413 protein-coding genes, 4 tRNA genes, 1 other RNA gene and 5 pseudogenes are annotated in these 461,373 nt (G+C 60.7%); 220 read left to right on the top strand and 203 right to left on the bottom strand.

All coding sequences use genetic code 11. The features are described 5' to 3' along the window. Positions 1-74 precede the first annotated feature (74 nt). From IPK09_02700 to IPK09_02665, 8 genes and pseudogenes are all read left to right on the top strand, one after another. The gene (locus IPK09_02700; GenBank protein ID MBK7982523.1) at positions 75-1,541 is read left to right on the top strand and encodes a NarK family nitrate/nitrite MFS transporter; all 1,467 of its coding nucleotides are present in this window, start codon (positions 75-77) and stop codon (positions 1,539-1,541) included. A gap of 116 nt (positions 1,542-1,657) precedes the next feature. Beyond that, positions 1,658-2,049, top strand: a pseudogene (locus tag IPK09_02695) (type II toxin-antitoxin system RelE/ParE family toxin). Further along, positions 2,024-2,347 (top strand): DNA-binding transcriptional regulator, encoded by a 324-nt coding sequence (locus IPK09_02690; protein MBK7982522.1) that lies wholly within the window; start codon positions 2,024-2,026, stop codon positions 2,345-2,347. The pseudogene IPK09_02695 and the gene IPK09_02690 overlap by 26 nt, the downstream one beginning before the upstream one ends. A 138-nt stretch (positions 2,348-2,485) precedes the next feature. After that, a complete protein-coding gene (locus IPK09_02685) occupies positions 2,486-3,682 on the top strand; it encodes an ImmA/IrrE family metallo-endopeptidase (GenBank protein MBK7982521.1) in 1,197 nt (398 codons plus the stop codon). A 5-nt stretch (positions 3,683-3,687) separates the two neighbouring features. Further along, positions 3,688-4,224, top strand: coding sequence for a DUF4411 family protein (locus tag IPK09_02680; GenBank protein MBK7982520.1), 537 nt, complete (start codon positions 3,688-3,690; stop codon positions 4,222-4,224). A 197-nt stretch (positions 4,225-4,421) separates the two neighbouring features. Then, positions 4,422-6,146, top strand: a complete 1,725-nt coding sequence (locus tag IPK09_02675) for a bifunctional protein-serine/threonine kinase/phosphatase (GenBank protein MBK7982519.1) — start codon at positions 4,422-4,424, stop codon at positions 6,144-6,146. Positions 6,147-6,192: 46 nt separating this feature from the next. Further along, positions 6,193-6,510, top strand: coding sequence for a hypothetical protein (locus tag IPK09_02670; GenBank protein MBK7982518.1), 318 nt, complete (start codon positions 6,193-6,195; stop codon positions 6,508-6,510). A gap of 89 nt (positions 6,511-6,599) precedes the next feature. Beyond that, positions 6,600-7,784, top strand: coding sequence for a Bcr/CflA family multidrug efflux MFS transporter (locus IPK09_02665; GenBank protein MBK7982517.1), 1,185 nt, complete (start codon positions 6,600-6,602; stop codon positions 7,782-7,784). Positions 7,785-7,787: 3 nt separating this feature from the next. On the opposite strand, the gene IPK09_02660 is transcribed toward IPK09_02665, so the two are convergent. Continuing rightward, positions 7,788-8,132 (bottom strand): hypothetical protein, encoded by a 345-nt coding sequence (locus IPK09_02660; protein MBK7982516.1) that lies wholly within the window; start codon positions 8,130-8,132, stop codon positions 7,788-7,790. Between the two features lie 244 nt (positions 8,133-8,376). Continuing rightward, entirely contained in the window at positions 8,377-9,075 is a 699-nt protein-coding gene (locus IPK09_02655) for an Rpn family recombination-promoting nuclease/putative transposase (GenBank protein ID MBK7982515.1), read from the bottom strand. Positions 9,076-9,345: 270 nt separating this feature from the next. Here IPK09_02655 and IPK09_02650 point away from each other — a divergent pair, with 270 nt between their 5' ends. From IPK09_02650 to IPK09_02615, 8 genes are all read left to right on the top strand, one after another. Then, positions 9,346-11,490: an SLC26A/SulP transporter family protein gene (locus IPK09_02650; GenBank protein ID MBK7982514.1), complete on the top strand. Its 2,145-nt coding sequence runs from the start codon at positions 9,346-9,348 to the stop codon at positions 11,488-11,490. 120 nt (positions 11,491-11,610) lie between these two features. Then, positions 11,611-12,765, top strand: coding sequence for an exo-alpha-sialidase (locus IPK09_02645; protein ID MBK7982513.1), 1,155 nt, complete (start codon positions 11,611-11,613; stop codon positions 12,763-12,765). A 331-nt stretch (positions 12,766-13,096) separates the two neighbouring features. Then, entirely contained in the window at positions 13,097-13,342 is a 246-nt protein-coding gene (locus IPK09_02640) for a hypothetical protein (protein MBK7982512.1), read from the top strand. A gap of 16 nt (positions 13,343-13,358) precedes the next feature. After that, positions 13,359-16,016, top strand: coding sequence for a pyruvate dehydrogenase (acetyl-transferring), homodimeric type (gene aceE / locus IPK09_02635; GenBank protein MBK7982511.1), 2,658 nt, complete (start codon positions 13,359-13,361; stop codon positions 16,014-16,016). Between the two features lie 38 nt (positions 16,017-16,054). Next, the gene (gene aceF / locus IPK09_02630) at positions 16,055-17,647 is read left to right on the top strand and encodes a dihydrolipoyllysine-residue acetyltransferase (protein MBK7982510.1); all 1,593 of its coding nucleotides are present in this window, start codon (positions 16,055-16,057) and stop codon (positions 17,645-17,647) included. An 11-nt stretch (positions 17,648-17,658) separates the two neighbouring features. Then, complete coding sequence (gene lpdA / locus IPK09_02625; protein ID MBK7982509.1) at positions 17,659-19,467, top strand: dihydrolipoyl dehydrogenase; 1,809 nt, start codon at positions 17,659-17,661, stop codon at positions 19,465-19,467. A gap of 478 nt (positions 19,468-19,945) precedes the next feature. Next, the gene (locus IPK09_02620) at positions 19,946-20,629 is read left to right on the top strand and encodes an FAD-dependent oxidoreductase (protein ID MBK7982508.1); all 684 of its coding nucleotides are present in this window, start codon (positions 19,946-19,948) and stop codon (positions 20,627-20,629) included. A 24-nt stretch (positions 20,630-20,653) separates the two neighbouring features. Further along, a complete protein-coding gene (locus IPK09_02615; protein ID MBK7982507.1) occupies positions 20,654-21,088 on the top strand; it encodes a hypothetical protein in 435 nt (144 codons plus the stop codon). Positions 21,089-21,203: 115 nt separating this feature from the next. On the opposite strand, the gene IPK09_02610 is transcribed toward IPK09_02615, so the two are convergent. The 8 genes and pseudogenes from IPK09_02610 to cax form a co-directional block, all read right to left on the bottom strand. After that, on the bottom strand, positions 21,204-21,998 hold the full coding sequence (locus IPK09_02610) for a nucleotidyltransferase domain-containing protein (protein ID MBK7982506.1): 795 nt from the start codon (positions 21,996-21,998) through the stop codon (positions 21,204-21,206). A gap of 24 nt (positions 21,999-22,022) precedes the next feature. Further along, positions 22,023-22,739: a M48 family metallopeptidase gene (locus IPK09_02605; GenBank protein ID MBK7982505.1), complete on the bottom strand. Its 717-nt coding sequence runs from the start codon at positions 22,737-22,739 to the stop codon at positions 22,023-22,025. Then, positions 22,739-23,440 (bottom strand): hypothetical protein, encoded by a 702-nt coding sequence (locus tag IPK09_02600; GenBank protein MBK7982504.1) that lies wholly within the window; start codon positions 23,438-23,440, stop codon positions 22,739-22,741. Before IPK09_02600 ends, IPK09_02605 begins: the two co-directional genes overlap by 1 nt. Before the next feature lie 82 nt (positions 23,441-23,522). Next, positions 23,523-23,714, bottom strand: coding sequence for a hypothetical protein (locus IPK09_02595; protein ID MBK7982503.1), 192 nt, complete (start codon positions 23,712-23,714; stop codon positions 23,523-23,525). Positions 23,715-24,006: 292 nt separating this feature from the next. After that, positions 24,007-24,597, bottom strand: coding sequence for a transposase (locus IPK09_02590; GenBank protein MBK7982502.1), 591 nt, complete (start codon positions 24,595-24,597; stop codon positions 24,007-24,009). Continuing rightward, positions 24,591-25,785: pseudogene (locus IPK09_02585) on the bottom strand (hypothetical protein). Before IPK09_02585 ends, IPK09_02590 begins: the two are co-directional and overlap by 7 nt. A 169-nt stretch (positions 25,786-25,954) precedes the next feature. Further along, a complete protein-coding gene (gene kdgR / locus IPK09_02580) occupies positions 25,955-26,758 on the bottom strand; it encodes a DNA-binding transcriptional regulator KdgR (protein ID MBK7982501.1) in 804 nt (267 codons plus the stop codon). A 280-nt stretch (positions 26,759-27,038) separates the two neighbouring features. Next, positions 27,039-28,139: a calcium/proton exchanger gene (gene cax, locus IPK09_02575; GenBank protein ID MBK7982500.1), complete on the bottom strand. Its 1,101-nt coding sequence runs from the start codon at positions 28,137-28,139 to the stop codon at positions 27,039-27,041. Positions 28,140-28,415: 276 nt separating this feature from the next. On the opposite strand from cax, the gene IPK09_02570 reads away from it, so the two are divergent. The 16 genes from IPK09_02570 to IPK09_02495 all read left to right on the top strand — a co-directional run bounded on the left by IPK09_02570 (position 28,416) and on the right by IPK09_02495 (position 47,519). Then, positions 28,416-29,168, top strand: a complete 753-nt coding sequence (locus tag IPK09_02570; protein MBK7982499.1) for a TerC family protein — start codon at positions 28,416-28,418, stop codon at positions 29,166-29,168. 15 nt (positions 29,169-29,183) lie between these two features. Next, entirely contained in the window at positions 29,184-30,668 is a 1,485-nt protein-coding gene (locus IPK09_02565; GenBank protein MBK7982498.1) for a tagaturonate reductase, read from the top strand. A gap of 30 nt (positions 30,669-30,698) precedes the next feature. Next, positions 30,699-31,667, top strand: a complete 969-nt coding sequence (locus tag IPK09_02560) for a sugar kinase (GenBank protein MBK7982497.1) — start codon at positions 30,699-30,701, stop codon at positions 31,665-31,667. A 25-nt stretch (positions 31,668-31,692) separates the two neighbouring features. Further along, positions 31,693-32,748, top strand: coding sequence for a mannonate dehydratase (gene uxuA, locus IPK09_02555; GenBank protein ID MBK7982496.1), 1,056 nt, complete (start codon positions 31,693-31,695; stop codon positions 32,746-32,748). A gap of 8 nt (positions 32,749-32,756) precedes the next feature. Next, positions 32,757-33,611, top strand: coding sequence for an SDR family oxidoreductase (locus IPK09_02550; protein MBK7982495.1), 855 nt, complete (start codon positions 32,757-32,759; stop codon positions 33,609-33,611). Positions 33,612-33,664: 53 nt separating this feature from the next. Continuing rightward, positions 33,665-34,636 carry a TRAP transporter substrate-binding protein gene (locus tag IPK09_02545; GenBank protein MBK7982494.1) on the top strand — a complete coding sequence of 324 codons (972 nt, stop codon included), beginning with the start codon at positions 33,665-33,667 and terminating at the stop codon, positions 34,634-34,636. Positions 34,637-34,792: 156 nt separating this feature from the next. After that, the gene (locus IPK09_02540) at positions 34,793-35,239 is read left to right on the top strand and encodes a TRAP transporter small permease (protein MBK7982493.1); all 447 of its coding nucleotides are present in this window, start codon (positions 34,793-34,795) and stop codon (positions 35,237-35,239) included. Beyond that, a complete protein-coding gene (locus IPK09_02535) occupies positions 35,230-36,522 on the top strand; it encodes a TRAP transporter large permease (protein ID MBK7982492.1) in 1,293 nt (430 codons plus the stop codon). The genes IPK09_02540 and IPK09_02535 overlap by 10 nt, the downstream gene beginning before the upstream one ends. Positions 36,523-36,735: 213 nt before the next feature. Beyond that, positions 36,736-38,151, top strand: a complete 1,416-nt coding sequence (gene uxaC, locus IPK09_02530) for a glucuronate isomerase (GenBank protein MBK7982491.1) — start codon at positions 36,736-36,738, stop codon at positions 38,149-38,151. Continuing rightward, entirely contained in the window at positions 38,151-39,683 is a 1,533-nt protein-coding gene (locus IPK09_02525) for an altronate dehydratase (protein ID MBK7982490.1), read from the top strand. Before uxaC ends, IPK09_02525 begins: the two co-directional genes overlap by 1 nt. A 23-nt stretch (positions 39,684-39,706) precedes the next feature. Beyond that, a complete protein-coding gene (locus IPK09_02520) occupies positions 39,707-40,333 on the top strand; it encodes a bifunctional 4-hydroxy-2-oxoglutarate aldolase/2-dehydro-3-deoxy-phosphogluconate aldolase (GenBank protein ID MBK7982489.1) in 627 nt (208 codons plus the stop codon). Positions 40,334-40,413: 80 nt separating this feature from the next. Further along, on the top strand, positions 40,414-41,514 hold the full coding sequence (locus tag IPK09_02515; GenBank protein MBK7982488.1) for a sugar kinase: 1,101 nt from the start codon (positions 40,414-40,416) through the stop codon (positions 41,512-41,514). A gap of 75 nt (positions 41,515-41,589) precedes the next feature. Further along, entirely contained in the window at positions 41,590-42,447 is an 858-nt protein-coding gene (locus IPK09_02510) for a D-hexose-6-phosphate mutarotase (GenBank protein ID MBK7982487.1), read from the top strand. Positions 42,448-42,496: 49 nt separating this feature from the next. Next, positions 42,497-42,943, top strand: a complete 447-nt coding sequence (locus IPK09_02505; protein ID MBK7982486.1) for a YhcH/YjgK/YiaL family protein — start codon at positions 42,497-42,499, stop codon at positions 42,941-42,943. Positions 42,944-42,988: 45 nt separating this feature from the next. Next, positions 42,989-45,034 (top strand): phosphate acetyltransferase, encoded by a 2,046-nt coding sequence (pta, locus tag IPK09_02500; protein ID MBK7982485.1) that lies wholly within the window; start codon positions 42,989-42,991, stop codon positions 45,032-45,034. Positions 45,035-45,143: 109 nt separating this feature from the next. Beyond that, positions 45,144-47,519: a glycoside hydrolase family 3 C-terminal domain-containing protein gene (locus IPK09_02495; GenBank protein ID MBK7982484.1), complete on the top strand. Its 2,376-nt coding sequence runs from the start codon at positions 45,144-45,146 to the stop codon at positions 47,517-47,519. Between the two features lie 48 nt (positions 47,520-47,567). Here IPK09_02495 and IPK09_02490 read toward each other — a convergent pair whose 3' ends face one another. Then, positions 47,568-49,379: an RNB domain-containing ribonuclease gene (locus IPK09_02490; GenBank protein ID MBK7982483.1), complete on the bottom strand. Its 1,812-nt coding sequence runs from the start codon at positions 49,377-49,379 to the stop codon at positions 47,568-47,570. Between the two features lie 402 nt (positions 49,380-49,781). On the opposite strand from IPK09_02490, the gene IPK09_02485 reads away from it, so the two are divergent. Together IPK09_02485 and IPK09_02480 are read left to right on the top strand one after the other, a co-directional pair. Continuing rightward, positions 49,782-51,314, top strand: a complete 1,533-nt coding sequence (locus IPK09_02485) for an acyl-CoA carboxylase subunit beta (GenBank protein ID MBK7982482.1) — start codon at positions 49,782-49,784, stop codon at positions 51,312-51,314. 11 nt (positions 51,315-51,325) lie between these two features. Further along, entirely contained in the window at positions 51,326-53,311 is a 1,986-nt protein-coding gene (locus tag IPK09_02480; GenBank protein MBK7982481.1) for an acetyl/propionyl/methylcrotonyl-CoA carboxylase subunit alpha, read from the top strand. Between the two features lie 163 nt (positions 53,312-53,474). On the opposite strand, the gene phaC is transcribed toward IPK09_02480, so the two are convergent. From phaC to hrcA, 8 genes are all read right to left on the bottom strand, one after another. Then, positions 53,475-55,292: a class I poly(R)-hydroxyalkanoic acid synthase gene (gene phaC / locus IPK09_02475; protein ID MBK7982480.1), complete on the bottom strand. Its 1,818-nt coding sequence runs from the start codon at positions 55,290-55,292 to the stop codon at positions 53,475-53,477. Between the two features lie 165 nt (positions 55,293-55,457). After that, positions 55,458-55,922, bottom strand: a complete 465-nt coding sequence (locus IPK09_02470) for a phasin family protein (GenBank protein ID MBK7982479.1) — start codon at positions 55,920-55,922, stop codon at positions 55,458-55,460. 129 nt (positions 55,923-56,051) lie between these two features. After that, positions 56,052-58,715, bottom strand: a complete 2,664-nt coding sequence (pepN, locus tag IPK09_02465) for an aminopeptidase N (protein MBK7982478.1) — start codon at positions 58,713-58,715, stop codon at positions 56,052-56,054. 194 nt (positions 58,716-58,909) lie between these two features. Beyond that, on the bottom strand, positions 58,910-60,037 hold the full coding sequence (gene dnaJ, locus IPK09_02460; protein ID MBK7982477.1) for a molecular chaperone DnaJ: 1,128 nt from the start codon (positions 60,035-60,037) through the stop codon (positions 58,910-58,912). 102 nt (positions 60,038-60,139) lie between these two features. Then, a complete protein-coding gene (gene dnaK, locus IPK09_02455) occupies positions 60,140-62,074 on the bottom strand; it encodes a molecular chaperone DnaK (GenBank protein MBK7982476.1) in 1,935 nt (644 codons plus the stop codon). Between the two features lie 113 nt (positions 62,075-62,187). Next, positions 62,188-62,748: a nucleotide exchange factor GrpE gene (gene grpE / locus IPK09_02450; protein MBK7982475.1), complete on the bottom strand. Its 561-nt coding sequence runs from the start codon at positions 62,746-62,748 to the stop codon at positions 62,188-62,190. Between the two features lie 376 nt (positions 62,749-63,124). Further along, a complete protein-coding gene (locus IPK09_02445; GenBank protein MBK7982474.1) occupies positions 63,125-64,264 on the bottom strand; it encodes an FIST C-terminal domain-containing protein in 1,140 nt (379 codons plus the stop codon). Positions 64,265-64,382: 118 nt separating this feature from the next. After that, on the bottom strand, positions 64,383-65,450 hold the full coding sequence (gene hrcA, locus IPK09_02440) for a heat-inducible transcriptional repressor HrcA (GenBank protein MBK7982473.1): 1,068 nt from the start codon (positions 65,448-65,450) through the stop codon (positions 64,383-64,385). A gap of 163 nt (positions 65,451-65,613) precedes the next feature. Here hrcA and IPK09_02435 point away from each other — a divergent pair, with 163 nt between their 5' ends. Both IPK09_02435 and recN read left to right on the top strand, forming a co-directional pair. Continuing rightward, positions 65,614-66,513, top strand: a complete 900-nt coding sequence (locus IPK09_02435) for an NAD(+) kinase (protein MBK7982472.1) — start codon at positions 65,614-65,616, stop codon at positions 66,511-66,513. 10 nt (positions 66,514-66,523) lie between these two features. Next, complete coding sequence (gene recN / locus IPK09_02430; GenBank protein ID MBK7982471.1) at positions 66,524-68,206, top strand: DNA repair protein RecN; 1,683 nt, start codon at positions 66,524-66,526, stop codon at positions 68,204-68,206. A gap of 110 nt (positions 68,207-68,316) precedes the next feature. Here recN and fur read toward each other — a convergent pair whose 3' ends face one another. After that, on the bottom strand, positions 68,317-68,784 hold the full coding sequence (gene fur / locus IPK09_02425) for a ferric iron uptake transcriptional regulator (GenBank protein ID MBK7982470.1): 468 nt from the start codon (positions 68,782-68,784) through the stop codon (positions 68,317-68,319). A gap of 92 nt (positions 68,785-68,876) precedes the next feature. Between fur and IPK09_02420 the strand changes: the two genes are divergently transcribed. Continuing rightward, positions 68,877-69,206, top strand: a complete 330-nt coding sequence (locus tag IPK09_02420; protein ID MBK7982469.1) for an outer membrane protein assembly factor BamE — start codon at positions 68,877-68,879, stop codon at positions 69,204-69,206. On the opposite strand, the gene IPK09_02415 is transcribed toward IPK09_02420, so the two are convergent. Both IPK09_02415 and IPK09_02410 read right to left on the bottom strand, forming a co-directional pair. Further along, a complete protein-coding gene (locus IPK09_02415; protein MBK7982468.1) occupies positions 69,203-69,547 on the bottom strand; it encodes an RnfH family protein in 345 nt (114 codons plus the stop codon). The genes IPK09_02420 and IPK09_02415 overlap by 4 nt on opposite strands. Then, positions 69,534-69,971 carry a type II toxin-antitoxin system RatA family toxin gene (locus IPK09_02410; protein ID MBK7982467.1) on the bottom strand — a complete coding sequence of 146 codons (438 nt, stop codon included), beginning with the start codon at positions 69,969-69,971 and terminating at the stop codon, positions 69,534-69,536. The genes IPK09_02415 and IPK09_02410 overlap by 14 nt, the downstream gene beginning before the upstream one ends. A gap of 132 nt (positions 69,972-70,103) precedes the next feature. Between IPK09_02410 and smpB the strand changes: the two genes are divergently transcribed. From smpB to IPK09_02395, 3 genes are all read left to right on the top strand, one after another. Then, positions 70,104-70,571, top strand: a complete 468-nt coding sequence (gene smpB, locus IPK09_02405; GenBank protein MBK7982466.1) for an SsrA-binding protein SmpB — start codon at positions 70,104-70,106, stop codon at positions 70,569-70,571. Positions 70,572-70,617: 46 nt separating this feature from the next. Then, positions 70,618-70,985: a transfer-messenger RNA gene (gene ssrA / locus IPK09_02400) on the top strand. A 324-nt stretch (positions 70,986-71,309) separates the two neighbouring features. After that, positions 71,310-71,993, top strand: coding sequence for a Bax inhibitor-1/YccA family protein (locus IPK09_02395; protein ID MBK7982465.1), 684 nt, complete (start codon positions 71,310-71,312; stop codon positions 71,991-71,993). Between the two features lie 435 nt (positions 71,994-72,428). On the opposite strand, the gene IPK09_02390 is transcribed toward IPK09_02395, so the two are convergent. From IPK09_02390 to IPK09_02365, 6 genes are all read right to left on the bottom strand, one after another. Then, positions 72,429-73,712 (bottom strand): MmgE/PrpD family protein, encoded by a 1,284-nt coding sequence (locus IPK09_02390; protein MBK7982464.1) that lies wholly within the window; start codon positions 73,710-73,712, stop codon positions 72,429-72,431. Positions 73,713-73,832: 120 nt separating this feature from the next. Continuing rightward, positions 73,833-74,756 (bottom strand): CHAD domain-containing protein, encoded by a 924-nt coding sequence (locus tag IPK09_02385; GenBank protein ID MBK7982463.1) that lies wholly within the window; start codon positions 74,754-74,756, stop codon positions 73,833-73,835. A gap of 29 nt (positions 74,757-74,785) precedes the next feature. After that, entirely contained in the window at positions 74,786-75,229 is a 444-nt protein-coding gene (locus IPK09_02380; GenBank protein MBK7982462.1) for a rhodanese-like domain-containing protein, read from the bottom strand. 99 nt (positions 75,230-75,328) lie between these two features. Then, positions 75,329-76,219 carry a sulfate ABC transporter permease subunit CysW gene (gene cysW, locus IPK09_02375; protein ID MBK7982461.1) on the bottom strand — a complete coding sequence of 297 codons (891 nt, stop codon included), beginning with the start codon at positions 76,217-76,219 and terminating at the stop codon, positions 75,329-75,331. A gap of 2 nt (positions 76,220-76,221) precedes the next feature. Next, positions 76,222-77,055, bottom strand: a complete 834-nt coding sequence (gene cysT / locus IPK09_02370; protein ID MBK7982460.1) for a sulfate ABC transporter permease subunit CysT — start codon at positions 77,053-77,055, stop codon at positions 76,222-76,224. After that, a complete protein-coding gene (locus IPK09_02365; GenBank protein ID MBK7982459.1) occupies positions 77,055-78,056 on the bottom strand; it encodes a sulfate ABC transporter substrate-binding protein in 1,002 nt (333 codons plus the stop codon). Before IPK09_02365 ends, cysT begins: the two co-directional genes overlap by 1 nt. Before the next feature lie 227 nt (positions 78,057-78,283). Between IPK09_02365 and IPK09_02360 the strand changes: the two genes are divergently transcribed. Beyond that, the gene (locus tag IPK09_02360; protein ID MBK7982458.1) at positions 78,284-79,051 is read left to right on the top strand and encodes a c-type cytochrome; all 768 of its coding nucleotides are present in this window, start codon (positions 78,284-78,286) and stop codon (positions 79,049-79,051) included. Further along, positions 79,048-80,334: a SulP family inorganic anion transporter gene (locus IPK09_02355; GenBank protein MBK7982457.1), complete on the top strand. Its 1,287-nt coding sequence runs from the start codon at positions 79,048-79,050 to the stop codon at positions 80,332-80,334. The genes IPK09_02360 and IPK09_02355 overlap by 4 nt, the downstream gene beginning before the upstream one ends. On the opposite strand, the gene ppk1 is transcribed toward IPK09_02355, so the two are convergent. Together ppk1 and pap are read right to left on the bottom strand one after the other, a co-directional pair. Next, a complete protein-coding gene (gene ppk1, locus IPK09_02350; GenBank protein MBK7982456.1) occupies positions 80,331-82,586 on the bottom strand; it encodes a polyphosphate kinase 1 in 2,256 nt (751 codons plus the stop codon). The two genes, IPK09_02355 and ppk1, sit on opposite strands and share 4 nt — an antisense overlap. Positions 82,587-82,588: 2 nt before the next feature. Continuing rightward, positions 82,589-84,154 (bottom strand): polyphosphate:AMP phosphotransferase, encoded by a 1,566-nt coding sequence (pap, locus tag IPK09_02345; protein ID MBK7982455.1) that lies wholly within the window; start codon positions 84,152-84,154, stop codon positions 82,589-82,591. A gap of 280 nt (positions 84,155-84,434) precedes the next feature. Between pap and IPK09_02340 the strand changes: the two genes are divergently transcribed. Next, on the top strand, positions 84,435-85,481 hold the full coding sequence (locus IPK09_02340; protein MBK7982454.1) for a lytic transglycosylase domain-containing protein: 1,047 nt from the start codon (positions 84,435-84,437) through the stop codon (positions 85,479-85,481). Positions 85,482-85,617: 136 nt separating this feature from the next. After that, positions 85,618-87,519 carry a transglycosylase SLT domain-containing protein gene (locus IPK09_02335; protein ID MBK7982453.1) on the top strand — a complete coding sequence of 634 codons (1,902 nt, stop codon included), beginning with the start codon at positions 85,618-85,620 and terminating at the stop codon, positions 87,517-87,519. A gap of 28 nt (positions 87,520-87,547) precedes the next feature. On the opposite strand, the gene IPK09_02330 is transcribed toward IPK09_02335, so the two are convergent. From IPK09_02330 to cysM, 7 genes are all read right to left on the bottom strand, one after another. Further along, positions 87,548-90,454 carry a response regulator gene (locus IPK09_02330; protein MBK7982452.1) on the bottom strand — a complete coding sequence of 969 codons (2,907 nt, stop codon included), beginning with the start codon at positions 90,452-90,454 and terminating at the stop codon, positions 87,548-87,550. 17 nt (positions 90,455-90,471) lie between these two features. Further along, positions 90,472-90,972: a YfiR family protein gene (locus IPK09_02325; protein ID MBK7982451.1), complete on the bottom strand. Its 501-nt coding sequence runs from the start codon at positions 90,970-90,972 to the stop codon at positions 90,472-90,474. Positions 90,973-91,094: 122 nt separating this feature from the next. Continuing rightward, the gene (locus tag IPK09_02320) at positions 91,095-93,134 is read right to left on the bottom strand and encodes a TonB-dependent receptor (protein MBK7982450.1); all 2,040 of its coding nucleotides are present in this window, start codon (positions 93,132-93,134) and stop codon (positions 91,095-91,097) included. A 454-nt stretch (positions 93,135-93,588) separates the two neighbouring features. Then, positions 93,589-94,113 carry a YfiR family protein gene (locus tag IPK09_02315; GenBank protein MBK7982449.1) on the bottom strand — a complete coding sequence of 175 codons (525 nt, stop codon included), beginning with the start codon at positions 94,111-94,113 and terminating at the stop codon, positions 93,589-93,591. 174 nt (positions 94,114-94,287) lie between these two features. Then, entirely contained in the window at positions 94,288-95,595 is a 1,308-nt protein-coding gene (locus IPK09_02310; protein ID MBK7982448.1) for a diguanylate cyclase, read from the bottom strand. A 139-nt stretch (positions 95,596-95,734) separates the two neighbouring features. Continuing rightward, positions 95,735-97,090, bottom strand: coding sequence for a 23S rRNA (uracil(1939)-C(5))-methyltransferase RlmD (rlmD, locus tag IPK09_02305; GenBank protein MBK7982447.1), 1,356 nt, complete (start codon positions 97,088-97,090; stop codon positions 95,735-95,737). A gap of 10 nt (positions 97,091-97,100) precedes the next feature. Continuing rightward, the gene (gene cysM / locus IPK09_02300; protein MBK7982446.1) at positions 97,101-98,000 is read right to left on the bottom strand and encodes a cysteine synthase CysM; all 900 of its coding nucleotides are present in this window, start codon (positions 97,998-98,000) and stop codon (positions 97,101-97,103) included. A gap of 188 nt (positions 98,001-98,188) precedes the next feature. On the opposite strand from cysM, the gene IPK09_02295 reads away from it, so the two are divergent. From IPK09_02295 to IPK09_02285, 3 genes are read left to right on the top strand one after another with little or no spacing between them, the layout of a single operon-like run. Continuing rightward, entirely contained in the window at positions 98,189-99,997 is a 1,809-nt protein-coding gene (locus IPK09_02295) for an outer membrane protein assembly factor (protein MBK7982445.1), read from the top strand. Further along, entirely contained in the window at positions 99,994-100,833 is an 840-nt protein-coding gene (locus IPK09_02290) for a hypothetical protein (protein MBK7982444.1), read from the top strand. The genes IPK09_02295 and IPK09_02290 overlap by 4 nt, the downstream gene beginning before the upstream one ends. Continuing rightward, positions 100,752-104,222, top strand: a complete 3,471-nt coding sequence (locus tag IPK09_02285) for a translocation/assembly module TamB domain-containing protein (GenBank protein MBK7982443.1) — start codon at positions 100,752-100,754, stop codon at positions 104,220-104,222. The genes IPK09_02290 and IPK09_02285 overlap by 82 nt, the downstream gene beginning before the upstream one ends. 63 nt (positions 104,223-104,285) lie before the next feature. Here IPK09_02285 and IPK09_02280 read toward each other — a convergent pair whose 3' ends face one another. Next, positions 104,286-104,888 carry a TetR/AcrR family transcriptional regulator gene (locus IPK09_02280; protein MBK7982442.1) on the bottom strand — a complete coding sequence of 201 codons (603 nt, stop codon included), beginning with the start codon at positions 104,886-104,888 and terminating at the stop codon, positions 104,286-104,288. A 105-nt stretch (positions 104,889-104,993) separates the two neighbouring features. Between IPK09_02280 and IPK09_02275 the strand changes: the two genes are divergently transcribed. Further along, a complete protein-coding gene (locus tag IPK09_02275) occupies positions 104,994-105,149 on the top strand; it encodes a hypothetical protein (GenBank protein MBK7982441.1) in 156 nt (51 codons plus the stop codon). 243 nt (positions 105,150-105,392) lie between these two features. Here the strand turns inward: IPK09_02275 and IPK09_02270 are convergent, their stop codons facing one another. Then, a complete protein-coding gene (locus IPK09_02270; GenBank protein MBK7982440.1) occupies positions 105,393-105,968 on the bottom strand; it encodes a thioredoxin family protein in 576 nt (191 codons plus the stop codon). 96 nt (positions 105,969-106,064) lie between these two features. On the opposite strand from IPK09_02270, the gene IPK09_02265 reads away from it, so the two are divergent. From IPK09_02265 to IPK09_02250, 4 genes are all read left to right on the top strand, one after another. After that, a complete protein-coding gene (locus tag IPK09_02265) occupies positions 106,065-107,441 on the top strand; it encodes a DegQ family serine endoprotease (GenBank protein MBK7982439.1) in 1,377 nt (458 codons plus the stop codon). Positions 107,442-107,634: 193 nt separating this feature from the next. Then, on the top strand, positions 107,635-110,220 hold the full coding sequence (gene acnB / locus IPK09_02260; GenBank protein ID MBK7982438.1) for a bifunctional aconitate hydratase 2/2-methylisocitrate dehydratase: 2,586 nt from the start codon (positions 107,635-107,637) through the stop codon (positions 110,218-110,220). Positions 110,221-110,631: 411 nt separating this feature from the next. After that, positions 110,632-113,619 (top strand): HAMP domain-containing protein, encoded by a 2,988-nt coding sequence (locus IPK09_02255; GenBank protein ID MBK7982437.1) that lies wholly within the window; start codon positions 110,632-110,634, stop codon positions 113,617-113,619. Between the two features lie 20 nt (positions 113,620-113,639). Continuing rightward, on the top strand, positions 113,640-118,769 hold the full coding sequence (locus IPK09_02250) for a RecQ family ATP-dependent DNA helicase (protein ID MBK7982436.1): 5,130 nt from the start codon (positions 113,640-113,642) through the stop codon (positions 118,767-118,769). Positions 118,770-118,804: 35 nt separating this feature from the next. Here IPK09_02250 and IPK09_02245 read toward each other — a convergent pair whose 3' ends face one another. Together IPK09_02245 and IPK09_02240 are read right to left on the bottom strand one after the other, a co-directional pair. Further along, a complete protein-coding gene (locus IPK09_02245) occupies positions 118,805-120,877 on the bottom strand; it encodes a response regulator (protein MBK7982435.1) in 2,073 nt (690 codons plus the stop codon). After that, entirely contained in the window at positions 120,874-121,725 is an 852-nt protein-coding gene (locus IPK09_02240) for a substrate-binding domain-containing protein (GenBank protein ID MBK7982434.1), read from the bottom strand. The genes IPK09_02245 and IPK09_02240 overlap by 4 nt, the downstream gene beginning before the upstream one ends. A gap of 356 nt (positions 121,726-122,081) precedes the next feature. Here IPK09_02240 and IPK09_02235 point away from each other — a divergent pair, with 356 nt between their 5' ends. The 3 genes from IPK09_02235 to IPK09_02225 are packed head-to-tail and all read left to right on the top strand — an operon-like array spanning position 122,082 to position 124,718. Continuing rightward, a complete protein-coding gene (locus tag IPK09_02235) occupies positions 122,082-122,741 on the top strand; it encodes a sigma-70 family RNA polymerase sigma factor (protein MBK7982433.1) in 660 nt (219 codons plus the stop codon). A gap of 7 nt (positions 122,742-122,748) precedes the next feature. Continuing rightward, positions 122,749-123,456 carry a zf-HC2 domain-containing protein gene (locus IPK09_02230; GenBank protein MBK7982432.1) on the top strand — a complete coding sequence of 236 codons (708 nt, stop codon included), beginning with the start codon at positions 122,749-122,751 and terminating at the stop codon, positions 123,454-123,456. Continuing rightward, positions 123,453-124,718 (top strand): S8 family serine peptidase, encoded by a 1,266-nt coding sequence (locus IPK09_02225; protein ID MBK7982431.1) that lies wholly within the window; start codon positions 123,453-123,455, stop codon positions 124,716-124,718. The genes IPK09_02230 and IPK09_02225 overlap by 4 nt, the downstream gene beginning before the upstream one ends. Positions 124,719-124,720: 2 nt before the next feature. Here IPK09_02225 and IPK09_02220 read toward each other — a convergent pair whose 3' ends face one another. Continuing rightward, positions 124,721-124,918 carry a hypothetical protein gene (locus IPK09_02220; protein ID MBK7982430.1) on the bottom strand — a complete coding sequence of 66 codons (198 nt, stop codon included), beginning with the start codon at positions 124,916-124,918 and terminating at the stop codon, positions 124,721-124,723. Between the two features lie 263 nt (positions 124,919-125,181). Here IPK09_02220 and IPK09_02215 point away from each other — a divergent pair, with 263 nt between their 5' ends. Then, positions 125,182-127,032, top strand: coding sequence for a phosphoenolpyruvate carboxykinase (GTP) (locus tag IPK09_02215; GenBank protein MBK7982429.1), 1,851 nt, complete (start codon positions 125,182-125,184; stop codon positions 127,030-127,032). Between the two features lie 110 nt (positions 127,033-127,142). Here IPK09_02215 and IPK09_02210 read toward each other — a convergent pair whose 3' ends face one another. The 6 genes from IPK09_02210 to IPK09_02185 form a co-directional block, all read right to left on the bottom strand. Next, positions 127,143-127,490: a carboxymuconolactone decarboxylase family protein gene (locus IPK09_02210; protein ID MBK7982428.1), complete on the bottom strand. Its 348-nt coding sequence runs from the start codon at positions 127,488-127,490 to the stop codon at positions 127,143-127,145. Between the two features lie 71 nt (positions 127,491-127,561). Continuing rightward, positions 127,562-127,708: a hypothetical protein gene (locus IPK09_02205; GenBank protein ID MBK7982427.1), complete on the bottom strand. Its 147-nt coding sequence runs from the start codon at positions 127,706-127,708 to the stop codon at positions 127,562-127,564. A 46-nt stretch (positions 127,709-127,754) separates the two neighbouring features. After that, positions 127,755-128,138: a lactoylglutathione lyase gene (gene gloA, locus IPK09_02200; GenBank protein MBK7982426.1), complete on the bottom strand. Its 384-nt coding sequence runs from the start codon at positions 128,136-128,138 to the stop codon at positions 127,755-127,757. A gap of 72 nt (positions 128,139-128,210) precedes the next feature. Next, entirely contained in the window at positions 128,211-129,428 is a 1,218-nt protein-coding gene (locus IPK09_02195; protein ID MBK7982425.1) for an argininosuccinate synthase, read from the bottom strand. A 151-nt stretch (positions 129,429-129,579) separates the two neighbouring features. Further along, entirely contained in the window at positions 129,580-129,933 is a 354-nt protein-coding gene (locus IPK09_02190) for a hypothetical protein (GenBank protein ID MBK7982424.1), read from the bottom strand. Between the two features lie 2 nt (positions 129,934-129,935). Further along, positions 129,936-130,604: a hypothetical protein gene (locus IPK09_02185; GenBank protein ID MBK7982423.1), complete on the bottom strand. Its 669-nt coding sequence runs from the start codon at positions 130,602-130,604 to the stop codon at positions 129,936-129,938. 446 nt (positions 130,605-131,050) lie between these two features. On the opposite strand from IPK09_02185, the gene pyrC reads away from it, so the two are divergent. Continuing rightward, positions 131,051-132,142, top strand: a complete 1,092-nt coding sequence (gene pyrC, locus IPK09_02180; protein ID MBK7982422.1) for a dihydroorotase — start codon at positions 131,051-131,053, stop codon at positions 132,140-132,142. On the opposite strand, the gene IPK09_02175 is transcribed toward pyrC, so the two are convergent. Continuing rightward, a complete protein-coding gene (locus tag IPK09_02175) occupies positions 132,104-133,036 on the bottom strand; it encodes an MBL fold metallo-hydrolase (protein MBK7982421.1) in 933 nt (310 codons plus the stop codon). The two genes, pyrC and IPK09_02175, sit on opposite strands and share 39 nt — an antisense overlap. A gap of 446 nt (positions 133,037-133,482) precedes the next feature. On the opposite strand from IPK09_02175, the gene IPK09_02170 reads away from it, so the two are divergent. From IPK09_02170 to IPK09_02160, 3 genes are read left to right on the top strand one after another with little or no spacing between them, the layout of a single operon-like run. Further along, the gene (locus IPK09_02170) at positions 133,483-134,667 is read left to right on the top strand and encodes an ABC transporter substrate-binding protein (GenBank protein ID MBK7982420.1); all 1,185 of its coding nucleotides are present in this window, start codon (positions 133,483-133,485) and stop codon (positions 134,665-134,667) included. A 15-nt stretch (positions 134,668-134,682) separates the two neighbouring features. Next, positions 134,683-136,371, top strand: coding sequence for an ABC transporter permease subunit (locus tag IPK09_02165; protein ID MBK7982419.1), 1,689 nt, complete (start codon positions 134,683-134,685; stop codon positions 136,369-136,371). Position 136,372: 1 nt separating this feature from the next. Next, complete coding sequence (locus IPK09_02160; GenBank protein ID MBK7982418.1) at positions 136,373-137,116, top strand: ATP-binding cassette domain-containing protein; 744 nt, start codon at positions 136,373-136,375, stop codon at positions 137,114-137,116. Here the strand turns inward: IPK09_02160 and mraZ are convergent. Next, positions 137,031-137,546 (bottom strand): division/cell wall cluster transcriptional repressor MraZ, encoded by a 516-nt coding sequence (gene mraZ, locus IPK09_02155; protein MBK7982417.1) that lies wholly within the window; start codon positions 137,544-137,546, stop codon positions 137,031-137,033. The genes IPK09_02160 and mraZ overlap by 86 nt on opposite strands. A gap of 153 nt (positions 137,547-137,699) precedes the next feature. Between mraZ and IPK09_02150 the strand changes: the two genes are divergently transcribed. The 3 genes from IPK09_02150 to IPK09_02140 all read left to right on the top strand — a co-directional run bounded on the left by IPK09_02150 (position 137,700) and on the right by IPK09_02140 (position 141,207). Beyond that, positions 137,700-140,165: a response regulator gene (locus IPK09_02150; protein MBK7982416.1), complete on the top strand. Its 2,466-nt coding sequence runs from the start codon at positions 137,700-137,702 to the stop codon at positions 140,163-140,165. A 61-nt stretch (positions 140,166-140,226) separates the two neighbouring features. Then, entirely contained in the window at positions 140,227-140,673 is a 447-nt protein-coding gene (locus tag IPK09_02145) for a hypothetical protein (protein ID MBK7982415.1), read from the top strand. A 105-nt stretch (positions 140,674-140,778) separates the two neighbouring features. Beyond that, a complete protein-coding gene (locus IPK09_02140; protein MBK7982414.1) occupies positions 140,779-141,207 on the top strand; it encodes a hypothetical protein in 429 nt (142 codons plus the stop codon). A 65-nt stretch (positions 141,208-141,272) separates the two neighbouring features. Here the strand turns inward: IPK09_02140 and IPK09_02135 are convergent, their stop codons facing one another. After that, positions 141,273-142,061: a hypothetical protein gene (locus IPK09_02135; GenBank protein MBK7982413.1), complete on the bottom strand. Its 789-nt coding sequence runs from the start codon at positions 142,059-142,061 to the stop codon at positions 141,273-141,275. Positions 142,062-142,293: 232 nt separating this feature from the next. On the opposite strand from IPK09_02135, the gene IPK09_02130 reads away from it, so the two are divergent. Further along, the gene (locus tag IPK09_02130; protein MBK7982412.1) at positions 142,294-145,959 is read left to right on the top strand and encodes a hydantoinase B/oxoprolinase family protein; all 3,666 of its coding nucleotides are present in this window, start codon (positions 142,294-142,296) and stop codon (positions 145,957-145,959) included. Here IPK09_02130 and IPK09_02125 read toward each other — a convergent pair. Both IPK09_02125 and IPK09_02120 read right to left on the bottom strand, forming a co-directional pair. Next, positions 145,925-147,232, bottom strand: a complete 1,308-nt coding sequence (locus IPK09_02125) for an HlyC/CorC family transporter (GenBank protein MBK7982411.1) — start codon at positions 147,230-147,232, stop codon at positions 145,925-145,927. The two genes, IPK09_02130 and IPK09_02125, sit on opposite strands and share 35 nt — an antisense overlap. Before the next feature lie 107 nt (positions 147,233-147,339). Continuing rightward, positions 147,340-147,777: an acyl-CoA thioesterase gene (locus IPK09_02120; protein ID MBK7982410.1), complete on the bottom strand. Its 438-nt coding sequence runs from the start codon at positions 147,775-147,777 to the stop codon at positions 147,340-147,342. Positions 147,778-147,939: 162 nt separating this feature from the next. Between IPK09_02120 and IPK09_02115 the strand changes: the two genes are divergently transcribed. From IPK09_02115 to IPK09_02080, 8 genes are all read left to right on the top strand, one after another. Continuing rightward, positions 147,940-148,899: an acetoin utilization protein AcuC gene (locus tag IPK09_02115; GenBank protein ID MBK7982409.1), complete on the top strand. Its 960-nt coding sequence runs from the start codon at positions 147,940-147,942 to the stop codon at positions 148,897-148,899. 160 nt (positions 148,900-149,059) lie between these two features. Further along, complete coding sequence (nrdR, locus tag IPK09_02110; GenBank protein ID MBK7982408.1) at positions 149,060-149,533, top strand: transcriptional repressor NrdR; 474 nt, start codon at positions 149,060-149,062, stop codon at positions 149,531-149,533. Positions 149,534-149,556: 23 nt separating this feature from the next. Continuing rightward, complete coding sequence (gene ribD / locus IPK09_02105; GenBank protein MBK7982407.1) at positions 149,557-150,618, top strand: bifunctional diaminohydroxyphosphoribosylaminopyrimidine deaminase/5-amino-6-(5-phosphoribosylamino)uracil reductase RibD; 1,062 nt, start codon at positions 149,557-149,559, stop codon at positions 150,616-150,618. 64 nt (positions 150,619-150,682) lie between these two features. Continuing rightward, positions 150,683-151,339, top strand: coding sequence for a riboflavin synthase (locus IPK09_02100; protein MBK7982406.1), 657 nt, complete (start codon positions 150,683-150,685; stop codon positions 151,337-151,339). 2 nt (positions 151,340-151,341) lie between these two features. Continuing rightward, complete coding sequence (gene ribB / locus IPK09_02095; GenBank protein MBK7982405.1) at positions 151,342-152,445, top strand: 3,4-dihydroxy-2-butanone-4-phosphate synthase; 1,104 nt, start codon at positions 151,342-151,344, stop codon at positions 152,443-152,445. A 31-nt stretch (positions 152,446-152,476) separates the two neighbouring features. Then, a complete protein-coding gene (ribE, locus tag IPK09_02090) occupies positions 152,477-152,956 on the top strand; it encodes a 6,7-dimethyl-8-ribityllumazine synthase (GenBank protein MBK7982404.1) in 480 nt (159 codons plus the stop codon). A 26-nt stretch (positions 152,957-152,982) separates the two neighbouring features. Beyond that, the gene (gene nusB / locus IPK09_02085) at positions 152,983-153,411 is read left to right on the top strand and encodes a transcription antitermination factor NusB (GenBank protein ID MBK7982403.1); all 429 of its coding nucleotides are present in this window, start codon (positions 152,983-152,985) and stop codon (positions 153,409-153,411) included. A gap of 72 nt (positions 153,412-153,483) precedes the next feature. After that, entirely contained in the window at positions 153,484-154,167 is a 684-nt protein-coding gene (locus tag IPK09_02080; GenBank protein MBK7982402.1) for an MBL fold metallo-hydrolase, read from the top strand. A 59-nt stretch (positions 154,168-154,226) separates the two neighbouring features. Here the strand turns inward: IPK09_02080 and IPK09_02075 are convergent, their stop codons facing one another. Both IPK09_02075 and IPK09_02070 read right to left on the bottom strand, forming a co-directional pair. Next, positions 154,227-154,982 (bottom strand): hypothetical protein, encoded by a 756-nt coding sequence (locus IPK09_02075; protein MBK7982401.1) that lies wholly within the window; start codon positions 154,980-154,982, stop codon positions 154,227-154,229. A gap of 178 nt (positions 154,983-155,160) precedes the next feature. After that, positions 155,161-155,904 (bottom strand): alpha/beta fold hydrolase, encoded by a 744-nt coding sequence (locus IPK09_02070; GenBank protein MBK7982400.1) that lies wholly within the window; start codon positions 155,902-155,904, stop codon positions 155,161-155,163. A gap of 66 nt (positions 155,905-155,970) precedes the next feature. Here IPK09_02070 and IPK09_02065 point away from each other — a divergent pair, with 66 nt between their 5' ends. Beyond that, on the top strand, positions 155,971-156,852 hold the full coding sequence (locus IPK09_02065; GenBank protein ID MBK7982399.1) for an alpha/beta hydrolase: 882 nt from the start codon (positions 155,971-155,973) through the stop codon (positions 156,850-156,852). Positions 156,853-156,865: 13 nt separating this feature from the next. Here the strand turns inward: IPK09_02065 and IPK09_02060 are convergent, their stop codons facing one another. The 4 genes from IPK09_02060 to IPK09_02045 form a co-directional block, all read right to left on the bottom strand. Then, positions 156,866-158,773 carry a nitrate- and nitrite sensing domain-containing protein gene (locus IPK09_02060; protein ID MBK7982398.1) on the bottom strand — a complete coding sequence of 636 codons (1,908 nt, stop codon included), beginning with the start codon at positions 158,771-158,773 and terminating at the stop codon, positions 156,866-156,868. A gap of 177 nt (positions 158,774-158,950) precedes the next feature. Further along, positions 158,951-159,865 (bottom strand): DMT family transporter, encoded by a 915-nt coding sequence (locus IPK09_02055; protein MBK7982397.1) that lies wholly within the window; start codon positions 159,863-159,865, stop codon positions 158,951-158,953. 16 nt (positions 159,866-159,881) lie between these two features. Continuing rightward, on the bottom strand, positions 159,882-162,947 hold the full coding sequence (locus tag IPK09_02050) for a response regulator (GenBank protein MBK7982396.1): 3,066 nt from the start codon (positions 162,945-162,947) through the stop codon (positions 159,882-159,884). An 8-nt stretch (positions 162,948-162,955) separates the two neighbouring features. Then, positions 162,956-165,400 carry an extracellular solute-binding protein gene (locus IPK09_02045; GenBank protein MBK7982395.1) on the bottom strand — a complete coding sequence of 815 codons (2,445 nt, stop codon included), beginning with the start codon at positions 165,398-165,400 and terminating at the stop codon, positions 162,956-162,958. 326 nt (positions 165,401-165,726) lie between these two features. On the opposite strand from IPK09_02045, the gene IPK09_02040 reads away from it, so the two are divergent. Next, positions 165,727-167,151 (top strand): 3-deoxy-7-phosphoheptulonate synthase class II, encoded by a 1,425-nt coding sequence (locus IPK09_02040; GenBank protein MBK7982394.1) that lies wholly within the window; start codon positions 165,727-165,729, stop codon positions 167,149-167,151. After that, positions 167,148-167,864 (top strand): glutamine amidotransferase, encoded by a 717-nt coding sequence (locus IPK09_02035; protein MBK7982393.1) that lies wholly within the window; start codon positions 167,148-167,150, stop codon positions 167,862-167,864. The genes IPK09_02040 and IPK09_02035 overlap by 4 nt, the downstream gene beginning before the upstream one ends. A 1-nt stretch (position 167,865) precedes the next feature. On the opposite strand, the gene IPK09_02030 is transcribed toward IPK09_02035, so the two are convergent. From IPK09_02030 to IPK09_02020, 3 genes are all read right to left on the bottom strand, one after another. Then, on the bottom strand, positions 167,866-168,498 hold the full coding sequence (locus IPK09_02030; GenBank protein ID MBK7982392.1) for a peptidoglycan-binding protein: 633 nt from the start codon (positions 168,496-168,498) through the stop codon (positions 167,866-167,868). Between the two features lie 86 nt (positions 168,499-168,584). After that, positions 168,585-169,130: a hypothetical protein gene (locus tag IPK09_02025; protein ID MBK7982391.1), complete on the bottom strand. Its 546-nt coding sequence runs from the start codon at positions 169,128-169,130 to the stop codon at positions 168,585-168,587. A gap of 146 nt (positions 169,131-169,276) precedes the next feature. Then, positions 169,277-170,854: a glutamate--cysteine ligase gene (locus tag IPK09_02020; protein ID MBK7982390.1), complete on the bottom strand. Its 1,578-nt coding sequence runs from the start codon at positions 170,852-170,854 to the stop codon at positions 169,277-169,279. Positions 170,855-170,969: 115 nt separating this feature from the next. Here IPK09_02020 and IPK09_02015 point away from each other — a divergent pair, with 115 nt between their 5' ends. Further along, positions 170,970-172,352, top strand: a complete 1,383-nt coding sequence (locus IPK09_02015; protein MBK7982389.1) for a leucyl aminopeptidase family protein — start codon at positions 170,970-170,972, stop codon at positions 172,350-172,352. Positions 172,353-172,416: 64 nt separating this feature from the next. On the opposite strand, the gene IPK09_02010 is transcribed toward IPK09_02015, so the two are convergent. The 3 genes from IPK09_02010 to IPK09_02000 all read right to left on the bottom strand — a co-directional run bounded on the left by IPK09_02010 (position 172,417) and on the right by IPK09_02000 (position 175,013). Continuing rightward, positions 172,417-173,313 carry a 3-hydroxyacyl-CoA dehydrogenase family protein gene (locus tag IPK09_02010; protein ID MBK7982388.1) on the bottom strand — a complete coding sequence of 299 codons (897 nt, stop codon included), beginning with the start codon at positions 173,311-173,313 and terminating at the stop codon, positions 172,417-172,419. A 149-nt stretch (positions 173,314-173,462) separates the two neighbouring features. Continuing rightward, positions 173,463-174,239, bottom strand: coding sequence for an enoyl-CoA hydratase (locus IPK09_02005; protein ID MBK7982387.1), 777 nt, complete (start codon positions 174,237-174,239; stop codon positions 173,463-173,465). A gap of 378 nt (positions 174,240-174,617) precedes the next feature. After that, positions 174,618-175,013, bottom strand: a complete 396-nt coding sequence (locus IPK09_02000; protein MBK7982386.1) for a hypothetical protein — start codon at positions 175,011-175,013, stop codon at positions 174,618-174,620. A 444-nt stretch (positions 175,014-175,457) separates the two neighbouring features. Here IPK09_02000 and IPK09_01995 point away from each other — a divergent pair, with 444 nt between their 5' ends. Further along, positions 175,458-177,233, top strand: coding sequence for an NAD-dependent malic enzyme (locus IPK09_01995; GenBank protein ID MBK7982385.1), 1,776 nt, complete (start codon positions 175,458-175,460; stop codon positions 177,231-177,233). Positions 177,234-177,296: 63 nt separating this feature from the next. Here the strand turns inward: IPK09_01995 and IPK09_01990 are convergent, their stop codons facing one another. The 3 genes from IPK09_01990 to IPK09_01980 form a co-directional block, all read right to left on the bottom strand. Further along, on the bottom strand, positions 177,297-179,921 hold the full coding sequence (locus IPK09_01990; protein ID MBK7982384.1) for a PEGA domain-containing protein: 2,625 nt from the start codon (positions 179,919-179,921) through the stop codon (positions 177,297-177,299). Then, positions 179,918-181,882, bottom strand: coding sequence for an SUMF1/EgtB/PvdO family nonheme iron enzyme (locus tag IPK09_01985; protein MBK7982383.1), 1,965 nt, complete (start codon positions 181,880-181,882; stop codon positions 179,918-179,920). Before IPK09_01985 ends, IPK09_01990 begins: the two co-directional genes overlap by 4 nt. A gap of 260 nt (positions 181,883-182,142) precedes the next feature. Continuing rightward, complete coding sequence (locus IPK09_01980; protein ID MBK7982382.1) at positions 182,143-184,863, bottom strand: SUMF1/EgtB/PvdO family nonheme iron enzyme; 2,721 nt, start codon at positions 184,861-184,863, stop codon at positions 182,143-182,145. 207 nt (positions 184,864-185,070) lie between these two features. Between IPK09_01980 and IPK09_01975 the strand changes: the two genes are divergently transcribed. Beyond that, positions 185,071-186,048: a protein phosphatase 2C domain-containing protein gene (locus tag IPK09_01975; GenBank protein ID MBK7982381.1), complete on the top strand. Its 978-nt coding sequence runs from the start codon at positions 185,071-185,073 to the stop codon at positions 186,046-186,048. A gap of 22 nt (positions 186,049-186,070) precedes the next feature. Beyond that, positions 186,071-186,469: a hypothetical protein gene (locus IPK09_01970; GenBank protein MBK7982380.1), complete on the top strand. Its 399-nt coding sequence runs from the start codon at positions 186,071-186,073 to the stop codon at positions 186,467-186,469. On the opposite strand, the gene IPK09_01965 is transcribed toward IPK09_01970, so the two are convergent. After that, positions 186,466-186,726, bottom strand: a complete 261-nt coding sequence (locus tag IPK09_01965; protein ID MBK7982379.1) for a DUF465 domain-containing protein — start codon at positions 186,724-186,726, stop codon at positions 186,466-186,468. The two genes, IPK09_01970 and IPK09_01965, sit on opposite strands and share 4 nt — an antisense overlap. A 193-nt stretch (positions 186,727-186,919) precedes the next feature. Here IPK09_01965 and IPK09_01960 point away from each other — a divergent pair, with 193 nt between their 5' ends. After that, the gene (locus IPK09_01960) at positions 186,920-187,078 is read left to right on the top strand and encodes an entericidin A/B family lipoprotein (GenBank protein ID MBK7982378.1); all 159 of its coding nucleotides are present in this window, start codon (positions 186,920-186,922) and stop codon (positions 187,076-187,078) included. A 73-nt stretch (positions 187,079-187,151) separates the two neighbouring features. On the opposite strand, the gene pgi is transcribed toward IPK09_01960, so the two are convergent. After that, a complete protein-coding gene (pgi, locus tag IPK09_01955; protein MBK7982377.1) occupies positions 187,152-188,792 on the bottom strand; it encodes a glucose-6-phosphate isomerase in 1,641 nt (546 codons plus the stop codon). A gap of 430 nt (positions 188,793-189,222) precedes the next feature. On the opposite strand from pgi, the gene IPK09_01950 reads away from it, so the two are divergent. The 5 genes from IPK09_01950 (at position 189,223) to IPK09_01930 (ending at position 196,611) form a co-directional block, all read left to right on the top strand. Next, positions 189,223-191,979 carry a hypothetical protein gene (locus IPK09_01950; protein ID MBK7982376.1) on the top strand — a complete coding sequence of 919 codons (2,757 nt, stop codon included), beginning with the start codon at positions 189,223-189,225 and terminating at the stop codon, positions 191,977-191,979. Between the two features lie 301 nt (positions 191,980-192,280). Further along, positions 192,281-192,937: a VWA domain-containing protein gene (locus IPK09_01945; GenBank protein ID MBK7982375.1), complete on the top strand. Its 657-nt coding sequence runs from the start codon at positions 192,281-192,283 to the stop codon at positions 192,935-192,937. Further along, positions 192,934-193,995 carry a protein phosphatase 2C domain-containing protein gene (locus IPK09_01940; protein MBK7982374.1) on the top strand — a complete coding sequence of 354 codons (1,062 nt, stop codon included), beginning with the start codon at positions 192,934-192,936 and terminating at the stop codon, positions 193,993-193,995. Before IPK09_01945 ends, IPK09_01940 begins: the two co-directional genes overlap by 4 nt. After that, entirely contained in the window at positions 193,979-195,973 is a 1,995-nt protein-coding gene (locus IPK09_01935) for a hypothetical protein (protein MBK7982373.1), read from the top strand. The genes IPK09_01940 and IPK09_01935 overlap by 17 nt, the downstream gene beginning before the upstream one ends. A gap of 32 nt (positions 195,974-196,005) precedes the next feature. Continuing rightward, a complete protein-coding gene (locus tag IPK09_01930) occupies positions 196,006-196,611 on the top strand; it encodes a WHG domain-containing protein (GenBank protein ID MBK7982372.1) in 606 nt (201 codons plus the stop codon). Positions 196,612-196,634: 23 nt separating this feature from the next. Here the strand turns inward: IPK09_01930 and IPK09_01925 are convergent, their stop codons facing one another. The 3 genes from IPK09_01925 to hrpA all read right to left on the bottom strand — a co-directional run bounded on the left by IPK09_01925 (position 196,635) and on the right by hrpA (position 201,700). Beyond that, positions 196,635-197,246: a DUF2238 domain-containing protein gene (locus IPK09_01925; protein MBK7982371.1), complete on the bottom strand. Its 612-nt coding sequence runs from the start codon at positions 197,244-197,246 to the stop codon at positions 196,635-196,637. Positions 197,247-197,402: 156 nt separating this feature from the next. Beyond that, positions 197,403-197,606: a DUF3079 domain-containing protein gene (locus tag IPK09_01920; protein MBK7982370.1), complete on the bottom strand. Its 204-nt coding sequence runs from the start codon at positions 197,604-197,606 to the stop codon at positions 197,403-197,405. Between the two features lie 239 nt (positions 197,607-197,845). Continuing rightward, on the bottom strand, positions 197,846-201,700 hold the full coding sequence (gene hrpA / locus IPK09_01915) for an ATP-dependent RNA helicase HrpA (protein MBK7982369.1): 3,855 nt from the start codon (positions 201,698-201,700) through the stop codon (positions 197,846-197,848). A 286-nt stretch (positions 201,701-201,986) separates the two neighbouring features. On the opposite strand from hrpA, the gene IPK09_01910 reads away from it, so the two are divergent. From IPK09_01910 to IPK09_01895, 4 genes are all read left to right on the top strand, one after another. Then, positions 201,987-202,202 carry a cold-shock protein gene (locus tag IPK09_01910; protein ID MBK7982368.1) on the top strand — a complete coding sequence of 72 codons (216 nt, stop codon included), beginning with the start codon at positions 201,987-201,989 and terminating at the stop codon, positions 202,200-202,202. Positions 202,203-202,310: 108 nt separating this feature from the next. Next, positions 202,311-204,131, top strand: coding sequence for a translational GTPase TypA (gene typA, locus IPK09_01905; protein MBK7982367.1), 1,821 nt, complete (start codon positions 202,311-202,313; stop codon positions 204,129-204,131). 151 nt (positions 204,132-204,282) lie between these two features. Next, positions 204,283-204,852: an acetate uptake transporter gene (locus tag IPK09_01900; protein ID MBK7982366.1), complete on the top strand. Its 570-nt coding sequence runs from the start codon at positions 204,283-204,285 to the stop codon at positions 204,850-204,852. Between the two features lie 47 nt (positions 204,853-204,899). Further along, positions 204,900-205,454, top strand: a complete 555-nt coding sequence (locus tag IPK09_01895; GenBank protein ID MBK7982365.1) for a cache domain-containing protein — start codon at positions 204,900-204,902, stop codon at positions 205,452-205,454. A 71-nt stretch (positions 205,455-205,525) separates the two neighbouring features. On the opposite strand, the gene IPK09_01890 is transcribed toward IPK09_01895, so the two are convergent. Together IPK09_01890 and IPK09_01885 are read right to left on the bottom strand one after the other, a co-directional pair. Continuing rightward, a complete protein-coding gene (locus IPK09_01890; protein MBK7982364.1) occupies positions 205,526-205,855 on the bottom strand; it encodes a hypothetical protein in 330 nt (109 codons plus the stop codon). Positions 205,856-205,865: 10 nt separating this feature from the next. After that, the gene (locus IPK09_01885) at positions 205,866-207,752 is read right to left on the bottom strand and encodes an MFS transporter (protein MBK7982363.1); all 1,887 of its coding nucleotides are present in this window, start codon (positions 207,750-207,752) and stop codon (positions 205,866-205,868) included. Positions 207,753-208,036: 284 nt separating this feature from the next. On the opposite strand from IPK09_01885, the gene IPK09_01880 reads away from it, so the two are divergent. Then, positions 208,037-208,858, top strand: a complete 822-nt coding sequence (locus IPK09_01880) for a transglutaminase family protein (GenBank protein ID MBK7982362.1) — start codon at positions 208,037-208,039, stop codon at positions 208,856-208,858. Between the two features lie 103 nt (positions 208,859-208,961). On the opposite strand, the gene IPK09_01875 is transcribed toward IPK09_01880, so the two are convergent. Together IPK09_01875 and IPK09_01870 are read right to left on the bottom strand one after the other, a co-directional pair. Further along, positions 208,962-209,675, bottom strand: coding sequence for a hypothetical protein (locus tag IPK09_01875; protein ID MBK7982361.1), 714 nt, complete (start codon positions 209,673-209,675; stop codon positions 208,962-208,964). Continuing rightward, a complete protein-coding gene (locus IPK09_01870; GenBank protein ID MBK7982360.1) occupies positions 209,672-209,989 on the bottom strand; it encodes a hypothetical protein in 318 nt (105 codons plus the stop codon). Before IPK09_01870 ends, IPK09_01875 begins: the two co-directional genes overlap by 4 nt. Before the next feature lie 538 nt (positions 209,990-210,527). On the opposite strand from IPK09_01870, the gene IPK09_01865 reads away from it, so the two are divergent. From IPK09_01865 to IPK09_01850, 4 genes are read left to right on the top strand one after another with little or no spacing between them, the layout of a single operon-like run. After that, on the top strand, positions 210,528-211,514 hold the full coding sequence (locus IPK09_01865) for a hypothetical protein (protein ID MBK7982359.1): 987 nt from the start codon (positions 210,528-210,530) through the stop codon (positions 211,512-211,514). Continuing rightward, on the top strand, positions 211,514-212,530 hold the full coding sequence (locus IPK09_01860) for a hypothetical protein (GenBank protein MBK7982358.1): 1,017 nt from the start codon (positions 211,514-211,516) through the stop codon (positions 212,528-212,530). The genes IPK09_01865 and IPK09_01860 overlap by 1 nt, the downstream gene beginning before the upstream one ends. A 31-nt stretch (positions 212,531-212,561) precedes the next feature. Further along, positions 212,562-213,806, top strand: coding sequence for an exonuclease SbcCD subunit D C-terminal domain-containing protein (locus tag IPK09_01855; protein ID MBK7982357.1), 1,245 nt, complete (start codon positions 212,562-212,564; stop codon positions 213,804-213,806). Further along, entirely contained in the window at positions 213,803-217,540 is a 3,738-nt protein-coding gene (locus IPK09_01850) for an AAA family ATPase (GenBank protein MBK7982356.1), read from the top strand. Before IPK09_01855 ends, IPK09_01850 begins: the two co-directional genes overlap by 4 nt. Positions 217,541-217,582: 42 nt before the next feature. Here the strand turns inward: IPK09_01850 and IPK09_01845 are convergent, their stop codons facing one another. From IPK09_01845 to mrcB, 3 genes are all read right to left on the bottom strand, one after another. After that, positions 217,583-219,406 carry an ATP-dependent DNA helicase gene (locus tag IPK09_01845; protein MBK7982355.1) on the bottom strand — a complete coding sequence of 608 codons (1,824 nt, stop codon included), beginning with the start codon at positions 219,404-219,406 and terminating at the stop codon, positions 217,583-217,585. Positions 219,407-219,513: 107 nt separating this feature from the next. Continuing rightward, entirely contained in the window at positions 219,514-220,533 is a 1,020-nt protein-coding gene (locus IPK09_01840) for a tetratricopeptide repeat protein (protein MBK7982354.1), read from the bottom strand. A gap of 159 nt (positions 220,534-220,692) precedes the next feature. After that, entirely contained in the window at positions 220,693-223,203 is a 2,511-nt protein-coding gene (gene mrcB / locus IPK09_01835; GenBank protein ID MBK7982353.1) for a penicillin-binding protein 1B, read from the bottom strand. 312 nt (positions 223,204-223,515) lie between these two features. Between mrcB and IPK09_01830 the strand changes: the two genes are divergently transcribed. Both IPK09_01830 and IPK09_01825 read left to right on the top strand, forming a co-directional pair. Continuing rightward, a complete protein-coding gene (locus IPK09_01830) occupies positions 223,516-223,971 on the top strand; it encodes an ATP-binding protein (protein MBK7982352.1) in 456 nt (151 codons plus the stop codon). Between the two features lie 32 nt (positions 223,972-224,003). Beyond that, positions 224,004-224,993, top strand: coding sequence for an adenosine kinase (locus IPK09_01825; protein MBK7982351.1), 990 nt, complete (start codon positions 224,004-224,006; stop codon positions 224,991-224,993). 22 nt (positions 224,994-225,015) lie between these two features. Here IPK09_01825 and recO read toward each other — a convergent pair whose 3' ends face one another. The 10 genes from recO to rpoE form a co-directional block, all read right to left on the bottom strand. Then, the gene (gene recO / locus IPK09_01820) at positions 225,016-225,726 is read right to left on the bottom strand and encodes a DNA repair protein RecO (protein MBK7982350.1); all 711 of its coding nucleotides are present in this window, start codon (positions 225,724-225,726) and stop codon (positions 225,016-225,018) included. A gap of 21 nt (positions 225,727-225,747) precedes the next feature. Next, positions 225,748-226,653 (bottom strand): GTPase Era, encoded by a 906-nt coding sequence (gene era / locus IPK09_01815; protein ID MBK7982349.1) that lies wholly within the window; start codon positions 226,651-226,653, stop codon positions 225,748-225,750. Then, complete coding sequence (gene rnc, locus IPK09_01810) at positions 226,650-227,315, bottom strand: ribonuclease III (GenBank protein MBK7982348.1); 666 nt, start codon at positions 227,313-227,315, stop codon at positions 226,650-226,652. The genes era and rnc overlap by 4 nt, the downstream gene beginning before the upstream one ends. Next, positions 227,312-227,710, bottom strand: a complete 399-nt coding sequence (locus IPK09_01805; GenBank protein ID MBK7982347.1) for a DUF4845 domain-containing protein — start codon at positions 227,708-227,710, stop codon at positions 227,312-227,314. The genes rnc and IPK09_01805 overlap by 4 nt, the downstream gene beginning before the upstream one ends. 21 nt (positions 227,711-227,731) lie before the next feature. Then, positions 227,732-228,592, bottom strand: a complete 861-nt coding sequence (gene lepB, locus IPK09_01800; protein MBK7982346.1) for a signal peptidase I — start codon at positions 228,590-228,592, stop codon at positions 227,732-227,734. A 34-nt stretch (positions 228,593-228,626) separates the two neighbouring features. Then, positions 228,627-230,423: an elongation factor 4 gene (gene lepA / locus IPK09_01795; GenBank protein ID MBK7982345.1), complete on the bottom strand. Its 1,797-nt coding sequence runs from the start codon at positions 230,421-230,423 to the stop codon at positions 228,627-228,629. 136 nt (positions 230,424-230,559) lie between these two features. After that, positions 230,560-231,033, bottom strand: coding sequence for a SoxR reducing system RseC family protein (locus tag IPK09_01790; GenBank protein MBK7982344.1), 474 nt, complete (start codon positions 231,031-231,033; stop codon positions 230,560-230,562). Next, on the bottom strand, positions 231,030-232,073 hold the full coding sequence (locus IPK09_01785; protein ID MBK7982343.1) for a MucB/RseB C-terminal domain-containing protein: 1,044 nt from the start codon (positions 232,071-232,073) through the stop codon (positions 231,030-231,032). The genes IPK09_01790 and IPK09_01785 overlap by 4 nt, the downstream gene beginning before the upstream one ends. 8 nt (positions 232,074-232,081) lie before the next feature. Continuing rightward, the gene (locus IPK09_01780; GenBank protein ID MBK7982342.1) at positions 232,082-232,699 is read right to left on the bottom strand and encodes a sigma-E factor negative regulatory protein; all 618 of its coding nucleotides are present in this window, start codon (positions 232,697-232,699) and stop codon (positions 232,082-232,084) included. A gap of 17 nt (positions 232,700-232,716) precedes the next feature. Then, positions 232,717-233,292 carry an RNA polymerase sigma factor RpoE gene (gene rpoE / locus IPK09_01775; protein MBK7982341.1) on the bottom strand — a complete coding sequence of 192 codons (576 nt, stop codon included), beginning with the start codon at positions 233,290-233,292 and terminating at the stop codon, positions 232,717-232,719. 203 nt (positions 233,293-233,495) lie between these two features. On the opposite strand from rpoE, the gene nadB reads away from it, so the two are divergent. Next, positions 233,496-235,145 carry an L-aspartate oxidase gene (gene nadB / locus IPK09_01770; GenBank protein MBK7982340.1) on the top strand — a complete coding sequence of 550 codons (1,650 nt, stop codon included), beginning with the start codon at positions 233,496-233,498 and terminating at the stop codon, positions 235,143-235,145. 10 nt (positions 235,146-235,155) lie between these two features. Here the strand turns inward: nadB and IPK09_01765 are convergent, their stop codons facing one another. Beyond that, a complete protein-coding gene (locus IPK09_01765; protein MBK7982339.1) occupies positions 235,156-235,605 on the bottom strand; it encodes a hypothetical protein in 450 nt (149 codons plus the stop codon). Positions 235,606-235,765: 160 nt separating this feature from the next. Between IPK09_01765 and IPK09_01760 the strand changes: the two genes are divergently transcribed. The 6 genes from IPK09_01760 (at position 235,766) to ispF (ending at position 241,306) form a co-directional block, all read left to right on the top strand. Beyond that, the gene (locus IPK09_01760; protein ID MBK7982338.1) at positions 235,766-237,418 is read left to right on the top strand and encodes a CTP synthase; all 1,653 of its coding nucleotides are present in this window, start codon (positions 235,766-235,768) and stop codon (positions 237,416-237,418) included. Beyond that, the gene (kdsA, locus tag IPK09_01755; GenBank protein MBK7982337.1) at positions 237,418-238,254 is read left to right on the top strand and encodes a 3-deoxy-8-phosphooctulonate synthase; all 837 of its coding nucleotides are present in this window, start codon (positions 237,418-237,420) and stop codon (positions 238,252-238,254) included. Before IPK09_01760 ends, kdsA begins: the two co-directional genes overlap by 1 nt. A 44-nt stretch (positions 238,255-238,298) precedes the next feature. Further along, complete coding sequence (gene eno / locus IPK09_01750) at positions 238,299-239,588, top strand: phosphopyruvate hydratase (protein MBK7982336.1); 1,290 nt, start codon at positions 238,299-238,301, stop codon at positions 239,586-239,588. Positions 239,589-239,759: 171 nt separating this feature from the next. Continuing rightward, complete coding sequence (gene ftsB / locus IPK09_01745) at positions 239,760-240,080, top strand: cell division protein FtsB (protein ID MBK7982335.1); 321 nt, start codon at positions 239,760-239,762, stop codon at positions 240,078-240,080. A 20-nt stretch (positions 240,081-240,100) separates the two neighbouring features. Further along, positions 240,101-240,814 carry a 2-C-methyl-D-erythritol 4-phosphate cytidylyltransferase gene (ispD, locus tag IPK09_01740; protein MBK7982334.1) on the top strand — a complete coding sequence of 238 codons (714 nt, stop codon included), beginning with the start codon at positions 240,101-240,103 and terminating at the stop codon, positions 240,812-240,814. 24 nt (positions 240,815-240,838) lie between these two features. Further along, complete coding sequence (gene ispF / locus IPK09_01735) at positions 240,839-241,306, top strand: 2-C-methyl-D-erythritol 2,4-cyclodiphosphate synthase (protein ID MBK7982333.1); 468 nt, start codon at positions 240,839-240,841, stop codon at positions 241,304-241,306. A gap of 51 nt (positions 241,307-241,357) precedes the next feature. On the opposite strand, the gene IPK09_01730 is transcribed toward ispF, so the two are convergent. Both IPK09_01730 and IPK09_01725 read right to left on the bottom strand, forming a co-directional pair. Further along, on the bottom strand, positions 241,358-242,266 hold the full coding sequence (locus IPK09_01730; GenBank protein ID MBK7982332.1) for a GGDEF domain-containing protein: 909 nt from the start codon (positions 242,264-242,266) through the stop codon (positions 241,358-241,360). Then, positions 242,263-242,799 (bottom strand): 4-vinyl reductase, encoded by a 537-nt coding sequence (locus tag IPK09_01725; GenBank protein ID MBK7982331.1) that lies wholly within the window; start codon positions 242,797-242,799, stop codon positions 242,263-242,265. The genes IPK09_01730 and IPK09_01725 overlap by 4 nt, the downstream gene beginning before the upstream one ends. 245 nt (positions 242,800-243,044) lie before the next feature. Between IPK09_01725 and IPK09_01720 the strand changes: the two genes are divergently transcribed. Together IPK09_01720 and pbpC are read left to right on the top strand one after the other, a co-directional pair. Further along, positions 243,045-243,923 carry an NAD-dependent protein deacetylase gene (locus tag IPK09_01720; GenBank protein MBK7982330.1) on the top strand — a complete coding sequence of 293 codons (879 nt, stop codon included), beginning with the start codon at positions 243,045-243,047 and terminating at the stop codon, positions 243,921-243,923. Between the two features lie 128 nt (positions 243,924-244,051). After that, entirely contained in the window at positions 244,052-246,055 is a 2,004-nt protein-coding gene (gene pbpC, locus IPK09_01715; protein MBK7982329.1) for a penicillin-binding protein 1C, read from the top strand. A gap of 37 nt (positions 246,056-246,092) precedes the next feature. Here the strand turns inward: pbpC and IPK09_01710 are convergent, their stop codons facing one another. The 5 genes from IPK09_01710 to IPK09_01690 all read right to left on the bottom strand — a co-directional run bounded on the left by IPK09_01710 (position 246,093) and on the right by IPK09_01690 (position 250,381). Then, a complete protein-coding gene (locus IPK09_01710; GenBank protein MBK7982328.1) occupies positions 246,093-246,572 on the bottom strand; it encodes a CreA family protein in 480 nt (159 codons plus the stop codon). A gap of 120 nt (positions 246,573-246,692) precedes the next feature. Beyond that, complete coding sequence (locus IPK09_01705) at positions 246,693-247,103, bottom strand: hypothetical protein (protein MBK7982327.1); 411 nt, start codon at positions 247,101-247,103, stop codon at positions 246,693-246,695. Positions 247,104-247,188: 85 nt separating this feature from the next. Next, on the bottom strand, positions 247,189-248,013 hold the full coding sequence (gene prmC / locus IPK09_01700) for a peptide chain release factor N(5)-glutamine methyltransferase (GenBank protein MBK7982326.1): 825 nt from the start codon (positions 248,011-248,013) through the stop codon (positions 247,189-247,191). 20 nt (positions 248,014-248,033) lie between these two features. Further along, positions 248,034-249,116: a peptide chain release factor 1 gene (prfA, locus tag IPK09_01695; GenBank protein ID MBK7982325.1), complete on the bottom strand. Its 1,083-nt coding sequence runs from the start codon at positions 249,114-249,116 to the stop codon at positions 248,034-248,036. Continuing rightward, on the bottom strand, positions 249,116-250,381 hold the full coding sequence (locus IPK09_01690; protein ID MBK7982324.1) for a glutamyl-tRNA reductase: 1,266 nt from the start codon (positions 250,379-250,381) through the stop codon (positions 249,116-249,118). Before IPK09_01690 ends, prfA begins: the two co-directional genes overlap by 1 nt. Positions 250,382-250,592: 211 nt before the next feature. On the opposite strand from IPK09_01690, the gene IPK09_01685 reads away from it, so the two are divergent. From IPK09_01685 to IPK09_01645, 9 genes are all read left to right on the top strand, one after another. Beyond that, positions 250,593-252,335 (top strand): tetratricopeptide repeat protein, encoded by a 1,743-nt coding sequence (locus tag IPK09_01685; protein ID MBK7982323.1) that lies wholly within the window; start codon positions 250,593-250,595, stop codon positions 252,333-252,335. A 9-nt stretch (positions 252,336-252,344) separates the two neighbouring features. Then, positions 252,345-252,992, top strand: coding sequence for an outer membrane lipoprotein LolB (lolB, locus tag IPK09_01680; GenBank protein ID MBK7982322.1), 648 nt, complete (start codon positions 252,345-252,347; stop codon positions 252,990-252,992). After that, positions 252,980-253,852 (top strand): 4-(cytidine 5'-diphospho)-2-C-methyl-D-erythritol kinase, encoded by an 873-nt coding sequence (gene ispE / locus IPK09_01675; protein ID MBK7982321.1) that lies wholly within the window; start codon positions 252,980-252,982, stop codon positions 253,850-253,852. Before lolB ends, ispE begins: the two co-directional genes overlap by 13 nt. Positions 253,853-253,868: 16 nt before the next feature. Continuing rightward, positions 253,869-253,943 (top strand) — tRNA-Gln (locus tag IPK09_01670). Between the two features lie 52 nt (positions 253,944-253,995). Next, positions 253,996-254,931, top strand: a complete 936-nt coding sequence (locus IPK09_01665; GenBank protein ID MBK7982320.1) for a ribose-phosphate pyrophosphokinase — start codon at positions 253,996-253,998, stop codon at positions 254,929-254,931. Positions 254,932-255,029: 98 nt separating this feature from the next. Beyond that, entirely contained in the window at positions 255,030-255,665 is a 636-nt protein-coding gene (locus tag IPK09_01660; GenBank protein MBK7982319.1) for a 50S ribosomal protein L25/general stress protein Ctc, read from the top strand. A 26-nt stretch (positions 255,666-255,691) separates the two neighbouring features. Then, positions 255,692-256,357 carry an aminoacyl-tRNA hydrolase gene (gene pth / locus IPK09_01655; GenBank protein ID MBK7982318.1) on the top strand — a complete coding sequence of 222 codons (666 nt, stop codon included), beginning with the start codon at positions 255,692-255,694 and terminating at the stop codon, positions 256,355-256,357. Between the two features lie 15 nt (positions 256,358-256,372). Beyond that, the gene (ychF, locus tag IPK09_01650; GenBank protein ID MBK7982317.1) at positions 256,373-257,464 is read left to right on the top strand and encodes a redox-regulated ATPase YchF; all 1,092 of its coding nucleotides are present in this window, start codon (positions 256,373-256,375) and stop codon (positions 257,462-257,464) included. 80 nt (positions 257,465-257,544) lie between these two features. Continuing rightward, positions 257,545-257,621: transfer RNA gene (locus IPK09_01645), tRNA-Met, on the top strand. Positions 257,622-257,761: 140 nt separating this feature from the next. Here IPK09_01645 and asd read toward each other — a convergent pair. The 8 genes from asd to leuC form a co-directional block, all read right to left on the bottom strand. Next, positions 257,762-258,874 (bottom strand): aspartate-semialdehyde dehydrogenase, encoded by a 1,113-nt coding sequence (gene asd / locus IPK09_01640; GenBank protein MBK7982316.1) that lies wholly within the window; start codon positions 258,872-258,874, stop codon positions 257,762-257,764. A 55-nt stretch (positions 258,875-258,929) separates the two neighbouring features. After that, on the bottom strand, positions 258,930-259,508 hold the full coding sequence (locus tag IPK09_01635; GenBank protein MBK7982315.1) for a Uma2 family endonuclease: 579 nt from the start codon (positions 259,506-259,508) through the stop codon (positions 258,930-258,932). Between the two features lie 64 nt (positions 259,509-259,572). Further along, positions 259,573-259,761, bottom strand: a complete 189-nt coding sequence (locus tag IPK09_01630) for a hypothetical protein (GenBank protein MBK7982314.1) — start codon at positions 259,759-259,761, stop codon at positions 259,573-259,575. Between the two features lie 4 nt (positions 259,762-259,765). Further along, positions 259,766-260,644, bottom strand: coding sequence for a serine dehydrogenasease (locus tag IPK09_01625; GenBank protein MBK7982313.1), 879 nt, complete (start codon positions 260,642-260,644; stop codon positions 259,766-259,768). A gap of 161 nt (positions 260,645-260,805) precedes the next feature. Continuing rightward, a complete protein-coding gene (gene leuB / locus IPK09_01620) occupies positions 260,806-261,888 on the bottom strand; it encodes a 3-isopropylmalate dehydrogenase (protein MBK7982312.1) in 1,083 nt (360 codons plus the stop codon). A gap of 105 nt (positions 261,889-261,993) precedes the next feature. Next, a complete protein-coding gene (gene leuD, locus IPK09_01615; GenBank protein ID MBK7982311.1) occupies positions 261,994-262,632 on the bottom strand; it encodes a 3-isopropylmalate dehydratase small subunit in 639 nt (212 codons plus the stop codon). Positions 262,633-262,653: 21 nt separating this feature from the next. After that, the gene (locus tag IPK09_01610; protein MBK7982310.1) at positions 262,654-263,304 is read right to left on the bottom strand and encodes a glutathione S-transferase family protein; all 651 of its coding nucleotides are present in this window, start codon (positions 263,302-263,304) and stop codon (positions 262,654-262,656) included. Positions 263,305-263,315: 11 nt separating this feature from the next. Beyond that, positions 263,316-264,719 carry a 3-isopropylmalate dehydratase large subunit gene (leuC, locus tag IPK09_01605; protein ID MBK7982309.1) on the bottom strand — a complete coding sequence of 468 codons (1,404 nt, stop codon included), beginning with the start codon at positions 264,717-264,719 and terminating at the stop codon, positions 263,316-263,318. Positions 264,720-264,841: 122 nt separating this feature from the next. Here leuC and IPK09_01600 point away from each other — a divergent pair, with 122 nt between their 5' ends. Then, complete coding sequence (locus tag IPK09_01600; GenBank protein ID MBK7982308.1) at positions 264,842-265,786, top strand: LysR family transcriptional regulator; 945 nt, start codon at positions 264,842-264,844, stop codon at positions 265,784-265,786. Between the two features lie 27 nt (positions 265,787-265,813). On the opposite strand, the gene IPK09_01595 is transcribed toward IPK09_01600, so the two are convergent. Further along, complete coding sequence (locus tag IPK09_01595; GenBank protein ID MBK7982307.1) at positions 265,814-266,785, bottom strand: glycosyltransferase family 2 protein; 972 nt, start codon at positions 266,783-266,785, stop codon at positions 265,814-265,816. 421 nt (positions 266,786-267,206) lie between these two features. Here IPK09_01595 and IPK09_01590 point away from each other — a divergent pair, with 421 nt between their 5' ends. Beyond that, complete coding sequence (locus IPK09_01590) at positions 267,207-267,935, top strand: SDR family oxidoreductase (GenBank protein ID MBK7982306.1); 729 nt, start codon at positions 267,207-267,209, stop codon at positions 267,933-267,935. Positions 267,936-267,967: 32 nt separating this feature from the next. Here IPK09_01590 and IPK09_01585 read toward each other — a convergent pair whose 3' ends face one another. Beyond that, on the bottom strand, positions 267,968-268,306 hold the full coding sequence (locus tag IPK09_01585) for a hypothetical protein (protein MBK7982305.1): 339 nt from the start codon (positions 268,304-268,306) through the stop codon (positions 267,968-267,970). Positions 268,307-268,470: 164 nt separating this feature from the next. On the opposite strand from IPK09_01585, the gene IPK09_01580 reads away from it, so the two are divergent. Continuing rightward, positions 268,471-269,337, top strand: a complete 867-nt coding sequence (locus tag IPK09_01580; protein ID MBK7982304.1) for a class I SAM-dependent methyltransferase — start codon at positions 268,471-268,473, stop codon at positions 269,335-269,337. Between the two features lie 9 nt (positions 269,338-269,346). Here IPK09_01580 and IPK09_01575 read toward each other — a convergent pair whose 3' ends face one another. From IPK09_01575 to IPK09_01565, 3 genes are all read right to left on the bottom strand, one after another. After that, positions 269,347-269,910 carry a cytochrome b gene (locus tag IPK09_01575; GenBank protein ID MBK7982303.1) on the bottom strand — a complete coding sequence of 188 codons (564 nt, stop codon included), beginning with the start codon at positions 269,908-269,910 and terminating at the stop codon, positions 269,347-269,349. A 79-nt stretch (positions 269,911-269,989) separates the two neighbouring features. Continuing rightward, positions 269,990-270,283: a ferritin gene (locus tag IPK09_01570; protein MBK7982302.1), complete on the bottom strand. Its 294-nt coding sequence runs from the start codon at positions 270,281-270,283 to the stop codon at positions 269,990-269,992. 110 nt (positions 270,284-270,393) lie between these two features. Then, positions 270,394-270,939: a Smr/MutS family protein gene (locus tag IPK09_01565; protein ID MBK7982301.1), complete on the bottom strand. Its 546-nt coding sequence runs from the start codon at positions 270,937-270,939 to the stop codon at positions 270,394-270,396. 120 nt (positions 270,940-271,059) lie between these two features. Between IPK09_01565 and surE the strand changes: the two genes are divergently transcribed. Both surE and rpoS read left to right on the top strand, forming a co-directional pair. Next, positions 271,060-271,812 carry a 5'/3'-nucleotidase SurE gene (gene surE / locus IPK09_01560; GenBank protein ID MBK7982300.1) on the top strand — a complete coding sequence of 251 codons (753 nt, stop codon included), beginning with the start codon at positions 271,060-271,062 and terminating at the stop codon, positions 271,810-271,812. Between the two features lie 304 nt (positions 271,813-272,116). Beyond that, positions 272,117-273,121: an RNA polymerase sigma factor RpoS gene (gene rpoS / locus IPK09_01555; protein MBK7982299.1), complete on the top strand. Its 1,005-nt coding sequence runs from the start codon at positions 272,117-272,119 to the stop codon at positions 273,119-273,121. Positions 273,122-273,200: 79 nt separating this feature from the next. Here rpoS and IPK09_01550 read toward each other — a convergent pair whose 3' ends face one another. Beyond that, on the bottom strand, positions 273,201-273,560 hold the full coding sequence (locus IPK09_01550; protein ID MBK7982298.1) for an Mth938-like domain-containing protein: 360 nt from the start codon (positions 273,558-273,560) through the stop codon (positions 273,201-273,203). Between the two features lie 144 nt (positions 273,561-273,704). Between IPK09_01550 and IPK09_01545 the strand changes: the two genes are divergently transcribed. The 3 genes from IPK09_01545 to tsaA are packed head-to-tail and all read left to right on the top strand — an operon-like array spanning position 273,705 to position 276,162. Further along, entirely contained in the window at positions 273,705-274,406 is a 702-nt protein-coding gene (locus IPK09_01545) for an MBL fold metallo-hydrolase (GenBank protein ID MBK7982297.1), read from the top strand. Between the two features lie 10 nt (positions 274,407-274,416). Beyond that, the gene (corA, locus tag IPK09_01540; GenBank protein ID MBK7982296.1) at positions 274,417-275,388 is read left to right on the top strand and encodes a magnesium/cobalt transporter CorA; all 972 of its coding nucleotides are present in this window, start codon (positions 274,417-274,419) and stop codon (positions 275,386-275,388) included. Then, complete coding sequence (gene tsaA, locus IPK09_01535) at positions 275,389-276,162, top strand: tRNA (N6-threonylcarbamoyladenosine(37)-N6)-methyltransferase TrmO (protein ID MBK7982295.1); 774 nt, start codon at positions 275,389-275,391, stop codon at positions 276,160-276,162. Here the strand turns inward: tsaA and IPK09_01530 are convergent. Next, positions 276,095-277,024, bottom strand: a complete 930-nt coding sequence (locus IPK09_01530; protein ID MBK7982294.1) for a hydrogen peroxide-inducible genes activator — start codon at positions 277,022-277,024, stop codon at positions 276,095-276,097. The genes tsaA and IPK09_01530 overlap by 68 nt on opposite strands. A gap of 176 nt (positions 277,025-277,200) precedes the next feature. Between IPK09_01530 and icd the strand changes: the two genes are divergently transcribed. Then, positions 277,201-278,967 (top strand): isocitrate dehydrogenase (NADP(+)), encoded by a 1,767-nt coding sequence (icd, locus tag IPK09_01525; GenBank protein MBK7982293.1) that lies wholly within the window; start codon positions 277,201-277,203, stop codon positions 278,965-278,967. Between the two features lie 94 nt (positions 278,968-279,061). Here the strand turns inward: icd and IPK09_01520 are convergent, their stop codons facing one another. Continuing rightward, positions 279,062-280,630 carry a 4-hydroxyphenylacetate 3-hydroxylase gene (locus IPK09_01520; protein ID MBK7982292.1) on the bottom strand — a complete coding sequence of 523 codons (1,569 nt, stop codon included), beginning with the start codon at positions 280,628-280,630 and terminating at the stop codon, positions 279,062-279,064. 66 nt (positions 280,631-280,696) lie between these two features. Between IPK09_01520 and IPK09_01515 the strand changes: the two genes are divergently transcribed. Beyond that, positions 280,697-281,206, top strand: coding sequence for a protease inhibitor I42 family protein (locus IPK09_01515; protein ID MBK7982291.1), 510 nt, complete (start codon positions 280,697-280,699; stop codon positions 281,204-281,206). Between the two features lie 139 nt (positions 281,207-281,345). Further along, positions 281,346-281,924 (top strand): hypothetical protein, encoded by a 579-nt coding sequence (locus IPK09_01510; protein MBK7982290.1) that lies wholly within the window; start codon positions 281,346-281,348, stop codon positions 281,922-281,924. A 58-nt stretch (positions 281,925-281,982) separates the two neighbouring features. On the opposite strand, the gene IPK09_01505 is transcribed toward IPK09_01510, so the two are convergent. The 4 genes from IPK09_01505 to aceA form a co-directional block, all read right to left on the bottom strand. Then, positions 281,983-283,212, bottom strand: a complete 1,230-nt coding sequence (locus tag IPK09_01505) for an MFS transporter (GenBank protein MBK7982289.1) — start codon at positions 283,210-283,212, stop codon at positions 281,983-281,985. A gap of 22 nt (positions 283,213-283,234) precedes the next feature. Next, on the bottom strand, positions 283,235-283,750 hold the full coding sequence (locus tag IPK09_01500; protein ID MBK7982288.1) for a WbuC family cupin fold metalloprotein: 516 nt from the start codon (positions 283,748-283,750) through the stop codon (positions 283,235-283,237). An 87-nt stretch (positions 283,751-283,837) separates the two neighbouring features. Continuing rightward, positions 283,838-285,436: a malate synthase A gene (locus IPK09_01495; GenBank protein MBK7982287.1), complete on the bottom strand. Its 1,599-nt coding sequence runs from the start codon at positions 285,434-285,436 to the stop codon at positions 283,838-283,840. Positions 285,437-285,611: 175 nt separating this feature from the next. Further along, entirely contained in the window at positions 285,612-286,904 is a 1,293-nt protein-coding gene (gene aceA, locus IPK09_01490) for an isocitrate lyase (GenBank protein ID MBK7982286.1), read from the bottom strand. A gap of 220 nt (positions 286,905-287,124) precedes the next feature. Between aceA and IPK09_01485 the strand changes: the two genes are divergently transcribed. Beyond that, a complete protein-coding gene (locus IPK09_01485) occupies positions 287,125-288,084 on the top strand; it encodes a glucokinase (GenBank protein ID MBK7982285.1) in 960 nt (319 codons plus the stop codon). Between the two features lie 23 nt (positions 288,085-288,107). Here the strand turns inward: IPK09_01485 and IPK09_01480 are convergent, their stop codons facing one another. Then, on the bottom strand, positions 288,108-288,437 hold the full coding sequence (locus tag IPK09_01480) for a 4a-hydroxytetrahydrobiopterin dehydratase (protein ID MBK7982284.1): 330 nt from the start codon (positions 288,435-288,437) through the stop codon (positions 288,108-288,110). 131 nt (positions 288,438-288,568) lie between these two features. Here IPK09_01480 and IPK09_01475 point away from each other — a divergent pair, with 131 nt between their 5' ends. Both IPK09_01475 and IPK09_01470 read left to right on the top strand, forming a co-directional pair. Continuing rightward, the gene (locus IPK09_01475) at positions 288,569-289,180 is read left to right on the top strand and encodes a DUF3365 domain-containing protein (GenBank protein ID MBK7982283.1); all 612 of its coding nucleotides are present in this window, start codon (positions 288,569-288,571) and stop codon (positions 289,178-289,180) included. Positions 289,181-289,195: 15 nt separating this feature from the next. Beyond that, positions 289,196-289,639, top strand: coding sequence for an NUDIX hydrolase (locus IPK09_01470; protein MBK7982282.1), 444 nt, complete (start codon positions 289,196-289,198; stop codon positions 289,637-289,639). An 87-nt stretch (positions 289,640-289,726) separates the two neighbouring features. Here IPK09_01470 and IPK09_01465 read toward each other — a convergent pair whose 3' ends face one another. From IPK09_01465 to IPK09_01430, 8 genes are all read right to left on the bottom strand, one after another. Further along, the gene (locus IPK09_01465; GenBank protein ID MBK7982281.1) at positions 289,727-290,815 is read right to left on the bottom strand and encodes a substrate-binding domain-containing protein; all 1,089 of its coding nucleotides are present in this window, start codon (positions 290,813-290,815) and stop codon (positions 289,727-289,729) included. A gap of 157 nt (positions 290,816-290,972) precedes the next feature. Continuing rightward, on the bottom strand, positions 290,973-291,707 hold the full coding sequence (locus IPK09_01460; protein ID MBK7982280.1) for an ABC transporter ATP-binding protein: 735 nt from the start codon (positions 291,705-291,707) through the stop codon (positions 290,973-290,975). Then, positions 291,704-292,474 carry an ABC transporter ATP-binding protein gene (locus tag IPK09_01455; GenBank protein ID MBK7982279.1) on the bottom strand — a complete coding sequence of 257 codons (771 nt, stop codon included), beginning with the start codon at positions 292,472-292,474 and terminating at the stop codon, positions 291,704-291,706. Before IPK09_01455 ends, IPK09_01460 begins: the two co-directional genes overlap by 4 nt. Beyond that, positions 292,452-293,555: a branched-chain amino acid ABC transporter permease gene (locus tag IPK09_01450; protein MBK7982278.1), complete on the bottom strand. Its 1,104-nt coding sequence runs from the start codon at positions 293,553-293,555 to the stop codon at positions 292,452-292,454. Before IPK09_01450 ends, IPK09_01455 begins: the two co-directional genes overlap by 23 nt. Continuing rightward, positions 293,552-294,427, bottom strand: a complete 876-nt coding sequence (locus IPK09_01445) for a branched-chain amino acid ABC transporter permease (protein ID MBK7982277.1) — start codon at positions 294,425-294,427, stop codon at positions 293,552-293,554. The genes IPK09_01450 and IPK09_01445 overlap by 4 nt, the downstream gene beginning before the upstream one ends. A 98-nt stretch (positions 294,428-294,525) precedes the next feature. After that, on the bottom strand, positions 294,526-295,686 hold the full coding sequence (locus IPK09_01440) for an ABC transporter substrate-binding protein (protein ID MBK7982276.1): 1,161 nt from the start codon (positions 295,684-295,686) through the stop codon (positions 294,526-294,528). A gap of 295 nt (positions 295,687-295,981) precedes the next feature. Next, complete coding sequence (locus IPK09_01435; GenBank protein MBK7982275.1) at positions 295,982-297,034, bottom strand: hypothetical protein; 1,053 nt, start codon at positions 297,032-297,034, stop codon at positions 295,982-295,984. 70 nt (positions 297,035-297,104) lie between these two features. Then, positions 297,105-298,007 (bottom strand): recombination-associated protein RdgC, encoded by a 903-nt coding sequence (locus IPK09_01430; protein MBK7982274.1) that lies wholly within the window; start codon positions 298,005-298,007, stop codon positions 297,105-297,107. 193 nt (positions 298,008-298,200) lie between these two features. On the opposite strand from IPK09_01430, the gene IPK09_01425 reads away from it, so the two are divergent. The 3 genes from IPK09_01425 to hflD all read left to right on the top strand — a co-directional run bounded on the left by IPK09_01425 (position 298,201) and on the right by hflD (position 300,485). Next, entirely contained in the window at positions 298,201-298,533 is a 333-nt protein-coding gene (locus tag IPK09_01425; GenBank protein MBK7982273.1) for a phasin family protein, read from the top strand. 219 nt (positions 298,534-298,752) lie between these two features. Beyond that, entirely contained in the window at positions 298,753-299,841 is a 1,089-nt protein-coding gene (gene mnmA / locus IPK09_01420) for a tRNA 2-thiouridine(34) synthase MnmA (protein MBK7982272.1), read from the top strand. A gap of 26 nt (positions 299,842-299,867) precedes the next feature. Continuing rightward, positions 299,868-300,485 (top strand): high frequency lysogenization protein HflD, encoded by a 618-nt coding sequence (gene hflD, locus IPK09_01415; GenBank protein MBK7982271.1) that lies wholly within the window; start codon positions 299,868-299,870, stop codon positions 300,483-300,485. Between the two features lie 10 nt (positions 300,486-300,495). Here hflD and relA read toward each other — a convergent pair whose 3' ends face one another. Together relA and IPK09_01405 are read right to left on the bottom strand one after the other, a co-directional pair. After that, positions 300,496-302,640: a GTP diphosphokinase gene (gene relA / locus IPK09_01410; GenBank protein ID MBK7982270.1), complete on the bottom strand. Its 2,145-nt coding sequence runs from the start codon at positions 302,638-302,640 to the stop codon at positions 300,496-300,498. Between the two features lie 196 nt (positions 302,641-302,836). After that, positions 302,837-303,232, bottom strand: coding sequence for a hypothetical protein (locus IPK09_01405; GenBank protein ID MBK7982269.1), 396 nt, complete (start codon positions 303,230-303,232; stop codon positions 302,837-302,839). Positions 303,233-303,585: 353 nt separating this feature from the next. Here IPK09_01405 and glgB point away from each other — a divergent pair, with 353 nt between their 5' ends. Together glgB and IPK09_01395 are read left to right on the top strand one after the other, a co-directional pair. After that, the gene (glgB, locus tag IPK09_01400; GenBank protein ID MBK7982268.1) at positions 303,586-305,889 is read left to right on the top strand and encodes a 1,4-alpha-glucan branching protein GlgB; all 2,304 of its coding nucleotides are present in this window, start codon (positions 303,586-303,588) and stop codon (positions 305,887-305,889) included. Positions 305,890-306,165: 276 nt separating this feature from the next. Next, positions 306,166-307,128 (top strand): hydrolase, encoded by a 963-nt coding sequence (locus tag IPK09_01395; protein ID MBK7982267.1) that lies wholly within the window; start codon positions 306,166-306,168, stop codon positions 307,126-307,128. A 91-nt stretch (positions 307,129-307,219) separates the two neighbouring features. On the opposite strand, the gene IPK09_01390 is transcribed toward IPK09_01395, so the two are convergent. From IPK09_01390 to tssA, 13 genes are all read right to left on the bottom strand, one after another. Continuing rightward, positions 307,220-307,483: an acyl carrier protein gene (locus IPK09_01390; protein ID MBK7982266.1), complete on the bottom strand. Its 264-nt coding sequence runs from the start codon at positions 307,481-307,483 to the stop codon at positions 307,220-307,222. Between the two features lie 114 nt (positions 307,484-307,597). Next, the gene (locus tag IPK09_01385) at positions 307,598-309,028 is read right to left on the bottom strand and encodes a tetratricopeptide repeat protein (protein ID MBK7982265.1); all 1,431 of its coding nucleotides are present in this window, start codon (positions 309,026-309,028) and stop codon (positions 307,598-307,600) included. A 33-nt stretch (positions 309,029-309,061) separates the two neighbouring features. Beyond that, positions 309,062-310,414, bottom strand: coding sequence for a tetratricopeptide repeat protein (locus tag IPK09_01380; protein ID MBK7982264.1), 1,353 nt, complete (start codon positions 310,412-310,414; stop codon positions 309,062-309,064). Positions 310,415-310,629: 215 nt separating this feature from the next. Further along, entirely contained in the window at positions 310,630-310,902 is a 273-nt protein-coding gene (locus tag IPK09_01375; protein ID MBK7982263.1) for a hypothetical protein, read from the bottom strand. After that, positions 310,889-313,573, bottom strand: a complete 2,685-nt coding sequence (tssH, locus tag IPK09_01370; protein ID MBK7982262.1) for a type VI secretion system ATPase TssH — start codon at positions 313,571-313,573, stop codon at positions 310,889-310,891. Before tssH ends, IPK09_01375 begins: the two co-directional genes overlap by 14 nt. 59 nt (positions 313,574-313,632) lie before the next feature. After that, entirely contained in the window at positions 313,633-314,664 is a 1,032-nt protein-coding gene (gene tssG, locus IPK09_01365; protein ID MBK7982261.1) for a type VI secretion system baseplate subunit TssG, read from the bottom strand. Beyond that, positions 314,628-316,505: a type VI secretion system baseplate subunit TssF gene (tssF, locus tag IPK09_01360; protein ID MBK7982260.1), complete on the bottom strand. Its 1,878-nt coding sequence runs from the start codon at positions 316,503-316,505 to the stop codon at positions 314,628-314,630. The genes tssG and tssF overlap by 37 nt, the downstream gene beginning before the upstream one ends. Next, positions 316,505-317,020: a type VI secretion system baseplate subunit TssE gene (tssE, locus tag IPK09_01355; protein ID MBK7982259.1), complete on the bottom strand. Its 516-nt coding sequence runs from the start codon at positions 317,018-317,020 to the stop codon at positions 316,505-316,507. The genes tssF and tssE overlap by 1 nt, the downstream gene beginning before the upstream one ends. Then, positions 317,013-317,852, bottom strand: coding sequence for a virulence protein SciE type (locus IPK09_01350; protein MBK7982258.1), 840 nt, complete (start codon positions 317,850-317,852; stop codon positions 317,013-317,015). The genes tssE and IPK09_01350 overlap by 8 nt, the downstream gene beginning before the upstream one ends. Before the next feature lie 117 nt (positions 317,853-317,969). Beyond that, complete coding sequence (locus IPK09_01345; GenBank protein ID MBK7982257.1) at positions 317,970-318,455, bottom strand: type VI secretion system tube protein Hcp; 486 nt, start codon at positions 318,453-318,455, stop codon at positions 317,970-317,972. Between the two features lie 234 nt (positions 318,456-318,689). Continuing rightward, the gene (gene tssC / locus IPK09_01340; GenBank protein MBK7982256.1) at positions 318,690-320,189 is read right to left on the bottom strand and encodes a type VI secretion system contractile sheath large subunit; all 1,500 of its coding nucleotides are present in this window, start codon (positions 320,187-320,189) and stop codon (positions 318,690-318,692) included. Positions 320,190-320,195: 6 nt separating this feature from the next. Beyond that, positions 320,196-320,717, bottom strand: a complete 522-nt coding sequence (gene tssB / locus IPK09_01335) for a type VI secretion system contractile sheath small subunit (GenBank protein ID MBK7982255.1) — start codon at positions 320,715-320,717, stop codon at positions 320,196-320,198. A gap of 52 nt (positions 320,718-320,769) precedes the next feature. After that, positions 320,770-321,831 (bottom strand): type VI secretion system protein TssA, encoded by a 1,062-nt coding sequence (tssA, locus tag IPK09_01330; GenBank protein ID MBK7982254.1) that lies wholly within the window; start codon positions 321,829-321,831, stop codon positions 320,770-320,772. Between the two features lie 415 nt (positions 321,832-322,246). Between tssA and tagH the strand changes: the two genes are divergently transcribed. The 6 genes from tagH (at position 322,247) to IPK09_01300 (ending at position 332,151) form a co-directional block, all read left to right on the top strand. Continuing rightward, entirely contained in the window at positions 322,247-323,914 is a 1,668-nt protein-coding gene (gene tagH / locus IPK09_01325; GenBank protein ID MBK7982253.1) for a type VI secretion system-associated FHA domain protein TagH, read from the top strand. 116 nt (positions 323,915-324,030) lie between these two features. Beyond that, entirely contained in the window at positions 324,031-325,383 is a 1,353-nt protein-coding gene (tssK, locus tag IPK09_01320) for a type VI secretion system baseplate subunit TssK (protein MBK7982252.1), read from the top strand. Between the two features lie 6 nt (positions 325,384-325,389). Next, on the top strand, positions 325,390-326,745 hold the full coding sequence (tssL, locus tag IPK09_01315; protein MBK7982251.1) for a type VI secretion system protein TssL: 1,356 nt from the start codon (positions 325,390-325,392) through the stop codon (positions 326,743-326,745). Between the two features lie 9 nt (positions 326,746-326,754). After that, positions 326,755-330,501, top strand: a complete 3,747-nt coding sequence (tssM, locus tag IPK09_01310) for a type VI secretion system membrane subunit TssM (protein MBK7982250.1) — start codon at positions 326,755-326,757, stop codon at positions 330,499-330,501. Positions 330,502-330,553: 52 nt separating this feature from the next. Then, positions 330,554-331,336 carry a type VI secretion system-associated protein TagF gene (gene tagF / locus IPK09_01305; GenBank protein ID MBK7982249.1) on the top strand — a complete coding sequence of 261 codons (783 nt, stop codon included), beginning with the start codon at positions 330,554-330,556 and terminating at the stop codon, positions 331,334-331,336. 2 nt (positions 331,337-331,338) lie between these two features. Beyond that, entirely contained in the window at positions 331,339-332,151 is an 813-nt protein-coding gene (locus tag IPK09_01300) for a serine/threonine-protein phosphatase (GenBank protein MBK7982248.1), read from the top strand. 30 nt (positions 332,152-332,181) lie between these two features. Here IPK09_01300 and IPK09_01295 read toward each other — a convergent pair whose 3' ends face one another. Then, positions 332,182-332,667: a DUF934 domain-containing protein gene (locus tag IPK09_01295; protein ID MBK7982247.1), complete on the bottom strand. Its 486-nt coding sequence runs from the start codon at positions 332,665-332,667 to the stop codon at positions 332,182-332,184. Continuing rightward, a complete protein-coding gene (locus IPK09_01290) occupies positions 332,651-334,351 on the bottom strand; it encodes a nitrite/sulfite reductase (GenBank protein MBK7982246.1) in 1,701 nt (566 codons plus the stop codon). Before IPK09_01290 ends, IPK09_01295 begins: the two co-directional genes overlap by 17 nt. Before the next feature lie 467 nt (positions 334,352-334,818). On the opposite strand from IPK09_01290, the gene IPK09_01285 reads away from it, so the two are divergent. The 9 genes from IPK09_01285 (at position 334,819) to IPK09_01245 (ending at position 344,261) form a co-directional block, all read left to right on the top strand. Continuing rightward, positions 334,819-336,369 (top strand): DUF4118 domain-containing protein, encoded by a 1,551-nt coding sequence (locus IPK09_01285; GenBank protein MBK7982245.1) that lies wholly within the window; start codon positions 334,819-334,821, stop codon positions 336,367-336,369. Beyond that, positions 336,369-337,067 carry a two-component system response regulator KdpE gene (gene kdpE, locus IPK09_01280; protein ID MBK7982244.1) on the top strand — a complete coding sequence of 233 codons (699 nt, stop codon included), beginning with the start codon at positions 336,369-336,371 and terminating at the stop codon, positions 337,065-337,067. The genes IPK09_01285 and kdpE overlap by 1 nt, the downstream gene beginning before the upstream one ends. Before the next feature lie 264 nt (positions 337,068-337,331). After that, positions 337,332-337,643, top strand: coding sequence for a hypothetical protein (locus IPK09_01275; protein MBK7982243.1), 312 nt, complete (start codon positions 337,332-337,334; stop codon positions 337,641-337,643). A gap of 65 nt (positions 337,644-337,708) precedes the next feature. Continuing rightward, positions 337,709-337,870: a hypothetical protein gene (locus IPK09_01270; protein MBK7982242.1), complete on the top strand. Its 162-nt coding sequence runs from the start codon at positions 337,709-337,711 to the stop codon at positions 337,868-337,870. A 71-nt stretch (positions 337,871-337,941) separates the two neighbouring features. Further along, positions 337,942-339,111, top strand: coding sequence for a sodium ion-translocating decarboxylase subunit beta (locus IPK09_01265; protein MBK7982241.1), 1,170 nt, complete (start codon positions 337,942-337,944; stop codon positions 339,109-339,111). Positions 339,112-339,225: 114 nt separating this feature from the next. Continuing rightward, positions 339,226-340,002: a ferredoxin--NADP reductase gene (locus IPK09_01260; protein ID MBK7982240.1), complete on the top strand. Its 777-nt coding sequence runs from the start codon at positions 339,226-339,228 to the stop codon at positions 340,000-340,002. A gap of 86 nt (positions 340,003-340,088) precedes the next feature. Then, a complete protein-coding gene (locus tag IPK09_01255; protein MBK7982239.1) occupies positions 340,089-340,229 on the top strand; it encodes a hypothetical protein in 141 nt (46 codons plus the stop codon). Between the two features lie 186 nt (positions 340,230-340,415). Continuing rightward, positions 340,416-341,843, top strand: a complete 1,428-nt coding sequence (locus IPK09_01250) for a potassium transporter (protein ID MBK7982238.1) — start codon at positions 340,416-340,418, stop codon at positions 341,841-341,843. A 129-nt stretch (positions 341,844-341,972) separates the two neighbouring features. Next, positions 341,973-344,261: a 6-phosphofructokinase gene (locus IPK09_01245; protein MBK7982237.1), complete on the top strand. Its 2,289-nt coding sequence runs from the start codon at positions 341,973-341,975 to the stop codon at positions 344,259-344,261. Positions 344,262-344,339: 78 nt separating this feature from the next. Here IPK09_01245 and IPK09_01240 read toward each other — a convergent pair whose 3' ends face one another. Together IPK09_01240 and IPK09_01235 are read right to left on the bottom strand one after the other, a co-directional pair. Then, positions 344,340-345,131: a type I 3-dehydroquinate dehydratase gene (locus IPK09_01240; GenBank protein MBK7982236.1), complete on the bottom strand. Its 792-nt coding sequence runs from the start codon at positions 345,129-345,131 to the stop codon at positions 344,340-344,342. Between the two features lie 95 nt (positions 345,132-345,226). Next, entirely contained in the window at positions 345,227-346,057 is an 831-nt protein-coding gene (locus tag IPK09_01235; GenBank protein ID MBK7982235.1) for an SDR family NAD(P)-dependent oxidoreductase, read from the bottom strand. A gap of 211 nt (positions 346,058-346,268) precedes the next feature. On the opposite strand from IPK09_01235, the gene IPK09_01230 reads away from it, so the two are divergent. From IPK09_01230 to phoU, 5 genes are all read left to right on the top strand, one after another. After that, the gene (locus tag IPK09_01230; GenBank protein ID MBK7982234.1) at positions 346,269-347,354 is read left to right on the top strand and encodes a PstS family phosphate ABC transporter substrate-binding protein; all 1,086 of its coding nucleotides are present in this window, start codon (positions 346,269-346,271) and stop codon (positions 347,352-347,354) included. A 76-nt stretch (positions 347,355-347,430) separates the two neighbouring features. Continuing rightward, positions 347,431-348,810 (top strand): phosphate ABC transporter permease subunit PstC, encoded by a 1,380-nt coding sequence (gene pstC, locus IPK09_01225; protein ID MBK7982233.1) that lies wholly within the window; start codon positions 347,431-347,433, stop codon positions 348,808-348,810. After that, positions 348,803-350,116 carry a phosphate ABC transporter permease PstA gene (pstA, locus tag IPK09_01220; protein MBK7982232.1) on the top strand — a complete coding sequence of 438 codons (1,314 nt, stop codon included), beginning with the start codon at positions 348,803-348,805 and terminating at the stop codon, positions 350,114-350,116. The genes pstC and pstA overlap by 8 nt, the downstream gene beginning before the upstream one ends. A 42-nt stretch (positions 350,117-350,158) precedes the next feature. Next, the gene (locus IPK09_01215) at positions 350,159-351,049 is read left to right on the top strand and encodes a phosphate ABC transporter ATP-binding protein (protein ID MBK7982231.1); all 891 of its coding nucleotides are present in this window, start codon (positions 350,159-350,161) and stop codon (positions 351,047-351,049) included. Between the two features lie 35 nt (positions 351,050-351,084). Further along, positions 351,085-351,831, top strand: coding sequence for a phosphate signaling complex protein PhoU (gene phoU / locus IPK09_01210; protein ID MBK7982230.1), 747 nt, complete (start codon positions 351,085-351,087; stop codon positions 351,829-351,831). A gap of 50 nt (positions 351,832-351,881) precedes the next feature. Here the strand turns inward: phoU and IPK09_01205 are convergent, their stop codons facing one another. The 3 genes from IPK09_01205 to IPK09_01195 form a co-directional block, all read right to left on the bottom strand. Beyond that, positions 351,882-352,766 (bottom strand): DUF1028 domain-containing protein, encoded by an 885-nt coding sequence (locus IPK09_01205; protein ID MBK7982229.1) that lies wholly within the window; start codon positions 352,764-352,766, stop codon positions 351,882-351,884. Positions 352,767-352,919: 153 nt separating this feature from the next. Beyond that, positions 352,920-354,341, bottom strand: coding sequence for a sigma-54-dependent Fis family transcriptional regulator (locus tag IPK09_01200; protein ID MBK7982228.1), 1,422 nt, complete (start codon positions 354,339-354,341; stop codon positions 352,920-352,922). Then, a complete protein-coding gene (locus tag IPK09_01195; protein MBK7982227.1) occupies positions 354,338-356,407 on the bottom strand; it encodes a CHASE2 domain-containing protein in 2,070 nt (689 codons plus the stop codon). The genes IPK09_01200 and IPK09_01195 overlap by 4 nt, the downstream gene beginning before the upstream one ends. Before the next feature lie 655 nt (positions 356,408-357,062). Here IPK09_01195 and xth point away from each other — a divergent pair. From xth to IPK09_01170, 5 genes are read left to right on the top strand one after another with little or no spacing between them, the layout of a single operon-like run. Continuing rightward, positions 357,063-357,839, top strand: coding sequence for an exodeoxyribonuclease III (gene xth, locus IPK09_01190; protein MBK7982226.1), 777 nt, complete (start codon positions 357,063-357,065; stop codon positions 357,837-357,839). Positions 357,840-357,861: 22 nt separating this feature from the next. Then, complete coding sequence (gene rfbB / locus IPK09_01185) at positions 357,862-358,908, top strand: dTDP-glucose 4,6-dehydratase (GenBank protein MBK7982225.1); 1,047 nt, start codon at positions 357,862-357,864, stop codon at positions 358,906-358,908. Next, positions 358,905-359,168 (top strand): hypothetical protein, encoded by a 264-nt coding sequence (locus IPK09_01180; protein ID MBK7982224.1) that lies wholly within the window; start codon positions 358,905-358,907, stop codon positions 359,166-359,168. Before rfbB ends, IPK09_01180 begins: the two co-directional genes overlap by 4 nt. After that, positions 359,165-362,068: an insulinase family protein gene (locus tag IPK09_01175; protein MBK7982223.1), complete on the top strand. Its 2,904-nt coding sequence runs from the start codon at positions 359,165-359,167 to the stop codon at positions 362,066-362,068. Before IPK09_01180 ends, IPK09_01175 begins: the two co-directional genes overlap by 4 nt. A 56-nt stretch (positions 362,069-362,124) precedes the next feature. Next, positions 362,125-362,892 carry a 2-phosphosulfolactate phosphatase family protein gene (locus tag IPK09_01170; GenBank protein ID MBK7982222.1) on the top strand — a complete coding sequence of 256 codons (768 nt, stop codon included), beginning with the start codon at positions 362,125-362,127 and terminating at the stop codon, positions 362,890-362,892. 97 nt (positions 362,893-362,989) lie between these two features. On the opposite strand, the gene IPK09_01165 is transcribed toward IPK09_01170, so the two are convergent. The 3 genes from IPK09_01165 to IPK09_01155 all read right to left on the bottom strand — a co-directional run bounded on the left by IPK09_01165 (position 362,990) and on the right by IPK09_01155 (position 366,271). Continuing rightward, positions 362,990-363,775: a substrate-binding domain-containing protein gene (locus tag IPK09_01165; GenBank protein MBK7982221.1), complete on the bottom strand. Its 786-nt coding sequence runs from the start codon at positions 363,773-363,775 to the stop codon at positions 362,990-362,992. After that, a complete protein-coding gene (locus IPK09_01160; protein MBK7982220.1) occupies positions 363,772-365,331 on the bottom strand; it encodes a methyl-accepting chemotaxis protein in 1,560 nt (519 codons plus the stop codon). Before IPK09_01160 ends, IPK09_01165 begins: the two co-directional genes overlap by 4 nt. A gap of 466 nt (positions 365,332-365,797) precedes the next feature. Beyond that, on the bottom strand, positions 365,798-366,271 hold the full coding sequence (locus tag IPK09_01155) for a VOC family protein (GenBank protein ID MBK7982219.1): 474 nt from the start codon (positions 366,269-366,271) through the stop codon (positions 365,798-365,800). Between the two features lie 191 nt (positions 366,272-366,462). Between IPK09_01155 and IPK09_01150 the strand changes: the two genes are divergently transcribed. From IPK09_01150 to IPK09_01120, 7 genes are all read left to right on the top strand, one after another. Next, positions 366,463-368,604 carry an acyl-CoA mutase large subunit family protein gene (locus IPK09_01150; protein MBK7982218.1) on the top strand — a complete coding sequence of 714 codons (2,142 nt, stop codon included), beginning with the start codon at positions 366,463-366,465 and terminating at the stop codon, positions 368,602-368,604. After that, positions 368,601-370,781 carry a methylmalonyl-CoA mutase gene (scpA, locus tag IPK09_01145; GenBank protein MBK7982217.1) on the top strand — a complete coding sequence of 727 codons (2,181 nt, stop codon included), beginning with the start codon at positions 368,601-368,603 and terminating at the stop codon, positions 370,779-370,781. Before IPK09_01150 ends, scpA begins: the two co-directional genes overlap by 4 nt. A 210-nt stretch (positions 370,782-370,991) precedes the next feature. Beyond that, positions 370,992-371,999, top strand: a complete 1,008-nt coding sequence (locus tag IPK09_01140) for a DUF4062 domain-containing protein (protein MBK7982216.1) — start codon at positions 370,992-370,994, stop codon at positions 371,997-371,999. 124 nt (positions 372,000-372,123) lie between these two features. Further along, positions 372,124-373,254, top strand: coding sequence for a methylmalonyl Co-A mutase-associated GTPase MeaB (meaB, locus tag IPK09_01135; GenBank protein ID MBK7982215.1), 1,131 nt, complete (start codon positions 372,124-372,126; stop codon positions 373,252-373,254). Between the two features lie 28 nt (positions 373,255-373,282). Beyond that, on the top strand, positions 373,283-374,332 hold the full coding sequence (locus IPK09_01130) for a CoA ester lyase (protein MBK7982214.1): 1,050 nt from the start codon (positions 373,283-373,285) through the stop codon (positions 374,330-374,332). Positions 374,333-374,401: 69 nt separating this feature from the next. Further along, positions 374,402-375,589, top strand: a complete 1,188-nt coding sequence (locus IPK09_01125; protein MBK7982213.1) for an iron-containing alcohol dehydrogenase — start codon at positions 374,402-374,404, stop codon at positions 375,587-375,589. Positions 375,590-375,766: 177 nt separating this feature from the next. Next, a complete protein-coding gene (locus IPK09_01120) occupies positions 375,767-376,753 on the top strand; it encodes a metallophosphoesterase family protein (protein MBK7982212.1) in 987 nt (328 codons plus the stop codon). On the opposite strand, the gene IPK09_01115 is transcribed toward IPK09_01120, so the two are convergent. Then, entirely contained in the window at positions 376,747-377,232 is a 486-nt protein-coding gene (locus tag IPK09_01115) for a CDP-archaeol synthase (GenBank protein ID MBK7982211.1), read from the bottom strand. The two genes, IPK09_01120 and IPK09_01115, sit on opposite strands and share 7 nt — an antisense overlap. 164 nt (positions 377,233-377,396) lie before the next feature. On the opposite strand from IPK09_01115, the gene IPK09_01110 reads away from it, so the two are divergent. The 5 genes from IPK09_01110 (at position 377,397) to IPK09_01090 (ending at position 382,658) form a co-directional block, all read left to right on the top strand. Next, positions 377,397-377,840 (top strand): DUF2147 domain-containing protein, encoded by a 444-nt coding sequence (locus IPK09_01110; protein ID MBK7982210.1) that lies wholly within the window; start codon positions 377,397-377,399, stop codon positions 377,838-377,840. Between the two features lie 316 nt (positions 377,841-378,156). Further along, positions 378,157-379,173: a 4-hydroxythreonine-4-phosphate dehydrogenase PdxA gene (pdxA, locus tag IPK09_01105; protein ID MBK7982209.1), complete on the top strand. Its 1,017-nt coding sequence runs from the start codon at positions 378,157-378,159 to the stop codon at positions 379,171-379,173. Positions 379,174-379,301: 128 nt separating this feature from the next. Further along, a complete protein-coding gene (locus tag IPK09_01100) occupies positions 379,302-380,453 on the top strand; it encodes a hypothetical protein (protein MBK7982208.1) in 1,152 nt (383 codons plus the stop codon). A gap of 23 nt (positions 380,454-380,476) precedes the next feature. Next, positions 380,477-381,514: an IS630 family transposase gene (locus tag IPK09_01095; protein MBK7982207.1), complete on the top strand. Its 1,038-nt coding sequence runs from the start codon at positions 380,477-380,479 to the stop codon at positions 381,512-381,514. Between the two features lie 193 nt (positions 381,515-381,707). After that, positions 381,708-382,658, top strand: a complete 951-nt coding sequence (locus tag IPK09_01090) for a TrfA family protein (GenBank protein ID MBK7982206.1) — start codon at positions 381,708-381,710, stop codon at positions 382,656-382,658. 4 nt (positions 382,659-382,662) lie between these two features. On the opposite strand, the pseudogene IPK09_01085 reads toward IPK09_01090, so the two are convergent. After that, positions 382,663-383,697: pseudogene (locus tag IPK09_01085) on the bottom strand (IS630 family transposase). An 86-nt stretch (positions 383,698-383,783) separates the two neighbouring features. Continuing rightward, positions 383,784-384,686 (bottom strand): bifunctional methylenetetrahydrofolate dehydrogenase/methenyltetrahydrofolate cyclohydrolase FolD, encoded by a 903-nt coding sequence (gene folD, locus IPK09_01080; GenBank protein ID MBK7982205.1) that lies wholly within the window; start codon positions 384,684-384,686, stop codon positions 383,784-383,786. A 460-nt stretch (positions 384,687-385,146) separates the two neighbouring features. On the opposite strand from folD, the gene IPK09_01075 reads away from it, so the two are divergent. The 7 genes from IPK09_01075 (at position 385,147) to IPK09_01045 (ending at position 391,185) form a co-directional block, all read left to right on the top strand. Beyond that, complete coding sequence (locus IPK09_01075; GenBank protein ID MBK7982204.1) at positions 385,147-386,130, top strand: ACP S-malonyltransferase; 984 nt, start codon at positions 385,147-385,149, stop codon at positions 386,128-386,130. Further along, positions 386,127-386,318, top strand: a complete 192-nt coding sequence (locus tag IPK09_01070; GenBank protein ID MBK7982203.1) for a hypothetical protein — start codon at positions 386,127-386,129, stop codon at positions 386,316-386,318. The genes IPK09_01075 and IPK09_01070 overlap by 4 nt, the downstream gene beginning before the upstream one ends. Before the next feature lie 314 nt (positions 386,319-386,632). Further along, positions 386,633-388,192 carry an acyl-CoA carboxylase subunit beta gene (locus IPK09_01065; protein ID MBK7982202.1) on the top strand — a complete coding sequence of 520 codons (1,560 nt, stop codon included), beginning with the start codon at positions 386,633-386,635 and terminating at the stop codon, positions 388,190-388,192. 30 nt (positions 388,193-388,222) lie between these two features. Next, positions 388,223-388,579, top strand: a complete 357-nt coding sequence (locus IPK09_01060) for a hypothetical protein (protein MBK7982201.1) — start codon at positions 388,223-388,225, stop codon at positions 388,577-388,579. 47 nt (positions 388,580-388,626) lie between these two features. Further along, positions 388,627-389,031, top strand: coding sequence for a biotin/lipoyl-binding protein (locus tag IPK09_01055; protein MBK7982200.1), 405 nt, complete (start codon positions 388,627-388,629; stop codon positions 389,029-389,031). 16 nt (positions 389,032-389,047) lie between these two features. Beyond that, entirely contained in the window at positions 389,048-390,325 is a 1,278-nt protein-coding gene (locus IPK09_01050) for a sodium ion-translocating decarboxylase subunit beta (GenBank protein MBK7982199.1), read from the top strand. A 77-nt stretch (positions 390,326-390,402) separates the two neighbouring features. Next, the gene (locus tag IPK09_01045) at positions 390,403-391,185 is read left to right on the top strand and encodes a TSUP family transporter (GenBank protein MBK7982198.1); all 783 of its coding nucleotides are present in this window, start codon (positions 390,403-390,405) and stop codon (positions 391,183-391,185) included. Between the two features lie 11 nt (positions 391,186-391,196). Here IPK09_01045 and IPK09_01040 read toward each other — a convergent pair whose 3' ends face one another. Genes IPK09_01040 through IPK09_01030 form a run of 3 tightly spaced genes read right to left on the bottom strand, consistent with a single transcriptional unit; the run spans position 391,197 to position 393,186 of the window. Continuing rightward, on the bottom strand, positions 391,197-392,513 hold the full coding sequence (locus IPK09_01040; GenBank protein ID MBK7982197.1) for a hypothetical protein: 1,317 nt from the start codon (positions 392,511-392,513) through the stop codon (positions 391,197-391,199). Next, entirely contained in the window at positions 392,510-392,737 is a 228-nt protein-coding gene (locus IPK09_01035; protein MBK7982196.1) for a DUF2249 domain-containing protein, read from the bottom strand. The genes IPK09_01040 and IPK09_01035 overlap by 4 nt, the downstream gene beginning before the upstream one ends. Then, on the bottom strand, positions 392,734-393,186 hold the full coding sequence (locus tag IPK09_01030; protein MBK7982195.1) for a hemerythrin domain-containing protein: 453 nt from the start codon (positions 393,184-393,186) through the stop codon (positions 392,734-392,736). Before IPK09_01030 ends, IPK09_01035 begins: the two co-directional genes overlap by 4 nt. A gap of 174 nt (positions 393,187-393,360) precedes the next feature. Here IPK09_01030 and IPK09_01025 point away from each other — a divergent pair, with 174 nt between their 5' ends. From IPK09_01025 to IPK09_01010, 4 genes are all read left to right on the top strand, one after another. Beyond that, on the top strand, positions 393,361-393,786 hold the full coding sequence (locus IPK09_01025; GenBank protein ID MBK7982194.1) for a cytochrome c: 426 nt from the start codon (positions 393,361-393,363) through the stop codon (positions 393,784-393,786). 42 nt (positions 393,787-393,828) lie between these two features. Continuing rightward, the gene (locus IPK09_01020) at positions 393,829-395,232 is read left to right on the top strand and encodes a cbb3-type cytochrome c oxidase subunit I (protein MBK7982193.1); all 1,404 of its coding nucleotides are present in this window, start codon (positions 393,829-393,831) and stop codon (positions 395,230-395,232) included. A 71-nt stretch (positions 395,233-395,303) separates the two neighbouring features. Beyond that, positions 395,304-396,116 carry a CbbQ/NirQ/NorQ/GpvN family protein gene (locus IPK09_01015; GenBank protein MBK7982192.1) on the top strand — a complete coding sequence of 271 codons (813 nt, stop codon included), beginning with the start codon at positions 395,304-395,306 and terminating at the stop codon, positions 396,114-396,116. An 11-nt stretch (positions 396,117-396,127) separates the two neighbouring features. Beyond that, positions 396,128-397,960 (top strand): VWA domain-containing protein, encoded by a 1,833-nt coding sequence (locus IPK09_01010; GenBank protein ID MBK7982191.1) that lies wholly within the window; start codon positions 396,128-396,130, stop codon positions 397,958-397,960. Between the two features lie 480 nt (positions 397,961-398,440). On the opposite strand, the gene IPK09_01005 is transcribed toward IPK09_01010, so the two are convergent. From IPK09_01005 to IPK09_00950, 12 genes and pseudogenes are all read right to left on the bottom strand, one after another. Beyond that, positions 398,441-399,445, bottom strand: a complete 1,005-nt coding sequence (locus tag IPK09_01005) for a hypothetical protein (GenBank protein MBK7982190.1) — start codon at positions 399,443-399,445, stop codon at positions 398,441-398,443. Further along, a complete protein-coding gene (locus IPK09_01000; GenBank protein ID MBK7982189.1) occupies positions 399,439-400,122 on the bottom strand; it encodes an ABC transporter ATP-binding protein in 684 nt (227 codons plus the stop codon). Before IPK09_01000 ends, IPK09_01005 begins: the two co-directional genes overlap by 7 nt. Beyond that, on the bottom strand, positions 400,119-401,255 hold the full coding sequence (locus IPK09_00995; GenBank protein ID MBK7982188.1) for an FtsX-like permease family protein: 1,137 nt from the start codon (positions 401,253-401,255) through the stop codon (positions 400,119-400,121). The genes IPK09_01000 and IPK09_00995 overlap by 4 nt, the downstream gene beginning before the upstream one ends. Positions 401,256-401,421: 166 nt before the next feature. Further along, positions 401,422-402,591, bottom strand: a complete 1,170-nt coding sequence (locus IPK09_00990) for an NnrS family protein (GenBank protein ID MBK7982187.1) — start codon at positions 402,589-402,591, stop codon at positions 401,422-401,424. Beyond that, positions 402,587-403,955 (bottom strand): annotated as a pseudogene (locus tag IPK09_00985) (c-type cytochrome). Before IPK09_00985 ends, IPK09_00990 begins: the two are co-directional and overlap by 5 nt. Beyond that, the gene (gene nirJ / locus IPK09_00980; GenBank protein ID MBK7982186.1) at positions 403,952-405,154 is read right to left on the bottom strand and encodes a heme d1 biosynthesis radical SAM protein NirJ; all 1,203 of its coding nucleotides are present in this window, start codon (positions 405,152-405,154) and stop codon (positions 403,952-403,954) included. The pseudogene IPK09_00985 and the gene nirJ overlap by 4 nt, the downstream one beginning before the upstream one ends. A gap of 12 nt (positions 405,155-405,166) precedes the next feature. Further along, positions 405,167-406,150, bottom strand: a complete 984-nt coding sequence (locus IPK09_00975) for an Lrp/AsnC family transcriptional regulator (protein ID MBK7982185.1) — start codon at positions 406,148-406,150, stop codon at positions 405,167-405,169. Continuing rightward, positions 406,147-407,187: an Lrp/AsnC family transcriptional regulator gene (locus IPK09_00970; protein ID MBK7982184.1), complete on the bottom strand. Its 1,041-nt coding sequence runs from the start codon at positions 407,185-407,187 to the stop codon at positions 406,147-406,149. The genes IPK09_00975 and IPK09_00970 overlap by 4 nt, the downstream gene beginning before the upstream one ends. A gap of 9 nt (positions 407,188-407,196) precedes the next feature. Beyond that, entirely contained in the window at positions 407,197-408,387 is a 1,191-nt protein-coding gene (locus IPK09_00965) for a protein nirF (protein MBK7982183.1), read from the bottom strand. Then, entirely contained in the window at positions 408,384-408,683 is a 300-nt protein-coding gene (locus tag IPK09_00960) for a cytochrome c (protein ID MBK7982182.1), read from the bottom strand. Before IPK09_00960 ends, IPK09_00965 begins: the two co-directional genes overlap by 4 nt. A 234-nt stretch (positions 408,684-408,917) precedes the next feature. After that, complete coding sequence (locus tag IPK09_00955) at positions 408,918-409,229, bottom strand: c-type cytochrome (protein ID MBK7982181.1); 312 nt, start codon at positions 409,227-409,229, stop codon at positions 408,918-408,920. Positions 409,230-409,247: 18 nt separating this feature from the next. Beyond that, positions 409,248-410,984, bottom strand: a complete 1,737-nt coding sequence (locus IPK09_00950; GenBank protein ID MBK7982180.1) for a nitrite reductase — start codon at positions 410,982-410,984, stop codon at positions 409,248-409,250. On the opposite strand from IPK09_00950, the gene IPK09_00945 reads away from it, so the two are divergent. Beyond that, on the top strand, positions 410,983-411,906 hold the full coding sequence (locus tag IPK09_00945; GenBank protein MBK7982179.1) for a Crp/Fnr family transcriptional regulator: 924 nt from the start codon (positions 410,983-410,985) through the stop codon (positions 411,904-411,906). The two genes, IPK09_00950 and IPK09_00945, sit on opposite strands and share 2 nt — an antisense overlap. On the opposite strand, the gene IPK09_00940 is transcribed toward IPK09_00945, so the two are convergent. Together IPK09_00940 and IPK09_00935 are read right to left on the bottom strand one after the other, a co-directional pair. Beyond that, positions 411,878-412,351 carry a hypothetical protein gene (locus IPK09_00940; protein ID MBK7982178.1) on the bottom strand — a complete coding sequence of 158 codons (474 nt, stop codon included), beginning with the start codon at positions 412,349-412,351 and terminating at the stop codon, positions 411,878-411,880. The two genes, IPK09_00945 and IPK09_00940, sit on opposite strands and share 29 nt — an antisense overlap. Before the next feature lie 3 nt (positions 412,352-412,354). Further along, on the bottom strand, positions 412,355-413,335 hold the full coding sequence (locus IPK09_00935) for an NADPH:quinone oxidoreductase family protein (GenBank protein MBK7982177.1): 981 nt from the start codon (positions 413,333-413,335) through the stop codon (positions 412,355-412,357). Positions 413,336-413,723: 388 nt separating this feature from the next. Between IPK09_00935 and IPK09_00930 the strand changes: the two genes are divergently transcribed. The 5 genes from IPK09_00930 (at position 413,724) to IPK09_00910 (ending at position 419,633) form a co-directional block, all read left to right on the top strand. Then, on the top strand, positions 413,724-415,358 hold the full coding sequence (locus tag IPK09_00930; GenBank protein ID MBK7982176.1) for a DUF4445 domain-containing protein: 1,635 nt from the start codon (positions 413,724-413,726) through the stop codon (positions 415,356-415,358). 146 nt (positions 415,359-415,504) lie between these two features. Next, positions 415,505-416,191: a cobalamin-dependent protein gene (locus IPK09_00925; GenBank protein ID MBK7982175.1), complete on the top strand. Its 687-nt coding sequence runs from the start codon at positions 415,505-415,507 to the stop codon at positions 416,189-416,191. Continuing rightward, entirely contained in the window at positions 416,169-417,197 is a 1,029-nt protein-coding gene (locus IPK09_00920) for a uroporphyrinogen decarboxylase family protein (GenBank protein MBK7982174.1), read from the top strand. The genes IPK09_00925 and IPK09_00920 overlap by 23 nt, the downstream gene beginning before the upstream one ends. Next, positions 417,194-417,838 carry a DUF1638 domain-containing protein gene (locus IPK09_00915; GenBank protein MBK7982173.1) on the top strand — a complete coding sequence of 215 codons (645 nt, stop codon included), beginning with the start codon at positions 417,194-417,196 and terminating at the stop codon, positions 417,836-417,838. The genes IPK09_00920 and IPK09_00915 overlap by 4 nt, the downstream gene beginning before the upstream one ends. Before the next feature lie 148 nt (positions 417,839-417,986). Next, positions 417,987-419,633: a diguanylate cyclase gene (locus IPK09_00910; protein ID MBK7982172.1), complete on the top strand. Its 1,647-nt coding sequence runs from the start codon at positions 417,987-417,989 to the stop codon at positions 419,631-419,633. Between the two features lie 5 nt (positions 419,634-419,638). Here IPK09_00910 and IPK09_00905 read toward each other — a convergent pair whose 3' ends face one another. The 9 genes from IPK09_00905 to IPK09_00865 form a co-directional block, all read right to left on the bottom strand. After that, positions 419,639-420,484, bottom strand: coding sequence for a GTP cyclohydrolase I FolE2 (locus IPK09_00905; GenBank protein MBK7982171.1), 846 nt, complete (start codon positions 420,482-420,484; stop codon positions 419,639-419,641). Positions 420,485-420,627: 143 nt separating this feature from the next. Beyond that, positions 420,628-422,523 carry a 1-deoxy-D-xylulose-5-phosphate synthase gene (gene dxs / locus IPK09_00900; GenBank protein MBK7982170.1) on the bottom strand — a complete coding sequence of 632 codons (1,896 nt, stop codon included), beginning with the start codon at positions 422,521-422,523 and terminating at the stop codon, positions 420,628-420,630. A gap of 91 nt (positions 422,524-422,614) precedes the next feature. Beyond that, the gene (gene ispA, locus IPK09_00895) at positions 422,615-423,502 is read right to left on the bottom strand and encodes a (2E,6E)-farnesyl diphosphate synthase (protein ID MBK7982169.1); all 888 of its coding nucleotides are present in this window, start codon (positions 423,500-423,502) and stop codon (positions 422,615-422,617) included. A gap of 5 nt (positions 423,503-423,507) precedes the next feature. Further along, complete coding sequence (locus tag IPK09_00890) at positions 423,508-423,750, bottom strand: exodeoxyribonuclease VII small subunit (GenBank protein MBK7982168.1); 243 nt, start codon at positions 423,748-423,750, stop codon at positions 423,508-423,510. A 199-nt stretch (positions 423,751-423,949) separates the two neighbouring features. Further along, on the bottom strand, positions 423,950-424,399 hold the full coding sequence (locus IPK09_00885) for an RNA-binding protein (protein ID MBK7982167.1): 450 nt from the start codon (positions 424,397-424,399) through the stop codon (positions 423,950-423,952). Positions 424,400-424,440: 41 nt separating this feature from the next. Next, positions 424,441-424,722, bottom strand: a complete 282-nt coding sequence (gene minE, locus IPK09_00880) for a cell division topological specificity factor MinE (GenBank protein ID MBK7982166.1) — start codon at positions 424,720-424,722, stop codon at positions 424,441-424,443. Between the two features lie 3 nt (positions 424,723-424,725). Next, positions 424,726-425,538 (bottom strand): septum site-determining protein MinD, encoded by an 813-nt coding sequence (gene minD / locus IPK09_00875; GenBank protein ID MBK7982165.1) that lies wholly within the window; start codon positions 425,536-425,538, stop codon positions 424,726-424,728. 62 nt (positions 425,539-425,600) lie between these two features. Further along, positions 425,601-426,323, bottom strand: a complete 723-nt coding sequence (gene minC / locus IPK09_00870) for a septum site-determining protein MinC (GenBank protein MBK7982164.1) — start codon at positions 426,321-426,323, stop codon at positions 425,601-425,603. 103 nt (positions 426,324-426,426) lie between these two features. Continuing rightward, positions 426,427-426,906, bottom strand: a complete 480-nt coding sequence (locus IPK09_00865) for a peptidylprolyl isomerase (protein MBK7982163.1) — start codon at positions 426,904-426,906, stop codon at positions 426,427-426,429. A 187-nt stretch (positions 426,907-427,093) separates the two neighbouring features. Here IPK09_00865 and IPK09_00860 point away from each other — a divergent pair, with 187 nt between their 5' ends. Then, a complete protein-coding gene (locus tag IPK09_00860; GenBank protein MBK7982162.1) occupies positions 427,094-427,645 on the top strand; it encodes a C40 family peptidase in 552 nt (183 codons plus the stop codon). Here IPK09_00860 and IPK09_00855 read toward each other — a convergent pair. From IPK09_00855 to IPK09_00835, 5 genes are all read right to left on the bottom strand, one after another. After that, positions 427,642-428,421 (bottom strand): class II glutamine amidotransferase, encoded by a 780-nt coding sequence (locus tag IPK09_00855; protein ID MBK7982161.1) that lies wholly within the window; start codon positions 428,419-428,421, stop codon positions 427,642-427,644. The two genes, IPK09_00860 and IPK09_00855, sit on opposite strands and share 4 nt — an antisense overlap. Before the next feature lie 19 nt (positions 428,422-428,440). Further along, positions 428,441-429,139 carry an MBL fold metallo-hydrolase gene (locus IPK09_00850; GenBank protein MBK7982160.1) on the bottom strand — a complete coding sequence of 233 codons (699 nt, stop codon included), beginning with the start codon at positions 429,137-429,139 and terminating at the stop codon, positions 428,441-428,443. Continuing rightward, complete coding sequence (locus IPK09_00845) at positions 429,136-429,576, bottom strand: YcgN family cysteine cluster protein (protein ID MBK7982159.1); 441 nt, start codon at positions 429,574-429,576, stop codon at positions 429,136-429,138. The genes IPK09_00850 and IPK09_00845 overlap by 4 nt, the downstream gene beginning before the upstream one ends. A gap of 53 nt (positions 429,577-429,629) precedes the next feature. Continuing rightward, positions 429,630-430,061: a CBS domain-containing protein gene (locus IPK09_00840; protein ID MBK7982158.1), complete on the bottom strand. Its 432-nt coding sequence runs from the start codon at positions 430,059-430,061 to the stop codon at positions 429,630-429,632. 127 nt (positions 430,062-430,188) lie between these two features. Then, entirely contained in the window at positions 430,189-431,406 is a 1,218-nt protein-coding gene (locus IPK09_00835) for a class I SAM-dependent rRNA methyltransferase (protein MBK7982157.1), read from the bottom strand. A gap of 123 nt (positions 431,407-431,529) precedes the next feature. On the opposite strand from IPK09_00835, the gene IPK09_00830 reads away from it, so the two are divergent. The 3 genes from IPK09_00830 to IPK09_00820 all read left to right on the top strand — a co-directional run bounded on the left by IPK09_00830 (position 431,530) and on the right by IPK09_00820 (position 435,114). Then, the gene (locus IPK09_00830) at positions 431,530-433,383 is read left to right on the top strand and encodes an ATP-binding protein (protein ID MBK7982156.1); all 1,854 of its coding nucleotides are present in this window, start codon (positions 431,530-431,532) and stop codon (positions 433,381-433,383) included. Positions 433,384-433,485: 102 nt separating this feature from the next. Further along, positions 433,486-433,561 (top strand) — tRNA-Thr (locus IPK09_00825). A gap of 104 nt (positions 433,562-433,665) precedes the next feature. Beyond that, positions 433,666-435,114 (top strand): tryptophanase, encoded by a 1,449-nt coding sequence (locus IPK09_00820; GenBank protein ID MBK7982155.1) that lies wholly within the window; start codon positions 433,666-433,668, stop codon positions 435,112-435,114. A gap of 54 nt (positions 435,115-435,168) precedes the next feature. On the opposite strand, the gene IPK09_00815 is transcribed toward IPK09_00820, so the two are convergent. From IPK09_00815 to rplU, 4 genes are all read right to left on the bottom strand, one after another. Next, positions 435,169-436,317 carry a glutamate 5-kinase gene (locus IPK09_00815; GenBank protein MBK7982154.1) on the bottom strand — a complete coding sequence of 383 codons (1,149 nt, stop codon included), beginning with the start codon at positions 436,315-436,317 and terminating at the stop codon, positions 435,169-435,171. After that, positions 436,310-437,389: a GTPase ObgE gene (gene obgE / locus IPK09_00810; protein MBK7982153.1), complete on the bottom strand. Its 1,080-nt coding sequence runs from the start codon at positions 437,387-437,389 to the stop codon at positions 436,310-436,312. Before obgE ends, IPK09_00815 begins: the two co-directional genes overlap by 8 nt. Positions 437,390-437,459: 70 nt before the next feature. Beyond that, a complete protein-coding gene (gene rpmA, locus IPK09_00805) occupies positions 437,460-437,723 on the bottom strand; it encodes a 50S ribosomal protein L27 (GenBank protein MBK7982152.1) in 264 nt (87 codons plus the stop codon). A gap of 3 nt (positions 437,724-437,726) precedes the next feature. Next, complete coding sequence (gene rplU, locus IPK09_00800; GenBank protein ID MBK7982151.1) at positions 437,727-438,137, bottom strand: 50S ribosomal protein L21; 411 nt, start codon at positions 438,135-438,137, stop codon at positions 437,727-437,729. A 173-nt stretch (positions 438,138-438,310) separates the two neighbouring features. Between rplU and ispB the strand changes: the two genes are divergently transcribed. Then, positions 438,311-439,279, top strand: a complete 969-nt coding sequence (gene ispB, locus IPK09_00795; protein MBK7982150.1) for an octaprenyl diphosphate synthase — start codon at positions 438,311-438,313, stop codon at positions 439,277-439,279. 12 nt (positions 439,280-439,291) lie between these two features. Continuing rightward, positions 439,292-439,368: transfer RNA gene (locus tag IPK09_00790), tRNA-Pro, on the top strand. An 11-nt stretch (positions 439,369-439,379) separates the two neighbouring features. Here IPK09_00790 and IPK09_00785 read toward each other — a convergent pair. The 3 genes from IPK09_00785 to IPK09_00775 form a co-directional block, all read right to left on the bottom strand. Continuing rightward, positions 439,380-440,264, bottom strand: a complete 885-nt coding sequence (locus tag IPK09_00785) for a site-specific integrase (GenBank protein MBK7982149.1) — start codon at positions 440,262-440,264, stop codon at positions 439,380-439,382. A gap of 71 nt (positions 440,265-440,335) precedes the next feature. Then, positions 440,336-440,677, bottom strand: a complete 342-nt coding sequence (locus IPK09_00780; GenBank protein MBK7982148.1) for a helix-turn-helix domain-containing protein — start codon at positions 440,675-440,677, stop codon at positions 440,336-440,338. Between the two features lie 40 nt (positions 440,678-440,717). Next, the gene (locus tag IPK09_00775) at positions 440,718-441,587 is read right to left on the bottom strand and encodes an ORF6N domain-containing protein (GenBank protein ID MBK7982147.1); all 870 of its coding nucleotides are present in this window, start codon (positions 441,585-441,587) and stop codon (positions 440,718-440,720) included. Between the two features lie 183 nt (positions 441,588-441,770). Here IPK09_00775 and IPK09_00770 point away from each other — a divergent pair, with 183 nt between their 5' ends. Together IPK09_00770 and IPK09_00765 are read left to right on the top strand one after the other, a co-directional pair. Then, on the top strand, positions 441,771-442,079 hold the full coding sequence (locus tag IPK09_00770) for a DNA-binding protein (protein ID MBK7982146.1): 309 nt from the start codon (positions 441,771-441,773) through the stop codon (positions 442,077-442,079). Positions 442,080-442,098: 19 nt separating this feature from the next. Further along, the gene (locus IPK09_00765) at positions 442,099-442,398 is read left to right on the top strand and encodes a BrnA antitoxin family protein (protein MBK7982145.1); all 300 of its coding nucleotides are present in this window, start codon (positions 442,099-442,101) and stop codon (positions 442,396-442,398) included. Positions 442,399-442,416: 18 nt separating this feature from the next. On the opposite strand, the gene IPK09_00760 is transcribed toward IPK09_00765, so the two are convergent. The 9 genes from IPK09_00760 to IPK09_00720 form a co-directional block, all read right to left on the bottom strand. Next, positions 442,417-443,172 carry a hypothetical protein gene (locus IPK09_00760; GenBank protein ID MBK7982144.1) on the bottom strand — a complete coding sequence of 252 codons (756 nt, stop codon included), beginning with the start codon at positions 443,170-443,172 and terminating at the stop codon, positions 442,417-442,419. Continuing rightward, positions 443,172-443,576 (bottom strand): hypothetical protein, encoded by a 405-nt coding sequence (locus IPK09_00755; protein MBK7982143.1) that lies wholly within the window; start codon positions 443,574-443,576, stop codon positions 443,172-443,174. Before IPK09_00755 ends, IPK09_00760 begins: the two co-directional genes overlap by 1 nt. A gap of 7 nt (positions 443,577-443,583) precedes the next feature. Beyond that, entirely contained in the window at positions 443,584-443,766 is a 183-nt protein-coding gene (locus tag IPK09_00750) for a hypothetical protein (protein MBK7982142.1), read from the bottom strand. A 241-nt stretch (positions 443,767-444,007) separates the two neighbouring features. Further along, positions 444,008-444,235, bottom strand: a complete 228-nt coding sequence (locus IPK09_00745) for a hypothetical protein (GenBank protein ID MBK7982141.1) — start codon at positions 444,233-444,235, stop codon at positions 444,008-444,010. Positions 444,236-444,289: 54 nt separating this feature from the next. Beyond that, positions 444,290-444,601 carry a hypothetical protein gene (locus IPK09_00740; protein MBK7982140.1) on the bottom strand — a complete coding sequence of 104 codons (312 nt, stop codon included), beginning with the start codon at positions 444,599-444,601 and terminating at the stop codon, positions 444,290-444,292. Further along, on the bottom strand, positions 444,598-444,786 hold the full coding sequence (locus tag IPK09_00735) for a hypothetical protein (GenBank protein ID MBK7982139.1): 189 nt from the start codon (positions 444,784-444,786) through the stop codon (positions 444,598-444,600). Before IPK09_00735 ends, IPK09_00740 begins: the two co-directional genes overlap by 4 nt. 283 nt (positions 444,787-445,069) lie before the next feature. Beyond that, a complete protein-coding gene (locus tag IPK09_00730; protein ID MBK7982138.1) occupies positions 445,070-445,567 on the bottom strand; it encodes a PIN domain-containing protein in 498 nt (165 codons plus the stop codon). Between the two features lie 2 nt (positions 445,568-445,569). Further along, on the bottom strand, positions 445,570-446,295 hold the full coding sequence (locus IPK09_00725; GenBank protein ID MBK7982137.1) for a hypothetical protein: 726 nt from the start codon (positions 446,293-446,295) through the stop codon (positions 445,570-445,572). 97 nt (positions 446,296-446,392) lie between these two features. Beyond that, positions 446,393-447,028, bottom strand: a complete 636-nt coding sequence (locus tag IPK09_00720; GenBank protein ID MBK7982136.1) for a hypothetical protein — start codon at positions 447,026-447,028, stop codon at positions 446,393-446,395. Between the two features lie 46 nt (positions 447,029-447,074). Between IPK09_00720 and IPK09_00715 the strand changes: the two genes are divergently transcribed. The 25 genes and pseudogenes from IPK09_00715 to IPK09_00595 all read left to right on the top strand — a co-directional run bounded on the left by IPK09_00715 (position 447,075) and on the right by IPK09_00595 (position 460,761). After that, positions 447,075-447,392, top strand: a complete 318-nt coding sequence (locus IPK09_00715) for a helix-turn-helix domain-containing protein (protein ID MBK7982135.1) — start codon at positions 447,075-447,077, stop codon at positions 447,390-447,392. A 242-nt stretch (positions 447,393-447,634) separates the two neighbouring features. After that, entirely contained in the window at positions 447,635-447,784 is a 150-nt protein-coding gene (locus IPK09_00710) for a hypothetical protein (protein ID MBK7982134.1), read from the top strand. Next, positions 447,781-448,209 carry a VRR-NUC domain-containing protein gene (locus tag IPK09_00705; protein MBK7982133.1) on the top strand — a complete coding sequence of 143 codons (429 nt, stop codon included), beginning with the start codon at positions 447,781-447,783 and terminating at the stop codon, positions 448,207-448,209. Before IPK09_00710 ends, IPK09_00705 begins: the two co-directional genes overlap by 4 nt. Further along, complete coding sequence (locus tag IPK09_00700; GenBank protein ID MBK7982132.1) at positions 448,197-448,592, top strand: hypothetical protein; 396 nt, start codon at positions 448,197-448,199, stop codon at positions 448,590-448,592. Before IPK09_00705 ends, IPK09_00700 begins: the two co-directional genes overlap by 13 nt. Continuing rightward, positions 448,589-448,768, top strand: coding sequence for a hypothetical protein (locus IPK09_00695; protein MBK7982131.1), 180 nt, complete (start codon positions 448,589-448,591; stop codon positions 448,766-448,768). Before IPK09_00700 ends, IPK09_00695 begins: the two co-directional genes overlap by 4 nt. Then, positions 448,765-449,679, top strand: coding sequence for a hypothetical protein (locus tag IPK09_00690; protein ID MBK7982130.1), 915 nt, complete (start codon positions 448,765-448,767; stop codon positions 449,677-449,679). Before IPK09_00695 ends, IPK09_00690 begins: the two co-directional genes overlap by 4 nt. Then, positions 449,672-451,036, top strand: a complete 1,365-nt coding sequence (locus IPK09_00685) for a replicative DNA helicase (GenBank protein MBK7982129.1) — start codon at positions 449,672-449,674, stop codon at positions 451,034-451,036. The genes IPK09_00690 and IPK09_00685 overlap by 8 nt, the downstream gene beginning before the upstream one ends. A 245-nt stretch (positions 451,037-451,281) precedes the next feature. After that, positions 451,282-451,593: a hypothetical protein gene (locus IPK09_00680; protein MBK7982128.1), complete on the top strand. Its 312-nt coding sequence runs from the start codon at positions 451,282-451,284 to the stop codon at positions 451,591-451,593. Between the two features lie 75 nt (positions 451,594-451,668). Beyond that, positions 451,669-452,151, top strand: coding sequence for a lytic transglycosylase domain-containing protein (locus tag IPK09_00675; GenBank protein ID MBK7982127.1), 483 nt, complete (start codon positions 451,669-451,671; stop codon positions 452,149-452,151). Continuing rightward, positions 452,148-452,375, top strand: coding sequence for a hypothetical protein (locus IPK09_00670; protein MBK7982126.1), 228 nt, complete (start codon positions 452,148-452,150; stop codon positions 452,373-452,375). The genes IPK09_00675 and IPK09_00670 overlap by 4 nt, the downstream gene beginning before the upstream one ends. Continuing rightward, positions 452,372-452,593: a hypothetical protein gene (locus IPK09_00665; GenBank protein ID MBK7982125.1), complete on the top strand. Its 222-nt coding sequence runs from the start codon at positions 452,372-452,374 to the stop codon at positions 452,591-452,593. Before IPK09_00670 ends, IPK09_00665 begins: the two co-directional genes overlap by 4 nt. After that, positions 452,593-452,928: a hypothetical protein gene (locus tag IPK09_00660; GenBank protein MBK7982124.1), complete on the top strand. Its 336-nt coding sequence runs from the start codon at positions 452,593-452,595 to the stop codon at positions 452,926-452,928. The genes IPK09_00665 and IPK09_00660 overlap by 1 nt, the downstream gene beginning before the upstream one ends. Positions 452,929-453,006: 78 nt before the next feature. Then, positions 453,007-453,702: a hypothetical protein gene (locus tag IPK09_00655; GenBank protein MBK7982123.1), complete on the top strand. Its 696-nt coding sequence runs from the start codon at positions 453,007-453,009 to the stop codon at positions 453,700-453,702. A gap of 29 nt (positions 453,703-453,731) precedes the next feature. Beyond that, a complete protein-coding gene (locus IPK09_00650; GenBank protein ID MBK7982122.1) occupies positions 453,732-453,968 on the top strand; it encodes a hypothetical protein in 237 nt (78 codons plus the stop codon). Next, entirely contained in the window at positions 453,961-454,197 is a 237-nt protein-coding gene (locus tag IPK09_00645; protein ID MBK7982121.1) for a QueT transporter family protein, read from the top strand. Before IPK09_00650 ends, IPK09_00645 begins: the two co-directional genes overlap by 8 nt. Continuing rightward, positions 454,194-454,430 (top strand): hypothetical protein, encoded by a 237-nt coding sequence (locus tag IPK09_00640; GenBank protein MBK7982120.1) that lies wholly within the window; start codon positions 454,194-454,196, stop codon positions 454,428-454,430. The genes IPK09_00645 and IPK09_00640 overlap by 4 nt, the downstream gene beginning before the upstream one ends. After that, on the top strand, positions 454,427-454,813 hold the full coding sequence (locus IPK09_00635; GenBank protein MBK7982119.1) for a hypothetical protein: 387 nt from the start codon (positions 454,427-454,429) through the stop codon (positions 454,811-454,813). The genes IPK09_00640 and IPK09_00635 overlap by 4 nt, the downstream gene beginning before the upstream one ends. A gap of 14 nt (positions 454,814-454,827) precedes the next feature. Continuing rightward, positions 454,828-455,073 (top strand): hypothetical protein, encoded by a 246-nt coding sequence (locus IPK09_00630; protein MBK7982118.1) that lies wholly within the window; start codon positions 454,828-454,830, stop codon positions 455,071-455,073. Positions 455,074-455,128: 55 nt separating this feature from the next. Next, positions 455,129-456,415 carry a terminase gene (locus IPK09_00625; GenBank protein MBK7982117.1) on the top strand — a complete coding sequence of 429 codons (1,287 nt, stop codon included), beginning with the start codon at positions 455,129-455,131 and terminating at the stop codon, positions 456,413-456,415. Next, a complete protein-coding gene (locus IPK09_00620) occupies positions 456,416-458,245 on the top strand; it encodes a DUF935 domain-containing protein (GenBank protein MBK7982116.1) in 1,830 nt (609 codons plus the stop codon). After that, on the top strand, positions 458,242-459,144 hold the full coding sequence (locus IPK09_00615; GenBank protein ID MBK7982115.1) for a collagen-like protein: 903 nt from the start codon (positions 458,242-458,244) through the stop codon (positions 459,142-459,144). The genes IPK09_00620 and IPK09_00615 overlap by 4 nt, the downstream gene beginning before the upstream one ends. Further along, complete coding sequence (locus IPK09_00610; protein MBK7982114.1) at positions 459,141-459,401, top strand: hypothetical protein; 261 nt, start codon at positions 459,141-459,143, stop codon at positions 459,399-459,401. The genes IPK09_00615 and IPK09_00610 overlap by 4 nt, the downstream gene beginning before the upstream one ends. Then, entirely contained in the window at positions 459,398-459,670 is a 273-nt protein-coding gene (locus tag IPK09_00605; GenBank protein ID MBK7982113.1) for a hypothetical protein, read from the top strand. Before IPK09_00610 ends, IPK09_00605 begins: the two co-directional genes overlap by 4 nt. Next, positions 459,670-460,591, top strand: a pseudogene (locus IPK09_00600) (hypothetical protein). Before IPK09_00605 ends, IPK09_00600 begins: the two are co-directional and overlap by 1 nt. After that, positions 460,579-460,761, top strand: coding sequence for a hypothetical protein (locus IPK09_00595; GenBank protein MBK7982112.1), 183 nt, complete (start codon positions 460,579-460,581; stop codon positions 460,759-460,761). The pseudogene IPK09_00600 and the gene IPK09_00595 overlap by 13 nt, the downstream one beginning before the upstream one ends. Positions 460,762-460,778: 17 nt before the next feature. Here the strand turns inward: IPK09_00595 and IPK09_00590 are convergent, their stop codons facing one another. After that, entirely contained in the window at positions 460,779-461,237 is a 459-nt protein-coding gene (locus IPK09_00590; protein ID MBK7982111.1) for a hypothetical protein, read from the bottom strand. Positions 461,238-461,373: the final 136 nt, after the last annotated feature.

Below are 461,373 nucleotides of genomic sequence, written 5' to 3'. Positions count from 1 at the left end.
TCAGGCTATTCCCGATTCTGGCCCAAGCGTTGCTAGGGCGGCTTTCGTCTTTTACCCGACAGGAGTCGTCCGTTATGAGCGTTCCCAAACTCAATCTGCTGTCCTTTAGCGGCAACATCCGCATCCTGCATCTCAGTTGGCTGGCGTTTTTCATCAGCTTCGTGATGTGGTTCAACCACGCGCCGTTGCTGGCCTCGATCCGCGAAACGTTTCAACTGACCGACGCGCAGGTCAAGGCGCTGCTGATTCTGAACGTGGCGCTGACCATCCCGGTGCGGATTCTGGTCGGGATGCTGGTCGATAAATTCGGCCCTCGGATCATGTATTCCGCGTTACTGGCGGTCTGTGGGGCGCTGTGTTTCTTCTTCGCCTTCGCCGATAGCTATGAAATGCTAGCTTTGAGCCGCTTGCTGCTCGGCTGCGTCGGCGCGAGCTTCGTCATCGGCATCCGCTTGATTTCTGAATGGTTTCCGGCCAAGCAAGTCGGTTTTGCGGAAGGCATCTACGGCGGCTGGGGCAACTTCGGTTCGGCGGCGGCGGCGCTGTCGTTGCCGTTGGTCGCGCTGGCGTATGGCGGCCCGGACGCTTGGCGTTGGGCGGTAGCGACGACCGGCGCGATTGCGCTGGTTTATGCGGTGATTTTCTACCGGCTAGCCAGCGATACGCCAAAAGGCTCGACCTACTTCAAACCGAAAAAGCTCGGCGCAATGGAAGTCACCAGCCGCGGTGATCTGGCGCTGTATATCTTTATGCAAATCCCGATGACGGCGGCGCTCGTGGTGTTGACCTGGAAGCTGTCACCCGCTGGCCTTAAGCTGATCGGCGACGATACCGCGCTGCTGATCTATATCGCGCTGGCGGCGTTGCTGGCTTGGAATCTATGGCAGTGCCTGAGCGTCAACCGCGAGGTTCTGGCCGGTCAGACCGTGCCGGAGATCCACCGCTATAAGTTCAAGCAGGTGGCGATTTTGTCCTTGGCCTACGCGGTGTCGTTCGGTTCCGAGATCGCAGTGGTGTCGATGCTGCCGCTGTATTTCAAGGATTTATATAGCTTGACTCTGGTGCAAGCGGGCTTGGTCGGCTCCAGCTTTGCCATCATGAACCTCATCGCTCGCCCCGCTGGCGGTTTGATTTCGGATCGGATCGGCCGCAAGCGCACCATGAGTTTGGTGATGATGGGCACCGCCATTGGGTATTTCGCCATGAGCTTCATGGGCGAGTGGCCGCTGTGGGCAGCGGTGACCGCGACCGTGCTGTGCTCGTTCTTCGTGCAGGCGGGATGCGGGGCGGTGTACGGCATCGCGCCGCTGATCAAGCGCCGCCTGACCGGCCAGATCGCCGGTATCACCGGCGCTTACGGCAACGTCGGCAGCGTGGCGTTTTTAACGGTGCTGTCTTTCGTGACGCCGGCCATCTTCTTCTTGGTGATCGCCTGTACCGCTGTGGTGGCGCTGGCCATCGTCCAATGGCTCGACGAACCGGCCGGTCAGATCGCCGAAGTGTTGCCGGATGGCACGGTGCAGTTGATTGATGTGGCTTGATTGACATGATTCCAACAGGTACCACAGCGCATTTCGTCTCAGCCTATGCTCCGATCAGACGAACAAACTCGCCAGAGGATAGCGAAAAATACACTAAGTGATATAGTTACTAGGTGATGAAACGTGTATTCAAGACCCGCTACTTCACGCGCTGGATGCGCAAGACCGAGCTGAATGATAACGCTCTGTGCGACGCAGTGCGTGAAATGGCGGGCGGCTTGATCGACGCTGATCTCGGTGGGGGCGTCTTAAAAAGCGCGTTGCTCTGCCGGGTCGAGGCAAAAGCGGCGGAACCCGCACCCTGTTGGCGACCAACAAAAACGACCGCTGGTTTTCTGTATTCGGTTTCGAGAAGAACGTTCGTGCTAACGTGACCATCAAGGAATTAGAGGCGTTGCAAGCCCTCACCACGGATTTATTGAAGCTCTCTTCAGGTGAGCTTGACCGCCAAGTCGAAACGAATATTTTAGTGGAAATTTGTCATGACCCAGCAGGCGAAAGCGACTAGCCCCATTCTGGCCGCCGTGCATGAAACGGCCACCGATCTACATGCCAATGGCTTGATCGATCGGCGGCGGATGCGCGCCTATGACGCGCTGTGTTTAGCGCCGGTGCCGACCTACTCCAGCGAACACATCCGCGCTCTGCGCCACCGTCACCACCTCAGCCAAGCCGTGTTCGCGGCGGTACTCAACACCAGTTTGTCCACGGTACGGCAGTGGGAAATCGGCGACAAGCAGCCCAGCGGCCCCTCGCTTAAACTGCTTAACCTGCTGGATCGAAAGGGCCTTGAGGTCTTGCTCTGAGGGCTTGACGATCTTGAATCGATGACTTCCACCCTGCAAATTCATCTTGGCTAATTTCTGATTTAGGCGCTTCTTCGAAGCTATCTTCTGTAGAATGAGTAGATTGAGCTATATGAAGGCAACTTAGCAGTAAGAGCTATGCCGCACGTAAATCCACAGATACTCGTTTGGGCGCGGGAATCCGCAGGTTTCGACCTATCCACCGCCTCTCACAAGCTTTCTTTTACTGATTCCAAAACCTCGTCTGCTGAACAGAAGCTGCAAGCATATGAGAAAGGTGAGCAGCCACCTTCGCGTGCCCTCCTGATCAAGATGGCAAAACAGTATCGACGCCCACTTCTAACTTTTTATTTAAATGAGCCTCCTCGGCACGGGAATCGTGGGGAAGATTTCCGGACATTAACTCACGATGTTGATCCGTCACAAAATGCATTAGTAGATGCATTGGTACGAAACGTACAAGCTCGGCAAGAAATAGTTAAGGACGCACTTATATCGGCAAAGGACCGTGAAGCACTTGCCTTTGTAGGATCGTATGACATCAGGGCAGGTACTCAAAGCTTGGTTGAGCAAATTCAAAAATCATTTGGTTTCGATCAAAAGAAGTATCGAAGTTTTAGAACACAGGATGACGCTTTCAAGTATTTGCGGGCATGCGTAGAAGGTGCCGGTGTGTTCACATTACTGCTTGGAAATCTTGGTAGTCATCACACAAATTTAAGTACCGAGGTTTTTAGAGGTTTCGCTTTATCCGATGATATTGCCCCTTTTATTGTTATAAATGATCAGGATGCCAAATTGGCTTGGTCTGTAACATTGCTTCATGAAGTTGCTCACCTCTGGCTTGGCAAGACAGGTATAAGTGGAGGAAGCATCGAGCGTACCCTCGAAAAATTCTGTAATGAGGTTGCGTCTGAGATATTGCTTCCCGAAATCGAGTTAGAGAATAGGTTCAACTATGTCGCTCTCCAAGGGCGAGAAAGTGCGATTAACGCGATCGATAGCTTTGCTTCTAATTGGAAAGTGAGTTCGCGTCTTGTTGCATTTCGTCTGTTTCGCCGAAAAGCGATTGATCAGCAGCAATTCAACGAATTGAGCAAAATTTTTTATGAGCGTTGGTCCGCACAAAGGGAGAAACAAAAAGCCAAGGATCGAAGTGGCAATGGTGGCCCATCTTACTATGTTCTGAAACGAAATCGACTTGGGGCTGCCTTAATCGACACATCAGAACGTCTCCTTAGGTCGGGAGAACTATCAACTACTCGTGTTGCGACGGTCTTAGGTGTTCGCGCTTTGAAGATTGAGAAACTTTTTAACGAAACTCAACTGGTATAGGTATTGTGCTATACCTCCTTGATGCTAATACGCTCATTGACGCCAAGCGTGACTATTTTCAGTTCCAACGGGTACCGGAATTCTGGGAGTGGATTCAATATCAAGGGGAGATCGGCAACATCAAAGTTCCACTCGAGATATATGAAGAATTCGAAGAAGCGAGAAAGGCTGATGGTACTCGGGATGAACTTTCGGAATGGGCCGCCACTCCAGAAATCCGCGCGGCACTGCTTTTGGATGAAGAAGTAGACCCAGCTTTGGTTGCACATGTTACGGGAACTGGATATGCGGCAGATTTAACCGATGATGAGATAGAGAAAATCGGTAGAGATCCTTTCCTTATCGCATATGCATACGTTAACACCTTGGAACGCACAATCGTTTCAACAGAGGTATCGAAACCGAGTAGACAACGAGCGAATCGGCGAGTCCCAGATGTATGCCGCAACCTTAATGTTCGTTGCATAAATAATTTTAATTTGCTTAACGAGTTGAATTTTAGTACTGGATGGCGTAGGCGAAAGTTAATGACAGCAACCTAAAAAAGATATCAAGGTGACCTCATACTGCACCGGTGAATTGATTCGTGGAATACAAATTTCAGTAGTAGTTTAGTTATGTGTCGCCTTATATAAAACTTTATGTTCCGTGATTAAGTCTATCGTTCCTAATGACTGGCGCAAGCCACAGAACGCAGTTGGCTGACTACTGGCGGAATGCGGCTTAGATGATCCCCACCATGACCCGCGCCCTGCAAATCCATCTTGGCCAATTTTCCGACCGAGGCGCTAAAACCACCAATGACGATTTTTACGGTGCACTGATTCCCGAAGGCGAAACGCTGAAGTTGAAGGGTGCGGCCTTCGCCATCGCCGACGGGATGAGTTCCAGCGAATCGGCCCGGCTCGCCGCCGAATATGCGGTCAAGAACTTCCTCAACGATTACTTCGCCACGCCCGATTCCTGGACGGTGCGCCATGCCGGCGGACGGGTGTTGAGCGCCCTCAACCGCTGGTTGTACGGCCAGGGTTCGAGCTTGCTAGACCCTTCGCGCGGCATGGTCACCACCTTCAGCGCCTTGGTGCTGAAATCCACCACCGCGCACCTTTTTCACATCGGCGACACCCGCATTTGGCGCTGGCGCGAGGCGACGCTGGAACCTTTGACCGAGGATCATCACCACTGGGTCAGCCAAGAACGGGTTTATCTCAATCGGGCGCTCGGCGTCGATGCCCATTTGGAAATCGACTACCGTAGCCTGCCGGTCGAGGTCGGCGATGGGTATTTATTCACCACCGATGGGGTTCACGGCTACCTACCGCCAAACCGCATCAAACCGATCCTGGCGACAGCGGGCGACAATCTCGACGCCGCCTGTCGCGCCCTGACCGCCGCCGCCCGCGCCGCTGGCAGCCCCGATAATCTGACCTGTCAGTTGCTGCGCATCGACGCGCTGCCGTCCCCGGACGCCGAATCGGTCTTTCAAGAACTGACCGAATTGCCGATGCCGCCGCCGCTGGAGCCGGGCATGATGCTGGACGGCTACCGCATCCTGCGCGAGTTGCACGCCAGCCCCACCAGCCAGCTTTACCTGGCGCTCGATACCGAATCCGGCCAACAGGTCGCGCTGAAAACGCCGTCGGTCAATTTCGAGGACGATCCCGGTTATCTGGAACGGTTCCGCCAAGAAGAATGGGTCGGCCGCCGCATCGACAGCCCGCACGTCCTGAAAGTGATCCCGCCCAGCCGACGGCGGCGCTTCCTTTATCACATCCTGGAGTATCTGGAAGGCCAGACCCTGCGCCAGTGGATGGCCGCCCATCCGCATCCGTCCTTGACCGAAGCGCGGGCCATCCTGGAGCAGATCGCGCGCGGCATCCGCGCTTTCCATCGGCTGGACATGCTGCATCGGGATCTAAAGCCGGAGAACATCCACATCGACCGGCACGGCACGCTGCGTCTGATCGACTTCGGCTCGGTCAAAATCGGCGGGGCGGCGGAAATCGCCTCGGTCGTCACGCAAACCGATCTGCTCGGTACCCGCAATTACACCGCTCCAGAGGTTTTGCGCGGCGAACTGGCCACCACCAGCGCCGATCTGTTCGCTTTCGGCGTGATCGCCTACGAACTGCTGACCGGCCGCCTGCCCTACCGCGAAGCCGTCGGCGGCCAGATCGACGCCAAACAGCTCGCCCGCCGACCTTATCGTTCCGCCCGCGACGCACGGCCAGATTTACCGTCGTGGGTGGACGGCGCGCTGGAAAAAGCGGTGCGTCCCGATCCCGCCCGCCGCTATACGGTGGAGACAGAATTGCTCTACGATCTGAGCCATCCCAATGTCGAATTCAGCGACCAGCGCCGTCCGCCTTTACTGGAACGCAATCCGACCGGCTTTTGGCGCGCGGTGGCGCTGTTGTCGTTGCTGGCTAACGTGGTACTGAGCTATTGGCTGCATCGGGGTTGAACGGTCGAACGGATACGATCCACGCCCCGCTTGATAGAATGGTTCCATGCTCGCCAGACCTTCCCTTTGCTTCCGCGCCTCCACCGTCGCGCTGACCGCGCTCGCGGTGTTGCTAGCGCTGTTCGGTCTGACGCTGATCGATGGGGCGCAACGCGCGCAGGCCGTTGACCGCTCCGCCGACCGGGCGCTGGTGCGCGAGCTGGGTTTGACGGACCTAAGCCTATTTACCGAGGCGCGCTACACCCGCCACCTCAGCCAAGCCGACCGGCACAGCGCCTTTCAAAACCATCCGGCGGCGCTAGAGCATTTTCCCTCCGGCGGGCTGCTGCCACCGCCGCCGCAGTTCGGGTCCGACCTGCGGTAACGGAGCCCGAAATAACGGTTACATCGCGCGGCGCGCGATCAAATTTGGTTTTGCTGGGTTAAGGCGGCTCGGAAAGCGTACCATTCCTTATGAATAATCCGCCTCTCTCCTGGCTGCTGATTCTGGGCGCGTTGACCGCCTTCGCGCCCATGTCGATCGACATGTATCTGCCCGGCCTGCCGGCCATCGCCGCCGGCTTCGAGACCGCGCCTTCCGCCGCGCAATTTACCTTGGCGAGCTTCTTCGTCGGCCTGGCGCTCGGTCAGGCAATCCACGGCCCGCTCGCCGACCGCTTCGGCCGAAAACCGCCGCTGTATGCCGGTCTGGCTCTCTACGTAATCGCCTCGGTCGGTTGCGCGCTCGCGCCCGATATCGCCGCGCTGACGATCCTGCGCTTCGTCCAAGCGGCGGGGGGCTGCGCTGGCGTAGTGATCGCGCGCGCCGTGGTCCGCGACCGCTTCGACGCCCAAACCTCGGCGCGCGTGTATTCGCTGCTGATGCTGGTGATGGGCCTGGCCCCGATCCTCGCGCCGCTGATCGGTGTCCAAGTCCTCCTGTTGTTCGGCTGGCGCGCCATTTTTATGGTACTGGCGCTGTTCGGGCTGAGCTGCTTGCTGGCGGTCTGGCGCTATTTGCCGGAAACTCGCCCGGCGCAGACCACCGGCGGCGGTCTCGGCGCGACCTGGCGGACCTATAGTGAATTATTGAAGGATCGCGGCTTTTTGGGCTACAGCTTGAGCGGCGGCTTCGCGCACGCCGGGCTATTCGCCTATATTACCGGCTCGCCGCATGTCTTCATCGAACTCTACGGCGTGCCGGCGCAAGCCTACGGTTGGCTGTTCGGGTTCAACGCCCTGGGGTTGATCGCGAGTTCGCAGATCAACCGCCGGCTGTTGGCGCACCATAGCGCCGAGGCGATCCTGCGCCGCGCCAATCGCACTACCGTACTGTTGGGGCTGGTGCTGCTGGCGGTGGCGACCGGCGGCTGGGGTGGCTTGCCGGGATTGCTGATCCCGCTGTTCGGCTATCTCGCCAGCCTGGGTTTCACCGCGCCGAACGCCATGGCGCTGGCGCTGGCCCACCAAGGCGCGCGCGCGGGTAGCGCTTCGGCGCTGCTCGGCACGCTGCAATTTGGGGTGGCCACCCTGTCGAGCGCGGCGGTCGGGCTGCTCGGCGCGGGTTCGGCGCTGCCGATGGCGGGCGTCATCGCCGGCTGCGGCCTGCTGGCTTATGTTGCCCATCGCCTCTTGGTCGGCGACGGCGGGCAGCATTAGCGATCAGTAGCCGCTTCGGTGGGTCGGACTCCATTTTTCACGGACCAGCTCGTGTTCGCCGTTGAAGGTGGCGCACTTGGTGTTTTCGTAAAATTCGTATTTGCGGTTATTGAGAAATTGCAGGGGATCGCCGGTCAGCCGCGCCCATTTATAGCAGGTGCCGAAGGAGATGTCGTCCTCGTATTCCCACGTATCGGCCGCCTTGTTGAGGGTTTTGACGATGCAGCAGCCGTAGCGCTCGTTTTGCTTGAGGGTGAAACGCTCGGTGAAGCCGTTGGCCATGACGGGAGAGGCGATCTGCGTTAGGGAAAGCGCCAGCCCGGCCAGCCAGAACGTGGGTTTGTTCATGCGATTTGCTCCCTGGTGTTGCGACTGTTTCGTAAGATTATCAATTCTGTATAGGATAAGCTTGAAAACGCCAACGGCACAATACAAAGTTTGTGCAGCCATTTTCTTTCAGTAAGGACGTTGCTTGAGACCAGCGAATTGATAGGTTCTAACCGCTCCGCTCTTTGTAGCGCGCCAGCAGGCAAAGATGGCAAGAGCTGTGCTGCTGGAATTCGGTGGCCTTGGCAGAGAGGCAACAAGCTTCTCAGGGACGGAAAACGTCTTCCAGGCTGGCGGCATCCAAAACGCGGTCGCTCCAGCGCTCGATCTGCTCTTGGGTGGCTGATCCAATCCGCGCCATCAAGTCGCCGGGCAGCGGGCCGAACCGCCGCACCAACAATCGCTGCAACAGCAAAGCCTCGCCTTTCTCGATGCCTTTCTCGATGCCTTTCTCGATGCCCTTGTGCTCGTGCTCGCGAGCCCAGGTCTCAAACCGGTCAGCCAGTATCATCTTTAACTCCTGCAAGTCACGGACCTTCGGCAACACCAGGCGGTTGCGGCTGTGGCGCAACACCATCGCCCGTATCCAGATCGCGAAAATCCGCTTGAGTTCCGGCAGCACCGGCGGCAGGCGTCGCTCGGGCAGAACCTGCTTCTGCTTGATCAGGTCTTGGTACAGCAGCCCGACATAGGTCATGATCCGCACCGCCATCCAGGCGTCGACCGTGCTTTGGAATTCAATCAGTAGGTAGAGGTATACCCATTCCCCGCCGACCTTCACCCGCCACACGATGTCGTCCGCCCGATCCCGCAAATCGTCGGTGACGTAGCTGCCGGACACCCGCTCCAGGGTGCGATAGTCCAAGCCGTGCAGCCAGTCGTCCGGGACGAAGCCTAAAAGGAGATCCCGCATCACTTCCGGGGCCGCAAACAGCGTTTTGTACGAGGCGTCGTCGTGGCTCATCGCGCGCAGTGTATCTGTCGCGGAGCGTCCATTGAAACTCCTGTGGTCTACCGAAGTTTACACGCATGTTTGCGACTATTTCCGGGCACAGCGAAAACCGATGAGGTCGTGGCCAGTCCCGCACCCGTAGCTCCCTTCATTTCTCCCGCCCGCTCGGCACCACCGCCAAAAGCTTGAACCGCAAGCTGGATCGGAGTTCTCTATACTTTCCGCATCCATGACGACCTCCACCACCGCTTCCCGCCTTCCTGATCCGGCGCCGATTCGATCATGAAACTTCCGGCCGCTCTTTCTGGCGACCTGCGCGGCGGGTTAGTCGCCGCGGCGGTTGTGCTCCCGCAAGCCACCGCCTTCGGGGTGACCGTGTTCGCTCCTTATCTCGGCACCGCCCCCGGAGCGCTGGCCGGTTTGATCGGCGCCATCGGCCTGCTGCTGATCGCCGGCGCCATCGGCGGCACGTCTGGCCTGATCAGCGGGCCTACCGGCTCCAGCATGGCTCTGCTGGCCGGTACGAGTATCATGCTGACCGCCGCGGGCCTAGACCCCACCACCATCGCCTTCGCCCTATTCGTCGTGACCGCGCTCGCCGGCGGAGCGCAACTGCTGATCGCCTTGGCGGGCGGCGCGCGGCTGATGAAATTCATCCCCTACCCGGTCATCGCCGGCCTCACCACCGGCACCGGCTTGCTGTTGATGAAATCCCAGTATCCGTTTCTCTTGGGCATCAAGCATCACGCTCCGCTGGCGCAATGGCACTGGCTGCCGGTCGCCACCGCCGCCGGTACTTTTTTGCTCGCGCGCTATCTGCCTCGCCGGCTGCCGCGCCTGCCTGGCCCGGTCGCCGGTTTGCTCGGCGGAACAGTGCTGTTTCATCTGTTGATCCAAACCGCCGGCCCCGAGGTGACGCCGCCGCACTGGATCATCGGCGCGCTGCCGCCGTTTTCCGAATTTCGACCGGCGTTGCAGAGCTTGGCGCAAACCTCGATGCTGCCGTGGCCCTTGGTTCTCCAGGCGGCCTTTACGCTGGCGATACTGTCTTCCTTGAACACTTTGCTGACCTCGGCGGTGGCCGACACCGTGACCGGCTTGCGCCACGACCCTCGCCGCACCCTGCTGGGTCAAAGCCTCGGTCAGATCGCCATCGGTTTGTTGGGCGGCATGGCGAGCGCGGCCAGCGTGGGCGGCACCGCCACCGCCAGTCAAGCCGGCGCGCGGCGTTGGGCCGCGCCGGTCACTGGCCTCATTCTTCTGGTCTTGCTGCTGTTTCTGGGACCGGTCGGACGCTGGCTGCCGACCAGCATGTTGTCCGGCATCATCATCGCCTCGGCGCTCAATTTGCTCGAACTGGATATCATCGCTTGGGCGCGCCGCTCCAGAACTCGGTTGGACGCGGGGGTCGCGCTGCTGGTGATCGGCGTCACGCTCGGTTACGACTTGATGGTGGCGGTGCTGGTCGGCCTGGCCATCGCCATTTTGCTGTTCGTGCGGGCGCAAAGCCGGATTTCGATCATCCACACCCGCCAGACCGGCTTGCAACGTCATTCGGTGCGCCAGCGCCCGGCCGAGCAGAGCGATTTGCTGGACCTGCACGGCGATCGGATCGTGATGTACCAGCTTCGGGGAATCTTATTTTTCGCTAAAACCGAGCAGTTGTTCGAGGACATGCTGCCCGATCTCAACCGGCCGGCCTGGGTGATTTTGCACTTGCGCCAAGTGCTGCAAATCGACCTGTCTAGCGTCCGCCTGCTCCAGCAAATCGCGGCGCGGTTGGAAAAACATGGCGGGGAACTGCTGTTTTGCGAGGTGCGCGAAAATTTGGGATTGGGCCGGGATGTCGAACTGACCTTGCGTAAAATCAGCCTGCGGCCGGGCCGCTTGAACGTCAAAACCTTCGGCCCCGCCGATCAAGCGCTGGAATACGCCGAAAATGCCTTGCTAGCCCGTCTGGGCGCGAGTCCGACCCCTCCAGAGCGTCGTTTCGAACTGGCGGAAATGGATTTATGCCGCGAGATGGAACCGCCGGAACTGAAGGCGCTGGCCGCCGCCCTAAGACCTCGCGCACTGGCTGCTGGCGAGCGGCTGTTTTCGGCCGGCGATCCGGGAGCCGAACTGTATCTGGTACTGCAAGGTCAAGTGGATATCCGTCTGCCCTCGGCCCAGGACCGTTTCAAGCGGTTGGGCATTTACGGGTCGGGCACCGTGTTCGGCGCGGTGGCGTTTCTCGATCCCGGCCCGCGCAGCGCCGATGCGGTGGCGGTTCGAAACAGCGAGCTTTTAGTGCTCAATCGAGCGGATTTCAATCAATTGCAACTGACCTGTCCCGACGCGGCCATCGCCTTGTTGCTCGCGCTCGGCCGCCAGCAAAGCAGCGCCCTGCGCTGGAGCGCCAAGGAAATCCAGCGTTTGATTCAATAGTGAGGGCGCTGGCTATGATCTCAAACGCTGCCGGATCGATGGCCGTCATGCTCGAACCGTTGAGGCTCGCCATCTTTTTGAGAAAGCTTGTCGCTCCGTTCATTCAAATGAGGTTTTGAAGTGAAAGAGAAACTGATTGCTATCGCCCTGGTTTTGCTGCTGTTTCTGTCCGCTGTTTTCTATTTGGACAAACTGACCACCGTCCGAACGCCTAAATTATTCGCCGCCGGAGAATCGGCAATCCAAAATATCTCCGAGGTCAAAGCCTTGAATAACGGCAAATGGATTCGCAGCTTTCGCGCGGCCGACGGCGCGATCTATCTCAGAAAGCATCTTAAAACCACGGATGGCGGCCTGACGTTCCAACCTCAATCCCTCGTCGATGTGGAAGAGGTCAACGCCGTTCCCGAAAGTGCGGTCTTCGCGAAACAAGGACTGTTTTACGCGCTGCGCGGACGCGCCGTATTGGAAAAGCCGGGGGTCTACACTCTAAACGCTTGGCGTTCGACTGACGATTTAAAGACCATCGGCTCCGAAAAAGTCACGCTTTATGTGCCGGAAGGTCCCGCCAAGGAGCCTGAGGAGGGCGTTTGGTACGGCCTCTACGTTTATCGCACTATTCTGGAAATGCCCGACGGCTCGTGGCTGATGACCCTGTATGGCAATTTCGAAAACGACCGTCTTCCGCTCAATAACCGAAACGCCAAAACCGAAACCCGCTTCATGATGCGGTCCCTCGTCGTCAAATCAACCGATCAAGGCCGGACCTGGCATTACCTGTCCAGCATCGCCGTGCCTCACGAGGGCGATCCCATCGGCGAAGGTTTCGTGGAGCCCGCCATCGTCCTGCTCGCTAACGGCCAACTCTTATCGGTCATGCGCACCGGCCATCATTTTCCCCTGTACGCCGCTTGGAGCGCGGACGGCGGTAAAACCTGGACCTCGCCGATGTATACGGGCCTGGACCGGGGCGTCGATCCCAACTTGATCCGCCTGAGCGACGGCCGCATCGCCCTGGGTTGGGGACGGCGCTACCGCGAGGGATGGTCGAAAATCACGCCGGAGGGCGATCAGTTTTATTTTAACTATCCCGGCGAGGGCGATTCCAATCTGGCGATCAGCGAGGACAACGGGCAAACCTGGGTCAACCATAAAATCGCGCGCCAAACCGGTTCGACTTACTCGACGATTTTCGAGGTCGAGCCCAATGTCCTCTTTTATCAAGTCGATCAATGGGTCTTTCGCGTCGCATTGAAAGCTCGCCCCACCGACTGAGCCAGCGGGCAGCGGTTCCGGCGCTGGCAAAACCCGACGCCTCGCGAACGGGACGGCGGCGCTCGAACCGACCGTCCGGGCGAGCCCTCGCCGGACCGTCCCCGACATCCAGCGCTCGATTCCAAGGGGGATGGCTTCAACCACCCGCCCTTATCTTTAAAAAGACTTCATCTACAATGATAGAGCCACGGATTGATGGCGTCGTCCATCGACCGATGGCCGCGACCGCACCCGGAATCCGCCGACAGCGTATCGGCGTTGAACCCGCGAACCCGCACGTCAATCAAGCAACACGCTTCGCTATTGAGCTAATCGAAGGCAACCCACGACCATGATGACCCTCCGCAACGAATGTCAGAACGAACCTAACGGATCGCGCCGCCGCGCCGCGCCCCCCGATTTGAAGGTCCGACCGCCGGACGATGGTCCGACCGCCGCCGAGACCTGCCCGCGCTGCCGACACCACCTGACGGCGCACCGGTTTGCGACCGGCGACGGTCTTTCGATCATCACCTATCATTGTTTCGAGCACGGCGACGTGATTCCCGCGCGCGACCTCGCCGCGCGCGACTATTGATAACGAGGAGGAAGCTGTGGAAACCAATCGCGATCTCGATCCCACGGAAACTCAGGAATGGCTCGACGCTCTGAGAGCCGTGGAACAACACCAAGGCGCGGAACGCGCCAACTTTCTGGTCGACCAACTGGTGCAGGCCGCCCGCCGTGAAGGCATTTACATCCCCGCGTCGCTGACCACCGCTTACCGCAATACCATACCGGTCGACAAAGAAGAGCGCACTCCCGGCATCCGCGACATCGAGCACAAAATTCGTTCGGCGATTCGCTGGAACGCGATGGCGATCATTCTGCGCGCCAACAAGGAATCTTCGGAATTGGGCGGTCACATCGCCAGCTTCCAGTCCTCGGCGCTGCTGTATGACGTCGGCTTCGAGCACTTCTGGCACGCCGCGTCCGAGAAGCACGGCGGCGATCTGATCTATTTCCAAGGCCATTCCGCGCCGGGCTTCTACGCCCGCGCCTTCCTCGAAGGCCGCCTGACCGAAGCGCAACTGCTCAAATTCCGCCAGGAGACCGAAGGCAAGGGTCTCTCCTCTTATCCCCATCCTTGGCTGATGCCGGAGTTCTGGCAGTTCCCGACCGTTTCCATGGGCCTGGGACCGCTGATGGCCATTTATCAGGCCCGCTTCCTGAAATACCTACAAGGACGTGGGTTGACCAACACCGAGGGCCGCAAGGTGTGGGCTTTTCTCGGCGACGGTGAAACCGACGAACCGGAATCGCTGGGCGCGATTTCGATGGCCGGGCGCGAGCATCTCGATAACCTGATCTTCGTCATCAACTGCAACCTGCAACGGCTCGACGGGCCGGTGCGTGGTAACGGCAAGATCATCAACGAACTGGAATCGGTGTTCCGGGGCGCGGGTTGGAACGTCATCAAAGTGGTTTGGGGCCGGGGCTGGGATCGGCTGTTGGAAAAAGACAAGACCGGCTTGCTGATCAAGCGCATGGAAGAATGCGTGGACGGCGAGTATCAGGATTTCCGCTCCAAGAACGGCGCGTACATCCGCGAGCATTTCTTCGGCAAGTACCCGGAACTGCGGGAACTGGTCGCCGATATGACTGACGACGACATCTGGGCGCTGCGCCGGGGCGGTCACGACTCCACCAAGGTCTATGCAGCCTACGCGGCGGCGGTCAAGCATCAGGGCCAGCCGACCTTGATCCTGGCCAAGACCGTCAAGGGCTACGGCATGGGCGAATCCGGCGAAGGCCAGATGATCGCTCACCAAGCCAAGAAGATGACCGGCGACGCGCTGCGCCAGTTCAGGGATCGCTTCCAGATTCCGGTCAGCGACGACGATCTGGGCAAGATTCCATTCTTGACCCTGGCCGACGACAGCCCGGAAAAGAAATATCTGCACGAACGCCGTCAGGCGCTGGGCGGTTATCTGCCGAGCCGTCGCCCCAAATCGGCCTCGTTGGAAATTCCGCCGATCACCGCCTTCGACCGGCTGTTACAAGCCTCCGGCGAGCGCCAGATTTCCACCACGATGGCCTTCGTGCAGATGCTCGGTACGCTGTTGCGCGATAAAACCATCGGCAAGTTCATCGTGCCCATCGTCCCCGACGAATCGCGCACCTTCGGCATGGAAGGCTTGTTCCGCCAGTTGGGTATTTACTCGGCCGTCGGCCAGCTCTACAAGCCGCAAGACGCCGATCAATTGATGTACTACCGCGAGGATAAATCGGGCCAGGTGTTGCAAGAAGGCATCAACGAGGCGGGCGCGATGTCGTCGTGGATCGCGGCGGCGACTTCCTACAGCAGCAACAACCTGCCGATGATTCCGTTCTACATCTACTATTCGATGTTCGGCTTCCAGCGCTTCGGCGATCTGGCCTGGGCGGCGGGCGATTTGCGAGCGCGCGGCTTCCTGCTCGGCGGCACCGCCGGGCGCACCACCTTGAACGGCGAGGGCTTGCAGCACGAGGACGGCCATAGCCACATCCTGTCATCGACCATCCCCAACTGCATTTCCTACGACCCGACCTTCGCTTACGAGGTGGTGGTGATCATCCGCGACGGTCTGCGGCGGATGATGCAAGAACAGGAAGACGTGTATTACTACGTGACCCTGATGAACGAGAACTACCCGCATCCGGGGATGCCGGACGGCGCGGAAGAAGGCATCGTCAAGGGCATGTACCTACTCATGGACGGCGGCGAAGCCAAGGGGCCGCGCGTGCAACTGCTCGGTTCCGGCACCATCTTGCGCGAGGTGATCGCCGGGGCGGAGCTGCTGAACAACGATTTTGGCGTGACGGCGGACATCTGGAGCGCCACCAGCTTCAACGAGCTGCGCCGCGACGGTTTGCACGCCGAACGCTGGAGCCTGCTGCATCCGACCCAGCCCCGGCGCAAGAGCTACATCGAAAGCTGTCTCGAAGGGCACGACGGGCCGGTGGTGGCGTCCACCGATTATATACGCGCCTACGCCGATCAAGTGCGGGCCTACATCCCCCGTCGTTACATCACGCTGGGCACGGACGGCTTTGGCCGCAGCGATTATCGGGTCAACCTGCGGCGGTTCTTCGAAGTGAACCGGTACTACGTCGCGGTCGCCGCGCTCAAGGCGCTGGCCGAAGAGGGTCAAATCAAGGCCGAACAAGTCGAGGCGGCGATCAAGAAATACGGCCTCGACACCGAGCGGCCCGATCCCTGGACGCTTTGATTGCTGCGTGAATCGGCCAACGCTTACGAGGAATTATCATGAGCCAAATCATTCAAGTGAAAGTCCCGGACATCGGCGACTTCAAAGACGTGCCGGTGATCGACGTACTGGTCAAGGCCGGCGATACGGTGACCGCCGAGCAGCCGCTGGTCACGCTGGAGTCGGACAAGGCCACCATGGACGTACCCTCGCCCGCCGCTGGCACGGTGCAGGAGATCAAGATTCACATCGGCGATAAGGTCTCCGAAGGCGCGCTGGTGCTGCTCTTGGAAAGCGCCGACGCCAACCAGCCAGTCGCCCCGCAAACCCAGGCCCCGACTCCACCGCCACCGGCCGCGACCAACTCACGCGGCGGTGTCGCCGAGGTGAAAGTACCCGACATCGGCGATTTCAAGAACGTGCCGATCATCGACATTTTGGTCAAGCCCGGCGATACGGTGACCGCCGAACAGCCGCTGCTGACCCTGGAATCCGACAAGGCCACCATGGACGTGCCCTCGCCGCTCAACGGCACGGTGCAAGAGATCAAGGTCAAGGTCGGTGATAAGGTCTCGGAAGGCGCGGTGATTCTGACCTTGCAATCGGGCGACGCCAAGGTGATGCCGGAAACGGCGGTGACCGCCGCGGACAGCGCCCCGACCGGCGGCAAATCGGCCACCGGGCCAACGGCGGCAGCCGCACCCGCCGCAAGCGTCGATGAAGGCGCGTTCAAGCTGGCCTACGCCGGGCCGGGCACCCGCAAACGGGCGCGCGAGTTGGGCGTGGATTTGGGCAAAGTCACCGGCAGCGGCAAGAACGGCCGCATCCTGATTGAAGACGTGGACGCTTTCGCCAAGGGCGGCGGCGCGGCGGCTCCGGCGGCCGGCGCGGGCGCGACCGGCGGCGGCGTGGGCGGCATCGAACTGCTGCCGTGGCCGCAAGTGGATTTCGCCAAATTCGGGCCGGTGGAAAGCAAACCGCTGGCGCGGATCAAGAAAATCTCGGCGGCGAACCTGCACCGCAACTGGGTGATGATCCCGCACGTCACCAACCACGACGAGGCCGATATCACCGACTTGGAAGCCTTCCGGGTGCAGCTCAACAAGGAAATCGAAAAGAGCGGCGTCAAGGTCAGCATGTTGTCGTTCATGATCAAGGCGGCGGTGGCGACGCTGAAGAAATTCCCGGAGTTCAACGCCTCGCTCGACGGCGAAAACCTGATCCTGAAGCAGTATTACCACATCGGTTTCGCCGCCGACACCCCGAACGGCTTGGTGGTGCCGGTGATCCGCGACGCCGATAAGAAAGGCGTGGTGGAGATCGCCAAGGAAATGGGCGAACTGGCCAAGCTGGCGCGCGAGGGCAAACTCAAACCCGATCAGATGCAAGGCGGCACCTTCACCATCTCCAGCCTGGGCGGGATCGGTGGCACTTATTTCACGCCGATCATCAACGCGCCGGAAGTGGCGATCATGGGGGTGTGCCGGTCGTACTGGAAGCAGGTGTCGCCGGACGGCAAACAATCGGCGTGGCGGTTCATGCTGCCGCTGTCGCTGTCCTGGGATCATCGGGTGATCGACGGCGCGGGCGCGGCGCGCTTCAACGTCCATTTCGCCAACCTGCTTGCCGACATGCGGCGCATCCTGATCTAGAGGAGTGAGGAATCATGGCAACGATTGAAATCAAGGTGCCCGACATCGGCGATTTTAAGGATGTTCCGATCATCGAAGTGCTGGTGAAGCCGGGCGATGTGGTCAACCCGGAAGCGGCGCTGATTACGCTGGAGTCGGACAAGGCCACCATGGACGTACCTTCGCCGCAAGGCGGCACCGTCAAGGAAGTCAAGGTCAAGGTGGGTGACAGGGTGGCCGAAGGCTCGCTGATCCTGATGCTCGACGCCGCCGCTGGCGTGGCGCAAACCGTGACCCCCGCCGCCGCCGCGCCGCCGCCGATGCCGCAAGCCGCACCCGCCGCCCCCGCGGCTCCGGCCGCGCCCGCCGCTCCGACTCCCAACGCCGCGTCCTACAAGGGTAATGTTGATGTCGAGTGCGAAATGGTGGTGATCGGCGCGGGACCGGGCGGTTATTCGGCTGCGTTCCGCTCCGCCGATCTCGGTATGAAAACGGTGCTGGTGGAACGTTACGCCACCCTGGGCGGCGTGTGCCTGAACGTCGGCTGCATTCCGTCCAAGGCGCTGCTGCATACGGCGGCGGTGATGGATGAAGCCAAGGCGCTGGCCCATCACGGCATCGAGTTCGGTGATCCGAAAGTCGATATCGACAAATTGCGCGGCTTCAAGGACGGCGTGGTCAAGAAATTGACCGGCGGTCTGGCGGGGATGGCGAAAGCCCGCAAGGTCGAGGTGGTGCGCGGCGTCGGCCGCTTCCTCGACCCCAACCATCTGGAAGTGGAACTGACCGACGGCGCGGGTCAGGACAAAACCGGCGCGAAAAAAGTGGTGCGCTTTCAGAAAGCCATCATCGCCGCCGGCTCGCAGGCGGTAAATCTGCCGTTCATGCCGGACGATCCGCGCGTGGTCGATTCCACCGGCGCGTTATTGTTGACGAGCGTGCCGAAGCGGATGCTGGTGGTCGGCGGCGGCATTATCGGCCTGGAAATGGCGACGGTGTATTCGACCCTCGGCGCGCGGATCGACGTGGTGGAAATGCTGGACGGCATGATGCTGGGCGCGGACAAGGATTTGGTCAAAGTCTGGGAGAAGAAGAACGCGCCCCGCTTCGACAAGGTGATGCTCAAGACCAAAACCGTCTCCGCCGAAGCGACGCCGGATGGGATCAAGGTCGGCTTCGAGGGCGAGAAGGCCCCGCCAGAGCCGCAACTCTACGATTTGGTGCTGGTGGCGGTGGGCCGCAGCCCGAACGGCAAGAAGATCGACGCCGACAAGGCGGGCGTGACGGTGACGGATCGCGGCTTTATTCCGGTCGATAACCAGATGCGCACCAACGTCGGCCACATCTTCGCTATCGGCGACATCATCGGCCAGCCGATGCTGGCGCATAAGGCGGTGCATGAGGCGCACGTCGCGGCGGAAGTCGCGGCCGGCCATAAAGCTTATTTCGACGCTCGCCAGATTCCGTCGGTCGCTTATACCGATCCCGAAGTGGCCTGGGCCGGTAAGACCGAAGACCAGTGTAAGGCCGAAGGGATCAAGTACGGCAAGGCAGTGTTCCCGTGGGCGGCGTCGGGCCGCGCCATCGCCAATGGCCGCGATGAAGGCTTCACCAAGCTGCTATTCGATGAAGCGACCCATCGAGTGATCGGTGGCGGCATCGTCGGCACTCACGCCGGGGATTTGATCGGCGAGGTCTGTTTGGCGGTGGAGATGGGCTGCGATCCGGTCGATATCGGCAAGACCATTCACCCGCATCCGACCTTGTGCGAATCCATCGGCATGGCGGCGGAAGTGTTCGAAGGCGTCTGTACCGATTTGCCGCCGATGAAGAAGAAGTAGCTTTGCTGATTTAGCCCCAAAGGAAAGGGATTTCTTTGGGGTCTGGTTCAGGTGATAATGGCGGGGAGCTTATTTTGGCACTTTAATATTTACGTTGACATGCCGAAAGTAAAAACGCTATCACTTGTCAGACTTGGTAAATAACATTTTCCTAATCATTCTTAGCATAGCGTCATGACCATGTTCCGCACGCTACTTATTGTAATTTTCATTTCCCTCTTCATTTATACGCTTTCCGTTGGCAACAATCATGGCTGGAATCTATTATCAGTCTTCTTTGGCGACATCGTTAAAATGAACTGGCCTGGTCAGTTCAATCTCGATTTTACGTATATGCTGAAATCTTGCTGAGGCTTTGGCCATAAAGACCTTAAGCGAGCGATGCAACGGTCTGGAATTCGATAAATTTGTCCCAATGAGTGGTTAACGTATGCAAAATTGGAGATGGTCGGTTAACAGACGGCAACTTCTAAAAATAATGAGTACGCTACTGATAGGTTCAGCCGCTGATGCTCACGCCGCGACAGGATTGGAAAAGAAAGTTAACCCTCCAAAGAAAAGGATACTGGTGATCGGTGCTGGCTTGGCCGGACTTATTGCCGCCCATAAATTACAAAATCAGGGATATGAGGTAGTTGTTGTCGAGGCTCGCGACCGTATTGGGGGTCGGATTTGGACTAGTTCTCAATGGCCGGACATGCCTTTGGATCTGGGAGCCACCTGGATACACGGCGTTACAGGGAACCCCTTGACCAAGCTCGCGCAACGCATTAAAGCCAAACGTCTCTCAACTAGTTATGGAAGTACTCTTGTTTATAACACCGCCGGATCGCCTCTTTCTTTACAAGAGCAAGCCCGCCTCGATCAATTGAGTCGCCAAGTATCCCAAGCGTTAAAGCAGGCACAATCAAGCGATAACGATATTTCTGTCAAGCAGACTATTGAATCTCTGTTTCACCAAGCTAATTTAGATATGGAAGAACGGCAATTCTTGAATTTCATTTTAAGCGGCAGTATCGAGCAAGAATATGCGGGCAGCGCGAGCGAGCTTTCGACGCAGTGGTATGACGACGCCAAGAGTTTTCGAGGGGACGATGCCTTATTTGCCAGCGGTTTTGGCGTTCTGGTTGCACCTGATAGCAAAAACCAAAATCTTTGTTAGAACTCGGATTTGCTAGCTTTGAGCATGAGAAAGCAGTATCACTTTAGGAAAAGCCCAGAAGGACTCTTGGCTTGGGACGTGGGCAACCTGATACAGCTTACCAAGGATTTGAGTGCCGAATGGATTCCATTAAGCTCTATCCGAGAGCTTGACGAACCCTACTGGTACGAAAGCGGAAGCGATGAACCGACCTGCCGTTCCATCGCAGAGCACATCCGGCTTATAAACGAAACCGATCTCGCCTACCCGATCATCATTTGTCCTGTGGGTCGAGTCATGGATGGGATGCACAGAGTCGTAAAAGCGCTTGTGGAAGGTAAAGGGCAAATTCAAGCCTACCGACTGCCACAGCTTCCTCCACCTGACTTTGTTGGCGTGAATCCAGATGCCCTGCCCTATGATGATTCAATGATTCATCAAGCCGGCACCGCTCAGCGGTGCGATGGATTCAGGCGTTAGCCCGCGCGCTCGGACGCCTAGTCACGAACGGTCGCGATGCTTCTTGGAATGTTGATTCGTTCCATACGACACCTGCGAGAATTATTCTTGGCTACATCTGCGCTCGCTATTCGCGTCAAGATTCGAGCCAGTCCCGAAACGTGCGATCCAGCAAGGCGGAATCCGGTTTCGCGGCGGATTCTAACAGCGGGCCAGCCTCCAGCCGTTCCAATTCCGCCGCGATCCAATCGCTGAGCGCCGGAATCCGTGGCCCCCACGCCAGTTCGCCGCTGCTTTGCTTGGCGACCAGCAATCGCTCGATGGCGTCGCGCACTTCACCGGCGGGCAGCAGCGTAGCCACCAACGCGCGAAACGGCATCGGCACCACGCCCCGCCCGCTTTCCAACCAGCGGATCGCCAGCAACGGGCGCAACACGTATAGGTATTTCTTCAACCGCACCGGATCGCCGCGCAGATACTCGCGCTGGTTGCCGCGCGCCATCTGCAAGTAGTGCCAAGCGCAGCCGAGCGGCGCGTAATACGTCGGCGTCAGCGCCAGCATGGCTTGCCGGAAGCCCGCGCGTTCGCGATAAACGATGGGCGAATACAACCATTCAAACAGCGGCGGATTGGATTTGAGCATCAGTTGCAACGCCTTGCGCAAATCCCAGCCGTTGATGTCCAGCAAATCCTCAATCGGCCGCTCGATCACATCACGGCGGCGCTCGACGTGGACGCTCAAATACCAGTCGCGCGGATGAGCGTAGATAAAGCGGACATCGTAATCGCTGTCCGGCGAAGCGAAACCCCACGCCCGGCTGCCCGACTCGCAGGCGTACAAAATCCGCACGGCGTCGCGTCGTTCGATGGCGTCCAACCGCTCCAAAATTTCGGTCGCGCGGTCATGAAGTTCGGGGCGAGATTCCGACATGGCGCATTCATCCAGCAGAGTCGATCAATAACGCCAATTCTCGCATCGCACCGGCAATTGATTCAGTATTTCTCTACACCGCCGCCAGCCCGGCAGGAATTGATCCAGCAACGCCTTGAATCGGGCGTTATGGGTCGGTTCCAGCAGGTGAACCATTTCATGGACGATCAGGTATTCCAAACACTCGCGCGGTTTTTTGGCGAGTTCGGTATTGATGCGGATGCGGCCGGTTTTCGGGGTGCAACTGCCCCAGCGGGTTTTCATCCGCCGGATCGAGAATTGCCGCACCTTGACGCCCATGATCGGCTCCCAACGGGCGATCAGCGGCGGCACGGCTTGGCGGAGTTGTTCCCGATACCAAGCGCTCATGATCGCTTCTCGACGCGCCGCATCCGTGCCGGGCCGAACGCGTAATACCAACTGTTGCGGTTGCAATTCGACCGTCGGCGCGGCGTCGCTTTCCTCGATGGCGAGCAAATAGCGCTGGCCCCATACGAAATGGCTTTCCCGATCCAGATATTCGCGCGGCGTTTCCCGCGCTTGTTCCCGCAGTTTGCGCTGCTGGCGGCGGATCCAGTCCAGCTTGGAAATGGCGAAAATTCGCAGCGTGTCGAGGCTCAGCCGTCGGGGCGCGGACATCCGCACCTGCCCCGCCGGCGGATGCACGCTGAGATGGATGTTCTTGATGTTCTTCAACACCACCTCCACCGCGATGTCGCCCACTTGCAACCGCTTGCTCATCAGTAATCCGCTTGCGCCTTGACGATGGGAAACAGGCGTTCGACTTCGGAGGCATCCCGCAAGACACCATACAACGCGCCTTTGACGATCCGCTCGCGCGATGGCACGCCGCGCCAGTCATCGGGGCGCGTGTTTCTGATCGCCTGATCGATCCGTAACGTCAGATTCAATGCGGAATCGTCAGACGTGGCGTAAGCGCTTCGCGGGTCGCCGACAGCGTTTGCCACCGGTGTCGCCGCGACCGCTTTCAGATTGTGATACAGCGCTCGCTTGCCCGGCGTATCCAATGGCGCGGGCAAATCATCGCCTTGGCCTGCTACGGTCTGTTTCGCCAATTCCGCGATTTTCTTCAAATAATCCTCGTACTCGATGGCCTTGGCCTTGCGCAATTCGATCAGTTCTTGCAACTGCGCCGACATCTTGTCATAAAATGCCGGGTCGTTCAGATGCTCCTTGATAATCTTGCTGCGGACGTTGTTTTCGATGGTTTCGGCGATGGCGCTTTGGTTGCCCTTGAGCGTATTGAGCCGTTGGGCGATGGCGTCCGCGATACCGGTTTTGACGATCAAATCCAGCAGACTCACATTGTCGAATGGCGAAATCTTGCGCGGTTCGTCCGCTTCGATGTAGGTATCCAGTAGGTGCCGCATATCGGCTTCATACGGTTTGAGATCGAGCGTTTCACCGCTGGCGTTGCGCACGGTTTCGCGCAGTTGCAGATAACGGTCGCGCTGCTGTTTGATCCGAAGGATGGCGGCGGCATCGTATCCGGCGGCGTCCAGTTCATCGGCGAGCTTTGGCGAGTTTGGCTTCCAGCGCGTCGATTTCGGTGTCTATGTCGGAGAGGGCCCATCCACGAGAACCACTAGTAACAAATGGTTTCATTTCAAATATTTTCTTAACCTCCCAATCCTGCGGTATTACCCCTACCTCGGTTTGCTTATAGTCCGGTGGGATTTGTTGGTGGTCGTTCATGATTCACCATTTCGTAGGGGCGACCGGCCGGTCGCCCCTACATCGTCAATCGGCCCCTGTGCATATTGGCCATTGATCGTCCATACGGTTTTATTGTGGATCGGTGGAATTTCTCGGCGCTCGTTCATAATTCACCCATTCGTTGGGGCGACCGGCCGGTCGCCCCTACATCGTCAATCGTCACATTCATATCTTGGCCATTTGCTGCCCGTTTGGTTTTATTACATTCTGGCGGAATACGCTGATGATCGTTCATGATTCATCATTTTTTAGGGCGACCGGCCGGTCGCCCCTACGATTGTGGGGCATTGATCGGGTTTAATGAATCCATTGCCCACCGTTGTGGGTTTTGGTCGATGTATTCCGCAATCCGTTGATAATCCGCTTCGTTGCGAATGACATGCTCGTAATAATTGCGTTGCCAGACCGGGGCAGCAGGGGTTTGACGGATTTGATTGATCCGTTTGGTGGCGGCGGATTTGAAACCGGCGACAAAGGCCCCGATGGATTTTGGCGGCGGACCGGTAGGGATCGGCGCGGATGCGGGTAGGGGCGACCGGCCGGTCGCCCCTACAAGATCGGTTGCCTTTATGCCCTGATCCTCGTTCGCAACAATCCAGACAATCCCATGCAAATGATTGGGCATGATGACGTAATCGCCCAATTCGATCTCGGCGCGGATGTCGCCGGAGAGCAACCATTCTTCACGGACGATTTCCCCGAACTCGTTCAGCACCATCGCGTCATTTTCAATATGGCCAAACCAACTGCTGCGCTGGTGGGTGCAAATCGTCAGGAAATAAGCGCCCGCCTGCGTGTAATCATAATCGCGCAACCGAAGCGAACGGCGCTGTCGCGTGTTGGCCTGAGATGGGCTTACCATGCAAAACCCATTCGTTCTAGATGCGCGTTGACCTTCGCCTCCAACTCCGTCACCCGCTGGTTCAACTCCGGCAGTGGGGTTTCGTAACGTTCGGCTAGTTCCTTCACGCGCCGGGTCAATTGCTGGCTGATGCGCTCCATCTCGCCGTGAATCGCCGCATCCAGCGCCGCCAGCCATTTGTCATCGACCACCAGCGTTTTGATGTCGTCTTCGCTCAGCGTGGCGTAATGCGCGTAAACCTGGGCATCCAGCGCGCTTTCATCGTCTTTGATCGCTTTCTTTAACGTTGCTTCCTCGGCGGCGAGCCGCAGCCATTCCCGCAGCACGCGCAATTCCTCCGCCCCTTCGGGATCGTCGCTGATTTCGCGGATGCGATCCTTGACGCTGGCCACGTTGATTTTCTCGAAACCGGAAAACGCCGCGTCCTCGCCGCCGTGTTCTTCCTCCAGCTCGGCGCGTTGCGCGATGGCCGTTTCCAGGTCAGCGTTCAACGCATCCAGCGCGGCCTGATCTCCGGCATAGTAGCGCGCTACGATCAGCGCTTTGGGCACCAGATCACAGGCCCAACCCTTGTCCTTCGCCTTGCCTTTCTTATCCATCTCGATCACGCGATAGGGCGCGGCCTTCCACCCCTCGGCGGCGATCAGATAGGCGATGAACGCGGAGAATTCAGGATGTTGGTAAATCGTGGTTTTTAACTGCGCGGAAGGAACGGCCAATCGCGCATAGCCGGGCCGCAGCGATTGAAACAGCGCCGCGCGCAGGCTAGGAAACGCCGACCAGTACGCCGCCAGCGCGTCGGTGTCGCGGTCGGGAATGCCGCCCTGCAAATGACCGGTAATGTCCTGAAGATCTTCCGGCGTCTGGCTGTCGATATAACGCGGCAGAGCTCTCGAAAATGGCGATCAGATTGCTCAGTCGATCCACCATCTCCTTGCCGCCGCCGAGCTTGGTGGCGTCGTTGAAATCCGGCGGGCCGGACAGTTGGTTGGCGCTGGCGAGCGGGCCGATGATTTTCTTGTTGATCTGATCGCCGATGTCCGGCTTGCCCTTGAGCGCCGCCAGGTCCTTGAAGCTCGCGCCCGGCGGAATCATGACCGGCGCGTAAGGCTGACCGGCGTATTTGTCGCTGATGTATTTGACGAATAAGAGCACGAGCACGTAATCCTTGTACTGACTGGCATCCATGCCGCCGCGCAACTCATCGCACGACGACCACAACGAGGAATAGAGTTCAGATTTTTTCAGAGCCATGAGGGGCGATAGCAGTCGGCGGATTTATTTTTAGCTCTCGGATGCAAGCGCGCGGCGACGGGGCCGCGCCCGCGCGACCGCCGCCCGGACGAGCCGCGCTAGGTCAGCCTCGATCCGGTGGATACGACGAACAGCCCAAATCGAGCGATACGGCGCGACCGGCCTCAACGACGATCTCCGCATACTCGTCTTTTCTGGCCGGATCGAAGCGAAACTCCGCGAACGTGATGCTCAACGCGCCCGCGACGTTGCTCAAGTGATCGAAAATCGGCGCGGCGAGGCAGACCATGTGCTCTTCGAATTCCTCGCAATCCAGCCCGTACTTCTGCTGGCGGGTGCGTTCCAATTCCTTCACAAACCGCGCTCGATTCGAGATCGTGTTTTTACGGAACCGCCTGAACTCCAAGTTGGCGACGATGGCGTCGCGCCGTTCGGGCATTTCCCAGGCCAACAGCACCTTGCCCATCGCGGTGGCGTGCAGCGGCGCGCGTTTGCCGACCTTGGAATACATGCCGATGCTGTACTTGGCGTCGATTTTGTGAATGTAGATGACTTCGTTGTCCGACAAGACGCCGAGGTGGACAGTCTCCGAGGTTTTTTCGGACAGCACCTCCATCTGCCGCTGGGCCAGTTCGATCAAATCCAGATACTGCAAGGATTTGGCCCCCAGCTCGAACATCTTCATAGTCAAGCCGTAACGCTCGGTTTCGGATTCCTGGCGCACGTAGCCCAGCGCTTTCATGGTCTGCAAGAAGCGGTATACGGTCGCTTTGGGCATACCTAACCGCGCCGACAGTTGGGAGATGCTGGTGTCTTTATGCTCGCTCAACGCCGTCAGGATGCTGAACACCCGCAGCACGGCGGAAACGGAGTCGGGCTGTTTGCTACCGTGGTTATATTCATCCATCTGGATTTGGATTTCGATTTAAAAGCCGGTTACCGAAACCGCGCCTGCCCGGCATTGAGGCGCGGTCTATACTCTTGTATGCCATTGGTATTGTGCCATTCATCGGGCCGGCCAACCACCATCCACAGCGAGGGTATAACCGTGGGTCTAGTCGGACGCGGGCGAAACGAGCAATGCCACCGATCCGGCCAAATCTTCCGCAATCCCCCGGCGGCCGGCGGGAATCCGCCCCAGAATTTCCGCGGTGCATTTTTCATCCTCGCCCGGAGCCGCCGTTATGCTACGGCAGAAAGTAAAACGCCAAACCGAGGATGATGTAAACCGCCAGCAGTTGCGCGCCTTCCATCCAATTGGATTCTCCATCCGAAGCGATCAACATTAATATCCAGGTCGCCAACGCGATGGCCACCACTTCAAAAGCGGTGAAAACCAAATCCATCGGCTGCCCCAAAAAGTAGCCGGCAAACACCAGCACCGGCGCGACGAACAGCGCAATTTGGATGCTGGAACCGATGCCGATATTGATCGCCAAATCCATGTGATTTTTCATGGCCATCAACACAGCGGTGCTGTGCTCGGCGGCGTTGCCCACGATCGCCACCAGAATCACGCCGATAAAGACATCGGTCATGCCGAAGACACGGGCGGTATGCTCCACCGCTCCCACCAGGAATTCGCTCATGATCGCGACCACCACCGTGGCGGCGAGCAGCACGATCAAGGCTTTCTTTTGGCTCCAGGTTTCGGTGCCGATGGCTTCGTCGCTGTCATCGGTTTCGTCGCCGACATAAAGATGCTTGTGGGTGCGCAGGCTAAAGAGCAGGCTCAGGATGTAGCAAACGAATAGGACAATCGAAATCTCAAGGCTGAGCTCGCGCTCGTGGGCTTCTGGATGGCCCGAAATCACCATGTGAAACAGCGCCGGAATGATCAGACTGATGGTGCTGAGCGCGAGCAGCGTCATCCCCATCGACGCCGCCGTGCGGTTGAAGTATTGCGTCTCATATTTCAAGCCGCCAGCCAGAATGCTCGCGCCGAGCACCAGCAGGATATTGCCGATGATCGAGCCGGTGAGCGATGCCTTGACCACATCGATCAAACCCGCCTTCAAGGCGATGAAGCCGATAATCAACTCCGCCGCGTTGCCGAAAGTGGCGTTCAGCAGGCCGCCGATGCCCGCGCCGAGGTGCTCGGCCAAGTGTTCGGTGGCCTTGCCCATCAAGCCGGCCAGCGGAATGATCGCCAACCCGGAGACGATGAAAATCCAGACGGGATCGGCGTGCGCCAGCTCCAACAAAATACAGACGGGCACGAAGCCCATCATCGCGGACAGAGGCGTGATATCGAACGTCAACGACCTAATTTTAATTTGTTTTTTCATAAAGTAGCGCTCGTTGCGGCGTTTGAGGATAAGGCTTGGTCGATCAGCTAGGCGCGGAGAGAACAACCCATAAAGGATGCTGACATTCTCCTCGCCAAGTTTCATCGCGCGCTTCCATAGTGCATAGCTTAGCCGCAATCAAAATTTTTGAAACACCGTTTACATTTTTTAATACGCTATTCTATAGTATGAGCATCCGGTTGCGACCCTGTTTTCACCTTGTAACGCTTGCCAGCTTCACGTCTCGACGAGATGGGTTGATTAGGTGATTAAGGCATGGATTTCTTTGAAATTTTCGTCAGCCTGCTTACCCTCACGGCACTGGAAATCGTGCTGGGCATCGATAATCTGGTGTTCATCTCGATCATGTCGAACCGGCTGCCACCCGAGCAGCGGTCACGCGCTCGGCGGCTGGGTCTAGCCCTGGCGGTCATCACGCGCCTGCTGCTGCTGGCGAGCATCGCTTGGCTGGCGGGCGTGACTACGCCGCTGTTTAGCGTGTTTGAACATTCCGTATCGTTACGCGACATCATTCTGTCGGGGGGCGGGCTGTTCTTGCTAGCCAAAGGCACCACCGAGATTCACGCCGCCGTGGACGGCATCGAGGAGGAGATGCGCGAGGGCAAGCCGCTGAGCTTTCGCTCGGTCATCATTCAGATCATCGTTCTCGATATCGTGTTTTCGCTCGACAGCGTCATCACCGCTGTAGGCATGGCCCAACAATTGAGCGTGATGGCGGCGGCTATCATTATTGCGGTCGGCATCATGATCTTCGCCGCCGATCCGATCAGCCGTTTCATTCACGAAAATCTCTCGGTCAAGATGCTGGCGCTCAGTTTTCTAATCCTGGTCGGTGCGATGCTGGTGGCCGAAGGGGTGGGCTTCCATGTGCCCAAGGGCTATTTGTATTTCGCCATCGCTTTCTCAATCGGGGTCGAAATGCTTAATTTAACCGCCACCAAGCGGCGGCGGCGGCACGCGGCGCAGGCCAAATTGCAAGCCGCGAGTTCAAACGACGCCACTACTTGATCGGAAGGATTTGAAATAGCCGTGAGCGCGTTAAGCCGTTCCACCCAGCCCGACCCGTTGTCGCCCCCGCGCCGACCTGCTACGGGTGTGCTGCAAATTGGCGACGGTAATTTCTTGCGCGCGTTCGCCAATTGGATGATCGATATCGCCAATGAAGCGGGATTATTGAACGCCCGTGTCGTGATTGCGCCGCCGCGCTCGGCGGGCATCGTCGAAAAATTAAATGGCCAGGATGGTTTATTCACGGTGCTGGTGCGTGGCATTCAAGACGGCGTTCCTGTGACGTCGCGGCGGATCGTGCGCTGCGTAAGCGGTGGCATCGATCCTCGCGACCACTCCGCAGCATGGCTGGCCCACGCCCGCGACCCGCACACCCGCTTCGTCATCTCCAACACTACTGAAGCGGGTATCGCCTACGTCGAGCAGCCGCTGGTTCCTAACCAATGGCCGCGTAGCTTCCCGGCCCAAGTCGCGCTATTGCTGTGGGAACGGTTTCAGACGCTGGGAGGCCGACCGCAAACCGGCCTGATATTTCTGCCGACCGAATTAATCGAGGCGAACGGAACCACTCTGCTCGACATCGTGTTGCGCCACGCCAGCGATTGGGCGCTGCCGCCGAACTTCAGCGATTGGGTGAAGCGGGACAATCATTTTCTGAATACGCTGGTGGATCGCATCGTGCCGGGTTATCCGGGAACCGAGGCGGAAAGCCTGTTCGCGGAATGGGGTTACCGCGACAGCCTGCTGGTCGCCGCCGAGCCGTTCCACCTGTGGGTGATCGAGGGGCCGCCCACATTGGCCGAGGAGTTTCCGTTGCACAAGGCCGGTCTCAACATCATCTGGACGGACAATCTCAAACCGTATCGCGCCAGCAAGGTGCGCATCCTCAATGGCGGGCACACTGCCAGCGTGCTGGCGGCATTCTGCGGCGGGCTGGATACGGTCGGCGAGATGATGAATCACAAGGTCATGGCGCGGTTTCTGCGGCGGGCGGTGTTCGATGAAATCATCCCCTTTGTACCGCTGCCGGACGCCGAACGCCGCAAGTACGCCGCAAGCGTGCTGGAGCGTTTCGCCAACCCTTACATCCGCCACGAACTGCTATCGATTGCCCTGAACTCCGTTTCCAAGTGGAAAGTGCGGGTGTTGCCCTCGGTGTTGGATTATGCAAAGGAGCACGGCCGCGCGCCTGCCGGATTGGCGTTCTCACTGGCGGCGTTGCTGTGGTTCTATCGCGGCCAGTTCGACGCGGCGGGCGCCTTCATCGGACAGCGGGAAAACGGTGCTTACCCGATCCGCGACGACCGCACGGTGCTGGAGATTTTCGACGCCGCTTGGCGCGATCCGGTCAACGCCGCGCCGACGCTGTTGGCCGATAGGCGGCTGTGGGATCGCGACCTCGCCACCATCCCCGCACTGGCGCCCCAGGTCGCCGCCGCGCTGGAGCGAATTGCAGCGGTCGGGATGTTGGCCGCGCTCGCCGCAATGCCGGCCTGCTAACCACACAAACCACTACCCTGGAGACGCCTGATGACATCGCCCCGCCGCATCGTGTTGTTTGGGGAGTGCATGATCGAATTGCGCGGCCAAGTGTTTGGGACGATGCAGCAACGCTTCGGCGGCGACACGCTCAACACCGCTATTTATCTAGCCCGGCTGCGCGCCGATAAAGCACTGCAAGTCTCCTACGCCACCGCCCTGGGTGTGGACGTGTTCAGCGATCACATGATCGCGGCGTGGCGGGCGGAAGGCATCGACACCTCCTTGGTGCGCTTGCTCGATAATCACATGCCGGGTTTGTACGCCATTCAGGTGGATGCGTCCGGCGAACGTCACTTTTTCTACTGGCGCGATACCAGCACCGCCCGCGATTATTTCGACACCGCCAGCACGCCTTTAGAAGACGCCATCGGCGGCGTGTCGATGCTGTATCTGAGCGGCATCAGCCTGGCCATTTTACCCGCCGAAGGCCGGGAGCGGCTGTTGGGCGTGATGGCGCGAGTGCGCGCCAACGGCGGCCAGGTTGCCTTCGACAACAATTTCCGCCCCCGTCTGTGGCCCGATCTCGCCCAAGCCCGCGCCCTCTACGACCGCGCCTACGCCTTGAGCGATCTGGTGCTGATCACCCTGGATGATGAAATGGCGTTGCGCGGGGCGACCTCGGCCGACCAAGCGCTGGCCGACGTGCTGGCGCTTGCGGCGGCGGAAGTGGTGGTCAAGCGCGGCGTCCGGCCGACTTTAGTCCGAGTGGCGGGCAGCGATCCCATCGTCGTCCCCGTCGAACCGGTCGATCCTATCGTCGATACCACCGCCGCCGGTGATTCCTTCGCCGGGGGCTATTTGGCGATGCGATTGAGCGGCGTCGAACCTGCCGTCGCCGCCCGCGCCGCCAACCGCACGGCGGCGGCCGTGATCCAACATCCGGGAGCCATTATTCCAACCGAGGCCATGCCGACCTCGGCTGCGTTGCTGGCCCCCGCTTCCCCAACGCTGGTTTGAGCTTTCCATCCAAGGAGAACGCTTCATGAAAATGTCATTTCGTTGGTATGGGGATTCCGACCCCGTATCTCTGGATTACATCCGTCAGATTCCCGGTGTCGAGCAGATCGTCTCGGCGGTCTACGACGTGCCGGTGGGCGAGGTGTGGCCGGTCGCCAACATTCAGGCGCTTAAGGACAAGATCGAAGCGCGCGGCTTAAAGCTGGAAGTGATCGAAAGCGTGCCGGTGCACGAGGACATCAAGCTCGGCAAGCCCAGCCGCGACCGGTTAATCGACAATTACTGCCAGACGCTCCGCAACCTCGCCCAGTGCGATATCAAGGTAGTCTGTTACAACTTCATGCCGGTGTTTGACTGGACCCGCACCACGCTGGAAAAGCAGCTGCCGGACGGCTCCAGCACCCTGGCTTTCGACATGGAGATCGTCAACAAAATCGATCCCTCGGAAGGGATTCAGTTACCGGGTTGGGACACCAGCTACCAGCCGGACGCACTGAAAGCCTTGCTGGCCGAATACAGCAAGGTCGATGAGGAAACGCTGTGGAGCCATCTCGAATACTTCCTGCATAAAGTCATTCCAGTCGCTAAAGAAGTTGGCATCAAGATGGCGATCCATCCCGACGACCCGCCCCGCCCGATCTTCGGCCTGCCGCGCATCGTCAAGAACCGCAATGATCTCGCCCGGCTGCTGGCCATCGAGGACACCCCGGTCAACGGTCTGACGCTCTGTTCCGGCTCGCTGGGCGGCGACTTCTACAACGACATCGCCGCGATGGTGCGCGAATTCGCCGGTCAAGGCCGTATCCACTTCGCCCATCTGCGCAACGTCAAGGTCAACGAAGCGGGTGACTTTTACGAAACCGGCCATCGCTCCGCCGACGGCTCGTTGGATATGGCCGAAATCGTCAAGGCGTATTACGAAGCGGGCTATGACGGCTATGTCCGCCCCGACCACGGCCGGATGATCTGGGGCGAAACCGGCAAGCCGGGCTATGGCCTGTACGACCGCGCGCTCGGCGCGGTGTATCTGAACGGCCTGTGGGAAGGCATCGTCAAGGCCGAAAGCGCCAAATCCGCTTGAGAGCCGCCATGAAACTCCCTTTCAAGGTTGATTTGACCGATAAAGTCGCGGTGGTCACCGGCGGCAGCGGCGTGTTGTGCTCCGAACTCGCGGCCGCGCTGGCCGCCAGCGGGGCCAAGGTCGCGGTGCTGGGCCGCAACGCGGAGGCGGCGGAAAAAACCGCCGTTCGACTCAGAGCGTTCGGTGGGTCCGCCATCGGAGTCAGCGCCAACGTCTTGGATCGCCCCTCGCTGGACACTGCGGCGGAACGAGTTCTTAAAGAGTTGGGGCCGTGCGATTTATTGATCAATGGCGCGGGCGGCAACGATCCCAAAGGCACCACCAGTAAAGAGTGGTTTGAACCGGACGATCTGCGCCAAGATTCGCTGGTCACGTTCTTCAATCTCGATCCCAAGAGCGTGGAGTTCGTTTTCAACCTCAACTTCCTCGGCACGCTGCTGCCGACCCAGGTGTTCGCCCGCCAAATGCTGGGCCGTTCCGGCTGTTCGATCATCAACATCTCGTCGATGAACGCCCTGCGCCCGCTGACCAAAATCCCGGCCTACAGCGGGGCCAAGGCGGCAATCAGCAACTTCACCCAATGGCTGGCGGTGCATTTCGCCAAAGCGGGCATTCGTGTCAACGCTATCGCCCCCGGCTTTTTCCTCTCCGAGCAAAATCGCAAGCTGTTGATTGATGAAAAAACCGGCGAATTCACCGCGCGGGCGCAAAAGATCGTCGCCCATACCCCCATGGGTCGCTTCGGCGAATCCCGCGAATTGATCGGCACCTTGCTGTGGCTGGCGTCCGAGGAAGGTTCCGGTTTCGTCAACGGCGTGGTCGTGCCCGTGGACGGCGCGTTTTCGGCCTATGCCGGCGTTTGAGACGCTACAACATTCTACTGCTCAATGTATTACAACCAAAGAAGGAAAAACCAATGAAAAACATGACCAAAGCTCTTGTCGCCGCCGTCGCCATCGCGCTGGCCGGCGTCGCGCAAGCCCGCGATTTCCGTTCGTCCGACACGCATCCGGCGGATTATCCGACCGTGATGGGCGTCAAGTTCATGAGTGAACGGCTGAAAGAGCTTTCCGGCGGCAAGATGGGCATCAAGGTGTTCCCGGATAGCAAGCTCGGCCAGGAAAAAGACACCATCGAGCAAATCAAGATCGGGGGTCTCGACATGATCCGAGTCAACGTCGCCCCGCTCAATAACATCGTCCCGGAAACTCTGGCGCTGGCGATGCCCTTCGTGTTCCGCTCCAAGGACCACATGCGTAAGGTGCTGGACGGCGCCATCGGCGATGACATCCTCAAGGCGATGGAAGCGCAAGGCTTCATCGGTCTGGCCTATTACGACAGTGGCGCGCGGAATTTCTACACAGCGGCCAAGCCAATCAAGAGCATGGCCGACATGAAAGGCATGAAGCTGCGGGTACAGCAATCCGATCTGTTCGTGGCCATGGTCGAAGCCTTGGGCGCGAACGCCACCCCGATGCCTTACGGCGAAGTGTTTACCGCCCTCAAGACCCATCTGATCGACGGGGCCGAAAACAACTGGCCGTCCTATGAATCGTCCAGTCATTTTGAAGCCGCCAAGAATTACTCCTTGACCGAGCATTCGATGGCTCCCGAAGTGGTGGTGTTCTCCAAGAAGATTTGGGACACCCTGACCCCGGACGATCAAAAACTAATCCGGCAAACCGCCAAGGAATCGGTCGCCGAGATGCGCAAGCTGTGGGACGAGCGCGAAACCAAGGCCCGCGCCAAGGTGGAAGCGGCGGGCACGCAGGTCTTCAAGGTGGAAGACCGCGAAAAGATGGTCGAGGCGATGAAGCCAGTCTATGACAAGTTCGCAGCCGATCCCAAGATCAAGGATCTGGTGAAGCGGATTCAGGATACCAAATAAAACGATTGGGCGCGGCGGCGTTATCGCGTCGCGCCCTTTCCTGCACCGCCCACGCTTCCCCGCAGGACCACACTTATGGAACATCAAACCGACTCAGAGGCTCGACCCTACGTCAGCGGCTTGAGCAAATTTAATGCGTTTCTGGCGCGCTACGCCATGTATCTGGGGGTCATTGGCTTACTCGCCATTGTCGCCATCGTCGTTTATCAAGTCTTTGGCCGCTATGTATTGAACCAACCGCCGACCTGGGCCGAAAGCTTGGCCCTGGTGCTGGTGCTCTATGTCACCCTGTTCGGCGCGGCCGCCGGGGTGCGAGACGCGGGCCACATCGGCATGGAGTCGCTGCTGGTGCTGCTGCCGGACAAGCTCCGCAACCAGGTCGAGCTGCTGATTCATATCCTGGTCATCGCCTTCGCGCTGGCCATGATCTACAACGGCCTCGTGCTGGGCACGCAGGCGAGCTACAAGATTCCGAACCTTCCCTTACAAGAATGGGTGCGTTACGTGCCGCTGGTGCTGGGTGGAATCATGATCATCCTGTTTTCCATCGAACACATCCTGGCCGCCCTCAAGGGTGAAGAGGTGATTCCGTCATGGCACTAACCATTCTCTGTCTGACCTTTCTGCTTTTTCTGATCCTCGGCGTACCGGTGGCGTTCGCCATCGGCTTGTCGGCGATTTGCACGATTCTCTACGAAGGGCTGCCGGTGGCGGTGCTGTTTCAGCAGATGATGTCGGGGATGAACATCTTTTCGTTCCTGGCGATTCCCTTCTTCGTGTTCAGCGGCGAATTGATGCTGTATGGCGGCATCGCCGATAAGATCGTGCGCTTTTCCGAAGCGCTGGTGGGACACATTCGCGGCGGCCTGGGCCTGACCAACGTGGTGGCCTGCACCCTGTTTGGCGGTGTCTCCGGCTCGCCGGTGGCCGACGTGTCGGCGATGGGCGCGGTGATGATCCCGATGATGAAGGACAAGGGCTACGATCTCGATTATGCGGTCAACGTCACTACCCACGCCTCACTGACCGGCGCGTTGATGCCGACCAGCCACAACATGATCATCTACACCTTGGCCGCTGGCGGCACCGTCTCGGCGGGCGCGCTGATTCCGGCGGGCATCGTGCCCGCGATCCTGCTGATGGTCTGCTGCTTGGTCGCCGCGTATTACGTCGCCATCAAGCGCGGCTATCCGGTCGGCGTCTTTCCCGGCTGGCCGGTGGTAGCGCGCAGTTTCGCGGCGGCGGTGCCGGGTCTGTTGGTGATCGTCATCATTCTGACCGGCATTCTGTCGGGCGTGTTCACCGCCACCGAATCGGCCTCGGTCGCGGTGGCTTATTCGATCATCCTGACTTTCTTCCTGTATCGGACGATGACCTGGGGGAACTTCCTCAAGGCGGCCGCCAAGGCGGTCAAGACTACCGGCGTGGTGCTGTTGTTGATCGGCGTTTCCACCATGTTCCAGTATCTGATGGGCCTGTATGAAGTGGCGGAGTTGATGGGTTCGTTCCTCAAGGGGATTTCGACCAACCCCATCGTCATCTTCTTGATGATCAACCTGCTGTTGTTCATCCTCGGCACCTTCATGGACATGGCCGCCACCATCCTGATCTGCACGCCGATTTTCCTGCCGGTGGCGATGGAAGCCGGAATGCATCCGGTGCAGTTCGGCATCGTGATCCTGCTCAACTGCGCCTTGGGGCTGAACACCCCGCCGGTGGGCACCACCCAGTTTGTCGGTTGCGCCATCGCGGGTATCTCGGTCGGTCAGGTGATGCGCACCATTCTGCCGTTCTACGGCGCGTTGTTCGCCACCCTGATGCTAGTCACTTACGTCCCCGCGTTTTCGCTGACCTTGCCGCGAATACTTGGCGTGATTCATGGCTGATTCCAGGCTAAACCGCATCGTCCTCGCCCCCCTGCCCCGGCGGCGGCGGGACGGGCGAGCCGGGAAATTTAAGTGCTTGCATAAAGAACCCTCACCCCCAGCCCCTCTCTCCCAAGGGACGAGGGGAGTTGTCGGATAGGTTTTAAAAGACTTTCGTTATCGTTGGCGCCGCCGACGGGCTGGCGGCCGGATTGACACGAATCGGAGCGCATCATGGCTAAACCGTTTATGGACGAGGATTTTCTCCTCGAAACCCCGACCGCGCGCACGCTCTACCACGAATACGCCGCGCCACAGCCGATTCTCGACTATCACTGCCACCTGCCACCTGCGGAAATCGCCCAGAACAAGCAGTTCCGTAACATCACCGAAATCTGGCTCGGCGGCGACCATTACAAATGGCGCTTCATGCGCTCGTCTGGCGTGACTGAAGATTTCATCACCGGCGATCAACCCGATCAGGCCAAATTCCGCCGCTTTTGCGAGGTGCTGCCGCTGGCCGTCGGCAACCCGCTGTATCACTGGTGCCATCTGGAATTGCGCCGCTTTTTCGGTACCGACCTCGTGGTCAGCGCCGAGACTGCTGATGCGCTCTGGGAAATCTGCAACACCAAACTCAAGCAACCCGAATTTTTCGCCCGTGGCTTGATGCAAAGCGCCAAGGTGCGCGGCGTCTGCACCACCGACGATCCCATCGACGATTTGGCCAACCATGCCGCCATCGCCGCCGACCAGAGTTTCTCAATTAAGGTGCTGCCAACCTTTCGGCCCGACCGCTCCTTCAACATCGACCGCGCCGATTACGCCGAGTACCTCGCCAAGCTGGCCGAGGCGAGCGGCATTCCGATCAACCGCTTCGCCGATGTCCGTAAGGCGTTGAGCGCCCGGCTGGATTACTTCGCCGAGCGCGGCTGCCGCCTGTCCGATCACGGCATCGACATCGCCATGTTTTATGAGGAAGCGACCGAAGCCGAACTCGATGCGATCCTCGCGCGCCGTTTGGAGGGTGCGGCGCTATCGCCCAAGGAAATCGAGCAATACAAAACCGCTGTGCTGCTGCATGTCGGCCGCGAATACGCCCAGCACGATTGGGCGATGCAGTTGCACCTAAGCGCGCTACGCAACAACAACGCCCGGATGTTCAAACAGCTCGGCCCGGATACCGGCTGGGATTCGATCAGCGACGGCTTGGTGGCGGCCAAGCTCTCCCGTTATCTCGACGCGCTCGATGCCGATAATCGGCTGCCGCGCACCATCCTCTATGGCCTGAATCCGATCCATAACGAGGTGTTGGGGACGATGATCGGCAATTTCCAAGACGGACGGGTGCTCGGCAAGATGCAATTCGGCTCCGGCTGGTGGTTCAACGACCAGAAGGACGGCATGATTCGGCAGCTGACCGCGCTGGCCAATCTTGGCAACCTCGGCGCGTTCGTCGGGATGCTGACCGATTCGCGCAGCTTCCTGTCCTACACTCGCCACGAGTATTTCCGCCGGATTCTGTGCAACCTGATTGGCGGCTGGGTGGAAAACGGCGAATACCCGCAGGATTGGGCGCTATTACAGCGGATCGTCGAAGGCATCAGCTACGGCAACGCCAGCCGTTACTTCGGTTTAGGAACCGACTGATGAGCGCGCTTTCCCCCATCATCCGCTTGCACCCGCAAGACGATGTGGTGATCGCCCGTCGCCAACTGGTCGGTGGCGAGCGCATCGCCGAGGAAAATCTGATGGTGGCGGGTTTGATTCCACCTGCCCATAAAGTGGCGACGCGAGCCATCACCCAGGGTCAGCCGGTGCGCCGTTACAACCAAATCATCGGCATCGCCACCCAGGACATCGAAGCCGGACAGCATGTCCATACCCAAAATCTGGCGATGGCCGAATTTGCCCGCGACTACGCTTTTTGTGTGGACGCCAAACCTACCACGTATGTGGCTGAACCGGCGACGTTTCAGGGTATCGTCCGCGCCGATGCTCGGGTGGCGACCCGCAATTTCATCGGTATTTTGAGCAGCGTCAACTGTTCCGCCACGGTGGTGCGCGCCATCGCCGATCATTTTCGGCACGACTTCAATCCGGCGGCGCTGGCCGACTTTCCTAACGTGGACGGCGTGGTGGCGCTGACCCACAGCGGCGGCTGCGGCATCGATCCACAAGGGCCGGGCTTGGCGCTGCTGCGGCGGACGCTGGCCGGTTACGCTCATCATCCCAATTTCGCCGCCGTGCTGTTTGTCGGCCTCGGCTGCGAAACCAACCAGATCGGCGGCATTTTCCAAGCGCATAACCTCAAGGAAAACGAGCGGCTATGCACCTTCACCATTCAAGACAGCGGCGGCACTGCCAAAACCGTCCGGCGCGGCATCGAAGCGATCCAGCAGATGCTGCCCGCCGCTAACGCCGTCACCCGCCAAGCCGTACCCGCCAGCCATTTGACGGTCGGGCTGCAATGCGGCGGTTCGGACGGCTATTCCGGCATCACCGCCAATCCGGCGCTGGGCGTAGCGGTGGATTGGCTGGTGCGCCACGGCGGCACGGCGATTCTGTCGGAAACGCCGGAAATCTACGGGGCGGAACATCTGCTGACCCGCCGCGCGGTGTCGCGCGAGATCGGCGACAAGCTCATCCGGCGGCTGGCGTGGTGGGAAGACTACTGCGCCCGTAATCACGCCGAATTGAACAACAACCCCTCCGCTGGCAACAAGGCGGGCGGGCTGACCACCATCCTGGAAAAGTCGCTGGGCGCGGTCGCCAAGGCGGGCACTACCAACTTAGTGGAAGTCTACGAATACGCCGAGCCGGTCGCCGCTAAGGGTTTCGTGTTTATGGACACGCCCGGCTACGACCCGATGTCGGCCACCGGTCAAGTCGCGGGCGGCGCAAATCTGGTCTGCTTCACCACCGGACGCGGTTCCGCCTACGGCTGCCAGCCCACGCCCTCGCTGAAGCTGGCGACCAACACCGCGCTATGGCAACGGCAGCAAGAAGACATCGACCTCAACTGCGGCGAGATTGTGGATGGCACAACCACTATCGCCGAAGTCGGCGCACGTATTTTTCAACGGATGCTGGATTGCGCATCCGGCCAGCCCTCGAAAAGCGAACTGCACGGCTACGGCCAGAACGAATTCGTGCCGTGGCCCATTTCGGTCGTAACCTGACAACTTTCAAAGCGAGTTATTTCATGAACGTCCTCGAAGTCATGCGCACCGGCCCGGTGATTCCGGTTATTGCGATTGAAGAGCTAGCCCATGCGGTGCCGCTGGCCAAAGCGTTGGTCGCGGGCGGGGTGCGGGTGCTGGAAGTCACCTTGCGCACCGCCGTCGGCCTGGATGCGATCCGCGCCATTGCCAAAGAGGTGCCAGACGCCATCGTCGGCGTGGGCACCCTCACCCGCCCGGAAGAATTCGCCAAATCGTTGGACGCGGGCGCGCGCTTCGGCGTCAGCCCCGGCTTGACCCCAAGCATGATTGAAGCTGCTCATCAGACCAAGCTGCCGCTGTTGCCTGGCGTATTTACCCCCTCCGACGTCATTGCCGCCCGGCAGGCTGGATTTCAGCAATTGAAACTGTTCCCGGCCCAGCAAGCGGGCGGTATTGGCATGTTGAAAGCGCTCGGCGGGCCATTCCCAGATGTGCTGTTCTGCCCAACGGGCGGTGTGTCAGTGGACAATGCCCCGGATTTTCTGGCGCTGCCGAATGTGGCCTGTGTCGGCGGTTCATGGCTGGTGCCCAAAGCGGCGATGGTGGCGGGTGATTGGGGCAAGATTACGGCGCTGGCGAAAGAGGCAAGCGCGTTGAAACCGCGCTGAATGCGACCTCTCCCCTGGCCCCTGTCCCAAAGGGAGAGGGGATCGGTGACGCCTAAATTTAAGAAGATGAGGATACGGAAATGGCTGAGTTGACTATCAAATCCGCCGCCGAAACCAAATGGGATTGCGCCTCGTTCGGGGAAGTGATGCTACGTTTCGATCCGGGTTTCGGCCGCGTGCGCAACGCTCGCTCTTTCCAAGTCTGGGAAGGCGGCGGTGAATACAATGTCGCCCGCGCCATGCGCAAGTGCTGGGGCAAGCGCGCCGCCGTGGTAACGGCGTTACCGAAAAACGACCTGGGCTGGCTGGTGGAAGATTTCATTATGCAAGGCGGCGTCGATATGTCGCACGTCATCTGGCGTGACTTCGACGGTCTGGGCCGCAACACCCGCGTCGGCTTGAATTTCACCGAAAAAGGCTTCGGCATCCGTCCCGCCTTGGGCTGTTCCGACCGGGGCCATTCGGCGGCCTCGCAAATCCGTCCCGGCGAAGTGAACTGGGAAAAACTGTTCGGCGAGGAAGGGGTGCGCTGGTTCCAGACCGGCGGCATTTTCGCCGCGCTGGCGTCGAATACCGCCGAAGCGGTGCTGGAAGCGGTGCAGGTCGCCAAGCAATACGGCACGGTGGTCGCCTACGATCTCAACTTCCGCGCCTCGCTGTGGAAGAGCCAGGGCGGCAAGGAAGGCGCACAGCGGACCAACCGCGAAATCGCTAAATACGTCGATGTGATGATCGGCAATGAGGAAGATTTCACCGCTTGTCTGGGCTTCGCGGTGGAAGGGGCCGACGAGCATCTGACCAACATCCAAACCGAATCTTTCGCCAACATGATTAAGACGGTGGTGAAGGACTATCCGAACTTTAAGGTCGCCGCGACCACGCTGCGCAACGCTAAGACCGCCACCGTCAACGACTGGGCGGCCATCCTTTGGTATGACGGCAAGATCTACGAGTCGATGAAGCGCGATAACCTGGAAATCTACGACCGGGTGGGCGGCGGCGACGGCTTCGCTTCCGGGCTGGCCTACGGCTTTCTGGAAGGCAAAGACCCGCAAGCGGCGGTCGAGTACGGCGCGGCCCACGGCGCGCTGGCGATGACCACGCCGGGCGACACCTCGATGGTGCGGGTCGAGGAAGTCGAAGCGGCGATGAAAGGCAAAGGCGCGCGGGTCATCCGCTGAGAGTCCCAAGGGCGGCTAGCCGGTAGCATCCCTGACAACTTCATGATGTGGGTCCGAACCGACAGGAGGCTCATTTTGAATTCCTCTTCCGTTTCTCCCGCCATCGCTCCCGGCGCTGGCAATCTGCCCAAGCTGACGCTGCTGGCGCCCGATAGGGCGCAAGCTGAGATTTACCTTTATGGCGCACATGTCACCTCGTGGATTCCGGCGGGCGGCGCGGAACGGCTCTTTTTGAGTCGCCGGTCGCAATTCAGCACCGGCGCGCCGATTCGCGGGGGCATTCCGGTGGTCTTCCCGCAGTTCGGCATGATGGGGCCGTTGCCCTTGCACGGGCTGGCGCGGCTGATGGCGTGGGAGTTGGTTAGCGCGGAAGTCGTCGGCACGAGCGCGCGGGCGATCTTGCGCCTGGGCGATACCGATGACCGCTGGCGGCTTTGGGCGAATCCCTTCCACGCCGAACTGACAGTTGCGGTCGGCGGCACGCAATTGGCGGTGACGTTAGCTGTGAGCAATACCGGTACTGAAGCGTTTTCGTTCACCAGCGGGTTTCACACGTATTTCGCCGTCACTGACTTGGCCGCCGCTTCGGTCGAGAATTTGGCGGGCTTGCGGTACCGGGACGCGGCGGCGGGCTGGACCGATCATCAGCAGGACACGCCGCGTCTCGGTTTCGACGGCGAAGTCAACCGCATCTACTTCAATGCGCCAGCCGAATTGCGGCTGATCGAACCGACTCGAACCACCCGGATTCAAGCCGCTGGCTTCCCGGATGCGGTGGTGTGGAATCCGGCGGCGGCCAAGTGCGCGACCATGACCGATATGGAACCGGACGATTATCAGCGCTTCGTCTGCGTCGAAGCGACCGCGATCGTCGATCCGATACGCCTGGCGCCCGGCGCGCGTTGGCAAGGGACTCAAACGCTGGTGGCTTGAACTTAATGCCGACAATCGGCCCAAACCCCTTCCACTCCGAGCGAATGCCATGATCGTCGATCATCTTGCTAATGCCGAACGCTACGCCGTCCTGGGTCCGCCGTTCAAGCAAGCGTTTGATTTCCTGCGGACCACCGATCTGAAAGCGCTTGCAGCGGGCCGTCATTCCCTGGCGGGCGATGCCTTGTTCGCGTTGGCGCAGAGCTACCACACCAAACCCGCCAGCGAAGGCTTCTGGGAAGCGCATCGCCGCTACATCGACTTGCAGTTCATCGTCGAGGGCATCGAACGCATCGGCTACGCCCCGTTGCACCGCATGACGCTGGAATCCCACGACGGAAGCCGCGATCTTTCGCTACTGCACGGCGAAGGTGATTTTCTGACCCTGACTGACGGTTGCTTCATGCTGCTGTGGCCCGAAGACGCCCACATGCCGGGGCTGCAAGCCGAGCAAGCCGGGCTCGTGCGCAAGATCGTGTTCAAGATCTCCGTCTGAGCATTTTCCTAATTTTATTTTAATTTTAATGACTTATTCCGAATTATGCAGATTTTTTACCTCATCCCGATCCGTCAGAACGTCGGTTTGACCTCCGTTGCTCTCGGATTGGTGCGCGCCCTGCAACATCAAGGTTTCCGAGTGGGCTTCACCAAGCCAGTCGCGGAGGACCATACCGCCAACGAGCACTCAACCCACTTCGCCCGCACTATTTGTCTGGTCGAAACCCCCGACCCGATATCGATCACCCTGGCCGACGAGCGGCTGGCGGCGGGGCTGGAATCGGAACTGCTGGAAGAAATCGTCGGTTTGTGTATGCGCGCCGCCGAAGGCAACGACGTGCTGGTGACCGAGGGAATGCACACCGACGCCATCCATCCCTTCACGCCGCGCCTGAACGCCGAGATCGCCCGTAGCCTGAAAGCCGAAATCGTTCTGGTCGCCAGCGCCAAGCATGGCAACGCGCTGGAGGAGATCAAACACATGGCGTCGCGGATGAGCAAGGTCGGTTGCCACATTGCCGGCGCCATCATCAACAAGGCCCCACCCTCGTTCGATGTCGAATCCGCCCGCGAGGCGTTGGATGACATTACGCTGTGGGGAGTGGTGCCTTACAATCCGACGCTGCTGGCGCCGCGCACGCTGGATGTGGCGCGCCACTTGAACGCCCGCGTGCTGGTCGAAGGCGAAATCGCCACCCGCCGGGTGCTGGAAACCGTCATCACCGCCCGCTCCGCCGCCGAGATGATCCATCGTCTCACCCCCGGCGCCCTGATCATGGTGGCGGGCGACCGCGATGACGTGATGCTCGCCACCGCGCTGGCGGCCAGCAACGGCGTGCAACTGGCCGGCCTGATGCTGACGCACGGTTCGGAAATCGATTCGCGGGTGCGTAAGCTGGCCTCGAAGGCGTTCGAGAGCGGCCTGCCCATTCTCAGCGTGTCCACCGACAGTTTCCTGACCACCCTCGGCATCCAGAGTATTTCGGGCGCGGTTCCCGCCGACGACGCCGCGCGGATGAACGCCGTGCTGGATAGCGTGGCGGACCAGCTTTGGGCCAGCGTGCTGAATGATAATGTCAGGATGCCCGCGTCCACCCAGATGTCGCCGCCCGCTTTCCGCTACCGGTTGATTCAGAAAGCGCGCGCCGCCAACCAGCGCATCGTGCTGCCGGAAGGTGACGAACCGCGCACCATTCGCGCCGCCGTCATTTGCACGGAAAAGGGGATCGCTCGGTGCGTGCTGCTCGGCAAGCGGGCCGCCATCCAAACCGCCGCCGCCGCCCAGGGCATCGCGCTGCCGCCCGGCTTGGAAATCATCGAGTCCGACACGGTGCGCGAGCAGTATGTGGAACCTTTGGTCGAGCTACGGCGGAGCAAGGGTCTCACCCCTGCCCAAGCGCGCGACCAACTCCAGGATACGGTCGTGCTGGGCACCATGATGCTGGCGCTGGAAGCGGTGGATGGGCTGGTCTCCGGGGCGATCCACACCACCGCCAACACGGTGCGGCCCGCCTTGCAACTCATCAAGACCGAGCCGGGGTCATCGATCGTGTCCTCGGTGTTTTTCATGTTGATGCCCGACCAGGTGCTGGTCTACGGCGATTGCGCCATCAATCCCGATCCCAACGCCGCCGAACTGGCCGAGATCGCCTTGCAGAGCGCCGCCAGCGCGCGGGCTTTCGGCGTCGAACCCAAGGTCGCCATGATCAGCTATTCCACCGGTAGTTCCGGCGCCGGAGCCGATGTGGAAAAGGTGCGCCAAGCGACCGAGCTGGCCAGGGCCAAGGCTCCCGATCTGCTCATCGACGGTCCGTTGCAATACGACGCCGCTTCCGTCCGCGAAGTCGGCCATCAAAAAGCCCCGGATTCCAAGGTGGCCGGTCAGGCCACGGTGTTCGTGTTTCCCGATCTCAATACCGGCAACACCACCTACAAGGCCGTGCAGCGCAGCGCCCACGTCATTTCGCTTGGCCCCATGCTGCAAGGCTTGAACAAGCCGGTGAACGACCTTTCTCGTGGCGCGTTGGTGGACGACATCGTATTCACCATCGCCCTAACCGCCATTCAGGCTCACGCCCGCAAGGCCTGAGTGGAGGGGAACATCCCGCGCGGGCAACCGACGGCTCTCTTGCCTATTTCAATAACCGCCCTGGTCATGCGACGCATCGGCCGACTCGTGCGACCAAAGGACAGACCCCATGAAAAAAAATGAGCATGTCTCTCAAACCCCCGCTGTATCTCTTGCAGCCGCACCGGCTTTTCCAAAAAAGCCGGCCTTGGCGGTCGCAGTTGGCCTGGCGCTGGCGGCCATTCAGCCGGGCGATGGCGCCCACGCCCAGGAGGGGTTGACGCCTCAAGCAGAAAACCTCCAACGGTCGGCGAAAAGACCGGAGATCGGTGCCCGCGTCAAGCCTGTTTTAACCGTCAAACGCCTGAAATTCAAGGATTCGAACGGCAACGGCAAGCTCGACCCTTACGAGGACTGGCGCTTGTCGGTCGATGGGCGCAGCAACGACCTGCTGTCGCGGATGACGTTGGAGGAAAAGGCGGGCATGATGCTGATCGACACCCTCAATGCGGAGGTGGGAGGCAAAACCGGGACCAGCGCCACCACCAACGCCGCGGATTACATCAACACCCAGTTGATGTCCCGCTTCATCTTTCGCAATCCGGTGACCGCCACCCCGGACGGCAAGCCGGGCGCCGGCTTTTCCGGAGCCCAAATCTCGCCGCTGGAGGCCGCGACCTGGACCAATACGATTCAAGAAATGCGGGAAGCCACGCGCTTGGGCATCCCCGCCATGTTCAAATCCAACGCCCGCAACCATATCGACCCGGACGCCCGCGCCGGCATCAACGAAGCGGCGGGCGCGTTCACCGCGTTTCCGAAGGAAGCCGGCATCGCCGCCGCCGCGCTGGGCGCGCAATCGGCCAAAACCCACAAACCGCCGACCGTGGGTGACATGGCGGCGGTCAAGCAGTTCGCCGAGGTCATGGGAGCGGAGTGGAAATCCATCGGCCTACGCGGCATGTACGGCTACATGGCCGACCTGTCCACCGAGCCGCGCTGGTACCGGGTGCATGAAACCTTCACCCAGGACGCCGACCTCGGCGCGAACATCCTCAAGACCTTGGTTCAGACCCTGCAAGGCAAGAAGATCAAGGACGGCACTTCGGTGACCAAAGACAGCGCGGTCGCGCTCACCGTCAAGCATTTCCCCGGTGGCGGGCCGCAAGAACTGGGGCTCGACCCGCACTACGCGCACGGCAAGGAGCAGGTTTATCCCGGCGGCCAATTCGGCTATCACCTCAAACCGTTCAAGGCCGCCATCGACGCCGGCGTCTCGGCGATCATGCCCTATTACGGCATACCCGTGAACGTCACCCATGAGGGCGTCGCTTACGATCCGGTCGGCTTCGCTTTCTCGCGGCAAATCGTGACCGACCTGCTGCGCGGCCAGCTCGGATTCCAAGGCTACGTGAACTCGGACACCGGCATCATCAACGACCGCGCCTGGGGCCTGGAAAACAAAACGGTACCGGAACGGGTCGCCACCGCCATCAACGGCGGCACGGAAGTGTTATCCGGCTTCCACACCAATCAGACCATCGTCGATCTGGTCAAGGCGGGCTTGGTCAGCGAGGCTCGGCTCAACGAGGCGGTGAAACGCCTGCTGAAAGAACAGTTTCAACTCGGCCTGTTCGAAAATCCCTACGTCGATGCCACGCAGGCCGCCGGCATCATCGGCAGCGCCGCCAACCGCGCCACCGGCTTGGACGTCCAGCGCAAATCCATCGTTTTGTTGCAAAATCAGGGGACCGCCGCCGACGCCAAGGTATTGCCGCTGAAGGCGGGGGCCAAGGTCTACATCATGGGCGACTTCACCAAGGCCAACGTCGAGAAATACGGCTACACGGTGACCGACGGCAACCAGCGGATCAACGGCGCGCGGCCGGTGGCGTCGGGTCACGATTACGCGCTGATTTCGGTGACGGCCTTGGTCAATCGGAGCGCCGCTGGGACCTACAAGAGCGACGATCCGGCCACGGGCCTCAACCCCAACCACCTCAAACCGATCAAGGCCGGCCAGCCGTACAATCAACCCTACGGCTCCGAGGACCGCTGCGTGGCGACCACCGCCTACGCGGATTCGGATAAAACCTGTTTAGATAATGGTTTGATCTTCGGCGGCGTGTTCCCGTGGGAGGCTGACAACCTGTCGTTTACGACGATGGCGGCTTCTCAGTCCTGGCAAATCAAGCCGTCGCTGGCGGATATTCAGGCGGTCATGAACGAGGTCGGACCGCAAAACACCATCCTGCACGTTTATTTCCGCCACGCCTTCGTGTTGGACGACGCCAGCGGCCTGAAAAACGCGGGTGCCATCGTCGCCGGCTTCGGCGTCAGCGACACCGCGCTTTTGGATGTGTTGAGCGGCAAGTTCAAACCGCAAGGCAGAATGCCGTTCGCCTTGGCCAATAACCTCCAGGCGGTGATCGACAACCAGCCGGATGTTCCGGGCTATCCGGAGAAGGACACGCTGTATCCGTTCGGCTTCGGTCTGAGCTATTGAGCGAATTCGGGCGGTTCGACCCTCTGGCCGAACCGCCCGGTTTCCGCCTCAGCGTTCCGCCCGAAAGCGCGCCACGCGCTCCGGCAAATCCACTCCGGTCGAGCGCAGCGGCACCACGCTATCGACCGACACCTCCTCCGCCACCTTCACCCGCGTCTCCAAGGCCAGCGACGGAATCAACACCGCGCCGCGCGGCTGCCGCTTCTCGACCAGCACGCTCTCGCCGCGCCAATCCGGATGCTGCTGGAGATAGACCATCGTCCAATGTTCCCGCGACAGGCGCTCGGCCCGCCGCACCCCCGCCGCCGCCGCTTCCGCCGCGCCGACTCGCTCGATGATGGCTTGGGCGTCCAGCACCGGGCCGCCGCGCAAAAACGCCCGCAACTGCTGGTGGGCGACCAAATCCAGATAGCGGCGCAGCGGGCTGGTCACCTGGGAATAAACCGCCAAGCCCAAGCCGCCGTGCGGGCCGGGTTGGCCGCTGTACTGACGCGGGCGCAGGCCGCGCCGCAGCGCGTGCATCGCCGCCAAGCCTGAGGGCGCGCGTTCGGGGTTATCGGTGGCGTCCTGGGTGGTGTAAGGAAACGGCAGCTCGCGTTCTCGCGCGAAGCGAGCGACTGCCTCGCCGGCCATCAGCATCGCTTCGGTCACCATCATCCGGCTGCGCAACCGCGCCAAGGGTTTGATGTGAACCCGGCCCCCGATTACTTCGATCTTGACTTCCGGCAAATCGATGAACACCGCGCCGCCGGCGCGACGGCGGGCTTGATAGCGTTCGGCAAGCTCGTAAAAACCGCGAAATGGCAGTTCATCCAAGCGCTCTTCCACTTGACCGTAGCTCAGGCGTTGCACCCGCACCCAACTGGGGGCGATTTCGACATCGGTCACCGAGCCTTCCGCATCCAACGTCAAACCGAACGACAGGGCTGGCGAGACTTCCAGCAGCCCCAATCCCAGCCGGTTGACCGCCGCTTCCGGCACCATTGGCACGGTGGTTTCTGGTAGATACAGCGTCGCTCCGCGCGCCCGCGCTTCCAGGTCAGCCGGGCTATCCGGCGAAATCAACGCGGCCGCATCGGCCACATGCACCCACAACCGGTCGCCGTCCAGGCTGAGCGCGTCGTCGGGATCGAGGTTGCCTTCATCGTCGATGGCGTAAGCCGGCAGCGCGGTCAAATCCAGCCGGGGTTCGTCGGGCAGAGGCGGCAATCCCACCGCCGGCGCCGTCAGCGTCGCGCCGACCCGGCGCGGATAGGGATTCATTCCGCCATCCCAATGGCCCAACCGTAAGAGCAAGGCGTGAGCTTTTTGCGGGTTCGGGTCGCAATCCAGCGCCTGAAGCACCCGGCTCTGCTCGCGTTGGCCCCAGGCCACTTCTTCGATTTCTCTCAGATACGGCGCGTCCTCCGGCGCGCACCGGCCCGCCCGCGCCCGATTGATGAAACCGGTCCACGCCTGCCGTTCCGCATCCTTCGCCTCGCGCGCGGCTCGCTCGCTCGAAACCTCCGCCAGCGGCCGGACGCTGATGGCTTGCGGTGAACCCTTGAAATACAAGCCCTCATCCACTAACCGCCACGTTGCCCAGGCGGTTGCCGGGGTATAGGTCCCATACACCAGTTCCGCCAATTCGGCTAAAGTAGTCTGACTGCCATCCAACAGCTCGCAAGCCGCCTCCACTTCACCGGCCGGTGCGTCCAGTTTTGTCAGATCCGCCAGCGGGCCCGGATGCAGCAGGACCACATCCTTGGGACGAACCCGCAATAGCCGGCCATCTTCCAAGGCGATTTCCAATTTCTCGCCGATGGCGGCGACGCGGGCTGGACCGCCCTTGTAAAGGACCAAGCTATTGTGCGGTATCATCTGAATGAGTGGGTGACCGAAGCCACATCAATCGTTGGCCGGCATCATTCGCCAACAGGAATCCGGGGATTGCGAAAATATCGATCCGCCGCTGCTAAAACGCTTAAAAACCCTATTATAATTGGCGGACCTAGCACCGGCGGTTCGTGACTTTATCACAACCCGACCCCAAGTCCAATAAAATGAAAATAATCAAGGAATTGGAAAAAAGCCCCGAACTGCCGACCGCACGGTTCGTCCCCTGCGCCGTCCGAGGTGTTACTTTCGGATCGCGCGCTGACCCACCCGCGCCATCCGTCCACGCCCCCTCAGCCCGGTCTTCCTGGCTCCGAGGAGCTGTCCCCAAGCTTTTGGCGCCGTTGGTTCGCCCCCGGCGTCTGCTTCAGTAAGGAGAGAGCGTTTATGCATGACATCATCAATCAATTAGAACAAAAACGCGCGGCCGCTCGACTCGGCGGCGGCCAGCGCCGCATCGACGGCCAGCACAAACGCGGCAAGCTCAGCGCGCGCGAGCGCATCGAGGTATTGCTCGACCCAGGCAGCTTCGAAGAATGGGATATGTTCGTCGAGCATCGCTGCAACGATTTCGGCATGGGCGACACGACTATTCCGGGCGACGGCGTCGTCACCGGCTATGGCACTGTCAACGGCCGGTTGGTGTTCGTGTTCAGTCAGGATTTTACCGTGTTCGGCGGCTCCCTCTCGGAAGCGCACGCCGAAAAGATGTGTAAGATCATGGATCACGCCATCAAGGTCGGCGCGCCGGTGATCGGCTTGAACGACTCCGGCGGCGCGCGGATTCAAGAGGGCGTGGCCTCGCTGGCCGGCTACGCCAACGTGTTCCAGCGCAACGTGATGGCGTCTGGCGTGATCCCGCAGATTTCGGTGATCATGGGGCCGTGCGCGGGCGGCGCGGTGTACTCGCCGGCGATGACCGATTTCATCTTCATGGTCAAGGACACTTCTTATATGTTCGTGACCGGTCCTGACGTGGTTAAGACCGTCACTCATGAGGAAGTCACCGCCGAAGAGCTGGGCGGCGCCATCACCCATTCCACCAAGTCAGGCGTCTGCGACCGCGCCTTCGAGAACGACATCGAAGCTTTGCTGATGCTGCGGCGCTTCATCAACTTCCTGCCGCCCAACAACAAGGAAAAACCGCCGTTCCGGCCGACGCCCGATCCCGCCGACCGCGAGGATTACTCGCTGGATACGCTGATTCCCGATAACCCCAACAAGCCCTACGACATGAAGGAGTTGATCCTGAAAGTCGTGGACGACGTGGATTTCTTCGAGATTCAACCAGAAAACGCCAAGAACATCATCACCGGCTTCGCCCGGATGGACGGCTGGCCGGTTGGCATCGTCGCCAACCAGCCGATAGTGCTGGCGGGCTGTCTGGACATCAAATCCTCGATCAAGGCGGCCCGTTTCGTGCGGTTTTGCGATGCCTTCAACATCCCGATCATCACCTTCGTCGACGTGCCCGGTTTCATGCCCGGCACCGCGCAGGAATACGGCGGCATCATCAAACACGGCGCCAAGCTGCTGTACGCCTTCGCCGAATGCACCGTGCCCAAGATCACCGTCATCACCCGCAAAGCCTACGGCGGCGCGTATGACGTGATGAGTTCCAAGCATCTGCGCGGCGACGTCAATTTCGCCTGGCCCTCCTCCGAAATTGCGGTCATGGGTCCCAAGGGCGCGGTGGAGATCATTTTCCGTCAAGATATTGGCGATGCCACTAAGATCGCTGAACGCACCGAGGAATACCGCAAGAAATTCGCCAACCCGTTCATCGCCGGGCATCGCGGTTTCATCGACGACGTGCTCATGCCGCATGGCACCCGCAGGCGCATCTGCCGTTCCTTGGCGATGCTGCGGGACAAGCAGCTCGAAAATCCGTGGCGCAAGCACGGCAACATTCCGCTGTAAAGGTGGGCACCATGTTCAAGAAAATTCTCATCGCCAACCGCGGCGAAATCGCCTGCCGCGTCATCAAAACCGCCCGTAAGATGGGCATCAAAACGGTCGCCGTCTACTCGGAAGCGGACAAGGATGCCTTGCATGTGGAGATGGCGGATGAGGCCGTGCTGATCGGCCCACCGCCTACCGCCCAGAGTTATCTGGTGATGGAGCGCATTATTCAGGCCTGCAAGGACACCGGCGCCGAAGCGGTGCATCCCGGCTACGGCTTCCTGTCGGAACGCGCGGCTTTCTGTCAGGCGCTGGAAAAGGAAGGCATCACCTTCATCGGGCCCAAGGTGCGGGCCATCGAGGCCATGGGCGACAAGATCACCTCCAAGATTCTGGCCAAGGAAGCCGGGGTCAATACCGTGCCGGGCTACACCGACATCATCAAGGACGGCGATCATGCCTTGCAGATCGCTCGCGACATCGGCTATCCGGTGATGCTGAAAGCCAGCGCCGGCGGCGGCGGCAAGGGGATGCGGGTGGCCTGGAACGACGCCGAATGCGTGGACGGCTTCGAGCGCGCCACCAACGAAGCCCGCTCCTCCTTCGGCGACGACCGGGTGTTCGTCGAGAAGTACATCGAAGAGCCGCGCCACATCGAAATCCAGGTGCTAGGCGACAGCCAAGGCAACATCGTCTATCTGGGCGAACGCGAATGTTCGCTGCAACGCCGCCATCAAAAAGTCATCGAGGAAGCGCCCTCCCCGTTCCTGGACGAGAAGACCCGCCGGGCCATGGGCGAACAGGCAGTGGCTCTGGCCCGCGCGGTGGATTACCAGTCCGCCGGCACGGTCGAGTTCATCGTCGACGCCAAGCGCAATTTTTACTTTCTGGAAATGAACACTCGCTTGCAGGTGGAGCACCCGGTCACCGAGTACATCACCGGACTGGATTTGGTGGAACAAATGCTGCGGGTCGCCGCCGGCGAGCCCCTCTCCTTCAAGCAGGAAGACGTCAGGCTGAAAGGCTGGGCCATCGAGGCGCGCGTCTACGCCGAAGACCCGTTCCGCAACTTCCTGCCTTCCATCGGCCGGCTGGTCAAGTACATGCCGCCGAAGGAAAGCGACGTGGTGCGGGTCGATACCGGCATTTACGAAGGCAGCGAAGTGTCGATGTATTACGATCCGATGATCGCCAAGCTGGTCACCTACGGTTCGACCCGCGACCGCGCCATCGCCCACATGCGCGATGCACTCAATCAATTCTTCATTCGCGGCGTCCAGCATAACATCAGCTTCCTGGCGGCCCTGATGGTGCATACCCGGTTCATGACCGGGCGGATCAGCACCAACATGATCGCCGAGGAATACCCCAACGGCTTCCACGCCACCGACGTGCCGCACGACGACCCGGCGCTGCTGATCTCCGTGGCCGCCTTCATCCACCGCAGCTACATGGATCGCGCCGCCCAAATCACCGGCCAGTTGCTCGGCCACGAGCGCAAGGTCAAGAACGATTGGGTGGTGCTGATGAACGGCCAGCACCATCCGGTGCACATCGATCCGGCTCCTGGCGGCTACGATGTGACGTACATGGATGAAGCTTACCAGGTGCGCAGCAACTGGGAGTTCGGCTATCCGCTGTTCAAGGGTACCTTGAACGGCACCGAAATCTGCATCCAGGTGGAACGGCGCGACATGATCTACCGGCTGTTCCACTGGGGATCGCAGGCCGATGTCATGGTGCTGTCGCCGCGCGTCGCCGACCTTCAGGCGCTGATGCCGGAGAAAGAGCCGCCGGATCTCTCCAAGTTCCTGCTGTCGCCGATGCCGGGCCTGCTGACCAAGGTCGCGGTGCAAGTCGGCCAAGAGGTCAAGGGCGGCGAGGAACTGGCGGTGATCGAAGCCATGAAGATGGAAAACGTCTTGCGCGCCGATCAGGATGCCAAGGTCGCCAAGGTCATGGCGGCGCCGGGCGACAGTTTGGCGGTCGATCAGGCCATCATCGAGTTCGAGTGATCCCAACCCCGGAGCGGGCTTGGCCCGCTCCGGCTTGAAAAAAAACCGGCCACCTCAGGGTGGCCGGTTTCGTTTCCGCGCGGGGAGCCTCCAACGAAGAACGGCCACCGTTATCGACGGTGACCGTTCTTTTAGCCGGCAACCCCGCTAAGCGGCGCTGAGATTACTTGATGAGCCGCATCTTGACATAGGAACCCGGCGCGTCTTCGATGACCGGCAATTTGCCCGTGCCCGGTACGCGGGCGGGCACCTTCTCGCCCGACAGCTTGGCCAGCCACTTGCTCCAATCCGGCCACCAGGAACCCTCGGTCTGCTTGGCTTCCTTCAGCCACTCCTCGGAATCCGTCGGGTGCTTGGGATTGGTCCAGTAGAAATACTTGTTGGCCGAAGGCGGGTTCATCGGGCCGGCGATATGGCCGGAACCGGCCAGTACGAACTTGACCGGGCCGCTGAACAGCAGGCTACCCATGTAGTTGGAAGCCCACGGCGAGATATGATCCTCGATGCCCGACAGGAAGTAGGCGGGCACCTTGACCTGACTCATGTCGATCGGCGTGCCCAACAGGGAAATGCCACCCGGCTCTTTCAGGCGATTTTTCTGATAGAAGTTGCGCAGGTAGAAGCTGTGCATCTTCACCGGCATCCGAGTGGAATCCGAGTTCCAGTACAGCAGATCGAAGGGGAACGGGTCCTTGCCGAGCAAGTAATTGTTGATGAAGAACGACCACATCAGATCGTTGGCGCGCAACATGCTGAAGGTGCTCGCCATTTCGGAGCCTTCCATGTAGCCCTTGGCCGCCATCCGCTTTTCCAGCGAGGCGATGGTCTCTTCATCGACGAAGACGCCCAGCTCGCCCGGCTGCGAGAAGTCGATCATGGTGGTCAGATAGCTGCCGGAGCTGATGCGCGGCGTGCCCTTGGCCGCCAGATAGGCGTTGGTGATGGACAGCAGCGTGCCGCCCAGACAGTAGCCCAGCGCGTTGACCTCCGACTCGCCGGTCGCCTTCTCGATGGCGTCCAGCGCCGCCAGCGGTCCATCCCGGAGATAGTTTTCGAACTCCCAATCGGCCATTTTTTCGTCGGGGTTGATCCAGGACATCAAGAATACGGTGAAGCCCTGATCGACGATCCATTTTACAAATGAGTTCTTGGGCCGCAGGTCCATGATGTAAAACTTGTTGATCCACGGCGGGAAAATCAGAAACGGTTTCTTGTGGACTTCCGGGGTGCTGGCATCGTATTGAATCAGCTGGATCATGCCATTTTCGAAGATGACCTTGCCCGGCGTGATGGCGATGTTCTTGCCCAGCTCGAAGGCGTTGAGGTCGGTCATCCGAATATTCAGCTTACCTTTGCCGCGCTCCAGATCGTCGAGCATGTTCTTCAGCCCGTTGATCAGGTTCTGGCCGCCGGATTCGATGGTGGTCCGCAGCACTTCGGGGTTGGTCAAGGCAAAATTGCTGGGCGACACCGCATCGACAAATTGCCGGGTGTAGAACTGGACCTTCTTCTTGGTCTGATCGTCCAACCCTTCCACGTCGGCCACGATATCCTGAATCCAGTTGGCGGCCATCAGGTAGGACTGCTTGATGTACGAAAACAGGACGTTATCCTTCCAGTCATCGTGCTTGAAGCGTTTGTCGCCCTTGGGCTCGCGCACCACCGCCTCCAGCGGCTGGCCGCCGAACATCGCGGGAAGCGCCTTCTGCCACAGTTCCAAGTAGTTCTGCCAAAGATTCGCCTGGGCCTGAGCCAGTTTGGCGGGGTCGGCCAGCATCTTTTGGGTCAGTTCCATGAAGGACTTGCCCAAACTCATCTGATCCTGCATGTCAAAAGCGCCATCGTTTTTCTGGCGGTTCAAAAATTCCTTGACGATGACTTGGCTTTTCTCGGCGATGTGGGAAAAGAGATCGGCCATCTCTTTCGGATCGGGCATTTTCAGCTCGGGCAATTTAAGTTCGGTTTTACTTTGCTCGGCCATGAATCACTCCTCAGGCGTTATGGTGGTTTGCTCGACAGGACGATATTTTAGCGACATTGGAGGCAGAGGGACAGCAGCGTGACCGAGATAAGCCAAAACCGGACAGACCATGGCGGTTATCCCGCATGGTCTGTCCGGAAAACAGCTAGAGCGTGGCGCGTTCGCTTACTTGGCCGCGACCAGCGTCTTCAACTCTTGCAGGCTCTCGGTGACGCGCTTGTTGATGATCGCGAACGCCTCGGTGTTGGACTTGCTGACCATCTCGGCCAGTTCGCGCATGTTGGCCAGCGCTTGTTCGAACGCCTTACGGACCAGTTCGGCCTGCCGGGTGGTCATTTCCTGGGGGTTGCTCGCGGCGCCGGCCAGCTGTTGCGCGACGGACGACACTTCGCCCATGGCCTGGCTCAAAATTTCAGCCTGCCGCTGCGCGACCGCTTGCATACCCTGTACGGCGGCTTGATTGGCGGCGTTGAGCGCTTCGATGTTCTTGCGCTGCGCCGTCATGATGGCTTCCATGTCGAAGCCGGGGATTTTGACGTCGCCGAGCATCTTGGTCATATCGTATTTGCTGAAATCGAACTTGCTGAAATCGACATTGGCGAAGGGGTTGAAAGGATTGGTCGCGGACATGGTTTATCTCCAAACAGCATTTTAGGTTGACAGTGTTTTGTGCAATGCAGCATCGATGGGCGTATTCTGCGCCTCCCCGTTTCGAGAGTCAACAGAATTTTTTGCAATGCAGCAATTTTATTGGCGCTCTCAAGGGTTCCTTCCCAAGCTTTTAACGGCGATCTCGTAAACATCTGGCGACAGCTCCGCAACGGCCAGGATTCGCTCCAATTGTGCCTGCATGTGGGCTTGGCGTAGCGGATCGTACTTGCGCCAGCGGGTAAAGGCGGTGATCAACCGCGCGGCGATCTGCGGGTTAAAGCGGTTTAACAGCACGATCTGATCGGCAAGGAAAGTATAGCCGCTGCCGTCGGCGGCGTGAAAATGCCAGGGATTGGCTTGGGAAAAGGCGCCGATCAGAGCGCGGACCTTATTGGGGTTGCGCAGGTTGAACGCTTCGTGAGCGGTCAGCGCCTCCACCGCCGCCAGGGTGTCCGGAACGCTGGCGGTCGCTTGCAGGCTCAGCCATTTATCGACCACCAGCGCCTCAGTGCGCCAGCGCTGGTAAAACGCGGCGAGCGCCTCGCCGCGTTCGGGACCTTCAGAGTGGGTCAACGGCGCCAGCGCGCCTAATTGATCGGTCATGTTGTCGGCGGAGCGGAATTGCTCCAGACACAGCGTCCTCGTCTCGCCATCGTCGAGCTGCATCAGATAATCCAGGCACACGTTTTTGAGCGCCCGCCGGGCCATGGCGGCGGAATCAGCCCGATAGCCGTTGCGGCCCTGATCCCGCAAGGCGACATAAGTGGCCAACAACGGCGCTCGCAACCGCTCCGCCAGGGTCCGCCTTAGGAAGGTGTGGGCGGCGTGGATGCCATCCACATCCACTCGCTCCATTTGTTCGGCCAGATAGCTTTGACTGGGCAGCGTCAGCACTTGAGCCAGCAGGGCGGGATCGGCGTCGGAACGCAGCGCCCGCTCGAAGGCGGCGCTGAACGATTCCGGCAGGGTCCACTCTCGCTGCAAGCGGCGCTCCTCGATCAAGGCCAACATCGTTCGGATCGCCAAGGTCTGGCCGGCGTCCCAGCGGTTGAAATCGTCGCTGTCGTGGGCCAGCCGAAAGCGCAGATCGGCGTCGCTTTCCCCGCCGGTCAACTTCACCGGCGCGGAAAACCCGCGCAGTAGCGACGGGACCGGGCGGACGGGCACCTCCACGAACTGAAAGACCTGTTCCACCTCTCGCAAGTCCACCACGCGGGTCGTGGCTCCCGACGCACTTGGCGCCCTTTCCCCCGCCAGCCGCAGCGGTATATCGCGCCCGTCGGCATCCAAAAGACCCAGCGCCAGCGGGATGTGAAAAGGCGCTTTGTCGGGCTGTCCGGGAGTCGGTGGGCAGGATTGCCGCACCGTGAGGGTATAACGGCGCGTTGCTGGATCGTATTCGTCACTCATGCTCAATTCCGGCGTGCCCGCCTGCTGGTACCAGCGCTTGAATTGGCTGAGATCGGCTTGGTTGGCGTCCGCCATCGCCGCCACAAAATCATCGCAAGTCACCGCTTGGCCGTCGTGGCGTTGAAAATACAGGTCCATGCCGCGCCGGAAGCCTTCCCGACCGAGCAGCGTCTGGATCATCCGCACCACCTCGGCGCCCTTGTTGTAGACGGTGACGGTGTAGAAATTGTTGATCTCGATGTAGGAATCTGGCCGCACCGGATGGGCCATCGGGCCGGCGTCTTGCGGGAACTGACTGCCGCGCAGGAGGCGCACGTCCTCGATCCGTTCGACCCCGCGCGAGCCGAGATCGGCGGAAAATTCCTGATCGCGGAATACGGTCAGCCCTTCTTTGAGGCTGAGCTGAAACCAGTCCCGACAAGTCACTCGATTGCCGGTCCAGTTGTGGAAATATTCGTGACCGATCACTCCGAGAATGCCCTGATAGTCGGCATCGGTGGCGGTCTCGGGCTTGGCGAGCACGTACTTGGTATTGAAGATGTTGAGGCCCTTATTCTCCATCGCGCCCATATTGAAATCGCCGACCGCGACGATCTGATATAAATCGAGATCGTATTCCAGCCCGAAGCGTCGCTCGTCCCAGGCCATGGCCTGTTTCAGCGACTGCATGGCGTGCTGGCATTGATCGAGATCGGACGGCTCGACATAAATGCGCAGATCGACCGCGCGCCCGGAACGGGTGAGGAAACGGTCTTCGATACAGTCCAGCCGACCCGCCACCAACGCGAACAGATAACAGGGCTTGGGAAAGGGATCATGCCAGGTGGCCCAGCGACGGCCGTCGTCCAGTTCACCGCCGTCGATGCGATTGCCGTTAGACAGCAGCACCGGATAGCGTGATGGGTCCGCAACCAAGGTGGTGCTAAACACCGCCATTACGTCGGGACGGTCGAGAAAGTAAGTGATCTTGCGAAAACCTTCCGCCTCGCATTGCGTGCAGAAATTGCCGTTGGATTGATAAAGCCCTTCCAACGACGCATTGTGTTGGGGATAAATCCGCGTGACCGCCGCCAGTTCGAAGGCTTCGGGCGGAGCTAACAGCGTCAGCCGGTCGGCCTCCAACCGGTAGCGGTCGGTCGCGAGGGGTTCGCCGTTCAAAGCCAGCGACAGCAGTTCCAAATCTTGCCCGTCCAGCGCCAAGGGCGCGCCGGGCGGCGTGGCCTCGGCCCGGACCACCGACAGCCGGGAATGAACCGTGGTGCTGTCCTCGCCTAACTCAAAGCGCAGTTCGATGGCGGGAATTCGATAAGCGGGCGGCGCGTAATCTTGAAGATAGGTCGTTTTAGGCGTCTCGATCACCATGCGGGCAACTCTCTTGCGCGGTGGTTTCAATCAAGCCGTCAGGTCGGAAGGTCGACGCCGCGCGTTCGGACCTCGGACCTCAAGACAACTCGCGCGATCCAGCAGGAAGGGGTCTGGCCGACAACCGCGTCGTTTCGATTCAAGGGCGGTCAGCGTCGCCGACGGCTGATCAGTAACTTCGACAAAAGACCTACTTAAAACTTCATCTCTTCAAAAAATTTCTTAACCCCGTCCAGCCAGCTTCCTTCTCGCGGAGTGTGGCGCTTGCCGCCGCCTTCCAGGGAATTGGCGAACTGTTGCAGCAGCTCCTTTTGTTCCTTGGTCAGGTTGACGGGGGTTTCGACGTTGACCCGGCAGAGCAAATCGCCGGTCGCGCCGCCGCGCACCGGTTTGACGCCTTTGCCGCGCACCCGGAACACCTTGCCGGTCTGGGTTTCCGCCGGAATCTTCAGGCTGACCCGTCCGTCCAGGGTCGGCACCTCCATGTCCCCGCCCAACGCGGCGGTGGTAAAACCGATCGGCACTTCGCAATACAGATCGTTGTCCTCGCGGGTGAAGATGGGATGCGGTTTGACGCGAATTTGGACGTAGAGATCACCCGGCGAGCCGCCCTGTTCGCCGTGTTCGCCCTCACCGGCCAGCCGGATGCGATCGCCGTTGTCCACGCCCGCCGGCACTTTGACCGACAGCGACTTCTGTTCCTCGACCCGGCCGGTGCCCCGGCAGGTCTCGCAAGGTTCGGGAATGATGGTGCCGCGCCCCTGGCAGCGCGGGCAGGTCTGCTGAATCGAAAAAAAACCTTGCTGCATCCGTACTTGCCCGACGCCGCGGCAGGTCGGACAAGTGGTCGGCTTGGTGCCCGACTTGGCTCCGCTGCCCGCGCAGGCCGCGCAACTGACCAAAGTCGGCACCCTGATCTTGGCGGTAGTCCCGAAGACGGCTTCTTCCAGCGTCAGGTCCAGGGTAAAGCGCAAGTCCGAACCCCGATAGCCCTGACCGCCGCCACCGCCGCGTCCACCACCAAAGATATCCCGAAACACCCCGCCGAAAATATCGCCCAGATCGGCCGCGCCGCCGTAACCCCCGCCCGCCGACGCTTCCACGCCGGCATGGCCAAACTGATCGTAGGCGACCCGCTTGCGCGAATCGGCCAGCACCTCATAAGCCTCCTTGGCTTCCTTGAAGTTGCTCTCGGCCACCTGATCGCCCGGATTGCGGTCGGGATGGTATTTCATCGCCAGCCGCCGGTAAGACTGCCGGATTTCAGCTTCGCTCGCGTTGCGGGCCACGCTGAGGATTTCGTAATAATCGCGCTTGGACATGGTCTTCCGTTGTGGGCGTCCGTAAAGAGGGACCGAGCAAAAACCAAAAATCCGGGAATGCTTTCGCCTTCCCGGATGTTGAGTTTACCGCAATCGAGTCGCTTACTTCTTGACTTCCTCGAATTCGGCGTCCACCACGCCGTCATCGGCGGGCTTGTGACCGCCGCCGCCCGGTCCCGCCGGACCGCCGGGGCCGCCTTCTGGTCCGCCGCCGGCCTGCGCGTACAGCCGCTCGGCCAGCTTGCCGGACAGCTCCGCCAAGGTGCGGGTCTTGGCCTCGATGGCGTTCTTGTTATCGGTCTTGGCGGTGGTGCGCAGATCGCTGATCGCCGCTTCGATCGGCCCGCGCTCGCCGCCCTCCACCTTATCGCCCAAATCGCGCAAGGTCTTCTCGGTGCCGTGGATCAAGTTTTCGGCCTGATTGCGGACGTTGACCAGCTCGTGGAACTTCTTGTCCTCCTCGGCGTGGGCCTCGGCGTCGCCGACCATCCGCTTGATCTCCTCCTCCGACAAACCGGAGGACGCCTTGATCACGATGCGGTTCTCCTTGCCGGTGGCCTTGTCCTTGGCCGAGACGTGCAGGATGCCGTTGGCGTCGATGTCGAAGGTCACTTCGATCTGCGGCACGCCGCGTGGCGCCGAGGGGATATCGGTCAGATCGAACTTGCCCAACGACTTGTTGGCCTGGGCCATCTCGCGCTCGCCTTGCAGCACGTGCACCGTCACCGCCGTCTGGTTGTCGTCGGCGGTCGAGAACACCTGGGTCGCCTTGGTCGGAATGGTGGTGTTCTTCTCGATCAGCTTGGTCATCACCCCGCCCAAGGTCTCGATGCCCAGCGATAGCGGGGTCACGTCCAGCAACAGCACGTCCTTGACCTGGCCGCCCAGCACGCCGCCTTGAATCGCCGCGCCGACCGCCACCGCCTCGTCGGGGTTCACGTCCTTGCGCGGCTCCTTGCCGAAGAACTCGCGAACCTTTTCCTGCACCTTGGGCATCCGGGTCTGACCGCCGACCAGCAACACATCGTCGATCTGGCCGATGCCCAAGCCCGCATCCTTCAGCGCGGTGCGGCACGGGCCGATGGTCTTGTCGATCAAATCCTCGACCAGCGACTCCAGCTTGGCGCGGGTCAGCTTGAGGTTCAAATGCTTCGGGCCGCTGGCGTCCGCCGTGATGTAGGGCAGGTTGATCTCGCTTTGCTGGCTGGAAGACAGTTCGATCTTGGCCTTCTCGGCGGCTTCCTTCAATCGTTGCAGCGCCAGCGGATCGTTGGTCAAGTTGATACCCGATTCCTTTTGGAACTGCTCGATTAGGTAATCGATGATCCGCTTGTCGAAGTCCTCGCCGCCCAGGAAGGTGTCGCCGTTGGTCGAGAGCACCTCAAACTGCTTCTCGCCGTCCACGCCGGCGATCTCGATGATCGAGATATCGAAAGTGCCGCCGCCCAGGTCGTAAACCGCGATCTTACGGTCCTTGGTGGTGGACTTGTCCATGCCAAAGGCCAAGGCCGCCGCCGTCGGCTCGTTGATGATGCGTTTGACCTCCAGGCCGGCGATGCGGCCGGCGTCCTTGGTGGCCTGGCGCTGGCTGTCGTTGAAGTAGGCCGGCACCGTGATCACCGCCTCGGTGACCGGATGGCCGAGATAATCCTCGGCGGTTTTCTTCATCTTCATCAGCACCCGCGCGGAAATTTCCGGCGGGGCCATCTTTTTGCCGCGCGCCTCAACCCAGGCGTCACCGTTGTCGGCCTTGGCAATCTTGTAAGGCACCAGGTCGATGTCCTTTTGCACTTCCGGCTCGTTGAAGCGACGGCCGATCAGACGCTTGATCGCGAATAAGGTGTTCTGCGGGTTAGTCACCGCCTGCCGTTTGGCCGGCTGGCCAACAATGACTTCGCCATCTTCAAGGAAAGCGACCACCGAGGGAGTAGTACGGTCGCCTTCGCTGTTTTCGATGACGCGCGGCTTGCCGCTCTCCATGACCGCCACGCAGGAATTGGTGGTGCCCAGGTCGATACCGATAATAATATTGCTCATTGCCATGCTCTCTATTTTCAGGGAATTCAGTTAGCCATCGTTACCTGCCGCCAGATGTGGGGACGATCGGGGGCGTTTTCAATGGCGGCGCGCCAGAGGGGCGCCGGGGTTCCTCACGTCCGCTTGGGTGGGGCCTGCGCCACCAGCACCTTGGCGGGTCGGACCAGACGATCATTGAGCAGATAGCCTTTCTGCACCACCTGCGCCACGGTGTTGGGCTCGGCCTGATCGCTCGGCACCACCGCCATGGCTTCGTGTTCGCTCGGATCGAACTTGGCGCCGAGGGGGTTTACTTCGCGCAGGCCAAATTTCTCCATCGCCAAGGCCAATTGCTTGAGGGTCAGTTCGACGCCCTCCCGCAATTGGGCGACATCCACCTCCCCGCCGGCCGCCGCCAAGCCCATTTCCAGGCTGTCGCGCACCGGCAGCAATTCGCCGAAAAAGCGTTCCAGCGCGAATTTATGCGCGTTCTGGACATCGCGTTCGGTGCGCTTGCGCAGGTTTTCCATCTCGGCGTGCGCGCCCAGATACAGCTTCCAGTGCTCGTCAGCCTTGGCCAGGGCTTGATCCAAGTCCCGTTGCAGCGTGTCGAATTCCTCGCGGCTGACCAAAATCTCGCTATCCGCCTCATCCGCCGGGCTGGCAGCGGCGGAATCGGCGGCGGGCTGTTTCATGTCGGCGCCGTTCGGGCGGACGCCGGGTTCCAACACGGGTTTAGGGGTCATCATCCGTTCTCCATCACCACATCGAATCGGTCGGGCGACCGAGAGTCGCCCCTGATGGCCAAGAACTGGGGTCGACCCGGAAAAATTTCAAGGGTAGGTCCATCGCCGTTTTCGCTCGATGGCGAGCAGCGTTGGCGGGAAGGCCTCAAAACGGGCAAATCAGAGGATCGGCGGTGGCGTCGGCAAACGCGGCCCGACTGGAGCGCGTCTGGATCGGCGGCGGCGGCGGGAAAAATGCCGCGCCCGGCTCAGCAACGGCTGCCAGCTGATCTCGCTCCGCGCCAGCGCCAAGTCGCGGAGCACGGCGAGACCCCCCGTTCCCGGCTCATCCCGCTTTCCAGACCTTGCACACCAAAGCCGCGTTGTGAAACAGGGGATAGCCCCACTCGTGGCTGTTGCCGATTTCCCCCAGGGAAAGCGCGCCAACCAAGCGGCCGGCACCGGTTTTCTCATGCAAGGCCATCAGTTCAGCCCGCGCGTCCGCACCGAGATGCAACCGCCGGCCGGCGCAATAAAACGTCAGCAGATCGGCCCCGCTCAGCCCGCCTTCCGCCTTGATCAACCCCTGCGCGATGCGGTCCACGGTATGCGAGGACCGCGCCGGCGGCCCTTGCAACAGCGCCAGCATGGCGTTGGGCGGGATTTCACCGACGCACAGCAACGAACCATCGTCGAGCAGCGCCACGGGGATCCGAACGATGATTTCATCATTGGCGCGCAGGATGCCGAACGGGAAGTGCGTGGCGTAGTGATAAAAATTATCCCGAGTCAGGTCGATCCCGTATTGGACGCGCATCAGCTCCTGATAAACCTCGAAGGCGGGCCGCCAGTCGATGCTGACGACCCGGTTGCCCTCGGTGGAGGTGGCGGTCAGCATCTGCTCCGGCGCCTGGTAGCCATGTTCGATGACAGCGCCCCGCGCGTCGGACAGCAACAGCCACAACACCCCGTTTTGCCCGAGCCGGTCGCGGTCGAACAAGCAGGGTATGGGCTGAAAGGTTTCGCTGCCTGCGTTGACGCCGACATAGCGCACCCGATCGGCCAATTGCAAATAAAGCCCTTCCAGGATCGAGGCGATATTGGGCAACATCGCATCGAAAATCATGAACAGGGTCGAGTGTCGATCCGTCAGATGCGGCGTCACGGCGGCGGCGATGCGGGCGGCGGGCTCTTCGCCGGGGGCATTAAGACCGACGATCAACCCGGTGGGGGGCATTCGATCCCAGCGCAACAGCCAGACTCCGTCCGTGGCAAAGGCGCCATCCAGAAGCAGCGCCGGAAACAAACCGCCACTCAAGGGCAACGACAGTTCGCGGCACACGGCCTGCAACGCATCGAGACGGGAAAGCGCCGCTTCCGGCAACAAGGCCAACACCCCGCTGTCCGGCCATGCCTCACGCCACGCGCCAAGCACGCTTTTAAGCGCCGCGCCCTCCAGGGAATTCAGATAGACGCAAGCGGACATGATTGGTTAACGACCAATGATTGTATATAATTTGAAACAAAAAACCGATAAATACTATAGAACATTGATCGTATAATATCAATATAATAGTGGGAAAGCGGGATCGGGATTCGCCATACTAGTCTTGTTCGTTAAGCGCCGCCGCCAGCAGCCGAGCGGTGACATCCACCACCGGAATGACCCGGTCGTAAGCCATTCGGGTCGGACCGATGACCCCCAGCACGCCGAGCACCTGACCTTCCACGGTATAAGGCGCGGTCACGACGCTATAACCTTCCAAGGCGCCGAAGCCGGATTCTTCGCCGATGAAAATCTGCACGCCTTCGGCATGAAGGCATTGATCGAACAAATCCAGTAAATCCCGCTTGTGATTGAAAGCTTCAAACAATTGCCGCAATCGGTCGAGATCGGATAAATCCGCATACTGCATCAGGTGCGTCTGGCCGGCCACGACGTAATCTTCGCTGGCCGGTTCGGTTTCGAAGGTCTGCTCCGCCATCTCGACCACGGTCTGCATCAACCGGTCGAGGCTATCTCGGGTCTCACGCAACTCCCGCAGCAAGGATTCGCGAACCTGCTTGATGCTTTTGCCAGCGAACTGGTCGTTCAAATAGTGGGCGGCCTGTTGCAGTTCCACCGTGTTGTAAGGCCGGCGCGTTTGGATGATGCGGTTTTGCACTTCTTGGGCGTTCAAAACCAGCACGACCAGCACGCGATTTTCGGACAGCGGCAAAAATTCCACGTGGCGCAAGGTCATCACCTTGCGGCGCGGCAACATCACGATACCCGCCAGCCGGGTGGTTCCCGATAACAGCGTCGACACCGTTTGCGCCAGTCCGGTATTGCTCTGGATCGATTGGCCGATCCGCTGCCGGAACCGTTCGACCTCCCCATCGCCCAACGGCTGGAGGTTGAGCAGCGCATCGACGAACAGCCGGTAGCCGCGGGCCGTCGGCACCCGGCCGGCGGAGGTATGCGGGGAATGGAGATAGCCCAGTTCTTCCAAATCCGCCATGACGTTACGGACCGTGGCCGGGCTCAGATCGAGGCCCGCGTCGCGCGCCAACGTCCGCGAGCCGACCGGCTGGCCATCGCGGATGTAGCGCTCGACCAGCGCTTTCAGCAAATGCTGGGTGCGTTCGTTGAGCGTGGGATAAACTCCCGCTGGAAGTTCCTTAGGGTACATACCGGCTGGCTTCTCCTCAGGTCTGGCACTCTTGACCGGAGAGTGCCAAGCGAAGCTAGCAATTACTCTTTGGAGAGTCAAGTTATTATGCGTGTTATCAGACGCATGGCGCGCTTTCCTCGAAAATGATAAGTTGCCCTTCCCGACCATGCAGTACGAAACGATGTCCATCTCGGTTTTTCACACTATCGGACTGATCGGCAAATTCGGCGACCCCAACGTCGCCCACACGCTCAACCAGATCGCGGCTTACCTGCGCCAGCGCCAGCTGCGGGTCTTGCTCGATGAAAGCTCGGCGCGGCTAATTCCCGACAACGGTCTGGAAGCCGCCAGTCGCGCCACGATCGGAGAACGCTGCGATCTGGCGATCGTCATGGGCGGCGACGGCACCATCCTCAACGCCGCCCGCTCGCTGGTGGATTATGAAGTGCCGATTTTGGGGGTCAATCTCGGCCGCCTGGGTTTTTTGGCCGATGTCTCCCCCAGCGAAATTCCTCATGGCTTGGATCAAGTGCTGGCCGGACAGTTTCGCGAAGCCCGTCGCTCGTTGCTGCACGCGCAAGTGATTCACGAAGGCCATGTGGCGAGCGAAACTGACGCGCTCAACGATGTGGTGATCCACAAGCGCGAAGTCGCCCGCATGATCGAAGTGGACGCCTTTCTCGATGGCCGCTTCCTCAACGCGTATCGGGCCGATGGCCTGATCATCTCCACCCCGACCGGCTCCACCGCCTATGCCCTGGCCAGCGGCGGGCCGATCATCCATCCGGCGCTGGAAGCGGTGGTGGTGGTGCCGATCTGCCCCCACACCCTCACGCACCGCCCGATCGTGGTCAAGGCGGACAGCGTCATCGAAGTGGTGTTGAATTCCGCCAACACCACCCAAACCCAAATCACCTGCGACGGCCAGGTCAGCCTGGCCATCGAATCGGGCGACCGAATCGTGATCCGTAAAAAAGACCGTAAGGTGCGCCTGATCCATCCGGTCGGCCACGACCACTTCGAGCTGCTGCGGGCCAAGCTGCGCTGGGGCCTCAGCCCGGAAGCGTCCTCGTCGACTTGAACGGCTGGCCATGTTGACCCAATTACGCATCCACGACTTCGCCATCGTCGAAGCACTGGAACTGGAGTTGACCGGCGGCATGACGGCCGTGACCGGAGAAACCGGGGCCGGCAAATCGATCCTGGTCGATGCCATCGGCTTGTTGCTGGGCGACCGGGCCGACGCTGGAACCATCCGCCATGGCGCGGAACGGACCGACATCAGCGCGGTGTTCGATCTCGATGCCCTGCCGGCCGCTCGCGCTTGGCTGTCCGAGCGCGATCTCGACGGCGAGGATTGCCACTTGCGCCGGGTCATCGCCCGCAACGGCCGCTCGCGCAGCTACATCAACGGTGTCCCCCAACCGACCCAGGCGGCGCGCGAGCTAGGCGAACTGCTGGTGGACATCCACGGCCAGCACGAACACCAATCGCTGCTGCGCCGTGAAGCGCAACGGCAACTGCTCGACGACTACGCCGGCAACCAGCCCTTGGCGACGGAGGTGGAAAAGGCTTACCGCCAGTGGAACGGCCTGCGCCAGGAACTGCGCGACCTGCGACAAGCCAGCAGCGAACGCGACGCCCGACTCGACATCCTGCGCTACCATCTGCACGAACTGGCGGCCTTGAATTTGACCGAGGGCGAAATCGCCGAGCTCGAATCCGAGCAGCGGCGACTGGCCAACGCCAGCGAGCTGCTGGAAACCGGCCAGCGGCTACTGGGGCGGCTGACCGATAGTGATGACGGCGCCGTCAGCGACCGGCTCACCGAAAGCTTGCGCGAGCTGGAGGCTCTCAAGCGCCTGGACGGCCGGCTTGGCCCGGTCGGTGAGTTGCTGGAAGCCGCGCTGATTCAAATTCAGGAAGCGGGCGCGGAACTGCGCGGCTATGTGGAGCGGCTCGATCTCGATCCCGGCCATCTGACCAAAGTCGAGCAGCGCATGACCGCCGCCCATCAGCTCGCCCGCAAACATCAGGTCGCGACCGAGGAACTGCCGGCTTTACGCACCCGGTTCGAAACGGAACTAGACGCCCTCGAACACAGCGAAACCCGGCTGGAAAGCTTGCAACAGGCGTTGAGCGAAGCCCGAGACGAGTATCGCAACCGGGCCGAGCAACTGAGCGAACGTCGGGCCACGGCGGCGCGGGAGCTGGGCGGGCGGATCTCCGAGACGCTGGCGGAGCTGGGAATGCCGGGCGGGCGCTTCGCCATCGTGTTGGAGCGGTTGGACAAACCCGCGCCGGGCGGCTTGGAAACCGTGGAATTTCAGGTCAGCGCCAATCCTGGCCAACCGCCAAGACCGCTGGTCAAGGTCGCTTCCGGCGGCGAGCTGTCGCGCATCAGCTTGGCGATTCAGGTCATCGCCGCCCGCGCCGCCCGCATTCCCACGCTGATCTTCGATGAGGTGGACAGCGGCATCGGCGGCGGAGTGGCGGAAGTGGTCGGCCGGCAGCTGCGGGCCCTCGGCGCCAACCGCCAAGTGTTTTGCGTCACTCATCTCCCGCAAGTCGCCGCCCAGGCGCACCAGCAATTCAAGGTGGAAAAACAGAGCGACGGCGAAAGCACCCATACCCACGTTTTTCCCCTGAATTCGGAAGAACGGGTGACCGAGGTCGCTCGGATGCTGGGCGGGCTGGAACTGACCGCCAACACGCTGGCGCACGCCAGGGAGATGGTGGAAAAGGCAGATCCAGCGACGCCGGATGAAAACTAAACGAACCCGTTCATGCGGAAGCGGAATCGAAATGACAGCCCGCCGCCGCCGCTACGAAATCCCGATCCGCCACAACCCAGCCGGCCCCAACAGAGCGTAGCCGCTCGGCGTTACGGTTCTCCGCTCGCCAGGCGCGCCTCGTACTCCTCGCCCTCCGACGGGCGATGCGGGCACTCAGAGCGGTTGCAGTGACCGTAAAGAATCAGGCAATGCTCGGCCAGCTCGAAACCGAGCCGCTGGCAGATGCCGCGCTGGCGTCGTTCGATTTCCTCATCGCAGAATTCTTCGAGCCGCCCGCACTCCAGGCACAGAATATGATCGTGGTGTTCGCCCTGATTGATCTCGAACACCGAATGGCCGCCTTCGAAATGATGGCGTCTGACCAAGCCCGCCGATTCAAACTGAGTCAATACCCGATACACCGTCGCCAAGCCGACTTCCTCGCCGGAATCGACTAGCGCCCGATAAATCGCTTCGGCGGTCATGTGTAGGCTGTCCTGCTGCTGCAACATGTCGAGGATCTTGATGCGCGGCAACGTGACTTTCAGCCCTGCCTGTTTGAGTTCTTTGGAGCCCACGTGGAACTCTCCGGGGGTTGCGCTTGCCCGCGGGTTGCCGTTGTACGCTATGATGTGGCTCAGTCAACATCGCAACCCGGACCTTGTCTTCCATGCCTCATTCACTTTTACGCGCCGCCGGCCTTCTGCTGCTGGTTCTGACGGCCGGCTGTCGTTCGTACCTCCCCAGCTTCTACACCGTCCCGGTCCGCCAAGGCAACTATATCGACCAGGCGGCCGTCGCCCAATTGAGTTCCGGCATGACCAAACAGCAGGTGCAGCGCATTCTGGGCACCCCGTTGGTCAACGATCCCTTCCACCAAAACCGTTGGGACTACTACTACCAATACGGCAAGGGCGCCAAAATCAGCGAACAGCGCCGCATCACGTTGTTCTTCAGCGGCGAAACGCTCGATAGAGTCGAGGACGGGGCGAAGAATTAAGCGGATTCGGCTTCCGCATCGCCGCCGCCCTTGCGCATCCGCTTGCCCTCGGCGGCCCGCTTCTTGCGCACCTCCTTGGGGTCGGCCAGCAAGGGCCGGTAGATTTCGACCCGGTCGCCGGGCCGCACGGCGGCCGACAGCTTGCTCAGCTTGCCGAACACTCCGACCTTGGCGGTTGGGAGTTGAATTTCTGGAAATCGTTCCAAAATATGGGAGTCGAGGATCGCTTGTTCCAGCGTCGCGCCCGCCGGCACCTCGACCGTGAGGATCGTCTGTTCGTCGGGGCGAGCATAGGCGATTTCGACCCGGACGGTGGCTGGTTTGGGATCAGCGTCGGCCATAGAGGTCCACCGCGCGCTTGCAGAAAGCGTCCACCAGCGAGTTGGCGATTTGTTTGAAGACGGGCTCGACCGCCACTCGCAGCAAGGTATTGGCAAACTCGAACTCCATGTCGAGCGACACCTTGGAAGCGCCGGCACGCAGCGACTCGAAGCGCCAATAGCCTTGCAAGCGTTTGAAAGGGCCTTCCAACAGCCGGATATCGATCATTTTGTTGGGTTGCATTCGGTTGCAGGTGGTAAAGGATTTATGCACGCCACTCTTGGCCATTTCGATGGTCGCCCGCACTTCATCCGCGCTGCGGCTCAGGATGCGAGCGGACCGACACCAGGGCAAAAATTGTGGATACGCTTCGATGTTTTCGACCAACCCGTACATTTCAGCCGCCGAATACAGGACCAGGGCGCTTTTGTTGACGGTCGCCACGACTCGCTCTCCATTACGGCGTTATCGATATTGTTATCAGACTCCAGCGGGGCAAGTTTGGTTGAATCGGTGCCCATCCTCAAGCGTTACCCGCCAAGCCGCCCGCGTTCAGCCTCTCATTAAGATTCGACCATGAGCAAGAAACCAACGACCAACCCTCAGATCGCCGGCAACAAGAAGGCGTATCACGAATATTTCATTGAAGAGCATTACGAGGCGGGCTTGGCCTTGCAGGGCTGGGAGGTCAAAAGCCTGCGGGCCAGCCGCGCCCATCTCAAGGAAAGCTACGTGCTGCTGCGCGACGGTGAGGCGTTCTTGTTCGGCTGTCACATCTCGCCGCTGGCCTCGGCCTCCACTCACGTTCAGGCCGACCCGACCCGCACTCGCAAGCTGTTGTTACACAAGGAGGAGATCGGCCGGCTGATCGGCTCGGTCGAGCGCAAGGGCTACACCTTGATTCCGCTGTCGATGTACTGGAAACACAACCGCGCCAAGCTGGATATCGGCCTGGCGCGCGGCAAGAAAGAATACGACAAGCGGGCGACCGACAAGGATCGCGATTGGGAGCGCGACAAGCAGCGGCTGATGCGGGAACGATAGTTCGCTGGGAACTTTACGGTCGTCGCGCTATCATAATGGCGCTAACGGGGGCGATCCGGTTTCGACGTGGATTGCAAAACCTGAGGCGCATGCCGAGGATGCAGCTCGCCTCGTTAATCAGGCTGCAAACTATAGTCGCCAACGACGACAGCTACGCACTGGCGGCCTAACGCCCGCCAGCCTCTGACCGGAACTTGCTTGTGAGGTCCGTAGCCCTTCGGGGCGCTTCAGGGGTCGACCCAACATAAGCTCGCGCCGATCTTGTCCGGGGGTGAGGCGCTAAAACTGACCGGAACCGCCGTTCGCCGCCCTGCCGGTCGGGTTGCGAGCGGTTAAAGCAAAGACCAGGCTAAGCATGTAGGGCCGAGGGCGGAGGATTTGCGGACGGGGGTTCGATTCCCCCCGCCTCCACCATTTCAAGGTTTCAAGAAGTCTCGGAACGTTTTGAAAAGTATTAAAATCCGCGATTCCGCAGATTTTTTACCGCTATGGTTATTATTTCACCGGTCAGCCCAAGCGTTTTTTTAGCAAAACATAACGCTATGAATCTCCCCACCCTATCGCCTTGCCAAAAAGGGGAAACACGGGCAACGACCTCAAGGCGACAATTGAAACTGGGAAACTGGCGACAAAGCGATATAAAATCAATCATGAAACCGGCCGCTCCAAACGGGAACCGTCCGCGTTTATCCCTGTCATAAAGTGTCAGTTCGATCATCCTGGGAGGTTGATAACCCAATGCTGCAAAGAAACGATTTACTGGCCAAGGCACCGGTTACGCTGGCGCCTGAACGATCGCTGACCACCAATAAGGTCTTGCGCAACACTTACCTGTTGCTGTCGATGACCCTGCTGTTCAGCGCGTTCACGGCGGGCGTCGCCATCGTCACCCACGCGCCGCCGCTGCACTGGCTGATCACTCTGGGCGGCTATTTCGGTTTGCTGTTCGTCGTCACTAAACTGCGCAACAGCGTTTGGGGTTTGGCGGCGGTCTTCGCGCTGACCGGTTTCCTCGGTTATACCTTGGGACCGATCCTGAGCCTGTATCTGAGCTTGCCCAACGGCCCGCAACTGGTGATGACCGCGTTGGCCGGCACCGGCGCGATTTTCCTGGCCCTGTCCGGCTATGCGCTGGTCAGCCGCAAGGATTTCAGCTTCATGGGCGGCTTTTTGATGGTGGGTATGCTGGTCGCCTTTCTGGCTAGCATCGGCGCCGTCCTGTTCCACTTGCCGATGTTGTCCCTGGCCGTCTCGGCGATGGTGATTCTGCTGATGTCCGGCATGATCCTGTGGCAGACCAGCGATATCATCCACGGCGGTGAAACTAACTACATCATGGCCACCGTCACCCTCTACATCACGCTGTTCAATCTGTTCGTCAACCTGCTGCAAATCCTGGGCATCTTCTCCGGCGACGACTGACAGCGTTCGCTAGAGCGCTTTTAGCCCAGCGAAGCCCCGCCTCGAGCGGGGCTTTTTGTCGTCAATCACTCTGGATAAATCAATTCTAGCGCGGTCGCGCCTCCCGCTGACACCCCATCCACCAGGGCCAGTTCGTGTTCGCGCCGCAGCAAGAAGGTCCAAGCTGGTAGGGCCGCCTTTTCCGATATCTTTCGCTCGATCAGCCGTCATACAAACAAAAAAAGGCCGGACAAGAGCGTCCGGCCAAAAACCACCAAAGGAGGATGTGCGACAGGCTGAGGAGAAGAGAACTGCCCGTCACACGCTGGCTATCTTAGCAAAAAAATCAGAAAAAACATACCAGTTTTCGTTGTTTTTCGGCAAAAAACAACATTTTATTGAATAAACAACTGGTTATCGCAGAATTTTTCCGCTTATTTTGCTGCATTGCCAAAATCAGTTGGCTCGCAATGGCAAATGCGGCAACGCCGCATCGTCGGAAAGCGCCAGGATGGCGTCGATGAGTCGATCTGGTTCGCGCACCCCGCCGTAAGTCATCAACATGCGGGCCTTGGCGATCAATTCGACCGGCGATATGGCCGCTTCGGGATCGCCTTTGGCATGAGTGCGCCGCACGGTCAGCCGTTCGCCATCGCGCGCCGTCACCGTCACCGCGCTGCCCCAGGCGTGCGGATAAGCCGTGGCGTAAGGCTCGGCCACCCGCACGGTGACCCGCTCGCGCAGCGCCGCCAGCTCCTCGCGCGCGGGTTCGGCAAAGGCCGCGAAATCCACCGCCTCTCGGGTCAGCGCCGCCGCCACGCAATGTTGCAGTGAGAATTTGGCTTCATAATCGCTCTGCGGCGCGGCGCGATCACAAACCTGCAAAGCCGCTGGATACGCTTCCACTTCGATCCGTTCAATCGCCTCGACCACGATGCGGTGGCGCAACTCAAGCGCGGCGTCGATGGCCGGATGGGTATGCCGGCAAGAAGGCCAAGGCTTGATCGAGGTTTGCAGCAACTGCCAGGGGCCAGCTGGATCACGCGTCACCGCGGCGGGATCGGCGTCGGGACACGTTGCAACGAACCAGCCCTTGGCGCCTTCCAGAATCCTTGAAGGTCCGGTGAAACCGGAACGCGCCAAATCCGCCGCCAGCACGCCCGCCTCCGCCGCCCGGCCGGCGTGCAGGTGTTTGGTCATCGCCCCGGTGTCCATAAATTGCCAAAGCCCGGATGATTGGGCTCCGGCGTTGCCCAAGGCATGAGCTGTCGCCGGCGCATCGAGTTGCAACAACCCCGCCGCCGCCATCGCCGAGCCATAGGGGCCACACGTTGCGGTGTTGTGCCAAATCCGATAATGAGTCGGACCGACGGCCATGCCCACGCGGATCGCCGCTTCGTAACCCCACAAGATCGCCTTGAGCACGGCATGGCCGCGAATGCCTTCCCGCACCGCCAACCACCAGGCCGCCGGCGCCACCACACAGCCAGGATGCACCACCGAAGCTCGGTGTAGGTCATCGGTTTCCAGAATGTGAGTCAGCGCTCCAAACAAGAACGCCTGGCGCTGGGTATCCAGACTTTCGCCGGCCCAGCGCAACAAGATCGCACCGGGCTCGGTCGCGCGACCGGCCAGCGCGTTCGCCATGGTATCCAGCGTCAACAAGGCGGCATGTTCGAGATCGGTGGACGTGACCGGCTTGCTGGCGATCAGCTCGGTCAATTGCTGGGTCAAGGTCAGATCAGGCACGTGGTTATCCTCTCTCGGGCGGCGAGCGTTATAATTTTACTGGAGAAAGCGGCTGGGCTTTCGGAGTGACTGCTTTATGGATTGTAGCGGCTGGCGAAAACAACGCCTCGATCAATCTTTCCAGGGGCGCTCGCACGTCACGAACGGCTGCCAGAGCCCCGCGAACAGCCCTTCATGAACATCCATCCGACAACCGTACCAACCCTCAATGACTTGCCTGGCGGCGGAGGCCGCCGTCAAACCGGCCTCGTCCAACAAGCGATGGACGACCGCGCCATCGTTCAGCACGCCCAAGGCGTCCTGTAAGTTGGCCAAGGTACCCGCATAGGGTTTGACTTTTTCAGCCGGATAGAGGGTGGCGAAGAAATCCAGCGCGTAACGCAGTTCCTTGATGCGAATGCGCAAGGCGTGCCGCGCCTCGGCGGAGAGTTCCGTAAAGGCGGCTCCCCGCTTGACCGCCCGGCGGTGGTCCCGTTCGAGCAGCGGCGTCGCGAAAGCGAGCACCGGTTTGTCCAACCGTTGTCGTTGCTCGTCGCCGATCGCGTCCCGCCACGAGCGGCGCTCCAACCAATCGGCGAACTGTTCCAGCATCGCCCGATAGCGGGGTTCGCCCAAAGCCGTCCGCAGCGTGCGATGGTGGGTCCGGCGCACGGTTTCGGCCTTGGAGCGGAACAAGATCAGCCCGCGCTTGCGTGGGAACCGGCTAAACACCGGGGTCAACCCTTCTTGCAAGAACACATCCCAGTCGCGCGCCGGCCCCAGGAAGCCGTTGAGCCAGCGGATATCCTCGACCAACCCAGCGCTGGCTTCGCGCGGCACCAGCGGTCGAAAACTTTTCAGACCGGAGCGCAGCCGCCGGAACGCCACCCGCATCTGATGGACGCCTTCGATTTGTCCGTCGAGCACCGCCGGCAAGTTGGCGGCGGCGTGACGCAAGCAAGCGTCGAGCACCGCGATGAAGGCGTCCTCGGCGGTGGCGCCCACATCGATTGCTAAGGCGCTGGCTTTGACAGGAGTGATGGCGGCCGGAGGCATAACGGGAAATGGCTCTACGAGCACGCCCTTCAACTTTGGCGCCAAGGCAGGCCCTCGGCCCGCCAACCGCCCACGCCGCGATGGCCGGCGGCGTCGATCTGGCCTTCGAAGCCGTCCGCTACGTTATAGGTGGTGTAACCGTGCCGGGCGAGCAGTTCGGCGGCTTGCCGCGACCGCACGCCGCTGCGGCAAATCAAATAGACCTCCTGGCTCGGATTTACGCCGTGATCCTGTAATTCCTCAAGAAACCGCGAATTGAGCTCCATGGTCGGAAACCTCAGCCACTCGACGCAGATCAGGAATTTATCCAAAGCGGCGAGGTCGGGGCCGCCGACATAAGCCCATTCGGCGTTGGTGCGAACATCCACCAGCACAGCTTCCGGTTGGTCTTGCAAAGCCCGCCAGGTCTGGGTGGGACTGATATCGCCGAGGAACCGGCCCGGCGGGCCAACGCCGCCCCCCCGTTGCGCCATCATCTGCTGCATCTCCGGTTCGGATTGCGGTGGTAATTTTCGATCGGCTGAGGGAGCCTAACTAGCGAGGTGGAGGCCAATGCCCGCGACCGGCGCATTTCAGGAGTCCTCACTCGCCAGCAACTGCTGGCGGCCTTGCCATTCCACGAAGCTTTTGACAGCCAGCGTCAGCAAGGCCAACAAAGCCAGCAAGGAAGCCACCGCGAAGGCGGCGGCGAAATTGTATTCATTGTAGAGAATCTCGACATACAACGGCATGGTGTTGGTGCGCCCGCGAATGTGGCCGGACACCACCGACACCGCGCCGAACTCCCCCATGGCTCTGGCGTTGCACAAGATGACCCCGTAAAGCAAACCCCATTTGATGTTCGGCAACGTGACGTGCCAGAAGGTTTGCCAGCCGGAAGCGCCCAAAACGATGGCCGATTCCTCGCTGTCCCGCCCTTGCGCCTCCATCAACGGAATCAGCTCGCGGGCGACGAAGGGGCAAGTGACAAACACGGTGGCCAGCACCAAACCCGGCACGGCAAAGATGATTTTCAGATCGTGGGCGATCAGCCACCCTCCAAACCAGCCCTGCGCCCCGAACAGCAGCACGTAAATCAAGCCGGCCACAACGGGTGAAACCGAAAACGGCAAATCGATCAAGGTGCCCAGCAAATGCTTGCCGGGAAAATTGAACTTGGCGATGGCCCAGGCCACCGAAATCCCAAACACCAGATTGAGAGGTACGGCGATGGCGGCGACCAACAAGGTCAAGCCGATGGCCGACAGCGCGTCCGGTTCCACCAGCGCAGCCAGATAAACGCTCCAACCTCTGCGCAGCGCCTCGGTGAAAACGGTCGCCAGCGGCAATACCAGAAACAGGGCGAAAAACCCTAGCGCAATCGCAAGCAGCACACCCTTCACCCACGCGGGTTCGCGGGTGGCGGCGCTCGCCTCAAAGCGCCGTGCGTGGGTGGTCCAGTGGGTGGCAACGGCGGCGCCCACGGTCAAGACCTCGCCCGGCTGCGGTTGGCCCAGATTTGCAAGCCGTTGATCACGAACAACAACGCAAAGGAGACCACCAGCATCACCACGGCGATGGCCGTGGCGCCGGTATAATCAAATTGTTCCAGCTTGCTGATGATCAGCAACGGGGTGATTTCCGAGACCAGCGGCACGTTGCCGGCGATGAAGATGACCGAGCCGTATTCGCCGACCGCCCGCGCGAAGGCCAGCGCAAAGCCGGTAAGCAGCGCCGGCAGCAGCACCGGCAGCACCACGCGCCAGAAGGTTTGCCAGCGGTCCGCGCCGAGACAGGCGGCGGCTTCCTCCAGTTCGGTATCCAACTCTTCCAGCACCGGCTGCACCGTGCGCACCACGAACGGCAAGCCGATGAAGGTCAGCGCGATCAGAATACCCAACGGGGTAAAGGCCACCTTGACCCCCAGCGGTTCCAGCCATTGGCCCAGCCAGCCGTTGCCGGCGTAAATGGCGGTCAGCGCGATACCGGCGACCGCCGTGGGCAAGGCGAAAGGCAAATCCACCAGCGCGTCCACCACCCGCTTGCCGGGAAAGCTGTAGCGCACCAGCACCCAAGCGAAAATCAACCCGAACACGCCGTTGAGCGAAGCAGCCAGCAGCGCGGTGCCGAAGGTCACGCGATAAGAGGCCATCACTCGCGGTGCGCTGACGATGGCCCAGAACTGCTCCCAATCCAGCGTCGCGGATTTTAAAAACACCGTGCTGAGCGGCACCAGCACGACCAGGCCCAGATAAAACAAACTGTACCCCAGGGTTAGCGGCAGTCCCGGCAAGACGCGGGGCGTCTTGGCCACGGCCATCAACGATTCACCACGATCTGATCGTACACGCCCCCGTCGGCAAAATGGGTTTGTTGCGCCTTGGCCCAGCTCCCGAACACCTCATCGATGGTAAACAGTTGCAGCGACTTGAATTGCTCGGCATGTTTCCGAAACACCGCCTCCAGCCGCGGCCGGTAAAAGTGGCGGGCGATGATCTCCTGAGCCGCCGGGGAATAGAGGAATTCCAGATACGCTTGCGCCTGTTTGCGGGTGCCTTTCTTGTCCACCACTTTGTCCGCTACGGCGACCGGCGCTTCCGCCTCGACGCTGATGGAGGGATAAACCACGTCGAACTGACCGGTCCCTAGCTCGCGATTGATCAGCACCGCTTCGTTTTCGAAGGTCACCAGCACATCGCCCATGTTGCGCTGGGTGAAAGTGGTGGTGGCGCCGCGCCCGCCGCCGTCCAGCACCGGCACGTTGCGAAACAAGCGGGTCACGAACTCGCGCGCCGCCGCCTCATCGCCGCCTTTTTTCACCGCATAACCCCAAGCCGCCAGATACGTGTAGCGGCCGTTACCGGTCACCTTGGGATTGGGCACGATCACCGCCACGCCCGGCTTGGCCAAGTCATCCCAATCGCGGATATTTTTCGGATTGCCCTTGCGCACCAGGAAAATCGTGGTGGAGGTATAGGGGGCACTGTTGTAGGGGAGCCGCTTGCGCCAGTCTTCCGACACCACGCCGGAGCGCGCCAATAGGTCGATGTCGGTGACCTGATTCATGGTCACCACGTCGGCCTCCAAACCGGAGGCCACCGACAGCGCTTGCTTGCTGGACCCGCCATGGGATTGCTCGACCGAGATCCGCTCGCCGGTGGTTTTCGCCCAGTGTTCGATGAAGGCGGTATTGATATCTTTGTACAACTCCCGCGTCACATCATAGGCGACATTCAACAGCGTGACATCCGCTTGGGCGGCTCCCAACCAGAGAACGGTGACACCCGCCAGCAGAGTACGAACCGACCGCAAAAACCTCATGAGCAATCTCCGAAAAAATTTATAACAATAATGAGCCAATAATCTTAGAATAATCTAGTTAAATCCTTACAGTTTTTTGTGCGCTTCTTTCGAAGCGTGACGAAAGACCGGCGACCAGCATGAGGAAAACGACGGAAACGCGGGCAAATAGCATAACGCAAGGACGAAGCCCGCAACCGCAATGCTAGGTCGAGCAAGCCGCGCGGCAAGAATTAAGGTGATCTATGGTGTCGTTTCGCTGGATTCTAGCGGCCATCCTGCTGGCGGCCGCATTCCCTTCCCTCGGCGTTGATTACCATCAGCCGCCGCCGCTGGAGGCCGCGCCGCAGGATAAATACGGCGATCTGGTGCGCATGGGCCACGCCATCGTCACCGACACGCCGAATAAGGCCTCGCGCTACAGCGGCCCCGGCAACCGCCTCTCATGCACCAATTGCCATCTGGACGCCGGCCGCAAGGGGGACGCCGCGCCGCTTTGGGCCGCTTTTGTGGCCTTTCCAGCATGGCGGATGAAAACCGACCGGGTTGACACCTTCGACGAACGGGTCCAACAGTGCTTCCGCTATTCGCTCAACGGCATTCCGCCGGCCTTCGGCTCGATCGAACTGATCGCCATCGCCTCCTACGCGCGTTTCCTCGCGCAAGGCTTGCCGATCCATTCGGAAACACCGGGGCGCGGTTTTCCGCTGCTTGGCAAGGTGGGGCTGGACCCGAACCGGGATCGCGGCCGCACCGTTTACCGGCAACGCTGCCTGAGCTGCCACGGCGAGGACGGAACCGGTCAAACCGGCCTGCCGCCGCTGTGGGGCTTGGGCAGTTATAACAAGGGCGCCGGCATGGCCAACATCCCCACGGCCGCCGCTTTCATCAAGGCTAACATGCCGCTCGGCGCGCCGGTGTTGAGCGATCAAGAAGCCCTGGATGTCGCGGCCTACATGAACTCGCAACTGCGCCCGCCCGACCCCCGCCAGGGTCTGCTCAGCATCTTCCGATGAGCGCGGAACTCCGCGCGTCCCCTTGGCTGGCGGGCGTGGCCACCAGCCGTCAGGACTGGCTGCCCGGCTTGCTGGCCGCCCTGCTGACCCTGCCGCAAGCCATCGCCCTGGCCACGCTGGCCGGAATGCCGGTGGAACACGGGCTTTATCTGTCGCTGCTGCCGGCCTTGGCGGCGACCTTGATCGGCAATTCCCGCGTGGCCCTGTCCGGTCCCAACACGGCGGCGAGCATCTTGCTCTATGCGTCGGCGACGATGTTCGCCACGCCTTACAGTCCGGTTTACGTCAATCAGGTTTTGCTGACCACCTTTTTCGCCGCCGTGTTTCAGTTCGCCTTCGTTTTCCTACGCGCGGGCAATCTGTTTCTCGACCTGCCGATTTCGGTGGCGCAAGGGATCATCGCCGGCACGGGGGTGCTGATTCTGTCCCAGCAAGTGGGGCCGTTGTTAGGGGTGATTATCAACGGTCAAGGCTTCATCGAATCGCTCGGCCAAGCGCTGTGCTTCGACGCCAAGAATTACTGGCCGCTGTTGGTGGGCGCGGTCGCCATCTTGGCGGGACTGACCGCCAAAGCCTTCAAGCTCGGCCGCTACCATCTCCTCATCGCGCTCGCCGCCGGGTGGCTCGCCGCCGACGTGTGCGATTGGCTGTTCGGCAGCGCCAACACCGCCTTCGAACGGCTGGGCCATCTGAACCTTACGATCCGCGTTTTGAGCGTGCCGACGGTCAACTGGACCGAACTGGTGGCGCTGTTCGCCGCCGTGAGCGACGGCTTGGCGGTGGCGGCGGTGGGCTCCCTGCAAGCCGCGATCATGGCCCGGACCACCTCGATGCTGATCCACGAACCGATGGCCGTCAACCGCGATATCCTCGGTCAGGCGGTGATGAATCTGCTGGCCACCTTCACCTCCGGCTTCGCCGGAGCGACCAGCTTCAACCGCACCTTGGCCAACATCGAATCCGGCGCTCGCAGCCGGGCTGCCGGCGCGATCGGCATCCTGATTTTAGGGATCGGCGTGGCCATCAGCGAACCCTGGCTGGCCCGAATTCCGCTGCCGGCGGTGGCGGGCGTCCTGGTGCTGGTGGCGATCGCGCTGATGAGCGGCTTTAAGGCGCTCGATTTGAAGAAACCGCGCCAAACGGTCGAGCTGTTGGCCACCGTGTTGGTCGCGGTGTTCTTCGGCCTGTTCTACGCGGTGTTGACCGGCGCCGGCTTGGCGTTTTATCACCGCGCCCTGGACCATCCGCAAAAACACATCCCGCCGATTTTAGAGGATTCTTAATTCGCGCCCCGCCGGGCGATGCCTTTCGGTTTGCGCTTCTTCAGCCGCAGCGCTTCCTTCTGGCGGCGCTCGGCCAAGTCGATCAGGATTTGCTGGACCCCGCGCGGGTCGTCGTTCTCGCCGGGCGTGCGTTGGATATAGCTGCCATCGGGTTGCATGTCCCAAGTGGAGCGCCGGTCCTTGAGCTGTACGTCGAGAATTTGCCGCAACTCCAGCTGCAATTCGGGGGTGTCCACCGGCGCCACCACCTCGACCCGGCTTTCCAGATTGCGCTTCATGCAATCGGCCGAGCCGATGAAATACTCCTCGTGACCGTTGTTGTAAAAATAGAAAATCCGGGTGTGTTCGAGGAAGCGGCCGACGATGCCCATGACCCGCACGTTGTCCGATACACCGGGAACGCCAGGGCGTAGCCGACAGGTGTCGCGCACGATCAAATCGACCCGCACACCGGCCTGTGAGGCCCGGTACAGCGCGGCGGTGATATCTTTGTCTTCCAGCGCGTTCATCTTGAACTGGACCCTGCCTGACCCGCCGGCCTTGGCGTGATTGACCTCGCGCTCGATCTTGGCCAGCAACGCCGGCTTGAGCACCTTGGGCGCCGGCAGCAGCTTGCGGTAATGGCGCTTGGGTACGTAGCCGGTGGTCAGATAATTGAACAGTTCGGTCAGATCCTCGCCGATGGCCGGATCGCAGGTCAGCAGCCCGAGATCGCTGTACAGTCGGGCGGTGCCGGAATGGTAATTGCCGGTGCCGATGTGGGCGTAGCGGCGCAGGCCGTTGAAATCGCGCCGCACCACCAGAATCACCTTACTGTGGGTCTTCAAGCCCACCACGCCGTAGGTGACGTGAATGCCCGCTTCCTCCAGGCGGTTGGCCCAACGGATGTTGGCCGCCTCGTCGAAGCGCGCCTTCAGCTCCACCACCACGGTCACCTGCTTGCCGTCCTGGGCGGCGTCGATCAGGTATTGGATGATCTTGGAATCCGCCGAAGTCCGATACAGCGTCATCTTGATCGCCAGCACCTTCGGATCGTCACTGGCTTCCAGCACGAAGCGCTCCACCGAGGTCACGAACGATTCGTAAGGGTGTTGCAACAAAATCGGCCCGGTCTCGCGAATGATGTGAAAAATATTGCGTTTGTCGCTCAGCTTGGGGTGATCGAGCGGGTGGTGCGGTGGATCGCGCAAATCGGCCCGGTCGATGGCGACGATCTGGAACAGATCGCGCAGCGCCATCATGCCGTTGACCTCGAACACTTCGTTGGTTTCGTCCAGACCGAGTTCGGCGGCCAGCATCCCGCGGTGGATCGGGTCCATGTTCTTTTCCACTTCCAGTCGGACGATGGGGGCGAAGCGGCGCTCGCGCAATTCCGATTCGATCATCACCAGCAAATCGTCGGCCGAATCTTCGGCCCGTTCGGTCATGGCGTTGCGGGTGACCCGGAACAGCTCGCAAGCTTCGACCACCATACCCGGAAACAGCAGGTCGAGATTGTTGGCGACCACATCCTCCAGCGGCACGTACAAGTCCTCGTCGCCGACCTTGAGAAAGCGGGCAATCCCCGAGCCGACCGGTACTTTGATCCGCGCCAACCCGCTGGACTCGTCATCGGCGTAGCGCACCGTCACCAGCAGATTGAGCGACAAATTGGACACGAACGGGAAGGGATGGGCCAGGTCCATGGTCTGCGGGGTGACCAGCGGAAAGATGTTGAGCAGATAATAGTCCCGCATCTGCTGGCGTTGGGCCTCGGTCAGCCGCGCGTAACTGCGCAGTTGAATCCCTTGCTCCTTGAGCGCGCCGTGCAGTTCGGAGGCCAGTTGCCGCTGCTGGTCGACGATCTCGCGCACCACCGCCAGACATTCGTTGAACTGCTGTTCGGGGCTGCGGCCGTCCACCGTCAGCTCGCGTACCCGCGCGCCGATCTGCTGCTTGAGGCCGCCGATGCGCTTCATGAAAAACTCGTCCAGATTGGCGCTGACGATGGCCAGAAACTTGACCCGCTCCAGCAGCGGCGCGCGCTCGTCCTGCGCTTCGTGCAGCACCCGCCGGTTGAACGCCAGCCAGGTCAGCTCGCGGTTCAGATACCATTCCGGGGCTTCGAGATCGATCATCGGTTCCGGCGGCGGAGCGGGCGCTTCGCTAACCGGCGCCTCGTGAGGCTTGCCCCGGCCGATACGGGATTTCGGCTCGTCTGCGATCGCGGTACTGTCGCCACCCTCGGATAACGCTTCGGCTCGCTCGCTCATGCTCACACCTTGGAACTCTTGGTTGCGGATTTCTTGACCCCCTTGGCGCGGGGCCGGGTCCGGTCGGCGCTCTCGTCGCCCAGTGCCGCCTCTAGCCGCTCGCACAAGGTTTTCAATACTTCGACGCGCGCGTAACGCTTATCGTTCGCCTCGATCAAGGTCCACGGCGCCTGCCGGGTGCTAGTGCGCTCCACCATGTCGTTGACCGCCAGTTCGTACTCGGTCCAACGCTCGCGGTTGCGCCAGTCCTCGTCGGTCAATTTCCAAGCCTTGTAGGCGATCTGCTCGCGTTCCTTGAACCGGCGCAATTGCTCCTCCGAGGTGATGTGCAACCAAAATTTCAACAGCACGATGCCCCGCTCCGCCAATTGGGCCTCGAAATCGTTGATCTCGGCGTAGGCCCGCTGCCAATCGCGGGTGCGGGCGAAGCCCTCGACCCGCTCGACCAATACACGACCGTACCAACTGCGGTCGTAAATGGTGACCCGGCCGGCGCGCGGGATGTGCCGCCAGAACCGCCACAAATAGTTGTGCGCCGCCTCCTCGTCGGTCGGCGCGGCGATTTGAATCACCCGATAATCGCGGGCGTCGAGCGCGGCGGTGATGCGGCGGATGCTGCCGCCCTTGCCGGCCGCGTCCCAGCCCTCGAACACCAGGATGGTCGAAACCTGACGGTCGCGTGCGGTGCGTTGCAGTTGGTTGAGCTTGGCTTGATAGCGTTTCAAATCCGCGCTGTAGTCGCTTTTGGAAAGGGTTTTCTCCATCTCTAGCCGCGACAGGACCGTGATCGGGGGCAAGGCGTTGCCGTCCGACGCGGCCGCCTGCGCCCGAGCGCCGTTCTCGCCGCCGGCTCGCTCGACTTCGGCCAAGCGGAACCGTACCGCGTCGCGGATGGCGGCCGCCACCGCCACGCTGCGGTAGCGCTCGTCGTAGCCCTCGACGATCTTCCACGGCGCCTGACCGGTGCTGGTTTTCATGATGGTGCGCTCGGCGGCGGCGACGAACTGGTCGTACAGCTCCCAATTTTGCCAGTCGCGCTTGGAAATCCGCCAATGCTGGAGCGGGTTTTTCTCCAGCTTGCGAAACCGGTTCTTTTGCGCCTCCTTGGACAAGTGCATCCAGAATTTCAGAATCAAGGCCCCATCGTCGGCCAAGGTTTTCTCGAAGGCCTTGATCCGCTCGATCCGTTCGTCGAATTCGGCCAGCCCGATCCGCCCGTAGACGCGATCGAGAATCGGCGTCGAATACCACGAACTGAGAAACAACCCCATCCGCCCCCTGGGTGGCAAGCCCCGCCAAAACCGCCAGTATTCCGGCCGGTCGCGCTCCTCGTCGGACGGGTCGCCGAACGCTTGGGTGATCAACCAGCGCGAGTCCAGCCATTCGTGCAACTGGTTGACCGTCTCGCCCTTGCCCGCTCCATCGACGCCGGCGAACACCACGATGACGGGAAACTTGGCCTTGCGCAGCTCCATTTGCAACATCAATAATTCCTCCCGCAGCGGCGGGATCTGCTGTTGGTAGTCTTGCTTGGGCAGCTTGCGTTGCAATTCGGCGGTTCTGAACATGAGCGTTTCTCGTACTGGCTCGACTGGAAGGAATAATCGGTGGCTCAAGGTCTGCCAACCCACGCTATCGATGGATTAATTTTAGTAGATTATTCAAAAAGTTCATTTACGATCCGCTAAAATAGTTCCTTGTTGGTCCGCACGGCGGGTTGCAATAGCGTGGATTGTGTTAATCTAATACTATCGACCGACAGATACTCGACTCTCCCGCTGGGGTCAAAACGGTCATCAGACTGTCAGCCACCCCTCAGCTTTTACTGGATAAGAATAGGAGAACCCAATGAAGCGGCGGCTATTGGCCGGTTTGGTGCCCGTGGCGGTGATGATGGTTTGCAACCCCGTTCAGGCGGATATTTACGCCTTTGTCGACAAGAACGGTATCCGCAATCTCAGCAATGTTCCCAACGACCCCCGTTACAAGTTGGTGATGCGCACCCCGGCCTATCGCCGGGAATCCGCGCAGACCTCCAGCTTTGCGCCCAGCACCTTGTACGGTCCCGCCATCCTCAGGGGCCAACGCAATTATTACTCTAGCCCCAGGGCTTGGAGCAGACCTTCGCGGGTCAACGAGGAAAACCGCCAGCGCTTCGCCGCCGACGTCCACCGCATCGCGACGCAGTATCAGCTCGATCCCGCCCTGATGCACGCCGTGATCAGCGCCGAATCGTCTTACAACCCCTGGGCGGTATCGCCCAAGGGCGCGATGGGGTTGATGCAACTGATGCCCGGCACCGCCGCCCGTTTCGGCGTCGCCAACGCCTACGATCCGATCGCCAACATGCACGGCGGCGCGCGCTATTTGCGCTGGCTCCTCGACAACTTCAACGACACCCGTCTGGCGGTGGCGGCCTATAACGCCGGCGAGGGCGCGGTGCAAAAATACGGCAATCAAATCCCGCCCTACCGGGAAACGCAAACCTACGTCGGGCGGGTTTTGGGCTTCTACCAGCAATACAAGGGAGGCGTCCCCTACAACACCGCATCCTACGGAACGGGCGCGACCGGTAGCCCGCTGGCTTACAACGCTTACAACAACGGTTATACCTACTACAGCAGCGGTTACGGCGGAGGCAGCACCGGCTACGGCAACCGCGGCAGCGGCGGCGTCACCGTCATCACCCCGCGCGGCGGCAGGACTTTCGCCAGCACCGGATCAGCCGCCATTCCTCGGACTTATATGACGCCTACCGGCACCAGGATCGTGGTGGGCGCCAGCGGAGCGGGGAACATCAGTCGCAGCCGCCCTCCGGTGGTTTACTCCGCCGAGCCAAACCGGGTTGCCGCATCGTCGAATCGCGCTCCGCTATTTGCCGGTAACGACAAGTAACGCCGGCATGATCCAACGCCGTTCCGGGCACGGCGGCGCGCACTCTGCGACTCCCGCCGCCGCTGCCTCCGGCAACGGCGGTTGGCGCCCGCCCAAACGATGGCGTGCGCTCCCACTCCTCCTCCTCGTTTCCAGCGTGGCCGGCGATGTCGGCGCGACCGAATCGCCGCAAAGCGGGCGCGAACGCTTTCAAACCCTGGATCGCTTGTTGCAAAACGGAGAGCCAGCGGATTACTCCACGCTCCTTGGCTACTCGCTTTACCCGTACCTGCGTTATCAGGCGCTGTCACGGCGGCTGGCGGAATTGCCCGCTGCCGAAGTTCGTGAGTTCTTGCAAAACTACAGCGATTCGCCGCTGGCGGGCAAGCTGCGCGACGCTTGGTTGCGGCAGCTCGCCTCGGCCCAGCGCTGGGATGATTACCTGCGCGACGCCACTCCTTCCCGCGATCCCCGTTTCGAATGCTGGCGCCGGCAAGCCCTGCTTGCTACCGGACAAGGCGAACGGGCGCTGCACGATTTCGAGGCATTTTGGTTGCGCGGCGGCTCCCTGCCCGCCAGTTGCGACCCGGTGATCGCTCTCTGGCGGACTCAGGGCGGCCCCCCGGTCGCTTTGCTCTGGCAGCGCTTCACCCTGGCGATGACCGAGCGCAATCTCAGGCTGGCGCGCTTCCTGCGCCCGGAGTTGTCGGCCGCCGATCAGCCGCTGGCCGACCTTTGGCTGGCCGTCGCCGACAATCCGCAACTGATTTTGGACGCCGGCCGCATCCGGGGCGACGATCCCCGAAGCGGAGCCATCTTCGCGGACGCACTGAAACAGTGGGGCAAACGGGATGCTCTGGCGGCGGCGGCGGCGCTAGACACCCTCAAGGAGCGCTACCGAGCGCTCGCCTCGCACTGGGTGGAGGTGGAGCGACAACTGGCGCTGTGGATCGCCAGCGACTACCATCCGACCGCGCTGGCGCGGTTGACCGCCTTACCGGAGCCGGCGGTGGACGATGCAGTGCGAGAATGGCGGGTCAGAGTTTGCCTGCACGAGAACCAGTGGGCGGCGGCCTTACACTGGCTGGATCAATTACCGGCTCCGGAACGCGACAAGCCGCGCTGGCACTATTGGCGGGGCCGGTTGCTGGAGATGCTGGACCGAAGGAGCGAAGCCCGGCGGGCCTATGCAAAGATCGCCGGCCAGCGCGACTATTACGGCTTTCTGGCCGCCGACCGACTCGGTACGCCCTACGCCATCGCCAATACCCCCTTGAAAGCATCGGCGCTCGAACTGGACGGGCTGCTGGCCGGTGCTGTCGGCTTGCAGCGGGCGCGAGAGCTGTACATCTTGGGGCGAGAGCCGCAAGCCGCCGCCGAGTGGCGGCAAGCCATTCAAAGCTTCGACCGCCCAACGCTGCAACAAGCCGCGCTGCTGGCCGACCGTTGGGAGTGGCACTCCCAAGCCATCGCCACCCTGGCCCGCGCCGAGTATTGGGACGATCTGAACGTGCGCTTTCCGCTGGCCTATAAAAATGGCGTGCTGGACAACGCGCGTGCCAACACCCTAGACCCGGCCTGGGTCTATGCCATCATCCGCCAGGAAAGCAGCTTCCAACCCGCCGCCCGCTCGCCGGTGGGCGCGCTGGGCCTGATGCAGCTCATGCCGGCCACCGGCCGGGACATCGCCCGCCAATCGGGTGATGCCACCGACGGCGCGCCCGAGTCGCTGCTGCAACCCGATGCCAACCTGCGCCTGGGCGTCCGCTATCTCCAACAAATGTTGGAGCGCTTGCAAGGCAATCCAGTATTGGCCACCGCCGCCTACAACGCCGGACCCAGCAAGGTCGCGCAGTGGTTGCCGGCCCGCGCGCCCGTGCCGGCCGATATCTGGGCGGAAACCATCCCCTACCAAGAAACGCGAAACTACGTCCAGCGCGTGTTGGAGTACGCCGTCATTTACACGCAGCGTTTGGGTTTGCCGCAAGCCGATCGGCCACTGGGATCGCGGATGAAACCGGTCTTGGCCATCGAGCCGGCCCCCGGAAGCTCCGGCTGAGCGGCCACCGGCCAAGCCGGCCCACAGCTCAGGCGAGCTCTTGATGCAACACGCTCTGAGCCGCCAGAAAGGCCTGTTCGATACCGGCGATCCGCTCCGCCGCATCGTCGATTTGCTGGTTGCGCGCCTGTGACTCCAATTCCTTGCACAATTCATGAAGCTTCATGGCGCCGACGTTGGCGCTGCTGGACTTCAAGGTATGCGCCGCCATGCGCAGCGCGCCGCAATCCGCATCGGCGCACGCTTTCTTCATCTGTTCGATCAGCGGCGGCGTTCCCTTTAGATAAAGCCCCACCAACCGAGCCACCAGATTGGGGGCGCCGTTGCGTTCGAGCGTCCGGATTTTTTCCAAAACCTCTTGATCGATGCTCGCAGCCACAGGCTCAGCCGCTTCAGCGGACGACGATCCGGCATTAACCTCTGGCGCTTGGGGAGTGGGAGACTTGGCTAACGCAGCGGGCAGCCATCGCTTTAAGATCACGCTCATATCCTCCCGGCTAAAGGGCTTGCTCAAGTAATCGTCCATGCCCACTTTCAGACAGCGATCGCGATCCCCGCTGATGGCGTGGGCGGTCAAGGCCACGACCGCTTGGCGTTTCCCGGGCCGATCCTTCGCCAACGCCGCATGGCGCTCGCGCTTGCGAATCAGCTCGGTGGCTTGAAAGCCATCCATCACCGGCATCTGACAATCCATCAACACCAGATCGTAAGATTCCCGCTCCAACCTTTCGAGTCCTTCTTGACCGTTGTTGACGATCGTCACGTCGCAGCCGAACTGCAAGAGCGTGGCGCTGGCGACTTCCTGGTTCACCAGATTATCCTCGACCACCAGAATGCGCGCGCCCGGATATTGCGTCAAATCTGGCTGACACTCCGGGTTTATTACGGCTCTGGAAAGCGGCTCCGCGCCATCACCCGCCAGCAACTGGCGCAAGCATTCTCGCAACGGCGTTTGCAGGACCGGCTTGTTGAGTTGGGCCTCGAACTTCGCCCGTAGCGACTTTTCGCGCAGCGACTCCTGAAACATCGAGATCGCCAACAGCACCAGCAGGGTATCGCGCAGTTGGAGATCCGCACGAATCGCCAGGGCGAGATCCGGGCCGCTAATTTCTGGCATCTGCTCGTCCAGCAGCGCGATCTGGTAGGGATCGCCAGCGATGCAAGCGGCGCGCAATTGCCGCAAAGCGTCTTTGCTGGTGGCGGCGGTATCCGCCCGCAAACCCCACCCCATCAATTGCTCGCGCACGATGCTGGCGCTGGTGGGATTGTCGTCGACGACCAACAGCCGAGCCCGCGGCAGTTCGGCGGTGAGGGCGGGTTCGGCGGGAGCGGTTGCCGGTCGCTCCATTCGCAGCACAAATCCGAAGGCCGAACCGCGCCCTTCAGCGCTGTTGACCGATATTACGCCCCCCATCAATTCCACCAGCTGCTTGGAGATGGTCAGACCCAGTCCGGTCCCGCCATACTTGCGAGTCATCGACCCATCGGCTTGGTCGAACGCGCTGAAAATACGCTGCTGGTCTAGCATCGGGATGCCAATACCAGAATCACTCACGACGAATTGCACGCAAAGACTATCCGAGGGCGTATCCAGCACCACCACCCGCAACACGATTTCACCCCGCTCGGTGAATTTGATGGCGTTACCCAGCAAATTGCTCAAGATCTGCCGCAACCGTCCCGGATCGCCTCGCACCCAAAGCGCTTGCGGCGGCATCGCACAAACCAGCTCTAAACCCTTGCGTTGCGCGCTTTCAGCGAAGAGCATGGTCGCTTCCTCAACTAATGCCCGCAGCGAAAACTCCACGCTCTCCAATTCCAGTTTGCCCGCTTCGATCTTGGAGAAATCCAGAACATCGTTGATGATTCGGAGCAGGTTGGTCCCGGACTGTTTGATGATCTTGGCGAACCATTGCTGCTTGGGGCCCAATTCGGTGCCCAACAATAAATCGGCCATGCCCAGCACGCCGTTCATGGGAGTGCGGATTTCGTGGCTCATGTTGGCCAGGAACTGGGATTTGGCCTGACTGACCGCCTCGGCCCGTTCCTTGGCGTCACTGAGTTCCTGAACCAAACCGCACAGTTCGGCGTTGGCGAGTGAAAGATCGTCGGTGCGCGCGGCAACGTCTTGTTCCAGGCGGGCGTTATAAGTGGCCAACTCCGCGTCGCGCTGCTGGATGTGGGTCAACATGCCGTTGAATCCGTCCACCAGCGCCCCTAATTCATCGGAGGTGGTGCGGGGTACCCGAACCGAATAATCTCGGGTATCGGCGATGCCGCTCATGGCTTGGCGCAAGCTCACGATCGGCGCCGAAATCACCTTTTGAAACCGCGCCGCCAACAAGGCCGCCAAAACCAGCGATCCCGCCAGCAAGCCCGCGAGAATCCAATAGTAGCGTTGCAAGCTTCCGCTCAGATCCCGCAGATCCGAATAAATCTCGACGTAGCCAAGGAGTTGGTTATCCTGAGCTATAGGCACCTTGACGGCCAACATTCGCGACTGGATTCCAAACAGTCCGCCTTCGCTGATCACGGACTGCTTGACCGTCGCGCCCGGCCTCTCGTATTGGACTTCCAGTTCCTTATGCCACTGGCGTGCTTGATTCCGTTGCAGGTCCGTCAAGCCGGGCACGCGGTATTCAGCCAGCAGCTTTTCGTCGGGATCGTCGATGGCTGCATAGGGCACATCAGGTTTGGCGCGCAGCACCGCCAGATTTTGTTCGAGCGCCTTGAGGTCGTTGAAAAGCAGCGCGGAAGCGGCGTTGGCGCCGATGACATCGGCCAAGGTGATCAACTGCGCCTGAGCGACCTTGCGTTGGGAAACGGTTTCGTTGACGAGCAGCGCCACCCCGACCGCCAGCAATACCAGGGCGTTGGTCAGCAGCATGACCGCCATCAATTTATTTTTTACCGACAGCTTGTCAAAGGCGATCATGCAGGTTCTCTACCACCCTATTCCACGATGGTGGCCAACTTGAGCAGCTGGGAGCTCAGCTTGAGATTAGCCTGACGGGTAGCGGCCAGATTGATGTTGAAACGAATGCGCTGTTCGGCCTCGATCAAGCCGATCATCCCACCTCCCTGAGCGAAATCGCTACTGTCGCTGACGGTCAGTATCGGCAGGCGCGCGAGTTTGGCCAGCAGGGGCTTGATTCGCCCTTGCTCGGCGCGCCCGATAAAGACGATATGGCACTGGTCGAGGCCGGTCGCCGCGGGAATGTGACGCACCATCACCGCATGGCTCTCCACCATCTTGCCGGAGAGTGTTGCCAGCGCATCACCGAATGGGTTGTCGCCGGCTATACAAATGGTCAAAGCCGCCGTCGGGTCGGCGAACGCCTCGGCCGGCCATTCCACGAACTTGGCGAAATTGTAGAGATAAGCCGCCTTGACGGCGTATTCATCGAATTCACCGGCCTGAAGCTCGACGGCCAGTAACAAACCACCCAGCAACCACTTAGGCGCTACCGCTAGCCAATGCCACCAACCCGATGCCTGGCGAGATCGCCCGCTCGCGGCCCGCGAGTGGGTCACAACCCGATAACCGTTGGATGAAACGGGGTGTGGTGAGCGTTTCAGAAAGCCCATTTCACTTGGCCATAAAGGCTGCGCTCCACTTCGACCGGGAACGCGAAAGCTTCCTGCACGAATTCCAAGTGGCGATCCTCCAACAAATTAGCGCCGACCAACGAGAGTTCGAGCTCTTTGCGAGGGCGCCAAGCCAGCCGCAGATCCAAGCTCGCATAGGGTTTGATCTTATTGGCTCCGGTATAAGAGACCCGATTGGTTTCATTGCCGTCGACATAGCGCAGCCATACATCGACATCCAGATCGTCTCGTGGATTCCAAGATGAAAATAACGAAACCTGCTGGTGATTGCCATCACTATAAATAGGACCGCCAGTAACGTCATCGTTTAGATCGGAGTCCAAGTAGGAATACGTCAAGCGCAAACGCCAGCGGTCGGCCGGTCGCCAGTCCGACGCCAATTCGAAGCCGCTCTTAGCGCCCGAGCCGGTATTGGTCAGGAAAATCGGCAGCAACAGATGCGGCGGCGTGGCTTCAAACAAAGGCGTTCCAAGATTTCCGACCAGCAAGCGGTCGTAATCATGGTAAAAAAACGTGGCATCGACGGAAAGCTGCTCGGTCAGGCGAGCGCGATAGCCGATCTCGTAAGCGGTCAGCTCCTCTGGATCGAGCGTCCGCTTCCCGCTGCCGAGAGATACCAGCGCGGGCAAGTTACCGGTAAAAGGCGAAGGCGGCGCGATCAACACATTGATCCGCTCCGCATCTTGCTCGCCGCGCGAGAGCGTGCGCACGGCGCGCGAGGCCGCTGCCCACAGCCGGTGGTCGGGATGCGGCGTCCAGAGCGCCCGCGCGCTGGGCTGCCATTCCCAGCCGCTGAGGTCGTTATGCTCCACCTTGACGCCGCCGGTCAAATACAAGCGCTTCGGAACCAGTTCGAATTGATCCTGCACGAAAGCGCTGAACAGTTCGGCGGTCGACCGAGCGGGCCTGACCTTACTGATGGCCGTATCGGTAAACTGATCCCGATTGGTCCGATAACCCAGCCCCCACACGATTTCCTGCCGGTCGCCCAGCGGAAAACTGTGCTGAAAATCGAGATCGAAGGTATCCAGATCGGCGACATACAGCGGGTCCTTGCGGTCCTCATACTGGTAGTAAGCCTGCAAGCTGATCTTTGAGGTGGCCGAATACTGCCGCTCCCAGCGGGCTTGCAAGCTGCCGCCGGTCGCGTCGACCGAGGCCAACGAACGGGTCGCGTACGGCGGCGCGAAGCTGGGTAGCACGAAATTCTGTTCGAAATCGGCATTGTAGAGATCGCCTTGCACGATGAACGTGTCGGCGGTCGAGGGCGTCCAGTCCAGCCGAAAACCGCCCTTGCCGATGCGCCAGCCATCGCCGGCATCATGCCCGTCCGTCGCGACCAGGCCATCGCGTTCGGCAAATTGCCCGTATACGCGATACTGCGACCGCTCGCCCAGTCGGCCGCCAAGGCGCACGCCGGCGATGGCTCGCTCCTCGGTGCCCGCGGTCAGCGTCGCCAGTCCTCCGAAAGTATCCCCGGCGCGTCGGGTAATGATGTTGATCACGCCGTTGACGGCGTTGGCGCCCCACAGGCTACCACCGGGACCCCGGATCACTTCGATGCGCTCGATCTCGTCCAGCGGCGGACCCTGCACCTCCCAATGCACGCCGGAAAACAGCGGCGTGTAAATGGAGCGCCCGTCGACCATCACCAGCAATTTGTTGGCGAAGCGGCCGTTGAAGCCGCGGATGGTGACCGACCAGCGGCTGGCATCGATGCGCGCCGCTTCCACGCCGGGCGCGAGCCGTAGCGCCTCGGGGATGCTGGTCGCGCCCGACCGGCGGATATCGTCGGCGGTGATGACGAAAATCGCCGCCGCCGTATCTTGCAGGGATTGTTCGATTTTGGCGGCCGACACCACTTTGACTTGCATCAGATCTTCGATGCTGAACTGGGTCAAATCCGGCTCGCCAGCTCCCGCGAATCCGGTCGTGAAGCTCAGACCAGCCCCTACCATTAGTGCTGGCACCGCGCCGAACCGTCTATACGCCTGCTGCCCTTTCATTGCGTTCCTCTCTTCAAATCAGTATCCTGCCAGGCTCTCAAAAGGCCTTTTCGCCAGCTCGTGGAAGCTGCGTTCGATGGCGGTCGGCACAGCGGATCAGGCCTCAGGCACGAACTCCAGACGGCTTTTATCCAGCCCATCGATTCCTACCACCGACAATTCCTTGGCATTTGCAACGCGTCTCTTAAAAGCTTGTTTGCTTTGCCTGTGAAACAGCCCACTTCAGCCATTCCTGGATCGGCCGGAACCCGTGATTCATGACTCTTACCGAAAAACACTAGCGCGATATTCGAGTCCTAGTCGCGCTGGAGCGGCGAATAGGTTCTGGCATTCCGCTAATTGCCGCTAAAGTTCTAAACAGTTCTTATTATTTTTATCTGGCAAGTATCTCGAAATTATAGCAACTATTCAATACTGAACCCGACCGGCCGGAATGTTGGAACGATTGTTGGTACTAGCGTATCTCTTGAGCGAGCTTGAGCATTTGGGCGCTTAGAAACAATCCTGAAGCACGCGCCTGACTGAGGTTGATTTTGAACGAGACACGGTTGGGTTCCATCGCAAACACGATCATGACGTTTTCCTGAAAAGCGTCCGGTGAGTCGCTGGCCAGCAAAATCGGCCGCGCTGCCAGCGCACTCACCCACTCCACCAGTTCGCCGCGCTTGGCGGGATGCAGGAACAGGACATGGCAGGTTTTGGCCGCCTCGGGCGAATCGACCCGCACTACGTTGACCGGTGCATCCCCCACGGTTTTCCCGCGAAGCTGCCGCAAGCCCTCGCCGACCGAATGCTGGCCCTGGAAGCAAAAGTCAAACTCATCGGACGGTGGCTTCGCCCACCAGGTGAACTGGGCAAAACGGTAGATATAAGCGGCTTTCAGCTCGGATTCATCCGCCGTTTCCGCCCATCCCGCCGCCCCGTCAAAAGCGCGCGGCAGGAAACTCAGCCATGCGAGCAGTAGCCGACGGCGCGGCATGGTTAAAACCCAAGGTTCAATTTGAACTGGAAATCGAACCCATCTCGCCCGAGCGCATCCATCGCAAAAATGGGATTGGCGGGATCGGCATCATGGGAATTGCCGCTGCTGTAGAAGCCGATCCGGAAAAGTGGCCCAACCGACCGGCTCCGGGGCGCGCCTCCACGTTCGCTGTTACTCCACCACGGCATTTTCGGTATCGAGGAACGCCTGGAGAGCGGGATGGCTTTCGTTGTCGAACATCATGACGCGATCGAAATGACGGTAGGTATTCTTGCCCGCCTGCTTGGCGACATACATGGCCATATCCGCTTGCCGCAGCAGAAGTCCGGGGTCCGCGGCGTGCACGGGACACCAAGCGATTCCGATACTGGCGCCGACTTGCATCTCGACCCCACGGATCAGAATGGGCCCATTGACGGCGGCGATGAGCCGCTCGGCCAAGGCTTCCGCCTGGGAGGCGCTGCTCAGTTGAGGCAGGATCGCCGCAAACTCATCTCCCCCCAAACGGCACAGCGTATCCGAGTTGCGCAGAACCGCTGACAATCGCTTGGCCACCACCTTCAACAACAAATCTCCCGCATCGTGGCCGGCCGCGTCGTTGGCGTATTTGAAGTTATCCAGATCGATGAACATCAAAGCCGCCAGTTGCTTTCCGACAACCGTTTCATCCACGATACGCTGGAGTTCTTTTTGGAACAGGTGTCGGTTGGGCAATTGCGTGAGGCTGTCATAGTGCGCGAGGCGATCCAGCTTTTGCTCCACCGCCAGACGCTCGCCGATTTCGGCGTTGAGCGCCTTTTCCCTGGCCTCAATGCGCTCCAGCATCTCATTGAAGCACTGGGCCAAGCGCCCCATCTCATCATCGCCGCGGGCGCGGGCGCGCAGACCGTAGTCGTATTGCAACGCGACCCGTTCGGCCAAATTTGACAGTTCGAATACAGGAGCCAAAGCGCGCAGCTGGAGCCGATGCAGCAAGATGGCAGCCAACGCGATAGCGCTCAGGGTGAGCGCCAAACCGATAGCCATAAAGTGCTGAATTTCGCGCCCGATGGAGCGCAAACTTACCCGCAACAGAAACGCGCCGATCCGTTCTCTCTGTTGCAACAGGGGGACGACGATTTCGAGTTGTCCGGCCTCAAGCCGGGTAAAGCCAGCTTCGAGACCGGCGGGCGCGGCGGGGATCACGACTTCCTTGGAAGGGCTTTTGGGCTGCGTCCACGTTGCAAAAATTTGACCTTTTTCATCATAAACGGCCGCCATCGGCACATCGGGGTGCTGGTCGAAGGAGGTCAGCAAGCTTTGGGCGGACTGTCGATCTCCAAACACCACCATCGACGTGAGGTTTTGCGCCAGCAACCGCGCGGTGGTGATGGCATGGTCAGTCAGGCGTTGCTGGGCGGAATAAAAATAAATAAACGAAAACAGCACCAAGGTCGCCAACATCGTCACCGCGCCACCGAGTACATTCAACGCCAACATTTTTTGGCGCAGGGAAAGCGATCGGATTTGCTGGATGGGCATGGCGTTCGAAAAAGGATGGCTCCGAAATGTTTTGCATTTTTTATGCCACTTTTAGATTCGCCGCCGGTCGCTGCGTTTTTCCTGGAGCGCCCTAGCGCTACTCAACTTTCACGGGGTCGCGGACCAGCACCGCCACCGACTCCACGTGGGTCGTGTGCGGAAACATATCCACCACGCCCACACTGTCGAGCCGGTAACCAAACCGCTGCCCCAGCACGCCGACATCACGCGCCAGCGTGGCGGGGTGACAGGACACGTAAACCACCCGGCGCGGGCCCAACGCCGCCACGTGCGCCATCAGCTCCAGCGCGCCGGAGCGGGGCGGATCGAGCAGCACCTTGTCGTAGCCCCCTTGCAGCCACGGCTGCCCCGCCAAATCGCCAGCGAGATCGGCGACGGCAAAGGTCGCGTTGCCGATGTCGTTGCGCACCGCGTTGCGTCGGGCCCATTCGACCAGGCGGCTGTCCCCTTCCACACCGACCACTTCCCGCGCCCGCCGCGCCATCGCCAAGCTGAAATTACCCAACCCACAGAACAAATCCAGCACCCGATCCTCCGGCCCGACCTCCAGCAAGTCGCAAGCGCGCTCGATCAGTTGCCGGTTGAGCGCGGCGTTGATCTGAATGAAGTGATAAGGCTCGAACGCCAAATCCAGCTCGAAACCCGGCAAACGATAGCTCAGCGCCGGCGCCGCCAAATCCAACGGCCGCACGCTGTCCGGCCCGCCCGGTTGCAGGTAAAGCGCCAAGCCATAGCGCTCGCCAAACGCCCGAAGCGACCGCAAATCGCTCTCGCTCGGCGGGGCCAGCACCCGCAGGCTCAACGCCGCGACCGCATCGCCGCAAGCGACTTCAATTTGTGGCAGCCGCTCGCGCACCGACAGGCTTTCGACCAGCCGCGCCAGCTCCTCCAGCAAGCCGCCGACGCGTCCGTCCAACACTTCGCAACGCTTCAAATCGGCGACATAAGGGCTGTGCCGCTCGCGAAACCCCACCAGCACCCGCCCCTTCTTGGCGACCCATTTGACCCCCAGCCGCGCCCGCCGTCGGTAGCCCCACAGCGGCCCGGTCATGGGCTCTAGCACTCGATCCGGTTCGAGCCTGCCGATGTGGGTCAGGCTATCCAGCAACCCGCGTTGCTTGCTGGCCAATTGGCTGACGGGAGCGAGATGTTGCAAGGCGCAACCGCCGCAGAAACTGAAATGGGGGCAGCGGGGTTCGACCCGTTCTGGCGCGGGTTCGAGAATGCGGACGACGCGCGCTTCATCGCGTCGGCTCCGACGGGCGGTATAAACGCATTCCACGCTCTCGCCCGGCAACCCGCCTTCAACGAATACCGTCTTGCCCTCTCGCCGCGCCACCCCCATTCCTTCGTGCGTCAGGTCTTCGATGCGGGCGACAAACGACGCTAGCGCCGCCAGCGCCTGACGTTTTTTGGCCGCTGATTTTCCCATTGGCGGCTTCTCAATCCGCAAACAGACCAGTGGACAAGTAGCGGTCGCCCCGGTCGCAGATGATGGTGACAATAACCGCGTTTGCCACCTCCTCCGCCAGCCGCAACGCCGCCGCCACCGCTCCGCCCGAGGACACGCCGCAACAGATCCCCTCTTCGCGGGCCAGCCGGCGGGTCAGGTGTTCGGCTTCGAGCTGACTGACATCCAGGATTCGATCCACCCGCGTCGGATCGTAGATTTTCGGCAGATAGTCGGGCGGCCAGCGGCGGATGCCGGCGATGCTCGAACCCTCGGTCGGCTGCACGCCGACGATTTGCACGCTGGAGCTTTGCTCCTTCAGATAACGGGATACCCCCATGATGGTGCCGGTGGTCCCCATCGCGCTGACGAAATGGGTGATTTTCCCTTGCGTGTCGCGCCAGATTTCCGGGCCGGTCGTTTGATAATGCGCCAGCGGATTGTCGGGATTGGCGAATTGGTCCAACACCCGGCCTTTGCCGTCCTGCTCCAGCCGCGCCGCCAGATCGCGGGCGCCTTCCATGCCCTCCGCCGTGCTGACCAGCACCAGTTCGGCCCCGTAGGCTTGCATCGCCGCGCGGCGTTCCGCAGTCTGATTCTCCGGCATCACCAGCAACAGCCGGTAACCCTTCATGGCCGCGATCATCGCCAGCGCGATACCGGTGTTGCCGCTGGTCGCTTCGATCAGCACATCGCCGGGCCGGATCGCGCCGCGCGCTTCGGCTTGCTGGATCATGCTCAGCGCCGGACGATCCTTGACCGAACCCGCCGGATTGTTGCCTTCCAGCTTGCCTAAAAGCAGGTTATGGGTATGAACCGGCAGGTGCTGAAACCGAACCAGAGGTGTATTGCCGACGAAAAAGTCGAGTGTGGGGCATTGCAAATCAGGCATAGTGAATTCCAAACTGTTCGCAAAATCACGGCGTCAAGCGTTTTCGGACTCCGCGAAATATGTTAAACCGATTCCAAGCGTCACCGATTCACCAGACCGCGCTGGAGAAAACCACGGTTTTCAAACCGTCTCATCCTCGCGACCTCCATTCGTTGCCATCTCATCCTACGCCAACCACCGATTTTGTCATGACCCGATTTGGTTCGAGTCCTCATCTGATCCGCGCCTGGCTTTTGCTCTGCTGCCTGCTGTTCCCGGCCGCGCCGGTCACCGCCCAGCAACAGCCCGAACCGCCCACCCCGACTGACGGCGCCACCGCAACCGGCACGCTCGTCGTGAGCGTCGAAGGCGTGGAGGGACCGTTGCGGGATAATGTCTTGGGGCATCTCGACATCAACCGCTTCAACGGCAAACCCGCGCCGGTCGAAACCGAGTTGCAGTGGCTGCACGCCAACGCCGAGCGCCACATTCAGGAAGCGCTGCAACCGTTCGGCTATTACGAACCCAAGGTCGAAAGCGCCCTGAACCAGACCGCCAGCGGTTGGGAAGCCCGCTACCGCATCCAGCCTGGCCGGCCGTTGCCCATCGCTTTGGTGGATGTCCGAATGCTCGGCGAAGCCGCTCAAGACCCCGTTTTTCAGAAGCTGCTGGCCCAGAAACCGCTGGCCAAAGGTCAAACCCTCGAACACGCCAAATACGAGCAATTCAAGCAGAATCTGGAAGCGCTGGCCACCGAACGCGGTTATTTCGACGCCCGCTTTGTCGAACATGCCATCCAGATCGACTTGCAGGCGTATGAAGCGGTCATCAAGCTGCACTACGATACCGGCAAGCGCTACCGCTTCGGCGATATCTCCTTCAAGCAAAACACCCTCTCGCCCGAACTGCTGAGCCGCTATCCCCGCTTCAAACCCAGCGATCCCTACGACGCCAACGACCTGCTGAGACTGCAAGGCGATCTCGGCGGCAGCGTCTATTTCAGCCAGGTCCGAATCAACGCCTCGCCCGACGCCAAAACGGTTTCCGTACCGGTCGAAGTGGAGCTGGAGCCGAACAAACGCCACAAGTACAGCGCCGGTCTGGGCTACGGCACCGACACCGGGGTCAGAGGCAAGGTGAAAGTCGAAAACCGCTGGGTCAACCGTCAGGGTCACCACTACGAAGCGGAATTGCAGCTTTCTCCGATCAAATCGTTCATCGGCGCCAAATACCTGATCCCCGGCAGCGATCCGGTCACCGAGGAATACGCGCTGACCGCCAGCTACACCCAGCAAAACTATGACGATCAGGACTACGAGCGCATCGCGCTGGGCGGCCTTTTCCAACAGGAAATCGGCAAGTGGCTGAAAATCTATAGTTTGAACCTGCAATACGAAGATTATCAGATCGGCAACGAGCCACGTTCCACCTCGTTTCTGATCATTCCGGGGCTGAACTGGACCTGGGTCGACGCCGACGACCGGCTGTTCACGAGCCGCGGCTTGTTGTTCGGCTTCGAGGTGCGCGGCGCGTCGACGGCCCTGCTGTCGGATATCAACTTCCTGCAAGGCTTGCTGCACCTCAAGTGGATTCACGCCTTCAACGACGACAACCGCATCATCGCGCGGGGCGATTTGGGCGCGACCGCGATTCTGGAAGACTTCGAAAAGCTGCCGGCCTCCTTGCGCTTTTTCACCGGTGGCGACAGCAGCGTGCGCGGTTACGCCTATAACAAGATCGGCCCCACCAACCAGGAGGGTCAAGTGATCGGCGGCAAGAATTTGGTGGTGGGCAGTCTGGAATACGAACGCCGGCTTTGGGACAACTGGGGCGTCGCCGTGTTCGTGGACAGCGGCGACGCTTTCAACGGCGCGAGCCCCGAACTGAAAACCGGAGCCGGCATCGGTGCCCGCTGGCGCTCGCCGGTCGGACCGGTGCGCATCGACTTCGCCACCGGGCTGGATCAGCCGCCGGGCGATGCCTTCCGCTTCTCCTTCAGCATCGGACCGGACCTTTGAGCGAATCTGCCGCCACCGCGCGCCGCGCGCCGCCGCAAGCCGAGCCATCCGACAGCGCCGCCCGCCCGCCCGCGAGCGGTGCTTCCCCGGCGCGGCGCGTACTTGCTTGGCTGATCGGACTGCCGCTGGCGCTGCTGCTGTTGGTGGCCGTGCTGGCCAGCATCGCCATCACCACCGAAACCGGCGTCAATACGCTGATGGGGCTGGCCAGCCGCTTCGCGCCGGGCCAGTTAAGCTATGCCAAGATCAGCGGCCGGCTGTGGGGGCCGCTGCACGTCGAAGGGCTGCGCTACGAGGATGGTCCGCTCAAGGTCAAACTCGCCAGCGCCGATCTCGACTGGAAGCCCTCCGACCTGTTCGACCGGCATCTCAACGTCTCCCGCTTGAAGTTCGAGGGCCTGGAAGTCCAGCTACCGCCCGGCAAGGACACGCCCGCCGCGCCCGAACCGTTCGCCCTCCCGGACCTGCAATTACCGCTCAACGTGACCATCGACGAACTGCAAGGTCGCGACATCCGCATCGTACTTCCCGGCGGCGCGCCGCCGGTCCAGATCGACGCCCTCGACCTCAAGGGCCGTACCGCCGCCGACGGTTTGCACATCGACACCCTGAACGTCAAATCGCCGCTCGGTGAGGTCCGCTTGAGCGGAAGGGTCAACCCCACCGGCAACTATCCGTTGAGACTCGATCTGGGCTGGCAGGCGCCGTTGGACCCTTACGGCACCCTCCGCGCCAAGGCCAGATCGAGGGCGAAGTGCGCGACCGTTTGCAAATCACTCATAAAGTCACTGGTCCGGCCACCCTGGAACTGGATGGTGAAGTGCGCCGGCCTCTGACTGAAGCCGCTTGGTCGGCCAAGGCCCACTTGGACGTAACCGACCTCAAACCGTTTGCGCCAGCGCTGGCCGGCAAACCGCTGACCGCGCGAGTGGAGGCCAAAGGCGTGCTGGCCAAATTTCAGGGGCGGGGCGAAATCAACGCCACCGCGCCGGAACTGGGTCCGACGACCGTGCGCTTCACCGTTAGCGGCGATCCAAAGGCGATCAACCTCGGCGACTTGCAGGTGACCGCCCCGGCTTACCCGTTGAATCTGACCGCCCGAGGCGACGTGCAGCTCGCTCAAGCGACCTTCGGCCGGTTCAATGCCACGGGGACTCTCAACGCCACCGCGCCGCAGCTCGGCCCGACCGTCGTGCAATTCAGCGCCTCCGGCGATCCCAAGCTCATCAAGCTCGACGACTTACGGGTGAATGCCCCCAACTGGTCGCTGCTCTCGACCGCGCAAGGCACGGTCCATCTGGCCGAAGGCGCTCTGGGGCAGTTTCAGGCGCGGGGCGAACTCAGCGCCACCGTACCGGATGTGGGTCCGGCGGCACTGCGCTTCAACGCTTCCGGCGATTCCAAGTCGATCAAGCTCGACGAGCTGCGTCTCACCTCCCCCGACCGGCCGTTGACGCTGGCCACCCAAGGCACGGTCCAGCTCCCCGAACAGCGCTTCAACCTCACCGGGGACTGGAAGGCCCTGACGTGGCCGCTGAAAGGCGTGGCCCAAGTGGAAAGCGCCAAAGGTCAATTCAGCGCCGAAGGCACGCCCAAGGATTACCGCTTCGAACTGGCCGCCGCCGACGTGCAAGGCCCGAACGTTCCCAAGAGCAACTGGACGATCAACGGCCAAGGCTCGGATCAGGCGGTGCGCGATGTCAAACTGAACGGCCAGCTCCTGCAAGGCAGCCTGCAAGCGACCGCCGACGCCGCTTGGTTACCGGCGCTCAGTTGGCGGGCGACCGTGAACGGCCAGGGGCTGAATCCGGGCGCGCACTGGAAAGACGTTCCCGGCAAACTGACTTTCCAGCTCAAGACCGACGGCGGTCTGGAAAATAACGCCTTGCGGGCCAACCTGCTGCTGGACCCATTGACCGGCACCTTGAGCGGTCAGAAAGTGGCGGGAAACGCGGATGTTTCCGTGCAAAACCAGAATCTGACGATCAGAACCCTGCGGATCGACGCGGGCGACGCTCGGGTTGAGGCCAGCGGGACGTTGACCGAACGTTGGGATTTGACCTGGACCCTGAACGCGCCGCAACTGAAAGCGCTGGTTCCAGGCGTGAGCGGGACTGTCGCCAGCACCGGCAAGCTGAGCGGTCCCCGCCTCCAACCGGGGTGGGCCACCACGTTCGCGGTGCGCGATCTGCGTCAGGGCGCGACCCACATCCAGCAGTTGCGCGGCGAGGCCAACATCGACGTTGGTGGCGCCAATCGCTCGCGCCTGAACGTTACTGGCTCGGGCTTAGCGCTGGGCGGGCAGCAATGGAAAAGCGTACAAATCGACGGCGCCGGCACTCCGGCCGCGCACGAGCTCAAGGCGGAGATGGCCGGCGATCCCGGCAATTTCCTACTCGCGCTCGCGGGCGCGTTGCGGACGCCGGCGCTGCTCTGGCAAGGCCGCATCACCCAACTCAGCGCCAAGGATACCCAGGCCGGCAACTGGACTCTGGAAAAACCGGCAGCGGTTCGCGCCTCGGCCAAGGAAGCCAGTCTCGAAACAGCCTGTCTGAGCAGCGCTCCGACCCGCCTGTGCGCGCAAGGTCAATGGAATCAATCCGGTGATTTCAGCGGTCGGGTACAGTTGAGCGACCTCAATCCGGAGCGCTTCAAACGTTTTCTACCGCAAAACACCACGCTGGCGACCCACGTCAACGGGGAGGCCAGCGCCAGCGGCAAGATCGGCGGCGCGCTGCAAGCTAAAGCCAATCTGAACGTCGCCCCCGGCAGCGCCAGCACGCTGGCCAACGGTCGGCCCGTCAAGATCGCTTTCAACGCCAGCACCCTGCAACTCGTCACTGACAGCCGGACCGCCAACCTGCAAGCGCGGCTGGATTTAGCGCAAACCGGTCAACTACAAGCCTCTTTGAACGTTCAAGACCCCTTCGGCGCCGCCCGGTTGAACGGCAAGCTCGACGGCAGCATCACCGACTTGAAAATCGTCTCGGCTTTCGCGCCGCAAATTACCGATATCTCGGGGCAGATACGGGCGAATGTAGCCGTATCCGGCACTGCGTCCAATCCGCTGGCGCGGGGTGACATTCGTTTGGAGAACGGCGGAATGGCGATTTCGGATGCCGGCCTGACGCTGCGTAACATTCAGTTCGCCGCCACCAGCACCGGCCAGGGTCCGCTTCAGTTGACCGGTTCGGCCGAATCGGAGCCGGGCCGGATGCAACTGGCCGGACAGGTCGATCCGGCCAAGCAACACCTCATCATGACGGTGACCGGCGAGAATTTTCAGGCCATTAAAACCACCAACCTGCAAGCGCAGATCAGCCCGGATTTGAAGCTCGACCTCACGCCGCAGCTCGCTCGGCTGGAAGGCACGGTGACCGTGCCGCGCGCTTTCTTGAGGCCTGGCGGCGAACGGCCCGGCACGGTCAACGCCTCCGGCGACGCCGTTATCGTCAAGGAGCGCGACGGCAAGGCACCGGAAGCGAAAGGGCGCGGCATGACGACTTACGCCGATGTGCGCGTCGTTCTGGGGCAAGAAGTGTATCTGGAAACACCCGCTTTCAAAGGCAAGCTGCAAGGCGATCTGCGGGTGGTCGAAACCCCGGAGCTGGCGCCGCGCGGCACCGGCAACGTCGAAGTCGTGGCGGGCAAGTACAAGATTTACGGCGAAGAAATCGAGATCCAACGCGGCCAACTGCTGTTCAGCAACAGCCCGCTCGATAATCCCGCCTTGGAATTGCGGGTCGCGCGGCAAGAGCGGGACATCATTTCCGGCAGCGAGATCATAGCCGGCGCCCAGATTCGCGGGACGGCCAAAAGGCCCAAGTTGAGCTTTTTCTCCACGCCGACCATGGCCGATCCCGACATCCTCGCCTACCTGGTCTTGGGTCGCGCCCCGCAAGGTGGTGGCAGCGGCTCCGAATCAGCGCTGCTGTTCAAGGCGGCCGGCGCGCTTGGCTCAGGGCAAGCCGGGGCCCTCAGCAAAGGTTTGGGCGACGCCTTCGGGTTGGATTCGGCGGAACTGGGCGGCGGCAGCGGCGGCGGCACCTCGTTCATGGTCGGAAAGTATCTGACGCCGCGCCTGTATGTCGGCTACGGCATCGGCCTGCTCAACGCCGTCAACACCTTTTTCCTCAAGTACCGTTTTACCAAGCATCTGATGCTCGAATCGGCCAGCAACGTCTTCGGGACCGGCGGCGACGCGGTTTACACCATCGAGCATTAAGGCTCATCGGGCGACGCTTTCAATGCGTCGATCTTCCGCGAAAAATGAATCCGTTTGGCCGCGCTATGGCTGGCCGTAAGCGGCCATGAATACGGCGATGGCGCGCTGGACGCAGCCGATAATCTCCTCTTCGGTCACTGTTTCCTGCACGCACAGGAAGCAGCGCCGGAACAGTTCCGCATCGAGCAACCCGTATAGATGCCAAGCCGCCACGGATGCACTGGCCTCCCGAAGCTTGCCCTGAGTCATGGCGACGCGCAGAAAATCGGCAAGTCGTGCGTGGCTCGGTTTTACGCCGCGCTCGTAACAAATTCGGCCGAGATCGGAGCGCCGGGATTCGGCGAAAATCAAGCGTCGCACTTCGATCGCGCCGGGCCCGTACAAACTGCGCAAGAGTCCCTCGCCAAAGATCGTCAGCGCCTCCGCAATATTTTCGTTAGGATCGAGGTAAGCGTGGGTCGTCTCGAATTCTTCCGCTATCGAGCTGAAGATGACCTCGAAAAACAACTCTTCCTTCGAGGAAAAATAGTTGTAGAGCGTGGCCTTCGAGCCACCGACCCGCGCGCGAATTTCGCCCATGGAAGCGCCCTCGAAACCCAGTTGGCGGAAGACTTGCGCGGCGACATCAAGAATGGCCTGTCGTTTTGCGCTGCTTTTCGTTCTCATGATGGTTCGATCTCCTTTAATGGACTAATAAGTACAGTTTCACTTGACAATAGGCACCCGTAAAATTAAACTGTACGTATCAGTTCAATATAGAGGAATAAAACTATGAAATCCACTGTACCTGTAGCTGGGATTCCGGCGGCGGCTGAGGTCGGACGCCGTTCTTTGCTGAGCGAGATGGCTGATCTGGCGAAAGTGATCGTCGTTTCCGTCGCCGCCGTTGTGGCGGTATTGGCGGTACTGGTCCCTCAGTACATGTAACGCGACCGCCGCGCCGTCTTTTTTTAAAGAACGGCGATTCCCAGGCGGTTAGCGCTGGCTTTTAATCAGCGCTAACCGCCTGGCGCTTTTTGAGAGGCAGCGAACCAGCCTTTTCATTCAGGTCTCAGGTGGAACCGTACCCGGTGAGGTGAGGTTGAGCCAGCGCTCCGGTCATCCCGTGCTTTTTCCGCTCGTTTGCGCGTCTTCTCATGGACCGGCCAGCAAGAAGCTGCGCGCCCGAAGTCAATAATCCGGCTCGTTCCCCGCCTTCCACTTGATATTGCACCCGATGCTGGGCTTCTGTTCTGAAGAGATCGGCCGACCCACTAATACGGCGTCAACGGCCGCCCGCAGATCGGCGCCGGTCACTGGAGCGCCGTTGCCGGGCCGACTGCCATCGAACTGGCCGCGATACACCAGCTTGCGGTCGGCGTCGAACAGGAAAAAATCAGGGGTGCAGGCCGCCCGATACGCCTTGGCGGTTTGCTGGCTTTCATCGTACAGATAAGGGAACGAATAACCGAACGCCTTGGCGTCCTCGGCGATCCGCGCCGGACTGTCGTCGGGATAGCGGACGGCATCGTTGGCGCAGATTGCCACACAAGCCAGCCCCTCGCTACGATAGCTCGTCGCAAAGCGCGCCACCGCTTCGCGGATATGCTTGACGAACGGGCAATGATTGGAAATGAACATGACTAGCAATGCCGGACGGCCCCGAAAATCGGCCAAGGTCACGGTGTGACCGGTCGCGGGTTCCAGCAAGCTGAAATCGGGAGCCTTCGTGCCTAGCGGCGACATGGTGGAAGGAGTTTGAGCCATGATGACGACCTCAAATGCGAGTAAGATTGAGCCTATCGACTTAAAACCGCTTTCATTGCTTCAGGAGAGTCTCATGCAACGCCTCAAACAGCCGTTCTGGCTGCTCGCCGTCTTCGGGTTGCTGTGGAGCGCAGCCCGCGGGCGGCGGAATATCCAGATTTCGTCACTTTGGTCGAGCGCTACAGCCCGGCGGTGGTGAGCATTCAAACCAAGTCGGAACCCAAGGAGCAACGGCCCAAGCGCGGCCATCCCGCCATCCCCGAAGACAGCCCATTTCACGACTACTTTAAGCGCTTCTTTGAGGAAATGCCCGACATGCCTTCCGGGCCGCGCTCGTCGGTCGGTTCCGGTTTCATTATCTCCGCGGACGGCTACGTCGTCACCAACGCGCACGTCGTCGAGGACATGAGCAGCATCGTGGTCGGGCTGTCCGACCGCAGCGAGCTAGCCGCGCAGGTCATCGGGGCGGACAAACGCAGCGATATCGCCCTGCTCAAGGTCAAGACCGACGCCAAGCTGCCCACCGTCAAGTTCGGCGACAGCGGCAAGGTCAAGGTCGGCCAGTGGGTGCTGGCCATCGGCTCGCCGTTCGGCTTCGAGCGCACCGCCACCCAGGGCATCATCAGCGCCCTGGGCCGCAGCCTGCCCAGCGATAATTATGTACCTTTCATCCAAACCGACGCCGCCGTCAACCCCGGTAATTCCGGCGGGCCGCTGTTCAATCTGGACGGTGAAGTGATCGGCGTCAACTCGCAAATTTACAGCCGCTCGGGCGGCTACCAAGGCGTCTCCTTCGCCATTCCCATCGACGTGGCGATGGAAGTGGTGGAACAGCTCAAAGCCGGCGGCAAGGTGGCGCGCGGCTGGCTGGGCGTCATGATCCAAGAAGTCACCCCGGAACTGGCGCAATCCTTCGGGCTCGACAAGCCGCGTGGCGCCCTGATCGGGCAAGTCCTCGCCGACGGTCCGGCCCAGAAAGCCGAACTCAAGACCGGCGATATCATCGTCGCCTTCAACGGCCAGCCGGTACAGCATTCCAGCGATCTGCCGCTGATGGTCGGCCGCACCCGACCGGGCACCAGCGCGACGCTGGCCCTCGTGCGCGAGGGCAAGGAACTCAACCTGAACGCCAAGATCGAGCAACTGCCGGACGAGGCCAAGCGGCAACCGACCCTGAACGATGAAGCGCCGCGCGCCGACCGACTCGGCCTGACCGTGGTTGAGCTGCCGCCCGAAAAGCGCAAGCCAGGCAGTTCCGGCGTGCTGGTCAAGGAGGTCGCCGACGGCCCGGCGGCCAGCGCCGGGATCAGGCCCGGCGACATCATCTCGCGGATCAACAACGTGGAGGTGAGCGACGCCGGCCAGTTCGTCGATCTGCTCAAGCAGCTGCCCGCCGGTCGGCCACTTCCAATCTTGGTCCGGCGCGAAAACGGCGCGCTGTTCCTGGCGCTGACCATTCCTGAAAAGGAATGAATCTCACCCCGAGGCGACCGGAAACGCGCGCCGCCGGCCACGTTTCCAGCGCCTCGCTTCAACGCTACAATAGCAATGCTTTTTATCTTGAAATCCGCCGGCCGGGCCGTAAGGTGGGCGGATTTTAGCCGTGTAACCTCCACTCTATCGGCCGCCCGCTTCGCGGGAACCGGAACATCAAAGGGGTTTTTCCGTGCTCGAAAACTATCGCCAACAAGCCGCCGAACGTAACGCCCTCGGAATCCCGGCGTTGCCGCTGACCCCACAACAAACCGCCGATTTGGTCGAGTTGCTCAAAAACCCGCCGAAGGGCGAGGAGAGTTTCCTGCTGGATTTACTGACCCATCGGGTGCCGGCTGGCGTGGATCAGGCCGCCTACGTCAAAGCCGCCTTCCTGGCGGCCGTCGCCAAGGGCGAAGCCAAGTCGCCGCTGATCTCCCGCGTGCGCGCCACTGAACTACTCGGCACCATGCTGGGCGGTTACAACATCCAGCCGCTGATCGATTTGCTGGATGACGCCGGATGCGCGCCGGCCGCCGCCAAGGCGCTGGCGCAGACCTTGCTGATGTTCGACTACAAGCACGGCGTCAAGGAAAAGGCCGACAAGGGCAATGCGTTTGCCCGGCAGATCATGAAATCCTGGGCCGAGGCCGAATGGTTCACCAGCCGCCCCAAACTGCCGGAGAAAGTCACCGTGACCGTGTTCAAGGTCACCGGCGAAACCAACACCGATGACCTTTCCCCCGCTCCCGACGCCTGGAGCCGTCCCGACATCCCACTGCACGGCTTGGCGATGCTGAAAATGGAGCGGCCCGGCATCCAACCCGACGAGCCCGGCAAGCTCGGCCCGCTGAAGCTGATCGAATCGCTCAAGAAGAAAGGCCATCCGGTCGCTTATGTCGGCGATGTGGTCGGCACCGGCTCCAGCCGTAAATCCGCCACTAACTCGGTGCTGTGGTGGACCGGCGATGACATCCCCTACGTGCCGAACAAGCGCTACGGCGGCTATTGCCTGGGCGGCAAGATCGCCCCGATCTTTTTCAATACCATGGAAGACGCCGGCGCGCTGCCGGTCACCGACTGCGACGTGACCCAAATGAACATGGGCGATGTCATCGACATCTATCCCCATGCCGGCAAGATCGAGAAAAACGGCGAAGTCATTTCGACCTTTGCCTATAAATCCGACGTGCTGCTGGATGAAGTGCAAGCGGGCGGCCGTATCAACCTGATCATCGGTCGCGGTCTGACCGACTGGGCGCGCGAAGTCCAAGAACTCGGCCCCAGCCCGATCTTCCGCCGTCCGGTCGCCCCTCAGGATTCCGGCAAGGGTTTCACCCTGGCGCAGAAGATGGTCGGCAAAGCCTGTGGCGTGGCCGGCATCCGTCCCGGCACTTACTGCGAACCGAAGATGACCACGGTCGGCTCGCAGGATACCACCGGCCCGATGACCCGCGATGAATTGAAAGACCTCGCCTGCCTGGGCTTCTCGGCCGATCTGGTCATGCAGTCTTTCTGCCACACCGCCGCCTATCCCAAGCCGGTGGACGTGCAGACCCATCACACCCTGCCCGATTTCATCTCCAGCCGGGGCGGCGTGGCGCTGCGTCCCGGTGACGGCATCATCCATAGCTGGCTGAACCGGATGCTGCTGCCCGACACCGTCGGCACCGGCGGCGACTCCCACACCCGCTTCCCCATCGGCATCAGCTTCCCGGCCGGTTCCGGCCTGGTGGCCTTCGCCGCCGCCACCGGCTCGATGCCGCTGGATATGCCGGAATCGGTGCTGGTGCGGTTCAAGGGTCAGTTGCAGCCGGGCGTCACCCTGCGCGATCTGGTCAACGCCATCCCCTACGCCGCGCTCAAGGCGGGAACGCTGACCGTGGCGAAGGAAGGCAAGAAGAACGTATTCAACGGTCGCATCCTGGAAATCGAGGGTTTGCCGGATTTGAAGGTCGAGCAGGCGTTCGAATTGTCCGACGCTTCAGCCGAGCGTTCCGCCGCCGGCTGCACGGTGCGCCTCAACAAAGAGCCGATCATCGAATATCTGAACAGCAACATCACTTTGCTCAAATGGATGATCGCCAACGGCTATGAGGATCCCAAAACCCTGGAGCGGCGCATCAAGGGCATGGAAGCGTGGCTGGCCAATCCGACCCTGATGGAACCGGACGCCGATGCCGAGTACGCTGACGTGATCGAGATCGACATCAGTCAGATCAAGGAACCGCTGCTGGCTTGCCCCAACGATCCCGACGATGTCAAGACGTTGGCGGACGTGGCGGGCGCGACGATTGACGAGGTGTTCATCGGTTCGTGCATGACCAACATCGGCCACTATCGGGCGGCGGGCAAGGTGCTAAACGGCCAGTCCAACGTCCCGACCCGGCTGTGGATTTCCCCGCCGACCAAGATGGACGCCCGCCAGTTGACCGAGGAAGGTTATTACGCCATCTACGGCACCGCCGGAGCGCGGATGGAAATGCCGGGTTGCTCGCTGTGCATGGGCAATCAGGCGCGTGTCGCCGACGGCGCGAGCGTGGTGTCCACCTCCACCCGCAACTTCCCCAACCGCTTGGGCAAGGGCGCGAACGTGTATCTGAGTTCGGCGGAACTGGCGGCGGTGTGCGCGCTGCTTGGCAAGATTCCGACCTTCGAGGAATACATGAGCTACATGGGCGACATCACCGCCAAGGGCGCTGAAATCTACCGTTACCTCAACTTCGATCAGGTGCCGGAGTATCAAGACGTCGCGGCCACGGTGAAGCTTGCGGCTTAATCTTTCTTAAAACCCTCCCCGGCTAGGGAATGCCGGGGCATTTCCGGCGGTTGACGCGCCGGTCATCTCGACCACATCGCCCAACCCATTTTCCGCCAAACCCCTTCAGGGATGGCGTGGGTGCAAAGCCCGATAAAGCCGCCCGATCGTTCGGACCCCATCCGACGTTCCCCGCCCTCTTGACCGTCACCTCGTTACCTCCTATCCGAACCGCCAGCGCCGGCGCGCTCGCCCGAGCGGCCTCGAACCGGACACGCCCGCCCTTCAGGCGCGGCGCGAACTGGATAGCCACATTACATGGCCGCGTTCCAACGAACGTTCCAGGCATGAAAACGCTGATTTATTCGCTACAGTATCCTTAAAACCCTCGTTCGATCCGTCCCGCGGGCCAACTCGGATTCTTGCAAGCGAATGATCTTCTCGCACACCCCGGCGGCGCGGCGTCAGTTACCGCTGCGCGTTCACATCGCGACCTTGTTTGTCGCCCTGATCTTGTTGCTGGGCGCGACCCTGATTTGGAACAGCTTCGCCAAGACCACCCAACTACTCTTGCAAGCCGCCGACGAACGGTTCGAACGCATCGCCGATCAAACCGCCCGCCAGCTCCAAATGTTGGTCGCTCCAGCGGCCACCACGGTCGATTTGCTGGCGTGGCAGCGGCTGGCGGCGGACGACACGCTGGTCAAACGCCTGGATAGTTTGGGCTATTTGCGCGAGGCGTTCGTTCGATTCGAACATCTGTCCGCCCTTTACGTCGGTTATGAAAACGGCGATTTCTTTCTCGTGCGTTCGCTGCCGGCGGATTCTTTGTTACGTGATTCATTGGCCGTTCCCGATTCGGCGCGTTATTTGGTGCAGAGCGTGGAACGGGGGGATGGAACAGGCGTCGCCGCGGGCGCTTTTCTGTTCTTCGATGCCGATTTGAAGCTGCTGCGCCGCGATTCGCGGCCCGATTATGCGTTCGACCCGCGCGCGCGCCCTTGGTATCAGGCGGCGCGACGCCAGTCGGGCCGCATCCGAACCGACCCGTATCTGTTTTTCACCACCCGCGAAGCGGGCATCACCCTCGCCCGCCGCGCCGAGGTGGGCCAAGCGGTCGTGGGGGCCGATCTGACCCTGGGGGCGCTCTCGGCCACGCTTGAGAGCAGTCGTCTCGTTCCGACGACCCAACTCGCGGTCTTCGACGGCCCCGGCCAAGCCATCGCTTATCTCGATCCTGCTCGCGTGCCGTATCGAGGCGAGCGGGGCGAATTGCGGCTGGCTAGGCTCTCTGAATTAAAAGAGCCGGTCCTGACCGAACTGGATCGTCAATTATTTTATTCAAATCAACGACTCATAGGATTGCAGCCAAAGAGTTTCACCCTGAAGGCCGCCGGACAGATTTGGCATGGCATGGTGAAAATCTTGCCGTTCGAGGGCGGGACGCCCTTATTCCTGGCGCTGGCCGTACCCCGCGACGATCTGTTGGCCGAGGCGAAACACATTCGCGACCGAGGAGTTTTGATTGCGGTTTTTCTGGTACTGCTGGCTTTGCCGGTGACTTGGTTGCTGGCGAACCGCATCGCCCGGCACCTGCAAAATCTGGTCAGCGAAACGGCGCGCATCCGCCGCTTCGACTTTCACGAACCCATTGAGGTGCACTCGTTTATCGATGAAGTGAACCAACTGGCCCGCGCCATGGATTCAATGAAATCCACCATCCGTCACTTCCTCGACATCGGATCGGCCTTGGCCGCCGAACGCCAGTTCGAGCGCTTGCTGGATCGGGTGCTGGCCGAAACCCTAGCTCTGGCGCGGGGCGACGCCGGCATCCTATTTTTGGTCAGCGATGATGAGAAAAAGCTACGGCCCGCCGCCGCCCGCCTATCGAACCGGGAAGGAACGGTGGCGGCCGACCGTCTGCCTCCGCTGCCCTTGGATGCATCCCCCTCCCATCCGCTGGTGGAAGCCGCTCGCGCGACGGTCCCGCAAATCAGGCCGCTCGCGCCGGCGGAGCCGCTGGCCGAATATTTGGCGCTATTGACCGATCCGCCCATCAAGCAAGTCGGTCAATTGATGGTGGTGCCCTTGCGCAACCGACAGCAGGAATTGGTTGGCGTGCTGGCCATCTTAAAGGCTGATTCGCCCGGCGACGGCGAGTCCATCGGGCCGGAGTTGCTGGCGTTTATTACCGCGCTATCGGGCACTTCGGCCGTCTCCATCGAAAATCAGCGCTTGTTGCAAGCCCAGAAAAATCTCTTTGAATCCTTCATTCGATTGCTGGCCGACGCCATCGACGCCAAAAGCCCCTACACCGGCGGCCACTGCGCCAGAGTGCCCGCGCTGACCAAGCTGCTGGCCCAGGCGGCTTGCGCGGACGACTTCGGCGCGTTCCGCGATTTCGATTTGAGCGAGGCGGAATGGGAGGAATTGCATATCGCCGCCTGGCTGCACGACTGCGGCAAAATCACCACGCCGGAATATGTGGTCGATAAGGCCACCAAGCTGGAAACGCTCTACAACCGGATTCACGAAGTACGAACGCGCTTTGAGGTGCTAAAGCGAGACGCCGAGATCGCCTATTGGCGGCAAGTGGCCGACGGCGGCGACCGCGATGGGCTACGGGCCGACCTCGAAGCGCGATGGCGGGCGCTGGACGACGATTTTGCCTTTGTCGCCTCGTGCAACCAGGGGGGTGAATTCATGGCCCCCGCTCAGATCGCCCGCCTCAAGCAGCTGGCCGAACGGACCTGGCTGCGCACGCTCGACGACCGCTTGGGCCTCTCGAACGAAGAGCGCGCCCGCAAGGACCGCGCGCCGGCCGAACCCCTGCCCGCCGTCGAACGCTTGCTGGCCGACAAACCGGAACACCGCTTCGAACGCCGTCCTCAGGATCGGATTGAAGCCGACAATCGCTGGGGATTTAAGCTCAACGTACCCGAACTGCTCTACCACCAGGGTGAAGTCCATAACTTGGCCGTCGCGCGCGGCACCTTGTCCGAGGAGGAGCGGTATAAGATCAACGAACATATCGTCCAGACCATCATGATGCTGTCGCGCCTGCCCTTTCCCAAATCGTTGCGGCGGGTGCCGGAAATCGCGGGCGGCCATCACGAAACGATGGACGGCAAGGGTTATCCCAAGCGGCTGCGGCGCGAGGAGATGAGCGTGCTGGCGCGGATGATGGCGATCGCCGACATTTTCGAGGCGCTGACCGCCATCGACCGGCCCTACAAATCTGGAAAAACCTTGTCGGAAGCCTTGACGATCATGGCCCGGATGTCTCGCGAGCGGCATATCGATGCGGAGCTGTTCGCGCTGTTTCTCCGCGCCGGCGTTTACCGGCAATACGCCGAGCGCTTTCTGCGGCCCGAGCAAATCGATAACATCAACATCGAAGACTATTTATCGGGCGCGTAAAACCAGGACTTCTCACCTTCATGAACGATCCGATCAGGGAAGCGCCCGCCAGCGGCTTCGCGCCTCATTGCCTTTCCATCGATCTCGAAGTCGGAATCAAGGACCGACGCATCCATCAATTCGCCGGGGTGCGCGGCGATGACGGGCGCTCCTTCCTGTTCAACTCCGGCGACTTAAACGCGCACCTCGCCAAGCTCGACGACTTCGCCGAAGGCTGCGCTTTCCTGCTCGGCCATAATCTGATCGCCTTCGACGCGCCGCATCTGGCGGCCGCCAAACCCGATTTGCGCCTGCTCAAACTGCCGATGGTGGATACCCTGCTCCTCAACCCGTTAGCCTTCCCCCGGAATCCTTATCACCATCTCGTCAAACACTATCAAGACGGTCAACTCAAGCGCGGGCGGCTGAACGATCCGCAATTGGATGCGTGCCTGACCTTGGAGGTCTTTCGGGACCAGCAAAACGCCTTGCGCGCCCTCCGCCAATCCGCGCCGGATTTGCTGCTCGCCTGGCATTGGTTGACCGCGACGCAAGGACCGACCGCCGGTCTGAATGCTTTTTTCATGACGGTCCGGCACCGATCGCGCCCGACCGAAGCGGAAGCCCAAACCGCCATCGAACGGTTTTTGCGCGGACGCGGCTGCCTCAATCACGCGCGCGCCATTTTAACCGAAGCGAAACAGCACGCTTGGCCGTTAGCCTACGCCTTGGCGTGGCTGTCGGTGGCGGGCGGTAATTCAGTCATGCCGCCCTGGGTGCGCCACCAGTTTCCGGAAGCGGGCATTTTGGTGCGCCGCCTGCGGGATAGCGCGTGCGGCGATCCAGCTTGCGCGTGGTGTCGGGATCGGCACAGCGCGCTGAAGGAACTGAAGCATTGGTTTCCCGACATCCCAGGCTTTCGTGCCGAACCGGCTCATTCCGATGGGCGACCCTTGCAACAGTGCATCGTCGAAGCCGCCATGGCCGGCGAACATGTGTTGGGAATACTGCCGACCGGGACCGGAAAATCGCTGTGCTATCAGCTTCTCGCGCTATCCCGCTACGACAAGATCGGCGCTTTGACGGTCGTCATTTCACCTCTGGTGGCCTTGATGGCGGATCAAATCACCAGCTTGAAAAATGGCGGCATCAAACACTGCGATGCCATCAACGGTCTGTTGTCCCTACCGGAACGCACCGACGTACTGGATCGGGTCCGGCTGGGTGATATCGGCATTTTGCTCATTTCGCCGGAACAATTACGCAATCGCACCGTGCGCAATGTGCTGGCCCAACGCGAAATTGGCGCGTGGGTGTTGGATGAGGCGCACTGTCTTTCCAAATGGGGTCACGATTTTCGACCCGACTACCGTTATGTCGGCCGCTTCATTCAGGAAAAAGCCGGCCAAGACCCTATTCCCACGGTGTTGTGCCTGACCGCCACCGCCAAACCGGACGTGGTGGCTGACATCGTGGACTACTTCCACGCCAAGCCGTCCATCGACTTGCGGGTTTTCGATGGCGGATCCAGCCGCGCCAATTTGGAATTTATCGTTCTTAAAACCACCAGCGCCGAGAAATTCGCGCATGTCCATCAGTTGTTGGAAACGGATTTAACGCCCGGTTCGCCCGGCGGTGCCATCGTGTACTGCGCGACCCGCAAACACGCCGAGGAGATTGCCGATTTCTTGCGTCAAAAACAGATGCCCGCCGAGCACTTCCATTCCAAGCTGACGCCCGACGTGAAGAAAAACGTGCAAGAACGCTTCAAAAACGGCGGTTTGCGGGCCATCGCCGCAACCAACGCTTTCGGCATGGGCATCGATAAATCCGATGTGCGCTTGGTGGTTCACGCCGATATTCCGGGCTCGCTGGAAAACTACCTGCAAGAAGCGGGACGCGCCGGCCGCGATCAAGCGCCAGCGCGCTGTGTGCTGCTTTACACCTCCGACGATGTGGAAAGGCAATTTTTCATGTCCGCGCGCTCCCGGTTGAACCAGCGCGAGATTCAATCAATCCTCAAAGCCTTGCGCAACCTGGACCGCAAAAAGCGGCTCGGCGGCGAAGTGGTGGCCACGGCCGGTGAGATTCTGAGCAAGGAAAACGAAGAGGTTTTCGAGCGCGATTCCGCGACTGACGACACTCGCGTGCGCGTGGCGCTGGCTTGGCTGGAGGAAACGCACTTGCTCGCCCGCGAGGAGAATCGGGTGCAAATTTTTCCGTCCTCCCTCCGCGTGCGATCGGTGGAGGACGCCCGACGAAAACTGGAAGCAAAACCGATGTTCGAGGATTACCGCCGCCAGTTACTTTCGCTGGTGGAAGCGCTGATGGCGGCGGACTCCGACCAGGGGCTTTCAACCGACGAACTGATGGGGCTATCGGGATTGAGCGCGGTGAAAATCCGCGCCGCGCTTTACGATTTGGAACGCTTGGGGATCGCCAGCAACGATACCTCTCTAACCGCTTTCGTGCACGTCGGGGTGGAGCACAACTCAAGAAAGCGGTTGGAAGAAGCCACCAACCTCGAAACCGCCTTGCTCGACGAATTGCGTCAAACAGCGCCGGAACTTGAAAAAGGCGAAACCTCGGTTTTACACCTGCGGCGGGCGACCCAACATTTGAAGGATCGAGGTCACGCCAACGCCTTGCCGGAAAAACTCTGGGGAGTCATTGAAAGTCTCGCGCGCGACGGCTGCGACGAAGACGGGGGCACCGGCAGCTTGCAAGTTAGGCGCTTGGATGCGGAAACCGCGCAGGTGACGCTACGGCGGGAATGGTCGACGCTCGACCAACTTGCCCGGCGGCGGCGGACGGCGGCGGACCGGCTTCTAAGCCACCTGCTCGATGACCTGCCGTCGGGGACGCGAGGGACGGATATCCTGGTCGAAACCACGCTCGGCAAGCTGATGGCGGCGCTCGAACGCGACCTGCTGCTCAAAGCGGAAATGAAAGCTCCCGCCAAACTGCTCGACCGCGCTCTGCTATGGCTCCACGAACAGGAAATTATTCGCCTGAACAAAGGCTTGGCTATTTTTCGCTCGGCCATGACCATCCGTCTCGCCCCAGAAAAACGCAACTTCTTGAAGGCCGATTTTATCCCCCTCACGCAGCACTATGACGAACAGGTGGTGCAAATCCACGTCATGGTGGAATACGTCCAGCGCGGCCTCAGCGCCATGGCGGAAGCGCTGCGGCTGGCGATGGATTACTTCACACTGCAACGCGCCGAGTTTTTGAGCCGCTGGTTGCCGGAGCGAGAAAAGGAATTGTCCCGACAGACGACCCCGGAATCTTGGCGGGCCATCGTCGAATCCCTGAACAACCCGACCCAACAAAAAATCGTAACCGATGATCGGGATCGCGCCAACGTCTTGATCTTGGCGGGTCCGGGTTCCGGAAAAACTCGCGTGCTGGTGCATCGCATCGCGTATCTGGTCCGAGTCAGGCGAGAAAATCCGCGCGGCGTTTTGGCCCTCGCTTATAACCGTCACGCGGCGGTTGAAATCCGCCGACGTTTGACCGATCTGATCGGTGACGACGCCAAGGGCGTTACCATTCTCACCTGCCACGCGCTCGCCATGCGGCTGGTGGGCGCAAGCTTCGCCGACCGCGCCGCCATGGACGAGGATGCCTTCAGGGTCGTATTGCGACAGGCGGTGGCGCTGCTAAAAGGCGAAGGGCTAGCCTCGGACGAGGCCGATGTGCAGCGGGAACGCCTCCTGGCCGGATTTCGCTGGATATTGGTCGATGAATATCAGGATATCGGCCCGGATCAATACGATCTGATCTCGGCGTTGGCCGGCCGCACCCTACAGGACGAAGACGGCCGGCTCAGCTTGCTTGCGGTGGGCGACGACGACCAGAACATCTATGCCTTCGATGGCGCGTCGGTTGAATTCATCCAGCGCTTCGAGGCCGACTACGCCGCGAAGCCAGTTTATCTGATCGAGAACTACCGCTCCACCGCCCACATCATCGCCGCCGCCAACCGAATCATCGAACCGGCCCGCAACCGGATGAAAACCGAGCACCCGATCACGATTGACCGCGCCCGCTCCAAAATTCCGCCCGGCGGCGACTGGCGGCGTCTAGATTCCGTCTCTCAAGGTCGCGCCCAAATACTGCCGGTCGGAACCGACCCTCTGACGCAAGCCATGGCGGTGATGGCGGAACTGCAACGCTTGTCCGCGCTAACCTCGGATTGGAATTGGGCGAACGCGGCGGTGATCGCCCGCAACTGGCATTTTTTGGAACCGGTGCGCGGCTACTGCGAACTTCACGATATTCCAGTCCAAATGGCCAACGAAGAAGCTCCAAATTTTTGGTGGCTGCGAGAGACTCAAGCGTTGGTCGAATGGTTGAAGGCCAGAGAACACCCGTTTATCAATGCGGAGATTCTCAAGCAATGGCTCGATGGCAAAGGACCGGGCCGCTGGTGGGCTTTATTGAGGGAAGCCATGGATGAATATGCCTTGGAAAGCAGCAACGCGGAATCGCCGAAAGGCCATTTTAAGGAATGGCTCATCGAATGGGGTCGAGAAGTCCGGCGACGGCAAACGGGCTTGCTGCTGCTGACCGCCCATCGCGCCAAAGGGCTGGAATTCGACCATGTGGCGGTGCTCGACGGCGGCTGGAGCCAACGCGATCGCAACGAGGACCGGGATGCGCCGCGCCGGTTGTACTACGTCGCCATGACTCGCGCCAGGAAAACGCTGACTTTGGCCCGCTTTGCCGCACGACATCCCCTATTGGATCCATTGCCCGAAAGCCCCGAACTTCTTCGGCGTCCACCCAGCGCGCTGTCGCCGCCGTCGCCCGTTTTAGCACGCAGCCGCAAGCGCCTGAGCTTGAAAGATGTTTACATCGGCTTTGCGGGCCTCTATCCGGACAACCATCGCGTGCATCGCGCTATCGCGGCTCTCAACGTTGGCGATGCGCTACTTTATCGGCAGGAAGGAAAACGCAAGTTGCTGCTGGACGGTAACGGCGACCGGGTGGGCCAACTCGCTAAAGGTTTTGCCTCGCCTCCCAACACGACGTGCATCGCGGCGCGGGTGGCGGCCATCACCGTCAGTCAGAAAACCCATACTGAACCCGAATATCGCGATTCGTTGCGCTGCGAGCGGTGGGAGGTGGTCGTAACGGAATTGACCTTAGAGCCGACGGCTTGAACGTCCCGCACGGCACATCTCAAGCGGAACAAGCCTCAAGCTCGATCTGGAACCCAGCGCCTGAGCGTCTCGTAAAGATCGTTCCGCGAAAACGGTTTGGCTAAATAATCGTTCATCCCGACCGCCAAGCAGCGCTCCCGGTCTTCGGAAAAAGCATTCGCGGTCAGCGCGACGATGGGAGTTGGGCGCGGATTGGCTCGCTGGGGTTCGGCTGCTTCGCGAGCGCGAATTTGCCGGGTCGCTTCGAAACCATCCATCTCCGGCATCTGGCAATCCATCAGCACGATGTCGAAAGGGCGCTGGCTCCAAGCGTCCAGTGCCTCCCGCCCGTCGGTCGCCAGTTCCACCTCTAGCCCCAGTCCTTTCAGCATCTCCTCGGCGACCAAGCAATTGACGGGATTATCCTCAGCCAGCAGCACCCGCCCGGTGAGCCGTTGCACCCCGTCCATCCGAAGCGACGATGACTTGGCTTCGTTCGCGGCGACCGTCAGGTTCGCCGTGAACCAAAAAGTCGTTCCCAGTCCCGGCGCGCTCTGGTAGTCGATCCGCCCTCCCATCATTTCGACGATTTGCTTGGAAATGACCAGACCGAGGCCGGTGCCACCGTATTTGCGCGTCGTGGAATCGTCCGCCTGCGCGAAGGGTTGAAACAGGCGAGCGCCCGCTTCCTCGGAAATACCGATCCCCGTATCCTGCACCGTGAAGCGCAGCCGACAGGCTGCGCCGGCGTCCTCCATCTGTTCGGTCCCGTCGCGAACCACTTCAACCCGAACGCTCCCGCGCTGGGTGAATTTGATGGCGTTACTGGCCAGATTGGCGAGGACTTGATGCAGCCGACCGGGATCGCCGCACACGCGAAGCGGCACATCGGCGGCCACGTTCCATCGCAGCTCCAGTTGCTTGCGGCGGGCTTGGGGAACCAGCATCCGCAACGTATCGGTCACTCGCTGCCGGAGGTCGAAAACAGTTTCCGAAAATGTGAATTTACCGGCCTCGATCTTCGAGAAATCGAGGATTTCGTCGATGATGCGCAGCAGCGTCGTGCCAGAGTCCGTCAAAACTTCCAGATAATGCCGCTGCTGGTCGGTGAGCGGCGTTTGTTCCGCCAGTAGTTGGGCCATGCCCAAAACCCCGTTCATCGGCGTGCGGATTTCATGGCTCATATTGGCCAAAAACCGCGACTTAGCCCGGTTGGCGGCTTCGGCGGCGTCGCGGGCCTGGCGCAGCGATCCTTCGATCCGCTTGCGCTCGGTGAGATCGTGCACGACGACCTGTAACGCTGGCTGCCCTTTGTAGACAAAAGGCGCGGCGGCCACTTCCACCGGAAACCTCGTGCCGTCGAGCCGCAGGTAGCACTCTTCCAGCAAGGGAGCGGCGGTTCTCAGCGCCTGAAGCTGTTGCAACCGCTCGCGCACGACTGGATGAGAGTCGGGATGGATGCGATCCCAAAACGAGGTACCCAGCAGCGAGGCTGCGGAATCCGCTCTAAACATGCGCACTCCGGCGGCGTTGATGTAGGCGATGCGCCCATTTTGATTGATGTAAATCGCATCGGGGGATAGCTCGACCAATTGCCGATAGGCATTTTCGCTGTCCACCAGCGCCCGCGTCGCCCGCCGCAACGCGCGCAAGGGAATGAGTCGCAGCGGAAAAAAAATGAGCAGCCCCAGCCCCAGACCGGCCAAGGCGACCAGCGCGGTCTCCACCACTAAATCCCGCAGCGAAACGATGGCCTCGACCCTGCCGGCTTCGGCCCCGAAATCATAAAATGGATAGGCGCGGCTCAAGGTCGGCGCGACCAGAACCGGCGGCGCCAGCCGGGCGATACGAGTTCCTTGCTGGTCGATCACGGCGTAACCGCGCTGGAGGTTGGCGTACTTGTGCATGACCGCCTCCAGTCGTTCGGCTTGGAAGCGCCACATGCCGGCGTTATGGTTAATGTGCTCCGAGACCGCCGCCGCGACGATGCGAACCTCGCTTTCCAATCCTCCGCTGAGATTCCGATACGACCAGAGAAAAAACCCCGCCGGCGGCAACAGCGTCGCCACGACCGCCAAGCCGCCGGCCAAGGCGGTCAACAGGCGATCTCGCTGAAAGCGCCCGCTCACGGTTGCCGCGCGGCGGGAATGTAGCCGGCCCGCTCAAGCACTTCGCGTCCGGACGTTGACAGGATGAATTCCATAAAACCTTGGGCAGCCGGCGATAACCGGGGTCCGCGCGTCAGATAAAGCCGCTTGGCATGAGGATAACTGCCCTGGTTCAAAGCGGCCAAAGTCGGTGTCACGCCGTTGATGGGGATGGGATACAGCTTCCGCTTTTGGGCTTGTATCAAGGCCAGATTGGTGGTGCCGAGGGCGCCGGGGGTCTTCTCCAACAGTTCCACATTCTCCAAATCGTTAGCGGCGACCAGCATACCGGACCGCGCCAGCGCCGCTTCGACCGCCCGATCCATGACCGGCGACAACTTGCGCAACGCCAACGTGTCTGACTCCATCGGGCTACGCAACACCAGCCGGATCGGTGATCCATCGGCCCAGGTCGTGACCTTGCCCTCATAAATCGCCGCCAGTTGTTCTAAAGAGAAACCGGGTTGTGCCTCCGGCTTGGAACTGACTACCAGAAAGAGGGTGCGACCCAACTCCCAATCCTGACCGCCCCTGGCTTTTTCTTCTTCCGTCAACGATTTGCCCGGAACCGCCAGATCGATAGCCCCCTCCAGAACCGCGCGAATCGAGGCATTGCTGCTCATCGGCGGGTCAAGCACTTGTATCGCGACCTCCGGCTTGAGCTGGCGGTAAGCCCGCGCGAATAGCTCGATCAGCGGGGTCGCGGAACCTGTGCCGCCAATGCTGAGCGTCTCGGCGCGGGCGAGTTCCAAAGGATTTGCCAATCCCACCGCGAGCGCGAAACTTAGCATCAAGCCGCTGAATCCCATTTTCGATATAAGGATTTTCATGACCTTCGCCCCTTTTTAGAGCAGCCACCCAGACTTTAGCTGTGTTCGAATGAGATTACATTGTTACAAACTGCTCCTCACGACTCAAGTTTGATTCTGATGTATCAAAAATTGAAGGGTCACTTGCGAAATCGCCCCTCGGGTTCTTGCGAGGAGGAGTCGACACTTGCACACGGTCAGTCATAGCCTGCGTGACTCTCGTCACGCGCAAACGCGGACAACGCTCAAGCGCGGGGCCAACGCCTATACTTAAAAAAGGCCGCTGGCCGATACGACCGTCTTGAACCTTTAATACGCCGCTGGGGAATACTTAACGAGCGGATGCGCGCTTCCGGCCTCCGAGGAGACTCTAACCGATGAGCCAGCACCCCGCGCCATCGCGCTTTAGCGCTGGGACCGCCGCCGAAACAACCGATCTTGAATTGATCCGCGCGGTGGCGGGCAAGGACCGCCACGCCCTCAAACAATTGTATGAACGCTACGCGCCGCGCGTCGGACGTTATCTGCTCAAGCTGCTGAAACAGCCCGAACTGGTGGACGAAGCCGTGAACGACACCATGCTGGCGCTCTGGCAGTCCGCCGACCGCTTCGACCCCGCCGCCGGGCAGCTTTTGACCTGGCTGTTCGGCATCGCCCATAACAAGGGTCTCAAGACCTTGCGCCGGACCGGGCGTTTTCGCGCCGACCAGTCCATCGATACCCTAGCGCCGGACGTGCTGGATGAGGCCGAGGATCGCGAGCCATCCCTGCGGGCCGCCCCGCACGGCCCAGAACAAACCGTATTGGGCTGGGAATTGGGTGGGATCTTGCAGTGGGCGCTGGAACAGCTTTCGACCGAGCATCGCAGCGTGATCGAGCTGGCGTTCGGTGAGGAACTCGCCTATCCGCAAATCGCCGAAATCGTCGGCTGCCCGCTTAACACGGTCAAAACCCGGATGTTTCACGCCCGCAAGAGGCTGGCCCAACTGCTGGCCCGGCGCGGCTATCGGGACGTTGCCACGGCGCAGGAGGAGTAACCCCATCATGCCCATGATTCCGCCCGCCCCCCGGCCGCTAGATCGGCACGCGGCCATCGAAGCGCTGCTGCCGTGGTATGCGAATGGCACCCTGACTCCGGTCGAAACGGCCGCGGTCGAACAGCACCTCACGCACTGTCATGCCTGCCGTGCCGAAGTGGCGCGATGCCGGACGCTTGCAACCGCCATCGGCCAAGAAAATCAACGAGAAGTCTGGCAACCGGCCCCGGACGGTTTCGACCGCCTGCTGGCGCAAATCGACCAACAGGAAGGCGAGCCGACCTCGGCGGTAACCCGTCGCCCCCGCTTGCTCGAACGCCTGAGCGTTTGGCTGGGAGCCACCCCCAACCCGGTGCGCTGGACGCTGGCGCTGGAAAGCTTGGCGGTGGCGGCGCTGTTGCTGGTGATCGCGCTGCCTGGAACGCGCCTGCCTTCGGACTATGAAACCTTGTCGGGCGCCCCCCGACCGCCGGCGGCGACAGGGCCGCGCTTGCGGATCGTTTTTGCCGACGCCGCCACCGCCAAGGATATCCAAAGCCTGCTGCAAGAAATCGACGGCAGCATCGTCGCCGGGCCCACGGCGCTCGGCGTTTACACCGTCACCCTGCCGGCGGGAGCGCGTTCGGACCAAGTCCGCGCCGCCGCGCTCGGCACGCTGCGCGCCCGCCATCACGTTCGCCTGGCCGAAGCAGCTACCGACGGAGATCATCCATGAGACCCGCGAAGCAATGGCGCTCAAGCGGCGTGGTCGCCGCCGTACTGGCGGTGCTGTTCGGTTGCGCTGGTTCGCCCGATCAAGCCGATTCTGCGCCGGCGACGGCCATCGACGAACCCGGCGTTCCCAAACAGTTGCAGGCCCGTCAGATCATCGTGGCGCTGCCCGACCGGTCGCGGCCAGACTGGCCGGCCATCAGCCGTGACTTGCAGACGCAATACCGGCTCCGACCGGTCGGCGAATTCCCGCTGACCTCCATCGGCGTGCAGTGCTTGGTCTTTCAGGTGCCCGCCGATCAGTCCATGGCTGGGGTAATCGGTCGGCTCAACGCTGATCCACGAGTCGTGCTGGTCCAGCCCAATCAAAGCTTCGAAGGTTTGCAAGGCGGAGCGAGCAATCCGTATCGTGAGTTGGCCTATGGAGCGAAACAGTTGCGAGCCGATCTAGCGCACCGCGCCAGCACCGGTCGCGACGTGGCGGTGGCGGTCATCGACACCGGAGCCGACACCGACCATCCCGACCTGCGCGGGCAGATCGCGCAAATCGCCACCTTCGTGGAAGGCGGCGAACCTTCCTTCCGCAGCGACCGTCACGGCACGGCGGTGGCCGGCGTCATCGGCGCCCGCGCGGGGGGTGGAAACGAGGGCATCGCGCCCGGCGCGCGGCTGACGGTGCTCAAAGCGTGTTGGTATTCAGACCCGGCCGCAAGCAAGGCCCGATGCAGCAGTTGGACTTTGGCGAAAGCGGTGGACCATGCCATCACCCACCGGCTCAAGGTGCTGAACTTGAGCCTCGGCGGACCGACGGACGATTTGCTGGCGCGCTTGCTGGCGGCCGCCGAGCGGAACGGGATCATCGTGGTCGTGGCGACGCTGGACAATCCGCACGATCCGGGGTTTCCCGCGTCGCTCGATACCGTCATCCCGGCGGTCGCTTGCGACGTGAACGGCCGGATCGCCGCGCCGCGCTGGTCCGGCCTCTCGTTCGCGGCGGTCGCGCCCGGCGTGGAGGTGGTCGCGCTGTCGCCGAACGCCAGCTACACGCTGATGTCCGGCAGTTCGCTGGCCGCCGCTCATGTCACCGGCGTCGTCGCCCTGTTGCTGCAACAGAACCCGCAAGCGACGCCCGATCAGATCAGAACCGTGCTGCGCGCCACCGCTAGGCCAGTCGCCGGCTCAACACCGGCCGGCATGCCACGCCTGGGGCTGCTCGACGCCTGCGCGGCGTTGGCCCGGCAGAATCCCACCTTGGTTTGCCCTTGAAATCAGCACGGTAGCAACCCGCTGACGCCGAGCGCGAGCGCGACCAGCAGCAGGCCCGCAATGATTCCTCGCCGCTTTTTGGGCACGACGGGAGAAAACCCCGCTGGGCCGGCACGCCGGTCCGGCGTCACGCTCACTGTTTGGTTTGGATCGGGCGCGGGTCTTCTTTGGATGCCTAGCAGGACACTGTCATCGATCATGGTGGCTCTCTAATTATTGCGGGTCTCGTCTGTGATTCCCGCCTGCCCCACCGAGGGTTCAAAAAGCGGCGAAACCGCAATCACGTGGCGCGGCGCGTCGTCGGTGGCGTCCCGACCCGCTTGATGATAACCTTGCGTCTTGTTGTGCAACCGGCTCCTACAAGAGTTGCGCTCGGTCGAAATTCCGCGCGGAACATGATGAACCGGCACCTCCTGATGGTTTCTCAACCCCAACGCACTCCATACCAAAGGGGATTTAAGCAATGGCAATCGCTCATGATGGTAAAAACCGGACCAGCAACGCCAAGTTGTTGAAATGGGTGGATGAAATCGCCGAACTGACCCAGCCAGCGCGCATCCATTGGGTCGATGGCTCGCAGGAAGAAAATGATCGCCTGTGCGAAGAGATGGTGAAAGGCGGCACCTTCATCAAGCTGAACCCAGCCAAGCGCCCCAATTCCTATCTCGCCCGCTCCCATCCGTCGGATGTGGCGCGCGTCGAGGACCGCACCTTCATCTGCTCGGAAAACAAGGAAGACGCCGGCCCGACCAATAACTGGGCGCCCCCGGCCGAAATGCGCGCGCAGCTCAAAGAGCAGTTCAAGGGCTGTATGCGCGGTCGCACCATGTACGTCATCCCGTTCAGCATGGGGCCGATCGGCAGCCCGATCGCCCAGATCGGCATCGAGATCACCGACTCGGCCTACGTGGTCGTCAACATGCGGATCATGACCCGCATGGGCCAGAAGGTGCTCGACACCCTGGGCAGCGACGGCTTTTTCATCCCTTGCGTCCACTCGGTCGGCGCGCCGCTCGAACCCGGTCAGAAAGACGTGCCGTGGCCGTGCGAGCCGGACATCAGCCGCAAGGCGATTGTGCATTACCCCGAAACCCGCGAGATCTGGTCTTACGGCTCGGGTTACGGCGGCAACGCTCTGCTCGGCAAGAAGTGCCTGGCGCTGCGCATCGCCTCGGCCATGGCCCGCGATGAAGGCTGGCTGGCCGAACACATGCTGATCCTGGGTCTGGAATCGCCCGAAGGCGCGAAGACCTACGTGGCGGCGGCGTTCCCCAGCGCCTGCGGCAAAACCAATCTGGCCATGATCGTGCCGCCCAAGGGCTTCGGCAAGTGGAAGGCGCTGACCGTCGGCGACGACATTGCCTGGATCAAGCCGCGTCCCGATGGCACTTTGCGCGCCATCAACCCCGAGGCCGGCTTCTTCGGCGTCGCGCCCGGCACCTCCTATGATTCCAACCCGATGGCGATGGAGTCGATCAAAACCAACACTATCTTCACCAACGTGGTGTTGACCGACGACGGCGACGTGTGGTGGGAAGGCATGGGCGTCGAGCCGCCCAAACACGGCATCGACTGGCAGGGCAACGACTGGACGCCGGATGCCGGCAAGCCAGGCGCGCACGCCAACTCGCGCTTCACCGCGCCCGCCTCGCAGTGCCCGACCATCGACCCGGCTTGGGAGGATCCCGCCGGCGTGCCGATCTCGGCCTTCATTTTCGGCGGCCGCCTGTCCAAGACCTTCCCGCTGGTTTATCAGGCCTACGACTGGAACCACGGCGTGTTCATGGCCGCGACCATGGGCTCGGAAGCCACCGCCGCCGCCATCGGCGTCACCGGCATCCGTCGCGATCCGTTCGCCATGCTGCCGTTCTGCGGCTACAACATGGCGTCTTATTGGAATCATTGGGTCAACATGGGCAAGAAGTCCGGCTTGAAGCTGCCCAAGATTTTCCGCACCAACTGGTTCCGCAAGGATGCCAACGGCAAGTTCGTTTGGCCGGGCTACGGTCAAAACATGCGGGTGCTGGAATGGATCGTGAAGCGGGTCAACGACAAGGTCGGCGCTGTGGAAAGTCCGTTCGGTTACATGCCGCGCTATGAGGATATGGACTTCCAAGGCTTGGAATTCTCCAAGGAGCAGTTCGAAACCATCACCAGCATTAACCGCGCCGAAGCGGCCAGCGAAGTCGAGGAAATTAAAGGTTTCTTCGACAAGTTCGGCCAGAAGCTGCCGCCGGAACTCGAAGCGCAACGCCAGGAATTCGGCAAGCGCGTCGAGAAAGCGCCCGAAGTCTGGAAGGCGGTAACCGCCTGAGCTTCGGTTGAAACGCGCTTCGAACGGATCGCGTTTCAAATCCCAACATCAAAAAAGCCGGCTTGCGCCGGCTTTTTTATGGAGGCGTTCGCGCCGCGAAACCCACAACGTCATTTTGCTTGGGAGCGCGCGCCGAAAACCGCCTCCATTACCTGTAATGCGAAACGCGCCGAAACCGTGGCGGGACCGCCACCCATTTCGATACCGACTTCCACCGCTTCCAGCACTTCCTCATAGCTCGCACCCGCTTTGGCGGCTTGCTCGATATGCCATTGCATACAGGATTCGCAGTTGATCCGCACCGAAATTCCTATCGCGATCAGTTCCTTGATCTTTTTCGGCAGCACGCCGTCCGCGTAGGTCGCGCTTTCCATCGCCAAAAAGGCTTCATAAACCTTGGAGTGCTTATCGACCAGCGTCTGATGCGCCCATTGCCGCGTCCGCGCCAGTTCTTGCATTCGATTTCGATCCATGATTGCGTTCCTTTTTAGCGTTAGGTCTCTTTGAGGGAGTCTGGGTCGGCGCGTTGCTAACTCTGCGAATCAGACGGCTCCGCTGGAGGCGTGGGACTTTTATCCAGCTTGCGTTGGTTTTTTTCTTGCTGCTTTTCTTCCTGTTTCTTCTTCTTGGCGAGGTCTCGCTGGCGTTTTTCGTACTGATAGTTGGGTTTGGCCAATGGGGTTCCTTAGGGATAAAAGGGATAGGGAGGTGATTTCCGGTGGTTATTTTCTGCCGATCAGCTCGATGGGATAACCGTCAGGATCTTCGATGAAGGAAATGATGGTGGTGCCCGCATTCATCGGCCCAGCCTCGCGCAGAATTTTACCACCGCGATTCTTCACTTCCTCGGTCGCGCGGTAAACATCATCGACTTCAAGGGCGATATGGCCGTAAGCGGTGCCCATCTCGTAGCGATCCACGCCCCAATTGTAGGTGAGTTCGATGACGCTGTGTTCCGATTCCGCGCCGTAACCCAGAAAGGCCAGGGTGAATTTGCCATCGGGATAATCTTTCTGGCGCAGCAACTTCATACCCAGGATTTCGGTATAAAACTTGATCGAACGGTCGAGATCGCCCGTTCTCAGCATGGTGTGCAGAATACGCATAAGCGTTCTCTCCAAGGATGGAATGGGCGCTGCAAGCCCGGCGCATCGGTGGCTAGCGCCGGACCATTCGCCTCAGCGTCGTCCTTTCAGCGCCGCAATCCGCATCCGCAAGGCGTTGAGTTTGATGAACCCACCGGCGTCTTTCTGATCGTAAGCGCCGGCGTCATCCTCGAAGGTGGCGATGTTCATATCGAACAGGCTGTCGTCAGACTTGCGCCCGGCGATGATGACGTTGCCCTTGTACAGCTTGACCCGCACCGTGCCGTTCACCGGGGCTTGCGAGGCATCGATCAAGGTTTGCAGCATCTTGCGTTCGGGACTCCACCAGTAGCCGTTATAAACCAGCGCGGCGTAACGCGGCATCAGATCGTCCTTGAGATGAGCGACCTCGCGATCCAGCGTCAGCGACTCCATCGCCCGGTGCGCTTTGAGCATGATGGTGCCGCCGGGCGTTTCGTAGCAGCCGCGCGATTTCATGCCGACGTAGCGATTTTCCACGATGTCGGCCCGGCCGATACCGTGCTCGCCGCCCAGTTTATTCAGTCGGGTCAGCACGGCGGCTGGCGTCAACGCCTCGCCGTCGATGGCCACGATATCGCCGTTGCGATAACCCAGTTCGATGACGCGCGGCTGATCCGGCGCTTTTTCCGGCGACACCGACCAGCGCCACATCGCCTCGTCCGGCTCGCTCCACGGATCTTCCATTACCCCGCCTTCGTAGGAAATATGCAGCAGATTGGCGTCCATCGAATACGGCGATTTCGTGCCGCGCTTCATCTCCACCGGAATACCGTGCTTTTCCGCATAAGCCAGCAATTTCTCACGCGACAGTAAATCCCACTCCCGCCACGGCGCGATGATTTTGATGTCCGGCTTGAGGGCGTAGGCCCCCAGCTCGAACCGCACCTGATCGTTGCCCTTGCCGGTGGCGCCGTGCGAGACGGCATCCGCCCCGGTCTGCACTGCAATTTCGATCTGGCGCTTGGCGATCAACGGCCGGGCGATGGAGGTGCCGAGCAGGTATTCGCCTTCGTAAATGGCGTTGGCTCGAAACATGGGGAAGACGAAATCGCGCACGAACTCCTCGCGCAGATCCTCGATGAAGATATTTTCCGGCTTGATCCCGGCCAGTTGCGCCTTATGCCGGGCCGGTTCCAGCTCCTCACCCTGCCCCAGATCGGCGGTAAAGGTCACGATCTCGCACTGATAGACGTCTTGCAACCACTTCAGGATGACCGAGGTATCCAGGCCGCCCGAATAGGCCAGCACGACTTTTTTCACAGCAGACATAAGGTTCCCCACAATAATGATCGGTTCGAATAGCCAGAGCGGCCCGGACTACCGTCGGCCGCAGCCGCCGCAAGCCGCTAGCTTAAGGTTTTAGCCTCGGGCGTCAAGGCGTGCGCTGGGGGAATTCATCCAAGCCGATCAAGATGGGTCCTCAGCGACCAGAATCCACTTTATTGAGCATTCTTTTTTCTGGCATTCCTCGTGATAGCCATTGCTCATATTGAAGCATCAGATTGTTTTTATCCACATAATGGATCCCTCCTAACGATGCCAGCGCCAAAACTACTGCGACCAAAGGGATATAAAATGTCCTCCGTATAAATCCCACCAGTAGCGCAAACCCAATGAGTCCGTAAGATAAAAAATTAAAAGCTGTGATATCAACGCCAATGTGGTTTTCGGGCACCGTCACGATGCGTATGATAATAAACGCCCAAAACACGAGATGTAAGGCTAAACCCGTAAAGAGCAAAAGCGATAAAAAACCTCTGATAGCTTTAGACATGCTTAGACCCTGAATACGATTCCAGCCATCCGGCGATCAGACCCAAAAAAAAGCGTCGGGGTGTTTTTTCTTCTATCGTAAGCCCACAAACACATTCTGTTATCCGAAGCGGAAGTTTCCTGGTAAGTCATCCAGTCTTTTGAAAAATAGGCGTAGCCAGATTGCCCGACCGTCGGAACACCTTGTACCAGCGCAAAAGAATGCGCGGGTATCCAGCTTCGTCCCTTCGCCAAACCGGTATTGCAACCCGATAAAATCAAAAATCCATTTTTCGCCCAAGGCAGTTTTTTCAGCGCCACGATTTCCGAGTGCTTGAGGGTTCCATCTTCATTATCCGATCGAGAAAATTCGAGGCCATCATTTCTGTTGTCACCGATTGAAGCATGAGTTAAAAGATTGCCCGCCAATACTTCAAAATGACCCCCTGCCGCCAGCGCATATAATTCGTCCCACGCAGCTTTAAAGCTTTTTTCCGAAGTCACTTGTTTTTCGAAAAACTCATCGATGGCCACGGAAAAATTATACCGTTTCTTGATTTCATCGCGCCATGTTTGAGCGGCTTTTTTAAAAGCATCATCGTCTGTTTTATAATACAAGGCAAAAAATAACCGGGGCGCTTTATTTTCAATATTTTTCGGAATATGCGGTATTAATTCTGTCACTTGCCACATGTTGGCTCCGCCTCTTCATTTAGTGCATAATAAATTTGCTTGATAAAACAGCCTTTCTTGTCAAACCGTGACAAGAGGGCTAGGCCGTCACGTTCGTTTCTGGTTTCAGGAGCCACGCAACCGGAGTATTGCTTCCCGACCAGGGGCGAGGCGCTGACCGAAAAAACCGAGCAGCCACATTCTCAAATACGCCTATTACACGTATCACAAGCTGGAAATCTAGCGCTGTAAACCACCCCAAAACGCAGACTTCACTGTCCTTAAATTTATAGCAGTTTTGCTTAAAATGATACATGATCCAAAGATAGCGCAAAAAACGTCAAATAAAACCGGGGAAATATCCGCTCCGAAAGGCCATTGAGACCAATTCGCGGAATTTTTATTTAATATATTGATTTTAAATAAAGAAGTGGATCAATAACCCGGCGAACACCCAAAAACTTGCCATGAACACTCTCCGTTTTACCCGTCCTGATGACTGGCACTTGCATGTGCGCGATGGCGCGGCCCTGCGCGCGGTGGTGCCGCACAGCGCCCGTCAGTTCGCCCGCGCCATCATCATGCCCAACCTGCGCCCGCCGGTGACGACCGCCGAACAGGCCTTGAGCTACCGGTCGCGAATTTTGGAAGCCGTGCCGCCCGCGGCGGCTTTCCAACCGCTGATGACCCTCTATTTGACCGACGCCACCCCACCCGCCGAGATCGCCCGCGCCAAGGCGACCGGCCATATCGTCGCCTGCAAGCTTTATCCCGCCGGCGCAACGACGCATTCCGATGCGGGCGTGACCGACCTTCGCGGAATTTACCCGGTGTTGGACGCGATGCAGACCCAAGGATTGCCGTTATTGATTCACGGCGAGGTCACCGACCCGACGGTCGATCTGTTCGACCGTGAGGCGGTGTTCATCGAACGGGTTTTGGACCCGCTCACGCGGGATTTTCCCGTCTTGAAGATCGTGCTGGAGCACATCACGACCCAGGATGCGGCGGATTACGTGCGAGAAGCGCCGGCCACGGTTGCCGCCACCCTCACCGCTCATCACCTGCTCTACAACCGCAACACGATTTTTCAGGGCGGCATCCGGCCTCATTACTACTGCCTGCCGGTCCTCAAGCGCGAGCGGCACCGTCAGGCGCTGCTCGAAGCCGCCACCAGCGGCAACCCCAAATATTTTCTCGGCACCGACAGCGCACCCCATCCGCGTCAAGGCAAGGAAACCGCTTGCGGCTGCGCCGGCTGCTACACCGCTCACGCCGCGCTGGAGCTGTACGCCGAGGCGTTCGATTCGGTCGGCGCATTGGAGCGGCTGGAAGCCTTTGCCAGCTTTCATGGCCCCGATTTTTACGGCCTACCGCGCAATACTGGCACGATCACCCTGTGCCGTCAGGCGACCTTGGTGCCCGAACGGTTGCCGTTCGGCGCGGATGAATTGGTTCCACTGCGGGCCGGGGAAACACTGGCCTGGCGCATCGCGCCGGCAGCGACAGACCAACCCTGCTCATCCCAATTCCAACACGTCTCCATTACCCAGGAATAAATTCGTTTGAGAGCCGTTACGGGCGGTACCTCGCTGCACCGGTAGGCCGATTTCCAACATTTTCTCGACCGCCGTGCGCCCGGTGCAATGATTGCAAGCCAGTTTGTCGATGTGGTAGCTGCGCAGGCCGTTGATGATGCGATCGCGGGCTTCATCCCAATCATCCAGCGGCGCGATGTGCAGCCCGCCGTAAAGCGCGTGAATGCGCTCGCCGCCGACGAACGCCTGACGGGCGTAGTCCAATAAATTGAGGACGCCACCATGACCGCAGCCGGTCACCATCGCCATGCCGCGCTCGTGAAGATGGGCGTACAGGACATTTTCGCCCCCGACCTTCAGCAGCGTGTTCATCGGAAAACTGACCAGCGCCAGGCCGCGAAACAGAATCTGGGGTCGGTCGGCGGCCACGGTGACGACCGATCCGGTATGACCCTGCTGGCGGATCAAATCGAAGCCCGCCGGATGAAACCCTTCGGGGACGTAAATGGTGATTCCGGGGCAGTGCTTGAGCGTCGATCCGACCCCCCAAAAGTGATCGAAATGCTCGTGACTGATGATGAGCGCTTCGATCTCGCCTTCCCGCAATAGCCGGTCGATGCCTTCCTCAGCGAAACGCCGGTCCATCCAGGCCGGATTCCAGCCGGTGTCGAACAGCAGACGGCGCACGCTCCCATCGATCTGTTCCGCCTCCAGCAAGGCCGAGAAGCCAGCGGCGTTATCCGCGTGCAGCGCGCCAAACGGTGGCCAGGGGATGGCGTACTGATCGGTTTCAGCGCCACCGGCCTCACGAATGTCGCCAAATACGGTATCGGTATCGAACCAACCCGTTTCGGAAATGCAGCGGATCGTCAACCGTTTCAAGACGCCTATATCGAGTTTGCGAGCGGTTGTCATGGCGGTTATCTCCCATGATAAAGACGGGGCTTGTCTTCTCTCGACCGACCGATAAGATTGTTCGAATGAAGCCGCAGTATTTCTGAGCTGTACCACGCTATCGCGGTTCCCAGTCACTACAATTGAAATCCGACCCGAGTGACCTTCAATCGGCTCAAGCGAGCTCATCCCATCAAACTATCTCCAATAAGAGTAATCTTGTTAGGACTGTTTTTGGGGGGTCTGGACAATATACCTTTGACTTGGCGCAGCCAACCCGACCCGGACGGTACAGGCGGGTGGCGCATACCACCCATCGGGTAGATCATCATCTAATCCGATGGCGATAACCCAAACGTGCCGAAACGGCGGGCGACAAGCCGCCGCGCGAAGCGTGAATGACACTTGATTCAAGGGGATGCGTGATGGCGATGATGGACAACTTATCGAGCAGGCGACTGCGTGGCATGGCCTTGCTGCTGGCTGCGTTCATCACGGCTGGAGCGATCGGCGCCGCCGAACCGTCTTGGGAAGACATCGAGAAAACAGCGCGAGGTCAAGCCGTGTATTGGAACGGCTGGGGCGGCGATGAAAAAATCAACGCCTACATCGCCTGGGTCGGCGACCAGGTCAAGGACCGCTATGGCATCGTGCTCCATCATGTGAAGGTGGCCGATATCGCCGAAACCGTATCGCGGATTCTGGCGGAAAAATACGCCGGCCGCCACGAAAAGGGCACGGTGGATCTGCTGTGGATCAACGGCGAAAATTTTCACACCATGAAGGATAACGGTTTATTGTTCGGGCCTTTCTCCGAGCGGCTGCCCAACTACCCCTCGGTCGATACCGTCACCATCCCAAGCACCAAGCTGGATTTCACCGAGCCGGTCGACGGCATGGAAGCCCCGTGGGGCAAGGCCCAGATCGTTTTCATTTACGATCCGACGCAATTAACCCATCCGCCGAAGTCGGCTTCCGAACTGATGGCTTACGCCAAGGCGCATCCCGGCCGGTTCACCTATCCAGAACCGCCGGATACGCTCGGCTCGACCTTTCTCAAACAGATCCTCATCGAACTGACCGACCAGCAAGAAGCCTTGCAAAAACCGGTGAGCGAAACCAGTTTCGGGCCGGTGACCGTGCCGTTGTGGGGGTGGCTGGACGAAATCCGCCCGCACCTCTGGCGGCAAGGTCACACCTTCCCCCAAAGCGCGCCGGCGCTGCGCCAACTGCTGGCGGATAGCGAAATCGATCTCGCGTTCAGTCTCAACCCCAACGACGCTTCGGCGGAAATCGAAAAAGGCAACCTGCGGAACACGGTGCGCACCTACGTATTGGCCGGCGGCACCATCGGCAACACTCATTTCGTTGCCATTCCTTACAATTCCAGCGCCAAGGAGGGCGCCCAGGTCGTCGCCAATTTCCTGCTGTCACCCGAAGCGCAAGCCCGCAAACTGGACCCCACCGTTTGGGGCGATCCGACCGTGCTGGGCCTCGAAAAGCTGACGGCCGCCGACCGCGAGCGATTTACCCGGTTGAAGCGAGGCGTCGCCACGCTGAGCCCTGGCGAACTGGGCACGCCGTTGCCCGAACCGCACCCGAGTTGGATGGAGCGACTGGAAGCCGCATGGCGCGCCCGCTACAGCCGCTAGTTTGAGACGCCCGCGGTGAAGGGTGAGCCTTGGGGTGGAGTCTCGCTCGCCCGCGCGCCGGCGCTGACGCTGTTTTTACTACTGGTTCCTATCGGAGCCGGTTTGATCGGCACCCTGCTGCCAGCAGTCGGCTGGTTGCCGGTAGTGGGCGCCGCTGAGTTTTCCCTGCAACCCTGGCGCGCTCTGTTGGCGCAACCGGGTTTGTGGCATTCGCTGGGACTGACGCTGTGGACCGGCTTCGCCACCACCTCGCTGTCGCTGCTGCTGGCGTTGGCGCTGTTGGCGACGTGCTATCACACGGCCTGGCTGCACCGCATCCGCCGTTGGTTGGCCCCGTTGCTGGCGATCCCCCCCGCGGCGCTGGCTTTCGGACTGGCGTTCCTGATCGCCCCCAGCGGCTGGCTGGCGCGCTGGCTGGCGCCGTGGGCAACCGGCTGGGAGCGACCGCCCGATTTTGCCGGTTTCGGACCGCAAGACCGTTGGGGGTTGAGCCTGATTCTGGCGCTGACTCTCAAGGAAACGCCTTATCTACTCTTCATGGGGCTGGCCGGTCTGGCCCAATTACCGGTCGACTCCTGGTCGGCCGTGGCGCGCTCGCTCGGTTACGGCCCGGTGATGGTTTTCTTGAAGGTGATCCTGCCCTCGCTCTATCCGCTGCTGCGCTTGCCGGTGTTTGCCGCGCTGGCTTTCGCGCTGACCGTGGTCGATGTGGCGCTGATCATCGGACCCAGCACGCCGCCGACCCTGGCGGTGCAGGCGCTGCGCTGGTTCAACGACCCGGTGTTGACCTGGCGCCTGCCCGCGGCGGCGGCGGCCATTCTGCTGACGTTGCTGACGCTGGTTTCGCTGGCGACGTGGGAAGGCGCGCTCCGCAGGCTAGCACGCTACAGCCGGCCCTGGCTGGTCGGTGGCGCGCGCGGCGGCACGGGCGCTACCTCCCGCCAGACGGCGCTCGGCGGCGGCGGGCTGGCGTTGGGGCTGGCGGCTTCCAGCGTGCTGGTCATGGTGCTGTGGTCGTTCGCCCGTCGCTGGACGTTTCCGCTGGCTTGGCCCGAACAGTGGACCTTGGAAAATTGGAGCGGTCAGTTCGACAATCTGCTGGCCATGACGTGGCATACTTTGATTATCGGCGTGGCGGCGACCGGGCTGGCGCTGGTGTTGTCGGTCGCTTGCCTGGAGCATGAAGGCCACCGTCGTCCGACCTTCTCGGGCCGAAGTTTATGGTTGCTGTATCTGCCCCTGCTGGTCCCGCAAGTCGGTTTTTTGTTCGGCATTCAGGTGCTGCTGGCTTGGAGCGGCCTGGACGGCGGCTGGCCGGCGCTGGTCTGGACCCATCTGCTGTTCGTGCTGCCCTATGTGTTCCTGTCGCTGGCCGATCCCTGGCGGGCGTTCGATCCCCGTTACGAACAGACCGCGCTGGCGTTGGGAGCCAGTCACGCCCGAAGCTTCTGGCGGATCAAATTGCCGATGTTGCGCGGCCCGGTCGCGGTGGCGGCGGCGGTGGGCTTTTCGGTCAGCGTCGCGCAATATCTGCCGACGCTGTTAGCCGGCGCGGGTCGGTACGCGACCGTCACCACGGAGGCGGTCACCTTGGCGAGCGGCGGCAACCGGCGGATCATCGGCGTGTTCGCGGCGGTGCAGACGGCGCTGCCGCTGCTCGGCTTCGCCCTGGCGCTGTGGCTGGCGCGGCGGCGGGAGCCCTGAAATGAAGGCCGCCGACCCTCATATTTTAATCTTGCAGGAAGTCCGCATCAGCCTGCAAAACCGCCTTTTGTTCGCGCCCTTGAACCTGACGATCCACTCCGGCGAGGTGATCACGGTAATGGGGCCGAGCGGTTGCGGCAAATCCACCTTGCTCAACTACCTTTGCGGCACCCTGCCGCCCGCGTTTCGCGCTGAAGGCTCCGTGCGACTCAGCGGGCGCGAGTTGGTGAATCTACCGCTGGAACAACGGCGGGTCGGCATTCTGTTTCAGGACGCGCTGCTGTTTCCTCATCTGAGCGTCGCCGAGAATTTGGCGTTTGGCCTAAAAAGCGGACATTCCCGCCAGACCCGGCGTTTCCGGGTGGAAACCGCCTTGCGGGATGCGGGTTTGGAAGACTTGGGCGACCGAGATCCGGCAACCTTATCCAGCGGCCAACGCGCCCGCGCCGCGCTGATGCGCACCTTGTTGGCGGAGCCGGCTGCCCTGTTGCTGGACGAACCGTTTTCCAAGCTGGACGCCGAACTGCGGGCGCGGATGCGGACGTTCGTGTTCGAGCACGCCCGCCAGCGGCGCTTGCCTACCTTGCTGGTCACCCACGATCCCGCCGACGCCGACGCCGCTGGCGGACCGCTGGTCATGCTGGATCAAGCGCCGTCGACTAATGGCGCGAACCAGGCGGCGGCAGACCCCGAAAGTCCGGCAAGCGTTCCACGTCTCGCTCCGCGCGCCCCGCGCCCCCCATGATTTCCTCCGCCAGCCGGGCGAAGTCGGCCGGTTCGTCGGACAGCAAGTTCTCGTACAGCGTCGGATCCCAGCATTCGATGCGCTGGGCGTAAGCCAGCAGGATCACCGCATCGCGAATGCCGGCGTAATCCAACAGCCGGCGCGGCAACAGCAACCGGCCGCTGGCGTCCAGTTCCAGTTCGGTGGCGCCCCGGTGAAAATAGCGCGCGAAGTCGCGATTTTTCTTGACGAACGGATTCAAGCGGTCGAGTTCGGCGGTGACGCGCCGCCACTCGGTAAAGGGATACAGCACCAGATGCTGCTCGAAACCCCGGTTGACCACCAAGCGGCCCTCGGCTTCGACCGGAAGCTGTTTTCTCAAGGCGACCGGCAGCGCGATTCGCAGCTTGGAATCGAGCTTGCATTCAAATTCGCCGAGAAAGTTCGCCATCAAATGAATACTATAACGCGCGTGGGCCGCGCTCAATCATACCAGCAAGACTGACGGTCCGTCGCGGTTGAGCCGCTTTAGCTCGCCTCTTTACAAACGCTTTCGGAAAGCTGCTCTGAACGGCGCCTGATTTTATGCCACCACGATAACGCTATGCTCGGCACGGTAAAACAATATTTTTATGTGATGGCCGGTTTATGCCTGGTCCTGTTCGGCGCCGGTTATACCGGAGTCGTGTTATTTCTGGAGCGCTTGTCCGCCAACGCCCAGCGCGCCGAATCGGCCATGCTGACCGATCGTGAAACCCGCGAGCTGGAACGGAAATTCTGGGAAATCCGTTTTTGGGAGCAAGCCGCGCTGTCGCAACATCGCCCGGACGCCGAACAGCAGTTCACGGTCTTGCTGAACGCGGCCAAAGCCGCCATCCGCCGGTTGGACCCCAACCTGTCCGATGTGCTGCCGCAAAGTAAAATCGATGAAATTTCCGTGCTGCTGGCCGACTACGAAAAGCTGTTCAGACGGCTCATCCAGCTCAAAACCCAGCGCGCGCAAACGCTGTCGGAGCAGGATGCCACGCTGGAAACCACGATCGACACCCTGGATCAAAAATTCGACGACCTGACCGGGCGTTTGATTCATGTCCTGTCGGTGATTTCCACGCGGGCCATCGACAGCTATCAACGAGAATCCCAAGACAGCCGGATCATTCATTCTCATATCGAGCGTTCGCTGCTGGCCTTCACCTTGGTCCTGATGGCGCTGTTCGGCATCCTGCTCCATGCCATGGCCCGCAAGATCATCTGGCCGATCCGCGAGATTTCCCAAGTCGCCCGGCAAGTGCAATCCGGCCAGTTGGGCTCCCGTTTCATCTCGGGCAACACCGATGAAATCGCCCAACTCGGTTTCGTCATCAACCAGATGCTGGACACCATCCAGCAAAATAACGCCCGACTGACCACCTACCGCAACGATCTGGAAAAATTGGTCGAAGCGCGCACCGAGGAACTCCAGAACGCCAAGGAAGCGGCCGATACCGCCAACCGCGCCAAGAGCGAATTTCTGGCCAACATGAGCCACGAAATCCGCACGCCGATGAACGCGATCATCGGCATGGCCGATCTGCTGGCCGAAACCAAACTCAGCCGCGAGCAACGCAACTATCTGGAGGTGTTCAAGAACGCCGGCGAGAATTTGCTGGTCCTGATCGAAGATATTCTCGACCTGTCGAAAATCGAAGCCGACAAGCTGACGCTCGACCACGAAGTCTTCGATCTGGAAAGCTTGCTGAACAAGCAGATCGATTTGGTGGCGATGCGGGCCATGAAAAAGGGGCTTGAACTGATCTTGCGGATCGCGCCGGAGGTTCCGCTCACCCTCGAAGGCGATCCCCGTCGCTTGCAACAGATCTTGACCAACCTGATCGGCAACGCCATCAAATTCACCGAACGCGGTCAAGTGATTCTCGTAGTGGAGAACGACCCGAGTTCGTCCGTTCCGGGTCATCTGTGCTTCTCGGTGACCGATACCGGTATCGGCATCGCCTCTGAAAAACAAGAGCTTATTTTCAAAGCGTTCACTCAGGCCGACGGCTCGATCAATCGAAAATATGGCGGCACGGGCTTGGGCTTGGCCATCAGCCGGCGGCTGGTCGAGTTGATGGGTGGCAAGATCGGCCTGGAAAGCCAAGCCGGTCAAGGCAGCACGTTCTTTTTCACGGTCAAGCTCGGCACGATCTCACCGGAGCTGACCGCCAAAGCGCTCGCCGCACCCGCGCTGGCGGGTTGGACGGTGTTGGTGGTCGATGATGTCGCCATCAACCGCCTCATCGTCAGTGAGGCTCTGAGCGTGGGTGGCGCGAGCGTCGCGGAGGCGGAAACCGTCGAAACCGCCTTGGGCCAGTTGCGCGACCGGCCCATCAGCGACCGCCCCCGGCACATGCTGGTGCTCGATTCGCAACTGCCGGATTGCTCCGGGCCGAATCTGCTGGACGTTTTGGACCAGGAAGCGGGTTATTCGACCTTGCCGATCGTTCTACTGGGCAGCGGCGAACGCTGCTGTTATGAGATGGCGGAAGCGGCCAGGGGGCGAATCGTCTGTCTGATGAAGCCGATCAAGCGTCAAGTGCTATGGGATGCGGTCAATCAGCTCGTCAATTACGCCAATGGCATTCCGCGCGTCGAACCGCGCACCCGCACCCGCATCAGCGGGTTGCTGGCCGGTCAGTCGGAAGATGAAGGCTTGTCCATCCTGATGGCGGACGACGCCAAGGACAATGTCATGCTGATCCGGGCTTATCTCAAACAAACCTCGCACCGGTTGACCCTTGCCGAAGACGGCGCGGTGGCGGTCGAACTGTTCAAGCGAGGCAGCTACGATTTGATCTTGATGGACGTGCAAATGCCGGTGATGGACGGTTACACCGCCACCGGACTGATTCGCCAGTGGGAACGCGAACAGGGCTACGCGCCGGTGCCGATCATCGCCTTGACCGCCAATGCCTTGAAGGAAGACGAACAACGCAGCCTGGACGCCGGCTGCAACGGCCATCTGACCAAGCCCATCCGCAAGGGCATGTTTTTGGCGGCCATCCAGCACTACAGCCGACCGCCGCTGGCTTGAATGAATCGCCCCAGTTGCTTACCATGATTAAGCTATCGCATGTTTAATTGAATGGGGCCTCATGAATCCACCGGCTTCCAGCTCGCGCCATAAAGACATGGAACCAAGATACGCAAAGATCAACATCATTATAGGGATTATCGGCACGCTCACGGGCATTATTTCAGCTTGGGTAGCCGTCAAAACTTTTTTAAATCCTCAACCGCCCGTCGTGCCGGCCGTGACGAATACGTCGATTACCTCCAACACTTCAGTGCTTTCTAATACGGTCACCTCCAATACGTCCGTGACTGCCAATACGTCAACCACGATTAACAATTTCGAAAAACCTTCTCAAGCCAGCGCGATCCAGCCTCCTCGCAAGGCTGCGGTAAAACTGCATAATGAAGGGCAATCGCTTCACAATAAAGATAACGCTTCCACCCCTTCCATGGTCGCTGACACCGTTAATCAGTGCGCCAGTTCAAATCCGCCAATAGCCTGCCTGTTCAGGGAGAAGCATCAATGAACAGACTCCTGCTTTCCTGCATAATTCTTTTATTTTCATCCAGCTTGGCCGCAGATTGCGGCCGATTGAAGGCGGGCGATAATTATGAAAATTTAAATAACATACTTGAATTGTCTTGAAGCCAAGCGGCCTAAACCTGCTCCATTAAATCGTGAATCAATTTTCACTCCGGGTGAATATAAAAATAGTAACGACCAACGCTATCTGCTTTCCCAGAATGGGATTGTTGATAAGAATCGAGAAGTCTGGACCCTACAAAAATCAGACAATAAATTTAGAGCTTCTTGGATGACAGGCCCCTCTATCGGTCATCCTCAGATTGGCAAACTTGAAATCGCGCCAAAGCTACCTGAAGGTTTTACTTATGGCGTGATGGTTAATGATTTCTCTTACCTTTGGCATGAAGGGGGGTTGATCGCTGTGAAACCAGAGAATAATTCAATTACCGTCTGGTCATACCATAAAGGCAGTAATAGCTATCTCTATCCAGTAGATAATTTTGTATTAACCAAAATCGAAGAAACCACCAAATAAATTTTTCAACTCCTATACTTAAACAAGTTAGAAACAACGTATTGAATTAACGTAATACTTACGCTTCAAGTACCGATGCTTGGCTTTTCAAACTTCAAATTATTGAAGCAGAGTCCGCCCGAACCATGCGCTTCATTAAAGCTGATACTAACGTTATTCAGCGAACGCACATTGACGCCCTTGAATTCACTTAATGGAATCATGATTTCAACACCGCTTTTGAGTGCGTCGGCGGCTACTCGATCTTTCGACTCAATTTTGACTTCCACGCCTTGGGTATCTTTCAACCCGATCTCGAACGATTCGTCGCCGCTGCCGCCACGCACCCAGACGCTGAACGCTTCAAATTCGGACGCATCGAAATGCTTGGTCGGCGTGCTAGCCCAATGCACGCCCCATCCGCCGCTTTGCAGATTGGGAGTCAAGCCATATTGCAACCGTAATCCAGACCCCACGGCTAACAAACCAAATGCATTCCGCAAATTCGGACGCGCGCACGCGCTGTCGAATCCCGCCTTGAGCGCGCTGTTCGGGTCCGACCACATGAACTGCTTGCCGCCGCTGATCTGCGGAAAAAGTTCGGCCAGCAAACTGACTGGCGAAGACGTGGAATAAACGAATATTCCCACTCCAAAAGCCGAGGCGACAATTGATTTCAGCGAACTGAGCGCGGTCGTCGCGTCTTTCAACCATTTCAAGGCCGTCAAACCTTGATCGCACCTTTCCTTAAACGTGCGGCGTCGTGTCCGATCCTCCGCTGCCTCTCGAACCGGCAACCGGCCGCCGAGCACTCGACGCTCGCCGGCTTCTTGAGATTCATCAAGATTGATCTCGTGTCGTCGCATGGCCATCATGGTAGTCCTCCTCGCTCAACTGAAGCCTTTAAAGCAGTACGCTTTCGCAAGGGATTACAAGTCTCATGCCATGTTTTCGAAGAACTCCATGTCGATTCAAGCTGTTGAACGAACGTATTTTTATTTTATTCTTCCCTACCGAACCTATCAGACCTCGGCAATCAGAATGGTCCGATTGAGGTTCATTTCTGGCCGTTGGACCCCCAAGCCGCCGTTAACGTGAAACGTCACTGTGAATAAACCGGCCGCTCCAACGTGCGCCCGCTGGCAATTCTGGATCGACCGGGGCGGAACGTTCACCGATATCGTCGCCCGCTCTCCCGATGGCCGGTTGCTGACGCTCAAGTTGTTGTCGGACAACCCGGAACACTACCCCGACGCCGCCTTGCAAGGCATTCGCGAGCTGCTGGACATTCCCGCCAATCAACCCCTCCCGGCCGAACGGATCGCGGCGGTGAAAATGGGTACGACCGTCGCCACCAACGCGTTGCTCGAACGCAAAGGTGACCGTACCTTGCTGCTGATCACTCAGGGCTTTCGCGACGCGCTGCGGATCGGCTATCAAAACCGACCCAAACTGTTCGCCCGCCACATCGTACTGCCGGAACTGCTCTACGAGCGGGTGGCGGAAGTCCGCGAGCGGGTGTCCGCCCGAGGCGAAACCGTCGTCCCCTTCGATGCCGACAGCGCCCGTATTTCCTTGGAAGACGCTTATCAGGCCGGCGTTCGCGCCGTTGCCATCGTGTTCATGCACGGCTATCGCTACCCGCAACACGAACGACAAGCGGCGGAATTGGCCCGCGCGATCGGCTTCACTCAGGTTTCGGTCTCGCACGAGGTCAGCCCGTTGATGAAGCTGATCGGGCGCGGGGATACCACGGTGGTCGACGCCTATCTGTCACCGATCCTGCGCCGCTACGTGGATCAGATCGCCGGCGCCTTGAGCGATGCTCGACTGTCGTTCATGCAGTCCAACGGCGGTTTGGCCGATGCCGGCCATTTCCAGGGTAAGGATAGCCTTCTGTCCGGCCCGGCCGGCGGCATCGTCGGCGCGGTCCGCACCGCCTTGCAGGCCGGTTTCGACCGGATCATCACCTTCGACATGGGTGGCACTTCCACCGATGTCGCCCACTACGCCGGCGAGTACGAACGCACTTTCGAAACGCTGGTCGCCGGGGTGCGGCTGCGCGCCCCGATGCTGCACATCCACACCGTCGCGGCGGGCGGCGGTTCGATTTGCCGCTTCGATGGAACCCGGCTGCGGGTAGGGCCGGAATCGGCTGGCGCTGATCCGGGACCCGCGTGTTACCGGCGCGACGGCCCGCTGACCGTCACCGACTGCAATCTGCTGTTGGGACGCCTGCAACCGGACTTCTTTCCCCGCATGTTCGGCCCCGGTCAGGATCAACCGCTGGATCGGGATGTGGCGCTGCAACGCTTCGAAGCGCTCGCCGCCGACATTGACGCCGCCACCGGCAAGACCTATAGCCCGGCCGAATTAGCCGAGGGTTTTCTGAAAATCGCCGTCGAAAACATGGCGAACGCCATCAAGCAGATTTCGACCCAGCGCGGTTACGACGCGACCGAGTACACGCTGTGCTGTTTCGGCGGCGCGGGCGGCCAGCACGCTTGCGCGGTAGCCGACGCTCTGGGAATGCCGGCCATCTTCATTCATCCGCTGGCCGGCGTGCTGTCAGCCTACGGCATGGGCCTGGCTGATGCTCGGCTGTTGCGGCAGCAGGCGGTCGAGCAGCCGCTCGACGCTGACCTGTTACCGGCGTTGGAAAGTATTTTCAATGAGTTAGAGCAGAGCGGACGTCAGGAGATGACGGCGCGCGATGCGCTTGCGGCGCGGCTCCAAACCGTGCGCACGCTCCGCCTGCGCTACGCCGGCAGCGATACCGCCTTGACCGTCGCCGCCGATGAACTTGCTGACGCGCCTGCTCGGTTCGAGGCTGCCCACCGCCAACACTACGGTTTTGTCATGCCCGACAAAGGGCTGATCGTGGAAGCGGCGGCGGTCGAGACCATCGGCGTGAACGCCGACGCGGCTGGCGCAGCCCCGGTTCCCACAGCGCGCACCGGCCCGCTGCAACCCGCCGCCCACATTCGCCTGTACCGCACCGGACTCGATAGCGCCGCCCCGCTTTACCGGCGCGACGATCTCCGACCCGGTGACCGGGTTCCCGGCCCGGCGCTGATCGGCGAAGCCGGCTCGACCACGCTGATCGAACCCGGCTGGCAGGCCGAGGTCACGGCGCGCAACGACCTGATATTGACCCGCCAGCAGCCCCGCCCCCGTCAAAACGCCATCGGCGCGGCAGCCGATCCGATCATGCTGGAGGTGTTCAATAACCTGTTCATGGCCGTGGCCGAACAGATGGGCGTGACGCTCGCTAATACCGCGCATTCGGTCAACATCAAGGAACGGCTGGATTTTTCCTGCGCGCTGTTCGACCGGGACGGTCAGTTGATCGCCAACGCTCCGCACATCCCGGTGCATCTCGGCTCGATGGGCGAAGCGGTGCGGGCATTGATTCAGGCGCGCGGTGGCCAATTCCAACCGGGCGACGTTTACGCCAGCAACGCGCCCTACAACGGCGGCACGCACCTGCCGGACATCACCGTCATCAGTCCGGTTTTCGATGAGTCCGAGCAAGCATTATTGTTCTATGTCGCCTCGCGCGGCCATCACGCCGACATCGGCGGCACCACCCCCGGCTCGATGCCGCCGGACAGCATCAGGATCGAGCAGGAAGGCGTGCTGCTGGATAATTTTCAACTGGTCGGCGGCGGCCGGTTTCGCGAACGGGAACTACTGGAACGGCTGAACGCCGGTCCGTGGCCGGTTCGCAATCCCGGTCAGAATTTGGCCGATCTGCACGCCCAAATCGCCGCCAACGAGAAAGGCGCGCAAGAGCTGCGGCGGATGGTGGCGCACTTCGGCCTTGTCGCCGTCAACGCCTACATGGGCCACGTTCAAGACAACGCCGCCGAGCAGGTGCGCCGGGCGCTGGACCGGTTGCGGGACGGGGAATTCGCCTGCGAGATGGACAACGGCGCGGTGATTCGGGTCGCCATCACCCTAGACCGGGCGCGGCGTTCGGCCAAGATCGACTTCAGCGGCACCTCACTACAGCAAACCAGCAACTGCAATGCCCCGCGCGCGGTCTGTCTGGCGGCGGTGTTGTATGTGTTCCGCACCTTGGTGGATGATGACATTCCCCTAAACGCCGGCTGCTTGCGACCGCTGGACCTCATCATCCCGGCGGGCTCGCTGCTCGATCCACGGCCGCCAGCGGCGGTGGTGGCGGGCAACGTGGAAACCTCGCAACATATCGTCGATGCGCTCTACGGCGCGCTCGGCATCATGGCGGCGGCGCAAGGCACCATGAACAATTTCACCTTCGGCAACGACCGCCAGCAGTATTACGAAACGATCTGCGGCGGTTCCGGGGCGGGGCCGGGTTTCGATGGCGCATCGGCCGTCCAAACTCACATGACCAATTCCCGGCTGACGGACCCGGAGGTTTTGGAATGGCGCTTCCCGGTGCGGGTGGAGGAATTTCGCATCCGCGAAAACAGCGGCGGCGCGGGCTGCTGGCGCGGCGGCGATGGCGTCAGCCGGCGCATTCGCTTCCTGGAACCGATGACCGGCGCGATTCTTTCCGGTCGTCGCCGCACCGCGCCGCACGGTCTGAACGGCGGACGACCGGGCCGCATCGGCCGCAATCGCGTGGAGCGCGCTGACGGGCGGATCGAGGAATTGCCGGGAACCGCTGAGATCGCCCTGCGCTCTGGCGATGCGTTCGCGCTCGAAACGCCGGGCGGGGGCGGTTACGGCGAACCCGGCCAGCAGCTCCCTACAGCTCTTCCAGATCCTTCGGATAAACCCTGACCAGCATGATGCGGGGGCCGTTCATCTTCTTCACCACCACATCGAAGTGCTCGAATTCGATTTTCTGACCCTCATGGGGCACATCGCCCAGCTTCCACATGATCAAGCCGCCGATCGAATCGACGCTTTCATTTTCGATCTCGATACCGAGTTCGCGCTCCAATGAGAAAATGGGCAGGCTGCCCTTACCGATCAGCGTATCGTCGTCCAGCCGGGTCCAATCGTTCTGGCTCTGACGGAATTCGTCGCGGATACCGCCGACCAGCGCGCCCAGCATGTCGTCCAACGTGATGAAACCATCGGCCTTGCTGCCTTTCTGGCCGACGATGGCGAAGTGCGGCGCGCCCTTGCGAAAGCGCCGAAACAGCTCGAAAGCCGGCATGGTGGGCGCGATGTAGTGCGCCTGGCGCAGATAATCGCTGAGATTGTCGACGGGTTTGCCGTGCTGTTCGGCCAGGAATAAATCCTTCAAATGGATGATGCCCAGCACCGTTTCGCCGTCCTTGGCGAAATAGGGATAGCGGCTGTAGCGGCTGTGATAGATGGTTTCGAGGTTTTGGGCCAGCGTCCGTCCCTGATGCAATCCCACCACTTCACCGATGGGCCGCATCAGCTCCGATACTTCCAGATCGCTGAAATCCAAGGTGTGCGCCACGACTCGCAACTCGTCCCGGCTCATCCGTTCCGACGGGTTGCTGTCGCGCAGGATCAGCTTGAGTTCGTCCGCCGAATAGTGGGATTCATGGCCTTGCGCGCTATCCAGGCCGGCCAGCCGCAGCACGCCGGTGGCGCTGGCGTTCAGGAGCCAGATCGCCGGATACATGATCCAATAGAACAGATAAAGCGGAATGGCGATCCAGAGCGAAACCTGTTCCGGCCGGCGGATGGCCAGCGACTTGGGCGCTAGTTCGCCCACCACGATGTGCAGGAACGTAATGGCCGAGAAGGCGAAAATAATCGACACCGTATGGATCAGCTCCGGCGATGTGACGCTCAGCCATTCAAACAACGGCTCCAGCAACCGAGCGAAAGCCGGCTCGCCAATCCAACCCAAAGCCAGCGAAGCCAGAGTGATGCCCAACTGACAGGCGGACAGATAAGCGTCGAGGCGGCCGTGCACCATGACTGCAATCCGCCCGCGCCAGCCGTAACCCTTGGCGATGGCCTGAAGGCGAGTCTGCCGTAATTTGACCAATGCGAACTCGGCAGCCACGAAAAAACCATTCAACGCCACCAGCAGCAACGCTGCTACGACCAAGCCAATGTTTTCCAAACGCGCGCCTCGGTAAAGCGGGAATTGAAGTATAAGAACGCCAGTCCGCTCAGACCAGAGCAGTCGGGCGCGGAATTTACGCTAACGCGGGCTTTCTAGCGGTATTTTCACCAGTACTGACCGAAATCCGGCCCCCGCTCCGGCAGGGCGCGCGGCAGACCGTCGCCGTCAATGGCCACATAAACGATCACCGCCTCGGTCACCTTGGCGGTTTGCAGCGTGCCGTCGTGAGCGCGCTGGGTGAACACCTCGACCAAAACCGTGATCGAGGTCGCGCCCACCTTTTGAACGCGCGCAAAACAGCTGATCAAATCCCCTACAAAGACCGGCTTATGAAACTTCATGGAGGCGACCGCGACGGTCACCACCGGTCCCCCAGCGTATTCCAAGGCGACGATGCCGCCCGCCACGTCCATCTGAGCCATGATCCAGCCGCCGAAGATTTTGCCGCTGGGATTGGTGTCGGCCGGCATGGCCAGAATGCGGACGGTCGGTTGTCGGTCGCGCGGAAAGCGATCCTGAGTTTCCGGTTCGATGGCAGTCATGATCTCTCCTGGAAAATGCCGTACCGTCCTGTGCGTACCGAGGCGGCCGGCGGCGCAAGTGGGTTCGCGCGGATTTTGCCGGGACGGTCCCGCACACCGGCGCTGAATCCGATTATCATAGCCCATACCCAACTCGCCACACCCCTTCACGAGGCGAAGCACATGGCGCGCAGCAAAAAGGTCGCTGTCTACACCAGCGACGACATCAGCCATTACGGCTTTGAGGACCATCCTTTCAGCGAAGATCGCATCCACGCCTTCTGGGATGAAATGCACATCCGCCAACTCACCGATCAGGTGTGCATCCTGCCTCCCACGATGGCGACCGAAGACCAGCTCAGACTGTTCCATACGCCAGACTATGTGGAAAAGGTCAAACACCATTCCAAGATCGGCGAAGGCTTGCTGGATTACGGCGACACTCCGGCTTACAAAGGGGTTTACGAGGATGCGGTGAAGGTGGTCGGCTCCGTGATCGACGCCCTGCGCAAGGTGATGAACGACGAACTGCGCCGCGTTTTCCTACCCATCGCCGGCCTGCATCACAGCATGCCTAACACCGCGTCCGGCTTCTGCGTGTTCAACGATGTCGGCGTCGCCATCAAGCTGCTGCAACGAGACTACAGCCTGGAACGCATCGCTTACGTGGACATCGACGCCCACCACGGGGACGGGGTGTTTTATCCGTTTGAAAACGACCCCACCGTCATCTTCGCCGACATTCACGAAGACGGCCGCTACAACTTTCCGCAAACCGGCTTTTCCTACGAAGTCGGCAAGGGGCCGGCCAAAGGCCGCAAGCTCAACATTCCCTTGCTGCCGCTGTCGGCCGACGACGATTTTTTGATGATGTGGGACAAGACCGAAGCCTTTCTACGCCGCTGGGAACCGCAGCTCGTCTTCATGAACTGCGGGGCCGACGGCTTGGGTGGCGACCCGCTGGCCCACTTGCACTATACGGCTCGCGCGCACGGGCGCGCCGCGCGCGGCTTGTGCGAGATCGCCGAGGACTACGCCGAAGGCCGCATCATCGCCGTCGGCGGCGGCGGCTACGATTTACGGAATATCGCCAACGCTTGGACCGCCGTGATCGATGCTTTCCTGGAAGTCCCGATGCGCTGACGATCCTGCCCTCAGGCCGCGCTCGATCGGTGTTCGAGCGACCGGCAACGCCCTGAGTCGGTTTCTTGCTGGTCTGTTTCCACGCCGTGCAAGACGATAGGGTACAATGAGGTTTTTCATTACGGTTGATTTTCCCTAAGGAAAGCGCGAGGCATAGGCGATGCACTGTCCGTTTTGCGGGACGCCCGATACCCGGGTGATCGATTCGCGGTTGTCGGCGGAAGGCGATAAAGTCCGCCGCCGCCGCGAATGCCCGCGTTGCAATACCCGCTTTACCACTTACGAAGTGGCGGAGTTGCTCATGCCGCCGGTGGTGAAGCGCGACGGTCGCCGCGAGCCGTTCCTGGACGAAAAACTGCGAACCGGGCTGTTGCGCGCCCTGGAAAAACGCCCGGTCAGCGCGGAACGGATCGAGGAAACCGTGCTGCGCGTCAAGAACCGCGCCCGCGCCAGCGGCGAGCGGGAATTGAGCAGCCAGCGCATCGGTGAATGGCTCATGGCGGAACTGCGTGACCTGGATCAAGTGGCCTACGTCCGGTTTGCGTCGGTCTATTTGAGTTTCGAGGATGTCAACGCCTTTCGCGAGGAAATCGAGCGACTGCAAAAAGCGACTGACGGGGCGGATTCCGAGTAATGCTCCCCGATGATTACCGCCACATGGCGCGAGCGTTGCTGCTGGCGCGGCGCGGTCTTTACAGCACCGATCCGAACCCGAGAGTGGGCTGCGTGCTGGTCCGGGACGGCGAAATCGTCGGGGAGGGCTGGCACGAGCGCGCCGGCGAACCGCACGCGGAAGCCAATGCGCTCCAAGTCGCCGGGGAGCGCGCGCGCGGCGCGACCGCCTACGTGACCCTGGAGCCTTGCTGCCATTACGGCCGGACCCCGCCCTGCACCGATGCCTTATTGGCGGCGGGCATCACCCGTTTGGTAGCCGCGATGTCCGACCCGAACCCGCAAGTCGCCGGCAAAGGCTTGACGATTCTGCGCAATGCCGGCGTCGCCGTGGACTGTGGCGCGCTGGAGACGGAAGCGCGGGCGCTGAACCCCGGCTTCATCCAGCGCATGATCGAAGGCCGGCCGTTCGTTCGCGTCAAGCTGGCGATGAGCCTGGACGGACGGACCGCGCTAGCCTCGGGTGAAAGCCGCTGGTTGACCGATGAGGCCGCGCGCCGGGACGTGCAACGGCTGCGGGCGCGCAGTTCGGCGATTCTGACCGGCAGCGGCACGCTGCGGGTGGATGACCCCGGCCTCAACGTCCGTCTGGCGGAAGCGATACGTCAGCCGTTGCGGGTGATCCTCGATACCGCATTGCGCACGCCGCCGACCGCGAAAACCTTGCGGTTGCCGGGTTCGGTGCTGATTTTCACCGCCAGCGCCGATCCCGCCAGGCAAGCGGCCCTGCGAGCGGCGGGCGCGGACATCGCCGTTGTTCCCGCCGCTGAGGGCGGCTTGCAGTTGCACGCCATCATGGCGGAACTGGCCCGGCGCGAATGCAACGAGCTTCATGTCGAAAGCGGGCCAACTTTGGCCGGCGCGTTGTTGCAGGCGGGGTTGGTGGATGAATTAGTGATTTATCTGGCGCCGCTGCTGCTCGGTGACCGAGCGCGCGGCCTGTTTCAATTACCGGCCTTGACCCGGATGCAAGACCGATGGGAACTGGACACTGTGGAAACGCGCGCGGTGGGGCGCGATTGGCGCCTGACGCTGCGACCGCGTTAGCCACCGCTCGACCCCATGCCGCCATTGCAGTGGGCCATCACCGTCCGAACGGGATAACCAGCTTATGTTCACCGGCATCATCACCGCTGTCGGCGCCATCACAGCCCTGCAACCACGGGGTGGCGACACCCGGCTGCGCGTCGCCACCGGCAAGCTCGACTTGAGCGACGTGCAGCTCGGCGACAGCATCGCCGTCAGCGGCGTCTGCCTGACCGCCGTCGAGTTGCCCGGCGACGGCTTCTGGGCCGACGCTTCGCGCGAGACGCTGGAACGCACCACGCTGGGCGCGGCCACCCCCGGTTTGACCGTCAATCTGGAAAAGGCGCTGACCCCGACGACCCGACTTGGCGGCCACCTGGTCAGCGGCCATGTCGATGGCATCGGCACGGTGACCGACTGGCGCTCCGACGGCCGTTCCTGGCGGTTGCGGGTTCAGGCCCCGGCGGCGCTGGCGCGCTATATCGCCGAAAAAGGTTCGATCTGCGTGGACGGGGTCAGCCTCACCGTCAACCGGGTCGATGGCGCCGCCTTCGAACTCAACATCGTCCCTCATACCTTGGCGGAAACCACGCTGGCCCATTTTGCGACGGGACGACGGGTCAATCTCGAAGTAGACTTGATCGCCCGCTATCTGGAGCGTCTGCTGCTGGGCGAGCGCGCCGCGCAACCCGACGGCGCGCTCACCGAGGCGCTCTTGCGCGAACACGGGTTTTGGAAATAACCATGGCTCTCAATACCATCGATGAAATTCTCGCCGATTTCCGGCAAGGCAAAATGGTCATCCTCATGGACGATGAGGGCCGGGAAAACGAAGGCGATCTACTGATGGCGGCCTCCATGGTCCGACCCGAAGACATCAATTTCATGGCCCGTTACGGGCGCGGTTTGATCTGTCTGGCGCTGACCCGCGAACGCTGCCAACAGCTGCACTTGCCATTGATGGTGCACGACAACTCAGCGCCCTTTTCGACCAACTTCACCGTCTCCATCGAGGCGGCCCAAGGCGTCACCACCGGCATTTCCGCCTACGACCGCGCCCATACCATCCGCACCGCCGTGCGCCCCGACGCCAAACCCGAAAACCTGGTGCAACCCGGCCATATCTTCCCGCTGATGGCCCAACCCGGCGGCGTGCTCACCCGCGCCGGCCACACCGAGGCCGGCTGCGATCTGGGGCGGCTGGCCGATCTGGAACCGGCGGCGGTGCTGGTCGAAATCCTCAACGACGATGGCACCATGGCCCGGCGGCCCGATCTGGAACGCTTCGCCCAACAACATGCTTTGAAAATCGGCACCATCGCCGACCTGATCCGTTACCGGATGCAGAATGAAAAGACGGTCGAACGGGTTGCCGATGCGGTCATGAATACCGAATTTGGTCTGTTCCAGGTGCTGACCTATCAGGACCTGATCAGCCGCCAGGTGCATTTCGCGCTGGTCAAGGGCGACATCAAACCCGACCGGCCGGCGCTGGTGCGCGTCCACGTCCAACACGTGTTGAGCGACCTGCTGACCTTGCGCCTGCCCGATAGCGGCTGGCCGCTGCGCGCCGCCCTGGAGCGCGTGGCCCAAGAGCCGCCGGGCGTGCTGGTGTTTCTGAGCCGGCCCGAAGATCCGGCCGCCTTGATCCGACGGATGCGCGGCTATCAGTTCGAGACCAGCGAGACGCCGCGCGCCACCGAACAATCGGTCGAATTGCGCACCTACGGGATCGGCGCTCAAATCCTGCTCGATATCGGCGTGCGGCAAATGCGGGTGTTGAGCGCTCCCAAACGCATCACCGGCTTGTCCGGCTTCAGCCTGGAAGTCGTGGAATACGTCTCCTAACCCGGTTCTCTGCCTTATCACGGAATGCCTCATGACCGACCTCACCACCATCGAAGGCGATTTCACGCCGCTCCCGGACGCCCGCATCGCGCTGGTCGCGGCGCGCTTCAACAGTTTCATCGTGCGCGGCTTGATCGACGGCGCGGCCGACACCCTGCGCCGTCACGGCGTGCCGGAAACCAGCATCGACCTGATCTGGACCCCTGGCTCGTTCGAATTGCCGCTGGCCGCGCAACGCTTGGCCACCAGCGAACGCTACGACGGCATCGTCGCTCTCGGCGCGGTCATCCGAGGCGGCACGCCGCATTTCGAATACGTCGCGGGCGAATGCACCAAAGGGCTGGCCAGCGTTTCGCTGCGCTACGATATTCCCATCGGTTTCGGCGTACTGACCGTGGACACTATCGATCAAGCCGTGGAACGGGCCGGCACCAAGGCCGGAAACAAAGGCGCCGAGGCGGCCCTGTCGGTCTTGGAAATGGTCAGCTTGCTGCGGCGCTTGAAAGCCTGACCATGCGCCAGCCCAACCGCAAAAATCTGCCGGGCAAGCGCGCCTGGGCGCGGCGCTGCGCCGCGCAGGCCCTGTATCAGTGGCAATTGACCGATCAGGAACCGTCCAGGATCGCGTCCCAGTTTCTGGCCGATCAGGATTTGGGGAAGGCCGATCCTGACTATTTCCGGGAATTGCTCTGGCAGATTCCCGCGCGCGTGGCGGAGATCGACGCCGTACTGACGCCTTACCTGGATCGACCCATCACGCAAATCGATCCGGTGGAATGCGCCATTTTGCGCATCGGCGGTTACGAATTGCTCGCCCACCCAGACCTCAGCTCTCGCATTATCCTCAATGAAGCGGTCGAACTGGCTAAAGTGTTCGGCGCGGAGCAAGGCCATCGCTTCGTCAACGGCGTGCTCGATAAAGTAGCCCGCACCGTGCGCTCGGCCGAGTTCGCCGCCCCTTCCTAAAAAATTGCCGCTGCGGCGACATCACCCAAGACCGAACCCACCAAGAACGCCCAGTCGAGGACGCCCGCCCGGATGTCGAAACCCATCACGATCACCCGCGAAATTTTTCAGGTGGGCGGTTACGGTCTGACCGCTCCTGAAGACGCCGCCATCTACCTGATCCATTTCGACGGTCACGCCGCGCTGGTCGATGCCGGCACCGGACGCGGTCAGGCGCAATTGCTCGACCAGATCAAAAAAACCGGAGTGCGGCCCGAGCACATCGATTTTCTATTGCTGACACACTGTCATTACGATCACACGGGGGGCGCGTTCGGCTTGCGCGAGAAACTGGGTTGTCCGGTCATCGCCCACCAACTGGATGCGGATTTTCTGGAGCGCGGCGACCACGAGGTGACCGCGGCCAGCTGGTATGGCGTCAAGCTTCAGCCATGTCCGGTGGACCGTCGCTTGAGCGAAGCACGGCAACATTTGCCGTTGGGCGAGCGCGCCATCACCGCTTTGCACATCCCCGGCCATTCCCCAGGTTCGCTGGCCTTTCTGGTCGAGTCAGAACGCCAAACCGTGCTGTTCGCCCAAGATGTCCATGGCCCCTTGGACGCTCGGCTGCTTTCGAACCGAGCTGATTATCTCGCTTCGTTGAACCAGATGCTGGCCCTGGAAGCCGATATTCTTTGCGAAGGACATTACGGGATCTTTCGCGGCAAAGAGGCGGTTGCGGATTTTATCCGTTCGTTTCTCGATACCGGCCCTTGAGGGCGGCAGGAATCTTTTAAGAATCAATGACCATGACGCCAAACGGAGCTGGGGTTGAGCTACGAATACCGAACTCTGGCGCGCATTACCAAGGCGGCCACCGCGATAAAGCCAAACGCCAAGGGCCAAGTGATATCGATGGGATGGCCCGTACCATAGTCGCCTTGTATGGATAGATAATTATAAACAAGGTCGCCCAGATAATAAAAAATCAAGCCTATCAAGATAAGCCACCAAGGACGAGCGGTAGGGCCGGTCAAGATAGAGACGACCATCATCGTGCCCGCCAAAAGCAAAGGATCGCCCAAGACATACGCGAGCGTCGCTACATAAGAAGCTAGCGAATCCGAGTCTTTAAGTTTGGTTAAATTGAATTGGACCGATAGCGAAAAAGCGACCAAAAAGAAAAAAGCACCACCGACTTTGCCAAATATAGGAATTTTAAAACTAAACGTTCGCTTAAAAAAAATAAGTCCCACCAGCATGAACGGAACTAATAACAGATAGCCAATATCCGAATACCACGGAAACGGTGTTTCCTGCCCTTCATGAAATAATGGATAGACCGCATACAGAATCGCGCCGATTCCCCAACACAATACCCCTGTTCCTAAAAACTTGAGTATCTTATTCATGGAATCTATTCTTGGAAATGCACTGGCGGCGTGATAGCAGAAAAAGGCCGCCGTGAAAGGAGCTACTATTTGCGCGATCAGGGAATAATTGAAACGAAGTTGCTGGTCAACGCCTAAAACGAAAAATACCACTATCGGCGCGCACAAGGCGAGCCAAACCAGCGCTATCGCGGCTGCCATTTTAAAAACCTCCTATTCTGAAAATTATTGTAATAAAAAATGCTTTATAAAGGAAAAACCGATTTGTCGTATTTCGCACTCTACCGACATTACATTAAATATAATTAATAAATTGTTCCTTTTTAGAAACATTATCTAAAATAATGCTTCAATTGTACAGCGTTATTTAGGGTCGGCCTCAGCGTTCCCGCCGTTGCAGGAATTTCGTCACCTCCAAGGCGAAGCCTCTGGCCCGCCAAGTACCAGTCGCCGTAACGTGCGTGGTGTAAGGCATCACCCACAGCCCGCAATTGGGGATCGCGCCAAACATTTCCAGAATCTGCTCCAGCGGCGCCACCGGATCGCGGTCGCCGACCACCAGCAAGGTCGGCTGAAAGATGTTTTCCAGCAGTTCCAGCTCGTAGGCGTGATCGGTGGTCGCCGGGTCCAGCGCTTCGGACACGCGACCGATCACGTCCTGCCAGGCATCCGCCCCCCCTTGTGGCTTATGGATGTCGCTCAACCATTTGTTCATGCCGACATCACGCCAATAATCGGGATTCGCCATGTTGCGGGTGCCGGAGAACGTTTTCCGATCCTTGCGGTAGCCGACCCGATACAGCACCAGCTTGCGGACTCGCTGCGGGTGATAGAGGGTCAGCCACAGCGCTACCGCTCCGCCCAGAGAGGAGCCTACCAGATGCGCCTGCGGTAACCACAGCTCATCCAGCAGTTCCAGCACGGCGCGGCCCATGTCGGCGACCGCCAGCCGTTCGGCCACCATCGGGCTGCCGCCGTGGCCGAGATGATCGGGCGCGATCACCCGGAAATGACGGGCGAACAAAGGCATTTGCGGCTGCCACTCCTCTCCGCTCATCCCGCCGCTGTGCAGTAGAACCAGCGGTTCGCCCTTACCGCTCTCGATGTAATGCAGTTTGGCCATGTCTGGATTCTCAACGCTGGAAGATGGGTGTGAGAATTATAGCTAGCCTCTCGCGCTTGCCGGATAATGGCTCGACCACCATCAGGAGCTTGTCGTATGGCCATGACCTCCCACCATTATCGCGCCCTCGGCCCTCACGGCTTCCATCGGGTTCACTACACCGAATGGGGCAACCCCGCAAATTCCAGGGTATTGTTCTGCGTGCATGGCTTGACTCGCACCGGCCGCGATTTCGACTTTCTCGCCGCCGCGCTGGAACGAGACTATCGGGTAATCTGTCCGGACGTGGTGGGGCGCGGCAGGAGCGATTGGTTGCAGGATAAGGCCGATTACACCTATCCGGTCTATGTCAACGACATGGCCACGCTGCTGGCGCGGACCGACGCCGAGCGGGTCGATTGGGTCGGCACTTCGATGGGAGGGCTGATCGGGATGTTTCTGGCCAGTTATCCGGGAACGCCCATTCACAAACTGCTGGTCAACGATGTCGGCCCCCGCATCCCCGCCGCCGGCCTGAAACGGATCGCCGATTATGTCGGGCGGGTGGTCACTTTCGACAGCATCGACGACATGGACCGCGCGCTGCGCATTTTTTCCGCCGTGTTCGGCAAACTGACCGACGCGCAATGGCGGCACATGATCGTCCACAGCGCCCGCCAACTGGACGATGGCCGCTATACCACCGACTATGACCCCGGCATCGCCGACATTTTCAAAACGATGGAGTTGCAAGATATCGACCTGTGGTCGGTCTGGGACGCCATCCGCTGTCCGACCTTGGTGCTGCGCGGCGCGCAGTCGGACGTGCTGGATCATGCCGACGCCGTGACCATGACCGAGCGCGGCCCGCGGGCCAAGTTAATCGAGTTTCCCGGCATGGGCCATGCGCCGGCGCTGATGTCCGACGATCAGATCGCGGTGGTGCGCGATTGGCTGTTGGCGGACTGAACCGTGCTTGCGGCTAGCGCCCGAGCGATTCGAGCTTGAAAAAGCCCATCAACTGGCGCAGCTTGGCCGCTTGCTCGTCCATCGACTGGCTGGCGGCCGCCGTTTGTTCCACCAGCGCCGCGTTCTGCTGGGTGACTTGATCCAATTGCAAGATCGCTCGGTTGACTTGATCGATGCCGCCGGCCTGCTCTTGGCTGGTCGTCGCGATTTCGGCGACAAGGCCGCTGACTTCCTTGACCGATGCCAAAATCTCTTGCAGGGTTTTACCGGACGCATCGACCAGTTTCCTGCCCTCCCGCACTTTCCCCGTGCTGTCCTGGATCAACCCCTTGATTTCTCGGGCCGCATCAGCGCTGCGCTGAGCGAGTTTCCTCACCTCGCCCGCCACCACCGTAAAGCCCCGGCCTTGTTCTCCGGCGCGGGCCGCTTCGACGGCGGCGTTCAGCGCCAGCAGATTGGTCTGGAAGGCGATCTCATCGATCAAGCCGATGATGTCGGCGATCCGGCGACTGCTGGCGTCGATCGAACGCATGGCGGCAATCGCCTGTGCCACCACTTGACCGCCTTGCTCGGTTTGAGCCCGCGCCGCCGCCGCCAGCCGGTTAGCCTGTCCGGCGTGCTCGGCGCTGTTCTGAGCCGTACCGCTCAGCTCTTCCATGCTCGACGCCGTTTTTTCCAAAGCCGCTGCCTGTTCTTCGGTACGCTGGCTCAGATCGGCGTTCCCTTGCCTGATTTCGGCTGCCGCCGCACTGACCGTATCAGTTGCGGTAAAGACCTCACCGACCGTTTTTCGCAAGCTCCCTTGCATGGTTTGCATGGCGCGCAGCAATTGACCGATTTCATCGTGAAACCGATTTTCAAAGGTGCTGGCCAAATCGCCGCCCGCAATTTGATCGGCGACCTGGACTACTTGGTCGAGCGGCCGCTTGATCGCTCTTATCGAAACGAACGCGAATAACAAGGCGATCACCACCAAAGCAAGCGCCAGCAGCAGAGCGAGCCTGGCTTGATTGCGCAACTGTTCGGCCCGAACCATCAGATCGGCGGCCAGCCGATCTTCCACCTTCTTCAACAGGTCGATCTTGCCGGTTTGCATCGCAAACCAGTGGCGGGCCTCAACCCCCTCGATCTCGCCCGTTGCCTTATCGAAGGCGATTTGGCGGAGCCGGGCGGCCTCATCGATGAACGGACCGACCATGATCGTTTGGTAAAACGCTTTCTGATCGGCGTCCGCCAGCGACCGGAACAGTCCCAGATAAGCGTCCTGAACGGCGACGATGCCGCTGAATTGGTTGAACATCCCCGCGGCGAAGCCGTGACGCGCAAAGGTGTTGTTGAGAACGGCCCGCTCGATGCCAGCTTTTTCCTTGCTTTGTAGGAAGGCCAAATAAGCGGTCGCCGCGATGGCGATTTCGCTGTTGCTGGTTCCTTTGACGATATGAGCGATCAGATTCAGGAAATCGGCATTCAGGTTTGAATAGTAATCGATGGCTTTTTTCGGTTCTATTGCCAGCGCGCCGATCGCCTTGCGCAGGTTTTCGAGTTGATCGAGCGGCTCCAAAACGGCCTTTAACGCCGTGTTAAATTCACCGCCAAATTTCTCGATAGCGACGGTTTGCAGGGACTGTTTGAGTTCTACTATTCGCTGGTCAGTACTGGCGCGCTGCTCCCGTAGTTCGCTGCCGAACTGCGCTCCTTTACTCCCCAGCAGGCCGGCTGACATGCCGCGTTCTTTTTGCAGCTCGTGCACTAAGTGGCTGACCTTAACGGAAACTCCCGTTAACTCCTGAACGGCGGCTATTTCTCGGGTCAGCCGCCATTTATCGATGACCACCGTTGTCGCAAAAGCCAGCATAAACAGCAGCGGCACCAGCAGCATGATCGAAAGACGGTATTTTTTTACTTTTTCAAACAAGGACATAATCCATTCTCCACCACGTCTTGCGCACTTCAGCGCCGCCCGATCAGCCATTGCTCTCAATCAAAGCAGGCACTCCATTTTTCCAGGGTATTTTGGAACTTTATTGTAACATTTGCTACAACTTGCTACAAATTGTTCTGCCTCAAGTCAGGTCTTGACGGGCATTCGTCAAAATCTTTAAGGTGCTTTCGAGCGCCCCAGCATAGTGGCTAGCCAGATACCCGAGCCGATCAGCGCGATCCCGGCGGCGTGAAACGCATAGAGCCGTTCTCCCAGAAAGATCATGGATAACACGGCGCCGAAGGCCGGCATCAGGTGCAGAAACTGGCCGGTGCGGTTGGCCCCCAGCTCCGCCACGGCCCGATTCCAGAAGATATACGCGAGGATCGAGGGCAACAGCGCGAGATAGAGAACGGTCCCCACGGTCGCGGCGTTGAGGGCGACGGTGCGACCCCGCGACAGATCCCAAGCGTAGAGCGGCCCGAGAATGAGCGTGCCGAACACCATGGTCGCGGCCTGAAAATTCAGCGGCTTGAGTTCGGCGGGCCGCCAGCGCAAGCAGACCGAATACAGCGCCCAACTCAACACCGCCGCCAGCACCCATAGGTCACCGTGATTGACCTGACGCGCCAATAAGGCGTTGAGATCGCCCCGCCCGACGATCACCGACACCCCGATCAGCGAAATCAGGATTCCCGACGTTTGCCAGATCGTAACGGTTTGGCGCAGCAGCACAAACGAAAATCCCACGATCAACACCGGCGTTATCGACAACACGATCAAGGCGTTGGTGGCGGTGGTTTCCTGGAGGCCGATGTAGACGAACGTGTTGAAATTGACCACGCCGAGCACGCTGAGCAGCAGCAGGATGGGCCAATTCCGGCGCAGTAGCGGCCCCTGCTCGCGCAACGAAGACCCAACAAACGGCAATAGGATCACCAAGGCCACCGCCCAGCGCCAAAACGACAGCGTGAACGGGGTAAACACGGTATGTACCGCCCGGCCCAGCACAAAATTGCCAGACCAGAACAGCGTGGTCAGCACCAGCAGCAGATACGGCGAGGGATGCCAAGCGCGTCGCGGGTCGAGCATGGCCGGAATCCGCCGCCTAGCGGGTTGCCAGCCAGCGTTTCAGCAGCCGCTTGATCTCTTCGAGCTGAAACGGTTTTATCAGATAATCATCCATTCCTGTTTCCAAACATTTCTCGCGGTCGCCGGGCATGGCGTGAGCGGTCAAGGCGATGATCGGCAGTCGCGTTCGCTGCTCGGCCTGTTCCCATTGTCGAATCATCCGGGTCGCTTCATAGCCATCCATCTCCGGCATCTGGCAATCCATCAGCACGAGATCGTAGGCTTTATCTTCCAAAGCCTGCAAGGCTTTTCGACCGTTCTCGGCCACATCGACCTTCAAACCCATCTGCAACAGAATTTCTTTCCCGATCAACTGATTGACCACGTTATCCTCGACCAGCAAAACCCCTTTGCCTCGGAGTGGACGCTCGCTGTCGACGCTGCTGGATGCTTCAGTCGCCGGGATAGACCCCGCCGAGTCCTCTTCCGGCTCGACGCCCGACAACCGGGCCAGCAGATCGTGTAATTCCAAACGGCGCACCGGTTTGGACAACCATCCGTCGATGGTCACTTGCGGTTCCAACGCCTCCTCCTCACCCAGCACGATCAATTGCACCGCCTGCAATACCGGCTCGGCGCGAATGGCCCGCGCCAGCGCCAGACCGTCCATCACCGGCATCCGCCGATCCAACAGCACCAGCTGATACGGCTGCCCCGCCGTCAACCCCTGGCGCAGTTCGCGCCAAGCAGTGACGCCATCTTGCGCCACTGTCGGCCGCATTCCCCACGCTTGCAAGGTTTCCGACAGCGCTTGACAGGTGGCGGCGCTATCATCCACCACCAACACGCGCCGGTCCGACCACGGCGGCGGTTCGAGTTTGGACCGAGCGGTCGAGGCGGTCTCCAGCTTCACGACAAACGAAAATTCCGAACCCTGCTCGGGAGCGCTTTGCACGGTCAAGGTGCTGTCCATCAAGGCGACCAGCTGTCGGGAAATGGTCAGACCTAGCCCGGTGCCGCCGTACTTGCGGGTGGTGCTGCCATCGGCTTGAACGAATGGATCGAAAATATGAGCCTGCTGCGCCGCCGTCATACCGATGCCGGTATCCCGCACCCTGAAACACAATCCTGCTTCTCCGGCGGGTTCGACCCACAACACGACTTCGCCCCACTCGGTAAATTTAAGGGCGTTACCCAACAAATTAGCCAACACTTGATGCAGCCGGATCGGATCGCCGCAGACATGGCGCGGCGTCCCGGCGGCGATCACGCACACCAACTCCAACCCCTTGTGCTGGGCCTCTCCGGCGAGCAGCCCCGTCACATCCTCCAGGTGTTGCTGTAAATCAAACTCGATTCGCTCCAGGCTCAACCGACCCGACTCCAGTTTGGACACATCCAAAATATCGTTGATGACGCCCAGCAGGTTCTTGGCCGAACTCTGGGCCGTCTTCAGATAGCGGTGCTGTCCGGCGTCCAGCGGCGTTCTTTGCAAGAGATTGAGCATACCGAGCACCCCGTTCATGGGCGTTCGAATTTCATGACTCATGTTCGCCAAAAACATGGATTTGATCTGACTGGCCCGGTCCGCCAGCTCTCTGGCGGTATGCAGTTCGCTCTCGTGGCGGTCGAGCACCCGTCCGGTCCAATAAGCGATCAGCCCCGCCAGTAATAAACCGCCGCCGCAAACCCAGATCAGCGCCCAACGCTGCGCTTGCTGGCGGGTGACGAGCGCCGCTTGCAACCCCTCGGTCTCCGCTTGCACCCGACTGACCAAGGTATCGATTTGATCGGTCACCGCCTTGGCGATGCGCCGGCTGTCCGTCAACAGCCGTTGGATCTGCTCCTTCAAATTCAAGACCGCCTGCCGGGTCGCAAAAACCCCCTGTTCCCCTTCACCAAATCCGCTCACCCGTTTTTCAACAGCGGCGACATTATCGGCGAGAACCGGGTTGCGGCCCGCCAGCTCGCTGCTCCGAAAGATTTCGGCGGCGATTCGAAAACTCTCACGGGAACGCTTGAAACGATCCTGCAATTGCATCAAATTGTTGGCATCATTGGCTTCGGTCGCCGTCGCCAGCACGGCGAACAACAAATTACCTTCGCTGCGGATATCGAGCGCGTAACCCAGATCGCGGAGGATATGCTCGATCAAGCTCACCATCACCGTCTGCATCCGATCCAGGGTGGATCGGAGATGCTGGCTCAGATCGGGTCGCGCTGATTCCAGGTAACGCCCGAGCGCGCTTTCAAACTCCCCCGTCCGCTTTTCGCGCTCGGGAAACGGTGGTTGCTGCTCGAAAAATAGTTTGGCCGCCGCGGCTAGTCCCCTAAAGTCCTGATCTTGGTCAGCGCCTTGAAGCAGTTCCAAGCGGTCGAAGGTTTCACGTATCGACCCGCTCGACGGCCGCCCTGAAAAGGCGTCACCTTGACTCGGCCCGCGGCTCTCGATGAGATGGCGGCCGATCGCTCGATGCAGTTCGACAGCGGCCAAAATCTGCTGTAAATGCGACTCTTCCACCTCTCGAATGATCGCCACTTGTTGGCGCATGGCGCGCTTGGCCAGCAATTGATTGAGGGAGGTGACCCCGTAAACGATCGGGCTTACGGTATCGTTGAGGTCGTTGTGGGCTTTGCCGATCTCGGCCAGCAGCGCTTTTTGTCGGTCATCGAGCGTGATGCGATCGGCGTTGGTCGCCTTGAGGGTTTGCAGGGTGATCGCCAGAAAGGCCACCCGTTCGCGCACTATGGCGATCACGTTCGGATCGACGCGCCTCTGCAAGCGCGTGATGTGGCGGCTGATCTCGCCGATAAGCTCGTCCAGTTGGCGAGCTCGTTGCTGCAATTGATCCTGATCGCCGGCGCTGGCCAGTGTCGGGGCCAGCGCGACCAGCAGCGCGCTGCGCTCCGACAACCGCAAGGCGGCCAGGGTCTCGGGCAAAATTTCTTGGGTCGTGCGCTCCACCGCCCGACCCAGTTGATCCGACGTGTAAAACGCCAAACCGACCGCGACGATCAGGATGATCGCAATACCGCCAAACGCCAGATAGAGCGCGGTCCTAAAGCGACTCCGATCGGCTTCGATCCGGCCGGTGCTCCGCATTCCAAGCCTCACAGCAACTTATTGGCGCGCAAAATCGCTTCAGCGTTGGAGCGGTCGATGGTCTGCGTCGGCAGCGTCACCCGTTTGGGAACATCGTGGCCTTGTAGAAACCGCAATGCTTGCCGGATCCCTTCATCGCCCGGCGTTTTGTACAAAAAGGTGGCGGTGAGAATGCCCTCATGCACCCATTTGACCCCTTCGGTCGGAATGCCGTCGACCCCTAGAAAGGCGATGCCCTTTTCGCGCCGCGTATCCTTGGCTGCCTGATAAGCGCCGTACGCCATCGGGTCGTTGTGGGCGTAGACCAGATCGATGGCGGGTTGCTTGTCGAGCACATCGACCATGATGTCGTAGGCCCGATCCTGTTTCCAATCGCCGTCCTGGGGAGGGTTCACGATCTGGATTCCCGGCTCTTGGCGGACGATTTCGTAAAATCCGTCGTGGCGGTCGTGCGACGCCTTGGTCCCCATGCCGCCCCAGATTTCCACGATTTTGCCGCGCGCTTGCCCGGACCCGCCGAGTAACGTGACCGCGTAACGGCCGACGGCGCGGCCGATCTCGACGTTGTCGCCCCCGATGAATTGCGTGTAACGGTCGTTGGCGACAGCGCGATCCAGCACGAAAACCGGTATATCCGCATTGAACGCCTTGCTGATCACCGGCGTCAGCTCTTCCGTGACCTTGGGCGAGACCAGAATGGCATCGACCGGTTGAGCGATGAGCGCCTCCAGGTCGGCGATCTGCTGCTCGGCCTTATCCATGGCATCCTTCACCACCAATTCGACCTGAGGATGGTGGGTCGCTTCTTCTCGCAACTCTTTGTTGAAAAGCAACCGCCACGGTTCGGTGGTGGTCGCCTGAGAAAAACCGATGGTCACCTTGCGCTGGTCGGCGATGGCGCGGGGGCGCGGGCGGTTCGGCGCGGGCGGCAGCCCCATCGACGCGCGATACAGCGCCAATTGTTGGTCGCGCCCTATTTGATCGGTAATGAGTTCCCAATCGGCCGCGACTTTATCCAGCGCCTCCTTGACCGACGCCGCGCCGTCCAGCGCTCGGGATAACTCCTGTTCCAAGGCTTTGGTATAGCGGGAAAATCCTGGAATACGCAGATCCAGCGCCACCTGAGGTGAATCCAGGCTAGCGCGCAGCACCTCCAGATACTCCGCCGCCGAGGTCCGCGAAAAAACTTGGGTCCAGGCATCGATATTGGTGAAGTGCGTCAGTCGATAAGGGTTGACGCCGGAGCTGCTGGTGACCACATCATGCAAGCTGTTTTCCGGATTGGAAAACCATTGAATATAGTCCCAAGCAGCCTCCTGATGGCGGCTGTTTTTGGGGACGCCCGCCACCCAACCTCCGAACGCCAGAAACGGCGCCTTATAGGGACGCTCCGAGCGCTCCCACCGCCAGGTTTGGCCGTTCCAAACCTCGCGGCTGCCTGGCAACACGAAGTAGCCTACCTTCCCGACGAGGCGGGAGCGGGCCGGATCGCTGGCCAGCGGACCGGTATCACCCCAATCCAGGCTCATCGCCGCCCGACCGCTCAGGAAAGCTTGACGCGACTCGACGATCCCATGGTTCCTGGCTTCCGGCGGGCAATATTTCAGGATATCGATATAATCCTGCATCGCTCGCATCCAGCCCGGATTATTGATTTGGGCTCGCATGGTGTCGGGATCGAAAAATTGCGCGCCCCGAAAGCCAGGAGCGTTAGTATAGGCGGCGGCCCGGCTGAATACGTCCCAAAACTGCTGGCCGTCGCGGGCGAACGGCTCCGCCGCGCCATAGAGCGTGGCCCCGTCGGTCGCCTGATGACCGGTGAAAAAGCTAGCGATATCCCGATAATCATCCCAGGTATCGGGAGGGGCTAAATCCCGGCCGTAACGTTCGCGAAACGCCTTGCGATGGTTTGGGTCTTCGAACAAATCCTTGCGATAGTAGCCTTGGAACAAGTCGCCATCGACGGTCATGGCGATCCATTTGCCGTTCCAACTCATCAAGCGTTCCCGGTAAGTGGGATGGATATCGTCGAAGGTGTCGTTGTGAAGCAGAGCGGCCGGTACTTCCGCGAGATAAGGAAAGAAATCGCCCGCCCAGGCCGGCGCATAAAACAGCACATCGTAGACGGGCTGCTCGGCGGTCAGGGAGGCCGTGAATTCATCGAACAATTTTCCAAACGGCGTCGGGACGATCCGCACCTTGCCGCCAGTGCGTTGCTCCCACGTTCGAGCATGGTCCCTCGCCGGTTCGCCGATGGCCGAAACGTTTTGTACGCCAACCGTGATCTCAATCCCGGCAAAACGTTGCTCGGGCGCTTGTTGCTCGCTCGCAATCGAACACAGACTGACTACTAGAGAGCAGCAAACAACCCCCAGTCGAGCCAGCCACGTTCGTGGTTTGGCATGGAGGCGGGCGGCAGCGTTTCGAGAACGAATGGCGACTAGATTGCCCATGAGATTTTACCCTTTGTATTCGGTGTCGGTTGCCGCTGAAGATGGTTTAAAATCTGGCGTGACGAGAAACCGACACAATATTAATTTACTGATATATATAAAAAATTATTTCTTTTCTTCGCTACTGGCTCCGGCAAAAAAACCCGCCGTGACGGAGCATCGCTACTTTATTGAAAGGCTCGACCCTCTCTAGGGTTCTTCAATTTTTAATTAAAAACAATACTTTAAATGCAAAATTAACTCTAAAGCCGACCGCTCACCGCTCGGCCAAGCTTGACCGGATAACTGCTCATTCAAATACCAAGCCAATTTCAGGCGCCCGAAACATGCCTCATTCAAGCACAAGACGACTCTCTCAACCCTGCTGGACGCCGGATAGCTGGCGGCGCTGCCCGGCGGCGCAACTACCGGTTTATGACGATCAACGGGTGCTGGCCGAAGTAGAGGAACGCTTGGCGGCATCGTTGCCGCTGGTGTTCGCCGGCGAGGTTCGCGCCTTGCGCCAACAACTGGCCGATGTCGCCGCCGGCCGAGCGTTCCTGCTCCAGGGCGGCGACTGCGCTGAAAGTTTCGGCGATTTCAACGAGCGCACCATCACCGACACGTTTCGAGTGTTGCTGCAAATGGCGGTGATCTTGACCTTCGCCGCCGCGTGCCCGGTGGTCAAGGTCGGGCGGATGGCCGGTCAGTTCGCCAAACCGCGCAGCGCCCCGACCGAATCGCGCGCCGGAACCACCTTGCCCAGCTACCGGGGCGACATCGTCAACGATCTTGATTTCACGGCGGCCTCCCGTCGGCCCGACCCGCGCCGGCAGCTGCGCGCCTACGCGCAATCGGCGGCGACCTTGAATCTGCTGCGAGCGCTGGCTCAGGGCGGCTTCGCCGACTTGCACCGGGTCCAGCAATGGAACCTCGACTGCTTGCGCGCCAACCCGCAAGGCGAGCGCTATCGCGATCTCGCCAACCGCATCAGTGAAACGCTGGCCTTCATGCGCGCCTGCGGGCTGGATGCGATGACCGATCCGCACGTGCGCCAAGTGCAGTTCTATACCTCGCACGAAGCGCTGCTGCTGGGCTACGAGCAAGCCTTGACCCGGCGAGAATCCTCGCCTGACGATTGGTACGATGGTTCGGCGCATTTTCTGTGGGTCGGCGAGCGAACCCGCCAGCCAGACGGCGCGCACCTCGAATTCATGCGCGGCATCGCTAACCCCATCGGCCTCAAAGTGGGCCCAACCGTCGATCCCGATACACTGTTGCGCCTGTTAGACGTGCTTGATCCCGCCAACTCGCCGGGCCGGTTGACGCTGATTACCCGAATGGGCGCGGACCCGATCAAAACCGCACTGCCGCCGCTGGTCCAGGCAGTCCAACACGAAGGCCGGCAGGTGATTTGGTCGTGCGATCCCATGCACGGCAACACGCGGGAAACCAGCAACGGCTACAAAACGCGCCCGTTCGCCCGGATTCTCGATGAGGTGCGCGCTTTCTTCGCCATCCATCGCGCCGAAGGCAGCTATCCAGGCGGGCTGCATTTCGAACTGACCGGCCAAGACGTGACCGAATGTTTGGGCGGCGCTCAAGCGATCACCGAACAAGGCTTGGCCGACCGCTATCACACGCAATGCGATCCGCGCCTGAACGCTTCGCAAAGTCTGGAATTGGCGTTTCTGATCGCGGAAACCTTGAAAGACTACCGGCGAGCCACAGTGGCAGACGCTGCTGGAGCCGATGGGGCCACGACCGGATGATGGCCGCACCGTCGCGACTGCTGCTGGTGATGCAGGCCCCAAACGCCAGCGCCGGACGCTGCGCACCGCAACTGCTACAGCGCGGCTATCAGCTCGATTATCGCTATCCGCAGGCCGGTGAACCGCTGCCCGCAACGCTGGAAGGCTACGCCGGCGCGCTGGTGTTCGGCGGGCCGATGAGCGCCAACGACGACGGCCAGCTACCCGGCATTCGGGCGCAACTGGATTGGATTCCCCGAGCCTTGGCGTCCGGTCGGCCGTTTCTGGGGATCTGTTTGGGCGCGCAATTGCTGGCGCGAGCCTTGGGCGCGCCGGTCAAGCCCCATCCGGCGGGATTGACAGAAATCGGCTATTTTCCGATACGGCCGACGGTAGCGGGTCAGACCGTGTTCGACGCGCCACTCTATGTGTACCACTGGCATCGCGAGGGTTTCGAATTGCCGGCGGACGCGGCATTGCTGGCCGGCGGCGAGCGTTTTCCGCAGCAAGCCTTCCGCTATGGCGCTAACGCCTTCGGGGTGCAGTTTCACCCGGAAGTAGACCAACGGATTCTCGAAGCGTGGCTGGTGGAGGGCGCGGAAGAACTGACCGCGCCAGGCGCTCAATCCGCCGCCGAACAACGCGACCGTCACTTACGTTACGACGCGGCGTTGGATCGGTGGTTCGACGGCTTCTTGGATACTTGGCTACGCTCGGATGGCTTGAGTGGCTAGCTTAGCGCGGCCAGAGGGCAGCCCACGTGCGCGGACCTACAATGCCATCGGTGACCAGATGCTTCTGGCGCTGGAACGCGATCACGGCCTGATAGGTTTTAGGGCCGAAAATACCATCCGCGATAATGGGAGAACCGAGATCGCGGAGCCGCTGTTGGACGAGGCGCACAGTGGACCCTCGACTGCCCTGTCGCAAGAGGGTTCCCGGATAAGCAGGCGCTTTCGCGCCGGGCGGGCTCGGCGGTACCGGAAGCGAGGCCCCGCCCGACCAAGGCCACGGCGACAGATCGTTGCGCGACGCGGCTCGAATCGACACATGCATGTGGTGATTGTGAGGGTTCGAGCCGCTATACACCCGCCACCCCTCCGCTGCCCGACTACGATTGTAAATTTGCCGGTTCCAAATGACGTAAGTCACTCGCGTATCGTTGATGACCTGACGCGAAAGGGTGCTGCAATCCACGCCGTGACCGGGATCATGGGTCAGATCGAAGGCATTGCCATCGTTATGATCGCTTTTGGTCTTCTGATGGGCGGCATCGCCCATGATGCCATCTGAAGCGCGGTTACGGTTTGGCCAACGGGCGGTTGCATCGCGGAGTGCTTGCGAACAACACGGAGCGGGTGAAGCCATCGAAGAACTCTCTTGCAAATGTTGTTATCACAACATAGCAGACGAAGCTGCGGCAAGTAACGGGCGAACGACAAAACCAATGGACTCTACGGCTTCAAGCAGTCCTTAGCAGCTGCGACATCGGCCGCTTGACGCGCTCTTTCATTGGCATTTCCGCCGGTGGCGATCTTATCGGTGACGCAGATTTCACGGGGCGAGATTTTGGCCACCGCCAGATAAGATGTTTTCCTCGCAGGCCCGAGATTGGTTTGTTCGGAGGTATGGACGCGAACGATCAAGGCCACCGGCCTGACCTCCCCTTTTTGCTTGGCGGCGCGCCATTCCGCTTTGCTACCGAGACTCGAAAAAGAGCGGGTGATGACATTCCAGTAATCCAGCGGATATTCCTTCTTATTCCGATCAATCACACTGACAGACATCCGGGAATCATCATCAAGCACCAATAGCTGAAAACCTCCAACACCCGGACAGTTGCGAACGGAACTGCCCGTTTCTTTGTCCGCTTTCAGGAGTTTGCACCGACTGCCCGATAAATCGGTATAACTGCTCGCAATCCGCGGCTCAGCCGCGATAGAGGGATTGGCCAACAGCAAGACGGCAGCAATAGGAAAGCCGCGCAAGATACCGCTCATTAAACTGACTCCTTGGTTATGGCATCAAGACAAAGAAACGTTATGGTTTGTACTATCCAAGGTCACAACCGTCCCATCACGATGACCCTCTGTCACGAGAGCACGCACGCCAACAAACTCCTCAGGCAAGGATCATCAGGGCGGGGTTAGGTTTGGGCGAAATAGCGTTGCAAAAACTCATCGAACGACAGTTCATCGGCCGCTTCGAGTTCCCCCTGCTCGCGCAGAGACCGTTCGGCCATTGCGGTGAAAAACAAAACGCGCTCTCGGGCAAGCGGCCGCTCTTCAAATAAGCGGCGATGCTGTTCCGACAGCCGGCGCGCGTAACGAAAGAAGTTTTCGCCGCTGGCGCGCATCTGGGCCAGTATTCGGGCGGAAGGCGTGCGGTCGGGATCGGCCAGCGATTCTTGCTGTTCGGTTAAAGTCGCCGCGTAAGGTCGGCCGGTTCGGTCGCTGTCCAGCACTTCACAAACAGCTTGCAGCGACCCCAAAATCTGCTCCGCCCACCGGCGCAGCGGCAGCGCGGACCCGCGACGGCGCTGTAAGACCAGGGCCGGATCGCGACCGTTCAAGGCGGTCGCCATTTGGTTGGCGTCGATCATCTGTCGTTCTTCGGCGTCCAGCGGCGGCGATTCGGTCAGCAAGCAAAACAGCAGAAACGCTTCCAAGAAACAGAGCTGCGATTCATTCACGCCCAGCGGGTCGAGCGGGTTGATGTCGACCGAGCGCAGCTCCACGTACTGCACGCCGCGCCGCATCAGCGCCAGGGTCGGTTTCTCGTTGCCCCGCGGCGGCTGCTTGGGCCGCATCGACGTGTAATACTCATTCTCGATTTGCAGGACGTTGGCGTTGAGCTGGCGGTATTCGCCATCCACCTTGACGCCGATCTGCTGGTAAGGTGGCCACGGCATCACCGTCGCCTGCGTCAGGCTAGCGATATATTCCGCCAGCGAGTTGTAACAGACGTTGACCCCGCTCTTTTTCTCCGTGCGATTGGTGTAACCGAGGTTGCTCATCCGCAGTGAGGTGGCGAACGGTCCGTAGCAGGTATGATCATCGTACTCCGCCAGCGTGGTCGCCTTGCCGTCGAGAAACGATTTGCAAACCGCCGGCGAAGCGCCAAAAAGATACAAAATCAGCCAGCCGAAACGTTGCAGGTTGCGGATCAGCCCGAAATAGGCTTCGGAGCGAAAGGCTTGCGGCGAACGGCGATCCCCTTCGCTCTCCTGGAACGCCGCCCAAAAGTCATCCGGCAGCGAAAAGTTGAAGTGAATGCCGGCGATGACCTGCATGATGCGACCGTAACGCCACGCCAACCCGCGCCGGTAAACGTGTTTCATCACACCGGGATTGGAACGGCCGTACTCGGCGATGGGGATGCTGGCCTCGCCGGCCAGAATGCAGGGCATACTGGCCGACCATAACAGTTCGTCGCCGATATGGCGGTAAGCAAAGCGATGGCTTTCATCCAGAAAGCGCGCCACCTCAGCCGCCGTGGCTAACGGCGGAGTGATAAACTCCAACAGCGCTTCCGAATAATCGGTGGTGATATACGGATGGGTCAACGCCGACCCCAGCGCGGCCGGATGGGCCACTTGCGAAATGTAACCGTCCGGGGCTACCCGCAAAGCCTCCCTTTCCAAGCCGAGCAAGCGACCGCCCAGCAACGAGCGCGCATCGGAATCGGACAGCCAAATCAAACGCTGGTCGAGAATTCGGGACAAGTGGGCAATCTCTTAGGTTGACGGGGCAAAGCGCCGAACTATTGCGCCGATCATCGCTAAAAAACACTTTACTACATCAACGATGATACTGCGCTTCGCGATTAGAGAGGCTGATATGAGTCACAGTTTGCTGAACGGCCGCCCGCCGGATTGTATCCCGCTGATCGTCGTCGCCGCCGACGACTTTGCCGCATGGTTGGAGCGGCAAGACGACTTTTTGCGAGGATGGTTGCGCGCGACCGGTTTCAAAGCGAAACCGGGCCGTTTCAAGCTGATCCCCTCCCCAGACGGGACTTTGAAAGCGGTGGTGGTTTGCATAAAGCGCGCCGATGATCTGTGGGCCTTGGGCGGTTTGCCCACCGCTTTGCCGGAAGGTGCCTATCATCTCGATACCGCCGTCGAAGCTTGGCCCTTGGAACGGTTGGCGTTGGGCTGGGCGCTGGGCGCCTACCAGTTCACCCGCTACAAAAAACCCGAGCGGCCCATGTCCCAACTGGCGCTCGATCCGACCTGCGATCACGACCGCATCCAGCGTCAGGCCGAGGCGGTCAGCTGGGTCCGAGACCTGATCAATACGCCCGCCGCGGACATGATGCCGGAGCACTTGGCCGAGGCGATGCAAACGCTCGGGCGACAATTCGGCGCTTCGTTCCAACAACTTGTCGGAGATGAGCTGCTGGCCGGCAACTATCCGATCATTCACGCGGTCGGACGCGCCAGCGCGCATCCGCCGCGCTTGCTGGACCTGCGTTGGGGCAATCCCGACTCCCCCAAAATCACTTTGCTGGGCAAAGGCATCTGTTTTGACAGCGGCGGCTTGGATTTGAAGCCTTCCAGCGCCATGCGTTGGATGAAAAAAGACATGGGCGGCGCGGCGACCGCGCTGGGGCTGGCGCATCTCATCATGAGCGCCAGTTTGCCGGTCCGGTTGCGAGTGCTGGTGGCGGCGGCGGATAACGCGGTTTCCGGCAACGCTTTTCGTCCCGGCGACGTGTTGCGCTCGCGCCGAGGCTCGACGGTCGAGATTCACAACACCGACGCCGAGGGTCGGCTAGTCCTTTGCGACGCGCTGGCCGAGGCCGGCAGCGAACGGCCGGACCTCCTGTTCGATTTCGCGACCCTGACCGGTGCGGCGCGGGTCGCGCTGGGTACGGATATCCCGGCCCTGTTCTGCAACGATGAAACGCTGGCGGCCGGTCTGCTGGCGGCATCCGAACAGGAGCAAGACCCGTTTTGGCGCTTGCCGCTGCATGAGGCTTATCGGGACATGCTCGACAGCAAGATCGCCGATCTGGCCAACGCATCGGACTCATCCTATGCCGGCGCGATCACGGCGGCGCTGTTTTTGCAAGAATTCGTGCCGGACGGCATTGCGTGGGCGCATTTCGACTTGATGGCCTGGAACCTCAAGACCCAACCGGGACGGCCGGAAGGCGGTGAGGCGATGGCCATGCGGGCGGTCTTTGCCTGGCTCGAACGGCGTTACGGCAGAGGATAAGCGGCGAACGGTATCGTGAGCCAGCGCCCTCCCTGGCGCGAGATGCGGGTTTGCGGTACTGCGATCAAGCGACCGGATGGCGCAGTTGCGGGTTCGGCACCGGCGGCTTGGCCGAATAATCGTAAAATCCCTTGTTGGTCTTGCGGCCGAGATAGCCGAGTTGGACCAGGCGGGTCAGGGTATGCGGCGGCGAGACGTGCGGCTGATGCATGTCCTGATAAATGTTCATGGTCATGGCTTCGACCACGTCCAGACCGATGTAATCGGCCAGTTCGAACGGACCCATCGGATGGCCGGCGCCCGATTTCATGGCGTGGTCGATATCGGCGATGGTACCGGTGCCCATTTCCAGCAGGCGGATCGCGCTGAGCATGTAGGGCGTCAGCAGCCGGTTGACGATGAAGCCGGTGGTGTCCTGCACGATCACCGGATCTTTCTTGAGCTTCTTGCAGAATTCGTCCAGGGTTTTGATCGTTTCATCCGACGTTTCGAACGCATGGATGATCTCGACCAGCTTCATCACCGTGGCCGGATTGAAGAAGTGCAAGCCGGCCACGCGCTCGCGATGCTTGCACACCGCCATCAGCGCCGTCACCGACAAGGTGGAGGTGTTGGTGGTCAACAACGCCCGCGGCGAGACGATCCCTTCCAGGCGCTGGAACAACGCCTTCTTGGTGTCCAGATCTTCGATGATCGACTCGATGATCAGATCGCAGCCGGCCACATCCTCTTCTTTATTGGTCAGTTGCAGCAGACCGAGCGTGGAATCCTTTTGCTCGGCGGTCATCTTGCCGCGCTCGACCAACTTGCCGAGGGATTTGTCCAGCCCCGACCGAATCTTATCGGTCGAACCCGGCGTCGCCTTGACCGCAACGGTCGAGATACCGGCTTGGGCGCACACTTGCGCCACGCCCAACCCCATCGCACCACAGCCCATCACACCGACTTTCTTGATTTCCATCGCTTATCCCTTCTTGTGGAGATTGACACTTGGTTTTTTCCGGCATTGGAAAACCCGCCGGCCCGGATAAACATTAACTATTATATTGAATTTTTAGGTTTTCTGTTAATCCATTGTCCCGGCCGACCCAACGGGCCAACGCGACGGGATCAGCGATGCTTGAAATCCGGCGCGCGCTTGCCGACGAAGGCCTCCATTCCCTCCTTCTGATCGTCGGTGGCGAACACCGCGTGGAAGGTGCGACGTTCGAACAGCAAGCCCTCGGCCAGCGAAGTTTCGAGAGCACGGTTGACGCATTCCTTGGTCATCATCACCGCTGGCAAGGATTGCGCGGCGATGAGTTCAGCCGTTTTTAGCGCCTCCGCCAGCAAGTCCGCCACCGGTACGATGCGGCTGACCAAGCCCGCGCGTTCGGCTTCGGCGGCATCCATCATCCGCCCGGTCAAACACAATTCCATGGCTTTGGACTTACCGACCAGCCGGGTCAGCCGCTGGGTGCCGCCGGCGCCGGGCAAGATGCCGAGCTTGATTTCGGGCTGACCGAATTTGGCGTTGTCGCCGGCCAAAATGAAGTCGCACATCATCGCCAGCTCGCAACCGCCGCCCAAGGCATAACCGGCCACCGCGGCGATCACCGGCTTACGGCAACGGCTGACCCGTTCCCAATTGCGGGTGATGAAATTGCCCTTGTACGCGTCCATGTAAGAGTAATTTTTCATGCCTTTGATGTCGGCGCCGGCGGCGAACACCTTTTCGCCGCCGGTGAGAACGATGGCGCGGATCGCCTCATCGGCTTCGATGGCGTCCAACGCTTGGGTCAACTCATCCATTAATTCGTTGGATAGCGCGTTGAAGGCTTTGGGACGGTCAAGGGTGATGAGGGACACTGGGCCGCGGGCTTCGACCCGGATCGTTTGAAAAGTCATGAATGGATCCTCCTTAGCAAGTGCTGGGGCGCTTGTGATTTTGAGGGGATCGCGCTCGCACGGACTTGGATGTTAGGCGCGCGTCCCGACGGTTTTTGCCACCGCGCACAGTATAAGCCAGAATGCATCGGCTCAGGATGGACCGGTGCGAAGATCCTGCACCAGGATCAGGGAAATCGGCGCTGGCAGGAAGGCGCGCGAGCCGCTATTCGGCAGCCGCCAAACGGGCGCGCCAGCGGGTGCTAGAACCTTTGATTTTTTGGGAACGACATCGATGTTACTGGCCAAGCTGGACCGACAGGAGCGACCGGCCGGCCGCTCCTGAGCATTGAGACGAGAATTTTATAGGCTGGGCCAGCAAGACGCTCCGACAACCACTTAGCGTTTTTGCGGTAGGTCAAGATTCTTGACCGGCACGAGCAATACATTGCCCAAGCGCGCCGTATCGCCGTTGCCCAGTTCTTGCGGCTCGATAAACTGCTTGCGGGACAACGATCTTACGGAAACGGGTTCGCTTGCCTTTGCGATCAGACCCGAGCGGGAAGGCAGGCTCTGCACCACTTGCTCCGCCACTGGAAATCGTTGTGCCGTTGCCGGTTCGCGGATAAAAGCAATTGAATCGTTGATAGTGGAGATATTAGCGGGCTCGGATAGCTCCGGCTGTGCCAGCGGTGGCAAGTGCCGCTGCGGTATTGGAATCCAATAAGAGGCCACAGCCAAGCTCATGGCCAATCCTAGGATGATAATCTGCTTGCGCTGGAGTTGAATGTTCATCTACACGGCTTCCTGGTAGATATTGACTAAAAATTTTGCTACGGTACGAAACGTACTTGCAATTGTCATACCTATTTTAAAAGTCCCGCCGAGAGTCTCATGAGTCGTTTGAGCCTACCAAAGCTAAATTTTCAACGTTGTCCAATTGAGCTGAAACAAAAATGATTCAACCCAGCCGAAAAAATGTTTGCATTTAAACCAAACTTTATTATTTTAGTGAAAAATACTGTGTTTTTACAATACACATTCCTGAATCCAACGGGCATTCCGTGCAAATTTATGCAACCAAAGCTGACGACGGGCAGCACTTGAAAGACCTAAAATAGAGCTTGATCGGTCCAACTTGGCCCGATCATTTTTTTTGACTTTTTTAGGCTAAAAATCAGTATAATTTTGTGTCCTTATTTTGACATAGTTACCATTGCACGAACTTAAAGCGATCCGATGAAACGAGACCCTATCAGCCCCTATTTCGACATTAAGACCGACGCCGAAGGTCATGAGTACATGGAAGTGTATTTGGAAGGCATCGCCCTGCTACGGCTGGTCCTGAGCAACAAAGGCACCGCGTTCACCGAGGACGAACGGGTCGCCTTGGGGCTGGACGGTTTGCTGCCCCCGCAAGTCAATACCCTGGAGCAACAGGTCGAGCGAGTCTATCGCGGTTTTCTGCGGGAGCCCGACCCTATCGCCAAGTATCAATACCTCAGAGCCTTGCAGGAGCGCGCCGAAACCCTGTTCTATGCCCTGCTGGAGCGGCATCTCGAAGAAATGATGCCGATTATCTACACCCCGACGGTCGGACAAGCGGTCCAACAGTTCAGCCATCTTTATCAGAACCCGCGCGGCCTGTCGTTCTCACCGCTCAACATCGATCGCGCCGCGGGCGTGGTCCGCAATTTCCCCTGGAACGATGTACGGATGATCGTCGCAACCGATTCTTCGGCCATCCTCGGCATCGGCGATCAGGGCTACGGCGGCCTGGCCATCGCCATCGGCAAGCTGGCTATTTACACCATCGGCGGGGGCGTCGATCCCTTCCATACCATGCCGGTCAAACTGGATGTCGGCACCGACCGGTTGGAATTGCTCAACGACGAGTTTTATTTGGGCGTGCGGCAGCGCCGCCTGCGCGGCGAACGCTATTTAAGCTTTCTGGACAAATTCGTCAAAGCCATCCACGAACGTTGGCCGCGCGCCGTCATCCAGTGGGAGGATCTGTCCAAGGATGTCGCTTTCACGGTCTTGGAGCGCTACCGCAAGCAGTTGCCGTCCTTCAACGACGATATTCAGGGGACCGGCGCGGTGGCGTTGGCCGGCCTGCTTTCGGCCAGCCGGCTCAAAGGTGAAGCGCTGAGAGACCAGCGCATTGTGATTTTGGGGGCTGGAGCCGGTGGGATCGGCGTGGCCTGGGCCATCACCCAAGGACTGCTCCGGGAAGGCTTGAACCCCGAAGAAGCCCGCGATCGCGTCTGTGTGCTCGATTCGCGCGGCCTGTTGGTCGAAGGTCGTAACGTCGAAGCCTACAAGCAACCTTTCGTTCAACCGCGCACAACTATCGCTGACTGGCGGATCGCCAACGACATTCCTACCTTGCTGGAAACGATCGAGAATACCAAGGCTACCGCGCTGCTCGGGTTGAGCGGCCAAACCGGCGCCTTCAATCATCCGGTCGTACAGGCCATGGCCCGCAACACCACCCGACCGATCATTTTCCCGCTCTCTAACCCCACCTCGGCCTGCGAAGCCTTGCCGGAAGATATTTTGGATTGGAGCGAAGGCCGAGCCATCGTCGCGGCTGGTAGCCCCTTTCCCGATGTCGAACGGGACGGCCATCTCCACCCGGTCGGTCAGGGCAACAACGCCTTCATTTTCCCCGGCCTGGGGTTTGGCACCATTCTGGCCGAGTGTCGCGAAGTAACCGACGCCATGGTGCTGGAAGCCGCCTATGCACTCGCCGACTACACGGCGGCGGCGCATCTGAAAGCCGGTCGCATCTATCCGCCGGTACGCGAGCTACGGGAAGTCAGCATTCGGGTCGGCTCCCGCGTGATCGAGCAAGCCTTGAAGGAAGGGGTCGCCGGGCGGACCGATCTCGCCGGGCGCGATCTGGATACCTATCTCCGTTCTCGGTTCTGGAAGCCTCGCTATCTTCCCATCGTGCGCGGCGACCATACCGCCATGATCGATCATCCCGGCTATCATCCTAAGGACGAATAAACCTCCGCAACGCGGCGGCTCGACCCATCAGCACCCCGCACTTTCCTTGGACTCCGGGCAAAGTCACTCGACCGAAACTCCGAAGCCCGAATTTTCGAGCTGGCTGCGGCTCATGATGGACAGACTGCTTTCATAGGTCCGCCGCGCTTGGCGGGCGGCGCGGGCGTAAAGGGCCGCCCCCCCGGAAGCTCCGGGGCGCACGACGAAACTGACGGTCACACCGGTGGCTTGATAGACCCGCATGGCGCCATCCAGCAAGGTATCGCGCGTCACCGTCCGCCCGATGTAACCGCTCAAGATCCGCGACACTTCCGTGCGATCGACGCCGCTCATCGAACTGTCGACCTGCACCGAGCCGATGCGCCATTCGCCGCGCGAAGGCGCTGGCGACGCAGGCGCTGGCGAAGGCGTTGGAGCGGAAGCTAGTTTTTCCAACTCGACCGGCACCGTCACATCATCATCGGCGATCCGCACGCTCACTCGCTTGGATTCGTAACCACGATCGCTCACTTCGACCGTGTAATGGCCTGGAGGCAGCGGCACTCCCGGTCGGTAAACATACGAGGAGTTCACCAGCCGGACTCTGGCATCTTCCGGGTTCGAACGTACGGTAAGCCGATATTGCGTGGGCTCGGGCGGTTTGGCCAACGCCACCGGCACCGTCACCTCGCCGTCGGCGATCCGCACCGTTAGCTGTTTGGTTTCATAGCCGATCTTGGAGACCTCCACTGTGTAATTGCCCGGCGCCAGCGAAATGCCCGGTTGATACACGATACGGGTTCCGCGCAGCCGGACCTGGGCGTCCGCCGGCTCGGGACGAACGGTCAGCGCGTAGCGGCTGGGTTCCGGCAGCTTGACCAACGCCACCGGCACCGTCACATCGCCATCGGCGATCCGCACCGATACCTGGCGGGTTTCGTAACCCGCTTTGGAAACGTCCACCGTATAGCTACCGGGCGCTAGCGATACGCCGGGCCGGTAGGGTAGGTTGGTTCCGCGCAGCCGGACCTGGGCGTCCGCCGGCTCGGGGCGAACGGTCAGCGCGTAGCGGCTGGGTTCCGGCTGTTTGACCAGCACCACCGGTACCGTCACATCGCTGCCGGCAACGCGCGCCGTCAGCCGCTGGGTTTCATAGCCGGCCCGCGACACTTCCACGGTGTAGCCGCCTGGCGGTAAAGACACGCCCGGCCGGTAGGCGATCTTGCTCCCTAGCAAGCGCACTCGCGCATCCGCCGGATCGGCTTGCACCGTCAGCCGGTATAGCGTCGGCGGCTCCGGCTCAGGTTGCTTGAGCAATGACACCGGCACGCTCACATCGCCATCGGCGATCCGCACCGGAAGCTGTTTGGTTTCGTAACCCGTGCGGGCTATTTCCACCGTGTAGTTCCCCGGCGGTAGCAAGATGCCGGCCTTGTACGCCGTCTTGCTACCCCGCAAGCGCACTCGCGCATCCGCCGGATCGACTTGAACCGTCAGCCGGTACATGGTCGGTTTGGGGGGTTCGGGCTTTTTGGCTAACTTCACGGGTACCGTCACATCGCTATCGAAGATCGGCACCGCGACTTGGGTAGCCTCGTATCCGGCTTGACTGATGGCGACCGTGTAATTGCCAGGAGGCAGCATCACGCCGGGTTGATAAGGGGTTTTCGCGTTCAACAAACGCACCGTTGCCTGGGGCGGATCGGTCTGTACGGTCAGCCGATATTGTCGGACGGGCGGCGGTGGAGCCGTCTTTTCCAGCGTTACCGGGACGCTGACCTCGCTGTCGATAATCTGAACCGGAAATTTGTGCGCGAGATACCCCTCGCGAGCCACTTCGATTTCATAATGACCCGGCGGTAACGGGATTCCTGGCTGATAAGGAACCGGCGCGTTGAGCAAGCGAACCTTCGCGTCCGCGGGTTCGGGACGAACCGTCAGAGCGTAACGGGCCTTCTCCAGCGCTACGTTGAGGACCGCATCGCGATCGCTGATGCGCAGCGGTAGCTTGCGCGAAGCATACCCCGGCTTGGAGACCTCAAGCTCATAGTCTCCCACCGCTAGCCGAATTCCCGGTTGATAGGGTGTCGGATGGTTGAGCAAGCGGATGCCGGCGTCGGCGGGATCGCTCCTGACCGTCAGCGCATAAGTCCGTGGCGCGGCGGGTGGAGCCATCACCATGGCGGCCAGATCGTTGACCTTGATCTGGATGGTATCGATGTCCTTATCTTGAACCTGTCCGCTGCCCAGCAGGGAAGCCGTTTTGGTGTCGATCAGCCGCGCGGTGACGGTAATGAGATCCCCCAGCTTCGAGATGCCGCCGGTCACCACCGCATCGACCCCGTACAACCGCCCCAACTCGGCGGCGGTCTTGGGATCGAGCAAGCCTGTGGAACCCAATTCCTGAGCTTTGGCGATCTTGGCCGCCGCCGACAATGGCAGCCGATCCTTGAGCGTGAACCGGCCGGTGTTGGCGATGGCCGACATCATCAGATCGGCGATGATCGCGCCGGCTTGCTCGTTCAACTCGCCTCTGACGCTGAATTCGACCACCGTCGCCGTCATGCGCTCCTGAGCCGGTTCGGCGGTTGCCCAAACCCGCTCGCCGCCCAGCAGCGCCAGCAGCGCCAGCAGCGCCAGCAGCGCTCCAAACCGTCTCCGCGCGATTTCGCGCCCGACGCCTTCACGGCCTAGCAGATCGTCTGTCATGGTTCCAGCACCAAACGAAATCCCAAGTCGAATTTCCGGTACTCCGGCGCGGCCGGAAACCGATAGGCGAACCGCACCAAACCCGGATAATCGGACCAGGATCCGCCGCGCAACACCCGCCGGCCGCCGGCCGTCGCGCCGCGATCCGCGCAGCGGCTCTCGCCGCCCCCGTAAGTGTTGTCATATTCGGAGCAGGTCCACTCCGCGACATTGCCCAACATATCGTGCAGACCGAAACTGTTGGCGGCGTATTGACCGACCGGGGCAACCACGACCTGGCCATCTTCGCAAGGATAGTTGGCCCAATTGAACGGCTTGGCTTTTCGGGCGGTTTCATCGTAAATGTTGGCGTAACGACACGCCTGCTTGGGATCGTCGTCCCAGTAACGAGAATGCAGCCTGCCGCCGCGCGCGGCGTACTCCCATTCCGCTTCGGCCGGCAACCGCAAACGCAATCCCGCTTTCGTCGACAACCAGTCGGCAAACGCCACTGCTTCCTGCCAGCTGACGCGCACCACCGGCTGATCGGCGGCATTCAATGAATAGGGTTCGTAGCTGCCGCTGTCGTGATTGGCGTCAAAACGTTGGTACTGCGCGTTGGTCGCCTCGTATTTGGCCATCCAGAAACCTTTCAGACAGACTTGATGGGGAATCTCGTTGGCGCTGCGGTCCCGTTCCGTTTCAGCGCTGCCCATGGTGAAACAGGCCGATCCGATCCAGGCGAATTCCATGCCGCTCAGCGGCTCGATGTACGTCTGACCGGCCTGTGGATTAGCGGGAGGTCCGCTGCGCGGCGGGGGCGCGGGCGCGGGCGCGGGCGCGGGCGCGGGCGCGGGCGCGCACGATGATAATTTCGCGATGCCGGTCACAATGACGAGCAAAGCCAACAGGCCAGCGCCCCAACGCCAGTTCAACCACCAGGGTTTCTGAGCGGGCGTGGCGGGTTCCGGCTGAAAAGCCGGGGGAGGTTCGACGTTCGCCGGCCACGGTTTCTCGCCGCTGTGGTGAAAATCCGCTCTCACCGGTACTTCTAGCTTGACCGTACGCTCGTTGTCTTCGGGCGGAGGCGCCGCCAGCGCTTCCCGCATTTGGGTAATGGTCTGAAAGCGCTTTTCGGGACGGATCGCCATGGCCCGGTCGATGAGCCGCAGCAACGCCGGGCTGTATTGTCCTTCCACCGCCTCCACGGCCGGCTTCAGCGGATCGTCGAGCACCCGCGCTGGCGCTTCGATAGGCTGCTTGCCGGTGACGCACTGGTAAAGCACCGCGCCCACGGCGTAAACATCGGTCCAGGGCCCGTAACCCTTACTTTCGACCAGATACTGCTCGATCGGCGAATAGCCGACCGTAAACACGCTGGTAATATTTTTGCTGCGTTGGCTCAACGCCTGCCGGGCCGCGCCGAAGTCGATCAACAAAGTGCGGCCGTCGGAGCGGCAGTAGAGGTTCGCCGGTTTCAAATCCCGGTGTAGATAGCCTAGCGAATGCACCGATTCCAGCGCGGGCAGCACATCGTCCAGCAAGCGGCGAACGCGCTCCTCCGGCAGGTTTTTTTCGCGTTGCAGCACCTGACTGAGCGGCTCGCCATCCTCGTAATCCATCACGATGTAAGCGGTGCCGTTCGCTTCGAAGAAATCCTTGACCCGCACCACGCTGGGATGGTTGACCTGCGCCAACACCTGCGCTTCGTGCAGGAACCGTTGCAACCCCCACGTGTAACAAGGCTCCTCACCGGCTTCCGAAGTCGGCAAGCCGCCCTGCGTGTTGGCCAGCACGTTGACGTCATCGCGATCCCGATAAGACCACTCGACCGGAAAATATTCCTTGATCGCCACCCGACTGCGCAATGCCTCGTGCACCGCCATGTAGGTGATCCCAAATCCACCCGCGCCCAGCACCGACTCGATCCGGTAATGGTGTAGGCGATAGCCGATGGGAAGCGTATTAGATTTCTTGGTCATGGTGTCCTATCGTAGTAGCGGCGGGCAGCGGCGGGCACCTCCGAAAAAGCTACGAAATCATGCAAAAACTCGAAAAGCGCATAAAAAGCAACCCGACGCACATCACAACAGCCGAATTTTACTCGCCTCTGTTGCAAACGCACACTGGGTCGCGCCCCGATCGGTCAATCATTACTGGATACCGACAGAGTTGAAGGTTTCGGAGCCGCGCCAAAATTTAGGACAAGAGATCGTTTTGGCGTCGCCCAAGCAGCCAATGCTCAGCGCAGCTCCCGCACCACCCGAAATCCCAGGTAATAATCTCGGAAATCGGGTCGGTTGCGATGCCGGTCCGCGGAGCGGACGTTACGCGGTTCGTCGTTCCAGGAGCCGCCGCGCACCACGAACTGACGTTCGCTCTCCGGTTCCTCACAGCTCTGGCTCGGCGCCCGGTAATCCTGAGCGTAAAGCGAGCAGGTCCATTCCAAAACATTACCCAGCATGTCGTGCAGGCCATAATCGTTGTTTCGATAGCTGCCGGCCGGCGCCGTGTAAATATAGCCGTCGCGACACTGCATCGTGGTCCAGCCGACAAACACCTTCTTGCCATCCAAGTCGGCCGCATTACCGTAGAAGCAACCTTGATTCGGATCGTCGCCCCAGTAACGGCTGGCGGCCGTGCCGGCGCGGGCCGCATACTCCCACTCGGTTTCGGTCGGTAGCCGGTAGCGGTGGCCGGTTTGCTGGGATAGCCACTCCGTATAATCCTTGGCCTCCTGCCAGCTCACGTTGATGACCGGACGTCGGCCGCGCCCCCAGCCCTGATCGTTGGGCAGCGCGCGACCGGTTGCCGCGGCGAAACGATCGTATTCGAAAAACATCACCTCATATTTTCCAATGGCAAAAGTTTTGGCAATCCGCGCCGGATGCGGCTGTTCGTCGTTGTAACGCCCTTTTTCGCCGCTCGGAGAACCCATCTCGAAACCGCCGGCTGGAATGACCACCAATTCTGGGCCCTGAGAACCGTCGCCCAGCCGATCTCGCATGACCGGATTGCTCGGCCCCAGCCGGACCAGCGCAGCCTCGGCTTCAGCGCGATGGTTGCAGTTCGCCGCACACTTCTCCAGATACGTCCAGTACGCCTTGCGGGTATTGCCGCGCCGGGCGTCGGCGAACGACTCGGTATCGTCTTGTTTGGCCCGCTCCGTGACCTCCGCCTGGGTGAGGCCCGCTTCCAAGCCGGTCAGTTCGAGCAGATCCGGCTGAATCGAGCTGGCCTTCTTGAGCGCGTGCCGCGCCCCGGCCAGATCACCCTTGTTCGCACTCGCCTGCGCCCTGGCCACCCAAGCCAGCGCGATCCGCCGCCGTCCGGCGGCGACGAACGGATCGCCGGGCGTCAGCGCCGCAAGGCTGTTCAAGCGGGCCAGCGCCTCGTCGGCCCGTTCGTCATGATTCTCCCGTTCGAGCGCCCGCGCCAGCGTTTCGAAATCGATCTTGAGTTTGCTGATTTTCTCTTCGGCTTCCAGATTCTGAATGGCGCTGCGAGCCTCCTGTCTGAAACCGCAGCGCGGACAACGCTGTAAATACAATTGATAAGCCACCACCGTGTCGACCCGCTTGGCGGATTCGAAAGCGCGCAAATCGGCTTCGCGTTCGGCTTCCTGCAACAGCGCGGTCAACCCCACATCCGGCGGTGCGTCCGGCTCCTGAACCGGCGTGGCGGGGGCGTCCGTTGGAGGCTCGGTCCGCACCGGCCTAACCGTTCCCTGCGCCTGGTCTTCCCGTTCGGTCAACCCATAGATTCCCAAAGCGGCGAGCAGCAACAACCCGGCGCCCGCCAGCCAGCCCCATTTTAAAGCATTCCAACCACGGCCAGCCTTCTCCGCCGGCCGTTGGGCTTCTTCCAGAGCCGCCATGAACTTGCCGGCTTCGGTCGGGCACAGCTCGCTCGGATAAGCCAGCCCGCGTCGCAAGATCCGCCAGGCTTCGTCCGTCAAGCCAGACGGTCGCGGTATGGTGTGGGCGGCCTCGGTTTTGGCCTCATGGGCGCTGTGCCCCATCAGCATTTGATAAACCAGCAACGCTAAGGCAAACACATCGCGGCGAAACGCGGTTTCGGCGGGAACCGAATCGATCGAACCTTCCGCGTTCGAGTCCTTTCCCGGAGCACCGGACCCGAACAGCACGCTGCACGGCTCTCGTACTTCGGTCGCCAAGCCGAATCCCACCAATTTGACAAGGCCGGTTTGCGTTAGGAAAATCTTATCCGCATCAACATCTTGATGACCAATATGCTGTTCCTGCCGGGCATGGTCCAACGCGGCGGCAACGGGTTGCAACCATTTCAACACCACATCCCAAGGCAATCCGCTCTGGCCCTGGTCGCACAACAGTTTCGCCAAACTTTGACTGGACTGGTGGTCGATGTATTCCATTTCGGCGAACGCCCAGCCATCGCTACCCTGGTGCCAGCCATAAACGCGGGCGATATGCGAGTGGTCGAGCTTGATCGCCTGCTCGACCCGAGAGCGAATCTTGGCCAGATAGGCGCGCGAACCGATGAGATCGGCGCGTTGGGACCGTTCGTCTCGTCCGGCTTCGCGGGGGGCCAATCCCAGGTTCGGGGGCAAAAACAACTTGATCGCTCGAAATTCGTCGGCGATGCCTCTAGCGCGTTCGGTCGTGGGTGCCACGGCCAGCACCAGCCAGATGCGTCGGTTGCCACCGAGATCGTGCAACAAACGAACCCGATGTTCGAAAGGCCCGATCACCTTGCCGGATTCCAAGGCCTCCAGACGGGTTTCTTCGGACGGCGCGCCCGGCTCCGGTTTAGTCTGTCCCCCCCCGCCCGTCAGCAGCTCGGCCGTGGGGGTAGCCGGCTCCCCAGCAGCCGTCGTCTCGCGCGGCGTTCCTCCTTCCCAGGGGCGCGTCCGCTGCTCATCGTCCGAACGCTCGCCCGCGCGCGTTTGCTCAAGCTCTTCACGACGTTTTTCTAGGTCCATACGCCAAGGATTTACCAAAATATTCTAAAAAATACGTTGCACTAGTCACTATAACCCACATGATCGTTAGTCTAGCAGAAGGAACAACCGGCTTGGCGCACCGTTTTTTCAGCAGGCTCTAAAGGTTGGGTTTTTTAGCTGGATTGCGCTATGGCAGCGGGCGCTACATAATGATCTTTTCCGATACACAACACCCGTCATCGCCCCGTGAATATCGTTGCCCCCGAGCACACCGCATTCTGCCGCAAGGATCGATTGGAAGTCGCCGTACGTTCGTTGCGCTCGCCGACCGATCACGGGCGGCGCGAAAATCAGGACAATTATCTGGTGGTGGACGGTCAGGGGCGGGGCCGTTTTCTGCGCGAACAGCAGGAAGCGCAGGTGCAGTTAGCGGATTGGCCGTCCGGCCATTGGCGGATTGCGGTGCTGGACGGGATGGGAGGCCACAGCCACGGTCGGGAAGCGGCGCAACGGGCCGTCGAAGGCTTGCTCGACGTGCCGCCCACCGTTGACTTGAACGAGCTTTGTCGTGCGCTCAACGCGCTCCACGGGACTCTTTATCTAGAATTTCAAAGCGCGGGCTTGGAAACCGGCTGCACGTTGATCTTGATAGAAATTCCCGCTGACGGACCCGCCCTGTTGTTCCATGTCGGCGATTCCAGGGTTTACGCCATCAATCAAGAGCACGTCGAGTGCCTGACGGTCGATCATGTCCCGGCCACCCACCTCGCACTGCTTGGGCTGGTGGACAACGTCCAATGGCTCCAGCAAGTTCATGTCCGGCCGAACTCACAAATCAGTCAAGCGTTCATTCTCGGCAGCACCCTCGGCGTACCGACCTTGCAGGTGGACACGATCGGCGCTGAATTGTTCGAGTTGCACGACGGCAACTTGCCGCTCTTTTTACGGGGGTTGGGCGACCGCCGTCTTCTGACGCTGGAATCGGGCTGGGTTTATCTCTTGGCCAGCGACGGACTCTGGCATCTTCTCAAGCCGCAAGCTTTTATCCGGCGCTGGCCGTCCTTGCTGGGCAGTTCGCAACATTCCTTGGATTATCTGGTCGATAGGTTGTTGGACGAACTCGCCGACTTCATCCGGCAACAGCGGAGCCAACCGGACGACAATTGCACGGTGGTGCTGTTACGCAAATCCGCGCCGATCGAGCTTCCACCCGGCGGACCCTGAACCTGCAACCGGAGGGCGCCCCTTGAAAATCAGGCACCTTGTATTCGCGCTATCAGCCGTGCTGGCCATCGCCTTCATGCAACCCCTGGTCACCTTTCTGGGCGGTCTGGCCCTGCTGCTCGGAGTGGGTGGATGGATTTACCGGGATTTGCCGCCAGCGAGTCAGAATGCTCTGGAAGATCGTCTGCTCGGCTGGCTGCGCCGCGCTCGCACCGGCCCTTTCACACCGGCAAGCGAGGGACGGTTTCCCTCGTACCGGCCACCAGCGGCGGTGGCGGACCCGGCGGTGGCCGTCGAATCGCCCCGGCGCGGCCGCGCTAAATTGCCCGGCCGCCGGGCACCGGCCGGCGATGTTATCACCGACCCTTCGGACGAGTCTGGCCCGGCGCGCTCGGGTCAGCCCGAACCCCCAAGCGTTTAGGCCAACGCGCCGGTGCCGCTCATCTTACGCAGGAGGGTGTAAATCTCATCCTTCAGGTGCAAGCGCCTTTTCTTGAGAATCTCGGTGTAGGTGTCCGAAGGGGTTTCGATTTGCAGCTCAATGCGTTCGACTTCGTTGTTGACCGCATGATATTCCTCATAGAGCTTGGCAAATTGGGAATCGGCCGCCTTTAGTTCGGCAATACGCTCTTGGTATTCCGGCAGTTCGTGAAAAAGGTCGTGGTTTTCTCCGATCATCGGATGGCCTCAATTATGGTTTTATTACGGACAAATGAACCGTTCGCGTCCGTTTAGTATAACAATCCTCAAGAGCGGGCGTCATTGCGGCAGCAAGACCGCTGCTACCGGCACACGATCGGGCCGGCAGACATTTTTCCCAGCATCTGCTACGATCAGCATACCTTCCAAACCTTGAGGAGATCGAGGAATCATGAAGAAAAATCCCATCATCGTGGCTGTATTACTCGGCTTGTCGTTGCTGCTGGGCGGCACTTTGAGCGCCTGCAACACCGTCAAGGGTGCCGGGCAAGACATCAAATCCGCCGGTAAGGGTATCGAAAACAAAGCCGAGGAAGAGAAGAAATACTAAATCCGGTCGTTTGCTCGGCCGTCAGGGGGTGACGTCAGACCAGCCTGACCATCACCCCATTTTATTATAAACCTCAGGTCAAATTACGGCAGAACCGGATCAGTCCCAGCGTCGAAGCATCGTGCTTACCGGACGGTTGCCCTTCTTTCAATTCCGGCAGGATGGCGTTGGCCAATTGCTTGCCCAGTTCGACGCCCCACTGGTCGAAGGAATTGATGTCCCAAATCGCGCCCTGCACGAACACCTTATGCTCGTACAGCGCCAGCAGCGAACCTAAAACCCTCGGCGTCAGCCGGGTGTAGAACAAACTGGTGCTGGGCCGGTTGCCGGGGAAAATCTTGTACGGCAGCAGCTTCTCCAAGGCCTCTCCGCTCAAGCCCTGTTTCTCCAGTTCGGCGCGCGCCTGCGCCTCGGTCTTGCCGACCATCAGCGCCTCGGCTTGCGCCAGGCAATTCGCCAGCAGGATCGGGTGATGGTCGCCGATGGGATTTGGGCTTTGCGCCGGGGCGAGAAAATCCGCCGGCACCAAATGGGTGCCTTGGTGCAGCAACTGATAGAAAGCGTGCTGGCCGTTGTTGCCCAAACCGCCCCACAAAATCGGACCGGTCTTGATCTTGACCGCCTGACCCTCGCGATCGATCGATTTGCCGTTGCTTTCCATGTCCAACTGTTGCAAGTAGTCCGGCAGCGAACGTAAATAGTCGTCATAGACCAGGGTCACTTGGCTGTCGGCGCCGAAAAAGTCGATGTACCAAACCCCCAGTAGAGCCAGAATGACCGGCAGGTTTTCTTCCAGCGGCGCGGTGCGGAAATGCTCGTCCATCGCGTGCGCGCCGTCCAGCAATTCGATGAACTGATCCATGCCGATGTAAATGATGATCGGCAGACCGATGGCCGACCACAGCGAATAACGTCCGCCCACCCAGTCCCAGAAACCGAACATGTTGGCGGTGTCGATACCGAATTTGCTGACGCCTTCGGCGTTGGTGGACACCGCCACGAAATGCTTGGCCACCGCCGATTCATCGTTCAGTTCCTTGACCAGCCAAGCGCGGGCGGTATGGGCGTTGGTCATGGTCTCCTGGGTGGTGAAAGTCTTGGAAGCGACGATGAACAGCGTGCTCTCGGGATCGCACTCGGCCAGGACATGGCTGATGTGCGCGCCGTCCACGTTGGAGACGAAATGCATCCGCAACGTCGGATCGGCATAAGGCTCCAGCGCCTGACAGACCATCTTCGGACCCAGGTCCGAACCGCCGATGCCGATGTTGACCACATCGCGGATGCGCTTGCCGGTATGGCCGCGCCATTTACCGCGCCGGATCTGCTCGGCGAACTTGCGCATGTGCTCCAGCACCGCGTTGACCTCCGGCATCACATCCTGGTCCTTGACCCGGATCGGCCGGTTGCCGCGATTGCGCAGGGCGGCGTGCAACACGGCGCGCTTTTCAGTGTGGTTGATGATCTCGCCGTTGAACATTTTCTCCGCCCAAGCCGGCACTTGGGCCTGGCGGGCCAGCTCGATCAGCAGCCCGAGCGTTTCGTCGGTGATGCGGTGCTTGGAAAAATCGATCAGCAAATCCCCAAAGCGCCGGGAAAAACGGTTGAAGCGCTCGGGATCGGCCGCGAACAAGTCGCGCATGTGCTGGTCGGCGATGGCGGTATGATGGGTTTTCAGTTTTTGCCAGACCGGCAGGTTGCTGGGAACGGACATGGACAGCTTCCTTATTCAAGTTGTGGAAACGCTGGCGAAACCGGAGGAACGCGGGCCGATGGCATGGCGCGGCTGGCATGGCGCGCCAGCGCCGCGCGCGGCCCTGCAATCACTATAGTTTCCATCGGGGTAGCTGTCGAATCGCGCGGCGCGCTCTTGTCTGGCCATCTCGCCGCGCAAGTCATTTATTTCTGCTTTTCCATCCGTTCGAAGTGCGCCAGACTCCTCGCAAACGGTTAAAATCCGTCATACTCATACTAATGAGCAGGATTATTAACTTTATCATTGCAAGGTTTCATCCGTAGCGGCAGTTGTCCAGAACGCCCAGCAAATGAGCCGGCGGTCAATTTAGAAGATAAGCTTTTAGCACCGGCGTGCTGGGTCAATGTGGCTATAAAATTTTACGATCTAACCCGAGCGACGTGATGCCATGAACGACGCGACCGAATTCGAATCCTCCTTGACCGGGACCATCGATTTTTTCCAGAACCTGCGCCGAAAATTGGGCGCGTTGGAAACGGAAACCGGCGCGCAGCAAGAACTGTTACGCAGCGTCTCCGGCTCGATGGCCAAGCTCGAACAGCACCGTCAAACCGACCAGCAGGCGCTCGCCACGCTCGGCGGTCAGCTCGACCAGCAAATGGGGCAATTGGCCAAACTGCAAAACGATGTCCGGCTGCTGGACCAACAACTGAGCCAGATCGACACGCTGGCCGGCAACTTGGGTCAGGAACAGGCGCTGGCGCGACAAGCGCTGGCGTTGGCCATCGACGAATTACGGAATCAAAGTGCGACCCTGCGCGAGGAATTGGAGGCGAGTTTCGCGCAGCGGAGCGCGCCGCTGACTCGCGTTGCCGGCCTGGAGGAACAACTGGCCGGCAACGCGCGCGACATCGAAAGCCTGCTTTCGGGTTTTCAAAGCTCCGCGCAAGAGGCGAAGGCCGCGCGGGAACGCATGGCCGCGCTCGAATCCCAGTTCGAACAGCTCGATCAAAACATCCGTTCCACCACCCAAGCCCTGACTGATTTGCGCGCCACCGTCGAACGGCATGGCCAAACCCAGGATTCACTCGGCCAGATGCTCGAAGCCAGCCAAGCCCTGGCGCCGCAACTTCAGAACCAGCAAACCCGACTGGATGAACTGGCTGAATCCTCGACGACGCTCAAACAGGACATGCAGGGCTTGCGGCAGGATTTCTCACACCTGACAACCGAGCTGGAACACCAGCGCCAAGCCCAGACCGAGAACGTCCAGACCCGGCAAGACCTACAAAAGCAGCAGGATCGCCTGAGGTATCTGGAAACCCTGATTACCAAACTATCGACTGATACCAGTTCCGCCCGCCAGATTTTGAATGTCCTGCAATCCGACATGGCAGCCCAAAATGACGCGCTGCGGGAATTCGATCAGACCTGGCGAGAGGGATTGATTGGGTATCAAACCCGTTTGAGCGATCTGGAAAATGCCATCGCCAAAGCCGGCCAGCCGGCAGCGTCCGTTCATAAGCTACCTTCGAGCGCGCTTGCCCCACCGGAATCCCTATTGCTCGATGCATCGGCGGAATCACCCTTTCTCGATCCTCCGGCCGAATCGCCCTTTCTGGAATCGTCGGCGGAATCACCCTTTCTCGATCCTCCGGCCGAATCGCCCTTTCTGGAATCGTCGGCGGAGTCGCCCTTTCTCGATCCCCCGGCCGAATCGCCCTTTCTGGAATCGTCGGCGGAATCGCCCTTTCTCGATCCTCCGGCCGAATCGCCCTTTCTGACGGCTATTTCGGAAGGACCCACTCCAACTCAGCCCGTGAAACCGGGCATCGCGGCAACGGACCAACAGCTTGAAGAACTGATTGCCGCGCTCGCGTCCACGCGTGAGGACCAGCAAGCGTTGCGCGAGGGATTAGCCGCCTCGCTCGCCGCCGCCTCCGAGGACCAACGGGAACTGCGGCTCGACGTCAGCACCGTTCGGGATACCCTGGAAACCCAACACCAGTACTTAGGTAACCTGCGGGATATCATCGCCGAACAACTGCAAACCCAGCAGCACCGCCTCGGCCAACTGGAAACCACGCTGGAAATCCTGCAACTCAGCCCCCGCCAGGAAATCGGTCAAACCAATCTGCCCTCCGTAAGCGAGGTTATCGGCACGCAGGCGGAATTGCTGCAACAGCTCCAGTCCTCCGTGGAACAGCAACTGGACGCCCAGCGGCAGCACCTGGACGCTATCGACGCAGCGCTCGCCGCGCTGTCGCCACAGACCGCCGCCACGCTGGAAAGCGACCTTCAGCCTTTGCACGAAACGCTGGTGGAACACGCGGGCGCGCTGGACCTGCTGCGCCAGAACACCCAACAGCAGTTCGACAGCTTGGCGACCGCGTTCGATGGCCAGCGTTCGGAATTACAAGAAGCGGTAGAGCGCATCGGTTCGATCCAGCAAGACATCCAACACATCCAACAACAACAGAACCGATTTGAAGCGTTCGACCAACAACGGCACGGAGCGAGCGCCGAGAGCAGCGATGGACCTGAATTACGCCACCATTTCGCAACGCTGCAAGACTCCGTAAGCCGGCTGGAAAATCGCCTCTCCGGTCAGGCGCAAGCCTTTACCAGTAATTTCGAGCAATTTCAGGGCTTACATGCCGACGTGCAAGCAATCCAGCAGCATGTCGCCAACCTGGAACCCTCGCAACGGCTGAGTGTCCTCGAACAGGGATTTGCCGCTCAGGAACAGGAAATCGCCCAACTGACGGACGATCTTCACCAACTCAAACAGGCTTCCCCGTCAAACGAAGACGATGGTCAGAGCTCGAAAATCGCGACGCTGGAAGAAAAGCTCAACCGGCACCACCAGCAGTTGAGCGGTCTGTCGGCCGCGCTGGACACGATCCGCATCGACAGCCGGGCCACTCAGGAAAAAGTGTTGACCATGGCCGCCAACGTCGCCCAGCGGCTTCACGAATTCCAAAATCAATTGATTGCCTCCAAGACCGCTCAAGGCGAGCAATTGCAGGAGGTCGAACAAAAACTCATCCTGCTGCAAGCGACGGTCGAAACGCTGGAAAGCCAGCGTAAATCCCGCCGCTGGTTTAGTATGCCCGCCTCTTTTACGACTGTGGCGATCACCGTCGGAGCCGCGTTACTGGCCGTTGTGGCACAGGTGATTTGGACTATCGGCTCCAGCAGCTAAACGGGTTCGAACGGGCGCCGGATCGGTTGCAGCGACCTTTTAGCCTAGATCATGCCCATGCGTTCCGGCAGCGAGTCGAGCGGTAGCGGCTAGCCGACCCAATAGGGCATAGCCCCCTCCCGCCTCACGCTGTTTCAGGGAAAGCGCCGCCAAATTCGCTGCCCTCCGCCCGTCCGGCCCGGTTCCCGTCTTATTCAAAACCGTAGTGGATACGGTATAGTCGCACGAGCCGTCACCGCGCTTACGCCAAGGATCACCCCCGATGAACACACCCGATCTATCCAAGCAAACCCCGTTCGGCATGGACTTCAGCGTCGCGGAATTCGCCGACAATCCGGAACCCCGCTGCCCTTGCGTGCTGTTACTGGATAACTCGTGGTCGATGAACGGCCAGCCCATCGTCGAACTCAATGAAGGGCTTGCCAGCTTTAAAGAGGAGCTGTTGGCCGATAGTCTGGCCGCCAAGCGCGTCGAAATCGCCATCGTCAGCTTCGGCCCGGTCCAGGTGGTCAATTCCTTCCAGACCGCCGAACATTTCACCCCGCCGGAATTGACCGCGCAAAAGGATACGCCGATGGGGCTGGCGATCATGCAGGGGCTCGAACTGTTGAGCCAGCGCAAGGCGCTGTATCGGGAGCACGGCATTCCCTTCTTTCGTCCCTGGATCTTTCTGATCACCGACGGCACGCCGACCGACGACTGGAAAAGCGCCGCCGCCGAGGTGCGCAAAGGAGAGGAAAGCCGGGCGTTCGCCTTTTTCGCGGTCGGCGTCGAAGGCGCCAATTTGGACATTTTGCAACAGATTTCCATGCGCCAGCCGCTGCGCTTGCGCGGGCTGCGGTTCCGCGAGCTGTTTCAGTGGCTGTCCAACTCGATGCGCTCGGTCTCGCGTTCGGTGCCGGGCACCGAAGTGCCGCTGATCAATCCGACCAATCCCGACGGCTGGGCGTCGGTATGAGCGAAGCGGGCGACTGGCGGTACGTCTACGCTAGCGTCCCCGGCGTGGCGCATCAGGCCAGCGCCATCGAATGTCAGGATGCCTGCTCGGCTCAGCTACTGGGGGGGCCGGAAAACGCTCCACTATTGATTCTGGTCGCCGCCGACGGCGCCGGCAGCGCCGCGCGGCCGCGAGCAGGGGCCGAACTGGCCTGCCGGAGCCTGCTGGCGGAATTCGCAAACCGTTTGCGAGGGGTCGCGCCCACGGATTGGAGCCCGACCTTGGCTCAGCCCATCTTCGAAAGTGTCCGAGCCGCCCTGGCTCAACAAGCGGCGGACGCGGATTTACCGCGTAGAGAATTTGCCTGCACCTTGTTGGGCGCGGCCGTCGCGCCCGATCGTGCGTTTTTTCTGCAAATTGGCGACGGCGCTATCGTGATCGGGACCGGCGACCGTTATCGGCCCCTGTTCTGGCCGCAGACCGGTCAATATGCCAATGAAACCCGGTTCGTGACTGACTCCGACGCGACCGCCCACTTGGAATGCACCGTTCTGGCCGAATCCGTCGCCGAAATCGCGCTGCTGACCGATGGCTTGCAACTGCTGGCGCTACATTATCCGCGGCGACAAGCGCATGAGCCGTTCTTCCGGCCTTTATTCCAACACTTGCGCGCATTTCCAGAACCTGGTTGCCCGGAACCGCTGACGGCCGCGCTGGAACGCTTTCTGGATAGCCCAGCGGTCAACCAGCGCACGCACGACGACAAAACCCTGATACTGGCCACCCGCCTGCCACCGGCTGTCACGGGTGAATCGACTGAAGCCGAGACTGAGATCGAAACAGTCAGGTCATCCCCTGCGCAAGCCGGAATTATCGACCCTGCGGCCACAACCGCTACGGACACGGCTCCCGCCATCGACCTTCCATCACCTTGCGAACCCGCGAACTCTCTCGACCCTACCCGCGGCGACTCCGTTGCCGATTTCGATGGGCCTCACCCCAGCGCCGTCACGCGCGACCCCGCTGCCCCGAACTCCGAGGAGTTCAGCCGAGACCGACCCGGTGCCGAAATTCTGTAGCGGCGCCGGGCATTGGCTCGAACCCGGCAAGCTGTTGGGGCGAGGCGGTGAGGGCGCGGTCCACGAAATCGATGGCCGCCCCGGTTTTGTCGCCAAGGTCTATCACCAACCTGTCAGCCCCGATAAAGCCCTCAAACTGGAAAGCATGGCCCGGCAGGCCCACCCCGGCTTGCTGGAGATCGCGGCTTGGCCGGTGGATGTGCTCCGCGTGAGTCCAGACGGCCCGGTACAGGGTTTCGTCATGCCTCGCGTCAACGGCTATCACGAAATTCACAGCCTGTATGGCCCTTCGCACCGCAAACGGACCTTCCCGCACGCCGACTGGTCGTTCCTGGTCCACGCCACCCGCAACCTGGCCAGCGCCTTCGAAACTATCCACGCTCGGGGCAATGTGATCGGCGATGTCAATCCCGGCAACGTGGTGGTATCGGCCCAGGCCCTGGTGAAAATGATCGACTGTGATTCCTTTCAGATCGACACCGGCAGCCGGTTGTTTCTCTGCGAGGTCGGGGTGCCGCAATTCACCGCGCCCGAATTGCAGGGCCGACCTTTTCACGGTTTGCAACGCACGCCGAACCACGACGTCTTTGGCCTCGCCCTGCTCTGTTTCCATCTGCTGTTCATGGGCCGGCATCCCTTCGCCGGTCGTTACCGGGGCAAGGGCGACATGCCCATCGAGCGCGCCATCAAGGAATATCGTTTCGCGTTCGGCCGACAGGCGGCTGACCGTCTGATGGAACCGCCGCCGCATACCCTGCCGTTCGAGGCGCTGCCGCAACCGGTCGCGACGTTATTCGAGCGGGCGTTTGGAGTTTCCACGCCGAGCACCCCTCGACCCACCGCGCGGGAATGGCTGAACGCGCTGGAAAAGCTCAATCGCGAACTGCGGGCTTGCGGCCGAAATACGCTGCATAAATATCCCCCGACAGCGGCGGCTTGTCCGTGGTGTGCGTTGGAAAAGTCGAGCGGAACCGTATTTTTCGCCGCGCCTCACCCGATCGCGCCGGCCAGGCCGGTCGCCGATTCTCGCGACTTTCATTTCGAAACGGTCTGGAACCGGATTTTGGCGGTCGCGCCGCCCAAGACAGAAGCCATGCCGCGACCGGGCCCGCAAGCGCCGACCGTTCCGACGCCTTTGCCAGCGCCGCTCAAGCGGATTCAAGGCTTGAATTTACTGAAGACGGCGGCCATCGTCGGCATCGCCTCGATAACCACCCTAAACTGGCCCTATTTGATCTGGTTGTGGTTGCCGCTGGCCTTCGTCGCCTGGTCCTTGGTCCGCGATACGGCGGTTCGCCGCGAGCACCAGCGCCGCCGGCTGGCTCTGGTGGCAGCGCGCCGGGAACTGACCGATTTGCGGGCGGCGTGGCAGCAACGTGGCACGGATCGTGCCTTCATGCGTAAGCTGCACGAACTACACGTCCTGCGCGACCGTTACCATAACCTGTCAGCCGACTTTCAACGGGATTTACAGCATCTGGAAACCAACCAGCGCCAACAGCAATTGCAAGCCTACCTGGAAGGTTATTTTATCGATACCGCCCAGATCCCCGGCATCTACGCCACCGACCGAATGGCGTTGGCTTCCTATGGCGTTGAAACCGCCGCCGATGTGACGGCCGACGCGCTCGAAACGGTTCCCGGTTTCGGACAACATCGCGGCCGCCAGCGCGCGGCTGCTTTACTCGACTGGCGCCAATCGCTGGAACAACGTTTCCACTACACACCTCCGCGGGGTCCCGATCCAGCCGCTATTGCCACCCTGCAACAACAGTATGCCCACCAGCGGTCGCAGCTCGAAAAAGAACTGCTGGCAGGCCCTGAAGAACTGACTAAAATCAAAGCGGAACTGACCAAGCAGCGCGCCCAATTGAATATCGCTCTGATCCGTCAAGCGATGCAGGAGGCCCAAGCGCAAGCGGACCTGCGTGTTTTTTACCCCGGTCTGGCCGCTTTCTGGCGGCGTACTCGTAATTAAATAAAAGATCTAAAGCCTGTAGGAGGATTTTTATGGGAAGGCGCAACGAGCATACCCGAGATGAATTGCGCGAAATCTCGCTGCAAGCGGCCGAACAGTTGGTGGCGGCGCACGGTTTGGCCGGCCTCAGCGCCCGCAAGGTGGTAGCTTGCATCGGCTATACCGTCGGCAGTCTGTACATGGTCTTTCGCAATCTGGACGATCTGATCATCCAGATGAACGAGCGGACATTGGACCGATTGTACGGCGCGCTGGCGAGCGCGCTGGCCCACCGGCCACCGCCATCGACGGCGATTCGGGTGCTCGCTCAGGCTTATCTGGATTTTGCCTTGACCCAGACCAACGGTTGGCTGGCGCTGTACGAGCACCGAATGCCGGAAGAACAACCCATGCCCGATTCGTTTACCGAGCGTGTGGCCCGGATATTCGAGCTGGTGCAACAGAATCTGGCTCTGTTGTGCCCACAACGCTCGGGGCAAGACATCGCTCTGGCCGCTCGCGCTTTGTGGAGCGGCATTCATGGGGTGTGTATGCTCAACCTGGACCGCAAGCTGGAAAATATCGGCGGCCATCCGATGCAGGAGGTCGCGGACTCGCTGCTCGATAATTATTTAGCGGGCTTCGTGGCCTCAAAATGATTGGTTAGCGCTATCGCTCACCGTCAGAAATTCGAAGGTGGATCAGATAATTTTTCCAGCGCGCGATCATGCGTTTTTGCCAACAGCAGCAGCGCAAGGATCGCTCCCAAAAGCGCAAAACCCATATCCGATTGCGTGTCCCACACATAACCTTGAGTGCCTAAAAACGCTTCCGCCGCTTCTCCGCTGACGCTGGCCACGGCCCACTCGATCAATTCATAAAAAGCGCTAAAGCCCAGACAAAAACATACGATAAAGAAATGGGTCCATGACCGACCGTTGATGATGCCTTTCCGCAAGATAATTTCTCTGGCGATCATCGCTGGCACAAAACCTTGTGCGAAATGGCCCAGTTTGTCGTAATTGTTTCTTTCAAAGCCAAACGGTTCTTTCAACATGTCAAAAAGCGGTACTTCAGCATAAGTATAATGTCCGCCAACCATCAAGATGATGCAATGGACCAGAATCAAGAAGTAGACCAAACGCGTCAGCGAGAAACTCTTGTAGGTGACTCCCAGGACGATAGCGCCCACAATGGCGGGGGAAACCTCCAAAAACCAAGTAAGATAATCTTTTGGATGGATGCCCGACCCAATAAGAGCCAGGGCAAAAACACCGATCCACAGTGCCTTCATCTTCACGTCCACGCTTTTAGCCATCTCGTTTTGACGATGCTCCAAATACGCATTGCTCAACGGCTCCTCCAACTCATAAATCGACAGTCGAAACGAGCGATGCGGGTCGGTTGAAAGGTTTTCAGTCACAGAACAACCCAGTGCTTGCTGGCGCTGCTAATCCGGGCGGCCCGCGGGCTTGGTCGGTTCCTCCGCAAAGTCGAGCCCCCACTCGAACCAATCCTCTCCAAAGATTTCGGCCGGGTGTTGGGTGCGTTCCGATCCGTTCCCACACTGTAACGAATCAGCTGGGCAGTATTTGTCACAACCCCAGCAGATCCGCTCGGGATGCTTGGCAAGCTTGGGAAATTTTTTTGCCATTTCGGCCTCCGATCGCGCCGCCATCGAAGCTGCTGACGCGGCTAGCGTAGTCGAACACAACAGGCGAATCTGCTCCCATCGCCACTCCGTAACACCTTTACCCACCATGTTGATTTTGGCATAATCGGCTGGCGAGTTTGTAAAAATCGATCAAAATTTAGGCAAAAATAAGCCTGATCCCCGCGCGCCACCTTTAGTCAAAAAAACCCGCTTGCCGGACATCGGGGAAAATGATAGCGCTAGCCTGATTTCACCCGCCCCCATTGTTCTTCCAAGCGCTTCACGGACACCGGCGCAATCGTCTTCAACTCCTGCGCGAATTGCGAAACCCGCAATTCTTCCAGCAACCAGCGAAAGCGTAGTAATTCTGGGTCGTGTTTCTCGACCAAAGCGTTGCGTTCGGCCTGCCGCCGCCACAGCGCCGACAGTCGCACGATGTCACCACTGCGTTGACGGTCCTTGTCTGGCGCGTGCCGCAGTTTTTGCAAGCGCAACCCCACGGCCCGCAGATAGCGCGGCAGATGCGGCAACCATTCCGGCGGTGTAGCGCTGAGAAAGCCGGGATACACCAACCGCGCCAGTTGCTCGCGCACATCGGCCAGCGCCTCGGCCCAAACCGGCGATTCGTCCGCCGCCAACAGGCGGCGCGCCTCATGATGCGCGGCCAGAATGACGGCGGCGGTATCGCAAATCTCGACCTTGACGGCGGACAGTTTAGCCCTACCCCGCTCCAGCAGCGCCTCGAACGCCGGTCGGTCGCGCGGCAGCGCTTGCTCGCTCAGAAACGCTCGATCCAGCATCGCCGCCAGCAAATCCTCGCGCAACGCCTCCTGCGTCCCCAAACCAACGTAGTGCAGGGTCATCTGTTGGAACATCGGCAGATCGCGCGCCAGTTGCTTGTAGGCTGGTCCCAAGCGCCCGCCGATCAAGCGCCGCAAGCCGACGCGCGTCGCCGCTTCCGCCCGCGTCGGCGAATCGAGCAGGCGCAAGGCCAGCGTACCGTCGGTTTCAGCCACCAAGGCCGGATAGCCCCGCAACTGAATCCCGTTGCGCACGAAGTTCACTTCCTCGGTCAATTCCCCGAAATCCCAATCCCGCAAGTGCTCCCGCTCGAATTCCGGGGTCGGCAGCGCGGCGAACCGGTCGCGAGCTTCGCCGCGCAGTTCGGCCTGAATCGCGGCCCAGTCACGCCCGACCGCCAGCACCTGGCCATCCGCGTCCATCACTTGCACCCGCATTTGCAGATGAACCGGCACGGCGGCGGGACTCCAGTCCTGTTCGGGTATCCGCGCCCCCGTCATTGTCTCCAGACGCTCGGCCATCGCCTCAGTTAGCGACTGTCCGCCAGGTTCGATGATTTCCAACAAGGCTTGCACATAATTGGGTACCGGCACGAAATTACGCCGCACCGTTTTCGGCAGCGATTTCAGCAGCGCCGCCATCCGTTCCGCCCGTAAGCCCGGCACCAGCCAATCCAACCGCTTGGGATCGACTTGATTGACCGCCGCCAGCGGCACGGTCAAGGTCACACCGTCATCGTCCGCGCCGGGGCTAAAGCGATAAGTGAGCGGCAGGCGCAAACCGTCAAGATCGAGGTGGTCGGGAAAGCGTTCGCCGTCGGTCACCGGTCCCGCCTCCGCCAACAGCGCGGCACGGTCGAGAAACAGCAGGCGCGGACTCTCCCGTTCGGCCTGTTTGCGCCAGGTTTCAAATGCCGGTCCGCTGTAAATGCCTTCCGGGATGCGCTCGTCGTAGAAGCGATAAAGGGCTGCCTCATCCGCCGTCAGATCGCGACGAGCGCGGACTTCCAGTTCCTCCAGTTCAGCCAACAATGCCCGGTTATGCTGAAAAAATGGCGCTTGGCAATGAAAATCGCCGGCCACCAACGCATGGCGGATGAAAATGTCCCGCGCCAGCACTGGATCGAGCGGACCGTAATTGACCCGGCGATTGCTGATGATCGGCAGACCATACAGCGTGACCCGTTCCAGCGCCGCCACCTGTGCCGAACGCTTTTCCCAATGCGGTTCAGCGTAGCTGCGCTTGAGCAGATGCCCGGCCAAACCTTCCACCCATTCGGACTCAATGCGCGCGACGGTGCGGGCGTACAGGCGGCTGGTTTCGACCAGTTCCGCCGCCGCCACCCAGCGCGGCCGTTTCTTGAACAACCCGGAACCGGGGAACAGATAGAAATTGCGGCCCCGCGCGCCAAGATAGGCGTTCTCCTCCTGCTTCAAACCGAGATGGCCGAGCAGACCGGTCAGCAGCGCTTGATGCAGGTTGGCGTAAGCGGCGGGTTCCTCGTTGAGCCGCAGCCCCATTTCGGTGGTCAGCCCCAACAATTCGTGATGCAGGTCATGCCATTCCCGCAGCCGCACGAAGGACAGAAACTCGGCTTGACAGCGGTTGCGCAACTGGTTCTTGGACAGTTGCCGCGCCTGCTCGTGGTAGTACTCCCACAGTTTGATGAGCGCCAAGAAATCGGAGTGCTCGTCGCGAAAGCGGCGATGCTTCTCGTCGGCCGCTTGCTGTTTCTCCAGCGGCCGCTCGCGCGGGTCTTGCACCGCCAGCGCGGCGGCGACCACCAACACCTCGCGCAGACAACCTTCCCGCCGCGCCGCCAGCAGCATCCGGCCCAACCGGGGATCGAGCGGCAGCTTGGCCAGTTGCCGGCCTAGTTCGGTGATGCGCCGCTGCTCGTCCACCGCCTGCAACTCGAACAGCAGCCGAAACCCGTCGCTGATCTGGCGCGAATCCGGCGGCTCGACAAAAGGAAAGTCCTCCGGTCGACCCAGATTCAGCGCGCTCATCTGCAAAATCACCGCCGCCAGATGGGTACGCAGAATTTCGGGATCGGTGAACGGCGGGCGAGCCTGATAGTCCTCCTTGGCGTACAACCGGATACAAACGCCCGCCATCACCCGTCCGCAGCGGCCGGCCCGCTGGTTGGCGCTGGCTTGGGAAATCTTCTCGATCGGCAAGCGTTGAATCTTGCCGCGCGGGCTGTAGCGGCTGATCCGCGCCGTGCCGGGATCGATCACGTAGCGGATGCCCGGCACGGTCAACGAGGTTTCCGCTACGTTGGTCGCCAGCACGATGCGCGGCCGGCCGTGCGGCTGAAACACTCGGTTCTGTTCGGCGGCCGACAGTCGGGCGTACAGCGGCAGAATTTCGGTGTTGGGCGGATGATGCTTGCGCAGGCTTTCCGCCGTTTCCCGAATCTCCCGCTCGCCGGACAGGAAGATCAGAATATCGCCCGGCCCTTCCTTCCAGACCTCATCCACCGCGTCCAGAATCGCCTGTTGTAAATCACGGTCGCGCTCGTCCTCGTCCGTCGCCGCCAGCGGGCGATAGCGAACGTCCACCGGATAGGTGCGACCTGACACTTCGATAATCGGCGCATCGTTGAAATGGCGGGAGAAGCGTTCCGGGTCGATAGTCGCCGAGGTAATGATGAGCTTGAGATCAGGTCGGCGCGGTAGCAGCCGTTTCAGATAGCCCAGCAGAAAATCGATGTTCAGGCTGCGCTCGTGGGCCTCATCCAGAATGAGGACCTCGTACTGTTCCAGCAACCGGTCGCCCTGAGTTTCCGCTAGCAGGATGCCGTCGGTCATCAGCTTGATCGCGGCATTCGGCCCGGTGCGGTCGGCAAAACGCACCTTGTAGCCCACTTGGCCACCGACCGTCGTTTGCAATTCAGCGGCGATCCGCACCGCCACCGAACGAGCGGCGATCCGGCGCGGCTGGGTGTGGCCGATCAAGCCCGCCGCGCCCAACCCCAGCGAGAGGCAGATCTTGGGCAATTGGGTGGTTTTACCGGAACCGGTCTCACCGCAAATCACCACCACCTGATGATCGCGGATCGCAGCGGCGATGGTCTCGCGGTGGGCGTTGATCGGCAGGCTGTCGTCGAATTCCGGAACCGGCAGCACGGCGCGGCGCTCGGCCAGGCGCGCGGCGCTAGCCTCCAATTCGATGCTGAGTTGTTCCAATCCACGATCCACCGGCTTGCCTTCACGCGCGCGCTGGCGCAGCCCGCGCAAGCGCCGAGCCAGTCCGCTGCGATCGCGAATCGGACAATCGCTCAATCGCATTTGCAGAGAAAGAAAAAGCTGTTCCACGGATAAGCCAAAATTTTTGTTGGAGCGAACCTGCGCCGCGCCGGTCCTGAAACGGCGCGCATTTTTACATAAGCTTGTGCAAACGCACACAAAATTTGCTTGCGGAACGGCACGCTTTCACGTACTTTCCGCCGCGGGTGGAGGACGAGAAGAACCTCGAAATACCCAACGTCGGCTCTCGGCTGCCCACGTTCCCGTAAGCGTTGGCACAACCGGCGGCCCGGCAGAAATAAAATATTTTTGTCTTGAGGTTGTATTAATGCGTACTGGTACTGTGAAGTGGTTCGACGAAGCAAAGGGTTTTGGTTTCATCGCCCCCGAGGACGGCAGCAGCGACGTGTTCGTCCATTATTCAGTGATCGAGGGCAAGGGTTTCCGAACCTTGGCGGAGAACCAGAAAGTCGAGTTTGAAGTCAAAGTGGGACCCAAAGGCCCACAAGCCACGATGGTCAAGAAATTCGCGGCTGAAAAATAAAACACGTTTCCACCAACCAATCAGCCGAAGCCCCGCTCCGCGCGGGGCTTCGTCGTTTTGGCGGCTTCGCTATAATGCCTCCCCGCCTCACCCCGATAGAGCCGTCTCGTGATTGAAAAACTTCGCAACATCGCCATCATCGCCCACGTGGATCACGGTAAGACCACGCTGGTGGACAAACTGCTGCAACAGTCCGGCACGCTCGGCGACCGCGCCGCGCCGCCCGAACGGGTCATGGACTCCAACGCGCTGGAACGGGAGCGCGGCATCACCATCCTGGCCAAGAACACCGCGCTGTACTGGCGCGACTACCACATCAACATCGTGGACACGCCCGGCCACGCCGATTTCGGCGGCGAGGTCGAGCGGGTGCTATCGATGGTGGATTCGGTGCTGCTGTTGGTGGACGCGGTGGACGGCCCGATGCCGCAAACTCGCTTCGTCACCCAGAAAGCCTTCGCGATGGGCTTTCGGCCGATCGTGGTCATCAACAAGATCGACCGGCCCGGCGCGCGGCCGCATTGGGTGCTGGATCGCACCTTCGACCTGTTCGACCGCTTGGGCGCCAGCGACGAGCAACTCGACTTTCCGGTGATCTACGCCTCGGCGTTGCACGGCTACGCCGGACTTGAGGATACCGTGCGCGACGGTGACATGACCCCACTGTTCGAGACCATCATCGACCATGTTAGCCCACCGCAAGTCGATCCCACCGGGACGTTTCAACTGCAAGTCAGCTCGCTGGACTATAACAGCTACGTCGGGGTCATCGGCATCGGCCGCATCCGCCGGGGCAAGGTCAAGACCAACACCCCGGTCACGATCCTAGATCCGAACGGCAATCGCCGCAACGGCCGCATCCTGCAAATCCTGGGCTTTCAAGGCTTGGAGCGGATCGAATTTCCCGAAGCTTCGGCCGGCGACATCATCGCCTTCACCGGCATCGACGGGTTGGGGATTTCCGATGTGATCTGCGACCCGACCGCCGTCGAGCCGCTGCCGCCGCTCAAGGTGGACGAGCCGACCATGAGCATGACCTTTCAGGTCAACACCTCGCCGTTTGCCGGGCGCGAAGGGAAATACGTCACCAGCCGTCAAATCCGCGAGCGGTTGTACCGGGAATTGATTCACAACGTGGCGCTGCGAATCGAGGACACCGACGATCCCGACAAATTCAAGGTCTCTGGCCGAGGCGAGCTACATTTATCGATTCTGATCGAAAACATGCGCCGCGAAGGCTACGAGCTGGCGGTGTCGCGCCCGGAAGTCATCGTGCGCGACATCGACGGCGAGCCGCACGAGCCTTACGAGCAATTGACCGTCGATGTCGAGGAGCAACATCAGGGCGCGATCATGGAAAAACTCGGCGACCGACGCGGCGAGCTGCTCGACATGCAACCCGACGGCAAGGGCCGGGTCCGCTTGGATTATCTGATTCCGGCGCGCGGGCTCATCGGTTTTCAGACCGAGTTTTTGACCACCACCTCCGGCACCGGCCTGATCTATCATGTTTTCGACCGCTACGCGCCGGCCAAGAAAGGGGCCATCGGCGCGCGGATCAACGGCGTATTGATCGCCAACTCCACCGGTAAGGTTCTGGCTTATGCTTTGTTCAATCTTCAGGAGCGCGGCCGGCTGATGGTCGGCCCCGGCGATGAGGCTTACGAAGGCATGATCGTCGGCCTGCACTCCCGCGATAACGACCTGGTGGTCAACCCGCTCAAGGCCAAGCAGCTCACCAATATCCGCGCGGCCGGTTCGGACGAAAACATCCTGCTGACCCCGCCGGTGCGTTTGAGTTTGGAGCAGGCGCTGGAGTTTATCGACGACGACGAACTGGTAGAGGTGACGCCCAAATCGATCCGGCTACGCAAGAAATTATTGCTGGAAAACGAGCGGAAACGGGCTTCTCGCAAAGAAAGCAATTGAATTTTCGAGCAGTTTTTACTCCACATATACAGACGTTTAATTTCTTTCTTTTTCGCCATAATGTTAAAGTAATAGAAGCCGTATTCACTACACAAACCCCGCAAGGGGCAATCACAATGCGGCTCACCAAACTATGGGAGACTAAATCAAGATGTCAGAACAACAACCTCTCGGCAATCCGGCGGTGGTCGGCTTGGCCGGTTTCGGCCTGACGACTCTAGTCCTGCAATTTCACAATGTCGGCTGGATGCCCAGCATCGGTCCGGTCGTTTGGCTCGGTCTTTTCTTCGGCGGCATGGCTCAGTTGATCGCGGGCTTGCAGGAACAAAAGACCGGCAATAACTTCGGCTATTGCGCCTTCACCTCCTACGGCGCCTTCTGGATTGCGCTATGCGCCATGCTGCTCGGCAACAAATTCGACATCTTCAAGGCGGGCACTGAAGATGTCGGCTGGTTCCTGGTGGCGTGGACGCTGTTCACCGTCATTCTCTGGATCGGTTCGCTGCGCATTCACGGCGCGATGGCCTTTACCTTCACCACTTTGCTGATCGGCTTTATCCTGCTCGATCTGGCGCATTTCGGCTATCCCGGTCTGACCGTGGTCGCCGGCTACGAGCTGATGATCTGCGCGCTGGCCGCTTGGTATATGCTGGCAGGCATCATCCTAAACGGCCTTTACGGTCGGACCATTTTGTCCATGGGCAAGCCCTGGGCTTCCTAAAGCCGGCTTTCTCATCGCTCGCCATCAATTTTCTGGAGGATTGCAAAATGCAGAGAACAACGCTCGGTCTTGCCGGCTTAGCCCTGGCCTTGAGCGCCGCGCCGGTTTGGGTCGGCGCGGCCGACCCCAGCGCCGCCACGCCCGATGAGGTGGTGACCAAGGTTCATGAGGCCGTCCAGTACCTGAGGGAAAAGGGTCTGGCGGGCTTCTCGGATTTCAACAACAACAAGGACGCCCGCTGGGTGTGGAAGGACAGCTACGTGTTCGTGTATAGCTGCCGGGATAACGTGATGATCGCCCATCCGCTGCGTCCGGACATGGTGGGCAAGGCGATCCTGCAAATGAAGGACGACAAGGATCACCTGCTGTTTCAGGATATGTGCAAGGCCGGATCGAACAGCGACGGCGGCTGGGTCGAATACTGGTGGCCGAAGCCGGGCGAGGCCAAGTCGTCGCGCAAGATTTCCTACGTCCACAGCGCCGAGGTGTCCTTCAAGCCGGACATTCAGGTGGGCGCGGGCATTTACGATGACGCCACGACCGTCGATGCTCTGAACCAGCGCGTCGCTCAAATTAAACAACCCAAGAAAGACGCACCTTGAGCCGATGGCCTAACGAGCGCCTTTAAACTCCAGCCCCGGCTCCGGACCGGGGCGATTTTTTGAGCGGTCGGTTATTGATTGGGCGGCACCACGTTGGCGTTGGAGCGGTAAAGCTGGGTCTCGTAGGGCCGATTTTTAGGCGGCATGTCGGTGATCTGCTCGCGTCCCCGATCGTCCCGCCAGCGGTAGAGCGGCCCGGTATAGTCCGGCAAACCGGGTAGCGGCAACCATTTTCGCGCCCACCTCGGCACATCTTGCGGCGTCGTATACCAATACAAAACCAGCCCTCCCAACAGACCCAAGCCGAATAGCAGCCACAACGGCACTCGACCAAACTGCCTTTGCCGGGTCCTCACCAGCGTTCGCCGCCGCACCCCACCTAAAATCGTCTTGGATCGCATGACCTCTCCCTCATCGCCAATCTCCCCTTAACGCCGCCACCCGCTCGCGCAATAATTCCGAGGCCGCCCGCTCCGGCGGCACCGGCTCGCCGACGATCAATTCGACCCGCGACCAGAAGCGGCGCGGGAAACGCCCCATCGCCTTGCCGTGGCGGCGGCTGAAGAAACTGCCCCACAAGCCGCGCAAGGCCATCGGCACCACCGGAACCGGCGTCCGTTGGAGTATGCGCTCGATGCCGGACTTAAACGACCCGATCTCGCCGTCCGGCGTCAGCCGGCCTTCCGGAAAAATGCCCACCACTTCGCCTTGTTCCAGATATTCGGCCACCCGTTCGTAAGCTTGCTTCAAGATTTCGCGATCGGTGCGCGCCGAGGCGATGGGAATGGCCCCCGCGGTGCGAAACACGAAATTCAACCCCGGAGTTTTGAAAATCTGATGGTCCATGACGAACCGCACCGGCCGGCGGCAACAGCCGCCCACCACCAACGCATCCATCAAGCTGACGTGGTTGCACACCAGCAACGCCGGCCCTTGATCGGGGAGCTGCTCCAAGCCCTGGGTTCGCAAGCGATACACGATGTTCACCAGAATCCAGACGATGAAGCGCATCAGGAATTCGGGAACCAGGGTAAAAATGTAAATCGCCACCGCCGCGTTGAAAACCGCCATCACCAGCAACAGTTGCGGGATGGTCAGCCCCCGGTCCAGCAAGGCGACCGCGATCAGCGCCGCCGCAACCATGAACACCGCGTTGATGATGTTGTTGCCGGCGATCACCCGCGACAGGTGGGTCGGCTCGCTGCGCTGTTGCACCAGCGCGTACAGCGGCACGATGTAGATGCCGCCGAACACGCCGATCAACACGACGTCCAGCGCCACCCGCCAACTGCCGGGCCGCGCCAGGAAGGCCCAGACATCCAGCAACGCCTCTCCCGGCGCGGACGTCGCGGGCGTCGCGAAAAACAAATCGACGCCAAACAGCGTCAGCCCGATGGAGCCGAACGGCACCAGCCCGAGTTCCACCATCCGCCCGGACAGGCGCTCGCACAGCAGCGAGCCGATGCCGACGCCGACGGCGAACAACGTCAGCAACAAGGTCACCACCGACTCCCCGCCGCCGAGGTTGAGTTTGGTGAAGTTGGGCAACTGCGCGAGATAAACGCTGCCGACGAACCAGAACCAGGAAATGCCGAGCACCGACTGAAAAACGGTGAAGTTCTGATGGGTGAACTTGAGGATGCGCCAGGTTTCGGTGATGGGATTCCAGTTGATCCTCAAATCCGGCGCGGCGGGCGGAGCGATGGGTATCCAACGGCTGCTGAGATAGCCGAGCACGGCCAGAAAGATCACCGCGCCCGCGACCCAGTACGCCCCTTGATGTCGGGCGATCAAGACGCCGCCGAGCAGGGTCCCCAGCAAAATGGCGAGGTTGGTCGCCATCTCGATCCAGGCGTTGCCACCGACCAGTTCCTCCGGCTTTAAATGCTGCGGCAGAATGCTGTATTTGGCCGGCCCGAACAGCGTGGATTGCGCCCCCATCAAAAACAACAACCCGATCAGCAGCGGCGTGTTGCCGGTGACGAAGCCGAAGGCCGCGCCGGACATGATGGCGATTTCCAGCAGCTTGACTTGGCGGATGTAACTGGATTTTTCGTATTTATCCGACAGTTGGCCGGCGGTCGCCGAAAACAAAAAAAACGGCAGCACGAACAGGCCGGCGCTCAAGTTGGTCAGCAGATTGGAGCGCGCGGGATCGTTGCCCGCCACCTGAAACGCGATCATGATGATCAAGGCGTTTTTAAAAACGTTATCGTTGAACGCCCCCAGGAATTGGGTCACAAAGAAAGGCAGGAACCGCCGTTCCTTCATCAGCGTGAATTCGTTATCGTGCGCCATCCGGGGACATGCTCCAAGACTGGGAAAGTCCGGCTAAGTGTAAACGATGCCCGGCCAAACGACTTGACCGACCGAGGCAATCGACCCATCATCGCATGACGCATCTCATTTCTTGACCCCGGACGCATCCGCCCGCGATCCGCCGGGTCTCCCGCCGCGCGCCAAGCGACGGACTGACAAGTAGCTTACGGGCGGCGCAGACCCTGCGCGAAGTCCACGACCGCCGAGACGGTCCGATCAGGGTTCCAAAGGCCCCCGCCCCATCCAGTCCGAGGAATCCCTTTATGTTGATTCGAGTCGGTTACGACCTCATTTTCGACCATCCGGGGCCGACCCCCATCTTCGCCATGCTCTATCCGCATCCCTCAAGAGCGGGTTCGGTGCGCCGTGGCGATCATCTGTTGATGGAGCCGTCGGTTCCGGTCAGCGAATACACCGACGCCTACGGCAACCGCTGCGGCCGCTTGCTCGCTCCGCCGGGACCGATCCGCTTTTGGAACGACGCGGTGATCGAGGACAGCGGCCGCTCGGACGAGCAGAATCCCGCCGCCCCGCAGCACGAAATTCACGACTTGCCGGATGAGACGCTGACCTTTCTCATGCCGAGCCGCTATTGCGAAGTCGATCTGATGGTGAATCTAGCCTGGGAGTTGTTCGGCAACACGCCGACCGGCTGGGCGCGGGTGCAAACGATCTGCGATTTCGTGCACGACCGCATTCAATTCGATTACCTGCAAGCTCGGAAAACGCGCACCGCGCATGAAGCGTATCAGGAGAAAGTCGGGGTCTGCCGCGATTTCACCCATCTGGCGGTTACCTTCTGCCGCTGCATGAATATCCCGGCCCGATATTGCACCGGCTATCTCGGCGACATCGGCGTGCCGGCCGCGCCCGACCCGATGGATTTCAGCGCGTGGTTCGAGGCGTATGTGGGCGGGCGCTGGTACACCTTCGACCCGCGCCACAACGCGCCCCGCATCGGCCGCATCTTGATGGCCTACGGCCACGACGCCGCCGACGTGGCGCTGCTGACCTCCTTCGGTCCCAGCCGGCTGGATCGGTTTACGGTGTGGACGGATGAGGTCGGGGAAGACGCCTTGGCTTGAGGTTTCGGCGGGCAGATTCCTAAGTTTTGTTTGGCGCGAAAATCCGAAGCCGGACCTCCGGCTTCGGATTTTCTTGCTCTGCTTAATTCCGAGATAGCGTTGATCATGATTCTGACAGGGCAGCGAGCAGTTGCAGTTTGACTTCCAGTTCGGGTAGGCGCTCTTGGCTGGCGGCGTCACCTGGCAGATAGCCCGCTAACGCTTCCACGAATGACGCAGTTGCCAGCAAGGTTTGAAATCGCTCCGCTAAATATGCTTTAAGCTCAGGCGGGATATTGCGGCATTCCTCGGTCAAGCTGTCGCGACCATCGATCACAGCCAATAAATCGCCGAGATCGTGACTGAAGAGAAAGTCCGCATTACCGCGACCGTCGAACGCTTCCAGTTTGGTCGCTAGAAAAACCGGAGCGGCAATCAGTCGGATTTGGCATCCACTCGGTAATGCAATAGGAAATGCTGTTGCTAGAGCCAGCGGCGGATACCAGCGATTTGAGAAGCCGAGAATGGTTTCCAATGTCGGCATGACATCCACGGCGACTAATCCAACGCGCCAGCGACAAATAGGTGAGGCTGGCCGCATGTCTTGCTCGAATCCTTGCACTCGCAACGTTTGTTCGATCCGATGATAGTCCCTCAGCGTCACGGCCTCCACGATCAAATCCACGTCTTCAGTCGACCGAATCGAGGGCATTGCGGCGTCGGTGATCAACAGTCCAACCACAGCACCACCGACAAAAACCATTTCCTTACATAATATATCGCCTAAATGTTCGGCGACGATTTCCAGCAGAGCGATATTTGGATCGTTAGCATTCACGGTTTTAAGCGGACATCGAGCATTTCCAACGCGAGCGCGCGTTCGCGTGGGCTACCGCCGCGAACGGCATCGAACAACACCAGCAATTCGTGCGGAGCCGAGTTTCGCTCCGCTGCGTCTGGTACTGTGGGGTATAGCGGGTAAAAGGCAAATCCGCGCACCGTGCCGTTTTTATAAGGCCACACGGGGACAGGATCAGCGCTTTGCACGATCCGGTCTTTTAGAGGGGTTGCCGCATAGCTGGTCGGCATACCGCGCGTGAGGCTGCCGCGCGTGGCCGGGAAGCAGTAACGCGCACCGTGTTGGACAAACAAGCGAAGCGCTTCGCGCACGACCGAAGGTTTGCCATTACTGTCTTTGCGCGCCAGTTGAGCCGCTCGGCTCTCTCGACCGCCGCATGGGTTTCGGAGGCTGTCAGACCGAGATCGATGGCCAGCGCGGCGTAAGTTGTTGTTGAATCGGCATTAACATTTAGATGCAACAACACCACAAGGTCTTGTGGTCTCAGCACAATTTGCGGTTTGGATTTCGAGCGAGCCATCGCCACCGCCGTATATTCGCTATTCGCGAATATACGGCGGTGGCGATGTTTGTCAACATCTTAGGATTCTATATTCGTCTCAATAATGCTTTGATTTGACAAAAGACTCGGCAACAGAAAATCACGAGTTCAGTTGAAAGTTTAGATTTCTTTTTCAGAAAGCGCGATCCAGTGCATGACTTTGTTCTTTTCGATCTTTTTGAGTATTTTCAACGGGGCACGCGGCGCGGCCCATCGCCGCTCGCCATCGCAACAGTGTTCAGACCCTCGGCGGGAGCTTATAGTGTAATTTTGCTTTTGCGGAAAACACCATGCGCGCCGTCACTCACGATCTCCTAAGCCGCGAAGCGACCGACTGGCACCAGCAAGGTTTGATCGACCGCCCGCTGTTGGACTTGCTGTTGCAGCGCTACGCCCGACGCGGCGAATTCCTTGCCACGCTGCTGAAATGGTTGGGAATTTTCGCCATTTTGCAACTAGGCTTGGCGGTGCTGGCGTCCATCGCGTTCCTGCTCAATTCAGCATTCGTCGCGGCCGCGCTGTTGGGCGCGACCAGCGTTGGGCTGTGGTATGGCGGCGTGCGGTTGGCGACCGACCCGCGCCGGCTTTACCCGCATACCGGGGCGATCCTGGTGACCGCCAGCCTGGCGGGCGTGTTCGGCGCGTTGATCCTGGCGTATATCGCGTTGAGCGGTCAACCCGACGATCTCCCCATCCCGACGCTGATGCTGCTGACCTCCGTGCTCGGTGCGTTCACCGCCTACCGCTATCGGCTGCGCTGGCCGCTGCTGCTGGCGCTGCTGCTGTTCTTTCACGGCTTGGGCGCGTGGCACACCTACGGCGGACACGGGGCTTATTTCGCCGACATTCAGGAACCGCGCTTGATGGCCGCCGTCTCGCTCGGCGCGATCTTGCTCGGCCTCTGGCACGAGCGGCGGCTGGAGGTCGGAGCCTTGCGCCGCTGCGTCGGCTTCGGCGGTCTGTATCTGATTTTCGGATTGTTATATCTGAATTTGTCGCTGTGGTTTCTCACCCTGCCGCGCGGGCCGTTGGCTTGGGTGCTGGTCTTTACCGCCGCCGCCATCGCCCAGATCGTCGCCGGCGCGCGGCTGCGCGATGCCCGCTTGACCGGCTTCGGGATCGTGTTTCTGGCGATCAATTTCTATACCCGCTATTTCGAGCAGTTTTGGGATCAACTGTCGATTGGGATGTTTTTCGTGATCGGCGGCGCGCTGGCGCTGATTTTTGGCTATCTGTTCGAGCGCTGGGCGCAAGCCACCTACTCAGGGACAGGATGATGAACCCACAATCCCGCAACCGCCGCGTCCGCCGCGAACTGGACGAACTGCTGCGCGAGGGGCTGATCGACGAGGCGACGCACGCTCGATTGCGCCAGCGCTATCCAACCGCGGGGTGGGACTGGCGCTCGTTGGGGCGTTGGTTTCTGATCTTCGGGGCGATCAGCTTGATGGCCGGGTTGGGCATTCTCGGTCGGAAATGGTTCGACTTCACGCTGACTAAACTGGCAGTGGTTCAAACCCTCGGTTTGATCGCCAGTTTTGGCATCGCGCAGTGGGTCAAGCGCGTCCGACCGGCTTTAAGCTGGACCGCCGCCAGTTTGGAACTGCTGGGCGGATTGGGCTTGATCGGCCTGACGTTCAATTTGGGGGCGATTTTTTCGACCGGCTCCGGCAACTGGCCGGCGCTGCTGTTGATCGATTGGATCGCGCTGCTGGTTTTAAGCTACGCGCTGCGCAACCCGTTATTGCTAACGCTGACCGCCGTGGTGTTTTTCTGCTGGTTCGGCGGCTTTACCGGCTACGCCTCCGGCTGGGGCGCGTACTGGTTCGGCATGGGCTATCCGTTGCGGTTTTTGGCGGCGGCGGCGACGATCGTCGCCGTGGCCGTGATCCATCAGCAGAGCGAAAAAGGCCCGCTCGCGCCGTTTCGCGGCTTTTTCAAGATTTGGCTGTCCAGCGGCTTGTTCTTCGCCGAAATGGCGCTGTGGCTGCTGTCGCTGTTCGGCAATTTCAATCTAGAAAACCAAGGCTGGCATTGGGCCGGCGGCGGCGAACTTGTGCTGTTCAACAGTTTGTGGGCGATTTTGAATGTCGCCTTGATCGGAGCAGGCGCGCGGCTCATGATGCGGATGCTGACCGGTTACGGCGCGACCTTCCTGATCATTCAGATTTACACGCTGTTTTTCGCTCACCTGTCCGAGGATTTGGGGTTGCCGCTCAGCCTCTTGATCGCCGGCGGCGGCGCGCTGGCGCTGACGTTTTATCTGGAGCGACGGCGGCGGATCAATGCGTAAACCATTGAGAAAATAATTAGGGTTGGCCGACATGCGCCTGTTGCACACCGCCGACTGGCACCTCGGTCAGAGCCTGCACACCTTCGACCGGAGTTTCGAACACCAATGCTTTCTCGACTGGTTGCTGGACACGCTAGAAGCCGAACGCAGCGACGGGCTGCTGATCGCCGGCGATATCTTCGACAACACTAATCCCGCCGCCGCCGCCCAACGCCAGCTTTATCGTTTTCTCACCGCCGCCAAGCGCCGGCTACCCCGGCTCGATGTCGTCATCATCGCCGGCAATCACGATTCGGCGGGACGCCTGGAAGCGCCCGCCCCGCTGCTCGAAACCATTAATGTGACTGTCATCGGCCACACCACCCGCGACGCCCAAGGCAACCTCGAACTCGGCCGGTTGATAACGCCGTTGCGCGACGCCCACGGCGACATCGCCGCCTGGTGTCTGGCGGTTCCTTTTCTACGGCCTGGCGACGTGCCGCGCCTCGAAACCGATGACGACCCCTACTTGAAAGGCATCGAAGCGCTGTACCGCCAAACGCTGGACCTGGCGCTCGAACGCCGCGAAAACGGTCAAGCCATCGTCGCGCTCGGCCATTGCCACCTGCGGGGCGGCCAAACCTCGGACGATTCCGAGCGGCGCATCGTCATTGGCGGCATCGAGGCGCTGCCGGTCGAGACCTTCGATCCGGCCATCCGTTATGCCGCCTTGGGCCATTTGCATCGGGCGCAAATGATCGGCGGTCAGGCGCGAGTCCGTTATTCCGGCAGCCCGCTGCCGATGTCGTTTTCAGAACTCCACTACGCCCATCAAGTCGTCCGCGTCGATCTCGACGGCGATGCACTGGTGGCCGCCACGCCGATCCGGGTACCCCGCTTCGTCGAACTGTTGCGAGTGCCCGCCCAACCCGCGCCCTTGGATGAGGTGCTGGAACAACTGGCGGCGCTTGCATGTTCCGACGCGCCGCTGGAAGCGCAGCCCTATTTGGAAGCACGCATCCGGCTCAACGCCCCGGAACCCGGCTTGCGGGCCCGCGTCGAAGCCGTTTTGAGCGATAAACCGGTACGGTTGGCGCGTATCGACACTAGTTACGATCATGGTACCGAACGGGATGCCGACGCTGACCCGCAATCGCTGGACGAATTGGAACGGCTGCAACCGGACGACATCTTCAAAAAACTACACCTTCGCAAATACGGCGCGGAACCTTCCAGCGAGCTGCTGGCGGCATTCAGGGAGTTGCTGCTGGCTTCCGACGGAACGGGCGATTCATGAAAATTCTCGCCATTCGCGGCAAGAATCTCGCTTCGCTGGCCGGCGAGTTCGAACTGCGTTTTCATAAAGACCCGCTCGCCTCCGCTGGTCTGTTCGCCATCTGCGGACCGACCGGCGCGGGCAAAAGCACCCTGCTTGACGCTTTGTGTCTGGCGCTCTACAACAACACCCCCCGCTTGGCCAAAGCCAGCGCTCGCGGTGTCAATCTGCCGGATGTCGGGGCCGAAACCGTCACCCCGCGCGAGCCTGGCAACCTGCTGCGGCGCGGCACGGGCGAGGGTTACGCCGAAGTTGATTTCATCGGCAACGACGGCATCGACTACCGCGCCCGCTGGGCCGTGCGTCGGGCGCGCGGCAAGACCACCGGCAAGCTGCAAAATGTCGAAATGAGCCTGCAACGGCTGACCGACGCTCAAGCCTTCGGCGGCGGTCGCAGCGAAGTCCAACGGGAAATCGAACAACGGCTGGGGCTGTCGTTCGAACAGTTCACTCGCGCCGTGCTGCTGGCGCAAAACGAATTCGCCACCTTTTTGAAAGCGGACGACGACGAGCGCGCGGCCTTGCTGGAGACGCTGACCGGGCTGGGCGCGTACACCAGCCTCTCCATCCGCGCCCACGAACGCGCCAAAGCCGAACAGCAGGCGCTGGACGCCTTGCAACAGCAACTCGGCGACCAACGGCCGCTGCCCGCCGAACTCCGGGCCGAATGGGAGCAAACTTTGCGCACCGCTCGCGCTGAAGCCACGGCGCTGGAGCGATGCAAGGCCGAACTCGACCGGCATTGGCGCTGGCACGAACGCTGGCAGGAACTGACCCAGACCGAACAGCACGCCCAGGAGGCGGTGCAAAATGCCCGATCCACCCAACAAACCGCCGCTCCCCGACAACGCTATTTCGCCCAAGTCGAAGCCGTACAGAACGCCCGCCCTCTCACCGCCGAACTCGAACGCACCAGCCGCGACATCGCGGCCAACCGCCAAGCCCTATCTAGCGCCGAGCAACGAGCAGCAGAAACCCAACGCGCCCGCCGGCAAGCCGACGAAGCTCTGAACCACCTTTTACAGACCGTCGCCAGCGCCGAGCAGGCCAAAACGGCGGCCAATGTCGATCTCGACCGCGCCAAGGCGCTCGATACCGAAATCAGCCTGCTGGTTCCCGGTCACGCCGCCGCCGCCAAGGCCCGCGATGAGGCTTGCGCGGCTGAGCTGGCAGCCAAAGAACAGCTTGCAGACAAACAGGCCGAGCACGACCGCGCCAGCGGAGCGTGGCAAGTGGCGCGAGACTGGCTGACCGGGCACGAAAGCTTACGGCGCTTGGCCGAGGAATGGCCGCGTTGGAACGTGCTGTTCGAGCAAGCCGCCAAAATTCAAAGCGAGTCGCTCGACAACGACAAATCAATCGCCGGCTCCCGTCAGGACGAAGCAAACCGGCGGCAGGCGCGCGACCGAGCGAACGACTTGCTGACCGAGGCGGAGACCGCGCTCCAGGTCGCGGAAACCGAACTCCAGACCGCCGCGCAAACCCTCGCCCGGTTCGATCCCGAAACGCTGGCCTCGCGCCGCTCCCGCATCGATAGCTACCGCGAGCAACTGGCCAGCGCCGAGCAGTTATGGATTGCCTTGGCCGGCGCGTCGGCCCGGCGGCAGGAATTGGAGAGCGAAACGAGCAACGTGCGCGCCAAACTCGCCGGCGCGAACGGCGAACTCGCGCGAATCCTCGCCGCCAAACCGCCGGCGACCGCCCGCTTGGAACAGGCGGAACAGTCCCTGAAAATCGCTGAAGCCGCGTGCACCGAAAACGTCGAGACCTTGCGGGAGCATCTACAAACCGGCACGCCCTGCCCGGTCTGCGGCGCGATGGAGCACCCTTACGCCCTGGGCGACGCGCCTTCCCGCGTCCTGCTGGCGGGGTTGAACGCTCAAGTCGAGACCTGCCGCAACGCAGTCGTCGTTCTGGACCGACAAGAAGCGACGGCGCAAGCGTATCAGGAAAACAACCACCAGCGCTTGACTGCACTGGCCAGCGAACAGCAAGCGTTGGCCGCCGCCATCCAACAACACTCCGACGCTTGGAACGCCCATCCGCTGGCGGAAAAGCTCCACGCCATTTCGCCCGCCGAACGGCCGACCTGGTTCGTCGCCCGCAATCAAGCGATGCGCAAACATCTCGCCACGCTCGCGTCGGAAGAAAACGCTTGGCGGCAAGCGGAAAAAACCAGAGCGACGGCGCAAGAAACGCGAGACCAAGCCCAACGAAAACAATCGGCGGCGCGGGATGCGGCAACCGCCGCGCAAGCGAATCTCGACCGCACCCTCCAAAGCCTCCAGTCCGCAACGGCTCGCCAAAACGAAATAACCAGCCGCTTGAACCAAGCCCTTGAGGAGTTGAAGGCGGTTTGTGGCGACCAAAACTGGCAACAGAGCTGGCGCAGCGATCCGCTGGCTTACCATCGCAGCCAAGAGAAGCGGGCCACGCAATGGAACAGCCAGCAAAAAAACGTCGAACAACTGACCGCCCAGCTCGCCGGCCTCGATATCGAAATCACCAGCCGCGCCGGCGGCATCACGGAGAAAACTGCTCAGCTCCGCCGCGCCACCGAGGATTTTGCAAAAATCGCCCAGACACTGGAAAACCAGCGCCGACAACGAAAAACCTTGTTCGAGGGCCGCTCGGTGGCGGAAGTAGCCGCTGAATTGACCGAGTCGATCGAAGACGCCAAGACCCAACACCAGCGGCAAGACCGCATCAGACAAGACGCCAAGGCCGCACAGGCCAGCGCCGAAGCGCTGCTCGATCAGGCCAGACAAACCCTCTCAACCAGCCAACAAGCAGCGGAGCGCGCCAGCGCCGCGCTCGATGGCTGGCTCGCTCGGTTCAACGCCGACCCTTCCGTCGAAGTACTAGATGCCCGCCACCTGCAAACGCTGCTCGCCCACGACGGCGTTTGGCTCATCCAGGAGCGAGAGGCGTTGCGGCAACTGACCGACGCCGTGCGCGATGCGGAGACGACCCTCCGAGAACGTCAGTCGCGACGGGAAGCGCACGAACGCCAGCGCGCCAGCTCAGAGCCGGCGGAGGCGATCCAGGCCCAACAAACGAAAATCACCGCCGATTTGGAAAACGCCAAACAGCGCGCGACCGAAGCGGAACTGCGCTTGCGGCAGGACGACGAACGGCGCACGCGATCGTCCGCCTTGCAAGACGACATCGCCGCTCAAGACGCCAAGGCTGAAACCTGGAAGAAGCTGGATCAGTTGATCGGCTCCAGCGACGGTAAGAAATTCCGTAACTACGCCCAAGGCTTCACGCTCGACATCCTGCTCGGCTACGCCAACCGCCACCTGGGCCATCTCACCCGCCGCTACCGGCTGGAACGGGTCAAGGACAGCTTGGCCATGATGGTGGTCGATCAGGACATGGGCGACGAATACCGCTCGGTGCACTCCCTGTCCGGCGGCGAATCCTTCCTGGTGTCGCTGGCGTTGGCGCTCGGCCTGGCCTCGCTGTCCTCCAACCGGGTCCGGGTGGAATCGCTGTTCATCGACGAGGGTTTCGGCAGCCTCGACGCCGACACTCTACGGGTGGCGATGGATGCGCTGGATAACCTACAAGCCCAAGGCCGCAAGGTCGGCGTCATCTCCCACGTCCAGGAAATGACCGAGCGGATCGGCATTCAAGTTCAGGTGCGGCGGCAATCCGGCGGGCAAAGCCGGGTCGAGATCAAGCATTACTAGCGAGAGACCGGCGCACCAGCCGCCCAAGCGCCAGCCGCCCCGTCATGCCCCAAAAAACCGCTGAACTTGTCGCAAGTCTCGCGTGCGCGGCATCGGCGGCAGGCTGTCCAGAAAAACCCGCCCATAGGACTTGGTGGACACGCGCGGATCGCCCAGCACCAACACGCCACGGTCGCTGACATCGCGGATCAACCGGCCTGCCCCCTGCTTGAGCGCGATCACCGCCTGCGGGAGTTGATACTGCCGAAAGGGATCCTGGCCGTGCTGGCGCAAGGATTCGATGCGCGCCTGCAACACCGGATCGCCGGGCGCGGCAAAGGGCAAGCGGTCGATGATGACGCACGACAATGCCTCGCCGCGCACGTCCACCCCTTCCCAAAAGCTGGCCGTCCCCAGCAACACCGCATTGCCCAACTCCCGAAACTGGCGCAATAGCGCCCCTTTCGGCCGCTCGCCCTGCACCAGCAGCGGATAATCCAGCCGCCCTTCCAGCAGGCTCTTGGCCTCGCGCAAGGCCCGGTAGCTGGTGAACAGCAGGAAGGCTCGCCCCCGGCTGGCCGCCAACACCGGCAAGCTCGCCTCCACCAGCGCCACCGTATAATCTGGCGAAGCGGGATCGGGCAGTCCCGGCGGTTGATACAGCAACGTGTTGCGGGCGAAATCGAAAGGGCTGTCCAGGCGCAGCCGATCACAGTCCGGCAGCCCCAGACGCGCCGCGAAGTGCTCGAAGGTCTGGCCCACCGCCAGCGTCGCCGAGGTAAAAATCCAAGTGCCGGGCTTGTCTTCCATCCGGCCCCGAAACGCCGGGGCGATATCGAGCGGAGTCAAACTCAGGGTAAAGCCGGAGCCGCGCGTCTCGAACCAGCGCACGCTCTCTTGAGCGTTCTCGGCGCCGGTCAGCAAGGCCAGCCGTTGGGCCAAATCCTCGCCGCGCCGGCAGCAGCTTTCCAAGCCCTTGCCGCGCTGGGCCGCTTCTTGTAACGCCTGGCGCAACCCAGCGAGCGCTTCACCCAGCGCGTCGAGGCTTTCCCGCACGGCGGGTTGCCCGGCGACCTCGCGCCACGGCGCGCGCCGCTCCGCCGCACCCAAGGCTTCACGCAGCGCCGCCACCGCCGGGTCCAACCGGTTGGCGCGCTGGCGCAAGGCGGCGAAATCCCTGGCTTCCCGCGATTGTTCCACCACCGTATCCCGCGCCAGTTCCAGCAATTGTCGGCTGCTCAGCGATTTGCCGAAAAACTGGCTGGCCACCTCCGGCAGCTGGTGCGCTTCATCGAGAATGATGGCCTCCGCACCGGGCAGCAGTTCGGCGAAACCGGTTTCCTTCATCGCCATGTCGGCGCAAAACAGGTGATGGTTGATGATCAGCACATCCGCCGCCAGCGCCTCGCGGCGGGCTTTGGCGAGGAAACAATCGTTCAGGTACGGACATTGCTGGCCCAGGCAGTTGTCGACGGTGGAGGTGACGCGCGGCCAGATCATCGAGGCTTCCGGGACCTCGCTGACCTCGGCGATATCGCCGTGACGGGTGCGCCGCGCCCAGGCGCTAATGCGGCTCAGCTCGGCGACCTGCTCGCGCGAGCCCAAGCGCCCGCTGTCCTCGGTGGCTTGCCAGCGATAGTGACAGAGATAGTTACCGCGCCCTTTCAGCAGCGCGACCCGCACCGGTATTTCCAGTGCTTGGCGCACCACCGGCAAATCCCGCTGGAAAAGCTGGTCCTGCAAGTGACGGGTGCCGGTCGAAATGATAACCCGCAATCCGGCCAACAGCGCGGGCACCAAATAAGCGTAGGTCTTGCCGGTGCCGGTGCCGGCTTCGACGACCAAGGTGCCGCCGTCTTGCAAGACCGCGGCGACCGCCTGGGCCATTTGCTGCTGCGAACGACGCGGCGCGAACCCCGGAACCAGCCCGGCTAACGGCCCCTCTGGCCCCAACAGTTCGGCCGCGTTCAAAGCAGCATTCGCTAGCGGCTTCTCTAGTGGGACAGTTGCGAGGCGTGCGCCTCGGCTTCTTCAGCGCCGGCCGCATTACCGGTCGCCTTGCGCGCGGAGCCGATCAACTTCCAGTTGCGAGATTGCAGCGCTCGATTGCCACCGGCCAGATTGATGGATTTACTCGCCAGCGATTCCGCTTGCTGGTACTGGCCCTGGTGCAGCCGGATCTGAGCCAGATCGTGCCAGATCCCCGCGTTGCGCGGCTCGATGCGCAGCGCGCGCTCCAAGGCGGCGCCGGCCTTGTCCAACTGATTGCTCTTGACGTGCTTGTCGGCGCTTTCCAACAGCGCGACCACCGCCTGATTGCCGTCGCGGGAAATTTCCGCCGGCGGCAAATCCGCTTGTTTGGGCGCCGCCGCTGGTTGGGTCGGTCGGGGCGGCGGCGCGACCGCCGGCGGATTGGGGTCCAAATCCGGATCGGGCGGCGGCGCCATTGCAACCGTGGGATTGGCGGGCGCGGGCGTACCGGCCGCGGCCGCCGACGGGGGCGGCGACGGCGGTGGAACAGGGGGTTTCACGCGCGAGGTCGGCGGCACCACCGCCGGTTGCGGCTCGGGCAGAGCGCCCGGCGCCGTTCGTGACATCGACGGATGCGGGGTGGCCGCGCCCGGTGGATAAACCGGCGAGGGCGACGCCCCGCCCCCCGCTCCCGCCCTGGATGAGTAAGCCGCTGTCGGCGGTACATTGGCGTAACCGTTCGAAGCGTTCGGTCCGACAGCCGGCGGTACCGAACTGAGTTCGTAGGCGTCTACCGGAGCCGAGCCGGAAGGGTATTCTCTCGGCAGTAGCGGATCGTCCTGCGGCAACCGCCCCACAGTCGATTGCGACCCCGGCGACGATGGCGCGGGATAGGCCGGCTGGCGCGCGGTGCGGTCCACCACCGGCGCCCTGGCGACCGGCCTGGTGGGCTTTTGCCATAAATAGGGCGAAGAGGTCGAGCACGCCGTCAGGCTCAATGCCAGCACTAAACCACCCAGATGCGGCTTCAAAACTACTTTCATTGCTGTCCCCTTGTACTGGGCCAACGCGAACGATTACCCGAGAACCCCCACGAAAAGGGCCATCGATTGACTTTGACTTTTCACCGCTGAGCCCGCCAGCTCAACCCACGCGGCGCGGCTGACAACCGCCGCGACCGTCCGCGCCCCGGCGGCCAACCCTCATTCCATCAGGCGCTGGAAGAAATCGCTGATCCCTCCCCCGCCATCGCCATCGCCAGCAGCCGGTTGCTTCTTGGGGCCACTTGGACTGGAACGCACCACGCGGCGCACCGGAGGCGGACTGCCGCAGGAACCGAAACCCTGGGGCTCGGAACCGGCTAGAAACGGAATCCGTTGGCCGATCCGACACCCTTGGCTGAGGCGCAAACCCTTGCGCGGGTCCACCCAAACCTCTTCGACACCGTCGGGGGGTGGAGTATCCAGCGGCTCCAGTTTCAAGCCAGACATCAAATCCATCCAAATTCGCAGCGCACCGCTCGCGCCGCTGAGGCCGGTGGGCTTGTTATCGTCACGGCCGAGCCAGACCACGGCCAAGCGATCACCGCTGAATCCGGCGAACCAGCTATCGCGATAATCGTCGGTGGTGCCGGTCTTGCCCGCGATCTGCAAATCGGGCGACAGCTTGCTTTTCATGGCGCTGGCGGTGCCGGCCTTCACCACTTGCTGCATGGCGTTGGTGACCAGATAAACCGGCCCGGAATCGACCGCCTTCTCCACGGTCAGCGCGTAGTGCTGCAACGGTTTGCCTTCCGCGTTGGTCACTTCGCGAATGGCGCGCAGGGGAATGCGAAATCCTCCGCTGGCGATTCCTTCATAAATCTGCGTCATCTCGAACAGCGACAAATCGACTCCGCCCAACAACAGCGAGGGATAGGGTTTCAATTCCCGATCCAGGCCCAGCCGCTGGAGCATCTTGACCACGTTGATGACATCGACATCCAGCCCGACCCGCACCGCCGGAATGTTGTAGGAGCGCGCCAGCGCATCCCGCACCGTCACCCGGCCGTGGTAGCGCCGGTCGTAATTGGCCGGCCGCCAGCGATGGCCGCCGACGTTGTGCGCCAGCGGGCTGTCGTTGATTAGCGTGGTGAGGGTATAGCGGTCAGGTTGCTCCAAAGCGGTCAAATAAATCATCGGCTTGAGCAGGGAGCCGGCCAACCGGCTGGCGTCGAGTGCCCGGTTGAAACCGATTCTTTTCGGTTCCCGATCACCGACCACCGCCAGCACCTCGCCGCTCGGCGTATCGACGATGATGGCGGCGCCCTGTAACGGCCGCGCCTTCGGCTGGCTGCGTTCCAAGGGCCCCAAGCGGGTGGCCAGGGTATTCTCGGTAGTGGCCTGAATCCGCGGGTCGAGGGTGGTGAACACCCGCAGTCCTTCCACCACCAAATCCTCCGCCTTGTAGTATTGGTGCAACTGGCGCTGCACCAAATCCAAAAACGCCGGATAAGCGGTGATCCCGTTGGCGGTCTCGGGCGCGATGTCCAGGCCCAGCTCCATGGCGGTGGCCGCATCTTCAGCGGCGATCAGATTCTGTTCGACCATCACGTCGAGCACCAGGTCGCGCCGCTCCCGCGCCCGGTCAGGATGTTTGCGGGGGTCGTAAACGGAAGGCCCCTTGACGATGCCCACCAGCAGCGCCAGCTGGTGCAAATCCAGATCTTCCAGCGGGACGCCGAAGTAAAACTGACTGGCCAAGCCGAAGCCGTGGATGGCGCGGCTGCCGTCCTGACCGAGATAGACCGCGTTGGCGTAGGCTTCCAGAATTTCGTCCTTGCCGTAGCGCGAATCGATCAAGATGGCCATCAACACTTCATTGATCTTGCGCTTGATGGTCCGTTCGTTGCTCAAAAACAGGCTTTTCACCAACTGCTGGGTCAGCGTGCTGCCGCCCTGCACCGTTCGGCCCGCCCGCAAGTTGGCCAACAGCGCCCGGAAGATGCCCTTGGGGTTGACGCCGGCGTGTTCGAAAAACGCCCGATCTTCGACCGCCAGCAGGGTGTCCACCAGCACCGGCGGCAGATCCTTGCCCTTGAGCAGGATGCGATCTTCGTAGTGCGTGGGATAGATGCCGGCGATTTCCGGCGGATCGAGCCGCAGCAGGCCCGGCGCCTCCTGTTCGTCCGTACTGGCCAGATTGACCAGAATGTTGCCGGCGAACACCAAGCGCATCTTGCGCACCGGCTCCGCGCCGTCCCAAAACGTGAAATCGCGCGTGATGATTTCGAAGGTTTCCCCCCGGCGCGCGTAACTACCTGCTTTAGCTGGCGTTTCACCGCCGCCCGGCGGCGGCGCGCACCCTTGCGAGGGCGGCACTTTCGGCTTGCGTCGGAACGGTCGCTTGCTCGTATCGGCGGGCGGCGGCGGCGCGTCGGGGCAATTCACGTCGCGATAGCCCAACAGCTTGAGTTCTTGAGCTAACCCATCCGCGCTGAGCGCCATCCCTTCGAACAATTCGAGCGGGCGGGCGTAAACCTTGGCGGGCATGGCCCAGCGCTTTTGGCCGAATTCGGCGCGGATGACCGCATCCAGATACAGCATATAAACGCCCAACCCGAACGCGCCCAGCAGCAATCCGCCCAGTCCCAGCGACAAGAGCAGCGAGAACAGCGAGCGGATGCTTCGTTCCAGGCCCTTTTTGGAATTGCGGGGTGTTTTACCTGTAGCCATATCTGTTCCGGTCGATCCTCAAGCCGCTTGGCCTCTCTCGATCATTCTGCCTTATCCTTGGGTTTTCCTGAACTGGAATCGAGCATTTGCAGATTCACATCTCACACATCCTGCTTGCGGGCGACTTCGCTTACAAGATCGAGAAACCCGTGAATTTGGGTTTCCTGGATTTTACCAGTCTGGAACGGCGGAAAGACTTTTGTGAAAAAGAATTGCGTCTGAACGGCCGGCTGGCCCCGGAACTGTATCTCAAATGCGTGACGATCACCGACCAACCCACCGGCGCTGGCTCGGGCGGAACGCTCGGTTCTATTGATCGCTCACGGTGCCTCCGGTTCCGGTAAATCGTACCGGACCGGACAGTTGTTGGAAATATTTCCAGGCTTCATCCACATCCGCTCCGATGTGGAACGCAAGCGGCTGTTCGGACTCGGCCCGCTGGACGACAGCCGTTCCACGCCCGGCGGACAACTCTACACCGCGGACGCCAGCGCCCGTACCTACCAGCGCTTGCACGACCTCGCGCATGGTCTGCTCGCCGCCGGTCGTGCGGTACGGGTGACGCTGCCTTCATGCAATCCGCTCACCGGCAATCCTTCCGCGCGTTGGCCGGCCGGCATGGCGCGCCGTTTTTCTTGCTCGACTGCGCCGCCGACCCTACCCCGTTGCGGGCGCGGGTCGCAAGCCGACGAGAATCCCCTAAAAGCCCCCGACCATGGCGATCTGGAACCGTTGCGAGCGGCGCTCCTGGCGGCGATCCTCGTATAATTGATTTTTTATCGCTCGATGGTGGGGGAATGATGGCCAAATATGATGTTTACGGAATCGGCAACGCGCTGGTCGATATGGAATATGAGGTGGAGCTTGCCGATCTGACGGCGCTCGGCCTCGATAAAGGTGTGATGACGCTGGTGGACGACGAGCAGCAGCTGCGGATAATGAACCGCTTGGCCGCTCACCCCCACCAGCGCGGTTCGGGCGGCTCGGCGGCCAATTCGATGATCGCGGTCAGCCAGTTTGGCGGCGCCAGCTTCTATTCCTGTAAGGTGGCGAGCGACGAACTCGGCCACTTCTATATGAAAGACTTGCTCGACGGCGGCGTGGCCACCAACCACCACACCGAGAAAGAACCCGGTCATACCGGTCGTTGCGTGGTCCTGGTCACCCCGGACAGCGACCGCACCCTCTGCACTTTCCTCGGCATCAGCGGTGGGCTCTCCCACAAAGAAGTGGTTGAAGAGACCCTACGCGATTCGGGCTATTTTTACATGGAAGGCTACCTGGTCACCTCCGACACCGCGCGCGAAGCCTGCATCAACGCCAAACGCCTCGCCGAGGCGGCCGGCGTCAAGACCGCCATCTCCCTGTCCGATCCCAACATGGTGCGGTTTTTCAAAGCCGGCTTGCTCGATATGATCGGCGGGGGCGTGGACCTGCTGTTTGCCAACGAAGACGAGGCCAAGGGCATGGCGGGCCGCGCGGAGATCGCCGGCGCGGTCGAGTATCTGAAAACGCTCGGCAAGGAGTTTGTGATTACCCGAGGCTCCAAAGGCGCGCTGGTTTGGGATGGCCGGAGCTTGCTCGATATCGCTCCGGTACCCGTGAAAGCGGTGGATACCGTCGGCGCGGGGGATCTGTTCGCCGGGGCGTTTCTCTACGGTCGCGGCCAAGGCTGGGACCATCGACGGGCGGGCGCGCTGGCTTCGGCGGCTTCCGCCAAACTGGTGACCCAACGGGGTCCGCGCCTGACGGCAACCGAAACCAAGGCCATCCTGCAACGCTGTCCGTAGGGTCCGCTGAAGCGATCTCTCCTCATTCCGGCTCCCGCCTCGCCCGATAAAGCTCGCGGGTTTTCAATACCCGCCCGCGCAACTGCTGGGCCAGCGCGGCACGGATCAAGCGTTTGATTTCCTTCAGCACGGCCGGGTCGGCCGGGATGCCGTCGCGCAAGGCCAGCAAGCTCCGACCGGAGATCGGGACGCCGGTCTCCGCCTGACTGGCGAGCAGCGGTCCCCGGTCCAGCACATAGCGATAATGCTGCTCGGCGATGATCGGCCCGCCGCCGACGGCTTCGCGATCCAAGCTAAGACCGTAGCCCAGCTCTTGCAGCAGCGTCTTCTCGAAACGCCGTAACGGAGGCTCCGCGTCGGGCGCCGTGACCAACTCGCTCAGCAGGGTTTTATAGGCGAGGAACGAGCCCGGCTGAGGATCGTGCCGGGGTAACAGCCGCACCAGCAACTCGTTGGCGTAAAGACCGGCCCGCACCCGCTCCGCCGGCAATGGCGTGGGACGCCCCGCCTCTTCGGCGGCCGTCAGCGTCGCCAGCTCCCCAGCACCGCTCCAAGACAACAACAGCGGTGCAAACGGCTGCAATAGCCCCTTCAGGCGCGAGCGGGCGGACATGGCGCCGCGCGCCACCAGCCCCAAGCGACCGTGCTCGCGACTGAGCGCTTCCAGCAGCAAACTGCTGTTGAGATAGAGACGACGGTGCAGGATGAAGGCCGGCTGGAGAGACACGCGCATGGAGCGAAATCCGGCGGCGGCTCAAGTCGCCCCTGGATCGCCGTAGCCCAGACTGCGCAAGGCGCGCTCGTCGTCGGACCAGCCTTCGCGCACCTTGACCCAGGTTTGCAGGAACACCTTACGGTCGAGCAGGCGCTCTAACGCCTCGCGAGCCTGCTTGCCGGCCTCGCGCAGCGTCGCCCCACCCTGCCCAATCACGATGCCCTTTTGCGTCTCGCGCTCCACCCAGATCACCGCGCTGATGCGCGTCAGCCGCCCTTCTTCGACGAAGCGCTCGATGTCCACCGTCAGGGCGTACGGCAATTCTTCGCGCAGCAACCGAGTCAGTTTTTCACGGACCAGCTCGGCCGCCAGAAAGCGTTCGCTGACGGTCGTGACCTGATCTTCCGGAAACAGCCGTTCACCAACGGGTAACAGGCCGGCGATGGCTCGCTCCAACGCCGCCACGTTGTCGCCTTGCAGCGCCGCCAGCGGCACCACCTCGGCAAACGCTCGCTTGCGCGCCATTTCCTCAAGAAACGGCAGCAGCCGGGTTTTATCGGCGATCCGATCCACCTTGTTGACCGCCAGCACCACCGGTCCCGGAAAGTCCACCAGCCGCGTCAGGACGTCTTCATCTTCCTCCAGCCAGCGCAGCGCCTCAATCAGCAATACCGCGACATCGACATAACCCAACACGCTCGCCGCCGCCCGGTTCAGATAGCGGTTCATCGCCCGTTTTTCCTGGCGGTGCAAGCCTGGGGTGTCGACATAAACGATCTGCGCCTCCGGCAAGGTCTGGATGCCGAGGATCACATGCCGGGTGGTTTGCGGTTTCGGAGAGGTGATGCTGATTTTTTGGCCGATCAATCGGTTCAGCAGAGTCGATTTGCCGACGTTGGGACGTCCTAGGAGCGCGGCGTAGCCGGCGCGACCCGCCGCCGTCATCGGATCAGCTCCAGCATTTGCCGGGCCGCTTCCTGTTCCGCCTTACGCCGGCTGCTGCCCGTCGCCACCGCGTGTGCTTCGGCCACCAAGCACTCCACCGTAAAACTTTGCGCGTGCGGCTCTCCGCGAATTTCCAGCACGTTGTAGACCGGCAGCGGGTGCTGGCGAGCTTGGAGATGCTCTTGCAAGCGGGTTTTGGGGTCTTTCAATTCGCCGGCGCTGGTCAGCCGCGCCAAACGATCTTCATAAAGCCTCAAAATCAACGGGCGACACGCCGCCAACCCCCCATCCAGATACACCGCCCCAAAGACCGCTTCCAAGGTATCCGACAAAATCGATTCCCGCCGGAACCCGCCGCTTTTGAGCTCTCCCGCGCCAAGCCGCAGCCAATCCCCCAACTTCAGGCCGCGCGCCAGCTCCGCCAGCGTTTCACCCTTCACCAAACTGGCCCGCAGCCGGCTCAGCTCGCCTTCGCTGGCTTTGGCGTAGTGCTCGAAAAGATACTCGGCGATGACCATGCTCAATAAGGCATCGCCCAGAAATTCCAGCCGCTCGTTGTTGCGCGCCGAAGCACTGCGGTGGGTGAGCGCTGCTTCCAGCAACTCCGGCTGCTGGAAGCGATAGCCCAAACTGGCGCACAAGAGGGAAACAGGGGGGCTCACGGATTCAACGGAATCGCTTCGCTGACCTTGAGCACGACAAATAATTTGTAAAACAGCTCGCGCTCGTCGTTGTACACCAGATCGATCACCCGGCCGCCGCGGTCGTTGCGGATCTTGAGATCGCGCGCCTGGACATTTTCGACGTAGCCGATATCGAAGCGTTTTTGAATGGCGTTTTGGATATCCGGAACGCTCATCTGCGCCAGTTGCGGTTCCTTGCGGATGCTCTCGATGGTCGATTTGATGGAATAATATTGAATGTACATCGGAATCACCTTCATGCCGACCAGCGCGACGAAGGCGATCGCGATCATCAATAACAACATACCGATCACGGTCATGCCGCGCTGCCGGTCCGCTCGTTCGCGCTCGCTCAACTGATTCGCCCTTAACATCTTAAAATCCCCCTCATTCAATTATTTAATACTATTCCCGATCCGACTAAACCGAAAGGTCCAAGTCCAGGGTTGCCACCAGACTCCATCCCAATTCATCCAGATGAAAAAAGCCTTGCCGATCAGATTCTGTTCGGGCAACACGCCCCAGAACCGGCTGTCGGCGCTGTTGTCGCGGTTGTCGCCCATGACAAAATAGTGGCTGGCTGGCACTTGAAAGGTCCAGGAGACCGTCCCATCGGGTTCCCGGTGGAATTGCAGCCCGGACCAGTAACCCGGCGCCCCCCAACGACTGTTGGCCAGCATCTGAACCCGATGCGCGGCCGCGCCCAACTGTTCGGTGAACTGGCGGTAACCCGGTTCGGCGGGATCTTCGGGTTGCGGGTTCAACAGCGCCGGCTGGCCGTTGATGAAAAGCTGGTTGCCGCGATAGTCCAACCGATCGCCGGGCAATCCGACCACTCGCTTGATATAGGCCACGGACGGTTCGAGCGGGTAACGGAAAACCACCACGTCGCCGCGCGCCGGTTGGCCGTTGCCGGCCACCTTGGTGTTGAGCACCGGCAACCGCAAACCATAAGCGAATTTGTTGACCATAATAAAATCGCCGGTGAGCAAGGTCGGCACCATCGATTCGGAAGGAATCCGAAACGGTTCCACCAAAAACGACCGTAAAATCAGCACCGCCAGGATAACCGGGAAAAACGACTTCGATAAATCCACGTACCACGGCAACGCGTGCGAATCCGACGGCGCAGCGGCCGTCTCCGTGGCCTCTCCGGCGCGAACGCGGCGCGGCGCCAACACCAGGGCGTCCAGCAACCAAATGCCGCCGGTGAGTAAGGTCAGCACCACCAAAACGGCGGCAAAATCAATATTCATAGCTGTAATGATCCAATGACAAGACTCGAAATCTTTAAGAGTTTTTTTCCATCTGCAGCACGGCCAGAAACGCATCTTGCGGGATTTCCACCTTGCCGACCTGCTTCATGCGCTTCTTGCCCGCCTTCTGCTTTTCCAACAGCTTGCGCTTGCGGCTCACGTCACCGCCGTAGCACTTGGCCAACACGTTCTTGCGCAGCGCCTTGACGGTGGTGCGAGCGATGATCTGGCTGCCGATGGCGGCCTGGATGGCGACCTCGAACATCTGCTGCGGGATCAGCTGCTTGAGCTTGACCGCCAAGTCGTGGCCCCGGCGCTGCGCCTGCTCGCGGTGTACGATGGCCGACAGCGAATCCACCCGCTCGCCGTTGATCAACACATCCAGCTTGACCAGGGGCGCGGCTTGAAAGCGCTCGAAGCTGTATTCGAACGAAGCAAAGCCGCGACTGACCGATTTCAGACGGTCGAAGAAATCCATGACCACCTCGCTCATCGGCAGCTCGAAACTCAACTGCACCTGCCCGCCCGCATAATGGATATTCCGCTGCGCGCCCCGCTTTTCGATGCACAACGTGATGATCGCGCCGAGATAATCCTGCGGGGTGAGGATGTGCGCGACGATGATCGGTTCGCGGATTTCGGCGATTTCATTGGCCGGCGGCAACTTGGCCGGATTGTCGATCTTGAACACCTCATCCCCGGTGGTCAACACCTCGTACACCACGGTCGGCGCGGTGGTCACCAGATCGAGATTGTATTCCCGCTCCAGCCGCTCCTGAACGATTTCCATGTGCAGCAAGCCCAGAAAACCGCAGCGGAAACCGAAACCCATCGCTTGCGAGGTTTCCGGTTCGAAGTGCAATGAAGAATCGTTCAAGCGAAGTTTTTGCAACGCTTCCCGCAAATCGCCGAAATCGTCCGAGTCGACCGGGAACAAGCCGGCGAACACCCGCGGCTGCACCTTCTGAAAGCCCGGCAGCGCCGCCGCCGCCGGCCGGTCCGCGCCGGTGAAGGTATCGCCCACCGGCGCGCCGTCGATGTCCTTGATTCCGGCGATGACATAGCCGACCTCACCGGCGTTCAGACCGGATTGCTCGGTTCGTTTGGGGGTAAAAATCCCGACCGATTCCACTTGAAACACCCGGCCGGTGGACATCACCTGAATCTTCTGTTTGGGCGCGATCCGCCCATCCACCAGTCGGACCAGGGAAATCACCCCGACGAAGTTGTCGAACCAGGAATCGACGATCAGAGCCTTGAGCGATCCGCTTGGATCGCCGACGGGCGCCGGAATGCGTTGGACGATCTCCTCCATCAGTTCCACGACCCCGAGCCCGCTCTTGGCGCTGACCCGCAGGGCGTGGCTGGCGTCTAGCCCGATAATGTCGCCGATCTCGTGGGCCACTCGCTCCGGGTCGGCCGCTGGCAAGTCGATCTTGTTGAGCACCGGCAGCACTTCCAAGCCCTGCTCGATCGCGGTGTAGCAGTTGGCGACGCTCTGCGCCTCGACGCCCTGGGCGGCGTCCACCACTAGCAGCGCGCCCTCGCAGGCCGCCAGCGACCGGGATACTTCATAGGAAAAATCCACGTGCCCCGGCGTGTCGATGATGTTGAACTGGTACAGGCGACCGTTGCGGGCGGCGTAGCGCAACGACACGCTCTGCGCCTTGATGGTGATGCCCCGTTCCCGCTCCAGATCCATCGAATCGAGCACTTGCTCGGCCATTTCCCGCTCGCTCAAGCCGCCGCAGCTTTGAATGAAGCGGTCGGCGAGGGTGGATTTGCCGTGGTCGATGTGTGCGATGATCGAAAAATTACGAATGTGATCCATGAATTCCACAGGCATCTCGGTCGCTGGGCCGGCTGGCGCCACCGCCCCGGTGCGCGTCAAATGAGCAAAGCCTCCGCTGCCACTCGGGCGCGGAGGCTCGCGATACGTGTTAAAACCGCAGGGGATTATAACGTCATCAAGACGAAGAAATCACACAAGCCTCCATGGCGGTTGCACTCATACGACGCAATACCACCGGCTGGTAGCGGGGATCGTCTCGAAAGCGTCGCGCCAGCGCCCGCACCACCAGAAACCCCAGCCCCAGCCCCAGCAGGCCGGACAACACCACCGGCTCCTCGCCCGCCGCGGCGAAGGCGGCTTGGCCCAGGAGGGCTCCGACCAGCAACAAAACAACCGGCAGTAAATAAGCCAGCAAGGCGCCGCGCAGCAACACCCCGTCGGCCATGCCGACCACCACTTCATCGCCGGGCTGTAGCGACAGTTCGGACAGCGCCCGCACCCGCAGTCGCTTGCCGCTCCAGAGCTTCGCCAGCGTCGCCGTCCCGCAACCGCCACCGGCCTCACAGCCGCCGCACGCCGTGCGGCGCTGGATGTCCAACCAAGCGTAACCGCGCCCGGTTTCCGCCACGACCGCGCGCTCTTCGATCACGGCTTACCCTCTGCCCCGGCCGGTTGCCCGGCGGGCTTAGGAGCGTATGAAATCGAGGCCGCGATGGTTTGGACGGTCGTGGCCGGCACTTCGCCCACCACGACCACTTGGTAATCGTCCAGGCGGCTCCCGAAGGCGTTCATCGAGCCGAGCCGAGAATTCCCCTCCAATAAGGGCGCAGCGCCGTCCAATCGTTCCACGAACACCGAAACCGTCGCCAATCCGTCGGCGAAAACCATATGCTCGGTCGGATGCCGGCCCGAGCTTTCCGTAAAGCGGTTGTGCAGAATCTTGCTAAAGCCATCCGGCAAGCGCGCCACGGTCCAGGCCGATTGAGTGACCGGCACTCCCGAGGACGGTTCTGGCGCGCTGTCAACGACCGAAGTCACCAGCGGTTGTTTGGCGTTGTCCGCCGCCACCGGCGGCTTGAAGATCGCTTCATCCATCTGCTGTTTGAACTGCAAATCGGTGAACATCAGCTGTTCGATCGGATAGCCGTTCTCATCCAGCAGCGCGGAGCGCAACAACATGCCGTTGCGTTGGTCCAGCCACAGCCGGTAACCGTACCGCAAGCTATCCCGCGGCTTGATCGCCACCACCTGCGTTTCGACCCCGGCCGTGCGGTCCTGACCCTCGATCACCAAATCGTACTGGTTTTCCAACCGGCCGAGTTCGCGAGGGATGGAGATGGGAAACCGGGCGTGCTGGTAATCACTCCCTGAAAAAGTCGTCTGCCGCTTCGGCAGCAACGAGATGACCCCATCGTTGCTGACCAGTATCTCTCGGGTCGGACCGGTCAAGGACACCAGCCGCTGCCGTTCGCCGCCCTCACCACCGCCGTGAGCGATCCGCATGGCTTCGATATGCGGTCCCTGCACGTAGATGAACGTACCCTCGTAATTCAAATTCTGCGTGGCTTGAAGCATCCGTTCCAGCCAGCGTTTGGCCTCCTCGTCAACCGGCGGGGCGCCGCTGGCGGGCAGGGCGGCGCCGCCAGCGGCGAACGCCAGTAGCGCGCAGTGAAATAACGACCGCTTCATTCGAAACCTTAACGATCGGCCTGATAGCCGACCATGCGCACGTAAGGCAACATGCCGTTCATGCCGTTCAAGGACGCATAGTTATTATGATTGACCAGGTAATTGTTCAAGCGGGTATCGACCAACCCGCCGTTCTTGCCGGCCGGTTGGTTGTCCGGCTTGGCGGCGAGCATGAGGGAGGTCATACGGGCCGGCGGGCCGGCGCTGGCGGGCGGTTGGGAAGTGAGGAGAGCGGATGAAGTCGGGCCGGTTTGGGTCAGTTGGAGACCGAACAGCCCGACCAGCACCACGGAGGCGGCCAGCCCAAAGCCGGTAACGGGTTTATACCAGGTCGAAAGCGGCTTGACCGAGGATCGCAACGGCGGTTCGGCCTCGATCACTTGCCGGATGCGCGTCGCGAATCCCGCGTCGAACGCATCCGGCAAGTGACCCTGCATGACATCGCTGATCAAGTGAAAGCGCTCCCAGCGCGTCTTCGCCTCCTGCTCCCGCAGCAAGCGTCGCAAAAACAAGTCGATTTCCCGATCCGCCAGCTCGCCGTCGACCAGCGCCGAAAGCTGGCTGGCCGCACTACTGGGCTCGTCTTCGACCGGCGTCGGCCGTTCTTGAGTCATTTTTTCAGCCATGACTTTCAATCTCAAAGCTAATGTAAAAGTGGATGTAATTTGGCGTCGATCGATTCCCGAGCCCGAAAAATACGGGAACGCACCGTGCCGATCGGACACCCCATGGTCTGGGCGATTTCTTCGTAGCTCATACCCTCCAGCTCGCGCAGGGTAATCGCCGTGCGTAAATCTTCCGGCAACTCTTCAATCGCGCGAAACACCGTTGCCGCAATCTCATCCTTGAGCAGTAGGCGCTCGGGCGTTTCATATTCCTTGAGAGAGGAAGGACCGTCGTATTGTTCCGCTTCTTGCGCATCGATATCGGAACCTGGAGGACGTCGGCCTTGCGCGACCAGATAGTTCTTGGCCGTATTGATGGCGATGCGATAGAGCCAGGTATAAAACGCGCTGTCCCCGCGAAAGCCCGGCAGCGCCCGGTAGGCCTTGAGAAAGGCTTCCTGGGAGACGTCAAGCGCTTCACTGGGATCGTGCACATAGCGGGAAATCAGCTTGATGATCTTGTGCTGGTACTTGCGCACCAAGAGATCGAACGCATTTTTATCGCCTTTTTGCACCTTTTGGACCAGATCGCGATCCAAATGAACTTCGCCCATTTGGGCCGGCCCCTTTCGACTCAATGGCAATCTCCATGCGATCAAAACGGTAGACCTACACGCTCGCCGTTAGTTCGCAGTCCTGCCGGGATATGGTTATAGTGTGGGAGTAAGGTGGCGGGATAAAATGGCAGTCCCGGCTCGAACCTCCGGTGACGACTGTTCACGCAACGATACCCCATTTCAGGAGTCGCTCACAAGTCATGGCCACGTCCTCTGTCTGCACGGATCTCCTGATTATCGGCTGCGGCGCGGCCGGTTTGAGTCTGGCGCTGCGACTGGCCGATACTGCCCGCGTGATCGGCCTAGCCAAGGGGCCGCTGCATGAAGGTAGCACTTATTACGCTCAAGGCGGCGTCTCCGCGGTGCTGGATGCCGGGGATTCCATCGAATCGCACGTGCAGGACACCTTGGTCGCCGGAGCGGGCTTGTGCCACGCCGACGCCGTGCGCTTCACCGTCGAAAACGGTCCGGCCGTGATCCAGTGGCTGAGCGAGCAGGGGGTTCCGTTCACCATGGAGCCCAATACCGAAGGCAGCGCCGATTATCACTTGCACCGCGAGGGCGGACACAGCCACCGGCGCATCGTCCACGCCGCCGACGCCACCGGCCGCGCCATCCAGACCACGCTGGAGCAACGCGCCCGCGCCCATCCAAACATCACCCTGCACGATCATTATAGCGTCGTCGATCTGATCGTCGGCCGCAAGCTGGGCCTGGGCGGCAACCGCTGCCTGGGCGCCTATGTGTTGAACCGAGAGAGCGGCCACGTCGAAGTGATCGCCGCGCGGGTCGTGGTCCTGGCCACCGGCGGAGCCAGCCGGGTTTATCTGTACTCCAGCAACCCGGACGGTTCCACCGGCGACGGCATCGCCATGGCGTGGCGGGCCGGTTGCCGGGTGGCGAACATGGAATTCATGCAGTTCCATCCCACCTGCCTCTATCACCCGCAAGCGAAGTCGTTTCTGATTTCCGAGGCGGTGCGCGGCGAAGGCGGCGTGCTGCTGCTGCCCGACGGCAGCCGGTTCATGCAGAACTTCGACCCGCGTCAGGAGCTGGCGCCGCGCGATATCGTCGCCCGCGCCATCGACCACGAAATGAAGCGGCTGGGCGCCGATTGCCTGTATCTCGATATCAGTCACAAGCCGGCCGAATTCATTCGCTCGCATTTCCCCAACATCGACGCGAAATGCCGGGAATACGGTTTCGACATGACCCAGCAGCCGCTGCCGGTGGTGCCGGCGGCGCATTACACCTGTGGCGGCGTGTTGACCGATCTGGCCGGCCGCAGCGATGTGGAAGGGTTGTACGCCGTCGGCGAAGTCGCTTTCACCGGCTTGCACGGCGCCAATCGAATGGCCAGCAACTCCTTGCTGGAATGCTTGGTGTTCGCCGCCGCCGCCGCCGCCGACATCCGTCCCCAGTTGCCCGGCATCCCCGCGCCGCCCGCGTTGCCGGAATGGGACGAAAGCCGGGTCACCGATTCCGACGAGGAAGTGGTGGTCGCGCACAACTGGCAGGAATTGCGCCGGTTCATGTGGGATTATGTCGGGATCGTCCGCACCGACAAGCGCTTGCAGCGCGCCAAACACCGGGTGGAGTTGTTGTTGCGGGAAATCGCCGAATATTACGGCAACTTTCGCATCAATAACGACCTGATCGAGCTACGCAATTTGGCCCTGGTCGCGGATTTGATCATTTGTTCGGCGCTGGAGCGTAAGGAAAGTCGGGGCTTGCATTACACCTTGGATTACCCCATGACGAATGACAGCTTGCCGCCGCGCGACACCATTCTGGTGCCCGACAATTTCGCCGGCAAGAAATGGAGCCCGCGCTGGGAACTCCTCACTTGAAGCACGGTTCTCAAGTGGAGGTATCGGCGGGGTCGGTATCCCGCCAGATTCGTAGCCAGACCCGCAACCGACGCAAACTTTCCGCATCGGCCGAGTCCGGCAACAGCGCTAGCGACCGGCGCCGGCCATTCTCCAGGCGGAAGTTCAGAATGACGATGCCGGGGTGGGCGTAGCCGCCGCTCAAGTCGGCGCGGTAGGCGGCGCCAGCCCTGGTTTCCAACCGCCAGCGTCCATCCAAAAGCTCGACGCGCGCGATGAAGTCGCGACCGCGATTCCATCCGTGGCGAAATCCCGCCCACGCGAGCGACGAACCGACCGCCGCGCTCGATCCCAGCCGGACCCAGACCGGCACGTCGGCCAGGAAAACCGCAACGCCGGCCGCCACGTGGGCGATCCCGAGCGCGACCGCAAGCAACCGCGAGGGTCGCAGCTCCACGGTGACGTTCGGCAAGCGCTTCATTGTTCGGCCTTATGGAGAGCGCCGTTGCTGGGGTAGGCGGAATCATAAGCCACCCCAGCGGGCTCGGGGGCGCAACCGAGGGTAAAACACCGCGATAGATTCGCCATCGGCGGCGGGGTCTGGTATCTTGTAGCGTCTTTTGGCTACCCCCCATCCCGGCATGACCCGATTCATTTTCATCACCGGCGGCGTGGTGTCTTCCCTGGGCAAGGGCATCGCCGCCGCCTCGCTGGCGGCGGTGTTGGAAGCTCGGGGTCTCAAGGTCACCCTGATCAAGCTCGACCCTTATATCAACGTCGATCCCGGCACCATGAGCCCCTTCCAGCACGGCGAGGTGTTCGTCACCAGCGACGGCGCGGAAACCGACCTCGATCTCGGTTATTACGAGCGCTTCGTGGCGATGACCGCCACCCGGCGCAACAACTTCACCACCGGGCGCATCTACGAAAACGTGATCCGCAAGGAGCGGCGCGGCGATTATCTCGGCGGCACCGTGCAAGTGATCCCCCACATCACCGACGAAATCAAGCGCTGCATCCGGCTGGGCGCGGGCGAAGCCGACATCGCCATGGTCGAAATCGGCGGCACGGTCGGCGACATCGAATCGCAACCCTTTCTGGAAGCGATCCGCCAGATGGGCGTGGAGTTGGGCCACGAGCTGTGCTTGTTCATCCACCTGACGCTAGTGCCCTACATCCAATCCTCCGGCGAATTGAAGACCAAACCGACCCAGCATTCGGTCAAGGAATTGCGTTCCATCGGCATTCAGCCCGATATCCTGTTGTGCCGTTCGGATCGGGAAGTACCGGCCGAGGAGCGCCGCAAGATCGCGTTGTTCACCAACGTCGAGGCCAAGGCGGTCATCAACGTTCCGGACGCCGATACGATCTATCGAATTCCGCTGCTGCTGCACGTTCAGGGCGTCGATGGCATCGTCGCCCGCAAGCTGCATTTGGATAACCTGCCGCCCGCCGATTTGGCCGATTGGGAGCGGGTGGTGCGCGCCATCGAATCGCCCATCGGCGAGCTGGACATCGCGATGGTCGGCAAGTATGTGGAGCTCACCGACGCTTATAAATCCTTGAACGAGGCGCTGCTGCACGGCGGCATCCACACCCGGACCAAAGTCAACATCCACTATATCGACTCCGAGCAGATCGAAGCCCACGGCACCGCTTGCCTGGAAGCCATGGACGCCATTCTGGTGCCGGGCGGCTTCGGCGAGCGCGGCATCGAAGGCAAGATCGCCGCCGTGCGCCACGCCCGCGAACGGCGGATTCCTTATCTCGGCATCTGCTTGGGGATGCAGGTGGCGGTGATCGAGTTCGCCCGTCACGTCGCCGGGCTGGAAGACGCCCACAGCACCGAATTTCGCAAGGACACCCCGCATCCGGTCATCGCGCTGGTCACCGAGTGGACCGACGAGGACGGCGCCCTGCAACGACGCCAGGAAGGCGGTGACTTCGGCGGCAGCATGCGCCTGGGCGCGCAACCCTGCTGGCTGGTCCCCGACAGTCTGGCGCGGGCCACCTACGGCAAGGATGTGGTCACCGAGCGCCACCGCCACCGCTACGAATTCAACAACCGCTTTCGCGAGCCGCTGCGCGCCGCCGGGCTGATCTGTTCCGGCCATTCGCTGGACGGCCGGCTGGTGGAAATGATCGAACTGCCCGGCCATCCCTGGTTTATCGGCTGCCAGTTCCATCCCGAATTCACCTCTACCCCGCGCGCCGGCCACCCGCTGTTCAAGGGCTTCATTGAGGCCGCGCTGCGCCAGCGTCGCGAACAGCGCGGCGAGGCGGTCGCGGCATGATGCAACTGTGTGGCTTCGAGGTCGGACTGGATCGGCCTTTGTTTCTGATCGCCGGCCCCTGCGTGATCGAATCCGAACAACTGGCGCTGGATACCGCCGGCCGGCTTAAGGAGCTGACCGGGCGGCTCGGCATCCCGTTCATCTACAAATCCTCCTTCGACAAGGCCAATCGTTCCTCGGGCCAGAGCTTTCGCGGTCCCGGCCTCGAACAAGGCTTGAAGATTCTGGAAACCGTCAAACGCAAAATCGGCGTTCCGGTGCTGACCGACGTACACGAATACACACCGTTGGCGGAAGTCGCCGCCGTGGTCGATGTGCTGCAAACCCCGGCCTTTCTGTGCCGGCAAACCGATTTTATCCAGAACGTCGCCCGTCAAAACCGGCCGGTGAATATCAAGAAAGGCCAGTTTCTCGCCCCTTCCGACATGAGCAATGTGGTCGCCAAGGCGCGGGCCGCCGGTAACGACCGGATCATGGTCTGCGAACGCGGCGCGTCTTTTGGCTACAATAATCTGGTGTCCGACATGCGCGCCCTGATGGTGATGCGCGCCACCGGCTGTCCGGTGGTGTTCGACGCCACCCACTCGGTGCAATTGCCGGGCGGCCAAGGTCATGCGTCCGGCGGCCAGCGTGAATTCGTGCCGGTGCTGGCGCGGGCGGCGGTGGCGGCGGGCGTCGCCGGTTTGTTCATGGAAACCCATCCCGACCCCGAAAAAGCGTTAAGCGACGGCCCCAACGCTTGGCCGCTGGATCGGCTGGAACCCCTGCTCGCCGCGCTCAAGGCGCTGGATGAGACGATCAAACAGCGCGGTTTTCTGGAAACCGAATTAGAATAAGCGTTTTATCCCCCAAGAGCACAACACCCAGAGGAGTTGGCAGAATGTCAAAAATCAAAGAAGTCATCGGTCGTGAAATCATGGATTCGCGCGGCAATCCGACCGTCGGCGTCGACGTGATCCTGGAATCCGGCGCCAAGGGCACCGCCGGCGTACCTTCGGGCGCGTCCACCGGCAGCCGCGAGGCCCTGGAACTGCGCGACGGCGACAAGAAGCGCTATCTCGGCAAGGGCGTGTTGAAAGCGGTCGGCAACGTCAACAGCGAGCTGAAAAAGGCGGTGATCGGCATGGAGGCGGTCGACAATCAGGCCGCCATCGACCAGAAAATGATCGATCTGGACGGCACCCCCACCAAGAGCCGCCTGGGCGCGAACGCGCTGCTGGGCGTGTCGATGGCCGCCGCTCACGCCGCCGCCGCTGAGAAGAAAGTCCCGCTGTACAAATACCTGAACCCCACCGGCCCCTATCATCTGCCGGTGCCGATGATGAACATTCTCAACGGCGGCGCGCACGCCGACAACAGCGTCGACATGCAGGAATTCATGATCATGCCGGTCGGCGCGCCGAGCTTCCACGAAGCGCTGCGCTGGGGCGCGGAAGTGTTCCACGCGCTGAAAGCCGTATTGAAGAAGCAGGGCATGAACACGGCGGTCGGCGACGAAGGCGGCTTCGCGCCCAACTTGTCGTCCAACGAAGCGGCGCTGGAAGTGGTGATGGAAGCCATCAAGAACGCCGGCTACACGCCGGGCAAGGACATTTATATCGCGCTGGATTGCGCCAGTTCCGAGTTCTACAAGGACGGCAAGTACACCCTGGAAGCCGAAGGCAAATCCTTCACCTCCAACGAGATGGCCGACAAGCTGGCCGATTGGGTCAGCCGCTATCCCATCGTCTCCATCGAAGACGGTTTGGACGAGAGCGATTGGGACGGCTGGGCTTATCTGACCAAGGTGCTGGGCAAGAAAATCCAATTGGTCGGCGACGATCTGTTCGTCACCAACACCTCGATCCTCAAGCGCGGCATCGATCAAGGCATCGCCAACTCGATCCTGATCAAGGTCAACCAGATCGGCACGCTGACCGAAACCTTGGCCGCGATCAAGATGGCCGCCGACGCCGGTTATACCTCGATCTCCTCGCATCGCTCCGGCGAGACCGAGGACACCACCATCGCCGATCTGGCCGTCGCCACCGCCGCCAGCCAGATCAAGACCGGCTCGCTCAGCCGCTCGGATCGCATCGCCAAATACAACCGCTTGCTGGTGATCGAGGGCGAACTGGGTTCCGCCGCAGTGTATCCAGGCAAAAAAGCGTTCCACGTTTTCCCGAGCTGAGCAGTCAGCGACTCGAACCGCATTTGGGTCTTGCACCTGACGCGAACCGAAACCTGCCTGAACGCCTCCAAGCCTTTTCTCAATGCCGAGCGCGGGCTTGGAGGCACCACTCAACCTTATCTAACGAGCCGCTGTGATTCCAAACTCGCAGTCCGCCAGATCAGCCAATCCATGCAGATTTTGGTCGCGGTTCTGATCGCCGCGTTGGTCGCGTTGCAATACTTGCTTTGGATCGACGAGGACGGCGTCAGGCAAAGCTATGCCTTGCGCATCTCCGTGCAGGCGCAAACCGAGCAAAACGTGGCGCTGAACGAGCGCAATCGCGCGCTGGAAGCCGACATCAAGGACTTGAAAACCGGACTGACGGCCATTGAGGAACGGGCGCGCTCCGAAATGGGCATGATCCGCCAAGATGAAACCTTCTATCGCCTACTGGAGCGGCCCATTCCTCCCCCGACCGCGCCCAAGGCTCCAGCCCAACCGACCCAGTGACCGCCCGTACTTCTCAAGCGATGCACACCGCCCGCCATTGGGTCCTGGTGCCCGCCGCTGGCGCCGGCAAACGACTGGGCGCGAGCATCCCCAAGCAGTATTTAACGTTGCTCGGCCGACCGGTCATCGCCCACACCCTGACCACCCTGCTGGAGCACCCTTGCATCGCCGGCGCGGTGGTCGCCGTGGACGCCGCGGATCGCTGGTGGCCGGGCATCGCCGCCGCACTCGCAACCGCCAAACCCGTACTGACTGCAACCGGTGGCGCGGAACGTTGTCACTCGGTTCTGAACGGCTTGAAGGTCTTGCGAGGACAGGCTTTACCGCAGGATTGGGTTTTGGTGCACGACGCCGCTCGGCCCTGCTTGCGGGAAACAGACTTGGATCGACTGCTGGGCGAGCTATCCGACGATCCCATTGGCGGACTGCTGGCGGCGCCGGTTCGCGATACCTTGAAACAGGCTGACACCACCGGCCGGAGCGAGACGACGGTGGACCGATCGCGGCTCTGGCACGCCCTGACCCCGCAGATGTTCCGCTTGCAGCCGCTGCACGATGCCCTGCGCTCGGCGCTGGCGCGCGGGCTGTTGGTCACCGACGAGGCGGCAGCGATGGAAGCAGCGGGCTTTTCACCGCGGTTGGTCGAAGGTCGGGCCGACAATCTCAAAATCACTCGCCCGGAAGATTTGGCCTTGGCGGAGTTTTTTCTGAGTCGCGCCGCCGCCACTCGCTAGCGAAGCTCTCCGAACAAAGGTCGTATGCGCATCGGTCACGGTTTTGACGTACACGCCTTCGGTGAAGGCGATTTCATCACCTTGGGGGGAGTTCGCATCCCGCACTCGCGCGGGTTGATCGCGCATTCCGACGGCGACGTGCTGCTGCACGCCCTATGCGATGCCTTGTTGGGCGCGGCCGGCTTGGGCGACATCGGCCGGCATTTCCCCGACAGCAGCGCGGAATTCAAGGGAATTGACAGCCGGCTTCTGCTGCGCCGGGTCGTGGCGCTGCTCTCAGGCCAACGACTGGCGGTCGGCAACGTGGACGCCACCATCATCGCCCAAAGCCCGCGCATGGCCCCGCATATTTCCGCCATGCAAGCGCACATCGCCTCCGATCTGAAAATCGCTCCAAACCAGGTCAACATCAAGGCGACCACCACCGAACGGCTGGGCTACATCGGACGCGGCGAAGGGATCGCCGTTCACGCCATCACCCTGTTGCTGTGACCGACGTTCGACCGACACGGGAGGCGGCCGCTTGCGAGCAATCCGCGGGATTTAAAGCCGGCGAGCGCTCTTGGGCTCCCGAGGCTTGTTTCGACTTTTGCCTTTCCGTTGCATTTTATCCTGATACATCGCGTGATCCGCCCGCCGTAAAGAATCTTCCAGCTCGGTGTGATTGTTGGCGATACCGGCGCCCAACGATAGGGAAACAGGCAGAGTTTGGTTGCGCTGGTTATAAGCATCCACCGCTTGGCGGATTCGGGCCATAATCGTCTCGGCGGTCGCGAAGTCGGTACCGTATAAAATAACGGCGAATTCATCGCCCCCGATTCGTGCCACTACGTCTTCAGTGCGCACCCCGTGCTCCAGCACGCGGGCAGCCCTTTGAATCAGCAGATCGCCGACCTGATGGCCGTAAGTATCGTTGACGGGTTTGAGTCCGTCCAAGTCGGCGATCACGAAGCAATTCGGATAATTCCGCATCGAGCGCAACCGTTCGAGCTCTTCGTTGAAGTAGGTCCGGTTAAAAAGCCCGGTCAGCGCATCGTGCAGGCTCAGATGGCGCACCTTTTCCTCGGCGATGCGTTTTTCCCGAAGACCCTGAATCATCTGATTGAAAGCGACGGAAAACTCCCCCAGATAATCCACGTGCTGGTCGAGGCTGCCCGCGGCGATTTGCTGGGTTTGCCAGGTCAAATGGCGCAGGTTGGATTGCAGTTGCTTGAGCGGGTCGAGCAGATGGTTGCGCGGCGGTGCCTCGTAGCTCAGATCTCCACTGGCGAGCGTGATGGTAAAACGCCGCAAGACTTCCATGTGCTCCAACAGGTTGTCAAAACTCTCAGCAAATGCCTGAAGGTCTGGAGACAGCGCGCCGGCGCGCAGCGGCGTCGCGCTGCGCGCGCCTAGCAACCTCTTGATCCTGTCGGCCGCCGCGGCCAAATAACGGCGATCCTGCTCGTTCACGCAACCTTTAAATCCGGCTTGATATCAAAACGACACGTTCGATCACCGGTCGCCCAGCAATCCACTTCCTTGGCGGAAAACGGTTTCCCCGTATAAGTGTAGAGCAGGCCGGCGATGAAGCCTTCATCATAATCGCAAACCGTGGTACCCGAAAGTGGCAATCCAGAGCAGTCCAAATCCTCCGAAACAGTCATGGTGAACAACAGATTGTCCAGGTTGGCCTTTTCGACGCGCAGCACGCCGATACCCAGCTCCCTGAGCTTGTCCTGCACTTCCATGATAAACGTGCTAAACGATTGATGGCGATCCAGCAAGTTCAAGCAAAACTCTCGACCCGCGATCCAGCCGGCGTCTTGCAGCATCTCCGCCGCTGCTGCATCGCCGTAGCGTTGGGCCAGGACTTCCCGCATCGTGTATTGCGCCAAGCGATAAACCACGACGGGCACACTTTGGCCCAAATTGGGGCGACCCAGTTCGATATCGCCGAGATCATCCCACTGAAAACTATAATTTTCACCAAAGCTTGGAATCATAATAGTAGCCCGTCGAAGGTAATTGATGTTAATGGATTGAGAAGCGCTATTCAGTAACTGATTACGAGCTACTGATCTAAGTTTTATACAGTTTAATGCTATAATTAGCAAAGCAAATATTATACCTATATTAAAATTAAAAGCTTTATGAATGAAAAATATTACATATATTGCGGCTGTCCTGCTCGCACTGGACAATAATGCTGCCCATGAACCTCGATCAGTCTCTACAGTCCGCAGCGAGCATGACCTCTTTTGAGGCTTTTGAACCGCTGGCCGCCTTAGCGGACTTCATCGAGCGCCATCGACCCCTGTTCGTTCTGACGGGCGCTGGGTGCAGCACCGATTCTGGCATTCCCGACTACCGGGACGCCAACGGCGACTGGAAACGCCAACAACCGATTCGCTACCAGGAGTTCGTCAACAGCGAACAAAGCCGACGGCGGTACTGGGCGCGCAGCCTGTTGGGCTGGCCGATGTTCGCCCGCGCCCGGCCCAACGTCGCCCATCTGGCGCTGGCTCGGTTGGAAACCGACGGCTTTATCCATCAATTGGTGACGCAGAACGTAGATGGACTGCACCAAGCAGCCGGCAGCCGGCGCGTGATCGACCTGCACGGCCGGCTCGATGCGGTCGTTTGTCTGAGTTGCCGCTACCGGGGCCCGCGCGAGGTGTTCCAACAGAACTTGGCGAAACGCAATCCCGCGTTCGTCATGCGGGTGTCTGCCATCGCCCCCGATGGCGATGCCGATTTAGAGGCGATGGATTTCAGCAGCTTCCAAATACTCGACTGTCCTGAGTGTGGCGGGATACTCAAACCGGCGGTGGTGTTTTTTGGCGAAACCGTGCCGACGCCGCGGGTCGAACGCGCCTGCCAGCGACTGGCTGAAGCCGGCGCCTTGCTGGTGGTCGGTTCGTCGCTGAGCGTTTTTTCGGGGTACCGCTTCTGCAAGCTGGCCACCGCTCGGGGCCAACCGATCGCCGCTGTCAATCTCGGCCGTACCCGCGCCGACGATGAATTGACGCTCAAGCTCGACGGGTCCTGCGGCCCTGCTCTGAGCGGTCTGCTGGAGCGGTTGGGCATGACGCCAACGGCTCTCGCTTCGCCCCCGGCCGTCCCGTGACGGCAACTCCGCCGATCGGTTCGGTCCGTCGCCTTGTGGCCTGTCTGCGCCAGTTCGGGAGCGCCGCTCTCGGCTCGGCGGTGCTGGTTCTAGCGGTCGGATTTGTGCTGCTGGTCGTGGATCGCTGGATGCCGCCGCCGTCGGAGCGCGGCCGTCAGACCTCCGCGTTGGTGCTGGATGCGCGGGGCCGCCTGTTGCGGGGTTTCACGGTCGCCGCCGGCAACTGGCGGCTGCCGGCGCGGCCCGAGGAGGTTGACCCCCTGTATTTGCGGATGTTGCTGGCCTACGAAGACCAGCGTTTCGCCAGCCATTTCGGTCTCGATCCGCTGGCGGTAGCGCGGGCGCTGGGCCAATGGCTGCGGCAGGGCCGGGTGGTGTCAGGCGCTTCGACCCTGACCATGCAAACCGCCCGTTTGCTGGAACCGCATTCGCGCGATGTGTTGGGCAAGATCGGCGAAATGGCGCGCGCCCTGCAACTGGAATGGCGTCATGACAAGACTGAAATTCTCGGCTTCTATCTGACGCTAGCGCCCTTCGGCGGCAATCTGGAAGGGGTGCGGGCCGCGTCCCTGGCCTGGTTTGGCAAGGAGCCCACACGATTGACGGCGGCGGAGGCGGCGCTGCTGGTGGTGCTGCCGCAAGCACCGTCGCGATTGCGCCCGGACCGATTTCCCGAACGGGCGCGGGCGGCGCGCGACAAAGTGCTGCTACGCATGGGGCAGCTTGGCGTGCTCGACGCGCGGGAGGTGTCGGAATCCCGTCAGGAGCCGTTACCTATCCGACGCCGCCTGACGCCGTTGCTGGCTCCGCACCTCGCCGGCCGGCTCCGGGCCACGCGCCCGCAAGCGGTGGCACATTTCACCTTCATCAACCAGGACTTACAGCAAACGCTGGAAGCGCTGGCCAAACAGCGACAAAGCCAGTTGGAACCGCAAGCCAGCATAGCGCTGTTGGTGGTGGAAAATCGCAGCCGGCGGGTGCGGGCCTATGTCGGCGCCAGCGATTTTTTCGATACGCGACGAGCCGGTCAGGTCGATATGGTCCGGGCGATACGTTCGCCGGGTTCGACGCTCAAGCCTTTGGTATACGGCTTGGCTTTCGACGAGTTGCTGATCCATCCCGAAACGCTGCTTGAAGATGTTCCCACCCGTTTCGGCGGTTACGCGCCCGCCAATTTCCACAATACTTACGCCGGACAATTGACGGTGCGCGAGGCCCTGCAACAATCGCTGAACGTTCCAGCGGTAGCGGTGCTGGAACACGTCGGACCGGCGCGAGTGGCGGCGCGGCTGCGCGAGGTCGGCCTGCCACCGCACTGGAATGCGGCTTATCCCCAACCGGGACTGCCGTTGGTGTTGGGGGGCGTGGGGATGTCGCTGGAACAATTGGTGACGCTGTACGCCGGTTTTGCCAACGGCGGTCTGATCGCGCCCTTACGCTTCAGCGAGGCTGACCCGGCAACATCCGGCCAGCCTCTACTGACGGAAGCAGCGTGCTGGTATCTGACCGATATCCTAGGTAGCGCGCCGCCGCCCGGCAGCCTCCTTTCTCCGAGCAGCGTGGCCCGTCCGCGCTCCATCGCCTATAAAACCGGCACCTCCTACGGCTTCCGCGACGCCTGGGCGTTTGGCTACGACGCCGATCATACCGTGGGCGTCTGGGTCGGCCGGCCGGACGGTTCGCCCAGTCCCGGTCATTACGGCCGCAATACCGCCGCACCACTGTTGTTTCGGGTGTTCGACCTGTTGCCGGAAGCCCAATCTCGACCCGTCGCGCCCCCTGCCGGCGTGCTGCAAGTCGGCCGCGAGCAACTGCCGGAACGGCTCCGCTATTTTCGGACCCGGCCGGCGGCGGCCACCGTCGATGCGCCACCGCTGGGCATCACTTTTCCGATAGCCGGCTCGACGGTGGAGCTCAGCGGTCGCGACGGCACGCTCGTCGAGCTGCCACTGGCCGCCAAAGGCGGCGTCAAACCGTTGCATTGGTTGGTCAACGGTCGGCCGCTCGGCGAAATGTCCTGGCGGCAGGAAGCCTTCTGGAAACCGGACGGTGAGGGTTTGGCGCGAATCGTCGTGCTGGATCAAGCCGGCCAGACCGCCACCGTCGAGGTGTGGATCAGCCGGAGCCCCTAGGGCGCTTTGGTCGCCAGACGACAAGATCGTCTTGCCATCAAGGCGTCGCCTTCAGCGCCGTACTTCCCCAAGGCATGATCGGAACCGCCGTGATCGAGTTTTTCGGCGAACCTTCGATCACGCGGTCGCTATAGACGATATAAACCAGCGTGTTGCGAGCCTCGTCCATAAATCGCACCACCTGCATTTTCTTGAAAATCAGCGAACGCCGTTCGCTGAACACTTCTTCGCCATCCTTGAATTTTTCCTTCATAGTAATCGGCCCGACTTGCCGGCAGGCGATGGACGCATCGGACGTGTCCTCGGCCAATCCCAAGCCGCCCTTGATGCCGCCGGTCTTGGAGCGGCTGACGTAGCAGGTTACGCCCTCGACCTTGGGATCGTCGAAGGCCTCGATCACGATCTTGTTATCGGGTCCCAACCATTTGAAAACGGTATCGACGCTGCCGATTTCCTCAGCGTGCGCCGCCAGCGCCAGCGCGCCATAGAGCAAGCTCCCCAACATAAGACGCTTCATGAACGATCTCCACGGATTGACAAGGTGGTTGGTGAGGATACCGTAACTTCAGGCATTCAGGGGATCATAAAAGCGTTGCCGCCGGCTTGAAGTCAGTAGGCGCTCACCCACTTCGACCCGTCACTGATACTCCCGCCAATATTCCGGTTGTGGGTCGCGACAGCCGTGGGTGGCGCGCTGGTAGCGATTGACGAACACGTCGCGCTGGATGAGATCGCCTTCTTGAGTGATGGCGAGATTCTCGCGCTGGGTTTCCTCGGTGTAATAGAACAGCGCCCGTTTGAGCTTGCAAAGTAGACTGTTATCGAGGTGGTAGCCCAGTTCAACCAAGGCGCGCTCGACGCCTTCCAAGGTGACGCAGCGCAGATCGTAGACCACCGCCAGCGTCTGTTCTGACAATAGACCGACGGTTTGAATGCCGGCCACGCCTTGCAACCAGCGCGCCGCCGAGCCCACCTGATCGGGGTCGGGGTGAAACCGGCAGAATTGGATGAGGCGGTGTTTGTACAGCTCGTCGGCATCGGCGTGCATCACGCCCTCCTCCAAGGCTGTTGAATCGCGGGCACCGTCCTTAGCAAAAACTCCACCTTAACCGTATACCTCAACCAGCCGGTTTTCAACCCGGCCAACGCCCGCAAGCGCAGCGGCTTACACCAGCGGTGTCCCGATGATCGGCAATTTCAACAAAACCGCGTCGTCGCAGCAGCGCAGGCACCGTTTCGCCTTGATCGTAGCCGTGCTCCAGCAGCAACCACCCGGCCGGCGCCAGATGATCGGGTGCCTGAGCGACGATAGCGCGGAGAGCGCTCAATCCATCCTCACCGGAGACTAGGGCTTGAGGCGGCTCGAAGCGCAACTCGCCCGCGCGCCAGCGGGGATCGCTGGCGGCGACATACGGCGGATTGGCGACGATCGAATCGAAGCGATCCCCGGCCAGCGGCGCGCACCAATCGCCTTCGCGGAATTGAATATGGCTGATGCCCAGCCGACTGGCATTACTGCGGGCGACGGCCAGGGCCGCCGGACTGCAATCGGTGGCGACGATCCGCGCCAGAGGACGTTCGACCGCCAGCGCCAACGCAATCGCGCCGCTGCCGGTGCCGAGATCGGCGATGAGTACCGGCCGACCCACCGGCAAATGGGCCAGCGCCAGTTCCACCAGCAGCTCGGTTTCCGGCCGAGGAATCAAGGTATCCGGTGTGACCTCCAGCTCCAGCGACCAGAATTCTCGCCGGCCGAGCAGATAAGCGACCGGTTCGCCGGCGAGCCGCCGCTCCAGCCAAGCCTTGAAACGAGCCGCTTGCGCCGAGGTCGGGACCTGCTCCGGCCACGCCAGCAGATAGGCGCGGGAGCGCTCCAATGTCGCCGCGAGCAGAACTTCCGCATCCAGGCGCGGCGCGGCGCTGGCCTGCGCCAAGCAGCGGGTCGCGCCGGCTAGCAATCCGGCCAGCGTCGCCCCATTCACTCGGCCAGCGCCGCCAGTTGATCGGCCTGATATTCCTGAATCAGCGGCTCGATGACTGCATCGAGATGCCCCTCCAGAACATCGCCGAGCTTGTACAGCGTCAGATTGATCCGGTGGTCGGTCACCCGTCCCTGGGGAAAATTGTAGGTGCGGATGCGTTCGGAACGGTCGCCGCTGCCGACCAGCAATTTCCGAGTCCGCGCCTGGGCGCTGGTCTGCTTCTCCCGCTCCGCCGCCAGCAGTTTCGCTTGCAGCAACGACATCGCCCGCGATCGGTTCTTGTGCTGGGAGCGTTCGTCCTGACATTCCACCACGATGCCGCTCGGCAAATGGGTGATGCGGATGGCCGAATCGGTCTTGTTGACGTGCTGGCCGCCCGCCCCGGAGGCGCGAAAGGTGTCAACGCGCAAGTCGCTGGAATTGATCTCGATTTCCTCGACTTCCGCCAGTTCCGGCAGCACCGCCACCGTGGCGGCGGAGGTGTGGATGCGGCCTTGCGCCTCGGTTTCCGGCACCCGTTGCACCCGATGCGCGCCAGATTCGAACTTGAGCCGCGAATAGGCCCCTTGGCCGCTGATGCGGCTGATAACTTCCTTGTAACCCCCGTGCTCGCCGGGACTGTCGTTCAGCAATTCCAACTTCCAGCCGCGCAGTTCGGCGTAGCGGACGTACATCCTCAACAGATCGCCGGCGAACAACGCCGCCTCGTCGCCGCCGGTGCCGGCGCGGATTTCCAGAAACACATTGCCAGCATCGTGCGGGTCGCGCGGCAACATCAACACTTGCAGCGCCCGCTCCTGTTCGGCGCGCCGCGCTTCGACGTCCAGCAATTCATCCTGCGCCAACGCCCGCAAATCGGGATCGCTGTCGGTCGTCATGTCGCGCGCCGAGCTCAGATCGTCCAACACGCGGCGGTAACCGTGAAAACCCTCCACTACCGGTTCCAGTTGGGCATACTCCACCGACAAGGCGCGAAAGCGGTCGTTGTCGTTGATGATGTCAGGTTCGGCCAGCAACGCGCTCACCTCCTCATGACGGGCCGCCAACTGCTCCAGTTTGGCCAACATCGACGGATTCATCAGCGGGAATTTCCATCGTTCAGCCGGTACAGGCTCTTGATCAAATTCAGCATTTCGGCATCGCCTCGGGCGGCGGCCTCGCGCAGGCCGGCGCAGGGCGGATGAATGAGTTTGTTGGTCAAGGCATCGGCCAGAAGGTGTAACGCCTCGGCGGGATTTTTGCCGTGCTCGATCTGGCGCAGCGCGCGCGCCAGGGCTTCGTCGCGCACCGCTTCAGCCCGCTGGCGCAGCGCGTTGATGCTGGCGACGCTGTCCTGAGCGCGCACCCAAGCCATGAAGTGTTCGACCTGATGGTCGATGATTTCCTCGGCCTGCGCGGCAGCGGCCTGTCGCGAGCGCAAATTTTCCTGAATGATGTCCTTGAGATCGTCCACCGTGTACAGATAGACGTCGTTCAACTCCGCCACGGCTGGCTCGATATCGCGCGGCACCGCCAAATCCAGCATGAAAATCGGCCGGCGCCGCCGCTGTTTCAAGCAAGCGCGCACTTGGGCCGCCGTCAGCATCAAACCGGGGCTGGCGGTGGCGGCGATGACGATATCGGCCTCACCGAGATGGGCGGGAATCTCATCCAACGCGATGGCGTAACCGGAAAAAGCCGCTGCCAGGATGTGCGCCCGCTCCAACGTGCGATTGGCGACCACCAGTCGGCCGATGCCGTTTTCGTGCAAATGGCGGACGACCAGTTCGGTGGTGTCGCCCGCGCCGATCAGCAGTGCGGTGCGCTTGGGCAGGTCGGCGAAAATCTGCTTGGCCAGTCCGACCGCCGCGAAGGCCACCGAGACCGGGCTGGCGCCGATGCGGGTGTCGGTGCGCACCTGCTTGGCGACCGCGAAAGTGTGCTGGAACAGTCGGTCCAGCAGCGAACCCAGAGTGCCAGCGCTGTTGGCGGTTTGATAGGCGGCCTTGACCTGACCGAGAATCTGCGGCTCGCCTAGCACCATCGAATCCAAGCCGGCGGCTACCCGCAAGATGTGGCGCACGGCGCACGGGCCAGAATGCTGGTACAGGTACGGTTGCAAATCCACCGCCCGCAGCAGGTGATAATCGCCCAACCATTGCACCACTTGGCGATCGTCGGCTTCTTTCAGACCGCAATAAAGTTCCGTACGATTACAGGTCGATAGAATGGCCGCCTCGCGAGCGCCGCCGTGGTCGAGCAAGTCCCGCAAGGCGGTATCGAGCCGCTCGGGCGCGAACGCCACCCGTTCGCGGACATCGACGGGCGCGGTCCGGTGGTTGAGGCCAAGCGCCAGCAGAGACATAAGGCTTTATGGGATCGGTCGGAAATATAATGGAATTCTGCGGGATAAAACCGTCCAATGACAAGGTCGTATTGCTAGAGCATGATGCAAACGGCCCGCCCCTCACGCTGCGAGGCCCTCGCGGTGACTGAGTAATCCGCTAGACCGCTGGTACAACCCGTTTCGGGCGTGGTTTCAGACGCCGGCGCCGAACGAGAGACATCGCTGACTGATGAACAGATTCTTGAAGCTATTGAGCCTCGGCGGCCTGCTGCTGCTGAGCGGTTGCGCCACGGTGGTGGACGCGCAAGCGCCGGAACAACCGGCGGACGCGCAAGCGCCGGAACAACCGACGCCGGAGTTTGAGATCCGCCCGCCGTTGCAACCCAGCCCCCGCGCGGAACTGACCTATCAAATCCTGGCGGCCGAGCTGGCCGGCAAACGCGACCAGCTCGCTGTCGCGCTGGCCAATTATCGTCAGGCGGCGACATCCACTCAAGACCCGCAAATCGCCGAGCGCGCGACCATGTTGGCCCTGCTGATGAAAGACAGCGCGGCCTCTCTGGAACTGGCGAAACGCTGGCAAACGCTCGCCCCCGATAACGATCAAGCCCGGCAGGCGCTGGCGCTGGCGCTGTTGCGCAACGGCCAAGTGGATGAAGCTACCGAGTATCTGGAAACGGTCCGACGGCTCGCCAGCGCCAAGGACAAGCAGCAGGGCTATGCGACTCTCGCTTCGCTGCTGAGTCAGGCGGACGACAAACCAGCGGCCCTGCGGGTGATGAAACATTTCCGCGACCGCAATCCCGGTTCGGCTTTCGCTCAATATTACTTCGCCTTGTTGGCGGCGGCTTCCGGCGACCGCGATCAGGCGCTGGCCAGTTTGGATCGGGCCTTGGCGCGCGATCCAAAACTGGCCTCCGCCCATCAGTTACGAACCCATATCCTGCTGGACCGGGGCGCCAACGACGCGGCGCTGGCGGGATTGACCAAGGCGGTTGGCAATTTGCCTCGCGACCGCAACCTGAGAATGAACTACGCTCGCTTGCTGATCGAGGCCGGCCAACTGGACAAGGCGCGCCGCGAGTTTTCGATCCTGCTCAATCAAAACCCCAAGGATACCGAATCCATCTACGCGCTTGGCCTGCTGGCGGCGGAAACCCGTCAGTTCGACTTGGCGCAAAGCTATTTTCTGGATTTGATCAAGCGCAATGCTCGGCTGGCGGATGCCTATTATGAACTGGGTCGGATCGAGGAACAGCGCGGGGCTTACGCCAAGGCGCGCGAATGGTATGGCAAGGTCAAGAACGAGGAGCGTTACTTGAACGCGCAGATGCGCCTGGGCGTGGTATTAGCCAAACTGGAAAATACCGATACGGTCGTCCAGCATTTCGATTCCCTACGCCGCGGCAACCCGCAAAGCAGCATCAATCTCTACCTCGCCGAATCGGAGGCGCTGCGGGAAGCGGACCACAATCAGGAGGCGTTCGACACGCTCGATCGGGCGCTGGCGCTCCATCCCAACGACAAGGATCTGCTCTACGCGCGCGCGCTGATGGCCGAGCGGCTCAGCCGACTGGACGTTCTGGAGCGCGATCTGCGCGCCATTCTGGTCATCGACCCCAAGAACGGCCAAGCGCTGAATGCGCTCGGTTATACCTTGGCCGATCGCACCGACCGCCATCAGGAAGCGTTGGGTTACATCGAACAGGCCCTGACGCTATTACCCGAGGACGCCGCCGTGCTCGACAGCATGGGTTGGATCCAATATCGCTTGGGCAATCCAGTCAAGTCTCTGGAGTTCTTGCGCCGGGCCTACCGCATCAATCCAGACGCCGAGATCGCCGCCCATCTCAGCGAGGTCTTGTGGGTCAGCGGCCAGCGCGAGGAAGCCAGACGGATCTGGCGATCGGGGTTAAGCAAGCAGCCCGACAGCCGCCACCTGCGCGAACTTCAGAAGCGGTTTGGGTGGTAGAATCTGGCGATGCGTTCACCGTTGGATCGTTGCTTCCCCCTCTCCTCCCCAGCCAGACCGGCGACCCGCTACGTCGTTCGTTGGCTCGCCGTGCTGGCCATCGGGTGGCTGACAGGCTGCGCCATTTCACCGCCGACACCTTCCGGCGACCAAAACGCCTGGACCGCCCGCCAGAAGGAGCTGGCGCGCCTGAACCACTGGCAGGCGGTCGGCCGCATCGGCGTGGTGAACGGTCAGGACGGCTGGCACGCCCATTTTCAATGGACTCAGGAAGAACCGGACTACCGCATCGACCTGATCGGCCCGCTCGGCCAGGGTCGGGTGCTGATCCAGGGCGGCGGGCGGCAGGTCAGCCTGCAAACCCAGGACGGTCAAAACCAGACCGCTCCAGACCCCGATACCCTGCTGGAGCGATCCCTCGGCGTGCGCCTTCCGGTCGATGGCCTGCGTTACTGGATTCGCGGCCTGCCGGGACCCGGCCCCATCACCGCACTGCAAGTTGATGGGAGCGGCCGTTTGACTCATCTGGAACAGCAGGGCTGGACCATCGACTATCCAGCCTACGCGCCGGCCCCCTCCCGCGAGTTACCCGCCCGCATCACGGCCCGCCGCCAGGAATTGAGCGTCAAGCTGGCGATCGAGCAATGGACTCTCTAACTCTGGAGCCCGCCGCCTGGCCCGCGCCGGCCAAGCTCAACCTGATGCTGCGAATCGTCGGGCGACGAGCGGACGGTTATCACTTGTTACAGACCGTCTTCCAGTTTTTGGACTGCTGCGACTGGTTGTGGTTTTCTCCGCGAGAGGACGGCCGCATCGAGCGGGTGGGCGAGGTGGCTGGCGTACCCCCGGACGCTGATTTGACCGTCCGCGCCGCCCGCCTTTTGCAGCAAGCGACAGCCCAGCGCGCGGGCGCGACCATCCGCATCGCCAAGCAGTTGCCACTCGGCGGCGGCCTCGGCGGCGGCAGCTCCGACGCCGCCACCACGCTGGTGGCGTTGAATCACGTTTGGCAAACGGGCTTGACGCTGGCTGAACTGGCCGAATTGGGCTTGCGGCTGGGCGCTGACGTGCCGGTATTCGTGCGCGGTCGGGCCGCTTGGGCGGAAGGGGTCGGGGAACAACTGACCGCCATCGATCTCGACGAACCGTGGTTCCTGGTGCTGACGCCGGGCTGCCACGTCGCCACCGACGCTATCTTTGCCGACTCGGAATTGACAAGAAACTCACCCCCCATCAGAATATCCGACTTCTTACAGGGCGCCGGCGGCAACGATTGCGAGACAGTCGTTTACCGTCGCCATCCGGAAGTCGCCGCCGCCGCGGCCTGGTTGTCACGGCATGGACCGGCGCGCTTGACCGGTACCGGGGCGTGCGTTTTTGCCGCCTTTTCCGATCAGGCCAGTGCCGGGCGGGTTTTGAGCCAGTTGCCGCCGGGGTTGACTGGATTCATCACCCGAGGACGCAACCGTTCGCCGTTGCACGCGCGCTTGCCGCGGGAGCGTGATGTACCCACCTGAAGCGCTACGGAATTCTTGGGCCGTCGCCAAGCGGTAAGGCACCGGATTTTGGATCCGGCATTCCCAGGTTCGAATCCTGGCGGCCCAGCCACCCTCCCAAAGCCAACTGACAGCGGGGCAAACTCGTCGTGTACGAAGGTCGCATGATGGTATTCGCGGGCAACGCCCATCCAAAACTGGCCCGCGATATCGTCCATCATCTCCAACTGCCGCTCGGTCAGGCGGTGGTCGGCCGCTTCAGCGATGGTGAAGTCATGGTCGAGCTGATGGAGAACGTGCGCGGCAAGGATGTCTTCATCGTCCAGCCCACCTGCTATCCCACCAACGACAACATCATGGAATTGCTGGTGATGGCCGATGCGCTGCGGCGCTCCTCGGCGGTGCGGGTCACGGCGGTCATCCCCTACTTCGGCTATTCCCGGCAGGATCGCCGGCCGCGTTCGGCGCGGGTGCCGATTTCCGCCAAGGTGGTCGCCAACATGATCACCAGCGTGGGCGTGGACCGGGTGCTGACGGTGGACTTACACGCCGATCAGATCCAAGGTTTCTTCGATCTGCCGGTGGACAATATCTATGCCACGCCGATGGTGTTGAGCGATATCCGCGACCAGCAGCTCGGCGATCTGATGGTGGTGTCGCCGGACGTCGGCGGCGTGGTGCGCGCCCGCGCCCTCGCCAAGCGCTTGGACGATTCCGAGCTGGCGATCATCGACAAGCGCCGACCGGCGCCGAATCAGGCACAAGTCATGCACGTCATCGGCGATGTCGAAGGCCAGCATTGCATCGTGGTGGACGACATGGTGGACACCGCCGGCACCTTGTGCCTGGCCGCCAAGGCGTTGAAGGAATGGGGCGCCGCCTCGGTGCGCGCTTACTGCACCCACGCGGTGCTGTCCGGTTCGGCGGTCACCAATATCCGCACCTCGATGCTGGACGAACTGGTCATCACCGATACCATCCCGCTGCGACCTGAAGCGCTCGCTTGTCCGAACATTCGCCAGATCAGCGTGGCCGGGCTGTTGGCCGAAACCATGCGCCGCATTCATCTTGAGGAATCCGTCAGCTCCCTGTTCATGTAGGCTGTATCCCGCGTCACTCGACCGAGTGGGCGGCTCACCCAAACGACGTGCCTGGTCGCGGGCGCGTCGTGTTTTTTTAACCCGATGGAGTGATTTCGATGAGCGTTACCTTTGAATTGAAAGCCGAACCGCGCGGTGATTTGGGGAAAGGTGCGAGCCGCCGCCTGCGCCGCGCCGGTAAGGTGCCGGCCATTGTGTACGGCGGCGGGCAGGACCCGCAACCGTTGGTCCTGAATCATCTGGACGTGCTCAACCAATTGAAAAATGAGGCCGTCTACTCGCATGTCCTGACTCTAAATTTCGGCGAGCGCAGCGAAAGCGTCGTGCTGCGCGACATGCAGCGTCATCCTTTCAAGCCGACGATCCTGCATATCGACTTTTTGCGGGTCAGCGCCGACCGTAAGCTGCGGGTACATGTACCGCTACACTTTCTCAACGAGGAAACAGCGCGCGGCGTCAAGCAACAGGGCGGCATCGTCAGCCGCGCGTTGATCGATGTCGAAATCACCTGTTTGCCCAAGGATCTCCCAGAATTCATTGAGGTCGATATCCTCGAATTGGGGATCGGTGACGCCCTGCATCTTTCGCAGATTTCGTTGCCGGCCGGCGTGGCGTTGGCCACCCAAATCGAAGCCGGCTCCGAACAGGATATCGTCGTGGTCAGCATCCATCATGCGAAAGGCGGCGAAGAAGAGCCGGGCGCGGATGCCGCGGCGGCGACGCCCGAGGCTTGAGCTGGGAGCATCCCTTGTCCGTTCCTTTGCCCACGTCCAATACAACCTTCGCGCGAGGCGAAAGCAACGAACGATTATCGCCGCTTCGGTTGGTCGTGGGCTTGGGTAATCCGGGTCCACAATACGCCGAAACCCGCCATAACGCGGGTTTTTGGCTGGCCGACGCACTGGTCCGCCAGCAGTCCGGACACTTTCGTCCCGAAGCCAAATATCACGGCGACGCTTGCCGCATCGTGCTGGACGGACGGGAGGTGTGGCTGCTCAAACCGATGACCTTTATGAACCGCAGCGGTCAGGCGGTCGCGGCGCTGGCCCGTTTTCACCGCATCGCGTTGCCCGAAATTCTGGTGGTGCACGACGATCTGGACTTACCGGTGGGCACGGCGCGCTTGAAGCGGGCCGGCGGGCACGGCGGGCACAACGGCTTGCGCGATCTGATCGCGCAGCTGGGCGGCAACGACTTCGCGCGCCTGCGGCTCGGTATCGGCCATCCCGGCGACAGCCGCGACGTTTTGGACTACGTGCTGCGCCGCGCGCCGCAGGCGGAACGGGTGCTGGTCGAGGACGCCATCGCCGATTCGCTGCGCGAGTTGCCGCGCATCGCCGCCGGCGATTGGGCTAAAGCCATGCAAGTCTTGCACAGCCGGCGCGTCGAACCCTCCCCCGCTCCGGCGGCTCCTTCCGCAACCTGAGTCACAAACTCCATCATGGGCATCCAATGCGGCATCGTCGGCCTGCCGAACGTCGGCAAATCCACTTTGTTCAACGCGCTGACCAAGGCCGGCATTCAAGCCGAGAATTATCCATTCTGCACCATCGACCCCAACGTCGGCGTGGTGGCGGTGCCCGACCCGCGCTTGCAGGCGCTGGCCACCATCGTCAAACCGCAGAAAATCGTGCCGACCACGGTGGAATTCGTCGATATCGCCGGCTTGGTGGCGGGCGCGTCCAAGGGCGAAGGATTGGGCAATCAATTCCTGGGCCACATCCGCGAAACCGACGCTATCGCGCAGGTCGTGCGCTGCTTCGCGAACGATGATGTGATTCACGTCTCCGGCAAGGTCAACCCGCGCTCCGATATCGAAACGATCAATACCGAACTGGCGCTGGCCGACTTGGCGACGGTCGAAAAAGCGCTGTTGCGCGCCGAGAAAGCGGCCAAGGCCGGCGGCCGGGAAGCGCTGGAACGCAAGGCGGTTTTGGAGCGGGTGCAAGCGCATTTGGACACCGGCGTGCCGTTGCGCACCTTGGCGCTCGCCGCCGAAGAACGCGAACCGTTGCGCGAATTGTTTTTACTGACCGGCAAACCGGTGCTTTATGTGGCCAACGTCGCCGAAGACGGCTTTGAGAACAACCCGCTTTTGGATCAGGTGCGAGAAATCGCCCGCTTGGAAGGCGCTGGCGTGGTGCCGGTGTGCGCGGCCATCGAAGCTGAACTGGCCGAATTGGATGATGCGGATAAAACGGAATTTCTGGCCGATTACGGCTTGACCGAACCCGGTTTGGATCGGGTGATTCACGCGGCCTACGCGCTGTTGGGCTTGGAAACGTATTTCACGGCCGGACCCAAGGAGGTCCGAGCTTGGACGGTGCGGGCCGGCTCCACCGCGCCGCAAGCGGCCGGCGTGATTCATACCGATTTCGAGCGGGGTTTCATTCGGGCCGAGGTGATCGCTTACGCTGATTACATCGCCTATCACGGCGAAGCCGGCGCTCGCGAGGCCGGTAAATGGCGGCTAGAAGGCAAGGAGTATGTCGTGCAGGAAGGCGATGTGATGCACTTCCGGTTCAACGTTTGAGATTATCAGGATCTTTGTTCTTGACGCTGATCGGTGTCGCGCCGATAATTATGGGCTCTTTGCAAGCCCCTCCTCTGTATGGCTACGTAGCTCAGGTGGTTAGAGCACGGCACTCATAATGCCGGTGTCGGTGGTTCAAGTCCACCCGTAGCCACCAAAATCAGCTCTCCCTTTCGACTCAACCGACGATCTGATATCCGCCATACAATGGCTCAGCATCGGATATCCGCGAGTTCAATCCGTTTTTGCGGTAGGCTATCCCCGCATCCATGCGGGATCAAGCACAGTTATTGAGCTTTACTTCTCCAATAATATCCGCAACATCCTTCTCAGCGGCTCCGCCGCGCCCCACAGCAACTGATCGCCGCAGGTGAACGCGCCGAGATAGGTCGGCCCCATGTTGAGCTTGCGCAGCCGGCCCACTGGGACGCCGAGCGTGCCGGTGACAGCGGCCGGCGTCAGTTCGCGGATCGAACGCTCTCGTTCGTTGGGGATCACTTTCACCCAATCATTGGCCGTGCCGATCATGTCTACGAGTTCATCCAGCGGTGCGTCCTTGGTCAGTTTGATGGTCAACGCTTGACTGTGGCAGCGCATCGCGCCGATGCGCACGCAAAGTCCATCAATGGGAATCGGCCGGTCAGAGCGGCCTAGAATCTTGTTGGTTTCGGCCTGACCTTTCCATTCTTCCTTGCTCTGGCCGTTCTCCACCTGTTTGTCGATCCAGGGAATCAGGCTGCCCGCCAGCGGTACGCCGAAATGTTCGGTCGGCAGCGCGCTGGAGCGGATGGTTTCCGCCACCGTGCGGTCGATTTCCAGAATCGCCGAGGCCGGTTCGCCCAACCGATTGGCCACTGAACCGTGAATGACCCCCATCTGCTGGATCAGCTCGCGCATGTTCTGCGCGCCCGCGCCGGATGCCGCCTGATAAGTCATCGCGCTCATCCACTCCACTAGCCCGTGCGCGAACAGACCACCCAAGCCCATCAACATCAGGCTGACCGTGCAGTTGCCGCCGATGTAATCCTTCACACCCCGCGCCAGCGCCTCGTCGATCACCTTCCGATTCACCGGGTCGAGGATGATGACGGCATCGTCTTTCATCCGCAGCGCCGAGGCAGCGTCGATCCAGTAGCCTTTCCAACCGGCGGCGCGCAGTTGCGGGTAAATCTCGTTGCTGTAATCGCCACCCTGGCAGGTGATGATGGCATCCATCGCTTTCAGTTCGGCGACGGATTTGGCGTCTTTCAAGGTCGACGTGTCCTTGCCGATCGCCGGGCCGCGCCCGCCGACGTTCGATGTGGTGAAAAATACCGGATCAATGTGGGCGAAATCATTTTCCGCCAGCATTCGATCCATCAGCACGGAACCCACCATGCCGCGCCAACCCACCAAACCGACTCGCATCATCAACTTACCCTCAATTCAGAAATGTAATGTGGAAGCTTTTCAATAAAGTTTCACATCAGCCTTGATTTATTGATTCATCGCCAAAGATGTACTGCAAATCGATCTCAGTTTCCGCAAAGGGAGCTATGGGTGCTTTGTGAATATGTTTATCAACACCGTATTCGACGGAAAAGGTCACATGATACTTTTCATTTTCTAGCTCGTAGGCAATGAGTGTTTTGTCTTCCGGGGAAATCACCCAGTAGTAAGGTGTCTTGCTCCGTTGCAACAGCATAAAATGATGAAATAAATCTTTTCTTTTGTAACCGGGAGAGGTGATTTCACAAACCCAATCAGGAATGATCGTCATCATTCCCGAAGGTCTACGCGGCACCCGCTCTTTCCGCCATCCAGCGAGATCGTGATTCGGGCATTGATGCTCGCTGCACTGAAGGCTGATCTCCGTCATGATCCACCAACCGCCGAAGCCATCTTTCCGCTTGAACAGCGAAATTTCATCAGAAATATTCGACTGGATAAGGGTGTGCTCGGAACGCGCCATGGGGCGCTTGATGATTTCACCGTTGATTAACTCAATCCGTTCTTCAGCAGATTGCAGCAAATCACTCAAAGTCTTCAGTTTATTTATCTTCAAAACGTTTTTATTTTAAAATCTAGTTCCTAATTAATTAGACCAAATTAAAGACTTCCTAAATCTTTCAATGGGATGAAAGGCATTTCGGAAGAGAACTAGCTGGAGCTAGCTTGTAAGTTGGCCGTTCCACTAAACCTTTATCAGCAAATTTCTCAAACTTCTGATGTAATTCTTCAATACGTAATCTTCGATGCACAGGTATTTTAGCTTGTACTTCTTCAAGAATATTTTCTAACTTCTTCTTGTCGGACATGATCTTATCTCCTACAGCTGTGCATAAAGAAAGGAGCTTCTTGTTTTTCAACGTATTCCATGAGCAACTCACTGTACATTCTTATAATCCTTCTCAGTTCTTTTTCATAAGTGAAATCTTCAATTTCAAGCTTAAGTGTTTCCTGTAAGGTTTTGATGCCAATCATTCGCCCATGAGAGTGCCAAATCTTATTATCACTCAATAGCTTTGCAATTTTCTCGGCTCGTTGTTGTTTCTGTTTATCTGTAACTGGCGTTCCAGGCTTTGTTGTTCTATGATTTTTCCAATCCTTAAATTTATATTTAACCAACCACATCTTTAATAAAGATATTGATAGCTCCCTGGCCTGTTCATATCTACTTAGCATGGCCAAATCTAAGCTTTTTAGCATAATTAGCTCAGCATCTGTTAGCCCTTCTTTGGATTGAGATTTTCTTATAAATTCATTAACTTTATCTATATAACCAAGTGCAGGAACCAATCTTCCATCATATGTTTGAACTTGTGGATCAATAGGCCCAAGAGACGATGCATAATCCATATAAATCTTATCGCCTGACATACAGAAAATAGTTCCAGCCGACATAGCCGCATTGGGAACAATAAAATAAACTTCCTCATAGTGATGACGAATAATTTCTACCATTTTCTCAACTGCTTCCGCCACTCCTCCTGGAGTACTTAATACTAATACCAATCGTTTTTTATGAAGTTGATTCTCAGATTTAATTTCAATTAGAGTTTCGACAAATTCTAAAAAATCTTGTAGAAATACTGGATGTATTTGACCCACATATGCAATAACATCACATTGAAAATGTTCTTCAAGTAAACTACCATAATGTCCCAATGCATGACTAACATGGCTGTCAAGAGTTCTCATTAATTTAATCTTCTTCTAAAATATACAAAGATTTTTATAAACTACGTACATAAACATTTTTTGCTTGTCCTACATTATAGAATGATTGCTGAAATAAGCATTCATCACATCGGAAAATGGAATATTTAGAACTTTTATATAAACCAATAATTTATCTTGCATCAATCCCCTACCAACGCCGCCACCACCGCATCGCCCATCGCCTGCGTTCCAACCGGCGTCATCCCTTCGGCCATAATATCCAGTGTCCGCAAACCTTGATCCAGCACCTGACTGACAGCGTGTTCCACCCGCGCGGCGTGTTCCGGCTCATTCAAGCTATGGCGCAACAGCATCGCCGCCGACAAAATGCTCGCCAACGGATTGGCTGCGCCTTTGCCCGCAATGTCAGGTGCGGAGCCGTGAATCGGTTCATATAGCCCCTTGCCCTTCGCATCCAGTGAGGCCGAGGGCAACATGCCGATGGAGCCGGTCAGCATCGCGGCGCAGTCGGACAGAATGTCGCCGAACAGATTGCCGGTCACAATCACGTCGAACTGCTTGGGCGCGCGGACCAGCTGCATCGCGGCGTTATCCACATACTGATGAGACAGCGCCACATCCGGATAATCCCGCGCTACTCGCTCGACCGTTTCCCGCCATAGTTCGGACGTTTCCAATACGTTGGCCTTATCTACCGAACAGAGCTTGCGGTGACGTTTGCGCGCGGCCTCAAACGCCACCCGTGCAATCCGCTCGACTTCGGATTCGCGGTAGAGCATGGTGTTGAAACCTTCCCGCTCGCCGCTTTCCAAGGTACGGATGCCGCGCGGCTGGCCAAAATAAATGTCGCCGTTCAACTCGCGCACGATCAGCACATCCAGGCCGGCCACTAATTCCGGCTTGAGCGAGGATGCCGCCGCCAGTTGCGGAAATAGCGCCGCCGGGCGCAGATTGGCGAACAGTTCCAGATCGCTACGAATTGCCAGCAAGCCACGTTCGGGGCGCAACGGCCGCTCCAGCGTGTTCCACTGCGGGCCACCGACCGCGCCAAGCAGAATGGCGTCGGCCTCATGCGCTTGACGGCGAGTTTCCGCCGGGTACGGCTCGCCCAACACATCCACCGCGCAGCCACCGAGCAAGCCGTACTCCAGCGTAATATCCAGCCCATATTCCTGTTGCAAGCATTGCAGGATTTTCGCCCCTTCCGGGGCGATTTCCGGGCCGATGCCATCGCCGGGCAGCACCAACACTTTATGCGTCATCTCATTTCCTGCAAGTCGTTGAAGATAGTGCCATCAACCCCGTAGGGGCGACCGGCCGGGCAGGGACGGCCAACCGGGTAGGGGCGACCGGCCGGTCGCCCCTACTCAGGCAAACAACCACGGCGCGTCCTGCCGCCGCCGGTTCTCGTAAGCGCGAATCTCATCGGCGTGGCGCAAGGTCAGGCCGATGTCGTCCCAGCCGTTCAACAGGCATTCCTTGCGGAACGGATCGACCTCAAAGCCGAAAGTCTCGCCGCCCGGCGTTTTTACCGTCTGCGCCGCCAAATCCACGGTCAGCCGATAACCCGGCGTCGCTTCGACCTCGCGGAACAAGCGCTCCACGAAATCGGCATCCAACTTGATCGGCAACAAGCCCGATTTGAAGCTGTTGGAGAAGAAAATATCGGCGAAACTGGGCGCGATCATGCAGCGAATGCCGTACTCCTCCAGCGCCCACACCGCGTGTTCACGCGAAGAGCCGCAGCCGAAATTCTCCCGCGCCAGCAGGATGGTTGCGCCCCGATAGCGTTCCTGATTCAGACTGAATTCGGTGCGACGCGGCCGATGGGTGCAATCCATGCCTGGCTCACCGTGGTCGTGATAACGCCATTCGTCGAACAGAAAATCACCGAAGCCGGTGCGCTTGATCGACTTCAAAAACTGCTTGGGGATGATGGCGTCGGTATCGACATTGGCCCGATCCACCGACACCACCAAGCCATCCAATTGGGTAAAGGATTTCATGCATCAAGCTCCCAGCCGCGTTTAGCGGCCCATTTCAAATGGTTCCAGCACTTCGGTTTCTTGCTCGGCGGCGGCGATCCACGCTTTGAGATGCGGATCGGCCATGAAATTGGCTACGTAGTCATCGACCACGCCGGGCCGATTGACGCCATAAGGCACGAAGCGCAGCACCACCGGCCCGAACATGGCGTCGGCGATGGAAAACGCGCCAAACAACCACGGCCCGCCCGTGCCAAAGCGTTGACGACAATCCGTCCAGATGGCGGCGATGCGGTCGATGTCAGCGGCGATTTCTGGCGTCACCGGCACGTTGCGACCACGGGCGCGAGCGTTCATGGTCATGCTGGTGCGCAAGGCGGTAAATCCGGCGTGCATTTCGGTGCTGATCGAACGCGCCACTGCCCGTGCTTTGGGATCGGACGGCCATAGCGTCGGCACCTGCTCCGCCAGATATTCACAAATCGCCAGCGATTCCCACACCACGAACTCGCCTTCGCGCCAGGCTGGCACCTTGCCGGATGGCGAGTAGTGGCGGATTTGCGCTACTGAATCCGGCGTATACAGCGGAATGCGGATTTCCTCGAAGTCGATTCCGCCATGCCGCGCCGCCAGCCACGGCCGCAACGACCAGGAAGAATAGGCTTTATTACCAATCACTAATTGCGGACGCATCACGCTGGCTCCTAAAAGTGGCGGACATCGACGAAATGCCCGGCCAGCGCCGCCGCCGCCGCCATCGCCGGACTCACCAGATGAGTGCGACCGCCCACACCCTGCCGACCCTCGAAATTGCGATTCGAGGTCGAGGCGCAATGCTCGCCCGCCAACAAGCGGTCGGCGTTCATCGCCAGACACATTGAGCAACCCTGCTCGCGCCATTCAAACCCGGCGGCGGTGAAAATCTGATCCAGCCCTTCAGCTTCCGCTTGCTGCTTCACCAAACCGGAACCCGGCACCACCAAGGCTTGTTTCAAGGTCGATGCGACTTTGCGACCTTTGATGACCGCCGCCGCCGCCCGTAAATCCTCGATGCGGCCGTTGGTGCAGGAACCGATAAACACCCGATCCAGCTTGATTTGTGTCATCGGTGTATTCGGCTGTAACCCCATATACCGCAAGGCTTGTTCGATGCTCTGGCGCTTGACCGGATCGGCTTCACGGCTCGGATCGGGCACCGCGCCATCAACCGAGGTCACCATTTCCGGCGAAGTGCCCCAAGTTACTTGCGGTTGCAGCGTCGCTGCGTCGAGCGGGATAACTTTATCGAAATGAGCGTCGGCGTCGCTATGTAACTCGCGCCAGGCGGCAACCGCCCGTTCCCACACCTCACCTTGCGGCGCAAACGGCCGACCTTTGATGTAGTCGATGGTTTTCTCGTCCACCGCCACCATGCCCGCCCGCGCCCCGGCTTCAATCGCCATGTTGCAGATGGTCATGCGGCCTTCCATGCTCAGCGCCTGAATCGCCGAGCCGCCGAATTCGACCGCGTAGCCGGTGCCGCCCGCTGTGCCGATTTGGCCGATGATCGCCAGAATAATGTCCTTGGCAGTCACGCCCGGCCCCAATTGACCATCGACCCGTACCAGCATCGACTTAGCTTTTTTCTGGATCAGGCATTGGGTCGCCATCACATGCTCGACTTCAGAGGTGCCGATACCGAAAGCCAGCGCCGCAAATGCGCCATGGGTCGAGGTGTGCGAATCGCCACAGACGATGGTCATACCGGGCAAGGTCGCGCCCTGCTCCGGGCCGACCACATGGACGATGCCGCGCCGTTGATCCCCAATCGGGAAATAGCGCAAATTCAGATTGCGCGCGTTGGCGTCCAGGGTTTCGACCTGGAGCCGCGACACCGGATCGGCGATGGTGGTGAAACCGGGATCGGTCGGGGTGTTGTGATCCGCCATCGCCACCATCGATTCCCGCCGCCACGGCTGACGGCCGGTCAGCTTCAAACTCTCAAACGCCTGCGGTGAGGTGACCTCATGCACCAAGTGGCGGTCGATATAGAGCAGCGTGGTGCCATCGGGATCAGCGTGCACCACATGCGCGTCCCAGAGTTTGTCATACAGGGTTTTACCGGCCATTGTTTCGTTCCTCATTCAAGATATTACTAAGCTTAAAGCGCCCTTATTGATAAAACAAATTCATATTTTTTATCGATCCTATAAAATAATGGCATTATTAACCGGATGCCAAACACCGACTGATGGACATCGCCAGCCTGCACGCTTTTGTCACTATCGCCGACCACGGTTCGTTTTCATCTGCCGCCAACCGCTTGCATGTCACGCAACCGGCCGTCAGCAAACGGATCGCCACGCTGGAAGAAGAATTGAACGTCCGCCTGTTCGACCGCTTGGGCCGGACGGTGCGTCTGACTGAGGCAGGAACGCTGTTACTGCCGCGGGCGCGGCGGATTCTGGCCGAAGTGGATGACAGCCGCCGGGCGCTGCGCAATCTCTCTGGCCTCGTCACCGGCACCCTGACGCTCGCCACCAGCCACCACATCGGCCTGCACCGTTTGCCACCGGTATTGCGAATCTTTACCGCCCGCTACCCGCGAGTGCGATTGGATATGCGCTTCATGGATTCGGAAGTCGCTTGCGCGGTGATGCTGCGCGGTGAGACGGAGCTGGCGATCATCACGCTACCACCCGACGTCGAAGCGCCGTTAGAGACTTTGCCCTTATGGCCCGATCCGCTAGTCATCGTTGCGTCGCGCACTCACCCGCTCGCGCGCTCGCCCGTCACCGATCTGAAGCAGTTAGCCGAACATCCCGCTATTCTGCCGAGCGAGGCCACGTTCACCCGGCGCATCTTCGAGCAGGAACTAGCGCGCCTTGATGCGAGTATTTCGATCGCCTTCGCCACTAATTACCTGGAAACCATCAAGATGATGGTCGCGGTCGGCCTAGGCTGGAGCGTGTTGCCACGCACCATGCTAGATGGTGATTTGGTGGAAATCCCGATTGCTGGCTTAAGCCTGGAGCGAATGTTAGGGGTAGTAAGGCACACCGGCCACACCCTATCGAATGCGGCAAAAGCATTGCTAAATATTTTGCAAGACCCATCGATGTTTGAAGAGATTAAAAATGATTTCAGAACGTGTGCTACAGACATTTCAGGCAGCGTTCAACCTATTGACCCCTAATCATAATCTGGCAAACAACGCCAGCGTTTAACCCCTATAAACCTCGTCTTGTGGATTATGTATACCAACAGCCATCAACGCTGTTCGAGCAAAGCTTTTCAAAGATTTTGATAATCGATCAAAACAAAAATCATTGAAAAGCGCCCGCCACTCATCTTGAAAGGATTGGAGATAATCCCCATGATTAGCATTAAAACGCGCCCGTTCGGAACACCAAGTAGAAATGCATTTATTTAATAAAATCTTAGCTTCTTTATCTTGTTCAGTTTCACATAATAGCCTATAGCTATAAATACCCATGTTTAATACTGTCGATTTATTATGAGCGTTCGTTATATTGCCCTCATGCAACCTTCGGAGCTGTCCGACATAATTATTGATCCCCACTTGGGTGAAACGGGCTAATTTATAATAAAAATAAAAATCTACACTAGCTGTCAGATTTTCATTAAACCCCTTTTCGTATTTCAGCATCGAGCGCCTTATCATCAGAGTACCCATAATACCAAAATTTTCTTTGGCAAGGACCCTGCACGGGGTTTGCAAAATCATTTCTTCCTTATTACTAAGGGTATGCCAGAATTCAGGGCAGGATTGAAAATGAGGGGTTCTATAAAATTTATCCTTCGCAAAATTTATATAATTACAAAAAACCATGCCAGCATCAGGATGTCTCTCTAAAAAATCAACTTGTTTTGAAAGGCAGCCCTGAACCATCAGATCATCACTATCAAAAAAACACAGGTAGTCGCCATGACTGTGCGCCAGCCCAACATTCCTGGGAGTCGCCGGCCCGCCACTGGCATTCTGATGGAAATAACGTATACGAGGCTGATACTTGTGAGCGATTTCAGCGGTTTTATCCGTAGAACCATCATCCACAACAATAATTTCAATACTTTGGTACGTCTGGGATAAAATGCTTTCCAGGCATTCCACAAGAAAGTCTTCTGCATTATGCGCAGGTATAATCAATGAAATGAGGGGTGCGGTCTGCATGTTTATCGCCTGCCTATTACAGAATCACTCACTATTCTTCGACTCAGTAGCTATAAATTAGGATTTCCAAAGCCAAAGCTCCTTTTGAATGCCCCAGCACAGAGACAAGCGTTCTATATCCAGGGTCAACGACAACCCTATAAACTTGCCAGCTGTCTCATTTAACTGAGCGCCAAACCCATTAACAGCAGGCAAAATTTACACCAAATAGAGCGGCCGACATCAATTCCGGTCGGATCGTGCAAAACCTCAAATAACCTTTCTTATTACCTTGACTTTATATCATTCATGCAATTTTCTCGATGATTCCCGCTGATGGCCTAACCGAATCCTGTGCTCGAATGTGGCCCTCCGTTCGAAGGGCTCAAGATTTGCTAAGCTATCGTTCAACCCACCCTCATGCCGTCTCCATTCTAGAACCATGGAACCTACATCTTTATCCCTGCCAAATCACGTCGCGCTGATCACCGGCGGCGGTCGGGGCATCGGCGCCGCCACCGCCGAAGCGCTGGCGCGCAAGGGCGCTCGCGTCATTGTGGCCAGCCGAACTGAATCCGAGCTGACCGCCACGGTCGCGCGACTGCGCGCCGCCGGCCTCAATGCGGCGTATCAAGTGCTGGATGTTGCTGACGATGCGGCGGTGCAAACGGTCTTTGAAGGAATCGCTGTCGAATTTGGCCGGCTCGATATCCTGATCAACAACGCCGCCATTCTGCTGAGTGGCGCGTTTGCGGAGCTGGAGCTGGCCGACTGGGACCAGTTGATGGCCGTGAACCTGCGCGGCGCAATGCTGTGCGCGCGACAAGCGTTTCGGTTGATGCAAGATCGCGGCGGTAGCATCGTCAATGTATCCTCGCTAGGAGGGGTGCAAAATACCGAGAAATTTCCTGGATACGCCGCCTACACAGTCAGCAAATTCGCCTTGACCGGCCTGACCGAGGCACTGGCGGCCGAAGGCCAAGACCGCAATATTCGGGTCAACGGCGTCGCGCCGGGCGCGGTGGACACGGTCATGCTGCGCAATGCCGCGCCACATCTGCGCACTCGCACCACCCCCGCCGACGTGGCCAAGGTCATTGCGTTTCTGTGTGATCCCACCGAATCGGGTTGCATGACCGGTGCGACTCTGACCATCAACAGCAACCTGTAAATACCTCAGCGCCAATGCTCGCCGCCATCCGCTCAAGACCGTTCGCCAGAGCGAGCGGGTAGAAACAAATCCCGTACATGGCGTGCCCGACAGGTGCGTGACAACAAGAAAGCCAGGGTAATCACATTGCCGAGCACGAACAGCGCAATGATCCAGACCACCGCCCGCCGGGGGACGGGTTCGACCAAGGCTATCCAAACCGCAACGAACAGCAGTCCCACACCGAGATCCAACAAGGCAACGATCCCCCAGGGATCAGCGGCCACATATCGGAAGCCGCCCAGCACACTACCCTGATTGCCAGCAATCAGAATTACCGTCACCAACAAGCCAAGCAGCAGTCCGCAGACGATGACAGCAACGCGTAACATGGAAATTCTCCAGGCGCTCAATTAACTTATCCTTCAAGACCGCGCCAGGGCTAAGAAGTGCGCTTAGCGGCCTGCAATCATCCTGACCTGGCGACCCTTTACCGGCAAACGATCGAGAAGATTTTGAAGGATCACGCCCAATGCTGAAAAACGCCAGCGCCTTCATGGAGTCTGGTTACCTGCCAGATTGGCTGATCCGAATCGGTGTCCGTCGGCTGTGGGTCGACCGCGCGAACCCTCCTTTCGTCACCCTCCAAACCCAATTCGCCAACATCGAGCACGCCGAGCTTCCCGTCGGTTTTTTTCAGAATGTGCTGGGCCCCAGATTGCACTACAGCGCCGGTTGGTGGCCAGACGAGGCGCGCGATCTGGAAACCGCCGAAGCCGCCATGCTGGCGCTGATCTGCGAGCGGGCCGAACTCGGTTTCGATCAGGACATTCTGGAATTGGGCTGCGGCTGGGGTTCGCTGACCTTGTGGCTGGCCGAGTTTTATCCCGACTCAAGATTCGTGGCGGTCTCGACTTCCCGGTCCCAACGGGACTTCATCGAAGCGCGCTGCCGAGAACGCGGTTTCACCAACGTTCGAGCGACCGTCGGCCCGAACGACTTGGCCGCCGACCGCCGCTTCGACCGGGTGCTGTCGGTGGCAACGTTCGAGCGCCGACCTCATGACCCTGGAGGGCTGCACCCGCTTCATGGCCGGCTCAAACTCGGTGGCAAGTTGTTCGTCCAAACCGACGGCTTGCAACCCGGGGGCGATCTGCCCTCACGCTTTCAGCACGGTTTGAAACTGGAAGACCAGTGGCCCTGCAACGGCCGTCATTACCAGCGTACCCTGGAAGCTTGGCTGGCGAATCTGGACCAACAACGTGACACCATCCTGGCGCTGTTCCGGCCATGCTACGGGCCGGATCAGGCGGAACGCTGGTTGCAGCGCTGGCGCATCTTGTTCATGGCCCGCGCCGAACGGTTCGGGCGGCGCGCGGGCGAGCGCTGGGGCGTCTCCCACTATCGCTTCAGCAGCACCTGAAGCGCGCTTTCATCCCCGCCTGAACGGCAACATTCGATTCAAAAACCGATCCCGGTCGAACAGGTGGTGCTTGAGGCCGAGTCCGACATGCCAGGCGATGACCACCACGGCGGCATAACCGACGACGATATGAACGACCCGCGCCAGCGTGGCCAGCAACTCGTGCTTGCCGACGGGGTTCGCCAGCTCGTGCAGTCCGAACAGCTTGACTCCGAAACCGCCCGCCATGACGAACAGATAGCCGCTGATGGGCAACAGAAACATGCAGCCGTACAGCAAGTCTTCATTGCGGTGCGAGATCGCCCGCTCCGCCGCCGACAGCGTCGGCGCCCACTCCGGCAGCGGTGTCAGTTTACGCCATAGCCAGCGCACCAGCGCCAGACCGAGCAGCAACAAACCGATGGATTTGTGCCAGTCGTAATAATTGCTTTGAGTCAAGCCGAGCACCAGCTGGTCCCGCGCGAGACGGGTCATGATGTTGGCGCTGAGGTACTGATAGACGAACAGCAGGAACACCGACCAGTGTAAGAATCGAGTGACTGCACCGTAGTGTGTGGCGGAATTTTTCAGCATAAAACCTTCTCACCCGGTTGGTAGCCCCTCAAGTGCAACCCTCCGCGCAACGCGAGGAAACACTGGCCGGTGGCGCAACTCAGTCGTGGTCGTCGCGGATCGGCTTGTCGGTGAAGAGATAGCCTTTCAATTCTTCATCGAACTTCGGGTCTTTGCGGCGAATCCATTCCAAAAGCATGGACGCATGTTCTTTTTCCTCATCTCGATTGTGCGCGAGAATCGCTTTCAAGGATTTATCCTTGCAGGCATCGACCCGCTGGTTATACCAATCCACCGCCTCCAATTCTTCCATCAAGGAAACGATGGCCCGGTGCATGTCGCGGGTTTGCACGGACAGTTCGTCGATGGGTTCGTGATAACCTTCGCTCGCCATTTTGCTCTCCTCGTCAGCTACTCATTACAGAACGTCAGCGCACAACGCCAAGCCAATAGATTTAGACTGGCGCGGCGCGGACAGTTTGGCTGGCCATGACAATGCCACGCTCACGGCCTGCGCCGCAACAGCACATAGATCGCGCCGGTTCCGCCATCGACCGCGCGGGCCGAACAAAAAGCCAAGATCTCGTCGCGCTGGCGCAACCAATGGTTGATCTTTTGCTTGAGCACGGGTCCTCGGTGGCGGGAACCGTTGCCCTTGCCGTGGATGATGCGCACGCAATGCAGGTTGTCGCGGCGGGCACGTTGCAGAAAAACGGCCAGCACTTCCCGAGCGGCGGCGACGGTCATGCCGTGCAGGTCCAGCACCGCGCCGACCTGAAACTGGCCGCGCCGCAACTTGCGCAGCACGGCCTGCTGCACGCCCTCGCGGCGGTAGTACAATTCCTCGCCGGTCTCCAAGTCCGCCGGCTCGAAATAGTCCGAGACCATGTCGGCCAACACTTGCCGCTCGTCGGCCAAACTGAAGCGCGGGATCGGAGTCGCTCGAAGCGTGACGGGATCGATCCGGTCACAGCGCAACGGCCTGACCGCGCCGACGGTTCGTTGAAACAGCTCCCGATCTTGGGGATCGAGCACGAACGGCTTGCTCATGGGGCAACTCGCTGAAACGGCCGGACACGGCGCGGGCCGACCAACGACGGTCATTCTAACGTCAGTCCGGCCAGATATCCTAGACTCGCTTAGTCCGCCACGCCGGAGAACCCTCTCATCATGCGCATCCTGATCAGCAACGACGACGGCTATCAATCGCCGGGCCTGCTCCGCCTGGCCGCCGCCTTGAGCGAACTGGCCGAGATTACCGTGGTGGCGCCCGACCGCGACCGCAGCGGCGCCAGCAACTCGCTCAGCCTCAAAAATCCGCTCTACGTCGCCCGCCATGACAACGGTTTTTACAGCGTCGAAGGCACGCCGACCGACTGCGTCCACGTCGCTATCACCGGCTTGCTGGAACAGGAGCCGGACATGGTGGTCTCGGGCATCAACCACGGTCCCAACCTCGGCGATGATGTCATCTATTCCGGCACGGTGGCGGCGGCGATGCAAGGCCGCTTTCTCGGCTTGCCAGCCATCGCCATTTCGCAAGCCGCCTACCAACCCGAACATCTCGATACCGCCGCCAGGGCCGCGCTCTGGCTGGTGAAACGCCTGCCCGAGCGAACCCTGCCGCCCGATATCATTCTCAACGTCAACGTGCCGGATTTACCGTGGGAGCAATTGGCCGGCTTTCAAGCCACTCGGCTCGGCCACCGCCACAAGGCCGAACCGGTCATCAAGAGCGCCGATCCGCGCGGCCGCCCGATTTACTGGGTGGGTCCGTCCGGCCCCGAACAGGACGCCGGACCGGGTACGGATTTCCATGCCGTGCGGGAACGCTTCATCTCGATCACCCCCTTGCAAGTCGACCTGACCCGTCATGCGGCGCTGCCGGCCCTGAAGGGTTGGCTGGACGGTCCGACGCCCTGACACCCCCCGATCAGGAACAATGCTGCACCTTGCAGCCTCGATTACAAACTAGTGGACTCCTCCGCCACGGACAGCTTATCATCAGCCCTCGCCGGGAATCAGGAGCCAATAGAGGGCCTTACGGCCCTCGACTGTTTCAGGCGACGGTCAAGAGCGCAACCGTGCCACGGCGGGCGCGGCGCGCCACACCGCTTCAGGCAAATTTATAAGTATAAATGACGCGGCAAGCATCTCCTGCCCCAGCGCCAATACAACAATTCCACCAAGCGAAGCAGGTCGAGGAGGTTACCCAATGTCCCGACGGATGAACGCCTCTCTGGAGGTCGTTGCGTGCGACGACGAGTTGCATTTGGAAGAGTCCTTATTGGACGAAGACAAGCTGGAAGAGGATGTCGAGGACGAAGCGATTGTCGAGGAAGAGGATCTGGAAATGGAAGTACCGTGGCCGGCGCCCGCCGCAGCCAGCCGGGAAATCACTCTGGAGGAATTGGACGCCACCCGCATGTATCTGAGCGAAATCGGTTTCTCACCGTTGCTCACCGCTCAGGAAGAAGTCTACTACGCCCGCCGAGTCTTACAGGGCGACGCCAGCGCCCGCAACCGCATGGTCGAAAGCAACCTGCGCCTGGTGGTCAAAATCGCCCGCCGCTACATGAATCGGGGGCTCAGCCTGCTCGATCTGATCGAGGAAGGCAATCTGGGCTTGATCCACGCCGTTGAAAAATTCGATCCCGAACGCGGTTTCCGATTCTCGACCTACGCCACCTGGTGGATCCGCCAGACCATCGAACGGGCGTTGATGAACCAAACCCGCACGATCCGGCTACCGATCCACATCATCAAGGAAATCAACGGTTATTTGCGCTCCGCACGGCACTTGGCGCAAACGCTGGACCACGAACCCACCGCCGAGGATATCGCCCAGGCGCTGGGCTGCTCGGCCGCCGAAGTGAAACGAATGTTGCAGCTCAACGAACGGGTCGCTTCGGTGGATACCCCCATCGGCAAGGATGAAGACCGCTCGCTGCTGGATGCCATCCCCGACGATAACAATCCAGATCCCTCGCAATTGCTGCAAGATTCCGACCTCAACGAAAAGCTGGACTTGTGGCTGGATCAGTTGAACGACAAGCAGCGAATCGTGGTGAAACGGCGCTTCGGTCTCGGCGGCCAGGAAAAAGCCACCCTGGAACAAGTCGGCAACGAAATCGGCGTCACCCGCGAGCGAGTGCGGCAAATTCAGATCGATGCGCTGCGCCGGTTGCGCAAGATTCTGGAAACCGAAGGTTTTTCGCAGGACTTCCTCTAACGGCGGCTTGACGCCGCCGCTCTCGCCGGCTCGACCCGCCACGATCGGGCGAGCCGCCCCCAACTTTGGAGCGCGGGGATCACTGCTCGATCATCAACAAGGCCGCCGCTATCCGGCGGCCTTCCAGCATGATGACGTTATAGGTCCGACAAGCCGCCGCCGTATCCATGATTTCCACGCCGATACCCCGAGCCAACAACGGCCGCAGCTGCGGCGGCGGCGGAAAGTGCTGGCGCGCGCCGGTCCCCACGATCACGATTTCGGGCTCCAACCGCGCGACGGCCGCGAAGTGGGCCTCCTCCAAGTCAGCGAAGGTCTGGGGCGGCCAATCGGCGATCAATTGCTCCGCCGTGACGACCACGCTGTGTCGGATTTCCGTTTCGTTGATCTTGACCCAACCCGGACCATAGCTTTTGATAAAGTGATGGTGGGCATCTATTTCAAGATTGAAGCGCACGCGCAACCTCTCCGCATAGCTGATAACCGGCCGCGGGCGCCAACCAGCCCGCCCAAAATCGACCGTACTCCAGATCCCGCCGACCAACCCCCGCCGCCACGTTGCCTGTAACCGGGAGCACCCATCATGACCACTACCCCTTACACCCTGCACGCCCTGGAACTGGGCCGGATGAACAATTTTATCTACGTGATCCACGACCGCGCCAGCGACCGCGCGGCGGTAGTCGATCCCGCTTGGGACGTGCCGAGCATTATCGCCCTGACCGAACGGCAGGGGTTGAAAATTACCGATATCTTACTCACTCACAGTCATTTCGATCATATCAACGGGGTCGAGGCTCTGTTGGAGCACAGCGACGCTCAACTGCACCTGCTCAAGGCCGAGGCGGCGTTTTGGAATCGCTATCTCGACCTGCCGACCCTGCACGAAGGCGGCGATCGCATCGCGCTGGGCGAAACCGCCATCGAAATCCTGCACACGCCCGGCCACACCCCAGGATCGGCCTGTTATCGGCTGAACGATCAGGTCTTGACCGGCGATACCTTGTTCGTGTTCGGTTGCGGGCGCTGCGATCTGCGCGGCGGCGATCCCGAACAGATGTATCACAGCTTGCGTCGCTTGGGCGAGCGCCTGCCGGGCGGCACCGTGATTCGGCCCGGCCACAATTACGGCATCACCCCGACCTCGACCATGCTAGACCAGAGCGATGGCAACCCGTTCCTGCATTTCGACGACTGCCCGCGTTTCGTCGAATACCGGATGCACCTGCACGACCGCGAGGAGCCGTACCGGCCGGAACCGCGACCGCACCGCCGCCCGCATTGAGGCCAGGGCGATGATCGTCAATTGCACCGCCTACATTGCTGGCCGCAAGCTCGACAACATCGCCCTGGAAGAGATTCCAGCGATCCGGCAGCAGCCGGACACCTTCGTTTGGCTAGGGCTGTTCGAACCCGACGAAGCCCTGATGACGCGAGTCCAGCAATTGTTCGGCTTGCATGAACTCGCCGCCGAGGACGCCCACCACGCCCACCAGCGGCCCAAGGTGGAACTGTACGGCGATTGTTTGTTCATCGTATTGCGTACCGCGCAAGCCACCGAGGACAAGCTCGATTTCGGCGAAACCCACATCTTCGTCGGCCCGCACTATCTGGTGACGGTACGGCATGGGGCTTCGCTGGCTTACGCGCCGGTGCGCGCCCGCTGCGAAAAGGCTCCGAACCTGTTGCGCAAGGGGCCGGGTTTCGCCCTATACGCCATTCTCGATTTCGTGGTGGATCAGTATTTCCCGATTCTCAGCGGTATCGAAGACGCGGTGGAAGACCTGGAGGAACGGTTCTTTAAGGGCGATTTCGATGAAGGCGACATCAGCCGCTTGTACGAATTCAAACGCGATCTGGTCGGGTTGCGCCGCGCCATCGCGCCGCTGGTCGAAGTGTGCAATTATCTGCTGACCGACGTGTTCAACGACTATATTTCCGACGATATTCGCCCCTATTTTCGGGATGTCTACGACCACACGCTGCGCATCAACGAAACCATAGACGCCACTCGCGAAACGCTGGCGCTCGCCCTGCAAATCAGCTTGTCGCTGGCCGGGGCCCGCCAGAACGACGCCACCAAGCGACTGGCCGGCTGGGGCGCGCTGCTGGCGGCGCCGACCATGATCTTCAGCATTTACGGCATGAACTTCAAAGGCTGGTTTCCCGAGCTGGAATGGCAGTACGGCTATCCCATGGTGATGGGCAGCGTCACCGTCGCCTGCCTGCTGCTGTACTGGAAACTGAAGAAATCAGGATGGCTGTAGATGGTTCATCTGGCTCCTATCGGCGTCGTCCGCTCCTGCTTTCGCCAGAAGTTCGGCATACCCCGCCAACCGGGGCTGGCTCCAGCGGCGCGGGCGACGCTGGAGCTGCTGCCGCCGTACAACCAGCCGGCGGCGGTGCGGGGCCTGGAAGGTTTCTCCCACGTCTGGCTGGTGTTCGTGTTTCACGGCATTCCGGCCGGGCGCTGGCAACCGACCGTGCGACCGCCGCGCCTGGGCGGCAACCGGCGCTTGGGGGTTTTCGCCACTCGTTCCACCTTCCGACCCAATCCCCTCGGTCTGTCGGCGGTGCGGCTGGAGCGCGTGACCATCGAGCGGGGCAGCGTCATCTTGCATCTGGCGGGTATCGATCTACTGGATGGCACGCCGGTGCTGGACCTCAAACCTTATGTGCCCTACGCCGATTGCATTCCGACCGCGACCGGCGGTTTTGCGAGCGATGCGCCGCCCTCGGCAGTGGCGGTAGAGTTCAGCCCGGCGGCGCTGGCGGTCTGTGCGACTTGGCGGGAGGGTGATTTGAGAGAGCTGATCGCGCAACTACTGAGTCAAGACCCGCGACCGGCCTACGAGGGAATCGATCCCGCACCCCGACCTTACGGCATGAAGCTGTTGGACTTCGACGTGCGCTGGGAAATGCGCGGCGCGATGGCTTATGTGACGGAGATCGCACCGACGCTCACCCCGCCGCCTACGCCAGCAACCGGACCGCCTCCCCCAGCGGACAGGCTCGGATCGCCTCATCCAACAGATCGATGACGCGATGGCGCGGGAAGCTCTTGCGCCAGGCCAGCGCCACGACCCGCGTCGGCGGCGGCGGCGCGAACGGCCGCACGCCGAGCAGATCGCTGACTTGCGCATAACCGCTGACCGAGGTGTAAGGCAGGACGGTGACCCCCATGCCGGTCGCCACCATCAGCCGAATGGTCTCCAGCGAACTGCCTTCCAAGGTCCGCTGCATGTTGTCCGAACCGACGCCCAACCGGTTACATTCCGGGCAAAACCGCAAGACCTGATCCCGGAAACAGTGACCGGGCCCCAGCAACAACAAATCCTGTTGAGCCAGCAGCGTTGCGTCGATCTGCTCCGCCTGCTCCAAAGGATGGCCGGTCGGCACCAGCACCACGAACGGTTCTTCGTAGACCGATTGAGTCGCCACTCCCGGCTCGTCGAAAGGCAACGACAGGATCAAGACATCCAGCTCGCCGTCTTTGAGCCGCTCGTTCAGCACCGCCGTATAGTTTTCTTCGATCTGCAACGGCATGTTGGGTGCCCGGCGGCGCAAGCGTGGAATCAGATGCGGCAGCAGATAAGGGCCGATGGTGTAGATCACCCCCAGCCGCAACCTGCCGGTCAGCTCGTCCTGCCCTTGACTGGCGAGCTGTTTGACGGCGGCGGCGGCTTCCAGCACCCGTTGCGCTTGCTCGACGATGCGCCGGCCGACCAAGGTGACGGTCACCTCGCCGGGCGCGCGTTCGAACAGGGTCACCCCCAATTCATCTTCCAGCTTGCGCACCGCCACGCTCAGCGTGGGTTGGCTGATGTGGCAGGCTTCGGCGGCGCGGCCGAAATGCCGCTCGCGGGCGACGGCGACGATGTAGCGTAATTCGTTTAGAGTCATAAAGATAATATCGAATGGTGCGCTATCGAACGGCGAGCGGCCCGGCCGGTCAACGTGGACAGCGGCCGCGTTTGCGTGTAGGTTATTTAGGTTTTTTCCGCGTTTGACCGCAGCATCTTCAAGCACGCGCGCACTTCAAGCAATCCTGTGGAAATCCATTAGCGTCTGGAGGCTTCATGGCGTACAAGCATATCCGCATCCCCACCAGCGGCGAGAAAATTTCGATCAAAGACGGCAAGCTGCAAGTCCCGGATCAACCTATCCTCGGCTATGTCGAGGGCGACGGCATCGGTCCTGACATCACCAAGGCGTCTTTGCGCGTTTGGGACGCGGCGGTCGAGGAAGCCTACGGCGGCCAGCGCAAGATCCACTGGTGCGAAATCTATCTGGGCGAGAAAGCGGCCGGGCTTTACGATGGCAATTATTTCCCTGACGAAACCCTGGAAGCCATCAAGGAACTGGTCGTCGCCATCAAGGGTCCCCTGACCACTCCGATCGGCGGTGGGTTCCGCTCGCTGAACGTCGCGCTGCGCCAGGATCTGGATCTGTACGCTTGCGTGCGGCCGGTGCGCTACTACGCCGGCGTACCCTCCCCCATGCGCCACCCCGAGAAGGTGGACGTGGTGATCTTCCGCGAAAACACCGAAGACGTCTACGCCGGCATCGAGTACAAATCCGGCACGCCGGAAAACGCCAAGCTGGCCAAGTTCCTGCGCGAGGAAATGGGTGCCGAGTTCTTCGACGACGCCGGTCTCGGCATCAAACCGATTTCGGCGTTTGGCTCCAAGCGGCTGGTGCGCAAAGCCATTCAGTACGCCATCGACCACGGCCGCGACAGCGTGACCCTGGTCCACAAGGGCAACATCATGAAGTTCACGGAAGGCGCCTTCCGAAACTGGGGTTATGAAATCGCTCGCGACGAATTTCCCGATCACACCATCACCGAGGACGAGTTATACAGCGTGTACGGCGGCAAGCAGCCGGCCGGCAAGGTGGTCATCAAGGACCGTATCGCCGACATCATCTTTCAGTTGCTGCAATTGCGGCCGGAAGAATTCTCGGTGTTGGCCACCATGAATCTCAACGGCGACTACTTGTCCGACGCGGTGGCGGCGGAAGTGGGTGGCATCGGTATCGCGCCGGGCGCCAACATGGCCGACCACGTGGCCGTGTTCGAAGCCACTCACGGCACCGCGCCCAAGTACGCCAATCAAGACAAGGTGAACCCCGGCTCGCTGATGCTGTCGGGCGTCATGATGCTGCAATACATGGGTTGGACCGAGGCCGCCGAACTGATCGAGTCGGCGCTGGCGCGGGTGATCGCCGACAAAACCGTCACTTACGACTTCGCCCGGCAGATGACTGGCGCCACTGAAGTGCCGACCAGTAAGTTCGGCGACCTGTTGATCGTCAAGATGCGGGAGCAAGGGCCGATCCTGCGCAAGGAAATCGAGCACCGCCGCCAGCACCAGGAAGAATCGCGTCGGGTCTTGGAAGCCGCCCGCGTGGCCGATCCCGTCCAAGCGATGATCGCCTCCGGCCACATGCCGACCACCATCGGCAATATTATGTCGTCGGTGGTGACGGTGAAGAACGACGCGCTGGTCAGCGCCGCGATGCACACCATGGTCGAGCAAGGGGTGGACGCGGTGATGGTCGAGCCGGACGCCAGCGGTCAATGGGGCATCATGACCGATCGTGACGTGCTGAAGAAGATCATCAGCGTAAACCGTTCGCCGGCGCAGGTCAGAGTAAGCGAAGTCACCACGCGGCCTCTGGTGACGGCCAAACGGGAAATGTCGCTGTCCGGCGCGGCCAAGCGGATGGCTGAGGCCAATGTCCGCCGGGTCGTGGTCGAAGTGGACGGCACGCCGGTTGGCATGGTGACCGAAAACGATCTGTTCCGCACGGTGGAAGTCTTTGGCTGGGGAGCGGACGCTTGATCCAAACCCGCTGATGCCGCAACGACAGCGGCGCTCTCAGCGCAGCCCGCGGGCTGACTGGGAGCGCCGCTCCAGCGCCCTACTCAGAGGAACGTCAGCACCGAACATCATGGACCGCCGCGCTGCCCGCCTCTACCGGCCCAGCCAGCAACGGCTCCGAACCCCGGCAGCCGCTGGTGCAGCAGCGTCCGGGCTGGCGGCCGAACCAGCGAGGATCGCTAGCGTCATGATGAACGCCCCGGTCGAGCAGCCGCTCCACCAGCGCCACCCGCTCCTCGATGGGATAGCGCCGGTAAATCTCCCGTTTCATCGCCTCCGGCGAACCGCCGCCGTGCAGGCTGATCACCGAATACCAGCCGCCCTGATACGAAGCCGTCAGGTCTTCGATGAAGCGAGCCACCTCGATCCGCCGCGCGTAGGGAATGTCGGAGCGGACGGTCAGCACTTCCGAAATGCGGCCGGCGGTAGCCGGATTGTGGTCTTCATCAGGACCCGGCAACGCGACCACCAAGCCGCCCGACACCTGGTGGGCCAGGCGATGCATGTCGTAAATCTGGGTCGCCAACAGGAGCTTACCGATGTTGGCGAACACCGGTTCGGGCAGCGCGACGCCAGACCCATCCACTTCGGCGTACACCGACGCGGCCACGCCGCAAGCGTAGAAGCCTTCGACCAGTTTGATCAGCTCTACCATCGACTCGCGCAGCGCTGGGGCGCGTTCTGGGTCGAGACCGTTGGCTTCGATCATCAGCGCGCCGGCCCCGATCAATAAATCCCCGAAACCGGCCCGCGCGCCGATGCACGTATGGCGGTGCTGGGTGGCGTAGCAGTAAGTAAACTGCTCCGAATGCTGCCATTCGCCGGCCAGGAAAACCCGCTGCCACGGTACCAACACCCGATCGAACAGACAAACGCCGGTCGATTGGCCGTACTTGGCGCTGAACTTGGCGGCGGCCTCACCGGGCCGACCGGCGGGACGGGCGATGATGGTCAGCCCGGCCGCATCCACCGGCACGGCGCAGCACACCGCGAAATCCCGATCCGCTTCGGTCATGGCCCGACCTGGCATCACCAACAATTCGTGAACGTAAGGCGCGCCGGTGACGATGGCCTTGACCCCAGAGATGCGGATTCCCTCGGCGTCCCGCCCGACGATCCGAAGGTAAGCATCCTGATTCGGCTGGGCGTGCGGCCGCAGCGAGCGGTCGCCCTTGGCGTCAGTCATCGCCAACCCGAGGGTCAGATCGTGCTCTTGGACATGGCGCAGATACTCCAGCAGCCGCGCGTGATACTCACCGCCGGTTTCGGCATCGAGTTGCCGGGTCGCTTGCTGGATCGCCGCCAGCCCGTCGCCGCCCAGATAACGTTGGGCGCAACCTGTTTCCCGACAAACCAGCCGCACCGCCTCCAGTTTGTCCAGTAAATCCCGCGTGTCGCGCGGAATGGCGATCATGCGGTTCACCGTGCCGCCTCCGATGGCGGGCGCTCGCAGCCAGGGCGCCAATTCCTCGCGCAGCGCGAAATCGTAGGTGACCGCCACGCCCGCGATGCCGGGCGCCAACAGCGGCTCATCGGCGACCGATTCGACCCGGCGGCCGCTCACAAAAACAGTGGGCTGATAGCGCCGCAGCGATTCCCGATACTCAAGACCCGATAGGTGCATCTCGCTCTCCCGATTTAGGACGCTTCGTGGAAACCTGAGTTCTAAGGTAGTATGTGGCGCGATTCGATGACCCGTTCCACAACCACCGCCACCGACTCCGTTCGACCGATGCCCGCCATTCCTAGATTCTCGCCCCACCCTTTTACCGCGTTCATCATCCTGCTGATGCTGTTGGCCGCTTCGCTGGTTGCGGGCTGCGCGCTCAAAAAGGAGACCAAACCTGCCGCTCCGCCGGCCGGCACGCGCCAGAATGGCGTGTTGGTGGTGCAACGCGCCGACGACAACCGAACCGCCGAGTTGCGAATCGGCGAACGTCTCAAGGTGATGTTGCCGGAGAACCCCAGCACCGGTTACACCTGGGCCATCGACGAAACCGACCGGCGTCTGCTGGCGCTGGACGGAACCGCCTATGACGAACCAGCCGATGGCTTCATCGGTGCTCGTGGCCGGCGAATCTTTACTTTTATCACCCAGCAACCCGGCGAGGTTACCCTGAAGCTGAAATACTGGCGCTTCTGGGACGGCGATGGGTCGACCACCGAACGCTATGCCTTCGTTCTAAAGATAATACCTTGAAAAAACGCTGAAACCTCCGTCGCCGTAGCGTATGATCGAGCCGCTCCAACCTACAATTTGGCAAAAAGCGCGCTGCGATAATAGCTGTCCTTGATCCTGAGATTCTTCAATACAAACCAATAACCTGGGATTGATCAATATGAAAAAACCTTTCTTTGCGGCTTTGGGCGTGTTGGGCGTCATGCTGGCGAGCGGTTGCGCGATGGCGCCCTCCCAACAACGGACCCAAACCATCGCGACGCCGGCCTACGCGCAACCGGAACTCCGTGATAAGAAAACGGGTACGGGTTTCGTGCAAGCGCTCGATCTTGAAAGGCGGGAACTCGTATTGAAGGGCCAGGGCGACAAACTTCGCACCATTAAAGTCGATGCGGAAGTCCGCAACCTAGCGCAAATCAAGGCTGGTACTCCGGTGGAGCTGACGTATTACGAGGCGTTGGCGGTCAAGCTCGAAAAACCGGCGGCGAGCGGTCTACCGGGCCAGAAACCAGCGAGCATGATGCGCGGCGATGCCGAGATCATCGGCAAGGTCACTGCCGTGGATCAAAAAAACCGCCGCATCACGCTGCAAAGCACGCAAGACGCGGTGACGATGAAAGTTCCCGACGATATCGATATCAGCACGCTCAAGGTCGGAGATCTCTTGAGGGCCAGTTACGTCCAGGCCTTGGCCACTTCCGTGGAGCCGGTGCAGCTACACCGGAAAAGAAGACGCTAAGCGGCTGACGGCAAATCCCGCGCTCGTCCGTCGGAGAGGGCATCCTCTCGCTAACCCTTCAAACGCTTCCCGGAAAGCGATCCGTTCGCCGCAGTGCCGGGAAGCGCCACATCCACGCGGCGGTCACCACCAGCGTCGCAACTCCACCCAACACGACGGCCGGCACCAGACCGAACCAGGCGGCGGTCACCCCCGATTCGAATTCCCCCAATTCGTTGGAGGCGCCGATGAACACCGCGTTGACCGCGCTGACCCGGCCCCGAATCGCATCCGGCGTTTCCAGTTGCACCAGCAAATGGCGGACGTAGACGCTGATCATGTCGCTGGCGCCGAGCACGAACAGCGCCAGCAGCGACAGCCAGAAGCGTTCCGACAGCCCGAACACGATGGTGGCCACGCCGAACAGGCCAACACCGCCGAACATCCAATAGCCGACCCGGCTCGACATCGGCTTGAAGGCCAACAGGATGGAAATCACCGCTGCCCCGACGCCCGGCGCCGTGCGCAGCAAACCCAAACCTTGCGGGCCGACCTGGAGGATATCGCTGGCATAAGCCGGCAACAGCGCCGTCGCACCGCCGAACAACACGGCGAACAGATCCAGCGAAATCGCGCCTAGCACCACCGGCCGCGACCCCACGAAGCGCAAGCCTTCCAGCAAGGTGTTCCAGTTCGGGGTTTCCTTCCGAACCGCCGGTTGCGCGATGCGCGCCAGGCTCATCAGCAGCAACGCCAGCAGAAACAGCAGCGCCGCCGCGCCGTACACCACGGCTGGCCCGAACAGATACAGCAGACCGCCCACGGTCGGCCCCACGATCACCGCGACATGAAAGGTGGAAGAACTGATCGCCACCGCGTTGCCAAAATTTTGCAGCGGCACCAGATTCATCAGAATCGCCTGGCTGGTCGGCATCCGAAACGCGCGGGCCGCACCGAACAGCACCAGCGACGCGAATACCGGCCACAGCGATCGATAACCGCTCAACGTAAACAGCAACAGACTCAGCGCGCAGCTCAGCTCGACGGCATGACACACCATGATGATGGCGCGGCGGTTGAACTGATCGGCGGCCTGACCGGCTACCAGCACCAAGAGAAAAAAAGGCGCGAACTGCGCCAGACCGATGAAACCCAGATCGAGCGCGTTGCCGGTGATGGCGTACACCTGCCAGCCCACCGCCACGTTTTGCATCTGTACGGCGATGGTGCCGAGCAAGCGGGCGGAGAGGTAACAGGCGAAATTTCGATGGCGCAGCGCGCTGAAGCCGTTTGGGGTGGATAAGGTCATCACTTGATGCGTCTAAAGCAGCTCAGGAGCAAAAGACGAACTGATGTCCCATCCGATCGCCGGGCAGCGCGGTCTCGAACCAACCCACCCAGGCCGGCGCCCACGGGTCACCCTCGGGCGGCGCCCAGGCCGCGAAATCCTTGTCCTCGACCGGTGAATACGGTCCGGGTTTGACCTCGAACATGAGGGTGCCGGGTGCAAGACTCACCACGCAGTGCCAAGCGCGGGCCGGAACTTCCACCGCACAAGCGCCCTCATTGGCGCGCAGGTCAACGCGTGTCAGAATCCGGCCCGCATCGTCGAAAAAAAGCACGGCGAACGCACCCCGCACCACCACCATCAACTCCCAACCGCTATCGCGCGCGTGGCGATGCGGGCGGGCATAAGTACCAGGCTCCAACGCATTGAACAAACGTTGGATGGGGTCTTCCAACCCCGGATGCACGTTCAAATTCTTGCGCAGACGCGGCAAACGAGCCGCCTCCGCGCTTAGGGCGTCTAATGTCGCGGCGCTGTAGAGCTTTATAGCATCGGGCATGACCATATTGTCAGTGTGGGTTCGCCACGCAAAAACAACGCCCGGTTTCCCGAGCGTCGTCTTACGGCAAACCCCGTCAAAGGCAGTTCAATCCATCGCTTCATACAGCGGCAGGGTCAGGAACTCCGGATAGTTCGGATCGAGTGACATCTTCTCGAAAATGCCGGCGGCCTGCTCGTAGGTCGCGGTAGCCTCGCCCTGCGCGCTGACCGTCTTCTTGACCTTCGCCAACTCCTCGGGAATCAGTCCGCGCACCAGTTCGGCGGTGACCTTGCGGCCGTCGTCCAGCGTACCCTTGGGACTGACCACCCATTGCCAGACCTGCGAGCGGGAGATTTCGGCGGTGGCGGCGTCTTCCATCAAGTTGTGAATCGGCACGCAGCCGTTACCCGCCAGCCACGAACCCAAATAGTGGATGCCGACGTTGATGTTGTTGCGAAGACCGGCCTCGGTGATCGGCGTTTCGGGATTGAAGTTCAGAAAATCCTTGGCGGCGAACACTTCGTCGCGCTGCTTTTGCCATTGATTCGGCTTGTCGCCCAGCACCTTAACGAATTCCTCGTGGGCGATAGGCACCAGGCCGGGATGGGCCACCCAACCGCCGTCGAAACCGTCGTTGGCGTCGCGGGTCTTGTCGTGACGGATGCCGGCCAGCGCCTTTTCGTTGGCGACCGGATCATCCTTGATCGGAATCAGCGCCGACATCCCGCCCATCGCCGGCGCGCCGCGCTTGTGGCAGATCTTGACCAGTTGCAACGCGTAGGAGCGCATGAACGGTACTTCCATGGTGATCGCGCCGCGATTGGCCAGACAGAAGTTTTTATTCTTCTTAAATTTCTTGATGCAGCTAAAAATGTAATCCCAACGCCCGGCGTTAAGGCCGGCGCTGTGCTCGCGCAGTTCGTACAGAATCTCTTCCATTTCAAAGGTCGCGAGGATGGTCTCGACCAGCACGGTCGCCTTGATGGTGCCGCGCGGGATCCCCAGTTCGTCCTGCGCCAGGCAGAAAATGTCGTTCCACAGCCGCGCTTCCAGATGGCTTTCCATCTTCGGCAGGTAGTAGAACGGTCCCGCGCCACGGGCGATCTGCTCCTTGGCGTTGTGGAAGAACACCAGCCCGAAATCGAAGATGCCGCCGGAGACGCGCTGGCCGTCCACCAGCATGTGCTTCTCGTCCAGATGCCAGCCGCGCGGGCGAATTTGCAGCGTGGCGATGGTGTCGTTGAGTTTGTATTCCTTACCGGCTTCATTGACGAAACTGAGATTGCGGCGGATGGCGTCGACCAGATTCACCTGGCCCTGAATCTGGTTGTACCAGTTGGGGCTGTTGGAATCCTCGAAGTCGGTCATGTAGGAATCAGCGCCGGAGTTGTAGGCGTTGATGATCATTTTGCGCTCGACCGGACCGGTGATTTCAGTGCGGCGGCGCTCCAACGCCTTCGGCAGCGGCGCGATCTTCCAATCGCCTTGACGAATGTGCTGGGTCTCGGGCAGAAAATCGGGCATCTCGCCGGCGTCGATGCGAGCTTGACGCTCGATGCGCTTTTTCAACAATTCCTGACGGCGCGGTTCGAAAGCTCGGTGCAGCTTGGCGACCAAGGCGAGCGCGTCGTGCGTCAGAATTTCGTCGAAACGGGGATGAAGCGGGGCGTTCACTTGCACGCCAGCAGGTAGGTTGAGGCTCACGGATCGCTCCTCGAAGGAATGGGGGTACAAGGAATGATTATAAGGAAATACGGCCTTTGCATTGAAAAAGACTGGCGTCCCAACGCGAAAAACCCGGAGAGAGACCTCTCCGGGCAATGAGTCAGACGCAACCTCCGCCATCGGCCTCACCAGCGGCGGACGGCGGCTACAACGCTCAGTGGAACTGCTCTTCTTCCGTGGAACCGGTCAGCGCGGTCACCGAGGATACGCCGCCCTGAATGACGGTGGTCACGTCGTCGAAGTAGCCGGTACCGACTTCTTGCTGGTGGCTGACGAAGGTGTAGCCCCGGTCGCGAGCCGCAAATTCCGGCTCTTGCACCTTTTCGACATAGGCCGACATCCCGCGCTTCACATAATCTTGGGATAGATCGAACATGTTGTACCACATATTGTGGATACCGGCCAAAGTGATAAATTGGTATTTGTAGCCCATCGCGCCTAGCTCGCGCTGGAACTTGGCGATGGTGGCGTCGTCCAGATTCTTCTTCCAGTTGAAGGACGGCGAGCAGTTGTAGGCCAGCATCTTGCCCGGATTCTTGGCCTGGATGGCTTCGGCGAATTTCTTGGCGAAGTTGAGATCGGGCGTGCCGGTCTCGCACCACACCATGTCGGCGTAGGGTGCGTAGGCCAGGCCGCGCGAAATCGCCTGATCCAGACCTTTCTTGGTCTTGTAGAAGCCTTCGACGGTGCGTTCGCCAGTGCAAAACGGCTTGTCGTTCTCGTCGCAGTCGCTGGTCAACAGGTCGGCCGCTTCGGCGTCGGTGCGGGCCAACAGGACCGTCGGAACCCCGTAAACATCCGCCGCCAAGCGGGCGGCGATCAATTTCTGTACCGCTTCCTGGCTCGGCACCAGCACCTTGCCGCCCATGTGGCCGCACTTCTTGACCGAGGCCAGTTGATCCTCGAAATGGACGCCCGCCGCCCCGGCGCGAATCATCCGCTTCATCAACTCATGCGCGTTCAGCACCCCGCCGAAACCGGCTTCGGCGTCGCCGACGATGGGCAGGAAATAATCCACGAAGTCTTTTTGACCCGGCCCGATGCCGCGGGCGCATTGAATTTCGTCGGCGCGCTTGAAGGTGTTGTTGATGCGCTCGACCACCACCGGCACCGAATCGACCGGATATAAGGACTGATCAGGATACATCGACATATAGGTGTTGTTGTCGGCGGCGACCTGCCAGCCGGACAGATAAATCGCCTTGACCCCGGCCTTGGCCTGCTGCATCGCCTGACCGCCGGTCAGCGCGCCCAGACAGTTGACGTAGGGAGTGGTGGTGATCAGATTCCACAGCTTTTCGGCGCCTCGTTGCGCCAGGCTGTACTCGACCGGTAGATTGCCGCGCAGCCGCACGACATCCTCGGCGCTGTAGCCGCGCTTGATGCCCTTCCAGCGGGGATTCTCGGCCCAATCTTTTTTCAGTTGTTCAACGCTTAGAAATGACATTTTTTTCTATCCTCTTTGGGGGTTTATGGCATTGTGGCTCAAAACCTGCTCGCTGCGATTTTTCGAAAAAGCCCCGCACGATTTTATGTCGTAGAATTGAAGGCACATCGAGAAATTGTGGTTATCTTAATGCCGCTATGCAACATTTTACAAGTTGATTACATCTTGACTGCCCCCACCCTCGCATCAGCGCACCCTTTCAATCGGCAGGAAACCGGCCATGACCCAGCACACGACCAAGACCCCGGATTTGATCGCCGACATCGGCGGCACCAACGCTCGTTTCGCCCTGGCAGCGCCGGATGGTCGCATTAGCGCCGAGCGCATTCTGAGCGGCGCCGCCTATCCCGATTTGATTGAGGCCGCCGCCGCCTATTTGCGCGATATTCCAGAACCGCGTCCGCGGCGCGCCGCCGTCGCCGTCGCTACGCCTATCACCGGCGATTGGATTCAATTCACCAACAGCCCGTGGTCGTTTTCCACGGAGGCGGCCCGTCAGGCGTTGGGGTTAGAACGACTGGTGATTCTGAACGACTTCACGGCGCTGGCGCTGGCGCTGCCGCTGCTCGGTCCGGACGAACGCCGGGCGGTCGGCGGTGGCATGACGGTTGAAAAGGCCCCCATCGCCTTGTTGGGCGCGGGCACCGGCTTGGGCGTATCGGGGCTGGTATGGTCGGGCAACCACTGGATTCCGCTGGAAGCCGAAGGCGGCCATGTCACCTTTTCCGCCTCCGACGCGCGGGAATGGGCGGTCTATCAAGTCTTACAGCAGCGCTTCGGCCATGTCTCACCCGAACGGCTGTTGTCCGGGCCCGGCTTGGTCAACGCCTACACCGCGCTCGCTGAAATCCAAGGCTGGCGGGCCGAAAATCTGGCCCCGGCCGACATCACCGACCGGGCCATGGCGGAAAGCTGCCCGCATTGCATCGAGGTGCTGGAACTGTTTTGCGGCGCGCTGGGCACGGCGGCGGGCAATCTGGCGATCACTTTGGGCGCGCGCGGCGGCGTCTATATCGGCGGCGGCATCGTTCCCCGCTTGGGACAGTTGTTCGATCGTTCCTCGTTCAGAGCGCGCTTCGAAACCAAAGGCCGGTTCAGCGCGTATCTGGCCGCCATCCCGACTTGGGTGATCACCGCCGCCAATCCGGCATTAAGAGGCGCGGCGGCGGCGCTGGGTTGACGGTTCGATCAGACGCACGTCCATCAGGCGGGCAGTTGGTTGATCTTGGCCGCCACGATGAAATCATTCTCGTGCAGACCTTTTATTTTATGGGTATACAGCAACACGTTGACGTACCCCCAACCAAAACCGAGGTCGGGATGATGCCCTTCCCGTTCCGCCAGTTCGCCGACTCGATTGACGAACGCCAACGCGGCGGCGAAATCCTTGAAGCGGAACTGGCGCTCCAACCGGGTGCCGTTTTCCAGCAACCGCCAACCCGGTGCTTGCTCCAACAAGGTTTCAGCCTCAGCCAGCGCGAGCGGCGGAATGCCGCCGCGACAAGGGACACACAGCTTCTCGGACAGATTCATCAGGCACCTCGCTATTGGCTTTCCGGTATTAAAACCTTGAATGAGAACGGCCAAATTGGGGACAATCCACAGGTGAGACCGATTCACCTATACTGTTGCCAAAGTATCGACCCAACAGGGAGAATCCGCACATGCGATTCGTTTCAATTCCCGCCCTGGGCGTAATGCTGCTGGCTACCGGCATCGCACTGGCTCCCTACTTAGGGACCGCCGCGCCCCCGAAGAAATCCCCGGAAAAAACGCCGCCCGAAATCATCGCCAGCCGGGAAGCGGCTCAACAATTCGGCGCCGCTTTGAAAGAGGCCCTGCAACACGCCATCGATAACGGCGGTCCAGCCAACGGCATCAGCGTCTGCCACGATAAAGCCGGACAAATCGCCACGGATTTTTCTCAGCAAAAGGGCATCCTGATCGGTCGGACCAGCCTGAAAATCCGCAATCCCGACAATGCGCCGGACAACTGGGAACTGGCGGTGCTCAAACAGTTCGAAGCCCGCAAGGAACAAGGCGAACCTGCTGATTCGCTGGAATTTGCCGCGGTGATCGAAGACGATCAAGGCAAAAAAACGTTTCGCTACATGAAAGCCATCCCCACCGCCGCGCTCTGCGTGAAATGTCACGGCGAGAGCATCGAGGCCGAGGTGGAGGCCAAGCTGAAGGAACTGTATCCGAACGATCAGGCGCGCGGTTTCAAGGAAGGCGACCTGCGCGGCGCGTTCACCCTGGCCGCGCCGGTTCCCTGATAGAAAGGACATTGCATGGATTGGTCACCACACCTGACCGTCGCCACCATCGTCGAACGCGATGGCCGCTTTCTGCTGGTCGAGGAGTACGCCGACGGTGACGGGTTGGTTTACAACCAACCCGCCGGCCATTTGGACGAGCACGAAACGCTGGCGGCGGCGGCCATTCGCGAAACCCTGGAAGAGACGGCTTGGGAAGTTCAAATCGACGCCATCGTCGGCGTCTATTATTGGACTCATCCCAAGGGTCATACCTTCGTGCGCACCTGTTTTGTCGGCACCGCCTTGCAGCATCATCCCGACCAACCGCTCGATCAGGGTATCGAACGGGCGCTGTGGTTGACCCGCCAGGAAATCGTCGCCTTGGGACCAAAATTGCGCAGCCCCCTGGTGTTACGTTGTATCGATGATTATCTGGCGGGGAAACGCCATCCCTTGAATGTGTTCACTTATCTTTGAAAGTCCCGAAGCCTCAAGCCAAGCTTCCACTGCTGGGCTGTTTGTTGAGAAGGCGCCGGCTACTGGCCGGTAGCGCCAATCACCAAGCTATTTGGACAGCACTTTCAATGTTTCGACATCCGCCCGCATTTGTTTTCGCTCGACCAGCGGCAATGGAATGACGCCCATATCATAGAAGTATCCTGTCGTGCCCATGGCGGCATCCGAGGTCAGTTCAGCCAAATATTCCTTAAGGCCCGGAATAAGCCCTACATGCGATTTCTTGATAAACACGAACATTGGAAATGTCAGGCCATAGGTATTCCGAGAAACATTGATAAGGGTCGGCTCCATCTTGTCTAAGGATAAAGTGACTAAATTATCTCTCAACACCATGGTCAACGCCACAATGCCTAAAATATCTGGCTTGTTTTTCAATTCTTGAATAGCGGAAGGAGTGCGAGTGTACTCATTATAGGCGTCATCCTTGCGAAAACTCTTGCAGACGGCCTCAAAGTCTTTTGGGTTACTGGTTTCTAATGCCTTAAACGCATCGATTTGTCTACAACCCGGCGATACGATGGATGTTATATAGGTTTGATGAAGGCCGATACCCGACTCCGGGGCCAGTATTTGAATCTTGAGATCCGGCAGGGCGGGATTGATATCCTTCCAGCTTTTATAAGGATTGGCAATCAGTTTTGCATTATCTTTTGGGTCGGGAACATCTTTGGCGACAGCCAAAAAGAGCTCCTTTCGGCTCAAACTGGAAAGTCTACCGCCCGCAGCCTGAGCGGCAACAAGCGCGTCACGTCCCAGATTAATCCGAACGATCTCATTGACGCCATTTTTATCGCACAGCTCCAGTTCAGCCGGTCGAACATTACGGGTACCCGTATTTATACTCGGTGTTTCGGGCCCGGCTCCCGCGCAAAAAAGCTTAAAACCAGTCGTTGTATCATTATATAAAATCTGCGGAGGTTTATATTGCGGGGCTTTACTGACAAATTGCTCGCCTACTTTTATCATTAATGGTATAGGAGTAAAACCACCAGCGACGGTGAAACGATCAGGCGGGGTTTGGGCACCAGCGCCAGCGGCCGTAAAGACTGCCATGATAATGACGATAAGGGCTTTTTTCTCAAGCATGGCCTGGTAGCGCCCTTCAAGATGATTCTCTCTGGTAAAACCAAGCATGGTAGCGTCCCTCAAGGATTGTTCTCTCTGGCAAACACGAGCGCGAACAGGCGTAAATAATCAGCCGGACCTTTCTAGTAAAACGCCACAAATTCTAAAATTCAACTGTAGTTGATTCGTTACTTTCTGGCTTGAAGCAACGGGCTTGGTATCACAGTTAAGCGCCTAAATACGCTTCCTTGACCCGTTCGTCTCCCAATAATTCCCGACCCGTACCAGCCAGTATAACGGAACCGGTCTCCAGCACGTAGGCGCGGGACGCAATGCGCAACGCCATGTTGGCGTTTTGTTCCACCAACAGGATAGTGGTGCCGGCCCGATTGATGGCTTCAATGATTCGGAAGATGTCCTGGACCAAGCGCGGCGACAAACCCATGGAAGGCTCATCCAGCAGCACCAGGCGCCCCCGGCTCATCAGCGCCCGGCCCACGGCCAGCATTTGCTGTTCGCCGCCGGACAAGGTTCCACCCGCCTGATGCTGGCGCTCCTTGAGCCGAGGGAAGGTTTGAAAAACCCGGTCGTAATCGGCTTCGATGTCGCTTTTATCCGTGCGCTGCCAAGTTGCCAGCCGCAAGTTCTCCAAAACGCTCAAGTTGCCAAAGATTCCCCTGCCTTCCGGTACTTGGGCGATGCCCAAACCGACGATTCGGTGCGCGGGAACGCGCTTTAAGTCTTGGCCTTCGAACGAAATCCTGCCGCTATAATTCACCAGGCCCGAAACAGCTCGCAGAATGGAAGTCTTGCCCGCGCCGTTCGCGCCGATCAAGGTGACGATCTCGCCTTTCTTAACCCAAAATGAAACGCCTTGCAGGGCCTTGATCCCATCGTAGCTCACCACCAGATCGCGGACGTCCAACAGCTTGCTTGCCTGCTCGACCGTTTCGCCGTTCATCCCACCGGTCCCTCCCCCAGATAAGCTTCCAGCACCTTGGGATGGTTCTGAATTTGCTCCGGCGTTCCATCGGCGATGGTCTGGCCGAAATCCAAGACCTTGAGGCGCTCGCAAATGCCCATCACCAGTTTCATCTGGTGCTCGATCAGCAGAATGGTCAGCTTGAATTCCTTGCGAATCCACAGAATGAACTCCATCAGCCGGTCGATTTCATTAGGGTTCATCCCCGCCGCCGGCTCGTCCAGCAGCAATAGCTCCGGTCCGATGGCCAGCGCGCGGGCGATCTCCAGACGCCGCTGCAAGCCGTAGGGCAAATTCTTGGCGGTCTCGCCGGCCATCGCCTCCAAGTGAAAAATCGCTAGCAGCCGTCGGGAATTTTCGATGATGCGCCGCTCCTCGCGCGAGTAACGGCCGATCTGCAATAACGCTTCCAGCGGGCTGTAATCGGCTTGAGCGTAATGGGCGATCCGCACGTTATCCAGCACCGACAAATCCCGAAACAGCCGGATATTCTGGAAAGTGCGGCCGATCCGCAACGCGGTGATCTGATGGGGGGTCTTGCCCACCAGCTCCATCCCCTTGAACCGGATGCTGCCCTCGGTTGCCCGATAGACGCCGGTGATCAGGTTGAAGATCGTGGTCTTGCCCGCGCCGTTGGGTCCGATGACGCCCACCAGCTCGCCCGCCTGGAGAGCCAGATCGAAGTCGGAGACCGCGCACAGACCGCCGAAGTAATGTTTGACCTTACTGGCCGCGAGCAATGTCATGTTCGTTCTCGTTCTCGGCGCCGCGCTGGTGCGCGTCCGAATCCCGCTTGGGCACCAACCAGCGCAACTCCCGCAACCCCATGATGCCGCGCGGCGCGAAGATCATTACCAGCACCAGCGCTAGCGGCATGACCACCATCCGCCATACGCCGAGATGGCGGATGAAATACTCGTTCAGCGGATCGAATACGATCGCGGGCAACCAGCCCAGCAAACTCGCCATCGTGGAGGGCCGTAACAGCTCCAGCAAGACAGTGTAGACGGTGGCGCCCAGAATCGAACCACCGATCGAGGCGATTCCGCCCAAGTAGACCATGATCAGGATGTCGGTGGTCTTGATGATGTCGAACACGCGGGGGCTGATGAATTGCAGCAAATGGGCGAACAACCCGCCGGCGATCCCCGCGAAAAACGAGGAGACGGTAAACGCCAGGAACTTCACCCGCCGGGTGTCGACGCTCATCAAGTCGCTGGCGATCTCGTCCTCCCGTACCGCCAGCACCCCACGCCCGTATTTGGAATAGACGAAATTACGGATCGCCCAGACGGTGACCACCACCCAGAAAAACACCCAGGGCAAGGTGGTTAGCCTGCGGATGCCGGGGATGCCGCGCGGCCCGCCGATGGCATCGATATTTTCAATGAGCGATTTGACGATCATCAGAAAAGCCAGCGTGATCAGCGCCAGATAATCGCCCCGGGTCTTGAAGGAGGGCACCGCCACGATCAGCCCGAACACGGCGGCCGCCAAACCCCCGGCCAGTATCGTCAGCGGAAACAGCGCCGGGTAGGCCGCCACCGGCAGCACCTTCATGGACAGCAAGGCCGCGGTGTAGGCGCCGACCGCCATGAAGCCGGCATGGGCCAACGAAAACTCGCCCATGTAGCCGTTCACCAAATTCAAACTCACCGCCAGAATGATGTTGATGCCCACATACATCATCACCAACTGGACGTACTTATTGAAAAGATTGTATTCGGGAATCGCGAAGGCCAGCCCGAAACCGAGCAGGATCAAGACCGGCAACAGCCAGCGTTGCGCCGCCAGCCAGTCCCGGCTTTCGATATAGGCGCTTTTCATACTTTTTGTATCCGAGGCGAACCCAAAATGCCGTAGGGTCTGACCACCAGCAACACCAGCAACAGGGCGAAGGCCACAAAGTCCCGGTAGGTGGACGGCAGGAACGCCGCCACCATGATCTCGACGCCGCCCAGGATGAAAGCGCCGATCATCGCGCCCCGAATGTTGCCGATCCCGCCGACCACCGCCGAGATGAAGGCTTTCCAACCGACCATGATCCCCATGTAGGGGTCGATCACCGGGTAGGCGAGGCCGTACATGGTGCCGGCCGCCCCGGCCAATCCGGCGCCGATGGCGAAGGTGATGGAAACGATCAGGTTCACCGGTACGCCCATCAGCGGCACGAAGGTCTTATCCCAGGAAATCGCCCGCATCGCCATGCCCACCGACGTGCGATGCACCACATAATCCAGCAGGAACATCAGGCCCAGCGACAGGAAAATGATGATCACCTGCAACGAAGACAGAGACACCCCACCCAAATCCCAGTTGGTATTCTCTAAAAGCGGAGGAATGTGCTTGGGATAGGGCGCCAAGGCCAGGGTAAAATTTTCCAAAAAGATACCTACGCCCAGCGCGGTGATGATGGCCGACACGCGCGGCGCATGGCGCAGGGGTTTGTAGGCCAGCCGTTCGATCAAAACCCCCAGCAACGCCGTGCCGAGCATGGTCAGCAGCAAGGTCGGCGCGAACGGCAGCCCTAGATAAACCGCCGCCAGGAAGCAAAAAAAAGCCCCCACCATGAACACGTCGCCGTGAGCGAAATTGATCATGGTCAGAATGCCGTAGACCATGGTGTAGCCCAGAGCGATCAACGCATAGATACTGCCCAGTTGCAGGGCGTTCAGCGTTTGCTGCAACCAGTAGACGATCCCTTCGCTCAATGTCGTCACCCACCTTGCCGCCGGTTAACAAGAAAGGCGGCCCGTCGGGCCGCCTTGCGTTGCTGTTAGGCCATTATCCCAGGCGCTCAGGGATTGGCGTTAGTAAAGTAGGTGAACTTGCCATCCTTGATCTGCAAGATGACCGCGCTCTTGATCGGATCGCGGGAATCAGCCTTGAATTTCATATCGCCGGTCACGCCCTTGTAACTGGGCAGAACGGACAACGCGGCGCGGATCGACTCGCGGTCGGCCTTGCCGGCGCTTTTGATGGACCCGAACAGCAAGCCGAAAGCGTCGTAGGTCAGAGCCGCCACATCGTCCGGCTTCGCGCCGTACGCTTTCTCGTAATCCTCGATGAATTTCTTGGCGACCGGCGCGGCGTTGTCGGCGGCGTAATGAGTGCTGAAGTAATAGCCATTCAGCGCCGAACCGCCCAAGGTCAACAGCTCGTTGCTGCCCCAGGAATCGCTGCCGATGAAGGGCGCGGTGATTCCTAGCCGCTGCGCCTGCTGAACTTGCAAGGGAACTTCGCTGTAGTAGTTCGGCAGGAAGATCACGTCGGGCTTGGCGTCCTTGATCTTGGTCAACTGCGCCGAAAAATCCTTGTCGTTGGTGGTGTAGGTCTCGAACGCGACGATCTTGCCGCCCAGCTTTTCATAGTTCGCCTTGAATACTTCGGCAATGCCCTTGTTGTAGTCGGAGGCCACGTCATACAACACCGCCGCATTCTTGGCCTTCAGCTTTTCCAGCGCGAACTTCGCGAGTACCCCGCCCTGGAAGGGGTCGATGAAGCAGGCCCGAAACACATATTTCTTGGGTTGGTTGGTGTTGGCGTCCAGCGTGGTCTTGGGATTGGTGGACCAAGGGGTAATCAGCACCGTTTCGGAGCTTTCGGCGATTTCCGAGGCGGGAATTGCGTAGCGGCTGGCGTTGGGGCCGACGATGGCCAGCACCTCGTCTTGGGTGATGAGCTTCTGAGCGGCGGCGGCGGATTGATCGGCCTTGCCGGCGTTGTCCTCCACCACCAGATCCACCTTTATTTTCTGCTTGCCGACCTGCACGCCACCGGCGGCGTTGATTTCCTTCACCGCCATTTCGGCGGCGTTCTTGCAGGATGCCCCCACGGCGGGCATGTCGCCGGTCAATTCGGCGATGACGCCCAACTTCAAGCTTTTCTCGGCCCCCCAGGCCGTGAGCCCGAAAGAGCACAAAAATAAGGGCAACAATACAGACAGCACTTTACGCATGAGCGCCTCCCTCTCCTTCAGTTGTGAGCTAGCGGACAGTCATAATTGTTCAATGGGAAAACCACGGAGGAAGCGGCGTATCGACCGCTCGATGCGGCCGGCGCGATCTTGTTGCACGCTGTTTGCTTCCCCCAGCCGTAAGAATTATAGCGACACCACACCGATTGCGCCGCTGTTTGCGAATGAGTTTGGAAGCGGGTCCACGCCTGCTGCGCCGGCGCGGCTACGCGCTCCGCGCTGGGAATGGGCAAAGCGCGCCAGTGCGGCGGCGCGTCACAAGCCGATGACAGGACGTTTACAGAGAACCCTTGGCTTCCCACGAGGGCGCGATGATTTGCTCCGAACGCTTGCGGCAAACCCCTTCAAGCTCCTGGAGCAGGGTCTCCATGCGGATCAGTCTATCCAAAACGACCCGGATATCGCGTAGCGCGAAGATCACCTCTACATTCATCTCAAGATATTTTTCGTGCTCGTGGTGCTCGGCCCGTTCGAGAGCGGCCTGAATGCTTTCCTTCTCGTCGACGGGAGTACCCAGCAAGCGGATGAAGACCCGCAGCTTCCGGCGCTGCTGGCCCAGCCAGTCGTGGTAGCGGTAAAGCAGTTCGTAGCCGTCTTCGATCGAATAGGCCTTGTAACGGAACTTGAGCTTGAGATCATCGAAGGTACTGTGGCGCAAGATGTGACCCTGCTTCCATTCTTCGATGGTCTGCTTGAACTCTAGCGGTAAAAAATCGACGCCGGTTTCGATGCGGTTTTTAAAAAAGTCGAGTTCTTGGACTTCCTGCTCCACTTTTTCGACCGTCAGACGGATCTGTTGGTGGATCGCCTCGGTTCGCGTGTAGTTTTTCTTTGGGGTTTTATCGGGGGTCGCGACAGCGATCAGCCCACCGCCGGCCTGTTCCGTCGCCAGCCATTCGGCGATGGCGTCTTCGACGGCCTGCATTCGGGCTTCCAATTGCTCGGCTTCCCGATGCTCTTCACCGGCGCGATGTAACTGTAGGCGCTCGCCTTCCGCCTGCTCCACCGCCGCCCACTCGCTGATGGTTTGCTCCAAGGCGGATTTCTCCTGGGCGGCGCGCTCCGCCGCCAGCCGTTCCGTGGCCGCCCGCTTCGCCGCCAGCCGCTCCGCCGCCAAGCGCGCCACCGCCGCCTGTTCGGCCGCCGCCTGTTCGGCCGCCGCCTGTTCGGCCGCCGTTCGTTCCACCGCCACTCGCCGCAAGGCGAGCGCCCGGGCTTCACCCACCTGTTTGCGAGAGCGGCCGTAGTGCAAAACCAGCCAACCAGCCAGGACGATGACCGCCCCTACGCCGAGCAATACCAACCAGCCGGATAGTTGCCAGACATTCATACGCAATGCTTCCAAATCGGCATTCTTTGCAATGGAATTCTCGGCTATTTAAGAGTTGTTCCGCCCGGCGCTATGCTTCACCGCCGAATGCCTCCAGTAGCTGTGGCAGCAACAGCGCCAGCTCGCCAGTCATCAAGGCGAACTCAGCGTCGAACACGGCCTCTGGCGAATCGGCTTTATCGGCTCGCAACGATTCTCGAACCACTTCGAGGAAGCGCAGCCGCCGCACGATGAGCGCTTCATCCAGCATAAAAGCTATTCGCCCGTTCCAAACCAAGCCCAGCTTCACCACTTGCTTGCCCGCCGCAAGGTGCGCGCTGATTTCATCCCCGGTCAAATCCTGTCCCCGGCAACGGACCACGCCGCCGGCTTCTTGCATTTCGCGCAATTCGCAACTATCCCCCAAACTGAAGCCCGCCGGCGCTCGCCCCTCGGCCAGCCACGCCGTCATGACCGCCGCGGTCGAGCGCTGGACCTTAGGTGGCGCAATCGGCAGGCTATCCAGGCTCTTACGCAACAATCCGGTGATTTCTTCCACCCCGCGCGGGCTGGCGCTATCCACCACCAACCACCCTCCCGCGAGATCCAAATAAAGATAACCGTGCCGGCTGCGGGTCAGCGCCCGCGGCAACAGTTCTTGCAGGAGTGCATCGCGCAACTCTTGCTTTTCCCGCCGTCGCGCCGTTCGCCCCTGCTGGTCTTCAATCGCCGCGACTCGCTCCGCCACCGCCTGATTGAGCGCGCTCGCCGGCAGCACCTTTTCTTCAATACGCAAGCATAACAACGTCTTGCCAGCCACGACATGAACCAGATCGACCGCTTTTCGTCCCAGCGGTGGGACCCAACCGGCGCTGCTGGGTTGATAGCTGGGACAAGGCTGAAAAGCGAAAGGCCCCAACCGCGCCGCCATCGTTTCGATCCTGGGGTTAAAGGGCTCGGTTAACCTAAAAAGTGTCAGGTTTCTAAACCACATTTACCAAATATCCTTCCTATTAGAGTTGTATTATCTGCTGGTTTTTTCAAAGCGCCAAGCTGTTTAGTCAAGTAAATTTGACTGTGTACCAACAAAACACGGGGCATTATATTGCAATGCAGCAAAATAGTCGTTATGATGTGCTCGAAATTTAACAAACCTGCTTTTTTCAACACCCTTGTGGAGATTGTGCATGCTGAACAACGAACTGACCCAACAGTATCAGAGCTTCCTGAACCCGGTCATCAAGGCCAACAAACTGTCCGCCGCCAACCTGGAAGCCTTGGTCAATTTCCAGATGAACGCGCTACAGTCCTATATCGATCTGGCGATGAGCCGGATGAAGGCCGCCGCCGACATCAGCGATCCCGATAGCTTGCAGGCGTTCTTGACCGGCCAAGCGGAAGCGATCGGCGGCTTGCAACAGAAATTCATGGACGACAGCAAAGCGCTGGCCGATCTGACTTCGCGCTTCAAGGCGGAATTCGACAAGCTGGTGCAGGAAAGCCTGCCCGGCCGTAAGTAATCCTTCGGATTTGGGACGGCACGCTTCAAGCGCTGTCCCACGATAGCTTGCTGGTCTGGTTTTCCAAGCGCTAGCGGGGTTGAACCCTCGGGTTGACCCCGCCTCGCCCACGCAATTCCAAAAAGCCCGCGCCGTTCATGGCTGCCTGAGAATCCCGCATCTGCTATCATAGGCGTCGGCTCCTCTCAAACCTGTCCAACGCGCCGCGGCCACCGTTCCATGCCCACCTCCCGAATTGTCGTCGGTCTGTCCGGCGGCGTGGATTCTTCGGTCGCCGCGCTGCTGTTGGTCGAACAGGGTTTTGAGGTGCATGGCGTGTTCATGAAGAACTGGGAAGACAGCTACGAAACCGGTTATTGCAGCGCGGCCGAAGACCTGGAAGACGCCCGCTCGGTCTGCGAAACCCTCGGAATCCCCCTGCATCAGGTCAATTTCACGGCGGACTATCAGGAGCGGGTGTTCAGTTATTTTCTGACCGAATATCGCAGCGGCCGCACTCCGAATCCCGACACGCTGTGCAACACGGAGATCAAATTCAAAGCGTTCCTCGATCATGCCCGGCGCTTGGGCGCCGACCGGATCGCCACCGGTCATTACGCGCGCAACCCGCTTCGGGACGGTCGCCGCCCCCTGCTCAAAGGCCGCGACCCCGGCAAGGACCAGAGCTATTTCTTATACGGCCTCAACCAAACGCAATTGGCCAGCGCGTTGTTTCCCGTCGGCGAGCTGTCCAAGCAGGAGGTCAGGGCGCGCGCGGCCGCAGCCGGTTTCGTCACTCACGCCAAAAAAGACAGCACCGGTATTTGCTTCATCGGCGAGCGTCCGTTTCGGAATTTTCTGAGCCGTTATCTGCCCGCGCAACCGGGACCGATCCGCTCGATCGCCGGCGAGTGGCTCGGCGAACACGGCGGCCTGGGGTTTCACACCATCGGCCAGCGGCAAGGACTCGGTATCGGCGGCCGGCGGAACGGCAGCGGCGAGCCGTGGTACGTCGCCGACAAGGATCTGGCGCAAAACACCTTGCTCGTCGCGCAAGGCCGCGACCATCCCGCACTGTTCCACCGCCGGCTGCGCGCCTCCCAACCGCACTGGATCGCCGGCGTTGCCCCGGAAGCGCCGCTACCGTGCCAGGCCAAGATTCGCTATCGCCAAGCCGACCAACCGTGTTGCCTGGAAGCCGTCGACGACAGCGGACTACGGGTTCGTTTCGAGCGCCCGCAGCGGGCCATCACCCCCGGCCAAGCGGTGGTCTTTTATCGGGGGGATGAATGCCTGGGCGGCGGCATTATCGATAGCGCCTACGATTAACCCAAGCTCGCCTGGCCCGCCAATCCATGCCTCAAACCGATCACGACCGCGCCATCGCCCTCGCCGGCGTGTTGCAAGCCGCCGAACTGGTCCGCGAGATCGCCCGTCGCGGCCAGGCCAATTCCGAGGATAGCGAGGCGTGCCTGGAGAGCCTGCTCAAGATCGACGCCGCCAGCAGCAGCGACGTCTACGGCGGATTGCAGCGGCTGCGTTCCGGCCTGCGCCTGCTGGAACAACAGCTCGGCAACCCCCGAGACATGGAGCTGACCCGCTATGCCGTCGCCTTGTTGGGCCTGGAACGCAAGCTGGCGCGACGCACGGACCTTCTGAAGGCCATCGGCGCCGGCCTGGAGGAAGTCATGCAGAATCTGGCCCATTTCCCGCTCAATCACAGCAATACCGTGGCCCGCTTCGCCGATCTGTACCTGAAGAATATCAGCACCTTGTCACCTCGGATCATGGTCAATGGCGATCCGGTGCACCTCAATAATTCCGAAAACGCCAACCGAATTCGCGCGCTGCTGTTGGCGGGCATCCGCGCGGCCACCTTGTGGCGACAAAGCGGCGGCGGCCGGCTGACTTTGTTGCTGCGGCGCAATCCGTTGTTGCGGGAAACCCGGATGCTGCTGGCTCGTCTGGACTGAAGGTCGCGCTTTAATTCTTGCGATACGCGTCCACGATGTTGGGCAGTTGGGCGATCTTGTCGAGCACCCGGCTCAATTGCACCACATCGGTGATTTCCAGGGTCAGCCCCATGCGAGCCATGGTGGTTCCCTTATCGGTGAGGGTATTCGCTCCCAGCACGTTGACCTGATCGTTGGCCAGGATCGAGGTAATGTCGCGCAACAGCCCCGCACGGTCGTGGGCGACGATCATGATGTCCACCGGATAGGTGGCCGGCGTCTCGCCCCAACTCACTTCGATCACGCGCTCGTGATGCTGGGCGGCCAACCCGAGAAAGTTGGTGCAATCCTGACGGTGGATGGTCACCCCCCGCCCCTGGGTGGTGTAGCCGGCTATGGGTTCGAACGGCGCCGGCTGGCAGCATTGCGCCATCTGGGTCAACAGATGGCCGATGCCGCGAATCCGCACGCTGTCCTTGCTGACAGCGTGAGCTTTGGCCTTGCGGGTGAAAATCGGGTCTTCCTTGGGCGCGGCGGGCGGCGGCAACAAATCCTGAATCCTGACGATCACCTGGGCGGTGCTGACGGCGCCGTGGCCGATGGCCGCGAACAATTCCTCCGGTTTGGAAAAACCGAGCCGGTCGGCCACTTTTTCCAGTTTGAGCTGCTTGATCCCCAGCCGCTGAAACTCATGTTCCAACGCGATGCGCCCGGTGGCGACCGTCTTGTCCTGATCCTGCTGGAACAGCCATTGGCGGATTTTGGCCTTGGCCCGATTGGTTTTGACGTAGCCCAGATGGGGGCTGAGCCAATCGCGACTGGGACCGCCGGTTTTGGCCGTCAATACCTCCACCTGTTCGCCGTTCTTGAGCTCGTAGCCCAGCGGCACGATCCGGCCGTTGACCTTGGCGCCCCGGCAGCGGTGGCCGATTTCGGTATGAATGTGATAGGCGAAATCCAGCGGGGTGGCGCCCTGCGCCAATTCGATGATGGCGCCCTTGGGGGTGATGGCATAAACCCGGTCCTGAAACGCCTCGGCTTTGAAGCGTTCCAGCAGATCGCCCTCGTCGGCATCCTCATCCCGCGACTCCAGGATCTGGCGCAACCAAGCAATCTGCTGTTCGGCCATCTGGCCGGGGCTCACCTCGCCCTCTTTATAACGCCAATGAGCCGCTATTCCCAGTTCGGCATTTTGGTGCATGTCATGAGTTCGGATTTGCACCTCCACCGGACGACCTTCGGGCCCGGCGACCGCCGTATGCAGCGATTGATAGCCGTTGGGCTTGGGACGGACGATGTAATCATCGAACTCCTGATGAATATGGTTCCAATGGGCGTGAACCACCCCGAGCGTGGCGTAACAATCGTTGACCGTCTCCACCATCACCCGCACTGCCCGCACGTCGAAGATCTGTTCGAAGGATAATTTCTTGCGCTGCATCTTCCGCCAGATGCTGTAGATATGCTTGACCCGGCCGCTGACCTCGGCGCGGATGCCGGCCCGCCGCATAAAATCACGCAGTTCCTCCATGACTCGCGCGATGTAGCGCTCCCGGTCGGCGCGGCGTTCGTCGAGCGCGGCAGCGATCTGCTTGTAAACCGTCGGGTCCAGGTAGCGCAGGGCCAGATCTTCCATTTCCCACTTGATACGGCCGATGCCCAAGCGGTTGGCGAGTGGAGTAAAGATGTCGAGCGTTTCCTGGGCGATGCGCCGGCGCTCCTCCGCGGGCGACCGGCCGAGCTGGCGCAGGGTGTACAGGCGCATCGCCAGCTTGACGAGCACGACCCGCACATCCTGCGCCATCGCCAGCAGCATCTTGCGCAAGCTCTCCAACTGGCGGCCGGCGTGCGGGCTGTTCTGGTGCAGTTCGCCGATGGTGTCGAGCTTGCTGATGCTTTCCACCAGGCGGGTGATGGCGAGGCCGAAGGCGTCCTGGAGCCGCTCGCGCTTGAGGCGTCCGGCCGCCACTGCTTCGTGCAGCAACGCGGCGGCGACCACTTCGTGATCCACGCCCAAATCAGCCAATAGATCGGCGACCGCCAAATCCGGCTCGCCGCTCAGCGCATAAGCGCTTCGGACGGTTTCGATTTGAGTGGCCGACCACCGGACTTGCAGCGTATCCAGCCAAGTATCGAAATCCGCGCCGGCCAGCGCGGTCTGCCTGGAACTGACCATAAGCATCCCCAGAAAAACATCCAGAATGGACTACGGACCGCTGCCGGAAGTTCGGCGCGGCAAAGGCGGGGAAGTTCGAGCGGACGAAGCTGATTATAGAATTATAGACGGACTGAGAAGAGCCACCCGTCTGATGCCCTCCCCCACGGATCGAGGGAGGGCGTGACCGACTAGCACAGCGGGAGCGTGGCGGGACCTAATTGTTCTTGGCGCCCTGATCCACCCAGTTGCGGATGGCGGCCAGTTGCGCGTCCGGCAGCTTGACCTTGCCATGCGGCATCCGGATGGACGGATCGACGCCGGAACGCCCTTCGATCAGCCGGTTCAAGCTGCTGTTGAGGCTTTGCCCGGCGACGATGACGGGACCCATCTTGGTCCCCTTCATCAAGTGGTCATACGTGTCCACCGCCAGGCCGGTCTTTTGATAGCCTTCGCCGCTGGGCGGAGTATGGCATTCCGCGCAGCTCGCCTTCAGAACCGGGAGTACGTCCTTCTGGAAGCTTACGACTTTGGTCGGCTGTTCGGCGGAACAACCAACCAGAACGCCCAGCCCCAAAACCAACGCGGTTGCAACCAGTTTACGAGAGTTCATGGGTTGTCCCTTGGATGCATTCTAGTATCTAGACAGAGTTAATCATTACAGAAGGTACGGTTCTAATCTTAGCAGACTGCGTGCTTGAGGATGAACTCAAAAGCGCTCCGTGTAAGTACCCTCACGGAAAATCCTTATTTAACGGATTCAGCGTTATACTAAGGTGGCTGACGCACGCGGCGTAAAAGACCATCAATGCAAACGACACCGGGTGCGGACATTAAAACGCTTGCCGTTTCCCGATTTCGAGCAATGTCGCGGTTTTCTCGCGCGTTGCGTCCGACTTTTGCGGTTGACGCATCAATCACGGTCGGGCATGACCTCCATTGTCAACAAAACAGGAAGAAAACGTGATGAGCCATAAAATCACTCCAGAACTACAACGACTTATCGAAGCCCGCCATCACGATCCCTTCGCTTTGCTAGGCCGGCATCCTCAAGATAACGAGCTCGTGGTTCGCGTCCATCTGCCCTATGCCAAAGACGTTAAAATCGCCGAGGGCGACTTGCCGCTACAGCGCCTCGCCAATACCGATCTTTTCGAGTGGCACGGCAAGCCCAAGCAGGTTCCCGAGCGCTACCAGCTGAGTTGGCACGATTCCGACGATAACGAATATACGGCTTACGACCCTTATTGTTTCCCACCGCAAATCGCCGATTTTGACCTTTATCTATTCGGCGAAGGCAAGCACTGGCACGCCTACCGCTTCTTGGGCGCGCACCCCCATGTGGCGGACGGCGTTTCCGGCGTGCTGTTCGGGGTTTGGGCGCCCAACGCCGAGCGGGTCAGCGTGGTCGGCAACTTCAACCGGTGGGACGGCCGCTGCCATCCGATGCGGGGTCGCGGCGCCAGCGGCATCTGGGAATTGTTCATTCCCGGCCTTTGCGCGGGCGATCTCTACAAGTTCGAACTTCGCAACCGCCACAGCGGCGTGGTTTTCCTAAAATCGGACCCTTACGGCCAGCATTTCGAAATGCGGCCCAGCACGTCCACCATCGTCCCCAAACCCGACACCTACACCTGGGGTGACGGCGCATGGATGGACAAGCGCAAAAGCTTCGACTGGCTGCACCAACCGATGTCGGTCTACGAGGTCCATCTCGGTTCCTGGCGGCGCGGCTGGGAAGGCGAGTTCATCAATTATCGGGAGCTGGCGCATCAATTGGTGGAGTATGTCAAGGACCTGGGCTTCACCCACATCGAGCTGCTGCCGATCACCGAGCATCCGTTCGACGGCTCCTGGGGTTATCAGACCATCGGCTATTATGCCCCGACCAGTCGCTTCGGAACGCCGGAGGAATTTCGTTACTTCATGGATTACTGCCACCAGCATGACATCGGCGTGATTCTCGACTGGGTGCCGGCGCATTTTCCCAAGGACGCTCACGGCTTGGCGCGTTTCGACGGCGAGCCGCTCTACGAACATGCCGACTCTCGCTTGGGCGAGCATCTCGACTGGGGCACGCTGATCTTCAACTACGGCCGTTATGAGGTCAAAAATTTCCTGCTGTCCAGCGCTCTGTACTGGATGGAGGAATTCCACCTCGACGGCCTGCGGGTGGATGCGGTGGCCTCGATGCTGTACCTGGATTACTCGCGCAAGGAATGGATTCCGAACAAATACGGCGGGCGCGAAAACCTAGACGCCATCGAATTCCTACGCGAGTTGAACACCGTCGTCCACAGCGAGCATCCCGGCGCCCTGGTGATCGCCGAGGAATCGACCTCCTGGCCGCAGGTCACCCGGCCCACCTATCTCGGCGGATTGGGGTTCAGCCTGAAATGGAACATGGGCTGGATGAACGACACGCTGCGCTATATGGCCCAGAATCCGATCCATCGCAAATACCACCACGACCTGCTGACCTTCAGCATGTTGTACTGCTTCACCGAGAACTTCATGCTGCCGTTTTCCCACGATGAGGTGGTGCACGGCAAGGGGTCGATGCTCTACAAGATGCCGGGCGACGAATGGCAGCGTTTCGCCAATTTGCGGCTGCTCTATACGTATATGTTCACCCATCCGGGGAAAAAGCTGCTGTTCATGGGTACGGAGTTTGGCCAGGGTACCGAATGGAACGAGGCCAGCACCCTGGACTGGTACGTGCTTGAATACCATTTCCACCAAGGAATGCAATTGCTGGTCAAGGATTTGAATCGATTGTATCGCGCGAATGCGGCCCTGCATCACTTTGAGTTTGAATGGCAGGGTTTCCAGTGGATCGACTGCCACGACGCCGAGCAATCCATCGTCAGCTACATCCGCAAGAAGGATGATGATTTTCTGGTGGTCATCGTCAATTTCACCCCGGTGCCCCGCCACGGCTACCGGATTGGCGTCCCACGGCAGGGCCGGTATACGGAAGTGCTCAATTCCGATTCCCACTATTACGGCGGTAGCGGCGTCGGCAACGGGGATATCGAGTTGATCGCCGAGGAACGGCCGTGGATGGAAAACCCCTATTCGATCTGCCTTACCGTACCCCCGCTGGGCGGTATCGTCCTGCGGCCGGACCCGCTGCCGCAACCCGAACCGATCGAAGCCAGCGCCGAACTAGAGGCACCGGCCGAAACTCAGGCGGCCGTTGCAGGAGCGGTGGAACCGTCGGCCGAAGAAGCGGTTAACCCGTCAGAGGTCGCGGCGGCGCCCAGATAATAAAGCCGCCGCAAACTATCGCCTCTCAAGCCAAGGCGCGGCATGGCCGGCACCTTGGCTTTTTTCAGACAGCGCCAGTTGCGATCCATGCAACAACCGCGCGTTTTCGCAGTGCTCGCTCTTTCAAGCGGGCCGGCCGTGCCATGGGCCATTGGAAAAGGCCGCCAGAGCGCCCTCCGCAAGGCATCGGTTCGGGCGAGCCTTCGCGATGGTAGCAACCCACCGTGTCCCGGCGCGTTGCCCGCTTGGTTTTGATCGGCTCAATCAGTCACCGCCATGAGCGAACAGCCTGTTTTTCAGCCCGCCTGGTGGCTGCCCGGCCCGCACGCGCAAACCCTGTGGCCGGTGTTGTGCCGGCGCCGCCCGCGCCCGCCGTTGCGCCGCGAGCGCCTGGAATTGCCGGATGGCGACTTTCTGGATTTGGCGTGGACGGCGGGGGAGCGAGGACCCATCGTGCTGGTGGTGCACGGCTTGGAAGGCTCCAGCGATTCCCACTATGCGCGCGGGCTGCTGGCCGCCATCGACCAGCGTGGTTGGCGTGGCGCGTTCATGCACTTTCGCGGCTGTGGCGGGCGTCCGAACCGGCTGGCGCGCAGCTATTGCGCGGGGGATACCGCCGATATCGCCTACGTAGCGAACGCGCTGCGCCAGCGCGAACCCGCAACAGCGCTGGCCGGCGTCGGCTACTCGCTGGGCGGCAACGCGCTACTCAAGTGGCTGGGCGAGGCCCGAACCGATCCGCCGTTGCGCGCGGCAGTGGCGGTCTCGGTACCCTTCCTGCTCGATGCCGCCGCGCGCCGCTTGGGCAGCGGCTTTTCGCGCCTTTACCAGCGCCATCTGCTCGGCGCGCTGAAGCGCGGTTATCGGGCAAAATTCCGCCGCCGCAGCGATGGACCGGTAGGGCTGGATCAATTGAATGGACTACAGGATTTCTACGCCTTCGACGATCAGGTCACCGCGCCGCTGCACGGCTACGCCGGGGTCGGAGACTACTATGCCCGCGCCAGTTGCCGGCAGTATCTGAGGCAGATTCAGGTGCCGACCCTGATCTTGCACGCGCGCGATGACCCGTTCATGACGGCCGATGCCATACCGGACGCGACGGAACTTTCCGCTCGCGTCCGGCTGGAGCTGACCCCTGGCGGCGGCCATGTCGGTTTTGTGGGCGGTTGTTGGCCGTGGCGGGCCGATTACTGGCTGGAACGGCGCATTCCCGCATTTCTGGAAGAATGCTGGTGACTTTTCACACCGCGACAGCAGCCAGCGCGTCGGGATCGGCTTTCCCGGCGCTGGTTTCAAAGCGGCGGGAACAGCGCGAAGCCGGCGACCCTCAAACGCCCGCCGCCACCCTCATCCGATCCTGAACAAACTCGTAAACCCTACCCACCGTTTCAAAATCCTCGGCGCTGATCTCGTCATCCGCGACCTGAATGCCAAACCGATCTTCCATGGCCTTGAGCAAGGCGATCACCGCTATCGAGTCGAATTCCGGAACGCTGCCCAACAACGGCGTATCCGGGCCGAATTTTTCTGTCCGGTCGTCCAAATGCAGCAGCTCGATGACAAGCCGCCGAACGTCGTCGAATTCGACCATTGAAGACCATCTCCTGGAGTGGGAAGCCAAGAAAAACGCTTGGCGCGGACATCAAACCCGCCCGGTGCGTGAAGATAGTCAAGATAGCGTCGACTCTGGCAAGAATCCAGCCAATTAATCAATTCGGGCAAGATTTAGCTTGCGAGCCAGCACCACATAACCCAACACCGGTTGCTCACCCTCCTGGCGCAGCGTGACGGGGGTCACCGTCACCGCGCTTAGACCGCTGTCGGTCAGGATTTGCTCTAGGTAACCAGCGGTATGACTGTAACGACCGCTTTTGTTCAGAGAATGGCCTTGTGGGGCGGCCGCCGGCTCCGCCCGTTCCACCGTAAAGGCCAGCCAACCATCGGGCCGGAGCGCGCCGGCCGTCGCCGCGCCAACCGCTTGCAAGTCTCCAAAATAAACCAAGGTATCGGCCGAGACGATCAACTCGTAGGCGTGCTGGCGCTCCCGCAGAAATGCGGTCAGCTCGGCCACCACCAGTTCATCGTAGCCGCCGCGCGCGCGCGCCTTGTCCACCATCCGGGACGACAAATCGACGCCGGTCAGATGGCGGGCGTAGGGCCTAAGCAGCGGCGCGCATAACCCCGTGCCGCAACCCGCGTCCAACACCGCCCATTGGCCGGTTCCCGCGCCCGCAACCTCGGCCAGCCGTTCGCCGAGCAAGACTGGCGCTCGATAGCCCAGCTTTTGCAGGTGTTGGTCGAACTGATCGGCGTAGCGGTCGAACAAATCGGTCACATAGGCATCGGAAGCCCGCGCCGGCTGCTCCGCGCCGAACCACGCCGCCAACCGATGCTGGGCGACCGGATCGTCCGGCATCAACTTGAGCCAGTGCTGCAACAGAGCCAAGGCGTTCTCGGTGCCGCCCAATTGAAACACTGCGTTGCCCAAGACCTCCCGCGCCTCTTCGATCCGGTTCAGGCGATGCAGCACGGTACCCATCAGCAGCAGCGCGTTTTGATGGGTGCCGTTGGTTTGCAAGGTGATGTCGAGCGCCGCGCGCGCGTCTTCGGTTCGGCCCGCCTCCGCCAGCAGCGCGCCGAGCCGGTACTGGATTTCCGGATCGTTGGGTCGGCGTTCGCTGGCCAACTGATACGCCGCCAACGCTTCCGGCAACCGGCCCAACCCCTTGAGCAAGACGCCCAGATTGACGCACGCCTCCACCTCGTCGGGCCGCAGGATGATCGCTTGCCGGTAGGCGGCGATGGCGTCCTCATGGCGCTGTTGGACGATCAAGACGTTGCCGAGATTGGTATGGGCGGATGCGTAGGTGGGAGCCACGCGGATGGCCCGGCGCAACAGCTGTTCGGCCTGGGTCGATTGGCCGCGCTGCTGCTGGAGAATCCCGAAAAAATTCAGCGCTTCGGGAAAATCCGGCCGGCTGCGCAACACCCGCTCGTAAAGCGACTGGGCTTCCACCAAATTACCTTGGCGGTGCAAGTTCATGGCTTGCATCAGCAACGCCGAAACGTCAGCGGCGTGAGAACCGGCGTCGGCTGCCGGTTGCGGTTGCTTGGCTTTATTACGCTTGTCGTTCACAGCACGCGCTCCCATTGCGAACCGCATTGGAAATCAAGGATTTTTGCCCGCCATCACCACGAAACCGATGACCGGCCGGCCGCCTTCCAACCGCAAAGTGATGGTTTTTAGCGATTCAATCGTCAATCCCGCCCGAACCAGCGCTTGCCGCAAATACGGTTCGGAATGCCGGTAGCGGCCGCTGGGATCGAGATCGAAGCCCGTCGATGCGTCAGCGTCAGCAACCCGTTCCACGGTGAACGCCAGCCAGCCGCCCGCGCGTAAAGCGGCCGCGGCAGCGGTCAGCACCGGTTCCAGTTGGCCGAAATAAATCAAGGTGTCGGCGGACACGATCAGATCGTAAGCCGCCGGACGGCCCGTCAGAAAAGCGGTCAATTCGACGACGGCCAATTCGTCGTAATCCCCACGGGTCCGCGCCCGCTCGATCATGCGCGGCGACAGATCCACTCCGACCAACCGACCGGCATAAGGGCGCAGCAGCGGACCGCAAAGCCCGGTGCCGCAGCCGGCATCCAGCACGCTGAGCGAGCCATCCGGGCCAGCGATCTGAGCGGCGACCGCCGAAGCAATCAATTCCGGCGCCCGATACTCCAGGCGGTGCAGGTGCTCGTCGAAACTGTCGGCCATGTCATCGAACACCTGCCGGACGTAGCCATCGGCGGCCCGCTCCGGCACGTCCTGTCCCGAATGCGCCGCCAGCATGTGCCGGGCCACCGGATGGGTCGGGTCTCGCGCCAACCAGTCCCGAAACAACTCCGAGGCTTCATCATTGCGGTTCAGCTTGTAGAGCAGCAAGCCCAAGCTCTTGTAAGCCATCGCATGGTTGGGTTGCAGGCGGACGGCCTCGCGATAGGCGATGACGGCGCTTTCATGCTGACCCTCGGCCGCCAGCGCCTTACCCAGGTTGAAATGCGCTTCGACTAAAGCGGGCGCTAGCGCGATGGCTTGCTGGAAGGCGGCGACGGCTTCTGCAAAGCGCTGGGAGCGCAATAACATGACACCCTGATTGCAGCGAGCGCTGGGATTGTCAGGAGCCAGTTCGCTGGCTCGTCGATAAGCGTCCGCCGCTTCGTCCCAGCGATCCAGCGCGGCTAATACATTGCCCAGATTGTTCCAGGCGTCGGCATAGCGGGGATCAACGTCCAGCGCCTGACCGATCCATTCAGCCGCCTCTGCATGACGACCTCGCTGCGAAGTCAACACACCCAGGAAATGCAAAGCCTCGATCTGGCGCGAGTTGCGTTGGAGCGCTCGTCTGTATAGGGACTCCGCAGAGTCTAATTGCCCCTGTCGGTGCAATTGCAGGGCTTGAGCCAGCAATTCCGAACTAGAATCTTTCGCTGACCGTTGCTGGCTGGCAAGCGCGCGGCGCTGTTGGCGGTTCATTGCTGATAGCCCAATACACAGCGTTTAATTAAATGTTTAAAGTCAGGTTTATGAAACTGCATATTTCCAACTTCTCAACCAGTTTGTCGCCCGCTTTGACCTAAATAGTCGCCATAGCATGTCAACATGGGCGTTATCGCTCTCGAAGCCTAGCCTATTCCCCAAAGTATTTAATGCAATTTTCGGCATCTTTAAGCGCTAGGACATGTTTGATCCTATCCGCTCAGATAACGGCAAGTAGATGGGATCAAAAAAGGGAGTTCCTTTAGAACATGCAATATCGATTCTTCATTTCTTTCGTACAGCGGCACAAGGTCGCCAGCGAAAGCTTCCATCGTGGCCGCATCGAGTTTGATTTGTGCTATCCATCCGAGGAACAAATAAACGCGCAGGGAATCCTGACTGAATCGAGCGCCATCACGATTTCGCTGGGCATATTTTTCATACAGCGCCGCCCATTCCTGCAACAGCAATTTATTGGAAGGCATAACTAAAATCGCCATCCTTAACCTGAACCTCGACTCGTGAAACTGATTTTCCCTCCACCATCCGCTGTAAAAACTCCTGACTGATCGCTGGCAGCATGGTATTGGTCAGAATCGCATCCACCATCCGCCCGCCGCTTTCCAATTCGGTGCAGCGGCTGGCGATCAGCTTTATCACCTCGTCATCGTAGCCAAACGGCACCTTGTGATTTTCCTTGATCCGCTTCTCGATCCGACCCAGTTGCAGTCGGACGATCTCGCCGATCATTTCATCGCTGAGCGGGTAATACGGAATCGTCACCAACCGGCCCAGCAGGGCGGGTGGGAAAACCTTGAGCAGCGGCTCCCGCAGCGCCTTGCCCAAACCTTCGGCATCAGGCAGCAATTCGGGGTCTTTGCACATGCCCGCGATCAAATCGGTGCCGACGTTGGTCGTCAGCAGGATCAAGGTATTCTTGAAGTCGATGAGCCGGCCTTCGCCATCTTCCATCCAGCCCTTATCGAACACCTGGAAGAAGATTTCATGCACGTCGTGATGGGCCTTTTCCACCTCGTCCAGCAACACCACGCTATAGGGCCGGCGGCGCACCGCCTCGGTCAGCACCCCGCCCTCGCCGTAGCCGACATAGCCCGGCGGCGCGCCTTTGAGGGTGGAGACGGTGTGCGCTTCCTGAAACTCGCTCATGTTGATGGTGATGACGTTTTGCTCGCCGCCGTACAAGGCTTCGGCCAAGGCCAGCGCGGTTTCGGTCTTGCCGACGCCGGAGGGACCGGCCAGCATGAACACGCCGATGGGTTTGTTGGGATTGTCCAGCGCCGCGCGCGAGGTCTGAATGCGACGGGCGATCATCTCCAGCGCGTGGCGCTGGCCGATGATGCGGCGATTGAGGAGGTCGGCCAACCCCAGCACGGTTTCGATTTCGTTCTTGACCATCCGCCCGACCGGGATGCCGGTCCAGTCGGCGACCACGGCGGCGATAGCCTGTGCGTCCACGCTGGGCAGAATCAACGGCGACTCCCCTTGTAAGGCATGAAGCTGGGCTTGGAGCGCTTTCAATTCCGCCAGCCAGCTCTGGCGTTGCGGGTCGGCTTCGGTCTCGGTATCCGCCTCGACGGTACCACCCACGCCGCGCAGTTGGGCGCGCAAGCCTAAAATTTGATCGACCAAGCCCTTTTCTTCCTGCCAGCGGGCATCCAATTCCGCCAGCCTTGCGTTCTCGGCCTGCAATTTTTCATCCGCCGCCGCTTTGCGCTGGACGGTGTCGATGCCGACCGCCGTTTCGCGGCCGATGATATCCAGTTCGGTTTGCAGCGCCTCGATGCGACGGCGACAGTCCTCGACCTCCGCCGGCACCGCGTACAGGCTGATCGCCACCCGCGCGCTGGCGGTATCCAGCAGGCTGACCGCTTTGTCCGGCAACTGCCGGGCCGGGATATAGCGGTGCGACAGCTTGACCGCCGCCTCCAGCGCCTCGTCCAGAATCTGCACCCGATGATGTCGCTCCATGGTCGAGACCATGCCGCGCATCATCAGCAAAGTCTTTTCCTCGCTCGGCTCGCCGACCTGAACCACCTGAAACCGGCGGGTCAGGGCGGGGTCTTTCTCGATGTGCTTTTTGTATTCGGCCCAGGTGGTGGCGGCGATGGTGCGCAGCTTGCCGCGCGCCAAGGCGGGCTTGAGCAGGTTAGCGGCGTCGCCGGTGCCGGCCGCGCCGCCCGCGCCGACCAGAGTATGGGCTTCGTCGATGAACAAGATGATCGGCTTGGGCGAGGACTGCACCTCGTCGATCACCTGGCGCAGCCGGTTCTCGAACTCGCCTTTCATGCTGGCCCCGGCTTGGAGCAGGCCGACATCCAGCACCCGCAGTGTCACATCCTGAAGCGGGGGCGGCACGTCGCCGGAGGCAATCCGCTGGGCGAAACCCTCCACCACCGCCGTCTTGCCGACCCCCGCCTCGCCGGTCAGGATCGGGTTGTTCTGGCGGCGGCGCATCAGAATATCGACGATCTGGCGGATTTCCTCGTCGCGCCCGACGATGGGATCGAGTTCGCCCTGGCGCGCCCGTTCGGTCAAATCGACCGAAAAGCGTTGGAGCGCTTCCTGTTTGCCCATCTGCGCCGGGGCCATCGCCTCGCTGGCTTCCCCTGGCACGGCTCCGCCGCCGACCTGGGAACCATCCGATGCGCGTAATCCAGTCTCTGGAGAGGCGGCGACAATATCGGCAAACTGCTCGACCAACGTATCTAGCTTGATCTTGTCGAATTCCCGCGAAATAGCCGGCAGCGCGTTGCGCAAATCGGGCGTTTTCAGAATCCCGACGATCAAATGGCCGGTGCGCACTTGCGAATCGTTGAACAGCAGGGTGGCGTAAACCCAGGCTTCTTTCACCGCCGCGTCCACATGCGAAGACAGATCGGAAATCGAGGTGGCGCCGCGCGGCAGCCGGTCCAGCGCCTCGGTGAAATCCTTGGCGACCCGGCTCGGATTGAGGTTGAAATGCTGGATGATCCGGTGGACATCCGAATCCTGAAGTTGCAGGATTTGATGCAGCCAATGCACCAGTTCCACATAGGGATTGCCCCGCAGCTTGCAAAAGACGGTGGCGCTTTCGATGGCTTTGTAACCGACGCTGTTCAGTTTCCCGAACAGGGCAACACGGCTGATTTCGGCCATGGATTCGGACTCCAGTGAACGTTATAAATAAAGAGTGAACGGTAAAAACAATGAGCGCGTCAGGCGCAGTAGGTCACAGCGTCCAGTTTCAAATCATCGGCATCGCGAGCCAGCGGCTGGCTGCTCAGCCAGCTGGTCCAACCCAGCCGGGTCTCCGCGCCCAGCACCAGCGGCGGCACCTCTTCCTTTTTGAGGATCAGGTTCACATCCCACAACAGCTCCTCGCCGACATAATTGCGCACCCAAGCCACCAACCGCCGCAAGCTATCGGCGCCCGGCAGGAAGCGCTGGAATTCGGCCAGCGTCATCGGTCCCATGAGGATGCGAAACTTGTACTGACAGTCCCAGGCCCGCTCGCCGATCACCGTGGTTATGCCTAACAAACCGGTGGCGGGCGCTTCGCCCAACCGGCAGCGGCTGACTTCATCCAGCGGCAGCCAGTGGCCGACGAAGGTTTCGACCGCCACCGGCAGCTTGAAAAAATCCCCCAGAATCGCTTCCAAGCCTTCGGGGTTGCGGGTCTGACCGGCCAGCCGGCCGGCATAGTGAAACTTCGCCAAATCGGGCGCGGCGTCCCGGTCCCACAGCGCGGGCGTTCCCAGGCCGAGTTGCGCGCCGACATAGACGTTGAAACGGTCGGTTTCCGGCCGATCGAAACTGACCGTCGGCTCGGCATCGGCCCAGGCCCGATAGAACAGGCACAGCATCCGATGGTGAAAGATATCGGCGAACCCGACGAAGGTCCGGTCGCCCTCGTTGCGCAACCGCCCGCGCGCGTACTCGGTCAGATGGGTCGGCAGCGGGCCATTGGGGCCAAACAGACCGAGAAAATATTCATACAAGCGCGGCGGCCGGTTCTCACCCCCCGGATCGAAGGCGGCCAGCGTCGCCGGCGCAAAAGCCAGCGACGGCTCCTGGGCCAGCCGAATCGGATCGTCGGTCAAACGCAGCGACTTTCCCAGGCGCGGCCGGTCTCGATGCAGGCATTCCAGCCGCCGCAACGCCTGGAAAAAATGAAAGGCATACGGCGTGCGCCGCAACGCTTCGAACAATTCTAGAACGTGTGCCGCTTCCCGATTCTCGCCGGCCATCGCATGATCTCGCCACGTTCGGAGGAATGCACCACCGTTTCAGTAAACGAATTGATGGAGGCGTATTTCGCGAAAAACTGCTCCAGCACCGCCCCCAGCAGAAAAATGCCCGCGCCTTCGAAAGCGCCTTCGTCCAGCGTGACGTTCACCTCCAGGCCCCGCGCGAAGGCGATAGGCCCCGCAATGGGCGCGCGGCGGGTGATGGGAGCCGCCCGGACCGAACGAACCCCGTCGATTTGCTTGCGGGTGGCGGCCTCGGCCAGATCGCCGTACAAGGCCAACAATTCCCGCAACGCCACCGCGCCCTGACGGCGATCGGTATCGGCCAGCGACAGATAATTCAGCGACAAATGGCTGATCAAGCGCCAGGCGGTATCGCCGTGGGCGTGGGAAGGGCGCGGCTTGGTCGGCCCGGCCAGACAGCGCACCGAGCCGACCGGCGCGCCGGAGGTCATGCTAAAGTCGGTCTCGCCCAGCCCGATCGGCATGTGCAGCGGCAGATCGCGATTGGTGCACAGCGCGGTCACCGCCAACTGTTTCAGATTAGACCGATAGGGTGCTTCCCCGGCGTCCACCAAGGATAGAAAAGCCTCGCTGCCGATATAGCTGGAACGGGGTCCGCTGCGGCGCTGCTGGCTGGATAGCTGCCGGGGTAACCGACGCATCGTGTAAAACGCGCGCTGCTCGTGCTGGTCCAACCGGTCGTAGGCGGCATAAAACGGCAGGAATTCCTGTTCCTCGCCTTCCGCCCCGATTCCCGTCACCCCGTTGACCTGATAGACCTCGAAATCCATCGGCCGGGTTCGGTCCGGCACCACATGATGTTCGGCCACCTGCTCGCTCAGATGAATGCGGTCGGCGCGCTTGGGAAACAGATTGATGGCCGGCGCGCAAAACAGCGCGAAATGCTCGGTTTCCAGACTGTTTTCCAGCACCGCGTTGGCTCGGTTGAGCAGGATCAAGATTTCCAGCTCCGAATCCGCGCAACGGCGCACCGCCGGCCCCAAACCCACCAATTCCACGAACAGGTAACGCTGCGGAAACACGAAATATTCGTGCAACAACCGGTAGCCTCGAAAGGAGGGCGGCGCATACGGCAGCAGCGCCTGCTCGTCGGCAAAACCCAAGCGCCGGATGCGCTCGCCGGGCACCACTTCGTGCCAGGGCGCCGGACGCTGGCCCGGCCGGACCACCATCAGCACGGTATTGCTTAACAACTGTTCGTAAACCCGCATGGGCAGTTCGTCGCCGCCGTGCAGGAACAGGGTCAGTCGCTCCAGAGCCAACTTGTCGAAGGTCAGCCCCGGCAGGGTGGTCCGCAGCCGCAGCCGGACGCCCGCTCGCACTTTGTTCAGATCCGGCAGATCGAGCAGCGCCACCGGCTCCTTGCCGGCGAAATACTGAACCTCGGTCAATTCCACCGGCCACAGCGTCACCTCGTGCGCGGTGCGGTACTCGCAGGGGGTCTGGTCGCCCTTGCCCAACAGGCTGCGCAATTCGCTGCCGCGCGGGATGACGAAGCCCTGATCGAGCGCGCCTTCGGTGGGATCGGGCTGAAATTGAGCGACCAGCATCGAGGGGGTCGGGGCCAAATAATGCGGGTAAATGATTTCCAGCAGATGCTGGGTGAAGCGCGGGAACTCGGCGTCTAGCTTGAGCTGGACCCGCGCCGCCAGAAAGCCGAAGCCTTCCAGCAACCGCTCCACGTAAGGATCGGCGCATTCGAAGCCTTCCAATCCCAACCGGCCGGCGATCTTGGGAAATTCCTTGGCGAATTCACCGCCCACTTCGCGCAGGTGTTGCAGTTCCCGGTTGTAATACTCCAGCAGGCGCGGGTCCATCAGCGCCCCCTCGGTCGGTTGGATTCTTCGATCTTGACCTGACCGCTTTCCAGATCGATTTCGGTCTTCAAGTACAGTTGCAGCGGCACCGGCTGCGCCCACAAATCGCCTTCGACTTCAAAGGTCAGGGCGTTGTGACTCATCCGTTCTTCGGTGAGCTCGGCATGAACCCGCAGCGTATGGCGCAGGATACGCGGCTCAAAATCGATGATGGCTTGACGCAGGCTCTGCTCCAGATCGCTGATTTCCAGATTGCGCGCGGTCGCTCCCGCCAGGGCCGGCAGCCCGTAGTTGAGCACCGAACGCGCCGCGAACGGATAGCGCGCGTCCAGTTCGGCGCCGGTCAGGCGCGTGGAATTGAGCAGCCAGGCCAAATCCCGCAGCACGCACTCGCGCAAGCGGCCCATCGACAGCACCCGTTTGTCCCGCGATTCCTGCTGGCGGTCCGGTTCCTCGTCGGTCAAGCGATCCAACAATGAGGGTTGCAGCCGCTCCTTGGGGGTGAGTTCAGCCATCGCCGGCCCTGGCCTCCGCAGGAGCTTCGGGCGTGGGAATGTCCCCGACATCCAGCGCGATCCGGCGCACGTCCAGCAAGGGATGCTCGCCTTGCTCGGTCGCCAGCATCCGTTGTCCCAGCCCCAACCAGGTTTCCTCCCCGCAGTCGCGCCAGTCGGTCTTGCGCCCCAGTTGGACCAGCGGATCGGGAGCGTCCTGAGAGCCGGGATAGCGCGCGGGAATCAGGCCCACGGTTTCGCCGCCGTTGGCCCAGGTAAACTGGGCCGGAGCCCAAACGAAATCCCGCAAATCGGCGGGTTGTTCGAGTTGGATCGCGCGAATCCGCTGCCAGGGAATCCAGTAGTAACGCCCGTTGAGCACCGCCTCCAGCATCGGACCCAATCGCGGGTCGGCGTCGGCGAGCCACTCGAAAGGCTGCTCGTCCAGCGTTCCGGCGACCGCCGCCGCCGCTTCGAAAGCCTGCTCACGGGTGGCGCGGGCGCGGGCGTATTGCGCGGTCGCGGTCAGCCGCAAGGCGTCCAGCAACAAGGCCACCCAAGGCTCCGGGTCGCCGAACACCAGCGGCGAGCGCCGCCCGGCGAACACTTCGGCGCGCAACAGCTCGCAGCGGATCGCCTCGCGGTAGGTTTGCACCATCGGCAGGCTGGTGGCATCCATTTCGCCCACCACGTTCAACTGATTCAGGGCCCGTTCCCACTGACCCCGCACCGCCAGCAACTGAAACAGGAAAATGCGGTAGCGGGGATTGGCGGGCTCCTTGCGCACTTGCGCCTGCAACTCGGTCAGGGCGTCTTGCAACCGCCCCTCGCGTAGACTTTGCTCGGCTTGCATAAGCGGCGTTTTCCAAATTTTTCGAAGGGAGAAAAACTCCGCGCACCCGGACTGAAACCATCAGGCCGGATACGCGGGTCCCGTTGCAACGCCAGAATAATCTGGCCAGCCGCTCGCTTACAGCTTCTTGTTGGTCTTGACGTCCCAACCCGACTTGCCGGCGGATTTGGTCGCGCCCTTCGCATCCTGAGTGAAGTATTCCTGCTGCATCGAGGTGAAGTTCAAGGACAGGCTCTCGACCGGCAGATCCTCGCCGGCGCCGCCGGTCTGGTAGCTGCTGACGATCACGTCCTTGAAGGTGAACTCCAGGAATTTCTGCTGGCCGCCGTCCTTGCCGGTCGGCTTGCGCATCACCAGCTTGGCTTCCGGGTAGTGATGGCCCGAGCAGCAGGACAGCAACAGTTCGGGCGACGCCGCGCAGAAGTGCATGGTGAAGCTGAAATCGTTCATGCTCACCTTGCTGGCGCCCAGACCGGCGCCGTGTCCGGCGGTACCCAGTTGGTGCGCGCCCCAGGACCAGCTCAGCACCTCGATCCATTCCTTGAATTCATGATCCGAACACTCGCCCTTCACGTCGCCAATTTTCAAAAATGCATCAGCCATCGTCGTATCCTCTCAACAGTCAGTTCATGGTTCATCGATGGTTCAACCACCGCTCCGATCAACGGTGCCTTCGAAACTTCGGGTCTGAAGGACTGCAATTTCCGTCGTCGAGTAAGAATTTGCATATCTCATGCCAGAAAATAAGTCACTCTCTCACTCCTTTTTGCCACCAATTTCGCTTGAAACTCTCAAAAATGGGCCACATTAACCAGCCCATTCTGGCCCAGCGGACCACTACCCCTTGATCGACGGCAGCTTGGATACCAAGCGCAGCGATACCGTCAGCCCTTCCAACTGATAATGCGGGCGCAAGAAGAACTTCGAGGTGTAGTAACCCGGATTGCCTTCCACTTCCTCGACCACCACCTCGGCCGCCGCCAGCGGTTTCATGGCCTTGGTCTCATCGCTGGAAATGGCCGGATTGCCGTCCACATAGTTGTAAATCCATTCCTGCAACCAGCGTTCGAGGGCTTCCCGCTCCTTGAACGAGCCGATCTTGTCCCGCACCATGCACTTGAGGTAATGGGCGAAGCGACAGACCGCGAACAGATAGGGCAGCCGGGCCGACAAGTTGGCGTTGGCGGTGGCGTCCGGGTCGTCGTATTCGGCCGGCTTTTGCAGCGACTGAGCGCCGATGAAGGCGGCGAAGTCGGTGTTTTTCTTGTGGACCAGCGGCATGAAGCCGTTCTTGGCCAGTTCCGCTTCGCGTCGGTCGCTGATCGCGATTTCGGTCGGGCACTTCGCGTCCACCCCGCCGTCGTCGGTCGGGAAGATATGGGTCGGCAAGCCTTCCACCGCGCCGCCGGATTCGATGCCCCGGATCTTGGTGCACCAGCCGTATAGCTTGTAGGCCATGGTGATGTTCTTGGCCATGGCGTAAGCCGAATTGGCCCAGCAATATTTACTGTGGTCGCCACCCTCGATATCTTCCTCGAAATCGAACTCCTCGACCGGATCGGTTTTCGCGCCATAGGGCGTCCGCGCCAGAAACCGCGGCATCGCCAGACCGATGTAGCGCGAATCCTCGGAATCGCGCAAGCCGCGCCAGCCGCCGTATTCCGGCGTTTGGAAAATCTTGGTCAGGTCACGCGGGTTGCTGAGTTCCTGCCAGGACTCCATTTGCATCACGGTGGGCGACGCGCCGGCGATGAACGGCGTGTGGGCGGCGGCGGAGATTTGAGCCATGCTGCGCAGCAGCTCCACATCGGGCGGGCTGTGGTCGAAATGGTAGTCTCCGACCAGACAGCCGAACGGTTCACCGCCGAACTGACCGTACTCTTCCTCGTAGACTTTCTTGAACAGTGGGCTCTGATCCCAGACCACACCCTTGAATTTCTTCAAGGTTCTGCTCAATTCGTTTTTGGTGATGTTCATCACCCGAATCTTGAGCATCTCGTCGGTTTCAGTGTTGAAAACCAGATAGTGCAGACCGCGCCAAGCGCCTTCCAGCTGTTGGAATTCGGGATGGTGCATGATCAGATTGATCTGCTCGCTCAGCTTCCGGTCGATTTCGGCGACCATCGACTCGATCGACTTGAGCACGTCCTTGGAGATCAGCGTGGTATGTTGCAGGGCCTGCTCGGCCAGCGTCTTGACCGCGTGCTCGACCGCTTCCTTGGCTTGGTCGGATTTAGGTTTGAACTCCCGTTGCAACAAGGAGGAAAACTCGTTGGTTTCCAGAACTTCGGCGGCGGCGCCCGCCGGGGCCGCGACAGTCGGATCGGTTTCGGCCATGGTCTATCACTCCTCGGTGGCGGGTTTTTCGCTGTCCTGGGGCTTGGGGGCGGCCGCCAGGGATTGCAGCAAACTCGGATCGTTCAGCACCTTGGCGATCAACTCCTCCGCGCCGGTCTTGCCGTCCATGTAAGTCATCAGATTGGTCAGTTGCTGGCGGGCTTGTAGCAGCTTGTTCAGGGCGTCCACCTTACGCGCCACCGCCGCCGGTGAAAAATCGTCCATGCTTTCGAAGGTGATATCCAGGCTCAGCTCACCTTCGCCCGTCAGGGTGTTGGGCACCCGAAACGCCGCGCGCGGTTTCATCGCCTTCATGCGGCTATCGAAGTTATCCACGTCGATTTCCATGAATTTGCGCTCCGCCACCGGCGCCAGGGGATCGACCGGCTTGCCGGACAGATCGGCCATCACCCCCATCACAAAGGGGATCTGCACTTTCTTCTGCGAGCCGTACACCTCGACGTCGTACTCGATCTGCACGCGCGGCGCTCGGTTGCGCGCGATAAATTTCTGACTGCTCATCGCCATGGGACAATTACCTCTTTAAGATTGATAATTAGCAGCTCACGTTAGACGGCCTTCATTCGCCGGACTCCTCGCCCTGCAAGCCGAAAATCAGCGTGGCTTGCTCGGCTCCGCCAGGGGCAAGATCGTTCAGAATCGCCATGAAATCCTTGGTCACTAGCTTCTTGGCGCGTTTCAACAAAAACGGCACCGGGCTGGACGGTTCGTAGCGTTCGAAGTAGTCGCAAATCTTATCCAGCATCCGCATGGCATCATCACGGCTGCCGATTTCACCGACCACCCACCGCTGGCCGGCGGCGGCCCCCGCGAGCGACTCTCCGTCGGCCATTTCATCCGCCGTCGCCTCAGCAATGAGGCCGACCCCACGTTTTTGCAATTGCTGGGCCAACACATGGTGTATTTCTTTCAATACGCCCGCCAGCGCGCTCATGTCCGGCGCGCGGGCGACGCCGATCAGTTCGGTCAACACCACCTCGATCCGTTTGGCCCGCTCGATGGCTTCGGCGACGGCCGCGGCGGTGGCTTGCAATTCGTCCAGATCGGCATCGAGGAACGCCCCGTCGATCTTGGTCTGGGTGGGCAACTCCGCCGGTTCGTCGCTCGCGAGGGGCGCCAGCAGGCCGCTGGCGATCTGGACATCCCGCAAGCTGAAGCGCCCCAGGGCGCGCGAGTTGACCAGCGGCATTTCCCGCACGCCGCGCAGCGTGGCTTCTTGATCGCACAGCGCCACCAGAACGTTGACCCGCAACGTGGGGTCGTTGTCGTCCTCAGGATCGAGCAGCGGGTAAACGCTGTCCCAATAACGTTCGAGCAAGCCTTCCACCACGCTCAGGCCGGCGGCGAAGCCCGGCAAGCCATCGACATGCAGTAAAGCTCTGGCCAGCGCAACCGCGATCCGCAAGTCCCTAGTCCGCCCGAACAAGCTCAAGGCCGTTGTTTTTACCGCGCGCCAGTCGGGCGGCTGGGCGGGAATGATGGTGTCGCCGTACTGGCGTTCTGGCGTCTCCTGCGCCGCCGCTTCCAGCTCGGCCAATTCCGGGTCGTATTCGAGATCCTCACCGCATGGCGCGGTCGCCTCGATCTCGTCCAACAGTGTCTCGATCTCGATCACGCTCATCGGTCTTGCGCCTCGTCTGCTCGGGTGCCTTGAAGTATAGACGCCTCCGGCAACCCGCCAAGTGATCCACGGCGCTAAGACCTGTGGCGATCATCGTCTATAAAAATTTCCCAGTCATTTCAGAAAGCGCCAAATTGGGCAAATTTGTAAGCAAATTGTAAGAACGCCGCGCTCCCGGCCGCGCCGGCCGCCGCTTTACCCTCGCACCAGATTGCCGTGGCCGCAACCCCGGCTCGCTACCCCGAGCCCCCTATCACCCGACGACGCCCCCCACTGGCTCGACAGACCGGCTTGGCGTGATTGGCCGGTCGGTATAGACTCGATCATTAGCATTCCAACCTTGATTCCTTGTGATCGATTCGATGAATTCCGCCTAGGCGATTGTCACAATCTCCCGGCCAACGGAACGCGCGCCATGCCTCTGAAATTAACCATCACTAGCTATCAGCGGCTCTCGCCCGGCCAAGAAATCGCTAAAACCCTCGGCCGCGAGCCGCTTACCATCGGCCGCGCGGCGCAAAACGACTGGGTGCTGCAAGACCCCGAACGGATTCTGTCCAAGCATCACTGCACCGTCCTTTATCGAGAGGGCGCTTACTTTCTGACCGACTTCAGCGTCAACGGGACCTTTCTCAACGATTCCCAACAGAGAATCGCCCGCAACCAAACCATCGAACTCAATGACGGCGACCATTTCGTACTGGGTGAATACGAAATTTCAGTGGCCTTCGACTCCGGCGAACCCGATTCGAAGGCGCTGTTGGAAGGGCCGTTTACCGATATCGTGCCGCCGTTCGACAGCGATCTGTTGGGCGGCGCGCCGCCGCTCGCCGCCGATCCGCTGCAACACGGCGGCGGCGATGCCTGGCTGGATCACCTCAAACCGCCTTTCGACGATATCCTGTCCGGGGATCGGGGCGGTCCCGATCCGGCGCGACACGCCGCGCCCGCCGCTTCCGATAGGCCCGCCACGACGCCGTCCCCGGATTTATCCTCGCCGGAACGGATCAATTTCGAATTGCCATCGCTGATTACTGGGGCGGGGCTTCGCAAATCGCTCGCACCGACCACGGAACCGCCGTCTGAACCCCTGTTCTCGGCCACGCCAACCTTGCCCGAACCCGGCCTTGCGGTCCAACCCGCGCCGGCGTCCACCGCCTTGCCGGCAACGTCTTCGAGCGCCCCGGAAGCCGCGCCGAAAACGCCGTTGGAACCCGAGTTGCAAATACCGGAACCCGCGCCGATGACGCCCTTGGTCCCCGAGCCGAAAATGCCGACCGCCTCCGTCGAGTCCGGCTTCGACCCGCTCATTCCCGATGACTGGTGGATGCAACCCGCCCCACCCAGCGCCGCCGCGCCGGTCGCGCCGGTCGCGCCGCAACCGATCTCTCAGGTTCCCGCCAAGCAAATCCCGACCTCACCGGTCGCGCCGGTATCGCAACGCCCCTCGGCCGGCCCCGCGCAGCCCGCGCTCGCGGCGGCCTCCGGCGCGGACGTGCTGCTGCGCGCCTTTTGCGAGGGGGCCGGACTGCCGCTCCTGAAACTAGCCGATGCGCAAACGACTGAATTGATGGCCAATCTGGGGGCCATCTTCCGCGAAACCGTGCGGGGGCTGATGGAAGTCTTGCTGGCCCGCAGCGATGTGAAAGGCGAGTTCCGGCTGGATCGCACCACCATGGGCCCGATCGAAAACAACCCGCTCAAGACCTCGCCCGGGCAGCCGCCGCTAGCTCCAGAACAGGTCATGGGCTTGCTGCTGCTCGGACAGAAGGACGCCTACATGCCGCCGGTCCAGGCGGTGCGCGAAGGCTTCGACGACATCAAGGCGCACCAGTTGGCCGTGATGGCGGGCATTCAAGCGGCTTTGAACCATCTGCTGCAACGCTTCGATCCGGGCAATCTGGAAGACCGGCTGGAACAGAATGTGCTTGATAATCTCTGGCCGGCCAACCGCAAGGCCAAATATTGGGATCTGTTCATCGCCGAATATCACGCCATCGCTCGGGAGGCCGAGGACGATTTCAACAAACTGTTCGGCGAAGAATTCGCCCGTGCTTACCAAAGCCGGCTGCGCGACGCTTGAGTTTGGCCCCATACCCACTGCCGCTTTACGGTTTGGATGCTAGGATTGAGTGATAAACCGATCAAATTTAACGCAGCGCCCGCCTTCATCGAAGCGCTGAAACGAGCGACCCCCTCATGAGTTGGTACAGCAAGGTTGTGTGGTCCGAGGGCATGTTCCTGCGCCCCCAGCATTTCCAGCAGCAGGATCGCTATTTGGAAGCCTTTGTCCGCCAGTCGCGCGGCCCGCTGCGCCCTTACGACTGGGGCCTGGTGGAGCTGGCTCTGGACCGGGAAGCCCTGGCGTTGGGCAAGATGGCCGTCACCTCCGCCAAGGGGCTATTGCCCGACGGCACTCCATTCAGCATTCCCGAACACGATCCGCCGCCCACGCCGCTCACCATCGACGCCGGGGTGCGCGACACTCGGGTCATGTTGGCCCTGCCGCTGCGGCGGACCGGCATGGCCGATGTGGAACGCGGCGATCAGACCGACACCGCCGCCCGCTACCGCGCCGTGGCCCGTGAAGTGCGCGACAACAATATCGACACCGCTAACAACAGCGCTTTCGTCGAGGTCGGCGAACCCCGGCTGCGCTTGCTGCTCGACACCCGAGACTGGAGCGAACACACCTGCATCGGCATCGCCCGCGTGGCGGAGCGACGCCCGGACCAGAAGGTCGTGCTGGACGAACAGTACATCCCGCCGTCCTTGGATTGCCGGGGCGTGCCGTCGCTGAACGGCTTCGTCGCCGAGTTGCTCGGCTTGCTGCACCAGCGCGGCGACGCGCTGGCCGAACGCGTGGTGGGAGGCGGCACGGCGCGCGCCGCCTCGCTGGACTTGGCGCAATTCATGCGCTTGCAAACCGTCAACCGCTTCGAGCCGCTGTTCGCGCATCTGGCCATCATGCAGAAGCTGCACCCGGAAACCTTCTATCAGATCGCCTTGCAACTGGCCGGCGAAATGGCGACCTTCACCGACAAGGTCAAACGCCGTCCGCCGACGCTGCCGGCCTACGATCACGACGACCTGCAAAGAACCTTCGAACCGCTGATGCGTGAGCTGCGCCGCTCGCTCAGCCTGGAAGAAGTGGATGCGGCGATCCAGATTCCCCTTGAAGAACGTCAGTACGGCATCCGGGTCGGCATCATCACCGATCGGGAAAAGCCCTTGCTCGCCAAGGCCAACTTCATTCTGGCGGTGCGGGCCGATATGGCCTCCGACACGCTGCGCGCCCGTTTCCCGCCGCAGCTCAAGATCGGCCCGGTCGAGATTATCGCCAAACTCATCAACCACCACCTGCCCGGCATCGGCGTCAACGCTTTGCCGGTCGCCCCGCGTGAAATCCCCTACCGCGCTGATTTCATTTATTTCCGGCTCGACCGCAACAGTGAATTCTGGAAGCAATTGCTCAATTCGGGAGGTTTCGCGTTTTTTGTCGGCGGCGACTTTCCCGGACTGGACATGGTGTTCTGGGCCATCAAAGAGTAATGCCTCGTGACCATCGACGATCCCTTTGCCGGCCCTGACGACGATCCTGGCGAACGCACCGTCATCCGGCCGTCGCCGGGCGGCCGGCGCTCCACCCCCTCGGATGCGACGCGCCCGCCGCCGCGCCCGCCCGAGGCGCCTCCGTCCGAGGAGCCGATCGCGCCGAGCGGCGTTGGCTTGAACCCGTTGGAAGCCGCCGCCGCGCCGCTGCTCGGCCTGATCATGCGCCTTAAGAACACCTCCTCGCACCCCGAACCCGAGCGGTTGCGCCAGCGCATGATCGAGGAGGTCAAAGCCTTCACCGCCAACGCCCGCAACGCCGGCATCGACGAAAAAACCGTCTTCCGCGCCCGCTACATTCTGTGCACCACCCTCGACGAAGTCATCTTGAACACGCCCTGGGGCCGAGCCAGCGAATGGAGTGAAAACAGCCTGCTGATCACCTTTCACAATGAAGCCTGGGGCGGCGAGAAGTTTTTCGAATTGCTGGATTCAATCGTGCTCGACCCGCGCAAGAATCTGTATCTGCTGGAGCTGATGTATTTGTGTCTGGCGTTCGGGCTGCAAGGCCGCTACAAGCTGTTGGAAAACGGCCGCGACCGCCTGGACCAGCAACGGGAACGGGCCTACAACGCCATCCGCAGCGCCCGCGGCGAGTTCGAACGCGATCTGTCCCCGCACTGGCGCGGCGCGCTCGAACCGCGCAATCCGCTGATCCGCTACGTGCCGCTGTGGGTGGTGGCCGGCGTCGCCGCCGCCTTGCTGCTGCTGGCTTTCGCGATTTTCAACTGGTTGCTGAACACCACTTCCGATCCCGTGTTGACCGCGCTGGCCGACATCCGGGGCCAGACCGTGGCCACCGTGCGTCGCGGCGGGATCGCCGCGACGCCGGCCGCCGGCAAACCCAACGCCCAACTGAGCCAGCTCAGCCAGGCCTTACGGACGTTTCTGGACCCGCAAATCCGGCAAGGGCTGGTCGAAGTGATCGAGGGACCCGATCAAACCACGGTGCGCCTCCGCGGCGATGGCCTGTTCGATTCGGGCAAGGCCGAGGTCAAGCCGACATTTTACAACCTGCTCCAGCAAATCGGCGCGGAAATGAACAAGGTGCAGGGCCGGGTGTTGGTCACCGGCCACAGCGACAACGTGCCGATTCGCACCCTGCAATTCCCCTCCAACTGGCATCTGTCCAAGGCCCGCGCCGAAAGCGTGGTCAAGATCCTGGCCACCGGCAGCAACAGCCCCGGCCGTTTCAGCAGCGAAGGCCGCGCCGACACCCAACCGGTCGCCCCCAACAACACCCCGCAGAATCGGGCGCTGAACCGGCGCGTCGATATCGTGCTGCTCGCCCGGGTCAATTAGGTCGGGCTCATGAAAAAGATCCTGAATTTTCTCAAACATCCCTTGTTCATCGGCCTGACCGGCTTCGCCGCCGTCATCGCCCTGATCTGGTATCTGGGACCGCTGATCTCGGTGGCCGGCGCTTCCCCGCTCGCCACCGATATGGGCCGCATCGTGACCATCGCGGCCTTCGGCGGCTCCATGGCCCTCTACAAGGTCATCTACTACATCCAGACCTTGCGCAGCAACCGCGACATGCTGGCGGATTTGGCCAGACAGGCCGGCCAGCTCGGCGAAGGCGGCCAGGCGGCGGGCCAACCCAGTCCGGAAGCCCGCGAAAAGGAGCAGAAGAAAAAAGAGCGGGACGCCGCCTCGGCCGAGGAGATTTCCACGCTCAAGCGCGGGTTCGACGACGCGCTGGGAGTCCTCAAAAAGACCAAGCTGGGCGGCAAGACCGGCCGCGGCCAATATCTCTACCAACTGCCCTGGTACATCATCATCGGCCCGCCCGGCTCCGGCAAGACCACGGCGCTGATCAACTCCGGCCTACGCTTCCCGCTGGGCGCGGGCAAGGTGCGCGGCGTGGGCGGCACCCGCAACTGCGATTGGTGGTTCACCGATGAGGCCGTCCTGCTGGACACCGCCGGCCGCTACACCACCCAGGACAGCCACGAGGAAGTAGACCGGGCCGCTTGGCGCGGCTTCCTGGATCTCTTGAAGAAACACCGCCGCCGCCGCCCCATCAACGGCGCGTTCATCGCCATCAGCCTCGCCGACCTGATGCAGCAGCGCGAAGAGGAACGCGAAGCCCAGGCGCAGGCCATCAAGCAACGGGTGCAGGAACTGCACGAGCATTTCGGCATCCGCTTTCCGATTTACGTGCTGTTCACCAAGGCTGACCTGATCGCCGGCTTCGTCGAATTCTTCGCCGATCTCGGCAAGGAAGAGCGGGATCAGGTTTGGGGTTTGACCCTGCCGATGGATGACCCCACCAATCCTGACGGAGTGGTCCAACAGTTCACCGCCGAAATCGAGCTGCTGGAACAGCGCTTGAACGACCGCCTGGTCGAGCGCTTGCAGGACGAGCGCGACCCGCAGCGGCGCGACCTGATTTACACCTTCCCCCAGCAGTTTGGCTCGCTGAAGCCAATGGCCGAGCGCTTCCTCAAGGAGGTGTTCCGACCCAGCCGCTTCGAGGAGCGCGTCCTGCTGCGCGGCGTCTATTTCACCAGCGGTACTCAGGAAGGCACCCCGATCGACCGGCTGATGAGCGCGCTGGCCAGCACCTTCGGCTTGCGCCGGCAGCTATCGAGCGCTTTTTCGGGCAAAGGCCGCAGCTACTTCATCACCCGCCTGTTGCGCGAGGTGATTTTTCCCGAATCCGGCCTCGCCGGCACCAATCTGAAGGTGGAGCGCTGGCGGTCCTGGATCCAACGCGGGGCTTATGCCGCCGCCTTGCTGGTCACCGCCGCGGCGGCGGCGCTGTGGCTGACCAGTTACGCCCGCAACGAAATGTACGTGCGCGCGGTGGAAAAACAGCGGCTCGAAGTCGCCCAGCAGCTTCAGGCCTTATCCCCCGACCAAACCGACCCGGTCGCCGCCCTGCCTTTGCTGGACGCCGCCCGCGCCATCCCCGGCGGCTACAGCGACCGCGACGCCAGCAAACCCTGGCTGATGGGCTTTGGGCTTTATCAGGGCGACAAGCTCGGCGGCGAGGCGCAGGCGATCTACCAGCGTCTGCTCGGTCAGGCCTTGCTACCCCGCATCATCCTGCGCCTGGAAGAACGGCTACGCCAGAGCGCCACCAACCCCGGCGCGCTGTACGACACGCTCAAGGTCTATCTGATGATGGACGACACCGAGCATTTCGACGCCAAGACCGTCAAGAGCTGGCTGGAACAGGAATGGCAGACCCATCTGCCCCGCACCATCAGCCGGGAACAGCGCGACCATCTGAGCGCCCATCTCGACGCGCTGCTGGAACAAGCGCCCCTGAAATCGCCCATCGCCCTGGACAACGCTCTGATCCAGAGCAGCCGCGCCCTGCTGAACCAGATTCCCCTGGCCCAACGGGTCTACGAGCGGCTCAAGCACGACCAGCGCCAAGCCGGCGACCCGCCAGAGCTCGGCCTGACCGCCGCCGCCGGCCCGGACGCACCCCGCGTCCTCGACCGCAAGAGCGGCCAGCCGCTGAACGGCGGCATACCCGGTTTGTATACCTATAACGGCTACTACCATTTTTTTTTAACCGAGAGCCCGAAACTGGTGGACCGACTGGCTGATGAGAGCTGGATTTTGGGTGCGGTGGCGCAGGTTTCGAACAATCCGGCCGAGCGGCAACAGATCGCCGACAACCTCTGCCGCCTTTATCTGAGCGACTACCTGCGGTTGTGGCAAGAATTGCTGAACGATATCAAGCTCAAGGAATTCGATAATCCAGGAGCGGCGCTGGACATCTTACAGGTGCTGTCCGGGCCGGCGTCGCCGCTGCGCACGCTGTTTCAGACCATCGCCCGCGAAACGGCCCTGGACCGGCCGCCCGCGCCGGCGCCGGCCGCTAAAACCCCGCCGGCCGATCAGTCGCTGACCGAGAAGATCGCCGGCATCATCAACAAAGCCGATGCCCCCACGGCGGCCAAGGCGCTGAGCTGCGGCGTCGATCCGCGCTTGCTGGGTCTGAACGGTCAGTACGGGCGTGAAATCGGCGGCCCCGAGGGCGCCATCCCGCCGCTTGATAAAACGCTGTCGGCGCTCAACGACCTCTACGGCCACATGAACGCCATCGGCCGGGCGCGGGAAGCCAGCCCGGACGGCAGCGTGGCGCAGAACCTCAAGGACCAGTTTGCCGGCGTGGCCAACCAGCTCCAGATCGAAGCCGCCCGCAAGCCGCCCCCCTTCAATACCCTGCTCGTCAAACTGGCCACGGACAGCATCGATATTGTCCGCAGCCTGCGCGACCGGTTGAACGCACAATGGAAAGCGGCCCAAATCGCCGCTTTTTTTCAGGACAATCTCAACGGCCGCTACCCCCTGGTCCGCAGCGCCATCCAATGGAGCGGCCCCGGACCGGGCGGGGGCGGGGGCGGGCCGGCCCCCGCCGTCGCGACCAACACTATTCAGTGGGTCGGCCAAACCCCTGGCGCCGGCGCCAGCCGCACCATCCAAGGACCGCCGGACGCCACCCTGGCGGCCTTCGGCCGCTTCTTCGGGCCGAACGGACTCCTGGACAGTTACTTCAAGCAGCACCTGCAAAACTATGTGGATACCTCCCAAGGCGTTTGGCGCTGGCGCGGTCCGACCGGTCCCGAACAGATGATTTCCCCGGAAGCTCTGCAATTGTTCCAGCGCGCCGCCGCCGTGCGCGCCGCCCTGTTCGGCGGCAACAGCCAGACCCCGGCGGTCCGCTTTCAATTGACCCCCCTCGAAGCCAGCGCGGATGTCGGCCAAACCATCATCGGACTGGATGGCCAGACGCTGACCTATACTATGGGTCAGGCCGCGCGGGCTGCCGATTTTCAGTGGACCGGCGCATCCGGCCAAGCGCGTCTTCAGTTCGCGGCGCCGGGCGGCGGCGACCCGCTGCAATACAGCGAAACCGGCCCTTGGGCCTGGTTCAAACTGCTCGATCAGGCGCAGATGCAGCCGACTGGCAACGGCCAATTTCGGGTAACGTTTCAACTGGGCGGCAGACAGGCGATCTACGAACTTCGCACCGCCGGCGGCAACCCCTTCCGCTTGCGGGAATTGGAGAAACTCCAGTGCCCAGAACAATTATAGTAAATTATTTCAAATACTTAACCAAATAACCCGGTAAGAAACAGGCAGGTTTATGTCTGAAAACACCGCCAATTCCGCCCCCGATGGCCGATCCGTAGCCGGCTTTTTCGGTAAATTGCCCGGACGGGGTGATTTTATCGGTCGTCATTTGCCCAAATCGTTCCTCGATCCCTGGGACGGCTGGTTGCAAGAGGCGATCGCCGAAAGCCACTTGCAGTTGGGCGGGAGCTGGCGTGAGTGTTATTGTACCAGCCCGATCTGGCGGTTCGCGCTCGACGCGGGTTTGTGCGGACCGGTTCCTTACACAGGGATTTTGATGCCGAGCGTCGACCGAGTGGGCCGTTACTATCCTTTGGTGATCGCCGTTCCCCTGGAGGCGGCCCAGTCCCTGTTCGGGTTGCCGGTGACCGCTGGGGCGTGGTTTCAGCAAGCCGAGCAACTGGCGCTGGCGGGTCTGGACCTCGACCGCCTGGATGTGGACGATTTCAGCCGCAAAGTAGCGGCGCTGAGCGCGCCACCGGTTCCGACCGCGACCGCCGGCACGGCGGCCGACAGCTCTTGGTATTATCCCCTTCCCGACCCGTTGGATTTCGGCTCGATAGCGCCGGCGCTGGCCGATGAGCTGTTGCGACGGCTCTTTCCTCAAATCAGCCTTTGGTGGACCGAGGGTTCCGAGCGGATCGCCCGGTGCCTGCTGATTTGCAACGGCTTGCCGCCGGTTTCCGGTTTTGTGGCGTTGATGGTCGGAGAGTGGCGGCAATGGGGCTGGACCGAAAAACAGTTTGTCGGTATCGCTCCCCGCTCGGGGAAGCCATCCGCCGCCGAGGAGACTTGATCATGACTGAAAAGCAAGCCTTTCAATGGTCGTCCGCCGGCCGCAGTCACGTCGGCATGGTCCGGGCCATCAATGAGGATGCCTGCCTGGCCCTGCCGGAGGTCGGTCTCTGGACGGTCGCCGACGGGATGGGCGGACATGAGGCCGGCGACATCGCCAGCCAGATGATCGTCGAAACCTTGCAGCAGATCGTGCCGCCCAATGATTGGGAGGAATTTTTGAACTCGGTCCGGGAAGGCCTGAAGGACGTGAACCGACGCTTGCGCGAGGAGTCGGCCCAGCGCTACCACAACCGCACCATCGGCAGCACGGTGGTGGTGCTGCTGCTCCACGGCGCCCACTGCGCTTGTCTGTGGGTGGGAGATAGCCGCATCTACCGGCTGCAAAACGGCCAATTGCAACAGTTGACCCGCGATCACAGCCACGTGCAGGAACTGGTCGACCAGGGCCTGATCGCCTCCGAGGACGCCCATCGCCATCCGCTGGCCAACGTCATCACCCGCGCGGTCGGTTCGACGGAAGAGCTGGCGATCGATGAAGCCATCTATCCCCTGCAAGCCGGCGACATGTTTCTGTTGTGCAGCGACGGTCTCAACAAAACCGTCAGCGATGAAGAAATCGCCCGCCTGCTGGTACACAGCAATCACAACTGTCAGGAAGCGGTCAAGGCTTTCATCCACTTGGCGCTGATGCGAGATGCCAGCGACAACGTGACCACCGTGGTGGTGAACGTGCTGGGAGGGGATGCGGCTCAAACCGGCGAACCGGTCGAAACGCTGGAGAATCCGATCCCCCCGGATTGGTATTTACAGTGACCGGCGGCCAGAACGCGCGGCTTGGCGCGCTCAGCGCGCCCGCCGGTACAGCGGTTGCGGCTGATCGGCCGCCGGCTGATAGCTCTCGCTGAAATCACCGAACGCCGCCAGGGCTTCTTCCAGGCTGCGATCCTCGCGCAGCTCGAACGCATCGAAGCCGCTGCGCGCCATGAAGAACAGTTGATCGCGCAGCACGTCCCCGACCGCCCGGATCTCTCCCCGATAGCCGAAACGCTCCCGCAGCAACCGGGCTTGCGAGTAGGCGCGGCCGTCGGAAAACTTGGGAAACTCCAGCGCCACCACCGCCAGCTTCGGCAAATCCTCGGCCAGTTCGGTCACGTCGGCCGTGTTCGGCAGCCGGACGCCGACCGGTTCGTCCCGCGCCAGCAACGCCGCCCGCTCCCGCCGCCAGCGCGCCAGGGCTACGATCACCGCGCCAGCCGGCAACTCGGCATCGTCGGCGATAGACTGCCAACGGTCTTCGACGATCCGCCGTCCTTTAATAACCGACCGCATAACGCTCCTGCTCCTGTTTGGCTTGATCGCTGCCCGGCGCGTAGGCCCGCACCCGGAACGGTTCGAGTCCGATCCGGCGGAACGTGTCGATGAAGCGCTCGCCGTCTTCGCGCCGGTCCAAATAGACCTCCAGCAGCCGCTCCAGGGTGTTGGCGACCTCGGTCTTGGGGACCGAGGGGCCGAGGATATCGCCCAGCGACGCCGCGTTTTCCGAGGAGCCGCCCAGCGAAATCTGGTACCACTCCTCCCCTTTCTTGTCCACGCCGAGAATGCCGATGTGGCCGACGTGATGGTGGCCGCAGGCGTTCATGCAGCCGGACATGTTGAGCCGCAACTCGCCCAGATCGTAGAGATAGTCGAACCGGTCGAATTTTTCGTTGATCTGGCGGGCGATGGCGATGGAGCTGGCGTTGGCCAGACTGCAAAAATCCAGGCCGGGGCAGCAGATCATATCCGCCAGGGTGCCGATCACCGGCGCGGCCAGCCGCTGCGCCTTCAGGGCGTGCCACAGCGGATAGAGCTCGGCCTGCCGCACGTCCGCCAGCATCAGGTTCTGGTGGTGGGTGGCTCGAACCTGGCCGAAGCTGTAGCGATCGGCCAGATCGGCCACCGCGTCCATCTGTTCGGCGGTGATGTCTCCGGGCGGTACATCCGGTTCCTTCAAGGCCAAAAACACGTTGCGATAGCCCGCGACCTTGTGCTCGGCGACGTTATAGCGCACCCAAGTCGCGAACGCTTTATCGCCTTTCAACCACTGTTCGAAACTGAGATCGCAAGCGGCGTCAAGATCGTAAGGCGGCGGGGCGAAGAACCGGCGGACCCGCTCGATTTCGCGCTCGTCCAGCACCAGCCCGGACTCCCGAATCTGCGTCCATTCCGCTTCGACCTGTTGGCGAAACACCTCGGGCTTCAAGGCCTTGACCAGAATCTTGATGCGGGCCTTGAACAGATTGTCGCGCCGGCCATGCTGGTTGTAGACCCGCAGAATCGCTTCCAGATAGGACAGCAGATCGCGCTGCGGGAGAAACTCACGAATGACGTGACCGATCAACGGTGTCCGCCCCAAGCCGCCGCCGACCAGCACCCGAAAACCGAGTTCGCCCCGCTCGTTGCGCAGCAGGTTCAAACCGATATCGTGGACTTGCGCCGCCGCGCGGTCGTGAAGCGCCCCGGTCACGGCGATCTTGAACTTGCGCGGCAGGTAGGAAAATTCTGGATGGAAAGTCGACCACTGCCGGATGATCTCGCAGTAAATGCGCGGGTCTTCGATTTCATCCTTGGCCACACCCGAGAGGTGGTCGGCGGTGACGTTGCGGATGCAGTTGCCGCTGGTCTGGATGGCGTGCATCTGCACCTTGGCCAGCTCGGCCAGAATGTCCGGCGTTTCCTCTAGCTTGGGCCAGTTGTACTGAATGTTCTGGCGGGTGGTGAAATGGCCGTAGCCCTTGTCGTAGCGGCGGGCGATGTCCGCCAGAGCCCGTAGTTGCCGCGACGACAGCAGGCCGTAGGGGATGGCGACCCGCAACATCGGCGCGTGGCGCTGGATATAAAGGCCGTTCATCAGCCGCAACGGTCGGAATTCATCATCGCTCAACTCGCCGGCCAGGTAACGCCGCACCTGACCCCGGTATTGAGCCACCCGTTCCTCGACTAGCGTTTGATCGTATTGGTCGTACTGATACATCGTGACAAGTCCACCGCCTGAAAGTCCGGTCATCCCGCTCCGGTCCGAGCCGGCGCGGAAAAATTGGGTTTGTGACCTTATCATCGCCCCATATGCAAACAAAGTATTTTTTATCCATAAAGTTATATTCATTGCTTATTTAGAGCGCGCGGATTGCCGGTCAGGCGAGCGCGCGGAGCGCCCGCTAAAATTTATAATTTCTTTACACGGCGCTCTCTCATTTTTACCCCATTTTTTCAAACGTGCGTTTACGCTTCACGCCATCGAGACGGTTATGGGGAAGCGCGCCGCGCGCGATCGGCCGATGGATCATGTCCCCTCATTCTGATTGGCCCGCCACACCCGACATGAAAACGCCTCTGACCGAACCCGACCCGTCAGACAGATTCCTTCAGCCCGAAGCACAGAGGACTGGTACCGAGCGTCCCAGCGGCTGGCGTCGGTGGCAATTATCCTTGATCGGGCCGATGGCGCGAACGGGGTTGCGCGCGCCATTCAACCCGCTCCGCCCGCCACCAGGTTACCTCGTAGCCCTGCTGGTTTCCTTGGGGGTGACCTTGCTCGCCATCCCGCTCTTACCCTATTTCGATCACGCCAACATCATCATGTTGTTTTTGCTGGTGGTGGTCGGTGTGGCGGCGGGGTACGGGCGCGGTCCGGCGATCCTGGTGGCGGTCCTCAACGGGCTATCGTTCAATTTCGTGTTCGTGCCGCCGCGATTCGCGTTTGCGTTTGACACGCTGCAAGCCATCCTGACGTTCGTCGTCATGCTGATCGTCGGCTTGATCGTCGGCCAACTGACCGCCCGCTTCCGCTACCAAGCTCACATCGCTCGGGCTCGCGAGGAGCGCGCTTGTCACCTCTACGAAATGGCGCGCGAGCTATCGGGCGCGCTGGCGGTCGAACACGTTATCGAGATCAGCGAGCGCTGGGTCGAGACCAGCCTGCGGATCAAGGCCCGGCTGCTGCCATCGGACGACCGCGGTTGCTTGCAAGCGATCCCGACGCGACCCGAGCCGTTATCGGTGAATTTGGCCCTCGCGCAGCAGTGTTTCGACCGTAACGCGCTGATGGAATCCAGCGGCGGCAACTTACCCGACTTACCGCTGTTGTATCTGCCGCTCAAGGCGGCGCCGCACGCGCGCGGGGTACTGGTGGTGGCGCCTGACCCGCGGCGGCCAGCGAGCTTGGGACAGCGCCAGTTGCTGGATACGTTCACCGCGTTGATCGCCATCGCTCTGGAGCGGCTGCACTTCGCCACGGTCGCCCGTCACACCTTGGTCAAAATGGAAGCGGAGCGAGAACGTAACTCGCTGCTGGCGGGGTTGTCCCACGATCTGCGCACGCCGATGACCGCGCTGCTCGGCTCGACGGAAGCCTTGGCGCTGGAACTGGCCGCCGGACAGCCGTCCTCTCAGGACTCGTTGGCCGCCATCCGCGAGCAGACGATGCGGATGGCATTACTGGTCGACAATCTGCTGGACATGGCCAGGCTGCAAGCGGTCGGCGGGGTGCGGCTGCGCAAGGATTGGCAATCGCTGGAGGAACTGGTGGGCTCGGCGCTGCGGATGCTGGAACAACCCCTGCGCGATCACCCGTTGCAACTGGCGCTCGGCCTGGAACTACCGCTGGTCAATTGCGATGCGGTGCTGATCGAACGGGTGCTGGTCAACTTGCTTCAGAACGCCGCCAAATACACGCCGCCGGGTACTGTCATCGGCGTTGCGGCCCGCACCGAGGCCGATCGGGCCATCGTGGACGTCTGGGATGAAGGACCCGGCCTGCCCGTCGCTCACCAAGAGGGTTTGTTTGAAAAATTCACTCGCGGCCAGCCGGAATCGGCGATGCCGGGCTTGGGCCTGGGGCTGTCCATCTGCCGGGCGATCATCGAGGCCCACGCTGGAGCAATCAGCGCCGGCAACCGCCCTGGCGGCGGCGCCTGCTTCACCTTCACGCTGCCGCTGGAAACCTTACCACCGCTTGAAATGGATGATGAATCCGATCTGGAGCCGACCTGATGGCCGCTGCCGAAACCGCCTTGACCGTCCTGATCGTCGAAGACGAGCAAGCCATCCGCCGGTTCGTCCGCGCCACGCTGGAAGGCGAGGGTCATCGGGTCCACGAGGCGGATACGCTACGGCAAGGTTTGCTGGAGGCCGGCACCCGCAAACCGGATCTCGTCGTGCTGGATTTGGGCCTGCCAGACGGCGACGGCGTCGATTTCATCCGCGACCTGCGCGCGTGGAGCGGCATTCCCATTCTGGTGCTGTCGGCTCGGGTCGAAGAATATGACAAGGTTGAGGCATTGGATGCCGGCGCCGATGATTATTTGATCAAACCCTTCGGGGTAACGGAACTGCTCGCGCGCGTGCGGGCGGTGTGCCGGCGTTACGCGCGCGGACCAAGCGGCGCGACGGTGGTGACTTTCGGCGAAACGAACGTCGATTTGCAGCGTCGGCAGGTCACTCGGGCGGGCCAGTCCGTCCATCTCACCGCCATCGAATTTCGGCTGTTGGCCACCTTGCTCAGCCAGTCCGACAAGGTGCTGACCCACCGCCAACTGCTGCGCGCCGTCTGGGGGCCGGCGTATGTGGAGCGCAGTCATTATCTGCGCATCTACATGGGCCATCTCCGCCAGAAGCTGGAAGCCGATCCGGCCCGACCCCGTTATTTTCTCACCGAAACCGGGATCGGCTACCGGTTCTGCCCCGCCTGATTTCGCCGAGGACCATCGCCTTTGCGCTCGAATGCAGCGGCTTTACGGCCATTATCGCCGCTCCGTGCGCCGGCCGGCATTTACGCAATTTTTACACGGCGCTCCGCTCTTTTGATGATTTCTTTACAGCGCTTCCGGTAAAAAAGTTGTCACTGCTTGCGCGCATCGTAAGGAATCAACCATGCAACCCTCCCCTCGGAACGATCCACCGAAAACCTGATTCGCCGCGCCGAAGCCGCGCCGGACCAGGCGGCGCTTAAGGAGGTGCTGGTCGAAACGCTAACCTTGCTGGCGATGGCGCGAGACGACATCCGGGCGCTCGCGCAGCGCATTAGGGCCTTGGAAGAAACGGCGCCCAACCAAGCGGCTCTGGAGGAGACGCGCACCGATATCGAGCAACTGCTGGATCTCGCCGGCGGGACCTCTTACGAGCGTTTCGCCATGGCGGCGCGGCGCTGCGTCTACGACGAAAACTGGCAAGAGGCGGATACCGCCCTGGCCGCATTCCGCGAACCGGGCGAATTGCGCGATCTGGCGCTGCGCATTCGCGGTCGGCTGATCGATCTCTATTCCTGAACATCCGACCGCTCCCGCGGGTGTTGCCCGTGACGCCGCCTGAATCCCAACAAAGGTAAACGACCATGATCCCTGATTCGGTTTACGGAGCCATTCTGTTGAGCATCATCGATTTCTTTTTGAGCTTCGTGGTGATCTCCGGCATCGGTTTCATCCTTTCCCTGTTTCCCTATCTGAATCGCCTGGGGGAGATCGACGAGAAGAAACTGCGGGAAGGTGGCCATTGAGCTGGCGCCGCATAGCGATGAACGATGAACCCCTGATAAAAACTCGGTAAGCACGGTCGGAGGGCTGGCGGTTGTTTGAGCAAATCATTTTATTCTTCCATGCATTATTGCAGCAGACCGGGGCGGCCAATCTCGCCTTTGGCAACTTGGTGATGATCGCCATCGGCGGGATCATGATTTATCTGGCCATCGCCAAGCACTACGAACCGCTGCTGCTGATCGGCATCGGTTTTTCCTGCATCGTCGCCAACGTGCCGGGACCGCCCGATGTGCCGGGAGGTCCGCCGGTTTCCGCGTTGCTCTACGTGGTGAAGGAAGGCGGGCTGTTTCACTATGCCTACGAAGGGGTGGCCAAGCTGATCATTCCGCCGCTGATTTTCCTGGGCGTGGGCGCCATGACCGATTTCGGTCCGATGATCGCCAACCCCAAACTGGTCATTCTGGGGGCGGGGGCGCATCTGGGGATTTTCGTGGCGCTGATCCTCGCCAAGCTGGTTGGCTTCACCATCAACGAAGCCGGCGCCATCGGCATCATCGGCGGGGCCGACGGTCCCATGGCGATTTTCGTCACCGTGAAGCTGGCCCCGCATCTGCTCGGTCCAATTTCTGTCGCCGCCTATTCCTACATGGCCTTGATGCCCATGATCCAGCCGCCGGTGATGAAAATGCTCACTACGGAAGCAGAACGCAAAATGGGAATGCCGCAGCTTCGCAAGGTCAGCAAGCTGGAAAAAATCGTGTTCCCCGCCGTCATCGCCATCATCGTCAATCTATTTTTCCCGCCGGTCGCTCCGCTGATCACCATGTTGATGCTGGGCAATCTGCTGAAGGAAGTGGGCGTCACCGAGCGGCTGGCCAAAACGGCGGGCGGCGCGCTGATGAACATCATCATCATCATCCTGACCGTGGCCATCGGCTCCACCATGGCGGCCGACAAGTTCCTGACCTGGGATACGCTGTTGATCGTCGGTCTCGGCTTGCTGGCATTCCTGTTCGGCACCGCGTCCGGCGTCGTCACCGCCAAGATCATGAACCTGTTTCTCAAGGACAAGATCAACCCCTTGATCGGCTCGGCCGGCATCGCCTCGGTCCCCATCGCCGCGCGGGTTTCCCATATCGTCGCCAATCAGGCCAACCCGCACAATCACTTGATTTTCCACGCGATGGGTCCCAATCTGGCCGGCGTGTTCGGAACCGCCATTTCAGGCGGAATCATGCTGGCGTTGCTCGGCGTCCAATGAGAATGTGTTACTCTCCTTGACCGCTTAACCGCCGGCCAACCGCCGGCCCTCGTTTTCAACGTGCCCAGCCGGTTGCCACAACCTGCTGGGCAGTCGATTTTTGGCGACTCACTCATGCAAGCTTTCAATGTCGAACGCGTCCTCCAGGTCCATCACTGGAACGAGACGCTGTTTAGCTTCAAAACCACCCGGGATTCGGCGCTGCGCTTTCGCAACGGCCATTTCGTCATGATCGGCCTGGAAGTGGACGGCCGCCCGCTGACGCGCGCCTATAGCATCGCCAGCGCCAACTACGAGGAACACCTCGAATTTTTCAGCATCAAGGTCCGCAACGGTCCGCTCACCTCTCGGCTGCAACACCTGAAGGAGGGCGATTCGATCCTGGTCGGCCGCAAGCCGGTCGGCACCTTGGTCATCGACGACTTGCTGCCCGGCCAACAACTTTACCTGCTGGGATCGGGCACGGGGCTGGCGCCGTTTTTGAGCATCATCAAGGACCCGGACACCTACGAACGCTTCGAGCGGATCGTGCTGGTGCATGGGGTCCGGCATATCAGCGAATTGGCCTATGCCGATTTCATCAAGGAGGAGCTACCGAAGAACGAGTTTCTAGGGGAACTCATCGCGCAAAAACTTCTTTACTATCCGACCGTGACGCGCGAGCCCTTCCACAATCGGGGGCGGCTGACCCATCTGATCGAGAGCGGCAAATTGTTCGCGGACCTTGATCTGGCCCCGCTCGATCCCGCGCGGGATCGGGTGATGGTCTGCGGGAGTCCGGGGTTGCTGAAAGATAGCTGCGCGCTTCTCAACGAGCGGGGCTTCGTGATTTCGCCCCACATCGGCGAACCCGGCCATTATGTGATCGAACGGGCTTTTGTAGAAAAATAGGAAACGCCTCGCCCTCTTTAGATGCTGTTCAGTGGCACGTGGAGTCGGGGACGGCCTTCGGCGCCGTAGCGGCCTGTTTGAATAACATGGGCGCTGGTTCGAGCGAAGCGGCGGGTTTTAGCGTGCTGAACGACACCGCTCTCTGGCTGATGTCGCTGGCCATGTCGGTCGGGCGACTGGAAATTCTTCCTCTGTTACCGCTATTTCTGCCAGACTTTTGGAAGTGATGGAGAGCCCTGCGCGTGAAAGAAATCGATGCGGACCCGCAACGTGAAATCAGCCTGCCGCCAGCCGGCGCTTCCTATAAACCGGGCCGGCCGGTCGTGACCGAACCGCCACCACACCGGGCGGCGGTCGACTGGAAAAAGTGGCGGGTCGAAAACCGGCGCTCGCCGCTCAAGACAGCGCTATACATGGTCGGCTTACTGATGATCCTGTTCAGCACCACCATGCTGCCGCCGATGGGGGTGGCGTGGTGGTACGACGGTTATGAGGTCGTGCTGCCTTTCGCGAAAGCGATGGGCACCATGTTGGGCCTGGGCCTGCTGTGCTGGTTGCCGGTGTGCCGCTACAAGCCCGACCTGCGCAATCGGGACGGCTTCGCCGTGGTAGTGGCTTTCTGGTTTCTGCTGTCGCTGATCGGCGCGCTGCCGTTCATGCTGTCCACCAACCCGCACATGCGGCTGGTGGATGCGGTGTTTGAAACGGTATCCGGTTTGACCACCACCGGCGCCACCGTACTGTCGGGCCTCGATGCCATGCCCAAGGCCATCGTCTATTACCGGGCGCAACTGAATTTCCTCGGCGGCATGGGCGTCATCGTACTGGCCGTGGCTCTGTTGCCGATGCTCGGGGTCGGAGGAATGCAGCTTTATAAAGCCGAGACACCGGGGCCGATGAAGGATGAAAAACTGACCCCCCGCATCACCGAAACCGCCAAGAACCTCTGGGTCATTTACGTGGCGCTGAACGTGATTTGCACGCTGTCGTTCTGGGTGGCGGGCATGAATTTCTTCGACGCGCTCTGCCACAGTTTCGCGACCCTGGCGCTCGGCGGTTACTCGACCCACGACGCCAGCATCGGCTATTTCAACAGCCCGGCCATCGAACTGGTCGCCGGCTTTTTCTCGATTGTGGCAGCGATCAACTTTGCCCTGTTTTTTCTGGCGTGGCGGGCGCGCAGCCTCCAGGCCATCTTCCGGGACCCTGAGTTTCGATTCTGCATGGTGGTATTTGGAGCCATCATCGCAACGGCCTGTCTTTATCTGTACTTCAGCGGCAAGTTTTCGCCGTGGGAAGCCTTTTACCACGGCTTTTTCCAGACGGCCTCAGTAATCACCGACAACGGGCTCGGGACCATCGGCTATCCGGCGGACTGGCCGATTTTCGTGCCGCTTTTGCTGTTGCTAGGCAGCTTTTTCGGCGGTTGCGTCGGCTCGACCTGCGGCGGCATCAAAGCCATCCGTTTTCTGCTGCTCTACAAGCAAAGCGTGCGTGAAGCGCGGCTCTTGATCCGCCCGTCCGCCCAGATCGCGGTCAAGCTGGGCGTCCAACCCGTTTCCGACCGGGTGATGCAGGCGGTTTGGGGGTTTTATTACCTGTATGTCTTCAGCTACTGTTTCTTCTCGCTGGCGCTGACCGCGACCGGCGTGGATCTGGTGACGGCTTTCGGTTCCGTCGCGGGTTGCCTCAATAACATGGGCATCGGTCTGGGGGAAACAGCCGTCGGTTTCGCTCCGCTCAACGATACCGCCACCTGGTTGCTGTCCCTGGCCATGCTGATCGGACGCTTTGAGGTATTCCCGCTGTTATTGCTGTTCCTGCCGGATTTCTGGAAATGACAGAAGTTATGGTGTTTTTCCGGGCCAGCCGCCCAAATCGCCCGAATGGCTACTAAATTTTGGGTACTCGATTTGTTGCCGGCATCCATTAAGCTTTTCGCTCCATCGACCAGCGAGGCATAACGACACATGGACAGCATCGTTCAGAAACGTATCGGCGTCCTGACCAGCGGCGGCGACGCCCAGGGCATGAATGCGGCGGTGCGCGCGGTGGTTCGTACCGCCCTGCATTTCGGCGCCGGTGTATATGCCGTCTATGAAGGCTACCAGGGCATGGTGGAAGGCGGCGACCGCATCCGGCCGCTGGCCTGGGATGACGTCGGCAGCATCCTGCACCGGGGCGGCACGGTGATCGGCACCGCCCGCAGCGCCGAATTTCGCGAGCGCGCCGGCCGCCTGCGCGCCGCCCGTCACCTACTTCAACACGGCATCGACCGGCTGGTCGTCATCGGCGGCGACGGCAGTTTGACCGGCGCGGATACCTTTCGCCGGGAATGGCCGGAACTGGTGGCGGAACTGCTGAAAAACGGCGATATCGACGAGGCGACCGCCCGACGCCACCCCGCCTTGATGATCGCCGGCTTGGTCGGCTCCATCGACAACGACATGGTGGGCACCGACATGACCATCGGCGCCGACTCTGCCCTGTACCGCATCATCGAAGCCATCGACGCCATCACTAGTACCGCCGCCAGCCACCAGCGCAGTTTTGTGGTGGAGGTCATGGGTCGCCACTGCGGTTACTTGGCCATGATGAGCGCCATCGCCGGCGGCACCGACTACGTGCTGATCCCCGAGAACCCCCCGCCCGAAGGCTGGGAAGCCCAGATGTGCGAGCTGTTGCGCCACGGTCGAGCCGCCGGCCGGCGCGACAGCATCGTGGTGGTCGCCGAAGGCGCTTGCGACCGCCAAGGAAAGCCGATCGGCGCCGATTACGTGCGTCAGGTGTTGGAAGAACGGCTCGGCGAAGATACCCGCGTGACGATCCTCGGCCATGTCCAGCGCGGCGGCACGCCCAGCGCCTTCGACCGCTGGATGAGCACTCTGCTCGGTTACGCCGCCGTCGAGGAAGTGCTGTCCGCCACTCCCGAAAGCGAGCCGCAGATGATCGGCATCCGCTACAACCGCATCGACCGCGCCCCCCTGATGGAGTGCGTGCAAAAAACCCGCAGCGTCGCCCAAAAAATCGCCTCTGGCGATTATGCCGGCGCGATGGCGCTGCGGGGCGGCAGCTTTACCGAAATGTCCCAGATGTTCAAGCGGATGGCTGAGGCCATGCCGAGCGTGGCCCCGCCGGCCCGACCGCGGCGGCTGGCGATCATCCACGCCGGCGGATTGGCGCCGGGCATGAATCCCGCCGTGCGCGCCGCCGTGCGGCTCGGCTTGGACCGCGGCCATCTCATGCTCGGCGTGCGCGGTGGCTTCCAGGGCTTGATCGACGGCAAAATAGAGGAGCTGACCTGGGGCGGGGTCGAAGGCTGGACCGCTTTGGGCGGCGCCGAATTGGGCACCAACCGCCGGATTCCGACGCTCGAACAATTTTATTCGGTCGGCCGCGCGCTGGAGACGCAAAATATCGACGCCCTTCTGGTCATCGGCGGTTGGGCGGCCTACAAGGCGGTTTACGAACTCTACCGCGAGCAGGAACGCTACCCCGCTTTTAAGATCCCCATGATCTGCCTGCCGACCAGCATCGACAATAACCTGCCCGGTTCGGATTTGAGCATCGGCGCGGATACGGCGCTCAACGTCATCGTCGAAGCGCTCGACCGGATCAAACAGTCGGCCACGGCGGCGCGGCGCTGCTTCGTGGTCGAAACCATGGGCCGCTTCTGCGGCTATCTGGCGCTGATCAGCGGCTTGGCGGGCGGCGCCGAGCGGGTCTACCTGAACGAAGAAGGCATCACCCTCAAGGCTCTGCAAGTCGATGTGGAAGAGATGGTCGCCAGCTTTCTCGGCGGCCGGCGGCTCTATCTGGCCATCCGCAGCGAGCGCGCCAACCCCCGTTACACCACCGATTTTCTGAGCCGGTTATTCGAGGAAGAAAGTCAAGGCCGCTTCGACGTGCGCCAAGCGATCTTGGGACACACCCAGCAAGGCGGCACGCCCTCGCCGTTCGACCGGATTCTGGCGACCCGTCTGGCCGCGCGCTGCATCGACTATCTGATCGAATCCTTGGAGCGGAAATCGACCGAAGGCGCGTTTGTCGGCCTGTCAGAGGGCAAAGTCACCATTTTTCCCCTCAAGCAAATGGCGGACATGGTCGATTGGGCTAACCGGCGGCCCAAGGAGCAGTGGTGGATGGCGCTGCGTCCGATGGTGCGCGCCATGGCGCGGCAGCCCGGCGAGCTCGCGGACAGCGCGCGCGCGACGCCCTGCGCGGATCTGATGCTTCCGGATGGCGCACCGGCCGAATAAAATAGCGCCATGATGGGAACGAGGCGCGTCACCCTCCGCGCCTCGCCGCAAGATGGGTCCGACCGCGCCCACTCTCGGTCAAACGCGGCCATCGCCCTTCAACGCCTGTTGGAGAACGGCCACCACCGCGTTGACTTGCTCGATGGGGATTTGGCCTGGCGCGGAGCTTTGCTCGCCGACCGCGAAGCTGACCGAGGAGCCGAACATCCAGCCGAACAAGCGGCTGAGCGCGCCGTAAGCGCCCATCGACATACTGATGATCGGCAACGACAGGGTCTTGCGCGCCGTCAGCGTCGCGTCGAGCAAGGTCAACACATCCCGCAATTCCTTCGGCATGACCGCGATCTTGGCGACATCCGCGCCCGCTTGCTCCATCGCGGCGAACTTCGCCATCAGTGCGGCGGCGTCCGGCGTTTCCTGGAAATTGTGGTAGGACGCAATCAAGCGGCAACCCGTATTTTTGGCCAGGGCCGCAGCCTGCTGAAAATGGCGTGGTCCGACGCTCAATTCATAATCGAATAAATCCGCGCAGCCCGCACCACAGACGGCGGCATATAACTCGAAAACCTGATCCTCGTCCAGCGGGATCGGCTGGCCCCCTTCACGAATCGAGCGCCGAGTGAAAATGAGCGGGATCGCGCCCGCCCGTCGTTGGATCTCTTGACCCAGCGCCACCACCCGGCGGGTATCGGCGATGTCCGAAAAGAAATCGACCCGCCATTCCAGCAAGTCCGGTCGCTTGGGCAGAATCGCGGCCAGTTCGCGGTGAATCTCAACCTCGTCAGTTCCGACCAACGGCGTGCAAATCAGAGGTTCTTGTTCCGAAACGAACGGTTTGTGTTTGAGTGTGATCGGTCTTGAAAATGCCATCGTGGATTCGGGCTTACGCCTTCTCGATTTGGAGATAGAAACAACCTAGTCATCAACCCCGCTGTTGGCAAACGAGTTCGGCGGCGCGCTTTCCCTCATCGCCGTCCTTCGCCGCCCGCGCGTCTCAGTAATGCATCCAGCGTCCGCGCCGGCAACAGCCGACGCAGCGCGGCGAACAGATACGTCGGGACCGTCACCGGATAGCGCGCGCGCGGCCGAGGGCTTTCTAGGGCGTGAATCACCCGTTTCAACACCGCTTCCGGCGGCAGGGTAAACGGCGCGGTCGGACCGGTCTTGGTCAGTCGCGACTCCAGCGCGGCGTACTGCGGGCGATGCGGGCTGGTTTCATCCGGCGGATGCCGCCCGTAAGCCGCGTGGGCGTTATCGCGAAACCGGCTGAGAATCGGCCCCGGCTCGATCAGGCAAACATGGATTCCGGTTCCAGCCAACTCCAGGCGCAAGGTATCGGCCAGTCCCTCCAAGGCGAATTTGCTGGCGACATACGCGCCCCGATAGGGAAACGCCACCAACCCCAACACCGAACTGGTGTAGAGAATCCGCCCGCCGCCCTGCCGGCGCATGATCGGGATGAACTGGTTGGTCAGTTCGTGAGTTCCGAACACGTTGGTCTCGAATTGCTCTTGCAGCGCCGCGCGGCTCACATCCTCCACCGCGCCGGGCTGGCCGTAGCCGGCGTTGTTGAACAGCGCGTCCAACCGTCCGCCGGTCCGCTCCAAAACCGCCAGCGCCGCCTTCTGAATCGAATCGGAATCGCGTAAATCCAGCGCGAGCGCTTCCAGACCTTCAGCCTGCAACCGCGCCAGATCCTCGGGTTGGCGCGCCGAGGCGAACACCCGCCAGCCGCGCGCTTGCAAACCCCGCGCGGCGCAATGGCCGATCCCCGACGAACAGCCGGTAATCAAAATGGTTTTAGCGTCCACCGCCGTTTCGGCCGAATGCGTTCATTAGAATCAATTGTTTATTTTTTTAAAGCAAATTCATTAACTTAATAAAATTAAACGACACGGATTCCGCATTGCAATAAAATTGTCATATAAATGCCATATAAAAGCCGCCATCGCATTGTACTTTCAGCGCATGGTTTCCGGTTGATTCCTTAAGATCGAGCGGGCACCGATGCGTTTTTTATTGCTAACGAACTGTTGTCGGAGGCTTTTCGTGATCAAGCACCCCCTTGCGTTCGCCGTGGCGGCGGCCTTGACGTTGGCCGGCGCGGCTTACGCCCAGTCCGCCCGCGACTATATCAGCGTCGTGGGCTCGTCCACGGTTTATCCCTTCACGACGGCCGTCGCCGAACAATTCGGTAAGGCCAACGCCAATTTCAAGACCCCGAAGGTCGAATCGACCGGCACCGGCGGCGGCTTCAAGCTGTTTTGCGGCGGGGTCGGCGTCCAGCATCCCGACATCAGCAACGCCTCGCGGGCCATCAAGAAGTCCGAGGTCGAAACCTGCGCCAAGAACGGCGTGACCGACATCGTCGAAATCAACATCGGCTTCGACGGCATCGTGCTGGCCTCCTCCAAGAAAAACCAGCCGATGCCGCTGACCATCAAGGATATCTGGCTGGCGCTGGCCAAGGAGGTTCCGGACGCCGGCGGCAAACTGGTCGCCAACCCTAACAAAACCTGGAAGGACGTGAACCCGGCGCTGCCGGCCAACAAGATCGAAGTGTTGGGACCGCCGCCGACCTCCGGCACCCGCGACGCCTTCGTCGAATTGGTGATGGATCACGGCTGCAAGGAATTCGACGCCGTCAAGGCGCTGGAAAAGAGCGATGAGAAAAAAGCCAAGGCGGCTTGCCAGACGGTGCGCGAGGATGGCGCCTTCATCGAGGCCGGCGAGAATGATAATCTGATCGTCAACAAACTGGTCGCCAACCCCAACGCGCTCGGCGTGTTCGGCTATAGCTTCCTGGAGGAAAACCTCGATAAGATTCAGGGCGAGACCATCAACGGCGTCGCGCCCGCGTTCGAGAGCATCGCCGACGGCAAGTATCCGGTGTCGCGGCCGCTGTTCGTGTACGTCAAAAAGGCGCACGTCGGCGTGATCCCCGGCATCAAGGAATTCATCGCCGAACTCACCAGCGAGAAGGCGGTCGGCGACGACGGTTATCTCGGTCGCAAAGGCTTGATTCCGCTGCCGGACGCCAAACGCAAGCAAGTCGCGACCGACGCCAACAGCCTCAAGCCCCTGAAGCCTTAATTCCGATTGTTTCCCGCGTCGCCCGCGCGCTGAATCCTCGGCCGCCGGTGGCGCTTTCGTGTTTGGGTGGAGCCTCATGCAGCCTTTCTTGCTCTTCACGCTGCTCTTGCTGAGCGCCGGCGCGTACTACATCGGCCGCCGGCGCGCGTTTGCGGTCGCGGGCGGCCACATCCGCAACCTGCATTCCCTGCCCAGCTTCTACGGCTTCTACACGGCGCTGTGGTGCGGCTTGCCGGCGCTTTTGATCTTCGCGCTGTGGGCCGCCGCGCAACCCAACCTCTTGGTGAATTGGGTGGTGGCCGGCCTGCCGCCGGAGTTGCGCGATCTGCCACCCGACCGGCTCAATTTAGTGGTCAACGACCTCAAAAATCTGGTCGGCGGCAACTTCGTCTCCAGCGCCTCTGATCCGGTCATGGTCGAGGCCGCCGAACGTTACCGGCAGTGGCGGGCCACCGGCAACGCCGCCTTGTGGGTGGTGGTGTTGAGTCTGGCCATCGCCGGGATCGCCTACGCCTGGCGGGCCATCTCGCCTGGGCTGCGCGCTCGCAACCGGGTCGAGGGGGCGGTCAAGCTATTCCTGATCGCCAGTTCGACCGTGGCCATTTTCACCACCCTCGGCATCGTGCTGTCGGTGGTGTTCGAATCGCTGCTGTTTTTCCGCCAAGTGCCGGTTTCGGAGTTCCTGTTCGGCCTGCAATGGAGCCCGCAAACCGCCTTGCGCGCCGATCAGGTCGGATCGTCCGGGGCGTTCGGCGCGGTGCCGTTGTTCGCCGGCACCTTGTTGATTTCCGGGATCGCCATGTCGGTCGCCGTACCCGTCGGCTTGATGTCGGCGCTGTATTTATCCGAATACGCCACCCCGAAATTTCGCGCCTTCGCCAAGCCGGCGCTGGAAATTCTGGCCGGCATTCCGACGGTGGTGTACGGCTTTTTCGCCGCGCTCACCGTGGCCCCGCTGATCCGCGAAATCGGGACCGCCGTCGGCCTGCACGTCGCTTCCGAAAGCGCGCTGGCCGCCGGCTTGGTGATGGGCGTCATGATCATTCCCTTCGTCTCCTCGCTGTCGGACGACGTGATCAACGCCGTGCCGCAGTCGATGCGCGACGGCTCCTACGCGCTGGGCGCGACCAAATCGGAAACCATCACCCGCGTGCTGCTGCCCGCCGCCTTGCCCGGCATCGTCGGCAGCATCCTGCTGGCGATCTCGCGCGCCATCGGCGAAACCATGATCGTGGTGATGGCCGCCGGCCTGTCGGCCAATCTGACCGCCAATCCGTTGGAGGCGGTCACCACGGTCACGGTGCAGATCGTCACCCTGCTCACCGGCGATCAGGAATTCGACAGCCCCAAGACCTTGGCCGCCTTCGCGCTCGGTTTGGTGCTGTTCGTGGTGACGCTGATCCTCAACATCATCGCCCTACGGGTGGTGCGCAAATATCGGGAACAGTATGAATAAGGCGACTTCCCAAGACGGCGCGCCGCGCGAGCGCGACATCAAAACCATCGTCAACGCCGGCCTCGCCCGCCGCCACGCCGCCGAGCGGCGCTTCCGCTGGTACGGCTTGAGCGCGATCAGCTTGGGGCTGGCCTTCGTGGTGTTGATGTTCGCCAACATCATCAGCAAGGGGTTGCCGGCTTTTTGGCAGACCTATATCCAAGTGCCGATCCACTTCGACGCGGCCGCGCTCGACCCCGACGGCAAGCGCGACCCGCAAGCCTTGGCCGGCGCCGACTACGGCGCGCTGGTCCGCGCCGGCTTGCGCCAGACCTTCCCCACCGTCGAGGGCCGGCTGCCCTTGCGGGCGCTGTCGGCCTTGGTCAGCACCGACGCCGCCTACGACCTGCAACGGCGGGTTGCGGCCGACCCGCAACTGATCGGCGCGCGACAGGAGGTGTGGCTGCTGGCCTCGGCCGCCGTGGACACCTTCGTCAAGGGCAACATCGACCGCGGCTTGGAGGAGGCGAACCGTCCGATCAAGGACAACCAGATCGAATGGATCGACCAGTTGCAAGCCGCCGGCAAAATCGAACGCCATTTCAACACCGTATTGTTCCGCAACGGCGATTCCCGCGAGCCGGAACAGGCCGGCATCCGAGGCGCTTTGATGGGTTCGTTTTTCACGCTGCTGGTCACGTTTTTCCTGTCGTTTCCCATCGGCGTGGCGACGGCGGTGTATTTGGAGGAGTTCGCGCCCAAAAACCGCTGGACCGACATCATCGAAGTCAACATCAACAATCTGGCGGCGGTGCCGTCGATCGTGTTCGGTCTTCTGGGGTTGGCGGTGTTCATCAACTTCTTCGGCCTGCCCCGCTCCGCGCCGCTGGTCGGAGGCTTGGTCCTGAGCTTGATGACCTTGCCGGTGATCATCATCGCCGGCCGCGCCGCGCTGACCTCGGTGCCGCCGTCGATCCGCGAAGCGGCGCTGGGCATGGGCGCGTCCAAGCTGCAAATGGTCGGCCATCACGTCTTGCCGCTGGCGATGCCCGGCATGTTGACCGGATCGATCATCGGCATGGCCCGCGCCCTGGGCGAATCGGCCCCGCTGCTGATGATCGGCATGGTGGCTTTCATCGTCGATGTGCCCAAGAACTTCCTCGATCCCGCCACGGTGCTGCCGGTGCAGATCTACCTTTGGTCCGATCTGCCGGAGCGGGCGTTCGTCGAGCGGACCTCGGCGGCGATCATGGTGCTGCTGGCCTTCATGATCCTGATGAACGGGCTGGCGATCCTCTTGCGCAAGCGTTTCGAGCGACGCTGGTAGGCTCGGCCGCTTCGCCCTCAATCACCCAAGGATTTCTCGCTTATGAGCACGACCGCCATCGACACCCAGACCGCTTTGAACGGGGCCTTGAACCGGACCGCGCCGATCCGGCAGAGCGCCGGCATTCAGGTCACCGACTACGACAACCGGCAAACCGTCGGCAAGATCACCGTGGACAATCCCAAGATGGTGTGCCGGGACGTCAACGTCTATTACGGTCAAAAGCACGCCATCAAGGAAGTCAGCCTCGACATCGGCGCTCATGAAGTCATCGCCTTCATCGGCCCCTCCGGCTGCGGCAAATCGACCTTCCTACGCTGTCTGAACCGGATGAACGACACCATTCCCTCCTGCCGCGTGACCGGCCAGATCAAGCTGGACGACGATGATATCTACGCCAAGGAGATCGATGTCGTACAACTGCGGGCGCGGGTCGGGATGGTGTTTCAGAAACCCAACCCGTTCCCCAAATCCATCTACGAGAACGTCGCCTACGGGCCGCGCATACACGGCATGGTCAACAACAAGGCCGAACTCGATCAGTTGGTGCGCGACAGCCTGGAGCGGGCCGGTTTGATCAAGGAGGTCGAAAAACGGATGCTGGAGCCGGGCACCAGCCTCTCCGGCGGCCAGCAGCAGCGGCTGTGCATCGCCCGCGCCATCGCGGTCAACCCCGAGGTGATCTTGATGGACGAACCCTGCTCGGCGCTCGATCCCATCGCCACCGCCAAGATCGAGGAGCTGATCGACGAATTGCGGGAAAACTACACCATCGTCATCGTGACCCATTCCATGCAGCAGGCGGCGCGGGTGTCCCAGCGCACCGCCTATTTCCATCTGGGCGATCTGATCGAAATCGGCGACACCGATCAGATTTTCACCAACCCCCGGCACAAGCTGACCGAGGATTACATCACGGGCCGCTTCGGCTGATCCCGATCTCGCGCCTGACACCGGAGACTCCCACCATGGCCATCAGTCACGAGGCTCATACTGTCAAACAGTTCGATGTTCAGCTCGCCAACCTCCGCAACATGGTGCTGGAAATGGGTGGCTTGGTCGAAGATCAAATCAAGTGCGCCATGACCGCGCTGGATGAGGAAGACGCAAACGCCGCCCGCGAGGTGGTCGCCCGCGACCGGATCATCAACGGCCTGCAAGTCAAGGCGGACGAAGATTGCGTGAGCATCATCGCGCTGCGCCAGCCGCTCGGCAGCGACCTGCGGATGATCATGTCGCTGGCCAACACCGTGACCGACCTGGAGCGAATCGGCGACAGCGCCAAGAAAATCGCCCGGATGACGCTCCATATCTACGATGGCGTCAGCAGCCCACCCAGCCCCAAACTGCTGCGCGATGTCCGATTGATGGCCGAACTGGCAGGCGACATGCTGCACGACAGCCTCGACGCGCTGGCCCGGCTGGATGTGGAAAAGGCGTTGGCCATCATCAACAACGACGACGAACTCGATCAGGAATTTCAATCCGCATTGCGGCGGCTGATCACCTACATGATGGAAGATCCACGCACCATCGGCCACGCGATCAACGTGGTCTTCATCATCAAGGCGCTGGAGCGGATCGGCGATCATTGCAAGAACATCGCCGAGCACATCGTGTATCTGGTCGAGGGCAAAAATATCCAACAGCGCCGCAACATCGACATGAACACCATTCTGACGCTGGCGCAAGACGGCGAGGAAGCGCGGGAATAACCGCCGCCCGCCGCACGCCCGACCGGCGGCGTGGCTGCTTGCTGGTTCGGCTAGCCGTTACGAGCGTGCGCTTTCAGCCAGAGCGCGTGTTTTTCGCGCAGATCCGCCAGGACTTCCAGATCGATCAGATCATCCTCTCGGATACGCTCGTCGTAGTTTTCCCAACCCATGAAATCGCGCAGGGCCTTACGGGTGGCGTCATCGGCAACTCCGGTCACGACACCTTGATAAAAGCCGCGCGCGTGCAGGATCTGTTGCAGCTCGTTGGCGATGGCGCCATCGATCCGCACGAGATTGTGGGGGTCGCTGCGGAAATACGTCAGCCGATGGATGGCGTACAAACGTTCCAATTCGACGATGGGGCTCGGATGGTCATACACCGAAATATCGACATAACGATCGTCGAAACCGCCGTAACCGCCGCCGGCCCGCACCACCAAGAGCGCCGCCGACTGCTGGCCGCGCCGGTCGCCGCCGCCGGCCTGCCCGGCGTGCAGGGCCGCCAGCAAGCGTTCGGCCAGCGCCCCCTGCCCCTGCTCGAAGGCCCTCACCATGTTCTGCGCCACCGCCGGCCCGGCCAGGGTATTGCCCTGCGCGGCACAACAACGGCCCTGCGATTCGCCGGCCCAGTCGAAGCACTGAGCGCCGGTAAAACTGGCGGCGCGGCCTCGGGCGTCGATGATCCCGACCTGACGGTAATCGCGCTGTTCATCACTCCCGGTCAGAATCTCGATGGCTTGTTGGGGCGCCGCGCCATTTGCCAACAACGCCAACCCGCGCGGCCCGTAGCCGGTATTGCAGTACGCTTGCGTCGCCACCGCCCCTACCCCTGCCTTGGCAAACGGAATCGACACACCGACATTGGGAAACTTGGACTGCACGGCCACGCCCAAATCGCCGTTGGCGGGGTCGAAGGCGACGATGGAAAACGTCATGACGCACCCTCCACGCAAGGAAACCAAACCGAGGATACAGCGCTGTCGCCACCGCGCCGGACCAGAGCAATGGGATCGACAGCACGGAATTCAGGACAGATCGCGAACGTGGTCAGACTGTCGGCAAGCGCTCAAAAAAACCAAAAAACGGCATCAGGGGGCCGTTCTTCCCGAAATACTGGCTTCTTCCGTAATCTGGATTCCATAATATTTCAGACGCCGCCACAGCGTCGTACGACTCATCCCCATATCCCTGGCCACTAAATGATGCTTGCCGTGATGGATTTCCAGAAGCCGGATAATCTCCGAACGCTCCATTTTTTCCATTCGGGAACTCACTCCTGGATTGTAGCAAGGTTGAGGCAGCCAGTCCCCTATCTCAACTTGCCCGTCGGAACTCAAGAGCACTGCCCGTTCGATGAGATTTTCCAGCTCTCGCACGTTACCAGGAAAATTGTAGCGGCTGAGTTCATGCAAAACCTCCTCGCTGAAACTGCCGACCGAGCTGTGCATTTTCCGGCGATATTTTTTCAGACAGAAATCCGCCAATAGCGGGATATCTTCCAAGCGCTCTCGTAAAGGCGGAATATGAATGGGGAATACGTTAATTCGATAATAAAGATCCGAGCGAAACCGATTATTTTTAATCTCCGTATCCAGATCTTTATTGGTCGCTGAAATAATACGTACATCGACTTGTCGGTAGCTATTATCACCGACTCTCCGAAAGCGCCCTTCTTGCAGAACTTGCAGCAACTTGACTTGAAGCAGAGCGCTCATTTCGCTGATTTCATCAAGAAAAACCGTTCCCCCATCGGCAGCCTCGAACAAGCCTTTCTGATCGTAAACGGCACCGGTAAACGCGCCTTTTTTATGGCCGAAAAGCTCGCTCTCCAACAGCGCTTCCGGCAACGCTCCACAGTTTTGTTCCACGAACAGCTTGTCCTTGCGCGGACCATTGTAGTGAATATAGCGGGCTAACAAGGTTTTTCCGGTGCCGGTTTCGCCGGTCAACAGCACGGTAACGGGCGTATCGATCACCTTATGGACGAGATCGAACACGCGGCGCATGGCCGAGCTGTGTCCGATGATCTCGCTAAACTTCAGGTCCTTATGGAGTTCCTTCTTGATGAAGGTGTTTTCATCGCGCAACTGTTCGTTAGCGGCTTGCAACTCCGCAAGCAAACGCTCGTTTTCCATGCAAAGCTCGTAGCTGTCCAACGCCCGTTTGACGGTTATCCGCAGCTCTTGGCGGTCCCAAGGCTTTGTCACATATTGATAAATGTGTCCTTTATTGATGGCTTGAATAAGCGCCACCGTATCGGTATAACCGGTCAAAATAATGCGGATGGCATGAGGGCGGATACGAATTGACCTCTGCAATAGCTCGACACCCGTCATTTCCGGCATTCGTTGATCGGCCATAATCAGCGCGATTTCTTGCCGTTCGAGCACGCTCAACGCCTCCATGCCGCTGCGAGCGGTAAATACCTCGTAATCCTCCTCGAAAGTCAGCGTGAGGGTTCGTAAGATATCTTTCTCATCGTCGACGACCAGCAGCTTATAGCGTTTCATGCGATTTTCCTACTCATGTGCACAGGCAGTTCGACCGCAAACTCCGTACCTTCTCCCAACGCACTCGCGACCGTGATCCTGCCACCGTGTTTTTCGACAATCCCATAAGAAATGCTAAGCCCTAGGCCCGTACCCTCACCAATAGGTTTGGTCGTGAAAAAAGGATCGAAAATTCTCTCCAAATCCTTGGCGGGAATACCTTTTCCGGTGTCCTTGATAGCTACTCTAACCCAATCGCTGAAAGACTCTGTTTTGATCCAAACCTGGCCTCTTTCAGGAATTGCTTGGGCGGCATTTTGTAATAAATTCATAAATACCTGATTAATTTGACCCGCATAGCATTCTACGAGAGGCAAGCTGTTATATTCGCGATGAATGGTGATTCGATCCTTGTGTTCTCGCGATAATAAATTCAAGCTGGATTCGATACCGCTTTGCAAATCCGCCATCACCAAACCCAGATCATCGGTACGTGAAAAAGTCCGCAAATCCAGCACGATTTGCTTCACTCTATCAGCGCCGGTCCTACAACTGGCGATCAGCTCCTGTAGCGTTTTTTCTATGGTATCGAATTTGGCAATTTCTTTTTGTTTATCGCCGTGACGGCGTTTTTGGCCGTTTAGGCCATCCAAATTAGAATATGCCAAGACGATTTTGCTGAGGCGTTCGATGTATTCTTCGATAAACTCTAAGTTATTATGCACGAAACTGATCGGATTGTTCAATTCGTGAGCAATTCCAGCGACTAATAAACCCAACGAAGCCATTTTTTCTGAGTGAATCAGTTGCTCTTGGGTGCGGGCCAGGTCTTTGTAGGCCACCTCAAGCTGTTGGTTGCGGTTAGTCAGTTGCTGGTTGACGTCGGTCAGCTCCTGAGTGCGTTCGGTAATCTTGGCTTCCAGCGTGCGGTTGGCTTCTTCCAGGGTCCGCCGGCGCTCCTGCTCCATGCCCAGGGAGCGCGCCAGCAAATGGCCGCCGTACACCAGCATGATGCCTAGCGCGCCGGAAACAATAGGCACCCAAACCGTGAACGCCGTAAAAATCACATGCGCGATCACGCACAAAACGGCCGTGATCGCAACCATGGCCAGCAAACTCACGATTGGCCTTGAAACAACCAAGATCAACCCCGACAGCAAGGTTACGGCCACTATTAAAATCGTGTGTGACAGCTTGCTGAGCTCCTTGACAAAAGAGCCTTCCAGCAAATTACTGATCAGCGTGGCCTGAATCTCGACCCCAGCGGTCGCATTACTCGACACCCAAGAAAACGGCGTAAAAAAAGTATCGCCGGACAAATGCTGGGCTTCTGGAATGGTTTCTAGCGAGCGGCCCACTAAAACGATCTTGTCCTCGAAGATTCCGGGCGGCAACAGCCGCTTATAATCCAGCGCTTGATAGTAGGAAACCGTGGTTATCGTTCGAGGAGGCCCGCGATAGTCAATCAATAATTCCTTATAAAAATCCTGTTTGCTCAATACGTTTCGTTCCGGCGCCGACAAATACTTTCCGACGACCTGCAACGCGAAAGACGACAGACCAGGCGAGAGCAAGCGGGATCGGCGCACGACTCCATCGGCATCGACGGTGATGATGGGGCTGCCCACCGCAGCCACCTTGGCCAAAACAGGCAGGGGATCGATACGGGTGGTAAGGTGAAACAACGGGTCGTTCACAACGCCCAAGGCGCTCACCAATACAACGTTTCCCGTCTCCTGAATAGCCTGTTCCAGCTCATTATCTTCCTGAGATTCGGAAGGCTCCGCAAACAGTATATCCAGCCCGACCACTTTAGCTCCCGCCTCAGCAAGCTGCCGTATCAAGCGTGCGTGAGTGCTGCGCGGCCAAGGCCATTGTCGCTTTATCTCAGCCAAGGACAGCTCATCAATGGCGACGATGACGATTTGACTGGGCGGAGGTCGAACGCCGCGGAGAGTGAATAACAAATCCAGCCCTTTTAACTCTATCAACGAGAAAAAGGACAGATTGGCGATGACCAAGGTCAACCCTGCGGCGATGATGGTAGTGAGCAGGCTCCTTGCCATCGGCCGGGATATTAGGGACATACTCTTCTTATTCCATACTAGCGGGTACTTAAGCTACTCCGACTCGCGGGCGCATGCTCTTCCGCAAAACAGGTAGTGACCGCACTAGCTTGCTGGTATAACGAAATCTCTTCTATCAGGTCTTAACAGCATCATCCCGCGTCGATCAGTGTTAGGTGAAATCCATCAAAATAGTTCATTTGAAAATCTATTTTAGATAGCGGCCAACTCCTTACTCAAAGACCTTAGCGCAAGCCGCCCGCTCGCCGTCAAGTCCTGAGCAAATTACGTACCGACAGGCCAACCCACAAACTTTCTCGGCTGGAGCGCCTTTAAATTTAGTTCGCAATCGCGCGCTTTCGCGCCGTTCGTCCTAGAGGGAGGGCTGCACTGGGGAATAGCGTCCCACCCGAGCGGGTTCACTCTGAAACAACCCTTATAAAGTTAGTCCACTATCGAAACACTGACTTGATATTCTCAGCATGGACCCTATTCAGTCGTCCGCCAAGCCAAGAAATCGAATCTTGAAGCCCGGCGGCGTCTCCTGCCGGAATCAGGGTTGAAAAAATGCTTGCTTGAGCGCGGATCGAAAGCGCCGGAGCGGGAACCAACGCTCGAACCAACGGGCCCGGCCTGTGATAATCTTCGACCAACCGCCGATCACCGACCCACAATGCTGAAAATCGCGACCTGGAATGTCAATTCCTTGAACGTGCGCCTGCCGCACGTGCTGGACTGGCTGCGCGCCGAACAGCCCGACCTGCTGGCGCTCCAGGAAACCAAGCTCACCGATGCGGATTTCCCGACGTTGGACATCGCTGAAGCGGGCTATCAAGCCGTATTTTCCGGTCAGAAAACTTATAACGGCGTGGCGCTTCTCAGCCGGCTGCCAGCTCGCGACATTGTGACTGGTCTACCTGGATCGGATGACCCCCAACGACGGGTCTTGGGCGCGACGGTCGGCGGCGCGCGCATCTTGAATCTCTATGTTCCCAACGGCCAGGCGGTCGGCTCCGAAAAATACGCTTACAAGCTCGATTGGCTGGACCGCCTCGCCGACTGGCTGACGACCGAACTGACCCAACATTCCCAACTGGTGGTGCTGGGCGATTTCAACATCGCCCCGGAAGATCGCGACGTACACGATCCCGCCGCCTGGGCCGGTCATATTTTATGCAGCGGACCGGAGCGGGCCGCGTTTCGGCGGTTGCTGAGCTTGGATTTGCAAGACACGTTCCGCTTGTTTCCACAAGAAGAACAGACTTTTAGCTGGTGGGATTACCGCGCTGGCGCCTTTCGCCGCAACAGGGGCCTGCGCATCGATCATATTCTCGCCAATCCCGCATTGGCGACAACCTGTACGAGTTGCCGCGTGGACAAAACGCCGCGCCGGCTGGAACGCCCGTCCGATCACGCGCCCGTGATCGCCCAATTCGCCATCGACCTCAACTGAGACCTCAAGCAATCAGATTCTTATGGAACATCGACCCCGTAACGTGCTGGTAACCGGCGGCGCCGGTTTCATCGGCTGCAACTTCGTCCGCTATTTGCTGGCGAGCGATCCTGCAATCCGCATCGTCAATCTCGACCTGCTGACCTATGCCGGTTCGCCCGACAACCTGCGCGATCTGCCCGATCCGACCCGCCATACCTTCGTCCGGGGCGACATCTGCGACCGGCCGTTGGTGGATCGACTGCTGCGCGAACACGCCATCGACACTATCGCCCACTTCGCCGCCGAAAGTCATGTCGACCGGTCCATCACCGGCCCGGCGGCCTTCGTGCAAACCAACTTGGTCGGCACCTTTACCCTGCTGGAAGCGGCGCGTCTGGCGTGGCTACCTGGCACGTCAGCCGCTGATTGTCGCTTCCATCACATCTCCACCGATGAGGTGTACGGCACGCTCCAGCGTGACGATCCGCCCTTTACCGAAGTCACCCCTTACGCGCCTAACTCGCCCTACTCCGCGTCCAAGGCCGGTTCCGATCATCTGGTGCGCGCCTATTTCCACACCTATGGGCTACCGGTGGTCACCACCAATTGCTCCAACAACTACGGCCCGTTCCAGCACGGCGAGAAATTCATCCCGACCGTGATTCGCTCCTGTCTGCTGCAAAAACCGATTCCGGTTTACGGTGACGGCAGCAACATCCGCGACTGGCTTTATGTCGAGGATCATTGCCGGGGCATCGATGCCGTGATCCGCAACGGCCAGCCGGGCGAGACCTACAATATCGGCGGCTGCAACGAATGGGCGAACCTCGCTATCGTCAAGCGGATTTGCGCGCTGCTGGACCAGCGCCGCCCGCACCACGCCCCGCACGACCGGCTCATCAGCTTCGTCACCGACCGGCCCGGTCACGACTGGCGTTACGCCATCGACGCCAGCAAGATGGCGCGGGAACTCGACTGGCGGCCGGCGGAAACCTTTGACACCGGCATCGCCAAAACCGTGGAGTGGTATTTGCAGCGCCACGCCGCCGATCCCGCCTGGGGCGGCATGATGGCGGGCGGTCGATGAATCCATTGCGGATCGGCCGCTGGTTGGTGGTGATCGGCGGCATCTTCACTGTCGTTGGCCTGAGCACCGGCTTCGCGGCGATGACCACCGGCGAACGAGGGTTGATTTTGAACCTGCTGGGCTTGGTGCCGGTCGGAGTGTTGACGGCTTTTTGCGGCACCATCCTCGTCGTCCTGACCGAGCCGCGCGGCGCGGCGCCCCCCGCCGAGCCAGAAGCCAGCCTCGATTCCGATTCCGAACATCACGAACCGAAACCATGAGCCATCCCGCCTTCGAATCCTTGCGCAAGCACCCCGTTCCCGCTCTGCGGCTGGAATTTCAAGAATACCGCCACCGCGCCACCGGCGCGCGGCACCTTCACCTGGCCGCCGACGATCCACACAATGCCTTCATGGTCGCGTTCCTGACCGTGCCACAAGATTCGACCGGCGTAGCTCATATCCTCGAACACACCTCGCTGTGCGGCAGCCGGCGCTATCCGGTGCGCGATCCGTTTTTCATGATGATCCGGCGCTCGCTTAACACCTTCATGAACGCCTTCACCAGCAGCGACTGGACCGCTTATCCTTTCGCCAGCCAGAACAAAAAGGATTTCAACAACCTGCTGGACGTGTACCTGGACGCGACCTTCTTCCCGCTGCTGGACGAGCGCGATTTCGCCCAGGAAGGCCACCGGCTGGAATTCGCCGATCCCGCCGATCCTAATTCGGAGCTGGCCTTCAAGGGCGTGGTGTTCAACGAGATGAAAGGCGCGCTCAGTTCGCCGGTGCAACGGCTGGGGCTGGCGCTGCAAAGCCGGCTGTTCCCGACCACCACCTATCACTACAACAGCGGCGGCGAACCCGAAGCCATCCTCGATCTCAGTTACGAGCAACTCAAGGCCTTCCACGCCCGCCACTACCATCCGTCGAACGCCATCTTCCTAACCTACGGCGACATTCCCGCCGCCGAGCATCAGGCGCGCTTCGAGACCGGCGCGCTGAACCAGTTTCAAGCGCTGAAACTGGATTTGGCCATTCCCGCCGAACGGCGTTACCGCGCGCCGGTCGTTGACACCATCCACTATCCGCTGGACGGTGAGGAAGATTTGACCGACCAAACCCATATCGTCATCGGTTGGCTGCTGGGACCGATCACCGATCCGCTGGCGACCTTACGGGCGCGGTTGCTGAGCGACGTGTTGCTGGACAACAGCAGTTCGCCGCTGCGGCACGCGCTGGAAACCTCCGAACTCGGCGCATCGCCCTCGCCGCTGTGCGGCTTCGACACCTCGACCCGCGAAGCGACCTTCGTCTGCGGTCTGGAAGGCTCCAACCCCGAACAGGCGGAAGCGGTCGAAACCTTGGTGCTCGATGTGTTGCGCCGGGTCGCCGCCGAGAGCGTGCCGCAAGAAGCCGTGGACGCCGCCCTGCATCAACTGGAATTGAGCGAGCGGGAAATCACCGGCGACGGCTTCCCATACGGCCTGCATCTGCTGATGGAAGCGTTGACCCCGGCGATTCACGGCGGCGATCCGATCCCCGCGCTCGACAGCAATCCGCTGCTGGAGCAATTGCGGACCGAAAGCCGGTCTGCGGATTTCATCCCTGGTTTGGTCCGGCAACTGCTGCTGGACAACCCGCATCGGGTCCGGCTGGCCATGACGCCCGACCCGGAATTGAGCGGCCGGCAGGCGGCGAGCGAGCACCAGCGGCTGGCCGCGCTCCGAGTGGCGTTGGCCGACACCGACAAAATCCGCATCGCTCTCCAGGCGCAAGCGCTGGCCGAACGCCAGCGGCAACAGGACGACCCCGAATTGCTGCCGCGCGTCGAGCTGGGCGACGTGCCAGCGGATTTTAGAATCCCTGAAGGCGTCGCCCGTCCGGCCGGAGTACTACCCGCGCATTGGTACGCGCAAGGCACCAACGGCATGGTCTACCTGCAAGCGGTGCTCGATCTGCCCGCGCTGAAGGACGATGAGTTGGATTTGTTGCCGCTGTTCTGCGCCTGTCTGACCGAAGTCGGCAGCGCCGGCCGCGACTATCGGACCACTCAAGCCCTGCAAGCGGCCGCGACCGGCGGCATCAACGCCCGCGCCACCGTGCGCGGTGGGGTGGATGACGTGACACAGGCCAAGGGCGTGCTGGTGCTGGCCGGCAAGGCGCTGGCCCGCAATCAGACCCGGCTTTCGGAATTGCTGTGGGAAACCTTGACCGACGCCCGCTTCGATGAGTTGCCGCGCTTGCGGGAACTGGTCGCGCAAATTCGCGCCCAACGCGAGGAAGGAATCACCGATCACGGTCACATGCTGGCGCTCGCCGCCGCCAGCGCCGGTTTGAGCCCAGTGGCCGCCTTGAGCCATCGCTGGGATGGCTTGCAGGGCTTGAAAAACCTCAAGGCGTTGGATGATGCGCTGGACGGTGCCGGGGCGCTGGGCGGTTTCGCCGCGCGGCTGGAGCGCCTGCGCGAGCGACTGTGCGACGCGCCGAGGCAATTGCTGGTGGTGAGCGAAGCGGAACGGCAAGAGAGCATCGCCGAAGCGCTGGCCGCCCGCTGGCGGGACGGCCGCACCGTGCCGCACCCCTTCGCGCTGGCCGTACCTGACGCTCAGCCCGTCAGACAAGCGTTTCGGGTCAATACCCAGATCAATTTTTGCGCCAAGGCTTATCCGACGGTCGCACCCGGTCATCCCGACGCGCCCGCCTTGCAAGTGCTGGGCGATTTTCTCCGCAACGGCCACCTGCATCGAGCAATTCGCGAGCAGGGTGGCGCTTACGGCGGTGGCGCGGGTTACCATCCCGACAGCGGGTCATTCCGGTTCTATTCGTATCGCGATCCGCGGTTGCTGGCAACCTTTGCCGATTTCGACCGGGCGCTGGACTGGTTGCAGGAAACCGACCATCCCGCGCGAACGTTGGAAGAAGCGATTCTCGGCGTGATCGCCGCCATCGACAAACCCGGTTCGCCCGCGGGTGAAGCGGTCAGCGCCTTCTTCGGCACATGGTTTGGCCGCACGCCGGAACAACGTCGCGCCTTCCGTCGGCAGGTGCTCGCCGTCACGCTAGACGACCTCAAGCGGGTCGCGGCGACCTATTTGCAACCGGCGCGAGCGGCTAGCGCGGTGCTGGGAAATGTCCGGACCTTGGTGGATTTGACGGATTGGGCGGTTGCGACGGTTTGAACCGATCTCCGCTCCATCTAACCGGCAGGAACGCCACCGTTCACAGGATAAGCACCATGGAAATCTTCGTCTATCACACCCCTGACCTCGTACCGGATTTGAGCAAGAAAGCCCGCAAGGGTGGCCTCAATCTCGACATGCCCGCTTGCGCCATCGTCATCGACGTGCTGCGCGCCACCACCACCATGGCGACGGCGCTGCAATCCGGCGCGGAAGCCATTCAAGTGTTCGACGATCTCGACGAACTGTTCCGCTTCAGCAAGCGCTGGCCGGCCAACAAACGTCTGCTGGCCGGCGAGCGCAGCGGCGAAAAGCTGGATGGCTTCGATCTGGGTAACTCGCCCTCGGAATGCACGCCCGATCAAGTCGGTGGCAAGCGGATTTTCATGAGCACCACCAACGGCACCCGCGCCTTGGAACGGGTCCAACAAGTGCCGATCCTGCTCACGGCTTCATTGACCAATCGCGCGGCGGTCGTCCGATTTTTATTGCAGGAGCAACCGCATACGGTTTGGATCGTGGCGGCGGGCTGGCGTGGCAGCTTTTCCTTGGAAGACACCATCTGCGCTGGGGCCATCGCCTGCGGGCTCAGCGTCGAACGCGACAGCGACTGCGCGGGCGACGACGAATCCATCGCCGCCATGGCTTTGTTCGAGCGCTGGGAAACACGGTTGCCGCAACTGCTGCGCTACGCCCATCACGGGCGCGGCCTGGCGGCCTTGGGTTGTGAGGAGGATTTGGATTATTGCGCGCGGCTCGACAGCGTCGCTGTGGTGCCGCTGCAAGTCGAACCGGGCGTGTTGAAACCGGCGCGACTGGATTGAAAAGCCGCCCCTGCCATCTTCTCGCACCGGTGGGAGAAGGGCAGGCGCGCGAGTCTCTCCAGCGCGCCCAAACCGCATCAAAACACCGCCGCGCCGTTCAGCGGACGATGTACTTCTGACCTTCGCCCGCGATGAAATCGAACAGTTTCTGGACGTTGGCGGAAGGCGCGCCCTTGGTCAGGGCTGTGACCGGCCGGCCGACTTCCGGCGTTTCCGGCGAATGCAGGCTGCCCTTGTCCTGAGCGGCCATCGGTCCCGCGCCGACCGCGCCAGACGTTTCGGCGATCTTCTTTTTTAGATCGGAGGCTTCGGCCACTTCCTGAAGATTGGCCTTGGGCCATTCGCCGCCCTCCATGATTTTTTCTTGCCACAGCTTGTTGGTGCCGGTCATCTTGGTCGGAAACACCACGACCACCGGCTTGTCGGGACCGCCCACTTCCTTCCAGTTGGTGGTCTTGCCGGTGAAAATCCCCTTGAGCTGTTCCTTGGATAAGCTCTTGACCGCCGCCAAATCCTTGTGGGCCAAGACTTGAATCTTGTCGCGGCCGATCACGCGAAACTTGAAATCCTTGGGATTGGCGATCTCATGGCCTTTCTGCTTCATCAGCTCCAGCCAAGCTTCGAAGCTCAACCCGGCCGCCGCCACGTCGATGGCACCTTTTTCAACGTTGATAAACGCCTGATCCGGCCCTTCCGAGGTCAATGTCAGTTGCACGCCACTTGCTTTCTCGAACGGTTCCTTGACTTTCTTGAAGATGTTTTCGATGGGGGCCGCACCGCCGCCGATCTTAAGTTCGTCCGCGCCGGCCACCGCCGGACCGAACCCTGCGCTCAAAGCGGCCGCCAAGCCGGTCACCAAAAGCAGTTTCCTAAAGTTTTTCATGCTGTTGCTCCATAAGGCTCTTCTACGTTAATCACCGGTAAGGAAGCGGCCGCCGCTCGCTGGCGCGCCGCCAATTGAAAGAACGCCATTTGCTCCACCAGATTCGCGGCCTCTCGATTCAGCGATTCGCTGGCCGCCGCTGCTTGTTCGGTCAAGGCCGCATTGCCTTGCGCCACTTGATCCATGGTGGCGATGCCTTGATTGACCTGTTCGATGCCGCGCGCCTGTTCCTGACTGGCCGCCGCCAGCTCGGCCACGATGTCGCTGGCCCGCTTGACGGTGGTGATGATTTCCTCCAGGGTCTGGCCCGACTGATTGACCAGCCGGTCGCCTTCCTCGACCTTGCTCACGCTATCGGCGATCAGCGTCCGAATTTCGCGGGCGGCCTCGGCGCTGCGCTGGGCCAGCTTGCGCACTTCGCCGGCCACCACCGCGAAACCGCGCCCCTGCTCGCCCGCCCGCGCCGCCTCCACCGCCGCGTTGAGCGCCAGCAGGTTGGTTTGAAAGGCGATATCGTTGACCACGTTGATGATGTCGCCGATCTTCCGGCTGCTGTCGTTGACCGCCACCATGGCTTCGACGGTTTGCCGGACCACCGCGCCGCCGTGCTCCGCTTGCGCGCGCGCGTCGGACACCAATTGCTCGGCTTGCCGCGCGCCGGCGGCGTTGCGTTGGACGATCTCGGTCAGCCGTTGGACGTTAGAGGCGGTGTCGTGAAGGGTGGACGTTTGCTGGGCGGTGCGCTGCTTGATATCGGTGTTGCCTTGGGCGATGTCGCTGGCGACGCTGCCGATGGTGTCCGCCGCGTGTCGTACCTCGCCGACCACCGACCGCAGCCGGCCGGTCATGTCCTGCATCGCGGTCAGCAGTTGCCCCATCTCATCCTTCGGGTAAATCTCGTCGTTTGCGCCCTCCAGCACGCCGTGGGCGATGTCGCCCGCGCGGGTTACCGCCTTGCGCAAATGACCCAACACCAATTTGCGGAACAGCCACAGCACCAGCAGGCTGGTCACCACGACGGTGGCGGCCATCATCGCCGCCAGCGCCCACCGCAGTCGGCGCAAATCCTCAGCGGTCCGGGCGTCCAATCGCTGGAGTTCCCCGGTGCTGCGCGCCGCGATTTCGGTCTGTTGCCGCTCCACTCGATCCAGGTTGTAGCCCACACGCACTTCGCCCAACTTTGCACCGCTGTCGTGGACCTCTTCGTGGACGATCCGGTCGGCGGGATGGCCGTCCGCCTTGCCGGCGCTGGCGACCGACTTACCTTCCTCAGTGCGAAAATCGACGAACGAAATGTCACCGTCCTTGCCGACCAGCTCCGCCAAAGTCTGCACGGCCCGATAGTCGTAATTGGCGAAGGACTGCTCGGAGCTCGCCGCCATCAACTGGGTGAGTTGCTTGACCTTAAACCGCTGATCGTCCTGAAGTTTCTTGATTTGGTCCTGACTCATCGCCGTCACCAAACCCCGCAGCGTGGCGTCGAACTGCCGGATCATGTCGGATTCCAGCCGTCCGATCAAAAAGGCGGTTACGGTGAATAACAGCCCTAGAGTCAATACAACCGAGCCAAGATATTTTCCTGAAAGGCCATTATTAATTTTTAATGTCTCCACATTAACTTTCACATGAATACCTTCCTAGGGGTGAAAATAACTATATCGAAATGTACGTCTTATAAAAATTACAATATAAATTTATTATAATAGAGTCTTTGATTGAACATACTATTCAATCATAAATAAAAAATCTAATACATAGTGGATTACTAAGAATATTAAGCAAAGTGACGCCAGAGCCAGAGCATGGAGAAATGGCTTAGCAAAAACTGGGCCGAGGCTCTTAAAAGCCTTAATTTGCGGTTTTTTCTCAGTGCGCTGACCACCCATATAAAAGCGAGATCAGCAGGTTAGAAAAAAATAACCCGCCAGAACCGTCGGGTGGAGGGACGCTGGCGATAAAGCTGCGACTGTTTTTTGGCGGCCCCTCTTCAATCTGAAGAGGGGTTTTTGACGTTGGAGACGCTTAGGCGACCTTGGCGAACGCCTCGATCACTTCCGGCGGGGCTTGAATCAGTTCGATCAGCACACCTTCACCGCTCAGAGGCGTGGCGTCGTTGCCCTTGGGATGTAGGAAGCAGACATCGTAACCGGCCGCGCCCTTGCGGATGCCGCCGGGGGTGAAGCGCATTCCCTTGGCGGTCAGCCACTCCACCGCCGCTTTCAGATCGCTGATCCACAGACCGATGTGATTGAGCTGTGGCTCGTGTACCTTGGGCGCCTTGCCGGGGTCGATCGGCTGCATTAAATCCACTTCCACCTTGAACGGACCGGTACCGATGGCGGCGATATCCTCGTCGACGTTTTCGCGCTCGCTGCGGAAATTGCCGGTCATGGTCAGGCCCAAGGTATCCACCCACAACCGACTCAGCTTCGACTTGTCTAGGCCACCGATGGCGATCTGTTGAATACCAAGCACTTTAAAAGGTCTATCGGACACAAGAGCCTCCTGGTTGATGATGCATTTGCATGGGAAAAGCGCTCAATCATTTCAGTATGTCATCCCACTTTCCGATTGCAACCGCACCCTATACTTTTCAACGCGATTCCTTGCCGGGAATCACCTTGATCTTCGGTTATACTTTCAAGGTACTGTCAACCCCTCGTGTTTCGATCCATCGGAGGATGCGCATGGCTAACCCACAACAAACGGACGCGGCAACCCCGACGTTCAATGAATTTCCCCCAACCCCTTACGAGGAATGGCGCAAGGCCATCGATAAGATATTGAAAGGGGCGCCGTTCGAAAAACGGCTGATCACCAAGACCTATGAGGACATCGATCTCCAACCGATGTACCGGCAGGAAGATATCGAAGGGCTGCCGCATCTGGACAGCCTGCCCGGCTTTGCGCCCTACCTGCGTGGGACGACTCCATTGGGCTATGTCACCCACAGTTGGGACGTGGCGCAGGAACTGCCCTACGCGACGCCAGCCGTTTTCAACGCGGCCTTGCGCACCGATCTGGAGCGCGGTCAGAACGCGGTCAATCTGGTGCTCGACCGCCCGACCCTGTCCGGTATCGACGCCGATCAAGCCGAAGCGGATGACGTCGGCAGAGGCGGTCTGTCGGTCTCCAGCGTCGCCGATCTGGCCCAGGCTTTAGCCGGTGTGGACCTCGAAAAAACGCCGGTTTACATTCAGGCCAGCACCAGCGCCTTGACCGTCACCGCCCTGCTGGCGGCGCTGGTCCAACAGCAAGGCAAGGCGCTGGACAAAGTGCGCGGCGCGATCGGCATGGACCCGCTCGGCCAACTGGCCCGCGACGGCCGCCTGCCGCGCGATCTGGAGGGCATCTACGACGTGATGGCGCAACTGACCGCCTGGGCCAAGGCCAAGGCCCCGCAGTTGCAGACCATCACCGTCCAAGGCAGTCCGTACCACAACGGCGGCGCCAGCGCCACTCAGGAACTGGCGTTCATGCTGGCGACCGGAGTGGAGTATCTGCGCGCCATGCAGGCGCGTGGTCTCAGCGTGAATGACGCCGCGCCCCGCTTCCGCTTCGCCTTGTCCATCGGCTCCAACTTCTTCATGGAAATCGCCCGGCTGCGCGCGGCGCGGCTGTTGTGGGCCAAGATCGTCCAAGCCTTCGGCGGTGACGAAGCCGCGCAGAAGATGAGCTTGCACGCGCGCACCTCGGCCTGGAACCAGACCGTTTACGATCCGCACGTCAACCTGCTGCGCGCCACCACCGAGGCGTTTTCCGGCGCGGTCGGCGGCTGCGACAGCCTGCACATTTCGCCGTTCGATGAACTGCTGCGAGTGCCGGATGAATTCTCGCGCCGGGTCGCCCGCAACACCCACACCGTGCTGCGCGAGGAAAGTCACATCACCCGCACGGTCGATCCCGCCGGCGGCTCCTGGTACGTCGAAAATCTGACCGATTCGGTCGCTCGCAAGACCTGGGGCATTTTCCAGGAGGTCGAGAAGCAGGGCGGCATGACCAAAGCCTTGAGCGCCGGTTGGCCGCAGGCGCAAGTCGCCGACACCGCCGCCAAGCGCGCCGCCAACATCGCCAAACGCAAGGACATCTTCGTCGGCACCAACATGTATCCGAACTTGAAGGAAACCCGGATCGAACCGACTCCGACCGATGCCTGGGCGGTGCAGACCGAACGCGCCACGGCGCTGAACGATTTTCGCAAGACCGCGACCGGCCAAAAACAGGCGGCGCTGGATACACTGGCCAAAGCGGGTGCGAACGGCGTCGATGCCGCGATTCAGGCGGCGCTGGCCGGTGCGACGTTGGGTGAAATCGCCCAAGCGGCGCGCAGCAACGCCAAGCCCGGTCCTACGCTGAAACCCATCCACGCCCAGCGTGGCGCGCAGGCGTTCGAAGCGTTGCGCCAGACGGCGGAAAACTACGTGGCCCGCACCGGCCTGCGGCCGATGGTCTTCCTGGCCAACATGGGGCCGCTGACCCAGCACAAGGCCCGCGCCGATTTCGTCACGGCGTTTTTAGGGGTGGGCGGCTTCGAAACCACCTATCCCGAAGGCTTCAAGACCCCGGATGAAGCGGCCGACGCGGCGCTGGCTTCCCAGGCCAAGGCGGTGGTGATCTGCTCCACCGACGCCACCTATCCCGACATCGTGCCGGCGCTGGTGGCGAAACTCAAAAAGGCCAATCCCGAACTGCTGGTGCTGCTGGCCGGTTATCCCACCGATCAGGTCGATGCGCTCAAGGCCGCCGGCGTGGATGACTTCATCCACCTCGCCGCCAATTGCCAAAATCTATTAACGATGTTGCAAAAGAAGATGGGGGTCGCCCAATGAGTCAATCGCCTGATTTCACCACCATGGCCTATGGCGTGAACTTCGCCAAGCCCAGCTTTGCCGACTGGAAAGCCTCGGTCGAAAAAGCCTCCGGCAAGACCCTGGAGCAACTGGTTTCGGCCACCATGGAGCAGATTGATGTCAAGCCGCTTTACACCCGCGATGACATCACAGACCTGAAACATCTCGGCTACGTCGCCGGGGTGCCGCCGTTCCTGCGCGGGCCTTATCCCGCCATGTACGTCACCCAGCCGTGGACGGTGCGCCAGTACGCCGGTTTCTCCACGGCCGAGGAATCCAACGCCTTCTACCGCCGCAATCTGGCCGCCGGGCAGAAAGGCTTGTCGATTGCCTTTGACCTGGCGACCCATCGCGGCTATGACTCGGATCATCAGCGCGTGGTCGGCGATGTCGGCAAAGCCGGCGTGGCCATCGACTCGCTGCTGGACATGGAAATCCTGTTCGGCGGCATTCCGCTCGATCAGATGTCGGTGTCGATGACCATGAACGGCGCGGTGCTGCCGGTACTGGCGTTCTACATCGTCGCCGCCGAAGAACAGGGCGTCTCGCACGAGAAGCTGACCGGCACCATTCAGAACGACATTCTGAAAGAGTACATGGTGCGCAACACCTACATCTATCCGCCCGATCCGTCGATTCGGATCATCGGGGACATCTTCTCCTACACCTCGAAAGAGATGCCGAAGTTCAACAGCATCTCGATTTCCGGCTACCACATGCAGGAAGCGGGGGCGACCGCCGATCTGGAACTGGGCTACACCCTGGCCGACGGGCTGGAGTACGTCCGCACCGGCATCAAGGCGGGGATGGATGTCGATACTTTCGCGCCTCGGCTGTCGTTCTTCTGGGCCATCGGCATGAACTACTTCATGGAAGTGGCCAAGATGCGCGCCGGGCGCTTGCTGTGGGCCAAGATCATCAAGCAGTTCAACCCGAAGATGGACAAGTCGATGGCGCTGCGCACCCACAGCCAGACGTCCGGTTGGAGCCTGACCGAGCAAGACCCGTTCAACAACGTCGCCCGCACCTGCATCGAGGCGCTGGCGGCGGCGCTGGGCCACACCCAGTCGCTGCACACCAACGCCCTGGACGAAGCCATCGCGTTGCCGACCGACTTTTCGGCGCGCATCGCCCGCAATACCCAGCTCTACCTGCAAGATGAAACCTCGGTCTGCAAGGTGCTCGATCCGTGGGGCGGCTCCTACTACGTCGAGGCGCTGACCAACGAACTGATCAAGCGGGCTTGGGGCCACATTCAGGAAGTGGAAAGCTTGGGCGGCATGGCCAAGGCCATCGAAACCGGCCTGCCCAAGATGCGCATCGAGGAAGCGGCGGCGCGGCGGCAAGCGCAGATCGACTCCGGCAAGGAAACCATCGTCGGCGTGAACAAGTACCGGCTGGCCAAGGAAGACAAGCTGGATATTTTGAGCATCGACAACACCGCCGTGCGCGAAGCCCAGGTGCAACGCCTGCACAAGCTGCGCGCCAACCGCGACGAGGCCAAGGTGAAGGCGTGCCTGAGCGCCATCACCGAAGCGGCCAACGCCGGTTCCGGCAATTTGCTGGAAAAAGCGGTGGAAGCGGCTCGCGCCCGCGCCTCGTTGGGCGAAATCTCGGATGCGATGGAAAAGGTGTTCGGCCGGCATAAGGCCGTCATTCGCGCCATTTCCGGCGTCTACAGCAGCGAATTCGGCGAGGCCGAGGAAATCGCCAAAGTCCGGCAGATGGCCGATGAGTTCGAGAAGAACGAAGGCCGCCGCCCGCGCATCCTGGTGGCCAAGCTCGGCCAGGACGGCCACGACCGGGGCGCGAAGGTGATCGCCACCGCGTTTGCCGATCTCGGCTTCGATGTGGACATCGGCGCGCTGTTCCAGACCCCGGAAGAAGTCGCCCGCCAAGCGGTGGAAAACGACGTGCATGTGGTCGGCATGAGTTCGCTGGCCGCCGGTCACAAGACCTTGTTGCCGCAACTGATTGCGGAACTGAAGAAGCTGGGCCGCGAGGACATCATGGTGGTCATCGGCGGTGTGATCCCCGCCCAGGACTACGAGTACCTCAAGGCCAACGGCGCCGCCGCCATCTTCGGCCCCGGCACGGTGATCCCGGTCGCCGCGCAGAAGGTGCTGGTGGAGTTGAACGAACGGTTGGCGGCATGAAGCTAATGTGAGGAGTCAATGGCCCTCGCCCTACGGTGGGCGAGGGCCATGGCATATAGCGCTCGGATGAGGGCGGCGTGACTTTAATTGCCCGCGCTTCCCCAGATCATGCTATTCACTCCTTCGCTGCGAAGGCTATACACGGCAACTCATAGATCCCTTATTTCGTTACGAACGATAAAAGACCTAGATGTTTAACATCAAACTATTATGGATAAACGATATCAGATTTTCGTCAGCTCAACCCATGTCGGCCTGAGAAAAGAGCGGCGACAAGTCATCCAAACCCTTATGGAACTGAATTGCATTCCGGCTGGGGTAGAGTTTTCCCCGCTTCAAGATGAAGAACAATGGAATTTTACCAAAAGAATAATCAGTGACTGCGACTATTATTTATTGCTAATAGGGGGCCCGCCTGAAGCAGTCAGTGAAGAAAGCGTAGGCTGCGCGGAACAGGAATTTGATTACGCGGTCGCCAGCGGGTTAAAAGTGATTGCCCTCGCTCATGAAAATCCTGATGAAGCACTCACCGAACAACCAGCTATCGATCCGGTACTTGGAGAAAAATTAAAAGCATTTCGAGCGAAGATCAGCAACGGCCGTTCCGTGAAATTCTGGAAAGAGTCCGATGATCTTCCGGGCCTGATTGCCTTGCGTGTTTTAAAAACTGTAAAAACCTACCCTGCAATCGGCTGGACGAGATCCAATCGCACGAGTAACGAAGATATCCTCAATGAATTGATCCACCTTAGAAAACAAAATGATGCTTACCAAGCCGAACTCACTCACCTAAAGTCAGAACTCCAGTTTTCGACTATTGATCTCGCCGACTTCGATGATACATTCACCATCCACGGCACGACGCGGGTTCGCGTGGGCAGTGATAAAACACCTTATGATCGCGCTTGGGGGATGATCGTCAGCTGGGCGCGAATATTTGCACTGATCGCCCCATACCTTGAAGAGCGTCCACAGAATTCAAAAGTAAAACAGTGGCTTGCCGACGAATTGGCCGACTCCCTGGATGCTGGTGGCCATGCCAGAGCAATCAACGATCAGGAATTCAAAACGATAGCCATACAGTTGCAGGCCTATGGTTTAATCGAAATAACTCCCTTGGACACCGCTGGCGGTGGAACAGAGTTAGTGTGGTCCCTGACTCCCAAAGGGAGGAAAACCATGTTTGAGTTACGAACGGTGAAAAAAATTCATGTATGAACATCAAACCGGCAAAAAGCTATTCGGCGTTCAGCGTGTTGCGACTGGATTAGGTTTTTGCCCAGAAAACTCTAAGCCATTGCTGTTTTGAACAGGCTGTTACCCCAAAAATTTTTCCAAGATTATGACCAAAAAACACCACAAACCCGACTGGGTTCCCGAAAACGCCGGCAAGGAATTTACCACCTCGGTCATGGCGGGCGTCGATGGCGGACACGACGGCATTCCCGGCCAAGCCAGCGTGCCGGTGGCGCGCCCGCATACCCCGCGCCGCCGCCGTTTGACGGTGGATGAATATGTGGCCGGTGTGCTGGCGGGCGACCGCAACGTGCTCGGCCAAGCCATTACCCTGGTGGAGAGCAACTCCCAGGCGCATTTCAACATGGGCCAGGAAGTGCTGCGCCAACTGATTCCGCACACCGGCAAATCGATCCGCATCGGCATCACCGGCGTGCCGGGCGCGGGCAAGAGTACTTTCATTGAGGCGTTGGGAATGCAGCTCTGCGACCAAGGCCACAAAGTCGCGGTGTTGGCGGTCGATCCCAGCAGCACGGTCACGCGCGGCAGCATTTTGGGCGATAAGACCCGGATGGAACTGCTCTCGCGCGACTTGCGCGCCTTCATCCGCCCTTCCCCTTCCAGCGGCACCTTGGGCGGCGTCACCCGTAAAAGCCGGGAAACCATTCTAGTGTGCGAGGCGGCCGGTTTCGACGTGATTTTGGTGGAAACGGTCGGCGTCGGTCAGAGCGAAACCACGGTCCGGTCGATGGTCGATTTCTTCCTGCTGGTCATGATCGCGGGCGCGGGCGACGAATTGCAGGGCATCAAGAAAGGCATCATGGAATTGGCCGACGCGCTGCTGGTCAACAAGGCCGACGGCGACAACAAAATCCGCGCCAACGCCGCTCGCGCCGACTACAACCGCGCCTTGCACTACCTCGCTCCCGCCACCGAGGGCTGGTACACCAAGGCGTATACCTGTTCTTCCCTCAACGGCGAGGGCATCGACGCCATCTGGAAGGTGATTGGCGATTTTCGCCAACTCGTCACTGAGAGCGGCGTGTTCGAGAAGCGCCGGCAACGGCAAACTCTGGATTGGGTATACTCGATGGTCGAGGAACATTTGCGCGCCAGCTTCTTCAACCATGCCGGCGTCGGCGGCATCCGCGCTGAAGTTGAGGAGGGGGTTCTTAAAGGCCAATTGCCCCCAACCGTCGCCGCGCAAAAACTGATCCGCAAGTTCGAAGGGCATTAAATCACTGACTTGGGAGGATACAAACATGCTGCGCAGTCCCCGCGACTTTTTCAAAGCCAAGGTCGTCGGCGCTCCCGAACCGCTCCGTGAAATTCCGGTGCGGCCCTCGCGGATGATCCACTTTTTCGATCCCAGCAACGAGAAGATGGCGGTTAAGGTGCCGGATATCGCCAAGAACGTCGACATCATGCTGGGCAACCTGGAAGACGCGGTGCCCATCGACCGCAAGGAAGCCGCCCGCGAAGGCTTGGTCAAAATCGGCAAGAGCGTGAATTTCGGCGACACGCAATTGTGGACGCGGGTCAACAGCCTCGACAGCCCGTGGTTTCTTGACGATCTGATCCGTCTGGTCGGCGAAATCGGTAACAAGTTGGATGTGATCATGCTGCCCAAGGTGCAAGGGCCGTGGGATATCTACTTCGCCGATCAACTGCTGGCCCAGTTGGAAGCCAAGTACAACGTCAAAAAGCCGCTGATGCTGCACGCGATTCTGGAAACCGCGCTCGGCGTGGCCAACGTGGACGCCATCGCCAACGCCAGCCCCCGGATGCAAGGCATGAGCCTCGGTCCGGCCGATCTCGCGGCATCGCGGCGGATGAAAACCACCCGCGTCGGCGGCGGCCATCCCGATTATCTGGTGCGCACCGATCCCGACCCCAAGAATCCCGATGCCCCCCGCCCCACCGCCCAGCAAGACCTGTGGCATTACACCATCGGCAAAATGGTGGACGCTTGCACCAGCGTCGGCGCGCTGGCGTTTTACGGGCCGTTCGGCGACATCGCCGATCTGGTCGCCTGCGAAGACCAATTCCGCAACGCCTATCTGATGGGTTGCGTCGGCACTTGGACGCTGCACCCCAATCAAATCGCCATCGCCAAGCGGGTGTTCAGCCCGAAACCGGAGGAAGTGGCCTGGGCCAAGCGCGTGGTCGAGGCCATGCCCGACGGCAGCGGCGCGGTGATGATCGACGGCAAGATGCAGGACGACGCCACTTGGAAACAGTGTAAGGTGGTGCTCAATCTCGCCCAACTGATCGCCGGCCGCGACGCCGAATATAAGGCGCTGTACGGCTTCTAACTTTCGTTAAGAGGGGCGGGAGGCACAATCGGCCTCCCCCCTCGACGACGCCCAGCGGAGCAACCGCGCATGATTCAGCCGTTCTCCATCGCCCGCCTGCCGCGCATCGAATTCGGTGCCGGCTCCATCGCCAAACTTCCCGGTCTGATCGCTTCCCATGGCAAGCGCGCGTTGCTGGTCGTCGGTCAGCGCTCGTTCTTGGAATCGCCCAGTTGGCCACCGCTGGCGGCTGGCTTGGAAAAAGCTGGCATCGCCTGGGAGCAGGCGCGTGTGGGCGATGAACCTTCGCCGCAATTGGTGGACGACGCCGTCCGTCAATTCCACCAATCCGCCATGCAAGTGATCGTCGGCATCGGCGGCGGCAGCGTGCTGGACGCCGCCAAGGCGATTGCCGGCCTGTTGCCGGTCGGCGATTCGGTGATGGATTATCTGGAAGGGGTCGGACCGGAAAAACCCTATCACGGCCCCGCCATGCCGTTCATCGCGGTACCAACCACCGCCGGCACCGGCAGCGAGGCGACCAAAAACGCCGTGCTCAGCGCGCGCGGCCCCAACGGCTTCAAGAAATCCTTCCGCCATGATTTGTTGGTGCCGGAATATGCCCTGCTCGATCCCGATCTGCTGGCGACATGCCCCAAGCCGCAGATCGCCGCCAACGCGATGGACGCGCTGACCCAACTACTGGAATCTTACGTTTCCATCAAGGCCAATCCGTTCACCGACGCGCTGGCCGAAAGCGGTTTGAAAGCGGTGCGCGAAGGGCTGTTCGCTTGGTACGACGGCGGCGAACACGCCGCCGCCGGACGCTCGCGCCTAGCCTACGCCGCCCTGCTTTCCGGCGTTTGTCTGGCGCAAAACGGTTTGGGGTCGGTGCACGGTCTCGCCTCGCCGCTGGGCGCGTTTTTCCCGATCCCGCACGGCGTGGTGTGCGGCACCTTGGTCGGAGCCGCCACCCGCGTCAATTTAACCGCCCTACGGGAACGAGAGCCCGACCATCCGTCCTGGCGCAAATACGCCCGCGCCGGCGACCTCTTGCACGGCCGCCACTACCCCACGCCCGAGGAATCGCACGCCGCGCTGCTGGCCTTGTTGGATGACTGGACCGCCCGCTTGGATTTGCCTCGCTTGAACGCTTACGGCATCCAGGAAAGCGACTTCGCGCGCATCGTCGCCGGCTCGCGCGGCGGCAGCATGAAAACCAATCCGCTAGCGCTCGACGATGGCGAAATTACGGAGGTGCTGCGCCAGAGGCTCTAAAGCCATCATCGCGCCGAGCAAGCCATGAACTGGCAAGAATCTTGAATAGATTTAGAGCTAGGTTTGTTTATTTGATTAAGCCGGCGGTCATCTTCGCCCGCTAAAATAAACAGGACCGTCTAGGGAGACTATGCGATGAAGTACCCACCAGCCCAAAATGACCCTCAGCAGTCCAATATGGCCCACCCGCGCTCGCCGTCCGGGGTCGTTGTGGACCGACAAACCGTAGATTTGAAGCGTTTGGAAAAGCGAATCGGACGGGTTCACCTCCAGCAGCGGCTAGGCATCGAAGCCGATCACGCCACCCAAATCTTCGGGCGGGGCCGAACCTTTTTTCACATCGAAAACTGGTATTCGATTCACGCCTTCATCCGCTTCACTCTGCGCGGGCTTGGGTTATATCGCCGGGGCCTGCGCAATGCCGCCACGATCCAGCTCAATCACAATGACGTGGTCATTCCTCAGTTGCCCGAGGCGTTCGACGGCTTCACCTTACTGCACTTGAGCGACCTGCATCTGGACATGGACGAGTGCTATCCCGCCGCCCTGATCGAACGGGTGCGTCAGGCCCAGTACGACGCCTGCGTGCTGACGGGCGATTTCCGAGCCAAGACCTACGGCGATTTTGATGCCGCCATCGCGGCGCTGGCCAAGGTCCGCTCTCATCTGGGCGGTCCGGTTTACGCCATCCTCGGCAACCATGATTCCATCCGCATGGTGCCGGAAATCGAGGCTCTCGGAATTACCGTGTTGCTCAACGAAGCCGTGGTTCTGGAACGCGGGGGCGCGCGACTGCATCTGGCGGGCATCGATGACCCACATTACTACCAAGTCGATAACTTCGATAAAGCCGCCGCCGCCATTCCGCCGGAAGAAACCTCCATCCTGCTCGCGCATTCGCCGGAAGCGTACCGGCTGGCGGCGCATACCGGCTTTGACCTGATGTTGAGCGGCCACACCCACGGCGGTCAGATCTGTCTGCCCGGTGGAATTGCGCTGATGACGAACGCCGACTGCCCGCGCCGCTTCTGTCGGGGCGCTTGGCGCTACCACACCATGCAGGGCTATACGTCGACCGGCTCCGGCTCCTCGGTGGTCGGCGTGCGCTTCAACTGTCCCCCGGAGATCACCTTGCACCACCTACGCCGCCAACCCGTTCAGTAAGGCCGGTTGCGGATACCGAGCCGAAAAAACACGGGTGACAGGGCGAGTTCAAGCGCGACGAAGCCGATCACCATCCAAGCGATGGCGCTCCAGCTTAGTTCCAGGCCGCCCGCCACCATCAACAGCGGCAACAAAACCTCGGGGATTTGGTCCAGCCCCAAGGCCATGCTGCTAGACTCCAGCCCCAATCGACGCTTGATAAAGCTCGACAGTAGATCGCCCAGCATGGCTCCGGCACCGACGGCTATTCCGATATCGGCCGGCAACAACAGAAAGAGGGCCGCCACGCCGGTGGCCAGCGGCGCCAGCAGCACACCGCGCCACGTCTTTGAATCGCCCAGCCAGCGATATCCGTCGGCCAATACCCGGCCTCCATCCAGCGGGCGAGCGCCCCAAGCACCGCAAATCGACGCCGCCATGATCGGCGTGCCGTTGGCGATCAGGATGAGCAACAACAACTTTAGCTCGATAGGAATCATGTTGTACCCTGGGGATCGGTTTTTAGTATTTTGCCCCTGCCCTTGAGATTTTAGACAACCGTCAGAATTTTGCCTCTCCCATTCAACAACCGATCAGATAAATAATTGTATAAATCCCAACCGCTGCGCGGGTAAGAAGGCTCATCCAGAGCGAGGAAAATCACATGAACATCCCCCTTTTTGGACGCTATCTCGGCAGTCTGTGCGGGTTGATCCTCCTGGCTGCCGCCCACGCGGCGGAGCCTGACTCACCCGCCGGAAAATGGAAGACGATCGACGACAAGTCTGGCAAACCCAAAAGCATCGTGCAGATCGCCGAAAATAACGGCGTGCTAACCGGCCAGATCGTCGAGCTTTTGGAGGGAACCTCGGAAAAAACCTGTAGCAAATGCGAGGGCGACCTAAAAGACCAGCCTTTGGTCGGCATGAAAATTTTATGGGATTTGAAGAAGGAAAGGGATGAGTGGAAGGATGGCAAGATTTTCAATCCGGCCGATGGCGGTACCTATACCTCCAAGGCCAGGCTGTTGGATGGCGGCAAGACATTGGAGGTAACTGGCTCTTGGCTGTTCATCAAGCGCAGTCAAAAATGGCTGCGAGTCAATTGATCCATAACCCTCAAAGCGGCTGAAAACCACCCAAGTTATTACGCTCCTTGCCCAATTAGAATCAGTGTCAAACCGGGCCAGCTCAGCTGCTGATCTGGCCGGGGTCCTATACCGCTTTCTCATCGTTGCCGACGATCTCACCGGAGCCAACGCCTCCGGCGTGCTCCTGAAAAATTTTGGCTTGCCACCGCTCACCCTGACCCAGGTGCTGCTGCTGATCGGTAGCCGGCGACAGGGACGCCACCAAAATCTGCGCCCGTTTCCTGCGCGACGAACACACCCGCCGCGCTATCCCTGTTCCCGCCTGATCTGGAGAATATTTATGAGCAAGCCCATCATCGCCATCAGTCTGGGCGATCCCGCCGGGATCGGCCCGGAAATCGTAGTGCGCACCGTCGCCGATGACGGCGTCCGTCAAGTCGCCCGCTGTCTGGTGTACGGCGATGCTCGGGTCATCGAAAAAGCGGCGCGGGAAGCCAAGCTGGATTTGAAGGTGCGCGCCATTGGCAAGCCTTCGGAAGCGATCTACGCGCCGGGTTCGGTCGAGGTGATCGATTTAGCGAACGCCGATCCCGCCGCCTTCGAGCCGGGCAAGGTGCAGGCGCTGTGCGGCAAAGCGGCTTGGGAATACATCGAAGCGATGGTGCAAGCCGCTTTACGTGGCGAGGTCGAGGGGGTCAACACCGGACCGATCAACAAGGAGTCGATTCAGGCCGCCCATATCCCGCACATCGGCCATACCGAGATGCTGGCGGCACTGACCGGCACACACGACCCGCTGACCATGTTCGAGACGCTGGGATTGCGAATCTTTTTCCTCAGCCGCCACGTCTCGCTGCGCAAATCCTGCGATTTGGTGACCAAAGCGCGGTTGTTGGACTACATCGACCGCTGCCAGCAGGCGATGGACACGCTTGGCCTGGGCGGTGGCGATCTGGCTGTGGCCGGACTGAACCCGCACAGCGGCGAACACGGTTTGTTCGGAGATGAAGAAATCAAAGAAGTGATGCCGGCCATCAAGGAAGCGCAACAACGCGGCTTTCGGGTGGTCGGCCCCATCGGCGCGGACTCGGTATTCCATCAGGCTAAGCTGGGACGCTACTCCGCCGTGCTGTCGCTGTATCACGATCAGGGTCACATCGCCGCCAAGACCTTGGATTTCGAGCGCACCATCTCGCTCACCCTCGGCTTGCCGTTCCTGCGCGCCAGCGTCGATCACGGCACCGCCTTCGACATCGCCTGGCGGGGCAAGGCCAGCGCGGTGAGCATGGTCGAATCGATGTTGGTGGCGGCCCGCTACGCGCCGGCCTATCGTCGGTCAACGGCGCGCTAAAACGATCTTTGCAGCACATTTCTGGGCGTGCCGGCGACGAGCGCGGCCCTTCGCTTCTAAAAAATGATCTATGATACTGATGCAATAAGCCTATTTCATTGAGTTGATCGACCAAGGAGGACTGTTTTATGAACGCCAACAGCAACACTTTCACATTGCTGAAAACAGCTCTTTTTCTAGTCCTGAGCTTGTTCGCTTTTGCAACCAGCGTTACTTATGCCATTCCCGTGACTAGAGTCGTACCGACCGTCATAAAAATCGATTCTTTTAGCGACTTTAAACATTTTGATATTGCAGGTGCTACCGAGCTTAAAGTCGCAAGCATTGATGATAGCGGACAGGTGGCGGGTCAATATACCGACCTTTCTGGAAGGCCTCACTTTTTCCTGTACAACCCCCATAATGATCACATGACTGTTAAAGATTTTACAGTCGAGATTCCTTCAATTATAGATAGCAATAACCTTGGACAAATATTAGGCAGTGCTTATAATCTGCCCTTTACTCATTTACCTGTAATATACAGTTTTGTATATAGCGATCAATCTATAACACGTCTCGATGGTCCTGATGATTCCACTGCATTAGGCAGCAGCGCCAAAGGTATCAACAATCTCGGGCAGGTGGTGGGTATCGATTATAGCGGCTCGCAAATTCGTGGTTATATATATGATATATATAACAAAAAATATACAATTTTTGATTTTCCTCCTCCTTATGGAAATTTTAAACCCCATACTTTTACGCCAGTGGCAGTAACTGGCATCAATGACAGCGCACAGGTAATTGGTAGTCTGAGCAATCCCTCTAACTATCAATTAAGTGGTTTTGTGTACAACAATGGCGCATTTGATATTTTCAAGGTAGGCAACCAACACACGCTACCCATTAGCATCAATAATAACGGACAGGTGGTGGGCGTTTATGGTCGTATTGCCCAAGCCGGCATCGGACAAGGTGGTTTGTTTATTTATCAAGAAGGGAAATTAATGGCCATTAAGCCAAAGGCTAAGTTGGCTGGAAACCTTACCCTCACGCATCGCATCAACGATAGCGGTCAGATAGTGGGGTATACATTACACTACGAAACAGGCGCGCTTCAAAGCTATTTATACAGCAACGGTATCTTTGCGATCCTTTCCATACCCGATGCCTTCCTCCGAAACAACAGCGGACAGATGCGCTTACACGACGCCGGGGCCGGGTTCATCACCACCCCTATCAAGCAAGGCCCTTTAAGGATTACTCCCCTTCGGTTTATTAACCCGGCAATTATTTAGCCGATAGTGGTATAGTGAGGGACATGAAAAAGATCGACGCACGTTGTTTGTCGCCGGAAGCGCAGGAGGAACGGCGCCGTCAGGCGCTGCGGCTGCGGGAAGAATTGCAGTGGACCTGGAAGGAAATCGCGCGGGTGGTCGGGGTGCATATCAGCACGGTGATCGGGTGGGGCCAACGCTTTGGTCGGGACGGAGAAGCGGGCCTGAAATCGCGGCGGCGGGGACGGCGGTACTTGACGGGCCGGACGCTGACGTTGGCCCAAGAGTGGCGGGTGCGCTCGATTTTGGTGGACGAGACGCCGGGGCGACGGGGATTGCCGTTTGCGCTGTGGAACCGACGGGCGGTCATGGAATTGATCGAAACGCTGTTTGGGGTGGCGATGCCGATTCGGACGGTGGGCGAGTATCTGTCGCGGTGGGGCTATAGCCCGCAACGACCCCTCAAGCGCGCCTTGGAACAACGGCCTGCCGAGGTGCAACGGTGGTTGGACGAGACTTACCCCTCGATTCTCGCGCGAGCGAAGGCGGAGAAAGCGGTGATTTACTGGGGCGATGAGACGGCCGTGGTGGAAGATGGCCATTGGGTGCGCGGTTATGCGCCTCAGGGGAAAACGCCGGTGCTTGCCACCTCCAGCCGCCGGTCTGGATTGGCGCTGGTGTCGGCCATCAGCAACCAAGGCCTCGTCCGGTTCCGCTTTATCGAGCAGGCCCTGAACGCGGCCTTGTTCCTCGAATTCCTCGGCCAGTTGATCGCCGACCAGCCCCAGAAAGTCTTTTTGATTCTGGACAACCTCAAAGTCCATCACGCGAAGCTCGTCACCGAGTGGGTCGGCGAACACGCCGAGCAAATCGAGCTAGTCTACTTGCCGCCCTATACCCCAGAGCGCAATCCCACCGAATACCTCAATCGCGATTTCAAAACCCAGTTGCGGTTATCGGCCCGTTCCTCCACGCCCCAGGCCTTGCGGCACAAAGCAAACGCCTTCCTCCAATTCCTCATCAATACCCCAGAGCGTATCATGACCTATTTCAATCACCCCGCCGTCCACTACGCCGCTTAATCGCCTATTTCATTGCTGGGTTAATAGTTTCGTTTGACTTGGACACTATAAGCTAGTAGTCGCTACAACCATTTCCTCTTATCAGCATGAACCAGCTTCTTCTGCCTTGGTAGATTCTTTAATTCGAAATTTAGTTAAAAATTATTAAAATCAAGACTATATTAGATGACCATGCCATTGGCGAGAGGGGAATATGGACTCTGAGAAAACCGTCGGTAGCTGGGACTTGTTGGCGAAGATGAAGGATATCGAGGTCCGTGCCATTGCACGCTCCAAGCAGCGTCGGGAGCAGCAAGCCTTACCCTTTCATGCTGAAGGAAAAGGGAAACAAGAGCCACCAGAACAAACGGCGCAACTGATCGAATTTCCGAAGTGGCCCGAGGACCGTCGTGCTACAGCTCAGGCGGTTTTCCGTAGTGCCCTGTTTCCAGCTATGAATTTCAAGGAAGGTCGCCCCTATCTGGAAAGAGAACATCTTTGGTCTGTCGATGGCGTTGAAATCTTTTTCATAGGTAAACAGTTGGATCAATCCGACTTAGATGTTTATCTCGAACTACTGAAAATCGCCCACCAACACCCATTCGGTACGGAGTGCCATTTTTCAGCCTATAGCCTTTTAAAGGCATTAGGTAGAGCCACAGGGAAAGCCAATTACAAGTGGCTACATTCGGTCATTATCCGGTTGTGCGGCGGCATTGTGGACATGACTGACCATCACATCCGCTACTTTGGTGGATTGGTTAACGGCGGAATTAAGGACGAAAACACTCAAAACTATGTCGTTCGCATCAATACGGACTTCGCGCATTTTTTCAAGGCGGGGCTGTGGGCAAGTTTGGATAACCAGCAACGCCTTGATCTAAAACGTAATCAGACAGCTAAGGCCCTCCATGCCTACTATTCAACGCATGTCACGCCGGGACCGCATACTTTCGAGAAGCTAGCTGGCTTAATAGGTTTGTGTAACAAAAAGCGGCGCGACATAAAAGCCAACCTCATCAAGGCGCATGAAGAACTCAAGCGAATCGGTTTTCTATCGGACTATGAAGCAGGGGAGAAAACCGTTAAGCCGATGATCAACCATACACCGAGCCAGAACCGATATATCGTCAAAAAGGTCGTTATTAACCCAGCAATGAAATAGGCGATTAAGCGGCGTAGTGGACGGCGGGGTGATTGAAATAGGTCATGATACGCTCTGGGGTATTGATGAGGAATTGGAGGAAGGCGTTTGCTTTGTGCCGCAAGGCCTGGGGCGTGGAGGAACGGGCCGATAACCGCAACTGGGTTTTGAAATCGCGATTGAGGTATTCGGTGGGATGCGCCTGGGGTATAGGGCGGCAAGTAGACTAGCTCGATTTGCTCGGCGTGTTCGCCGACCCACTCGGTGACGAGCTTCGCGTGATGGACTTTGAGGTTGTCCAGAATCAAAAAGACTTTCTGGGGCTGGTCGGCGATCAACTGGCCGAGGAATTCGAGGAACAAGGCCGCGTTCAGGGCCTGCTCGATAAAGCGGAACCGGACGAGGCCTTGGTTGCTGATGGCCGACACCAGCGCCAATCCAGACCGGCGGCTGGAGGTGGCAAGCACCGGCGTTTTCCCCTGAGGCGCATAACCGCGCACCCAATGGCCATCTTCCACCACGGCCGTCTCATCGCCCCAGTAAATCACCGCTTTCTCCGCCTTCGCTCGCGCGAGAATCGAGGGGTAAGTCTCGTCCAACCACCGTTGCACCTCGGCAGGCCGTTGTTCCAAGGCGCCTTGAGGGGTCGTTGCGGGCTATAGCCCCACCGCGACAGATACTCGCCCACCGTCCGAATCGGCATCGCCACCCCAAACAGCGTTTCGATCAATTCCATGACCGCCCGTCGGTTCCACAGCGCAAACGGCAATCCCCGTCGCCCCGGCGTCTCGTCCACCAAAATCGAGCGCACCCGCCACTCTTGGGCCAACGTCAGCGTCCGGCCCGTCAAGTACCGCCGTCCCCGCCGCCGCGATTTCAGGCCCGCTTCTCCGTCCCGACCAAAGCGTTGGCCCCACCCGATCACCGTGCTGATATGCACCCCGACCACCCGCGCGATTTCCTTCCAGGTCCACTGCAATTCTTCCCGCAGCCGCAGCGCCTGACGGCGCCGTTCCTCCTGCGCTTCCGGCGACAAACAACGTGCGTCGATCTTTTTCATGTCCCTCACTATACCACTATCGGCTAAATAATTGCCGGGTTAATAAGCGTCACGCCCCCCGCGGGCGCCCCCCGCGGGGCCGCTTTTTATTGCGCCGCCGGCTTGATCTCCGGCACTGGAATCCCGCGCTGCCGACAAGCGGCGGTCACGGTATTCAGCAGCAAACAGGCGATGGTCATCGGCCCGACGCCACCGGGTACCGGGGTGATCGCGCCCGCGACCTGAACCGCCGATTCAAAATCCACATCGCCGACCAAGCGACCTTTGCCGTCTGAGGTCGGGATGCGGTTAATGCCGACATCGATCACCGTCGCGCCGGGTTTGAGCCAATCGCCTTTGACCAGCTGCGGTTTGCCGACGGCCGCCACCAGAATATCCGCCCGGCGGCACTCGTCGGCCAGATCGCGGGTGCGGGAGTGGGCGATGGTGACGGTACAATGCTCGCGCAACAATAGCGCCGCCATCGGTTTGCCGACGATGTTGGAGCGCCCCAGCACCACCGCGCGCAAACTCGCCAGCTTGCCGAGCTGATGCTTGAGCAGCATCAGGCAACCGATCGGGGTGCAGGGCACCACGCCGTCCCCGCCGACCGCCAGCAAGCCAGCGTTATAGGGGTGAAAACCGTCCACGTCCTTGCTGACGGCAATCGCGTCGATCACCGCATCCGCATCGATCTGTTCGGGGAGCGGTAGCTGCACCAGAATGCCGTTAACAGTCGAGTCTTGATTCAGCTCCGCGATGCGAGCTAGTAATTCCGCTTGGGAGACCGTCACCGAAAAGCGATGGTCAAAAGAATTCATGCCGGCGTCCCGCGCCTGCAATCCCTTGTTGCGGACGTAGATCTGGCTGGCGGGATCGTCGCCGACCAGCACCACCGCCAAGCCGGGCGTCAGGCCGTATTCGGCTTTCAGGCGGGTAACGTGCGCGGCGATTCCGGCGCGCAAGCGGGCGGCGAACTGTTTGCCGTCGATGATGGTGGCCGTGGCCATGAATTCCCTCGTAATGGTTCGTCTGGACTGGCAATTCTACTACAGGGATTTGTCGTACCATTGACAACGCCAGCACGAATTACCAGCGCGCCGAACATCAACCTTGTGGAATTCCTAAGATGAATGCCCCCGAAGCGGACGCCAATAAGCCACCGGAACTGCCGAACAACAAGCGCTGGCGGGTATTGTCGCTGCTGGCGCTGTTGTTTGGCCTGATCGCCGTCGGTGTCGGCGGCTACTGGAATGGGTACGGGCGCTGGTATGTCTCCACAGATAATGCCTATGTCGGCGGCAACATCATTCAAATCACGCCTCAGGTCGCCGGGACAGTTGTCAGCGTGCTGGCCGATGGAAAGGGCTTGAGCCGTCCCACCGCCAGCGCATGGATGCCCTTGCCTTGCCAGGCGCTTCCCCGTATCTTTGCGCGCTGGTCACATCACTCTCCCAGGGAGCATAGGCCGTGTCGAGCCAAAACCAGCAGATCATGTTCGTTTTCCCCGGACAAGGGTCCCAATATGTCGGCATGGGCAGCGATCTCATCCGCGACTTTCCCACCGCCCAGCGGCTTTACCAGCAAGCCAACGATATCGTGGGCTACGATTTGCTCAAGCTCTGCCTGGAAGGACCGGAAGAGGAGCTGAAACTGACCCGCCACACCCAACCGGCTCTGCTGACTCACTCCCTGGCTTGTCTCCAAATTTTTCGCGAGCTGACCGACAGTCGCGTGCAGCCGGTGCTTGCCGCTGGCCACAGTCTCGGCGAATACTGCGCGCTGGTCGCCGCCGGGGCGCTCGATTTCGAAACCGCCCTGCGCTTGGTGCAAAAACGTGGCGAGTGCATGGGAACATACGGGGAAGGCGAAATGCTGGCCTTTCCGCTGCATCTGGACAACGTTCGTCCGCTGGCGGAAAAACACTTCTGCGCCGTCGCCGCCTGCAACCTGCCCGATCAAACCGTGGTCGGCGGACGCGGCGAAGACTTGGATCGGTTGACCGAAGAGGCTCACGCGCATTTCCCCAAGAAACGGCCGACCCGCCTCAAGACCGAGGGTGCCTTTCACACCTTTTACATGATCGCCGCCGCCCTGCCTTTCCGGCCGGTGCTGGATGCCGCCGCGATGGCCGCGCCGACGGTGCGGGTGCTGTCCAACTACAGCGGGACCTATCATGACCCCGACCCCGCCGCCATCAAAACCCGACTGTTCTTCCAGCTGTTCCACCCGGTCAACTGGATCGGCAATCTGGAAACCGCCTTCCACAACGAACTCACCGCCATCGTCGAATTCGGCGGCGGCTTGGGCAGCGGCTCCGCGCCGGAGGACAAGCGCCCTAACCTGGAAAGCATGATCAAGAAAGCGCAGCGCGGCTCCGATTACAGCATTCACTATCACGCCGCCATCAACACCCAAACCCTGCGGGAAACGGCGGAGGCGCTGCGGTCATGAGATATCGCGCCATCTTGCAAGCCCAACGCTCCCGACGCAACCTCAGCCAGCAAGCCATGCAACGCGCCCACCGCCGCTGCGATTTGATCCGCCTCGCTCCGGAAGAAGAACCGGCCGCACCGCCAGCGAGCCCGACCGACGAAGAACGACTCGCTGACGAAATGACGCCTGTTTCAGCGCTTTCCTGATTCGCGGCCGTTGGGTGGCTGTTTCGCCATATCTGTGGAAAACGGCGGCGGTTTATTCGCAAGCACTCAATAAAAATGCCCGGCTATCGCGTTTGGCCGGATTTCGACTACCCTTTATGCGAAAGCAATCAGTAGATAATGAATCCGCGGGGGTGGCTTGACCTCGGTCACATGCTCTCTCCATCCCGAACTCAAGCCATTCTTCTCCTTATACAACAATAATTTGATTAGCTTCGCATTACCTGGATGCGGGCCGGCTGAAATGGTTTGCCCATCAATAAACCATCTAATTCGAACACCAAGAGGTAAGGTTCATGCTCTCCGAGAAACAGCTTGAAATCCTGCGGGAACGTCGCGCCAAGGTCTTGGCGGGCGGGGGTGAGGACAAGATCAAGGAACGCCATGAAAAGGGCTTGTTGGGCGCCCGCGAGCGACTGCTGACCCTGTTCCAGGAAGACACCTTTCAGGAAATAGCCACTCACGCCAAGCACGCCGGCAAGCATTTCGGCTTGGCCGACAAAGAGCTGCCCTCGGACGGCGTGATCGTCGGCACCGGCTTCGTGGACGGCCGCCCGGTGGCGGCGTTCAGCCAGGATTTCACGGTGATGGGCGGCACCCTGGGCAAGATGCACGCCAAGAAAATCGTGCAGTCCATGCAGCTTGCGCTCAAGACCGGGATGCCGGTGGTGGCGTTCAAGGACTCCGCTGGAGCGCGCATCCAAGAGGCGGTGGACGCCCTGTCCGGCTACGGCGAGGTGTTCTATCAAAACGTGCTGCTGTCGGGCGTGGTGCCGCAAATCGCCATCATCGCCGGCCCCTGCGCCGGCGGCGCGTCGTATTCGCCGGCGCTGATGGACTACATCATCATGACCAAGCAAAACGCCTACATGTTCATCACCGGCCCGGAGGTGATCAAGGCGGTCACCGGCCGCACCACCAGCCTGGAGGATGTCGGCAGCGCCGAGATGCACGCGACGGTCAGCGGCAACGTCCATTTCGTCGCCGAGGATGATCGCCACGCCATCCAGATCGCCAAGGCGCTGCTGAGTTATTTGCCGTCCAACAACACCGAAGACCCACCGCACCGACCCTACCCCGATCTCGACCTATCGCCGGACGAGGGCATCAACGCGCTGCTGCCCGACACCTCCGCCGAACCGATGGATGTCAAGCAAATCATCCACCGGCTGGTGGACGGCGGCCAGTTTCTGGAAGTCCACGCCGGTTGGGCCGGCAATATCGTGGTCGGTTTCGCCCGGATTCAAGGCATCGTGGTCGGCGTTCTCGCCAATCAGTCGTTGGTCAAGGCCGGCGCGATGGATATTGACTCCTCGGACAAGGGCGCGCGCTTCATTCGGTTTTGCAACGCCTTCAACATCCCTTTGATCACGCTGGTGGACGTGCCCGGCTTCCTGCCCGGCATCGAACAGGAGCGCGGCGGCATCATCCGCCACGGCGCGAAGATGCTCTACACCTATGCGTCCGCCACCGTGCCGAAGATCACCATCATCCTGCGCAAAGCCTATGGCGGTTCCTATCTCGCCATGTGCGCGCAAGAGATGGGCGCGGATGCGGTCTACGCCTGGCCGACCGCCGAAATCGCGGTGATGGGCGCGGAAGGCGCGGTCAACATTTTGTATCGCGGCGAGCTCAAGGACATCAAGGACGCCAAGGAGCGCAAGGCCAAGACCAAGGAACTGGTGGAGGAGTACCGCGCCAAGTTCGCCTCGCCGTACATGTCGGCCTCGCGCGGCTACATTACCGACGTGATCGAGCCGGCCGACACCCGCGCCACCATCACCCTGGCGTTGCGCAAGCTGCTGACCAAGCGCGAGCTGCGCCCGGCCAAGAAGCACGGCGACATTCCGCTCTAAGCGCCGCGCCCAACCCAAGGAAACGCACCGATGAAGACTTACACCACTTGGGACGCCATCGGCGACATGTTCGTCATCTACGGCATCGTGATCGTGGTCTCGATGCTGGTCGCGGCCGTCATTCGCGGCATCGTCATCGTGCTGTCGCGGCAAGCGGCTAAGGCCGAAGCGAAAGCGCCCGCCAAACCGGCGGTCTCGACGACCGCCGCGCAACCGGCGGTCGCCGGCATCCCGCAGGAACATATCGCCGCCATCAGCGCGGCGGTGGCCATGATGATGGGCGCGCACCGCATCGTCCACATCGAAATGGCCAGCCGCGGCTTCGGTTGGACCGCCGAAGCGCGCACTACCCATCACACCTCGCATCTCCCGCGCGGCTCGCACTGAACGCCTGAACCCTTATCCATCCCACCTTTTCACGAGAGAACAACACCATGGAGAAGAAATTCCGCATTACTGTCGAGGGCAAACAGTACATCGTCGCGGTCGAGGACATCTCGACCGAGGATTCCCAAACCCTCTACCCGACGCCGGGCAGCATGAGCGTCGCTCCGGCGGCGGTCACTGCTCCGGTAGCACCCGCCACGCCAGCGGCGGCGTCCGCCGCCGCGCCCGCCGCCGCTGGCGCGGGCGATGAGGTCGCCCCGCTGGGCGGCGTGGTGCAGACGGTCCACGTCAGCGTCGGTCAGGTGGTCAACGAAGGCGATAAACTGGTGTCGCTCGAAGCCATGAAGATGATCACGCACGTGATGGCCAAACGGGGCGGCAAAGTCACCAGCATCGCGGTCAAATCGGGCGATCCGGTGGATGCCGGTCAGGTGTTGCTGACCATCGGCTAACGCGGGAGCACTCGGTATGGAATCCCTGAACTTTCTCGATTTATTCCAGGGAATCAACACCCTCATCCAAGGGTTCTCGACTGACCCCAAGATTGCCTTCGGGCGGGTGTTTCTGATCTTCCTGGGATTTTTGCTGTTCTATCTTGGCCGCAAGGGCGTACTGGAAGCCTTGCTGATGATTCCGATGGGACTCGGCATGGCGACTGTCAACGCCGGTGTGATGTTCTTTTACAATATGGACCCCGCTAGCGGCATGACCTTTGAGGCCCTGCAAGCGGCAGGTCAGACCGTACCCGCTCAGATCGCCGGCACCTTGCACGTCGCGCCGCTGGCGCAAGACACCAACGCGCTGATGAACATCTTGCAGATCGACTGGCTCCAGCCGATCTACACCTTCATGTTCAGCAACGGCCTGATCGCCTGTTTCGTGTTCATGGGCATCGGCACCCTGCTGGATGTGGGCTTCGTGATGGCGCGGCCTTACCAAAGCATGATCATCGCTCTGTTCGCGGAACTGGGCACCGCCACGGTGTACCCGCTAGCGGTCGCCATGGGGCTTGCGCCCGGAGAAGCCGCCTCGGTGGCGATCATCGGCGGCGCGGACGGCCCGATGGTGCTGTTTACTTCCTTGATGCTCGCGAAACCGCTGTTCGTGCCGATCACGGTGGTCGCCTACCTCTACCTGGGCTTGGCGTATGGCGGATACCCCTATCTGATCAAACTCCTGGTTCCCGAACATCTGCGCAACATGCCGATGCCGGTGGAGAAAAGCCGGCCCATCAGCTCCAATGAAAAACTGGTGTTCGCGATCATCGCGTGCGTTTTGCTCAGCTTGCTGTTCCCGGTGGCTTCGCCGCTGTTGTTGTCGCTGTTTTTAGGCGTGGTCGTCCGCGAAAGCGATTTGCCCAACTATCTGGAGTTTTTCTCCAATACCGTATTGTACGGCTCCACGTTCTTCCTGGGTTTGCTGCTGGGCATTTTGTGCGAGGCGAACACCATCCTCAATCCGGTGGTGTTAAAGCTGCTGGTTTTGGGCATCCTGTCGCTGCTTATTTCCGGCATCGGCGGGATTATTGGCGGCTACGTGCTGTATTACTGGTCCGGCAAGAAATACAACCCGGTCATCGGCATCGCCGGGGTGAGCTGCGTGCCGACCACCGCCAAGGTGGCCCAGAAATCGGTGGGACCGGGCGTGATCGTTCTGCCTCACGCCTTGGGCGCAAACATTAGCGGCGTCATCACCACCGCCATTTTCGCGGCGGTTTATGTCGCGTTGTTGCTGCCGAAAGGCTAACCGCAATCCCAACCGGCGAGGCGCGGAGAACGCCTCGCCGGTTTTTTATTTCCGATTCCCGACAGGGAAAACCCACTATGGAAACGGTCGTCATCGGCCTCGCCGCTGGTCTGGCGTCGGCCCTCACCCTCTTTTCCGGATTTGGCCTCGGCACCGTGCTGACGCCGGTGTTCGCCTTGTTTTTTCCGGTGCCGCTGGCGGTTGCGGCCACGGCGGTGGTGCATTTCGCCAACAACCTTTTCAAGCTGGGCCTTTTGGCGCGGCAAGCCGATTGGCGGGTCGTCATCCGCTTCGGCCTGCCGGCGGCGCTGGCGGCGTTCGCCGGCGCGATGCTGCTCGACCGCTTCGGCCGGCTGCCGCCGCTATTCGCCTACCAATGGGCGGGGGCGATCCATGAAGTCACCGCCATCAAGGCCTTGATCGGCGGCTTGATCGTCGTCTTCGCGCTGCTGGAGCTGTGGCCGCGCCTTCAGGCGCTGGCCTTTCCGCCGCGTTATCTGCCGCTGGGCGGTCTGTTATCCGGCTTTTTCGGGGGACTTTCAGGCCATCAAGGCGCTTTTCGTTCCGCGTTTCTCATCAAACTGGGATTGTCGAAAGAGGCGTTCGTGGCAACCGGCGCGGTGGCGGCCGCCATCGTCGATGTTTCGCGGTTGCTGGTCTACGGAACTGGCTTTCTCGCCGAGCATTTCAACCGGTCGCGGGAACTGTTGTTGCCGGTGACGGTGGGGACGCTGTGCGCCTTCGCCGGGGCGCTGATCGGCGCGCGGCTGCTGCACAAAGTCACCTTGCGCGCGGTGCAAGGGGTCGTGGCCGGCATGATGCTGCTGGTCGGCGTCGGCTTGATGACGGGTTTGCTGTGAGCGAAACCGAATCACGCGCCGGCGGGAACGGAGTCGGCCGCCGCGCCCGCCGCCCGTAAAATCCGCCGATACGTCAGCCCCACACGGGTCAGATTAAACCCCAGCCACGCACCGCTCGCGCCCAAGGCGAGCGCGGCGGGAATGCTGAAAACCGGCGGGTACAGCGCGGCGGCCAGCAGCAGCAAAAGCGCCGCGCCATAGGTCCACCACTGCCGCCGGATCGCCGCATCCGGCAGCAGTTGTTTCATGTTGGGCACCTTGGCCCGTCCGAAAAGTTGGGCTTGCAAATGAAACCAGGCCAGAAACGGCACGATTTTGTACAACATGCCGTTGATCACGCCGAGCGCGAAACCGGCGATCATCAGGATTCCCAACAGTAGCTCCACTTGCGGGGCTTGTGCCCAGGCGGGCACCGCTTGCGCCGACAGCCACAACCCCGCCGCCGCCAGCAGGCCGATCAGGCTCAGCCGCCAATAATTCAGCGTCGCATCGCCGATCTTGCGGCGACGCTGCCCGAGCAAGTACAACGTGGTTCCGGCAAAGACGGCGACGCCGACCACCAAACCCGCCCCCGCCAAGTTCGTCAGTGCTGACCAGCCGGTCCACAGCCCCGCCGACCACACCGCCAGCAATCCCGCCATCAGCGGTGCGAAGCCGCGCACGAAAGCGGGCGGATACGGCGGAGTGATCTGAAACATCGGCACCACCTGATAGGCCACTCCGGCCACCAGCAACACCGTCCAACCCAGCAGCCCCCAAACGGCGTGCAACTCGGTCAGCATCACGACTGGCAAGTTCCAACCCCAACCGAAAAAGCCACCCAATGCCAACCCCAACCCGACCGTCACCAGCAACGCGGCCAAGGCGCAGCGCATGGCGATGACCGTACCGCTGGCGAACGGAGCCCGCCATACCGCGATATGGACGGCGGCCAGGGCGACGCCGAAGGCAAAACCGAGCAAGCAAAACGCCATCTGAAAGCTGACCGGGCTGCCGGCCAAAAATGCGATCACCAGAACCAACGTTCCCAGCGTCAGCGGAATATGCAGCAAGGTCGCCATCAGTCGCGGACGGGGGATAACCACGCCTACCATCACCGGCAGCATTTGCAGCAACGCTCCCAGCATGACCTGCGCCATAAATCCGAGCGTCAACAGATGCGTCAGCGCCAGGGTGGCCGGCGGCCAACGGCTGGTGAAAATCTCCGGTCCTCGCCACAACACCAACATTGCCGCCAGCACCAAGAACCAGGGCGCGGTCAGGAAAAATCGCAGCGGCACGCCAAACGGTGGGGCTTGTTCGAGCGAAAGCCCGGCGGTGGGCGTCATGGCCCGGAAATCAGGATTTCAAATTCGCCGTTGTCAGCCGCCGTGATTTCGTAGCGGTAGCGGTAGCGGCGCAAGATGTCGTACAGCGGATAAGGCTGGCGGTGGATGAGAAAACGGATGCGCTGGCCCGGCTGCAATTCATCCAGCGCCGCCAGCACCTTTTCCATGGGTTCGGGCGGCTCCAGCCCCCGACCGTCCACCACGATGTCTTCAAGCGCACTCATGCCGCTTGATCCGTTCCTAGCGCTCGCATGGCCTCGATCACCGCGCCCGCCTCAGCCCCAAAAATCCGATCGCACATCGGATAAAGAATCTGCTCTTCCTTGATGTTGTGCTGCTGCATCAAGATCAGCAGCGTTTCCGCCTGACCCAAAAACTCCCCCAGATCGCCGCCGCCGAGGGTGCTGCTCATCTCGGCCAGCGTTTCCCGCATTTGTTGGTGCTCCAGCCGCATCACTCGCGTCGGACCCATGCTGTTGCCGCTCACCTGTTCGAAGGTCGGAAACAGCGCTTCTTCCTCTTTCCTGAAATGCAGCGCCATCGTCGCCTGAAACTGTTGGAACTCCTTCCGGCAACGCTCCAACTCATCGGCTTGGGCTGCTTCTTCAGTCAGGGCAAAGCGCTCATCGCAACAGCGGTGCTCGGCCGCGAGAAATCCGGCGATGGCAACCATGATGCTCTCCTTCAAATTCAGAAAATTAATGGTGATTGTGCCGGGCGTAAATCAAAAATTACTTGACCGCGATCAAGGAAGGATAGCGGTATTTTTTGGAAGATAGCCTGGTATTCCGTCCGCTCGGCTCCAGACCGGACGGAGCATCGCATCACAGCTTAATTTGAGGTGCTCATGAGCGCATTTCTTACCAAATCAATGGCGCGCAACATCTTCTACGGTGGCACTCTGTTTTCGGTGCTGCTGTTTCTGGCGCTGACGCTGCACACCACCTGGACGCTACCCAAGCGCGACCACCGCGAAAACTTGACCGAGCAAGTCGCCCGCGGCAAGCATCTGTGGGAAACCCGCAACTGCATCGGCTGCCACACCCTGCTGGGCGAAGGGGCTTATTTCGCGCCGGAACTGGGCAACGTCTACAAGCGGCGCGGCGGCGATTTCATCAAGGTCTGGATCAAGGCGCAGCCCACCAAGGTACCGGGCCGCCGTCAGATGCCACAGTTCAATTTCAGCGACCAGCAGTTGGACGATCTGGTGGCTTTCTTGAAGTGGACCTCGGAAATCAATACCGAAAACTGGCCTCCGAACATTCAAGGCTGAGTCTTGGCGTTCACCACAGAGGAAAAGATCATCATGCAACTGCTGCAATATAAATCCCAAGCGGTGGCTAAGCCTTACTTCATCGCCGCGATCGGTCTGTTCGTCGGGCAAATTTTGTTCGGCCTGATCATGGGCCTGCAATACGTGGTCGGCGATTTTATGTTTCCGGCGATTCCGTTCAATATCGCCCGGATGGTGCACACCAACCTGTTGATCGTTTGGCTGCTGTTCGGCTTCATGGGCGCGTCTTATTACCTGGTGCCGGAAGAATCCGAAACCGAACTGCACAGCCCGCTGTTGGCGTATGTGATGTTCTGGATTTTTTTGGTGGCCGGGGCGCTGACGATCGTCGGTTATCTATCCGTACCCTATGCGTCGCTGGCCGAGATGACCGGCAACAATATTTTAGCCACCATGGGCCGCGAGTTTCTGGAGCAGCCCTTGCCCACCAAACTCGGCATTGTGGTGGTGGCGCTGGCGTTTCTGTACAACATCGGCATGACCGTTCTCAAGGGCCGCAAGACCGCCATCACCATCATTCTATTGACCGGTCTGATCGGTTTGGCGCTGATGTATTTGTTCGCCTTCTATAACCCCTCCAATCTGGTCAAGGATAAATATTTCTGGTGGTGGGTGGTGCATCTGTGGGTCGAAGGGGTTTGGGAATTGATCCTGGCCGCCATCCTGGGCTTCGTGCTGATCAAGATTACCGGGGTGGATCGGGAAGTCATCGAAAAATGGTTGTACGTGATTATCACGCTGGCTCTGGTGACCGGTTTGGTCGGCACCGGCCATCATTATTACTGGATCGGCGCGCCGGGTTACTGGATATGGTGGGGCGGTTTCTTCTCGGCGTTGGAACCGCTGCCGTTTTTCGCCATGACCATCTTCTGCTTCAACGTGGTGAACCGCCGCCGGCGCGAACATCCCAACAAAGCCGCCACCTTGTGGGCCTTGGGTACGGCGGTGATGGCCTTCCTGGGCGCGGGCGTATGGGGCTTTCTACACACCTTAGCCCCGATCAACTACTACACCCACGGCACCCAGATGACCGCCGCCCACGGCCACATGGCGTTTTACGGCGCTTATGTGATGGTGGTGTTGACCATCATTTCCTACGCCATGCCGATCCTGCGCGGCCGTCAGGTCAACCCGGAACGCGCGCAGGTGTTGGAAATGTGGTCGTTCTGGCTGATGACCGTATCGATGGTGTTCATCACCCTGTTCCTGACCGCCGCCGGCATCCTACAATCCTGGTTGCAGCGGATCATCCCCAACCCGCAATCGTTCATGGAGGTGCAGGATCAGTTACATATCTTCTATTGGCTGCGGGAACTGGCTGGCCTGGTGTTCCTGATCGGTCTGGGCGTTTATCTTTACAGCTTCTTTGCCCAGGATAAGCCGCAATCGGTGGAAGCCGGTGAAGCTCAACCCGTAGCGACTTGAGTCCTGCTCGCACGCAAGCCCCTCTCCCAGACGGTGAGAGGGGATGGTATTTTTCAACGACTGTCCGCGCCATGCACCCGTCAGCGCCACCGCAACCACCGGCCATCCCTTACTACGAACCATCCGGCGACGAATGCGCCGTGTTCGAAGCCGCCTGGCGCAACCGCTTGCCGCTGCTGATCAAAGGACCGACCGGTTGCGGCAAGACCCGCTTCGTCGCCCACATGGCGGCGCGGCTCGGTTTGCCCTTGCACACCGTCGCCTGCCACGATGATCTATCCGCCGCCGATCTGGTCGGACGACATTTATTGCACGGCGGCGCGACGGTCTGGTGCGACGGACCGCTGACCCGCGCGGTGCGCGAGGGCGGGATTTGCTATCTGGATGAGGTGGTGGAAGCGCGCAAGGATACGACGGTGGTGCTGCATCCGCTGGCCGACGACCGACGGGTGCTGCCGATCGAGCGCACCGGCGAACTGCTCCGAGCGCCAGCAAACTTCATGCTGGTGGTGTCCTACAATCCCGGCTATCAAAATCTGCTCAAAAGCTTGAAACCTTCGACCCGGCAACGCTTTCTCGCCTTGCGCTTCGATTTTCCCGGACCGGAGCGAGAACGCGCCATCATCATCGGAGAAACCGGCTGCGCCGCCGCCACTGCCGGACAACTGGTCAAACTCGCCAGCGCCTTCCGCGCTTTAACCGAGCACGACCTGGAGGAAATCCCCAGCACCCGCTTGCTGGTTTACGCCGCGCAACTGATCGGCGGCGGAATGGCTGAAGCCACCGCCTGCCGGGTCGCGCTGGTGGAAGCACTGACCGACGACGAAGCGACCGCCGCCGCACTGATGGAAGTCGTCAACGCCAGTTTCGCAGGGTCGAGCTAACCGGAGTCGCGATGGAAGAACACGTCGGCGCGCTCTGGCATCGTTTGATTACCCGCGCGGCCCGTCGCCATTATCCGGCGGCGGCGGTCACTCTCGCCGACATCGAAAAAACCGCCGGGTTGTGGTTTCGGGCGTTCGGTGGCGACCCCGGTTTGCGGGTCGCGGCGGCGGCGGTGACCCGCCACGGCGCGCGGCGGCGCTGGCTGGCGCGCGTCGCCGGGTTGGGCGAGCAAGCCGCGCTGGCCTGTCGGGACGCCGAAACCCTGCAATTGCCGCCCGAAGTGGCGTTGTTCCCACAGCGGGAAGCCAACCGAGATTTGTATTTCTGGCTGATCGCCTTGGCGGGCGCACACGATACGGTCGAGCCCACGACGCCCTGGTGGTGGCAAAACCAACAGGCGACCTCGCTTGTTTTGGCGCACTATCCCGGTCTGCGAGCCCGCTACCAGCATCTGGTCGCCGCTACCCTACCGCTGCGGATCGCGCCGGAACGGCTATCCCCGGATGAAGCCCTGCAAGAAACGCTGTTGCGGCAAGCCTTGCACCACCCCGGCAGCGTCCGAGAGTTACCCGAAGCGCGCCGCCCTGCGCAACCGATCCCGCTTTGGCTTTATCCTCCCGCTCCCAGGACCGCCAAAGCGAACCGCCGAAGTGCCGAAAATCCGGCGGCCGGCGCCAGCAATCCGACGGAGCGCGACCGTCAGCGCCGGCGCGCCGAACAGAGCGATCAGCCAGAGCGACAAAATCCTTTCCTGTTGTCTTTCCGAGCTGAAAGCTTGTTGTCTTGGGCGGAATACGTGCGGGTCAACCGACCCACCGACGACGATCCTAATTCGGATGCGGCGCGCGTGGCGGATAGCATGGAGCTGCTCAGCGTGGCCCCGGACGGCGCTAACACCGCTTCACGAGTCCGCTTCGACCTCGACCTGCCCTCGGCCAGCGAAGATGATCTGCCGTTGGGACCAGGCGTCAAACTACCGGAATGGGACTATCGAAAACTAGCGCTGCTACCGGATTACTGCGGCGTACAAGAACTGTTGGCCCGCCATGCCCCGCCCTGTGAACTGCCGCCGGCCTTGCGCCGCGACGCGCAGCGGCTGCGCCGGCAGTTTGAAATCCTGCGCCCGGCTCGCGGTTGGCGGCGCGCTCAAACCGACGGTGAAGAACTGGATTTGGACGCCTGCGTGCGCCACGCCGCCGATCATGCCCGCGGCAACGATGGCTACGAGCGTGGTCTGTACCGACAGATGGCACGCCAAGAACGCAGCCTATCCTGCCTGCTGCTGGCCGATTTGTCGCTGTCCACCGACGCTTGGATCAACAACAAGGGCCGCGTCATCGAGCTGATTCGGGACAGTTTGTTTCTATTCGCCGAGGCGTTGGCGGTGACCGGCGACCGTTTCGCGCTGTACGGCTTCTCCTCACGCAAGCGCCAGCACGTAAGGGTGCAACGCATCAAGAGCTTCGGCGAACGTTACAACGCGGGAGTGCGCGGGCGCATCAACGCGATCAAGCCCGGTTATTACACCCGCATGGGAGCTGCCGTGCGCTATGGCGCTCGCTTGTTGGGCCAATCGAGCGCCACCCAGCGCTTGTTGCTGCTGCTGACCGACGGCAAACCAAACGATCTGGACCATTACGAGGGCCGCTACGGCGTCGAAGACACCCGAATGGCGCTGTCGGAATCCCGTCGCGCCGGCTTGCATCCGTTCTGCGTGACCATCGATCAGGAAGCCAACGACTATCTGCCTTATTTGTTCGGCAAGGACGGCTTCATTCTGATCCGCCATCCCGAAGCGCTGCCGCGCCAATTATTGCGGCTTTACACCCGTTTGACCGCCTAGGCACCCTTGAGACTGTCAGCCGAAGCACGAAAAAAGCCCGGAAGCTTAGCGATTCCGGGCTTTTTTCGTTCAAACAAGAGGAGGGTCTTGCGCAACGATTGCGCCAAGAGCTTATTTTATAACACTTTTGACGCAATCGAACAGAATCTAATATATCGGCAGCTCCCTGCTTTCCAACCTGCCTCATCCTTATAAAGACGGCGCGGTTGTAAATATGCCGCGATAGGTTCGGAGCGACGGCTCTATGGTCACTCCTTGGAGCGCGGAGTTCGCGCTAGCGAACGACCGCTCGTTTATCCTTTTCCCCCTTTGCCCCTCTCCTATCATCCATGCCTATGCACGGCATCTGGTAATATGCCAATAACATGCCAATGACCCACAAAACGCCTGCGACCTGAAAGCAAGCCCAACGGCATCTTTTCGCGGAGCGCGAATGCCGATCTGAGAGTTTCAAACTGAAACATGGCTGTTGATGCCGTTTCAATTTGGAACGTACAACCTCAGGCTCGAACGCAGAATCAGCCAAGTTGCCAGTCCGTAGAAAATACCGAATCCTCCTAGCGCCAACCACACCCATCGCCGAACTTCGCCGGGAATGATGGTTTGCAGGCTGGCAACGCGCCGAAATGGAGCGATGATACCCGCGCCCAAGCCGGTGGCGGCGGCAGCGAACAGGGGCAGGTAGAGCGCATAGCCGACGTAACCGTAACCGGCTTTCAGCAGGCAGAATGGGCAATGATGGTTGGGATTTTCATACACGTACAGCGACAGCAACGCGATGACGGCTGCGATGGCGACACCGAAGCCCAGCAGGCTGCTGGCAGCGAACAATGGTCCCAGGCGGAGCCAGCGCTGAACCATGAGCCCCACGGCCAAAATCAGCCCCGCCGACCCGTAAAACAGCACGAAAGTCGGTCTTGCCGCCAGACCGGCCAGTTCCGCCGCCACCCCCTGCTGGCCGGCGCTGAACAGCGACCCGCAGCAGGAGGTGATGACATCCGGTTTCAGACCGAGGAAATACAAAGTTTGGATGACCAGCTCCAGCGCCGTCAGCGGCGCGATGGCCAGCAACAGACCATATTTCGGTCGCACCAGCGGATAATCGTAGCCTCGGTTGTCGATCCGGTTCAGCAGCAGCCACAGCGCCGCTAGAAAGAACACGGCGATTTTCAACAACAGCGTCGGGAAACCGAAGCCATTGACGTTCAATACGCCGGTGGCGCACATCGCCCCGACGAACTGGCCAGACAGGCTTTCGGCGGCGCCGACGAACAGCAGCAGCGACAGCAGTTCCGCAGCCAGCGCGAAGCCGACCAACGTAGCGATCAGATAGGTTTGCCGCTCCAGCCGCACTTGCAATTCGCTGCCGCTGTCGATATCCCAGCAGCGCAGAATCCGCACGGCGAAACCCCCAGCCAGCAGCAGCGTGCCGGTCACGCTGAGCGCGATGAGGTGCAGGGCGACGATGGCCGGGGCAATCAGCACCGACGATCTCCAGTGATTTGGCCGTCGCGCAACTCGACCGCTCGCCGGACGCGGACCACTTCGAACACCAACGGATCGTGGCTGCTGATCAGCACCGTTCGCCCTTGCGCCGCCAGCTCGCCCAGCAAGGCCAGCGCTTCTCGCGCCGAGGCGCTATCGAGGTTGGCGGTCGGCTCGTCGGCGATCAATATCGCCGGATCGTTGATTAAGGCGCGGGCCAAGGCAGTGCGCTGCGCCTCGCCACCGGACAACCATTCGACCTTGCTGGCGGCTTTCGCGCCCAAACCGAAACGGTCGAGCAATTCCCGCACCGCGCGCGCCAGCTCGCAATAAGGCCGACCGAGGGGATAAGCGGGCAGCATCACGTTCTCAAACACGGTCAATCCCCGAATCAGATTGAATTGCTGGAATACAAAACCGAAGGTATGGCGTCGCACCTCGGTCAAAAATCGTTCCGGCAGGTTGGACAATAAGCGCCCGTCAAGCACGATCCGCCCGCTGGTCGGGCGGGCCAGACAGCCGATCAAGGTCAGCAGGGTGGTTTTGCCCGATCCGCTGGGGCCTTTGAAGACGGTGACGCCGCCCCGCTCCAGGCTCAGGCTGACCTCGCGCAGCGCCCGACATTCGTTCGACCGATCTTGATGGAAGGTTTTACTGACGGTCTGAAGTTCGATCATCCGCGCATCGCCGCGTCGGGATCGGCAATCGCCGCCCGCCAACCGGGAATCAAGGTGGCGACGATGTAGGGCAGTACGGTTATCGCCAGCACGATCAGGATTTGGTACAAATCCGCGGCCGGGGTCAAACGAAAATCGGGATACAGCACCGCCCAGCCTTTCAACACCGGAGCGAACAGGCGGGCGCCACCGTGAAACACTTGCCACCACGCCAGAATATAGCCGGCCAGAAAAGCCGTCAGCGACAGCAGCACACCTTCCCACAGCTTCATCCGCAAAATATCACCGGTTTCCCAACCGATGGCTTTGAGAATACCGATTTCGCGCTTTTCCTCGGCGCTGAGGCCGGCCGCCCTGTCCCACGCCAGGATAAGGAACGCCAGCAGCAGCGCGCCCAGACAGACGAAAGTCATTCCTTCGCGCCAGTCGAACACCGCGTCATACGTCCGCAGGATTTCGGAGCGCAGGATCGGCCGGCTGGCTGGCAAGCCCAGCGCGATCTTTTGCGCGACCGTGCTCGCCTCGCGCGGGTTGCGCACGGTCAAGACCGCATCGGTATAGACCTCCGACGCCAGTTGAAACAGCGTGCGGAAGCCTGTTTCAGACAGGAGCATCAAATCAGCGCTCAGCAGTTCCGAGGCCGGCTCCAACACGCCGACGACTTTGAGCGGCAGCGGCTGGCCATCGGCCGCCCGCAAGCCAAGCACGTCGCCGACGCCGAGCTGGCGCGCCCGCGCCAGCGTCGTACCGATGATGATTTCGCGGTCGGCCAAACGCCGCTCGGGCGCCACCATCAAGGTATAGTTGGCCTTGACCACCGGATCGTAGTAATAACCCCACAGCCGGCCTCGGGCCTCCCCGACCCCGCGGATCTGCCTCAAACTATCCAGCCAAGCCGCCGGTAACAGGTCGTGCCGGCCGGCGATCAGCCGTTGCACGATGACTTCCGGCGCACCGTGCAGCAGCACTGCTGCTTCCCGACGCAATCCTTGACTGAGCAGCAGCACCGAGGCAAACAGAAACACCAACAGGGTATAAACCAGCAGCAGGCCAAGATTGCGGGTCTTGCGCCTGAATAACGCCGCCAGCGTGTAGTCGATCAGGTATTTCTGCCGTTCAAAAAAAGAGCGCATCGTGGATTCAACAACAGGTCGGCCGGTCGCGAATATTGTCCCCCATAGAGGTTTTTATAATGCCGCATTGCCGTGGTCGAAGAATACTTGTTCTAGGGAGCGTTCCCCGATGTAAAAACCCAAGCGAGCTTCATGTCGGGTTCGCCAACCGATCAATCACGGTAAATCAGCCAAACTGGCCGTCAACTCTCGGCTTGACCAGCATGGGTAAGTAACTGATGAGGAAGATTAAAAACGCCGCGATCCACAACAGTTGCGAGATCGCCACCCACATGAGGTAGTGTGTGCTGACCAACAAGGGCACGATAACCCGCACCACCGCACCGGCAATCAGAACCATCAAGGCAAGCGGTACGGTTTGAGGCGGTTTTTGGACGTTCCGGCCGGTGTGGCCCAAGGTGACGCGGGCCATCATGCTGAGAATCATCACACCGATACCGCCGACGCTAAAGGCATGGAGCACGACCAACGCCGGCAGATTCAGCACCGGCGTCAAAGCCATCAGTAAAAAGCCGAAGTTAATGGCGGCGAAGGCGATAAACAGACTCCACAGCAGCGGCTTTTTCCAAATACCCGGTGTATACCAACCCACCAGCCGAACGCAATTGGTAATCAATAGCGCCAGAGCAAGCAGCGCGACCAGCCATTCGTTACCAAGGCCGGCCTCCACTATCAGGAACAGGCTGTATAAGAAGATAATCGCCAGATCCAACTGCTGGGAATTTCTGACTTTTATCGGATAGCCAACACCGGCTTCAATGAAAAACGGAATGACCCGCCGACCCATGAACAGCACCAGTCCGACGATTAAAAACAGTCCGCCGCGCAGGCTGATGAATACGCCACTTTCCACCAGACCCGTCGCGCCAAGATAAAACAGCCCATTCCCCAGCAGCAATAATACGAGAATCGCGATGATTCCCGATTGCTGCCACTGCTTGGCCTTCCTGATGGGCTCAACAATGGCGGCGATCAGGCCCAACATGAACAGCAGATCAAAAAATCCCGCTCCAAACAGCAGTGGCGTGCCGAATAACCACAGTACCCGCGCTGCCACCCATAACCCAAACAGCGCCAACAGACCCACGCCGTGCAGCGTTTGCACGCCCGTCCAGTTCTTGACCGCTGTCAGCAAAAAACCGGCGATGACAGCGACCGCAAAGCCATAGATCATTTCATGGGCGTGCCATTGAAAAATCGAGATGCCGGTTATCGACAACGGCCATTGCCAGAGATAAACGCCCATCCAGAGCAACATCGACACGACGGCAAAAATCGCCGCGCCCAGAAAAAACGGCCGGAATCCCAGATTCCAGATTGCAGATTGCGGGTTAATGGCTGGTGCCCTCGGAACGAGTGATTTTGTTGTAGACGTTGTATTTGCCGACCGGTTTACGCATCGGCAGCCGCTTGACCTCTTTCAAACTCGCCGCGTCGTACACCACCAGCGCGCCGTCGTCTTCCCAGATCGACACCAGCGCATATTTGCCGTCGCGGGTGAATTCGGTATGGGATGACGCTGACCACCCCATCCTTGAGATTGGGCGTCGCCATCACCGGCCGACCTTGATACGTCCATGAGATGCCGGAACCGAGATGCGGCATCCCGGTCAGCGGCAAATCGGCGATTTTGCGGCGCACATCGAGATTGACCACCTGGCCACCGGGAATCGATTTGTCGCCGCCGTCGGCGGGTCGGGCCGCGCCGAGCACGTAAGCGTAGTCCTGACTGAAAAAGAAATCGTCGAGGATGGCGTCGAGCTTGGTCACCCGTGGCGTCCATTGCCCCGGCAAAGCGACCGCTTCGCCCATCTTGTAATCGTGGACGTAACCCTTGAATACCGGTTCGGCTTTGGGGTCGTAGCTCAACTCCCACAGTTCGGGGATGTCCTTGAGCGCGGCGACGAAGCTCTTGCGCGGGGCGGCGTCGTACACCGCCGACACCCGCGACCCTTTGCGCGCCTCGTTCACCACCGGAATGATCCGTTCCAGACTTAAATCGGCCGCTTTCAACAGTACCAGAGTTTGCGGCAGATAGTTGGCCGCCATCACCCATTGGCCGTCGCTGGACACCGCGATGTTGCGAGTATTGATGCCAGCGCGGATTTCCGTCACGACCTTCAGGTTGTAAATATCGAATTTGCCGATCCAGCCGTCGCGCGAAGCAAAGAAGACGTAGCGGCCGTCCGGGGTGAATTTCGGCCCGCCGTGCAGGGCGAAGCGGCTAGGAAAACGGTGAATCGGCTCGAATTTATCGCCGTCCAAAATCGTGACGTGATGGTCGCCCGCTTCCACCACCACGAACAGATTGAGCGGATCAGCCTTGAATACCGGCTTGTCCGGCAGGCTACCCGGTTTGACCGCTTCGTAGCGAGACGCTCGAATTTCGGCCTCGCCCCACTGCGGCGTTACGGCGGGCGGTGTGTAGATGAAATCCGCCAGCGCCTGGATTTCTTCCGGCTTCAACTTGTCCTTGAAACCCTGCATTTGCGTGGCTTCACGTCCGGCGGTGATGACCGCCAGGGCTTCCGGTTTCTTCAACCGCTCCAGATTTTGCGGCAGCAGCGCCGGCCCTAAGCCGCCCAGCCGATCCACACCGTGACAGGCCACGCAATGGTGTTGATAAAGCGGCGCGGGGTCAGGCGCGGCGCTGGCGGCGCTTAGGGTGATTGAGCCAGCAAACAGCAAGACTTTTTTCATGAAACGACTCTCTGGCGCGGCATGTGATAAGGGGTGACGGTCAGCCGTTCGCCGCCGGACGCGACGCCAATTTCCTCGTCATCGAGATAACAGGCGGGGTCTTCGGCCCACGGGTCGCCGGTCAATTGCTGGGCGCGGACGCGGGTGTTGCCGCCGCAGATATCGAAATACTGGCATTGGCCACAGCGACCCTTGACCGGGCGCGGGCTGGCTTTCAACCCGGCCATCAGTGGATCGGAAGTATCCGGCCAGATGTGGGAAAACGGCCGCTCGCGGACGTTGCCGAGCGTGTGATGCCACCACATGGTATCGGGATGGACGTTGCCGAGGTTATCGATGTTGGCGACGTTGACGCCAGAGGCATTGCCGCCCCATTGCGCCAGCTTGGCGCGAATGTGGGCTTCCATCTCCGGGAAACGCCGCCGCACCCACAGCAGCAGATAGACGCCATCGGCGTCGTTGTTGCCGGTGACAAACTCTCGACTTTTACCCGCTTGCGCCGAGCGCCAGCAGATCTCGAATAACAACTCCATCGCCCGCCGCGTCGTTTGATGATGTGCGTCATCCTTACGGTTGCGATTGCCGCGTCCGGCGTAGTTGAGATGGGAAAAATAAAATTTATCGAGCTGTTCGCTTTCCAGCAACTCCAACAGACGCGGCAAGTCGTGAGCGTTGTCCTCGGTCATGGTGTAGCGAATGCCGACCTTGACGCCGCGTTCCTGGCATAAGCGGATGCCGTGTATTGATGCGGCGAACGCGCCCGCCTGCCGACGAAAACGGTCATGGGTATCACCGATGCCGTCCAGGCTGACGCCGACATAATCGAACCCGATTTCGGCGATGCGGTCGATGTTGCTCTGGTCGATCAGCGTGCCGTTGCTGGACAAGGCCACATAAAAGCCTTTGTCCTTGGCGCGCTGGGCGATGGTGAAAATATCAGGCCGTAACAGCGGTTCGCCACCGGATAGAATCAGCACGGGTACGCGGAACGCCTTCAAATCGTCCATGACGGCGAAGATTTCCTCGGTGCTCAACTCGCCGGGAAAATCGGTGTCGGCGGAGATGGAATAGCAATGCTTGCAAGCCAGATTGCAGCGCCGCGCCAGATTCCAGATCACCACCGGGCCGGGTGGGTTGCGCTTCGACCCCAGCGGCGTCGGTCGGGCGATTTCCTGCATAAATGGGGTGATGCGGAACATGCTGCCTCTCCTTCAACCGTGCAGGCGCAGGCCGGTTTTCTTGAGAATTTGGGTGCTGTAGAGGATGGCGCGGGCGCGGCAGGCATCGCCCAGCACGGCGGCGATGCGGTCGGCTTTTGTGGCCACTTCCTCGCGGCTGGCCCCGTGCGCCATCGCAAACAGGTTGTAAGGCCAGTTCGGCTGGTGGCGTGGACGGCGATAGCAATGGGTCACAAACTCCAATGTGCCGACCTGCTCGCCCAAATCGTCCACGAGGTCATCGGCCACATCCCACACGGTCATGCCGTTGGCGGCGTACCCGATCCGGTAATGATTCGGCACCACGCCGATGCGCCGGATCGCACCGGCGTCCAACAAGGTTTGCAAGCCAGCCATCACCGTCGCCGCATCGCGGTTCAATCGAGCCGCCAGCGCGTGATAGGGCTTTAGGGTCAACGGCAACCCGGCTTGAGTGGCGAGCACCAACGGCCGCCATTCCGCTAACCGTTGCCGCGACAGCGCCGTTTTTCCGCTCACACCGGCCGCCGGCTTAGAGCGGTTGACGCCGCTGGCTCCGACTCCAAACCGCGCTTCGATGAAGTATTCCCGCTCCTTGGGGAAATCAAACACCGGCAAGCCGGTTGCTTTAGAGATTCGCCCCACCGCATCCCCCATTTTAGCCGGCGTTTCCGTCGCCAGCACGAACCACATATTCAAAGCGTGATCGCGCCGGTAGTTATGGGCGACTTCCGGGAAGGCGTTGACGAGGGCGGTGATCTGCTCGAAATCAGCTTCCGGCGCTTGCAGCGCCGCCAGCGAAAACGCGCCGCCCAGCCGTTCGATCTGATACAAAGGCCCGAAGCGGGTCAGCGCGCCATCCGCCAGCAACTCCCGCAGCGCCCGCAACACCGCGCCTTCGTCGGTGCCCAATCGTTCGGCCACGACCGCGAAAGGCCGCTCGACCAGCGGAAAACCGCCCTGCCATCCGTCGATCAAACGGCGTTTCAGTTCGTTCACGCCACCGCCTCAAAGCGGCTGACCGCCTGTGGGTTCTCCCCTTTTTCGGAAAGTGGAGCGGTCGGCAGGTAATGCGCGCCCCGCTGGCGGAAGCAGCGGGTGCTGAACAATACGCCATGCGGATAATGGTCTAACTGATGCTGGGCGCGCAGGCGCTCGATCCGTTCCAACACTTCACCGCGCTCGCGGCCGTGCATCATGCAAAACAAGTTGTAGGGCCAATCCGGCAAGCGCCGGGGGCGACGGTAGCAAAGATTGACGCCCGCTTGGCCCGCCAGCGCCCGACCGACCGCGCTCACCTCCGCATCGGGAATATCCCAAACCACCATCGCGTTGGCGCGATAACCGAGTTCCCGATGGCGGACGATGACGCCCAGTCGCTTGATCACGCCCCGCTCCAACCAGTTTCTGGTTTGCTCCAACACCTCGCGCTCGGACCAACCGGACTGCCGCGCCAGCATATCGTAAGGGCGGCTGACCAACGGCAGGCCCGGTTGCAGCGCCGCCAGCAAGCGCCGCTCGGCGTCGCTCAACTCGATGGCCGCGAGTGGTTCGGTCGCCGCCGCTGGCGAGACTGGCGGTTTTCGGCCGCCTTGGCGTAGATCGAAACCCAAATCGATGTGGAAGTGCTCCAGCAACGGCAAATCGAGCACCGGCAAGCCGGTTTTTCGCTCGATGTCGGTCAATACCGCTCGCAAGCGCGCGCTCGATGCGGCGGTCAACACGAACCAAAGGTTGAACGGGTGTTCGCGCTGGTAGTTGTGATTGACTTCCGGATAGTCGTTGATCCAGCCGGCGACGGTCTCCAGCCGCTCCGGCGCAACCGCCAGCGCCGCCAGCGTGCTCGCGCCGAGCCTGCGAGCGGCGATCACCGCGCCGATCCGACTGATCTTGCCCGCGTCCCACAAGCGCCGGAGCGCGGCCAGCACCTCATTTTCCGTCCGACCCAACACGCTGGCGATGCGCCGAAACGGCCGGCTGACCAGCGGGAAATCGCGCTGAAACCGGTTGAGCAAGTCGAGATCGGCGGCGTCCATCGCGACCGCTCAAAACCCGATGCGGTGGGCGCGGGCGGTGAGGAAAATGCCGCTGGGGCTTTCCGCCGGCAGCTCCGCCAGTTTGGCGAAACTGGCGGTGTCGTAGACCACGATCTTGTTATCGTCCCGCGCCGAAATCCACACCGCCTCGCCGCGCGGGGTGAATTCCAGATGCAACACCGCTTTGCCCGGCTCCAGCGTCTGGACGATCTGGCCGGCGAGCGTGTCGATGACCTGCACGAAGCCGTTGTCGGGAAAAGCGAAATTGACCCACACCTGCCGCCCGTCGGGCCGGGCGACCACGAACACCGGCTGGCCACGCACCGCGATTTTTGCCGTTTCCTTCCAGGTCTGGGTATCCGCGACCAAGACTTCATGGCGGCCGATGGCGGGCAGATACACCTGCCGTCCGGCCACCGCCCAGCCGCGCAAATGCGGCATTTTATAAACGGGCAGCTTCTGCTCGCCCTGACCGTAGCCGGCGAGGATGCGCCGGACACCCTGTTGTGGCTGCCAGGTGTCCAGCAGCGCGATGCCGTCCTCGCCGAACAGCCCAGCCAGATAATAACGACCGTCCGGCGTCACCAGTCCGTCATAGGGCGATTTGCCGATGTTGCTGAATTTCTCGACTTTGGGCGCTTTGGGATCGCGCACATCGGCGATCCAGATTTGATCGGCGTCGAACAGTGAATAGATGAAGCGGTCGCCCGGCAGATCGGCGATGCCGACGACTTTCGACAGTTTGCCGTCCTCGCCATAGGCGGCGGGAATATCAGCGACCGGCTCTAACGTGTTGGCGGCAAAGACTTTAAGGCCGCCCGGCTCGTAGTTGGCGACCGCGACCAGACGGCCGTTTTGGGAAATCGCCCCGCCGATGCTGTTGCCGCCTTGCACGATGCGTTTGTCCAGCGTCCCGCGCAGAATATCGACCTTGCTCAAGCCGCCGTCGCGCCCGAACACGTAGGCGTAACGCTGATCGCGCGAGAACACCACCGAGGCGTGTGACAAATCGCCTAACCCGTCCACCCGGTTGATAATGCTGTTGCTGCTGGTGTCGACGATCAGGATACGGCCTGATCCGCGCTCGGCGATGACGCCGAGAGCGCCGGTGCCGCGCAACACTGGCTCGGCGTTCCACGCCAGCAAGGGCCAGGCCAGTAACAGCCAGAGCAACAATCGGACGGTTTTCCAGCCGCTCATTTCGCTTCCTCCGGGAAACCGCGCAGCAGTTGCGCGACGATCCAGTCGGCTTCGGCCTCGGTCATGAAGGGATGCCACGGCGGCATGGCGGTGCCAGGCCGACCGAGCAAGATAGTGTACTTCAAACTAGCGGGCGGCTTATCGCGCAAGTTCCCTGGCAGCAGCGCCGGTCCCAGGCCGCCGCGCAGGGTCAAGCCGTGACAGGAACCGCAATCCTGGCGCACCATGCGGATCAGCTCGCGGGCGCGTTGTGGGGCGAGCGAGGCTGCGTCTTCCGCCAGCGAGCCGCCGGCCATGCCACTTAAAAGCAGCGCGGCCGATCCAAGGCCGAGCGCTTTGCACGAAAAAAGATTCCTCCGCCCCCGCTTCGTACCGGGAGAAGCCCTCTTGGAGATCCACCACCACGGAGGAGTAAAAACCGCTCGATGCCGCTTCATGTTGTTTGCTGATCTGTCCCTCGCGGCGGACGGGTCATTCATGCTTGATCGTCCGGCCGCCGTTGGCCGCGAGCGATGGCCGCAATCAAACCCTTATTTCGCCATTCCCATGACCCAAGCGACCAGGGCCTTGAGATCGTCATCGGGAACCGCCGCGTTGGGCGGCATCGGAATTTGCCCCCACACCCCAACGCCGCCTTTCTTGATCTTGTCGGCCAGCAAAGTCGCCGCGTCGGCTTGACCTTTATATTTAGCCGCGACCTCTTGATAGGACGGGCCGATCACTTTTTTATCGACTTGGTGGCAGGCCAAACAATTGTGCTTCTTGGCCAATTCATCGCTCGCCCGCGCGGCGGGCGCGACCAGCAACGCCAGAGCGATGGCGCTTACATAAGTGATTTTCATCATCCGTTCTCCAGACGCTCAATAAACGTCATGCTGGGTGTTATAAACGTTGAACTTGCCGGTCGGCGTGATCAGCTTCGGGTCTTTAATCACCGTTTTGAGCTTCAAGGTTTTGTCGTCCACCACCACCAAGGCGGATTCCTTGTCCTTGGCGCTCCAGACCGAGAACCAGACCTCATCGCCGGCCTTGTTAAACTCCGGCTGCACCACCCGCTTGGCCCCGTCGCCCAGCCCGGCCCATTCGGCGATGGGCAATACTTGATAGGGCTTATCCAAATTCTGGAGGTCGAACACCGCCACCGATTGACTGATCTTGGCGTCCGGATTTAAAGCGGTGTCGATATACAGATTTTTCGACTTGGGATGGGTCTTGATGAACAGCGAGCCGCCGCCTTGGCCTTTCAGGGTCTGCACCACTTTCCAGGCTTGCGCCTGATGCTGGTCGGGATCGGTGCCGATCAGCGAAACTGATTCATCGCCCAGATGGCTGGTCGCCCACACCGGGCCGAACTTGGGGTGGACGAAATTCGCGCCGCGGCCAGGATGCGGGATTTTGCCGACATCCACCAACGTTTCCAGCTTGCCATCCTGGGTGTCCACCACCGCGATCTTGTTGGATTGATTGGCCGCCACCATGAAATAGCGCTTGCTGGCGTCCCAACCGCCGTCGTGCAAGAAGCGGGCGGCGTTGATTTCGGTGATGCCGAGGTTGTCGAGATCGCTGTAATTGACCAGCAGAATCTTGCCGGTCTCCTTGACGTTGACCACGAATTCCGGCTTGTCGTGGGCGGCCACGATGGAAGCCACGCGCGGCTCCGGATGGTATTCCTGGGTGTCGACGGTCATGCCCCGCGTCGAGACGATCTTCAAAGGCTCCAGGGTATCGCCGTTCATCAGCACAAACTGCGGCGGCCAGTAGGAGCCGGCGATGGCGTATTTGTCCTCGAAACCCTTGGCCTTGGAGGTGTCGACCGAGCGCGCCTCCAGTCCGACCTTGATCTCGGCGACGTTATCCGGTTTTTCCATCCATAAATCGATCAGATTGATCTTGGCGTCGCGGCCGATGACGAACAGATAGCGGCCGGAAGCCGACATCCGCGAAATATGGACCGCGTAGCCGGTCTTGACGATGTTGATGATTTGCTTGGTGTCGCCGTCCACCAGCGCCACTTCGCCGCTGTCGCGCAGCGTGGTCGAGAACAGATTCTCGATATTGTAGTTGTTCATCTTTTTGGTGGGCCGCTTCTCCGGCGGCACCAACACTTTCCAGGTCGCCTTCATTTCCTTCATGCCAAACTCCGGGGGCATGGGCGGCTCCTGTTGGACGTAGCGGGCCATCAAATCGACTTGCTCCGGCGTCATGTCGCCCGAGGTTTGCCAGTTCGGCATCCCCGCCGGCGAACCGTAAGCGATGAACACCTTAAGGTATTCGGTGCCCTTGGCCAGGGTGATATCCGGGGTCAACGGCTTGCCGGTCGCACCCTTGCGCAACACCCCGTGACAGCCGGCGCAGCGCTCGAAATAAATCTGCCGGGCCTTGACGAACTCGGCTTCGGTCATCGGCGGGGCCTTGGGATCGATGTTCTGATGCATCGGCTCGTTGGCCAGCGGCGAGCCGCCGGCTTGATACTTGACCTCGGCCTCGGTGACGCCCTTCTTGGCGGCTGAATCGTCCGCCAGCGCCAGACTGATGGCGAATGGTAAGGTAGCCAGCGCAACGACAGCGTGTTTTAGCGTTCTTTGAATTTTTGGCATGGTTCGCTTCCTAGGCGCCCTCGTAGGGGCCGCAACGGTTGTTGTTTGCATACCGTTTAAGTACGACAATCACAGGTGCCATGCCTTGATTTACATCAAGCTTTCGCTAATACCTTCAAATAATGTAGGGCAATACGAGGGTATCGAACCGAAAAGAGAAATTGGAAAATCCGTGAGCAAGCAACTCAATATCACCAAGCTACTGGCCAACTTACCGCTGTTTCAGCAGTTACAGGACAACGAAATTACCCGCTTGGCGGCGGAAACGCGTGAAGTCAGGCTCGGCAAAGGGCAGATTCTGTTTCAGAAGGGCGACCTGCTGGACGGCTTTTATGTGGTGGTCGAAGGCCAGATCAAGTTGGCTTTCTCTTCACCCCACGGCCAGGAAAAGGTGGTCTCCATCGTCGGCCCCAGCGGAAGTTTCGGCGAGGCGGTCATGTTCATGGAAAAACCTTGCCCGGTCTTTACCCAAGCGCTGGAAGATTCCCATCTGCTGTACATTGCCAAAAGAGGCATTTTCACGGCGATCGATCATGACAGCGCCTTTGCCCGTCGGATGTTGGCCGGGCTGAGTATGCGCTTGCATGGGCTGATCCAGGATGTGGAGGATTATTCACTGCATTCCTCCGCCCAGCGCGTGATCGGTTTTCTGCTCCAATTGGCGGATCGGCCGACCAAAGGCCATACCACCTTTGAACTGCCCGCCAGCAAACAAATTATCGCCTCGCGGCTGAATCTGACGCCGGAGACGTTTTCGCGCATCCTGCACAGCTTGAGCGAAGCCGGCTTGATCGCGGTCAAAAGCAAGCGGATTACCGTACCCGACATAACCCGGCTGAGCCGCTTTGACCGCGCTCCGCTGACGCCGTGCGTCAAAAATGCCCGAGCGCCGCTCAACGGCGAACAAACGCCTCTCGAATGAGCTGCTCCATGATCTGGTGCCAGCGCTGGCGGGTTTTTTGCTGCCAGTATTTAGCGTTGGGCCGGCAATCGAATTTCTGCTTGTAAATCGCCAGTGCGGCGACTATGGCCGCCAACCCCAGCGCCAGTTCGGCCCGTGGAATACCCGCGAACGGCAAGACGATGAGCGATAAAAATATCAAGGCGATGATCCAACCCCAAGGAATGAATAGAAAGTAGCGGATGTCGAACCGGTCGCCATCGCGGCGCACGATCACCCGCATCGGCCAGTCATCTTGCAGCAAATAGGCCCGCCGCCGCAGCTCCAGGCCATTTTCGCTCTCGGCGCAAATGACGAAATTCTTCAACAGCAGGGCGTTGCGCAAGCTTTTCAATTGCGCGGTGCCGCCTGGCACGATGGCTTGAGTCAGGCGGCCCAAATGGTGGATCGTCAATTCAACCGCCATTTCTCAGTCACCCACCGCAATCACCACCTTGCCGGTGGATTTGCGGGAAATCACCTGATTCAGCGCATCGACCGCCCGTTCCAGCGGATACACCGCGGATACGTAAGGTTGAATCGCACCGGCCAGATACCATTGCAACAAAATTCGAAAGCTCTCGGTCATCACTGTTGGATTGAGTTCCGCATAAGCCGGCCAGTTGAGCCCGAGCACATCCACGTTCTTGACCAGTAAGTGGTTGGCGGGGATTTGCGGGACCGCGCCACCGGCAAAGCCGATCACCAGAATGCGGCCCTCGAAGGCGATGCTGCGCAGGGAGGCGTCGAACAGCTCGCCGCCGACCGGATCGTAGACCACATCAGCCCCGCGTCCGCCAGTCAGCTCCTTGACTCGCAGGCGAATATCTTCATGGCTGGTATCGATCAGACCATCCGCGCCATGCTGGCGGGCGACTTGCAGTTTTTCCGGGCTGCTGGCGGTGGCGATGACCGTCGCACCCAATTGTTTGCCGATGACCACTGCCGTCAATCCGACCCCGCCGGACGCGCCGTGCACCACCAGCGTTTCACCCGCCTGCAACCGTGCCCGATGCCACAACGCGATATGAGAGGTGCCGAACACCACCGGAAACGCCGCGCCGTGCTCGTAGGACATGGCGGCGGGCATCGCCACACAACGGTTGACCGCCGCCACCACCTGCTCGGCGTAACCACCCCGCGGGGTGATGGCGATGACCCGTTCGCCAACCGCGAACTGGGTGACGCCCTCGCCCGCTTCCAGCACCTCGCCCGCCACCTCGAAACCCGGACTGAACGGCGGCTCCGGCTGCATTTGATACTGCCCGCGCGTGATCAGACTATCGGCGAAATTGACCCCGCAGGCCCGCACCCGCACTCGCACTTGGCCCGGACCCAAACTCGGCGGCGCCACCGTTTCCAATCGCAACGCGGCGGGCCCGCTCAACTCGCGGCACACGATGGCTTTCATCCGCGAGGTTCTTCATGCAGGGATCGCTTCTCAACAACCCATTTCCTTAACATCGATCGGTAAACCTCTCTCTAAAAAGCGAGAAAATTTTCATTATTTTTATATTTTTTAGTCGGTTAACAAATTCCTGAAGAAAACCAGCCGCTTCTGCCGCGCGTCAAGCTTTTGGCGCTTTTATTTTGCTCCGATCCTCTACTCTTGAAAACCTTCCCTTATTCAAAAAAAACTTTAAAAAATTAACAAAACCTAGACATCAATATAATGGCACATATTTTGCTTAATTCTATTATTAGATACTACTGTATTTTAAATTTGGCTTTTAAGGCTAAAATTCCATTGATAAATGGTTAATAATAAGGTCAAAATTTAAATAAACGATCTCAAAATTATGACTCTCTTAGTGGTCCACTCCAGGCTGGGCAAGCACTGCTTCGAAGTAGCGAATGGTCTGTCGGTGCGCGAAGCCCTCGATATCACCACTTTGCGAGTGCGCGCCGCCTGCGGCGGCACAGGTGTCTGCGGAGCTTGCGTGATACGTCTGGTCGGAGGCGAAGTCTCAGCGCCGACAGTTGCCGAGTATATGAAACTCAGTTCCGACGAACGCGCGGCGGGCGCACGGCTGGGCTGTCAGGTCCGGCTCAAAGGCGATACCGAAATCCGTCTCGACCGGCCTGCGCCCCCCTCACCCTGGAAGAGCATTCCACCGGAAAATCTCCAACCGATCGCTCATGGTCTGCCTGATTTACGCGCTCATACCCTCGGCGTGGCGGTCGATCTGGGCACCACTCAAATCCGGGTCTCCCTCTTGGACCGACGGTCCGGGCGCCGCATCGCCACCCGTCGCGGCCCGAACCCACAAGGCGTTTACGGCGCCGACATCCTCAACCGCCTGGAAGCGGCTCGCGCCAACTCCGCACACGCGGCGGAACTGGCCAAGCGGGTTCGAACCGCCATCCTGCGAGCGGTGCGCGACATCCTGGCTCGCGATATCGGCGAAGTAAAAACCATGTTGGCTGAAATCGGCCAAATTTTCATCGTCGGCAACACCGCCATGCTGGCTTTATTGACCGGGCGCGGCGCCGATACCCTACTCGATCCCGCCCACTGGCAAGGGGCCATCGACTGCCGGCCGCACGATGCCACCTTCTGGCGGGCAAAAGAGGCGCTACCGTGCGCCGAACTGGTGATGCCCGATCCGGTGGCCGGCTTCATCGGCTCCGATCTGGTGGCGGATTTGCTGGCCACCGGTTTGACCGAAGGTCCCGCTGGCGCGCTGTTGTTGGATATCGGCACCAATACCGAAATCGCGCTGTGGGACGGCGCGACTCTACATGTCACCTCGGTCGCCGGCGGCCCCGCCTTTGAAGGGTCCGGCATCCGTCGCGGCATGGCCGCCGAACCCGGAGCCATCGACAGCGTCTGTTCGGTCGACAACCACTACCGATGGCGGACTATCGGTGGTGGCGCACCGCAGGGTTTCTGCGGGTCGGGACTGATCGACGCCATCGCCGTCCTGCTCGCCGACGGCCAATTGAAGCCTTCCGGGCGCTTTGCCACTCCGCCCGGATCGGACGGCTATCCGCTCGATCCCAACCACCCGAATACCGCCATTACCAGCAGCGATATCGATGTGTTTCAACGCGCCAAGGCCGCTACAGCGGCCGCCATGAGCCAACTGTTGATTCAGGCCGGCATGACTTGGAAGGATCTGCGCCGTCTATGCATCTGCGGCGCTTTCGGCCGCACCCTGCGTCTCGAACATGCCCAAGCCATCGGCCTCCTACCGGCCGTCTCTCCCGGCTCGATCGAGCTACATGCCGAGGCTGCCCTGGCCGGTTGCGAACAGGCCCTGCTGTCGTCTGACGGTGCCCGATGTTTTGACGCATTAACGTCCAAAACCAAAATGATCAATCTTTCCCTGCTGCCGGATTATGAGGACCGTTATATCGAGCACCTGCGCTTGCGCCCTATCGCCCTGACCCCGACCACCGGCGCAAAGGCCCTGACCGAACCGACCCGATGAAGGGACTCGCGCGTTCGGAGCCGCGCGACACAAATATCATTAAAATAGTACTAGTGTAAAAAATAAGTTCTAAATTAACAAAATTTACTTGAAATAAAACCCATAGGGTCATACACTATAATCGATAGTAAATAAAGGGATTCGTCATGCTAGATCGCTTCATCAAAGCCTACAACGAAGCCGTCTTCGAAACCGATAAGGAAGCGGCCTTCACTGCGGTGAATACCGCCTTGGCGGAAGGCATCCGGCCAGAAGATATCGTGTTTAAGATCGTCATTCCGGCCGTTGAAGAGATGATGCACAACATCACCAAGGACCCGGACGCCAATCTGGCGCAGCACTTCATGACCGCGCAGATCGCTGCCGAAGTGACTGAAAAGATGCTGGAAAAGTTCGAACATCCGCCCGAAATCATCGGTCGGGTGGTGATCGGCACCGCGCACGGCGACCTGCATTCGCTCGGCAAGCGCATCGTCATGGGTTGCCTGAAGGCGCTGATGGTCGAAGCCACCGATCTCGGCGTGAACGTCCCAGCGGAAAAATTCGTCGATGAAGCCATCGCCCGCGATGCCCACGTCATCGCCGTGTCGGCCATGATGGTCCATACGGCAACCGGCGAGGACGGCCCGCGCAAAGTGCGCCAGCTTCTCAAGGAGCGCGGTCTCGAACAGCGTTTCAAGCTGATCGTGGGCGGCGCGCCCTATCGCTACGACACCGAACTCTACCAAGCCGTAGGCGCCGATTCCTGGGCGCCGGACGGCGTCAATGCCGCACGCGCCATCATCAATCTTATCCAGCAGGTAAAACACCGTGACTCCGCTCAAGATCTTTGAAGCCGCCCTCAACGGCACGCCGGCGCCACGCATCCCCATCTTTTGCAATCTGTTCGACCAGGGAGCGCGCGAGCTCGGCATGACGCAACGGGAGTATTACGCGAAGGGCGAACACGTTGCGATCGGCCAGTTGAAACTGCGGGAGCGCTACGGGTACGACAACGTGTGGAGCCTGTTCTACGTTGGCCGGGAAGCAGAGTTGTTCGGCTGTCGGGAAATCTTGTACGCCGAAGACGGTACGCCCAATGTGGCGGATTTTGTCATCCAACGCTATGACGACATCGCCAAGCTGGAGGTCCCGAACGATATCACCGATCATCCGCTCTGGGCCGAGACCGCCCAGTGCCTGAAAATCCTCAGGCAGGAAGTGGGCGAAACCCATCTGATCTGCGCCTACGTCACGGCTTCGACCACCTTGCCGGCGATGCTGATGGGCATGGACAAATGGCTGGAGCTCCTGCTCATGGGTCCCGTTGACGTGCGCGATGAACTATTGCGCAAATGCTCCGACTTCTTCCAGCAAGAGATTGCCGCTTACCGGGCCGCCGGCGCCAATATCCTGGTTTATGCGACGCCCTTCGGCTCCATCTCTTTCCTCGACCGAAAGCGTTTCAACGCCATCGCCATCCCGTGGATGAAGCGCGATCTGGCACCGGGCGGCGCCAGCAACGTCGTCTATCTCTGCGGCATGGCGCCCTTCAACAGCGTCATCCAGCAAGTGAGGGACGAGCTGGCCATCGGCGTTTACTACATCAGCCCGCTGGCCGATCTTGCCGAGGCGAAAGCCCTCATCGGCACGCGCGGACTGACCTGCGGGGTCATCGACGACATCAAGATGATCCGCTGGACGCCCGAGCAAACCCGCGCGGAAGTCAAGCGCATTTGCGAAATCGGTATGCCGGAACAACATTTTCTGTTCGGCACTGCCCTGATGCCGCTCGCCGTGCCCGAGCCCAACATTCGGGCCATGCTCGATGCCGCCTTCGACTATGGGAGATACGGATGAAAACGATCAAGCTCTCCCTTGAAATTACGGGGTCTTCCCAGCCCTCCTCACCGCAACCTTTGGTCATGGTCGGCTGTGGCATCCTGCACAAGGAAGTCGATTATCTCATCCGAAAAAACGGCTGGAACATCGAAACCCGCTTTCTCGATTCGGCGCTGCACAATTATCTGAATAAGCTTTCCGACCACTTGCACGCGGCGCTCGACACCAGCGCGCGCCAGGGCCGCGAGACGCTCGTCTTCTACGGCTGCTGCCATCCGCGGATGGAGGCGATTCTCGATCACCATCACACCGTGCGCACCCGGGGTCAGAACTGCATCACCATGCTGTTGGGCTACGAACCGTTCATGGCGGCGCTCCAACAAGGCGCTTATTTCCTGCTCGAAGACTGGGCGCTGACCTGGCAGCCCATGATCACCCAATGTTTCGGCGCCAATCTGAACGTGATTCGCGAAATCTTTCACTCCAGCCACAAGTACATCGTCGCCGTTCGCACGCCCTGCTCCAGCAATTTCACCGCCGCCGCCGAGGCCGCCGCCGCGTTCGTCGATCTGCCGCTGGTGTGGATGGATAGCGACCTTTCTCACCTTGAGGCCGTGCTGGCCAGCGCCATCTTCCTCAAGCAAAACACGCCGGCCTGATGCCGTGAACGCGATCGCTTCCGATTCTATCGGCGCGGAAATCGAGCGGCTGAAAACCCGCGTGCAGCACCTTGCCGAGGAGAAAGCCTACTTGCAACTCATCGTCCGCCTGATCGAGCAGTTGAATCCCAGCCCCGGCCTGCGGGACATGATCAACAACATGCTACGCAGCATCATGGAAGCGATCGGCGGCACCGATATCAAACTCTGGTACTGGATCGAACAGGAAGCGCGCCACGCCAGCTTTCTGGGTAAAAGCGGGCTAGTGGCTGAAATCGATGATCCGATGGTCAAGCGCGTGATCCGGGAACGCGCGTTTATCGAGCAACGCGGCAACCCCGGTGAGGCGCTACTGCACGACGGCGCGCTGCCGAACTCTTGGACCTGGTGCTTCCCTCTGCTAGTCGAGCCGGAGCTGATCGGCGTCATCAAGCTGGAAAACATTTACATCGGCAGCAGTTCCTTACGGAACTATTTACCGGTTTTCTTCAGCCATGCCGCGCTGCTGCTCAGTAACGAAATTCGCAATCACCTACGTCAGAAAACCCAAGCTGCTTTACGCGAGAAAACCCAGGAACTCGACAGCTATTTCAACAGTGCGCTCGATCTGTTTTTCATCGCCGACATCGACGGTTATTTTCACAAGCTCAACCCGGCGTGGCACGATGTGCTCGGCCACGAACTCGCCGAGTTGAAGGGAAAGCGCTTCATCGACCTCGTTCATCCCGACGACCAGGCAGCGACGCTGCTGCTCATCAGAGCCTTGATTGACCCCACCGCCGTCGTCAATTGCATCAACCGCTACCGCCATCAAAACGGCTCGTGGCGCTGGATGGAATGGCGCGCGCAACGCCGCGGCAACTTGATCTTTGCCGCGGCGCGCGATATCACCGAAAAAAAACAGGCCGACGACGCGCAACGGCTGGCCGCCAGCGTGTTCGCCAACAGTCACGAAGGCATTCTGATTACCGATGCCGACAACCACATCCTCGATGTGAACGGCGCCTTTTGCCGGATCACCGGCTACACGCGCGACGAGGCCATCGGTCGCGACCCGAAGCTGCTCGGCTCGGGTCGCCAGGACGCCGCATTCTACGAGGCGCTGTGGCATGAGATCGCGGAAAAGGGTTCCTGGCAGGGAGAAATCTGGAACCGCCGCAAGTCGGGTGAGGTGTACCCGCAGATGCTTTCCATCGATGCCGTACCCGATGAAACCGGCCAGATACGCCATTACGTCGGTGCGTTTTCCGACATCAGTCACCTCAAGGAACACCAGGCCGAACTGGAGCGCATCGCTCATTACGACACGCTCACCGATCTGCCCAACCGCCGGCTGCTGGCCGACCGGCTGATCCAGGAGTTGGCCCGCACCCGCCGCAGGGGGCACCTGCTCGCCATCTGCTATCTGGATCTTGACGGTTTCAAGGCCGTCAACGACCGGCTCGGTCACGAAGCCGGCGATCAGTTGCTCGTCGAGATCGGCCAGCGACTGAAAAACGCCCTGCGCACGGGCGACACCGTGGCCCGACTGGGCGGAGACGAGTTCGTTTTACTGCTGTGCGACTTAACGCAGGAGCAGGAATGCCTTCCCGTGCTGGAGCGGGTACTGGGAGCCGTGGCAGCTCCATTAATCATTCAAAACCAACAGGTTATTGTGTCTGCCAGCATCGGCGTCACGCTGTTTCCACGCGACGACACCGATTCGGACCAACTGCTGCGGCACGCCGATCAAGCCATGTATCAGGCCAAGGAAGCCGGCAAGAACCGTTTTCACCGGTTCGAAGCCGAACCATAACGCTCTCAGTTTCCCCGCCCTTCCGGCGGCGTTGCCATTGGGCTCTCTTCCTTGTCGTGTTCGATCATGGCGTAGGCGGAGTGATTGTGAATCGATTCGAAATTCTCCGACTCCACCGAATAAGCCGCCACCCGGTCGTCCTGATTCAGCTTGACGGCGATGTCGCGCACCATGTCCTCGACGAATTTCGGATTGTCGTAAGCGCGTTCGGTGACGTACTTCTCATCCGGCCGCTTGAGCAGCCCATAAAGCTCGCAAGAGGCTTCTTTTTCCACCAAATCGATGATGTCCTCGATCCAGACGAAGCCTCGGGTGCGGATGTTGACGGTGACATGAGAGCGCTGGTTGTGCGCGCCGTATCTGGAAATTTTCTTCGAGCAGGGACACAAGCTGGTCACCGGGACCACCACTTTCAAATTCATGGAGGGCTTGCCGTCACGGATTTCGCCGATGAAGGTCACCTCGTAGTCCATCAGGCTCCGCACCCCTGACACCGGCGCCCCCTTGGTGACGAAATAAGAAAAGGTTATCTCGATGTGTCCCGCGCCGGCTTCCAGCCGCTCGGTCATCTCCGTCAGCATATCCTTGAAAGAGTCCACCGAAATTTCTCGACCGGGGACGTTCAAAATCTCCACGAAACGCGACATGTGCGTGCCTTTGAAATTATGCGGCAGGTTCACGTACATGTTGAAGGTGGCGATGGTGTGCTGTTCGCCGCCGTTGCGGTCGCGGACCTTGACCGGATGGCGGATATCCTTGATGCCGACTTTGTTGATCGCCAACCGCCGGGTGTCGGCGCTGTTTTGTACGTCGGGAATAGCAACCACCGCCGATACGGCCGCGGGACTCATCGTCAATGGCTTCATGCAAATCCTCTCAGCAGCGCACCGTCGTTCAAGAGATCAATAGTGGTAGGTTTGTTCGTTCGAACCGAATGGTAGCGAAAGCCTTTGTTTGGATCAGCAATCCGCCCGTTAATTCCCGACTGTGTCACTCAACTCTCCAGGATGGACGGTTCGGTCCCGACCGCGATCCAATCCGCCAGCTGCCGCAAGACGCCCTCCGCGTCCAAACGGCATTCCGCCAGCAATTCCCCGCGTTCGCCCTGATCGACGAAGCAATCCGGCAAGCCGATATTGCGGATCGCGGCCTGAAGCCCCCGCGCCGCCAGACACTCGTTTATCGCGCTGCCGGCGCCGCCGGCCACCACGTTCTCTTCCAGCGTCACCAACCGACGGTGCTCGGCCGCCACCTGCACCACGGTCGCCTCGTCCAGCGGTTTGATGAAACGCATGTTGACCACGGTGGCGTCCAGCCGCTCGGCCAGCGCCTCGGCGATTTCGACCATGCCGCCGAAGGCCAGCAGCGCCAGCTCGCGGCCCCGCCGGCGGATTTCCGCCTTGCCGACCGGCAGGGCCTGCATCTGGCGTTGCGGGGCCACGCCGGAGCCTTTGCCGCGCGGATAGCGCACCGCCGCCGGCTGGTTCAACTGAAAGCCGGTATACAGCATCTGTCGGCATTCGTTCTCGTCGGCCGGCGCCATCACCACCAGGTTGGGAACGCAGCGCAGGAAGCTGTAATCGAAGCTGCCGGCGTGGGTCGGCCCGTCCGGCCCGACCAGTCCGGCGCGGTCGATGGCGAACAACACCGGTAGATTCTGCAAGGCGACATCGTGAATCAATTGATCGTAAGCGCGTTGCAGGAAAGTGGAATAAATCGCCACCACCGGTTTGAGCCCGTCGCAGGCCAGACCGGCGGCCAAGGTGACCGCGTGCTGTTCGGCGATGGCGACATCGAAATACCGGTCGGGAAAGCGTTCGGCAAACGCCACCAAACCCGACCCTTCCCGCATCGCCGGGGTAATGCCGATCAGCCGCTCGTCGCGCTCGGCCATGTCGCACAGCCACTCGCCGAAAATTTGGGTGTAGGTCGGCCCGCCGCCGGGCTTGGCGGGCTTGAGGCCGCAGGCGGGGTCGAACACCCCGACCCCGTGATAGTCAACCGGCTCATCCTCGGCCAACTTGTAACCCTTGCCCTTGCGCGTCACCACATGCAGCAAGCGCGGGCCGTCGAGCGCCCGCAGGTTGCGCAAGGTCCGCACCAGGGTCGGCAAATCGTGGCCGTCCACCGGCCCGAAGTAGTTGAAGCCCAATTCCTCGAACAAGGTGCCGCCCGGCGCGAACATCCCCTTGACGTGCTCCTCGGCGAGCCGGGCCACTTCCAGCATCGGCGGCGGCATGTGGCTCAGCACCTTCTTACCGCTTTCCCTCATGCTGGAGAAAAGCTGACCTGACAGCAGCTTGGTCAGATGCGCCGACAGCGCGCCCACGTTCGGCGAGATCGACATTTCGTTGTCGTTGAGCACCACCAGCAGCTCGGTCTTGAGATGGCCGGCATGATTGAGCGCCTCGAAGGCCATGCCGGCGGTCATGGCGCCGTCGCCGATCACCGCCACCACCTTGCGATCCGCCCCCGCTCGCTCGGCGGCGAGCGCCATGCCCAGCGCGGCGCTCAACGAGGTACTGGAATGGCCGACCCCAAAGGTGTCATACGGGCTCTCGCAGCGCTTGGGAAAACCGGAGACGCCGCCCTTGCGGCGCAGGGTTCCCATGCGGGCGCGCCGCCCGGTCAAGATCTTGTGCGGGTAGGTTTGATGGCCCACATCCCACACCAGCCGATCTTCGGGCGTATTGAAGACATAATGCAGCGCGATGGTGAGTTCCACGGTGCCGAGGTTGGCGGCGAAATGGCCGCCCGTTTTGGCCACGGTCTGGATCAGAAATTCGCGCAGCTCGTGCGCCAGCGCCGGCAACCGCGCCTCCGGCAGCTTGCGCAGGTCCAGGGGCGTGTCAATCTGTTCCAGCAGCGGAAAAGCGGTTCCGGGGGTCATCGCGGTCGGGTCCGTACCGGCTAGCGGCATGATAAGAGGATGGGTGATGACTGCCATGAGCCTCGTGATCCGCGGCCGATGGCGGCCGGCTTCAGTAAGCTCGCTCGACGATGTAATGGGCGATCCAACGCAACGGTTCGGCCTCGCTTCCGAACGCCTCCAAACTAGCCAGCGCGTCCTGATGCAGCGCGCGCGCGTGGTCGCGGGAACCGTCCAAGCCCAACAGCGAAGGATACGTCAGCTTGTCGTGCGCCCGATCCGCGCCGGCGGCCTTGCCGAGCGTGGCCGTATCGCCGATCACGTCGAGAATGTCATCGCGGATCTGAAAAGCCAAGCCGATGCACTTGGCATAATGATCGAGCTGTTCCAGCAAGCGCGGCTCGACCTCTGTTTGACTGAGCGCTCCCAGCAATACGCTGGCGCGGATCAGCGCGCCGGTTTTGTGAATGTGCATGTTCTCCAATTCAGCCAAGGTCAGTTCCTGGCCGGTCGCCGCCAGATCGATGGCCTGACCGCCCGCCATGCCGCGCGAGCCGGCCGCGTGCGCCAGCACCCCCACCATCCGCAAGCGGATGGTGGGGGCCTGGATCATGCCGCCATCCTGGCAAAGCACCTGGAAGGCCAGCGCTTGCAAGGCATCGCCGGCCAGGATCGCCAGCGCCTCGCCGCAGGCCTTATGGCAGCTCGGCCGACCGTGGCGCAGATCGTCGTCGTCCATGGCCGGCAGGTCGTCATGGATCAGGGAATAGGCGTGAATGAACTCCACGGCGCAGGCGGGGCCGTCCAGGGATTCCAAGGCCGCCCCGACCGCCGCGCCGGCCGAGTAGACCAGCAGCGGGCGGATGCGCTTGCCGCCGCCCAACACGGCGTAGCGCATGGCCCGATGCAACGCGCCAGGATGCAAGTCGGCGCCCGGCAGTCGGGCGTCGAGCGTCCGTTCGGCGCGGGCCTGATAGTTCTTGATGATGGCTTCGACCATGCGCGTCAACCAGCCGTTTCGTCGAACGGCACAATTTCCACCACGCCGTCCCGCTCGGTCAGACGGGATACCGTTCGCTCCGCCACTTGCAGGGCGTTTTGACAGGTTCGCACCAAACCCACACCCCGTTCGAAGCGTTGCAGCGCTTCTTCCAGGCTCAATTCGCCCTGTTCGAGTTGCCCGACCAGCGCCTCTAATTCCAGCAAAGCCGCTTCGAAAGGAATAGGGGATTGCTTCTTGACCGTCATTCCCGCCCGTCCGATTTTGAGTGAGCCCTACGTTACCTTGCGGCCGGCGCACGGTCAATTTTGCAATGGGCTGTGCCAAGAAAGCAGCCGCGACTTGACCGATGCCGCCTTTCGAAAAGCCGGATGCGGGCAAGCCGGTTCACGGAGCCGATCCGTTGCTTGCGCCGGACCCGTCGCGGGCCGCTACCGTCTGACGCCGCTAGGCGTCCGGCTCATCCTGGCGGGTGAAACGCACGATGCGACGCCGGTCCTGCTTGGTGGGACGGGTGGACGGCTGCGGGAAGGCAAGCGAATGCAGGCGGCGCTGTTCGCCGAGCCGCTCGCGCCGCAGCCGGCTTTCGGCGCTTTCCTCGTAAAGCAGGATGGCTGCTCGGGCGGGGCCGCGCCGGTCGCTCAGGGCCTTTACCGTGATGAGGTATTCATCTGGCCCGCGCTGGATGCGCAGCATGTCGCCGATTCGGACCGCGTGCGCCGGTTTGCTGCGCTGGCCGCCGACATGGACCTTGCCGCCGGCGACCGCCTCGGCCGCCAGGGTTCGCGTCTTGAAAAACCGCGCGGCCCAAAGCCATTTATCGAGTCGGACCCGGCTTTCCGCGCTGGCGGCAGCGGCGTGCCGGACAGCGCCCTCTCCGGTCTCATCATCGGTCATGACTGGCGCACCCGCCGTTCCCCGATGCGGCCAACGGCCGGCTAGCGCGGCGAACTAGGGCGCTGGTCCTCATCGGGCAGCGTGATATTCAACTCCAAAACCTCGTAGCCACCTTCGCGATCCAGATGCACCTTGACCTGGCTTTGATCGATCGGCACATATTTGCGCACCACCTCCAGCAGTTCCTTTTTGAGCGCCGGCAGATAATCGGGGCTGCCGCGCCGGCTGCTGCCCCGCTCGTGCGCCACGATGATCTGCAACCGCTCCTTGGCCAACGCGGCCGACTTGTTGGGAGGCGTCCGAAAATAATCTAACAGGCCCATGGCTTAGCCTCCGCCAAACAGGCGCTTCAAAAACCCCTTCTTCGGAATGTCGATGAACCGGTGCGGCAATTCCTTGCCCAAAAACCGGTCGACCAAATCGGCATACGCGGCGCCCGCGTCGCTGCCGTCTTCCAAAATGACGGGAACGCCCGCATTGGAGGACTGCAAGACCGCCGGCGATTCGGGAATCACCCCCAACAGGGGAATGCCCAGAATTTCCAACACGTCCTGAATGCTCAGCATGTCACCGCGATGGGCGCGGTCGGGCGCATAGCGCGCCAGCACCAGATGCTCCTTGACCGGCTCGTCGCCCTGCTCGGCCCGCCGCGAGCGGCTGGCCAGAATTCCGAGAATCCGGTCGGAGTCGCGCACCGAGGAGACTTCCGGGTTGGTCACCACCAGGGCTTCGTCGGCGTAATACAACGCCATCAGAGCGCCCCGCTCGATCCCGGCCGGCGAATCGCAGACGATGTATTCGAACCCTTGGCGGAGCTCGTTGAGGATTTTTTCGACCCCTTCCTTGGTCAAGGCTTCTTTGTCTCGGGTCTGCGAGGCGGGCAGGATGTAAAGATTTTCGACGCGTTTGTCCCGAATCAGCGCCTGATTCAGATTGGCCTCGTTGTTGATGACGTTGATGAAGTCATACACGACCCGGCGCTCGCAACCCATGATCAGGTCAAGGTTGCGCAATCCTACATCGAAATCGATCACCACGGTCCGGTAGCCGCGCATGGCCAAACCGGTGGCGAAACTGGCGCTGGTCGTGGTCTTGCCCACGCCTCCCTTGCCGGAGGTCACGACGATGACGGTTGCCAAGCTGCTATCTCACCCTGTTAGGTTAATCCCACTCGAACGGATCATCCCCCTCGCCCGCTGCATCAGCGAGTCAACGGTTCGATGATCAAGCGTTCTTCCCTTAAATGAATCTGTACTGCTTTACCCCGTTCGGACGCACCCAGTTGCTCGTAAACCTCATAGCGCCCGGCGATCGAAACCAATTGAGCTTCGAGAAGCTGGCAGAAAATCCAGGTGTCCACATCGCCCTTGACGCCCGCCAAGGCGCGACCGCGCAAAGGGCCATAAACATGGATGTTGCCGTCCGCCATGACATCGGCGCCGGCGCTGACCGCGCCCAGCACGATCAAATCGCCGTCCGCGGCATACACTTCCTGGCCCGAGCGAACGGAATGCGCGATCACCCGCGCGCGCGCCAGCACCGGCGGCGGTTCGGGCGGTTCGAGCTTCTTGACCCCGCCGGCGGCGCGGCTCTCGGGCAATACCGGCAACCCCGCCCGGCGGGCCGCCGCGTGCTGCTTCGGGCTGCCGTTGCGGATGCCCACCGGTATCATGCCGCGACCCCGCAGCAGTTCGTAGAGCCCCTTGAAATCCACGCCTTCCTTGGAATCCGCCAGCGCTTCCAAATCGATCACCACCGGCGTGTTGTTGAAGAAACTGGGCGCTTGCTTGATTTTTTCCGCCAGATGCCGCTCGATCGCTGTCGGGTCCGACTGAAAAAGCCGCAGGACCGTCAAGGTGAATAAACTGCCCTTGAGTTCGAAGGGCAGAGCAATTTCGTTTGCGACAGGAGAGCGCAGTAGCATACAGAGCGGAAAACCTCGACCGAACGCTTGATTATTGGCGTTATTTTACACATCCATCCCATTGGAGAACACGTTCGCGGCCCAGAAGCTCGCGCCCTCTCCCTCAATGATCGTGACCGTGCGCGTGCACGTGGCCGTGGGACAATTCCTGCGCCGTCGCATCGCGCACGCCCAACACCTCGACATCGAAATTTAGATTCTTGCCGGCCATCGGGTGATTGGCGTCCAAAACCACGCCCTGATCGTTGACCGCCACGACCCTGAACGCCATCAGGCCATGCTCGTTCTCGCCTCGAACCTCCATTCCGACCTGAATGTCTTCCTCGGGCGGAAATTGCCCGCGCGGCACTTCGAACACCGCCTCGGGGTTGAAAGCGCCATAGCCATCGGCGGGCGCGACCTTGACCGTCGACAGAAAGCCGGCCTCGCACCCCTCCAACGCGGCCTCCAGGCCCCGAATGATGTTGCCGTAGCCATGCAGGTAAACAAACGGTTCGTGTCCCCGACTGGAATCGAGCAGCAGGCCCTCGTCGTCGGTGAGGGTATAGTGCAGAGACACCACCCTGCCGTGAGCTGCTTTCATGGGCGTACCTATGATCTGTAATTAGGGCCTTACTATAGCCCATCCCGCGTGCGTTCGCGCAAGAAAGCGTTTTCAAAAACCGGCGCTCGATCCGCTCGGACCCCTGTTTTCGCTCGCGTCATCCTCTATAGTGTTACTGTAAAATCCCCTTTCGTTGACCGCTCACAACCGCCAGGGAATTGCCTTCATGCACGTCCCTTTTCCTGTTGCCAGGGTATTGGCCCTGTCTTCGCTGCTGGTCGGACTGCTGTGGCTAAGCGGCTGTGCCAGCTCTTCACACCCGAGCGCGACCGCAAGCTCGCGCGGCGATCATGCCGGCGCCCGCCAGCGCATCCTGGCGTCCGCCGAACGGCTGATCGGTACCCCGTACCGGCTGGGCGGCGAGTCGCCCGACGGTGTGGATTGCAGCGGCTTGGTGCAATTTGCGTATTCGCGGGCTGGCGTCCGCGTGCCGCGCACGGCGGCCCAACAGTTCGAAGGCGGCCGGCCTCAGCCCAAGGTCTTGCCGGGTGATTTGCTGTTTTTCCGCACCGACGGTACCGGCGCGGTTTCTCATGTCGGAATTTACGCCGGCAAAGGTCAAATGATTCACGCCTCCTCCAGCAGCGGTCAGGTCCGCAAAGTCAGCCTCAATCAGCGGTACTGGCGACAACACATGGTCGGAGGCGCTACCTACCTGGGCGGGACGGCCGCCCCGGCGCTCGGGCGCTGGCCGGCGGATCGCATCCCCTCCAGTTAAACGCCGAACTCCGCCACCCGCTCGCCGGCGTTGAACACCGCCAAGGCGCCGGGCCGCATCACCGTCCAGGCTTCGTTGTCGGTCAGCGGCCGGGTTGCGATCACGGTGACAACATCATCGGGTGTGGTTTCGGCCTGAAAATCCACCAGCATGTCGGCGTCCATCAAGCGAGCTTGACCGAATGGCGCGCGACGGGTCAGCCAAGACAGTTGGGTGCCGCAATGGGCGTAGAGATGGCCGGAGTCGCTCAACAAGAAATTGAAGACGCCGCGCGAGTTTAATGCTTCCGTCAATTGCTGGATGCAGCGCCACAGTTCGGCGGGACGGCGCGGCGGCTTGGGAAAGCGGTCGCGGATGCGGCCCAGCAGCCAGCAGAAGGCGTGCTCGCTGTCGGTGGTGCCGATGGGCCGATAATGGTCGAGCGGCAGCCGTTTCACCCCGCGCAATTGGCCGTTGTGGGCGAACACCCAATTCCGCCCCCACAGCTCGCGGCTGAACGGATGGGTGTTTTCCAGGCAAATCCGCCCTCGGTTGGCGCGGCGGATGTGGCTGACGACGATCAGGCTCTTGATGGCGTAGCGCTGCACCAGCCGGGCGATTTCCGATTCGGCGCTGGGGTTGGGATCGTGAAAGGTCCGGCAGCCGCGTCCTTCGTAAAAGGCGATGCCCCAACCATCCCGGTGCGGCCCCGTTTTGCCGCCGCGCTGCATCAGACCGGTGAAGCTGAAGCAAATATCGGTCGGCACGTTGGCGCTCATCCCGAGCAGTTCGCACATCGCCGTCAGCCCCGCCGAATCAGCCCCAGCGCGGACCGGGCGCCATGTCGAAGCTGAAGCTGGGCAGGCCGCGCTCGCGGCGCAGGTAATCCAGGAACGGATTGCCGCGCAGTTCTTCGTCCAGCGTGGTCGCGGGACCGTGGCCGCTACACACGATCAGATGGCCGGGCAATTCCAGCAACCGCCGCAGGCTCGCCCACATCAGATCGGGATCGCTGAGCGGAAAATCGGTGCGGCCGATGCTGCCGGCGAACAGCGTGTCTCCCGAAAAGACGTATTTGTCGTCGTAATAACAGCCCTGGCCGGGCGTATGACCGGGCGTGGACAGAAACTTGAAGCGCCATTCGCCCACTTCGACAGTGCCGCCGTCCTCGACGTAGCGATCGATCCGCCCGCACGGACGGTCGAATTCCGGCATCCCGAACAGCAACGAGCCCTGTCGGGGCAGCATCTCAAACAGCTCCCGCTCCAGCGTTGGTAAATACGTGACCGCTTCGGGAAATTGCCGCTGCACGTCCGCCAGACCCCCCGCGTGATCGAAATGGGCGTGAGTCAGCAAGATCGCCCGCAGGTCTGGACGCGGGTCCATTTTGACGAGCACCTCCGCCAAGGCCGGCCCCTCGCCGGTGTCCACCACGGCGCAATGGCCGGTGGCGGGATCTTCGAGCAGATAGGCGTTGACCTGGAACGCGCCCAGGGTGATACAGCGGACTTTCATGGCAGGCACTCGATGATATGGTCTTCCAACCGCCGCGCCCGCCGCTCCGACACGGCCCAGCCGCGCACGCTCATGCCAGCGCGCCGGGTCGAATCCGCTCGGCCGGTCCGCAGCGGATGCCAGACCGGTAGCGGCCGACCTTCCGCCCGCAGCCGGTAGGCGCAGGTCGGCGGCAGCCAGTTCGCGTGGCGGGCCAAGCCGGGCGTCAGTTGCACGCAGTCCGGCACCCAGCGGAGGCGTCCGACGTAGCGGGTGCAGCGACCGGTGCCGAGGTCGAGCAGCTTGCAGGCGACATTGGTATGAAACAATTCGCCGGTATCTTCGTCTTCCAGTTTGTGCAGGCAGCACTTGCCGCAGCCGTCGCACAAGGCTTCCCACTCGGCGGCGGTCAGTTCGGCAAGCGGTTTGCTTTCCCAAAAGCGGGGCGCGGCATCCATGACGGAAAGCGAACGGGCGTCGGCGCGCGCTAGTTCTGGATTCTGATCTGAGTTCAAGACGAAATGTATTCGCGCAGCACCCTGGCTTCGAAGGCGATTTCTTCCAATTGCGCCTTGACCAGATCGCCGATGGAGACCACGCCCACCATCCGGGTTTCTTCCACCACCGGCAGATGCCGAAACCGCTTGACGGTCATGATGGCCAGCACTTCGCTGACGGAATCGTCCGGCTGACCGGTGGTCATGTCGGTGGTCATCCAATCCTTGACCAGCATGGTTTCGAAGTCGCTTTCGCCCTGGGCGTAGAGCCGCACCACATCGCGTTCGGTCAGAATGCCGATCGGTTCGCCGTTCGCACCTTGTACCATCACCGAGCCGACGCGATGTTCGTTCATGAGCCGTATCGCGGAGCCCACGGTACTGGCTTCCGGTACGGTCACCGGCCGGCCGCCTTTGTTCGTCAAGATTTCCTTCAAGCGCAACATGGATGGGTTCCCCTCTGGTTGGGCAAAATGGATGGAAGGAGATTATTTATCAAACTGGTCGGTTTTAGCTACAGCCGCGATGCAGGGAACGCTCCGTCAGCGGCTCCATGCGAGGTCGCCGGAACCGTCAAGCGGGCAAAACCCGTGCGACGATCATCTTAAGATAGTCGGTTTCGGGAATGGCTGGTGGTACCGGATGATCCGGGCCTTGGCGGCCGTGCTCCAGAATCACCAGATTGCGGTCGAGATGTCGCGCCCCTTGCAGCAGGGTTTGCACCAGGATATCGCGGGACAATAATTGCGAGCAGGAGCAAGAGACCAGCAATCCGTCGCGCTCCAGCACTTGCATGGCCATTTCGTTGAGCCGCCGGTAGGCCAGCGCGCCTTCCTTGAAGTCCTTGCGGCGTTTGATGAAGGCGGGCGGATCGACGATCACGACATCGAAACGCTCGCGGGCTTCGCGTAACTGTTTGAGGACTTCGAAGGCGTCGCCTTGGCGAGTTTGCACCCGGTCGCCGACGCCGTTCAGCGCGGCGTTGGTCGCCGCCAGCTCCAGCGCGGCGGCGGAGGAATCGACGCACACCACCTCGCGCGCGCCGCGCGCCGCCGCGCGAATCCCCCACGCGCCGACGTAGCTGAACACATCCAGCACCCGCCGGCCGGCGACGTAACGATCCAGCCGGGCGCGATTGTCGCGCTGATCGTAAAACCAGCCGGTTTTCTGGCCGGTGCGCGGCGCGATTTGAAAGCGCAGCCCGTCTTCCTCGACCGTCACCATATCTGGCACTTCGCCCGCCGCGTCGGTGACAGTGCGCTCCAAGCCTTCCATTTCCCGCATCCGGCTGTCGTTACGCCAGAGCACCGCTGTAGGCTTGAGCACTTTTTGCAGGGCGGCAAGGATGTCGTCCTTCAGCCGCTCCATGCCGGCGGTGGTCAGTTGCGCCACGCACAAATCGCCGTAGCGGTCCACGATCAAGCCCGGCAGGCCGTCGCCTTCGCTGTAGACCAGCCGATAGAACGGTTTTTCGTAAAGCCGCTCGCGCAGGCCGAGCGCGACGTTGAGGCGATGGACCAGCAGCGACGGGCCGAGCGGATGTTCTAGATCGCGGCTGACCAGCCGGGCGCACAACAGCGCGTGCGGGTTGATGTAGCCGGTGCCGAGCGCCTTGCCGTTGCTGGCCTGAATCGTTATCGGCTGGCCGGGCTGGAAATCGCGCAGCGGGGTGGCGGTGACATCGATTTCGTTGCTGTAGACCCAGAGGTGGCCAGCGCGCAGGCGGCGGTCTTCATCCTTGCGCAGGCGCAGCGGGGCGAAATCAACGGGAGACGCAAAAGCAGTAGACATGAGAAAAGACATTCCAAAGGACACGGCGGGAAATCACACCCAACGAAAGCGAACGGTTTTCTCGCCGCCGCAAACTGTCAGAATAGACGTATAGCTTACCCCAAACCGCGAGCCTTCCGCCTCATGCCCAAAATGCGCGCCAGTTTTCAAGGACTGGTCCGACTGCTGGCCAAAAGCCTGTACCCGGAACCGGACGTGTTCGTCCGCGAGCTGTTGCAAAACGCCCACGACAGCATTCAACTGCGGCGAATCGACCGCCCGGAGCCGGCCGGCGAAATCCGCATCGACGCGGACGAACGGACCCGCCAATTGCGCTTCAGCGACAACGGCACCGGCATGGACCGACAGGACATCGAGGATTTTTTAAGCGTCGTTGGCAGCACCGGAACCGGCAGCCGCACCCGCGAACTGGCCGCGCGCGACGTGGCGGTGGCCACCATCGGCCAATTCGGCATCGGCCTGCTGTCGGCGTTTGTGGTGGCGGAACGGATCGAGGTTCAGACTCGCAAGGCGGGCGCGGCCCACGCCTGGCGCTGGATCAACCACGGCGGCGAGGATTACGAACTGGAAGCCCTGCCGGCGGACAGCCGAGCGCTCGGAACCCAGGTCAACGTCACGCTAACTCCGGATCGGAGCGCGTTTCTCGACGGTCGCCTGCTCCAACAAACCGTCCGCCGTTACGCCGATTTTCTCCCCTACCCGATCCTGCTTAACGGCTTTGGACCGATCAACGCCGTCAACGCGCCTTGGCACGAACCGGACTGGCGCGATCCCGTCGAGCGGGAGCGATTGCTGACCGCTTTCCTCAGCCAGCGCTACGCCGATTCGCCGCTGTTAGTCGTTCCAATCGAGTTGGCGCGACCGAAAGCGTCGGGCGGCCTGTACGTCCCCGCCCGTTACGCACCGGCCGGCGGATTGAGCGGGGCCGTCGATTTATTTCAGGCGCGTATGTGCATCCGTGCGAACGATGGCGAGTTGTTGCCCGAATGGGCGCGGTTCGCGCGCGGCGTGGTGGATTGTCCGGACCTTCAAGCGACCGCCGCCCGCGATAACGTATTACGGGATAAAACCTACGATGCCCTGCGCGAAGCCTTGGGCGAAACTCTCGTCTCGGCCTTGCTCGATCTAGCCGCCCGCGACCGACCGCGCTTCCTGCAACTGTGCGACTGGCAGCACGACGCGATCAAGGGCATGGCCGCCCGCCATTTGCAATTCGGCGCGGCGGTGCTGGAGCATTTGCCCTTCGAAACGAATCAGGGCCAGTTGACCTTACCCGATTATCTCAACCGTCAACCGCCCAGCGATGGTAAGCGACCGCTGTATTTCTTTACCCATGCAGCCGACGCCAACCAGTTTTATGCACTCTGTCAAGCGCGTGGCCTGCTGGCGATCAACGCCGGCCGCTCCTTCGACGAAACGTTGCTGCGCCGTTACGCCGATCAACACGCCGAAACCGTGACGCTCAAGGCGCTGGATCGTTTGGACGATCCATCGTTCTATCAACGCCTGAACGCCGAGGAACAAACCCTTTATGGACGATTGGAACGAGCGGTGGATCGGGCGCTGGCGGAGCAAGAGGTGCAGGTCAAGACCCAAGTCCGCCGCTTTCAACCGGCCGATTTGAGCGCGATTTTGCTATCTGGCCAGCGGGTTTCAGCATTCGACGAGATGGAAAAGGCGCTGGAAAAGCCGTTTCTGTTGGACGGACTGGCGGAACTGGCCGGCGAGGTGCGCGACCGGCTGCGCCGGCAACCGTTGGATTTATTTCTGAACGCCAATCATCCGCTGATCCAAGCCTTGCGAGAAATGACCGATCCGGATGCACCCCACCACCGGCCGATCCTCACCGGCTTGTATTACGGCGCGCTGCTCAACGCCCAACACCGGCTGACGCCCGCCGTCGCCCGCCGGTTCCACGCTGACTTGCAAGCGCTCCTCGGCGATTATCTGGCGCTTCAAATTCGACGAAACGCCTGAGCGGCGCGGTCGGTGGCGGTCGAGAGATCGCTCCCTTACAACCGCTGTCACGACTTGAATTTAAGATCCGAACTCGTTAGATTGATCGACCTTACTCTTAGCGCCGGAATAGCTCAGTCGGTAGAGCAACTGATTCGTAATTAGTAGGTCGGAGGTTCGAATCCTCTTTCCGGCACCAAAATCAAGGCTTGCGGCGACGCAAGCCTTTTTCATTTCGGCGACCAATACCTTCTCAACACGTCCCACCTATCAGACCTAAAAAAAGGATTCAAAGGTATCTTCATGTCAACCGTAAAATTCTTTAGCGGCGAGCAAATCCCTCTGGAAATGCACAAGGTGCGCATCGTTCAGAAACTGAACCTGCCGCCGGTGGAATATCGATTAAAGGCCATTACCGAGGCCGGCAATAACACCTTCCTGTTGCAAAATCGGGATGTATTCATGGACATGCTGACCGACAGCGGCGTCAACGCCATGAGCGACCAGCAGCAAGCAGCCATGCTGATGGCGGACGATAGCTACGCCGGCAGCGAAACCTACAACCGGCTCGAAACCAAATTACGGGAGATCTTCGGCCTCCACTACTTCCTGCCCACCCACCAAGGCCGCGCCGCCGAAAACATCCTGTCTCAGATTCTGGTCAAGCCAGGCACGATCGTGCCCATGAATTACCATTTCACCACCACCAAGGCGCATATCACCCTAAATGGTGGAACCGTCGAGGAAATCATCACCGACGCCGGTCTTGAGGTCACCAGCGAGCATCCGTTCAAGGGCAATATGGATATCGAAAAACTGACGGCTCTGGTCGAAAAGCACGGCCGCGACAAAATCGCCTTCGTGCGCATGGAAGCCGGCACCAATTTGATCGGTGGTCAGCCCTTCTCTCTGCAAAACCTCACCGACATCCGCCAAGCGTGCGACCGGTACGGCCTCCTATTGGTATTGGACGCCAGCCTGTTGGCCGACAATCTGTATTTCATCAAGGAACGCGAGACAAGCTGCAAGAATTTGAGCATCCGGGAGATCACCCACCGGATGGCGGCGCTCTCCGACATCGTCTACTTCTCCGCCCGCAAGCTCGGCTGTGCCAGGGGCGGCGGTATCTGCCTCAAGACCGAGGAGATGTATCGCAAGATGCGCGGGTTGGTCCCCCTCTACGAAGGCTTCCTGACCTACGGCGGCATGTCGGTCCGGGAAATGGAAGCAATGACGGTCGGCCTCGAAGAAACCATGGACGAGGACATGATCAATCAGGGACCGCAATTCATCCGCTACATGGTCGATGAACTGGTCAAGCGCGGCATTCCGGTCATCACCCCCGCCGGCGGCTTGGGCTGCCACCTCAACGCCATGGAATTCCTCCGCCATGTCCCGCAAAGCCAGTACCCAGCCGGCGCGTTGGCCTCAGCGCTCTACATCGCCAGCGGCGTGCGGGGCATGGAGCGCGGCACCCTATCCGAACAGCGCGATCCCGACGGCAACGAAGTGTTTTCCAACATGGAACTGTTGCGCCTCGCCCTACCGCGCCGGGTTTTCACGCTGTCGCAGGTCAAATATGCCATCGATCGCATCAGTTGGTTGCACGAACATCGCGAGCTGGTCGGTGGGCTAGTGTTTACCGAGGAGCCAGAAATTTTGCGGTTCTTCTACGGTCGGCTAAAACCGATTTCCGACTGGCAAGAAAAACTGCTGGCCCGGTTTAGGCAGGATTTCGGCGACAGTCTGTAGGAAAAAGCAAAAAGGCCGCCAGCGCGGCCTTTTTATTGCGATCTCTCGCAAAATTCACCCGGTCTGCTGCTCGGCCGCGACCAACACCAGATGGTCGCGGTGGATCAATTCCGGTTCGTCGATAGGGCCGATGGCCGCCTCAATCCGACGGGTGGTCTTGCCGATCAGCAATAATGTGCGTTCGGTATCGTAGTTCACCAGCCCGCGCGCGATTTCGTCTCCCGAAGGGTCCAGGCACGCCACCAAGTCGCCTCGGTCGAAGCGACCTTCCACCGCCGTCACGCCGACCGGCAGCAGGCTCTTGCCGTCGGCGCGCAACGCCCGCACCGCGCCGCCGTCCAAATGGAGTCGGCCCTTGACCTGCAACTGCACCGCCAGCCACTGTTTGCGCGCCGCCAGCGGGCTTTGGCTCGGCCGCAGTAAAGTCCCCAGATTGTCGCCCGCCGCAATCCGCCGCAGCACCTCCGGCTCGCGTCCCCAGGCCAGGAGCGTGAACGCGCCAGAACGGGCCGCCTTGGCCGCCGCGCGCAGTTTGGTCGCCATCCCGCCGCTACCCAAACTGCCAGCCCCGCTCGCCATCGCTTCCAGCGCGACATCGCCGGCCTTGCCTTCGCGGATCAGCCGCGCATCGGAAAAATCGCGCGGGTTTTTGTCGTACAAGCCCTGTTGGTCGGTAAGGATGACGTAGAGTTCCGCCTCGACCAGATTTGCCACCAAGGCCCCCAAGGTATCATTGTCGCCGAAGCGAATTTCCTCGAAAGCCACCGTGTCGTTTTCGTTGATAACCGGCACCACCCGCAAGCGCAACAGCGTCCGCAGGGTATTGCGCACGTTGAGATAGCGCTGGCGGTCGGCGGCATCTTCGTGGGTGAGCAGAATCTGCGCGGTTTGAATCTGATGGCGGGCAAAGGCCGATTCCCAGGCTTGCACCAAGCCCATCTGCCCGACCGCCGCCGCCGCTTGCAGGTCGGCCAGCGCGGCCGGTCGTTGCGACCAACCCAAACGCCGCATTCCTTCCGCCACCGCGCCGGAGGTCACCAGCAGGACTTCCCGACCGGCGCGATGCAGCTCCGCCATCTGCGCCACCCAGGCGTCGATGGAAAAATTATCCAAGCCCTGCCCGTCGTTGGTGATCATGGCGCTGCCGATCTTGACCACCCAACGCTGGGCTACTCCTAGTTCTTCGCGGCTCTTGCTAAACATCATCCGCCTCATCAGAAGCGGCGGACGCAAGCTCCCGTTCGGCCGCAATCGCCTGTTCCTGCTGGCGTTCTTCGAGCCGCTCCATGACTTTGCGCACCAATGCCTCGGCGCCCTCGCCGGAGAGGGCCGAGATCGCGAACTGCGGGCCGCGCCAGCGCAGCGCGCGGCGAATCTTGGCGACCAATGCCTTGCGCCCGCCTTCCGGCACTAAATCCAGCTTGTTCAGCACCAACCACCGTTCCCTGGCCGCCAGTTCCGGGCTGTAGCGCTTCAATTCCTTCAAGATCACGCGCGCGTCCCGCACCGGATCGCCGCTGTCGCTGTGAGGGGAAACGTCGATCAGATGCAGCAACAGCCGAGTGCGGGCTAAATGCCGCAAGAACTGGATGCCCAACCCCGCCCCTTCGGCCGCGCCTTCTATCAGGCCCGGAATGTCAGCCATGACGAAGCTGCGCAACGGCCCAACCCGCACCACGCCCAAATTGGGATGCAAAGTCGTAAAGGGATAATCGGCGACTTTAGGCCGGGCGGCGGACACCGCGCGGATCAAGGTGGATTTGCCGGCGTTCGGCATCCCCAGCAAACCGACATCGGCGATCACTTTCAACTCCAGCCGCAGATCGCGCGCTTCCCCCGGCGTCCCCGGCTTGGACTGGCGCGGCGCGCGGTTGGTGCTGCTCTTGTAGCGGGTGTTGCCGAGGCCGTGAAAACCGCCTTGCGCCACCAGCAAGCGCTGGCCGGCTTCGACCAGATCGCCGATCAGCTCGCCGGTTTCGACATCGTGGGCCAGCGTCCCGACCGGCACCACGATGTTCAGATCGGCACCGCCGCGGCCGGTGCAATTAGCCCCCATGCCTTTCTGGCCGTGCTCGGCCCGAAACAGTCGGGTGTAGCGATAATCCGCCAGCGTGTTGAGTTCGGCATCGGCTTGAAGGTAGATACTGCCGCCGTCGCCGCCGTCGCCGCCGTCGGGACCGCCGAAAGGGATGTACTTTTCGCGTCGGAAGCTGACGCCACCGTCGCCGCCGTCGCCGGCCTCGACCCGGATGGTCACTTCATCGACGAATTTCATGGCGTCCTCCTCGAACCGGACCCAAAAGAAAAGCCCCGTGCGGGGCTTTCGCTGCGCCCGGACTTCCGGCTCACTGCTGCGCCGGGTAGACGCTCACATATTTGCGGTTGAACGGCCCCTTGGTCTCGAAGGTGACATGGCCTTCGACCTTGGCGTACAGCGTGTAATCCTTGCCGCAACCCACGTTGGTGCCCGGATGGAATTTGGTGCCGCGCTGCCGGACGATGATGTTGCCCGGTATCGCCAACTGGCCGCCGAACAACTTGACGCCCAAGCGCTGGGCCTGGGAATCGCGACCGTTGCGGCTGCTGCCGCCCGCTTTTTTGTGTGCCATGTTTCAGTCCTCCTGAACGGACGCCGCTTCCGCTTTCTGCAAAACCGGCGCTTCGGCCTTCTGCATCACCGGCGCTTCGGCTTTATGCGACCCTGAAGCGGCTGATCCGCTGATGCCGCCGATCCGCAGTTCGGTAAAACTTTGCCGGTGCCCTTGGGTCTTGCGATAGTGCTTGCGGCGACGGAACTTGATGATCCGAATCTTGGGGCCGCGTCCTTGGGATTTCACCGTGGCGCTCACCCGCGCACCTTCGATGTAGGGCGCACCGACCTTGATCTGGTCGCCGTCGGCAATCATCAACACCGTGTCGAATTCCACGGAAGCGCCTTCCTCGACATCAAGCTTTTCGACTTTGAGGGTCTGACCCTCGGCCACCCGGTATTGTTTGCCCCCGGTTTTGATGACAGCGTACATTGATGAGTTCTCCAAAACGACTCGGCCGCCCGACTAAAGGGGTGGAATTCTAGTCGCACGGTCGGTCGAGGTCAAACAAATTCCAGCCGCTAGCGACGCTTAGGCCCCCGCCTTGACCCTGTCGCAGCCAATCCGTAGCATGACAGGGGTTTTCTTCCAAGCCATCGCCTCCCATGAATATCGAACAAATCCGCGTCCCCATCGCGGACGACCTGCAAGCCGTCAACACCCTGATCCGTCGCCAGCTCCATTCCGATGTGGTGCTGATCAATCAGTTGGCGGGTTACATCATCGACGGCGGCGGCAAGCGAATGCGGCCGGTCACCGTGCTGCTCGCCGCCCAGGCGTGCGGTTATGCCGGCCGACAGCACATCGACGCCGCCGCCATCGTCGAGTTCATCCACACCGCTACTTTGTTACACGACGATGTGGTCGACGAATCCAGCTTGCGGCGCGGCCGGGAGACGGCCAACGCCATTTGGGGCAATCAGGCCAGCGTGCTGGTCGGTGATTTTCTGTATTCGCGTTCGTTTCAGATGATGGTCGGCATCGGCAGTATGCGGGTCATGGACATCATGGCCGACACCACCAACACCATCGCCGAGGGCGAGGTGATGCAGTTGCTGAACTGCCACGATCCCGACACCACCGAGGAACGCTACATGGCGGTGATCCACTGCAAAACCGCCAAACTGTTCGAAGCGGCGGCGCGGCTCGGCGCGGTGCTGGCCGGTCGGTCGCGCGAGGAAGAACTGGCGCTGGCCCGCTATGGCCTTCATCTGGGCACCGCGTTCCAGTTGATCGACGATGTACTGGATTACAGCAGCTCCAGCGCCGAGATGGGCAAGAATATCGGCGACGATCTGGCCGAAGGCAAGCCTACTTTGCCGCTGATCCACGCCATGCGCCACGGCACGCCCGAGGAAATTCGGTTGATTCGCGGCGCCATCGAACAAGGGGGCCTGGAGCAAATCGAGATCGTGACCCGCACTATTGAGTCGACCGGAGCGCTGGACTATACTTCGCGTCTTGCCGCGCGGGAGGCCGAACTGGCTATCGCCAGCCTGCCGATGCTCCCGGAGTCTCCCGCCAGAGACGCGCTCATCGGTTTGGCGCGGTTTGCGGTCGACCGCCGTTGTTGATCATTCCCCCGTCGGGGTGTAGCTCAGCCTGGTAGAGCGCTGCCTTCGGGAGGCAGAAGTCGCAGGTTCAAATCCTGTCACCCCGACCAAAATCAATGACTTACAGTCTCAAAATCGATTGATCCCGAACTATGACGGGATTATGACGTTCCAGCATCCTTACTGTCTCTTCCAATTGTCCCGGCATCAGGTGCGCGTAGACGCTGTGCGTGACTTGGATATCGCGATGCCGGAGCAGCTTTGCGATTTGCTGGATCGGCACTCCCGCTTGCGCGAGCCAACTCCCGCAGGTCCGCCGTAGATCGTGCGGCGTACACTTCGCAATCCCCGCCCGCTCGACCGCCGACATGAAGCCGTTGCGCACGTTCGCCAACCGCTCGCCGCGACGGTTGCAAAACACCCAAGGAGTTGCCGGACAATGGATGGCCCGAAAGCGAGCGCGTGATAAAATAGCGTCTCTCGCCGTTTGATTGAGCGGAACGCTACCCAACCGTTCGCTTTTCTGATCCATCGCCCCCAGCAAGATCCGACCTTGCTGGAGGTTTACCCGCTTCCATTCCAGTTTGAGCATTTCGCCGGGCCTCATACCGGTATGCAATCCTAGCCGGATGAAGTCGGGCAGATAATCCGCAACCTTCGGCTCTTCGTTGGCCGCGCTCACCAGCAAAACCGCCTCTTCCGGCGTCAACCATCGATCCTTGCCAGGCGGTTCGGGCAATCGTTGTGCTTCCGCCGGATTGTCGATCCGCCAACCCAGCACGCGCCGTCCCCAGTTCAGCGCCGACGACAGCAACCCAATCTCCTTATTAATGGTGCCCGCCGCCGCGCCCTCGTGCCGCCGCGCCAAGCAGTAGCCGTGAGCGTCAACGGGCCGAAGCGAGTTCAGCACCCGATTTGCGCCTAGCACTCGGTACAAGTGCTTGACGCTGTACCCATCCCGCTCCAGCGTCTTTTTGTCGGGATGCGCATCCACATACATCAGCATCAACTCATGCAAGGTATGTTCGGGTTCGACACCGAGGACTTTTTGTTGGTGGCTGTCAGCCCTCCAACGGCTCAGGAGCGCCTTGGCCTGAGTTTTGTTATCCGTTCCAGTACTTCGGCGGCAGCGTCGGCCCCGTGCATCGGTATAACTCGCGTACCAGTTCGGTGACTCCGGCTGCTTGTAAAGTCCGTCTCGATCTTTTCTTGGCATGGTTTCCCCTCCATGCGCGCTCTTGCGCGTCTATTTTCGATGTACCGGCGAACACTAGCAACATCCACCATGGTCCGGCCGCGCACCGACACTTCAACGAGGTCGCCGTCCGCGATCATCCGTTGCACCGTGCGCGCTGAAACCTCCCCCAGTTGTCGGGCGGTTTCTGTGATGCTCCAGAGTAGTGGCTCAGGCTGATTCATGATCCGTCTCGGTTTGCGCCGTCCGTGGCGCGTTGCTGATCTAAAACATTACAGGTTGGCGTTCCTGCTTCTTCGCCATCGCGCGCACCTTGCGGATAGAGACGGGCGGACGAATGACGGCGGTGATAAATTCCCGATCGAGCGCCACTATGCGTTCGTGGTGCTGCTCCGCCAATTCCTTGACACCTTCCAGATCGGCCTTGGCGGTGTCGAAGTGTTCGGGCAAGAGGTCGCTGCTGTGGCGCAAGCCGAAGGCAAACCGGACCCGCTCGTGAGCGGCTTGGCCGGCGCTCTCTCGAAACTTGCAGCAAATCGAAATGCGGTGGATCAACCCATCAATGGCACGCTGCTGTTCGGCGGTGAGGCGGGGCGGGCGCTCCGGCTCAGCCTGTGCCATCACTTCCTTGATGCGGAAATAGAGCTTCACCAGTTGCCGTTGAATCTGCCAACTGAGGTCGTCGGTGAAGGACTTCACCAGCATCAGATAGCCCGATTCGGTGATGAGAGTAATTGCGGTGGTTGCGTCTTTTAGGATGCCTGGATAGCTAGTACGAAATTCGTCCAAGCTTTTGGAATCAGTGATATAGAAATAATCTTCTTGGGAAATGAACCGCTCACGGTTAGAGGCGAAATTGCGCTTTGCAGTACCTTCAACGCGGTTATGAACCTTGTCGATCAAGGCAAACGTGAGGACGGCTTGACCCTGGTAGGTCAGATAGGGAATTTCGACTTCGCTGGTGATACGGATAAGCTGAGTAGACATGCTGCGGACTCCGTGGGAAGGATTGGAGGCCGCCAACATCAAGTGCAAAGACGATGGTGGCGGACTGTACGAGGTTTGCACTACCGGCCACGGACCGGCCATCCTTTCGGATGCCCCGCACAGCCCGCCATAGACGAGCAGGCACAAAAAATGCGCCTGGTATCGCTGATGGCGCTGGTGCGCCGTGGATTCCGGGGTGCAAATCCCGACTCTCGTTTTTTGCGAGAGCGAGGACAGCTTACGCCGGGTGCTTGCGGGAATCAAGGGGTTGTTGCGGGTGGGACCACGCTCGCTATCTGAATTGATTGCCGGTACAATAAAATAATGACCCTGCTGACGGTGATCGAAACGCCCGAATTTCTGCGCCAAGCCGCTGAAGTGTGGACGCCGGAGCAGCACGACGATTTTGTTGCCTGGATCGCCGCCAACCCGCTGGCGGGCGATGTGATCCCTGGCGCACAAGGGATGCGCAAAGTCCGCTGGACCGCTTCCGGGCGCGGCAAACGCGGCGGTGTGCGGGTGATCTATTTCAATCGATTGAGCGCGGGAGCCGTGGTGCTGGTCACGGTTTACGCCAAATCCGAACGCAGTACCTTGTCGGCCAGCGAAATCAAGAGGATGAGACGCGATGACCCCTGACGAGATCAACCTTGAAGACATGGATATCGAAGCGGTGGCCCGTGCGGTAGAAGCGGATGCGGGCCACGCCTTGCCAGGGCTACGGGAATCGCTGGCCCAAGCCCAGCGGGGCGAATATGCGGCGGTACATACGCCTGAACAGATCAAGGCGCGTGCGCGGGGCCGACCGCTGGGCAGCGTCCAGGCCACCACCAAGCAGGCCGTCAAGCTGCGGCTGGACGCCGATGTCTTGGATGCGCTCAAAGCCACCGGCAGCGGCTGGCAAACCCGCATCAACGACATGCTGCGCGCCTCCTTGCGCTTGGCCGGACGAGTGTAAGCCTGGGCGGGAAGCAAGCTATTCAAGCTCTGCCGATTGCCCGGACATGAGGAGGTAGGCCCGCGTGGTTGTCTCCATGTCGATGCAGCAATAGGTGCATATAACGGCATACTGCCCCTCTTTATGAAGCCTGGGGCAGTCAGCACCGTTAATCACCTGCTTGGGCTGGGGAATGCCGAGGACGCGAGCGACGGTATCGAGCGACACGAAACGCTCATCCGCTAATTCCATGCTGAAATAGCGAATTTGGCGCATGGTGTCGAACATCGGCTGATCGAAATTAGCCAGCGCATTAGGCAGCCGGAGCCGATGCCGCAAGAATGCATTGCGCAGCTTTCCCGCATCGAATCCAAATAGATTGTGGCCGACGATCACGGTATCGGCTGCCACAACCTGATCCAGAACCGCGCGCAGCGCTAGCAGTAGTCCCTTTTCATCGCAGCAGGGCAGCACCAGCCAGCCCGGCACCTCGAAAGATTCCGCGCTCATGCCGTTCAGGACGACAGCGATTTGATCGGTTTTTAGGGCCACACAGAGGATGGGCGACGCATCCAACAGCGCCGCTTTACTGTTGATCCTGTCGGCGATTTCGCCTCTCTTGGCTTCTGCCGTTGCAGGCTTCCAGTTCTTCGGCGGCTTCCACGCCTCCAGCGCTGCCGCCGTCGCTTCAGAGGGCGCATCGCCGGTTTCGCAGTCCAGCACCATCCAAGCGGCTGGGATCAGTGCATGGGCCGCCAGCGGCGTGAGGTACGGTTGCTGTGTGATGGCGAGCATCACCAGCGTCTCCCGCCGTACCCGCCACCACCGTAGCCGCCGCGATTACTGTAACCGTTGGAGCGGTTGCCCCATCCGCCGCCGTCTCCGCTTCCGCTTCCGCCGCCCCAGCCGCTCTCCTTGCGCTGCCACGCATCGACGGGATAGCCGGCGTTGGCGAGGGCCTGGATGGCCGAGAGGATCGCTTGGGGATTCGCCCCGCATTCGGCGGGAAGGTGCAGATCGACCCGGACAGAGCCGAGGGGCGTATCGATTTTGACGGGGATGGAAATGCCGGTGATCGGCAGTTGCGCCGGTTGCTGTGGCTGCCAGCCGCCAGCGGCGACGGGTTGTTGCTGTTGCGCCTGGGACAGCAGCGCCAAGAGCGCCGCTTGCATGTCCGGGTTTTGGGTCTGATCGGTCATTGGAGCCTCAAAAAAACAGGATGGTTAGAGCGATGCCGGCGAAGACAGCAGCGAGGCAGAGGGCGCAACAGACGGTTTCAGGATCGATGAAGTGGCCTTTCACCACCTCGCGGCCGAGTTCTTTTCCACCACCATCGAAGGTGATGATCTCGGTCCCCGGCGGATCGTTAATCGTGATGAGTGGTTTCAAGTTGTTTCAGCCCGACCTTGCGGCCGGGCGCTCCATGGTTAAGCAGCCGATTGATAGAGGCGATGGTTGGGGCTTGGCCGACGCTCGAAGCCGAACCCAAAAATTTGTCGCCGAGTCCGCAGCTTTGTGGCCTTCTGGCTATCACCCAGCCATCGCCAAACCAGTTCGCGCGCCTCCTGGCGAGAGCCGGCCGTGACTTCCACCGGCTCAGAGCCAATGAACACCCGGTAAAGCGATTGCGTCACCACGGCACGTCCTCCGCCAACTCGCGCGCCTGGGCTTGCGCGATGATCCAGTCTTCGTAGTTGCGAGAGTCTTGCTCGGCTTTCGCTTTTGCGGCGTCGAGCCGGTCGCGGAATCGCGGGTTTTTCTTCGCCCGCCGCTCTATCAGCCGGAACACCCGATTCTGTTCTATCGGCGGAAGGTGTTGCATGACCTCCGCCACAGCCGTATGATTTGCACCAGTCATTTTTCAGTCTCCAAAACGGGCCGTTGGGTGTGTCACCACTCAACGGCTTTTCGGTTAAGCAGCGCAACGTTCGGCGCGCCGCAGATCGTAGTCGCTGATCCGGCAGTCGTCCGTCAGGACCTGCTGGGCATCTAAAATCTGGCTCCTAAAGTCTTGAATGAGCCAAGCCGGGCACAGCGGCAGCACATCGTAGACCGGCACCACCAAACAGCCCGCTGCCTCGCTCCAGACCGAGCGCTCGCCCTTGGTTCTCACTTCCATGATGTCGGGTAACCCGTCTTCGGGGTCGGTCTCGTAGATGAGGATGGCCGCCCGCGTCTCGCCGAAAAGTTCGATTTCGGCTTCAAGCTCGTAGGGTCCGCTCATGACATCCGCTCCAGCAGTCCGGGCGACGCCTGGAACACCTCGTGCCAGCGCAGCAGGCAGGCTTCCAGCCGGCGCTGGCTGTTTTCCTCGTCCAGCCGCTCGGCCGCGCGCCGGGCCTGCTGGCGGTGATACTCGGCCCAAAAGGCCGTGCCGTCGTCGTTCGTGCCGCTCAAATTCGTTTCCATTGCAGCGTCTCCGGATTCTAAAAAGCCCGCCGGATCGCCCGGCGGGAACACCACTAAGGAGGAGTTTCGCCGGGCCTCGCTGCCCGGCTGGCCCGTCATGGGTGGCGGGTTGAGAAGAAGATTACTACCTTGGTTGTTATATGTCAACAACCAAGGTTGTTTATTTGAACAAAATAATCCCGCGCCGCCGTACAATCGGCGCGAGCGAGGGTCAGGAGGGGTTAGAGCGGGGCCGGCGGGCAAAAAAATCCCCGCGCGGGGCGGGGCTAGTAACAGTGTTCGGCTAAATCAGGGATGGTTGCGGCGGAAGCGGGATTGCGGCCGTTGAAATTGCGCTGATCCCGTTAGCGGTAGCTTGACTGGCCAAGCCTTTGTCGTCGGTGTAGATCGTTTTCGCGTTTCTCACCTTGGCGATCCCCAAGATTTGGGCATCAAATTTCGCTCGTGTCTTTCCACCAATAGCCATACCTCCCGAAGAAAGCCTAGCCCTGATGAAATCAGCAGCCGCGATAGCGGAGGCGGCATCAAAATCAGCGATATCGAAAACTGGTGCCTTGCGGATTTCCCTTATGAAAGCGTCAGCATCGCGGGCGCCAACCAATACCTCGCACAGCACGGGAGTGGGGATCAAAGCAACAGTTTTTGTTTTCTCAAAATGGTCTAGGAGACATTCCATGCGCTCGCGGCACCATTGCAGCGGTTTCCCGGTGTCGGGATCGGTCGGCGGGTGCGCGTTGGGGTCCAATAACAACAGCAGGACCGTCGTATCCAACACGACCACGGTCAATCATCCTCGCGCAAAAAGGCCACGGTTTCCATGGCGTCCTCCGACCATCCGCCACCCAAGTCGCGAACCGATCGGATTGCTTCATTCCAGCCCACGTCCTTGAGCACTTCAAAATGCGTGGCCTTCAAGTCTTTTTCCGACCAGTCACCCCGCTCGTCGCGTTCGCGCGTCCCTTCTCCAATGAGCCTGATTGGCGCTCCATAGAGGTAGCCGCTCAACCGCCTGGCAAGCGCTCGATCCACGATAAAGCTCCAGTGCGTCCCTTCGGCGTTTAGCAGCATCGCGTGTGCCGTGGCGTCTCTTCCGCCGATGCCGACCAGGGTGCCAACATGAGATATTTTTTGTTGGGTCAGTTTGATCGCGCTGCTTTCTTGCCGTTGAGACCTTGGAAAGTCAATAACATTTTCCTTGTTTCGATTCAGTCGTGCGCCTGCGGAATCTTCCCGCAACAGGTGCTCGATGTGCCGATATGCGCGGCCTTCCGGGGTTCTGGCATCCGCTGATGGCGCTCGCGCAACGCGCTTGTAAACCTTGTAGGTGGCCTCGTGTTCCACCTCGCACGCCAGCCGCGTCGATCCCGGTTCGACGGCCTGAAAATGAACGCTCTTTTCTTCGCCAAGCAAACTGGCCAACCCCCCCAAGTAACTTGCGAGTCTGGCCATGGGAATGGTTTCAGGCGTGTAAGCGTCTATGTGGAATGTGTAGCGATCTGCGATGTTCATCGGCCTTTTCTCCAGCCCCTCACAAGTTCCATATTAGACTGTGATTGGTCTGCTGGTTTAGATCGACCCAACAAAATTGTACGTTTGTACAAAAACCCTAGCGCTCCCGCTTGCCGCTCCAGATCACCACGCCGATGATTCGACAAAAAGAATCAAGTTTTTGAATTGGATAGCGTGCGTTAAGTGGAGTGAGATACCAAACGCCATTCTCCTTGGTCAAGCGTTTGAAAGTCGCCTCATCGCTGCCATTGAGCGCCACCACCAAGTCCATCGCTTCAGGCTTGGCGTCGGGATCGACAAAAATGATGTGGCCGGGCGGGTAATCCGGCTCCATCGAATCGCCTTCGATCCTGAGGGCGAACACGTTCGGCGTTGTGAAGGTAACCGGCAGCCACTCTAACGGCGTGTCGAGCGTGACATCCGGCTCCCGCCACCGTCCGGCGCTCACCCATGAAATCAGCGGGACCATGCCCCGGATCGGCGGGCCGGGGGAGACGTTGGACGGCTCTTTTGTATAACGGCTCGGTTCCAACCCGGTTTCTAACCACTCTGGCCTGAATCCTGTCAGCATTCCAATCTTGATCAAGACCGATGTGTCTTTCACAAGGTTGTTTTCAAGCTTCCAAATCATCTGCTGAGTAACGCCTACAGCCTCCCCAAGCGTCCGCTGGGAAAGTTTCCCTCCGGTCGCGTTCTCTCTCGCAAATTTGATGCGTTCTCCTTGTGTGTCCATACGCACAAATCTACAACCTCGGTTGTAATTAGGAAAGCAACTATAGTTGTTGACAGAAAACAACCTTGGTTGTTTAATAATCGGCATGGACAAGCAAGCACGCAAAGCAATCATCCAATCGATCATTGAAAAAGCCGGTGGCCAAACGGCCCTCGCGCGGCTGTTGCAGCCCTACCATCCCAATATCCGCCAGCAACACATCGAAAAATGGTTCAGATACGGCTATCGCATTCCCGGCGAATACTGCCAGGCAATCGAGGCCGCTACCGGAATCAAAAAAGAGTTTTTACGCCCGGACATTTACGAGTCCCGCTCGGCGAGGTCCCGCCCCCAACCCACCGAGCGCCGGGAGGTGGCGGCGTGAGATTCCCGACCATCGGGAGGCATCATGACATTCCGTGACCCAAAACTCGCCCGCTACAACCGCGTCCACGTCAGTTTCAACGACTACGAGATCGAGTGGCTAGAAACCCTACTACACGAATCCGGCGGAGAGCTGGCCAGGCTGGTTCACGACCTCGCCGTCGCTCAACTCGAAGAGGAAATTACGCGGCTGGACGCCAAGTTGGAAGGGCCAGTTGTGGCCCACGAAAAGAGGGCCACTACATGCCGGACGTCGATGTTGAATTCGCTCCCGACCAACAGGCACAGCTCGAACGCTACGCGGAACAGTACGGACTCTCGCTCGATGCGGCCGTGAAAGAGTTGGTCGAGAAGCAGAAACAGAAGCGGAAATCCAAGGAGCGCCCCCATTGAGCGCCGACTTTTCGCCTGCCCGCGCGTTCCGCCTCAAAGCCCCGCCACCGCCGGCCGAAGCGCTGGAACAGGCGGCGTTATTCCGCTGGCGGGACGTGGCTAAAAAAATGTGGCCGGAATTGCAATGGCTTTTCGCCATCCCCAACGGCCTTTGGCTTCCCGACGCTTACGCCCGCACGGCGCTGGAGCAGGGGTTGACGCCGGGCGTTTCGGACGTGGCTTTGTTGGTGCCGCGCGGTGGCTATCACGGGCTGCTGATCGAGCTGAAGCGACGCGACGCCACCCCTTGCCGCTTGAGCGCCAACCAAAAAGGTTTCATCGAATTCCAGCGGGCGCAAGGCTATCGCGCCGAGTGGTGCAAGGGCTGGGATGCAGCTCGGAATCTAGTCATAAATTATCTGGAGGGAAAGCTATGTCAGGCTTGACGAAAGATGAGCGAAAGAAGCTAGACGGTCTTCTTGTCGAATACGGCTTGAGCTTGACCCGACAAGACGACGAAAAGGCCAAGCAAAAGGCGATGGAAGAAATAGCTAAGGTTTCTTTGAAAATCGAGCCGGCTCATTTCAAATCTCTTGCCAAGGCCATCTGGAAAGATGCCCGCGCTCAAGTCCAGAAAGGCATCGAAACCCAGCTTGATCTGTTCTTGTTATACGACCAAGAAGGCGTCGCTCAGCCGGAAACCGCGCGCGGTAATCCGGCTCAGCCGGAAACCGCGCGCGGTAATCCGTCGCGTCCGAGGGGCAGGAAAGACCTCGCCGTGAAAAATTCCGTCGTGGCGACTTATGACCCGCCAGGAGCGCTGCAATGAGCCGCCCCGCGACCGTTGAACCGGCTGCCGGACGGTCGTTGACGCCTTTGTCCGCAGACGAGAAAAACATCGTGGCCGCGCTGTTTTCGTGGATGAAAAACCACCCCGGCGCGCCGCTGGCCGAGTTCGATACGGCGTACCGGCGGGCCAAACGGCTTGAGGAGATCAAGGCATGAGCAGAGATTATTCAACGGTATCTCCAGCGTTTTGGACAGGAGAAACGGGACGGGCGTTGCGGGGAGACCCGACCGCGCAAATCGTCGCGTTTTATTTGGTCACCTCCCAACACGCAAACATGATCGGGCTCTATCACTGCCCGCCGATCTACATCGCGCACGAAACCGGACTCTCTATCGAGGCGGTTTTGAACGCCATCCAGCGGCTCGCCGGCATCGGCTACTGCGAGTATGACGCCGATAGGGAACTGATATGGGTACGGGAGATGGCGAAATACCAGATCGCGGGCCAGCTTAAGCCAAACGACAAGCGGGTGGCCGGCATCATTAAGGAGTTTCGGAAAATTCCGGATCGCCAGATCAAAAAATCCTTTTACGACAGATACAAAGACGCTTTTTTCCTCCCGGAATCTCCATTGGGAACAAGCCCCTTCGAAGCCCCTTCGAAGCCCCTTCGAAGCCAGGAACAGGAACAGGAACAGGAACAGGAACAGGAACAGGAACAGGAACAGAAAAGAAATACATCCACTGACGTGGATGTTGGTCCGCTCGCCGTCGCGAGCGACCCACCCGCAAGCCCACCCGCGCTGCGGATCGTGAGAAAACCTTGCCCCTACCAAGCCCTGGTGGACCTCTACCGCGAGGTGTTGCCTGAGCTTCGAGCCTGCAAGTCGCTCACCGAAGCACGAAAAGGCTATTTGCGCCAGCGGTGGCACGACAAACCGGGAGACGATCCGGCGAAGTGGCGGGCCTATTTCGAGTACGTGCGCGCCAGCCCCTTCCTGATGGGGCAAAAATGTGGGACGGGAGGCCGCCCGCCGTTCGAGGCCGACCTGGAATGGCTGATCAAGCCCGCTAATTTCGCGAAAGTCGTTGAAGGCAAGTTCCATGAGGCGCTCAGTCATGGCTGACGCCCGCCGCTTGCATTCCAGCGAAGCCGAGCAATCCGTGATCGGCGGGCTGTTGCTAGACCCCTCGCAAATCCCGGACGCGGCCGCGCTACTAAAGCCTGACGACTTCACGGGAGACCTAGAGCGGAAGGTGTTCGGCGCGCTGGTCGAGATGAGCGCGGCCGGTCACGGCGTCGACGGCGTGACCGTGGCCGAGTTTTTGGAAGACCGTGGCCAGCTCGACAACGGCGACATGTCGGCGATTTTCGTCGCGGCCCGTGACACCTTCAGCGCCGCTAACGCCATGGCCTACGCCGGGATCGTGCGGGACCGCGCCCGCCGCCGCGCGCTGGTGTCGCTGGGCGGGCAGATCCAGCGCTGGGCCGTCGAGGACGGCGACGCGGAACAGACCTTGCTCCGGCTCAAGCGGTCCCTCGACGCTCTGGACGGCGGCCCGGACGCTGGCGGGCTGGTGCCGCTGCGCGAGCTTCTATCCGGCTGCGCGGACGCGATCGACCGGCGCTACTACGGCGTCGCGCCGCAAGGGATGCCGACCGGAATCCCCGATCTCGACGCGCTGTTGCATGGGTTGCAGCCGGGCAAGCTCTACGTCGTCTCCGGGCGGCCGGGCATGGGGAAGTCGGTTCTCGGCTTGCAATTCGCGGCGGTCTCCGCCGCTCGCGAGGGGAAATCCGCCGCGTTCTTCACCGCCGAAATGCCGTCGAGCGAGCAGGTCGAACGCCTGATCTCCTCGGTCGGGCGGATCGATCTGGACGCGCTGCAAACCGGTGCGCTCGAAGCCGACGATTGGCCGAGAATGACAGCCGCCTTCGCAACGCTGTCAAGCGCCCGGCTGTGGTTCGACGAAACACCGACCCCGCGTCTCGCCGACATCGTGTCGAAGGCCCGCCGGCTTCACCGTCGCGAAGGCCCGCTGGGTCTTGTGGTGGTGGATCACGCCGGGCTGGTTGAGGGGGCCGGCGAGACGCGCGAGCAGCGCCAAGCCGACGTCGGTCGGTCGCTCAAGGCGCTGGCGAAAGAGCTGTCATGCCCGGTCGTGGCGCTGCTGCAACTGAACCGGCGGATCGAGGAGCGCGCCGACAAGCGCCCGCTGCTGTCTGACGGCCGCGACTCCGGCGAGTGGGAGCAGTCGGCCGACGTGTTCGCCGGACTCTATCGTGCTGAAGTGTATGACCCGGAAAGCTTGGACAAGGGCTGCGCCGAACTGTTGATCCGCAAAAATCGAGGCGGCAAGTTGGGCGTTGTTCCGCTGGCGTTTCTCGGCCAATACCAGCGCTTCGAGCCGCTGGCGGGCGGACTGCCGTCCTGGAGCGCATCGACAGTAGTTCCGATGAGGAAAAGGGGGATCGATCTGTGAACGCCGAAATCGCCTCCGCCACCACCCACCGCGCGGAATCGCCCGACGCTATCGCGCGCGAGGAGCGCCGCCGTGGATAGCGCGCCTCCGCGAGATGTGTGCCCGCACTGCAAGCGCGAAACCTGGGCTTATCGCTTCGAATCGCCGGACGGAGTTCGGGTGGAGTCTCACCGCTGCCGGGAGCACGGCGACGTGGTGCCGATGCGTAGCGCCGTCGCCAATTTGCCCAGGTTCGGAGAAGGCTCTTGATCGTCGGTGATCCTGGCTACAACGAGTCCATGGCCGACCTCGCGAGCTGCATCGAGCGGGCGCTGCGCGCCTTGGGGGTGGCCGGCGAACCGAAGGTGCTGGCGGACCTGCTGGTCGGGGTCGTCCTCCGCGAGTTCCAGGGCAGCTTCGTCTACTTCCCGAAATTGGACGCCAGCAACCGCCACGCGCGCAACGCCGCGATCCGGCGCGAGCGCGAGCGCGGAACGTCCATCAGCGCGCTCGCCAAACGCTACCGGCTGACGCGCGCCACCGTCTACGCCATCCTGGGGAAAAGCAGTGGCGCTTGAGCCGTTTTTCAAACCGCTGAATAGCGGCCCGCCGCCTCGTGCGGTCATGCTCCGGGACATCAACCCGGAGCCGCCATGTCCCTCGAAGACCACGCCGAACGCCTCATTCAAGCCGCCCAGCGGCACGCCCTGCCCATCGACCTGGCGCGCGCCATCGTCCGGGTGGAAAGCGGCGGCAACCCGTGGGCGGTGCGCTACGAGCCCGCGTTCTGGGAGCGCTACGTCGCACCCAAGCCCGTCCGCGCCCGCGCCCCGTGCAGCGAGCAAACCGAATCTCGGCTGCGGGCCTGCTCCTTCGGCCTGATGCAGATCATGGGGGCGACCGCCCGCGACGCCGGTTTCGACGGCGTGTTTCTCACCGAACTGTGCGACCCCAATACCAACCTCGAATACGGCTGCCGCTACCTCGCCAAACTCGCCCGCCAGCACCACGACCGGCACGGCTGGGAAGGCGTGGCCGCCGCGTTTAACGCCGGCAGCCCGCGCAAAACCTCGACCGGGATTTGGGCCAACCAGCCCTACATCGACAAAATCCGCGCCGCCGGAGGGCTGCGATGAGCGACGCCAAGGAAACCAAGCTCGCCCGCAAAATGCGCGCCCGCGCCGGGGCGGACGGCCTCGCGCCGGACCACCCGCTCTATTTGAGCGCCGCCGTGCTCGATGTCGCCGCCGCCAAAGCCTTCGGCCCGGACGCGCCGCGCGGCGCGCACGCGGCCTTCACGAGCGTGGCAAAAGACGCTCACGCCCTGTTTCGCCGCTACCGGCAAGTGGTGAAGCGATGACCCCGTTCGTGGCTTGGCTGCGCCGGCTCAACGACCTAGCCCGGCAAGACGCCCGCGCCGCCATGGCTCCGTGGGCCGCGCCGCCGGGCGCGATTTACGCCAACCCCCGGCTCAACGAGGTGCAACTCGACATCGCCGGCTACCTCAACTTCGGCCCGGTCCGGCTCCACGAACTGGAGCTGGAGCTGTACGGCTGCCTTGATTCAGGATTGCTTTGATGCTGAAAGCACTTTTGTTTTGTGGGATGACGGCCGCGCCCGCGGCTTTCGCGGCCACCGCCACCGACGCCGCGTTCGGGTGGGAGTGGGACAAGGCCGGCGGCCTGGATGCGAGCGGCTTCGAGCTGTCCTGCTGCCATCCGGCCGGATGCCAGACCTACGCTGTGGAAGGCTCCGCCCGCGCGGCCGAAGCGCATATCGCGGCGACGGTGGCCGGTTCCGCGAAATGCGCGGTCAAGGCGCTGAGCGGGAGCGTGGAAAGCGCGCCGTCCAACGAGGTGATCTGGGAGCGCCCGAGCACCGGCGCGCCGCCGAACGTGAGGGTTTCCCCGTGAGCGCGATCAATTTAGGAGCCGCTCCGGTCGCGACACCGGCACGGACCCTGACCACGGCAACCGACGGGAGCAATTGCCTTGACTAAACGCACTGTAGCACACGCCGCCGCCGCCATCGCCAACGTGATCGAAATCCATCGCAACAGGCCGATGGTCTCCTCGCTGAAGCTGTCCGAGATGTTCGAGAGACCGCATTTCAGGGTACTGAAAGCCATAAAGGGGCTGGCGACACGGGGAAGACTAACTACAGCACCTGTAGTTAGCGACTGGATAGATTCGACTGGCAGGAGCAACGAACTGCTGTTTTTAGACGAGCGGTCAGCGCTGGTGGCCGCGCCTTTTATCGGCGGCGCGAAGGCCGAAGAAGTGCAGTGCCGCATCGTTGACGCTTACCTCTACTACCGCGACCACTACGGCAACCCTCCCCGCAAAGACCTGATCGGCTTCAAGCGCGCCGCGATGTTCCCCATGACCGAAGCCTTGCGGGAGCGTCGGGCGGACGAGGGCAAGGAAACCAAAGAGCGCCACTACACAAACGAAAACCGGCTGTGCAATTTCGCCGTGTCAGGAAAGTTTGAGAGCTTGGACGAATCGGCGCTCTCCAACGACGACCTGGAGCTGCTGGCAAAGGTGCGGGCGATGGATGGATCGCTGATCGCGGCCGGCCTCGATTACGCGAGCCGAAAGCCGCTGCTGGCCCAGTTCGCCACCCGCGAGCGCACCAGGCGCATCGCAAAAACCGCGCCGGTCGCGGCGCTGGAGGAGTCGGCATGATCGAGCGCCGCCGGCTTTGGTGGGGGTCGCTGCTGCGCCCCCGCGACGCGCGCGGGCGGGAGAGCCGGACGCTCGCCTTCGTCGGGCTGTCGTGGCTGGCGGTGAGCGCCAAGTTCACACTCGACAACTTCGGCCCGCTGCTCGGCTTTGGTCCGTTTCAGAACGCGATGAGCGCCACCGAGTACGCCGCCGTGACCGGGGCGCTGCTGGCCATCTGGCTCGGGCGGGAGTGGATCGAAACCAGAAAGGGCCCTCCCGATGCTTGACTGGATCATCGGCGGCGCGGCGACTTTGATCGCGGGGCTTGTCGCCTGGCTCGGCGCGAAAACGCTCTGGCTCGAACGGCGGGACCGGCGCGAGCGCGACGCCCGTCAGGACGCCGAGAAACAACTGGTGGAGACCGCCCTGCGCCAGTTGCGCGAAACCCAAAAACGCTACGCCGACCAACCGCCCGTGCGGCCCGGCCGGCGCACCGACTTCGAGCGACCGGAATGACGCGCGCCCTCGCCCTGACGCTTCTCGCGCTGGCCGGCTGCGCCGCGCCCCGGATCGAATACCGGCCGATCCCGGACGGCTTGATCCCCGAAAAGCCCGCGCTGCCGACCGTGTCCGCCGACGAGTTGCACTGCCTGTCGGATGACGCCTACGTCCGGCTGGCGGTGCGCGAGCGCCTGCGGGCGCAGGAAAGCGCCGAACTGCGGGCGTTGTTGGTTGGAGTTGCGCCATGACCGTCCAAATCGAACTGGCGTGGTTGCTCGGCACTATTCTGACCATCAACATCGCCGTCGCCGGCTTTTTGTGGCGGCAGATCCAAAAGTTAGACGAACAGCTCGAAGAGCGCGCGACAAAGCAGGAAACAGAACGCAAGGACTGGCAAAAAACCTGGACCGAGCTGCTCGAACGGCACATGGAGCACGAGGAAAAAGAGTTCGACCGGTTGCGCGAGCTGCAACTGGCGTTCGTTGCGATCCAACAAAAAGCGATGAGCTACGTCACGCAGCAAGATCTGGATACGGCGCTGGCACCGCTGTGCGAGGCCATCGAGAAAATCGAGCGGATCGTGGACGCGCGCAAAGCCCGGCGCGAAGATCCGGTCAGCGGACGGGCCTGAATTGAGCCACGCGATTGGACAGCAAAACTACCGTGGCGCGCCTTCTGGCGATGGAGGGCATCGACCCATTTTTGGAAATGGCCAGACTGGCGAAAGCGCGCGGCACGCCAGCGGCCACCAAGGCCGCGCTCTGGATTCAGCTCGCGCGCTATTGCGCGCCGCAGTTGCGGTCGATCCTCGTGGTGAAGCCCAAGATGCCTACCGGCAAAGACGCCGTGAAACGGGCCAAGCAAGCGGTGTTCGGATTTATCGATGAGTAGACTGCTGCCCTATCAAGACCGTTGGTTGCGCGATGATAGCCGCTACAAGATCGGCATGTTCGCCCGCCAGTGCGGGAAAACCTTTACTTCTACACTCGAAATTGTGTTCGGTTGCGTGGACTCGGAAGCGATGGGAAACAAACAGCGCTGGGTCATTCTCTCGCGCGGCGAGCGCCAAGCCAGGGAAGCGATGGAAGTCGGAATCCAACGCCACCTCGAAGGCTTGCAAATCTACTACGAAGCTGAAGAGCACGGATGCGATTGGGCTCCTGATTATCTGGCCTTGGATACCATTCTTCCCGGCGGTTCAAAAATCACCGCCCTCCCGGCCAATCCCTTCACCGCGCGCGGCTTCACCGCCAACTGTCTGTTGGACGAATTCGCCTTTCATCAGGACAGCCGGGATATTTGGAAGGCTCTGTTTCCGGTAACCTCGCGGCCGGATCTAAAACTGCGGGTAGTCAGTACGCCCAACGGCAAGGGAAACAAGTTTCACGAGCTGATGACCGCTCCAGAATTGGCTGGCGTGTGGTCGCGGCATGTGGTTGACATCTACCAAGCGGTCGGCGCCGGACTGCCGCGCAACATCGAAGAGCTAAAAGCCGGGCTCCACGATAGCGACGCTTGGGCGCAAGAATACGAGCTGCAATGGCTTGACGAGGCGAGCGCCTGGCTGTCCTACGAGCTGATCTGCTTTTGCGAAACCGCTGATGCCGGCGATCCGTCAGCGTATCAAAACGGATCGTGCTTCGTCGGCGTGGACATTGGCACCCGGCGCGACCTTTTTGTGATTTGGGTTTTGGAGGCGGTCGGCGATGTGCTGTGGACGCGGGAGGTGATCGAAAAGCAGCGCATTCCGTTCGCCGAGCAAGACGCTTTGCTCGCCGATGTTTTCCGGCGGTATCGGGTGGTGAAATGCTGTATGGATCAGACCGGCATGGGTGAAAAGCCGGTCGAGGACGCCAAGGCGCAGCACGGCCATTATCGGGTGGAAGGCGTCCAGTTCACTCTCGCCAGCAAGCTGGAGATGGCGACGGTCGCTAAGGAGCGCTTCGAGCAACGCCGCGTCCGCATTCCGTCCAACAAATCTGTTCGCGACGACCTGCACAAACTCAAAAAGCTGACCACCGCCACCGGCGCGCCCCGCTTCGTTGCGGAAACCGATAGCGACGGCCACGCGGATCGCGCGTGGGCGTGTTTTCTGGGTTTATACGCCGGTCACGGCACCGCCGAAGCCTTTGACTACCGCGCCGTTCCGCGACGTGGCCGCGCGCAAGATGGCGCGCTTTACCGCGATGCCTTGGCCTTCAGCCGGCACGGGTTCCGGCGAGGGAGCCTTTAAATGCCCGCCATCCTCGGCCCGGACGGCCGACCGATCAGCAAAAAAGACCTGACCCGCGAAATCGCCGCCGTCAGCTTGACCGGGGTGCGCCGACGCCTCGCCGACGCCATCGCGCCGGGGCTCACGCCCGCGCGCCTGGCCGGCATCTTGCGTTCGGCCGACGCGGGCGACGCCAGCGCCTACCTGACGCTGGCGGAGGAAATGGAGGAGCGCAGCCCGCATTACGCGGGCGTGCTCGGCACCCGCAAGCGGGCGGTGCTCGGCCTCCAGCGCATGGTCGAAGCCGCCAGCGACGACCCGCGCGACGTCGAGTTGCGCGACGCCGTGGAGGCCCATCTGGTCAAAACGCCCGCCTTTGGCCGGTTGCTCGGCGGGATGCTGGACGCGCTGGGCAAGGGTTATTCCGCTGTCGAAATTCGCTGGGACACAGACCGCGCGCCGTGGGCTCCGCGCGACCGCTCGCGCCTGGAGCGGGCCTATGCGTGGCGCGACCCGCGTTATTTCACCTACGATCGGACCACCGGCCGCGAGCTGCGGCTGATCGATGACAGCGCGCTCTTCGAGGGCCTGCCGCTGCCGCCGTGGCGGTTCGTCGTCTTCGAACCGTCCCTGAAAATGGGGCTTCCGATCCGCAATGGGCTGGCCCGGCTGGCGGCGGCCAGCTACATGTGCGCGACCTTCACGCTGGAAGACTGGCTGGCTTTCGCCGAAGTGTTCGGGATGCCCTTGCGGCTCGGCCGCTACCCGGACCGGCTGTTGACCGACCCCAGCGCCGAAGCCCAGGCGTCCATCGCCACCTTGATGGCCGCCGTGGCCGGGCTCGGTTCCGACGCCGCGGCCGTGCTGCCCGAATCGATGCGCATCGATTTCCAGCAGGCGGGATCGGGCGCGGGCGGGGCCGATCTGTTCGAAAAGCTGGCCGAACGGCTGGACAAGCTGATCAGTAAAGCGGTGCTCGGCCGCTCCGACGCCGCCGACAGCACGCCCGGCAAGCTCGGCGGCGAGCACTATTCCAGCGAGGTGCGCCGCGACATCCTGGAATCCGACGCCGAAGAGCTGGCCGACGCGATCAACGAGCAACTGGTGCGGCCGTTTGTCGATCTCAACCACGGCCCGCAGCCGCGCTATCCGGCCGTCAGGCTGCTAGCCCCCGATCAGGAAGACTTGGGCGGCTTGGTCACCATGCTCAAGGAGCTGGTGCCGCTGGGCTTGGAAGTGGAGCAGTCGGTCATCCGGGACAAATGGGGCCTGCCCGACCCCGCGGCGGCCGCCAAGCTGCTGGGCAAACCCGCGCCGGCTTCCCCGGCCGAACCGCCGCCGGTCGCTCCGGTCCCACCCCGAGGGGCCGACCGCGCGGCCAACCGCGCCGGACCCGTTCCAGCCGACGACATCGACGCGCTGGCGGCGGAGGCGCTGGACGGCTGGGAGCCTTTGCTCGATCCCTCGGTCGGAGCCGTTCGCCAACTGGCCGAGCGCGCCGCCTCGTTCGAGGATTTCCTGGCCGGCTTGCCCGCGCTGCTCGGCGAAATGGATGCCAAAAGGCTGGTGGAATCGCTCGCCGAGGCGCTCTTTAAAGCGCGCGGGCTGGGGGATGGCGAAAAATCGGGGACGGCAGCCGCTCAAAATCGCCAAGAGCCGCCCCAACTTCCGCCCGTCAATATCACGGTCAACGTGCCGGAACAGCCCGCGCCCAACATTACGGTCACAGCCCCGCAAGTGACGATCAACGTGCCGGAGCAGCCAGCACCGCAAGTGACGGTCAACGTGCCAAACGCTACGGATTCAGAGCGGGCGCTGACAGAGCAGGCGTTGCGCGCGTTACTCCAATGAACGCATCCGATGCGCTGATTTTGCTTTGGCTAAAACGACGATTGCCAAGACTTTGGCGGCGATTGTTGCAAAGGATGGACCAGCGATTGGCTAAGGTGTCGCCCGCAGGTGGCGGTGGCGGTGGGTCGCCAGGCCCGAAAGGCGATCAAGGCATCCAAGGGTTGAAAGGCGATCCGGGGGATGTCGGCCCGAAAGGCGATCAAGGCATCCAAGGGTTGAAAGGCGATCCGGGGAATGTCGGCCCCAAAGGCGATCAAGGCATCCAAGGGTTGAAAGGCGATCCGGGGCAGAACGGGCATTCACCCGTGGTTGCCTTCGGCACCACGCAAGCCACGGCGGATCAATTGACGGTTGACGGGGTAGTGACTGGGCCTCATTTGACGGGGCCGGCTGGACAAACGCCCAATGTGGTTTTCGGATCGGGGGCCTCCGCCGATCAAATCATCATCAACGGATCGTTATATAGCCCCCACCTGACCGGTCCCGCCGGCACGACCGACCACGGCTCGCAACAGGGTCTCGGCGACGACGATCACTCGCAGTATTACAACGAAGCGCGCGGCGACGCTCGCTACCTCCGTCGTTCGGGGGACTATCTCGCGTGGTCGGAGGCGCAGACCATCGCCCCCAACGCGGTTGGGTATTTCGCCGCGCGGAGTTCGTCCGCCGGCACGGGTGTTTTTATCCTCTCGACATGGCCTGGCTACAACGCGCTGTTCAGCGCCGCCTACGGGGCGGCGATCACGCCCCTGGTCGCGGATGCGGGCGTCGTGGTGTCCAACTCGTTCGTAAGCGGTAAGCTGGCCCTCGCGATGGACTCGTTGTACCGCGTGAACGTCCTAAACGGGCTGCCGTTCGCGATGCCCGTCGCGCTATGGTCAGTGTCGAGGCAGCCATGATCGAGCGCCTGGACACGCATCTATATCGCTCGGACGGCGTGACATACGCGCTCGCGCCGGGGAGCTACGACCCCGCCGACGAGGCTAGCGTGGCCGCCGCCATCGAAACCGTCCGCGCGCAGGTGGCGGCAGGCCCGCCCCCGACAGCCTCGTTCGAGACGCCGTCCGGCGAGGCGAGGCGCGCGCGCCGGCTGAAAAAGCTGGCCGAAACCGATCCGACCCAAGCTCTCCTCATCACCACGGGACTCAAAAATTGAGCACGCGTATCGCCTACAACGAAACCACCGCTTACGGCCAGATGATCGCCGAATTAATGGAGACGCTGGTGACGGCGAAGAACCGGGCAGTAAACCTGAAAGCCGCCATCGATTCGATGGCCTCAGGTGGCACCTTCGCACAGATCGAGTCTGAAGTCGGCGGGATGGCGGCCGCAAGCGGCGAAACGCTCTACAACATTCTCACCGGCATCAATCAAAAACTGTCGGGCAACACGTTCGATGACATCTGGAAACTCTATCGGGGCTGATGGTGGCCGGACCCTACACCCCCGGCCCACCGCCCAGGGACGCGCTGGACTGGTTCAGGGCTAAGGGCCTGAAGCCGAGTTTCGACTGGGCCGACGTTTGGCGCGAGGAGCACGCGGTGGCCTTTACCGTGGCCAAGATGCTGCACCTCGACCTGCTCGCCGACGTGCGCGCGGAAGTGGATCGAGCGCTGGCCGAGGGGCTGACGTTTCACGACTTTCAAAAACGCCTCGCGCCGGTGCTGCAAGAAAAAGGCTGGTGGGGAGTCAAAGAGCTGACCGACCCGCTCACCGGGCGAAATCAAGCAGGTACAGCTCGGTAGCCCGCGCCGGCTGCGGGTGATCTACGACACCAACCTGCGCACTGCCCGCGCGGCCGGGCAATGGGCGCGCATCCAGCGCACCCAGGACAGCCACCCGTATTTGCTCTACACGGTCGGCCCCAGCCGCGAGCATCGCCCGGAACACTTGAGCTGGCACGGCACGCTGCTGCCGGTCGACGACCCTTGGTGGAAAACGCACTTCGCGCCGAACGGCTGGGGGTGTAAATGTCGCATCCGACAAGTCAGCCAGCGCGAGCGCGACCGGCTGATCGAAACCGGCATCCCCGTCCCCCCGAACGCCGCCGCTCAGGAACTCGGCCCCAGGACCGGCTTGCCGACCGGCCGCCGCACCGACGCCACCGTGCCGGTCACCACCAAGGCCCCGTCGCTGGAGACCGTCCGATGGACCAACCCCCGCACCGGCGCGGTGATGGACGTTCCGCGCGGCATCGATCCGGGGTGGGATTACAATCCCGGCGAAGGGCGGCTGGCGCATTTGCAAAAGCTGCTGGCGGAGAAGGAACAGCGATGGCGACAAACTCAATCGATCAATCCCGAAACCCTCATGCGCAAACCTCCGAGCGAAGCATGGAAACCTTGAAAACTGGTGGCGCGAACGATTCGGGTTCGGCTTTGACGGTCTTACCGAGTCTGAAGCGCGATACCTCCTCCGCGCCGAGGATGCTGACACCATCCGAAATCGACTGGCTGAAGCGGAATCAAAAAGCCGTGGCTGAACAGGTCGCCTCGCGGTTGCGCCAGACCGCTTGACCCCTGCCGGGCCAGGGTCAAGCCGTTGGCTGCACCCAGCCCAGCGCCTCGCGGGTTTTGTCGTGGGCGCGGTCCAGCAAGCGACGGTTGGGAGCCGGTTCACGCGCGTTCAGCGTGTTGAACTGGCGCTCGATTTCCGGCAACCGATCATCCGTGGCGATTTCCAGCGCCCCAAGAAACGCGATCCAATCTTTTTTCAAATCCGTATGGGTAATGAATTTCCCATACATGCCAAACGCCAGCACCGCCGCGTTCAACGCCGTCACCCCCAGCGCCAGCAAGGCGATCAGGGTATCGCGATAGGGCTTCCAAGTCTCCGGCATCATGGACCCGACCGCCGCAAAGGCGGCGCTGGACAACAGCAGTGACGCAAACGAGGTCCAGTTTAAAAAGCGGCCGTACACGAGTTCCATGCTTTCGTGGTAGTGGACATTCATTCGCCCTAGAAACAGAAGATTATCGCGGGTGTAATTCATTATCGATCTCGCTCCGGCGGTTTTGGCTGGGGCCTTTGGGGAATGGGCTTGGGCTCGAAGTTTTCGTGCAGCGGACGATTTGAACTCCTGTCGGTTCCTGGAGGCGGTCTGTGATCGGGTACATGTTTCGTTTGGT

The organism is Candidatus Competibacteraceae bacterium, assembly GCA_016713505.1.
Taxonomy (GTDB): domain Bacteria; phylum Pseudomonadota; class Gammaproteobacteria; order Competibacterales; family Competibacteraceae; genus Competibacter_A.
This window is presented reverse-complemented; position numbering and strand designations above follow the sequence as displayed.

Bases quoted from the DNA above. Each gene is read 5' to 3' on its own strand.
- hrcA (MBK7982473.1), bottom strand. From the start codon at position 65,450: ATGTACCCTAAGGAACTTCCAGCGGGAGTTTATCCCACGCTCAACGAA.
- IPK09_00960 (MBK7982182.1), bottom strand. From the start codon at position 408,683: ATGGCCGGCGGCTCGCTGGCGGAAGACGCAGCCTCGCTCGCCCCACAA.
- nirJ (MBK7982186.1), bottom strand. From the start codon at position 405,154: ATGTTCCGCATCACCCCATTTATGCAGGAAATCGCCCGACCGACGCCG.
- IPK09_02010 (MBK7982388.1), bottom strand. From the start codon at position 173,313: ATGGAAATCAAGAAAGTCGGTGTGATGGGCTGTGGTGCGATGGGGTTG.
- obgE (MBK7982153.1), bottom strand. From the start codon at position 437,389: ATGAAATTCGTCGATGAAGTGACCATCCGGGTCGAGGCCGGCGACGGC.
- IPK09_02435 (MBK7982472.1), top strand. From the start codon at position 65,614: ATGTCCATCTCGGTTTTTCACACTATCGGACTGATCGGCAAATTCGGC.
- IPK09_02690 (MBK7982522.1), top strand. From the start codon at position 2,024: ATGACCCAGCAGGCGAAAGCGACTAGCCCCATTCTGGCCGCCGTGCAT.
- IPK09_02150 (MBK7982416.1), top strand. From the start codon at position 137,700: ATGCTCGGCACGGTAAAACAATATTTTTATGTGATGGCCGGTTTATGC.
- IPK09_02160 (MBK7982418.1), top strand. From the start codon at position 136,373: ATGAAGGCCGCCGACCCTCATATTTTAATCTTGCAGGAAGTCCGCATC.
- IPK09_01205 (MBK7982229.1), bottom strand. From the start codon at position 352,766: ATGACGTTTTCCATCGTCGCCTTCGACCCCGCCAACGGCGATTTGGGC.
- IPK09_02315 (MBK7982449.1), bottom strand. From the start codon at position 94,113: ATGCCGCGCCGTCGGCTACTGCTCGCATGGCTGAGTTTCCTGCCGCGC.
- IPK09_02255 (MBK7982437.1), top strand. From the start codon at position 110,632: ATGATCTTCTCGCACACCCCGGCGGCGCGGCGTCAGTTACCGCTGCGC.
- tssB (MBK7982255.1), bottom strand. From the start codon at position 320,717: ATGGCGATGAGCAGTCAGAAATTTATCGCGCGCAACCGAGCGCCGCGC.
- IPK09_02275 (MBK7982441.1), top strand. From the start codon at position 104,994: ATGAAATCCACTGTACCTGTAGCTGGGATTCCGGCGGCGGCTGAGGTC.
- IPK09_01180 (MBK7982224.1), top strand. From the start codon at position 358,905: ATGAATCCATTGCGGATCGGCCGCTGGTTGGTGGTGATCGGCGGCATC.
- meaB (MBK7982215.1), top strand. From the start codon at position 372,124: ATGACCAAAAAACACCACAAACCCGACTGGGTTCCCGAAAACGCCGGC.
- IPK09_00590 (MBK7982111.1), bottom strand. From the start codon at position 461,237: ATGAATTACACCCGCGATAATCTTCTGTTTCTAGGGCGAATGAATGTC.
- IPK09_01850 (MBK7982356.1), top strand. From the start codon at position 213,803: ATGAAAATTCTCGCCATTCGCGGCAAGAATCTCGCTTCGCTGGCCGGC.
- IPK09_02055 (MBK7982397.1), bottom strand. From the start codon at position 159,865: ATGCTCGACCCGCGACGCGCTTGGCATCCCTCGCCGTATCTGCTGCTG.
- IPK09_00745 (MBK7982141.1), bottom strand. From the start codon at position 444,235: ATGACTGGTGCAAATCATACGGCTGTGGCGGAGGTCATGCAACACCTT.
- IPK09_01500 (MBK7982288.1), bottom strand. From the start codon at position 283,750: ATGCCCGATGCTATAAAGCTCTACAGCGCCGCGACATTAGACGCCCTA.
- IPK09_01260 (MBK7982240.1), top strand. From the start codon at position 339,226: ATGCAAGCTTTCAATGTCGAACGCGTCCTCCAGGTCCATCACTGGAAC.
- IPK09_02380 (MBK7982462.1), bottom strand. From the start codon at position 75,229: ATGGCGCAACGGGGGGGCGGCGTTGGCCCGCCGGGCCGGTTCCTCGGC.
- IPK09_01950 (MBK7982376.1), top strand. From the start codon at position 189,223: ATGAACGACGCGACCGAATTCGAATCCTCCTTGACCGGGACCATCGAT.
- ribD (MBK7982407.1), top strand. From the start codon at position 149,557: ATGGCGCGAGCGTTGCTGCTGGCGCGGCGCGGTCTTTACAGCACCGAT.
- IPK09_02365 (MBK7982459.1), bottom strand. From the start codon at position 78,056: ATGAGGTTTTTGCGGTCGGTTCGTACTCTGCTGGCGGGTGTCACCGTT.
- IPK09_00675 (MBK7982127.1), top strand. From the start codon at position 451,669: ATGTCCCTCGAAGACCACGCCGAACGCCTCATTCAAGCCGCCCAGCGG.
- IPK09_02050 (MBK7982396.1), bottom strand. From the start codon at position 162,947: ATGCGGAGCACCGGCCGGATCGAAGCCGATCGGAGTCGCTTTAGGACC.
- hflD (MBK7982271.1), top strand. From the start codon at position 299,868: ATGCCTCAAACCGATCACGACCGCGCCATCGCCCTCGCCGGCGTGTTG.
- tssK (MBK7982252.1), top strand. From the start codon at position 324,031: ATGAGTTGGTACAGCAAGGTTGTGTGGTCCGAGGGCATGTTCCTGCGC.
- IPK09_01450 (MBK7982278.1), bottom strand. From the start codon at position 293,555: ATGAAAAGCGCCTATATCGAAAGCCGGGACTGGCTGGCGGCGCAACGC.
- IPK09_01505 (MBK7982289.1), bottom strand. From the start codon at position 283,212: ATGACCTTATCCACCCCAAACGGCTTCAGCGCGCTGCGCCATCGAAAT.
- IPK09_01010 (MBK7982191.1), top strand. From the start codon at position 396,128: ATGGAAGAACACGTCGGCGCGCTCTGGCATCGTTTGATTACCCGCGCG.
- IPK09_02030 (MBK7982392.1), bottom strand. From the start codon at position 168,498: ATGGCTTCACCCGCTCCGTGTTGTTCGCAAGCACTCCGCGATGCAACC.
- IPK09_01300 (MBK7982248.1), top strand. From the start codon at position 331,339: ATGACTGAAAAGCAAGCCTTTCAATGGTCGTCCGCCGGCCGCAGTCAC.
- IPK09_01380 (MBK7982264.1), bottom strand. From the start codon at position 310,414: ATGAACCGCCAACAGCGCCGCGCGCTTGCCAGCCAGCAACGGTCAGCG.
- IPK09_01470 (MBK7982282.1), top strand. From the start codon at position 289,196: ATGGATTGGTCACCACACCTGACCGTCGCCACCATCGTCGAACGCGAT.
- IPK09_02340 (MBK7982454.1), top strand. From the start codon at position 84,435: ATGAAGCGGCGGCTATTGGCCGGTTTGGTGCCCGTGGCGGTGATGATG.
- IPK09_02620 (MBK7982508.1), top strand. From the start codon at position 19,946: ATGAGTACGCTACTGATAGGTTCAGCCGCTGATGCTCACGCCGCGACA.
- IPK09_01995 (MBK7982385.1), top strand. From the start codon at position 175,458: ATGAAACGAGACCCTATCAGCCCCTATTTCGACATTAAGACCGACGCC.
- IPK09_00815 (MBK7982154.1), bottom strand. From the start codon at position 436,317: ATGTTTAGCAAGAGCCGCGAAGAACTAGGAGTAGCCCAGCGTTGGGTG.
- IPK09_02545 (MBK7982494.1), top strand. From the start codon at position 33,665: ATGAAAAACATGACCAAAGCTCTTGTCGCCGCCGTCGCCATCGCGCTG.
- IPK09_01960 (MBK7982378.1), top strand. From the start codon at position 186,920: ATGAAGAAAAATCCCATCATCGTGGCTGTATTACTCGGCTTGTCGTTG.
- IPK09_02215 (MBK7982429.1), top strand. From the start codon at position 125,182: ATGGCAATCGCTCATGATGGTAAAAACCGGACCAGCAACGCCAAGTTG.
- ispA (MBK7982169.1), bottom strand. From the start codon at position 423,502: ATGGTCGAAGCCATCATCAAGAACTATCAGGCCCGCGCCGAACGGACG.
- IPK09_00955 (MBK7982181.1), bottom strand. From the start codon at position 409,229: ATGAAAATCACTTATGTAAGCGCCATCGCTCTGGCGTTGCTGGTCGCG.
- pbpC (MBK7982329.1), top strand. From the start codon at position 244,052: ATGCCGCCGCCGTCGGAGCGCGGCCGTCAGACCTCCGCGTTGGTGCTG.
- IPK09_00765 (MBK7982145.1), top strand. From the start codon at position 442,099: ATGGATATCGAAGCGGTGGCCCGTGCGGTAGAAGCGGATGCGGGCCAC.
- IPK09_02025 (MBK7982391.1), bottom strand. From the start codon at position 169,130: ATGAGCGGTATCTTGCGCGGCTTTCCTATTGCTGCCGTCTTGCTGTTG.
- tssF (MBK7982260.1), bottom strand. From the start codon at position 316,505: ATGGACCCGCGCCTGCTGGAGTATTACAACCGGGAACTGCAACACCTG.
- IPK09_01295 (MBK7982247.1), bottom strand. From the start codon at position 332,667: ATGCGGTCGGTTATTAAAGGACGGCGGATCGTCGAAGACCGTTGGCAG.
- IPK09_01690 (MBK7982324.1), bottom strand. From the start codon at position 250,381: ATGTCTCTGCTGGCGCTTGGCCTCAACCACCGGACCGCGCCCGTCGAT.
- IPK09_01760 (MBK7982338.1), top strand. From the start codon at position 235,766: ATGACCCGATTCATTTTCATCACCGGCGGCGTGGTGTCTTCCCTGGGC.
- IPK09_02330 (MBK7982452.1), bottom strand. From the start codon at position 90,454: ATGATCGCCTTTGACAAGCTGTCGGTAAAAAATAAATTGATGGCGGTC.
- IPK09_02700 (MBK7982523.1), top strand. From the start codon at position 75: ATGAGCGTTCCCAAACTCAATCTGCTGTCCTTTAGCGGCAACATCCGC.
- IPK09_01630 (MBK7982314.1), bottom strand. From the start codon at position 259,761: ATGTCCGACAAGAAGAAGTTAGAAAATATTCTTGAAGAAGTACAAGCT.
- IPK09_02495 (MBK7982484.1), top strand. From the start codon at position 45,144: ATGAAAAAAAATGAGCATGTCTCTCAAACCCCCGCTGTATCTCTTGCA.
- IPK09_00885 (MBK7982167.1), bottom strand. From the start codon at position 424,399: ATGACCGATGATGAGACCGGAGAGGGCGCTGTCCGGCACGCCGCTGCC.
- IPK09_01345 (MBK7982257.1), bottom strand. From the start codon at position 318,455: ATGGCTGATGCATTTTTGAAAATTGGCGACGTGAAGGGCGAGTGTTCG.
- IPK09_00840 (MBK7982158.1), bottom strand. From the start codon at position 430,061: ATGTTGCGCTTGAAGGAAATCTTGACGAACAAAGGCGGCCGGCCGGTG.
- IPK09_01945 (MBK7982375.1), top strand. From the start codon at position 192,281: ATGGACTTCAGCGTCGCGGAATTCGCCGACAATCCGGAACCCCGCTGC.
- IPK09_00625 (MBK7982117.1), top strand. From the start codon at position 455,129: ATGTTCGCCCGCCAGTGCGGGAAAACCTTTACTTCTACACTCGAAATT.
- IPK09_02135 (MBK7982413.1), bottom strand. From the start codon at position 142,061: ATGATGGCCATGCGACGACACGAGATCAATCTTGATGAATCTCAAGAA.
- IPK09_02535 (MBK7982492.1), top strand. From the start codon at position 35,230: ATGGCACTAACCATTCTCTGTCTGACCTTTCTGCTTTTTCTGATCCTC.
- era (MBK7982349.1), bottom strand. From the start codon at position 226,653: ATGACGGCGGCGGGTCGCGCCGGCTACGCCGCGCTCCTAGGACGTCCC.
- smpB (MBK7982466.1), top strand. From the start codon at position 70,104: ATGAGCAAGAAACCAACGACCAACCCTCAGATCGCCGGCAACAAGAAG.
- IPK09_00965 (MBK7982183.1), bottom strand. From the start codon at position 408,387: ATGAGCGGCTGGAAAACCGTCCGATTGTTGCTCTGGCTGTTACTGGCC.
- IPK09_00615 (MBK7982115.1), top strand. From the start codon at position 458,242: ATGAACGCATCCGATGCGCTGATTTTGCTTTGGCTAAAACGACGATTG.
- pstA (MBK7982232.1), top strand. From the start codon at position 348,803: ATGAATAAGGCGACTTCCCAAGACGGCGCGCCGCGCGAGCGCGACATC.
- pstC (MBK7982233.1), top strand. From the start codon at position 347,431: ATGCAGCCTTTCTTGCTCTTCACGCTGCTCTTGCTGAGCGCCGGCGCG.
- IPK09_00910 (MBK7982172.1), top strand. From the start codon at position 417,987: ATGATCAACAACATGCTACGCAGCATCATGGAAGCGATCGGCGGCACC.
- IPK09_01015 (MBK7982192.1), top strand. From the start codon at position 395,304: ATGCACCCGTCAGCGCCACCGCAACCACCGGCCATCCCTTACTACGAA.
- IPK09_01060 (MBK7982201.1), top strand. From the start codon at position 388,223: ATGAAGACTTACACCACTTGGGACGCCATCGGCGACATGTTCGTCATC.
- IPK09_01030 (MBK7982195.1), bottom strand. From the start codon at position 393,186: ATGGTTGCCATCGCCGGATTTCTCGCGGCCGAGCACCGCTGTTGCGAT.
- IPK09_00945 (MBK7982179.1), top strand. From the start codon at position 410,983: ATGGTTCGCTTCCTAGGCGCCCTCGTAGGGGCCGCAACGGTTGTTGTT.
- IPK09_02295 (MBK7982445.1), top strand. From the start codon at position 98,189: ATGACCCGATTTGGTTCGAGTCCTCATCTGATCCGCGCCTGGCTTTTG.
- IPK09_02005 (MBK7982387.1), bottom strand. From the start codon at position 174,239: ATGACTTTTCAAACGATCCGGGTCGAAGCCCGCGGCCCAGTGTCCCTC.
- IPK09_01765 (MBK7982339.1), bottom strand. From the start codon at position 235,605: ATGAAGCGCTTGCCGAACGTCACCGTGGAGCTGCGACCCTCGCGGTTG.
- IPK09_01140 (MBK7982216.1), top strand. From the start codon at position 370,992: ATGGATAAACGATATCAGATTTTCGTCAGCTCAACCCATGTCGGCCTG.
- IPK09_01425 (MBK7982273.1), top strand. From the start codon at position 298,201: ATGCTGAACAACGAACTGACCCAACAGTATCAGAGCTTCCTGAACCCG.
- IPK09_01480 (MBK7982284.1), bottom strand. From the start codon at position 288,437: ATGAATCTGTCCGAGAAGCTGTGTGTCCCTTGTCGCGGCGGCATTCCG.
- tagF (MBK7982249.1), top strand. From the start codon at position 330,554: ATGTCTGAAAACACCGCCAATTCCGCCCCCGATGGCCGATCCGTAGCC.
- IPK09_01665 (MBK7982320.1), top strand. From the start codon at position 253,996: ATGATGGTATTCGCGGGCAACGCCCATCCAAAACTGGCCCGCGATATC.
- pepN (MBK7982478.1), bottom strand. From the start codon at position 58,715: ATGGTGATCGAGACGCCTAAAACGACCTATCTTCAAGATTACGCGCCG.
- folD (MBK7982205.1), bottom strand. From the start codon at position 384,686: ATGGCCACGGCCACCATCATCGACGGCAAACAGTTCGCCGCCCGCTTG.
- IPK09_01120 (MBK7982212.1), top strand. From the start codon at position 375,767: ATGGCCCACCCGCGCTCGCCGTCCGGGGTCGTTGTGGACCGACAAACC.
- IPK09_02610 (MBK7982506.1), bottom strand. From the start codon at position 21,998: ATGTCGGAATCTCGCCCCGAACTTCATGACCGCGCGACCGAAATTTTG.
- IPK09_01545 (MBK7982297.1), top strand. From the start codon at position 273,705: ATGACCACTACCCCTTACACCCTGCACGCCCTGGAACTGGGCCGGATG.
- dxs (MBK7982170.1), bottom strand. From the start codon at position 422,523: ATGACCCCCGGAACCGCTTTTCCGCTGCTGGAACAGATTGACACGCCC.
- nrdR (MBK7982408.1), top strand. From the start codon at position 149,060: ATGCACTGTCCGTTTTGCGGGACGCCCGATACCCGGGTGATCGATTCG.
- tssG (MBK7982261.1), bottom strand. From the start codon at position 314,664: ATGGCCGGCGAGAATCGGGAAGCGGCACACGTTCTAGAATTGTTCGAA.
- IPK09_01440 (MBK7982276.1), bottom strand. From the start codon at position 295,686: ATGCGTAAAGTGCTGTCTGTATTGTTGCCCTTATTTTTGTGCTCTTTC.
- IPK09_00690 (MBK7982130.1), top strand. From the start codon at position 448,765: ATGAGCAGAGATTATTCAACGGTATCTCCAGCGTTTTGGACAGGAGAA.
- IPK09_00940 (MBK7982178.1), bottom strand. From the start codon at position 412,351: ATGGCGGTTGAATTGACGATCCACCATTTGGGCCGCCTGACTCAAGCC.
- IPK09_01125 (MBK7982213.1), top strand. From the start codon at position 374,402: ATGATTCAGCCGTTCTCCATCGCCCGCCTGCCGCGCATCGAATTCGGT.
- IPK09_01590 (MBK7982306.1), top strand. From the start codon at position 267,207: ATGGAACCTACATCTTTATCCCTGCCAAATCACGTCGCGCTGATCACC.
- IPK09_02070 (MBK7982400.1), bottom strand. From the start codon at position 155,904: ATGGCCAAACTGCATTACATCGAGAGCGGTAAGGGCGAACCGCTGGTT.
- IPK09_02240 (MBK7982434.1), bottom strand. From the start codon at position 121,725: ATGAAAATCCTTATATCGAAAATGGGATTCAGCGGCTTGATGCTAAGT.
- IPK09_00700 (MBK7982132.1), top strand. From the start codon at position 448,197: ATGTCAGGCTTGACGAAAGATGAGCGAAAGAAGCTAGACGGTCTTCTT.
- IPK09_02505 (MBK7982486.1), top strand. From the start codon at position 42,497: ATGATCGTCGATCATCTTGCTAATGCCGAACGCTACGCCGTCCTGGGT.
- IPK09_01855 (MBK7982357.1), top strand. From the start codon at position 212,562: ATGCGCCTGTTGCACACCGCCGACTGGCACCTCGGTCAGAGCCTGCAC.
- phoU (MBK7982230.1), top strand. From the start codon at position 351,085: ATGGCCATCAGTCACGAGGCTCATACTGTCAAACAGTTCGATGTTCAG.
- minC (MBK7982164.1), bottom strand. From the start codon at position 426,323: ATGCTACTGCGCTCTCCTGTCGCAAACGAAATTGCTCTGCCCTTCGAA.
- IPK09_00845 (MBK7982159.1), bottom strand. From the start codon at position 429,576: ATGGATGCCGCGCCCCGCTTTTGGGAAAGCAAACCGCTTGCCGAACTG.
- IPK09_01290 (MBK7982246.1), bottom strand. From the start codon at position 334,351: ATGTATCAGTACGACCAATACGATCAAACGCTAGTCGAGGAACGGGTG.
- leuB (MBK7982312.1), bottom strand. From the start codon at position 261,888: ATGACGCATAAAGTGTTGGTGCTGCCCGGCGATGGCATCGGCCCGGAA.
- IPK09_00865 (MBK7982163.1), bottom strand. From the start codon at position 426,906: ATGAAAGCAGCTCACGGCAGGGTGGTGTCTCTGCACTATACCCTCACC.
- surE (MBK7982300.1), top strand. From the start codon at position 271,060: ATGCGCATCCTGATCAGCAACGACGACGGCTATCAATCGCCGGGCCTG.
- IPK09_02615 (MBK7982507.1), top strand. From the start codon at position 20,654: ATGAGAAAGCAGTATCACTTTAGGAAAAGCCCAGAAGGACTCTTGGCT.
- leuC (MBK7982309.1), bottom strand. From the start codon at position 264,719: ATGGCCGGTAAAACCCTGTATGACAAACTCTGGGACGCGCATGTGGTG.
- IPK09_00645 (MBK7982121.1), top strand. From the start codon at position 453,961: ATGCTTGACTGGATCATCGGCGGCGCGGCGACTTTGATCGCGGGGCTT.
- IPK09_00785 (MBK7982149.1), bottom strand. From the start codon at position 440,264: ATGCTGATGTATGTGGATGCGCATCCCGACAAAAAGACGCTGGAGCGG.
- IPK09_00835 (MBK7982157.1), bottom strand. From the start codon at position 431,406: ATGTCTACTGCTTTTGCGTCTCCCGTTGATTTCGCCCCGCTGCGCCTG.
- eno (MBK7982336.1), top strand. From the start codon at position 238,299: ATGTCAAAAATCAAAGAAGTCATCGGTCGTGAAATCATGGATTCGCGC.
- IPK09_01430 (MBK7982274.1), bottom strand. From the start codon at position 298,007: ATGTGGTTTAGAAACCTGACACTTTTTAGGTTAACCGAGCCCTTTAAC.
- dnaJ (MBK7982477.1), bottom strand. From the start codon at position 60,037: ATGTCCAAGCGCGATTATTACGAAATCCTCAGCGTGGCCCGCAACGCG.
- IPK09_01780 (MBK7982342.1), bottom strand. From the start codon at position 232,699: ATGGCTGAAAAAATGACTCAAGAACGGCCGACGCCGGTCGAAGACGAG.
- IPK09_02490 (MBK7982483.1), bottom strand. From the start codon at position 49,379: ATGATACCGCACAATAGCTTGGTCCTTTACAAGGGCGGTCCAGCCCGC.
- IPK09_00635 (MBK7982119.1), top strand. From the start codon at position 454,427: ATGACCGTCCAAATCGAACTGGCGTGGTTGCTCGGCACTATTCTGACC.
- IPK09_02175 (MBK7982421.1), bottom strand. From the start codon at position 133,036: ATGACAACCGCTCGCAAACTCGATATAGGCGTCTTGAAACGGTTGACG.
- IPK09_01025 (MBK7982194.1), top strand. From the start codon at position 393,361: ATGAGCGCATTTCTTACCAAATCAATGGCGCGCAACATCTTCTACGGT.
- IPK09_02100 (MBK7982406.1), top strand. From the start codon at position 150,683: ATGTTCACCGGCATCATCACCGCTGTCGGCGCCATCACAGCCCTGCAA.
- IPK09_02570 (MBK7982499.1), top strand. From the start codon at position 28,416: ATGGATTTCTTTGAAATTTTCGTCAGCCTGCTTACCCTCACGGCACTG.
- rpoE (MBK7982341.1), bottom strand. From the start codon at position 233,292: ATGGGCGAAGTTCATTTGGATCGCGATCTGGTCCAAAAGGTGCAAAAA.
- ribE (MBK7982404.1), top strand. From the start codon at position 152,477: ATGACCGACCTCACCACCATCGAAGGCGATTTCACGCCGCTCCCGGAC.
- ispF (MBK7982333.1), top strand. From the start codon at position 240,839: ATGCGCATCGGTCACGGTTTTGACGTACACGCCTTCGGTGAAGGCGAT.
- mraZ (MBK7982417.1), bottom strand. From the start codon at position 137,546: ATGGCGAACTTTCTCGGCGAATTTGAATGCAAGCTCGATTCCAAGCTG.
- IPK09_00740 (MBK7982140.1), bottom strand. From the start codon at position 444,601: ATGAGCGGACCCTACGAGCTTGAAGCCGAAATCGAACTTTTCGGCGAG.
- IPK09_01785 (MBK7982343.1), bottom strand. From the start codon at position 232,073: ATGAAGCGGTCGTTATTTCACTGCGCGCTACTGGCGTTCGCCGCTGGC.
- IPK09_02035 (MBK7982393.1), top strand. From the start codon at position 167,148: ATGATGGCCGCACCGTCGCGACTGCTGCTGGTGATGCAGGCCCCAAAC.
- IPK09_01515 (MBK7982291.1), top strand. From the start codon at position 280,697: ATGACCCGTTCCACAACCACCGCCACCGACTCCGTTCGACCGATGCCC.
- pyrC (MBK7982422.1), top strand. From the start codon at position 131,051: ATGAACACTCTCCGTTTTACCCGTCCTGATGACTGGCACTTGCATGTG.
- hrpA (MBK7982369.1), bottom strand. From the start codon at position 201,700: ATGCGATTGAGCGATTGTCCGATTCGCGATCGCAGCGGACTGGCTCGG.
- IPK09_02000 (MBK7982386.1), bottom strand. From the start codon at position 175,013: ATGAACATTCAACTCCAGCGCAAGCAGATTATCATCCTAGGATTGGCC.
- IPK09_01175 (MBK7982223.1), top strand. From the start codon at position 359,165: ATGAGCCATCCCGCCTTCGAATCCTTGCGCAAGCACCCCGTTCCCGCT.
- IPK09_02540 (MBK7982493.1), top strand. From the start codon at position 34,793: ATGTATCTGGGGGTCATTGGCTTACTCGCCATTGTCGCCATCGTCGTT.
- IPK09_02560 (MBK7982497.1), top strand. From the start codon at position 30,699: ATGACATCGCCCCGCCGCATCGTGTTGTTTGGGGAGTGCATGATCGAA.
- IPK09_01840 (MBK7982354.1), bottom strand. From the start codon at position 220,533: ATGAAAGTAGTTTTGAAGCCGCATCTGGGTGGTTTAGTGCTGGCATTG.
- IPK09_01395 (MBK7982267.1), top strand. From the start codon at position 306,166: ATGAGCGAACAGCCTGTTTTTCAGCCCGCCTGGTGGCTGCCCGGCCCG.
- kdgR (MBK7982501.1), bottom strand. From the start codon at position 26,758: ATGGATGAATATAACCACGGTAGCAAACAGCCCGACTCCGTTTCCGCC.
- IPK09_01895 (MBK7982365.1), top strand. From the start codon at position 204,900: ATGCAGAGAACAACGCTCGGTCTTGCCGGCTTAGCCCTGGCCTTGAGC.
- IPK09_02145 (MBK7982415.1), top strand. From the start codon at position 140,227: ATGAATCCACCGGCTTCCAGCTCGCGCCATAAAGACATGGAACCAAGA.
- IPK09_02320 (MBK7982450.1), bottom strand. From the start codon at position 93,134: ATGAAAGGGCAGCAGGCGTATAGACGGTTCGGCGCGGTGCCAGCACTA.
- IPK09_00720 (MBK7982136.1), bottom strand. From the start codon at position 447,028: ATGGACACACAAGGAGAACGCATCAAATTTGCGAGAGAGAACGCGACC.
- IPK09_00710 (MBK7982134.1), top strand. From the start codon at position 447,635: ATGCCGGACGTCGATGTTGAATTCGCTCCCGACCAACAGGCACAGCTC.
- IPK09_02480 (MBK7982481.1), top strand. From the start codon at position 51,326: ATGTTCAAGAAAATTCTCATCGCCAACCGCGGCGAAATCGCCTGCCGC.
- IPK09_01195 (MBK7982227.1), bottom strand. From the start codon at position 356,407: ATGTCCCTAATATCCCGGCCGATGGCAAGGAGCCTGCTCACTACCATC.
- cysT (MBK7982460.1), bottom strand. From the start codon at position 77,055: ATGGCCGTGGCCAAGACGCCCCGCGTCTTGCCGGGACTGCCGCTAACC.
- IPK09_01035 (MBK7982196.1), bottom strand. From the start codon at position 392,737: ATGAGTGCGCTTGAAGACATCGTGGTGGACGGTCGGGGGCTGGAGCCG.
- IPK09_01150 (MBK7982218.1), top strand. From the start codon at position 366,463: ATGGCTAACCCACAACAAACGGACGCGGCAACCCCGACGTTCAATGAA.
- uxaC (MBK7982491.1), top strand. From the start codon at position 36,736: ATGGCTAAACCGTTTATGGACGAGGATTTTCTCCTCGAAACCCCGACC.
- lolB (MBK7982322.1), top strand. From the start codon at position 252,345: ATGCGTTCACCGTTGGATCGTTGCTTCCCCCTCTCCTCCCCAGCCAGA.
- IPK09_01285 (MBK7982245.1), top strand. From the start codon at position 334,819: ATGGCGCGAACGGGGTTGCGCGCGCCATTCAACCCGCTCCGCCCGCCA.
- IPK09_01965 (MBK7982379.1), bottom strand. From the start codon at position 186,726: ATGATCGGAGAAAACCACGACCTTTTTCACGAACTGCCGGAATACCAA.
- IPK09_01725 (MBK7982331.1), bottom strand. From the start codon at position 242,799: ATGATTCCAAGCTTTGGTGAAAATTATAGTTTTCAGTGGGATGATCTC.
- IPK09_02520 (MBK7982489.1), top strand. From the start codon at position 39,707: ATGAACGTCCTCGAAGTCATGCGCACCGGCCCGGTGATTCCGGTTATT.
- IPK09_02665 (MBK7982517.1), top strand. From the start codon at position 6,600: ATGAATAATCCGCCTCTCTCCTGGCTGCTGATTCTGGGCGCGTTGACC.
- minE (MBK7982166.1), bottom strand. From the start codon at position 424,722: ATGGGCCTGTTAGATTATTTTCGGACGCCTCCCAACAAGTCGGCCGCG.
- IPK09_02210 (MBK7982428.1), bottom strand. From the start codon at position 127,490: ATGCAAGAACTGGCGCGGACGCGGCAATGGGCGCATCAGACGCTGGTC.
- tssC (MBK7982256.1), bottom strand. From the start codon at position 320,189: ATGGCCGAAACCGATCCGACTGTCGCGGCCCCGGCGGGCGCCGCCGCC.
- IPK09_00995 (MBK7982188.1), bottom strand. From the start codon at position 401,255: ATGCGCTCTTTTTTTGAACGGCAGAAATACCTGATCGACTACACGCTG.
- IPK09_01990 (MBK7982384.1), bottom strand. From the start codon at position 179,921: ATGACAGACGATCTGCTAGGCCGTGAAGGCGTCGGGCGCGAAATCGCG.
- IPK09_02195 (MBK7982425.1), bottom strand. From the start codon at position 129,428: ATGTCTGCTGTGAAAAAAGTCGTGCTGGCCTATTCGGGCGGCCTGGAT.
- IPK09_02605 (MBK7982505.1), bottom strand. From the start codon at position 22,739: ATGAGCAAGCGGTTGCAAGTGGGCGACATCGCGGTGGAGGTGGTGTTG.
- IPK09_01585 (MBK7982305.1), bottom strand. From the start codon at position 268,306: ATGTTACGCGTTGCTGTCATCGTCTGCGGACTGCTGCTTGGCTTGTTG.
- IPK09_01930 (MBK7982372.1), top strand. From the start codon at position 196,006: ATGGGAAGGCGCAACGAGCATACCCGAGATGAATTGCGCGAAATCTCG.
- IPK09_01230 (MBK7982234.1), top strand. From the start codon at position 346,269: ATGCGTTTTTTATTGCTAACGAACTGTTGTCGGAGGCTTTTCGTGATC.
- IPK09_01165 (MBK7982221.1), bottom strand. From the start codon at position 363,775: ATGAAAAACTTTAGGAAACTGCTTTTGGTGACCGGCTTGGCGGCCGCT.
- IPK09_01910 (MBK7982368.1), top strand. From the start codon at position 201,987: ATGCGTACTGGTACTGTGAAGTGGTTCGACGAAGCAAAGGGTTTTGGT.
- IPK09_01920 (MBK7982370.1), bottom strand. From the start codon at position 197,606: ATGGCAAAAAAATTTCCCAAGCTTGCCAAGCATCCCGAGCGGATCTGC.
- IPK09_02170 (MBK7982420.1), top strand. From the start codon at position 133,483: ATGGCCTTGCTGCTGGCTGCGTTCATCACGGCTGGAGCGATCGGCGCC.
- IPK09_02675 (MBK7982519.1), top strand. From the start codon at position 4,422: ATGACCCGCGCCCTGCAAATCCATCTTGGCCAATTTTCCGACCGAGGC.
- gloA (MBK7982426.1), bottom strand. From the start codon at position 128,138: ATGCGTATTCTGCACACCATGCTGAGAACGGGCGATCTCGACCGTTCG.
- IPK09_01925 (MBK7982371.1), bottom strand. From the start codon at position 197,246: ATGAAGGCACTGTGGATCGGTGTTTTTGCCCTGGCTCTTATTGGGTCG.
- leuD (MBK7982311.1), bottom strand. From the start codon at position 262,632: ATGAAATCCTTTACCCAATTGGATGGCTTGGTGGTGTCGGTGGATCGG.
- IPK09_00670 (MBK7982126.1), top strand. From the start codon at position 452,148: ATGAGCGACGCCAAGGAAACCAAGCTCGCCCGCAAAATGCGCGCCCGC.
- IPK09_02250 (MBK7982436.1), top strand. From the start codon at position 113,640: ATGAACGATCCGATCAGGGAAGCGCCCGCCAGCGGCTTCGCGCCTCAT.
- IPK09_00640 (MBK7982120.1), top strand. From the start codon at position 454,194: ATGACGCGCGCCCTCGCCCTGACGCTTCTCGCGCTGGCCGGCTGCGCC.
- IPK09_02515 (MBK7982488.1), top strand. From the start codon at position 40,414: ATGGCTGAGTTGACTATCAAATCCGCCGCCGAAACCAAATGGGATTGC.
- ispD (MBK7982334.1), top strand. From the start codon at position 240,101: ATGCACACCGCCCGCCATTGGGTCCTGGTGCCCGCCGCTGGCGCCGGC.
- recN (MBK7982471.1), top strand. From the start codon at position 66,524: ATGTTGACCCAATTACGCATCCACGACTTCGCCATCGTCGAAGCACTG.
- IPK09_01170 (MBK7982222.1), top strand. From the start codon at position 362,125: ATGGAAATCTTCGTCTATCACACCCCTGACCTCGTACCGGATTTGAGC.
- IPK09_01000 (MBK7982189.1), bottom strand. From the start codon at position 400,122: ATGATCGAACTTCAGACCGTCAGTAAAACCTTCCATCAAGATCGGTCG.
- IPK09_01405 (MBK7982269.1), bottom strand. From the start codon at position 303,232: ATGAACTCTCGTAAACTGGTTGCAACCGCGTTGGTTTTGGGGCTGGGC.
- IPK09_01805 (MBK7982347.1), bottom strand. From the start codon at position 227,710: ATGTTAAGGGCGAATCAGTTGAGCGAGCGCGAACGAGCGGACCGGCAG.
- IPK09_01520 (MBK7982292.1), bottom strand. From the start codon at position 280,630: ATGCACCTATCGGGTCTTGAGTATCGGGAATCGCTGCGGCGCTATCAG.
- IPK09_01090 (MBK7982206.1), top strand. From the start codon at position 381,708: ATGGACTCTGAGAAAACCGTCGGTAGCTGGGACTTGTTGGCGAAGATG.
- IPK09_01825 (MBK7982351.1), top strand. From the start codon at position 224,004: ATGGCCAAATATGATGTTTACGGAATCGGCAACGCGCTGGTCGATATG.
- IPK09_00925 (MBK7982175.1), top strand. From the start codon at position 415,505: ATGCTAGATCGCTTCATCAAAGCCTACAACGAAGCCGTCTTCGAAACC.
- IPK09_01375 (MBK7982263.1), bottom strand. From the start codon at position 310,902: ATGCCTTCCAATAAATTGCTGTTGCAGGAATGGGCGGCGCTGTATGAA.
- IPK09_00855 (MBK7982161.1), bottom strand. From the start codon at position 428,421: ATGTGCGAACTGCTCGGGATGAGCGCCAACGTGCCGACCGATATTTGC.
- lepB (MBK7982346.1), bottom strand. From the start codon at position 228,592: ATGAATATTGATTTTGCCGCCGTTTTGGTGGTGCTGACCTTACTCACC.
- tsaA (MBK7982295.1), top strand. From the start codon at position 275,389: ATGGTTCATCTGGCTCCTATCGGCGTCGTCCGCTCCTGCTTTCGCCAG.
- phaC (MBK7982480.1), bottom strand. From the start codon at position 55,292: ATGGCCGAGCAAAGTAAAACCGAACTTAAATTGCCCGAGCTGAAAATG.
- IPK09_01455 (MBK7982279.1), bottom strand. From the start codon at position 292,474: ATGACATTGCTCGCGGCCAGTAAGGTCAAACATTACTTCGGCGGTCTG.
- IPK09_01885 (MBK7982363.1), bottom strand. From the start codon at position 207,752: ATGGCGCACGATAACGAATTCACGCTGATGAAGGAACGGCGGTTCCTG.
- IPK09_01880 (MBK7982362.1), top strand. From the start codon at position 208,037: ATGTTGATTCGAGTCGGTTACGACCTCATTTTCGACCATCCGGGGCCG.
- IPK09_02065 (MBK7982399.1), top strand. From the start codon at position 155,971: ATGGCTCGACCACCATCAGGAGCTTGTCGTATGGCCATGACCTCCCAC.
- IPK09_00735 (MBK7982139.1), bottom strand. From the start codon at position 444,786: ATGGAAACGAATTTGAGCGGCACGAACGACGACGGCACGGCCTTTTGG.
- IPK09_02015 (MBK7982389.1), top strand. From the start codon at position 170,970: ATGAGTCACAGTTTGCTGAACGGCCGCCCGCCGGATTGTATCCCGCTG.
- kdpE (MBK7982244.1), top strand. From the start codon at position 336,369: ATGGCCGCTGCCGAAACCGCCTTGACCGTCCTGATCGTCGAAGACGAG.
- rlmD (MBK7982447.1), bottom strand. From the start codon at position 97,090: ATGGGAAAATCAGCGGCCAAAAAACGTCAGGCGCTGGCGGCGCTAGCG.
- IPK09_01240 (MBK7982236.1), bottom strand. From the start codon at position 345,131: ATGGCATTTTCAAGACCGATCACACTCAAACACAAACCGTTCGTTTCG.
- IPK09_02550 (MBK7982495.1), top strand. From the start codon at position 32,757: ATGAAACTCCCTTTCAAGGTTGATTTGACCGATAAAGTCGCGGTGGTC.
- IPK09_02395 (MBK7982465.1), top strand. From the start codon at position 71,310: ATGCTGCAAAGAAACGATTTACTGGCCAAGGCACCGGTTACGCTGGCG.
- IPK09_01270 (MBK7982242.1), top strand. From the start codon at position 337,709: ATGATCCCTGATTCGGTTTACGGAGCCATTCTGTTGAGCATCATCGAT.
- IPK09_01575 (MBK7982303.1), bottom strand. From the start codon at position 269,910: ATGCTGAAAAATTCCGCCACACACTACGGTGCAGTCACTCGATTCTTA.
- IPK09_00915 (MBK7982173.1), top strand. From the start codon at position 417,194: ATGAAAACGATCAAGCTCTCCCTTGAAATTACGGGGTCTTCCCAGCCC.
- ribB (MBK7982405.1), top strand. From the start codon at position 151,342: ATGGCTCTCAATACCATCGATGAAATTCTCGCCGATTTCCGGCAAGGC.
- IPK09_00850 (MBK7982160.1), bottom strand. From the start codon at position 429,139: ATGAAAGTCCGCTGTATCACCCTGGGCGCGTTCCAGGTCAACGCCTAT.
- mnmA (MBK7982272.1), top strand. From the start codon at position 298,753: ATGCCCACCTCCCGAATTGTCGTCGGTCTGTCCGGCGGCGTGGATTCT.
- IPK09_00970 (MBK7982184.1), bottom strand. From the start codon at position 407,187: ATGGACGCCGCCGATCTCGACTTGCTCAACCGGTTTCAGCGCGATTTC.
- IPK09_00905 (MBK7982171.1), bottom strand. From the start codon at position 420,484: ATGAGTCCCGCGGCCGTATCGGCGGTGGTTGCTATTCCCGACGTACAA.
- tssM (MBK7982250.1), top strand. From the start codon at position 326,755: ATGAAAAAGATCCTGAATTTTCTCAAACATCCCTTGTTCATCGGCCTG.
- relA (MBK7982270.1), bottom strand. From the start codon at position 302,640: ATGGTCAGTTCCAGGCAGACCGCGCTGGCCGGCGCGGATTTCGATACT.
- IPK09_02120 (MBK7982410.1), bottom strand. From the start codon at position 147,777: ATGACTGCCATCGAACCGGAAACTCAGGATCGCTTTCCGCGCGACCGA.
- IPK09_01890 (MBK7982364.1), bottom strand. From the start codon at position 205,855: ATGCGATCCAAGACGATTTTAGGTGGGGTGCGGCGGCGAACGCTGGTG.
- IPK09_02445 (MBK7982474.1), bottom strand. From the start codon at position 64,264: ATGTCCGCTTGCGTCTATCTGAATTCCCTGGAGGGCGCGGCGCTTAAA.
- dnaK (MBK7982476.1), bottom strand. From the start codon at position 62,074: ATGAGCAATATTATTATCGGTATCGACCTGGGCACCACCAATTCCTGC.
- uxuA (MBK7982496.1), top strand. From the start codon at position 31,693: ATGAAAATGTCATTTCGTTGGTATGGGGATTCCGACCCCGTATCTCTG.
- IPK09_01250 (MBK7982238.1), top strand. From the start codon at position 340,416: ATGGTCGGCTTACTGATGATCCTGTTCAGCACCACCATGCTGCCGCCG.
- mrcB (MBK7982353.1), bottom strand. From the start codon at position 223,203: ATGGCTACAGGTAAAACACCCCGCAATTCCAAAAAGGGCCTGGAACGA.
- IPK09_02280 (MBK7982442.1), bottom strand. From the start codon at position 104,888: ATGAGAACGAAAAGCAGCGCAAAACGACAGGCCATTCTTGATGTCGCC.
- ftsB (MBK7982335.1), top strand. From the start codon at position 239,760: ATGCAGATTTTGGTCGCGGTTCTGATCGCCGCGTTGGTCGCGTTGCAA.
- IPK09_00890 (MBK7982168.1), bottom strand. From the start codon at position 423,750: ATGACGGTCAAGAAGCAATCCCCTATTCCTTTCGAAGCGGCTTTGCTG.
- IPK09_02040 (MBK7982394.1), top strand. From the start codon at position 165,727: ATGCCTCATTCAAGCACAAGACGACTCTCTCAACCCTGCTGGACGCCG.
- IPK09_01710 (MBK7982328.1), bottom strand. From the start codon at position 246,572: ATGAAGCGTCTTATGTTGGGGAGCTTGCTCTATGGCGCGCTGGCGCTG.
- IPK09_02185 (MBK7982423.1), bottom strand. From the start codon at position 130,604: ATGTGGCAAGTGACAGAATTAATACCGCATATTCCGAAAAATATTGAA.
- IPK09_01980 (MBK7982382.1), bottom strand. From the start codon at position 184,863: ATGGACCTAGAAAAACGTCGTGAAGAGCTTGAGCAAACGCGCGCGGGC.
- IPK09_02220 (MBK7982430.1), bottom strand. From the start codon at position 124,918: ATGATCGATGACAGTGTCCTGCTAGGCATCCAAAGAAGACCCGCGCCC.
- IPK09_00660 (MBK7982124.1), top strand. From the start codon at position 452,593: ATGCTGAAAGCACTTTTGTTTTGTGGGATGACGGCCGCGCCCGCGGCT.
- tssA (MBK7982254.1), bottom strand. From the start codon at position 321,831: ATGAGCGTGATCGAGATCGAGACACTGTTGGACGAGATCGAGGCGACC.
- IPK09_02525 (MBK7982490.1), top strand. From the start codon at position 38,151: ATGAGCGCGCTTTCCCCCATCATCCGCTTGCACCCGCAAGACGATGTG.
- rpoS (MBK7982299.1), top strand. From the start codon at position 272,117: ATGAACGCCTCTCTGGAGGTCGTTGCGTGCGACGACGAGTTGCATTTG.
- IPK09_01115 (MBK7982211.1), bottom strand. From the start codon at position 377,232: ATGATTCCTATCGAGCTAAAGTTGTTGTTGCTCATCCTGATCGCCAAC.
- IPK09_00610 (MBK7982114.1), top strand. From the start codon at position 459,141: ATGATCGAGCGCCTGGACACGCATCTATATCGCTCGGACGGCGTGACA.
- IPK09_01530 (MBK7982294.1), bottom strand. From the start codon at position 277,024: ATGACTCTAAACGAATTACGCTACATCGTCGCCGTCGCCCGCGAGCGG.
- grpE (MBK7982475.1), bottom strand. From the start codon at position 62,748: ATGAAACAGCCCGCCGCCGATTCCGCCGCTGCCAGCCCGGCGGATGAG.
- IPK09_01350 (MBK7982258.1), bottom strand. From the start codon at position 317,852: ATGCAAGCCGAGCAAAGTCTACGCGAGGGGCGGTTGCAAGACGCCCTG.
- tagH (MBK7982253.1), top strand. From the start codon at position 322,247: ATGCCTCTGAAATTAACCATCACTAGCTATCAGCGGCTCTCGCCCGGC.
- IPK09_01660 (MBK7982319.1), top strand. From the start codon at position 255,030: ATGAGCGTTACCTTTGAATTGAAAGCCGAACCGCGCGGTGATTTGGGG.
- prfA (MBK7982325.1), bottom strand. From the start codon at position 249,116: ATGAATCCGTCGATGTTGGCCAAACTGGAGCAGTTGGCGGCCCGTCAT.
- IPK09_01050 (MBK7982199.1), top strand. From the start codon at position 389,048: ATGGAATCCCTGAACTTTCTCGATTTATTCCAGGGAATCAACACCCTC.
- IPK09_00665 (MBK7982125.1), top strand. From the start codon at position 452,372: ATGACCCCGTTCGTGGCTTGGCTGCGCCGGCTCAACGACCTAGCCCGG.
- IPK09_02230 (MBK7982432.1), top strand. From the start codon at position 122,749: ATGCCCATGATTCCGCCCGCCCCCCGGCCGCTAGATCGGCACGCGGCC.
- IPK09_01565 (MBK7982301.1), bottom strand. From the start codon at position 270,939: ATGAGCAAGCCGTTCGTGCTCGATCCCCAAGATCGGGAGCTGTTTCAA.
- IPK09_02310 (MBK7982448.1), bottom strand. From the start codon at position 95,595: ATGTTGGCGTTGAATGTACTCGGTGGCGCGGTGACGATGTTGGCGACC.
- IPK09_02045 (MBK7982395.1), bottom strand. From the start codon at position 165,400: ATGGGCAATCTAGTCGCCATTCGTTCTCGAAACGCTGCCGCCCGCCTC.
- pta (MBK7982485.1), top strand. From the start codon at position 42,989: ATGCAGATTTTTTACCTCATCCCGATCCGTCAGAACGTCGGTTTGACC.
- IPK09_01255 (MBK7982239.1), top strand. From the start codon at position 340,089: ATGGGCGCTGGTTCGAGCGAAGCGGCGGGTTTTAGCGTGCTGAACGAC.
- IPK09_01595 (MBK7982307.1), bottom strand. From the start codon at position 266,785: ATGCAGACCGCACCCCTCATTTCATTGATTATACCTGCGCATAATGCA.
- IPK09_01570 (MBK7982302.1), bottom strand. From the start codon at position 270,283: ATGGCGAGCGAAGGTTATCACGAACCCATCGACGAACTGTCCGTGCAA.
- recO (MBK7982350.1), bottom strand. From the start codon at position 225,726: ATGCGCGTGTCTCTCCAGCCGGCCTTCATCCTGCACCGTCGTCTCTAT.
- pgi (MBK7982377.1), bottom strand. From the start codon at position 188,792: ATGTCCGTTCCCAGCAACCTGCCGGTCTGGCAAAAACTGAAAACCCAT.
- IPK09_02080 (MBK7982402.1), top strand. From the start codon at position 153,484: ATGTCGAAACCCATCACGATCACCCGCGAAATTTTTCAGGTGGGCGGT.
- IPK09_02115 (MBK7982409.1), top strand. From the start codon at position 147,940: ATGGCGCGCAGCAAAAAGGTCGCTGTCTACACCAGCGACGACATCAGC.
- IPK09_00935 (MBK7982177.1), bottom strand. From the start codon at position 413,335: ATGAAAGCCATCGTGTGCCGCGAGTTGAGCGGGCCCGCCGCGTTGCGA.
- IPK09_02655 (MBK7982515.1), bottom strand. From the start codon at position 9,075: ATGAGCCACGACGACGCCTCGTACAAAACGCTGTTTGCGGCCCCGGAA.
- IPK09_01625 (MBK7982313.1), bottom strand. From the start codon at position 260,644: ATGAGAACTCTTGACAGCCATGTTAGTCATGCATTGGGACATTATGGT.
- IPK09_02075 (MBK7982401.1), bottom strand. From the start codon at position 154,982: ATGGCAGCCGCGATAGCGCTGGTTTGGCTCGCCTTGTGCGCGCCGATA.
- pap (MBK7982455.1), bottom strand. From the start codon at position 84,154: ATGTTCAGAACCGCCGAATTGCAACGCAAGCTGCCCAAGCAAGACTAC.
- IPK09_02225 (MBK7982431.1), top strand. From the start codon at position 123,453: ATGAGACCCGCGAAGCAATGGCGCTCAAGCGGCGTGGTCGCCGCCGTA.
- IPK09_01940 (MBK7982374.1), top strand. From the start codon at position 192,934: ATGAGCGAAGCGGGCGACTGGCGGTACGTCTACGCTAGCGTCCCCGGC.
- IPK09_01390 (MBK7982266.1), bottom strand. From the start codon at position 307,483: ATGGTCGAATTCGACGACGTTCGGCGGCTTGTCATCGAGCTGCTGCAT.
- cysM (MBK7982446.1), bottom strand. From the start codon at position 98,000: ATGCCTGATTTGCAATGCCCCACACTCGACTTTTTCGTCGGCAATACA.
- rfbB (MBK7982225.1), top strand. From the start codon at position 357,862: ATGGAACATCGACCCCGTAACGTGCTGGTAACCGGCGGCGCCGGTTTC.
- IPK09_02355 (MBK7982457.1), top strand. From the start codon at position 79,048: ATGAGCGCGGAACTCCGCGCGTCCCCTTGGCTGGCGGGCGTGGCCACC.
- rpmA (MBK7982152.1), bottom strand. From the start codon at position 437,723: ATGGCACACAAAAAAGCGGGCGGCAGCAGCCGCAACGGTCGCGATTCC.
- IPK09_00780 (MBK7982148.1), bottom strand. From the start codon at position 440,677: ATGAATCAGCCTGAGCCACTACTCTGGAGCATCACAGAAACCGCCCGA.
- IPK09_01065 (MBK7982202.1), top strand. From the start codon at position 386,633: ATGCTCTCCGAGAAACAGCTTGAAATCCTGCGGGAACGTCGCGCCAAG.
- IPK09_01685 (MBK7982323.1), top strand. From the start codon at position 250,593: ATGAACAGATTCTTGAAGCTATTGAGCCTCGGCGGCCTGCTGCTGCTG.
- IPK09_00950 (MBK7982180.1), bottom strand. From the start codon at position 410,984: ATGCCAAAAATTCAAAGAACGCTAAAACACGCTGTCGTTGCGCTGGCT.
- IPK09_01040 (MBK7982197.1), bottom strand. From the start codon at position 392,513: ATGACGCCCACCGCCGGGCTTTCGCTCGAACAAGCCCCACCGTTTGGC.
- IPK09_01845 (MBK7982355.1), bottom strand. From the start codon at position 219,406: ATGGCCCAGGCGGTCGCCGCGGTCTTGCAAGACGGCGGCACCTTGGTC.
- IPK09_01435 (MBK7982275.1), bottom strand. From the start codon at position 297,034: ATGAATGTCTGGCAACTATCCGGCTGGTTGGTATTGCTCGGCGTAGGG.
- IPK09_00695 (MBK7982131.1), top strand. From the start codon at position 448,589: ATGAGCCGCCCCGCGACCGTTGAACCGGCTGCCGGACGGTCGTTGACG.
- aceA (MBK7982286.1), bottom strand. From the start codon at position 286,904: ATGTCATTTCTAAGCGTTGAACAACTGAAAAAAGATTGGGCCGAGAAT.
- IPK09_01985 (MBK7982383.1), bottom strand. From the start codon at position 181,882: ATGACCAAGAAATCTAATACGCTTCCCATCGGCTATCGCCTACACCAT.
- IPK09_02640 (MBK7982512.1), top strand. From the start codon at position 13,097: ATGATGACCCTCCGCAACGAATGTCAGAACGAACCTAACGGATCGCGC.
- ychF (MBK7982317.1), top strand. From the start codon at position 256,373: ATGGGCATCCAATGCGGCATCGTCGGCCTGCCGAACGTCGGCAAATCC.
- nadB (MBK7982340.1), top strand. From the start codon at position 233,496: ATGGCCACGTCCTCTGTCTGCACGGATCTCCTGATTATCGGCTGCGGC.
- IPK09_02420 (MBK7982469.1), top strand. From the start codon at position 68,877: ATGCCTCATTCACTTTTACGCGCCGCCGGCCTTCTGCTGCTGGTTCTG.
- IPK09_01460 (MBK7982280.1), bottom strand. From the start codon at position 291,707: ATGAACGGCGAAACGGTCGAGCAGGCAAGCAAGCTGTTGGACGTCCGC.
- IPK09_01705 (MBK7982327.1), bottom strand. From the start codon at position 247,103: ATGCACGCCGATGCCGACGAGCTGTACAAACACCGCCTCATCCAATTC.
- IPK09_01100 (MBK7982208.1), top strand. From the start codon at position 379,302: ATGAACGCCAACAGCAACACTTTCACATTGCTGAAAACAGCTCTTTTT.
- kdsA (MBK7982337.1), top strand. From the start codon at position 237,418: ATGCAACTGTGTGGCTTCGAGGTCGGACTGGATCGGCCTTTGTTTCTG.
- IPK09_01045 (MBK7982198.1), top strand. From the start codon at position 390,403: ATGGAAACGGTCGTCATCGGCCTCGCCGCTGGTCTGGCGTCGGCCCTC.
- IPK09_01095 (MBK7982207.1), top strand. From the start codon at position 380,477: ATGAAAAAGATCGACGCACGTTGTTTGTCGCCGGAAGCGCAGGAGGAA.
- IPK09_01865 (MBK7982359.1), top strand. From the start codon at position 210,528: ATGCGCGCCGTCACTCACGATCTCCTAAGCCGCGAAGCGACCGACTGG.
- IPK09_02590 (MBK7982502.1), bottom strand. From the start codon at position 24,597: ATGGTAAGCCCATCTCAGGCCAACACGCGACAGCGCCGTTCGCTTCGG.
- IPK09_02270 (MBK7982440.1), bottom strand. From the start codon at position 105,968: ATGGCTCAAACTCCTTCCACCATGTCGCCGCTAGGCACGAAGGCTCCC.
- glgB (MBK7982268.1), top strand. From the start codon at position 303,586: ATGAGCCATAAAATCACTCCAGAACTACAACGACTTATCGAAGCCCGC.
- IPK09_02595 (MBK7982503.1), bottom strand. From the start codon at position 23,714: ATGAACGACCACCAACAAATCCCACCGGACTATAAGCAAACCGAGGTA.
- scpA (MBK7982217.1), top strand. From the start codon at position 368,601: ATGAGTCAATCGCCTGATTTCACCACCATGGCCTATGGCGTGAACTTC.
- icd (MBK7982293.1), top strand. From the start codon at position 277,201: ATGGCGTACAAGCATATCCGCATCCCCACCAGCGGCGAGAAAATTTCG.
- IPK09_02470 (MBK7982479.1), bottom strand. From the start codon at position 55,922: ATGTCCGCGACCAATCCTTTCAACCCCTTCGCCAATGTCGATTTCAGC.
- tssH (MBK7982262.1), bottom strand. From the start codon at position 313,573: ATGGCCGAAATCAGCCGTGTTGCCCTGTTCGGGAAACTGAACAGCGTC.
- IPK09_00860 (MBK7982162.1), top strand. From the start codon at position 427,094: ATGCACGTCCCTTTTCCTGTTGCCAGGGTATTGGCCCTGTCTTCGCTG.
- IPK09_01600 (MBK7982308.1), top strand. From the start codon at position 264,842: ATGGACATCGCCAGCCTGCACGCTTTTGTCACTATCGCCGACCACGGT.
- IPK09_02415 (MBK7982468.1), bottom strand. From the start codon at position 69,547: ATGGCCGACGCTGATCCCAAACCAGCCACCGTCCGGGTCGAAATCGCC.
- rplU (MBK7982151.1), bottom strand. From the start codon at position 438,137: ATGTACGCTGTCATCAAAACCGGGGGCAAACAATACCGGGTGGCCGAG.
- IPK09_01465 (MBK7982281.1), bottom strand. From the start codon at position 290,815: ATGCTTGGTTTTACCAGAGAGAATCATCTTGAAGGGCGCTACCAGGCC.
- IPK09_00595 (MBK7982112.1), top strand. From the start codon at position 460,579: ATGGAAACCTTGAAAACTGGTGGCGCGAACGATTCGGGTTCGGCTTTG.
- IPK09_01485 (MBK7982285.1), top strand. From the start codon at position 287,125: ATGACCCAGCACACGACCAAGACCCCGGATTTGATCGCCGACATCGGC.
- IPK09_01475 (MBK7982283.1), top strand. From the start codon at position 288,569: ATGCGATTCGTTTCAATTCCCGCCCTGGGCGTAATGCTGCTGGCTACC.
- IPK09_01070 (MBK7982203.1), top strand. From the start codon at position 386,127: ATGAGATATCGCGCCATCTTGCAAGCCCAACGCTCCCGACGCAACCTC.
- tssE (MBK7982259.1), bottom strand. From the start codon at position 317,020: ATGGCTGAACTCACCCCCAAGGAGCGGCTGCAACCCTCATTGTTGGAT.
- lepA (MBK7982345.1), bottom strand. From the start codon at position 230,423: ATGGATCACATTCGTAATTTTTCGATCATCGCACACATCGACCACGGC.
- IPK09_02485 (MBK7982482.1), top strand. From the start codon at position 49,782: ATGCATGACATCATCAATCAATTAGAACAAAAACGCGCGGCCGCTCGA.
- IPK09_01900 (MBK7982366.1), top strand. From the start codon at position 204,283: ATGTCAGAACAACAACCTCTCGGCAATCCGGCGGTGGTCGGCTTGGCC.
- IPK09_02385 (MBK7982463.1), bottom strand. From the start codon at position 74,756: ATGCCTCCGGCCGCCATCACTCCTGTCAAAGCCAGCGCCTTAGCAATC.
- IPK09_01510 (MBK7982290.1), top strand. From the start codon at position 281,346: ATGAAAAAACCTTTCTTTGCGGCTTTGGGCGTGTTGGGCGTCATGCTG.
- cax (MBK7982500.1), bottom strand. From the start codon at position 28,139: ATGAAAAAACAAATTAAAATTAGGTCGTTGACGTTCGATATCACGCCT.
- IPK09_02060 (MBK7982398.1), bottom strand. From the start codon at position 158,773: ATGTCCTTGTTTGAAAAAGTAAAAAAATACCGTCTTTCGATCATGCTG.
- IPK09_02670 (MBK7982518.1), top strand. From the start codon at position 6,193: ATGCTCGCCAGACCTTCCCTTTGCTTCCGCGCCTCCACCGTCGCGCTG.
- ispB (MBK7982150.1), top strand. From the start codon at position 438,311: ATGAATATCGAACAAATCCGCGTCCCCATCGCGGACGACCTGCAAGCC.
- IPK09_00620 (MBK7982116.1), top strand. From the start codon at position 456,416: ATGCCCGCCATCCTCGGCCCGGACGGCCGACCGATCAGCAAAAAAGAC.
- aceF (MBK7982510.1), top strand. From the start codon at position 16,055: ATGAGCCAAATCATTCAAGTGAAAGTCCCGGACATCGGCGACTTCAAA.
- IPK09_01200 (MBK7982228.1), bottom strand. From the start codon at position 354,341: ATGAAACGCTATAAGCTGCTGGTCGTCGACGATGAGAAAGATATCTTA.
- IPK09_01245 (MBK7982237.1), top strand. From the start codon at position 341,973: ATGGACAGCATCGTTCAGAAACGTATCGGCGTCCTGACCAGCGGCGGC.
- corA (MBK7982296.1), top strand. From the start codon at position 274,417: ATGATCGTCAATTGCACCGCCTACATTGCTGGCCGCAAGCTCGACAAC.
- asd (MBK7982316.1), bottom strand. From the start codon at position 258,874: ATGATGCGAGTCGGTTTGGTGGGTTGGCGCGGCATGGTGGGTTCCGTG.
- IPK09_02235 (MBK7982433.1), top strand. From the start codon at position 122,082: ATGAGCCAGCACCCCGCGCCATCGCGCTTTAGCGCTGGGACCGCCGCC.
- IPK09_00830 (MBK7982156.1), top strand. From the start codon at position 431,530: ATGCCCAAAATGCGCGCCAGTTTTCAAGGACTGGTCCGACTGCTGGCC.
- IPK09_01215 (MBK7982231.1), top strand. From the start codon at position 350,159: ATGAGCACGACCGCCATCGACACCCAGACCGCTTTGAACGGGGCCTTG.
- IPK09_01860 (MBK7982358.1), top strand. From the start codon at position 211,514: ATGAACCCACAATCCCGCAACCGCCGCGTCCGCCGCGAACTGGACGAA.
- IPK09_02685 (MBK7982521.1), top strand. From the start codon at position 2,486: ATGCCGCACGTAAATCCACAGATACTCGTTTGGGCGCGGGAATCCGCA.
- IPK09_00685 (MBK7982129.1), top strand. From the start codon at position 449,672: ATGGCTGACGCCCGCCGCTTGCATTCCAGCGAAGCCGAGCAATCCGTG.
- IPK09_01110 (MBK7982210.1), top strand. From the start codon at position 377,397: ATGAACATCCCCCTTTTTGGACGCTATCTCGGCAGTCTGTGCGGGTTG.
- IPK09_00755 (MBK7982143.1), bottom strand. From the start codon at position 443,576: ATGACCGATCAGACCCAAAACCCGGACATGCAAGCGGCGCTCTTGGCG.
- IPK09_01580 (MBK7982304.1), top strand. From the start codon at position 268,471: ATGGAGTCTGGTTACCTGCCAGATTGGCTGATCCGAATCGGTGTCCGT.
- IPK09_00930 (MBK7982176.1), top strand. From the start codon at position 413,724: ATGACTCTCTTAGTGGTCCACTCCAGGCTGGGCAAGCACTGCTTCGAA.
- IPK09_00820 (MBK7982155.1), top strand. From the start codon at position 433,666: ATGTCAACCGTAAAATTCTTTAGCGGCGAGCAAATCCCTCTGGAAATG.
- ppk1 (MBK7982456.1), bottom strand. From the start codon at position 82,586: ATGAGCGAGCGAGCCGAAGCGTTATCCGAGGGTGGCGACAGTACCGCG.
- IPK09_00725 (MBK7982137.1), bottom strand. From the start codon at position 446,295: ATGAACATCGCAGATCGCTACACATTCCACATAGACGCTTACACGCCT.
- ispE (MBK7982321.1), top strand. From the start codon at position 252,980: ATGGACTCTCTAACTCTGGAGCCCGCCGCCTGGCCCGCGCCGGCCAAG.
- IPK09_01720 (MBK7982330.1), top strand. From the start codon at position 243,045: ATGACCTCTTTTGAGGCTTTTGAACCGCTGGCCGCCTTAGCGGACTTC.
- IPK09_02650 (MBK7982514.1), top strand. From the start codon at position 9,346: ATGAAACTTCCGGCCGCTCTTTCTGGCGACCTGCGCGGCGGGTTAGTC.
- IPK09_01055 (MBK7982200.1), top strand. From the start codon at position 388,627: ATGGAGAAGAAATTCCGCATTACTGTCGAGGGCAAACAGTACATCGTC.
- IPK09_02660 (MBK7982516.1), bottom strand. From the start codon at position 8,132: ATGAACAAACCCACGTTCTGGCTGGCCGGGCTGGCGCTTTCCCTAACG.
- IPK09_02190 (MBK7982424.1), bottom strand. From the start codon at position 129,933: ATGTCTAAAGCTATCAGAGGTTTTTTATCGCTTTTGCTCTTTACGGGT.
- IPK09_00760 (MBK7982144.1), bottom strand. From the start codon at position 443,172: ATGCTCGCCATCACACAGCAACCGTACCTCACGCCGCTGGCGGCCCAT.
- IPK09_01610 (MBK7982310.1), bottom strand. From the start codon at position 263,304: ATGCGTCCGCAATTAGTGATTGGTAATAAAGCCTATTCTTCCTGGTCG.